This window comes from Streptomyces hawaiiensis (assembly GCF_004803895.1).
In the GTDB taxonomy this organism is placed as follows: Bacteria; Actinomycetota; Actinomycetes; order Streptomycetales; family Streptomycetaceae; genus Streptomyces; species Streptomyces hawaiiensis.
Genome location: NZ_CP021978.1, coordinates 2,676,886 through 3,138,258, shown reverse-complemented (window position 1 = coordinate 3,138,258; position 461,373 = coordinate 2,676,886). Strand labels below are relative to the sequence as shown.

Sequence of the window (461,373 nt, the reverse complement as noted above, 5' to 3'; positions counted from 1 at the left end):
CAGGCTCCACGCCACTGATGAGCTGGGCATAGCTGGTAGCCCGCAGAGCTCCCGCCGCGAGCCGGACCCGCTCAGGCCGCAGGTACCTCGGAGGCCCGTACCCCCAGTCCTCACCCTCGGCGAACGGCTCCTCACCGTGGATCACGTTCACGGGGAACTCCGTGCGCGCCAGCAGGAAGCGGAGCATGTCCCAGGTCTTGTACGTGCTGAAGTGGCGCGCTACGGCCAGCTCAGGCTTCTTCTCCTCCTCGGCGTCCTGAACCTCTTCGACGAAGCCCAAAGCCCAGTCCGGGTCTTGGATCGCCCTGTCGAGTTCAGCAGCCGTGAGACGCAGGTACTCGCCGATCATGCTCATGGACGGAGACTAGGCGGGGCCACTGACAACAGCCTCAGGCGGACCGTCTCAGTTTCCGTCTTATTCGGCCCGGTTCACCGGCGTTCAGACGAGGCCTGGAGCCGATCCCAGCTCGGTGCCAAACTGCCAATGAACGCCCTTGCACGCACCCCGCCACTCCACCAACACAGTTGGAAATCGTGCGCCTGCCTCGGCCCGTGGGAGAAGTGGTGCGCGGCCGGCGCTGGCAAGTCGTTCCCTGGCCGTCAACGAAGCCCGGTCGTCGGTTAGGTCCCGGACGGGTCTCCGGGCCGTCCCCAGACAGGCCGGGGATGCAACCATTCCCTTCAGAGCTGGAACCCCCGGAAGCCGACCGCGCGCCCGAGACCATAGCCGCAGGTACTGACAACGGGCTTGCCGGTGTTCTAGCCCCGCACCACAACCGCACCAGTTCGGACAGGCAACAGAACCTACCGGACAGAACAGCTAGGCCTCGGCGTCCTCTTCTTCCTTTTGCTCTGCGGCGCCCTTGGTGTAGTCATTCACCCACCGCCACTCATGTCTGCAGTTGCCGGCAGCGTGGCCGCGGGGGTTGAGGCACTGGTAGCGCCAGTAGCCGCTTACGTCGCCGGCGTAGCGCGGCCGAGGTGGGGGGCTGGAGCTGACGTCCTGTTCCGCAGCGGCTTGGTTGAGGATGCGGGCGACCTCAGCAAGGATGCCGCCGGGGTCCTCGGCCTCGCCCTCATCGTCGGTCGCAGCTGCGGTCGCCCGGGCGTGAGCGACGGCGATGACGCCTCCGACCACGGCAGCAGCCACGCTGATCACCCCCGCCTTGCTGGCGGGCCCGAGTTTGTTCCAGGCGTCAGTCACGCGCCGCCGCAGCGGCTTTCGCTCGACGTCGCTTTCTGGCGGTGGGCCGGATGGCGGTACGGGCGATCGTGGACCATCAGTCATGTGTCCCCCTTGACGGAGAGCTGCCAGGATCGCCCATCCAGGCAGTCGAAATTCCATCGGTACGCACCAGACGGTAGCCGCCCCTCACTCATGATCGACGATCTTCCGCGGAAGCCCAGCACGGCAACGGGTCAATGTGCTAGCCCACCTTGAGCGTTCTCACCGATAGTCGCTGCACCGATGCCCTCCGAGGGCGTAGACCGTCGCGAGGCCTGCCGATGGCAGTTGCGGGACAGCCTTTAGATCGACCATCTCATGAGATACCAGCAACACTGAGTGTGAGCTGATGCCGGCATGGACTACATTTTCGCTGGTCAGAACCGCATCGCGACATGCCCAGAGGTGTTCCTGTCTGGCTGAGAAGATTAGATCTCGACGAGAACGTTGATTCTCGCCGAAACTCCAGTACTCTCATGGCTACAGTCATCACCGCGCAAGGGGGTAAGAATGGTTACTGAGGACCCCAAGGGAACCCCTCGTTCCCTACGGATCAGCTTTGAGTTCCAGATCCCGCGAGGACTGCGGTCCAACGTCCGCGACGCAACTGTTCAGCGAGCGTTGGACACCATCGCGGATCGCGTCATCGGTCTCGCGGAAACCCTCGTGCCGTGGGCCGCGCAGGTGGTCGTGAGGAAGCAGTGGGTCTACAACTGGACCGACTACGACGAGACCATCATGCTCCCCGAAACTGACAAGAACAGCCTGCCGTAGTGCTGTTCGCCGACCGCCGTTCTAGCGCGCACGAATGAGCAGTCACTACATAGCTACGGATCAGAAGGCCTGACATCTACGGTTGACATCAACGACACCGGACGGGGACATACGCCAGCACCCCTGTCCGGCCCGTCGCACCAGCCGACGGCCGCAGCCGGAGCACGCTCGGATCGAACTCCTAAAGCGGGTGTCGCAGGTTCGAATCCTGCCGGGGGCACAACGCGGTAAGCCGCTGACCTGGGGTTTCTCCCCCACGGAGGCTTTCCATTCGGCCTCGGACGGCTCGTCCGGGGCCGTTTGCGTGAGCGGACGAGTCGCCAGGCTCTGATATCTCTCCCGACCAGGACGCCTCTACAAGGCGTGGGGATGAGGGCCTCGGGCAGAGTCGACCGTCACCGGCCCCGCCGGTGACGGCTGTACTGATCCGCACCGTCCGACCCTCCCCGGCATCCATCTTGCAGACACTGTTACTCAACTTCGTGTTCAGGTACGAAAAGCAACCTGGTTGGCATGTTCCAGCCATATTTGAAAGAGAGTCCTTTACTGGGCACCCATCCGGCCAGGGACTCTGCACCAGATCGGTCCGGGCAGGGTTTGCAGATCCAGCCATAGCTGCAAATCACAAGTTATTTCCCACGCCTCCCGATCAAGGATCAACCTTGCGCTTTGTTCACAGCCGTCACGCAAGGGATGCACAGTGCGGAAGAGATCGCGAAGATCAGTCATAGCCCTGCTGGTTCTGGCCTTGATGGCCACCGCTGGCGTCGTACCGGCTTGGGCTCTCCCTGAGCAACCTGCCTCCACCCCGGCCGCCGCTCACCAGCTCAAGGCTCGGACGGCGGCGGACCTGCCGATGCCGCCCAAGGCCATGACGTTGGCCGAGCGGCGCAAGCAGGTGAAGCAGTCCCGGGACGAGTTGTCGCCCATGCGCGGCTACAGGGACTCACCCGCCAGGAAGCCGGTGGGCAAGCCCCATCCTCGGCCCGGCAAAAGCGCTGTCGAGCGCCGCCTGCTCGCCGGGGGGAGCCCGACGCGCCAGCCGCTCGCGGTGGCGGCTACTGCTGATCCGGCGTGGGTGTCTGGCTCGTCCGGGGTGTGGCCGGGGACCCTCTCGATCGGCGGGCACGTGAAGTTCTCCTCCGGTACCGGTTCGTCCTATTCGAGGTTGTTGCTGCTTCTCCGGAGCGAGGCGGGGACGGTCGTCAAGGCCGAGGAGATCGACAAGGCCACTTACGATCCGGAGGGAAAGGGGCACCTGGACAGCGGGGCCTGGTGCTACGGCTGGTGGGCGCCGAACCCATACCCTGACCGTGCTGACGAATGCTTCTGGTGGAGTTCGAGCGCGCTGGGCGGACACCTTGAGGACGGCAAGAAGTACTACGCCCACGTCTACCTCATGGGTTCGGACGGTACTTACAGTCCGAATGGCACTACCTCTCCGCTGATCGAGGCGTTCTACACCCCGGACATCCCTGGTGCCCAGGCTGGCATCTGCTCCTGCTACGCGCAGGCTCACCGCGCCGACCCGGTCAACACGGCCACCGGCATGTTCTTCGAGCAGCTGACCGACGCCCAACTGGTCGGCGTCGGCAAGCAGATGACCCTGGAGCGCACGTACCGCTCCGACTCCACGACGACCGGTCTGCTGGGTCGCGGCTGGGCCACGCCCTTCGACGTGAAACTGACGGTCGCCTCTGGCAAGGTCACCTATCAGGCCGACGACGGGGCAAAGTTCGTCTTCACGCAGAAGAGCGACGGCACGTACACCGCGCCGGCGGGTTCGGCCGCGAAGCTGGTCAAGGGCAGCAGCACCTACACCGTCACCACCCCCGACCACACCAAGCGCACCTTCAGCAGCACCGGTCAGCTCACGTCGGTCGTCGACGGCGGCGGCCAGGGCCTGGCGCTGACGTACACCTCCGGCAAGCTGTCCTCGGTCAAGGACGCCGCCGGCCGCACCACCGGCTTCACCATGAACGCCGACGGCCGGGTCACCAAGGTCAGCCTCCCCGATGCCACGTCGGTCTCCTACGCCTACACGGATGGTCTGCTGACCTCGGTCACCGATCCGGCGGGCAAGGTCTCCTCCTACGGCTACAACGCTGACAAGCGGCTGTCCTCCATCACCGATCCGGCGGGTGGCAAGGTCTCCAACACCTATGAGACCAACGGCAGGATCAAGTCCCAGACGGACCAGAAGGGCAAGACCACTTCGTTCACTTGGGACAGCGGCGGCGAAGAGTCCCACATGACAGCGCCGGACGGCGGGGTGTGGACCGACATCTACGCCGGCAACGTGCTGATGGAGAGCATCGACCCGTACGGCAAGAGGGTCTCCTACACCTACGACCGCTACCTGCGCCCGGTCGAGATCACCGATCAGCGCGGTAACACCACGTCGATGACGTACGACAGCGCCGGACGCATGCTCACCCGCAGCGCGCCATCGTCGCTCGGCTACAAGGAGAGCTGGACCTACGACAGCGCCGGCAACATCCTCAGCCACACGGACGGCCGCGGCAACAAGACGACGTACACCTACAACACGTCCAACCGGCTGACCTCCAGCACCGATCCGCTCAGCGGCAAGACGACGTACACGTACACCGCGCTCGGTGCCCTGGCGACCGTGACGACACCGCGCGGCAAGACCACGACGTACGGGTACGACGCGAAGGGCAACCGTACCTCGGTCACCACCCCGCTGGGTGAGAAGGCCACCTTCACCTACGACGACGCCGGCCGCATCACCTCCAAGACCGATCCCCGTGGGAACGCATCCGGTGCCGACCCGGCCGGCTACACCACGAAGTACACCTACGACGGCCGCGGTCTGCTCAGCACGGCCACCGACCCCCTGGGCCGCATCACCAGCTACGGCTACAACGGCGCCGAACAGCTGACCTCGGCCAAGGACCCGGCCGGCAACACCACCCGCTACGAGTACGACGACGCCGGGAACCTGACCAAGACCATCGACGCGGCGGGCAAGTCCGTCACCCGTGGTTACGATTCCGGCGGCCGTCTCACCTCCGAGACCGACCCGCTGGGCAACAAGACGACCCACGCCTACGACAAGCTCGGCCGACTGCTGAGCACAGTCACCGCCCGAGGCAATGTCACCGGCGCCGACCCGGCCGCATACACCACGAGCTACGCCTACGACGCCGCAGGAAACCGCACCAAGGTCACCGACCCCAGCGGCGCGGCCGTCAGCACCGAGTACGACGCCGTGAACCGGCCCCTCAAGGTCACCGACCCGCTCGGCAAGACGACCGCCTACACCTACGACGCGGTCGACAACGTCACCAAGGTCACCGACGCCCTCGGCAAGAGCGTCTCCTCGGCGTACGACAAGAACAACCGACTCACCAGCAGCACCAACCAGCTGGGCAAGACCACCACCCACGCATACGACGCCGACGGCAATCTCCTCAGCCGCACCTCCCCGCTGGGCAACAAGGAGACCTGGACCTACGACGGCGACGGCCGCCAGGCCACCACCGTCGACCCCCGCGGTAACGCAACCGGCGCCGACCCGGCCCAGTACACCAGCACCAACAGCTACGACGCGGCCGGCAACCTGACCACCGTCACCGACCCGCTCGGCGGCGTGACCAGAACCGAGTACGACGCGGCGGGCAACGTCACCAAGCGCACCGACGCCGACAAGCGCGCCACCACCTACGGTTACGACAAACTCGACCAGCTCACCACGGTCACCGCCCCAGACGGCGCAAAGACGACCTACGAATACGACGCGGCCGGCAACGTCACCAAGCGCACCGACGCCAACAACCACGCGACCGCGTACGGCTACGACGCGGCCCGCCGCCTGACGAAGGTCACCGACCCGCTGGACCGCGTGACCTCCTACGCGTACGACGCCGAGGGCAACCTCACCAAGAAGACCACCCCGCGCGGCTCCACCAGCTACGCCTTCGACACCCGCGGGCTGCCCACCAAGGTCGACTACTCGGACTCGACACCGGACGTCAGCTTCGGCTACAACGCCGCCGGGCGCATGACAACACGCGCCAACGCCAAGATCTCCGAGGACTTCGACTACGACGCGGTCGGCAACCTCACCAAGACCCGCGGCTTCTCCTACACCTACGACGCCGCCGGGCAGATGCTCACCCGCAAGTACTCCGACGGCAACACCATCACCTATTCCCACGACAACGACGGCCGCACGTCGTCCATGACCGCCGACGGGGTCACCACCAACTACACCTGGGACGCCGCCGACCGCCTGACCCGGTCCGCGCTGCCCAACACCGAGACCGAGGACCGCGCCTACGACCGGGCGGGCCGGCTCACCGCCGTCACGTCCTCCAAGGCCGGGACCACCGTCACCAAGACGGCGCTCACCCTGTCCGCTGCCGGCTTGCCCAACCGCGTCGACGTCACCCGGGCCAGTGTCGGCACCGGAGGCTGGGACTTCACCTACGACGCCGCAGGCCGCCTCACCTCCGGCTGCGCCCCGCAGCCCTGGGTCACCGGCTGCGCGTCCAGCCGCACGACGGCATACAGCTACGACAAGGTCGGCAACCGCCTGACCTCCACCCTCGGCACCACCAACACCGACTACACCTACGACGCGGCCGACCAGCTCACGTCCACCGTCACCGGCGCCACGACCACCGCCTACGACTACGATGGCGAGGGCAACCAGACCAAGGCGGGCGCCGACACCTACACCTACGACCTGACCGGACAGATCTCCGCCGCAACCGTCGCCGGCAGCAGCTACACCTACGATCACGATGCCAGCGGCAACCAGGTCACCACCAGCAAGGACGGCGCGGTCACCAGCCGCACGCAGTGGGACCCCAACGGCCCGCTCCCGATCCTCGCCACCGAGTACGACAGCGCCTGGGCGATCAAGCAGTCCTACCGCTACGACCCGCTCGGCCAGCCCACCGCCACCAAGACCGGCTCAGGCGCGCTCTTCTACTACCACCACGACACCCAAGGCTCCCCGGTCGACGTCACCGGCAGCACCGGCACGCTCCACCAGCGCTGGGCCTACGACCCCTTCGGCACCCGCACCCTGAACACGGTCACCAGCGGCGCCCCAGCAAGCACCCCGTCCTACACAGGCGCCCGCTACGAGACCACCACAGGCAACCTCGACCTGCACGCCCGTCAATACAACACCACCAACGGCCGCTTCAACCGACCCGACCCGGCCACAAGAAGCCTCACCACCCCGTATGTCTCGACGTACGCGTACGCCGACAACCAGCCCACTTTCCTCACCGACCCCAGCGGCCTGACACCGGAAAATCCAAACGAGCGTGTCGACAGCCTCGGCGAGGGCCTCAAGATCTTCGGTGATGGCTTCATCCAGGGGCTGAAAGCTCCATTCGAGTTCGTCGGCGACGCGTATGACGCCGTCACCGGCCAGAACGGCGGCGCTGGGGCCTTCGTCGACAAGTACCTCCCCGTCCGACCCGCCTACCGGCTCTACCGAGCCGAGTACATGCTGCGGCAACAGGGCTGCGACGCGCTCGCCGACTTGTACGCGGAGGCGGCGGAGGAACTGACTCAGCAGCTCGCTCTCGTGGGGATCGGCGGCCTCACGGGGTGGCGGCGAACCGCAGTCGCACCCGAGTTGCGTGGCCACGAGATCCCCACGCATGGCAAGGGCGTGGGCCCCGCCGCAGAGCGGCTCCCCGGCGGACGCCCTGACGGCCAGGCCGTCATCGCGGGTCACGGCTGGTACGTTCGTGGCACCGGCGACATGCAGATGCCCAGCGGCACTTGGGGGTACTTCTACGTGGAAGACGGCATCGGTCTTCGCCAGTCAGTCGGGCTAGCGGTCGAGCAGGGAAAGAAGATCAGGCCCACGGAGATCGTCGGGCCTGGAAAGTCGCTCCCGAACTACACTGTGGCTCCCGGACATGACCTCAGGATGATGAACGGATCGATCACAGTGAGCAAGGACACGTTGCTCAGCGAGCTCCTCAAGCCCAACATGGGCCCGGTCCATCTGTCGATCTGCCGGAAGCACTGCGACCCACGGCGCTGAGGAGCGACAGATGACCCACTACCGCGACCTGTCCCCCTATTCCTACGACGAGTCGGCCCGGGAAATGCTCAACGTCGGATGGCTGGCGCGGGAGCACAGCTACCCCAGTGGGGTGGTGGACGAGCGTGTGGTTAGCGCGCTGAAGATTCTCAGTGCGACCTACGACAACCAGATGCGCGGAATCCACCACTGCGAGTTCTGTGACACCGACCGGCCCTTCGTCCTCGGCGGGCCCGGCATGGACACCGATGTGTGGCTCGGCTCGGCGGAGATCCGAGTGGAGGGGGTGGACGGCACGCTCTACGCGGCACCGAACTTGGTGATCCACTACATCACCGAACACCATTACTGCCCACCCGAAGAGTTCTGCCGTGCGGCTCTGAAGGCGGCGGGTATGGACACAGCCGGGCAGTTGACTTTGGTCGACTAGCCGCGATCCGGCAAGGGGGTCCGTCAGCTCGCTAACGGACCCCCTTTGCTCGCTCAGAGCGGATATTGCTGGCCGGGCGGGAAGCCGTGCAGGGAGCTCAGGCAACAGTCTTCACCTCCGACACCGACGACATGAATCAACTCCTCGCGGGGCGCCCCGTGCGAGTTGAGAAGGCCTGACGAGACGCCGCTCGCACCTCACTCCGATCACTCGCCAACTTCCCCCTGAGCACCCCAGGCCCTCGTCGGACGGCATCCACCGGCACGTATCCAGCACACACGGGGACGGGAAGCACCGTGAACACGTGAGAACTACGGAGGAGTGTTTTCCGGGGTCAGACACTCCCTGGCCCGCGTCTCCGCAGGTCACAGCCCCGCCCAGAGGAAACTCCTAATGCGGTGCTCACGCACGAGCGCCCTCCCGGGCCGTGGAAGGGCGCTCAATGGTGACCAACGTCGACAGGTGCCGACAGCTCGGCAGCAGGTCAGGACGTCGACCGATAAGGCGGCCGCAGGTCACGGCCACCGATGATCAGTTGTGGCTGTGCAGAGCGCAGATCCTTTCAGGGGCGCCCAGGCGCGACGTGACCCCGTCCGCGGCTCGTCGCCACATGCAGCACGTCTCGCAGAGCGCTGGTCAACTGAGCCGCAAGAAGGTTCAGCTCCTCCGGGTCTTCGGTCTCGTCGTCGAGTACCTGACGCGAGTGCTCCAGCAGTTGAGACGCCATGCCGAGTTGGAACGCCTCGATGTGGTCCGCCAGGCGGGAGACATAGCCGCCTTGGTCATCGGTGCTCAAGTAGCACGGTTTGCCGTCCGGCCCCACCCACGGGAGAAGCCTCAGTTCGTCCTGTGCCGTCATCCCCGCGTGCTCCTCTCGGTGATCTCGGCGTTGAGTGCCGGCGCGCCGGTGGATGCCGAGTCGCTCACCGCGTGACTCCCAGGGCTGGACTGACCGGGTGCCGAGTGGCACAGACAGTCGCAGGCCTCGTAGATCAAGGGCAGGTCGACTGGCGCCGACTCCGGAGAGGACTCCGCGCAAGCTTGGTGCGTGCCGATCTGGCAAGCGGTCGAGCGGTACGAGGTGGCCGAGGTGTCCCGGCCAAGAGTCTGCCGCTGCGAGGGCATCAGTGAACCCCCAGAAGAGTCGACCAGGCGTCGGTCGGCAGTTGGGGAGCGATGACGACCGTCGGGTGTCGTCGTGCGCGTTCTTCATGCGCCAGTACGTATGGACGGACGAGTGCGGTGTCCTCGCCTCTGAGCGGCTGCCAGTGACTCGCCCTGTCGAGGGTGTGGTCCAGGACGACCGTCGGCTCGTCAGCAGATGCAGAGGATACCGGGGCGGACGTCGGCTGGAAGGGCGTTAAGGAGCGGCGGTGCCTGCCCCTGGGGAAGTACCGCGCCCTGGTGAGCGAGGCGGCACGGCGGATACGGTGGAGCACGCTGGTCAGCTCCTATCGCTGATGGCTCGGTCCCCCGACATCGCCCGTCGTGGGGACCGCTTTGTTTACGACCGCCCAGAGGGTGCGGCCATTCAGGCTGGTGGCGAGAAGCCCGAATTGATCGGCCTCAGCCACCGCTTCCAGGACCTCCCGCCATAAGTCGGCGTTGAGTGATTCCGGTACCTCTGCCTCGACCGACGTGTGCCGGTCGTGCTCCTCCATGCGCGCGGGAAGCCCGAGGTCGGACAGCCGGGCAGCGATGGCTGCCGCGCGAACTCCCGAAGCAGACACAGGGCAGCCTCCGTCACCGGCGATCACTTTGAGTGAAGCTAGTTAACTAGATTAGGGCTAGTGGACTAGATTTTCCATATGCCTGAGCAGCCGCCCTACCTCCGCATCGCCGACGAACTCCGGCGGCGGATCGCTGAGCATGTGTGGGAGCCGGGGGACCGGCTGCCCTCCCGTGCCCAGATCGGCCAGGAGTGCGGCGTGGGCGAGAACGTGGTGCGCCGGGCTCAGGAGTTGCTGATCTCCCAGGGGGTGCTGGAAGGCCGCGCCGGATCGGGGACCTACGTCGCCGAGCCCCGGCAGCGGGTGCGGGTCGTCCGGTCGTCTGCGCGCGAGCAGCCCGAGAAGTCACCCTTCCGTGCCGATATGAGAGCCCTGGGCAAACAAGGCGACTGGGAGAGTAAGACCGACGCCAAGGTGCCGGCCCCGGCCGCCATTGCAGCCCGGCTCGGCATCGCCGAGGGCGACCTGTGCGTCAGGACGTCATACGAGTTCCTGGCCGACGGCAGGCCGGTGCAGCTGTCGACGAGCTGGGAGCCCTACGACCTCACCGCCGGCACCCTCGTCGTTCTCCCCGAGGGAGGCCCGCACGCCGGGGCCGGTGTCGTGAACCGCATGGCCGCGATCGGCGTCACCGTCAGCCACGCCGTGGAACAGCCGGAGCCGCGACAGGCGACCGCCGAGGAGGCCTCTCTTCTGGGCATCCAGAAGGCCACACTCGTCACGCACATCCGGCGGACGTACTACAGCGACCAGGGGCGGCCCGTCGAGACAGCGGACATCGTCGTGCCCGCCGCTCACTGCGAGATCGTCTACGAGATCCCGATCAACCGGTAGGCACAGGCTTTCGCGTGGGCGGGCTGTCCCGGTGCTTCGACGCGTCCACGTCGTGTAAGCGGTGAGGGCGGTCAACCCTGCCGTTCACGTCGCGACGGTGCCCCAATCCCGTACAGCGGTGCCGTTAAGTGATCACCCCTGGGCCGTCTCTGGGCCGTGCGAGAGTGCCCGAGGCGGACCAATGGCGACCGACAGTGACAGTCGAGTCTCAGCCGCTCACCACGAACCCCCAGGTCACAGCCCCCCACCCATACGCGTTTCCACCTAGGGGTGGCGGTACGGCAAGATGGGGTGTATCTGCCCACTGCCAGTTTCAAGCTGCCGGACGGTTTCTCTTGGCTGAGTTCATTTACACCATGCGCAAGGCGCGCAAAGCGCACGGCGACAAGGTGATCCTCGACGACGTGACGACCAGCTTCCTGCCGGGGGCGAAGATCGGCGTCGTCGGCCCGAACGGCGCCGGCAAGTCGACGATCCTGAAGATCATGGCCGGCATCGAGCAGCCGTCCAACGGTGACGCCTTCCTCACTCCCGGTTACACGGTCGGCATCCTGCTCCAGGAGCCCCCGCTGACCGAGGACAAGACCGTCCTGGAGAACGTCCAGGAGGGTGTCGCCGGGATCAAGGGCAAGCTCGACCGGTTCAACGAGATCGCCGAGCAGATGGCGACCGACTACACCGACGAGCTCATGAACGAGATGGGCAAGCTCCAGGAGGACCTCGACCACGCCAACGCGTGGGACCTGGACGCTCAGCTGGAGCAGGCCATGGACGCCCTGGGCTGCCCGCCCGGCGACTGGGCCGTCACCAACCTGTCCGGCGGTGAGCGCCGCCGCGTCGCGCTGTGCAAGCTGCTGCTCGAGCAGCCCGACCTGCTGCTGCTCGACGAGCCCACCAACCACCTCGACGCCGAGTCGGTGAACTGGCTGGAGCAGCACCTGGCCAAGTACCCCGGCACCGTCGTCGCGGTCACCCACGACCGGTACTTCCTCGACAACGTCGCCCAGTGGATCTGCGAGGTCGACCGCGGTCGCCTCTACCCCTACGAGGGCAACTACTCCAAGTACCTGGAGACCAAGGCCGCCCGCCTCAAGGTCGAGGGGCAGAAGGACGTCAAGCGGCAGAAGCGGCTCAAGGAAGAGCTGGAGTGGGTGCGGTCCAACGCCAAGGGGCGTCAGGCCAAGTCCAAGGCGCGTCTGGCCCGCTACGAGGAGATGGCCGCCGAGGCCGACAAGATGCGGAAGCTGGACTTCGAGGAGATCCAGATCCCGCCGGGCCCGCGCCTGGGCAGCATCGTCGTCGAGGTCAACAACCTCAGCAAGGGCTTCGGCGACAAGCTGCTCATCGACGACCTCAGCTTCACGCTGCCGCGGAACGGGATCGTCGGCATCATCGGACCGAACGGTGCCGGTAAGACGACCCTGTTCAAGATGATCCAGGGCATCGAGGAGCCGGACTCCGGCTCCATCAAGGTCGGCGACACCGTCAAGATCTCCTACGTCGACCAGAGCCGCGAGAACATCGACCCGAAGAAGTCGCTGTGGGCCGTCGTCTCCGACGAGCTGGACTACATCAACGTGGGCCAGGTCGAGATGCCGTCGCGTGCCTACGTCTCGGCCTTCGGGTTCAAGGGGCCGGACCAGCAGAAGGCGGCCGGCGTGCTCTCCGGCGGTGAGCGCAACCGGCTGAACCTCGCGCTCACCCTCAAGCAGGGCGGCAACCTGCTGCTCCTCGACGAGCCGACGAACGACCTCGACGTCGAGACCCTGAGCAGCCTGGAGAACGCGCTGCTGGAGTTCCCGGGTGCGGCCGTGGTCGTCTCCCACGACCGGTGGTTCCTGGACCGGGTCGCCACGCACATCCTCGCCTACGAGGGCGAGTCCAAGTGGTTCTGGTTCGAGGGCAACTTCGAGTCGTACGAGAAGAACAAGATCGAGCGGCTCGGTCCGGACGCCGCCCGTCCGCACCGCGCCACCTACAAGAAGCTGACCCGGGGCTGATCGATCTTGCGGCACATCTACCGCTGCCCGCTGCGCTGGGCGGACATGGACGCGTACGGCCACGTCAACAACGTGGTGTTCCTCCGCTACCTGGAGGAAGCCCGTATCGACTTCCTGTTCCGCCCGGAGAAGGACTTCAAGCAGGGGTCCGTGGTGGCACGCCATGAGATCGACTACAAGCGGCAGCTCGTGCACCGGCACCACCCGGTGGACATCGAGCTGTGGGTCACCGAGATCAGGGCCGCGTCCTTCACCCTCACCTACGAGGTGAAGGACGACGACCAGGTCTATGTGCGGGCCGCGACGGTGATAGTGCCGTTCGACTTCGAGGCGCAGCGCCCGCGCCGGATCACCGCGGAGGAACGCGAGTTCCTCCGCGAGTACATGGATGATCCCGAGGAAGAGGCCGTCGCCGCATGACGGTCCTCCACCTCGCCGACGAGGGGGAGGCGGCGGATCTCGCGGCCTTCCTCTCCCGGCTGCTCCACTACGACCGTGGGGCCGCGGTGCGTCTGCAGGCCGCGGGCACCGCACTGGCCGTGTTCGGGCGGCCGCCGTCCTTCGAGGTGCTGGCCGTGCGGGCGGTGCGGCTGGCGAAGCCGTACGAGAAGGGGCTCGAGGTCACGCTGGACGTGACCGTGTCCGCCGGTGAGTTCCTGGAGTCGGTGGACGAGAAGGCCGGCACGGCCGTCGTGCCGGGTGCCGTGACCGGGCCGCCGTGGGCCGGACTGCTGCCGCCCCGCGGGGGGTGGCAAGCCGAGCCGGGGCTTCCGGCGCCGGAAGCCCTGCGCTCCCTGGTCGCCGCCGTCGTCGCCGAGTTCCGCTCCCGTACGCAGGAGTTGCCCTCCGAGCGGCGGACGCGGGCCGAGCTGGACCGGATCGGACGCGACATCTGGTCCCGTACGGTCGGGGACACCCCGCTTCCCGTCCGGGCCGTGCACGCGGCGCAGTCCCTCGGCTTCCTGCGGCCGGGGGTGCCGCCGGCGCTGTTCTCGTCGGGCGCGTGGCTGAGGCTGCGCACGCCGTACGGGTCCATCGCCGTACGACGTGCCGGACTCGGGGCGCTGGACGTCAGCGTCCGCTGACCGGGCCCCGGGCGGGCGTCAGCCGGCGGTGTTGACCATCGAGGCCGCCGCGTACGTCAGGTAGTTCCACAGGGTGTGCTCGTGCTCCTCGGACAGGCCGAGCTCCTCGACGGCGACCCGCATGTGCTTCAGCCACGCGTCGTGCGCCGCCCGGTCGACCGCGAAGGGCGCGTGCCGCATCCGCAGCCGCGGGTGGCCGCGGTTCTCGCTGTACGTCGTGGGGCCGCCCCAGTACTGGATGAGGAACAGCGTGAAGCGCTCCTCGGCCGGGCCCAGGTCCTCCTCGGGGTACATGGGCCGCAGCAGCGGGTCCTCGGCGACTCCCTCGTAGAAGCGGTGGACGAGCCGACGGAAGGTCTCCTCCCCGCCGACCTGCTCGTAGAAGGTCTGCTCCTGAAGTGTGCCGCGCCGAATCTCATTCACGCGATCCATGGTCTCAGACGCCGCGGCATAGGACTCAGGACCTAGGACCCTGCCCCTACTGTGGAGACATGGGCGGCCACGCATCCGGCAGGGAACTCGACGGTCTCGCCGCCGCCGCGCGGGCGGCGCTGGTGCGGCGGATCGAGGCGAGCGGCGCCTGGGCCGCCGATCCGGGCTGGCGGGAGGCGTTCGCGGCGGTCCCACGGCACCTCTTCGTGCCGTACTACTACGTCGGCGTCGCCGGCGGCTACGAACGCCGCTGGGGCGAGAGCACCGACCCCGGGGCGCGGGAGCGGTGGATGCGGGGCGCCTACGAGGACACCCCGCTGGCCACCCGGCTGCGCGACGGCGAGCTGCTGTCGTCCAGCAGCCAGCCGTCCCTGATGGCGGACATGCTGGCCGCGCTGGGCGTCGCTGACGGCCATACGGTCCTGGAGATCGGCGCCGGTACCGGCTACAACGCGGCGCTGCTGGCCCACCGGCTGGGCGACGACAAGGTCACCACCGTCGACCTCGATCCGGAGATCACCGAGTCGGCCCGCCGGCATCTGGCAGCCGCCGGGTACCACCCGGTCGTCGTCACCGGCGACGGCGCCCGGGGCGTGCCGGAGCGCGCGCCGTTCGACCGGATCATCGCCACCTGCGCCCTGAGCACCGTCCCGCGCGCCTGGGTCGCCCAGAGCCGCCCGGGCGGCCGGATCCTCATGCCGCTCGCCACCGGCCTGATCGTGCTCACGGTGGCCGGCGCCGGGCACGCCGAGGGGCGCTTCCTGCACACGCCCGCCTACTTCGTGCCGCTGCGCGGCGCCGGCCGGCCCGGGGGCGAGCCGGTCCAGCTGGGCGGGGTGCCGCGCCGGGCTCGGGAGGACGACCTGTTCCGCTTCCTGCTGGCCCTGACCCGCGGCAGCCTCGATCCGCAGGAGGCGCACGCGCTCTGGGAGCAGGAGGGCAGGCCGCAGCGCGAGCGCTACGGCATCACGGTCAGGGGTGAGCGGGAGTGGGCCTGGCTGGACGACCCGGAGGGGCCGTATGCCTGGCCCCTCCCGTCGTGACGGGGCTCAGCCGCGGCGGATCGTGATCGTCGTCCAGGCGCCCACGTGCACCCGGTCGCCGTCCTGGAGCGGTACGGGGACGAACGGCTGGATCGGCTCCTCCGAGCCGTTGACCGTCGTGCCGTTCGTCGAGTTCTGGTCGACGACCGCCCAGCTGCCGTCCGGCTGCTGGACCAGCACCGCGTGTTGGTGCGAGACGCCCGGGTCCTCCGGCGGCACCGACAGATCGATGTCCGGGGACTCGCCCGTGGAATGCCGGCGGCGGCCGATCGTGAGCTGGTTGCCGGTGAGCCGGCGCTGCTGCTCGGGCGAGTACGCGGGCAGGTTCAGACCCGTGGCCTCCGGGCCGGAGCGCTGCATCATCGCCATGAAGTAGTCGCGGTCCGGGCCGATGGTCGCGGTCCACGTCGCCGGTCCCTGCGGAGCCTGGGGCTGCTGCGGGAAGGCGCCGGGGCCGGGCGGGGCCTGGGTCGCTCCGGGCTGCGGGTAGCCGTAGCCGCCACCCTGACCGGGGCCGCCCGGGCCGGACGACGGTGGGGAGATCACCCAGTCGTCGTCACCGCCGCCGAAGGACGGACCGCCCTGCTGCGGAGGCCGCTGGGTCTCCTGCGGGAATCCGGGCGGGGCCGGCGGGCCGGACTGGTGGTAGGCCTGCGGAGCGCCACCGGGACCACCAGGGCCACCGGGACCGCCGGGTCCGGGCGGGGGCGGGACCGGCCGGGAGGGGTCGGCACCGAATCCGGGCGGGCCGGGAGGACCCCCGTGACCACCGGGGCCGCCATGACCACCGGGGCCACCCGGGCCGCCGGGACCGGGGTAGCCGCCGGGGCCCTCATGACCACCAGGGCCGGGGTAGCCACCGGGGCCCTCATGACCACCGGGGTCACCAGGGCCACCAGGGCCGCCGGGACCACCGGGGCCGGGGTAGCCGCCGGGGCCGCCCTGGCCGGGACGGCCGGACGGGTCGCCGCCGAACGGCGGGATCGGCTCGGCCGGACGGTTCATCTGCGAGGGACGGGAGCCCTGGTACTCGTAGGAGTCACCACCGCCGTACGACGGGCCGGGCGGACTCTGCCGGCCCGGTGGCTGGAAACGCACGCCGGGGCCGGGCGGCGGGGCCGCGGGGGTGTACGACGTCGCCGTGTTCGTCAGGAAGTTCCACCGGCACTCCTCGCAGAACGGGGCGCCGCCCTCACGCGGCGTGCGGCACTGCGGGCAGAGCTCCGGTTCGGCGTTCGGTACGGCGGACAGGTGCGGCGGGCGTCCACCGGGCTGGCCGCCGTGGCCCTGGGGCCACCCTGGCCGGCGGGGGGCGGGAAGCCGTAGCCGCCGGGCGGGGGCGGCGGGGGAGGAGGCGGAGGCACGGCACCCGCCATGCGGTGACCGCAGACCTCGCACCAGTCGTCGGAACCCGACTGGTGTCCGTTCGGGCAGGTCGGCATGTCGGCGCGTCCCTCCTTCGATCTCTTCCAGGTCACTTCTTGACACGAACAGTCTTGGTGGACCGGGTTTCGAGCGTCATCTCGTCCGCCTCCGCGACCTTCGCCTTCAGTCGCACAGTACCGGTCGCGGCATCGACCACGTCCACCACCTTCGCAAGCAGTTTCGCAGTATCGGCGTTCCCGGATGCACTCGCGAGCTGAACGGCCCGGCCCAGTTTGGCCGTTGCTCCGTCCATATCTCCGGACTTGCGGAGATCCAGCCCTTGTTGGATGACTTGTGCCAGTTCGGCCTGCCCGGTGTAGTGGGCGACCTGAGGGTTGATCGACGTCGAGGCGACCATGTCGTCCGTCCACACGGCCCGCACCAGGCCCTGCGCGCCGAGGTTCTGGACGCTGCCGTCGGGCTGCGGAATGACCAGTGAGATCCGGGCCGCCAGCATCTCCTGCCCGATGTGCGCGACCGGGACCTCGACGCAGACGTGGTAGTCACGGGACTCGTCTCCCCAGGAACCGAGGGGATAGTCGCCGGCGCGCGGGCCCGCCTCGGTGCGCCGGCCGGTCAGGTCCTCGACCGTGGGCGCGACCTGCTTGACGAATTTCACGGTCGTGTCGACCGGGGTCCACAGCCGCAGCGAGACGTCCGCGACCTCCTTGCCCATCGCCGTCTCCATCATCCGCGTGAAGTCGGCGGCCAGCGCGGCCGGATCGGCGACGATGTCGGCGGTGCCGAGCAGGGCGGAGGCGATCCCTGTGACTTCTTTCACTTCCCAGTCGGTGCCCACGCCCCGTGCGTCACACGTGAAGCGCCCGGCGCACGCGTCGAGTGCGGCCTTCAGGTCCTGGGGCGACTCGTGCTCGTTGCGGCCGTCGGTGAGCAGGATGCCGTGCCGGATCGCGACGTCTGCGGAGGACAGCAGGCGGTCGGCCAGTTTCAGCCAGGTGCCGATGGCGGTGCCGCCGCCGGCGCTGAGCGAGCGCAGCGCCTGTTTGGCCTGCTCGCGGGTGGCGGCGTCGGCGACCGCGACGCGCCCGCCGCCCGGGTAGACCTCCTTGGCCACGTGCGTCCCGCTGATCACCGCGAAGTGCACGCCGTCGCGCAGGGTGTCGATCGCGGCGGCCGTGGCGTCGCGGGCGTTGCGCATCTTGGTGGGCGGGTAGTCCATCGAACCCGAGCAGTCGACCATGATCGCCACGGCCGCGGACGGGCCCTGGCCGGGCGAGTAGAGGTGGGGCGCCGCGACCGCGCTGCCGATCGTGCCGCCGCCGGTCGCCGTCACCGTGACGATGGCGTTGACCTCGCCGGCGCCCTCCGGCAGGTACTCGTTCTGGTACACGTCCACCGAGAACTGGGGCACGTTCGACTTCGAGAAATTGGCCATGCCTGCTTCGATCCCCCTCCAAAGCCCCCGCCGCGGCGGGGTGATGACGGTAGGCGGACCGGTCCCCTCCGGTCCGCCGAGGCGTCCCCGTACGCGGCCTCAGGCCGATCCTGCCCCCTGGGGCACGGCAGGGAACGGCACGAGCGCCACTGTTACGTTGTCGTGGCCCCCGCCGTCCAGGGCGTGGCCGACGAGCACCCGGGCGCTGTGCAGCGGATGCGCGGCGGCGTCGAGCGGGACGACCCGGGCCATCTCCTCGGCCGCCTCCGCGTAGTTCCACAGGCCGTCCGTGCAGACCACCACCACGCCCGGCCGGTCCGGCTTGAACGCGGCGGTGTGCGGTTCCAGCTCGTAGGCGTCCGCGCCGAGCCAGCCGGTGATCGCGTGGGCGCGCTCGTCGGCGTAGGCCTCGGCCTCGTTCATCAGGCCCGCGGCGACCATCTGCGCGGCCCACGAGTCGTCCTCGGTGAGCCGGGCCGGGGGAGCGCTGCGGTCGACCGGGACCCAGTAGGCGCGGCTGTCGCCGACCCAGCCGACGATCAGCAGGCCCGACGTCACCACGGCGCCGACGATGGTGCAGGCGGGGGCGTTCTGATGGGGGGCCTGCTCGCGGACCGTGGCGGGTTCCCCGGCGAGGGAGTTGACGGCACGCGAGGCGGCGAGGATCGCGTCGTGCATCGCCTGCTGCGGGTGCGTGCCGCGCGGCAGGGCCGCCAGCAGCGTCTCGCCGGCCGCCTTCGAGGCCGCCGCGGAGGCATCGTCGGGGCGGGTCGCCGAGGAGACGCCGTCGCAGACGACCGCGACGGAGGCGGGGGAGCCGTCGGGCAGCGCGGTGGTGCCGATGGCGAACGCGTCCTCGTTGCGGTGGTGGCGCAGACCGCGGTCGCTGACCGCGGCCACCGGGCCGGACTCCTGCTCCATGTGGTCCCGTTCGCGCGGCTGGGCGTGGCCGCAGTTCTCGCAGTAGCCGTCGTCGTCCACGCGGCCGGCCCGGCAGGCGACGCAGACCTTGCCGCCGGCGCCCGCGGCCTGGGCCGCCGGCTCGGCGGACACCCGTGGGTCCGGTGCCTGGAGGAGGTACTCGTCGGGCTGTGTCTGGTAGATCTCCGGCGACGCGGCGGGCCCGTCGGGCTGCTGCGGCCGGTCGAAGCGCACGCCCCCGGCCGCGGCCGGGGGGGCGCCGGGGGGCGGGGGCGTCTCGGGCGGCAGGGCGGAGCCGCCGGAGTCCGTGCCCGGCAGGTCCGTCGGCAGGTGCACCGCGTCCGGGCCGCCCGCGCCGTCCGGCCCGGGGGCGGGCCAGGCCGCGCCGGCGGGTGGCGCCGGCGGGGGCTCGGCATACGCACCGGCCGGAGTGCCCTGCGCGGGCACCGAGCCGTTCATGGTGATGGTCGGGTTGTCCTGAGGCCGTGCCGGCACGGCGGACAGGTCGTATCCGCACGCGCCGCAGAAACGGTCACCCGACTCGAGGGGTTCCTCGCAGCTCGGGCAGGCGGACAACTGGGGCATCTGCGACATCAACTACACCCACGTCCGGGGGCGGTAACGATTGGCACGTTCCACCAGGTCGATCCTCTCCTCGCCGCCCCGCGCCAGCCGGGCCAGCGTGCGGTACGAGCGCTCCAGGCCGAAACGCAGGCCCCGCTCGTCCAGGCCGCTGCCGAGCAGCGTCCGTCCCCCGGCGGCGGGAGGGGCGGAACCCTGGCCCCCGGAGAGTACCCAGTCCAGCGCGCAACCGAGGACTTCGGCCGACAACTGCTCGCGTCGCGCCGGATCCAGACCGTACGCCTCCAGCGCCTCGACCTGCGCCGCGGCGGCCGTCAGATCCTCCAGGAACGGTGCGTCGGAGGCGGTCGCCGTACGCCGGCGCAGCCGCGCCCGGACGGCCGCCACCCGCGCGGCCGTGTAGTGGATGGAGGACTCCGGGACCGACTCCAGCGTCCGCACGGCACCGCGCCGGTCCCCCGTCGCCAGCTGGACGCGGGCCAGGCCGAACGCGGCGCTCACATAGCTCGGGTCGGTCGACCACACCAGCCGGTAGTACTCGGCGGCGTTGTCGAGCTGGCCCAGCACCTCCGCGCACAGGCCGAGCGCCAGCTTGGGCGCGATCTCGCCCGGGAAGGCGTCGTAGATGGCGTCGAAGGCGAGCGCGGCGCCCTCGTCGTCGCCCGTCACCAGCGCGGCCAGGCCCCGGTACCAGACCACCCGCCAGTCGTCGGGCCGCTCGCCCTCCAGCGCGACCAGCGCCTGCAGCGCGGCGGTCGGATCACCGGTCTCCAGCCAGGCCCGGATGTGCCGGAGTCGCGTCTCGATCGACGGTGCCGGGGCGGCGGCCAGGGCGCCGAGCAGTTCGGCCGGGGCCGAGGTCATCAGGCCCGCGAGGAAACCGGCGTTGGGGTCGGTCGGGTCGACGCGGGGGACGGGCAGGGCGAAGGCCGCGGCGGGGGCGTCGACGGGCTTGACGAGGCTGTGCGGGCTCTCGGGCCTCTGCGGGTGGGGCAAGGCGGCAGGAGTGCCCGCGCCCGCCCGGGGCCGCACCACCCGGGCTCCCAGGCGGGACACCTCGCCGTCCGGTTTCGGGAACAACTCCGTGTCCGTCACCCGCAGTTCCGGACCGAACAGCGTGGACAGGGCCGGGCGGGCGCGGCCCGTCTGGAGGGAGACGACCTCCCGCAGGACGCCCGTCAGCTGCTCGGTCATCTCCTGCGCGGAGGCGAACCGGCGGGCCGGGTCGGGGTCCGTGGCGCGGACCAGGAGCCGGTAGAACGACTCGTACTGCCGGAACACCTCGATGTGGTCCGGGTCGGGAAGGGAGTCGGCGTAGACGTTCGTGTAGCCCTGGAAGTCGAAGGTCAGGACGGCCAGGGTGCGGGCGACCGTGAAGAGGTCGCTCGCCACCGACGGGCCCGCCTCGGCCACCTCCGGGGCCTGGTAGCCGACCGTGCCGTAGATGGCCGACTCCTCGTCGTCCATCCGGCGCACCGCGCCCATGTCGATCAGCTTCAGCTGGTCCTCGGTCTGGATCGCGTTGTCGACCTTGAAGTCGCAGTACAGCAGGTTCCGGCTGTGCAGGTGCCCGAGCGCCTCCAGCGCCTCGATGCCGTACGCGCAGGCCTGCTCCACCGGCAGCGGGTCACGCCTGCCCTGCGCGGTGCGGCGGGCGTTGGCGATCTCCTTGAGGGACTTGCCGCCGACGTACTCCATGACGATGTAACCGTCGAGCGAACCCGTGCGCTGGTCCAGGTGCTCCACGAAGTTGTAGATCCGCACGATGTTGGCGTGCTCGATCTCCGCGAGGAAGCGCCGCTCGGAGATCGCCGCCGCCATCGCGTCCTGGTCGCCCGTGTCCAGCAGGCCCTTGAGGACCACCCAGCGGTCCGAGACCGCCCGGTCGACGGCGAGGTAGATCCAGCCCAGGCCGCCGTGCGCCAGGCAGCCGACCACCTCGTACTGGCCGTGCACCACGTCCCCGGCCCTCAGCTTCGGCACGAACGAGTACGGATGACCGCACTTGGTGCAGAAGCCCTCCGTACGGCCCGGCCGGTCGCCGCGCGCCCGGCCCACCGGGGCGCCGCAGTCGGAGCGCGAGCAGAACCGCTTCCGCTCGGGCACCTCGGGGTTGTCCAGGACCATCTCGCGCGGGTCGGGCCGCGGGATCGGCGGCACCTGCACCAGCCCGGCGCCCAGCCGGCCCCGGGACCCGGAACCGGTGGTCGAGCCCGAGCTGCGCACCGACACCGAGCGGCTCGTCGACTTGCCCGACAGCGACCGCGACAGGCGCCCCGACACCGAGCGGCGGGACTTCGACGACTGGGACGACGTCCGCGAACTGCGGCCGCTGGAGCGGGCACTGCCGCTGCCGGCGGACCCGCGGGAGCCGCCCCTGCCACCGGCGGTGATGCCGGTGGGAGGCGAGCCGACCATGCCTCCCCCGGAGGGGGGACCCCCAGCCGCGACGACCGGGGCGAGACCGCAGGTGTCGCAGTACAGTTCGCCGCCGCCCACGTCCTCGTAGGTGCCGTCGCAGGTGGGGCGCTGGCAGGTGCGTGGAGGCGCGCCGGATGGCTCGTGCGGTGCCTGACTCATGGACTCCCCCTCGTCGCTCATGCGCCCGGCCCCCTCCGGCCGTCCTCGGGCACGCCCTGGTCCGGCACCCGCGGGCCGCCGCCCAGCAGCTCGGCCGCCGCGTGCTGGTAGCGCAGCACCGCCTGCTCGGCGGCGCGCAGGTCGCAGGGGGCGCTCCACAGCATGCGGCGCGCCTTCTCGTAGCGCTCCACCAGCAGCGTGTCCTCGGCGAAGCCGTACCGGGCGACCTTCGCCTTGTACGCGTCCAGCCGGCCGCGCAGTTCGGCGCGGACCGCCAGCGGTGCGGTCACCGCGGTCAACGACTCGCGGGCGCGCAGCAGTTCGTCCTCGGCCTTCTGCTCCAGCGACTCCAGCAGTGGGGACAGCCGGTGCCACTGCGCGTGCCTGCGGTACTCGGCGGCCGCCGCCAGCTGTTCCTGCAACGCGGTCGGCGGGCCGCTGACGACCGGGACCTCCGTCGACGCGATCTTCGCGAGGACCTCGCCCCGGGCGGTGCGCGCTTCGGCGAGTGTGCGGTCCGCGCGGCTGAGGATGTCCCGCAGCTTGACGATCCGCGTCTCGGCGTCCTGACGAACCGTCAACACCGCGTCGATCTCGCGGCGCACCTCCTCCAGGGCGCGGGCCTCGCGGTCGTACACCGTCGTGTCCGGCCTGCCGCCGCCCGGCGCCGAACTGCCCTCCGCGGCCAGCCAGAACGCCAGCGGGTCCGAGATCACCTGCTCGCGCAGCTTCGTCAGTATCCGCGTGATGCGCTCCAGGTCATCGCCCGCGGGGTGCTCGCCGGGGCGCACGCCGACCGAGTGCGCGAGCCGGCGGGTGCGCTGGAGTTCCGCCGCGAGCAGATCGATCCGAGCCGGCAGGGCCGACCAGACCGCGTCCGCGGCGACGACCATGTCCAGGCTCGTCGCGTACAGCTCGTTCATCCGGTCGACGAGGGCGGCGAGCGAGTAGCGCTCGCTGAGTTTCGTCGGACCGCCGTGCAGGGTGGGGGCGTTGGCCGTCGCCGTGGCGCTGCCCGCGACGGTGACCGAGTCGCCGTTCAGCAGCTCCGTCAGCTCCACCAGATCCTCGCGGCTGGACCAGCGGCGGCGGGACCGGATGTCGCGGGCGGAGCGCAGCGCGTCGGTGTACGCGTCGAAGTACGTCCACAGCAGCGTGATCGACGCCTCCGTGGACGTCCAGCGCTCCCGGGTGACGCCGGTGAGCTCGGCGCCCTCCAGGAGTCTGCGGCCCGCGTGGTCCTGCAGGGCGAGGAGCGAGGTCTCGATCGCCTCGTGCTCCGCGCCGAGCCGCGCCAGCGCACGGTCCACCTCGTCCCGGTCCATCACCGGCCCGGTGGATCCCGTGACGCCCATCGATCACCTCTCGCTGCGGTCGTGTGTCGCGTGCCGTCTGTCGTCTTCTGATGTGCGGTGTTCGCGGGTCCAGCAGGTGTCAGGTGGTGCGGAGGTACTGCGGTGCCGGCGGTTCGGACTTCTTCGCATCCTTGCCCAGTGTTGCCGAAAGCCAATGGTTGTACGACGCCTGCCAGCCGTTCGCGGTGTCCTTGCGGTAGTCCACCAGGATCTGGTTGACCCGGCGTACCAGGTCGTCCGCGTCCTTCTTCATGGCCACGCCGTAGTACTCGGCAGTGAAGGCGTCACCCTTGAGCTGGACCGTCGGATCCTGCGCGGCCTGGCTCGCCGCGAGGGCGCCGTCGGTGACCACTGCGTCGACCTCGCCGAGCTGGAGCCGCACCAGGCAGTCGAGTTGGTTCGGGACGGTGGTGGAGATGTCGGTGCTGGCGGGCAGTTCGCCGGCCTTCTGGTCGGCCTCCAGCGTGGAGTACGCCGTGGAGCCGGCCGCCGTGCAGATCCTGCGGTCGGCGAGCGTGTCGTCGTAACCCTTGATGGTGGAGGACTTCGGGGCCAGGACCTGCTGGCCCGTCTTGAAGTAGGGCGCGGAGAAGGCGACGTCGGCGATGCGGGCGCAGTTGATCGTCATGGTGCGGACGACCATGTCCACGCGGCCGTCCTGGATCGCCGGGATGCGCTGGTCGGTGGGGATCGCCTTGAACTGGACGGCGTCCGGGTCGCCGAGGATGTCTTGCGCGATGCGGTGGACCAGGTCGATGTCGAAGCCTTCGAGCTCCGCGGTCGTGCCGCTGTTGGGGTTGCGGTAGCCCCAGCGGTAGCTGTTCTGGTCGACGCCGACGATCAGCTTGCGCTTCTCGCCCTCGCGGTTCTTGATCGCCCGGATGGTGTCGCCGTCGGCGGAGGAGGGGGAGAGGGTCTGCTTCTCCGGGGCCTCGCAGTCTTCTTCCGCTGTGGTCCGGGCGGTTTGCGTGGTCGCGGTGGTGTTCTGGGTGGCCGTCGTGGTCGTGGCGAGCGGCAGGCAGAGGGCCACCAGCGCCACCAGAGCGCAGACGACTGCCATCGCGGTCACTCCGCCCCAGCCCCTGAGCGCGTCTCGCACGGTCGTTCCTCCCCTCGCCCCTGGCCCGTTCACCGGTACTCCGACAGCCTGCGGCCGATGCCCAGGACCGCGCCCGCGGCGCCCAGCACCGCGAGTACGGCCGCGCCGGCCGGCATGCCCGTCAGCGCGTCGCGGCCGTCGCCGGCCGCGCGCTCGAACTCCGTCTCCTCGTGCGCGAGTGCCGTGCGCAGGTTCTCGTCGACGCTGTCGAAGCACTCGCCCGTCGCGCCCTTGGTGCCGATGACCCTGTCCAGCGCCTGCTGGTAGTTGCCGTTCTCGTCCTGCTCGCGGGCGGCGGTGTGGCGCTTCTTCCACTCCGTCATGTTGCCCACGGCGGCGGTGACGGGGCGTTCGCCCGAGGTGTCGTCGGCGAGCTTCTCCGCTGCCTTCAGGTGGGCGGCGAGGGCCTTGATGTCCCTGCCGAAGTCGTAGTCGTAGGCGTCGTACGTTCGTTCGCCGACCTTTTTCGTCTCGGCGCCGCGGGCCACCAGGGTCAGGTTCTCGTTGCCCCTGGCCTTGAGGGAGGCGATGCGCGCGTCGTGCAGGACGTTCAGGGAGCGGACGCCGTGGTCGTAGGAGTCGTTCAGGCCCGCGCGGGCGACGGTGTGGCCGACGACCAGCCAGAGGAGGACGACCGTCGCCGTGGCCGTGGCGGCCACCAGGCCGTGGTTCAGCACCCTGTTCGTCCGCTGGTAGTTGCGGTGCTGGGCCCAGGCGAGGGCGGCCAGGGCGGCGACGCCGAGGGCGATGGCCGCCCAGGGGTAGGGCGTGGCGTCCGCGTAGTCCGCGCTGAGGCGCTGGTTCTCCTTCTTGTACAGGTCCTCGGCCGCCGGGAGCATCTCCTGCTGCATCTTCTCGTTGGCGTAGCGCAGGTAGGCACCGCCCACGGGGAAGCCCTGGCGGTTGTACGTGCGGGCGCGCTCCACGAGGCCCTTGTACTCCGGGAGGAGTCTGTTGAGCTTGGCGATCGTCGCCGTGGACGGGGAGCCCGGCTCGGCGTTGGCCGCGGCGTTGACGAGCTTCTCGGCGGCCGTGCGGATGTCCCGCTCGTAGCGGTCGCGGGTGGCGGACGACTCCTGGCCGCCGGCGAGGAAGCCGCTGGAGGCGGCGGTGTTGGCGTCCGCGAGGGAGCGGTAGATGTCGGCGGCGTCCGAGCTGAGGGGCTGGCTGCGGGTGAGGACGTCGTCGGCGGCGGCCGCGCGATCGGTCATCTGCCAGGCGGTGACGGCGCCGAAGGCGATGACGAGGAGGGCCAGGAGGGCGCCGATGATGCGCAGGCGGCCGGGTTCGGTGGTGGCGGCGGAGCGGAGCTGGTCGAGGCCCTCGGCGAAGGCGGTGCGGCGGGGGCCCGCCGGGGGTGTCGAAGGTGCCGGGGTGTGTGCGGGGGGCCGGGCCGGGGGCGCTGCCTGCGCCGGTACCGCCGGCAGGACGGGCAGGCCCGGGCCGGGTGGTGGCGGGCTGCTCTTCGGCGTGTACGTCACTGTGACCTCCCCCGTGGTCATCCGTCGCCCGCAAGTATCGCTGCCGGGACTGACATCCGCACCGGCCTTGCCTCGATCTTGATCGGATCGCAGCGTGGAGCGTGCTTCGCGCCCCCTTGCACCCCTTGCACCCCCTGCTCAGGAACACGTACGGGGAGGGGGTTCGGTTCCCGTGGGTGGGGGTGCGCGTCCGCTTCGCGTGATCGCCGGGGGTGGGTCGGGGCCGTGTCGGGGGGTGTCCGTCCTCGGAACGGCGCGATGGGGTCTCACGCCGACTGACTGTCCGTTGACGCGCCAACCAGCTGCGGGCGGACACCCCCCGACACGTCCCCTTGCGTATGACGGCGGGTGCGGGTGCGTCGTGGCTTCCGCCCTAGCTGCGGGGACTCGTGCCGCTGGGGGCCGCACCCCGCTGCGCCCGACACCGGACTGTGTGGTTCACACGCCGTAGAACCTCCGCAACTGCCCCTGCGCCCCCTCGCCCGAGCCCACTCTGTCCAGGCCCAGCAGCGCCGCCCCCAGCACCGGGCTCGCCGTCACCACCTGTGGGACCGCCTTGGGGGCGCGCTCTGTGAGCAAGCGGGCGATGTGGCCGTTCAGTTGGGGGTGCCGGGCCGCCAGGACGCCGCCGCCCAGGAGGACGGGGGTCTCCTCGGACAGGAGGTCCAGGCGGGCCAGGGCCACGACCGCCATGGAGACCACCTCCTCGGCCTGGCGTTCCACGAGCGTCCGGGCGATCGCGTCACCGTCGGCTGCCGTGGCGAACAGGACCGGGGTCAGTTCGTGGCGCCGGAGCGCCGGGATGTGCTCCAGGTGCAGTGCCTCGATGAGGGCGTACACGGAGGGCAGGCCGAAGTGGGCGGGGAGGGTGTGGGACAGGGCGGTGGGGGCGCCGCGGCCGTCCTCCGCCCGGGACGCGTGCCACAGGGCCTCCTCGGACAGGCCCCAGCCGCCGCCCCAGTCGCCCGAGACGCGGCCGAGCGCCGGGAAGCGGGCCGTGCGGCCGTCGGGGCGCATGCCCACGCAGTTGATGCCCGCGCCGCAGACGACCGCCACTCCCCGGGGTTCGGTGACACCGGCCCGCAGGATCGCGAAGGTGTCGTTGCGGACCGTCACCGTCGTGCCCCACGCGCGTGCACGCAGCGCCGCGGCCAGTTGCTCCTCCTCGACGGGGAAGTCTGCGTTCGCCAGGCAGGCCGAGACGTGGGCGACCGAGGTGAGCCCCGCGGTGGTGAGGGCCCGCGCCACCGTTTCGGCCAGGCCTTCCATCGCCGTGTCCACGCCCACGGCCGGTGGACGGAAGCCGCCCCCGCGTGCCGTGGCCAGCACTTCCCCGTCCGCCGTCACGATCGCGACGTCCGTCTTGCTGTTGCCCGCGTCGATGGCGAGGACACGTGCGGTCAGGCCCACGCGAGATGCTCCCGGTTGTGCGCGATCAGCCGGTCGGTGAGCGTCTCGGCGTACGTGTACTGGCCGATGAGGGGGTGGGAGAGCAGGGCGCGGAAGACGCGGTCCCTGCCACCGTGCAGGGCCGCCTGGAGGGCCAGGTCCTCGTAGGCCGTTACGTTGGCCATCAAGCCGGCGTAGAGCGGGTTCACAGGCTGCACGGGGAGGGGGGACGCGCCCTTGGCTCCCACCGCCGCCTGGACCTCGATCACCGCGTCGTCGGGGAGGAACGGGAGCGTTCCCCGGTTGTACGTGTTCACCACCTGGTACGGCGTGCCGCCGCCGCCCAGCAGGGCCGCCGCCAGGTCCACCGCCGCCTCCGAGTAGAAGGCACCGCCCCGCTTGCCGAGCAGCCTCGGCTTCTCGTCCAGGGCCGGGTCGGCGTACAGGGCCAGCAACCGGCGTTCCATCTCCGCCACTTCGGCCGCCCGGGACGGCTTCGTCCGCAGTTCCCGTACGACCTCGTCGTGCGCGTAGTAGTAGCGCAGGTAGTAGGAGGGGACCGCCCCCAGGGTGTCGAATAGGGGGCGGGGCAGGCGGAGGTCGGCCGCGATCGTGTCGCCGTGCTCGCCCAGCAGTTCCGGCAGGACGTCCTCGCCCTCCGGGCCGCCGAGGCGTACCGCCGTCTCCCAGGTGAGGTGGTTCAGGCCCACGTGGTCCAGGTGGATCTCGGAAGGCTCCACGGACAGCAGCGCCGCGAACTTGCGCTGCAGGCCGATCGCCACATTGCACAGGCCCACCGCCTTGTGGCCCGCCTGGAGCAGGGCGCGGGTCACGATGCCGACCGGGTTCGTGAAGTCGATGATCCAGGCGTGCGGGTTCCTTCGGCGCACGCGGTCCGCGATGTCCAGGACGACCGGGACCGTGCGCAGGGCCTTCGCGAGGCCGCCGGCGCCGGTGGTCTCCTGGCCCACGCAGCCACATTCGAGGGGCCATGTCTCGTCCTGATCGCGGGCTGCCTGGCCGCCCACGCGGAGCTGGAGGAGGACCGCGTCCGCGCCGTCCACCGCCTCGTCGAGATCGGTGGTGGTGGTGATGCGGCCCGCGTGGTCCTGGCGGGTGAAGATGCGGCGGGCCAGACCGCCCACCAGGTCGAGGCGGTCCCGGGCGGGGTCCATCAGGACCAGTTCCTCGACGGGCAGGGTGTCCCTCAGGCGGGCGAAGCCGTCCACGAGTTCGGGGGTGTAGGTCGAGCCTCCGCCGACCACGGTGAGTTTCACTGAGCGGTCCCTCGCTTCCAGATGCCCGGGACGACGACCATCGGCCGGGGGTCCGGGGGGTGCTCCCCGGGGAGATGCTGCATGTGTCTCTAACCCTTTACTCCGGTGAGCGTGACGCCCTCGACAAACGCCTTCTGGGCGAAGAAGAACACGAGGATCACGGGGGCCATGACCAGCACGGTGGCGGCCATGGTGAGGTTCCAGTCGGTGTGGTGGGCGCCCTTGAACGACTCCAGGCCGTAGGAGAGCGTCCAGGCGCCCGGGTTCTCCGAAGCGTAGATCTGGGGGCCGAAGTAGTCGTTCCACGCGTAGAAGAACTGGAAGAGGGCCACCGCGGCTATGCCCGGTTTCGCCATCGGGAGGACGACCTTGAGCAGCGTGCGCAGGTCGCCGCAGCCGTCCACCTTGGCCGCGTCCACGTACTCGTCGGGGATCGTCGTGAGGAACTGGCGCAACAGGAAGATCGAGAACGCGTCGCCGAACGCCATGGGGATGATCAGCGGCCAGAGCGAGCCGGACAGGTCCAGTTGCTTCGCCCAGAACAGGTACATCGGGATGATGACCACCTGCGGCGGCAGCATCATCATCGAGATGACCAGCATCAGGGTCAGATTGCGGCCGCGGAAGCGGAACTTGGCCAGGGCGTAGGCCACGGGGATCGAGGAGACGACCGTGAGGACGGTGCCCAGGCCCGCGTAGACCAGGGTGTTCTTCCACCAGGTGAGGAAGCCGGGGGTGTCGAAGACCTCGGCGTAGTTGCCCCACTCCCAGGTGTGCGGGATGAGGTCGCGGCTGAGCGCCTGGCTGTCGCTCATCAGGGAGGTGAGGAGGACGAAGACGAACGGGAGCGTGAAGAAGAGGGCCGCCGCGATGCCCAGGGAGTGGATCGCGATCCACTCCAGGAGCGCCCTGCGGTGGGCCGTGCGTTCCGCCGGTGAAGAGGGCGCCTTCGACTCCAGGGGCTTGTCGAGTACCCGCGTCATCGTTCACCTGCCTGGATCAGGCCGCCCCTGCGGCGCATCAGAAGTGCCGTGAAGGCCATGGAGAGGGCGAAGAGGACCAGGGCGACCACGCAGGCCGAGCCGTAGTCGAAGCGCTGGAAGCCCAGGTTGTAGACGAGCTGGGGGAGGGTGAGGGTCGACTTGTCGGGGTAGCCGGGCTCGAACTGCGTTCCCGCGCCCTGGATCACGCCCGAGGCGACCTTCCCGGCGATCAGCGGCTGGGTGTAGTACTGCATCGTCTGGATCACCCCCGTGACGACCGCGAACATGACGATCGGCGAGATGTTCGGCAGCGTCACGTAGCGGAAGCGCTGCCAGGGCGTCGTGCCGTCCAGTTCCGCCGCCTCGTACTGCTCCTTCGGCACGTCGAGCAGGGCGGCCATGAAGATGACCATCAGGTCGCCGATGCCCCAGAGGGCCAGGAGGGTCAGGGCCGGCTTCGACCAGGTGGGGTCGTTGAACCAGCCGGGAGCGGGGAGCCCGATCTGCTCCAGGATCGAGTTGACCGGGCCCGTGCCGGGGTTGAGGAGGAAGGCGAAGGCCATCGTGGCCGCCACGGGCGGGGCCAGGTAGGGCAGGTAGAAGAGGGTGCGGAAGACACCCGTGGCCGTCTTGATCTTGGTGATCAGCAGGCCCACGCCCAAGCCGAAGACGACCCGGAGCGTGACCATGACGACGACCAGCCACAGGGTGTTGCGCAGGGCGGGCCAGAAGAAGGGGTAGTGCTCGAAGACGTACGTCCAGTTCTTCGTGCCCGACCAGACCGGCGGCTTGAAGCCGTCGTACCGCATGAAGGAGAAGTAGACGGTGGAGAGCAGGGGGTAGGCGAAGAAGACCGTGAAGCCGATCAGCCAGGGGGAGAGGAAGGCGAGGGTGCGCAGGGTCGAGCGGCGGTGTCTAGCCCGCAGGGTGGAGGTGCTCATGGCTTACTTCGCCTGCGCGATGTCCGTGTCGATCTGCCGAGCGGTTTCCCGAAGGCCCTTTTTCAGGTCGGTGGCCTTGCCGCTTTCGTAGTCGTAGCCGAACTGCTGGATCGTGGAGAGGTAGACGCCGCCGTTGACGGAGGCGGGGGCCGTGGTGGAGTCCGGGTTCGCGGCGATCTCCAGGAACGTCTTGAAGCGCGGGTCGTACTTCAACTTCGGGGACTTCAGGGCCGCCAGCGTCGAGGGCACGTTGTGGATGGCGTTGGAGAAGTTCACCACCGCGTCCGTGTCCGTGGTCATGTACTTCACCAGCTCCCAGGCCGCGTTCTGCTTTTCGCTGGTCGCGGCGATACCGGCGATGGTGCCGGTGATGTAGCCCTTGCCGTACTGGTCGGCCCGGTCGTCGGGGACGGGCAGCGGGGCCACGCCGATGTCGAACGTCGGCTCGGTGTCCAGGGCCATGCCCAGGCGCCACTCGCCGTCGAGCTGCATGGCGACCTGGCCGGTGTGGAAGGGGTGCTTGGGGCCCCATTCGTCGCCGAGCTTCGAGCGGTAGGTCTCCAGCTTGCGGTAGCCGCCGAGCGCGTCGACCAGCTTCTTCTGGACCGTGAACGCCTTGGCGAAAGCCGGGTCCTCGGCGACGTTCGACTTGCCGTTCTGGTCGAAGTACGTCGGGGAGAACTGGCCGAGGTAGTGCTCGGTGGTGGTCTCCCAGCCGTGGTAGTTCGGCATGAAGCCGAGCTGCTTGTAGGTGTCGCCCTGGGGGATCGTCAGCTTCTTGGCGACCCGCTCGAATTCCGACCAGGTCTTCGGCGGGGCGGCGACACCGGCCTTCTCGAACGCCGTCTTGTTGTAGTAGAGGCCGTAGGCGTCGCCGAGGAGGGGGACCGCGCAGCGGTTGCCGTCGAACCGGGTGTACTCGTTCATGGCCTTCGGGAAGGTCTTCTGCGGGTCGATGCCCGACTTGTCGAAGAACGGATCGAGGTTCACCAGGGCGCCCGAGGAGCAGAACTTTCCGACGCTGTTGGTGGTGAACGACGAGATCACGTCCGGGGCCTTGGCGCCGCCGGTGCGCAGGGCCTGGTTCATCTTGTCGTCCGTCATGTTGCCGACGACGTTGACGTGGATGTTGGGGTGCGCCTTCTCGAATCCGGCGACCAGGTCCTTGACGGCCTTCACCTCCGACGGCGCGCTCCAGGCATGCCAGAAGTTGATGGTCGTCTCCTTGGCCGCGTCGTCGCCCGCACCGGCGTCCGGCTGGCCGGTGCACGCGGTGGCGAGGAGGGCGAGAGAGGCGGATGCGGCGAGCGCGAAGGTCGCTTTTCTGGATGTTCCGGGCATGGCAGAGCTCCCTGAGGCACGGAAGGAAGGAAGAAGGGGAAATACCGGGGGAGGGGTGGGGTCAGCGGGAGGTGTCGAAGACCTCGTCGCGCGTGGTGGCGAGTGCGCTCTCCAGCGCGCCGCGCAGCACGGGGTGTTCACGGACGTCGCCCACGACCAGGCGCGGGCGGGACGCGGCCAGCTCTTCCAGTTCGGCCTGGACGAGGGCGCGCAGCGGCTCGCCGCCCGAGGTGAGGGACGTGCCGCTCAGCACGACGAGCTCGGGGTCGAGGACCGAGACCAGGGAGGCCAGACCGGTGGCCAGCCGGGTCGCGTAGGTCTGCAGGAGGTGCCGGTGGGCGTCGTCGCCGGCCTGTGCCGCCCTGGCCACCAGCTCGGCGGCGGCCTCGGCGTACGGGCCGGGCGGGATGTCCTCGATGCCCAGTTCGCGGGCCAGGCGCGGCACGGCCTGGGAACCGGCCAGCTCCTGGTAGCCGCCGCTGTTGGCCTTGGTGACCTGGCGGACCAGGGGCGTGCCCGGCACCGGCAGGAAGCCGACCTCGCCGGCGCCGCCGGTCCAGCCGCGGTGCAGCCGGCCGCCGAGGACCAGGGCGGCGCCCAGGCCCTCCTGGTTCCACAGCAGCACGAAGTCCGCGTGGCCCCGGGCCGCGCCGAGACGCTGCTCGGCGAGCGCGACCAGATTGACGTCGTTCTCGTACTCGAACGGCATCGGCAGGGCGGCGGCGAGTTCGTCCAGCAGGGTGGGGGAGTGCCAGCCGGGGAGGTGGGAGGCGTAGCGCAGACGGCCGGTGGTGGGGTCGAAGGCGCCGGGGGTGCCGATGACGAGGCGGTGGATGTCGTCCCGGGCGAGACCGGCCGCCTTCACCGCGCCGTCCAGGGCGTCGGTGACCTGCTGGACGACCGGGGTGCCGGAGCGCCTGCCGGGGGTGGGCAGCTCGTGGCGGCCGACCGTGCGGCCGGTGATGTCGGCGACCGCGGCGAGGATCCGCTCGGGGGTGACGTCGAGTCCGGCGGCGTAACCGGCCGCCGGATTGACCTCGTAGAGCTGGGCGCTGGGGCCGGGGCGGCCTTCGGTGGTACCGGTGGCCAGGACGAGGCCCGCCGCCTCCAGACGGGCCAGGAGCTGGGAGGCGGTCGGCTTGGACAGGCCGGTGAGCTTGCCGATCCGGGTGCGGGACAGCTGTCCGTGCTCCAGCAGCAGGTCCAGGGCGGCCCGGTCGTTCATGGCGCGCAGGACGCGCGGGGTGCCCGGCGTGCCGGCGGTTCCTGCCATGCGTGTCCACACCTGCCCTTCGGTTGCTCAGCTTCTCAGTGACCGGGGACAGAAGTCCATCGTCCACTGTTAGGAAAGTTTCCTATCGGTGGGAGGAAGGTAGGCCGGGTGTCGGGCGGGCGTCAATAGGGGACGGCCTGTCGTCATCCGGCATGGGTGAGGGCATGTGTGACGGCGTGAGTGAGGACACGGGTGGGGACATCCGTCGGGACATGCGAAGGGGGGCGGCACACGGCAGGACCGGGTGCCGCCCCCCATGCGAGGAGTGACGGCTACTTCGTGGTGCTCGTCGGTGCGGGCGGCGCGAGCGGGGACGCCGCGGCCGACTGGGGGGACGTCGCGTTCGCGTACACCGACGGGGCGGCCATCCCCGCCGTCGGGTCGGCGGGCTGCTCCCCGGCCGGAGTGGTGGCGCCGCCGACGATCCGGATGTCCGCCGCGTCGAAGGCCCGCTTCACGCGCCAGCGCAGCTCCCGCTCCACGGTCAGGGACTTGCCCGGCATGGTCTTGGCCGAGAGCCGCACGACCATCGAGTCCAGCAGCACGCTGTCCAGGCCGAGGACCTCGATCGGGCCCCACAGCAGCTCGTTCCAGGGCTCCTCGGCGGTCATCTTCCCGGCGACCTCGTCGAGCGTGGCCTTGACCTTGTCCAGGTCCTCGCCGGCGTGGACGGTGACGTCGACGACGGCCGTCGCCCAGCCCTGGGAGAGGTTGCCGATGCGTTTGACCTCGCCGTTGCGGACGTACCAGATCTCGCCGCCGTCGCCACGCAGCTTGGTCACGCGCAGGCCCACCTCGATCACCTCGCCGGAGGCGACGCCCGCGTCGATCGTGTCGCCGACGCCGTACTGGTCCTCCAGGATCATGAAGACGCCCGAGAGGAAGTCGGTGACCAGGTTGCGGGCGCCGAAGCCGATCGCCACGCCCGCGACACCGGCGGACGCCAGCAGCGGAGCCAGGTTGATGTTGAACGCGGAGAGGATCATCAGGGCCGCGGTGCCCATGATGAGGAAGCTCGCCACTGAGCGCAGCACCGAGCCGATCGCCTGCGAGCGCTGACGGCGGCGCTCGACATTGACCAGCAGCCCGCCCAGAGGACTCCCGTCCGAGCTCTGGGCGGTACGGCTCATCCGGTCTATGAGCTTGGTGATCGCCCGCCGCACCGCGACCCTCAGCACCGCCGCTATCGTCAGGACCAGCAGGACCTGCAGACCGATCGCGAGCCACGTCGACCAGTTCTGCTCGACCCAGCCGGCGGCGTTCGTCGCGCTCTCCTGGGCGTCCTGGAGCGAGGGCACTCTCGGAGTCTCCGTGCCCGAGGGGGTCGGCGACGGCGACGGTGACGGACCGGCGGCGAGCAGGACGGCGGACAGGGACACGGCAGGTACCTCCAGGTGCAGCGGTCTGCCCCGGTGCGGTGGTTCGGAGGGGTCAAGGTCACGACTGGGTCACCGAAGGGGCAGAACCACCACACTAACGGGGCATTGTGTGTGCTCTCGAAGAATGTGTGAAGGAGAGACCGTGCTCACCTGGGCTTGAACAGGCCACCATCCGGGGGATGAATGGGATGTGGTCGAAAACACTCCCAGCCCGTTACGGGGACATGGTGGCGCTTCCACCAGGCATGAGGGGAGACTGACTACGAATCGTCCCGGCGCGAGCCACGCGCCGCCGGCGTCCAAGGAGGCATCCGTGCCGCATGTCCTGGTCCTCAACGCGTCGTACGAGCCGCTAGGCGTCGTACCGCTCCGCCGCGCGCTCGTCCTCGTCCTCGAGAACAAGGCCGTATGCCTCGAGGAGTCCGGCGCCTATCTGCACAGCGCGACCGTCACAGTCCCCGCACCCAGCGTGGTCCGGCTCAAGCGATTCGTGCGGGTTCCCTATCGGGGGCCCGTTCCACTGACCCGCCGGGCGCTGTTCGCCCGCGACGGGGGCCGGTGCATGTACTGCGGTGGCGTCGCAACCAGCGTCGACCACGTGATTCCGCGCAGCCGCGGAGGCAAGCACGTCTGGGACAACGTGGTGGCGTCCTGCCGCCGCTGCAACCATGTGAAGGCCGACCGGCACCTCTTCGAGATCGGCTGGCGGCTGCGCCACAAACCCGCCCCGCCGTCCGGCCTGGCCTGGCGCATCATCGGGACCGGCCATAGGGATCCGCGCTGGTTGCCGTACTTGCAGCCGTACGGCGCGGAGGACGCCATGGCCCGGATCGACGGCATTTCCGCCTGACGACGATCCGGGCCTTCGTATTGCCGCGTGCGGCCGGCCGACCCGGGGAACCCCCGTTCCCCCGGGCCGGTCCGACAAGGGGGGCGCCTCTACGCGTACCGCAGTTCCCCCGGGCGGACCGATCGGCGCAGCAGAGGCAGCGTGGTGGCCGCGGCCAGCAGGCAGGCGGCGTAGACGGCGATGGGGACCAGGACGATCGCCCAGGGGACCGGGCGGTCGGCGAGCAGCGCGTACCACGTGCCGATGGCCGTCCCGCCCAGGCCCGCGAGCAGCACCGCGGGGGCCAGCGGCAGCGCGGTCTCCAGCAGCAGCGCTCGGCCGAGCACCGCGTGCGGCACCCCCGCGGCGGTCTGCGCGGCCAGACCTCGGCGGCGGGTCGCCAGGGACTCGGCGGTGCCGACGGCGAGGCCGGACAGCGTGATCGCGAAGGCGACCGCGATGGCGGCGCCCGTGAGGTCGACGCCGGTGGTGTAGTAGTCCGCGTTCGCGGTGAGGCTGTCGCGGGAGTGCACCACATCCAGGAGCACCTGCCGGATGCCCATGAAGCCGGTCCCCACCACCGTCACCAGCAGCACCGCCGCGTGCGTACGGGCAGCGGCCCAGGGGTCCTCGCGCAGCCGTTCCGCCGCGATCAGCGTCGCGGCCGACCGGGCCCGGACCGCGAGGACCCGCCCGGTCGCCTTCGCGGCGGCCCCGGAGAACCACACCGCGCCCGCGCCGACCGCGAGGATCACGCCCATCAGCGTCAGTGGAACCCCGCCGTCCGGCCGGTTGGAAGCCGCCGGGGACGTGGTGGCCACGGTGAGCAGCGCCATCGCCGCGACCAGCAGTACCCCCGCCAGGAACAGCAGCCCGGGCCCGCGCCCGCCGCGCGGCCCGACCCGGCGGACCCAGCCGAGGGGCGAGGCCACCACCCGGCGCAGCGCCAGCGCGCCCGCCGCGGCGCCCAGCAGCGGTACGGTGACGGCGACCAGGACGATCCCCGCCCAGGTCAGGGCCGTGGGCCGGTCCCACAGACGCAGCAGGAGCAGCACGGAGAACAGGGTGGCGACCGCCGAGCCCAGCAGACAGGCCGGCCCGGTCTCCAGCGCGGCGATCCGCCGCACCTGCCAGGGCGTGGCCCCGGCCAGCCGCAGCCCGGCCAGCCGCCGGTCGCGGTGCACCGCCCCGATCCGGGCGCACTGGCCGAGGAACCCGAGCACCGGCACGAGCAGGAGCAGCAGGCCGACGATCACGCCGGACCGCGTGCCGGGCTCGTCCAGCAGCCCCGCGGCGACGGGCACCCGATGCCAGCCACGCAGTGATGCCAGGACGACGGCGGCCAGCGCGAACCCCGTCGCGAGCGCCGCCCCCGTCGCGGTGAGCGTCACCCGCCACCACTCGCCGCGGCCGGAACCCCGGGTGAGTTCCCAGGCGAGGCGCAGATCGGAACGCAGGGCTTTCACGCCGTCACCCCCAGCGCCGCGACGGCCCCGTCCCGCAGCTGGACCTCCCGGTCCGCATACGCGGCCACCCGGGCGTCGTGCGTGATCAGCAGGACGGCCGTGCCCGACTCGCGGGCCGTGTGTACCAGGGACGTCATGACCTGCTCGCCGGCCAGGGAGTCCAGCGCCCCCGTCGGCTCGTCGGCGAAGACCACCCTCGGCCCGGTGACCAGGGCCCGGGCCAGCGCGGCCCGTTGCGCCTGGCCGCCGCTCAGCTCGCCCGGCCGCAAATCCTCCTGGCCCCGCACCCCGAACCGCTCCAGCCACTCCCCGGCCGCGGCCCGGGCATCGGTCCGGTCGGTGCCGGCCAGCAGCAGGGGCAGGGCGACGTTGTCCAGGACCGTCAGCTCGGGGATGAGCTGCCCGAACTGGAACACCACGCCGAACTCGGTGCGCCGCAGTTCGCTCAGCCGCTTCTCGGGCAGCTCCTCCAGCCGCCGGCCGTCGTACGTCACCGAGCCGGCGTCCGGGCGGACGATGCCGGCCAGGCAGTGCAGCAGTGTCGACTTCCCGCTGCCGCTCGCGCCGGTCACGGCGAGGATCTCGCCGGCGTGCAGCTCGACCGACGCGCCGCGCAGGGCGGGGGTCGGGCCGTGCGCTTTGGTGAGGCCACCGGCCGTGAGAAGGGGCACGGGTCTGCTCATGCTGGGTCGACCTCCGCGGTCAGGGTGGTGAGCCGGGCCGCCGTGGTGCTCATCCAGCGGAGGTCGGCGTCGAGGTGGTTGAGGGCGTAGTCGGCCGAGAGCACGGTCGCGAGGTCCGCGCCCTTGGCGGCCTTGACCGCCGTGAGCTCCCGCATCCGCTCCATGTGCGCGGTGCGCTGGGCGCTCAGGTACCCGGCCGGGTCGCCGCCCGAGAGGATCGCGACCACGACCTTGGCGAAGATCTCGTTCGCCACGAAGGGCGCGGGCGGCGCGATCTCCCCGGCCCACCGGGCCAGTTCGTGCGTCCCCTCGTCCGTCGCCCGGTACGTCGTGCGCTCCGGGCCGCCGTCCGAGTCGGTGCCGTCGACCTCGGCGAGGCCGTCCCGTACGAGGCGCTGGAGGGTCGTGTAGACCTGGCCGTAGGCAAGCGGGCGGGCCTGCGGGAAGCGTTCGTCATGGCGTCGCTTGAGGTCGTAGCCATGGCTCGGACCTGTCGCGAGCAGGCCCAGCAGGATGTGGCGGGTGCTCATGCCGATCATTATGCACTGAGTATATGTACTGAGTGAATAGTGAGGGGCGGCCGGGTCCGTCGCCGTGCCTCGAAGGGCTCACTCCGAGACGGCGTACGCCTCCGCCGACCACAGCGAATACCCGTACGGGGTCGCCCGCTTCTCGCCCTGCACGCGCACGAAGCGCACGTCCCGCTCGTCCATGCGGACGTCCTCCCGGCCGCCCCGGCTGTCCCGGACCGTGGCGGCGGTGCGCCAGCGGCGGCCGTCCGGGGAGACCTGGACGCGGTAGGACGCGGGGTGGGCGTCCTGCCAGTGCAGCGCGATGCGGCCGAGTCGCGCCGGGCGGGCCAGCTCGACCTGCCACCAGGCGCCGTCGTCGACCGGGGACGACCAGCGGGTCTGCGGATCGCCGTCGTTGGCCGCCGACGCGGGGAAGTCGGGCGTCTCGTCGCCCGAGGAGCGGGCGGTGCCGGTGCGGGCCAGGTCGGGGCCGCCGGTGGGCGTGACGGCGCGGACGGTGAGCGTGCGGTCCGCTCCCGCGAACCCCAGCCGGACGTCGTACGACCGCATCGGGGTGCCGCGCTCCACGGTCACCTCGACCGGGACCTCCACCGTCGTGCCGCGCCGCACGGTCAGCTCGCCCTCCGGCACCCGGACCCGGACGCCCTCGGGCGCCTCGGCGGTGAGCCTGCCACGGGCGTCGGCGGGGCGCAGCGACCCGAGCCGGGCGGTCAGCCGCTCCGTCCGGCCGGTCTCGAGGTCCGCCCGGTCGCGGGGCAGGCCGAGGGAGACGGCGGGGGAGTCCGTGAACCAGGGGATGAGGTGGTGGACGCGGGAGGGTGCGGGGCCGGTGATCCGCAGGGCGTCGGCGCGCGCCGACAGCCGCACCTCGGTCGCCCCGGACCCGTCCAGCCGGCCCGCCTCCCGCCAGCCCTGCCCCGGCACGTGCAGCTCGACGCCGCCCTCGGTGCCGGGTTCGGTCAGGGCCGTCACGGCGGTCAGCGCCCGGGGCTGCGGGAAGCGCAGGGTGCGGCCGCCGCCGGGGTTGCGGGGCGGCTCGTGGTGGATGCCCGACCAGGCCGCGTACGACTTCTGCGCTCGCTGCAGGAAGGGGTCCAGCACGTCCCCGCCGACCTCGACCGGCGCCGACTCCAGCCGGTCCCGCAGCGCGCCGAGCCTGCGGTACGCCGTCCAGGCCGCCGCCGCGTCCCCGGCGCGCTGCGCGTCCAGCATGCCGAGCGCGTCCGTGCCCGCCTCGCCGTAGGACGCCAACTGCTCCGCCCAGGGGGCGACCTCGGAGCCGAGGCCGGTTCCGGACAGCCGCCGGGGCAGTTCGCGCAGCACGGTGAAGGCCTCGCGCAGCCGACGCGCGGCGTCGCCGCCGGTGCCCTGGCCGCCCGCCGTGCGGGAGCGCCAGTACGCCTCGGTCAGCGGGCGCAGATACGCCGACTCCGAGTCGTCCAGGACCGACGACGCGTCGTTGCCGGCGAGCGCGGCAAGAGCCTGCTCGCGGCGCCGGTCCCCGCCCGCCAGGTCGGCGATCGCCGCGCGCCAGGACTCACCGGGGCGGTAGGCGCGCGGGTTCCAGGCGTAGTCGGCGGCGGTGAACAGCGGGATGCGGGACGCCTCCGGCTGCTGCATCGCGTTGGCGAGCAGGGCGGCCGAGCCGGTCGCGACGGCCGGCTCCCGGCCCCGGTACGGGCCGAGGAAGATACGGCCGGGGTCGTAGTCGTTGACCGGGTAGTTGTCCATCGTGACCAGCGGGTGCCCGAACGCCTCGCGGGCGTCGGCCAGTTCGCCGCCCGTGATGGTGCGGGGCACCACCCCGACGCCCGTCCAGGCGACCTCCACGCCCGCGGCCAGCTCGCTCGCCAGCGCCCGCCGGTAGTCGGTCGTGCCGTCCTCGTAGTACTCGGTCGGCATCAGGGACAGACCGGCGGCGCCCGGGTGCCGTGCCGCCAGGTGCCGGGCCACCGCGTTCGCCACCCGGGCCTGTGCCCGCGCCGCCGCCTCGGGGCCGGAGCCGAACCGGTCGGCGTCCGCCCCGCAGTGCCACTCGCTGTAGCTGACGTCCTGGAACTGGAGCTGGAACGCCCGGAAGCCCAGCGCCCACATCGCGTCCAGCTTGCGCGTCAGCGCCCGCACATCGGCGTCGGAGGCGAAGCACATCGCCTGGCCCGGGGCCACCGCCCAGCCGAGCGAGACGTGGTTGCGGCGCGCCCGCTCGGCCAGCTCCCGGAACCGGGTCCGCTGCCGCTCCGGGTAGGGCTCACGCCAGCGGGCCTGCCGGTAGAGGTCGTCCCCCGGGGCGTACAGGTAGCGGTTCTGCTTGGTGCGCCCCATGAAGTCCAGCTGCGCCAGCCGCTGCCGGTGCGTCCAGGCGGTGCCGTAGAAGCCCTCGGTGATGCCGCGTACGGCGGTGCCGGGCCAGTCGCGGACCACGGCCGCGGTGATCGTGCCGTCGGGTCGAAGGAGCTGCCGCAGCGTCTGCACGGCGTGGAAGAGGCCGTCCTCGCCGGTGCCGGTGAGGGAGACGCCGTCCCGGCCCACGGACAGCTCGTATCCCCCGGAGGGCAGGGCGTGGCGGTCGCCCCGGCGGACGGGCTCCGTCCGTGCCCGCACGGCCAGGGTCCCCGGTCCGGCCGTGTCCGTGATCCGGCGGGCCCCGGCCCGCCGCAGCAGCTCGCGCAGGGTTTCGACCGCGTGGGTGTCCGCGTGTGTGCCGGTGACCAGAGCGACCTCGTCCGGCACCGCGACCGGGGCGCCGTTCGCGCGCAGCGACTGCGGGCGTGGCCAGACGGAGAGATCCGGGCCGGCGGTCTCGGGGGCCGGTGTCGCGGCCGTGCCGGGGGCGGGCGGAGCCGCCATCGCGGCGGGCGGGGCGACGAGGCTCCCGGCGACGACGGCGACCGCCAGGGCCGCGGCCCGCTTCCCACGCCGCAGTCCCACAGGCCCCCTCCAGATGCGTTCGACCGGCGGAACGAGCCCACCACCCGTCCGGTGGAGGTGTCAACGAGAGTGGCCGTTGCGAGTGAAATGTCGGAATCTGGACTGTGTGGAGGGGAGCGGAGTGTGAGCAGAAGCACGATGTTCGGCCTGGGGCGTCTGCCTTCGCGTCGACTGGGTAGGGCTGCGATGACCCGTTGAGAGCCGTACGCGACAAGGAGGCCCCCGTGGCTGCGATGACTTTCCTCCCGCTCCCGGCCCCGTCCAAACCCGTGGCGGACCCGTCCGCCGACCTCGACGCCCCTCACCACGACGACCCGCGCTACTGCGTCTTCAGCTCCGAGAGCACCCACACCGAACTGCCGCTGACCAGCGAGCCCCCGCTGCCCGACGCCGAGCCCCTCACCAGTGAGCCGCCGCTCGCCGAAGCCGCCCCCCTGACCAGCGAGCCCCCGGCCTTCGTCCCGGACCTCACGAGGATGTAGATGACCGCACCCCGGCCGGCCGACCCGCCCTCCGAGGACCTGTCCCGCCTCGCCGCCCTGCACGGCGTCGCCACGTCCTACAGTCCGTCCCCGGACCGCGAGGTCGCGGCCTCGGGCACCGCGCTCACCCTGACCCTGGCCGCTCTCGGCGTGGACGCGAGCACGCCCGGCGCCGTCCGCGCCGCGCTCGCGGCCCGCGAGCGGGAACGGGGCGAACGGCTGCTGCCCCCGACCGTGGTCGGCTGGAGCGGCAGCCCCCCGGCCGCCCTGGCCGCGCTCCCCGAGGGAACCCGGCTGCGGATCGACACCGAGCAGGGCGAGAGCCGCGCCTCGGCGGACGGCCTGCCACCCGGCGTCCACCGGCTGACCGCCGCCACCCCCGACGGCCGCACCGCCACCGCCCACCTGATCGTCGCCCCGCCCCGCCTGCCCACCCCCACGGGGCGCTCCCACGGACTCCTCGTCCAGCTCTACTCCCTGCTGTCGCGCCGCTCCTGGGGCATGGGCGACCTCGGTGACCTCGCCGAGCTGGCCGGCTGGGCCGGGCGGTCGCTCGGCGCCGGGTTCGTCCAGGTCAACCCGCTGCACGCGGCCGTGCCCGGAGCCCCCACCGACCCCTCCCCGTACCGCCCCTCCTCGCGCCGCTTCCCCGACCCCGTGCACCTGCGCATCGAGGACGTCCCCGAGGCCGCGTACGTCGACGACCCCGAACGCCTGCGCGCCCTGCTGGAGCGAGCGGGCCGGCTGCGCGAAGCGGTGCTGCACCAGGGTGCGTTGATCGACCGGGACGCCGTGTGGGAGCTCAAGCGGGAGGCGCTGGAGCTGCTCGGCGAGGTCCCCCTCGGGCCCGGCCGGCGCGCCGCCTACTGCGACTTCCTCGCCGGGCAGGGCCAGGCCCTGGAGGACCACGCCACCTGGTGCGCGCTCGCCGAGGTGCACGGCTCGGACTGGCACCGCTGGCCGACCGGCCTGCGCGATCCGCGGTCGGCCGAGACGACCCGGGCCCGCAACGGCCTCTTGGACCGGGTCGACTTCTGGTCCCGGCTCGCCTGGCTCACCGACACCCAGCTGACCGCCGCGCAACGCGCCGGGCGCGAGGCCGGGATGCCGGTCGGGATCGTGCACGACCTCGCGGTCGGCGTACACCCCGGCGGCGCCGACGCCTGGGCACAGCAGGAGTACTTCGCCGCCGGCATGTCGGTGGGCGCCCCGCCGGACGCCTTCAACGCCCGCGGGCAGGACTGGGGCCTGCCGCCCTGGCGCCCCGACCGCCTGGCCGAGTCCGGCTACGCCCCGTTCCGCGAGCTGCTGCGCGCCCTGTTCCGCTACGCCGGCGCCCTGCGCATCGACCACGTCATGGGCCTGTTCCGCCTCTGGTGGGTCCCGCAGGGCCACCCGCCCACCGAGGGCACCTACGTCCGCTACGACGCCGAGGCCATGCTCGCCGCCCTCGTCCTGGAGGCCTCCCGGGCCGGTGCGCCGGTGATCGGCGAGGACCTCGGCACCGTCGAGCCCGGCGTCCGTGAGGCGCTGCGCGAGCGCGGGGTGCTCGGCACGTCGGTGCTGTGGTTCGAACGGGACTGGGAGGGCGACGGCCGTCCCCTGCCCCCCGACAGCTGGCGGGCCGACTGCCTGGCCACCGCCACCACCCACGACCTGCCCTCCACGGCCGCCCGCCTCACCGGCGAGCACGTCGAGCTCCGCGACAGCCTGGGACTGCTGACCCGCCCGCTGGAGGAGGAGCGCGCCGAGGCCGCCGCCGACGCGGGGGAGTGGCTGTCCCTGCTCTCCCGGCTCGGCCTGCTGCACGGCACGGGCGGCGGCAGCGACACGTCGTCGGAGGAGGCCGAGATCCAGGCCGTCCACCGCTTCCTGCTGCGCACCCCGGCCCGCATGGTCGGCGTCTGGCTCCCGGACGGCGTCGGCGACCGGCGCCCGCAGAACCTCCCCGGGACCTGGGACCAGTACCCGAACTGGCGCCTGCCGATCGCGGACGCGCAGGGGCGGCCGGTGACGCTGGAGGACCTGACGGCCTCGCCGCGGCTGCACGCGCTGATGGAGGTGCTCAGGGACGGCGGCGCTTGAGACAGGGGCCTCTTACGGCACCCCGGGCGCGCGTCCCCGGTGGGCGTTGGATACTTTGGCACCGTGGACAAGAAGAACGCCCTGCGCGCCGGCGCCCTGGCAGCCGGTACGACGCTGATGATGCTGCTCATGTCGTCCCCCGCGAGCGCGCTCACCCGCGACGACGGTGACGACCCCGGCCCGGGCCTGAGCGTCATCGAGACGCTGGGCCTCTTCGTCGTGGCCCCGATCGTGCTGTACCTGGTCATCCACGGTCTGGTGATGATCGGCGACAAGTCGCACAAGAAGAAGGACCCGACCAGCTCCAACATCACGACCAAGGCCGACGCGAAGAGCGAAGTCAAGGCCTGATCAGCGTTCCTCGCCGAGGGCGCCGCCGCGATATCCGCGACGGCGCCCTCGGCGTGTCAGGACCTGTCCGTCCCCGTCAGTAGCTCCCGCAGCAGATCGGCCAACTGCCCGGCCCGCTGCGCGCCCAGGGCGGACAGTGCTTCCGTCTGGACCGCCAGCCCCGCTGCGACCGCCTCGTCGACCAGTCCGAGGCCCTCGTCGGTGAGCGTGACGTGCAGCCCGCGCCGGTCGTGCGGGTCGGGGGAGCGGCGCAGCAGTCCGGCCCGCTCCAGTTTGTCCAGCCGCCCCGTCATGCCGCCGGTGGTGAGCATCAGCGTCGCGGAGAGCTGCCGGGGCGAGAGCGTGTAGGGCTCGCCGGAGCGGCGCAGTGTCGCCAGGACGTCGAACTCCCCCCGCGAGATGCCGAACTTCGCGTACGCCTGCCCCACCCGCTCGCCGATCGCGTGCGAGAGCCGGTTGATCCGGCCGAAGACCTCCATGGCGGCGGTGTCGAGGTCGGGCCGGACCGCCGCCCACTGGTCGATGATCGCGTCGACGGGGTCCTTGCGCTGCTCCGGGCGTTCGCTCATGTCACGAGTATCGGCCGCCCCTCGGTCACCCGCAAGAAAGTAGCTTGACTGAAAGTTGCTTAGCGGTAAGCTACTTTCTACCGACCTACTTTGAAGGGGCCCCGCCATGGCCACCTCCCGCGCCGCTCTCATCACCCTCACCGCCCTCGCTCCCGTCTCCTGGGGCACGACCTACGCGGTCACCACCGAGTTCCTCCCGCCCGACCGCCCCCTGTTCACCGCCCTGGCGCGCGCCCTGCCCGCCGGCCTGCTGCTCCTCGCCCTCGCCCGGGTGCTGCCGCGCGGTGCCTGGTGGTGGAAGGCGGTGGTGCTCGGCGCGCTGAACATCGGGGCCTTCTTCCCGCTGCTGTTCCTCTCCGCGTACCGGCTGCCGGGCGGACTCGCGGCGGTCGTCGGCTCGGCGGGGCCGCTGTTCGTGGCCGGCCTCTCGGTGCTGCTGCTCGGGCAGCGGCCGTCGGCGCGCACGCTGGTGGCCGGGGCCGTGGCCGCGTTCGGCGTCAGCCTCGTCGTGCTGCGGGCGGCCGGGGCGCTGGACACGATCGGCGTGCTGGCGGCTGTCGCCTCCACGGCGTCGATGTCGGCCGGCACCGTGCTCACCCAGCGCTGGGGCCGCCCCGAGGGCGTCGGACCGCTGGCCCTCACCGGCTGGCAGCTGACCGCGGGAGGCCTGCTCATCGCGCCGCTCGCCTTCCTGGTGGAAGGTGCGCCACCGGCACTGGACGGCCCGGCGGTCGGCGGTTACCTCTACCTCGCCGTCGCGAACACGGCGGTCGCGTACTGGCTGTGGTTCCGCGGCATCGGCCGTATGACCGCCACCCAGGTCACCTTCCTCGGCCCGCTCTCCCCGCTGACCGCGGCCGTCGTCGGCTGGGCGGCGCTCGGGCAGGCACTGACACCGGTGCAACTGGTCGGCATGGGGCTGGCGTTCGGGGCGACGGTGGCGGGCCAGTTCGTCACCCGGACACGCACGCCGCGAACCCTCGACCGCACCGGGAGGAACGCTCCCATCGAGGCGATGGACGTCCGGGACGGGGCGTTGCGACGGTAGAGACGGATGCTCGGCCGTGGTGGCCCCGGCCGGTCGGGCGCGCGCTGCCCTCGGCCGGTCGGGCCTGTGCCGTCCTCGGCTGGCCGGGCCTGCGGCGTCCCTCGGCTGGTCGGGCCTGTGCCGTCCTCGGCTGGCCGGGCCTGCGGCGTCCCTCGGCCGGTTGGGCGCGCGTTGCCCTGGGCCGGTTGGGGCGCGCGCTGCCCTCAGCCGGTCGGACCCACGCTGCCCGCGCCCGGTTGGACGTGCGCTGCCCCGGACGGTCGAACCCCCGCCACCCCCGGCCGGTTCCGCCGCTACCGCCCCGGCCGGGCCGGGGGCAAGCGAAGGGGTGCCCGGCATACGCCGGGCACCCCACTGCTTCCTTGGACGGTTAGCGGCCGGCCGCCGCGTCCGCCCGCTGGGCCCGCAGGGCGCGTTCGACGCCCGCGCGGGACTCCGAGACCAGCCGGCGCAGGGCCGCGTTCGGCTCGGCGGAGGCCAGCCAGGCGTCCGTCTTGTCCAGGGTCTCCTGGGAGACCTGGACGGTCGGGTAGAGGCCGACGGCGATCTGCTGGGCCATCTCGTGGGAGCGGGACTCCCAGATGTCCTTGACCACCTCGAAGTACCGGTCCGCGTACGGGGCGAGCACCTCGCGCTGGTCGGTCTGGACGAAGCCGCCGATGACCGCCTCCTGCACGGCGTTCGGCAGCTTGTCGGAGTCGACGACCGACGCCCACGCCTCCGCCTTGGCCTCCGGCGTCGGACGTGCCGCCCGGGCCGTGGCCGCGTGCCGCTCACCGGCGGCCGTGCGGTCACGGTCGTACTCGCCCGCGATCTCCGCCTCGTCGAACCGGCCGACCGCCGCGAGTCGCTGCACGAACGCCCACCGCAGCTCCGTGTCGACGACCAGGCCCTCGATGGTCTGCGAGCCGTCCAGCAGCGCGTCCAGCACATCCAGCTGCTCCGGCGTGCGGGCCGTAGCGGCGAACGCGCGCGCCCACGCCAGCTGGTGGTCGCTGCCCGCCGCGGCCGCCCGCAGGTGCGCCAGCGTCGCGTCGGTCCAGCGGGCCAGCAGCGCCTCGCGGGCGGCCGGGTCGGCGTACAGGTCGATCGCCAGCTTCACCTGCCGCTGGAGCGACTGCACCACGCCGATGTCCGACTCCTTGCCGATGCCGGACAGCACCAGGGACAGGTAGTCGCGGGCCGCGAGCTGGGCGTCGCGGGTCATGTCCCAGGCCGACGCCCAGCACAGGGCGCGCGGCAGGGAGGACTCGAAGTCGCCGAGGTGCTCTGTGACGAAGGCCAGGGACTGCTCGTCCAGGCGGACCTTCGCGTACGACAGGTCGTCGTCGTTGAGCAGGATCACGGCCGGGCGGCGCCTGCCCACCAGTTGCGGCACGGCCGTCAGCTCACCGTCGACGTCCAGCTCGATGCGCTCGTCCCGGACCAGCTTGCCGCTGTCGTCGTCGAGTTCGTACAGACCGACGGCGATCCGGTGCGGGCGCAGCGTCGGCTCGCCCTTGGCGCCGACGGGCAGGGCGGGGGCCTCCTGCCGGATCGCGAAGGAGGTGACGACACCGTCGGCGGCCGTCTCGATCTCGGGACGGAGGACGTTGATGCCCGCCGTCTCCAGCCACGCCTTCGACCAGGCCTTCAGATCACGGCCGGACGTCGTCTCCAGGGCGCCCAGCAGATCGGACAGGCGCGTGTTGCCGTACGCGTGCGCCTTGAAGTACGCCTGCACGCCGCTGAAGAACTCGTCCTCGCCGACGTACGCGACGAGCTGCTTCAGGGCGGAAGCCCCCTTCGCGTACGTGATGCCGTCGAAGTTGACGAGCACGTCGTCCAGGTCGTTGATCTCGGCCATGATCGGGTGCGTCGACGGCAGCTGGTCCTGCCGGTACGCCCAGGTCTTCATGGAGTTGGCGAACGTGGTCCAGGAGTGCGGCCAGCGCGACTCGGGGTGGGCCGCCTGGCAGGCGATCGAGGTGTACGTGGCGAACGACTCGTTCAGCCACAGGTCGTTCCACCACTCCATGGTCACGAGGTCGCCGAACCACATGTGGGCCAGCTCGTGCAGGATGGTCTCCGCGCGCACCTCGTACGCCGCGTCCGTCACCTTCGACCGGAACACGTACTGGTCGCGGATGGTCACCGCGCCCGCGTTCTCCATCGCGCCCGCGTTGAACTCCGGCACGAACAGCTGGTCGTACTTCTGGAACGGGTACGCGTAGTCGAACTTCTCCTGGAACCACTCGAAGCCCTGCCGGGTCACCTCGAAGATGGCGTCCGAGTCGAGGTACTCGGCGAGGGAGGGCCGGCAGTAGATGCCGAGCGGGACGGACCGGCCGTCCTTCTCGTACACGCTGTGCACCGAGTGGTACGGGCCGACGATCAGCGCCGTGATGTACGTCGAGATGCGTGGCGTCGGCTCGAACGTCCAGACACTGTCCTGCGGTTCGGGCGTGGGGGAGTTGGAGATGACCGTCCAGCCCTCGGGCGCCCTCACGGTGAACTGGAAGGTCGCCTTCAGGTCCGGCTGCTCGAAGCTCGCGAAGACCCGGCGGGCGTCCGGCACCTCGAACTGGGTGTAGAGGTAGGCCTGTTCGTCGACCGGGTCGACGAACCGGTGCAGGCCCTCACCGGTGTTGGTGTACGCGCAGTCGGCGACGACCCGGAGGATGTTGCGCCCGTGGAGCAGGCCGGGCAGGGCGATCCGGGAGTCCGCGAAGACCTCGGCCGGGTCGAGGGAGTCCCCGTTCAGGGTGACCTCGTGCACGGCCGGCGCCACCAGGTCGATGAACGACTCCGCGCCGTTCTCGGCCGTCACATCGAAGCGCACCGTGGTCACCGACCGGTAGGTGCCGCCCTCCTGCGCGCCGGAGAGATCGAGTTCGATCCCGTACGACTCAACGGCGAGCAGCTGCGCCCGCTGCTGCGCCTCTTCGCGGGTCAGGTTTGTGCCAGGCACGCGGTCATCTCCTCGTTATGGGTGGGTTGCGCCATCTTTCCACGGCGGCTCGGCGTCAGGCGACGACCCGGGCGAGTCCTAGGGATACCCCTCGGGCAGGGTTCTTCGGGGGCGAGCGCGACGTCCGGATTCCGCCGGTGAGCGAGGATCGCGCGAGTGAGTCTGGTGCCCATGACGACCACCGCGTACACCGCACGCCCCATCTCCCCGCGCGCGCTGAAGGAACTGCGCACGACGGACGACGCGGGCCGCCGGACCGACGGCTTCACCGACATCGAGGGCGGCAGCCCGTTGCGCTGCTGCCTGCGCCGCAGCGAGCCGGGCGAACGCATCGCGCTGGTCTCCTACGCGCCCCTGCGCCGCTGGGCGTCAAAGACAGGCGCCGCCCCGGGCGCCTACGACGAACAGGGCCCGGTCTTCATTCACGCCGAGGAGTGCGCGGGCCCGGCCGGCGATGCCCTCCCCTTCACCGGCGCCCACCGCACGCTCCGCCGCTACTCGGCCGAGGGCCACATCCTGGGTGGCCGGCTGGTCCAGGAACCCGGCGGCTTCCAGCAGGCCTTCCTGGAAGCGTTCGACGACCCGGCCGTGGCACTGGTCCACGTCCGGGCCGTCGAGTACGGCTGCTTCCTCTACGAGGTGCGCAGGGGCTGAGAGACGGGCGGGGACTAGCCCTCGAGCTCCGCCGCCACCAGCTCCGCGATCTGGATCGCGTTCAGGGCCGCGCCCTTGCGGAGGTTGTCGTTGGAGAGGAAGAGGGCCAGGCCGTTGTCCACCGTCTCGTCGCGGCGGATGCGGCCGACGTAGGAGGGGTCCTTGCCCGCGGCCTGGAGGGGGGTCGGGATGTCGGAGAGCTCGACGCCCGGGGCGTCCTTCAGCAGCTCCGTCGCGCGCTCCGGGGAGATCGGACGCGCGAAGCGGGCGTTGACCTGGAGGGAGTGTCCGGAGAAGACCGGGACGCGCACACAGGTGCCGGAGACCTTCAGCTCGGGGATCTCCAGGATCTTGCGGGACTCGTTGCGGAGCTTCTGCTCCTCGTCGGTCTCGTTCAGACCGTCGTCGACGATCGAACCCGCCAGCGGCAGCACGTTGAAGGCGATGGGGCGCTTGTAGACGCCCGGCTCGGGGAAGTCGACCGCTTCACCGTCGTGCGTGAGCTTCTCGGCGTCGGCGACGACCTTCTGCGTCTGGCCGTGCAGCTCGGCGACGCCCGCGAGGCCGGAGCCGGAGACCGCCTGGTACGTGGCGACGACCAGGGCCTCCAGGCCCGCCTCGTCGTGCAGCGGACGCAGGACCGGCATCGCGGCCATGGTCGTGCAGTTCGGGTTGGCGATGATGCCCTTGGGACGGTTCTTGATCGCGTGCGGGTTGACCTCGGAGACGACCAGGGGGACCTCCGGGTGCTTGCGCCACGCGGAGGAGTTGTCGATCACCACGGCGCCCTGGGAGGCGACCTTTTCGGCCAGTGCCTTGGACGTGGCACCGCCCGCGGAGAACAGCACGATGTCCAGGCCGGTGTAGTCGGCGGTCGCCGCGTCCTCCACCGTCACGCCGTCCAGCTCCGTCCCCGCGGAACGGGCCGAGGCGAACAGGCGCAGCTCGGTGACCGGGAAGTTCCGCTCCTTGAGGATCCTGCGCATGACCGTGCCCACCTGTCCGGTGGCTCCGACGATTCCGACCCTCACGGTGACTCCCTCTCCTGCGTGTCTTCACGTGCTCGTTGCTTGGCCGAGGCTTTTCCATCATGCGGCCGACCACGGCCCGCCTGTCCACTTCTTTCCCCGGTCTGCCCGGAGAGCGGGACGGTCTGTCCCACTCCATGGTTGCGGACCTGCGGTGTCGACCCCGCTGAGCTGGAGGAATTCGTCCGGCAGGGGTCGTGCGCCGCAAGCTCGCCTGCCCATGCCGGTCCCGGCCACACGGAAGTGTGATGTACGCCTCTGTCGCCCCGGCCGGCACCGGTCAGGAAAACGGCCGAACGTTCCGGGCCGTACCGGCGTCCTAGGAGAAACACGGCGAGGGGGGTGGCTTGTGCTGCTGCGCGGAAGGGCACGGCGCGGCCGGGAGGCGCGTGCCGCGACCGGCGACGATCCGCGGGACGCGGCTGATCCGCCGAGCGGGGCCGATACGTCGGGTACGTCGAGCGAGGCCGATCCGCCGGTCGCGGCCGATCCGCTGGACTCGGCGCAGGAGCGCCGGGTGCGGGCGGTGCTCGTGCTCGGCGGGGTGCCGCAGGCGGACCTGCCGGACGGGGTGCAGCAGGTCCGCCTGAGGCTGCTGGAGCGGGCCGCGAGCGGCCGGGAGGCGCCGCGGGACGTCTCGGCGTGGGCGGCGGTCGTCGCCTCCAACCTGGCCATGGACTGGCACCGGGCCAAACGCCGCCAGGAGCGGCTCGGGGAGCGGCTGGCGGCCCTGCGCCAGCCGGCGCATCCCTCCGGCGAGGACAGCAGCGTGCTGTCCGTCGCCGTCGCCCAGGGCCTGGACGAGCTGCCCGACGCCCAGCGTCAGGTCGTCGTCCTGCGCTTCTACGCCGACCTGCCGGTCCGGTCCATCGCCGAGCAGCTCGGCGTCCCGGAGGGCACGGTCAAGAGCCGGCTGCACACGGCGGTACGGGCCCTGCGCGCCCGCCTGCACGAGGACGAGGTGGTGTGACGTGACCGCCCGGAACGACGACGACCGGCGCCATGGAGAGCGTGGCGGCGGTGATGAGTACGACGGCATGGACGCGCTGATGGCCGTGCTGGTCGGGGACCCCGTCCCGGAGGAGGCCCGCCGGGACGCGGCCTTCATGGCAGCCCATGACTCGGCTGCGGCGGATGTGGCACTGCTCCGGCGACAGCTCGGACTGCTGGGGGACACGCTGGCGGGGGCCGGCGGCCCGGCGGGGCCGACCGCGGTAGCGGCCGACGGCCCGCGCACCGCTGCCCCCACCGTCCCCGGGGCGGCCACCGGTTCACAGGTGAGGGCGTCGTCCGCACGACCGGAGCCGAATGGGATGACCACTGCGCGCACCGGCGGGAACGAGGGTGGCGAATCGCGCGTGTCTGCCGCGTCCGGGCCGGGCGGGGTGTCTGCGGTGGCCGGGGGCGGGGGCGAGGGGGGCGGGAACGAGGGTGGCGAATCGCCGGTGTCCCCGCGGCCGGAACCGGGCGGGTTGTTGGCGGAGCGCCGGGGCGGGGGCGCGGGTGGCGTGTCGCCGGTGTCGGGGGTGTCTGCCGGGTCCGGGTCGGGCGGGGCACCTGAGGCGGCCGGAGGCGGGGACGCGGGTGATGCGGCGCGGGTGTCATCGGGGCCTGCCGGGCTCGCGGTGGGCGGGGGCGCGGGTGGCGTGTCGCCGGTGTCGGGGGTGTCTGCCGGGTCCGGGTCGGGCGGGGCACCTGAGGCGGCCGGAGGCGGGGACGCGGGTGATGCGGCGCGGGTGTCATCGGGGCCTGCGGGGCTCGCGGTGGGCGGGGGCGCGGGTGGCGTGTCGCCGGTGTCGGGGGTGTCTGCCGCGTCCGGGCCGGGCGGGGTGGCCGTGGCGGCCGGGGGCGAGCCGGGCGTGGGCTCGGCCGTCGCCTCGCTGGCCTCGCGGCGGCGCACCCGGCGCAAACCCCTCGTCGTGGCCGCGAAGGGCCTCGTCGCGGCCGTCGGTGCCGGTCTCGTGATCGGCATGGGCTGGCTCGTCACCCAGAGCGGCGGCATGAGCGCCGGGGGCGATCAGGGCGGGTCGGCCGCCGACAGTTCCGTCGCCCGGCCGCAGACCGGTGAGGAGGCCAAGCTCGGTCACGCCGGGTATCTGGCCTGCGCCCGGATCGTCGTCGAGGGCATCGTCACCGAGGTCGAGACCGTTCCCGGTACCGGCCAGGACCGGATCACCCTGGACGTGACGCGCTACTACAAGCCCGACAAGGGCCGGGCGCGGATCACCTTCCCCCTGGAGACCGGCGCCGAGCCCTCGCTCCGAGCCGGTGAACACATGCTCGTCGGTGTCTCCGGCGAGCAGGCCCACCCGGACATGTGGACCACGGGGGAGAAGGAGATCGCCCGCGACCGGGCGTGGATCACCGAGGCACTGCCCGCCTCGCGAACCTTCCCGTGCCCGTAGGAACGGCAAGGGCGGGCGCCCCAACGGACGCCCGCCCCGGTTGCCGCGATACCGCTAAGGCAGAACCTTCTCGATCTTCACGCTGCCCAGGCCCGCGACCGTGCCGCGCGCGTTGACCAGCTGGACCTGGCCGAAGAACTCACGCCCCTCGGGAGCGGCCGCCGCGGCGGTGACGCTGCCCGAGACCGTCGCCGAGTCGCCCGTGCCGAGCTGCACCGGCGCCGAACCGTCGACCGTCACGCTGCCGAGCGAGGCGGAGAAGAACACGTCCTGGTAGTCGTACTCCGTGGTGCCGGCCGGCACCGAGTAGCCGACGACCTCGATCGTGTACGTGCCGGCGGCCGGGGACGGCACGGACACCGACTCCTCCGAGTCGCCGTCGGCGGAGCTGCCGACCTGCGTGCCCGACGCGTCGTACACGGCGAGGTCCAGGTCGGCGGCGTTGTCCGAGACCCCGCCGATCGCGACGTCCAGCGACTTCGCGCCCGCGGGCACCTCGACCGTCGTCGTCTGCGTCTCGCCCTGCTTGATCGAGGGACGGGCCGTCTTGGCCGAGCCCAGCGGCCCGCCCACCAGCTTGCCGTCGAGCGCGGCGAAGCCGTTCGTCACCTTCCAGGAGGCGGCGGCCGGGGTGCCGACCTTCGCCTCGGGGACGGTCACGGTCTCCGGCTCGAAGGCCGCGCCGAGGACGGCGACGTCCAGCTTGTACGGGTTGTCGAGCAGCGGCGACGTACGGCGCGACTCGACCTCGATCTCCCACACGCCCGGCTGCGGGTCCGCGTACGAACGCAGGTCGGGGCGGCAGGTGTTGGCCGGGTTGGAGTAGTTCGGGTAGCAGTTGATCGTCGACGTCGGGTCGGACGGGACGCCGTACGGGTGGATGGAGATGAACCGGGTCTGGCTCTTGTCCTTCAGCCCGCTCATCGCGACCTCGAGGGTCTTCGCGCCCTCGGGGACGGTGACGAAGTAGTGCTGGGTGCTGTTGCGCTGCACCGAGCCCTTCGCGGAGGTCGTGAACTTCAGCGGCGTGGAGACCACGGCCGTGCTGAGGACCTGCCGGTCGATGCCCTCGGTCTTCGGGTCGTCGACCTCCAGGATCGCGCTCTTGATGCCCGCGGACTTCGGCGCGGCCTGGACCTTGACGGTCACCGGCTGGTTCAGCGGCAGCTTCACCTCGTCGGAGCCCACGATGCGGAACGTGCCGCCCGCGTTGTTCTCGAAGTGCAGCTCGTGCCGGATCGCCTTGTCGGCGCCGGACGTACGGGTGATCGTGACCTCGTAGGTCTTCTTCTGGCCGGCCTTCAGGCCGCCCTCACGGTCGTAGAGGCCCGTGCCGTAGCCCGGGGTCTTCAGGAACTGGTCGATCGCGGTGTCGACCGGCGCCTTGACCGTGTAGGAGTGGGCGGTGGCGTCGTCACGGATGGCGTCCCAGGCGTCCTCGATGTTCATGAGGCCCGCGCCCTCCTCGTACGCCTGCACACCCTTGATGTGGTCGGCGGTGGAGGTGAGGGCCGTGCGCAGGGTGGCCGGCGTGAGGTCGATCTTCTTCTGCTTGGCGGCCGAGATCAGCAGCGCCGAGGCGCCCGCGGCCTGCGGGGAGGCCATCGAGGTGCCCTGGAGCATGCCGTAGCCGGCCGGCAGGGAGTAGCCCGCCTCGGCGACCGGCGCGCCCGGCATCCAGGTCTGGATGGTGTTGATCGCCGCGCCCGGGGCGACCAGGGTCGGCGTGAAGCCGCCGTCCTCACGCGGGCCGCGCGAGGAGAACGGCATCATCGCGTACTTCTTCTCCACGACCGAGCCGTAGTTGGCGGCCCAGGTCTGCTTGGAGACGGACGCGCCGACCGAGATGACCTTGTCGGCCAGGGAGGGGTCGCCGATGGTGTTGGCGCCGGGGCCGGAGTTGCCCGCGGAGATCACCAGCTGGACGCCGTAGGTGTCGATGAGCCGCGTGTACAGCTCGGCGCGCGCGTTGTTGCCGTCGTTCAGCGCCGGCAGGCCGCCGATGGACATGTTGACGATGTCGACACCGCGCTTGGTGACGAGGTCGATCATGCCCTCGGTCAGCGCCACGTTGGTGCAGCCGCCGGACCAGGTGCAGGCGCGGGAGGAGACCAGCTTGGCGCCGGGAGCCGCACCGTCCATCTTGCCGCCGAACAGGCCGTTGGCGGCGGTGATGCCGGCGACGTGCGTGCCGTGCTCGGACTCGATGACGCCGATGTTGACGAAGTCGGACTTCTTGCCGACCCAGGAACCGCCCAGCGGGTCCATCGGGACGTCCTTGCGGATCTCCACGACGAACGGCTGCCGCTCGGCGATGTCGGTCTTCGGGTCGTCGGTGCCGAACCACCCGATCTGGTGGCCGTCCTTGTACGGCTTCATCGGGGCGTCGTCGGCGAAGTCGTTGTTGTTGTTCAGGTCGACCCGGACCGTGCCGGTCTTCGCGTCGTACAGCACGCCCCAGGCGTCGGTGGTGTCGCCGTCGCGGTTGGCGTCGCCCGCCGCGTCGCCGCCCGTGGTGTACGACTCCTTGAAGAGGCTGACGGCGTAGGAGCCCGCCGGCGCCTTGTACGACTGGCCCTGGTAGGTGAAGGCCGGGCCGGACACGGCCGAGACCATCGGGCGCCAGGTGTTGTCGTTGTCGATGATCGGGTCGGTCGCCGTCACCCAGTCGACGATCTTCCGCTCACCGGTCGTCGTCTTCTGCAGCGCCGGGTGGCCGAGGTCCACGCCGGAGTCGAGGATGCCGATGGTGACGCCGCGGCCGTCCGCCTTCGGGTGGTCCTCGACGAAGTCGACCGCGCCCGTCTCGAAGGACGGGTTGTACGGGTTCTCGGCCGGGGTCTTCTTCCCCGGAGCCGGGTACGTCCCCTTCGCGGCCTTGGCGCCCTTGGCGGTGTCCGCGCTCGGCGTCGGGTCGTCCAGCGGGATCTCCTCGCGCAGGTCGATGCCGTGCACGGAGGACAGCTTGGCGGCGGCGGCGATCGCCGAGTCCGCCTTGCCCGTCGGGACGGTGGCGCGGACGTAACCGAGCTTGTCGTCGGCCCGGCCCACCGAGCCGCCCTTGACCGCGTCCAGCTGCCCGGCGACCTGCTCGGTCTTCCCGGGCGCGGTGGCGATCATCATCGTGACGGTCTTGTCGCCGTCGGCCTTGGCCTCCGCGAGCAGGTCCGCGTCGTCCGAACCGAGCTTGGCGTGCGCGGACTTGACGCCCGGGTCGGCCGGGGCGTCCGTGCCGGGCCCGTCGGCGGAGAAGGCCAGGGGGATCGGCCCGGCCGCGGAGAGCGCGGCGACGAGGCCGGCGGCCACGGCGATGCGCGCCACACGTCTCGGGCCCGATATCTGATCGCGCGGGGTGGGAGGGGTCATCGGCATCCCTTGTAGGTAAAGGAACGAGCGGGAAGCGACCGGGGCCCGATCGGCCCTGGTCGCACACGGTCCGAACGGCAAGCCCGGACGATCGCACAGCCTTACGCAAGGTGAAGTCCTTTGGGGAGCGTTGACCGAAACGAGATGGATGTATGGGGAAAACCCGCGATGCGATTTGTAAGCATCAGTCCTGAAGGTGGCGAAGAAATCGGTTAACGTCCCGGAGTGCGACAGAAGTTGAGGGTGGCGGCCTACGCCATATGCGTCCGGGACGGACAGATCCTGCTCGCCCGCTCGCCCGCCCAGGACGGCACACCCGAGTGGGTCGTGCCGGGCGGCGGCATGGAGCACGGCGAGGACCCCTACGACACCGTCCGGCGGGAGGTGGCGGAGGAGACCGGGTACCGCATCGAGGTGACCGGACTGCTCGGCGTGAACTCCTCCACCCGCGTCTTCCGCGACGGCCTCGGACGCGCCGTCGAAAACCACGGCGTCCGGTTCGTCTACGAGGGCCGGATCATCGGCGGTGAACTGCGCAACGAGGTGAACGGCTCCACCGACCTCGCCGCCTGGCAGGACCTGGACGCGGTGCCCGGTCTCGTGCGGGTGCCGATGGTCGACATCGCGCTGCGGATGTGGCGGGAGCGCCCGGTCACCGGACGGCTGGCCGACGCCCTGGAGTAGACGGGCCCCAGGTGCAGTACCCCGGAAGATGAACGCCGCGTGACCTGCTCCGGGCCGTATCCGGAGCAGGCGACGACGCGCAGGGTAGTCCAAGATCCACGTACGGTGATCGGCGTTGCCCGTTGCCGCCTCGTTTACGCACAGGTCATTCCCGTTGCCAACGATCCAGTACGAGCGGGGTGTTCACGTCGTGAACGCCCCGCGACCACTGCCGACGCGTTCGCACTCGGGGAGAGAAGCGCATGTCGCGCACACGCTCAGTCGCCGGCTCCGGCCAGGGCATCCACCGTCGTTCCGTCCTCGCCGCCACCGGCGCGGTCGCCCTCTCCGGGGGCGTCGGCTACGCCCTGCGGCCCAGCGACAGCCAGGCCGCCACGGGCACCGAGGAGACCACCGCGGCCGTCGCCGCCTCCTCGCGCCAGGCGCCCGCCGCACCCCTGGCCCCCTACACCAAGGGCACCACCGTGGCGTCCGTCGCCGCCCCGCGCGTCGGCTCCGGCTACCGGCGCCTGGGCGACGGGCCCGGCTGGCAGCGGGTCGTGCGCTCCGAGCTGGCCGCGCCCCGGTCGGGCCGGGCCGGCCGCCGTACCGCGCTCGCCGCCTTCGTGCAGCTCACGGATCTGCACATCATCGACGCCCAGCACCCGCTGCGCCTGGAGTACCTGCGCTCGGCCGACATCCACGCCTGGCGGCCGCACGAGGCGCTGACCGTGCAGGGCGCGATCGCGCTCGTGGAGCGGATCAACGCGCTGCGCGGCGCCCCCGTCACCGGTGCCCCGCTGCACTTCGCCATGACCACCGGCGACAACACGGACAACAACGCCAAGTCCGAGCTGGAGTGGTTCCTGAAGATCATGAGCGGCGGGCGCATCACGCCCAACACCGGTGACCCGCGCCGGTACGAGGGCGTCCAGAACAGCGGTCTCAAGCAGTACTGGCAGCCGGACGCCGCGGTTCGCGACAGCGACAAGCAGGCCGGCTTCCCCCACCTCGACGGCTTCCTGAAGGCAGCCATCCGGGAGGTGCGCAGCCCCGGCCTCAACCTGCCCTGGTACTCCACCGTCGGCAACCACGACTCCCTGCCGATGGGCTGCTACGCCTCGCACGGCGACTCGTACCTCACCGAACTCGCCGTCGGCGGCAAGAAACTGATGGACGTGACCGCGGCCGAGGCGCAGCAGCTCCAGGCGCAGATCAAGAAGGCCCGGGACCCCGAAGGCGTCCGCTACCACGACTTCCTCAAGTCCCACGCCCGCGGCATGCGTTCGGTCACTCCCGACGAGAAGCGCGCGCCCTTCACGTCGGCCGAGTACCTCGAGGCACACCTCGACCCGGCCTACCGCGGCGTCGGCCCGGCCGGCCACGGCTACTCCTCCGCCAACCTGGACGCGGGCACGCAGTACTACGCCTTCCGCATCTCCGACGACGTCATCGGCATCAGCCTGGACACCACCGACTCCGGCGGCCACTACGAGGGGTCCATCGGCACGGCCCAGATGAAGTGGCTCGACAAGACGCTGCGGGACAACAAGGACTCCTACGCGGTGATCTTCAGCCACCACACCAGCAAGACGATGACGAACCTCCGCCGCGACCCGGCCCGCCCCGACGAGCGGCGCCACAACGGCCAGGAGGTCCTCGCCTTGCTCGGCAGTCACCCCGGGGTGCTCGCCTGGGTGAACGGCCACATCCACAAGAACGTCATCACGCCGCACTCCGCGTCCGGCGGGCGCTCCTTCTGGGAGATCTCCACGGCCTCCCACGTCGACTTCCCGCAGCTGGCCCGGGTCATCGAACTGACCGACAACAAGGACGGCACCATCTCCCTGTTCACCACCCTCGTGGAGTCCTCGGCCCCGCACAGCACGGACTTCTCCGACCTCTCCCAGACCGGCCTGGCGGCCCTCTACCGCGAGCTGTCCCTCAACGCCCCCGGCGCGAGCACGACCCTCGGCGGCGACCCGGAGGACCGCAACACCGAGCTGGTGCTCAAGAAGGACTGAATCCCGCTCAACCGTCCGGTACCTGATCAACCCGGGGCCGGGCGGCCGAGGTCCCTCCCCCTGACACAACGTGAAGTGACAGGGGGAACGGGGACATGAAGAGACACACACGTGCGGCCCTGACGGCGGCGACGGCCGTGGCCCTGACGGCGGCCCTGGCGGCCCCGGCGCTGGCAGCGGCCCCCGGCAAGGCTCCGGGCGGCCATGACGCGACCCGGCAGGCGGTACGGGCCGCGGTAGCCGACGGCGTCCCGGGCGTGACCGTGACGGTGCGGCGGGGGCACGGCACCTGGGCGGCCACGGCCGGCGTCGGCGACCTCGAGACGGGCAAGCCGCGTTCGACGCGGGACCACTACCGTGTCGCCAGCATCACCAAGACGTTCGTCGCGACCGTGGCCCTGCAACTGGAGGCGGAAGGGGAGCTCGCACTCGACGACACGGTCGAGGAGTGGCTGCCGGGGCTGGTCCGGGGCCATGGGCACGACGGCCGGCAGATCACCCTGCGCCAACTGCTGAACCACACCAGCGGCATCTTCGACTACTTGGACGACCCCGGTTTCCAGCAGAAGTACATGACCGCGGACGGCTTCATGAAGCACCGTTTCGACCAGGCGGACCCCGAGGACCTGCTCGCCGTCGCCATGAGGAACGAGCCGTACTTCGAGCCGGGCGAGTCGTTCACGTACTCCAACACCAACTACGTCCTGGCCGCGCTGGTGATCGAGAAGGCCACGGGCAACCGCTACGGCGACGAGATCGACCGCCGGATCATCGACCCTCTGCACCTGGCCTCCACGTCGGTCCCCACCACCCGGGCCACCCTGCCCCGGCCCAGTAGTCGCGCCTACTCCAAGCTGGCCAGGACGGACACCGGTCCGACGTACGACGTCACGGAACTGAACCCGAGCCTGGCCTACGGCTCCGGCCAGATGGTCTCCAGCTCGGCCGACCTGACCCGCTTCTACTCGGCCCTGCTCGGCGGCAGGCTGCTCCCGCCCGAACAGCTGAAGGCGATGAAGACCACGGTCGACTCCAGCCGGGAATCCAGCCGCTACGGTCTCGGGCTCGTCGACCGCAAGCTCAGCTGCGGCATCCACGTCTGGGGCCACGACGGCGGCATCAGCGGCTCGAACTCGGACGCCGTGACGTCGGAGGACGGCCGGCACTCCCTGGCCGTCAACTTCAACGGGGACTGGTCGGGCAGCACCGACGCCATCATCGAGGCGGAGTTCTGCGGCGAGTAGGAGCGGTATCGCCGGGTTCCACCTGGCGAGATGCTTGCTCACGCTTCGAGAAGAACGGCGGAATACTCCATCCCTCGGCTGCCCGGCTACGAACCCATGTCAGGCAGAGCACGCGATTGTCGGCAGCCGAGGGGGTCCCCATGGCGGGACAGCAGCTCCAGGAGGCGGCCGGGGGCCTCGTGGAGGAAGCCCGGCCCCGCGAAGCGCCGCCGGATCCCGTGGTGTCCGCTGCCGCGGAGCGGCTCGCCGGACTGCTGGCGGAGGCAGCCCACCTCGACGAGGTACCTCTCGACAGCGACTTCTTCGATGATCTCGGCGCCGATTCCCTGGTGATGGCGCACTTCTGCGCGCGGGTCAGGAAACGGCCGGACCTGCCGCCGGTGTCGATGCGCGACGTCTACCGGCATCCGACCGCCCGCGGGCTGGCGGCCGCACTGCTCGACAGCACCCCGCCGCCATCCGCATCCCAGACGCCCAGCCCACCGGCGCTGCCCGGGGCACGGGCACCGGCACCGGCACCGCCGACGGGCCGCCCCCACCGTGTGCTCTGCGGGGCACTCCAGCTTCTGGCCTTCCTGGGCTACGCCTTTCTCCTCGCCACCGTCAGCGCCCAGGGTTACGAATGGATCTCCGCGCAAACGCACCTGTTCGACGCCTACCTGCGGAGCGTTGTCTTCGGCGCCGTGCTGTTCGTGGTGCTGTGCGCCCTGCCCGTGCTCGCCAAGTGGCTGCTGATCGGCCGGTTCACACCACGGCGGTTCCGCGTCTGGAGCCTCACCTACTTCCGGTTCTGGCTGGTCAAGACGCTGATCCGGTCGAGCCCGCTGGTCCTGTTCGTCGGCTCGCCGCTCTACCCGCTCTTCCTGAGGGCACTGGGTGCGCGGATCGGCAGAGGAGTGACGATCCTGTCGCGCAGCGCCCCCGTCTGCACCGACCTGCTGACCGTCGGCGACGGCACGCTCGTCCGCAAGGACGCACTGATCAGCTGCTACCACGCGGCCGACGGTGTGATCGAGACAGGGCCGGTCACCCTGGGCCGGGGCGCGGTCGTCAGTGAGGTGACGGTGCTGGACATCGGGACCCGGCTCGGTGACGGATCCCGGCTCGGGCACGCGTCCTCCCTGCACACCGGCCAGGCGGTCCCCGACGGCGAGCACTGGCACGGTTCTCCGGCCCAGCCCGCGGACGACGACGTCCCGGTGGTGGAGCCCGCCCGGTGCGGCACCACGCGGCGAGCGGTCCACGGCGTCCTGCTGATGCTCACGGTGCTGCTGGTCCACGTGCCGCTGGCGGTGGGCTGCCTGGACGTGCTGCTCTCCCGGATGCTGGAGGGCTCCGCGGTACTGAAGGGCGGGGCGACGGTGCTCTACGTCGACCTGCTGGTGGTCACCGCCGTGGTCTTCTTCGGCGGCGTGATCGCCGCTCTCGTGGTGCTGGCCACCGTCCCACGGCTGCTGGGCGGGTTCGTCCGGCCCGGCCGGACCTACCCGCTCTTCGGCTTCCACTACTCCGTGCACCGGACGATCGTCCTGATGACGAACAGGAAATCCTTGACGCGTCTGTTCGGCGACAGCAGCTGCATCGTGCACTACCTGCGCTGGATCGGCTATCGCCTCTCACCCGTGGAGCAGACCGGCTCGAACTTCGGCACTGCGGTCAAGCACGAGAGCCCCTCCCTGAGCAGGATCGGCACCGGGACCATGGTCGCGGACGGACTGTCCCTGATGAACGCCGAGTACTCCAGCACGTCCTTCCGGCTGTCGCCGACCGCGATCGGGGCGCACAACTTCCTCGGGAACCGGATCGCCTACCCCGCCGGCGGCCGGACCGGCGACAACTGCCTCCTCGCCACCAAGGTGGCGGTCCCCGTCGGCGGACCGCTCCTGCACGACGTGGGCCTTCTCGGCTCTCCCTGCTTCGAGATCCCGCGTTCGGTGGCGCGCGACAGCACCTTCGACGAGCTCAAGGACGGCAGCGGTCTGCGCCGTGCTCTCGCCGCCAAGAACCGGCACAACGCCGTCACCATGGCATGCCACCTGCTCACGGGATGGCTCTACTTCTTCTGCGTCGCCCTGCTCTTCGCGCTCGCCGCGAGCCGGTACCCGGCGTGGGGCACAGCGGCCCTCGCTCTCGCCAACGCCGTCGTGCTGCCGTTCACCTTCCTCTACTACATCCTCCTCGAGCGGGCCGTCACGGCGGCGCACCCCCCGGAGCCGCTGTTCTGCTCGATCTACGACCGTCGTTTCTGGCGTCGTGAGCGGTACTGGAAGGTCCCGTCCGAGACGTATCTGCACATCCTCGACGGCACGCCGTTCAAGAGCGCCGTGTGGCGCATGCTGGGCGTCCGGATCGGGACGCGGGTCTTCGACGACGGCTGTGCTCTGACCGAGCGCCGCATGGTCGCCATCGGGGACGGCTGCACCCTCAACTCGGGCAGCGTCCTGCAGTGCCACTCCCAGGAGGACGGCACGTTCAAGTCGGACCGCGTCGCGCTCGGGGACGGCTGCACCCTCGGCGTCGGAGCGTTCGTGCACTACGGAGTGACGGTCGGCGACGGCGCCGTGCTGGCGGCGGACTCCTTCCTCATGAAGGGCGAGACGGTCCCCGGGCACGCCAGATGGCTGGGGAATCCGGCCCGCCCGGACCTCGACGAAAGCGGAGGTGCGCACTGATGGCACCCACAGCGACCGACGCCCGCGTCCCCGTTTCCGACAGCCGGGCCGAGGGCGGCTTCACGGCCGTGCCCCGATGGGCGAAGGAACCGATGCCCGGCACCGGGGAGCACGTCAGGTGCATCCCCGACGCGGTGACGGCGGCCCTGCGTGTGCGGGCCCGTGAATGCGGTGTGCCGCTCACCGCGATCCTCCTCGCCGCCCACGCGAAGGTGCTCGCCCTGCTCTCCGGTGACCCCGAGGTGCGCAGTGGCTACCTGGCCCGGGGCCGGACCGGGCCGGTGCCCTTCGAGCTGACGGTCGAACCCGGCACCTGGCGCCGGCTGGTGCTGGAAGCCCACCGGGCCGAGGCGGTGGCATGGTCGCCCGGGACCGGCGCACCGCCCCCGGCCGGCCTGGAAGCGGTGTTCGCCCCGGCCGGGTACGAGGCCACCGTCCCGGTGGACGGCAGTGTGCTGCTCGGCGTCTCGGCGGGCGAGGAGGGCGGTCGGCTCGTGCTGCGCCTGCGGCACCGGACGGACCTGCTGGACGCGGACTCGGCCGCCCGGATCGGGGGGTACCACCTCGCCGCACTGGAAGTGATCGCAGCCGACCCCGACGCCCCCCACGACCGGCGCAGCCTGCTCTCCGCGGACGAACTCCGCTTCCAGCTCGACGGGCTCGCGGGCCCGCGCCGGGCGCTGCCGGACCGCCGGTTCCACGAACTGTTCGAGGAGCGGGTGCGCAAGGATCCGGACGCCGTCGCCGTGGTCCACCAGGGCCGCAGTCGGACGTACGCGGACCTCAACACGCGGGCCAACCGGCTGGCCCGCGCCCTGCTGGCCGAGGGGCTCGGCCCCGAGGACACGGTCGCCGTGGTGACCGAACGCGACCTCCACTGGGCGGCCGCCGTGCTCGGCGTCCTCAAGGCCGGCGGCGTGTACCTGCCCGTCGACCCCCATCACCCCCCCGGCCGCATCAGCGCGATGCTCACCCGCGCCGACTGCGCGTACGTCCTCACCGAACCGGACAGCACCACGCAGCTGGACCGGGCGCTGGCATCGCTCCCCGGGATCCGGCGGCTGCTCGTCCCGGACATCACCGAACCGGCCACCGACGGATCGGACCTCGGCCTGGACATACCGGCGGACCGGCTCGCGTACGTCTTCTTCACCTCCGGCTCCACCGGAGAGCCGAAGGGTGCGATGTGCGAGCACGCCGGTCTGCTCAACCACCTGTACGCCAAGATCGACGATCTGGGCATCGGCGAGGGCACCGTGGTGGCGCAGACGGCCTCGCAGTCCTTCGACATCTCGCTGTGGCAGTTGCTGGCGGGGCTGCTGACAGGAGGGCGGACGCTGCTGGTCGAGCAGGACGCCGTCCTCGACGCGGACCGGTTCCTGGACAGGATCACCGGGGGCCGCGTCAACGTCGCGCAGCTGGTGCCGTCCTATCTCGACGTCATCCTGTCAACGCTGGAACGCTGCCCCCGGGACCTGCCGGACCTGCGGTGCCTGTCCGTCACCGGCGAGGCGCTGCGCGGGGAGCTCGTCCAGCGGTGGTTCGCCACCGGTCCCGCCGTGCGGCTGGTCAACGCCTACGGGCTGACCGAGACGTCCGACGACACCCACCACGAGGTGATGGACCGGGCGCCGGGCACCGATCGGATCCCGCTCGGCCGGCCCATCGCCAACGTGCACCAGTACGTCGTCGACGAGAACCTGAATCCGGTTCCGCTCGGCGCCCCCGGCGCCATCGTCTTCTCCGGGGTCTGCGTCGGCCGCGGCTACATCAACGACGCCGAACGCACCCGCCTCGCCTATCTGGCCGATCCCCACCGCCCGGGCCAGCGGCTCTACCGCGGAGGCGACTTCGGCCGCTGGCGGCCCGACGGAAAACTGGAGTTCCTCGGCCGCACGGACGCGCAGGTGAAGATCCGGGGGTTCCGGGTCGAGATCGGCGAGGTCGAGAACACGCTGCTGCGGATGCCCGGCGTCACGGACTGCGCGGTCGTCGTGACCGGCGCGGAGGACCACGGCCGCCAGCTGGCCGCCTTCTGCACGAGCGACTGCGCCGTGACCGCCGAGGACCTGCGGGAGCGTCTCGCGGAGCTGCTTCCCGCGTACATGGTCCCGGCGTCCTTCCACCGGTTGGACCGCCTGCCGCTCACCGCCAACGGCAAGACCGACCGCAAGGCGCTCACGGCGATCGCCGAGGACCTCGGCCCGGCCCGGGACTCCCACGGAGCCCCGCGGACACCGGCCGAACGCCGGCTCGCGGCCGAGTGGGCGTCGGAACTCGGCATACCGCCCGGACGGATCCGCCGGGAGGACAACTTCTTCGATCTGGGCGGCACCTCCCTGTCGGCGGTACGGCTCGCGGTCGCACTGGACCGGGTGATCTCCCCGCGCGACCTCGTCGGCAGCCCCGTACTGGCCGACCTGGCCCACCTGATCGACACCCGGACCGCCGGAGAACCGTGACGGACACGAGGAGATTCGAAAGGAGATCGACATGCTGTCGGCACTCTTCCGCAGGAACAGGGCCACCACGACACCGGTTCCGGACGGCCTACCGGTACTCGACGCCGAAGACACCCCGGACACCCCGGGCGCCAGGGACGCGGCGGCCTGGACGGCCGGCCGGCGGGACGCGCTGCGCGAACTCGTCGCCGAGCACGGGGCGCTCACCGTCCGGGGCCTCGGCCTGCGCACCCCGGCCGGCGTCGAGTCGGTCCTCCGCCAGGTGGCCGAGCGCCCCGCGCCGGAACGCGAGGCGTTCGCCGCCCGCGACCGCCACGCGGACGGCGTCTACTCGTCGTCGGCATGGCCGCCCACCCAGCCCATGTGCATGCATCACGAACTGAGCTACGCCGTCGAGTGCCCCGGCCTGATGCTGTTCGCGTGCCTGGAGCCGCCCGTCGAAGGCGGTGCCACCGCGGTGGCCGACGCGATCGCCGTGCTGCACGCGCTGCCCGCCGAACTCGTCGACCGTTTCGCCCAGGAGGGCTGGCTGCTCGACAGGGCCTACAACGAGGGGATCGGCGCGACACTCGGTCAGTCCTTCGGCACCGACGATCGCGGCGAGGTCGAGGCCTACTGCCGTGCCCACGCGATCGACTGGTCCTGGCAGCCGGACGGTTCGCTGCGGACGCGGCAGCACCGGCCCGCCGTCGTGCGGCACCCGGTCTCCGGCCGGCGCTGCTGGTTCAACCAGATCGCGTTCCTGAACGAGTGGACGATGGCACCCGAGGTCAGGGAGTTCCTGGTCGAGGAGTACGGACCGGACGGGCTGCCCTTCAACACCCGTTACGGCGACGGCGATCCGGTGCCCCCGGACGTCGTCGAGCAGATCAACAAGACCTACGAAGCCCATACCGTACGCCGGTCCTGGCAGCGCGGGGACCTGATGCTGGTGGACAACATCCGCACCGCGCACAGCCGGGAGGCGTACCGGGGGCCGCGCAACATCGTGGTGGCGATGGCCGACCCCGTGCGTCCCGGCCTTCCCGGACCGCAGGTGGGGAGGGAGGCGGCATGACCACCCTGCACACCGTCCCGCAGACCGCCCGGACGGACACCCCCTTCGTGCCGTCCTTCGCCGTCATCCCCGGAAGCCAGGTCAAGGAGGTGCTCCAGGGCCGGGAGAAGACCGTGGTGGAGGTCGTCGAGGCGACGTACCGCCTGCACGGCGCCGGCCGTACGGTCAACCCGCCGTCCTCCTTCCTGCGTTTCCCCGACCGGCCGACGTCACGGATCATCGCCCTGCCCGCCTCGCTCGGCGGCGAGGGCCGGGTGGACGGACTGAAATGGATCTCCAGCTTCCCCGCCAACGTCGTCTCGGGCATCCCCCGGGCGTCAGCCGTGCTCATCCTCAACGACCCCGGCACGGGCTACCCCTTCGCCTGCGTGGAGAGTTCGATCATCAGCGCCGCCAGGACCGCGGCGTCCGCCGCGTCGGCCGCCGACCGGCTCAGCAGGGGACGACCGCGCCCCGTCCGCCTGGGGTTCGTCGGGGCGGGTCTGATCGCCCGTTACATCCACACGTACCTGGAGGGCACCGGCTGGTCCTTCGACGCCATCGGTGTGCATGACCTGTCCCCCGACAGTGCTTCAGGCTTCCGCACCTACCTGGAGCAGTCCGGGGCCGTCGGACGCGTCACCGTGCACCGCAGCGCCGAGGAGCTGATCCGTCTCAGTGACCTGATCGTCTTCGCCACCGTCGCCGACCGGCCGCACATCACCGAGCCGTCGTGGTTCCGGCACAACCCGCTGGTGCTGCATGTGTCGCTGCGCGACCTCGCGCCGCAGGTGCTGCTCAGCGCCACCAACGTCGTCGACGACATCGACCACTGCCTCAGGGCCGCCACCTCACCGCACCTCACCGAACGCCTCACCGGCAACCGCGACTTCCTGCTCGGCACGCTCGACGACGTGATGGCCGGCCGCGTGACGGTCCCGGCCGACCGCCCGGCGGTCTTCTCACCGTTCGGCCTGGGCGTGCTGGACCTCGCGGTCGGCTCCTACGTCTACGACGAAGTGGCCCGCTCCGGCGAGCTGCAGGTCATCGACCACTTCTTTCACGAGCTGAGCCGGCACGGCTGAGGACGGCATCCGTCCGCCGTCCGGCCCTGGACGAGGAGAACATCGTGCCAGTCATATCCGTCCCCCACGCCTTCAACGAGGAGGACCTGTACGTCGACCTCGAGCCGATGACGGGACACCGGCTCTTCCTCAAGTGCGAGGGCTTCAACTTCGCCGGTTCGATCAAGCTGAAGGCCGCGACCGAGATGGTGGAGTCCGCCGAGCGGAGCGGGACCCTCAGGCGGGACTCGGTCCTGGTGGAGTCCTCCTCCGGCAATCTGGGCGTGGCGCTGAGCATGATCGCGGCGAGCAAGGGCTACCGCTTCGTCTGCGTGACGGACTCCCGGTGCAACCTGGCCACCCGGCTGATGATGGAGGCGCTGGGCAGCCAGGTCCACGTCGTCTCCGACGAGCACGCCACGGGCGGTCTGCTGGGCGCGCGGCTCGCGTACCTGCGAGGTCTGTGCGCCGCGGACGACCGCTATGTGTGGCTGAGTCAGTACACCAACCCCGACAACTGGAGGGCGCACTACTTCAGGACGGCACCGGCCATCGCCCGATGGTTCCCGTTCCTGGACGTCCTGTTCATCGGGGTCGGCACGACCGGCACCCTGATGGGCTGCGCCCGCTGGTTCCGCTCCTGGCACCGGCCGGTGCGGATCGTCGCGGTGGACAGCGTCGGCTCCGCCATCTTCGGCGACCCGCCCGGACGGCGGATGATCCCCGGCCTGGGCATGAGCGTCCGGCCTCCCCTGCTCGACGAGAGCTACGTCGACGAGGCGGTCCGTGTCGAGGAGGCCGATGCCATCCGTACCTGCCGGATCCTGGCGAGGCGGGGCTTCCTGTTCGGGGGGTCGACCGGCACGGTCGTCAGCGGGGCGACGAACTGGCTCGCCCGGCACGGGACGCCGGGCCTCACGCCCGTCGCGATCGCCCCGGACCTCGGTGAGCGCTATCTCGACACGATCTACCAGAGCAACTGGGTGGAGGCCCTGTACGGCGGTGACTCCATCGCGGACCCACGCGCTGTGCGAGCGTCCTCCGACTGACCAAAGGCGGTGGCGCTGCCGTGTGCCTCCTCCCCGCGAGACCGGTCCTGCGTCCTGAGCGGCTCACACCCGCCTGGGTCCGGCTCCCGCAGCCGCCTCGCCCCGGCCGGCCCCGACTGTGGCTGGTACGTGTGGAGGACCTGCGCGACGCCGTGGCCCCGCTCGCCGGCGCGCTGCTGGACAGCGGCGAAAGGGCCCGGGCCGCGGCCCTGCACCGGGTGGCGGACCGGGACGGCTACCGGGTCGCCCATGTGTGCCTGCGCATGCTCCTGGGTGCCTACCTCGGCGTCGAGCCGTCGGACGTGAGGCTGGTTCGGCGGCCCTGCCCCGTGTGCCGGGCCCCGCACGGCCGTCCCGACGTGCCCGGCGTTCCCCTGTGCTTCTCCCTCTCCCGTACCGCCGGTTTCTGTCTTCTCGCCTTCGCGGACACGGCGGTCGGCGCGGACATCGAGCGGCTGCCCGCCGATGACGTCGTCTCCGCCCTCACGGCGACGCTGCATCCCCGGGAGGCCGCCGGGCTCGCCGCGCGTCCGCCGGACCGGCGTCCCGCCGCCTTCGCCCGCGTGTGGACGCGCAAGGAGGCGTATCTGAAAGGGCTGGGCATCGGTCTCGGACGTGACCTCCGCCTCGACCACGTCGGTGTCTCCGCGCGCGGCCCCTGCCGGATGCCGGGCTGGGCGGTCGCCGACGTGGCGGTGGAGACGGGGTGTGCGGCTGCCGTCGCGGTGGCCGAGCCGTGATACGGCAGGCCGTACGACGGCTCGGTGGACGGCGATGCGCTGTGCGTGCCGGTGTCGTCAGGCCGGGACGGAGACGACGCCGACGGGGTCGGTGGTGGGCCGGCGCGAACCGCCGGCCGGTTCCACCGTGAGACAGACGGCTGTGGCCCCGTCGAGGCGCCCGTCCAGGACATGGGCCTGACGTCCGCCCGTGGCGGACAGCAGTCCGGCCGGCCGGTACTGCCCCGATTCGGCGTACCAGAGCTGGTAGACCCGGTCGCCGGTGAGCGGCGGCAGCCCCGCGGCGACGAACGCGGCCCGCCCCCGCGCTCGGGAGGCGACCACGCTCGCGGTCCCGCCGCGCGCGAGCTCCTCGGTGCTGATCGTGGCGTCGGAGGCGGCCAGGACGTCGGCGAGTTCCCGGTACCCTGCACGGGCCTGGGCGGACTGCTCACGCGCGGTGTCGGCCTCGGAGCTCTGCCACCAGGCGACACCTCCGAGAGCCGCGGCTGCCGCCACGGACGCGGCCAGCGCCAGCCGGAGACTCCGTTGCCGGGGCCGGCTCCGAGACGCGATGGCGACGGACCGGTCCTGACGTACGGTGACGATCTGGTCGAGCACCCGGCGGCGCAGGTCCGCGGAGGGTGCCCTCGCTGCGACCGCCCCCAGTCGAACGGCTGCGCCGGACAGCCGTTCGACCTCCAGGCGGCAGGGGGCGCAACCGGCCAGGTGCCTGTCGAAGGCGGCCGCCTCATCGGCCGGCAGCGCGTGCAGCACATACGCGCCGGCATCGAGGTGAGGGTCGTCGGTGAGGTTCACGAGCCGGCCTCCATACAGTCGTGCAGGCGCTGCAGCCCCTGACGCATCCGCGACTTGATGGTTCCCGCCGGCGTCGAAAGCGCCTCGGCGACCTCCGCGTACGTCAGCCCCTCGTAGTAGGCGAGCACCAGGGGCAGCCTCAGCTCGCGGGCCAGCTGGGCCAGGCAGCGGAAGACCACGCGCTGCTCCTCCCGCACCTCGACCTCTTCGGCGACGATGTCGAAGGCCCGTTCCTGCTCCCGGACCGCGGCGCGCAGTTCGCGGGCGCGGCCCGCGGCCACGGACCGTACCCGGTCCACCGCGCGGCGGTGCGCGAGGGTGAGCACCCAGTTCCGGGCGGCTCCGCGCGCCGGACGGAACCGGTCGGCGGTCCGCCACACCTCCACCATCACGTCCTGGGTCACCTCCTCCGCTTGGGCCTCGTCCCTCACCACGCGGCAGGCCAGTCCCATCACCGTGTGCGCCAGGGCGTCGTACAGTCCGGCGAACGCCTGTTCGTCGCCGTCGGCGGCGCGGACGAGCAGTTGGTCCAGCCTGGGGTCGTCCGGGGACTCTCCTCGCCGCCCTTGCGTGTCACCCTCCCTCCGAGCTCCGGTTCCTCGGTCCATCGCGCCTCCTCGGCTCAGCTCGACACTGGCCCTTTTCCCCGCAGAGCGCATCCGCTCCAAAGCCGTCCGTCTGACAGATTCACCTGCCTGCCGTAGCCGGACGAGGCGGTGCATTCCCTCTGTCCGTTGTTCGGAGCTGTCGTCGTGACGGATCAAGATCGGCCGCAACGCGTGGCAGTCAGTGACACCCGCCCGCACACGAGGAGAGGCCGCCGGTGCGTCCCGGCGACCTCTCCTCTCCCCTCCTGGCCCTGCGTCCGGTCCGTCACTACCGGGGCAGCACCACGACATACGCGGCCGGTTCGCGGTCGGCCGAGGCCATCAGGGCCGTGCGGATCACCGTCGCCTGCTGCTCCGGGGAGTCGCGGAGCTTCCTCGGCGTGATGTGGACGACCGTGATGCCGAGCCGCTCCAGGTGCTCGCGCTTGCGGGCGTACTCGGACCACAGGGCGTCGTCGTCCTGCCGGGGAGCCCGGGTGTCGAGTTCCACCGCCACCGCCTGGTCGGGCCAGTACGCGTCGAGGCCGCCGAGGTAGGGGCCGCCGGGCAGGCGCAGGTCGACGTTCCAGACCGGGTCGGGCAGGCCGTACTCGCGGACCATCCGGTACAGGCGGTCCTCCGCTCGCGCCCGGCCCTCGGCGAGCAGGGAATCCACCGCGTCCACGACGTGCGGGCGGCTCAGCAGCCGTGCCTGGTTCAGTTCGCGGACCACCGCCGCCGGGTCGCAGTGGCCGCCGCGGACCGCCTCCGTGAGCAGGCGGCGGACGATGCCGGCGTCCGCGAGTCCGGCCACCGCGTCGGCCAGCGCGCGGGCGACCGGCGCCACAGGCACCCCGGTGACCTGCTCGGGGTCGGGCATGGCGGGCGTGCGGACGATGCGTGCGCAGCCCGTGGAGCGCAGCCGCCGCAGCCGCGGGACCAGGACGTCGATCGCGTCCAGGGACGGCAGCGGGGGTGTGGAGGAGAAGCCGTGCAGCGTCAGCGCGGCCAGGCCCGTGATCATCACCTCGGGGTAGGCGGGTGCGTGCGGCCGGACCGCGCCGGGCTGGGCGGGCACCCCGGTGCCGCGCTCCCGCGCCGCGTACATCAGCACCGCGTGCAGCCGCTCCTCGCTGGTCGGGGGGCCCGGGTGGAGCAGGACGACACCCGGGAGGAGCTGCTGCCAGGGGCCACCCGCGCGGCACTGCTCGTTCGTCTCGGCCGTGGAGACACCGTGCGAGCGGAGCTGGGACGTCGTCATCACGCGGGGGCGGCCACCGCCGGACAGGTCGTGCAGCGGGCGGGGGGAGAGCGGGGTGTTGTGGGTCATGACCCGCAATTTCCCGCGCTTCGACCCTCCTTGAACCGCTGTTACAGGTCCGTCGACAAATACGGACAACCCGTCACTAAAGGACGGATGTTCGGATGCCGAAAGCCCCTGGTCCGTTCGGGTGCGGGCCAGGGGTTACGGCTCACGGGGCATTCGTCTCGTAACGAAGGCGGAACGCCCAGATCTCAGGCCAAAGTTACTGGTCGGAGGCCTCGTCGCACGCCTGTCCACGCAACGCCCGTGCCAGATCGTCGCGGGATTCCAGTACCAGCCGGCGCAGCGCCGGGGCCGCCTCCTTGTGGGCGTCCAGCCAGGCGTCCGTGGCGTCCAGCGTCTCCTGCGACTGCTGGAAGATGGGGAACAGGCCCTGCACCACGTGCATGCCGATCTGAATGGACCGCTCGGCCCACACCCGCTCGATCGCCGCGAAGTACTTCTCGGCGTACGGCGCGATCAGCTCCCGCTGCGAGCCCTGGGAGAAGCCCGCGATGGTCGCCTCGACCATGGCGTTGGACAGCGCGTCCGACTCCACGACCTGCGCCCACGCCTGCGCCTTGACCGCCTCCGACGGGCGGGCGGCCAGACAGCGCACCTGGTGGCGCTTGCCGGAGGCCGTGTCGTCCCGGGTCAGCTCCTCGGCCAGCGCCCTGTCGTCCACGGCCCCGTGCGCGGCCAGCGGCTCCAGGAACACCCAGCGCAGCTCCTGGTCCAGGTCGAGGCCCTCGACCGTCGCCGCGCCCGCGAGCAGGTCCCGCAGCAGCTCGAAGTCGGCCTCGGCGGTGGCCGTCCGGGCGAAGAACCGCGCCCAGGCGAGCTGGTGCTCGCTGCCCGGCCCCGCCGCGTACAGCTCGCGCCGCGCGCCCTCGGCGAGCAGCCGGGCGGCCGCCTCGCGCCGGGCGGGCGCCGTGTAGTGCGTGACCGCCGACTCGGCCCACGCGTGCAGCATCTGCACGACGCCGATCTCGGACTCACGCCCGCCGAACCGCAGCACCAGGTCCACGAAGTCCCGCGCCGGGAGCAGCGCGTCCCGCGTCATGTTCCACAATGCCGACCAGCACAGGGCGCGCGCCAGCGGGTCGGTGACCGCACCCAGGCGCTCGCGCAGGGCCGCCAGCGAGGTCTCGTCGAAGCGGATCTTGCAGTAGGTCAGGTCGTCGTCGTTGACCAGGACCAGGTCGGGGGCGTCGGCACCGGCCAGTTCCGCCACGACGGTCCGCGCGCCGTCTACGTCGGTCTCCACGCGCGCGTACCGCTCCAGCGCCCCGCCGTCCGTCACCCGGTACAGGCCCACCGCCACCCGGTGCGGCCGCAGTTCGGGATGCGACTCGGCCGCCTCCTGCACCACCGCCAGCTCCTCGACGCGGCCGTCCGCGCCCAGCAGCACCTGCGGTGTCAGCGAGTTCACCCCGGCCGTCTGGAGCCAGGACCGCGACCAGGCGCTCATGTCCCGGCCGCCGGTCTCCTCCAGCACCGACAGCAGGTCACCGAGGCGCGTGTTGCCGTACGCGTGCCGCTTGAAGTAGCGCCGGGCGCCCTCCAGGAACGCCTCCTCGCCGACGTACGCCACGAGCTGCTTCAGCACCGACGCGCCCTTGGCGTACGTGATGCCGTCGAAGTTCAGCTTGGCGTCCTGCAGGTCGCGGATGTCCGCCGTGATCGGGTGCGTGGAGGGCAGCTGGTCGGCGCGGTAGGCCCAGGCCTTGCGGCGGTTGGCGAAGGTGATCCAGCCGTTGGCGAAGCGGGTGGCGCCGACGAGCGCGAACGCGCCCATGAAGTCCGCGAAGGACTCCTTCAGCCACAGGTCGTCCCACCACTCCATGGTGACCAGGTCGCCGAACCACATGTGCGCCATTTCGTGCAGGATGACGTTGGCCCGGCCCTCGTAGGACGCCTGCGTCACCTTCCCGCGGAAGATGAACTCCTCCCGGAACGTCACCAGGCCCGGGTTCTCCATCGCGCCCAGGTTGTACTCGGGCACGAACGCCTGGTCGTACTTCCCGAACGGGTAGGGGTAGTCGAAGTGGTCGTGGAAGAAGTCCAGGCCCTGCTTGGTGACGAGGAACACGTCGTCGGCGTCGAAGTAGGGCGCCAGGCCCTTGCGGCACAGGGCGCCGAGGGGGATCTCCAGGGTCGTGCCGTCGGCGAACGTACGGGAGTAGGAGTCCGTCACGTAGTGGTACGGGCCCGCCACCACACAGGTGATGTACGTCGAGATCGGCTTGGTCTCGGCGAACCGCCACACCCCGTCGGCCTGCTCACCGGCCCCGTTGCTCCACACCGTCCAGCCCTCGGGGGCCCGCACCTCGAACCGGTAGGGAGCCTTCAGGTCGGGCTGCTCGAAGTTGGCGAAGACCCGCCGCGCGTCGGCCGGCTCGTACTGCGTGTACAGGTACACCTCGCCGTCCTCAGGGTCGACGAAGCGGTGCAGGCCCTCGCCGGTGCGGGAGTAGGCGCACCGGGCGTCCACGACGAGCTCGTTGTCGGCGGCCAGGTCCTCCAGCGTGATCCGGGAGCCGTCGAAGACCTCGCCGGGGTCCAGATCACGGCCGTTGAGTGAGACGGCCGTCACACTCGGCGCGATCAGATCCGCGAAGGTGCTCGCCCCGGGCTCGTTGCAGCGGAAGCGGACCGTCGTGACGGAGCGGAAGGTGCGGGGCCCGTCCCCTCGGTCCTCGCCGACCGCGGACCGCAGGTCGAGGGACACCTCGTACCCGTCGACGCTCAGCAGGGCGGCCCGCTCGCGGGCCTCGTCGCGGGACAGATTCTCACCGGGCACGGGCGGCACTCCTCGGATGTCGTGGGGTACGGCTGAACAGGACCGATCCTGCCACGTGCACCTGACACCGGGCAGCCGGGAATGACGGGAACGCGTACCGGCGTTGCCGGAGAAACGGTTTCCTCCTGAGGAGAGACATGTCGGACAAGACCCCCGTCGATTTCTGGTTCGACCCGCTGTGCCCCTGGGCCTGGATGACCTCCCGTTGGGTGCTGGAGGTGGAGAAGGTCAGGGACATCGAGGTTCGCTGGCATGTCATGAGCCTCGCCGTGCTCAACGAGAACAGGCTGGACGAACTGCCCGAGGAATACCGCGAGATGCTGGAGACCAAGGCGTGGGGCCCCGTCCGGGTCGTCATAGCCGCGCGGCAGGAGCACGGCCCCGCGGTCCTCGGCGACTTCTACACCGCGCTCGGTACCCGCATCCACAACCAGGCCGAGGGTCCCGGCAAGGAGACGGTCGCCGCCGCCCTGAAGGACGTGGGCCTGCCCGAGTCCCTCCTGGAGCACTGGGACTCCACCCCGTACGAGGCGGAGCTGCGCGCCTCCCACAAGGAGGGCATCGACAAGGTCGGCCAGGACGTCGGCACCCCGGTCATCGCCGTGCCCGGCTCGGACGGCGAGCAGATCGCCTTCTTCGGCCCGGTCGTCACCCCGGCCCCGCAGGGCGAGGAGGCCGGCCGCCTCTGGGACGGCACCCTCGCCGTGGCCTCGGTCCCCGGCTTCTACGAGATCAAGCGCACCCGCACCAAGGGCCCGGACTTCTCCAACCTGTAGGTCTCACCCGGCCGGGGCGGCCTGGATCTTGAGTTCCTCCGGGAGCAGGCCGTCCTCGCCGCGGTTGAGATAGCGCTGGTACCACCGGCAGCCGGCCGCGGTGCAGCGCCAGTAGTCGTCCACGAAGTGACCGTCCCCCTTCTCCGCCCGGACCACCGCCCGCTCGGCGGCGTTGAACATCCGGAACTCCTGCATGGTGCCGCAGGTCCGGCACGCCCGGCTCACCGTCATCCGCTCCTCCTCGCCATCACCGCCAGGTCCGGGAAGTCGGTTACGACCGCATCGACCCCCATGCGGTAGTACAGCGTGTATTCGGCGAACGCGTCCCCGAAATCGTTCGCTCCACTCCCGCGCCGGAACCGCGCCGGCAGGAACTGGTTCTCCGCGCGGAAGGTGTACGGCCCGATCCGCAGCCCCGCCGCGTGCGCGTCCGCGACGAGCGACGTGCCGGCGACGGAGGACTTGTCCGGCCCGATCCAGTCCGCGTACGTGGCGATCCGCGCCAGTCCCGCCGGGCTCATCATGTCCTCGTACGTCGTCGGATCACCGGCCGTGACCAGGTCGTAGGGCCCGCCCGTCGTCCCCAGCGCCTGCCACAGCGGCACCCCCAGCCGCTCCGCCGCGATCCGCCGCAGGCTCGTCGGCTCGAACGACTGCACCACGCACTCGCGCCGCCCGAGCCGGTTCCGGCGGATCGCGGCCGCCAGCCTCGGCTCCAACGGCAGGCCGAGGGAGCGGAAGTACGTGGGGTGCTTGGTCTCCGGGAAGACCGCGATCGTCCGGCCGTGTTCCCGCGACAGCCGCCGCGCCAGGTCCACGACCTCCTGGAAGGTCATGACCTCCTCGCGCCCGTCGAAGACGGTGTTGCGGTTGCGGACCGCGGGCAGCCGCTCCACCGCCCGCAGGGTCTTCAGTTCGGCCAGCGTGAAGTCCTCCGTGAACCAGCCGGTCACCGGCCGGCCGTCGACCGTCTTCGCCGTACGGCGGTCCGCGAACTCCGGGTGGCGGGACACGTCGGTCGTCTGGGAGATCTCGTTCTCGTGCCGGACCACCAGCACGTGGTCCTTCGTCGGCACCAGGTCCGGTTCGATCCAGTCGGCGCCCGTCTGCACGGCGTACGTGTACGAGGCCGCCGTGTGCTCCGGGCGCCAGCCGGCCGCGCCGCGGTGGCCGATGACGACCGGACCGCCATCCTTGCGGGGCTGGGCCGCCGCCGTGGTGGCCGTGGCGGTCCCCGCGGCCGCCGCGAGCAGGAGGGATCTCCGTCCGAGCTGCATGCAACTCCCCTTTGTCGAAGGCGGGTTCACTGACGTGCCTGGTCCCTGGCCCGGGTCAGCCGGTCCAGGTGCTCCTGGTAGCCCCTGGTGTGGAACGCCACCCGGTCCGGGTCCGGCTCGACGACCGCCGTCGGTGCCGTCCACGCCTCCGCGTCCAGCGGCACCCCGTACCGCCCGGCCGCCGCCAGGACCGCCCCCCGCGCGCCCACCTCGCCCTCGACGACCCGCAGCGGCCGCCCGAGCACATCGGCCAGCAGCCGCATCCAGGCGGCACTGCGGGTGCCGCCGCCGCAGACGGCCAGGTTCCCGGTGAGGCCCGCCGCCTCCAGGCAGTGCCGGGCCGCGTACCCGATGCCCTCGCAGGTGGCGCGGACCAGATCGCCCCGGGTCGACTCCAGGGAGACACCGGTGAGTTCGGCACGCAGCCGCGGTTCGACGAAGGGGGCCCGTTCGCCGGAGGGCGCGAAGTACGGCAGCACCCGGACACCGTGCGCGCCCGGCGGCGTCCCGGCCAGCAGGCCGTCCACCTCGTCGTGCCGCACGCCGGTCGTCGACAGCACCCAGTCCAGCGCCGCCGTGCCGACCATGGCGGGCATGGCGCGCAGCCAGTGCCCGGGCCGGTCGGTGGAGATGTACAGGCCCGCCGGTTCCCCGGTCAGATCGAGCTCGGTGGTGGCGACCAGGCTGGCCAGACACGTGCCGACGATCAGCAGGCCGTCCCCCGGGGACGTCACCCCGGCGCCCAGCGCGCAGGCCGGCAGATCGTACGGCCCGTTCGCGATCCGGGTCCCGGACGGCAGGCCCTCGCCCAGGGTCTCGGCGGTCGCGACCGGGTCGCTGACCGGGGCGAGCAGACCCCGGTGGTGCGCCAGCCCCAGCAGTTCGACGACCCGGTTGTCGTAGCTTCGGGTCCGCGGGTCCAGGAACGGCATCGACGCGTCCGACACATCCGTCGCCGGACCGGCTCCCGTCAGCCGCTGGAACACCATGTCCTTGCAGTACAGGGCGGCCTTCGCGGCGTCCAGCGCCTTCGGTTCGTGACGGTCGAGCCACGCCAGCAGCGGGCCCGGGCAGCCCGGGAACATCGCGCTGCCCGTCCGCCGGAACACCGTCTCGAACGTGCCGTCCGCCAGCCACCGGTCGACCAGGTCGTGCGCCCGCCCGTCCATCCAGGAGGCGGCGGGGCGTACCGGCCTGCCCTCGCCGTCGACCAGCCACACCCCGTCGCCCTGCCCCGTGAGCCCGGCCAGCTCGACCGGCTCCGGTACCCGTCCGGTGACCTCCCCGAGCACGGCGACGACCGCCCCGTACACCTCCTCCATGTCCTGCTCGACGACTCCGCCGTGCAGGGAGAGGTCCACCGGGCGGGAGGCCACGGCCAGTTCACGGCCCATGGCGTCGAACGCCGCCGCCTTGACCATGGACGTGCCCACATCGATACCGACGTACATGCGGCTCTCCTCCCGGTCCTCAGGTCAGACAGTGCGCGAGCGGCTCCCCGCGCACCCAGCGGCCCACCTCTTCGGCGGCGATCCGGGCGGCCTTCTCCGCGACCGCGCGCGACGCCCCGCCCAGGTGGGGGGTGAGGACCACGCGGTCGGCCAGTGCCAGGAGCCGGGACTCCGCCGGCAGCGGCTCCCGCTCGTACGTGTCGAGCGCCGCCGCCGACACCCGGCCGCTCTCCAGCGCGTCGCACAGCGCGCCCTCGTCCAGCAGCGGACCCCGGGCCACGTTCACCACCACCGCGCCGGACGGCAGCAGCCCCAGCTCGCGGGCGCCGATCAGTCCCCGCGTCTCGGGCGTGAGCCGGGCGTGCAGGGTGATCACCCGGGAGCGGCGCAGGAGATCGTCGAGCGAGGTCACGCGCAGGCCGTGGATCTCGCCGTGCACATACGGGTCGTAGACCATCACCCGCGCCCCGAACGCGCACAGCACGCGCGCGACCCGGCTGCCGACGGCCCCGTACCCGACCAGCCCGACGGGCAGGTCCTCCAGCTCCAGTCCGCTCTGCTCGTACGTGTAGTACGTCGCCCCCTCCCAGCTGCCCTGCCCGGCGAGCGGGGCGTGCGCCTGGGGGATGCGGCGCAGGGCCGACAGCATCAGGCCGACGGTGAACTCGGCCGTGGCGGCGGCGTTGCGGCCCGGCGCGAAGCACACCCGCACGTCACGGTTCTTCGCCGCGTCGAGGTTGACGTTGACCGGCCCGCCCCGGCAGACCACGACCAGCTTCAGATCCGGGCAGGCGGCGAGGACCCTCTCCGTCACCGGCCCCATCTGCGTGACGAGGACCTCCGCCCCGGCCAGCGCCTCGATCATCCGGTCCTCGGCGTCACTGGCCTCCTGCACCTCGGCGACCGGCCCGAACGGCTCCAGCGGCCAGCCGAGTCGCAGTTCCTCGACGTCCGCCCGCTCCACCTCGTGCCGCACCGCCCGCGTGATCAGCGAGGGCAGGACGAAGTGGTCGCCGGCGGCCACCACCCGCACACTGTTTCCGGAGGTCATCGCAGGGATTCTCCTGTCTCGGCGTCGAAGACACGGGTGTGCCCGGGGTCGGCGGCGACCCGGACCCGCTCGTCGTGGGCGAGCCGCACCTCGGGGTCGGTGAGGACGACCAGATGCCGTTCGACCCCGTCCAGCGCGAGGGTCGCCAGGCCCGACTCAAGGAGCGGTTCATGGGCGACGACCCGGGCGGACAGGCCGCCTTCGGCGGTGAGCCGGACGTCCTCGGGGCGGATCCCGACCACCACCTCACGACCCCGCTCCACCGGTACGGGCAGCGCGACGCGCACCGTGTCGGAAAGCCGGGCGTGACCGTCGCCGCCGGAGATGCCGGGCAACAGGGTGATCGCGGGCTCGCCGACGAAGTCCGCGACGAAGACGTTGGCCGGGTGGTCGTAGATCTCGTAGGGGGTGCCGAGCTGCTGGATGACGCCGTCCTTCATCACGGCGATCCGGTCGGCGAGGGAGAGGGCCTCCTCCTGGTCGTGGGTGACCAGGATGGTGGTGTGGCCCAGGTCCTTCTGGATGCGCTTGAGTTCACGGCGGGTCGTGTCGCGCTGGGCCGCGTCCAGGTGGGAGAGGGGCTCGTCGAGGAGCAGCACGTCGGGCTCCCGGATCAGGGCCCGGGCCAGGGAGACCCGCTGCTTCTGGCCGCTGGAGAGACCCGCCGGGCGGGCGTCCAGGAGGTCGGTCAGGCCGACCCGCTCAGCGATCTCCTTCACCTTGCGCTCGACATCGCCCCGGGCCGCCCTCCTGCGGGCCTTCAGCCCGAACGCCAGGTTCTCCGCGACCGACAGCGGCGGATACAGCGCGTAGTTCTCGAACGCCACCCCGATGTTCCGCCGCTGGGCGGGCCGTTCGACGACCGACGCCCCGCCGACCAGGATGTCCCCGCCGGTCACCGCCTCCAGCCCGGCGATCATGCGCAGCGTGGTCGACTTGCCGCAGCCGGAGGGGCCGAGGAGCCCGAGCAGCTCCCCGGAACCGAGGCTCAGGTCGATGCCGCGTACGGCGTCCACCGGAGGCCGCCCCCGCGACCGATAGGTCTTACGCAGTTCACGTAGCTCCAGTCCCGTTCCGCTCGCCATGGCCGCCCTTCGTCGCGCAAACCTCGTAACGGACCTTGTGCTCGTCCAGATCCCGCAGTGCCTCCGGCGACGCCCCGTCGTCCACGAGGAGCGTGTCGAAACGGGCCAGCGGGACGACCCGGTGCAGGGCGACCCGGCCGAGCTTGGTGTGGTCGATCAACAGGACGTTCCGTGCCGCCGCGTCGAGCATCGCCCGCTTCACGGACACGATGTGCTGCTCCTGGTGGTAGGCGTAACCCCCGTGCACGGCCGACGTCGACGCGAAGCACACGTCCACCCGGAGCTGCTCGACCGCCTCCACGCACGACACCCCGAGGAACGAGGAGTGCAGCGGGTCGTAGTCGCCGCCGAGCGCCATCAGGTGGATGCCCCGCTGGTCGGAGAGGAGGTTGATCGCCTCCAGGAAGTTGGTGACGACCGTCAGGGGCGTCACCTCGGCCGTGCGCAGCCGCCTGGCTATCTCCAGCGTGGACGTGGAGTCGTCCAGCAGGATCGCCATCCCGGGCTCCACCATCCGCAGCGCGTGCTCGGCGACGGCGGCCTTCTGAGCCCGCATGGTCTTCAGCCGGTACTGCACGTTCGACTCGAAGACCCCCGACGGCTGCGCGGTCACCCCGCCCCGGAACTTCCGTACGATGCCCTGCCGTTCGAGCTCGTCCAGGTCCCGGTGGATGGTCATCAGGCTCACCCCGAACCGCTCGGCGAGTTCCGCCGCCGTCGCCGTACCGTCGGCCAGCACAAGCTCGGCCATCGCGGCCTGCCGCGCCGCCGGCCCCTGCTGTCCAGCACTGCTGTTGCTGCTCATGGCTGTGTCTCTATCCGTCGTCCCGGTCGCTCCGGCCGGTCGGCCTCGAACAGCAGCAGGTTCTCAGGCCGGACCACGAGCCGTACCGGATCGTCCGGACGAAGGCGCGCCGCGTCCGCCCGGGGGACCACCAGCGACACCCGCTGCTCCCCGGTCCCGAGCCGGACGGTGACCTCGACGGACCGGCCGAGCACCTCGGTGACGTACACGGTCCCCGTCAGCTCGTGGCCCTCGCCCTGCAGGGCGATGTCCCGGGGGCGCAGACCGACGAGGACGTCCGTGCCCGGCGCGGCCTGCGCCCGCACCGGCAGGTCCACACCGCCGTCCGAGCGCACCCCGCTCTCCGTCACCACCCCCGGCAGCAGGTTGATCCGGGGCCGCCCGAAGGCCCGCGCGACCTCCGTGTCGTACGGCTGGTACCAGATCTCCTCCCGGGTGCCCGTCTGCGTGATCCGGCCCTCCCGGATGACCCCGATCCGGTCGCCGAGCGCCAGCGCCTCGACCGAGTCGTGGGTGACATAGAGGGTGGTGGTGTGCTGCACGGCCCCGATGGCCTTCAGCTCGGCCCGCATCTGCTGGCGGAGTTTGGCGTCGAGGTGGGAGAGCGGCTCGTCGAGAAGGAAGGCCCGGGCCGGGCGGACCAGGACCCGTCCGAGGGCGACGCGCTGCCGCTGGCCGTTGGACAGCTGCCCGACCGGCCGGTCCAGCAGCCCGGAGATGCCGAGCAGTTCGGCGACCGCGCCGATCCGCTGCCGGGCCTCGGCGGCGGGCAGCCGGTGCCGGGGCGAGCGCAGCGGCGAGGCCAGGTTGTCGTAGGCAGAGCGGTGCGGGTAGAGGGCGTAGCTCTCGAAGCACATCGCCACGCCCCGGTCGTAGGGTTCGACACCCCGCATGTCCTTGCCGTCGAGCGCGACCGTGCCGGTGTCGGGCGGTTCGAGCCCGGCGACGGTCTTCAGGGTGGTGGTCTTGCCCGCGCCGGACGGCCCGAGCAGGCAGAAGAACTCACCCTCTTCCACCTCCAGTTCGAGCCCGTCGAGCGCGACGGTCCTGCCGTACGCCTTGCGTATCCCGCTCAGCCGGATCACGACTTCACCGCCCCGAACGACAGGCCCCGCACCAGGTAGCGCTGGATCGTCAGCGCCAGCAGCAGCGGCGGTACGACGGACACCAGCGCGGCGGCGGCCGTCAGGTTGTACTTCGGCCGGTCCCCGCCGAGGAACGACAGCGCGCCCACGGTCACGGTCTGGGCCTCGTTGGAGGTGAGGATCAGCGGGAAGACGAAGTTGTTCCAGGCGAAGATGAACGCCAGCAGCGACACGGCCGCGATGCCCGGCTTGACCAGCGGCAGGGCGACCTTGAAGAACGCCTGCTTGCGGGTGTAGCCGTCGAGCAGGGCGGCCTGCTCCAGCTCCGGTGTCAGATCGGCGAAGTAGGACCGCATGATCCACACGATCAACGGCAGCGTCACCAGTTGCAGCACCCAGACCATGCCGACGTACGTGTCGAACAGACCGAGCTTCTGGTACAGCACGAACAGCGGGATGATGACGGTCAGTTCGGGTGCGAAGCGGAACGACAGCAGCGTGAACATCAGGTTCTCCGAGCCCTTGAACCGCCACCGCGCCGAGGCGTACGCCGCCGGCAGCCCCACCACCAGCGACAGCACGACCGCCCCCACCGACACCACCAGGCTGTTGACGAAGAACCGCACGAACGGGATGCCCTCGCTGTCGCCGAGGACCGTCCGGTAGCCGTCGAGGGTGGGGGAGAAGGAGAAGTAGGTGGAGAAGAGCTGGTCGGTCGGCTTCAGCGACAGGATCACCATCCAGGCGATCGGGAACAGCGCGAAGACGAAGTAGAGGACGAGGGCGGCGTCGCACAACCACCCCACCAGGCGTTTCCTCATGTGGTCACCTCCGCGGCCTTCCGCTGGATCTTCCCCAGGTGCTTCACCAGCACCATCGCGGCCAGGTACACCACCGCCCACAGCACGATCGTGTAGGAGATGCCGAAGGAGTAGCGCTGGAAGCGGATGGCTTCCAGGTACGCCCGGATCTGGAGGACGACGGTCGAGTCACCCGGCCCGCCTTCCGTCAGGGCGTAGATGATGTCGAACACCTTCAGCGAGTCCATGAACCGGAAGATCACCGCGACCAGGACGTAGGGCCACAGCATCGGCAGGGTCAGCCGGCGGAAGGTGTACCACCACCCCGCGCCGTCCACGGCCGCCGCCTCAAACGGGGAGGTGGGCAGCGACCGCAGACCGGCCAGGGCGAGGATCGCCACGAACGGGGTGTACACCCACACGTCCACGGCGATCGACGACAGCAGGGCGCCCGTCGGAGTGTCGGTCCACTGCACCCCGCCCAGACCGAAGGGCCTGAGCAGGTAGTTCACGACCCCCACCGATGGCTGGAGCATCAGCTTCCAGATGATCGCCGCGATCACCGGGGCGATCATCAACGGAAGGATCAGGATCTTCTCCAGGATCCGGCCGATCAGGGTCGCGCGGTGCAGCAGCAAGGCGACGGCCACACCGAGCACGCTCTCGGTGAGGGCCGCCCCGACCGCGTACAGCACCGTCACCCACGCCGAGTTCCAGAACGCCTTCTGTGTGAAGACGGCTCTGTAGTTCTCGAACCCCACCATGTCCGGCTGCGGTTTGCTCGCCGAGAAGTCGAACAGCGTGTAGTACAGCCCGAGCCCGAAGGGGTACAGGATCCCGCAGGTCAGCAGCAGGGCCGGGACGATCAGGACGTACGGGCGCAGGGTGAGCCGCCACCCCATCGGCTAGCCCACCTTGCCGGCGAGGTCGTCCGCCAGCCCGTCCAGGACCGACTTCGCGCCCTCGCCGCCGTAGATCTCCTGGAGGGCCGCCGCCCAGCTGGTCGTCGCGTCGAAGAACTGCGCCTGCGGGGTGAACTGGATCTTCGTCTGGTCGACGACCGTCTCGAAGGTCTCCAGGAAGCCCGGCAGATGCCTCATCTTGTCCTTGTACGCGGCGTCCTCGGCGACCGACTTGCGCACCGGGTCGATGTGGTTGTGCGTGATGGCGCTCTTGCGCAGGTGCTCCTTGCCGGTGGCCCACTGGAGGAACAGCCAACTGGCGCTCTTCTTCTTGCTCTTGGCGTTCATGCCGAGCGACCAGATCCACATGTTGGTGGCGAGCGACCCGTCCGGCCCCTCCGGCCCCGGGTGGAAGGCGATCTTCCCGGAGGCGGGGCTCGCGCCCTTCACCGCCTGGAAGTAGGCGGCCGTGTCGGCGTCGAACAGCATCCCGGCCTTCTTCGCGCCCAGGTCGCTGGAGCACTGGTACCAGGTGTACGACGTCCACGACGGCGGCCCGCCCCGCTTGACCATCCGGGCCCATTCCTCCGTGAAGGCCACGGCCTCGGGGCTGTTCATGGCCGGGGTGAGCTTCCCGCCGTCGACCGTGAAGTCCTTCAGCCCGTTGCGGGCGTACATCGTCATGAAGCCCGGGTGGATGGTGGCCCAGCTCCGGGAACCGCGCACGGCGATCCCGTACATGCCGTCGAAGCCCGCGCCCGGCGCCTTGCGCTTGATGGTCCCGGCGAGCTCGGTCAGTTCGTCGAAGGACTCGGCCGGTTTCAGGCCGAGCCTGCCGAACACCTCGGTGTTGTAGGCGACGACGTTGGTCTCCCAGCCCCAGGGCAGCGCGTACTGCCCGCCCTGCCCGAGCGGCGCGCCCGCCTTCAGCGACCACTGGTCGGCCTGGAGCAGGTTGGGGAAGAAGTCCGCCTGGTCCCATTCGGCACCCGTGGCCGAGGAGTTGCGCATCCAGGGGCCGAGGTCCTCCAGCCAGCCCGGCGGCCCGTACTGCCACACCATGTACGCGCCGAGCATGAAGACGTCGTAGGAGGCACGCCCGCTGGACAGGTCCACGGTGAGCTTGTCGAAGTAGTTGTCCTCGGGGAAGACGTCGTACTCGACCTCGATGCCGGTCCGCTCGGTGAAGGACTTCAGGTCGGCGATGAGCGCGTCCGTGTACGGGTGCTTGTTGAGCAGCGCCTTGACGGTGGTGCCCTTCTCCCGCTTCCAGTCGAAGGAACCGGTGACGTCGTCCGCCGCGGAACCGTCGCTCTTGTCGTCGTTCCCGCCGAAACCGGCACCGCAGGCAGTGAGCAGCGGGGCGGCGGCCGCAGCGGCGGCGAGGGCGAGGAAGCGCCGGCGGTCGTGCACGTGCGTGTTCATCCGTACCTCCGCGGGGAGCCTGGCTAACACGTCGAGTCGACTCGTTAACAGAGGGTGGAACGGCTGAAGTTAGGCGTCAATCCCTCGCGCACGGGAAAATATCGGGGCACAGTGAGAAGTTCACAGATCCGGCTGCGACGGCGTGGGAGGTTCCGGATGGTGGACGAGGATGCGGGCTGGCTGGGGATCGACCTGGGCACGCAGAGCGTCCGCGTGCTGCTCGTCACCGCCGACGGCACCGTCCTCGGCAGCGGCTCGGCCCCGCTGACCGGGCGGCGGGACGGGGCGCGGCACGAGCAGAGTCCCCCGCGCTGGTGGGCGGCGCTGTGCACGGCGTCCCGCGCGGCCCTCGGCTCCGCGCCCCCGGGCCTGCCGGTCGGCGGACTCGCGATGTGCGGCACATCGGGCACCGTGCTGCTGACGGACGGCTCGGGCCGGCCCGTGAGCCCCGCGCTGATGTACGACGACGGGCGGGCGAAGGCGCAGGCCGCGCGGGCCCGGGAGGCGGGGCTGGCGGTCCAGGACACCTGGGCGCTGCCGAAGGCCATGTGGCTGGTGGGGGAGTACGGCGGCACCGCGCTGCGCCTGACGCACCAGCCCGACCTGATGGTCTGCCGGCTCACGGGCCAGCCTCCCCCGGCCGATTCCAGCCATGCCCTGAAGACGGGCTACGACCTCGAAGGCGACCGCTGGCCGGAGGCCGCCCTGGCCGAATTGCGCCTGCCCGACGACCTGTTCCCGACTGTCGTCCGCCCGGGGACGCGCCTCGGTGAGGTCTGCCCGGCCGCCGCCGACGCCACCGGCATCCCCGCCGGCACTCCGGTGCTCGCCGGGATGACCGACGGCTGCGCGGCCCAGATCGCGTCGGGCGCGCTGCGGCCCGGCTCCTGGAACTCCGTGCTCGGCACCACGCTCGTGCTGAAAGGCGCCGCCCGCGACCCGGTCCGCGACCCCACCGGCGTGGTCTACAACCACCGCGCCCCCGACGGGACGTGGCTGCCCGGCGGGGCGTCGAGCGTCGGGGCCGGGGCACTCGCCGCGCACGTCCCCGACGCCGACCCCGCGGCGATGGACGAACGGGCCAGGGCGTTCGAGCCGTCCGGCGCGCTCGCCTACCCCCTCGTCTCAACGGGGGAGCGGTTCCCGTTCCGGGCGCCCGAGGCGACCCCGTTCGTCCTGGGCGAGCCCGCGGACGACGCCGACCTGTGGGCCGCGCTCCTCCAGGGCGTCGGCTTCGCCGAACGCCTGTGCCTGGACTACCTGCACCACCTCGGCGCGCCCCTCGACGGGCCGCTCACCTTCACCGGGGGCGGTGCCCGCAGCCCGTACTGGAACCAGCTGCGCGCCGACATCCTGGGCCGCCCGGCCCGCGTCCCCGAGCAGACCGAACCGGCCCTGGGCATGGCGGCGCTGGCCGCGTACGGGACGTCGGGGGCCGGCGCGCTCGCGGACGTCGCCGCACGCATGGTGCGCGTGCGGACCGTCGTCGAGCCCCGCCCCGGCCGCACGGCGACCTTCGCCGAGCCGTACGCGCGTCTGGTCGACGCCCTGCGTGACCGCGGCTGGCTGCCCGGCCCGGTCGCCGCGCACGCACACAGCCGTCTGAGCCGGGATACTTCCGCATCATGAGTACGACCCTCCTGCTGGTCCGTCACGGACAGACCGTCTGGCACGCCGAGAACCGCTACGCCGGCATCAGCGACATCGACCTCACCGACACCGGCCGCACCCAGGCCGAGGCCCTCGGCCGGTGGGCCGCCGCCCATCCTGTCGACGCGATCTGGACGTCCCCGCTGTCCCGCGCCGTCGCCACCGCCGAGCCCGCCTGCCGGGCCCTCGGCCTCACCTCCCAGAGCGAACCCCACCTGCGGGAATGCGACTTCGGCGTACTCGAGGGCCGCACCCTCGCCGAGTTCGAGGCCGAGGACCCGGAGTGGGCCGCGGCCTACCGCTCCGACCCGGTGGAGCACTCCTTCCCCGGCGCGGAGGACCCGCTGGCCGCAGCGGCCCGCGGGGTGCGCGCCCTGCGGGAGATCGCCGCCGCCCACCCCGGCGAACGCGTCCTGGTCGTCGCCCACAACACCCTGCTGCGGCTGGTGCTGTGCACACTGCTGTCGATCCCGGTCGGCGAGTACCGCAGAGTGCTCCCACGGCTCCGTAACGCGGCGATCAGCGAACTGCGCATGAACCCCGACGGTTCCGCCGCACTCCTCTCACTCAATGTGCCGTGCGAGACCGATGTGCCGTAGCACTATGAGCACATGACGCAGATCGACACGTCGGTGCCGCATTCGGCCCGGATCTGGAACTACTGGCTGGGCGGCAAGGACAACTACCCGGTGGACGAGGCGGCCGGTGACGCGTACACCGCCGTCTTCCCCGGCATCGTCACCATCGCCCGCGGCAGCCGCGCCTTCCTCGGCCGCGGCATCCGGTACCTCGTCCAGGAGGCCGGCGTACGGCAGTTCCTCGACGTCGGCACCGGCCTGCCGACCGTCGACAACACCCACGAGGTCGCCCAGCGGCTCGCCCCCGAGGCGCGGATCGTCTACGTCGACAACGACCCGCTGGTCCTCGCGCACGCCCGCGCCCTGCTCACCTCCACCCCCGAGGGCGCGACGGCCTACGAGCCCATCAGCCTCCACGAGCCCGAGGAGATCCTCGCGGCCGCCGGCAAGACCCTGGACCTCACCCGCCCCACGGCTCTGATCCTCAGCGGCATCCTCGGCCACGTGGCAGACTACGAGCAGGCCCGCGACCTGGTCCGCCGCCTCCTGGCCGGTCTCCCCCCGGGCAGCTACCTCTGCCTCAACGAGGGCTCCCGCGGCACGGATGCGGCCTACGAGCAGGCCCAGGACGCCTACAACGAGACCGGCGCGGTCCCCTACTTCCTGCGGCCGGTCGAGCAGATCGAGGCGTTCTTCGAGGGCCTGGAGCTGGTGGAACCGGGCGTGGTCTCGGTGCCGCTGTGGCACCCCGGGCCGGGCGCGCCGGCCGAGTCGATCGGCCAGCACGGCGGCCTGGGCCGCAAGCCGTAGCGCGCACACCGGAAACCCCCGCGAGTCAGGTCCTCGCGGGGGCTTCCCTCTTTCCGCCTGCCGTTCGTGAAGGGTGAGAAGACGATCACGAGGCAGGACGACTCAGCTGCGGGCCGCTGTCAGGGCGCCAGCAGCAGCACATCGGCCCGGGACCTGGCGGCCTCGTAACGCCGGGCCACGTCCTGCCAGTTGACGACCTGCCACATCGCCTCGATGAAGTCGACCTTCTGGTTGCGGTACTGAAGGTAGAAGGCGTGCTCCCAGGCGTCGAAGACGAGGATCGGGGTGGCGCCCTGGCCGACGTTGCCCTGGTGGTCGTAGACCTGCTCCACGATCAGCCGCCCGCTCAGCGGCTCGTAGGCGAGCACACCCCAGCCGGAACCCTGCGTGGTCGCGGAGGCCTTGGTCAGCTGCGCCTTGAAGTGCGCGAAGGAACCGAAGGACTCGGTGATCGCGTCCGCGAGCTCACCCACACCGTCCTGCGCCAGCGGCTCGCCACCGCCGTCCTTCGGGCCGGTCATGTTCTGCCAGTAGATGCTGTGCAGGATGTGCCCGGAGAGATGGAAGGCCAGGTTCTTCTCCAGCCCGTTGACCGACCCCCACGTCTCCTTGTCCCGCGCCTCGGCAAGCTGCTCCAGCGTGTCGTTGGCGCCTTTCACATAGGCCGCGTGGTGCTTGTCGTGGTGCAGCTCGATGATCTCGGGGCTGATCACGGGGGCGAGCGCGGAGTAGTCGTAGGGAAGTTCAGGCAACGTGTAGACGGGCATGGGCGGGATCCCCTCCGGACTTCTTATTGCAATAGGCTTGCAACTGCACGCTAGCAGCAAGAGGTGCCGGCGGGTGGCCCAGGCACGCAAAAGGCCCCCGCGTGTGTCGCGGGGGCCTTCGACGGGACGTTCCCTACTGCTTGGCCCGGGCCCTCTGCCACCCGTACCCGACGGCCGCCAGAACAAGAACCATCCCGCCCGTCGAGTACAGCTGCACCCGCGTGTCCGGCTCGCGGGCCATCAGGACGAAGACCGCGGCCATGCCGGCCAGGGCGACCCAGGTCAGCAACGGGAACGCCCACATGCGCACGGCCAGCTTCTCGGGGGACTCGCGCTCTAGGCGGCGGCGCAGGCGCAGCTGTGAGACGGCGATGAAGATCCAGACGGCCAGGATCACCGCGCCGATCATGTTCAGCAGCCAGGGGAAGACGTCGTCCGGCCGCCAGTAGCTCAGCAGCACGCACAGGAACCCGAAGACCGAGGACGCCAGCACGGCGATCCGCGGCACCCCGCCCGAGACCCGGCCCAGCCCCTTCGGGCCCTGGCCGCGCTCCACCAGCGAGTAGGCGATGCGGGAGGCACCGTAGATGTTGGCGTTCATCGCCGACAGCAGGGCGACCAGCACGACCACGTTCATCAGCTGGCCGGCACCCGGGATGCCGAGCTCGTCGAGGGCGGCGACGTACGGGCCCTTCTCGACGACCGCCTCGGAGTCCCATGGCACCAGGGTGACGATGACGGCCATCGAGCCGATGTAGAACAGCGCGATGCGCCACATCGCCGTGCGGACCGCGCTCGCGACGCCCTTGACGGGGTTCTCCGACTCGGCCGCCGCGATGGTGACCGTCTCCAGGCCACCGTAGGCGAAGACCGACGCGAGCAGGCCGATGACCAGGCCCTCACCGCCGTTCGGCAGGAAGTCGGTGAGGTGGCTCGCGCCCGGGGAGTCCGTGCCGGGCAGGATGCCGAGGATGGCCAGGACACCGAGCACCAGGAACAGGGTGATCGCACCGACCTTCAGTGCCGCGAACCAGAACTCGAACTCGCCGAAGTTCTTCACGGCCGCGAGGTTGGTGCCGCAGAAGACGACCATGAACAGCGCCACCCACGCCCACTCCGGCGTGCCCGGCAGCCAGCCGCTGACGATCTTCGCGGCGCCGATGCCCTCCAGGCCCACGGCCGTGCAGAGCAGCACCCAGAAGGACCAGCCGGCGGTGAACCCGGCCCAGGGGCCGATCGCCCGCTCCGCGTGCGCCGAGAACGACCCCGACGACGGATACGCGGCCGACATCTCGCCGAGCATCCGCATCACCAGCATCACGAGGACACCGGAGAGGGCGTAGGCGACCACGATCGACGGACCGGCCGCGGCGATACCGGCACCGGAGCCGACGAACAGACCGGCTCCGATCACCCCGCCGAGGGCGATCATCGACAGGTGGCGCTGCTTCAGGCCATGGGAGAGGGAGGCGTCGTCCGTGCTGGGCGGCGTCCCCGCGGTGGTGCTGCTGGGCATGGGCGCGGCTCGTCCTATGCGTGAGAGGCGTACGAGGGCAAAAACGCCGCCAGTCTCGGATGCCCCTCCGCCGGCACGGAGAGGCATCCCACCATTCGGACGGTCACGTCGCTCTGCGTGGCCGGGCGGCGACCAGCGTGTAGTGCGAGATGTCGCCCTCGATGACGTAGCTCTCCTTGCCGGCCCAGCAGCGGAGCTCCACGACTGTGCCCGAGTCCCGGTCCACCAATCCGCCCGCCGCGACCCGACCCCCAGCGCCCCGCTGCCGGGAGCCGCGGCGAGCAGCGCCGCCGGCCCGTCGGCCGCCCGGGCGGCGGGTCGGTCCGGGCCGGCGTCTGCGGCGACAGGCGAGACGGCGGACTCGGCGCCTTTGGGGGAAACCTACAGGCGACCGGTTTCGCCCTCCCGTGTCATATGGCACCCCATCACCGTGACCGGCATCACGCCGTACTCGCCGTCACCCGCGCTCTTTGTTCGAAGCCGACCAACGGCCGGTCCACGCCTTTGTGGACGGCTGACGGTGATCGGGACCAGGGCGCTGGGATAGCGTCGCGGTGTCCCACCGGCCCTCACCTTCGCGGAGTCCCCATGAGCACCGCTGCCGCCACACCCGCCCGCGCCGGACAGGTCCTCGCCGACCTGCTCCCCGCCTCCCGAGTCCGGGACGCGGCCCTCGTGCTCGGCGGCGCCGCGCTCACCGGCCTCGCCGCCCAGATCTCCGTGCCCGTGCCGGGCTCCCCGGTGCCGGTGACCGGCCAGACCTTCGCCGCGCTGCTCGTCGGCACGTCCCTCGGCGCCGGCCGCGGCTTCCTCGCGCTCGCGCTGTACGCCCTCGCGGGCATCGCCGGGGTGCCGTGGTTCGCCGGCGCCTCCTCCGGTGTCGCCCCCTCCTTCGGCTACATCCTCGGCATGATCCTCGCCTCCACCGTCGTCGGCGCCCTGGCCCGCCGCGGCGCCGACCGCTCGATGCTGCGCATGGCCGGCACGATGCTGGTGGGCGAGGCGATCATCTACGCCATCGGCGTGCCCTACCTGGCCCTCGCCACCGGCATGTCCGCCACCGCCGCGATCGCGGCCGGCCTCACGCCCTTCCTCATCGGCGACGCGCTGAAGGCGGCGCTGGCGATGGGCGCCCTGCCGACGGCCTGGAAGTTCGCGAACAAGCACTGAAACCGCGGGTATTGCCGAGAGGCCCGCCGGGGCACGATGTCCCCGGCGGGCCTCTCCGCGTCCGCGCGGCGCGACGGGGGGCCGATTCAGCCCTCCTGAGTCACCGGCCGCCGTCGCTGCGACCACCGCATTCCGGCCACGCCCGCCACGAGCAGCGACGCACCGGCCGCGCCCAGCGGCAGCAGATCACGGGCCGGACCGGTCTTCGGCAGCTTCTTGCCGCCCGGACCCGCCGGCTCGTTGTCGGTGCCGAGCAGCAGCGGCGTGGCCGGGGCGTCCGGCGACGGATTGCTCGTGCCGAACGGCACCGGGCCCTGCTGCCAGAAGGTCTTCTTCCCGTCGTCCGTCTGCACGGGCAGACAGATCTTCCCGGTCTTGCCGAGGTCGAACGTCGCGTCCACGGCGTACGACTTCGACTTACCGGCCGCGAGATTGTCGATCGGGCATGCGAATCCGCTGTTCGAACCCTCCGGAAGTCCGTTCTCGGGTATCGCCGAGCATCCCTCGACGCCCTTGACGACAAGCCCGTCGAAACCGACCACCAACAGCCTGATCTTCCCGCTGTCCTTGCTCCCCTCGTTCTTCACCGTGGCGGTAATCGCCGTCTTTTCCGAACCGTTGTCGACCGAGATCTTCCCGGGCAGCAGCGTCGTGAGCCTCACCCCTGCCGGCGCCTCGTCAACCGCCTTTCCCCCCTTGCCGCTCGCGGGCCCTTCGTCCTCCGCGCCGGCCGTCCCGGAAAGGATCATCACCGCCGAGAAAGATGCCATGACCAGCGATCCCGCGACCGCTGTCGTACGACGAGAACTCATGTTCGTCCCCCTTGCGTCCCCCTGGGCTGCGCCTGAATTCGCAGCACTGAAAGAGGTACCACAAGATTTCACCGCACTATCCTGATGCGGCGCGAAGTGTGACCGTTGTGTTTCACTGGAGTCGGTCGCGGCGTCGTGGAGGGGGTGCAGCGGATTGCCGGGGAATGCGAACAGTGGCGGTGTTCCAGGGATATTGGTGGCGGGACGCTATCGGTTGGTCGAAAGTATCGGCCAGGGGGGAATGGGGCGGGTGTGGCGAGCCGCCGACGAAATACTCGACCGGCAGATCGCCGTCAAGGAAATGCGGATCGACGGTCTCGACGCGGAGGACAGCAGGACCCGCCGCGAACGCACCCTGCGCGAGGCCAGGGCCACGGCCAGGATCGACCACCCCAATGTCGTACGCGTCTACGACGTGGTCGACGAGGGCGAACGCCTGTGGATCGTCATGGAGTTGGTGGCAGGCCGATCCCTCGAACGGATCCTCGCGGAGACGGGCCCACTGAGCCCCGGCGAGACGGCCCGCCTCGGACTCGGTCTGGTCGCGGCGCTACGGCAGGTGCACGAACGCGGCGTACTGCACCGCGACATCAAGCCCGGAAACGTGCTAGTGGAACACGCGGACGGCATGGCCGGATCCGCACGCGGCAACGGCAACGGTTCCGGCCAGGGACGGCGGGTCGTCCTCACCGACTTCGGCATCGCCGCGATCCAGGACGCCAAAGCGCTCACGATGGTCGGCATGCTGGTCGGCTCGCCCGACTACATGGCCCCCGAGCGCATCTCCGGCCGCCCCCAGGGCCCACCGTCCGACGTCTGGTCCCTCGGCGCGACCCTCTGCGCGGCCCTGGGCGGCCGCTCCCCGTTCTCCCGCGACACCACGCTGGCGACCCTGCACGCGGTCCTGTACGAGGAGCCGGAACTCCCCGCCACGTCGGGCCCGTTGCGGGACACCCTGACGTCCCTGCTGGCGAAGGAACCGTCGGCCCGCCCGGACCTGGAGGCTCTGGAAACGGCGCTGCGACCGGTGGCGTTCCCGGCTCCGACACCGACGGTCGCGGTGGGGCCGCGGGAGGCGTCCACGTCGCCCGCGAGCCCGGAGCGGGAGCCGGAACCGGAGGGCGTGCCGGACGACGAGTCCACACCGGGTCCGCAGCCGGCGGCCGCCCCCGTTCTGGAAACCACCCTCGGGGGACAACGACCGGCCCCGGAGCCGCAGTCGCGGGCACCTCTGCGCACACCCCCGCGGGAATCACCAGCCCCCGCCCACCTCCCGCCGCCCCGGGACCCCCGCAGGCCCGCTCCCGTCCCGGAGCCACACCCTGACCCGCACCTCACACACACCACACCCACGAAAACGTCCGCGAAGGCCCAGGGCCCCGTTTCCCTCACCCGCGCACAGGCGGAGACCGAGCGCCGCCCCCACCCCACACCCACGCCGGTGCCGCCGGGCGAACTCCCCGGCCCGGCCCTCCCGGCCACACCCCGCCCCCGTACCGGCGCAGGCCGCCGCCGCCGTACGGTGCTCACCACCGCCGCAGCCACTTTGGTCACCGCCGGCACGGTCGTGGGAATCCTGCTGGCGACGTCATCAGGCTCACCGGGCGGCGACGACACCCCCCGCGCCGGATCCTCGGCGTCCGCGCCGGCCGCCACCGACGACACCACCCCCTCGCAGCCCACCCCCACGCCCACCGTCGAGGGCACCACCAGGCCGCAGACCCTGCCGCCCGGCACACACCGGGAGGCCGGCGGGTTCGCCTGGGCGACGCCGGACGGCTGGCGGCGGGATGTGAAGACGGGCGCGGAGGTGCACTACACCTCCCCGGACGGCGCCCAGGAGCTGGTCGGCAAGTCCTCCCTGGCCCGCGGCGACCTGCTGGAGACGTGGCAGACCTCGGAGCGCAACGCCCACCAGGGCCAGGACTACCGCAAGATCCGCCTGGAGGAGACGACGTTCCGCGGTCACCCGGCGGTGGTCTGGGAGTACACGTTCACGCTGCGGGGCGTCCACTGGCACGCCCGCCTGCTCGGTTTCAACGTGACCGGCAAGTCGTACCAGGTCAACACGTGGTACGAGGACGGGATCGAGCAGGAGGCACTCGCCACCTACGACAAGGTCAAGGACAGTTTCACGGTGCTGTAGGCAAACGGAACGGGGGCCCGTGACGCGTGCGGCCGGACGGCCGCACGCGCCACGGGCCCCCGTTCACGACGAACGGTGAGCGGCCGCAGGATCAGCCGGCCGAGACCTCGTTCCGCTCCGCGGCCTGCTCCTGCGGGGCACCGGCGGCAGGGCGGCCCCCACGGACCTTCTGCTTCACGAAGGCGATGACGAGCACCACCGCCGCGACGAGCAGCGACAGCAGGATGGTCTGGCGCCCGTCGTGCTCGGTGTCGGTGAGCATGTAGCCGAGGATGAACACGATCAGCGCGGCAGTCGCCCACGTCAGATACGGGTACAGCCACATCTTCACCACGAGCTTCTCGGGCGACTCCGCCTTGATGATCTTCCGCATGCGCAGCTGGCTGAAGCAGATCACCAGCCACACGAACAGGGCGACCGCGCCACTGGAGTTCACCAGGAAGAGGAAGACGGAGTCCGGGAACTTGTAGTTGAAGAAGACCGCGACGAAGCCGAAGGCGACAGAGGCCAGGATCGCCGTGCGCGGCACGCCGTTGGAGGTCGTGCGGGCGAAGGCCTTCGGCGCGTCGCCGCGCCGGCCGAGGGAGAAGGCCATCCGGGAGGCGGTGTAGAGGCCGGAGTTGAGACAGGACAGCACCGAGGTCAGCACGATGAAGTTCATGATCTGACCGGCGTGCGCGATGCCGAGGGAGTCGAGCGCGGCGACGTAGGAGCCGTCCTTGGTGATGGACTTGCTGTCCCACGGCAGGAGGCACACGACGACCGCGATCGAGCCGAGGTAGAAGACGGCGACACGCCAGATGATGCTGTTGGTGGCCTTGGTGACGGCCTGCCGCGGGTTCTCGGACTCACCGGCGGCCAGGGTGGCGATCTCGCTGCCCATGAAGGAGAAGACGACGAGCAGCACACCGGTGAGGATGGCGCCGGCCCCGTGGGGCAGGAAGCCGCCGTGCGCGGTGAGGTTGCTCAGCCCGGCCTGCTCACTGTCCACACCGGGCAGCACTCCGAAGACCGCCAGCCCGCCGATGACGATGAACGCGGCGATGGCGACGACCTTGATGCCCGCGAACCAGAACTCGAACTCGCCGTAGGAGCCGACGGAGACCAGGTTGGTGGCGGTCAGCACCAGCATCACGATCAGGGCCCAGCCCCACTGCGGCACGGCCGGTATCCAGCCCTCCAGGATCACGGCGCCGGCGGTCGCCTCGACCGCCAGTACGACCACCCAGAAGAACCAGTACAGCCAGCCGATGGAGAAACCGGCCCAGGGCCCGAGGGCCCGGTCGGCATGGGCGGAGAAGGAACCCGAGGTCGGGTTGGCGGCCGACATCTCACCGAGCATCCGCATCACCAGCACCACGAGCGTGCCGACGAGGGCGTACGACAGCAGGATGCCGGGCCCGGCGGTGGCGATACCGGAGCTGGACCCCACGAAGAGTCCGGCGCCGATGACACCACCGATGGCGATCATCGAAAGATGCCGGTTCTTGAGCCCGGCCTGCAGTCCGGAGCCCTCGGCTCCGGGTTCTCCGGGCCCTCCGGGGTCGTTTCCGGTCTTGTTCAGAGTCGGCTGCGAGGTCATGGAACGGATTTCCTTTGCGCCGGGGAGCTGTACTTCCGTACGGGACCGCACGAGCCGTACGAACGGGGTGTGTCGCGGCATGGCGGTGTACGGGGGGCTCGCACGAGCGGTGCACGAGCCGGTCCAGTGAATCGGAGGTGAACGATCAGGAGAACCTTTGAATCCAGATTGTTACTTGAGGTTTTCCTGAGGTTCAGTAATGCGGCTCACATTTGCCTCGAGTTTTCATGAGCGCCACCCCGCGCGCCTTCCCCGAAACACCCGTGTCACACTCGTCCCATGCGCGTGTACCTCGGCTCGGACCATGCGGGCTACGAACTCAAGAACCACCTCGTCGAGTGGCTGAAGGAGGCGGGTCACGACCCCGTCGACTGCGGCCCGCACATCTACGACGCCCAGGACGACTACCCGCCCTTCTGCCTTCGCGCAGCGGAGCGCACCGCCGCGGACCCCGACGCCCTCGGCGTCGTCATCGGCGGCTCGGGCAACGGCGAGCAGATCGCCGCGAACAAGGTCAAGGGCGTCCGCGCGGCCCTCGCCTGGAGCGAGGAGACGGCGTCCCTGGGCCGCCAGCACAACAACGCGAACGTCGTCGCGGTGGGCGCGCGCATGCACTCGCAGGACGAGGCGACGAAGTTCGTGGAGACCTTCCTCGGCACGCCGTTCTCCGATGACGAACGTCACATCCGCCGAATCGACATGCTCGCGGCCTACGAAACGACCGGCGACCTCCCCCCGATCCCCCCGCACCACCCCCAGCAGTAACCCACCCCTGCGGGGCGCCCTTGACACCCGACCCACACGGCCGAGGCGCCACCACGACCTCGACCACGGCCTCGCCACCCAAGCCCTGCCCCGGGCGGGGGGAGCTCCGCCTCGGGCAGGGGGAGCTCTGCCCCCGGGCGGGATGGAGCTCTGCAGCCTAGTAGGGCCGGAGCTCTGCCCCCTGGGTAGGGCGGGTTCGTGGAGCTGGGCAGGGCCGGGACTCTGGGCCCTGGGTAGGGCGGGTTCGTGGAGCTGGGCAGGGCCGGGACTCTGGGCCCTGGGTAGGGCGGGGGTTCGTGGAGCTGGGCAGGGCCGGGACTCTGGGCCCTGGGTAGGGCGGGGGTTCGTGGAGCTGGGCAGGGCCGGGACTCTGGGCCCTGGGTAGGGCGGGGGTTCGTGGAGCTGGGCAGGGCCGGGACTCTGCCCCGTGGGTAGGGCGGGGGTTCGTGGAGCCCGGCAGGGCCGTAGCTCTGGCCCAAGGTAGGGCGGGAGCTCTGGCCTCAGGCATGCGGGAGCTCTGCCCCCGGCAGGGCCGGAACTCGGTCCCCGGGCAGGGCCGGAACTTTGCCCCCGGGCAGGGTCGTAGTTGTGTCGGGGTCTGGGGCGGAGCCCCGCGGGGGTATGGGGGCGGAGCCCCCGAGAGGGGTGCAGGGGACGAAGTCCCGCCGGGGCCCGGGGCGGAGCCCCGAGGCCTTTCGACGTCGACCTCTCGACCAACCGTGTCGGGTGGGTGGGTGGGAAAGGTTCGGGGGTCCGGGGCGGAGCCCCGAGGCGTTTCGACCTCGGTCTCTCGACCAACCGTGTCGGGCGGGCGGGCGGGCGGGTGGGCAAAAGGGCAACGATCACAAGGAGAACCCGTGCCGGAAGGCCACACCATCCACCGCCTCGCCCAGGACTACGCCGCCGCCTTCCTCGGCACAAAACCCCGCACCACCAGCCCCCAGGGCAAGTTCACCCCCGCCGCCACCCTCCTCACCGGCACGGAACTCACCCACACGGAAGCCCACGGCAAACACCTCTTCCTAGGCTTCCGCGACACCGACTGGGTCCACATCCACCTCGGCCTCTTCGGCAAGGTCACCTTCGGCCCGGCCCCCGAACCTCCCCCCACCGACACCGTCCGCCTCCGCCTGGCGAACGCGACCACCTACGTGGACCTCCGAGGCCCCACCACCTGCGCCCTCATCACACCCCCGGAGAAGCAGGCAATACACGACCGCCTGGGCCCGGACCCCCTCCGCGACGACGCCGACCCGGACACCGCGTACCGCCGCATCACCCGCAGCCGTACGACGATCGCCGCCCTCCTCATGGACCAGAAGGTCATCGCCGGCGTCGGAAACGTCTACCGCGCCGAGGTCCTCTTCCGGCACCGCATCGACCCGTACCGCGCCGGCAAGGACATCACCCCCACCGAGTGGCACGCGATCTGGACCGACCTCGTCGACCTCATGCACGAGGGCGTCCGCAACAACCGCATCGACACCGTCCGCCCGGAGCACACCCCGGAGGCGATGGGCCGCCCACCCCGCGTGGACGACCACGGCGGCGAGGTGTACGTCTACCGCAGGGCCAACCTGCCCTGCCACATCTGCGGTGGCGAGATCCGCACCGCCGACCTCGCCGCCCGCAACCTCTTCTGGTGCCCGGCCTGCCAACGCCCCTGAGACCGCCCGGGCATCAGAACCCGTGCGGCAACCAGGGCGGCACACCCGTCCCGAACCCGAGCGACGCCTCCGCCAGCGCCCCCGGCCGAATCTCCCGCACGCGCCCGGCCGCCCCCAGCGCGGCCAGCGAGACACCCCCGAGGTACGCCGCGCCCAACTCCCGTACCGACAGGGCGACATCAGCCGCATCCGTCGTACGCTCGCAGGACGCACCCTTCGGATCCCCGCTCAGCCGCCAACGCCCGGCGTTCCAGGGGCAGAACGTGTCCTCCACCTCGAACACCACATCCACCGGCCTCTGATACGTCCGCGCCTCCAGCGCGGCCCCCACCCGCACCGGCCGCACGTACAGCGAGTCCCGCAACCACGGCTGGCACCGGCGCGGGTCGGACACCAGGTACTGCCACGCGTCGTCCACCGGACGCCCCCGCATGGTCACCTTCGACGTCAGGTCGATCCCGAACAGGAACCGCCACAGCGCCGCGTCCGCCGCGGGGTCCAGCGCCGCCAGGTCCTCGACGACCACCTTGCCGTTGGACCCGGACAGCTCCCACTCGGGCTTGACGCGGTACCGCGCGTACCCCACCGTCTCCCCGTCCCGCTCGGCGAGCACGCACTGCAGGGGCGACGCCCCCTCCCGTTCGCTCGCCGGATCGAGCACCCCGAGCCGCTCCCAGCCGGGCCGCCGGGCCAGCATCCCGGGCCGCGCCGGGACCAGCCGGGCGTACACCACCTCGCACACGTCGAGCACATCGGCCGGCACCGCGTACCGCACCCGTACGTCATCCGTACCGTCCGGCACCGACAGCCGTACCCGGGTCGTGTCGATCTCCGCGGTCAACGAGACGGTCGCGTTGCCGTATCCGAACCGCCCGTAGATCGCGGGCTCGGACGCGGTGAGCACGGCCAGCGGCTCACCCCACGCGCGCACATCGTCCAGCTGCCGCCGCATCATGGAGGTCAGCAGGCCGCGCCGGCGATGCGTGGCGGCCACGCTGACCATCGTGACGCCCGCGACCGGCAGGGACGCGCCGCCGGGCACGGTCAGCCGGAAGCTGAACGCCCCGGCCGTCCCCACGCACTCGTCCCCGTCCCAGACACCGAGTGAACGGTCGAACTCGGTCAGCGAGTTCCACAACTCCCGCTCCTCGGCGGACTCCGGCACCCCTCCGAAGCCCCGGATCAGGGTGTCGTACCACTTGTCCCAATCGTCCTGGCGGAGGACCCGCACGTCGGGCGAGAGGCCGTTCGCGTCAGCTGCCATGAGCCATGCCTACCAGGGCGATGCGGGACGAGCGAGGGAATTTCTCCTGGGTGGCGGCGCGGCGGCGCAGGGTGAAGTTCACTGTGAAGTCGGCCCTCGGACGGGGGACAAGTGGGACCTCCCGTGCCAAGCGGCTGGTCCGATGGATAGGGTCCCGAACTAATGGCATCAGGACGAGAGCGGCGCGCGGAAGCCGAGACGTTCACGGCCCGGTTGAACAAGCAGTGGCACCGGGTCCGCGTCGGCGTGCGCCGAGCGGCCGTGGACTACTTCCGCGGCAACGGCTCGGACTGGATCGCCCTGGCCGGTCTGCTCCTGATGGTTCCCCTGATCGCGGCGGCGACGCTGGCGAACTCGGTGTGGTTCTCACCGGCCGCGCTGGTGCTGCCCGTCGTCGTGGGCGGGCTGCTGCTGCGCCCGGCGAGTCTGCTCGGCCTGTACGCGGCGGCGGCCACGGCACTGATCGTGGAGTCGGTGCGGCTCGGCCCGTACACCGAGGGCCCGTCGAGGGTCACCCCGGGCGTCGTGCTCGTGGTCGCGGCCTGCGGCTTCTTCGGGCTGCTCCTGGCGCAGTTCCGCAGCCGGGTCGGTGTGCCCTGGCGGCGCGGCGGCACCATGCTCTTCGACCTGCGCGAACGCATCCGGGTGCAGAGCAAGCTGCCCGACCTGCCGGACGGCTGGCACCGGGAGATGGCGCTGCGCCCGGCGGGCGGCCAGTCGTTCTCGGGCGACTTCGTGGTGGCGGCGCGCACCAACGGCGGCCGTACGCTCGAAGTCGTCCTCACCGACGTCTCCGGCAAGGGCATGGACGCGGGCTCCCGTGCCCTGCTGCTGTCCGGTGCGTTCGGCGGTCTGCTCGGTTCCCTGCCACCGCACGCCTTCCTTCCGGCCGCGAACGGCTACCTGCTACGCCAGGACTGGGACGAGGGCTTCGCCACCTCCATCCACCTGGTCCTCGACCTGGACTCCGGCGACTACGAGCTCTACACCGCGGGCCACCCGCCGGGCCTCCAGCTCAGCGCCGGCAGCGGCCGCTGGGAGGAGAAGGCGGCCGAGGGCCCGCTCCTCGGGGTGTACGACGGTGCCCAGTTCGACCCGGTGAAGGGCTCACTGCGCCCCGGGGACGTGCTGATGCTGTTCACGGACGGCCTGGTGGAGACCGCCGACCGCGACATCGTCGAGGGCATCGACCGCCTCACCGGCGAGGCCGACCGCTATGTGGCGGGCGGCTTCCACGGTGCGGCCTGGCACCTCATCGAGGCCGTGGCCAAGGACGTCAACGACGACCGGGCCCTGCTGCTGATCTGCCGCGAGGGGCCGACGGCTGCCGCGACCCGCTGAGCAGGCTCCTCCCGCGGGCCTCGGACGTACTGACCACGGTCTCCGCCCGGGGCGCCCGGCCGCTGTCCAGACGATGAGGGGCCTGCCGGCCCGGGTGGCGCCGCGCGGGGAGACACTGGAGCGGTGACCGAGACATCCCGTATGACCCTGGCCCAGGTCGAGGCCGCCGCCCGCGCCGCGCACAGCGGCCAGACCGACAAGGCGGGACGGCCCTACGCCGAACACCTCCGGGCCGTGGCGGAGGGCGTACGGGCGCGGGGCGGCGACGAGGAGCAGATCGCGGCGGCGTGGCTGCACGACGCCGTCGAGGACGACGCCCTCTCCACGCAGTGGCTGCGCGAGGCCGCGCTGAGCAGCCGTACGAAGGACATCGTCCTCGCGGTCACCAAACGGGCGGGGGAGCCGCCGGAGACGTACGCAGCGCGGATCCTCGCCACGTCCGGCGCGCTGCTGGTGAAGGAGTCGGACCTGGCGCACAACGCGGACCCGGCCCGTCTCGCGGTCCTCGACGAGGCGACCCGCACACGACTGACCGAGAAGTACGCACGGATGCGCGCACTTCTCGGTCTCGTCGGATGAATTCCGCGGTGAGGGTCAGGCGTTGACCTTCTCCCGCTCCCGCTCGCGCCGCTCGGCGCTCTGGCGTTCGCGGGCGAGTTCGGCGGCGTCCCTCTTGAAGGCCCATTCCATCTTCGGCTCCATCGCGAACCGGAAGACGCGCTGCACCGGCTTGGTGCACAGCACCGTCACGACGGCGGCCGCGAGGACGGTCACGAGGATCTCGCCGGCCGGCTGGTGCAGCCAGGACGCCTCGAACCAGCCCTCGTAGTCGCCGGCCTTCACCAGGAAGCCGTGCAGCAGGTAGCCGTAGAGCGTGCCGGCGCCGAGGGCGGTGAACCACATGTGGCGGCGCGGCACCCAGGCGAAGAAGCAGGCCGTCAGTACCAGGGAGCAGCCGAACATCGCGAGGACCATGACCGGGCCGGTCCACCACGGGGCGCCCAGTTCCTGCGCGGCGTCCCGGTGGTAGAACCACGCGGTGTTCATGCGCGGCACCGCCCACCAGCTGAAGGCCAGCGCGGCGGCGAACACGGGCACCGAGGCGATCCGCACCGAACGGCGGCGCACCATGTGGAAGTGCTCGGGCTTCATCACCAGGCCCAGCACGAAGAACGGCAGGAACTGCAGGACGCGCTGCAGGTCCAGGTCGTCACCGATCTCCGGGGTGACGGTCGCCAGCATGGCGAGACCCAGCGCGAGCGGGAGCGGCCAGCGCACCAGGTTCCAGATGGGGGTGGTCAGGCGCCAGATGAACAGCGCGACCAGGAACCAGGTCAGGTACCAGGGGTCGAGGAGGCTGATCTCCTGGTGCGGGTCGTTGTCGATGACCCGCTTGAAGAGCGGATAGGCCGTCTCGAAGATGATGTACGGCACGGCGACGCCGGTGATCAGGCGCTTCAGCCGGTCGGGCCGCATGTCGAAACTGCGGGAGAAGTAGCCGGAGATGATGATGAACGCCGGCATGTGGAACGCGTAGACGACCTGGTACGCCGCCTCGAGTGTCCGGCTGTCGCCCTTGAGCGGCTCCCAGGCGTGGCCCATGGCCACCAGCACGATCGCGAGGTACTTGGCGTTGTCGAAGAACGCGTCGCGCTGCTTGCCGTTCTGCTTCTTCTGCGTGCTCTGCGGCGAGCGGGGGCTCGGCACTCCGTCGGCCGGCGATTGTGCCGGGGGAAGTGGCGCCCTGCGGTCGCCGTTCGGTCGCAGCGAGTTCGTCACAGACCCTCCCACCAGGAGCTCGGGGAGACGATCCGGGACCTCGCTGCGCGTGCGGGGGACGAGGCAGCGTGGAACATCTGAGGCACCCTAGCGTTCCCTGCAGCTATTCGTAAAACGCCGGACGTGATTCCTGGCTATTCGCTGTGGGTACCCCGGATTACGGGTAGTTGACGTCACTGCCGACGTGATGGCCAACACATCGTCCGATGCCGGATTGTGTGCACCGCCTGGGCCCTGCTTGTCGTGATACTTCCGGACTAAGCAACGCATAAGACCAGCAGGCGACTCCAGTGGAATGTCCGCTTCCACCCTCTTCGGTCCCTCTCCGGCACGGTTGTTGACGGTCGTGTGGCAGCAATTCGAATTAGCTGCGAACGCGTTGTGTGGAGATGGAAACGATACGGCTGAATTCCCTGTGCGGGTGGCCCTTCGAATTGCCGTGCGACTCCTCGGAGTCGAGCCCCCGCGCACACGGCGGCACACGCGGGCGGGGCGACACAGGTGTGGTCGATGCGTCACCGGCCGCATAGCCCGGCCGCGTTGGTGGCACGATGGTTCTGGCGGGGTGCGCAGGGTCGCGTCCCCGGGCCGGGAGAGCGGACCGACCGAGGGTGTGATCAGTTGTGGCCATTTCACTGTCTGTGGTGCTGCTGTTGGCGATCATCCTTGTGGTGTTGCTGAGAGGGGGATCCATCAAGGCGGGGCCGGCGATCGTGGCGGTCCTCTTCGGCTTCTTCCTCGCCTCGACCGGCATGGCCGACGACATTCAGCGGTTCCTCAACTCGATAGCGGAGACCATCAACTCCATCAGCTTCTGAGCGGGGCTTCGGCGCCCCCTCCCGAGCCCCGCGCTGCGGGCCCGGTGCAGGGGCGGTTACGCTCGCCCCGACCACAGGACGGTGCGTGACGGGGGGAACGTTCGGGGATGGCGCTGCGCGATTCTGACCCGGCGGAGGTGGGCGGCTACCGCATCGAGGACCGCCTCGGCTCCGGCGGCATGGGTGTCGTCTACCTGGCCCGCTCGGCCTCCGGCCGCCGCCTCGCTGTCAAGGTCGTGCACAGCCAGTACGCCGACGACGACGAGTTCCGCGCCCGTTTCCGCCGCGAGGTGGCCGCCGCCCGCCAGGTCAGTGGCGCCTTCACGGCCCCCGTCGTGGACGCGGACGCCGACGCCACGCACCCCTGGATGGCCACCCTCTACATACCGGGCGCGGACCTCGGCACCCATGTCCGCGAGCACGGCCCTCTCCCGCTGCCCCGCCTGCGCGGCCTCGCCGCCGGCCTCGCCGAGGCGCTGCGCGACATCCACCGCGCCGGAGTCGTCCACCGCGACCTGAAACCGGCCAACGTGATGCTCGCCGAGGACGGCCCCCGCGTCATCGACTTCGGCATCTCCCGCGCCGCCGAGTTCGCCGCCTCCGACGTCCTCACCCAGACCGGCCGCGTCATGGGCACCCCGCCCTTCATGTCCCCGGAGCAGTTCGCCGCCCCCCAGGACGTCGGCCCGGCCGCCGACATGTTCTCCCTCGGCTCGGTCCTCACCTACGCCGCCACCTGCCGCGGCCCCTTCGACAGCCCGAGCCCGTACGAAACGGCCCTGCGCGTCGTCGAGGGCGAGCCGGACCTCACCGGCGTCCCCGACGAACTGCTCCCCTTCATCCGACTCTGCCTGGAGAAGCACCGGAAAGACCGCCCCGCCGCGGACGAACTGTTCACGCTGCTCCGTGAGGGCGGCACCCCCGGCCCGCTCCTGGTGCCCGGCACCGGTGCACCGCGCCCCGTACGGCTGTGGCCGGGCGCCCCGCCGACCGAGCCGGCCGGCGCCGCATGGCCCGACGCGGCCCGCTCCGAACGGGACGAAACGTCACACCGCCTGCCCGAGGAGGCGGACGCCGAACGGGACGAGTCGCGGCACCCCCGGCCCGGCAGAATCCCGACGCAACAGCACCAGCCGCCACCTGACCCGGCCGGGGCACCGGCACCCGGGGCGGAACGCACCCGCGGCCGCCGCAGGCACGGACTGCTGCTGGTCACGGCCGCGGTGGCCGTCGCGCTCGCCGCGATCGTCACCACCACCGTCACCCTGATCCGCGACAACGACCGCCCACCCTCGTCCACCGCCAAGGCGGCCGACCTGCCCGAGGGCTGGAAGCCGTGGGTCGCCACGGTGAAGTCCCCGGAAGGCGACAAGGGCGGCCTGGGCGGGACCGACACGTCCCTCAAGGGCTGCTCCGTCGTCGACACCTCCCTGGTGTGTGCCGGCTCCGACCTCATGGCGACCCGCTTCGGTCTCACCGACGGCCGCAACACCTGGAGCCGGGCCGTCGACCCCACACCCGGCGGCGCCTTCGGCGACGAGGGCGCGCTCATCGGCACCGGCGACAGCCGCGTCTTCACCTACGGGGCGGAAGACGCGGAAGGAACGAGCGGCGTCGGGTCCAGCTACACGGTCTACGCCCTGGCCGCCGACACCGGCAAGGAACTCTGGCGGACCCCGACCGGCAGCGGTGAGACGGCATCGGTCCCCGACAGCACGCAGGGCGCCGCCACGGCCGTGTCCGAGGGTGTCATCACCGCCTACGGATCACAGGGCGACCAGTACGCCCTGCTCGACGCGGAGACCGGCAAGGTCCGCTGGCGGCAGCCGAAGCCGGACACCCGGGGCGACTGCGTGCTGGACTCGGCGGCCGACCGTGCCTATCTGATCTGCACGACCGTGATGAACGACGAGGAAGAGGAAGCCGCCGAGAGCACCGTCTTCGAGATCGACACGGCCACCGGGAAGACCCGCTGGACCGTCGAGGCCGAGGGCGGCCTGGAAATGCTCGGCCGGCAGGGGGGACGCCTGGTGTTCGCGGACGGCCGGCCCACGGCCCGCGACCTCACCCTGATCGACGTCTCCTCGCAGGCGCTCACCGTGCGCCGACTGGCGAAGCCCCGGCCCGAGGCGTCGAGGGCGTACCTGGTGCGCGGCACCGTCTACTTCACGCGCAGCAGCGGCGGCGTCCGCGCCGTCTCGCCGAGCACCGGACGGACGCTGTGGGAATCCAACTCCACCCTGGAGCGGCAGGGGCCGCCGACCGCCTCCGCCACTCACGTGTACTTCGCCTCGCCCAGCGGCCGCCTGGCAGCCCTGAACGCGCGCAGCGGCAAGGTCGAGGACACCCGGCCCGGCCGCGACGACGGCGGCCGGATCGACAGCGCGCTCGTCACTTCGGGAGCACCGCTCCTCCTCGTCGGCGACGCCCTGTACGTCCCGTACGGCGTCCGGTCCGTGTACACCGTGGACGTCCGGGACCTCTGAATCGGAAGGACCGTAACGGGCCCACCCCCGGGAAAGTGATTCCGGCGCAGGGCCCAGCTGGGCGTTCACGCGAGCAGTGAGCGCCTCGCCCCACGGTCTGTCTGCGACTAGGGGCGGTAGGGATCGCGCACGGTTGGCAAGTGGCCGTTCGCTGCCCCGGTTCCGTAGGTCGCTCGATCGTTCTGTGCCTGTATCCGCCGTGCTTGCTCGATGAGGAGTCCGTCGGCGTTTTCCGTACGACCGTTTTGTCGTCGCAGGAGTACGAAGATCAAAGCCAGAGCTGTGACCAGAAACAGGCCGAACAGGATGCCTAGCTCGATCATGCGAGTCCCCCTTGGGTGCGCTGCGGGTACGGACCAGTCAGATTAGTGATCGACGCGATGGCTGTGCAGGCGCATCCTTCCCCCAGGCTCGGTCGTCCGCAGCCGCCGGGCGCGGCCGGCCGGGGCGCAGACAGGAGGCAGGCCGCGCGCCGCAGAGGCGGCGCGCGCCCGCGTGATGGCGCGCATGGGCCACAGCACGGCCAGGGCGGCGCTGATCTATCAGCACGCGAGCGCCGCACGTGACCGGCTGATCGCTGACGCGCTGAGCGACCTGGTCGACAAGGGCCGCAAGCCCAGGCGGAAGCAAGATCAGGAGCCGGAGGGGCACGCGGGGGACACGCTGGACCGAACGCAGCCCCGGAAACACTCAGGGCCAGGCGGAGGAATGATCCTCTGACCTGGCCCTGAGCCATGAAGAGCGGGCGACGGGAATCGAACCCGCGTAGCTAGTTTGGAAGACTAGGGCTCTACCATTGAGCTACGCCCGCACACGACGCGCCGCAGGTCGGGTGACCGCGCGGCACTGAAGGCATCGTAGCGGGTCGGCCCCCTGCGTCGCACACCGCATTCCCGTCGGAGGCGACGCGGCACGCACCCTGTGGAAATGCGGCCGCGACACCGCCTGTCGGCATGTACCCTACGTGTCGCACCAGACGGGGTGTGGCGCAGCTTGGTAGCGCGTCCGCTTTGGGAGCGGAAGGCCGTGGGTTCAAATCCCGCCACCCCGACCAGCCACCCGATCACTCGCGTGATCGCCCATCCGGTCACTCACGTGATCGCCTTTTGGGCGGTGTAGTCGCTGCCGTTACTATGCAAGCTGCACGCCCGTGTGTCTCATCGTCTGCAGTCCTCCGGGCGGCGAAATCCGCCGGGCCGTTCTGGCCCCGGCAACCCAAGAAGTCAGCCACAAGGAGACCGAACCGTGAAGAGCGCCGTGGAGACCCTGAACCCGACTCGGGTTCGGCTCACTGTCGAGGTGCCCTTCGAGGAGCTCAAGGACAGCCTCGACGCGGCGTACAAGAAGATCAACCAGCAGGTCACGGTGAAGGGCTTCCGCAAGGGCAAGGTCCCGGCCCGGGTCATCGACCAGCGGTTCGGCCGCGGTGCGGTTCTGGAGGAGGCGGTCAACGACGCGCTTCCGAAGTTCTACACCGACGCGGTCAACGAGGCCGAGCTCAGCGTGCTGGGCCAGCCCGAGGTCGACATCACCGAGCTGAAGGACGGCGAGACGCTGAACTTCACCGCCGAGGTCGACATCCGCCCGACGATCGAGATCCCGGACTTCTCCGGCATCGAGGTCGAGGTCGACGCGGTCGAGGTCACCGACGAGGACGTCGACAAGGCCGTCGAGGAGCTGCGCGAGCGCTTCGCCTCCACGGCCCCGGTCGAGCGTGCCGCCGAGGACGGCGACGTCCTGACGATCGACCTGCGCGCCAAGGTCGACGGCGAGGTCCTCGAGGACGGAGTCGCCGACGGCGTTTCCTACACCATCGGCTCCGGCGAGCTGCTGGACGGCATCGACGACGCCGTGAAGGGCCTGGAGGCCGGTGGCGAGACCACCTTCACCTCCGAGCTCAAGGGCGGCTCCGCCGCCGGCAAGGAGGCCGAGGTCACCGTCAAGGTCACCCAGGTCGCCAAGCGTGAACTGCCCGAGCTGGACGACGAGTTCGCGCAGCTCGCCTCCGAGTTCGACACCATGGAGGAGCTGCGCGCGGACAGCCGCAAGCGCCTCGAGAACATGAAGCAGTACGACCAGGCCACGCAGGCCCAGGAGCGCGTCCTGGAGAAGCTGCTCGAGCTGGTCGAGGTCCCGGTCCCCGAGAAGCTGCTCGAGGACGAGATCAACACCCGCAAGCACAACCTCGAGCACCACCAGCTCGGCCAGATGGGCCTCGACCTCCCGAGGTACCTGGAGATCCAGGGCAAGAGCGAGGAGGAGTTCGACGCCGAGACCAAGGAAGCCGCGGTCAAGGGCATCAAGACCCAGTTCGTGCTCGACGAGCTCGTCAAGCAGGAGAAGCTGAACGTCAACCAGGAGGAGCTCACCGAGCACCTCATGCGGCGTGCGGCCTCCTCCGGCATGTCCCCCGACCAGTTCGCCCAGGCGGTCGTCGAGGGCGGCCAGGTTCCGCTCCTGGTCGGCGAGGTCGCCCGCGGCAAGGCCCTGGCCGTCGTGGTCGAGAAGGCCACGGTCAAGGACACCAACGGCGAGATCGTCGACCTCGACGACGAGGACGAGGAGACCACCGAGGCCTCCGCCGAGGAGACCCCGGCCGAGTCCGCCGAGGAGAAGACCGAGGGCTGAGTCCCGGCGTCGGTGAGGTTGTGAGGAAGGCCCTGGGGTGCGCCCCAGGGCCTTCTTGCCGCCCACAGGGGCCAGCGCACTCCAGGGGCGCGGGGAACCGTGCGACAAGCCCCCACCCGCCTGCGGCCCGGTGATTTCCGCACCACCCTCGACGAGACCGCACGGCCCCCGGCGGAGCCCCGCGCGCTACGCCCCCGGCGAACACTCCCATTCCCGGGATTCCCCGAAGGGACCCGCGCGTTAGGGTCCATGAATACGAGGGCAGTGGAGTCCCCGAACGGCTCCTAGCCCCTAGGGAAACGTGAGACGGCCCGGCGCCGTCGTAAGACGAGCAGGTGGATACGTGACGAATCTGATGCCCTCAGCCGCCGGCGAGCCTTCCATCGGTGGTGGCCTCGGTGACCAGGTCTACAACCGGCTGCTCAACGAGCGGATCATCTTCCTCGGCCAGCCGGTCGACGACGACATCGCGAACAAGATCACCGCACAGTTGCTGCTCCTTGCCTCCGACCCGGAGAAGGACATCTACCTGTACATCAACAGCCCCGGCGGTTCGATCACGGCGGGCATGGCGATCTACGACACCATGCAGTACATCAAGAACGACGTGGTGACCATCGCCATGGGCCTGGCAGCCTCGATGGGCCAGTTCCTGCTCAGCGCGGGCACCCCCGGCAAGCGCTTCGCGCTGCCGAACGCCGAGATTCTGATCCATCAGCCCTCCGCCGGCCTCGCCGGCTCGGCCTCGGACATCAAGATCCACGCCGAGCGGCTGCTGCACACCAAGAAGCGCATGGCCGAGCTGACCTCCCAGCACACCGGCCAGACGATCGAGCAGATCACCCGCGACTCGGACCGCGACCGCTGGTTCGACGCCTTCGAGGCCAAGGAGTACGGCCTCATCGACGACGTGATGACGACGGCCGCCGGTATGCCGGGCGGCGGCGGCACCGGGGCCTGAGCGGTCCCCACGGGGCCTGTGGCGCCCCGTGAGGCCCACGGAGCCCTTCCCGGGCCCCGAGCGACCCCAGACAGCCCCAGCCGACCGCCTCAGCCCCTTCTCAGGAGACACCGTGAACCAGTTCCCCGGCAGCGGGATCTACGACCGTATGCACGCCGTGCAGGACATGAGCGCCTCCCAGGGCCGCTACACCGGCCCGCAGGCCGAGTCCCGCTACATCATTCCCCGCTTCGTCGAGCGCACCTCCCAGGGCATCCGCGAGTACGACCCGTACGCGAAGCTCTTCGAGGAGCGCGTGATCTTCCTCGGCGTCCAGATCGACGACGCCTCCGCCAACGACGTCATGGCACAGCTGCTGTGCCTGGAGTCGATGGACCCCGACCGTGACATCTCGGTGTACATCAACAGCCCCGGCGGCTCCTTCACGGCGCTCACCGCGATCTACGACACGATGCAGTACGTGAAGCCGGACGTCCAGACGGTCTGCATGGGCCAGGCGGCCTCCGCCGCCGCCGTCCTGCTGGCCGCCGGTACGCCGGGCAAGCGCATGGCCCTGCCGAACGCGCGTGTGCTGATCCACCAGCCGTACAGCGAGACCGGCCGCGGTCAGGTCTCCGACCTGGAGATCGCCGCGAACGAGATCCTGCGGATGCGCTCGCAGCTGGAGGACATGCTGGCCAAGCACTCCACCACGCCGGTCGAGAAGATCCGCGAGGACATCGAGCGCGACAAGATCCTCACGGCCGAGGACGCGCTGAGCTACGGCCTGATCGACCAGGTCATCAGCACCCGGAAGATGGACAACTCGAGCCTGCGCTGAGGCGAGAGGCTGTATCGTCTGCCGCCCCTTGGCATGGTTTGGCTCGGTTCACGTCAAAGCGAACCGCGCCAAGGGGGGCCCGGACGGGGGGCCCGGCAAGGTACCGTCGGACATAAGGCAGCACCAGGAGTCCGCTGGACGTTGACGTCCAGGAGTCTCCCAGGCGAAGGGGAAGCACACCGTGGCACGCATCGGTGACGGCGGCGATCTGCTCAAGTGCTCGTTCTGCGGCAAGAGCCAGAAGCAGGTCAAGAAGCTCATCGCAGGGCCCGGTGTGTACATCTGCGACGAGTGCATCGACCTCTGCAACGAGATCATCGAGGAAGAACTCGCTGAGACCAGCGAGGTCCGCTGGGAGGAGCTCCCGAAGCCTCGTGAGATCTACGAGTTCCTCGAGGGCTATGTGGTCGGCCAGGAGGCCGCCAAGAAGGCCCTCTCCGTAGCGGTGTACAACCACTACAAGCGAGTCCAGGCCGGCGAGAACGGCGGGGCGAACGGCCGCGACGACGCCATCGAGTTGGCGAAGTCCAACATCCTGCTCCTCGGCCCCACGGGCTCCGGCAAGACCCTCCTCGCGCAGACCCTCGCGCGCATGCTGAACGTCCCCTTCGCGATCGCCGACGCCACGGCCCTCACGGAGGCGGGATACGTCGGCGAGGACGTCGAGAACATCCTGCTCAAGCTGATCCAGGCGGCCGATTACGACGTCAAGAAGGCCGAGACCGGGATCATCTACATCGACGAGATCGACAAGGTCGCGAGGAAGAGTGAAAACCCCTCGATCACGCGCGACGTCTCGGGCGAGGGCGTCCAGCAGGCGCTGCTGAAGATCCTGGAGGGCACCACCGCCTCGGTCCCGCCGCAGGGCGGCCGTAAGCACCCCCACCAGGAGTTCATCCAGATCGACACGACGAACGTGCTGTTCATCGTGGGCGGCGCCTTCTCCGGGCTGGAGAAGATCATCGAGTCCCGGGCCGGTGCCAAGGGCATCGGCTTCGGCGCGCAGATCCGCTCCAAGCGCGAGATGGAGTCCAAGGACCAGTTCCAGGAGGTCATGCCGGAGGATTTGGTCAAGTTCGGCATGATCCCCGAGTTCATCGGCCGCCTCCCGGTCATCACCTCGGTCCACAACCTCGACCGCGAGGCGCTGCTCCAGATCCTGGTCGAGCCGCGCAACGCGCTCGTCAAGCAGTACGAGCGCCTCTTCGAACTCGACGGCGTGGAGCTGGACTTCGAGCGCGAGGCCCTCGAGGCGATCGCCGACCAGGCCATCCTCCGCCAGACCGGCGCGCGCGGCCTGCGCGCCATCATGGAGGAGGTCCTCCAGGGCGTGATGTACGAGGTCCCGTCCCGCAAGGACGTGGCCCGGGTCGTCATCACGGCGGACGTCGTCCAGTCGAACGTCAACCCGACGCTGATCCCGCGGGATGCGCGGGGACGTGGGCCGGGGGAGCAGAAGACGGCCTAGTCACCCACTTCACACGAAGGCGCCCGGCACAGTTGCTGGGCGCCTTCGTCGTTGCCGGCGTCAGACCTTGACGCGGACTTCCTTGCGGGCCTTGGTGGTGAGGTCGATCGCCACGTCCTTCGTGACGCCCTGGGATGCCTCACCCGGCGACACGACGGCGATCGTGCTGTAGTCGGCCCACGCGCAGAACCAGTTGGTCTTCTCCGTCTTGGTCCGCTGGTCCTGCCCCTTGAGCGACTGGCACTTCATGACCGCGCCGTCGAGATCCGCCGCCTCGGGCTCGCCGATCAGCTCGGGCTTGTCGGATCCGGTGGAGGACTCCTTCTCGGCCGACTTCTTGAAGTTGGCGAGGAACAGATCCAGAGTCGCCTCCGGGTCGGAGATCTCACCATAGGCACCGGCCACCGAAAGGGTCTTGGCCGTTGCCATCTTCGCCTCGGACGACGGATCGTCGGGGTCGTAGTCGCTCAGGTCCACCGTGGAGTAGAGGGCCGCCGCGGACTTGGCGTTCTTGACGCCGCTCTTCTCCAGCTCCGACGTCAAGTCGTCGGAGGCGGTCTGCCCGTCCTTCGTGGTGCGCTTGTACTCGCTGAGCACGGTCGCCGGCGTAGCCAGCTTGTGCGGCCCGTCGTCCTCCAGGCCGCCGCCACCCCCGCCGATCACGAAGTACGCGCCCACACCGATGGCCGCCACGACCGCGACCGCGCCGATGACGAGGCCGGTCTTCTTCTTGCCCCCGCCCGGGGCCGGGGGCTGGGGGACGCCGTACTGGGGCTGCTGACCGTAGGGCGGCTGCTGGCCGTACGGGGGCTGCTGGCCGTAAGGGGCCTGCTGGGGCGGGACGCCCTGCGGGGGCTGCTGCGGGTAGCCGTAGCCGGGCTGGGGCGGAGGGGCCTGCTGCGGGTAGCCGTAACCAGGCTGGGGCGCCTGCGGCGGCTGGCCGTACGGACCGGGGTGGCCGTACGGACCGGGCTGCTGGGGCTGTCCGCCGTACGGGCCCGGCTGGTTGTAGCTCATGTTCTGGGTTCCCCTCCAGATGCTTATGTGTTCCGGACATCCTGGCGCAGACCCGTCGTGTGCATGGCATCGGGCCCCCCACCGTTACGAAGCAAACGCGTTTCGGGACGGGGCGGTGACACCTCTAAACTGACCCGCGTGACCGAGAACGCTCAGCAGCAGCCACCAGCGCCCAGCACCGACCTGCCGACCCAGTACGCGCCGGCCGACGTAGAGGGGCCGCTGTACGAGCGCTGGGTAGAGCGGGGTTATTTCGAGGCGGACGAGAAGAGCGAGAAGCCGCCGTACACCATCGTCATCCCGCCGCCGAACGTCACGGGCTCGCTCCACCTGGGGCACGCCTTCGAGCACACGCTCATCGACGCCCTGACCCGCCGCAAGCGCATGCAGGGGTACGAGACGCTGTGGCAGCCCGGCATGGACCACGCCGGTATCGCCACGCAGAACGTCGTCGAGCGGGAGCTCGCCAAGGAGGGCAAGTCCCGCCACGACCTGGGCCGTGAGACGTTCGTCGAGCGCGTCTGGCAGTGGAAGGGCGAGTCCGGCGGGCAGATCAGCGGCCAGATGCGGCGGTTGGGCGACGGTGTCGCCTGGTCGCGCGAGCGCTTCACGATGGACGAGGGCCTGTCCCAGGCCGTCCAGACCATCTTCAAGCGCCTCTACGACGACGAGCTGATCTACCGCGCCGAGCGCATCATCAACTGGTGCCCCCGGTGTCTGACGGCCATCTCGGACATCGAGGTCGAGTACCAGGACGACGACGGCGAGCTCGTCTCCATGAAGTACGGCGACGGGGACGACACCATCGTCGTGGCCACCACCCGCGCCGAGACGATGCTCGGTGACACGGCCGTCGCCGTCCACCCCGAGGACGAGCGCTACCGGCACCTGATCGGCAAGCAGGTCAAGCTGCCGCTGACCGACCGTTCCATCCCGGTCGTCGCGGACGAGCACGTCGACCCCGAGTTCGGCACGGGTGCCGTCAAGGTGACCCCGGCGCACGACCCGAACGACTTCGAGATCGGCCAGCGTCACGACCTCCCGGCCCTGACGATCATGGACGAGCACGCGGTCATCACCGCCCACGGCCCCTTCCAGGGCCTGGACCGGCTGGAAGCGCGGTCGGCGATCGTCGCGGCCCTGCGCGCCGAAGGGCGGATCGTCGCCGAGAAGCGGCCGTACGTCCACTCGGTCGGCCACTGCTCGCGCTGCAAGACGACGATCGAGCCGCGCCTGTCCATGCAGTGGTGGGTCAAGGTCGGACCGCTCGCGAAGGCCGCCGGTGACGCCGTCCGCGAGGGCAAGGTCAAGATTCATCCGCAGGAGATGGAGAAGCGGTACTTCGACTGGGTCGACAACCTCCACGACTGGTGCATCTCGCGGCAGTTGTGGTGGGGCCACCGCATCCCGGTCTGGTACGGCCCGAACGGCGAGGTCGTCTGCGTCGGCCCCGACGAGCAGCCGCCCGGGACCGAGGCGGAGGGCTGGCGTCAGGACACGGACGTCCTCGACACCTGGTTCTCCTCCGGCCTGTGGCCGTTCTCCACGCTCGGCTGGCCCGAGCAGACCGAGTCGCTCGCGAAGTTCTACCCGAACTCGGTCCTGGTCACCGGCTACGACATCCTCTTCTTCTGGGTCGCCCGGATGATGATGTTCGGCCTGTACGCGATGGACGGCACCCCGCCGTTCCACACCATCGCCCTGCACGGCATGGTCCGCGACCAGTTCGGCAAGAAGATGTCGAAGTCCTTCGGCAACGCGGTCAATCCGCTGGACTGGATGGACAAGTACGGCTCCGACGCCCTGCGCTTCACCCTCGCCCGCGGCGCCAACCCGGGCGTCGACGTCCCGATCGGCGAGGACTGGGTCCAGGGTTCCCGCAACTTCGCCAACAAGATCTGGAACGCGACGCGCTTCGCACTGATGAACGGCGCGACGGTGGACGGGCCGCTGCCGGACCCGTCGAAGATGTCCTCGACGGACCGTTGGATCCTCTCCCGCCTCAACACGGTCGTCGCCGAAGTCGACGCGTTCTACGAGGACTACCAGTTCGCGAAGCTCTCCGACGCCCTGTTCCACTTCGCGTGGGACGAGGTGTTCGACTGGTACGTCGAGCTGTCCAAGACGACGTTCCAGGCGGGCGGCGAGGCGGCCGAGGTCTCCAAGCGCGTCCTCGGCGAGGTCCTCGACGTCACGCTGAAGCTGCTGCACCCGGTGGTCCCCTTCGTCACCGAGACCCTGTGGACGACGCTGACCGGCGGCGAGTCGGTCGTCATCGCCGACTGGCCGAACGACAGCGGCTTCCGGGACGCCGACGCCGAGCGCGAGATCGAGAGCCTGCAGTCGGTCGTCACCGAGGTCCGCCGCTTCCGCGCCGACCAGGGCCTCCAGCCCGGCCAGCGGGTCCCGGCCCGGCTGACCCTGGACGGCACGCGGTTCGCGCCCCACGAGGCGGCCATCCGCCAGCTGCTCCGCCTCCAGCCGGAGGGCGACGCCTTCACGGCCACGGCGACCCTCCCGGTCGCCGGCGCCGAGGTCGCCCTCGACCTCTCCGGCACGATCGACGTGGCGGCGGAGCGCAAGCGCCTCGCCAAGGACCTCGCGGCGGCGGAGAAGGAGAAGGCGCAGGCCAACGCCAAGCTCGGCAACGAGGCGTTCCTGGCGAAGGCCCCCGACCACGTCGTGGACAAGATCCGCACCCGCCTCACCAAGGCGGAGGAGGACATCGCCCGGATCCAGTCCCAGCTGGAGCGCCTGCCGCAGGCGTAACGATACGTACGGTGTGTGAGGCCCCCGGAGCCGTCAGGCCCGGGGGCCTCAGACGTGACTCGGGGGCGTGTACCTGCTTTTCAGGGGCGCGGGGGACTGTGCGAGCGACCCCCCACGGACGCGCAGCCGCCCAGGGACATAAGCCACCGCAAGCAATGTCAGTCGGTCTCCGTAGACTGGCCCCGTGAGCGAGCTCCCTCCAGACCACAACGCCGACGACCAGCCCGACCCCCTCAACACCTTCGACGAGATCATCGCGGAGGAGACCACCCGCGACCCCGACCTCGCGGTCATCGAGGCCGGCAGCCGAACGCTGCGCACCCAGGGCGGCCCGCCCGACGCCGACATCCCCACGCGCCCCGCCGACCCCGAGGTCGACAAGGCCCTGCGCGAGGTGGAGACAGAGCTCGCCACCCGGTGGGGCGAGACCAAGCTGGAGCCGTCCGTCAGCCGTATCGCCGCGCTGATGGACGTGCTGGGGGAGCCGCAGCGGTCGTACCCGTCGATCCACATCACGGGGACGAACGGCAAGACCTCCACGGCCCGCATGATCGAGGCCCTGCTCGGCGCCTTCGAGCTGCGCACCGGCCGCTACACCTCTCCCCACGTGCAGTCGATCACCGAGCGCATCAGCCTCGACGGCGCGCCCATCCCGCCCGAGCGGTTCATCGAGACGTACCAGGACATCAAGCCCTACGTGGAGATGGTCGACGCCGCGCAGGAGTACCGGCTGTCCTTCTTCGAGGTGCTCACCGGCATGGCGTACGCGGCGTTCGCCGACGCCCCCGTGGACGTCGGCGTCGTCGAGGTCGGCATGGGCGGCTCCTGGGACGCCACGAACGTGATCGACGGGGACGTCGCCGTCGTCACGCCGATAGACCTCGACCACACCGACCGGCTCGGCAGCACGCACGCCGAGATCGCCACGGAGAAGGCCGGCATCATCAAGCAGGGTGCGACGGTCATCATGGCGCAGCAGCCGGTCGACGCGGCGCAGGTGCTGCTGAAGAAGGCCGTCGAGGTGGACGCGACCGTGGCCCGCGAAGGGCTGGAGTTCGGTGTCGTCGAGCGGCAGGTGGCCGTCGGCGGGCAGTTGATGACGCTGCGCGGGCTGGGCGGCGAGTACCGCGAGGTGTACCTGCCGCTGCACGGCGCGCACCAGGCGCACAACGCGGCCGTCGCGCTCGCCGCCGTCGAGGCGTTCTTCGGCGTCGGCGCGCAGCGGGCCGACGCGCTGGACCTGGACACGGTCCGCAAGGCCTTCGCCGCCGTGGCTTCGCCGGGCCGGCTGGAGGTCGTGCGCCGGTCGCCGACGGTCGTGCTGGACGCCGCCCACAACCCGGCGGGTGCCCGGGCGGCGGCCGAGGCGGTCGGGGAGGCGTTCCAGTTCAGCCGCCTCATCGGCGTGGTCGGCGCGAGCGGCGACAAGAACGTACGGGGGCTGCTGGAGGCCTTCGAGCCGGTGTTCGCCGAGGTCGTGGTCACGCAGAACTCCAGCCACCGCGCGATGGACGCCGACGAGCTCGCCGGTATCGCCGTGGAGGTGTTCGGCGAGGAGCGCGTCCAGGTCGAGCCGCGGCTGCCCGACGCGCTGGAAGCCGCCATCACGCTGGCCGAGGAGGAAGGCGAGTTCGCGGGTGGCGGTGTGCTCGTCACCGGTTCCGTCATCACCGTCGGCGAGGCCCGACTGCTCCTGGGGAGGGGCTGAGTCCCGTGCGCATGCTCTGTTCTTCGACGCTGATCGGCGAGTTCTTCGTCATCGGATTCGCCGGTCTGGTCGCCATGAAGGACCCCGACCTGTCCATGGCGACCGTGTGGACGGTCAGCGGCATCGCGATGTTCCTGTGCCTGGTGCTGTGCGGCCTGGTGACGCGTCCGGGCGGGGTCGCCCTCGGCTGGGCGCTGCAGATCGCGCTCATCGCGTCGGGTTTCATCGTCCCGACCATGTACTTCCTGGGTGCGATCTTCGCGGCCCTGTGGTGGGCGTCGGTGCACTACGGCCGGAAGGTGGACGAGGCCAAGGCGAGATTCGCGGCCCAGGCGAGCTCCTCCACACCTGACGCTGCGTAACAAGCGCCCCGACACGCCGGGTAATCTCGTCCCACCGCAAAACCTTTACGTACGCACAAGGAGCCCGTCGTGAGCCAGCGCACCCTCGTCCTCCTCAAGCCCGACGCCGTCCGTCGTGGTCTGACCGGCGAGATCATCAGCCGCATCGAGCGCAAGGCGGGCTGGACGATCACCGCGCTGGAGTTGCGCACGCTGGACCAGGACACGCTGGAGCAGCACTACGGCGAGCACAAGGGCAAGCCCTTCTACGAGCCGCTGGTGGAGTTCATGGCTTCCGGGCCGGTCGTTGCGATGATCGTCGAGGGTGAGCGGGTCATCGAGGGCGTGCGCGCACTCGCCGGCCCGACCGACCCGATCGCCGCGGCGCCCGGCTCCATCCGCGGCGACTTCGGTGTGATCGTCCGGGAGAACCTGATCCACGCCTCCGACTCCGAGGAGTCCGCCGAGCGCGAGGTGAAGATTTTCTTCCCCGGCCGGGCGTAGCGTCCGCACCCCACCAGCACATACGGCAGGCCCGGGGGCCCAGGCCCCCGGACTTTGCGGCATATGCGTGGCGATCGAGGGAACGATGGTCCCCGAACGCCCGTCTCCAGAAGCGAATGCGGACGGCATCTGCTGACAATGGCGGAGACCCTCCCGCAGTGTTCGCGAAGGCGCGTCTACGATGGAAGCCTTCACGTCACAGCACCCACCTTTGCCTACCTGATAAGCCCTCAAAAGCTAGTGGGAAGGCCAGACGAATCCTGATGGGGAACTCAATGTCGTTCATCGGCCGTGACATGGCTGTCGACCTCGGGACCGCCAACACGCTGGTGTACGTCAGGGGTCGCGGGATCGTACTCAATGAGCCGTCCGTCGTGGCGATCAACACCAACACCGGTGGCATCCTCGCGGTCGGTGCCGAAGCGAAGAAGATGATCGGGCGCACGCCCGGCAACATCGTTGCCGTTCGTCCGCTGAAGGACGGCGTGATCGCCGACTTCGAGATCACCGAGCGGATGCTCCGCTACTTCATCCTGAAGATCCACAAGCGGCGGTATCTGGCTCGTCCGCGGGTCGTCGTCTGTGTGCCCTCGGGCATCACGGGCGTCGAGCGCCGCGCCGTCATCGAGGCGTCGTCCCAGGCCGGCGCCCGTCAGGTGCACATCATCGAGGAGCCCATGGCCGCGGCCATCGGCTCCGGCCTGCCGGTCCACGAGGCCACGGGCAACATGGTGGTCGACATCGGCGGCGGCACCACGGAGGTCGCGGTCATCTCCCTCGGCGGCATCGTCACCGCCCAGTCCATCCGTGTCGCGGGCGACGAACTGGACAACGCGATCATCCAGCACATCAAGAAGGAGTACTCCCTCCTCCTGGGTGAGCGCACGGCCGAGCAGATCAAGATCACGATCGGTTCGGCGTACGACCTCGACTCCGACGAGCACACCGAAATCCGCGGCCGGGACCTGGTCTCCGGGCTGCCGAAGACCGTGGTCATCTCCGCCGCCGAAGTCCGCAAGGCGATCGAGGAGCCGGTCAACGCGATCGTCGACGCCGTCAAGACGACCCTCGACAAGTGTCCGCCGGAGCTGTCCGGCGACATCATGGACCGAGGAATCGTTCTGACCGGCGGCGGAGCGCTGCTGCGGGGCCTCGACGAGCGGCTGCGCCGGGAGACCGGCATGCCGATCCACATCGCCGAGGACCCCCTCGACAGTGTGGCGCTCGGGTCCGGAAAGTGCGTCGAGGAGTTCGAGGCGCTCCAGCAGGTGCTGGACGCCCAACCGCGCAGATGACATAACTCTTCGATTCCGCCGTACGGGACGATCTCCTCTCGTACGGCGGATCGTTGATACAGCTGCATAAGCTCCCACATAGCAGCCCCTCGGGTTTCCCTGGGGCTTCCCGAATTCCTATGAGGAAGGGCACGGCCGCCGCACGTGAGGGACACACGAGAGAGCCGGCTGCTCCTGGTGCTGCTGATCGCCGTCGCGTTCGCGCTGATCACGGTGGACATCCGCGGCGGGGAGGACTCGCCCGTCGACGGTGCCCGGCAGGCCGCGGCAACCGTCTTCGGCCCGATCGAGAGCGGGGTTTCGGCCGCGGTCGACCCGGTCGGCAACGCGGTCTCCGCCATCCGCGACTCCGGGGAGCGGCACGACCGGCTCGCCGTGCTGGAAGAGGAGAACGCGGCCCTGAAGGCGCGGCTCGGCAGCGACGACCGCAGCCGCAGCCGCCTCAAGCAGCTCGACAAGATGCTGAAGATCGCCGGCCAGGGCCAGTACGGCATCAAGGGTGCCGAGGTCATCGCCATCGGAGCCGCGCAGGGCTTCTCCTGGACCATCACCATCGACGTCGGCGCCAAGGACGGCATCACACGCGACATGACCGTCCTGAACGGGGACGGGCTCGTCGGCCGCGTCACCACCGTCGGCCCCAACACCGCCACGGTCCTGCTGGCCAGCGACCCCGACTTCACGGTCGGCACCCGCATGGAGTCCGGCGACGAGCTCGGCTTCGCCTCCGGACAGGGCGACCGCCCGCTGCGCGTGGAACTCCTCAACGGCAAGGCGGAGGTGAAGAAGGGCGACCGCCTGGTCACCTTCGGCTCCCAGGCCGACCGGCCGTTCGTACCCGGCGTGCCCGTCGGCGTGGTCTCCCGCGTGGACCCCTCCGGCGGCGGCCTGACCCGCACGCTCTACGTCACGCCGTACACCGCCTTCACCAAGCTCGACATCGTCGGTGTCGTCGTCGAGGCGCCGAAGAAGGACCCGCGTGACACGGTGCTCCCGCCCAAGCCCAAGCCCACCCCGAGGCCGACGGTGACGGTGACCGTGACGCCGTCCGCCGAGGCCCCCGTGGACGGCCAGAACCAGCAAGAGCAGTAGGAGCTGTCACCCCATGCGCGTCAACCGGATCCTGCTCTCCTCCGCCCTGGTCGTCGTCGCCCTGGTGATCCAGGTGAGCGTCCTCGCCCGCCTCCACCTGCCGGGCGCCGTGCCCGACCTGCTGCTGCTCACCGTGCTCGGCCTCGCGCTGGTGTACGGGCACGTGGGCGGCGCCCTCGTCGGTTTCGGCGCGGGTCTGCTCGCCGACCTGGCCCCGCCCGCCGACCACGCCGCGGGGCGCTACGCCCTCGTGCTGTGCGTCATCGGCTACCTCGCGGGCCTGGTGAAACCAGAGACGGGCCAGCTGAAGTCCGCGACCGGCCCCATGGCCGTCGTGGTCGCCGCCGCGGTCGGCTCCACCCTGATGTACGCCGGGGTCGGCGCCCTCGTCGGGGACACCGCCGCCCGCCATGTGGGCCTCGGCAGTCTGCTGTTCACGGCCGCCCTGTACGACCTGCTGCTCGCCCCGTTCGTCGTGCCGGGGATCATGGCCCTGGCCCGGCGTGCCGAGAACGACCCGCTCGCCGAGTCGACCTCGGCCGCGGCCAGGGCCACGGACATCTCCTCCGGCTGGCTCTCCGGCGGCACCGGACTGAAGATCGGCAGCCAGCGCAACGGGCTGCGGGTGAAGGCGGCCCGGGCGCGGATGGCACGTGCCGGACGCATCAAGGGGGTCAAGCGGCTGTGAACGCGGGGAAGTTCACCCGAACGGGTCGGTCCCGTAGGAACGCCGGCTCGTGGGCCGGTCGTTCATCACTCGTATCCGCACATGCGTACCCGGACGCACCTGCGGACCCGCACATCCGTACGCGCACCGAGAGGGGGAGGCAGCCGCAGTGACCAACATCCCCGAGACCGGCAGGAACTCACGGGTCCAGATCCGGCTCGTCGTCATCCAGGTCCTCGTCCTGTCCCTCCTGCTCACCCTCGGCGGACGCCTCTGGTACCTCCAGATCCGCGAGGGCGCCGCATACGCCAAGGAAGCGTCGGGGAACCACGTCCAGCAGGTCGTCCAGCCCGCCGTCCGCGGCTCGATCCTGGACGCCCGCGGCGTGGCCCTCGCGGACAACGAGACACGGCTGGTGGTCTCCGCCTCCCGCACCGACCTGCTGAAGATGAAGGACGACGGCAAGGAAGTCCTCGCCAAGCTCGCCAAAGTCCTGGGCATGACGACCAAGGAAGTCCAGGAGAAGGTCCGGCTGTGCGACGCCAAGACGCCGCAGCCCTGCTGGAACGGCTCGCCGTACCAGCCCATCCCCATCACCGACGAGGCCACCGCCAAGCAGGCCCTCCAGATCCGCGAGCGCGCCGAGGACTTCCCCGGCATCACCGCCGAGCCGGAGGCCGTGCGCCGCTACCCGAGCCCCGGCAAGGCCAACACCGCCCAGGTCCTCGGCTACCTCTCACCGGTCACCGACGAGGAGATCAAGAAGGCGCAGAACACCAACTCGCCGTATCTGCGCTCCGACCAGGTCGGCCGCTCCGGCCTGGAGCGCCAGTACGACAAGGCGCTGCGCGGCAAGGCCGGCGTCACCCGCTACGAGGTCGACAACCTCGGCCGGGTCATCGGGCAGGCCGAGGCCGACCCGGCCCACCCCGGCGACAACCTCGTCACCAGCATCGACTCCCGCGTCCAGCGGATCGCCGAGTACCAGCTGCACGAGGCGATGAAGGAAGCCCGCAAGCAGCACGACCGGAACACCGGCACCAACTACAAGGCCGACTCCGGCGCCGTCGTGGTGATGGAGGCCAGGACCGGCCGCGTCGTCGCCATGGCCTCGAACCCCACGTACGACCCGAACGCCTGGGTGGGCGGCATCTCCGCCAAGGACTACGCGCGGCTCACCGGCAAGAGCTCCAACTACCCGCTGCTCAACCGCGCCATCCAGGGCCAGTCGGCACCCGGCTCCATCTTCAAGGTCGTCCCGACGGCCGCCGCGGTCAACGCGGGCTACTCCTTCAACGGCCCGTACCAGTGCTCCAGCTCGTACTCGATCGGCGGTCAGGTCTTCAAGAACTTCGAGTCCAAGGGATACGGCCCCATCAGCCTCGGCCGCGCCCTGGAGGTCTCCTGCGACACGGTCTTCTACCGGCTCTCCCACGAGGAGTGGAAGCGCGACGGCGGCACCAAGCCGAAGAAGAACCCGGGCGACTGGTTCTACAAGACCGCCCACCAGTTCGGCCTCGGCAAGGAAACCGGCATCGACCTGCCCAACGAGGTCACCGGCCGCGTCCCCGACCGCCAGTGGAAACTGGACTACTGGAAGGCCAACAAGGACGCCTGGTGCCGCACCGGCAAGCGCAACGGCAGCTACGCCGAGAAGATCGCCTACGAGAACTGCCTCGAAGGCAACCGCATGCGCGCCGGTGACTCCGTCAACTACTCCATCGGCCAGGGCGACACGCTCGTCACGCCCATCCAGATGGCCACCATCTACGGGGCCATCTCCAACGGCGGCACCCTCTACAACCCCTCCGTCGGCAAGGCCGTCATCAGCGCCGACGGCAAGACCGTCACGCCGATCAAGCCCGAGTCGCACGGCAAGCTGCCGATGACGCAGAAGACGCGCGACGAAATAGACGAAGCCCTCGCGGGAGTCGCCACCCGCGGTACGGCCGCCTGGAGGTTCGGCGGCTGGCCGCAGGACAAGATCCCGATGCACGCCAAGACGGGCACGGCGGAGGTCTACGGCAAGCAGACGACCTCCTGGTTCGCCACGTACACCAAGGACTACTCGATCGTCATGACGATCTCCCAGGGCGGTACGGGCTCCGGCGCCTCGGGCCCCGCCGTCCGCAACATCTACAACGCGCTGTACGGCGTCTCCGAGGACGGCGACATCAACCCCAAGAAGGCCCTGCTGCCGACCCCGCAGAAGGCCCTGCCGAAGGTCAAGACGGACGGCACCATCGCCTCCCCGAAGGTCTCCAAAGACCCCGCCAAGGACCAGAAGGCCGACAAGAAGGACCCGAACGCCCCGGCCGACCCGCTCCAGCCGGCGACGGCGCCCCCGCCGACACCCGAGAACCGTGACACCCGAAGGCGACGCCGCCGGGGAAGCCGGAGGTTGCCAGCATGACCGGCGGTGTGAACAGCTTCCAGGTCTCCGGCTACGGGCCCGAGCGCTCCGGCTGGACGCGGCTGCTGGCCCGTGACTCGGTGGCGCGGCGGCTCGACTGGCCCATCCTGCTGTCGGCGCTGGCCCTGTCGCTGCTCGGCACGCTCCTCGTCTACTCGGCGACCCGCAACCGCACGGAGCTCAACCAGGGCGACCCGTACTACTTCCTCGTCCGGCACCTGCTGAACACCGGCATCGGCCTCGCCCTGATGGCCGCCACCATCTGGCTCGGCCACCGCACCCTGCGCACGGCCGTGCCCGTCCTCTACGGCTTCTCGCTGCTGCTGATCCTGCTGGTGCTGACCCCCCTCGGCTCCACCATCAACGGCGCCCACTCCTGGATCAAGCTGCCCGGCGGCTTCTCGCTCCAGCCCTCGGAGTTCGTCAAGGTCACGATCATCCTGGGCATGGCGATGCTGCTGGCGGCCCGGGTCGACGCCGGCGACAAGCAGTACCCCGACCACCGCACGGTCGTGCAGGCGCTGGGGCTTGCCGCCGTGCCCATGCTGATCGTGATGCTGATGCCCGACCTCGGGTCGGTCATGGTGATGGTCATCATCGTGCTCGGCGTGCTGCTGGCCTCCGGGGCGTCCAACCGATGGGTGTTCGGCCTGCTCGGCGCGGGCACCCTCGGCGCGGTCACCGTCTGGCAGCTCGGGGTGCTCGACGACTACCAGATCGCCCGCTTCGCCGCCTTCGCCAACCCCGCACTCGACCCGGCCGGCGTCGGCTACAACACCAACCAGGCCCGTATCGCCATCGGTTCGGGCGGCCTGACCGGCTCCGGCCTCTTCCACGGCTCGCAGACCACCGGCCAGTTCGTGCCCGAACAGCAGACGGACTTCGTCTTCACCGTGGCGGGGGAGGAACTGGGCTTCCTCGGCGGCGGCCTGATCATCGTGCTGCTCGGCATCCTCCTGTGGCGGGCCTGCCGCATCGCCCGGGAGACCCCGGACCTGTACGGCACGATCGTGGCCGCGGGCATCGTCGCCTGGTTCGCCTTCCAGACCTTCGAGAACGTCGGCATGACACTCGGCATCATGCCGGTCACCGGCCTGCCGCTGCCCTTCGTGTCATACGGTGGATCATCGATGTTCGCCGTGTGGATAGCGGTGGGGTTGCTGCAGTCGATCCGGGTGCAGCGGCCGATGTCGGCATGACACCGCGCGGGGTGGCCCTCTGCCGCCCCGCGCCCCGGCCGACTAGATTCGGTTCATGGCGGACAGCAAGCGCGAGATCGAGCGGAAGTACGAGTCGGCGGACAGCGGACTCCCCGACCTGACCGGAGTCGCCGGGGTCGCGGCCGTGGTCGACAAGGGCGTGGCCCACCTCGACGCCACCTACCACGACACCGGCGACGAACGCCTCGCCGCGTCGTCCGTCACCCTGCGCCGCCGCACAGGCGGTTCCGACGCGGGCTGGCACCTGAAGTTCCCGATCGCTCCGCACGTCCGCGACGAGATCCACGCCCCCCTCTCCGACACCCTCCCCGACGACCTGGCCGCGCTGGTCCGCTCCCGGGTCCGCGACAGCGAGCTGCTACCGATGGTCCGGTTGCGCTCCGACCGCGACGTACGCCACCTGCTCGACGCCGACGGCCGGCTGCTCGCCGAGGTGAGCGTGGACACGGTGCACGCCGAACGGCTCACGGGCCGCGGCGGTCAGGCGCAGTGGACCGAGGTGGAGGTGGAGCTGGCCGACGGGGGAGACCCGGCCCTGCTCGACAAGGTGGAGAAGCGGCTGCGCAAAGCGGGCGTACGGCCCTCGGCGTCGTCGTCGAAGCTGGCCCGCGCCCTCGAGGAGACGGCCCCGAAGAAGCGGCGCGCCTCCGCACCCGCCCGGGAACCGGTGACCGCCGGCGACCATGTGCTCGCCTACGTGCGCACCCAGCGGGACGCGATCGTCGAGCTCGACCCCGCCGTCCGCCGGGACGTCGAGGACTCCGTGCACAGCATGCGCGTGGCCACCCGCCGGCTGCGCAGCACCTTCAAGTCGTTCGGCAAGATCCTCGACCGGACCGTCACCGACCCCATCGGCGAGGAGCTGAAGTGGCTCGCCGGCGAGCTGGGCCTGGACCGGGACCGCGAGGTGCTGACCGACCGGCTGACCGCGGCCGTCGACGAGGCACCCGACGGCCTGGTCCGCGGCCCGCTCGCGGAGCGCCTGCGCTCGTGGTCCAGCGCCGAGCACAGCGGGGCCCGCGGCCGCCTCCTCGGCGTCCTGGACTCCCGCCGCTACCTGACCCTGCTCGACACCGTGGACGCGCTGATCGCCGACCCGCCGCTGCTGAAGGCCGCCGGCAAGGAGCCCCACCAGCCGATCGCCAAGGCCGTGCGGAAGGACTTCCGCAAGGTCTCCGCCCTGATCGGGCAGGCGGCCGACCTGGAGCCCGGCACCGACCGGGACGTCGCGCTGCACGAGGCCCGCAAGAAGGCCAAGCGCACCCGCTACGCGGCGGAGGCGGCCGAACCCGTCCTCGGCAAGCCGGCCAGGACCATGGTCAAGTCCATGAAGGCCCTGCAGAACCTGCTCGGCGAACACCAGGACAGTGTGATGGCCCGGCAGGCCCTGCGGGAGCTGTCGGCGGTCGCCCACGCGGCGGGGGAGAGCGCCTTCACCTACGGCGTCCTCCATGAGCGCGAGGAGCAGCGCGCGGTGCGCGTGGAGGCCGAACTGCCCGGATTCTGGGACGGGATCAAGGACGGTGCGGCGGGCCTGTGACCTTGCGGCGTACGGAGGCTCCCCGCGATCGCGTTAGTCTGGATGGTCACCCCTGTCAGTTCAGTCCAGCTCACGAAGGTGCGCGACATGCCTGCCGAAGTCGCTGCGTCGGTCTTCCCGCAGCTCGAAGCTCTGCTCCCGCATGTGCAGAAGCCGATCCAGTACGTCGGCGGAGAGCTCAACTCCACGGTCAAGGACTGGGACTCCTGTGACGTCCGCTGGGCGCTCATGTACCCGGACGCCTACGAGGTCGGTCTGCCCAACCAGGGCGTCATGATCCTCTACGAGGTGCTCAACGAGCAGCAGGGCGTCCTCGCCGAGCGCACCTACAGCGTCTGGCCCGACCTCGAGGAACTCATGCGGGAGCACCACGTCCCGCAGTTCACGGTGGACAGCCACCGGCCCGTCAAGGCCTTCGACGTGTTCGGCCTGTCCTTCTCCACGGAGCTGGGCTACACGAACATGCTGGCCGCCCTCGACCTCGCCGGCATCCCCCTGGAGGCCAAGGACCGCGGCCTGGACGACCCGATCGTCCTGGCCGGCGGCCACGCGGCGTTCAACCCCGAACCGATCGCCGACTTCATCGACTGCGCCGTGATCGGCGACGGCGAACAGGCGGTCCTGGAGATCACCGCGATCGTCCGCGCCTGGAAGGCGGAGGGCCGCCCCGGAGGCCGCGAGGAGCTCCTCTTCCGCCTGGCCAAGACGGGTGGGGTGTACGTCCCCGGCTTCTACGACGTCGAGTACCTGCCGGACGGCCGTATCGCCCGTGTCGTGCCGAAGCGCAGCGGGGTCCCGTGGCGGGTCTCCAAGCACACCGTCATGGACCTCGACGAGTGGCCGTACCCCAAGCAGCCGCTCGTCCCGCTGGCCGAGACGGTGCACGAGCGCATGTCGGTGGAGATCTTCCGCGGCTGCACCCGCGGCTGCCGTTTCTGCCAGGCCGGCATGATCACGCGCCCGGTGCGCGAGCGCTCCATCACGGGCATCGGCGACATGGTCGAGCAGGGCCTGAAGGCCACGGGCTTCGAGGAGGTCGGCCTGCTGTCCCTGTCCTCCGCCGACCACACGGAGATCGGCGACATCGCCAAGGGCCTCGCGGACCGCTACGAGGACGACAAGATCGGCCTGTCGCTCCCCTCCACCCGCGTGGACGCCTTCAACATCGACCTGGCGAACGAGCTGACCAGGAACGGCCGCCGCTCGGGTCTCACCTTCGCCCCCGAGGGCGGCTCGGAACGCATCCGCAAGGTCATCAACAAGATGGTCTCGGAAGAGGACCTGATCCGCACGGTCTCGACGGCGTACGGCAACGGCTGGCGCCAGGTGAAGCTGTACTTCATGTGCGGCCTGCCGACGGAGACCGACGACGACGTCCTCCAGATCGCCGACATGGCGACGAAGGTCATCGCCAAGGGCCGCGAGGTCTCCCGATCCAACGACATCCGCTGCACGGTCTCGATCGGCGGCTTCGTCCCCAAGCCGCACACGCCCTTCCAGTGGGCCCCGCAGCTCTCCGCCGAGGAGACGGACGCCCGTCTGCAGAAGCTGCGGGACAAGATCCGCGGCGACAAGAAGTACGGCCGCTCGATCGGCTTCCGCTACCACGACGGCAAGCCCGGCATCGTCGAGGGCCTCCTCTCCCGGGGCGACCGCCGCATCGGCGCGGTCATCCGCGCGGTCTACGACGACGGCGGCCGCTTCGACGGCTGGCGCGAGCACTTCTCGTACGACCGCTGGATGGCCTGCGCCGACAAGGCCCTCGCCCCGTTCGGTGTCGACGTCGACTGGTACACCACCCGCGAACGCACCTACGAGGAGGTCCTCCCCTGGGACCACCTCGACTCCGGCCTGGACAAGGACTGGCTCTGGGAGGATTGGCAGGACTCCCTCGACGAGACGGAGGTCGAGGACTGCCGCTGGACGCCGTGCTTCGACTGTGGGGTGTGTCCGCAGATGGACACCCAGATCCAGATCGGTCCGACGGGCAAGAAGCTGCTGCCCCTGACGGTCAAGAACGCGGCGCCGGCTCCCAGTGGGCACGGGCACTGAGGGCTGGTCTGCTCGACGGCTCTCGGGAATCGCCGGATCCGCTCTCACCGTCCATCCGGTCGACGAAGCGACAGAGGGCCCCGATCCCGCGTCGCACCTCACGCGCGGGGGCTGGGAGGTGAGAGGCCCGCTCTGAGGGGGACTCGCTGAGCAGGTCGGGTTGGTGACGCTCCCCCGGGGGGCCGCCTCGGCCAGGTTCCCCCAGTTCAGAATGTGTGCTGGGGGAGCCGTCAGGTCAGGCGGCCCTCTTCGCAGACCCGCCGGGCGACCTCGCGGAGCTTGATGTTCTTCTCCTGGGAGTAGCGGCGCAGCACCTCGAAGGCCTGTTCCTCGGTGAGGCGGTGGCCGCCCATGAGGATGCCCATGGCCTCGCCGATGACGTGGCGGGTGGTCATGGCCTGTTCCATCTGGGCGTGGCTACGGGCGCTGGAGAAGGCGATCGCCGCGTGCGAGGCCAGCAGCCAGCCGGCGGTCTCGCTGTCGTCCGTGAAGGATCCCGGGTGGTGTGAGTAGAGGTCGAGCGCGCCGAGGTCCTCGTCCTCGGTGTAGAGCAGGAAGCCCATCATGCTGCCCACGCCCAGTTCACGGGCCTGTGCGGCGTAGGCGGGCCAGCGGGGCTGGTCGGCGGTGAAGTCGGCGATGCGGAACACGCGCTCCTCGGTGCTGGTGCGGGCCGCGTCGAAGCAGGGGCCCTCCGCGAGGCGCTCCTGGAGCCGGTCGCTCTCGACGACCAGGTCGTGGGTGGGGGCCAGCGTCTCCACGCGCTTGCCGTGCAGGAGGAGGATGCCGGCCGCGTCGCATCCCGCGACGTGATCCGTGGCCGCTCTGGTGATGTGCTCGAGCGTGGCGTCTACCGACTCCTGGGCGAGCAGGTCACGCGCCATGGAGGCCATCTCCCGTGCGAACACGCGCCAGTCCACTGTGGTCCTCCTCGGTCCGAGTGCTGGGCACGCATGTCTTCTTTCACGGTGCCACGTGTCGCGCGCGCCGGTCGGCAGTCGTACGCCGTGTTCGTCTTCCCGGCGTCTTCTCCTCGGGCCGCGTCGTGCGTCGCCTCTTGCGCTGCCTATCGAATCTCGATAGATTTCCATCGTTGTTCGATCGAGGGAGTGGCGATGGGGAAAGTGGCCGTGGCGGCGTTGCCTGGGGTGCTCGTGGTGCTGCTCGCAGGGTCGTTGTTCGTGCAGGCGGTGATGGTGCCGCTGCTGGCGGTCGACATGAACGGGCTCAAGCCCGAGTATGCGTATCTGCGCACCCCGATCATCGTGATCACGATCCTGGGGGTCGTGACGGCCCAGGTCGTCGTGGTCTGCGTGTGGCGGCTGGTGACGATGGTGCGTCGCGGGACGGTGTTCTCCACCGCCGCCTTCCGCTACGTGCACATCGTGATCGGCGCGTTCGTGGCGGCCGCCCTGCTGGTCTTCGCGCTCGCGGTCGTGCTCGCACCGGGCGAGGCCGTCGCTCCCGGGGTGGTCCTGCTGCTGTGCGGGGTCGTTCTGGCCGTACTGGGCGTCGCGCTGATCGTGCTCGTGCTGCGGATGCTGCTCGCGCAGGCCGTCGCCCGCGACATCGAGGCGGCCCAGATGCAGGCCGAGCTGGAAGAGGTCATCTGATGCCCATCGCCGTCGACATCGACGTGATGCTGGCCAAACGCAAGATGTCCGTGGGCGAACTGGCGGAACGTGTCGGCATCACCCCCGCCAACCTGGCAGTCCTCAAGAACGGCCGTGCCAAGGCGGTCCGCTTCTCCACCCTCGCCGCGCTGTGCGAGGTGCTGGAGTGCCAGCCGGGAGATCTGCTGCGCTGGGAGACGGACGGGGCGCCCGCCCCTACGCCCGAGCCGACAATGCCCTGATGGAGAACATCAGCATCCGCCCGGCCCGGCCCGCCGAACTCGCCGTCGTGGCCGCCCTCCGGTGGGAGTGGCTCGTCGAGAACGGCTCGCAGGAACTCGGCGAACGAGAGAACTTCGGCGAACGCGAGAACCTCGGCGAACGCGAGGACTTCGTACGGCACTTCGTCACCTGGGCGGGGGAGAACGCCGGATCCCACCGCTGCACGGTGCTCGTCCGGGACGACCGGGTCATCGGCATGGCCTGGCTCGCGGTGGTGCAGCGGGTGCCCACGCCCAGGGCGCCGCGGCGGGCCTCCGGCGATCTGCAGTGCGTGTACGTCGTGCCCGGGGCACGGGACGGCGGGCTGGGCGGGCGGCTCGTCCAGGCCGTCCTGGACACAGCCCGCGAGCTCGGGCTGGAACGCGTGACCGTCCACTCCAGTTCCCGGGCGATCCCCGCGTACGCCCGCAACGGCTTTCAGGAGTCGCCCCGGCTGCTGCAGGCGCAGGTCACCCGCTCGTGAGCCGTATGATCTTGCGGCCGGGGGGAGGAATCGCGGGAGAACGGGGCGGGACTGTGCGGTGCTGCATCCGGATGGGGCACTGAAGGCGTCTACGACGGTATGGATCTGGAGAAGCACCCCCGCGAGGGTTCCGAGGCGCGTGTCGATCCGCGCAAGCGGCCGGCCGAGCCGCCTGTCCGGCGCGAGCCCGAGGCGCCCGAGGGGTGTCTCGCCGTCGCGATCCGGATTCCCGTGCGGATCGTCGTGCTCGTCCTGGTCGTCCCCGTGCGGATGCTGTGGGACGCGCTCGTCGTGGCCGGGCGGTTCCTGAACGACGCCCTGCTCCGGCCGCTCGGCCGGGCGCTGCTGTGGCTCGGGCGGGCGGTGTTCGTCTGGCCGTTCGTGGGGCTGTGGCGCTATGTCGTCGTCCCGGTGGGCAAGGCCCTCGGATGGCTCGGGAACGTCCTCGTCGTCGTCCCTGTGGTCTGGCTGTACCGGTATGTGCTGACCCCTGTGGGGCACGCGATCGCATGGGTCGCCCGGGGGATCGGAGCCGCGGCCGGCTGGATCGCGGGGGGCGTGGGCGCCGCGCTCGGCTGGGTGTACGCCTGTCTGCTCACGCCCGTCGGGCACGCGGTGATGGGGGTGCTGAAGGGGCTCGGCGCCGTGCTCGCCGCGCTCGGCCTCGGCGTCTGGACGGCCCTGGCCTGGCTCGCCAAGTACCTCGTCGTCGTACCCGCCCTCTGGCTGTACACCTGGGTGCTCGCACCCGTCGGCCGCGCGATCGGCTGGTGCGCCAAGGGGCTCGTGTGGCTGGTGAGCACGGCCGTCACCGGCGTAGGGATGGCGCTCTACTGGATCGCCCGCATCCTGCTCGTCCTGCCCGCGCTCGCCCTCTGGCGCTGGATCCTCACGCCGGTCGGACGCGTCCTCGCCGTCATCGGGCGGGAGCTGTGGGACGCCCTCGGTCATGCATGGCGCATCGCCGGGCACATCTCGCTCGCCGTCGGGCGCTTCCTCGGCACCCTCTTGCGGTGGATCTTCGTCGAGCCGGTGCGATGGGTCTACCGCAGCGTGCTGACGCCCGTGGGGCATGTCGTACGGGACACCGTCCTGCGGCCCGCCGCCGAGGCCGCCCGCAGTGCGGGGCGGGCCACCCGGCAGGCGCTGGCCGCCGCCCGGGAGTCCGTACGTCAGGCCCGCGCCGACTTCCGGCGGATGCTCTTCGGCGAGCCGCGGCAGCCGCAGCCGGTCGACCGGAGGGAACCTTCGGGGCACGAGACACGTACTCTTGATAGCAGTACGACCGCTCTCACGAAGGACTGAACGACACTGGGCAAGCGACAGCCCGAAGGCCCGCCGCCCGCACCCGCGGTGCAGCGCATCCGACTGCGTTACACCAAGCGCGGCCGCCTCCGGTTCACCAGCCACCGTGACTTCCAGCGCGCCTTCGAGCGTGCGTTGCGCCGTGCCGAGGTGCCGATGGCCTACTCGGCCGGCTTCACACCGCACCCGAAGGTGTCGTACGCCAATGCCGCACCCACCGGCACGGGCAGTGAGGCGGAGTACCTGGAGATCGCGCTCACCGCGCAGCGCGACCCGGAGCAGCTCAGGGCCCTCCTCGACGAGTCGATGCCCGCCGGGCTCGACATCACCGAGGCGGTCGAGGCCCGCACCTCGGGACTCGCCGACCGGCTGACGGCTTCCGTCTGGGAGCTCCGGCTGGACGGAGTGCCGCCGGAGGAGGCCCGCCGGGCGGCGGACGCCTTCAACGCGGCCGAGGCCGTCGAGGTCCAGCGCCTCGCCAAGAACGGCGTCCGTACGTTCGACGCCCGCTCCGCCGTCGCGAGCCTGGAGGTCCGCGACCTCGCGGAAACGCACAGTTCGCAGGCTGATAGGCCGACCGACCAGCCCTGTGCGATACTGCGGCTGGTTGTTCGGCACGTGACGCCTGCCGTACGACCCGACGACGTCCTGTCCGGTCTCCGCGCCGTGGCCGACCTGGCGCCGCCGGTCCCCGCAGCGGTGACCAGGCTGGCGCAGGGGCTGTTCGATGCAGAGACCGGCACGGTGACCGACCCGCTCGCGCCCGACCGCGAGGCAGTCGAGGCCGACTCAACGGCCGAACCGACTGCCGCCGCGACGGCGTCGGCGTAAGGAAGGTTCCGCGTAGGGACGGACGTCGTAGCGCCGCCCTCGGACTCGGGAGCCACCTGGGTCGGGCAGCGCACCGACCAGAAGACTTTCGCCAGGCCGTACGCATTCGGCGTACGGAACCGGTGAGACAGGACACAGAGAGCTCCCGTGCGGCGCCCGCGCCCCGGACGGCGGCGACGCGCACAGCGCGAGCCGCGGACGTCACCGGCACAGCCGGACCAGGCGCGGCGCCCGGGAGCCTGACGGGAGATAAGCCCGCATGCTCGAACCGACCGAACCCACAGAGGGTTCCGAACAGAACACTCCCAGCGACACCCTGCCGCCCCGGCGGCGGCGCCGTGCCGCGTCCCGCCCGGCTGGCCCGCCCACCGGCGCTTCCGACGCGCCGGTGGAGACCGTCGCGCCGGCCATACCGGCCGCCGATGCCGAGGAACTCGCGGCTGATGTCGCAGAGGCCGACGCCGTAGCGGCCGACGAGGCCGACGAGCTCGAGGGAGCCGTCGCCGAGGCCGACAAGGCTCCCGAGGCCGTCGACAGCGACGAGGATGCCGCGCCCGCCGGGCGTAAGCGGCGTCGCGCCGTGCGTCGTGCTTCCGCGCCCGTCGGCGCTCCGGCGGCCGCTGAGGCCGCCGAGACCGTGGTCCCGGCGACCGCCGGCACTCCCGGCGCTTCCGAGCCGGACGAGGCCGCCACACCCGCCGCGTCCGCCGAAGGGAGCGAGGACGCCGCTCCCAAGCGCACCCGGCGCCGCGCCACGCGCACCGTGACCTCGCCCGTCGCCGCTCCGGAGGCGGAGGCGGAGACGGCCGAGACGGTCGCGGCACCGGCCGTGGCCGACGGCCCGCAGCCGGCGCTCGTGGCAGACGGCGCCGCCGCAGGTACCGCCGAAGGTGCCGAGGCCCTTGAAGAGGCCCCTGAAGAGGCTGCTCCGCGTCGGACTCGCCGGCGTGCCTCACGGCGGGCGTCCGCGCCTGCCGGGGCGCCTTCCGCCGCGGACGCGGTGGAGGGGAACGCCGAGGAGGCGAAGGCACCTGTGACCGAGAACCCCGCCGCCGAACCCGACCGCGCGTCCGAGGCCACCGCCTCCGAGACCGCGGCCGCCGAGCCCGCCCGCGCTGCCGAGGTCCCTGCCGAAACCGCCGCCGAGGCCGCCGAGCCGGCCGAGGAGACCGGTCCGCGTCGCCGTCGCCGGGTCGTGCGCCGGGCCGCCGGCGGCTTCGCCGAGCCTGCCCAGCCCGCCAAGGGCGCGAGGGGCTCGAAGGCCTCCGCTCGCGCGGTCGCGGCCGACAGCGACAGCGAGTCGCCGTCGCGTCCGGCGCGACCCGCCGTCGCGCTGTTCCAGGCGCCCGTCTTCACCGAGCCCCAGTTCCAGACGCCGGAGCGGGCCGCTGCCGCAGCCGCCGCCGAGGCGGTCGGGGCCGAGGAGCCCCAGGAGGCGGAGGAATCCGCGCCGGCCGAGGCTCAGCGCGAGGAGCCGACCGGCGGCTCGCGCCGTCGGCGCCGTCGCCGCGGCGCCGGCGACGAGCCCGAGACCCAGGCCCCCGAGACCGACGCCGCCGACACCGCCGACACCGCCGCCGACGAGGCGGAGGAGGCCGACGACTCCGCCGAGGACCAGGCCGACGGCGACGACCAGGATGAGTCCGAGGGCATCGGCTCGCGCCGTCGCCGTCGCCGGGGCGGTCGCCGCCGCAGGCGTGGCGAGTCGGCCGAGTCCGACGGCGAGGACGCCGAGTCCGAGCAGACCGCCGCAGCGCAGGACGCCGAGGACACCGCCGAGGAGGACGACGAGGACTCCGAGGACGCCACCGACCACGACGAGTCCGGTGGCGGCGGCTCCAGCAGCAGCCGCCGGCGCCGTCGCCGCCGTCGCCGTGCCGGTGACTCCGGCAACGACCCCGAGCCCTCCGACGACGACCCGGAGCGCACGGTCGTCAAGGTCCGCGAGCCCCGACCCAAGGCCGAGCCGTCCGACGAGGTGCAGTCCATCAAGGGCTCGACCCGTCTGGAGGCCAAGAAGCAGCGCCGCCGCGAAGGCCGCGAGCAGGGCCGCCGGCGCGTCCCGATCATCACCGAGGCCGAGTTCCTGGCCCGCCGCGAGGCCGTCGAGCGCGTGATGGTCGTGCGCCAGCACGGCGACCGCACGCAGATCGGCGTCCTCGAGGACAACGTGCTCGTCGAGCACTACGTCAACAAGGAGCAGGCGACCTCGTACGTCGGCAACGTCTACCTCGGCAAGGTGCAGAACGTGCTGCCGTCGATGGAGGCCGCCTTCATCGACATCGGCAAGGGCCGCAACGCCGTCCTGTACGCCGGTGAGGTCAACTTCGAGGCGCTGGGCATGGCTCACGGGCCGCGGCGCATCGAATCCGCCCTGAAGTCCGGCCAGTCGGTGCTCGTCCAGGTGACGAAGGACCCCATCGGCCACAAGGGCGCCCGCCTGACCAGCCAGGTCTCCCTCCCGGGCCGCTACCTCGTGTACGTGCCCGAGGGCTCCATGACCGGCATCAGCCGCAAGCTGCCCGACACCGAGCGGGCCCGGCTGAAGACCATCCTCAAGAAGATCGTCCCCGAGGACGCGGGTGTCATCGTGCGCACCGCCGCCGAGGGCGCGAGCGAGGACGAGCTGCGCCGCGACGTGGAGCGTCTGCAGGGGCAGTGGGAGGACATCCAGAAGAAGGCGAAGAACGGCGGCAACGCCCCGACGCTGCTGTACGGCGAGCCGGACATGACCGTCCGGGTCGTGCGCGACATCTTCAACGAGGACTTCTCCAAGGTCGTCGTCAGCGGCGACGAGGCGTGGTCGACCATCCACGGGTACGTCTCGCACGTCGCGCCGGACCTCGCCGAGCGGCTGTCGAAGTGGACCTCCGAGGTCGACGTCTTCGCCACGTACCGGATCGACGAGCAGCTCGCCAAGGCCCTCGACCGCAAGGTGTGGCTGCCCAGCGGCGGTTCGCTGGTGATCGACCGGACCGAGGCGATGGTCGTCGTCGACGTCAACACCGGCAAGTTCACCGGCCAGGGCGGCAACCTCGAGGAGACGGTCACCAGGAACAACCTGGAGGCGGCCGAGGAGATCGTGCGTCAGCTGCGGCTGCGCGACCTCGGCGGCATCATCGTCATCGACTTCATCGACATGGTGCTGGAGTCCAACCGGGACCTGGTGCTGCGGCGCCTGCTGGAGTGCCTGGGCCGGGACCGTACGAAGCACCAGGTCGCCGAGGTGACCTCGCTGGGGCTCGTGCAGATGACCCGCAAGCGGGTCGGACAGGGCCTGCTGGAGTCCTTCTCCGAGACCTGCGTCCACTGCAACGGGCGTGGTGTCATCGTGCACATGGAGCAGCCGACGGCCCCCGGAGGCGGCGGCAAGCGTAAGAAGCGCGCGCGTGCCGGCGCCGCCGAGCAGCCGCACGTCCACGAGGCGGCCGTCGAGACCGCCGAGGAGGAGGCCGAGACCGAGGCCGAGGTCGGTGCCGAGGTCGCCGAGCCGCTCGCGCTGCCCGAACCGGTCTTCGAGCCCGACGAGGACCTGTACAGCAGCGCCGCCGAGGCGGAGGCCGCGGCCGGCCGTGGCCGGTCGCGACGCCGGGCGAGCCGGCGGGCGTCGGCTCCGGCGGGCTCCCCGCGTGGTGAGGTGGCGGAGCCGAAGGCCGAGCAGGGCAGGGACAAGGCCCGGCGCGGCAGGGGCAGGGCCGAGCAGGCCGAGGCCGAGGTGCCGACGGCTCAGGACGTGACCGCCGAGCAGGAGGTCGCCCGTCCGGTTCAACCGGAGACGGCCGCCGAGGCGCAGGCCGAGCCGATGGCCGTGGAGGACCCGGTGGTCGAGGCCGCGCAGGCCGCTGCTGCCGCTCCGGCCGCTCCGGTCGAGGAGGCCGCGCCCAAGGGCCGTACCCGTCGGCGGGCCACCCGCAAGGTGTCCGCTCCCGCCGGTTCTCCGGCAGGGGCCGAGGCGGCCGTGGTGACGGTCGCCGAGACCGCACCCGCGGTGTCCGAGGCCGCGGAGACGCCCGAGCAGGCCGCACAGCCCGAGGCCGTCGCCGAGCCGCCCGCCGAGAGCGCCGCCCCGGCCCGTCCGCGGCGCCGTGCCGTGCGCAAGCCCACGGTGTCCACCGCGTCCGAGGAGACGGCCGTCGTGGTCGTCCCGTCGGCCGCGTCCGAGGAGCCGGTGTCCGAGGAGGCCCCGCAGGCGTCCGCGTCCGACAGTGACACCACGCAGGAGGCCGCCGAGGAGTCGGCCCCCGCCAAGAAGACGGCCCGCAAGACGGCCAAGAAGGCCACGGCGAAGAAGGCCGCCACCACCAAGAAGACGACGGCGAAGAAGACCGCAGCCAAGAAGACGACGGCCAAGAAGGCGGCGAAGACCACCAAGACCGCCGCCAAGAAGACCGCGTCGAAGAAGACCGTGGCGGCGGAGCAGTCGGCGTCCTCAGCCTCCTCCGTCTCGGCCTCCACCGACGAGGGCTGACCGGCCCCGCTGTCCGCCGGGGCGTGCGCGAGCGCGCGTACGCCCCGGCGGACGCGACCGGCGTGACCGGTCGCACAGGTGACGGGCCCGGCTCGGTTTGACCCCTTCGGCCGCGGCCCCGTAACCTTGACCGTCGGCGTGTCGATTGACGCGTCACATCCCCGTAAACCTCATCCTCCGGGCGCCGGGCGCCAGGAGAGGCCGCTCGCTGAGTCGGGCGGCTGGCCTGCGGGGGTGCCGTTTCCCGAGCTAGAGAGTGAGTTCCGCGTGTACGCCATCGTGCGCAGCGGTGGTCGCCAGCACAAGGTTGCTGTCGGCGACATCGTTGAGGTTGACAAGATTTCCACTGCCAAGGTTGGCGACTCGGTCGAGCTCTCGACCCTGCTCGTTGTCGACGGCGACGCCGTGACCAGCGACCCGTGGGTGCTGGCCGGCATCAAGGTCCAGGCCGAGGTCGTGGACCACCACAAGGGCCAGAAGATCGACATTCTGCGCTACAAGAACAAGACCGGTTACCGCCGTCGCCAGGGCCACCGCCAGCAGTACACGGCGATCAAGGTCACTGAGATCCCCGCGGCTGCGAAGTAAGGGACTGAGGAGAAATGGCACACAAGAAGGGCGCATCGTCCACCCGGAACGGTCGCGACTCCAATGCCCAGCGGCTCGGCGTGAAGCGCTTCGGCGGTCAGGTCGTCAACGCGGGTGAGATCCTGGTTCGTCAGCGCGGCACCCACTTCCACCCGGGCGCCGGCGTCGGCCGTGGTGGCGACGACACGCTGTTCGCCCTCGCGGCCGGTTCGGTGCAGTTCGGCACCCACCGTGGCCGCAAGGTCGTGAACATCGTTCCGGTCGCCTGATCGGAAGCTTTCGCGAGGCGGACCTCACTTCCCTCAGGGGAAGCGGGTCCGCCTTTCGCGTGTTAACCCAAGACATTCCCGTAGTAACTGGAGGCACATCCCATGACCACCTTCGTGGACCGCGTCGAGCTGCACGTCGCCGCGGGTAGCGGAGGCCACGGCTGTGCCTCCGTCCACCGTGAGAAGTTCAAGCCCCTCGGCGGGCCGGACGGCGGCAACGGCGGGCGCGGCGGGGACGTGATCCTCACCGTCGACCAGTCGGTCACCACGCTGCTCGACTACCACCACTCCCCGCACCGCAACGCCACCAACGGCAAACCGGGCGAGGGCGGCAACCGCTCCGGCAAGGACGGGCAGGACCTCGTCCTGCCGGTGCCGGACGGCACGGTGGTGCTGGACAAGGCGGGCAACGTCCTCGCCGACCTGGTCGGGCACGGTACGTCGTACGTCGCCGCGCAGGGCGGCCGGGGCGGGCTCGGCAACGCGGCGCTGGCCTCCGCCCGGCGCAAGGCGCCAGGGTTCGCGCTGCTCGGTGAGCCGGGGGACCTGCGGGACGTCGTCCTGGAGCTGAAGACCGTCGCCGACGTGGCGCTCGTCGGGTACCCGAGTGCCGGCAAGTCGTCGCTGATCTCGGTGCTGAGCGCCGCCAAGCCGAAGATCGCCGACTACCCCTTCACCACGCTGGTGCCGAACCTCGGTGTCGTCACGGCCGGTTCGACGGTGTACACGATCGCCGACGTGCCCGGGCTGATCCCCGGGGCCAGTCAGGGCAAGGGCCTGGGCCTGGAGTTCCTGCGGCACGTGGAGCGGTGCAGTGTGCTCGTGCACGTCCTGGACACCGCGACGCTGGAGTCGGACCGTGACCCGGTCTCCGACCTCGACATCATCGAGGAGGAGCTGCGGCAGTACGGCGGGCTGGACAAGCGGCCGCGGATCGTCGTCCTGAACAAGATCGACGTACCGGACGGCAAGGATCTGGCCGAGATGGTGCGGCCCGACCTGGAGGCGCGCGGGTACCGCGTGTTCGAGGTGTCGGCCGTGGCGCACATGGGCCTGAAGGAGCTGTCGTACGCGCTCGCGGAGCTCGTGGCGCAGTCGCGGGCCGCGAAGCCGAAGGAAGAGGCCACCCGGATCGTGATCCGGCCCAAGGCCGTGGACGACACCGGCTTCACCGTGACGTGCGAGGCCGACGGCCTGTTCCGGGTGCGCGGCGAGAAGCCCGAACGCTGGGTGCGCCAGACCGACTTCAACAACGACGAGGCGGTCGGTTATCTGGCGGACCGGCTCAACCGGCTCGGTGTCGAGCAGGAGCTGATGAAGGCGGGCGCCCGGGGCGGCGACGGCGTCGCCATCGGCCCCGAGGACAACGCGGTCGTCTTCGACTGGGAGCCGTCCATGACGGCCGGGGCCGAGATGCTCGGCCGACGCGGTGAGGACCACCGGCTCGAGGGGGAGCGGCCGGCCGCGCAGCGCCGCAAGGACCGGCAGGCCGAGCGGGACGAGGCGCAGCAGGAGTTCGACGACTTCGAGCCGTTCTAAGGCGTACCGGGTAGTGCTGCTGAGGGTTTTGCTCCTCCCCGCACCGTAATCGCCAGGCGGCCCGCGCACGCCGCCCCCGCTTCTCCGTCCGCCGCGGAGAAGCGCCACGACGACTTCAACGGCGACGGCCAGGAGGACCTGGCCGTCGCCGCCCCGCGCGGCAAGGTCGACAGGCACGCCCGGGCCGGGTACGTGGCCGCCGTGCACGGCTCGGCCAAGGGCCCCGACCTCGCCCCCAAGCAGGTCATCAGTCGACGCTCCCACCGCCACCGCCACCGGCACCGGCTCGCTCCGCTTCGGCGCGGGCACCCTCGGCACGGCCGGGAACGGCTCCTGCCTCGGCACCGGTTTCGCTCGCTGACCCCGTACTGATCACCTGTCAGACTCGCCCCGGCAACGGCTTGTTCCGATGCTGGCGGCGAGTCTCTCTTTGTCTCTTAGTTGTCATGTACGTGAACCCCGGCGTTCAGCGGGCGGACCGCCCGCGAGCGTGAAGCTTCCCCGTGTCCAAGTGGCCAGTGAGGTAAGGGAGTCAGCCGATGACCGGAGCAGTATCCCCCGACCGCCGCCGCTTTCTGACCGCCGGTGCCGCGGTGCTCGGCGCCGCCGCCTCCGCCCAGCTGTGGCTGCCGGCCGCCGCCCGCGCGGCCGAGACGCCGCTGCCCGACGGTGTGTTCAGCCTCGGCGTCTCCTCGGGCGACCCGCTGCCGGACGGCGTCGTGCTGTGGACGAGGCTCGCCCCGGACCCGCTGAACGGCGGCGGCATGCCCGACCGGGCGGTGCCGGTGGAGTGGCAGCTCGCGGAAGACCAACGGTTCAGAAAGGTCGTCCGACGGGGCACCGCCCAGGCCCGGCCCGAGTACGGGCACAGCGTTCACGTGGACGTACGCGGGCTGCGCTCGGACCGTGCGTACTGGTACCGCTTCCGCACCAGCGGGCAGCTCTCGCCCGTAGGCCGCACCCGTACCGCGCCCCACCGCCACAGCTCCGGTGGCTCCCTGCGCATGGCCCTCGCCTCCTGCCAGAACTGGCAGCACGGCTATTTCACGCCCTACGCAGACATGCTCGACCAGGACCCGGACGTCGTGGTGTTCGTCGGGGACTACATCTACGAGTCCACGCCCTCGGCGACAGGCGTACGGCGGCACGAGGGCACCGGTGAGCCCTTCAGCCTCACCCAGTACCGCAACCGGTACGCCCAGTACCGCACCGACCCGGACCTCGCGGCGATGCACGCGAACGCGCCCTTCGTGGTGACCTTCGACGACCACGAGGTGGACAACGACTTCGCCGGCGAGATCCCGCAGGATCCGGACAAGCAGCCGCACGACGCGTTCGTGGCCCGGCTGACCGCGGCCTATCAGGCGTTCTACGAGCACATGCCGGTTCGTGCCACCGCCGTCCCCACGGGTCCGCACATCCGGATGTACCGCCGCCTGGAGTTCGGCCGCCTGGCCCGGCTCAAGGTCCTGGACACCCGCCAGTACCGCAGCGATCAGGCCACCAGCCAGGCCGGCGCCCAGGACCCGTCGCTGACCATGCTCGGCGCGCGGCAGAAGCAGTGGCTGCTGAACGGGCTGCAGGACTCGCCCGCCCGCTGGAACCTCATCGCCTCCCAGATCATGATGGCCGAGACGGACCTCAAGGTCGGCGAGGGCAAGCTCTGGTTCTACGACGCCTGGGACGGCTACCAGGCCGAACGCAACCGGTTCCTCCAGGAGTTCAGGCAGGTCCGCAATCCCGTCGTGCTCTCCGGCGACCGGCACCTGACGATGATCAGCGACCTCAAGGAGGACTACGCCGACCCGGGCTCCAGGGTCGTCGGCGCCGAGTTCGTCGGCACCTCGATCTCCAGCAACGGCGACCAGGACCAGGAGGCCTTCCGCAAGGAGTGGGACCCGCGGCGCCCGGACAACCCGCACTGGAAGCTGCTGGACGCGCACCGCGGCTACCACCTCTTCGATGTCCGCCGCGACCGCATCGACGCCCAGGTCAGGGTGGTCGACACGGTCCGGCAGCCGACCGCGACCCCGAGCACGCTGGCCCGGCTGAGGGTCCAGGCGGGCCGGCCCGGTGTCGAGGTCGTCTGACCCCGCCCCTGAGGCGCATGAGCCCGGACTCCTCGGAGTCCTGGGCTCTTCGTCGTCGTACGGGACGTGCGAGCCGTGTGAGAAGTCCGACCCGGTCTCGCGGCGTATTGCTCTCGCCGAGACCGAAATGCTGCGGAATCTTGACCGGGAATTCCCCGGCAATGAGCGGCCGGGCGAGCCGTATTCACGGCCGGACCCATGAAGAACGCGTGCCGCCCGGCGCCCCGGGACGGATGGATCCGCACAGCGCGGCCCCCGTACCCGGCGCCGCGTGCGGCGGGCGTGGTGCGCGGGGCACCCTCAAAGCGCGTACCGTGCACCGGACATCGTCCAAGGAACCCGTGAGGGTCCTCGGTCACCGCTGCTCCGAGCGGCTCCCCTGTCGCTGAGCTTCTGTGCAGTTACTCACAGCGCATTTCGCGGGGCCCGCTCGGCCGTCTCACCAATCACCAGGAGTGGGAGGTGAATGAGAGGTTGCGCGCACATATGCGGTGGAGGGCGCTCACCTTGCATTGCGGTAACCACAAGTGGGACCATTTCCGAGTTCCCTGTCGCCCCAAGGTAGGTCCTCTGTGTCCCAGCACATAGCCAAGCCCCGTACCACCGCAGTGATCCTGGCCGGTGGCACCGGCCAGCGCGTGGGTCTGTCGATCCCCAAGCAGCTGCTGAAGATCGCCGGCAAGGCAGTCATCGAGCACACGCTGACCACCTTCGAGAACACCGACGCGATCGACGACATCATCGTGCTGATGGCGCCGGGCTATGTGCCCGACATCGAGAAGATCGTCGCGAAGGCCGGATTCCAGAAGGTCTCGAAGATCATCGAGGGCGGCGCCACACGGAACGAGACCACCGAGCGCGCCATCGCCGCGCTGGGCGAGGGCCTGGCCGAGGGCGAGGACGCCAACGTCCTCTTCCACGACGCCGTGCGCCCGCTGCTGTCGCAGCGCGTCATCGACGACTGCGTCGTCGCGCTGGAGCGCTTCCAGGCCGTCGACGTGGCCATCCCGTCCGCGGACACCATCATCGTCACGCGCACGCACGGCGAGGACGGCGAGTTCATCACCGAGATCCCGGACCGCTCCCGGCTGCGCCGCGGCCAGACGCCGCAGGCCTTCAAGCTGTCCACGATCAAGCGGGCCTACGAGGTCGCCGCCGGTGACCCCAATTTCCAGGCCACCGACGACTGCTCGGTCGTGCTCAAGTACCTGCCGGACGTGCCGATCCACGTCGTCGCGGGTGACGAGTACAACATGAAGGTCACCCAGCCCGTCGACGTCTTCATCGCCGACAAGCTCTTCCAGCTCGCCTCCACGGCCGCGCCCGAGCAGGTTTCCGAGGAGGCCTACCGCGAGCTGCTGACCGGCAAGACCATGGTCGTCTTCGGCGGCAGCTACGGCATCGGCAAGGACATCGCCGAGCTCGCCGAGTCCTACGGCGCCAAGGTCTACGCCCTCGGCCGCTCCACCACCGGCACCCACGTGGAGAACCCGGAGGAGGTCGACGACGCCCTGTCCAAGGCGTACGGCGAGACCGGCCGCATCGACTACGTGGTCAACACCGCCGGCGTGCTGCGCATAGGCAAGCTCGCCGAGACCGACAACGCCACCATCGAAGAGGCGCTGAAGGTCAACTACCTGGCCCCGGTGCAGATCGCCCGGTCCTCCTACAAGTACCTGTCGGAGACCAAGGGCCAGCTGCTGCTCTACACCTCCAGCAGCTACACCCGCGGCCGCGCCGAGTACAGCCTGTACTCCTCCACCAAGGCCGCCATGGTGAACCTCACCCAGGCGCTGTCCGACGAGTGGGCCGGCGACGGCGTTCGCGTCAACTGCATCAACCCCGAGCGCACCGCCACCCCCATGCGCACCAAGGCGTTCGGCCAGGAGCCCTCCGGCTCCCTGCTGTCCTCCGAGGCCGTGGCCCGCACCTCGCTCGACGTGCTGCTCTCCGAGCTGACCGGCCACGTCATCGACGTCCGCCAGCAGGACCCGACGGCCGGCGCGGCCCGGGCCTCCGGCTTCGAGCAGGCGCTGGCCACGGTGCTGGACCGGCAGGACGGCGTGTAATAATTGGCGCCAAATAGACTTCAGTAATTCAGGCCTCTGCGCCCTCCTGTTAACGGGTTTCGTCGACAGGAGTGTTCGCAGGGGCCTGAATCCATACAGTCTCGCGAATATTCACAGACCAGCCGCATTTCGAACCAAGACCGGCACACCCCTCCCAAGAGCAGGTTTCTCCGTGATATCCACCGCTATTCGCGTCGCCCGGGTGGGCAGCGCGGCCGAGCTGGCCGCGGCGGTCCTCATGGTGGCGGGCTTCCCCGCCCTCATGCTGGCCGCGCTCGTCCCGAGCGTTCCCGCCTTCGCGGCAGCGGCCGCCGTGACGTACCTGGCGGACCACTATCTGCACCGCAAGGGCAGCTACCTGATCAACCGCCTCGGCAAGGTGCGGGCCGGCCTGTCGATCCGCTTCCTGATCCGGCAGCTGCTCCTCGTCCTGCTGCTGGCCCGGCTGTCCCTGGCGGACAACCTGATCTACTACGGGGCGATCGCCTGCTTCATCGCCTTCTACGGTCTCCAGGCCCCGCACGGCGCGCTGGTCCAGCTGATACGCAACCGCCGCCGCATGCCGGTCGCCACCCGTAACGTCGACCTGAAGTCGCGCATCCGCATCCCGGACGCCCCGCCGCGCAAGCTGCTGCACCGCTCCGCCGAGAAGATGCTCCACCTCGACCTCTTCGCGGTCGCCGGCATCCTGCTCGCCGCGCAGGTGAAGTCGGCCCTGATCGGCTTCGTCGGCATCGGCGTCACGGTGGCCCTGGCCACCCTGTACGTCCTGGCGCTCGTGCCGTACGTGCGCGGCCGCAGGATCCCGCCGAAGGCCGAGAAGGTCCTGGCCGCCGTCGACGACTGGCTGGGCGAGTACAAGCCGGAGACGGTCCTGTACTTCTCCGGTTCGAAGGACTCCGCCTACCAGGTCAACATGTGGCTCGACACCATGGAGAAGCTGGAGTCCAAGCCGCTGATCATCCTGCGTGAGCGGGCCATCCTGAACAACCTGGCGCCCACCACGGTTCCCGTCATCTGCGTGCCCGGAGGGGTGCACCTGATGAATCTGGACCTGTCCACGGTGCGCGTCGCGCTCTACGCGGCCAACGTCGGCAAGAACATCCACATGCTGCGCGTGCCCACCATCAAGCACGTCTTCATCGGCCACGGCGACAGCGACAAGCTCGCCAGCGTCAACCCGTACAGCAAGGTCTACGACGAGGTGTGGACGGCCGGCCGCGCGGGCCGCGACCGCTACGCCATCGCCGACGTCGGTGTCCGCGACGACGACATCGTCGAGGTCGGCCGCCCGCAGCTCGCCCCGATCCAGACCTGGCAGGGCGTGCCCGAGGGGCCCCGCGGCGGAGCCGCTGATGGACGCTGCCCGACCGTGCTGTACGCCCCCACCTGGGAGGGCTGGGACGGCAACCCGGGCAACACCTCGATCGTGCTGGCCGGCGAGAACATCGTGCGGAAGCTGGTCGCGGCCGACCCGCCGGTCCGTGTCCTGTACAAGCCGCACCCCTTCACCGGCACCGTCAGCAAGGAGGCCGGCGCCGCGCACCGGCGGATCACCGCGCTGGTGCAGAAGGCCGCCGCGGAGCGCGCCATCAACACGCGGTTCATCGCCGACACCGCAGCCCAGGCGCAGGCCAAGGCCGAGCTGGAGCGGATCGAGGCCCGGCTCGCGCAGCTGTCCGGCTCCGGCGGGGACCGCGGCGACGAGGCCGTGGCCACCCGTGACGGGCTGGTCGACGTCGCCCGGCACGAGGAGGCCGCCCGGCTGCGCGCCGAGTGGAACGACGCCTACTGGCGTTCCTTCCCGTCCTGGGAGCACCGCGTCATCACCGGCGCCGAGCCGCGGCTGTACGACTGCTTCAACGTCTCCGACGCGATGGTCTCCGACATCTCCAGCGTGGTGTCCGACTTCATCGCGAGCGGCAAGCCCTACGCGGTCACGGACTCCGCCGAGGTGGGCGTCGAGGAGTTCAAGCGGAACAACACGGCCGTGCGTGCCGCGGTGATCCTGTCCAACAGCGCGTCCGAGCTGGGCGAGCTGCTCGGCGCGGTCCGCGCCCCGGACGCCGACCCGCTGGCCGAGGACCGCAAGGAGCTCAAGCAGTACCTGCTGGGCCCGGACGAGCCGACCTCCCTCGAGCAGTTCAACACCGCCGTCGCGAACCTCGCCCTCAAGGCCGAGACGCGCAACGTCGGGCAGGAGTCACGGGTGGCGGCCGCGGGCGCCGAGGCCGAGCTGGCGAACGCCGTGCCCGGGCAGCGGGTGTCCACCGCCGGCGACACGGACGGTGTCGGCACGGGCTGAACTGCCGTCACTGACCGAAGAGTTCGGCCCCGAGGAGCTTCTCCTCGGGGCCGAACTCTTTCTGCTTCCCCTGCCCTGTCGGTCCACTGTGTGACGTGTCCCACTAACACCTGTGTGCGAGGCAACCGCTTGCCTCGATCACCCGTCTACCAAGTAGCGAATGAGGCGATACGGGGGGAATATCCCATTGACTAGGGGGAAACGTGACCGTGACGCAGCCTGATGTGAGTGTGATCATCGGGGCGTACGAAGCGATGCCGTATCTGATCGAGTGCCTCGCGTCCGTCGAGGCACAGACCATCGATCCGACGCGCGTCGAGGTCATCGCGGTGGACGACGGCTCGACGGACGGAACCGGCGAGTACCTGGAGGAGTTCGCCGAGCGGGCTCCCATGCACGTCCTGGTGATCCGGCAGGAGAACTCCGGCGGCCCCAGCGGCCCGCGCAACGTCGGCCTCGGCAAGGCCGGCGGGCGCTACGTCTTCTTCCTCGACGCCGACGACCGGCTGGGCCCCGAGGCCCTGGAGCGGATGGTCACCATGGCCGACCGCGCCGGCACGGACGTGGTGCTCGGCAAGGTCGAGGGCGTCAACCGCTCGGCGCCGAAGTCCATGTGGGGCAAGACGGTGGAGCGGACGGACGTCTTCTCCTCCAACATCAAGTTCACGCTCAGCGCGCAGAAGCTGTTCCGCCGCGCTCTGCTGGACCGGCACGGCATGCGCTTCGACGAGTCGCTGTTCACCGGCGAGGACGCGCTGTTCACCATGGAGGCGTATCTGCGGGCGGACGGCGTCTCCGTGGTCGCCGACCACACCTGCTACTACCTGGTCGGCCGCGACGACGGCAAGCACGTGACGAAGAGCGGCAGTTACACACTGCGCTTTGACTCCGCGCGGGCCCTGATGGACCTCATCGCCGATCTCGTCCCCGCGGGCGGCCGGCGTGACCAGCTGATGGTCCGGCCCTTCCTCGTCACGCTGCTGCCGCAGTTCGGGCCCAAGTACCTCTCGGACAGCGAGGAGATACGCCGGCACAAGTTCGAGCTGGCCGAGCCGCTGATGGACACCTACTGGACCGAGGGCGTCGCCCAGCGCCTCAAGGTCCACGAGCGGCTGCGGCTGCACCTGGTCGCCGAGCAGCGCCCCGACCTGCTGCTGGACGTCGTGAAGTTCGTCAAGGCCAAGAAGCAGGCGGCGGCCCTCCTGGAGAGGAAGGGCCGCCGTGTCTACCTGGTCTACCCGCACTTCCGGGACCGCGCCGCCGGCGTTCCCGACTTCGTCTATCTCGCCGAGCCCCGGGAGGCCCGGGCCTTCCCGGGCTACCGGGAGGGCGGCGTCGACACGTTCGTACGCCGGGCGGTGCGCAAGGCGCGGCGGGTGCTGACCTCCCGGGAAATGCGGCACGCGGCGTGAACCCGCGTGCCGCCGCTCAGCGTGGTGCGGTCGGGACCGCGGTCTCGGTGCGCTGGCCGGGCAGTTCCGCGGCCAGCCGCTCCGCCACCCGTGCCCGGTGGTCCCGGGCCTCCCCGCACAGCGCCCGGACGGCCTCGTTGAAGCGCTCCTGCGACGACGGCTCCGCCGGGCCCAGCAGACGCAGCTTCAGCTCCGCGCGCGCCTCGGCCAGTTCGTCGTGCTCCGGGTGCCGGACCGTCTCCAGCAGGTCCGGCACCCCGGCGGCGTCGGGCGTCAGCACCGTCGCCGCCACCACCGTCGGGAACGCCGTACGGAAGGCGTCCTCGGGCAGCCCGCTGGTGTTGGCCACCGCATACGGCTTCTCGCTCGCCAGGAAGTCGCTGATCACGCTCGACACATCGCTGATCAGCAGGTCGGCCACGTTGAAGCAGGAGTACAGCGTGGGCCGGGCGTCCGTGATGATCTGGTGCTCGCCCTCCGGCAGCGAGGCCCAGTACGCCTCCTCCCAGGCGGCCGTCGCCCGCGTCACCGCCGCCGCGCGGCCCGGCTCCGGCGCCGACTGCACCAGCATCCGCTCCACGGTGTCGGCCCCGGCCCGGAAGACCGACGTGGTGAGCCGGTCCAGCTCGGCGGTGCGGCGGGTGAGTTCCGCGCTGTCCGAGGGACGCACCCCGGTCCGCTCCCGGTTGGCCGCCCGGATCAGCTCCCGGATCCGCAGATCGGCCGCGCCCGCGCGCGGGTCCACCGAGCCCGTCAGCGGATGCGGCTTGTAGAGCAGCCGCACGCCGGGGTCCGCGAGCAGCGCCCGGACCAGGTTCTCGCCGGCCGCGATCACCGACGTGTTGCCGGGGTTGCCGTCCCAGCCCTCCCAGGTCGGCGCGTACAGCACGGTCGTCCGGGCCCCGGCCGGCGGGCCCGCGTAGGGCAGCACGCCGTCCAGTTGCGGGCGGCCCGTCTCCACCACGTCCTTGTCCTCGACCCCGACCTCGGCCAGCGCGTACCGCTCACGCGCGGCGGGCCCGGCCACCCACACCTCGTCGTACGCCTTCGCGTACGGGTTGCACGAGGACAGCTTGTCGCTCTCGCCGTGGTTGACGAAGGTGTGCTTGATGGTGGGGATGCGCAGCACCTGGGAGGTCTTGCCGGAGTTCGACGGGTGGATGAGGACCTGGAGCGTGGAGTGCTCCAGACGCATCAGAGTCGACACCTTCGGCAGGCACACGATCGGGATGTCCGTCGCGGCGATCTTCTGCACCATGAACCGCTCGCGCAGCACGATGACCGGCCTGCCGGCAGGCCCGGCGGCGAGCGGCTCCAGCCACATGTTCGCCTGGTAGGCCGAGGCGGCGCCGCCGGAGAAGTACAGGCCGACGGTCGGCCGGTACGCGGCCAGCCACGCGTCGAACCAGTCGAGCACCTCCTGCTCGGCCGCCGGCCGACGGCCCGGCAGCAGCCGCAGGAGCAGCGCGCCGAGACCGGTCAGTCCGAGGGCGAGGGAGAGCGCGATACCCGCGGCCGCGTACACCGGCCGGTCGCCCGGTGCGCTGGCCAGCAGTCCGGCCGTCGCCGGCAGGCCGAACACCAGCAGCCGGGGCCCGGGACGGCGCAGCAGTACCGACGGGGCCGGGGACAGCCGCAGCGCCGAGGCGTCGATGTTCCGGGTGACCACCGGCAGGGTGCGGGTGCGGCGCACCAGCACGGAGACCGCCTGGATCGCACAGTGCAGCACGTAGAAGACGAGCAGCCCCGCCACCAGCGGGGCGTACACCGTCTCCCGGTCCTGCTCGCCCAGCCGCAGCAGGGCCACGACCAGCAGCAGGTCCCGCAGGACGTGCCGCACGGTGATGTCCGCGTGCGACTTGGCGAACAGCGACAGCACCCCCCGCTGCCACCGGTACAAGGCGCCCTCGGTGGCCAGGGAGACGACCGTCGCGGCGAGCAGCAGCGGGACATCGGGCAGCAGCGCCGCGGCCGCCTGTGCGGCGAACGCGGCGGCCAGGACGACGGTGACCAGCCCCTTGAGGAGGGCCGGTGGGCGGGGGAGAGGTACGGGCACTGCGGTCACTCCAGGAGCGTCGGGTCGGCGCAGGTCGGCCGTCCGGGTTAACGCGCGGCGACCTCCTGACGACACGCGCGGGTCGCCGGGGTGTGGGGACGGCTGCCCTAGCGCGTGCCGTCGGACCGTAGCGGAAGATCTCATTCCTGTCGTGGGTGGGGCCGATCGGAGGAGGCGACGGCTGCCGTCCCGTGACGCGGGCGGCACCGTCCGTAGCGTGGACCGGCGCCGCACCCCGCCCGGCCGTCCCGTAGATTTCCCGGTGAGCGACCGAATCGACGCGAGGGGACGGACGGCGACGTGGCAGGGGCAAGACAGGCCGTGGGCGAGGCCCGCAGGATCGTCGTCAAGGTCGGGTCCTCCTCGCTGACCACCGCCTCGGGCGGCCTGGACGCGGACCGTGTGGACGCGCTGGTCGATGTCCTCGCCAAGGTCCGCAGCGGAGGGGAGCGCGAGATCGTCCTGGTCTCCTCGGGCGCCATCGCCGCCGGCCTCGCCCCACTGGGCCTGCGCCGCCGCCCCAAGGACCTCGCCCGGCAGCAGGCCGCCGCCAGCGTCGGGCAGGGCCTGCTGGTCGCCCGCTACACCGCCTCCTTCGCCCGCTACGGCGTCCGTGTCGGGCAGGTGCTGCTGACCTCCGACGACATGAGCCGCCGCTCGCACCACCGCAACGCCTCGCGCACCCTCGACAAGCTGCTCGCGATGGGCGCCTTCCCGATCGTCAACGAGAACGACACCGTCGCCACGGACGAGATCCGCTTCGGCGACAACGACCGGCTCGCCGCCCTCGTCGCCCACCTCGTCCACGCCGACCTGCTGGTCCTGCTGTCCGACGTGGACGGCGTCTACGACGGAGACCCCGCCAAGCCCGGCACCTCCCGCATCGGCGAGGTGCGCGGCCCCTCCGACCTCGCGGACGTCGAGATCGGCAGCACGGGCAAGGCCGGCGTCGGCACCGGCGGCATGGTCACCAAGGTCGAGGCCGCCCGGATCGCGGCCGCCGCCGGTGTCCCCGTCGTCCTCACCAGCGCCGTCCACGCGGCCGACGCCCTGACCGGTCAGGACACCGGTACCTTCTTCCACCCCACCGGCAAGCGCTCCGCCGACCGGCTGCTGTGGCTCCAGCACGCCTCCACCCCGCAGGGCGCGCTGACCCTGGACGACGGCGCCGTCCAGGCCGTCGTGGACCGCCGCAAGTCGCTGCTGCCGGCCGGGATCGCCGCCGTCGAGGGCGACTTCGTCGCCGGCGACCCGGTCGAGCTGCGGGACGGCGCGGGGCACGCGGTGGCCCGCGGGCTCGTCAACTTCGACGCCAAGGAGATCCCCCGGCTGATCGGCCGCTCGACCCGGGAACTGGCCCGCGAACTCGGAGCCGCGTACGAACGCGAGGTCGTACACAGGGACGACCTGGTGGTCCTGCACCCGTAATGCGCCGAAACGTCCGCCCCCGGTGGTGGACGTTCCGCAAAACCGCCCCGCGATCCGTTGCGGCCTGCTCAACTTTGTCCCAGGGAACTGTTCCGCAGCAGCGCCAAGCGCAAAGGAGGCCGTCGTGAGACGAGTGCGCCCTGGGACTCAGGCGTCCCACGGTGGTGCCGGCTCCCGCGCGGCCGGCGAGGAGCGCGCCCTGACGAGCGTGGCGGCCGGGGACCGCTTCCGGGGCGAGGAACCCGGTGACACCCCGCGCCTGTGGCACGTCACCCTCAGCGTCTCCGGCAAGGAGGCCCCGCTGCCGGAGGTCCGGCGCGCCCTGGAGCAGCTCGCCCACGACCATCCCTTCTTCCTGACCAGCCGGTACGCGGTCGACCACGCCGAGATCCGCTACTGGGAGGAGGCCCGCGACCTGCACGACGCGGCCGCCGTCGCCCTGCGCCTGTGGGGCGAGCACCGGCAGACCGCCGGGCTGCCGCCCTGGGAGATCGTGGGCCTGGAGGTCATCGACCGCGCGACGTACCACCAGCGCATCGCGGAGGGGTACGGGCCGCCCCCGGCCTCGCCGGTCGGAGTTCACCCCTTTTGATCCGGTCCGGGAAGTGTCTCGGGGTGTGAAACGCGCGATGAACGCATCCGCCGGGCGCACTACCCTTCCCTCATGACCACGCTTTCGCCGTATGACTCCATGTCCCCGGTCACCGAGGCCGCCTACCGCGCCAAGGCCGCCGCCGCGACCCTCGCGCCGCTGCCCCGGGCCGACAAGGACGACGCGCTGCTCGCCATCGCCGACGCGCTGGAGGTCCGCACGAGCGAGATCGTCGAGGCCAACGCCAAGGACGTCGCAAAGGCCCGCGAGGCCGGCATCAGCGAGGGCATGATCGACCGGCTCACGCTCACCCCCGAGCGGATTCGCGCCATCGCCTCCGACGTGCGCGACGTCGCCGCCCTGCCCGACCCGGTCGGCGAGGTCGTCCGCGGCTCCACGCTGCCCAACGGCATCGACCTGCGCCAGGTCCGCGTGCCGCTCGGCGTCGTCGGGATCATCTACGAGGGCCGGCCGAACGTCACCGTCGACGCCGCCGCGCTCTGCCTGAAGTCCGGCAACGCGGTCCTGCTGCGCGGCTCCTCCTCGGCGTACCAGTCGAACACCGCCCTCGTGCGGGTCCTGCGCGACGCCGTGGGCGGGGCCGGGCTGCCCGCCGACGCCGTCCAGCTCGTCCCCGGGGAGAGCCGCGACAGCGTGCGCGAGCTGATGCGCGCCCGCGGCCTGGTCGACGTACTCATCCCGCGCGGCGGCGCCTCCCTGATCAACACGGTCGTCCAGGAGTCCGTCGTCCCGGTCATCGAGACCGGCACCGGCAACTGCCACGTCTACGTCGACGCCCAGGCCGACCTCGACATGGCCGTCGAGATCCTGATCAACTCCAAGGCCCACCGGGTCGGCGTCTGCAACGCCGCCGAGACCCTGCTGGTCCACCAGGACATCGCCGACGACTTCCTGCCCCGCGCCCTGGACGCCCTCGCGGAGGCCGGGGTCACCGTGCACGCCGACGAGCGCGTGCAGGCCCACGCCAAGGACTCCAAGGCCACCGTCGTCGAGGCGACGGCCGAGGACTGGGAGACGGAGTACCTGTCGTACGACATCGCCGCCGCGGTCGTGGACTCGCTGGACAAGGCGGTCGAGCACATCCGGCTGTGGACCTCCGGCCACACCGAGGCCATCGTGACGACCTCCCAGCAGGCCGCACGTCGCTTCACCCAGCTGGTCGACTCGACCACGGTCGCCGTGAACGCCTCCACCCGCTTCACCGACGGCGGCCAGTTCGGCTTCGGCGCGGAGATCGGCATCTCCACGCAGAAGCTGCACGCCCGTGGCCCCATGGGCCTGCCGGAGCTGACCAGTACGAAGTACATCGTCACCGGGGACGGGCACATCCGGCGCTGACCACGTTCGGCGTAAGGCGGTATGCGGGCTCGCGCATGGATGTGCAGGGCCGGGCGAGGCGGCGCATCCGCGTGCGGCAGGGGCGGACCGGCCGGGCGTGCGCCCTGGCGAACTCCGCGGGAGCCGTCTCGACCGGCGGATGAATTTCCATACCGTCTGCCCAAATTGACCCCCCAGGTCTACTCTGGATTCGTGCCGGAGGACGTGGGGGGCACGCCGTTTCCGGACGGCCGGGAGCCCGACGACGATCACGACCGCGGGGTGTCGGACGAAGAGTTCGCCTCCGTGGTCTTCGACGAGGCCTTCGTACGCGCGGCCGTGGTGCACGAGCCGACCGCAGTGGAGCGCCTCCTGGCCGCGGCACGGGCGAGAGCCGAGGCCTCCGAGGCGGAGGCGCGCCGCGCCCACACCGGAGGCGAGCGGTACGACGACGGGTACGGCCCGGACGGGCCCGGCGATTTCGGCCATGATCCCGACCTCGACGGTTCGGACGACCCCGACGTCCTGGAAGACCACTACGGCGCCGCGGGGCCGTACTCCAAACAGGTCCGCTGGCACCGCCCGGTCGCCTGGGTGCTCGCCCTCGTGATGGGCATCGGCATGGTCGCGCTGGCCTTCACGGCGGTCTACCGGGGTGCGTCCTCCAGCCGCGAGGAGCCCGCGCCGCCGCCCGCCACGACCGGCCTGGAACAGGGCGGCGGAGCCACCCCCTCGGCTTCCGCCGACTACTCCCAGCCTGCCGTCTCGGTGATCCCCCGCAGCCCCTGACCGGAACCCGCCCATCTTGGTGAGAACCTGTCAGAACTTGTGGTGCAGCAGGGCGTTTACCTGAGCTTCCGGCGACCTACCCTGAAGATATGGGCGGGCCTGGAAACCCACCTGAGGGGACTCCCGAGGGTGCCCCCGGAGGTGGCGAGGACGAGTACCGATCCGTCGTCTTCGACGAGTCGTTCGTCCGTGCTGCCCGCCTCCAGGAGTTCTCCGCGCAGGAGCGCATCGCCGACCACGCCCCGGCTGTGCGACGCCGGCCGCCCCTGCGCCGGGGCCTGTCCCGGCAGGCGCTGGTCCTGGTCCTGCTGATCGCCGTCGCCTTCGGCACCGCGATCTACATGGGAGTGCGGCACCCCTACCAGACGCCTGCCGCCCAGGAGCCCATGGAGCCCCTGCGGATGACCGTCATCCCGCTCGTTCCCGAGGGGAAGGTGCCCGGAACGGCCGAATCGGCGTACCTGTACGAGCACAGCCCCGCCGCACAGTTCAAGACCGGCGCGGAGGGGGTGCCGCTGCCCGCCTCGCGGCGCACCGCGCACTTCTCCGACAGCCAGGTCGTGAGCGCCCTGACCACCGCCAAGGACTACATCATCCGGTCGGCCCTGGACCCGGAGGTGCTCACGGGCGGCGAGGTCCGTGCCGTCCGGGTCCTGCTCGACTCCGAGCAGCTGGACCAGTTCGACCAGAGCTTCGCCCGCCCCACCGCCGACGGACGCCACGCGCCCACCGGCTGGCTTGTCCGCTTCGACCCCTCGCGCGCCGAGCTCGCCGACCGCAAGGTCCGGGTCCAGGGCACGCTCCAGGCCGCCGAGGCCGACTCGTCCACGCTCGAGGTCACCGCCGACCACACGTTCGTGTACGCGCTGCGGGCGGCCGGGGCCGGTGACAAGGACGAGGTGTCCCTGTTCACCCTCCGGCGCGAGCTGCACTTCCGCTTCGACCGCGACGACCTGCGGCTGCACCAGGCCCAGCTCGTCGTCTCCTACGTCCAGGCCGGTCCTCTGTCCTGCGCCGAGGACTCCACGAACCATCTCCGCCCCCTGCTCGCCGGCCAGACGGCCAAGGAGGGCGGCCCCGCGGGCACCGATCCCTACGCCACGGGCAGCGCGACGGCCCTGTGCGGCTCCCTGGCGAAGAGCGCGCAGCCGAAGGTCTGAGGCGTGTGAGGCGGGCCCGAGAGGGCCTTTGCGGCCCGCCAGGCGCCCTGATGGTGCCTAGCGCCTAGCTCTCGTTACGCGGCGGCTGATCGTCCCCCGGGGAGTCCGGCGACGCATCCGTGTCCGGCCCCTGGGGCGGCTTCGGGGACGGGCTGCTGAACCCGCCGAAGCCGCGGCGGACCCGGTCGCCCAGGTCGCCGGCGCCGCCCGCGAGGTCCGTGACCAGCTTCATCAGCGGGTCCTTGGAGCTCTTCACGTGGGTGCTGTAGTGGTTCGCCGATTCCCGCCAGGAGTCCCGGACCGAGGTGTCCTTGTCCTCGTCGCGCCGCGGGTAGTGGCCGTCCATGATCCGCTGGTAGTCCCGCGACTCGGCCCACTTCTTCAGCTCGGCCGCCCGCACGGTGGTGAAGGGGTGGGAGCGGGGCAGCACGTTCAGGATCTTCAGCACGGAGTCGCGCAGGTCGCCCCCGGCCTCGTACTCCTCGGCCTGGGCGAGGAACGCGTCCACGTTCATCTCGTGCAGGTGGTTGCCGCCCGCGATCTTCATCAGGCCCCGCATGGAGGCCTCCAGATCCTGCCCGACCAGCAGCCCCGCACGGTCCGCCGACAGCTCCGACTTGCGGAACCACTCCCGCAGCCCGGTCACGATCGCCATGATCGCGAGGTTGCCCAGGGGGATCCAGGCGACCCGGACGGCGAGGCTCGTCAGGAACAGCAGGATCGTCCGGTAGACGGAGTGGCCGGACAACGCGTGCCCCACCTCGTGCCCGACGACCGCACGCATCTCCTCCTCGTCCAGCAACTCGACGAGGCCCGTCGTGACGACGATGATCGGCTCGTCCAGGCCGATGCACATCGCGTTCGGCTGTGGGTCCTGGTTCACGTACATCGGCGGGACCTTCTCCAGGTCCAGGACGTAGCAGGCGTCCCGCAGCATCACGTTCAGATGGGCGAACTGCTGGTCCGAGACCCGTACCGAGTCGGACAGGAACAGCAGTCGCAGACTGCGCTCGGGCAGCAGGCCGCTGAGCGCCTTGAACACCGTGTCGAAACCGCTCAGCTTGCGCAGCGCCACCAGGGCGGAGCGGTCGGCCGGGTGCTCGTAGGTGCGCGAGGAGATCCCGGGGAAGCGCCTGCGCTGCCTGCTCGGCACGTGCTCGTGCCCGTTGTGCTCGTGGCCGTCGGACATGTCTTCCCCCATGCGTCTGGTGTGACCTTTGCGGCCCCTTGTGCGGCCTTTTGCTTCCCCGAGGCAGAGCCCAGCCTAGGCGGAGTTACGGTGGTCGGGCAGTACAGCGAAGGAGACCACCGCCATGGAGCACCACCCCGTATCCGCCTGGCTCGCCGAGGCCGCGAGCGCCGCCGAGCGGCAAGGGGGGCCGGGGATGCTGCGGTACGTGCTGCTCGTGATGATCGTGGGCTGTGCGCTGACCGCGTGGTTCCTGCTGCGTGGCTACAGACGGAAGGACGACTGAGGCCACCCGAAGGTTCCCCGCCGGGCCCCCGGGACCGGGCCCGGCGGCAGCGCGTGCGACCGCCCGCGGTACGAACAGGCGGAGTCGGGGTGATCGCGCAACGGGCGCCCGCTTACGATGAGCCGACGTCTTTATCCCGCCCACACGCGATAGGTCCTGCCGAAGATGAGCTTCCACAGCACCGCTGCCCAGTTGGTCACCCTCGCCGCCGAGGGCGAGGAGCACGGCGGAAACCACGAGAGCCTCAACCCCTACCTCACCGGTGGCGGCGCACTCTTCATCCTGCTGCTCCTGCTGTGGATCACCACCCGCTTCAACCGCGACCGCTGAGACCGGCGGGGCATCCCGCCGGGGATGCCCGGGGGACCACGGGGGCGGCCGGAGCCCTCAGGCAGGGCCGGTAGGGTCTGCACGCATGGGAGAGCAGGACATGCCTACCGGCCCGGCGAACGAGACGCCGCACGACCCGGCACAGGACGCGGCGAGCGGCACCGAGGGACACTCGGAGCCCCGCCGTGCCTCCGCGGTGGCCCGCCGTGCCGACGGCCCCGGAAAGAGCCCGTCGCGACCCGGCAAGCGCCGCCTCGGCGTCATGGGCGGCACCTTCGACCCGATCCACCACGGGCACCTGGTGGCGGCCAGCGAGGTCGCCGCGGCGTTCCACCTCGACGAGGTGGTCTTCGTCCCGACCGGCCAGCCCTGGCAGAAGAGCCACCGGAGTGTCTCCCCGGCCGAGGACCGCTACCTGATGACGGTCATCGCGACCGCCGAGAACCCGCAGTTCTCCGTGAGCCGCATCGACATCGACCGCGGCGGTCCCACCTACACCGTGGACACCCTGCGCGACCTGCGCGCGCTCAACCCCGACACGGACCTGTTCTTCATCACCGGCGCCGACGCGCTCGCCCAGATCCTCACCTGGCGGGACAGCGAGGAGCTGTTCTCCCTGGCGCACTTCATCGGAGCCACCCGGCCGGGCCACCACCTGGACGACTCCGGGCTCCCGGAAGGCGGTGTCTCGCTCGTGGAGGTTCCCGCTCTGGCCATCTCCTCCACCGACTGCCGTGCGAGAGTCGCCAAGGGCGACCCCATCTGGTACCTGGTGCCGGACGGCGTCGTGCGCTATATCGACAAGCGCGAGCTGTACCGCGGCGAGTGAGCCGAGAGGGGCACCGGTGAACGACCGATACGACGCGGGGGCCGCAGACCACGGCGCCGACCAGTACGAGCTCGTCGGCTACGACGAGTACGGCCAGCCTGTCTACCGGCAGGTCCAGACCCAGCAGCAGACGTACGACCCGTACGCCCAGCAGCACCAGCAGGGCTACGGCTACGACCCGTACGGGCAGCAGGGGCAGCAGTCCCCGCCTGCCTACGACTACGGCACGGGCCGGCAGCAGTCCGCCGCGCCCTACGGCGCCTATGACCCGTACGCCACCGGCTCGCACCAGGGCGCCCCCCACGACCCCTACGGTCAGGCCCCGGCCACCGGCGCCACCGGCCGGCAGCCCCTCGTCGCCGAACAGACCGCGCAGCAGACCGCCCACATCCCGCAGCAGGCCGGCCCGGCCCACGACCAGGAGGCCCCGGCCGAGCCGCAACGGGAGTACCACACCGAGCAGTTCGCCTTCGTCGAGGAACCGGACGCCAACTCCGAAGACGTCATCGACTGGCTGAAGTTCACCGAGAACCGCACCGAACGCCGCGAGGAGGCCCGGCGCCGGGCCCGCAGCCGGATCGTCGCCCTGGCGGTCGTGCTCGCCCTCGTCGCGGCCGGCGGCGTCGGCTACCTCTGGTACGCCGGAAAGCTCCCCGGCCTGTCCTCCGACGACTCCAAGACCGGCACCGCGACGGCCGCGGGCGCCCAGAAGCGCGACGTGATCGTCGTCCACCTGCACGACACCAAGGGCGGCGGCACCTCCACCGCCCTCCTCGTCGACAACACCACCACGAAGCGGGGCACCACCGTCCTGATGCCCAACTCCCTCGCCCTGAGCAGCGACGACGGCACCACGACGACGCTCGCCAAGTCGGTCGAGGACGACGGCTCCGACGGCACCCGCGACGCACTCGACACGGTCCTCGGCACCGACATCGAGGGCACCTGGCGCCTGGACACCCCCTACCTGCAGAACCTCGTCGACCTCGTCGGCAGCATCGACGTCGACACCGACGCCGACGTGCCCGACCCCGCCGCGAAGAAGGAGGGCGAGGCCCCCCTGGTCAACAAGGGCCAGGACCAGACCCTCAGCGGCAAGATGGCGGTCGCCTACGCCACCTACCGCGCGCCCGGCGAGGCCCAGAACGCCCAGCTGGAGCGCTTCGGGCAGGTCATGCAGGGCATCCTGCGCAAGATGTCCTCCGACCCGCAGGCCGCGACGACCACCATCCAGACCCTCGCGCAGATCCTGGACCCCTCCCTCACCGACAAGGACCTCGGCACCTTCCTCGCCGGGCTCTCCGACCTCGCCAAGGGCGGCGACGTCAAGACCGACCTGCTGCCCGTCCAGAGCGACGGCACGCTCAGCGCCCAGGCGAGCGCCGGTGTGGTCAGGAACGTCCTCGGCGGCACCGCCAAGAGCCCCGACAAGGACGCCGCCGTCAGCGTCGCCGTCCAGAACGCCACCGGCGTCAAGGACAACACCGAGAAGGCCCGCGTCGTGCTCCTCAACGGCGGCTTCACCTTCCTGGAGAGCGGCACCGGCACCGCCCAGGCCACCTCCGAGGTCGTCTACGCCGACGCCGCCGACAAGGCGAACGCCGCCGAGGTCGCCAAGACCCTGGGCCTGCCCGCCGGCTCCGTCACCAAGGGCAGGATCTCCGCGAGCGCCGACGTCTCCGTGGTCCTCGGCCAGGACTACAAGCCGTCGTCCGGCTAGCCGGCGGGAGCGCGCTCCCCACGTGATCTCCGTCATCGCGTGGGGGTCCCGCTGCGGTCCGTGAGACCCTTGGTGGCAAGTGTCCGCCGACCGAAAGCCTTGTAGTGACCGTGACCGACCGCTCTCACGAGCTGATCAACACCGCCGCCCAGGCGGCTGCCGACAAGCTGGCCCACGACATCGTCGCCTACGACGTCAGTGAGGTGCTGTCCATCACGGACGCCTTCCTGCTGGCCTCCGCGCCCAACGACCGCCAGGTCAAGGCGATCGTGGACGAGATCGAGGAGCGCCTCTCGAAGGAGCTCGGCGCCAAGCCGGTGCGCCGCGAGGGCGACCGCGAGGCCCGCTGGGTGCTGCTCGACTACGTCGACATCGTCGTCCACGTCCAGCACAGCGAGGAGCGCGTCTTCTACGCCCTGGAGCGGCTGTGGAAGGACTGCCCCGAGCTCGAACTGCCCGAGGAGGCCAAGGCCACCCGCGGCAAGGCCGAGGAGCACGCCAAGCTGCGCGCGGCCGAGGAGGCGGCGGAACTGGACGGTGACTGGCGGTGACCTCCTTCAGTGAGGCGTCCGCCACGAAGGGCCGGGGCCGCCGCGTCATCCTGTGGCGGCACGGCCAGACCTCGTGGAACGTGGAGCGCCGCTTCCAGGGCAGCACGGACGTCGAGCTGACCGAGACGGGCCTGGCCCAGGCCCGTCGCGCCGCCCGGCTGCTCGCCTCGCTGAAGCCGGACGCGATGGTCGCCTCCGACCTGCGGCGTGCCGCCGCCACGGCCGCCGAGCTGGCCACGCTCACCGGCCTCGACGTCACCTATGACGAGGCGCTGCGCGAGACCTACGCGGGCGCCTGGCAGGGCCTCACGCACGAGGAGATCATCGCCCGGTACGGCGAGGAGTACACCGCGTGGAAGCGCGGTGAGCCCGTCCGCCGCGGTGGCGGCGAACTGGAGACCGAGGTCGCCGACCGCGCCGCCCCCGTGGTGCTCCGGCACGCCGAGAAGCTCCCCGAGGACGGCACGCTCGTCGTGGTCAGCCACGGCGGCACGATCCGCACCACCATCGGCCGCCTCCTCGGTCTCGACCCCCACCACTGGGAGAGCCTCGGCGGACTCTCCAACTGCTGCTGGTCCGTGCTCGGCGAAGGCGCCCGCGGCTGGCGCCTGCTGGAGCACAACGCCGGCACCCTGCCGGAACCGGTGCTCGGCGACGACGACTGACCCCGGATTTCACTTTCCGGCAGGTCGCAGGCTAAAGTTCTTCTTGTTCGCCCCGCCAGCGGGGACGGACGCGAGGGGCTATAGCTCAGTTGGTAGAGCGCCTGCATGGCATGCAGGAGGTCAGGAGTTCAATTCTCCTTAGCTCCACGTCAAGATCCCGTTCCCGGTCAGGGGGCGGGATTTTTCGTGCTCCGGTTTGAGTCACTCGGGCTCGCTGAGGCGTATACCTCTACGGCCCCGCCGGGTGCCGTGTCCGGACTGGTACTGAGGCGTCGCTGACCGTATTGGTCCGGCCGTGGCAGAATCAAACGGCCGGAAGGGGGCGCGGCCCGACGGGAGGAGTAGCGATGCCTGCGAGCATCCTCGAGGAGGTCGACCACCTCCTCGAAGCGGCGGTCACACGGGACATGTCCACCCGCCTCAGCTGCCCTTCCTGTGGATCCGCGCACGTGGCCCAGATGCTCGGCGACAACGGCGGGATTTCCTACGTGTGCACGGCCTGCGGCCACAGCTGGAGCTGATCGATGGGTGCACACAGGCGGAAGTGCGACTGGTGCGGCAGCGGGACTCCGATCGTCCGCGACATGGAACCGATCAATCCCGACTACCAGTACTGGTGCGAGGAATGCGCGCGGGCGCTGATCATAAAAGGCGACCCGATCGAGACGTACCGCGAGTTGGAGGGGGAGCCGATCTACGGCCGGCTTCTGGAGGAGCACTGCACGCTCAAGCGGTTCTATTCGTTCGTCACGGCCTGAGCCCGCAGAGTCGGTGCAAATCCGGCATAGCGGGCATCTCCGTACGAGGTGAAATCGATTTGGTGTTGGGCCCGGTGGGCCAGTAATGTTGGCTTCGCCGCCGGGGAAACCCGGAGGGGCACCGGCAAGGGGCTATAGCTCAGTTGGTAGAGCGCCTGCATGGCATGCAGGAGGTCAGGAGTTCAATTCTCCTTAGCTCCACAGTAGATGAGAAGGCGGGCCATCCGAATCGGATGGCCCGCCTTCTTTGTGTACGTCGCCCGTGTGTCGCCCTGTGTGCTCACGGCGGGCTCCCACCGGGGAGCCCGCCGTGCGTGTGCTCAGCGGCCGAGAGCGCGGCGGCCGCGGCCCTGGGAGAGGACCGGAAGGTTGCGGGCCGGCGCGCCCTGCGCGCGTGCCTCCTCGATGCGCAGCGCCAGCGCCGGGCAGCGGCGCACCGCGCGTAGAGCCTTGGCCTCGGCGTACCGCGGCACCTGAGCCTGCGCCACCGTGGGGAAGCCGTCGGCGCCCAGCTGGAACACCTCGGGGAGGATGTCCGCGCACAGTCCGTGGCCCCGGCACAAGGTCCAGTCGACGTAGATCTTCTGACGGCTGGGGCCGTTCTCCTCGGACTCGCCGCCGCCCGGGATGCCCGTGGGGGCCCTGCCGCCCTCGAAGAGCGGCAGAACGCCCTCCACGGGCCGTCCGCAGCCGTTGCCGAGGACGTGGGCGGCCAGGTCGTCCGTGAACGCCTTGATGGTCGACTCCAGGAACATCGCGGAGCCGTCCGGGTGCGAGCACGCGCCGCGCCGCTTCACGTTCTTGGCGACCTGCTTTAGCGCCTCCAGGGCGGCCGGTCCGCCGCCGTTGAGGATGTCCTCCAGGCCGCGCGCGGCGGCCGGCAGGCCGAGGTAGCAGGGGCCGCACTGGCCGGCGCTCTCCTCGGCCAGCCACTGGGCCACCCGCAGCGACTCGCCCAGGGGACAGGTGTCCTGAGTGATCGGCAGAATCGCGCCGGCACCGAGCGCGCCGCCCACCGCGTCCAGGGAGTTGCGGGAGACGATCGCCTCGTTCACCGTCGCCGCGTCGATCCACTTGCCGTGGTAGCCGCCGGTGAGCACGCCCTGCGGCACCGGCGGCGCGCCGGCGAGCTGCAGGACGTAGCGCAGCGGCACGCCCGTGGGGACCTCGATCACCATGGGGCGGGCCACCGCGCCGGAGACCGTGAGCATGACGGTGCCCGGCTCGTCGTACAGACCGGTGTTGCCGTAGCGCTCGGGGCCGATGCGGGCGGCGATCGCCAGCTGGGCGAAGGTCTCCGCGTTGGACAGCAGGGTGGGCGCGCCGCCGACGCCGTTCTGCGAGGCACTGACCTTGCGGCCGGGCGGGACGGCCGGGCCGCCGTCGATCGAGCGGACCAGCGACGCGGCGGCGCCGGTGACCATGCGGACCGGGTTGCGCTGCACACGGGCGCGCAGTGCCGACCGGCGGCCGTTGCTGAGGCCGCGTTCGGCGAGCGCGGCCTCCATGGAGCGCTGAGTGGACTCACGGGTGACCCCCACCACGAGCGTGCGGGCACCCAGGGCCTCGGCGCACAGCAGCGCGCCGTCCAGGATCAGATGCGGGGCACGGTTGATGAGCACCGTGTCCTTGCGGCAGGCCGGTTCGTCCTCGCTGCCGTTCACGACGACGACCGGCCGGACGCCGCGCTTGATCGCCGCTTCGGCGACCGAGCGCAGCTTCTTGTGGAAGGGGAAGCCCGCGCCGCCGCGGCCCTTCAGGTTGATGCGTTCGGCGAGTTGTGCGAGCTGCTCGCCGCCCATCGGCTCGAGCGGCCCGTGCACCTTGAGGTGCATGGGCAGATCGAGTCGATCGACAAGGTCGAAGCCCGACGTGAGCTGAGGAAGGCCGACTACGCGGACTTCGGGTACGTCGGGCAGGGCCTCGTTCACTTAAAGCCTCCGGAAGGCGTGTTCCAAGGTTCGCCCGATCCCGGTGCGTCGAAGTCATAGGACGCACCGGGCGTTGAATCAGTGGCGGGACCGCTGTTGTACGTGTCGTTCGGGTAGTACGTGTCGTAGGCGGCATTCGTCTCACCCGTGTCGTACACGTCACTCGATCCGTAGCCGGAGGCGCCTGGATTGCCATAGGCCGGGATGCTTTGTCCGGTGTCTTGCAGGGGGTCGTAGGGCGGGATGTTGAAGCCTGTGTCCTGGAGCGGGTCGTAGGCCGACGGCGGGGCCTCGCCGACCGGCGGCGGGGACGGGATCGGCCAGTTGCCCGAGGTGCTGGAGGGGCCGTCCACGGTCGGGAGGGTCTCGGTGGGCTGCATGTCCAGCGGCAGCTGCATGCTGGTGGTCGGCCCCGGCGCGAAGGCCTGCTGGCCCTGGGGAGGGGCCGAGACGGCCCGGTAGGCGGCGGCGAAGCCGTTCGCCGGCTCCTTGGCCGCGGGACGTTCCGCCCTCTCGTACAGCGGCCCCGACGGGGACGCCGAGGGGCGCGCTGTCGCCTCCCGGCCTTCGAAGCCGGGCAGCCCGTAGCCGCCGCCCGCCCGGGCCCGGCTCTCCTCAAGGTCTCTGCGGCCCTGGCCCTCACCCGGCCCGATCAGTGAGGCGATCTTGTCGGAGACCATGCGCTTGACCTGGCGCGGAGCCGCGCGCAGGGCGAGGGCGCCGGCCACTCCGGCCAGGGACAGGCAGTACAGGACGATGAAGACCGGCTTGGCCGTGCGACCCGCGTAGAGGCCGTGCACGAGGGCGGCGCACCAGGCCGGGTAGGCCAGCATGTGCATGGCTCGCCAGCGGGCGGCGACGGGTGCGGGGGACGCGAAGCGGTTGCGCAGCGCGCCGGTGATGCCCACGAAGATCATGAGCATGCTGGCCAGCGTGCCGAGTCCGACGAGGAACGACCGGCCCATGATCTCGTCGTTGCCGCCGGTGAGGAGGAGCCCGAAGGGGATGAACACCGCGACCCACGTGGTGTGGGCGAGCGCCAGTTTGACCCCGATGTGCACCAGCAGGAAGACGATCGAGGCGACGGCCGTGCTCCGGTGCACGGCCTGCGCCAGGATGCGCCTGCGGGCGTCCAGGAGGATCCGGTCCTGGGCGACCAGGCCCCAGATCACCGAGCAGGTGAGGAACACGAGAGACAGCACGCCCGCACCGAAGTCGAGGAACTCGGCGAACGTGTCGTCCACCGTGGAGTCGTAGTTCGTCACGGCCGGCCTCCCCACATCCCGGTGACCGGGTGTAGTGGGGTGTTACTGCGATGAGGGTTCATGGGGGCAACTCCGAGCGGTTCGGGAAAGCAGCGGTCCCGCTGCCGAACTCTAAGCGGAGCCATACCGATGGGTACGAGGTTTGAGTTATTGCGCTGTTATCAAAGGACAATGTGGCTGTTGTGATGTCCCTTAGTAGCTGTTACGCGAAGTAACCGTTGACCTTGGTTCAGCTTTTCGGGCACCGAGACGGGCCCCGGAAGCGCGTCGCGACGCGTTGAGGGCCTGCGGTACCCTAACGCCATGCGTGCCGTACGCCTTCTGCTTAGCGGGCCGCGCTGATCAGTCCCGGCCGCCGGGTGAGTCGAGTGGCCGGAATCAGCGCGGCGTCCCCTCCTGTGCGAGGGGATTTTTCGTTTCTCGAACCCGACAGCCGCAGGCAGAGACGATCGATGGAGCTTTGAGATCATGAGCGAGACGAACCCCGCCGCCGCCTCCGAGGTGGCGGCGCCGCACCGCTACACGGCCGCCATGGCCGCCGAGATCGAGGCACGCTGGCAGGACTTCTGGGACGCCGACGGCACCTACGCCGCGCCCAACCCGACGGGTGACCTGGCGGGAGACCGGGAGACCATCGCCCGGCCCAAGAAGTTCATCATGGACATGTTCCCCTACCCCTCGGGCGCGGGCCTGCACGTCGGGCACCCCCTGGGCTACATCGCCACGGACGTGTTCGCCCGCTTCCAGCGGATGACCGGCCACAACGTCCTGCACACCCTGGGCTTCGACGCCTTCGGCCTGCCCGCCGAGCAGTACGCGGTGCAGACCGGCACGCACCCGCGCGTGTCCACCGAGGCCAACATGGAGAACATGAAGTCCCAGCTGCGCCGGCTGGGTCTGGGCCACGACAAGCGCCGCTCGTTCGCCACGATCGACCCGGACTACTACAAGTGGACCCAGTGGATCTTCCTGCAGATCTTCAACTCCTGGTACGACCACGACGCCCGGCGGGCTCGCCCGATCGCCGAGCTGGTCGCCGCGTTCGAGTCCGGTGAGCGGCCCGTACCGGGGCACACGCGCGCGTGGGGCGAGCTGAGCGCCGCCGAGAAGGCCGACGTCCTGGGCGAGTTCCGGCTGGCCTACGCCTCCGACGCGCCGGTCAACTGGTGCCCCGGGCTGGGCACCGTGCTGGCCAACGAGGAGGTCACCGCCGAGGGCCGCTCCGAGCGCGGCAACTTCCCGGTCTTCAAGGCCAAGCTGCGCCAGTGGAACATGCGCATCACGGCCTACGCCGACCGGCTGCTGGACGACCTGGACGCGCTGGACTGGCCCGAGGCCATCAAGCTGCAGCAGCGCAACTGGATCGGCCGCTCCGAGGGCGCCCGCGTCGACTTCCCCATCGACGGCGAGCGCATCACCGTCTTCACCACCCGCCCCGACACCCTGTTCGGCGCCACCTACATGGTGCTGGCGCCCGAGCACCCGCTGGTCGAGAAGTTCACCCCGGCCGCCTGGCCGGAGGGCACCCACGAGCTGTGGACCGGCGGCCACGCCACCCCCGGTGACGCCGTCGCCGCCTACCGCGCCCAGGCCGCCTCCAAGTCCGACGTGGAGCGGCAGGCCGAGGCCAAGGACAAGACCGGCGTCTTCATCGGCGCCTTTGCCACCAACCCGGTCAACGGCGAGCAGGTCCCGGTCTTCATCGCCGACTACGTGCTGATGGGCTACGGCACCGGCGCGATCATGGCCGTCCCGGCCGGCGACCAGCGCGACTTCGAGTTCGCCCGCGCCTTCGAGCTGCCGATCCACTGCATCGTCGAACCGACCGACGGCCGCGGCACGGACACCTCGACCTGGGAGAACGCCTTCTCGTCGTACGACGCGAAGATCATCAACTCCTCGAACGACGAGGTCAGCCTGGACGGCCTGGACGTCGCCGAGGCCAAGGCGCGCATCACCGAGTGGCTGGAGCGGTCCGGCGTCGGCGAGGGCACCGTCAACTTCCGGCTGCGCGACTGGCTGTTCAGCCGCCAGCGCTACTGGGGCGAGCCCTTCCCGATCGTCTACGACGAGGACGGCATCGCCCACGCGCTGCCCGAGTCGATGCTGCCCCTGGAGCTGCCCGAGGTCGAGGACTACTCGCCGCGCACCTTCGACGCGGACGACGCCGACACCCAGCCCGAGACCCCGCTGTCGCGCAACGAGGACTGGGTCAACGTCACGCTGGACCTGGGCGACGGACGCGGCCCGCGCCCGTACCGGCGCGAGACCAACACCATGCCCAACTGGGCCGGTTCCTGCTGGTACGAGCTGCGCTACCTGGACCCGCACAATTCCGAGAAGCTGGTCGACCCCGAGATCGAGCAGTACTGGATGGGCCCGCGCGAGGGTCAGCCGCACGGCGGTGTCGACCTGTACGTCGGCGGCGCCGAGCACGCCGTGCTGCACCTGCTGTACGCCCGCTTCTGGTCCAAGGTCCTGTACGACCTGGGGCACGTCTCGTCCGCCGAGCCGTTCCACAGGCTGTTCAACCAGGGCATGATCCAGGCCTACGTCTACCGCGACAGCCGCGGCATCGCGGTGCCGGCCGCCGAGGTGGAGGAGCGCGACGGCGCGTACTACCACCAGGGCGAGAAGGTCTCCCGGCTGCTGGGCAAGATGGGCAAGTCCCTGAAGAACGCGGTCACTCCGGACGAGATCTGCGCCGAGTACGGAGCCGACACGCTGCGCCTGTACGAGATGGCCATGGGTCCGCTGGACGTCTCCCGGCCGTGGGACACGCGCGCGGTGGTCGGCCAGTTCCGGCTGCTGCAGCGGCTGTGGCGCAACATCGTCGACGAGGCGACCGGCGAGGTGACCGTCGTCGACGCCGAGCCCGGCGAGGAGACGCTGCGCGCCCTGCACAAGGCGATCGACGGGGTCCGCGGTGACCTGGAGGGCATGCGGTTCAACACCGCCATCGCCAAGGTCACCGAGCTGAACAACCACCTGACCAAGGTGGGCGGGGCCGTGTCCCGCCCGGTCGCAGAGGCCCTGGTGCTGATGGTCGCGCCGCTGGCCCCGCACGTCGCCGAGGAGCTGTGGCGCAGGCTGGGGCACACCGACTCGGTGGTGCACCAGGACTTCCCGGTGGCCGACCCGGCGTACGTGGTCGACGAGACCGTGACCTGCGTCGTGCAGATCAAGGGCAAGGTCAAGGCGCGGCTGGAGGTCGCGCCGTCGATCTCCGAGGACGAGCTGGAGAAGGTGGCGCTGGCGGACGAGAAGGTCGTCGCCGCGCTGGGCGGGGCCGGCATCCGGAAGGTGATCGTGCGGGCGCCGAAGCTGGTGAACATCGTTCCGGCGTAGCCGCCAGGGCGTACGGATCGCTCTCGGGGTGGTCCCCTACGGGCAGGTTCGGGGTCTTTCTGGAACTCCGGACCTGCCCGTTGCGTTTACCGTTGAAGAGCGACGCGAGGCGCCGTGACGTCCTGAGGAGGAGCCCTTGTGGAAGCAGTGATCGCAGTCTTCGCCCTGCTCTTCGTGCTCTTTCTCGGGCTCGGGGTGTACGCCACGGTGAAGGTGGTCGGCGCCGCCAAGCGCGGCGTGGACCGCGGCATCACCCAGGCCCGCCGCACGGTCGAGGACCACACACTGCGCGCCAAGTCCTTCGCCCAGCCCGGCGCCGCGGGTGAACTCGCCCAGCTCCGGCTGAAGCTGCGCACCTCGATGCGCGCCACGCAGGACGCGCTGAACGCGGCCGTCGCCGAGGACGAGCCCCTGAAGGAGTCCCTCGGCCTCTTCGAACGACTCAGTGCGCACGGCCACGAGCTGGACGACGAGCTCAAGCGCCTGGAGTCCGAGCCGGACCGCGCCGCGCTCACCGAGCGGCTGCCCGCCCTGCGCGAGCGCACCGAACGCATCACGCATTCGGCGGACTCGCTGCGCTGGGCGGCCCGGGACCGGGCCCACCGCTTCGCGGACGACGACCTCGACTCGCTCAGCGCCCAGATCGACCTGGAGTCCGGGGCGCTGCGGCACTGGACGGCTCCGGAGCCGCAGTCCGCGTCCTCGCAGCAGTCCGGGTCCTCACAGCAGACAGCGTCCCCCCGGCAGCCGGGCTCACCGCCGCAGCCCGCGGCGCCGCCATGGCCCGAGGCGCCCGCCGCCGACGCCGCCACGGCCGGGCAGACCTGGTCGGACACCGCGCGATCGGGCTCCGCGCAGGAGCCGGCACGGCCCGCCATCACGCCGCCGGGACCGCGGCAGACCTACCCCTGGCAGAAGAAGCCCCGTCCCGAGAGCACCACTTGATCCGGGCACTGGTGCCGCAGGGCGCGGGGGCCGGGCTGCCGTATGGGCGCTACGGCAGGTAACCTCCAGCTCATGTCCCGCCATGTCGCGATCGTCACCGATTCAACGGCCTACCTGCCGACCCGGACGATGGAGCGCCACGGCATCACAGCGGTACCCCTGACCGTGGTCCTGGGCGACCGGGCGCTGGAGGAGGGCACCGAGATCTCGACCCGCGCCCTCGCCCAGGCTTTGCAGAAGCGGCGCCCCGTGACGACCTCGCGGCCCGGTCCAGCGGTCTTCGAGGAGACGTACCGCAAGGTCGCCGAGTCCGGTGCCACCGGCATCGTCTCCCTCCACCTCTCCGCCGAACTCTCCGGCACGTACGACGCGGCCGTCGTGGCCGCGCGGCAGGCGCCGGTGCCGGTGCGGGTGGTGGACACCGGCATGATCGCGATGGCGCTCGGGTTCTGCGCGCTCGCCGCGGCGCAGGCCGCGGAGTCGGGCGGGACGGTGGACGAGGCCGTCGCAGCCGCGGAGAAGAGGGCCGCGGGCACCTCCGCCTACTTCTACGTCGACACCCTCGACTACCTGCGGCGCGGCGGCCGTATCGGTGCCGCGCAGGCCTTGCTGGGCTCGGCGCTCGCGGTGAAGCCGCTGCTGCAACTGACCGACGGCCGTATCGAACCGCTGGAGAAGGTGCGGACCGCGTCCAAGGCGATCGCCCGCCTCGAGGAGATCGCGGCCGACCGTGCGGGCAGTGCCCAGGTGGATGTCGCCGTTCACCATCTCGCCGCCCCGGACCGGGCGTCGGCCCTCGCCGACCGGTTGCGGACACGGGTGTCCGGGCTGGCCGATCTGCATGTCAGCGAGGTCGGGGCGGTGATCGGGGCGCATACGGGGCCCGGGCTGCTGGGAGTTGTGGTTTCGCCCCGGTGAACGTTGCTGTTGGTCTCCGGTCGCCCGTGTGAGGGGCGGAGTTATCCACAACCGGGGGATCGTCCCCGGGAATCGACCAAGATCATCGCGAGTGGGGCGAGGTGGCCGATCCTCGTCGCATGGCACTTCGATCACGTTCACGCACAGCGACCGCGACCAGTGGGCCGGGCCGTGGACCGGCGTCCGACGGGCGCGTCCGTCATCGCCGGCGCCCGCCTGTCGCGCGCGGACGGGCCGGGCAGCGTCATGCCTCGGCGGAGGAACTTCGGCGACGCGCGGAGGTGTTGTTCGGCGAGCACACCGGGTCCGCCGGGTCACCGGGGCGGGCCGAGCCGGTCGAACGGGCCGGGGAGCGGCGGGAGTCGGGGCAGGGACCGCCGGGTTCCGTCGATGCCGAAGAGGCCCGGCGAGGTCCGGCCGCCGAGGGCGCTTGCGCCGAGGTGGAGGGCGGGGACGGTCGCGCGGCGGAGGGAGTCTGGCGGGAGCGGGCCGGGCTCGCGCTGCGGGAGCGCATGCCGCTGTGGGTGCAGGCCAGGTGTGGTCTGGAGCGGCGCAGTGTGCTGGCTCTGACGGTCGTGCTCGTCGTCGCGGCGGGGTTCGCCGTGCAGCACTTCTGGGCAGGCCGCACGCAGCCCGTGCGGCCGCCGGAGGTGGTGCGGGCGGCGGTGCCCTACGGGGAGCGGCAGGAGAGCGGGCAGGCCGGGGAGGAGCGCGGCCCGGGCGCTGCCGGGGTGCCTGCCGGCGCTTCCTCCGGTGCTTCTGCCGGGTCCGCGAAGGCGGGGGCGGCCGCGATCGTCGTGGACGTCAGCGGAAAGGTCCGTGAACCGGGGATCCACCGGCTGCCCGCCGGCTCGCGGGTGGCGGACGCGCTGCAGGCGGCGGGCGGGGTGAAGCCGGGCACCGACACCGACGGCCTCAACCGTGCCCGGTTCCTCGTGGACGGCGAGCAGGTGATCGTCGGGGGACCGGCCCCCGCTGCGGGCGGTACGGCTCCAGGTGGCCCGGCCGGTGCTGCGGCGGGTGGGGCGGCCGCACCGGCGGCTCCGGTCTCCCTCAGCACGGCCACCGCGGACCAGCTCGACACCCTGCCGGGTGTCGGCCCGGTGCTGGCGCAGCACATCATCGACCACCGCACGCGGCACGGCGGCTTCCGATCCGTGGACGAGCTGCGCGAGGTGAACGGCATCGGCGACCGCCGCTTCGCCGACCTGCGCGATCTCGTACGGCCATGAGGAGCCTCCCCGACCCGTCGGGGCGGCAGGACGAGGCCGCGTCCGGGCTCCGCCCCGCCCGGTCGTCCGTGCACGCTTCCTCCGGCACCCGTCTCGGCACGGCCCGTCCACGCCAGGAGGGCCCGACGGACCTGCGGCTCGTACCACCCGCCCTCGCGGCCTGGGGCACGGCGGCGCTGGTGCTGGACGCGGCGCCGGAGTGGGTGCTCGGCATCGTGATCGGCTGTCTGGCAGCCGTCGGACTGCTGCCGCTGGCCCGGCGGCACCGGGTGGCGTCATGGCCGCGAGCCTCGGCCGCCGCCCTGCTGCTGTGCGTCGCCGCGGCAGCCGCCTCGGCCGGGCTGCACGGGGCGGATCTGCGCCGGGGGCCGGTGCCCGGCCTGGCGCGGGAGTACGCGACGGTGACCGCCGAGGTCGAGCTCACGTCCGACCCGCGGCTCACCCGGCCGCAGGTCCGGGGCGATCACATCGCTCCCACGGCCGTGCTGGTCGACGCCGAGGTGCGGCGCGTCCAGGAGGCGGGCGGCACGGCGGTGACGACACGGACGCCGGTGCTGATGATCGTGGACGTGGAGGCCCCTCCCGGTCGGGCCGCCGGTGGGCGGGGGCGGTCACCCTGGCTCGGCCTGCTGCCGTCGACGCGGCTGCGGGTCGGTGCGCGACTGGCGCCCGCGATGACGGGCGGCGGCCGGGTCGCGGCAGTGCTGCGGGTGCGGGACCAGGGCGGACCGGAGGTGGTGGGAGAGCCCTCGGCGCCGCAGCGGCTCGCCGGGCGGTTGCGTGCCGGGCTGCGGGAGGCGACCGACGGACTTCCGGCGGACGCTCGGGCGCTGCTGCCGGGGCTGGTTGTGGGGGACACCTCCCGGATCACCCCGGAGTTGGAGGAGGCGTTCAAGGAGACCGACCTCACGCACACGTTGGCCGTGTCCGGGGCCAACTTCACGATCCTCCTCGCGCTGCTGCTCGGGCCGCCGGGTCTGGCGCAGCACGTCGAGCGGCGGGGACTCGCGCCTCGGCTCGGTATCTCGCTGCGCGGGACGGCGGTGCTCGGGGGTGCGCTCTCGCTCGGGTTCGTCGTCGTGTGCAGACCGGAACCGAGCGTGGTGCGGGCCGCGGCCTGCGGAGCCGTGGCCCTGCTCGCCCTGGCGACCGGCCGCCGGAGGTCCATGATCCCGGCGCTGGCCACGGCGGTTCTGCTGCTGGTGCTGTACGACCCGTGGCTGGCGCGCAGTTATGGGTTCCTGCTGTCCGTCGTGGCGACCGGTGCCCTGCTCACGCTCGCGCCGCGCTGGAGCGCCGGCCTGCGGCGGCGCGGGGTGCCACCGAGGGCGGCGGAGGCGCTGGGCGCCGCCGCGGCCGCGCAGGCCCTGTGCGCGCCCATCGTCGCGGTGCTGTCGGCGCGGGTGAGCCTGGTGGCGGTGCCCTGCAATCTGCTCGCGGAGTTCGCGATCGCGCCGGCGACCGTGCTGGGGTTCGCGGCGCTGGCCACGGCGCCGGTGGCGATGCCGGTGGCCAAGGCCCTGGCGTGGTGCGCGCACTGGCCCGCCGCGTGGATCGCGCGGATCGCAAGGACCGGGGCGGCGCTGCCGGGCGGGGGAGTGGACTGGCCGGGCAGTTGGACGGGTGCGGTGCTGCTCCTGGCCGTGACCCTCGTCGTGGTGCTCGTCGGACGGCGGCTGCTCGGGCATCCCTGGTGGTGCGGGGTCTGCGGAGTGCTGCTGGTCGTGGTGGTCGTGCAGCCGCCGCCGCTGACCCGGGTGGTCACGGGCTGGCCGCCGCCGGGCTGGCGGCTGGTGATGTGCGACGTGGGGCAGGGCGACGCCCTGGTGCTCGCGGCGGGCGAGGGGACCGGCGTGGTGGTGGACGCGGGACCCGACCCGCGGCTCGTCGACCGCTGTCTGCGCGAACTGGGCATCAGCAGGATCCCGCTGGTCGTGCTCACCCACTTCCACGCCGATCACGTGGCGGGACTGCCCGGGGTGCTGCGCGGGCGGGTGGTGGGCGCGATCGAGACGACGGGGTTCGAAGAGCCCGCGGACCAGGCCGCGTTCGTCCGGAGGCTGGCGGCTGAACGGCGGATTCCTGTAACGCGGGCAGCGGCCGGGGAGCGGCGGCGCACGGGGGAGTTGTCCTGGCAGGTCGTGTGGCCGCCGCCCAGCCCACCTCCGGACTCGTCTCCGGGCACGCCCCCAGGTGCGTTTCCGGGGGTGCTCCCGGCCCACCCGGCCCCGGAGGGACCGAACGACGCCAGTGTCGCCATGCTGGTCCGCTCGGCCGGGCTGCGCCTGCTGCTCCTCGGAGACCTGGAGCCCCCGGCGCAGAGGGCACTGGCGCGATCACCGGCGGCCGAGGCACTGGAGGGTGTGGACGTGCTGAAGGTCGCCCACCACGGCTCCGCCTACCAGGACCCGGGCCTCATGGGCCGGGTGGCCCCGCGGCTGGCCCTCATCTCCTGCGGCGAGGACAACTCGTACGGGCACCCGGCGCCCGGCACCGTCGCCGCTCTGCGTGCCGGGGGAGCGGCGGTGCTGCGGACGGACCGGGACGGCGCGCTCGCGGTCGTGGGAGGGGGCGGAGAGCTGAGCGTGGCGCGAGACTGAATGCATGAACTCAGCACAGGTTGATGCCTATCTCCGCCGACTCGGAGTCGAGCCCCCGGCGTGGCCCACCGTCGACGCGCTGCGCGAGCTGCACCTGCGTCATCTGCAGACCGTGCCGTTCGAGAACCTCTCGATCCATCTGGGCGAGGAGATCGTGCTGGAGGAGAAGCGGCTGCTGGACAAGGTGGTGGGCGCGCGGCGGGGCGGGTTCTGCTACGAACTCAACGGATCCTTCGGGGCGTTGCTCGCCGCGCTGGGGTACGACGTGGCGCTGCTGGCGGCGCGGGTGTACGGGGACGAGGAGCGGCTAGGGATCCCCTACGACCATCTCGCGCTGCGGGTGCGGACGGTGGACGGGGGCGACTGGCTGGCCGATGTCGGGTTCGGGGCGCACAGCCACCTTCCGCTGGCGTTCGGGGACCGGGGAGAGCAGGAGGATCCGGGCGGCACGTTCCGGATCGTCGAGGCCGGGCCGGACGCGGCCGGAGTGCGCGGCGGGCACGGCACGACGGAGGCGGCGGACCTGGACGTGTTCCGGGACGGCAGACCGCAGTACCGCCTGGAGGTGCGGCCGCGGGCGCTCGGCGACTTCGTGGCCGGGGCGTGGTGGCACAGCACGTCGCCGGTGTCGCATTTCACGCGGTCGCTGGTCTGTTCGCGGGTGACGGAGGACGGAGGCAGGATCACGCTCAGCGGGCGCGGGCTCACCGTGACGGCGGCCGACGGGACGCGGGAGGAGCGGGAGTTGGAGACGGACGAGGAGGTACTCGGGGTGTACCGGGAGCGGTTCGGAATCGGGCTCGACAGGGTGCCGGCCCTGCGAAACCCCGCGTAGAAGTCAATTCCGGCCACACGGGGCTACTCGTGCGTAGTACCAGCACATCTGCTGGATTCCCGTGATGTGGTCCCGTGTTGCCTCGAAAGCCTCACTGGTGGTCGAATGCGTCTTCGGCAAGGTGTGATCAACAGTGATCAACAGGCGATTTCGAGTGACCCAAGGGAGTCGTGGATGATCGGCCGCTGGCGGGGAAGCCGCACCCCTCGGGTGCAACGGACGAGTCCCCTGGCCGCGGTGCCGACACCGCCGAGCGCGGGGGTGCTGGCCTGCCGGGTGCTGGACCCGGTCAACGAGCCGGTCAGGCACGCGGAGTTCGCGGTCACGGACGCCGTGGGGCGGCCGGTGGTCAGCGGGGGAGCGGACCCGTACGGGTCGTTCGTGACGACGGTGCCCGCGGGGGAGTACCGGCTCGCGGTGTCGGCGGAGGGCTACACGCCGTACCGGGCGACCACACAGGTCGCCGAGAACGCGCTCGCGTCGCTCGGGGACGTGACGCTGCAGGTGGCCCGGCCGCCGGAGCTTCCCGACGCCGGTGACTGGGAGATCGAGTCGGCGCACTCCTCCATCGGCTTCACCGCGCGGCACATCGGACTGGCCCGGATCCACGGGCGGTTCACGTCGTTCGCGGGGGTCATACGGGTCGCCGACCCGGTGGAGGCGTCGGCGATGCACGTGGTGATCGACGCGGCGTCCATCGACACCAACATGAGGATGCGCGACGACCATCTGCGGTCGGCGGACTTCCTGGACGTCGGGAGGTTCCCGACGCTGGAGTTCTACAGCGAACGGTTCGTGCACAAGGGCGGGAACCGGTGGGCCGTGACGGGGGCGCTGTCGCTGCACGGCGTGACACGGACGGTCACGCTGGACACGGAGTACCTGGGGCTCGGCAACGGCATGGAGGGCGAGGCGCGGGCGGCCTGCCGGGCCACGACCGAGCTGCACCGGGACGACTTCACCGTGAGCTGGCAGACCATGCTGGCGCGGGGCATCGCGGTGGTGGGGCCGAGCATCAGGGTCGACCTCGACGTGCAGGTCGTCCGCAAGGGCTGAGCGACCGGGCCGCGACGCGGTGTCGGACAATGTCCGGCGTGAGTGATGTGCGACATGTGCTGGTGCTGCCCGACCGTGATGCCGCGGAAGAGGTGGTGGAGGCGCTGCGGGAGCGGTTCGGGGTCGCCGAGGAGCCGCAGCTGGTGCGGGACGCGCTGGCCGGCGAGGACGATGCCGAGGACGCGCAGTGGCTGGTCGTCCTGCGGGACGAGGACGGGCGGCTGGATCCCGGGGAGCTGGACCGGCTGGCCGGTGAGTGGGAGGGCTGGCGGGAGGAACCGTAGGCACCCGGTCTTCCACGTGCGTACGTCCCGGTCCGTCGGGGCCGGCTGTCAGTGGCGCGTGGGATGCTTGTCGCGATGGCCAGGAAGACTGTGAATGACGACGCCCTCGCCCCGCTGACGCTCGCCGTGGGCCAGGAGGACCTGCTCCTCGACCGTGCCGTGCAGGAGGTGGTGGCCGCCGCGAAGGCCGCCGACGCCGACACGGACGTGCGGGATCTGGCCTCGGACCAGTTGCAGCCCGGCACGCTCGCCGAGCTGACGAGCCCGTCGCTCTTCGCGGAGCGCAAGGTCGTGGTCGTACGCAACGCGCAGGATCTGTCGGCCGACACGATCAAGGACGTGAAGGCGTATCTCGGCGCCCCCGCCGAGGAGATCACCCTCGTGCTGCTGCATGCCGGCGGCGCCAAGGGCAAAGGGCTGCTCGACGCGGCGCGCAAGGCGGGGGCGCGTGAGGTGGCCTGCCCGAAGATGACGAAGCCGGCGGACCGGCTGGCGTTCGTGCGGAGCGAGTTCAGGACGACGGGGAGATCCGCCACGCCGGAGGCCTGCCAGGTGCTCGTCGACGCCATCGGCAGCGATCTGCGGGAACTGGCCTCGGCGGTGTCGCAGCTGGTCGCGGACGTCGAGGGGACGATCGACGAGGCGGTCGTCGGGCGGTATTACACCGGGCGGGCCGAGGCGTCGAGCTTCACGGTCGCCGACCGGGCGGTCGAGGGGCGGGCCGCGGAAGCCTTGGAGGCGTTGCGCTGGTCGCTGGCGACCGGGGTGGCGCCGGTGCTGATCACGAGTGCGCTCGCGCAGGGCGTCCGGGCGATCGGCAAGCTGTCGTCCGCGCGCGGGGGCCGGCCGGCCGATCTCGCGCGGGAGCTGGGGATGCCGCCGTGGAAGATCGACCGGGTCCGGCAGCAGATGCGGGGCTGGACTCCGGACGGGGTGTCGATCGCCCTGCGGGCCGTGGCCGAGGCGGACGCGGGGGTGAAGGGCGGCGGCGACGACCCCGAGTACGCGCTGGAGAAGGCAGTGGTCACGATCGCCCGGGCAGCCCGCTCCAGGGGCCGGAGCTAGTCGGTCCCAGGCTTTTCAGCCACCGGCCTGGACGGCCAGTCTGGCCAGCCGGGCCCGGGCCGGTTAGAGCTCCCCCATCCCCGGCAGGTTCCGCTCGCTGTGCCGTGATCGAGTCGCCCTCCTCCTGCCGAAGAGGAGAATCGGGTGTATCAGCCGTACGTCGCCAAGTGACGGAGAGGTGGCGAAGGACATGGCTGAACACCCGCACGCTGCGCTGGTCCGCAAGGGATTCGAGGCCTTCTCGCGAGGTGACATGGACACCTTGCGGGAGATGATGGCGGGGGACGCCACCCACCACGTGCCCGGCAATCACCCGTTGTCGGGCGACTTCAAAGGGGTGGACTCGATCATCGAGATGTACGAGCGGCTCGGCGCGGAGACCAACGGGACGATGCGCGCCGAGCTGATCGGCATCTGTGTCGACGGTCGCGGTCACGTGGTCGGGATGAACCGCTTCACGGCCGAGCGCAACGGCAAGACCCTCGACGACACCGGCTGCATCATCTTCCGGATCGTCGGCGACAAGGTCACCGACCTCGACGAATGCGTCGAGGACATCGACAAGAACAACGAGTTCTGGTCCTGAACAGGCCGAAGGCCGGGTGCCTGCCCATGGGGAACAGGAGGGCACCCGGCCTTCGGTTCAAGCTGCGGGATCCGCGCCCGCGTGGCGAACGCAGGCCGCGCGCGGATCCGAGGGGTGCCGGACGGGAGCGGATGAGAGGGCCCGCTTGATTCCCTCCGGCGTCACATCAGTGTCAGCCCTTGAGCGCGGCGACCTTCTGAGCCAGCGCAGACTTCTTGTTGGCAGCCTGGTTCTTGTGGATGACGCCCTTCGAGACGGCCTTGTCGAGCTGACGCGCGGCGACGCGCTGGTACTCGGTGGCCTTCTCGGCGTCACCCGCGGCAGCAGCCTCACGGGCCTTGCGGATCGCGGTCTTGAGGGAGGACTTGACGGCCTTGTTGCGCAGCCGCGCCTTCTCGTTGGTCTTGATCCGCTTGATCTGGGACTTGATGTTCGCCACGAATGAGCCTTCTCAGGTTCTGGCACGAGAGCGCACGGACACCGCACGATTCCCGTACCGGGTGATTTCTTGAGGTCGTGCCTCCTGCGAGAGGGCATGAGGCACAGCCACCCAGGCTACCAGCGGCCCCTCGCGCGGCCCAAACCCGTCCGTGGTCCCCACCCATGGGACCATGGAGGCTACGTATCGATCCGACCCGAGACCGCAGACACTGCGGACGCCTCAAGAATCAGGACCCTGCGTGCCCGCGACCCCCAGCCACGTGCCCGAGCCGAGCCGTACCGATCCGGCTCTGATCCGCAACTTCTGCATCATCGCGCACATCGACCACGGCAAGTCCACGCTCGCCGACCGGATGCTCCAGCTGACCGGAGTGGTCGAGCAGCGGCAGATGCGCGCCCAGTACCTCGACCGCATGGACATCGAGCGCGAGCGTGGCATCACGATCAAGTCACAGGCGGTGCGTCTGCCGTGGGCCCCCACCCATGACAAGAACGACACGCACATCCTCAACATGATCGACACCCCGGGGCACGTCGACTTCACCTATGAGGTCTCCCGGTCGCTCGCGGCCTGCGAGGGCACCGTGCTCCTCGTCGACGCGGCCCAGGGCATCGAGGCCCAGACCCTCGCCAACCTGTACCTGGCGATGGAGAACGACCTCAAGATCATCCCTGTGCTGAACAAGATCGACCTGCCGGCCGCCCAGCCGGAGAAGTTCTCCGAGGAGCTCGCCAACCTCATCGGCTGTGACCCCGACGACGTGCTGAAGGTCTCCGCCAAGACCGGCCTGGGCGTCGAGGCGCTGCTCGACAAGGTCGTCGCCGAGGTCCCGGCCCCGGTCGGCGTCAAGGACGCGCCCGCCCGCGCCATGATCTTCGACTCCGTCTACGACTCCTACCGCGGTGTCGTGACGTATGTACGAGTCATCGACGGGCAGCTCAACAAGCGCGAGCGCATCCGGATGATGTCCACCAACGCCACCCACGAGCTGCTGGAGATCGGGACGAACTCCCCCGAGATGCTCTCCGCCGACGGGCTCGGCGTGGGCGAGGTGGGCTACCTCATCACCGGCGTGAAGGACGTCCGCCAGTCCAAGGTCGGTGACACCGTCACCAGTCAGTCCAAGGGGGCCGAGGAGGCGCTCGGCGGCTACAAGGACCCCAAGCCCATGGTCTTCTCGGGCCTGTATCCGCTGGACGGCTCGGACTACCCCGAGCTGCGCGAGGCCCTGGACAAGCTCCAGCTCAACGACGCCGCGCTGGTCTACGAGCCGGAGACCTCCGCCGCCCTCGGTTTCGGCTTCCGTGTCGGCTTCCTCGGCCTGCTGCACCTGGACGTCATCCGGGAGCGGCTGGAGCGCGAGTTCGGCCTCGACCTCATCGCCACCGCGCCGAACGTGGTGTACCGCGTCCTCATGGAGGACGGCACCGAGCACATCGTCACCAACCCCAGCGAGTTCCCCGAGGGCAAGATCTCGGAGGTCTACGAGCCGGTCGTGCGGGCCACCATCCTGGCGCCCAGCGAGTTCATCGGCTCGATCATGGAGCTGTGCCAGACCCGGCGGGGCACCCTGCTCGGCATGGACTACCTGTCCGAGGACCGCGTCGAGATCCGCTACACGCTCCCGCTCGCCGAGATCGTCTTCGACTTCTTCGACCAGCTGAAGTCCAAGACCCGCGGCTACGCCTCGCTCGACTACGAGCCCACCGGTGAGCAGACCTCCAGCCTGGTCAAGGTCGACATCCTGCTGCACGGCGACAAGGTCGACGCCTTCTCGGCGATCACGCACAAGGACGCGGCGTACGCCTACGGTGTGCGGCTCGTCGCCAAGCTGCGCGAGCTCATCCCGCGGCAGGCCTTCGAGGTGCCCATCCAGGCCGCCATCGGCTCCCGGGTCATCGCCCGCGAGACCATCCGCGCCATCCGCAAGGACGTCCTCGCCAAGTGCTACGGCGGTGACATCTCCCGCAAGCGGAAGCTGCTGGAGAAGCAGAAGGAAGGCAAGAAGCGGATGAAGATGGTGGGTTCCGTAGAGGTTCCGCAGGAGGCCTTCATCGCCGTCCTGTCGAGCGATGACAGCGCGGGGTCGGGCAAGGGCAAGAAGTAATCACGGATTACCGCGGGTCACACCACAATCCGGGTAGAACAGGGGCTCGTCGTGCGAAAGTGCGGCGGGCCCCTGTGCGCACGCGGGGTAGCTCTTAGTACGAAGTGACAGGCCGCGGACCCTTACGCAGGGGCCGGTCGCCCTTTACTCTGATCCCTGCTCGATAGTTACTCGCGAGTTAAACAACGGCTCGTGACCTGCACCTCGTGAGTGAAAACCAGCCGCACCTGAGCCAGCCGCACCGTCGCGGGCCCCGGAGGATGTCGTGAGCGACACACAGACCCTGATCGAGAACCGTCCGCCGTCCGTTGCGGGCCTCTTCCTGGAGCGCGTGGCGGCCACGCCGGACGCCGAGGCCTATCGGTATCCGGTCCCGTCGCCCGCGGGCCAGGGGCCGGACGAGTGGAAGTCGCTGAACTGGGCGCAGGCCGCCGAGCGGGTCTACGCCATCGCGGCAGGCCTCATCGAGCTGGGCGTGCGGCCCGAGCAGCGCGTCGCCCTCGCCGCCGGCACCCGGATCGAGTGGATCCTCGCCGACCTCGGCATCATGTGCGCCGGCGCCGCCACGACCACGGTGTATCCGCAGACCAACGCCGACGAGTCCGCGTACATCCTGTCGGACTCCGAGAGCCGGGTGCTGATCGCGGAGAACGCCGAGCAGCTGGCCAAGGCCAAGGAGAAGCGCGCCGAGCTGCCCGAGCTGACGCATGTCGTGGTGATCGACGCGGCCGGTGTCGAGACCGCCGACTGGATCCTCACCCTGGACGAGCTGGAAAAGCGCGGCACGGCCCGGCTGGAGAAGGACCCCGACCTGGTCAGGGAGCGGGTCGGCGCGATCACCAAGGACCAGCTGGCCACCCTCATCTACACCTCCGGCACCACCGGCCGCCCCAAGGGCGTGCGCCTGCCGCACGACAACTGGTCGTACATGGCGAAGGCGATCGCCGCGACCGGGCTGGTCAGCACCGAGGACGTGCAGTACCTGTGGCTGCCCCTCGCGCACGTCTTCGGCAAGGTGCTGACCTCCGGGCAGATCGAGGTCGGGCACGTCACCGCCGTGGACGGCCGGGTCGACAAGATCATCGAGAATCTGCCGGTGGTGCAGCCGACGTACATGGCGGCCGTGCCCCGCATCTTCGAGAAGGTCTACAACGGCGTGGCCGCCAAGGCCCGCGCGGGCGGCGGCGCCAAGTACAAGATCTTCCAGTGGGCGGCGGAGGTGGCCCGCGAGTACGCGAAGGTCTCGCAGGACAACTTCCGGCGGACCGGGACCGCGTCCGTGCCGTTCGGGCTGGGTGCGAAGCACAAGGTGGCCGACGCGCTGGTGTTCGCCAAGATCCGCGAGGCCTTCGGCGGGAACCTGCGGGCATGCGTCTCCGGCTCCGCCGCGCTCGCACCGGAGATCGGCTACTTCTTCTCGGGCGCCGGCATCCACATCCTGGAGGGCTACGGCCTGACCGAGTCCTCGGCGGCGTCCTTCGTGAACCCGGGCGAGGCCTACCGCACCGGCACGGTCGGCAAGCCGCTGCCCGGCACGGAGGTGCGGATCGCGGACGACGGGGAGATCCTGCTGCGGGGCCCGGGCATCATGGAGGGCTACCACAATCTGCCCGACAAGACCGCCGAGGTGCTGGAGTCGGACGGCTGGTTCCACACCGGGGACATCGGGGAGCTGTCGCCCGACGGGTACCTGCGGATCACCGACCGCAAGAAGGACCTCATCAAGACCTCGGGCGGCAAGTACATCGCCCCGGCGGAGGTCGAGGGGCAGTTCAAGGCGGTGTGCCCGTACGTGTCGAACATCCTGGTGCACGGGGCCGACCGGAACTTCTGCACGGCGCTCATCGCGCTGGACGAGGTCGCGATCACCGAGTGGGCCAAGGACAACGGGCTCGAGGGGAAGCCGTACGCGGAGATCGTCGCCGCGCCGGTGACCGTCGAGATGGTCGACGGGTATGTGAAGCAGCTCAACGAGGGGCTTCAGAGGTGGCAGACCATCAAGAAGTTCCGTCTTCTGCCGCGTGACCTCGATGTCGAGCATGGTGAGATCACGCCGAGCCTGAAGCTGAAGCGGCCCGTTGTGGAGCGGGAGTACAAGCATCTGATCGAGGAGATGTACGACGGGTCTCGCGAGGCGTAGGGGGGCGGCGGGGGCTGTGTGGCGGCTGGCGGGCCCGCTGTGGCTCGTCGCGCCCACGCGGCGGAGCCGCACATTGATACAGCCCCGCGCCCTAACCACGTTCCCCTGCTCGGCGTTTTGAGGTCCTGGATCTCCGTCCTCAGGCGTTCCACCTCTCTTCCTTTGCGGTGGAGGTCCAGGAAGACGCTGACCTTGGCCCTGAGGACCCAGGGGTCGAAGGGCTTGGTGGGGGGCCGGCGGCGCCGGTCGCGTAGCCGCGGAAGGCGGACGTTCGTCGTCAGGCGCTTCCAGGTGCCGTAGACGCCCTCGACCCGGGCCTGGCCGCCGAGCTGGCCCTCGGAGCCGACCTCGCGGGCCACGCGGGATACCTCGTCGGCGAAGGCGGACAGCTGGTCGACCATCGTGTTGACGGTCAGCTTCAGCTCCAGCAGCTCGCCGGTCGCCTCCACCGTGACCGTGCGGGTCAGGTCGCCGCGCGCCACCGCCGCGATGTCCCGCACCTGGGCCGTCAGCCGCGACGCCATGGTGTTGACGGCCTCTGTCACGTCCCGCCAACTGCCCGACAGCCCCTGCACCTTGGCCCGGCCGCCGAGCCGCCCCTCGGTGCCGACCTCGCGGGCGACCCGCGTCACCTCGCCGGTGAACAGGGACAGCTGGTCCACCATCTTGTTCACGGCCCGGCCCAGACGCCGCAGATCGCCGCGTAACTGCCGCGTCCCGTCGTGCAGATCGACCCGCTGGGTCAGATCGCCGCCGGCCACCGCGTCCAGCACGCGGGTGGCGTTCGCCGCCGGGGCGACCTGGGCGTCGAGCAGCTGGTTCACGTCGTTGACCCGGGACGTCCACAGGCCCTGGCCCGGGCTGGCCGAGAGCCGCTCGTCGAGCCGGCCGTGGCGCACCAGCTCCCGTCTGACGCGCTGCACCTCGGAGGTGAAGTGGACGCCGCGGTCCATGATCTGGTTGAAGACCGAGGTGAGTTCGGCCACCATCCCGTGGCCGGATTCCGGCACCTTGGTGAAGTCACCGTCGCGTGCGGCTGTCATGGCGGCGAGCAGGGGACGCAGATCGGATGCACGAATCTGACCGTCTTCGTACCGGTCTTCGACCACAGGAGTAGCACTGTTCTCACTCATGGCGGCCCACTTCGGTAACTCCGCGCTTATGGGCGCGGTCAGTCTGTCACTCTGTCGGCATCGACTGTGGCGTATTCGTACGAACTGCCCGGGGAGCTGTCCATGGGGGCCATTCCGACGCAACGGGAGACCGCTTCCCGTGCCTCAGAGGCGCCTGCACACGCTGGGGAGACGCCCGTGCCCGTCCAGGAGGGGCCCGTTTCCGAGGAGCCCGCACCCACTGCGGAGGCGCACGCGCCGAAGGATGCGCGGGCGCGCGCGACCCTGTCCGGCAGCTGCCTCGCGCCGGGCGCCGCCCGCGCCCTGGTGCGCGCGGCGCTCACCGAGTGGGCCGGGCTCGCCCTGCCCGGCGCCGGGCACCTCACCGACCGCCTCGCCGACGACGCCGCGCTCGTCGTCAGCGAACTCGTCACCAACGCCGTCGTACACGCCGGCACCGACGTCGAGATGGAGTGCCGGCTGGAAGGCGGCGACGCCCCGGACACGGCCGCGCTCGTCGTCGAGGTCTGCGACCACCATCCCTCGCGCGCACCCCGCGGCAGCGAGCCGGAGACACCGCACGACACCCCCGAGTACGGGCGTGGCCTGCGGCTCGTCGGCGCGCTCTCCGAGGCGTGGGGGATCACGTACCGCACGGGCCGCAAGACCGTGTGGGCGCGGCTGCCCGCCGGGGGGTGCGCGGCGGGCGAGCAGATCGAGGCCTACGCCGGGGAGCACACGCTGGCGCGCGGCCTGCGGGTGGCGCAGATCCTGGCGCCCGAACCGCGCCCGGGCGCCGAGGTGGGGGAGGCCGTACGGGCCTGGCGTCGCGGGGGAGAGCCGTGGGACCTGCGTGAGGGCGGAGAGACGTGGGACTCGCGGGAGGGCGGAGAGGCACGGGACTGGCCCGACTTACGGGAGGACGGTGGTCTGCGTGACTGGAACGACCTCCGGGACTGGCGGGACCGGCTCGAGAACCGCGACGGACGCGACGGGCCCGACGGCGCCTGGCTCGGCCGCGGCGCCCTCTCCTTCCTCGCCGAGGCCTCCGACCTGCTCGCCGGGCAGCTCGACGAGGATCTGGTCGCGGCCCTCGCCGGGCAGCTGATCGTGCCCCGGCTGGCCGACTGGTGCGCGGTCTGGCTGGAGGACGAGGCCACCGGCGGCGGCTGGAGCGGCGGAGCCGGCCTGGGCGGACCGCGCCTCGCCCGGGTCTGGCACGGCAGCGAGAACCGTATCGAGGAGTTGCGCCGCACCCTGGAGAAGGAGCCGCCGCAGCCGTTCGACCCGACAGGGGCGTCCCCCTTCGAGCGCGGCCGGGAGCGGGGAAGGTCCGGGCCCGTCGACTACCCCTGGCCCGGTGAGGCGCTCGGTGACGGCGAGCCCGGCTCGGCCCTCGCATACCGGCTGGTCGCCGGGGGACGCCCGCTGGGCACCCTCGTCATCGGGCGCTCCGGGACGGCCGGCTTCCCCGACGAGATCACCGGCCTCGTCGAGGACCTCAGCCGCCGGGTGGCCCTCGCCATCGGCGCCGCCCGCCAGTACGCCCGCCAGGCCACCATCAGCGCCATCCTCCAGCGCGGACTGCTGCCCGGCGCCGTGGCCGAGATCCCCGGTATGCGCAGCGCCCTCGTCTACGAGCCGTGCGACAAGGGCGGGCCGAGCGGCGACTTCTACGACCTGTTCCCGGCCGGCGACGGCCGCTGGTGCTTCGCCGTCGGCGACGTCCAGGGCAAGGGGCCCGAGGCGGCCGTCGTGATCGGCCTCGCCCGGCCCTGGCTGCGGCTGCTGGCCCGCGAGGGCTACCGGGTCGCCGACGTCCTCGACCGCCTCAACCAGCTGCTGCTCGACGACGCCACGGAGGCCGCGGACGCGGCGGCCCGGGCGCTGGTGGCGGCGGGCGCGCGGCCGACCCCGCCCGGCGACGGTCCCCAGACGCGCTTCCTGTCCCTGCTCTACGGCGAGCTGGCGCCCTTCGACGGCGGCGTCCGCTGCACCGTCGCCTCCGCCGGGCACCCGCTGCCGCTGCTGCTCGGGGCGGGCGGCGAGGTCCACACGTGCGCACAGCCCCAGACCCTCCTCGGCGTCGTCGAGGACGCCACCTACACCAGCGAGACCTTCGAGCTGCGCTCCGGCGACACGCTGCTGTGCGTCACCGACGGGGTGACCGAGCGCCGCTGCGGCTCCCGCCAGTTCGACGACGGGGACGGGCTCGCGGCGGCGCTGGCCGGGTGCGCCGGGCTGGACGCGGAGCTGATAGCCGAGCGTATCAAACGGCTGGTGCACGAGTTCGGGGCACGGCCCCCGGCGGACGATCTCGCCCTGCTGGTGCTCCAGGCGGACTGACCGCACGGGTGCTGGACAATGGAAGGCATGCCTTCCGCACTCCCCGACGGTCAGCCCGTCCCCGACGACGGCGCGCTGCCCGCGTCCGCGCTCGCCGGGGCCGCCGACCGTCCGCTCGGGTTCTACCTGCACGTTCCGTACTGCGCGACCCGCTGCGGCTATTGCGACTTCAACACGTACACCGCGACCGAGCTGCGCGGCACCGGCGGCGTCCTCGCGTCCCGCGACAACTACGCCGAGACGCTGGCCGACGAGGTCCGGCTGGCGCGCAAGGTACTGGGCGACGATCCGCGGCCGGTCCGCACGGTGTTCGTGGGCGGGGGTACGCCCACGCTGCTGGACGCCGGTGATCTCGTACGGATGCTGCGGGCCGTCCGCGACGAGTTCGGGCTGGCGGAGGACGCCGAGGTCACGACGGAGGCGAATCCCGAGTCGGTCGATCCCGCGTATCTGGCGACGCTGCGCGAAGGGGGCTTCAACCGGATCTCCTTCGGGATGCAGAGCGCGCGGCAGCATGTGCTGAAGGTCCTGGACCGCACGCATACGCCGGGGCGGCCCGAGGCGTGTGTGGCGGAGGCCCGGGGGGCCGGCTTCGAGCATGTGAACCTCGACCTGATCTACGGCACACCGGGTGAGTCCGACGACGACTGGCGGGCGTCGCTGGACGCGGTGCTGGGCGCCGGGCCGGACCATGTCAGCGCCTACGCGTTGATCGTCGAGGAGGGGACGCAGCTGGCCCGTCGGATCCGTCGGGGTGAGGTGCCCATGACGGACGACGACGTGCACGCCGACCGCTACCTGATCGCGGACGAGGTGCTCTCCGGCGCGGGCTTCGAGTGGTACGAGGTGTCGAACTGGGCGACCTCGCAGGCCGGGCGATGCCTGCACAACGAGCTGTACTGGCGGGGAGCCGACTGGTGGGGGGCCGGGCCAGGTGCGCACAGTCATGTGGGCGGGGTGCGGTGGTGGAACGTGAAGCATCCGGGGGCGTACGCGGCTGCGCTGGCTTCGGGGAGGTCGCCGGGGGCCGGGCGCGAGGTCCTCTCGGCGGAGGACCGGCGGGTCGAGCGGATTCTGCTGGAGCTGCGGCTCAGGGAGGGCGTGCCGTTGTCGCTGCTGCGGGAGGAGGGGCTTGCTGCCTCGCGCAAGGCCTTGTCGGACGGACTGCTCCAGGAAGCTTCGTACGGGGAAGGGCGGGCTGTGCTCACTCTGCGCGGGCGGTTGCTGGCGGACGGGGTCGTGCGCGATCTCGTGGACTGAGGTGCTCGGCGTCGGTGCTGAGGGCGGGGCGTTGCGCAGCCCGGCGTAGCGGGGTGCCGCTGCGCCCACCCGTGCCGCCTCTGGCGGCACGCATGCCCGCAGCGGGGGCGGCACGCATGCCCGCAGCTACGCAGTCACGAAGTCGATCAGCTCTTCCACTCTGCCCAGCAGTTCCGGCTCCAGGTCCTTGTACGAGTGGACCCCCGACAGGATCCGCTGCCAGGCCGCCCCCGTCTTCTCCGGCCAGCCCAGGGCGCGGCACACGCCCGTCTTCCAGTCCTGACCGCGCGGTACCCGTGGCCAGGAGCCGATGCCCAGGGACGACGGTTTAACCGCCTCCCAGATATCGATGTAGGGGTGGCCGACGACCAGGGCGTGGTCGCTGGTGACGGACTGGGCGATGCGCCACTCCTTCGAGCCTGGGACCAGATGGTCGACCAGGACGCCGAGGCGGGCGTCCGGGCCGGGGGCGAAGGTCTCCACGATCGAGGGGAGGTCGTCGACGCCCTCCAGGTACTCCACGACCACGCCCTCGATGCGCAGGTCGTCGCCCCACACCTTCTCCACCAGCTCGGCGTCGTGGCGGCCCTCGACGTAGATGCGGCCGGCGCGGGCCACGCGGGCACGCGCGCCGGGCACGGCCACCGAGCCGGAGGCCGTGCGGCTGGGACGCGCGGGGCCGCCCGGCGCGGGGCGGACGAGGGTCACCACCCTGCCCTCCAGCAGGAAGCCGCGCGGCTCCAGGGGGAAGACCCGGTGCTTGCCGAAGCGGTCCTCCAGGGTCACCGTGCCCGCCTCGCAGCGGATCACCGCGCCGCAGAAGCCGGTCCCCGGCTCCTCCACCACCAGGCCCGGCTCCGCCGCGACCTCGGGCGCCGGCTTCGGCTTCTTCCACGGCGGGGTCAGGTCAGCGGAGTACTGGCGCATTCGAATGACGATAGGAGAAGGCGAACGGCGATCACCGCGACACGCCGAAACGCGCCGCCAGCGCGTCCCGTTGCGCCCGCACGAACGCCGCGTCCACCACCGCTCCGTGACCGGGCACGTACACCGCGTCCTCGCCGCCCAGGTCGAGCAGCCGGTCCAGGGCGGCCGGCCAGTGCGACGCCACCGCGTCGGGGCCCGCCTGGGGCTCGCCGGACTCCTCGACCAGGTCACCGCAGAACACCACCTCCGGATCACCCGGCACCAGCACCGCCAGGTCGTGCGCGGTGTGCCCCGGGCCGACGTTCGCCAGCAGCACCTGCCGGCCGCCGCCCAGGTCGAGGGTCCACTCGCCGGAGACCAGGTGGCCGGGCGGGGCCAGCCGCTGCGCCGCCTCCTCGGCCGTGGGCGCCGCCAGGCCGTTGCGTACCGCGTCCGCGCGCAGCTCCTCCCGGTCCCGCGCCCGTGTCAGCACCGCGTCCACGCCCACCGCGCCGAACACCTCCGCGTCGGTGAACGCCGCCGCTCCGAAGACATGGTCGAAGTGCGGATGCGTCAGCGCGAGATGCGTCACACGGTGACCGGTGAGCGCCCGCGCCTGCGCGCGCACCTTCGCGCCCTCGGCGAGGCTCGACCCCGCGTCGATCACGAGGACCGCGCCCTCACCGGCGACCAGCCCCGCCGTGCAGTCCCACACCGGCAGCCGGCACCGCCCCACCCCGGTGGCCACGCGCTCCCATCCGAGGTCTTCCCAAGTCACCGTCATACGGCGACGCTAGCGGTGTGCCCCGCTCGGGGCACGGCGCCGTACGACCAGCCTTGCCGGGGGTGTACCCCACCGCCGTACACTGGGCCGGGGAATGCTGGCACTCGCACGCGCAGAGTGCCAGGCCGGACCGGCAGGGCAGCAGACGAGACATCTGGAGGTGTGCGCGATGCTCAGTGAACGCAGGCTTCAGGTGCTGCGCGCCATCGTCCAGGACTACGTCGGCACCGAGGAGCCGGTGGGCTCCAAGGCCCTCACCGAGCGGCACAGCCTCGGCGTCTCCCCGGCCACCGTCCGCAACGACATGGCGGCCCTCGAGGACGAGGGGTACATCGCCCAGCCGCACACCAGCGCCGGGCGCATCCCCACCGACAAGGGCTACCGGCTGTTCGTCGACAAGCTCGCCGGCGTCAAGCCGATGACCGCGCCCGAGCGGCGCGCGATCCAGAACTTCCTCGAGGGTGCCGTCGACCTCGACGACGTCGTGGCGCGTACGGTACGGCTGCTCGCGCAGCTCACGCGCCAGGTCGCCGTCGTGCAGTACCCGTCGCTCACCCGCTCGACCGTGCGGCACGTGGAGCTGCTCTCCCTCGCGCCCGCACGCGTGATGCTCGTGTTGATCACGGACACCGGGCGGGTCGAGCAGCGTGTGGTCGACTGCCCGGCTCCCTTCGGCGACGCCTCGCTCGCGGATCTGCGCGCGCGGCTCAACAGCCGGGTGGCGAACCGCCGTTTCGCGGATGTGCCGAGTCTGGTGGAGGATCTCCCGGAGGCGTTCGAGCACGAGGACCGGGGTACGGTCTCTACGGTGCTCTCCACACTCCTGGAGACGCTCGTCGAGGAGAACGAGGAGCGGCTGATGATCGGCGGCACCGCCAATCTGACGCGCTTCGGGCATGACTTCCCCCTCACGATCCGGCCGGTGCTGGAGGCGCTGGAGGAGCAGGTGGTGCTCCTGAAGCTGCTCGGCGAGGCGCAGGATCCGGGCGTGACCGTACGGATCGGTCACGAGAACGCCCACGAAGGACTCAACTCCACGTCCGTCGTGTCGGTCGGCTACGGTTCGGGCGGCGAGGCACTCGCCAAGCTCGGCGTGGTCGGACCGACCCGCATGGACTACCCGGGAACGATGGGAGCGGTACGCGCAGTGGCACGGTACGTCGGACAGATCCTGGCGGAGTCGTAGTGGCCACGGACTACTACGCCGTACTCGGCGTGCGCCGCGACGCGTCGCAGGAAGAGATCAAGAAGGCCTTCCGGCGGCTCGCGCGCGAGCTGCACCCGGACGTCAACCCCGATCCGAAGACCCAGGAGCGGTTCAAGGAGATCAACGCCGCTTACGAGGTGCTGTCGGACCCGCAGAAGAAGCAGGTCTACGACCTCGGCGGCGACCCGCTCTCGCAGGCCGGCGGCGGCGCGGGCGGCTTCGGAGCCGGTGGGTTCGGGAACTTCTCGGACATCATGGACGCGTTCTTCGGCACGGCGTCGCAGCGCGGACCGCGCTCGCGCACCCGCCGCGGCCAGGACGCGATGATCCGTATCGAAATCGAGCTCGACGAGGCGGCCTTCGGTACGACGAAGGACATCCAGGTCGACACGGCCGTCGTGTGCAACACCTGCAACGGTGAGGGCGCGGCCCCGGGCACCTCCGCCCAGACGTGTGACATGTGCCGCGGCCGCGGTGAGGTCTCGCAGGTCACCCGGTCCTTCCTGGGCCAGGTCATGACCTCCCGCCCCTGCCCGCAGTGCCAGGGCTTCGGCACGGTCGTCCCGACGCCGTGCCCGGAGTGCGCCGGCGACGGCCGCGTCCGCTCCCGCCGCACGCTCACGGTGAAGATCCCGGCCGGTGTCGACAACGGCACGCGCATCCAGCTCGCCGGTGAGGGCGAGGTCGGCCCCGGCGGTGGTCCCGCGGGTGACCTGTACGTCGAGATCCACGAACTGCCCCATTCGCAGTTCCAGCGGCGCGGCGACGACCTGCACTGCACGGTCACGCTCCCGATGACGGCGGCCGCCCTCGGCACGAAGGTGCCGCTGGAGACGCTGGACGGCCTGGAGGAGGTCGACATCCGCCCGGGCACCCAGTCCGGCCAGTCGATCCCGCTGCACAGCCGCGGTGTCACGCACCTGCGCGGCGGCGGACGCGGCGACCTCATCGTCCACGTCGAGGTCCAGACCCCGAGCAAGCTCGACCCCGAGCAGGAGCGCCTGCTCCGAGAGCTCTCCAAGCTCCGCGGCGAGGAACGGCCCACGGGCCAGTTCCAGCCGGGACAGCAGGGGTTGTTCTCCAGGTTGAAGGACGCGTTCAACGGTCGCTGAGGCGGGTGGTTCGGTTGCTGCCGGGGGTTCGGGGGTCGTCCCCCGGGCGGGCACGGTCAGCCGGGGCAGCAGGGGTTGTTCTCCAGGTTGAAGGACGCGTTCAACGGTCGCTGAGGCGGGTGGTTCGGTTGCTGCCGGGGGTTCGGGGGTCGTCCCCCGGGCGGGCACGGTCAGCCGGGGCAGCAGGGGTTGTTCTCCAGGTTGAAGGACGCGTTCAACGGTCGCTGAGGCGGGTGGTTCGGTTGCTGCCGGGGGTTCGGGGGTCGTCCCCCGGGCGGGCACGGTCAGCCGGGGCAGCAGGGGTTGTTCTCCAGGCTGAAGGACGCGTTCAACGGTCGCTGAAAGCGAGCGTGCTTCTGGTCTATGCCAGTCGGCAGGCCGGTTTCGGGGTTGTTCGGAGGACGTGACAACATGCGGTCATGTCCTCCGCACTGACCGATCTCTTCCCCCTCCCGATCGTGCAGGCCCCCATGGCGGGCGGCGTCTCCGTGCCGCAGCTCGCCGCCGCCGTGTGCGAAGCGGGCGGGCTCGGATTCCTCGCCGCCGGGTACAAGACCGCCGACGGGATGTACCAGGAGATCAAGCAGATCCGGAGCCTCACCGGCAGGCCCTTCGGCGTCAACGTCTTCATGCCGCAGCCGGAGTACGCCGACCCCGCCGCCGTCGACGTCTACGCCCACCAGCTGGCCGGCGAGGCCACCTGGTACGAGGCCGAGCTCGGCGATCCGGACAGCGGACGCGACGACGGCTTCGAGGCCAAGCTCGTGGTGCTGCGCGACAACCCCGTGCCGGTGGTGTCGTTCCACTTCGGCGTCCCGAGCCGTGAGATCGTCGACGCCCTGCACCGCGTCGGCACCTTCGTCCTGGCCGCCGCGACCACCCCCGACGAGGCCCGGGCCGTCGAGCGGGCGGGTGCGGACGGGGTCATCGCCCAGGGCGTCGAAGCAGGCGGCCACCAGGGCACGCACCGGGACATTCCCGAGACCGACGGTTCCGGCATCGGACTGCTGTCGCTGATCGCCCAGGTCCGCGAGGCCGTGAGCATCCCGATCGTCGCCGCCGGCGGCATCATGCGCGGCGGCCAGATCGCCGGCGTCCTCGCGGCGGGCGCGAGCGCGGCCCAGCTGGGCACCGCCTTCCTCGCCACCCACGAGTCGGGCGCGAACGCCCTGCACAAGCAGGCGCTGACCAACCCCCTGTTCGTCCGCACGGAGTTGACCCGGGCGTTCTCCGGGCGGCCCGCGCGCGGCCTCGTCAACCGGTTCCTGCGCGAGCACGGCCCGTACGCGCCGCCCGCCTACCCCGAGATCCACCACCTCACCGCGCCGCTGCGCAAGGCCGCCGCCAAGGCCGGTGACGCGCAGGGCATGGCGCTGTGGGCCGGGCAGGGGCACCGGATGGCGCGGGAACTGCCCGCCGGGCAGCTCGTGGAGGTACTGGCCGGGGAACTGGCCACCGCCCGGGCCTCGTTGACGGGTGGAGGCGTGCTGTGACCGCGCCGGTGTTCGTGGTCGAGCACTTCGACGCGGGCGGTGGCGGCCGGTACGTCCTCGACGGGCCGGAGGGCAGGCACGCCGTCTCCGTGAAGCGGCTGCGGGCCGGTGAGGACGTCGTCCTCACGGACGGGTCCGGCCGCTGGGCGGACTGCGTCGTGCTCGACACGGAAGGCAAGGACCGGCTCATCCTCCAGCTGGAGTCGGTGCACGAGGAGCCTGCGGAGCAGCCCTGGGTCACCGTCGTCCAGGCGCTGCCCAAGGGCGACCGGGGGGAGCTCGCCGTCGAGACGATGACCGAGGTCGGCGTCGACGCGATCGTGCCGTGGGCGGCGGCGCGCTGCATCACGCAGTGGAAGGGCGAACGCGGGGCGAAGGCGCTGGGCAAGTGGCGGGCGACGGCCCGGGAGGCCGGCAAACAGTCCCGCCGGGTGCGCTTCCCGGAGGTGGCGGAGGCGGCTACGACCAAACAGGTCGCCGTCCTGCTGGCGGGGGCGGAGTTCGCCGCCGTGCTGCACGAGAGCGGGGACGCGCCGCTGGCGACGGCCGAACTGCCGTCCACCGGCGACATCGTGCTGGTCGTGGGGCCCGAGGGGGGCGTGGCGCCGGAGGAACTGGCGCTGTTCGAGGAGGCGGGGGCGAAGGCGTACCACCTCGGGCGCAGCGTGCTGCGCACATCGACTGCCGGGACGGCCGCCGCGGCCGTACTCCTGGCACGCACCGGACGCTGGTCCTGACCACCTTGGAGGCACCGTGGAACTCGCACAGGTCCGTCTGCTCGTGACCGACTTCTCGGCTTGTTACCGCTTCTACGGCGAGGTCCTCGGCCTCAAACCGCAGTCGGGGGCGGCGCGGGGGCCGTACGAGAAGTTCAGCCCCGCGGTGGGCTCCGCGGGGATCGCGTTGCAGGACCGGTCGGTGATGGCCGAGATGCTCGACGAACTGGGCGACACGGCGGCGGGCCACCGCTCCCTGGTCGTGCTGCGGGTGGACGGACTGGACGCGTACTGCGAGGAGATCACGATGCGCGGCGCGACGGTTCTGCACGGCCCCGTGCCCATGACGGACCGGATGCGGGTGGCGTATCTCAAGGACCCCGAGGGCAACTTGGTGGAACTCCAGGAGTGGCTGCTGCTGCGCGGCTGACGCCTTTGCGCCCTACCGTGCGGCCCCCGTCAGTGGCAGGCTCCCCTCCATGGGGGTTTTCAGGAGGAATCGGCTGGGGCCGCGCGGTCGGCGGGTGGCGGTCGCGGCGACGTTCGCCGTGGTGGCGGTGGGCGGCGCTGTCGCCTGCGAGCCCGGCAGCGTCAGCGCCGCGTCCGTCGCGTACACCACCGACGAGGCCGTGACCAAGGAGCTCAACCGGCAGAAGGCGGGCGTGCGTTGGCTCACGTGCACCGCGTCCTACGGGGAGAGCGGCCAGAAGTCGTCCCCCTCGGCGCGTGAGCGGACCGTCGCGGCCGTCGACTGCGAGGGCGAGACCGACGACGGCAAGGAGATCACCGTCGACGGCAAGGTCACCCACGCGGTGGACGGTGCCTGTGTACGCGGGAACATCACCGCCAAGGTGGACGGCAAGGTGTGGTTCGAGGTCGACGGGCTCGGCGACTGCGGCTCCACCAGCCCGCCCCCCGTCGGCGGGTCCCCGAACGGGCGGCCCGGGCCGACCGTCACCGTGACCGTCACGCAGACCATCTGGTGCGAGCGGTACCCGGACTGCCGTCCCGTCGAGGGCAAGTGATCCGAACACTGTCCGCGCGGCGTCGTCCCTGCATAGGGTGATCAGGTGACATCGCCTGCTTACCTCCGGTTCCCCCATGTGCACGGCGACCTGGTCGCCTTCACCGCCGAGGACGACGTGTGGCTCGCGCCGCTCGACGGCGGCCGGGCCTGGCGGGTCAGCGCCGACAACATGCCGGTGACCCAGCCCCGTATCTCGCCCGACGGCACCACGGTCGCCTGGACCTCCACGAGAGACGGCGCCCCCGAGGTGCTCATCGCCCCGGTCGACGGCGGTCCGGCCAAGCGGCTGACGTACTGGGGGAGTCTCAAGACGCAGGTGCGCGGCTGGACCCCGGACGGCGAGGTCCTGGCGATCAGCACCCAGGGGCAGGCGAGCCTGCGCCGCACCTGGGCGCGTGCCGTCCCGCTGGACGGCGGCCCGGCCACCACCCTGCCCTACGGGCCCGTCGGCGACATCGCCTACGGCCCGCACACGGTGCTGCTGTCCGCGCCGATGGGCCGGGAGGCCGCCTGGTGGAAGCGGTACCGGGGCGGTACGGCGGGCAAGCTGTGGATCGACCCCGAGGACGACGGACAGTTCGTGCGGCTGCACGAGGAGCTCGACGGCAACCTCGAGTACCCGCTGTGGGTGGACGACCGGATCGCCTTCCTCTCCGACCACGAGGGCACCGGAGCGCTCTACTCCTCCCTCGCCGACGGGTCCGACCTGCGCCGCCACACACCTCTCGACGGCTTCTACGCCCGGCACGCCGCGACCGACGGCACCCGGGTCGTCTACTCCAGCGCCGGTGAGCTGTGGGTGCTGGACGACCTGGAGGGGGCCGAGCCGCGGCGGCTGGACGTGCGGCTGGGCGGACAGCGCGTCGACCTGCAGCCGTTCCCGGTAAACGCCTCCCGGTGGTTCGGGTCGGCGTCCCCGGACCACACCGCACGCGGCAGCGCGGTCGCCGTACGCGGTTCCGTGCACTGGGTCACCCACCGCTCCGGTCCGGCCCGCGCACTGGCCGCCACCCCCGGGGTGCGGGCCCGGCTGCCGCGGACGTTCCGCGCGGACGGCGAGGAATGGGTGGTGTGGGTGACGGACGCCGAGGGCGACGACGCCCTGGAGTTCGCTCCCGCCACCGGACTCGCCCCGGGGGCGACACCCCGCCGGCTCGCCGCCGGGCAGCTCGGCCGGGTGCTGGACCTCGCCATGGCCCCCGACGGCAGCCGTGCCGCCGTGTCCTGTCACGACGGGCGCCTGCTACTGGTGGAGCGGGAGACGGGCGAGGTGCGGGAGGTCGACCGCAGCGAGGACGGCGATGCGTCGGGCCTCGTCTTCTCGCCCGACTCGTCCTGGCTGGCCTGGTCCCACCCCGGCCCCCGGCCCCTGTGCCAGCTGAAGCTCGCCAACACCACCGACCTGTCGGTCACCGAGGCCACCCCGCTGCGCTTCCAGGACTACGCGCCCGCGTTCACGATGGACGGCAAGCACCTCGCGTTCCTGTCGACCCGCTCCTTCGACCCGGTCTACGACGAGCACGTCTTCGACCTGGCCTTCGTGGTGGGCGCCCGGCCGCATCTGATCACCCTCGCCGCCACCACGCCCTCCCCGTTCGGGCCGCAGCGGCACGGCCGCTCCTTCGAGACGCCCGACCGGGAGGAGACCCCCGACAGCGAGGGCACTCCCACCACCCGCATCGACCTCGACGGCCTCGCCGACCGCATCGTGCCCTTCCCGGTCGAGGCCGCCCGGTACACCAATCTGCGCGCCGCCAAGGACGGCGTCCTGTGGCTGCGTCACCCGGTCGCCGGCGTGCTCGGCGCCTCCCGGGCCACCCCGGACGACCCCGAACCCAAGTCCGAGCTGGAGCGCTACGACCTCGCCCAGCAGCGCGTCGAGCATCTCGCCGTCGACGCCGACCACTTCGCCGTCAGCGGCGACGGCAAGCGGGTGCTGCTGTGGACCGACGGGCGGCTGAAGGTCGTCCCCAGCGACCGGCGCGCCTCGAACGACGACGACAGCGACACCAACATCACCGTCGACCTGAGTCGCGTACGCCAACTCGTCGACCCGGCGGCCGAGTGGCGCCAGATGTTCGACGAGAACGGCCGCATCATGCGGGACCACTTCTGGCGGCCCGACATGAGCGGCGTCGACTGGGCCGGCGTCCTCGACCGCTACCGTCCGGTCATGGAGCGGCTCGCCACCCACGACGACCTGGTCGACCTGCTGTGGGAGGTCCAGGGCGAACTGGGCACCTCGCACGCGTACGTCACCCCGCGCGGCGGGCACGGCGGCGGCCACCGTCAGGGCCTGCTTGGCGCCGACATCTCCCGCCACGAGGACGGCAGTTGGCGCGTCGATCGCATCCTGCCCTCGGAGACCTCCGACCCGGACGCCCGCAGCCCGCTGGCCGCGCCCGGTGTGGCCGTGCGCCCCGGGGACGCCATCCTCGCGATCGCCGGACAGCCGGTCGACCCGGTCGCCGGGCCCGGCCCGCTGCTGATCGGCACGGCGAACAAGCCCGTGGAGCTGACCGTCTCCCCGTCCGGCGGCGGCGACCCCCGGCACGCCGTCGTCGTCCCGGTCGCCGACGAGGAACCCCTGCGCTACCACGCCTGGGTCGCCGACCGCCGCGCCTACGTCCACGAGAAGTCCGGCGGCCGCCTCGGCTACCTCCACGTCCCGGACATGCAGGCCCCCGGCTGGGCCCAGATCCACCGCGACCTGCGTGTCGAGGTCGCCCGGGAGGGTCTGGTCGTCGACGTCCGTGAGAACCGGGGCGGTCACACCTCCCAACTGGTCGTCGAGAAGCTGGCCCGCCGCATCGTCGGCTGGGCCGTCCCGCGCGGCATGCGCCCCTACAGCTACCCGGAGGACGCCCCGCGCGGCCCCGTCGTAGCCGTCGCCAACGAGTTCTCCGGCTCCGACGGCGACATCGTCAACGCCGCGATCAAGGCCCTGGGCCTCGGGCCGGTCGTCGGCACCCGCACCTGGGGCGGCGTCATCGGCATCGACAGCCGCTACCGGTTGGTGGACGGCACCCTCGTGACCCAGCCCAAGTACGCCTTCTGGCTGGAGGGCTACGAGTGGGGCGTGGAGAACCACGGCGTGGACCCGGATGTGGAGATCGTCCAACGCCCCCAGGACTACGCGGCGGGCAATGACACCCAACTGGACGAAGCAATCCGACTGGCACTGGAAAGCCTGGAGGCAGTACCCGCCAAAACGCCCCCACGCCTGCCAGCTTAAAGGGCGCGGGGCTGTATCGATCTGCGGCTCCGCCGCGTGGGCGCGACCAGCCACAAGGCACCCGCACCCGACGACGATACGATGCCCGGCAAGACCGAGACACGGCCAACCCCCGGAGGGAAAATGGCAGGGGAGCCCCAGGAAGACTGCCTGTTCTGCAAGATCGTCGCGGGCACCATCCCGGCGACCATCGTGCGGCAGACGGAGACGACCATCGCGTTCCGCGACATCAACCCCCAGGCCCCCACGCACGTCCTGATCATCCCCAAGGCGCACTACGAGAGCGCCGCCGCCCTCGCCGCCGACCCGGCGCTCACCGCGGACGTGCTCCGCGAGGCCCAGGCCGTAGCGGACGAGGAGAAGCTCGACAGCTACCGCCTCGTCTTCAACACGGGCAGCGGCGCCGGCCAGACGGTCTGGCACGTGCACGGTCACGTGCTCGGCGGCCGCGGCCTCGAATGGCCCCCGGGGTAATCCGCCTTGTCCGTACGTGAACTCGTGGTCCTCGGCACCGCCAGCCAGGTCCCGACCCGGCACCGCAACCACAACGGCTACCTGCTCCGCTGGGACGGCGAGGGCATCCTGTTCGACCCGGGCGAGGGTACGCAGCGCCAGATGCTGCGCGCCGGGGTCGCCGCGCACGACCTGAACCGGATCTGCGTCACGCACTTCCACGGCGACCACTCCCTCGGCCTCGCCGGTGTCATCCAGCGCATCAACCTGGACCGGGTCCCGCACGAGATCACCGCCCACTACCCCCGCTCCGGGCAGCGCTTCTTCGACCGGCTCCGGTACGCCACGGCCTACCGCGAGACGGTCGGCATCACCGAGGCCCCGGTCGACACCGACGGGCCCCTCGCCCGTACGGACGGCTACACGCTCCAGGCGCGGAGGCTGTCGCACCCGGTGGAGTCGTACGGGTACCGGATCGTCGAGCCCGACGGCCGCCGCATGCTGCCCGAGCGGCTCGCCGCGCACGGCATCAAGGGACCGGACGTCGGCCGGATCCAGCGCGAGGGAGAACTCGGCGGAGTCTCACTCGACGACGTCAGCGAGACGCGGCGCGGGCAGCGGTTCGCGTTCGTCATGGACACCCGGCTCTGCGACGGGGTGTACGCGCTCGCCGAGGGCTGCGACATGCTCGTCATCGAGTCGACCTTCCTCGACGAGCACGAGCAACTCGCCGTCGAGCACGGGCACCTGACAGCCGGTCAGGCCGCTCGGGTGGCCCGGGACGGCGGCGTGCGGCACCTCGTGCTGACCCACTTCAGCCAGCGTTACACCGACCCTGGGGGCATCTCCCGGACGGAGTCCGGGGGAGAGTTCGAGCGGCAGGCCCGGGCCGCCGGCTTCGACGGTGAGCTGAGCGTGGCGCACGATCTGTTGCGGGTGCCGGTTCCGAAGCGTCGGTGAAACGGCCGTACGATGAATTGATGTCCCTCCCCAAAGCCGAACTGCACCTTCACATCGAAGGCACCCTCGAACCGGAACTCGCCTTCGAGCTCGCCGCGCGCAACGGCGTCACGCTGCCGTACGCCGACACGGACGAGCTGCGCGAGGCCTACCGCTTCGAGGACCTGCAGTCCTTCCTGAACCTGTACTACGAGCTCATGGCCGTCCTGCGTACCGAGCGGGACTTCGAGGACCTGGCGAACGCCTATCTCGCCCGGGCCGCCGCGCAGGGCGTGCGGCACGCGGAGATCTTCTTCGACCCGCAGGCCCACACCAGCCGCGGGCTGGACATCGGCACGGTCGTCGAGGGGCTGTGGCGGGCGCTCGGGAGCAGCGAGGCCAACCACGGGGTCTCCACCCGGCTGATCCTGTGCTTCCTGCGCGACGAGTCCGCCGAGTCGGCCCTGGCCACGCTGGACGCGGCCAAGCCGTACCTGGACCGGATCACCGGCGTCGGCCTCGACTCCGCCGAGGTCGGGCATCCGCCCGTGAAGTTCCGCGAGGTCTACGAGGCCGCCGCCGCGCTCGGCCTGCGGCGGGTCGCCCACGCCGGTGAGGAGGGCCCGCCCGAGTACATCACCGAGGCGCTGGACGTCCTCGGCGTCGAGCGGGTCGACCACGGGCTGCGCTGTGTGGAGGACCCGGCGCTGGTGGAGCGGCTGGTGCGCGACCGGGTGCCGCTGACGCTGTGCCCGCTGTCCAACGTCCGGCTGCGCACGGTCGACACCCTCGCCGACCATCCCCTGCCCGCCATGCTGGACGCCGGCCTGATGTGCACGGTCAACTCCGACGACCCGGCCTACTTCGGCGGCTACGCCGGCGACAACTTCGACGCCGTGCGCGCCACCCTCGGCCTCACCGGGGAACGGCTGCGGGAGCTCGCCCGCAACTCCTTCCTCGCCTCGTTCCTGGAGGACGACGAGGAGCTACGGGCGCGCTATCTGGCCGAGGTGGAGGCGTACACCTTCGGGTAGCTCAGGGCAGGTCTCAGAGGGCCTCCGACCCCGCCTTGCCGTAGGCGCGCTGGGCGGGGACGGCGGCGGCCTCCATCGAGATCTCCACCACCGGCTGCTCCGGGGCGCCGATCTCGGGAACCGCGCCGGTCGGCGTGCCCGTGGCGGCGGCGACCAGGGCGGCCGGGTGTCCGCCGCGGCGGCGGATCGCGCCGGGCAGCAGCGGGCGCCCGCCGGTGTGCAGGGCGACGGCCGTCATCGGCAGGGCGATCACCAGCAGCCCGGCGCCGAGCACCGCGCCCATGACCGGGAACCCTGCCTGCGCCGACAGCACACTGCCGGTCAGCGGTCCGGCGGCCGTGCCCAGCGAGGACGCCGAGCCGACCAGGACCGCCCAGCGGCCGCGCGGGTCGAGCGAGGCGGCGAGCCCGATGAGATACGACAGCACCACCGGGTAGAGCGTGTTCCAGGCGATCTCGCCGGCCGCGAAGCTCCCCAGGTCGGTCGCGCGGGCGCTGAGCGCGATGCAGGCGGCGATGAGAACCGTGCCGCCGCCGATGGGCACGGCGCGTCCCAGCCGGGCCCCGAGGGCGCCCGCCGCGAGGACACCGGCCAGCCCGGCGCCCAGTCCGAGGGCGAAGACGGCACCGACGGTGGCCTCGCCGAGGTGCGCCTGCTCCAGGCCGATGCGTCCGCTCACGCCCCACAGGGAGTTCTGGGCGAGCGACCAGCACACCATGGCGGCGGCGAGCACCAGCCCGGAACGGGCGTGCGGCAGCCGGGCCTTGTCCTGCCGCGCGGGCGCGACGGGCGTTCCGGCGGGGAGGTGGCCGGTCAGCGGCCACACGGCCAGGGCCGTGAGGGCGATCGCGGCCAGGGGCAGACCGTGCCCCGGGCCGAGGTGCGGCACCGTCAGATACACGGCGCCCGCGAGGGCGGAGACGCTGAGCAGCCCGGCCGTGGAGGCCCGGTGCGGATCCTTCTGACCGGCGATGAGCGTGGCGGCGACGGTGGTGGCCGTGCCGGAGCCGAACCCGCCGATCATCGCGCCGGCGATGACAGCGGGGATCGCGGTGGTCAGGGCGGCACCGCCGTAGCCGAGGAGGGCCAGGGCGAGGCCGAGCCGGGCGAGGGTGCGGGCTCCGGCCCGTTCGACCCGGGAGGCCAGGACGAATCCGGCGGCGGCCGAACTCAGCAGCAGGGCGCTGCCGACGGCACCGGCCTGCGTGGCGGAGAGCGGAAGGTCCGAGTCGAGTCTGCCGACGGTGGTGGGCAGCAGATACGGAGCGAGGTACCCGGCCGTGAAAAGGGCGACGAGGGGCCAGGGAGTGGTGCGAGGGGCGAACACGGGCGTTCCCAGGGCATGCGAAAGGAGCGGGGGAAAAGGGGGGTTGGGCGACGACCGTCGACGGACAGGAACGCGCGAGCAATTTGTATCAAGCACGTAGTCGGACACGGGAGCCCGGGGTGTGTGATCTGGAGCACGTTGTGTTTGGGGTGGTGATGCCCGGGTAAACGAGTGCCCTTCGTCAGGCGTCGGCGGCGCTCTCGCTAACGCCAGTGCACCGATCCGGGCGCCGCCGGAACGGTCGCCTCGGCCTTCGCCCGGATCTCCCGCATCACGGCGACAATCCGCTCCTCGTGTGCGGGCGTGAGCCGGGCGACCGGCACCGAACAGCTGATCGCGTCCAGGGCCGGGGTGTCGTAGCGCAGCGCGAACCCGAAGCCGACGATGCCGCTCACGCCTTCCTCACGGTCCACGGACCAGCCGCGGGACCGGATCTGCGCGAGGTCGGCCGCCAGGGACGCCCTACTCGTGTGGGAGTTCGGGGTCAGTGCCTCGTACGGCCCCTCGGGCAGCTCGCCGTCCGGGCGTTCCGCCAGCAGGGCCTTGCCGAGGGCGCCGACGTGCGCGGGCAGGCGCCGCCCCACACGGCTGATCGTGCGCAGGTACTCGTGCGACTCCCGCGTGGCCAGATACGCCACGTCCCGGCCGTCCAGCCGGCCCATGTGGATGGTCTCGCCGAGCGCCTCGGACGCCTCGTCGAGGTACGGCCGTACGGCCCGCACCCGGGGGTCGGAGTCGAGGTAGCCCGTGCCGGTGAGCAGGGCGTGGATGCCGATGCCGTACAGGGATCCGGTGACGTCGGTGCGGACCCAGCCGCGCGAGATCAGGGTCTGCAGCAGCGCGTACATCGAGCTGCGCGGCACGCCGAGTGCGTCGGCCAGCTCCTGGAGCCGGGCCGGACGGTCGGCGCGCGCGGCGAGGAGTTCCAGCAGCTCGACGGTGCGCGCAGCGGACTTCACCTCGCGGACGCCCCCTGTGTCTGACATGCACCGATGGTAATCGGGCCGCCCGGGCGGTTGACGTTCGCATACTCAACCTCCATTCTCATACATAGATCACGTCTACATAAGGAGATGACCTGGTGATGACCGTGAGCGCTGGACCGGCGGCGGTCGCGCGGCGGCTGCGGGAGGGGATGGCGGGCGGCGTGCTGTCGTTCCCGCTGACCAGCTTCCGTGACGACGGCACCCTCGACCCGGACGGCTTCCGCGCCTACGTCGCCGAGCGGCTCGCCGCCGCCCCCGGCGCCGTCTTCCCGGCCTGCGGCACCGGCGAGTTCTTCTCGCTCGACGAGGACGAGTACCGGCAGGTCGTCACCATCACCGTCGAGGAGGCGGCGGGACGGGTCCCCGTCGTCGCCGGCACCGGCTACGGCTGGGCGCAGGCCGTCCGGTTCGCGCGCATCGCCGAGGACGCCGGGGCCGACGCGCTCCTGGTGCTGCCGCACTACCTCGTCACCGCCCCGCAGGACGGACTGGTCGCCCAGCTGGAGCAGATCGCCGCCCGCACCCCGCTGCCGCTCATCGCCTACCAGCGCGGCCAGGTCGCCTTCACCGCCGGCTCCCTCCGGCGCATCGCCGCCCTGCCGAACGTCATCGGCCTCAAGGACGGCCACAGCGACCTCGACCGGCTGCAGCGCCTCACACTGGCCGCGCCCGAGGACTTCCTGTTCTTCAACGGGGCCTCCACCGCCGAGATCCAGGCCCGCGCCTACGCCACCGTCGGCGTCCCCGCCTACTCCTCCGCCGTCCACGCCTTCGCCCCCGAGATCGCCGGCGCCTTCTTCACCGCCCTGCGCGAGGGCGACCACGGCACCGTCGACAAACTGCTGCGCGACTTCTACGTTCCGCTCGTCGAACTGCGCGACCGCGTCCCCGGGTACGCCGTGTCGCTGGTGAAGGCGGCGGCCCGGCTCCGCGGCCACCGCGTGGGCCCGGTGCGCGCCCCGCTCACCGACCCCTCGCCCGCCGACCTGGCCGCCCTCACCGCCGTCCTCACCGCCGGACTCGACCTCGTGGGAGCCGCCCTGTGAACCTCGCCGTCACCGACGTACGGCTGACGCCGATCCTGGTCGCGGACCCGCCGCTGTTGAACACCCAGGGCGTGCACCAGCCGTACACGCCCCGGCTGATCGTCGAGGTCGTCACGGCGGACGGGATCACCGGTGTGGGGGAGACCTACGGCGACGCCAAGTACCTGGAGCTGGCCCGGCCCTTCGCCGAGCGGCTGAAGGGCCGCCAGGTCAGTGATCTGAACGGCCTGTTCACGGTCGCTGACCAGGTAGCGGTGGACGCCTCCCGCGTGGAGAACGCCGTGGACGTCGGGGGGCTGCGCGGTGTCCAGACCGCCGACAAGCTGCGGCTGTCCGTCGTCTCCGGCTTCGAGGTCGCCTGCCTGGACGCCCTCGGCAAGGCGCTCGGACTGCCCGTGCACACGCTGCTCGGCGGCAAGGTGCGCGACGCTGTCGAGTACAGCGCCTACCTGTTCTACAAGTGGGCCGGCCACCCCGCGGGCGTGCCGGCCGAGAAGGACGACTGGGGCGCCGCCGTCGACCCGGCGGGAGTGGTGGAGCAGGCCCGCCGCTTCAAGGAGCGCTACGGCTTCACCTCCTTCAAGCTCAAGGGCGGTGTCTTCCCGCCCGACGAGGAGATCGCGGCCGTACGGGCGCTGGCCGAGGCCTTCCCGGGACACCCGCTGCGGCTCGACCCGAACGGCGCCTGGTCCGTGGAGACGTCCGTGAAGGTGGCCCGGGAGCTCGGCGAGGTCCTGGAGTACCTGGAGGACCCGGCGCTCGGCACGCCCGCCATGGCCGAGGTCGCCGAGCGGACCGGGGTGCCGCTCGCCACCAACATGTGCGTGACGACCTTCGCCGAGATCAAGGAGGCGTTCACCCGGGGCGCCGTCCAGGTCGTGCTCTCCGACCACCACTACTGGGGCGGACTGCGCAACACCCAGCAGCTCGCCGCCGTCTGCCGCACCTTCGGCGTCGGCGTGTCGATGCACTCCAACACCCACCTGGGCATCTCGCTCGCCGCGATGACCCACGTGGCCGCCACCGTCCCGGACCTCCACCACGCCTGCGACTCCCACTACCCCTGGCAGTCCGAGGACGTCCTCACCGAGCGGCTCACCTTCGAGGGCGGCAAGGTCGCCGTGTCCGACGCGCCCGGCCTCGGCGTGGAGCTCGACCGCGAGCGGCTGGCCGTGCTGCACCGGCGGTGGCTGGACGACGACGGCGCTCTGCGGGATCGCGACGACGCCGCGGCCATGCGGATCGCCGACCCGGAGTGGGTGACACCCGCGATGCCCCGCTGGTAGCGCCCTCTCCTACCGGCGCGGGGGCGTGCGAGGGCCCGGCGCGAGCTGACGGGACGGGTGGGCCCGGCGTGATCGGCGTCACGTTGTCGGTGATGTGGTGCAAACTGGCCTGATCCGCACCACGTCAGGGAGCGCATCGTGATCGCGTCCACCGCACCGGCCGGAAAGGGACCGGCCGGAAAGGGATCGCACCGCCAGAGCCAGGTCGATCCCCTCGCCCCCCTGCGCACACCGGACGACCCGCCCTGGGACGTCTACCTCACCGGCACCGTCTTCCTGGACATCATCTTCACCGGCCTCGACTCCGCCCCGGTGCGCGGCACGGAGTCCTGGGCGCGCGGGATGGGGTCGAGCCCCGGCGGCGTCGCCAACATGGCCACCGCCCTGGCCCGCCTCGGCCTGCGCACGTCCCTCGCGGCGGCCTTCGGCGACGACCACTACGGCGACTACTGCTGGGACGCCCTGGAGCACGGCGAGGGCATCGACCTCTCCCCGTCGCGCACGGTGCCCGGCTGGCACTCCCCGGTGACCGTCTCCATGGCCTACGAGGGAGAGCGCACGATGGTCTCGCACGGCCACGAGCCGCCCCCCGAGGAGCCCGCACCCGCCTGCCCGCCCCGCGCGCGTGCCGCCGTCGCCTCCCTCGCGCCCGGCGTGAGCGCGCCCTGGATCGCCCAGGCCGCGAGCAAGGGCACCCGCGTGTTCGGCGACGTCGGCTGGGACGACACCGGGGCGTGGGATCTGGCGGCGCTGCCCGACCTGCGGCACTGCGAGGCGTTCCTGCCGAACGCTCAGGAGGCGATGCGGTACACGGGCGCGGACTGCCCCCGGGCCGCCGCACACGCCCTGACCGCGTACGTGCCGCTCGCGGTGGTCACCCTCGGGGCGGACGGGGCGTATGCGGTGGACCGGCGTACGGGGGAGACGGCGGAGGTGCCGGCCATCGCGGTCGAGGCGCTCGATCCGACCGGGGCCGGTGACGTGTTCGTCGCCGGGTTCGTGGCCGGGACGCTGGCGGACTGGCCGCTGGCCGACCGGCTGGCCTTCGCCGGGCTGACGGCGGCGCTGTCGGTGCAGGAGTTCGGGGGGTCGCTGTCGGCGCCGGGGTGGTCGGAGATCGCGGCGTGGTGGCGGAAGGTGCAGTCGGTCCAGGGGCAGTCACCGGTGGCGTTGGAGAGGTACGGGTTCCTGGCGGGGCTCGTGTCGGAGGAACTGGTCAGGCCTTGGCCGCTGCGGCGTGCCGTCCCCACGATCGGCTTTCGGCGCTCGGCGTGACGCCCCGGCCCGCCAGGGAGGCCGCCCCCTGGGCCCCCGGCACCCCGTTTCCAACCCGCCCCCAAAACCCCTACGGCGTTGTCACTCCCCCGTCGTACCCTGGGAATCGCGAGGCCGCCCTCAGCTGTGCGGCCATGACGAGGAGGAACCGCAGGCCTTCAGCGCCGGCCCATGACTCAGACACCCACAGCCCACACCCCCGCGCAGGAGCAGGCGAGAGCGCGGTTCACCGTCCCCGCCCAGCACCCCATGGTGACCGTGCTGGGGTCCGGCGACTCCCTCCTGCGCGTGATCGAGAAGGCCTTCCCGGCGGCCGACATCCACGTCCGGGGCAACGAGATCAGCGCGATCGGCGACCCGAAGGACGTCGCCCTCATTTCGCGCGTGTTCGACGAGATGATGCTGGTGCTCCGCACCGGGCAGCCGATGACGGAGGACGCAGTGGAACGCTCGATCGCCATGCTCAAGGCGAGCGACAACGGCGAGAGCGACGGCCAGGAGACCCCGGCCGAGGTGCTCACGCAGAACATCCTGTCCTCGCGCGGCCGCACGATCCGCCCCAAGACGCTCAACCAGAAGCGCTACGTCGACGCGATCGACAAGCACACGATCGTCTTCGGCATCGGCCCGGCGGGCACCGGCAAGACGTACCTGGCGATGGCCAAGGCGGTGCAGGCCCTGCAGTCCAAGCAGGTCAACCGCATCATCCTGACCCGCCCCGCGGTCGAGGCGGGAGAGCGGCTCGGCTTCCTCCCGGGCACCCTCTACGAGAAGATCGACCCCTACCTGCGCCCGCTCTACGACGCGCTGCACGACATGCTCGACCCGGACTCGATCCCGCGGCTGATGGCGGCGGGCACGATCGAGGTGGCGCCGCTGGCATACATGCGTGGTCGTACGCTCAACGACGCCTTCATCATCCTGGACGAGGCCCAGAACACCAGCCCCGAGCAGATGAAGATGTTCCTCACCCGCCTCGGCTTCGAGTCGAAGATCGTGATCACGGGTGACGTGACGCAGGTCGACCTTCCCGACGGGACGAAGAGCGGTCTGCGCCAGGTGCAGGACATCCTGGACGGCGTCGAGGACGTCCACTTCTCCCGGCTGTCGTCCCAGGACGTCGTCCGGCACAAGCTGGTGGGCCGTATCGTCGACGCGTACGAGAAGTACGACACCACGCACGGCACCCAGAACGGCGCGCACAACAGCCGCGGCAAGTCCGGGCACAAGGGGAAGTAGACACACACAGCACCATGTCGATCGACGTCAACAACGAGTCCGGCACCGAGGTCGACGAGCAGGCGATCCTCGACATCGCCCGCTACGCGCTCGCTCGGATGCGCATCCACCCGCTTTCCGAGCTCTCGGTGATCGTCGTGGACGCCGACGCCATGGAGCAGCTCCACATCCAGTGGATGGACCTCCCGGGTCCGACGGATGTCATGTCCTTCCCCATGGACGAGCTGCGCCCGCCGTCCAAGGACGACGACGAGCCGCCGCAGGGTCTGCTCGGCGACATCGTGCTGTGCCCGGAGGTCGCCGAGAAACAGGGCAAGGAAGCCGACACGCAGCACACCATGGACGAGGAGCTCCAGTTGCTCACCGTCCACGGCGTGCTGCACCTGCTGGGCTACGACCATGAGGAACCGGACGAGAAGGCCGAGATGTTCGGCCTCCAGGCGGCCATCGTGGACGGCTGGCGCGCGGAGCGGGGCCTGACCGGCCCGTCCCCGGCGCCGACGGTCTCTTAAGCCACCGATGAATCCGCAACTCGCCCTGGGCGCCATCGCCCTGGTCGTCGTGGCCTGGCTCGCCGCCTGCGCGGAGGCGGGCCTCGCGCGCGTCTCCAGCTTCCGCGCCGAGGAGGCCGTGCGCTCCGGCCGCCGCGGCAGCGCCAAGCTCTCCCAGGTCGCCGCCGACCCGACGCGCTACCTGAACGTGGCGCTGCTGGTCCGCGTCGCCTGCGAGATGGCCGCCGCCGCGCTGATCACCTACGGGTGCCTCCAGGAGTTCGACGGCACCACCGAGGCCCTGCTGGTCGCCATCGCGGTCATGGTCCTCGTGTCGTACGTCGCCGTCGGGGTCTCCCCGCGCACCATCGGCCGGCAGCACCCGCTGAACACAGCGACGGTCTCGGCCTACGTCCTGGTGCCGCTGGCCCGGATCATGGGCCCGATCCCGTCGCTGCTGATCCTCATCGGCAACGCGCTCACACCCGGCAAGGGCTTCCGCCGCGGCCCCTTCGCCTCCGAGGCGGAGCTGCGCGCGCTGGTCGACCTCGCCGAGAAGGAGTCCCTCATCGAGGACGAGGAGCGCCGCATGGTGCACTCGGTCTTCGAGCTGGGCGACACCCTCGTCCGCGAGGTCATGGTCCCGCGCACGGACCTGGTGGTGATCGAGCGCTTCAAGACCATCCGCCAGGCCCTCACCCTCGCCCTGCGCTCCGGCTTCTCGCGCATCCCGGTGACCGGGGAGAGCGAGGACGACATCGTCGGGATCGTGTATCTGAAGGACCTGGTCCGCAAGACGCACATCAGCCGCGACGCCGAGTCCGAGCAGGTGTCCACGACCATGCGCCCGGCGTTCTTCGTGCCCGACACCAAGAACGCCGGCGACCTGCTGCGCGAGATGCAGAAGGAACGCAACCACGTCGCCGTCGTCATCGACGAGTACGGCGGCACGGCCGGCATCGTCACCATCGAGGACATCCTCGAGGAGATCGTCGGCGAGATCACCGACGAGTACGACCGTGAACTGCCCCCGGTCGAGAAGCTCGGCGAGGACCGCTTCCGCGTCACGGCCCGCCTGGACATCGGCGACCTGGGCGAGCTGTACGGCCTCGAGGAGTACGACGACGAGGACGTCGAGACGGTCGGCGGTCTGCTGGCCAAGGCGCTGGGCCGCGTCCCCATCGCGGGTGCCTCGTCCATCGTGGACCTGCCCGACGGCCGGGAGCTGCGCCTGACCGCGGAGGCCGCCGCCGGTCGCCGGAACAAGATCGTGACGGTGCTGGCGGAGCCGGCGGGCCGGGCGGACCCGCCGAAGGAGGAGAAGCCGGAATGACCCCGCGGGAACTGCGCGCGTTCTGCCTGTCCTTCAACGCGGCGGTGGAGGACTTCCCGTTCAGCCCGGAGATCTCGGTCTTCAAGGTGCGGGGCAAGCTCTTCGCCCTGTCGCACCTCGACGCGCGCCCGCTGAAGGCCAACCTCAAGTGCGACCCGGAGGAGGCGATCCGCCTGCGCGGCGAGCACGAGGGGCTGATCGTGCCGGGTTGGCACATGAACAAGCGTCACTGGAACACGGTCACGGTCGACGGCGACCTCCCGGACCGGCTGGTCCGGGAGCTCATCGAGGACTCCTACGACTTGGTCGTCGCGGGCCTGCCCCGAGCGGACCGCCTGCGCCTCGACCGCTCCTGACGCTTCCGTATGCTCGGATCATGACCGACAGCAGCGCGCTCGACCCCGAGGACCGCAAGATCGTCACCCTGGCCCGTTCCGCGCGGGCCCGCAACGGCGTGCCCGAGGGCGCGGCCGTACGGGACGAGACCGGACGCACCTATGTCGCGGGCACCGTGGCCCTCGACTCCCTGAAGCTCAGTGCCCTGCAGACGGCGGTGGCGATGGCGGTGGCCTCGGGCGCGACGTCCTTGGAGGCGGCGGCCGTCGTGACCGAGGCGGAGACCGCGTCCGCGCAGGACCGGGCGGCGGTACGGGATCTCGGCAGCGCCGGGACGCCGGTACTGGTGGCCGGGCCCGACGGGACGGTCCGCGTCACCCTGACCGCCGGCTGAACTTCGCTGTAACCGCCGGTAATTAGGCCAGTTTTCAACCTTGCCGCCCCCTGCCTCACGCGCATCAATGGAACCGTAAATTCCGACGGACCGTCAGGTTCGGCCCTCGCGCAGCGTGCCCGCACTCACCTGCCGAGCGGTCCCCCCACACGGAAACGGAGCCGGAATCCCATGAGATGCAAGCGAATCGGAGCAGGTGCCGCACTGGCGGCCGGGGCCCTCGCGGTCACCGGGCTCGCCTTCGCCCCCGCGGCCCTCGCCGTCACCCCCCAGACGGCGACGATCAGCGCGGACTGCGGCACCTTCGGCAGTGGCGAGGCCACCCTCACGGCCACGCAGGACGGCACCGCCGCCACCCTCACCGTCAAGTCCTCCGCGATCACGGCGCCCATCGCGCTGGGAGAGGACTCGATCTCGTCCACCCTCACCCTGGTGAAGAGCGGCGGCGGCACCGTCGACTTCACCGCCACAAAGAACCCGGCGATGGCCGCCGGCGCCCCCGTGGAGGTCGGTCCCCTCGACGGCACCGTGGCCTCGGGCGACAGCCTCGAGGCCTTCGGCGGCTCGCTGAAGATGACCGTCTTCGGTATCACCATCACCTGCACGGCGACCGGGCCGCAGTCACCGGGCCCGTTCGTGTTCGACTGAGAACGAAAGCGGCGCGGCCCCGGTGTCAGAGCGCGTCGGGGCCGCGCTCGCCCGTCCGCACCCGCACGACCGTGTCGACGGGCAGCGCCCACACCTTGCCGTCGCCGATCTTGCCGGTGTGCGCGGCCTTCACGACCGCGTCGATGACGGCCTCGGCGTCCGCGTCCTCGACGACGACCTCGATCCGGACCTTGGGTACGAGGTCGACCTGGTACTCGGCGCCGCGGTACACCTCGGTGTGGCCGCGCTGCCGGCCGTAGCCGCTGGCCTCGCTGACGGTCAGGCCGTGCACGCCGAGTTCCTGCAGGGCGTTCTTGACCTCGTCGAGTCGGTACGGCTTGACGATCGCGGTGATGAGCTTCATGCCTGGGGGGTGACCTTCTGGGCGTGGGGGACGACGGAGGAGGAGACCGGGGCGCCGTGGCCCAGGACCCCGTGATCGTAGGCCGTCTCGGCGTGCACCGTAAGGTCCAGGCCGGTCTGCTCCTGCTCCTCACTGGCGCGCAGGCCCATCGTGGCGTCGATCAGCCTGGCGATGCCGTACGTCACGCCGAACGCGTACACGGCCACCACGACCACGGCCACCAACTGCTTGCCGAGCTGACCGAGGCCGCCGCCGTAGAGGAGGCCCTCGGCGCCGCCGGTCATCGACTCGACGGCGAAGACGCCGATGAGGAGCGTGCCGACGACCCCGCCGACCAGGTGGACGCCGACGACGTCCAGGGAGTCGTCGTAGTTCAGCTTGAACTTCCAGCTCACGGCGTACGAGCAGACGACGCCGGCGGCGAGGCCGACGACCAGGGCGCCCAGCAGCGAGACGGACCCGCAGGACGGGGTGATGGCGACCAGGCCCGCGACCGCGCCGGAGGCGGCGCCGAGGGTCGTGGGGTGGCCGTCGCGCTTCTGCTCCACGAAGAGCCAGCCGAGCAGGCCGGTGCAGCCCGCGGCGAGGGTGTTGAGGAACGCGGCGGCCGCGAGACCGTTGGCGCCGAGCGCGGAGCCGGCGTTGAAGCCGAACCAGCCGAACCAGAGCAGACCGGCGCCCAGCATCACCATGGGCAGGTTGTGCGGGCGCATGGCGTCCTTCTTGAAGCCCATGCGCGGGCCCAGGACCAGGCACAACGCCAGCCCCGAGGCGCCGGAGACGATCTCCACGGGCAGCCCGCCGGCGAAGTCCAGGGCCCCCAGCCTCTCCAGGATCCAGCCGCCCGGGCCCCACACCCAGTGCGCGACCGGAACGTATACGAGCAGCGCCCACACCGGCACGAAGACCAGCCAGGCCCCGAACTTCGCCCGGTCGGCGACCGCGCCGCTGACCAGTGCGGCCGTGACGATCGCGAAGGTGAGCTGGAAGGTGGCGAAGAGGAGGGTGGGAACCGTGCCCTGGACGCTGTCCGGGCCGAGGCCGCTCATCCCGGCGTGGTCGAGCCCGCCGATGAGACCCCCTGCCGCGTCCTCACCGAAGGCCAGGGAGTAGCCGGCGGCCAGCCACACCACGGTGACCAGGGCGATCGACACGAAGCTCATCATCAGCATGTTGAGCACGCTCTTCGTGCGGACCATGCCGCCGTAGAACAGGGCCAGGCCCGGGGTCATCAGCAGGACGAGGGCGGTGGCGGCGAGCAGCCAGGCGGTGTCGCCGGTGTCGGCGGTTGCGGCGGCCAGAGGCACGGTGTCTCCAACGGGTGGGGGCTCCGGGGGCTCGTCAGAGGTTCACCGGCCTGCGTTTCCGGTCGCGTACGGGTGTGTTTCCGTGACGTTTCGTTGCGTAAGGGTTTCGGGAAGCTCACGAGGCACGTCCGGTACGGGGCGGCTCCGTGGATCAGGGACAATGGGCGCCATGAGCGTTCGTACCCAGTCATCCGAAGAGCCCGCCGGAGCTGTCCACCGGGCCGGCTTCGCCTGCTTCGTGGGCCGTCCCAACGCGGGCAAGTCCACTCTCACGAATGCTCTGGTCGGCCAGAAGGTGGCGATCACGGCGAACCAGCCGCAGACGACGCGGCACACCGTGCGGGGCATCGTGCACCGGCCGGACGCCCAGCTGATCCTGGTCGACACCCCGGGGCTGCACAAGCCGCGCACACTGCTGGGCGAGCGGCTCAACGACATCGTGCGCACGACGTGGGCCGAGGTCGACGTGATCGGCTTCTGTCTGCCGGCGAACGAGAAGCTCGGTCCCGGCGACCGCTTCATCGCTAAGGAACTGGCGTCCATCAAGAAGACGCCCAAGATCGCGATCGTCACCAAGACCGACCTCGTGGACAGCAAGACGCTCGCCGAGCAGCTCATCGCGATCGACCAGCTCGGCAAGGAACTCGGCTTCGAGTGGGCCGAGATCGTGCCGGTCTCGGCCGTCGCCGACACGCAGGTGGACCTGCTGGCCGACCTGCTCGTCCCGCTCCTCCCGGAGGGCCCCGCCCTCTACCCCGAGGGCGACCTGACCGACGAGCCCGAGCAGGTCATGATCGCGGAACTGATCCGCGAGGCCGCGCTGGAGGGCGTCCGCGACGAGCTGCCGCACTCCATCGCCGTCGTCGTCGAGGAGATGCTCCCCCGCGAGGACCGCCCCGCCGACAAGCCCCTCCTCGACATCCACGCCTTCGTCTACATCGAGCGCCCCAGCCAGAAGGGCATCATCATCGGCCCCAAGGGCAAGCGCCTGAAGGAGGTCGGCATCAAGTCCCGCAAGCAGATCGAGGCCCTTCTGGGCACACCGGTCTTCCTGGACCTCCACGTGAAGGTCGCCAAGGACTGGCAGCGGGATCCGCGGCAGTTGCGCAAGCTGGGGTTCTGAGTCGTAGTGCGTGGGTCGTCGGGGCGGCTTGGGTGTGGTGGTGTTGCTGGGCACGCCGGCTGCGCGGCGGTAGCCGCATGTCGATGCAGCCTGGACCTCCACGTGAAGGTCGCCAAGGACTGGCAGCGGGATCCGCGGCAGTTGCGCAAGCTGGGGTTCTGAGTCGTAGTGCGTGGGTCGTCGGGGCGGCTTGGGTGTGGTGGTGTTGCTGGGCACGCCGGCTGCGCGGCGGTAGCCGCATGTCGATGCAGCCTGGACCTCCACGTGAAGGTCGCCAAGGACTGGCAGCGGGACCCGCGGCAGTTGCGCAAGCTGGGGTTCTGAGGTTCCTCAGCGCTTCACAGCGGCCTTCCGAGGCTCGCCCACACCGCGTTGCCGCCCGTGAGGGTCGAGCGGGTGATGCCCCAGCTGTCCGCTATCTCGCGTACGAGCAGCAGGCCGCGGCCGTTCTCGTCGTCGAGGCCGGGGCAACGGTCGGGGATGCCGCGGCCCGTGAGGTCGCCGTCGTGGACCTCCAGCCGGAAGCGCGCCTGTGTCATCCGCTGCACACCGCACAGGATCCGTTCGCTGAGCGTGTGCAGCACGGCGTTGGTCACCAGCTCGGACACGAGCAGCACGGCGTTCGCGCACACCTCCTCGGGCACCTGCCACGAGGTCAGCCGCGCGCGCAGGGCATGACGGGCGATTCTGACACTCGTCCGCTGCGGCGGCAGCTCCAGCCAGTCTGTGCGGTCCGGGCGCACCGCGTCCGGGAACCGGGGGGTGGATGTCGTGTGGGGGGACACGGCGATCGCCTTCCGTGGGGGGTGGGCGCAGTCAAGGAAGGGGCGAGCGGGCAACGGACCGGCCGGATGGGGGGTTGGTGCTTCCGGAACCCTGGTCACACAAGTAACTATGCTCGCAGAGCAGTTCACGCTGCAACCATCTCCCTGATAATTTCAGAAGGACGGTATCGCCCGGGCCGAGCGATCTGGTGAAACGTTCAAGTCCCCGCAAATTCAGCGGCGATGACGGCGATGACGACCCCTCAGGAGGCACGGCGTGAACGACGCGCGACCAGGCACCGGCGCCGGCGCCCCCACCGTTCTGCGCATGATCCTGGGCCGCCGACTCCAGGAGGCCCGGCAGGGCGCGGGCCTGTCGCTCGACGACGCGGCCAAGGCCCTGCGTGTCACTGCGCTGACCATCCGCCGCCTGGAGAAGGCCGAGGTCGGCCTGAAGATCCTCTACGTCGAGAAGCTGCTGGAGACCTACGGGGCCGGCCGGCAGGAGATCGACGAGTTCGTCACCCTGGCCGAGCGCGCCAACGAGCCCGGCTGGTGGAACCCGTACCGCGATGTGATGCCGTCCTGGTTCACGGCCTACGTGAGCCTGGAGACCGGCGCGAGAACGCTGCGCACCTATGAGCCGCAGTACGTCACGGGCCTGCTCCAGACGCCCGGGTACGCGCGGGCCGTGCTGAGCGGCGGCTTCCCGAACGACGGCGACGACGACCTCGACCGGCGCGTGGAGCTGCGGTTGCGCCGCCAGAGCCTGCTCACGAAGCAGGACGCGCCCACGCTGTGGGTGGTGATGGAGGAGGCCGTGCTGCACCGGGTGGTGGGCGGCCCCGAGGTGATGCGGGAGCAGATCGACCGGCTCCTGGAGGCGTCCGAGCTGGAGCATGTCAGCGTCGACATCGTGCCGTTCGGCGCGGGCGCCCACGTCGGGGCGTGCGCGCCGTTCACCTACTTCCGGTTCGAGGAGCGGGAGCTGCCCGACATCGTCTACAGCGAGATCCTCTCCGCCTCCGTCTACCTCGACCAGCGTGCGGACGTCATGGCCCATCTGGAGGCGCACAACCGGCTGTCGCTGAAGACCTCGTCCGCGGACAGCAAGGCGCTGTTGAACCGCATGCGGAAGGAGTACTCATGACCATCACCGAGGGTGCCGTGTACAACGGGATGCCCGCCTCGGACCTCGGCGAGCAGGGCTGGGAGCGTCCGTGGAGCGGCCCCAACGGGGGCCAGTGCGTGGAGACGAAGCAGCTCGCCGACGGCCGTGTGGCCGTGCGCCAGTCGGCCGATCCCGCCGGCCCGGCGCTGATCTACACGCCCGAGGAGATCACCGCGTTCGTCACGGGGGTCAAGCAGGGCCTCGCCGACCACCTGACGGCCCGCTGACGCCCCACCGGACCACACTCGCACCACCACCCCCCACCGAGAGGCACCCCCCATGAGCACCTCGCACGCCGCGCGGGACATCGACACCAGCAGGCCGCACTCCGCCCGCATGTACGACTACTACCTCGGCGGCAAGGACCACTTCGAGGTCGACAAGCAGGCGGCCGAGCGGGTCGCCGAGGCCTACCCCGCCATCTTCGTGTGCGCCCGCGAGAACCGGGCCTTCATGCACCGCGCCACCCGCGTCCTCGCCCGCGAGCACGGCATCCGCCAGTGGCTGGACATCGGCACCGGCATTCCGACCGAGCCCAACCTCCACCAGGTCGCCCAGTCCGTCGTCCCGGACGCCCGGGTGGTCTACGCCGACAACGACCCGCTCGTGCTCAAGTACGCCGAGCGCCTGATGCGCAGCACCTCCGAGGGCCGCACCACCTACATCGAGGCCGACGTCAACGACCCGCAGTCGCTGCTGAACGCGCCCGAGCTGGCCCAGATCCTGGACCTGGACCGTCCGGTCGCGCTGTCCCTCAACGCCCTGATGCACTTCGTCACCGACGCCCAGGACCCTTACGGCATAGTGCGCCGCCTGCTGGACGTGCTGCCCTCGGGCAGCGCCCTGGCGCTGAGCCACTGCACACCCGACTTCGACCCCGAGACCTGGCAGAAGGTCACCGACATCTACACCTCGGCCGGCACGCCGGTGCGGTTCCGCTCCCAGAAGGACGTCGCCCGCTTCTTCGACGGCCTGGACCTGCTGGAGCCGGGCGTCGCGGTCGGCCACCGCTGGCGCCCGGACGCCGTCGAGGGCGACGCCCCGACCGACGCCGAGGTCAGCCTGTGGACCGGGGTGGGCATCAAGCCGTAGGACCCTGCGCCCTCAGCAGCTCCCGGTACCAGTGGTACGACGCCTTCGGGGTCCGCTCCAGGGTGGCGAAGTCGACGTGGACCAGGCCGAAGCGGCGTGCGTAGCCCTCCGCCCACTCGAAGTTGTCGAGCAGGGACCACACGAAGTAGCCGCGCACGTCGACGCCCGCCGCCACGGCCCGGTGCAGGGCCCGGACGTGGCCGTCCAGGTAGGCGACGCGGTCCTGGTCGTCGACGCCCGGGTACGCGCAGCCGTTCTCGGTGATGACGACGGGCGGGAGCCGGTCGCCGTAGCGGTCGCGGAAGGTGGTGAGGAGCTCGGTGAGGCCCTCGGGGACGACCGGCCAGCCGAAGTCCGTGACCGGGTGGCCCTCGATCTCCCGCACGGAGAAGGGCAGTTCGGCGGGCATGGTGACGCCGCCGAACTCGATCTCCGCACCCTGCGGGGCACCCACCCTGGTCGGGGCGTAGTAGTTGATCCCGTACCAGTCGAGCGGCTCGGCGATCACCTTCAGGTCGGCCTCGACGTCCCCCGGCATCAGCTCGCCGATGCCGTCCGGGTACCGGCCCAGCAGCAGCGGGTCCGCGAACAGCCGGTTCAGCAGCAGGTCGTAGAACTCCGCCGCCTCCATGTCCGCCGCCTCGGTCGACGCCGCCCAGGTCGGGCCGTGCGAGTTGGCGATGCCGATGTCCGTGGCACCCGAGGCGCGCAGGGCCCGGACGGCCAGGCCGTGGGCGAGCAGCTGGTGGTGGGCGGCCGGCAGCGCGTCGAACAGCAGCCGCTTCCCCGGTGCGTGCACACCCAGGGCGTGGCCGAGCAGGGTGTGCTCGGCGGGCTCGTTCAGGGTGATCCACTTCGTCACGCGGTCGCCCAGGCGGTCGGCCACGAGAGCCACGTACTCGGCGAAGCGCTCGGCGGTGTCCCGCTCCAGCCAGTCCAGGTCGGCCGGCAGGTCCCAGTGGAACAGCGTCGGCACCGGGCGGACGCCCGCCGCGCACAGGTCGTCCACCAGCCGGTCGTAGAAGTCCAGGCCGTTCTCGGAGCGCACCCGCGGCCAGGAGACCGAGAAGCGGTAGGCGTTCACGCCCAGACCGGCCAGGAGTGCCACGTCCTCGCGGTGGCGGTGGACGTGGTCGCAGGCCACCGACGCCGTCGAGCCGTCCTTCACCCGTCCCGGCGTGGCCGTGAAGGCGTCCCACACGGACGGCTCGCGCTCGTCCGCGGCGCCCTCGATCTGGTGCGCGGACGTCGAGACGCCCCAGAGGAAGCTGGCCGGGAAGCGGGGGATCGGGTTGCCTGCGTCAGTCGCCATGCGCTGGATCATCCGTACCGGCGGTAACGGAAGTCAACGGCCGGGCGGGAAGGAGCTGTTACGCCCCTTCCTTCAGGACCCGCGAGATCAGCTTTCGCTGCTCCTCCGTCAGCCGGGGATCCGCGCAGTACACGGTCTTCCCGTCCACCGTGAGCTGATAGCTGAACCCGTCCGGGACCCCGACCGGCGGCGTGCTCCGGCCGGCGGCGACCGCCCGCTCGGCCAGGGCGTGCCACTCGGGGCATCGGGCCGGCCCGAGGTGTCCACCTCGGCATGCCGCTCGATGCCCGCGAAACCGCCCGTGCGCCTCACCTGAATCCGCATGGCACCTGTCTAGTACGGAACTACAGGGTCCGCACCCCGACCTGCTCCCAGGCCTTCGACACGGCGTCCAGTTCCTCCCCGTCGCCGAACCGCTCCCGGGTGGCCTTCACGGTGAGCGTGGCGAAGTCGACGAACATCGCCTGCTCCTTGAGCTCGCCGCCGGTCAGCACGTCGTACCAGACCTGCCCGGCCCGCTCCCAGGCGTGGCCGCCGAGGGCCGTGGCCGCGAGGTAGAAGGCGTGGTTCGGGATGCCCGAGTTGATGTGGACACCGCCGTTGTCGCGGCCGGTGCGCACGAAGTCGTCCATCGTCGCGGGCTGCGGGTCCTTGCCGAGGACGTCGTCGTCGTACGCCGTGCCCGGCTCCTTCATGGAGCGCAGCGCCGTGCCCGTCACCCGGGGGGCCAGCAGGCCCGCGCCGATCAGCCAGTCGGCCTCGGCGGCGGTCTGGCCGAGCGTGTACTGCTTGATCAGGGCGCCGAAGACATCCGACAGGGACTCGTTGAGCGCGCCCGGCTGGCCGAAGTAGGTGAGGTTGGCCGTGTACTGCGTGACGCCGTGTGCGAGTTCGTGGCCGATGACGTCGATCGGGATGGTGAAGTCGAGGAAGATCTCCCCGTCCCCGTCGCCGAAGACCATCTGCTCGCCGTTCCAGAAGGCGTTGTTGTAGTCCCGCTCGTAGTGCACGGTCGCGTTCAGCGGCAGGCCGCTGCCGTCGATCGAGTCGCGCCGGTACGCCCGCAGGAACAGCTCGAAGGTGGCGCCGAGACCCGCGTAGGCGCGGTTGACGGTGGCGTCCTTGCCGGGCTTGTCGCCCTCGCCGCGGACCTTGTGGCCGGGCAGGTCGGTGCCGTGCCGGGCGTCGTGGATGGTGCGCCGCGGCTTGCCGTCGGCGGCCGCGGCGACGGCGGTCGCGCCGATGACCGTGGTGAGGCGGCGCTGGGTGCGCTCGTAGGCGTCGCGCTGCAGGGTGCGGCGGGCGGGACCGGCGAGCGCGGGGTCCTCGGCCTGGGCGAGCTTGTCGAGGACATGAGGCGGAACGATGGTGCAGAAGACGGGCTCGAAGCCCCCGTGAGACGTCATGCCCGGCACCCTTGCACTGCGTGACGAAACTGTCACTAGACGCCACCATGATTGGTGAAATACCGGGACAGCGACCCTCACGCTCCGTGGCGGAGTGGTATAGCGCACTTTTTGTCCCGTATGTGCTCCCGGTCCCGCATACTGATACGACCCCACGCGCCGGGGAGAGGCTCGGCTAGCATGCTGCGCATCATGCGTTTCGGGCTGCTTCTCCTTAGCTGCCGCGGCGAGGGCCTGTAGTCGAGGCCGACTCCCTCCCCGCGGAGCTTGGTGCTGCGTCGTCGGCCGTCCTTCCGGACACCCTCTGAGGAGCCCTAAGCATCATGGCGAACCGCCAGCAGCCCAGTTCCATGCCGATCCACAAGTACGGCCGCTACGAGCAGGTCGACATCCCGGACCGCGCCTGGCCGCAGAACCGCGTCACCACCGCCCCCCGCTGGCTCTCCACCGACCTGCGTGACGGCAACCAGGCCCTGATCGACCCCATGTCGCCCGCCCGCAAGCGCGCCATGTTCGACCTGCTGGTCAAGATGGGCTACAAGGAGATCGAGGTCGGCTTCCCGGCCTCCGGCCAGACCGACTTCGACTTCGTGCGCTCCATCGTCGAGGAGCCCGGGGCCATCCCGGACGACGTCACCATCTCCGTGCTGACCCAGGCCCGCGAGGACCTGATCGAGCGCACGGTGGAGTCCCTGAAGGGCGCCAAGCGCGCCACGGTCCACCTGTACAACGCCACGGCCCCGGTCTTCCGCAGGGTCGTCTTCCGCGGCTCCAAGGACGACATCAAGCAGATCGCCGTCGACGGCACGCGGCTGGTCATGGAGTACGCCGAGAAGCTGCTGGGTCCCGAGACCGAGTTCGGCTACCAGTACAGCCCCGAGATCTTCACCGACACCGAGCTGGACTTCGCGCTGGAGGTCTGCGAGGCGGTCATGGACGTCTGGCAGCCCGGCCCGGGCCGCGAGATCATCCTCAACCTGCCCGCCACCGTGGAGCGTTCCACGCCCTCCACGCACGCCGACCGCTTCGAGTGGATGGGCCGCAACCTCTCCCGCCGCGAGCACGTCTGCCTGTCGATCCACCCCCACAACGACCGCGGCACCGCCGTCGCCGCCGCCGAGCTGGCCCTGATGGCCGGCGCCGACCGCGTCGAGGGCTGCCTGTTCGGCCAGGGCGAGCGCACCGGCAACGTCGACCTGGTCACCCTGGGCATGAACCTGTTCTCCCAGGGCGTCGACCCGCAGATCGACTTCTCCGACATCGACGAGATCCGTCGCACGTGGGAGTACTGCAACCAGATGGAGGTCCACCCGCGCCACCCGTACGTGGGCGACCTGGTCTACACGTCCTTCTCCGGCTCCCACCAGGACGCCATCAAGAAGGGCTTCGACGCCATGGAGGCCGACGCGGCCGCCCAGGGCGTCACCGTCGACGACATCGAGTGGGCCGTCCCCTACCTGCCGATCGACCCCAAGGACGTCGGCCGCTCCTACGAGGCGGTCATCCGGGTCAACTCGCAGTCCGGCAAGGGCGGTATCGCCTACGTCCTGAAGAACGACCACAAGCTGGAACTGCCGCGCCGGATGCAGATCGAGTTCTCCAAGCTCATCCAGGCGAAGACGGACGCCGAGGGCGGCGAGGTCACGCCGAAGGACATCTGGGCGGTCTTCCAGGACGAGTACCTGCCCAACCCCGAGAACCCGTGGGGCCGGATCCAGGTCAAGAACAACCAGTCGACGACCGACACCGACGGCGTGGACACGCTGAAGGTGGAGGCCACGCTCGACGGCCAGGACACCGTCCTGACCGGTTCGGGCAACGGTCCGATCTCGGCCTTCTTCGACGCCCTGCAGTCCGTCGGCATCGACGTACGCCTGCTGGACTACCAGGAGCACACGATGAGCGAGGGCGCCTCCGCGCAGGCCGCCTCCTACATCGAATGCGCGATCGGCGACAAGGTCCTGTGGGGGATCGGAATCGACGCGAACACCACGCGGGCCTCGCTGAAGGCGGTCGTCTCGGCCGTCAACCGCGCGGCTCGCTGACCAGCCGTACGGGTCTGCGGCCACCGGCCGCTCATGGATGCCGCAGGGGCTCCGTCCGCCGATGTCCGGCGGGTGGAGCCCCGTCGTATACCGGCCATTCCCTGTGGAGGTCACGGAAAGGTCTCCTCCGGGGTGCTGACTCCTCGTCGCTGATGTGGCTAACATCACGCAAGCGCGGCGACGTTGCCGTGCGGCGTGACGGAGGTGCGACGTGCTGCCAGGACGGGGACGAAACGGCCATGCCGCCAGGCTTTCTCGCATCCTGGGCACCCGCACCGCGTGGACGGCCGCCGGTGACGGGGAGTTCTTCTGCCCGGGCTGCGGCGGCGACCGCAACTACCAGCGGCTGACCGGACAGCGCCGCTTCACCCTGCTCGGCCTGCCCGTGCTGCCGCGCGGCGAGACCGGCCCGGTCGTGGAGTGCGCGGCGTGCCGCCGCCACTTCGGCACGGACGTCCTCGACCATCCGACCACCACCCGCTTCTCCGCGATGCTCCGCGACGCCGTGCACACCGTCGCGCTCGCCGTGCTGGCGGCGGGCGGCGCCGGGTCCCGTACGGCACTGGAGGCCGCCGTCCTCGCCGTGCGCGCGGCCGGCTTCGACGACTGCACGGAGGAGCAGCTGGCCGCCCTCGTCGAGGCGCTGGAGGCGGACACCGGCCGGATCTCCGGCGAACCCTGCGGTGCGGGGCTGGCCATAGAGCTGCACGAGGCACTGGACCCGCTCGCCCCGCACCTCGCGACCGTCGGCCGCGAATCGATCCTGCTCCAGGGCGCCCGCATCGCCCTGGCGGACGGGCCCTACACCCCGGCCGAGCGCGATGTGCTGGCGACCGTGGGGGCGGCGCTCACGATCTGCTCCGACGACGTGACACGGCTGCTGGCAGCGGCGGCGCGCACGCCTTCGTGAGGCACACCACCGCGTTACTCCCCGGGGAGTAACACACGGCCGGGACCGCCCCCGGCAGTACTCCCCGGCTCGACCTCACGCCCGACGCAACGGCCCCCGTCCGACGGGAGTCTGGAAACCGATCCAGACACCCGACCGGAGGGAGCCCTACACATGGGGGCCGTAAGGACGCGTACCGGGCGGAAGCGGGCCGTGCCCTGGGCGGTGGTCGGGCTGTGGCTCGCCGCGCTCGTGCTGGTCGGGCCGCTCGCCGGCAAGTTCGCCGACGTCCAGCAGAACCGGGCGGTCGACTACCTGCCCGACAGCGCCGACTCGACGCAGGTGGCGCGGATCCAGGACCGGTTGCCCGGCGGGGAGTCGACCGACGTGGTGCTCGTCTACCACCGGGACGGCGGTCTGACCGACGCCGACCGGCGCACCGCCGACGAGCAGATCACCGAGGTGAGCGGCGCCTACGACCTGGCGGGGGAGCCGCGGGGCATCCCGTCGAAGGACGGCTCCACCCTGATGTACCCGGTCTCCAGCACCCAGCCCGGCCAGGACGAGAAGGCCCGGGACGCCTTCGTCGACGGGGTGCGGGACATCGCCGACGGCGACGGCGGGCTGAGCGTCGAGGTCGGCGGGCCCGGCGCGCTGAACACCGACATGAACAAGGTGTTCGAGACGCTCGACGCCACGCTGCTGCTCGCCACCCTCGGCGTCGTCACCGTGCTGCTCATCCTCATCTACCGCAGCCCCTTCCTGTGGCTGGTGCCGCTCGCCGTGGCGGGGGTCGCCGCCACCGTGTCGATGGCCGCCGGGTACGGGCTGCACGAACTGTTCGACGTCACCGTCACCGGACAGAGCGGCGGCGTGATGACCGTGCTGGTTCTCGGCGCCGGCACCGACTACGCGCTGCTCCTCATCTCCCGCTACCGCGAGGAACTGCGGCGTCACGAGCGGCCGTACGACGCCATGCGCACCGCCCTGCGCGGCTGCGGGCCGGCGATCCTCGCCTCCTCGGGGACGGTCGCGGCCGGGCTGCTGTGTCTGCTCGCCGCCGACCTCAACAGCAGCAGGGGCATGGGCCCGGTCGGCACGATCGGAGTGCTCGCCGCGCTGGTCGCCATGACGACCCTGCTGCCGGCTGTTCTGGTGCTGCTGGGACGGCGGGTCTTCTGGCCGCTGATCCCCGCGTTCGGCAGTGAGCCGAAGGCCCGGCGGTCGCTGTTCGCCGCGATGGGCACCTCGGCGACGCGGCGGCCCGTCACCGTGCTCGTGGGCGGTGCCGCGCTGCTCGGGGCGCTCGCGCTCGGCACGCTGAATCTGTCCGGGAGCATCAAGCAGGAGGACTCCTTCACCGAGCGGCCCGAGTCCATCACCGCGATGCAGACGCTGGCGCGCGAGTATCCCGAGCGCAGCAGCCGGCCCGTGACGGTGATCGCGCCCGAGGAGCGGGCCGAGGCGGCCGCCGACCGGGCCCGTACGACCGAGGGCGTCGCCGAGGTGAAGTCCGGACGCAGCGGCGCGGGCTGGACCGAGATCGCCGTCTTCACCACCGCGGCCCCCGAGTCGCCGGCCGAGACCCGCACCATCGAGACGCTGCGGGCCGGGCTCGACCCCCGGGGCGCGTACGTCGGCGGACCCAGTGCGCAGCAGATGGATCTGGCCGACAGCGAGTCGCGGGACCGGAAGGTGATCGTGCCGCTGGTGCTCGGGGCCGTGTTCGTCATCCTGGTCGGGCTGTTGCGCAGCCTCGTCGCGCCGTTGCTGCTGCTGGCGGCGGTGGTGGCGGTCTGGGGCGCCGCTCTCGGCATCGGCGGGCTGGTGTTCGAGCCGGTGTTCGGGTTCGCCGGGAACGATCCCGGGCTCGGACTGCTGTCCTTCGTGTTCCTGGTCGCCCTCGGTGTCGACTACGGCATCTTCCTGATGCACCGGATGCGGGAGGAGTCCGTGCGCGGGGCCGAGCCGGAGGCCGCGGCGCTCACCGCGTTGCGGACGACCGGTGGGGTCATCGCCTCGGCGGGGGTGGTGCTCGCGGCGACGTTCGCGGTGCTGACCACGCTGCCGATGGTCGGGCTGGTCGAGCTCGGGTTCGTCATCGCGGTCGGGGTGCTGCTGGACACGTTCCTGGTGCGTACGTACCTGGTGACCACCGCGAGTGTGCTGCTCAAGCGGCGGATGTGGTGGCCGGGGAAGCTCTCCCGCGCACCGGAGCGGACGGCCCCGCCCAAGGAACGGAAGCCCGTGGCCGCCGACGCTCGCTGACCGAAGGCGCCCCTCCTCTCCCGGAGGGGCGCCTTCCTGGCCGAGGATGATGCCCGTGCAGGCACCCACCACCCCGCAGGCGACCTGGTCGCGGTCCGCCGAGCGGATCATTGCCGCGATCAACCGCGACCCCCTGACCGCCCCGCACGCCCTCCGCAACGACGCGCTGCTCGCCGTTCCGGTGGCCGCTGTCTCCGCCGCGCTCGCGCTGTTCGTCGACGACGGCCGCAGGCCCGACGCGCTCGGCTGGGCCCTGCTGCTCGCCTCCCACGTGCCGCTGGTGTGGCGCCGCCGCCGTCCGGTGCTCGTCCTGGTCGCGGTCATCACCTGCGTGTTCCCCTACCACTTCCTCGACTACCCGCACACCGCGGCCACCCAGGCCGCGTACGTCGCCCTCTACACCGTCGCCGTCACCGGCCGGGCGCTGCGCACCGTCCTGGTCGGCATCGGCGTCATCGCCTTGTCGGTGGGCGTGATGCTCACCATCAGCGCCCACGAGGCGCTGGGGCTGCTGAGGGCCTCCGGCTGGGTCGTCGCCGTGCTGTTCCTCGGCGTCGACGTGCGCTTCTACCGCCAGTACGTCACCTCCATCGTGGAACGCGCCGAACGCGCCGAACGCACCCGCGAGGAGGAGGCCCGGCGGCGGGTCGCCGAGGAGCGGCTGCGGATCGCCCGGGACCTGCACGATCTGCTCGCCCACACCATCACCCTCATCGGCGTGCAGACCTCCGTCGCCGCCCATGTGCTGTCCGCCGACCCGGAGCGGCTCGACCGGGAGACGGTGGCCAAGGCTCTCGACGACATCGCCGAGACCTGCCGCAGCGCCCGCGGCGAACTCCGTACGACCCTGGAGGTGCTGCGCGAGCACGGCCGCCCGGAGGCCCGCGGCCCGCTGCCCGGACTCGACGGGCTGCCCGACCTGGCGCAGGCCGCGCGGCTGGCCGGCGCCCGGGTCGAGCAGACCGTACGGATACGGCAGGCACCGCCCGCGGTCGGCGCCGCCGCCTACCGCATCGTGCAGGAGGCCCTGACGAACGCGGTACGGCACGCGGGACCCGAACCGGCCGTCCACGTCGAACTGGACGAGCGGCAGGGCGCCCTGCACCTGTCGGTCCGCGACGACGGCACCGGACCCGCCCCGGGCGGCACCCCGGGCTTCGGACTCGTCGGGATGCGGGAGCGGGCCCGCAGCGTCGGTGGCACACTCGACGCCGGACCACGTACCGGGGGCGGATTCGAGGTGACGGCGGTCCTGCCGCTGAATACGACGGGGGAGAGAAACGGATGACCATCCGAGTGCTGCTCGCGGACGACCAGACCCTGGTACGGGAGGCGTTCGCGATGCTCGTGGAGTCGGCCCGGGACATGGAGGTCGTCGGCCAGGCCGCCACCGGCCGGCAGGCCGTCGAGCTGGCCCGCGGCGCCCGCGCCGACCTCGTGGTGATGGACATCCGCATGCCCGACCTGGACGGCATCGAGGCGACCCGGCTCATCGCGGCCGACGAGGACCTCGCGGGCGTACGGGTGCTCGTCCTCACCACGTACGACACGGACGAGAACATCGTCGACGCCCTGCGCGCCGGTGCCTCCGGGTTCCTGGTCAAGGACACCAGGCCGGCCGAACTCCTCGACGCCATCCGCACGGTCGCCGCCGGGGAGTCCCTGCTGTCGCCCGGACCCACGGCACGGCTGATCGAGCGGTTCCTGCGCAGCCCCTGCGCACCGGAGACCGGCGGGCCCGAGTGCCTGTCCGGCCGGGAGCGGGAGGTGCTCGCGCTGGTCGCGCGCGGCCTCAACAACACGGAGATCGCCGACGCGTTGCGCCTGAGCCCGCTCACCGCGAAGACCCATGTCAGCCGCATCATGGGCAAGCTGGGGGCCCGGGACCGGGCGCAGCTGGTCATCGTCGCCTACGAGTCCGGAATGGTGACGCCGGGGAGCGTCTGACGGACCGGCACCGTCCGCCTCAGAGCAGCCCGGCCGCCGCCAGGTACTTCCCGACCTGCTCCACCTCGTCCGGCGACAGCGGGATCTGCGGCTCCGCCGTCGCCGGGCAGTCGATCACGCCGCGCAGGTGCAGCGCGGTCTTGAAGGCGCCGATCGCCGAGGAGTTCGGGCCCATCCGGGCCGGGTCGCCGACGGTCACCATGCCGAACAGCGCGCACAGTCGCTCCTGTTCGGTACGGGCCCCGTCCCAGTCCCCGGCCCGGCACAGGCCGTCCAGGCGGACGTAGCCGTGCGGGTCGACGTTGGCGAGGCCCGGCACCGTGCCGTCCGCGCCGATCGCGAGGGCCGCGTCGACGATCAGCTCGGAGCCGGTCAGCACGCTGAAGCCGCTGATGCCCCGGTGTTCCCGGGCGCCGGTCACGACCTGGCGGAAGGCGGCCAGGTCGCCGCTGGAGTCCTTGAGCCCGGCCACGACTCCGTCGGCGGCCAGCTCCAGGACCACGTCGGCCGGCAGCTTCGTGTGGACGGCGACGGGAAGGTCGTAGGCGATGACCGGGACCGGGCTGGCGGCGGCGACCGCGCGGTAGTGGCGGGCGATCTCCGCCGGGTGGGTGCGGGCGTAGAACGGGGCGGTGACGACGACCGCGTCCGCGCCCGCCGCCGTCACCGACGCGACATGGTCCAGGACCCGGGGCGTCGTCATGTCGATCGCCCCGGCCAGCACCGGGAGCTGCCCGCCCACATGACCCGTCACCGACTCGACGACCAGCCTGCGCTGTCGGTCCGGCAGATACGCGGCCTCCGAGGTGGAGCCGAGCACGAACAGTCCGTGCACCCCGCCGGCCACGAGATGGTCGACGAGCCCGGTCAGCGAGGGGACGTCCACCTCGCCGTCCGATGTCAGGGGTGTGCAGACGGGCGGGATGACACCGGTCAGCGGGGTGAAAGTCATGGAGCCTCCATCGGGTCGCGCCGGTGGACGAGGTCGCGGGTCGACTCGTCCTCCTGGACAGGATGGTGGCAGCGGAAGCGGTGCGCGGGTGCCGACGCGGCGGAGAAGCACGGCATCTCGTCCGCGCACCTCCCGTCCGCCTTCCAGCAGCGGGTGCGGAACGGGCAGCCGCTCGGCGGGCGGGTCGCCGACGGGACCGGGCCGGCCAGCGGGATCGGGTCGATCGGGTCGAGCAGGCCGGGTGTGGCGGAGAACAGGGCGCGGGTGTACGGGTGCCGGGCGCGGTCGGTGACCAGGGCGGCCGGGGACTCCTCCACGATCCGGCCCAGATACATGGTGATCACACGATCGCTCATCCGCCGTACCGAGGCGGAACTGGACAGGCCGGAGGACGTGTTGACCCGCATGGAGTCCGCGCCCGGCACGGGCCGCTCCACCGCCGAACTGGACCGCGAGTTCCACGAGGTGCTGTACGCGTCCCTGGGCAACGACCTCGTCCCCCAGCTCCTCGCCGCGTTCTGGACGGTCTTGCGCCGGGTCTCCGGCGCCCGCGGCCGGCCCGACGACCCGTCCCCCGAGAGCACCGTCCGCCGCCACCGCGACATCCTCACGGCATTGCGGGCGCGGGACGTGGAGGGAGCGCAGCGGGCGATGGCGGCGCACTTCCGGGGGATCGAGGCGCGGGCGGGCCAGGAGTCGCGGGGGGGGGTGGGCCGATTCCGCCACCGGGCGGGCGGACGCGGCGCATGATGAGGGCGTGAGCGAGCTGTGGAACGAGAGCGACGCCGGCGTCCTGCGACTGCCGTCCGGCCGGCTGGTTCGGGGCCGGGGCCTGCGCCACCCCCTGGACCCGACCGCGCCCCGTCCCTCCTTCGGCGTCTACCTGCTCGGCCGGCAACCGCCCGAGGTCCCCTGGGAGTCGGGCTGGATCCGCTGGCCCGACTTCCGCCTCCCGTCGGACCGGGCGGCCGCCCGCGCGGTGCTGGCGGGCGTATGGGAACGGGCAGCCGGGGAGCGGGTGGAGATCGCCTGCGGCGGCGGACGCGGCCGCACGGGCACGGCCCTGGCCTGCCTGGCGGTGCTGGACGGGGTGCCGGCAGCAGAGGCGGTGGGGTTCGTCCGACGGCATCACGACCGGCACGCGGTGGAAACGCCCTGGCAGCGGCGGTACGTGCGCCGGTTCGGCGAGGGATGAACCCCTCACCGCCGCAGGGGCCGCGAGGACCGGCCGCTGCGTCTGCCCGGACGCGCCCCGCCTCGGCCTGGGAGCCGAAGGCGGTGTTCCGTGCGGTGGCCCGCCGATACGGGGCGGCGGGCCACCGCACCGCTCACTCGCAGTAGACGTCGGATCCGGGCCGCTTCCCGGTGGCCAGGAAACGGGAGACGGTCCGGTCGCCGCAGGCGTTGCCGTTGTCGAGGTAGGAGTCGTGGCCGGTGGAGTTCACGGTGACCATGACAGCCCGCTCGCCGAGGGCCTGACGCAGCTTGCGGGCCCCGGCGAGCGGGGTGGCGACGTCCCGCTCGTTCTGCACGAGCAGGATGTTGGAGGGTCCGCGGTCGGTGATCCGTACGGCCGGTTCCCTCGGTCCGTACGACAGGGCGGCGCACACCATCGGCCCGCGCGGCATGCCCGCGGTGAGCGGGAACTTCCCCCGGCTCTCGTCGACGTCCTTCTGGTACTCGGCGGCGGACCCGGGCCAGTCGACGTCGTTGCAGATGGTGCCGACGGCGACCGCGGCGACGTTCTGGAGGACCGACTCGGGCGGGGACTGGGGCGCGGGCGGCACGGTCCCCTTGCGGGCGGCCAGGATCGTCCTGGCCAGGTTCGGGTAGTCGTCGGGGTCGTAGAGGTTGGTCAGCATGGTCTGGCGGAGCGTGTTGCCGTCCAGGTGCGGCGGGTTGACTCCGGGCCAGGGGAGGGGATGGCGGTCCAGCCGGGCGGCGAGGCGCAGGAAGTCGGAGCGCACCTCGGCGGGGGTGCGGGCGAGCCGGTGCGGATTCCCGGGCCGGGACGCCCACTTGGCGAACTCGGGGAAGTTGTCCTCGACACCGACCTCGAAGGCGGCCAGCCAGCCGCGGGTCACCCGGGTGGGGTCGGGGTCGTCGTTGCTGTCCAGCACGATGCGGTCGGTGCGGTGCGGGAACAGCTGGCTGTAGACGGCGCTGACGTACGTGCCGTACGAGACGCCCCACGCGGAGATCTTCCGCTCTCCGAGCGCGGCCCGGACGCGGTCGAGGTCACGGGCCTCGTTGGCGGTGCTGATGTGCCGGATCAGCTCACCGCCGTTGCGGGCGCAGGCCTCGGCCGTACGCCGGGCGGTGGCCATGTTCTCGGCGACGGAACCGTCCGGGGCGGGCCAGGGCAGGAGCCTGGTCATGCTGAGGTCGGCGGGGTCGAGCCGGCAGTCGACGGCGGTGGAGGGCGCCATCCCGCGCGGCGCGAACCCGATGAGATCGTAGGCGTCCCGCACCTTCTGCGGCAGCTTCTGCCCCTTGCCGGAGGGATCGGCGAGGCTGTCCCCGCCGGGACCGCCCGGGACGAGTAACAGTGAGCCGCGGCGGGCGGAGGGCTTCTCGCTGGGGATGCGGGAGACGGCGATCTGGATCTTCTGCCCGTCCGGGTCGGAGTAGTCCATGGGGACGTCGAGGGTGGCGCACTGTTGTCTGGGGTCGAGGCCCGAGCCCGCGCACGTGCCCCACTCGAGAGACTCGCCATCGGCAGCGGACGCCCCACCGGGCCCGGCAAGCCCGAGAACGACTCCTGCGGCGGCGACCAGCGCCGCGTGTTTCGTGATCTGCTTCATGACGAGCAGCCTGGCCGACTTCGGCGGACGGCCACATCCGGGTAACTCCCCATTGCCGCAGGGGGATTACCCCCAGGGGTCCGGGGCGGCCGGCTGCGGCGCGGGTGGGCGACGGGTGAGCGCCGGACGCAGCATGAAGACGTCGATCGCGTCCTGCGTCTCCACCCTGAAACCGTGGCGTTCGTAGAGGTGGCGGGCCGGGCTGCCCTGGAGGACGTTCAGGCGGACGACGTCGCCGGAGGTGTCCGTCCTGCTCAGCAGGGTCGCGAGGACCGCCGAGCCCAGGCCACGACCCTGGAGCGCCGGGGCGAGGTAGAAGTGCTCCAGCCAGTGGCCGTCATCGCGGGGGCGCAGTGCGACGCTGCCCGCGAAGGCCCCGGCCACCGTGATGACCGACGTGTGCCCCGGGGAGAAACCGTCCCGGAAGCGCTGCCTCACGCGGTGTGCGTCGTAGCGGCCCAGCCGCTCCAGGTCCGGGCGCATCACCACGGCCCGTAGTTCCGCTATCGCCTCGACATCCGCCGACTGCGCGGGGCGCACGACCCATTCCGGTACCGAGTGCCCCTCTGATGCTTCCACGGCCGGATTGTCTCAACGGCCGGCGGCATACCGCTTATCGGCATCGCCGTCATCGGCTTCCTGCCAAGCGCACCCGGATAACGCGGGTTTACCGCTCTCGGTGCCGAACCCCTTTGTGCCGCGCCGCAGTTGTAGGGCACAGACCCTTCCCGAGTGTAGTCGCGGAGCGTCACCGCGGAGGCGCGAAGAGTGAAACCGCAAAAGGAGGGGGAGCACGGTGGAGGCACGACACTCGGCGCTCTGTGCCGAAGAAGCGGAGGACGCGGTGAAAGAATTGCGGGCAGAACTCGCCAAGGCCGGAATTATCCTGCCCTCACGGGGACTCGACCCGGTGAGTTTTGCGCGGGAAGCGCCCTGCCCGCTCATCGAATTGCGCCGGTGTTCCGTACGGACCGCCCGGCGGCTCGCGGCGGTGCGGCGATGAAGCCTCCGGTCGGCGCGTATGTCGTGGACACCCGCAGTGGTCGCATCGGCATCGTGATGGGGCATGAGGGGCCCTACGTGCAGCTGAGGCCGTACGGGGGCGGCAGGGAGTGGGACGCCGACCCCGGAGCCGTCCGGCACGCCACCCCGGCCGAGCGGCTGCGCGCGGCGACCGCGTACGCCAACGCCCGCAGCAGGGGCGAGGTCCCTTGACGTGACGACCCTGCCAGAATGGCTCCATGAGTCTGTTCCGCGACGACGGCATCGTGCTGCGCACCCAGAAGCTGGGTGAGGCGGACCGGATCATCACGCTGCTCACCCGCGGTCATGGACGGGTACGCGCGGTAGCCCGGGGCGTGCGCCGGACGAAGTCGAAGTTCGGTGCGCGCCTCGAGCCGTTCTCCCATGTCGACGTGCAGTTCTTCGCCAAGGGGAGCGAGCTCGTCGGGCGGGGCCTGCCGTTGTGCACTCAGAGCGAGACCATCGCGCCGTACGGCGGCGCGATCGTGAGCGACTACGCCCGGTACACGGCCGGGACCGTCATGCTGGAGACCGCCGAGCGGTTCACCGACCATGAGGGGGAGCCGGCCGTGCAGCAGTACCTGCTGCTGGTCGGAGGGCTGCGGACCCTCGCCCGGGGGGAGCACGCGCCGCATCTCGTGCTCGACGCGTTCCTGCTCCGCTCCCTCGCCGTCAACGGGTACGCCCCGAGCTTCACCGACTGCGCGAAGTGCGGGATGCCCGGGCCGAACCGGTTCTTCTCGGTCGCGTCGGGCGGTTCCGTCTGCGTGGACTGCCGCGTGCCCGGCAGCGTCGTACCCTCGCCCCAGGCCCTGGAACTCCTCGGCGCCCTGCTTACGGGAGACTGGGAGACCGCGGACGCGTGCGAGGCGCGCTACGTCCGGGAGGGCAGCGGGCTGGTGTCCGCGTATCTGCACTGGCACATGGAGCGCGGGCTGCGCTCCCTGCGCTACGTCGAGAAGTAGCGCGGCGGCAGGGCAGCGGAAACACAGCAGCAGAGAAACAAGCGAGCACGAGGAGACGAGAAACACATGGCAGTACGCGGGATCCTGGGGCGCCAGCGCCGGGAGTACAGGACGCCGGAGCCGCACCCGTCCGGCGCGCGGCCCCCGAAGATCCCCGGGGAGTTCGTACCGCAGCATGTGGCGATCGTCATGGACGGCAACGGCCGCTGGGCCAAGGACCGGGGCCTGCCGCGCACCGAAGGGCACAAGGTCGGTGCCGAACGGGTGCTGGACGTGCTCCAGGGGGCCGTCGAGATGGGCGTGGGCGCCATCTCCCTGTACGCCTTCTCCACCGAGAACTGGAAGCGCTCGCCCGAAGAGGTGCGCTTCTTGATGAACTTCAACCGGGACTTCATCCGCAAGACCCGGGACCAGCTGGACGAGCTGGGTATCCGGGTGCGCTGGGTCGGACGGATGCCGAAGCTGTGGCGGTCCGTGGCCAAGGAGCTCCAGATCGCCCAGGAGCAGACCAAGGACAACGACCGGCTGACCCTGTACTTCTGCATGAACTACGGGGGCCGGGCCGAGATCGCCGACGCCGCCAAGGCGATGGCGGAGGACGTGAAGAGCGGCAGGCTCGACCCGTCCAAGGTCAGCGAGAAGACCTTCGCGAAGTACATGTACTACCCGGACATGCCGGACGTGGACCTGTTCCTGCGCCCCAGCGGTGAGCAGCGCACCTCCAACTACCTGATCTGGCAGAGCGCCTACGCCGAGATGGTCTTCCAGGACGTGCTGTGGCCGGACTTCGACCGGCGTGACCTGTGGCGGGCCTGCCTGGAGTTCGCCTCGCGGGACCGGCGCTTCGGCGGGGCCGTCCCGAACGAGGAGCTGCTGGCCGTGGAGGGCGAGCAGCCGTAGCGCGCGAAGGCCCGGCAGCCCTCGGGTGGCAGCCGGGCCACAGCGGCGGTGTGCTGGTGGCATGGGTTCCACTGCCGTCAGCGCACCTCGGCGGACCACGAAACAGACCGGGGTCTTCCTCGCGGCCTCGCTGGCCCTGTTCTGCATCCAGCTGGACTTCTTCGCGCTCAACCTGGCCATCCCCGGGATCTCCGACGAGCTGGACACGACGGTCTCCGCGGCGCAGTGGACCCTTTCCGCCTACATGCTCGCCGTCGGCTGCCTGTTCATCGTCGGTGGGCGGCTGGGAGATCTCCTCGGCCGGCGTCCGGTCCTGCTGGCCGGGACCGGGCTGTTCGCCGCCGCCTCCGTCGGCTGCGCTCTCGCGCCGAGCCTCGGTGTGCTCGTCGTGGCCCGGATCGTGCAGGGCGCGGGCGCGGCGCTGATCTTCCCCGTGTCGGTCTCCGTGATCACGAACGCCTTTCCCGGGGAGACCCGGGCCCGGGCGCTCGGGGCGATGTTCGGGATCGCCAACGTCGGCACCGCCCTCGGGCCGTTCGTCGGCGGCGGCTTCACCGACGGGCCCGGCTGGCGGTGGATCTTCTGGCTGCTGGCCCCGCTCAGCGCCCTCTCCCTGCTGATCGCCCTGCGGTACGTCCCCGACTCGCGGGACGAGAGCGCCCCGCGCCAGATCGACCTGCCCGGCTGTCTGGCCGTCGTGACGAGCCTGGCCGCCCTGACCCTGGCCGTGGAGCGGGGAAGCGCCTGGGGCTGGGACCACGCCCGCACGCTCGCCCTGTTCGGGGTCGCCGTGGTGGCCGGCGGCCTCTTCGTCCTGCGGGAGCGGACCTGCCCGCATCCGCTGGTGGACTTTCGGCTCTTCCGCAACATCCGCTTCGACCTCGTCACCGTGATGGGATCGGTCGCCAACATGGGCTACGCCGTCACCGTGTTCCTCGCCACCCTGCAGTTGCAGCAGGTGCGCGGACTGTCGGCGATCCTGTCCGGCACGGTGTTCCTCGCCCCGGCCGTCATGGTGGCCTGCTCGGGGCCCATCGGCGCCTGGCTGTCCGGCCGAATGCGCGCCACCAGCGTCATGGCCCTGGCCGGGCTCATCGCCGGCACCGGCATGATCGGGCTGAGCTGGGCCTGGTCCTGGTGGTTCTACCTGCCGGTCTTCACCTGGTGCGCGCTCGGGCTCGGCCTGGGCTGGACCTTCGCCAGCGTGGCCACCCAGCAGGTCGTCTCACCCGCCCGCGCCGGAGAGGCCTCGGGCGTCGTCCTCACCGCCCTCGTCACGCTCGGCGCCATCGGCCTCGCGGCCGTAGCGGCGGCCATCACCTCGCTCACCCCGGAGACCGGCCCGGAGCACGCCTACGACCTCATCCTGCGAGTCGGCGGCACCGTGATCCTGACCTCAACCGCCCTGTCCCTCCTCGCCCGCCACAAACTCAGCCCAAGGGGCCTCTAGCCGGCTCCCGGCCTCAGCGCCACCCACCCCAGGGGCGCGGGGCTGTGCCGATTTGCGGCTCCGCCGCGGGGCGCGACAACCCCCACACACCCGCGGCGGGCAACGCGACCTCACCCCCACGGCGGGGAGCGAAACGGCTCAACCGCCGGAGGCCCCCGCACAGCCGGCGCACGTGCCGAAGATCTCAACCGTATGCGCCACGTTCACATAACCATGCTCCGCGGCGATGGACTCGGCCCACTTCTCCACGGCCGGCCCCTCGACCTCGACGGCCTTGCCGCAGCTGCGGCACACGAGGTGGTGGTGATGGTCGTCGGTGGAGCAGCGGCGGTAGACGGACTCGCCGTCGGCGGTGCGCAGGACGTCGACCTCGCCGGCGTCGGCGAGGGACTGCAGGGTGCGGTAGACCGTGGTGAGCCCGACCGAGTCGCCTTTGTGCTTGAGCATGTCGTGCAGTTCCTGCGCGCTGCGGAACTCGTCGACCTCCTGCAGGGCCGCCGACACAGCGGCCCGCTGCTTGGTGGCGCGGCCCTTCACGGACGGTCCAGCGGTCGTCACCGTTGCCTCCTCACGTCTGCCTTGCCCGGGCCATTGTGCCAGTCCGGGGTGGGGGCGGTCAGACGCCGACTTCGTCCGCTGCCGCCCGGCTGCCCGGGATGGCGCATTCGGCGGGGTCGGCCGTCGGATTCGCGGCAGCCGCCGAGCGGGCGCGGCGGCGGGCCAGCGGGGCCGCGAGCGCCGTCAGCACGATGAACGCGCCGATGGTCAGCAGCACGATCGTCGCGCCGGGCGGCACGTCCTGGTAGTACGAGGTGACCGTGCCGCCGATCGTCACGCTCACACCGATGGCGACGGCGATCGCGAACGTCGCGGCGAAGCTGCGGCCGATCTGCTGGGCGGCCGCGACGGGCACCACCATCAGCGCGCTGACCAGCAGCAGGCCCACCACGCGCATCGCCACGGTCACCGTGACGGCCGCGGTGACCGCCGTCAGCAGGTTCAGGGCGCGCACCGGCAGGCCCGTCACCCGGGCGAACTCCTCGTCCTGGCTGACCGCGAACAGCTGCCGGCGCAGGCCGAGGGTGACCAGCACGACGAAGGCGGCCAGGGCGCAGATGGCCGTGACGTCCGACTCGGACACCGTCGACAGGGAGCCGAACAGGTACGACGTCAGGTTGGCGTTGGAGCCCGTCGGCGCGAGGTTGATGAACATCACACCGCCGGCCATGCCGCCGTAGAACAGCATCGCGAGGGCGAGGTCGCCGCGGGTCTTGCCGTACCAGCGGATCAGCTCCATGAGGACCGCGCCGAGGACGGAGACGAGGGTCGCCATCCACACCGGGGACCAGGTCAGCAGGAAGCCGAGGCCGACGCCGGTCATCGCCACGTGGCCGATGCCGTCGCCCATCAGGGCCTGACGGCGCTGGACCAGGTAGATGCCCACCGCGGGGGCGGTGATGCCGACCAGGACGGCGGCGAGCAGGGCCCGCTGCATGAAGGCGTAGTCGAGGAAGTCCATCAGCTCAGCAGTCCCGTGCGGATCGGTTCGTGGCCCGCGGGTGCGTGCGGGTGCACGTGGTCGTGGCCGGGAAGCGCGTGCTGCCCGACGGCCTTCGGGGGCGGGCCGTCGTGGACGACGCAGCCGTCGCGCAGGACGACCGCCCGGTCGATGAGGGGCTCCAGCGGGCCCAGTTCGTGCAGCACGAGCAGGACCGTGGAGCCCTGGGAGACCTGCTCCCGGAGGGTGTGCGCGAGGACCTCCTGGCTGGCCAGGTCGACGCCGGCCATCGGCTCGTCCATGATCAGCAGCTCGGGTTCGGAGGCGAGCGCGCGGGCGATCAGGACGCGCTGGTGCTGGCCGCCGGAGAGGGCGTCGACCGAGTCCTTGGCCCGGTCGGCCATGCCGACGAGGTCCAGGGCACGCCGTACGGCCGCGTGGTCGGCCTTGCGCAGCACGCCGAAGCGGGCCCGGGACAGGCGGCCGGAGGAGACCACCTCGGTCACCGTGGCGGGCACGCCGCCCGCGGCCGTGGTGCGCTGCGGGACGTAGCCCACGCGGTGCCAGTCGCGGAACCGCCCGCGGTCCGTGCCGAACAGCTCGATCTCGCCGGCGGCGGTCTGCACCTGGCCGATGATGCCGCGCACGGCCGTCGACTTGCCCGAGCCGTTCGCGCCGAGCAGGGCGACGACCTCGCCGCGGCGCACGGTGAGGTCGATGCCGCGCAGCACGGGGCGCGAGCCCAGGTCCGCGCGGACGCCGCGCAGGGATACGACGGGCTCGGTCATGCCGTCCTCCGATGGGTCGATCACTTGGCTCCCAGGGCCGCCTGAAGGGCCTTGAGGTTGGCTTCCATGACCTGGAAGTAGTCGTCGCCGCGGGACTTGTCGGTGATGCCCTCGAGCGGGTCGAGGACGTCCGTCTTCAGGTCCGCGTCGCGGGCGAGGGTCTTCGCGGTCTTGTCGGAGACCAGTGTCTCGTAGAAGACGGTGGTGACGCCGTCGGCCTTGGCCTCCTGCTGGAGCTCCCGGACCCGGGCGCCGCTGGGCTCGCTCTCGGGGTCGATGCCGGAGATGGCCTCCTGGGTGAGGCCGTAGCGCTCGGCGAGGTAGCCGAAGGCGGCGTGGTTGGTGAAGAAGACCTTGGACTTGGAGTTCTTCAGGCCGTTCTCGAAGTCGCTGTCCAGGCCCTTCAGCTTCGTGACCAGGGCTTCGGTGTTCTTCTTGTAGTCGGCCGCGTGGTCCGGGTCGGCCTTCTCGAAGGCCTTGCCGACGCCCTGGGCGATCTCGGCGTACTTCACCGGGTCGAGCCAGACGTGCGGGTCGCGGCCGTGCTCCTCCTCCTCGGAGTGGCCTTCCTCCTCGGAGTGGCCCTCCTCGCCCTCGTGGGTGTGGCCGCCGGTGCCGTGGTCCTCGAGGTGGGTCAGGCCGGCCGCGTCGATCTTGGTCTTGATGCCCGTCTGGCCGACGGCCTCGTCGACGGCGGGCTGGAGGCCCTTGAGGTAGAGCGCCGCGTCGGCCTCCTCCAGCTGCGCGCGCTGCTTGGTGCTGATCTCCAGGTCGTGCGGCTCCTGGCCGGGCTCGGTCAGGCTGGTGACGTTCGCGTGGTCGCCGCCGATCTGCTCGGCGAGGAACGCCATCGGGTAGAACGACGCGACGACGTCGAACTTGTCCGTGTTGCCCGAGGCCGCGCTGTCGCTGGAGCAGGCGGTCAGGGCGCCGAGGCCGAGAGCGGAGGCCAGGGCGGCGGGTATGAGGCGTCGTCGTACGTTCATGACACTCATTTTCAACAAATATGGAAACCGTTGTCAACAAACCGGCTGAAGAGCGGGATCCCGAGGGGGCCGGCGGTGGCCCGAGGGGGAGCGATTTGATTGAGGGGGCGCCCCCGCCGGTAACCTGAAGCATTCGCTGGAAGCATCTCGCTTCGTCGCCCGTCGTCGTAATGAAGAGAGCACCGTGGCCGCCGACAAGATCGACACCATCGTCAGCCTGAGCAAGCGCCGGGGCTTCGTATTCCCCTGCAGTGAGATCTACGGCGGCCAGCGCGCCGCTTGGGACTACGGCCCCCTGGGTGTCGAGCTCAAGGAGAACCTCAAGCGCCAGTGGTGGCGCTACATGGTGACGTCCCGCGAGGACGTCGTGGGTATCGACTCGTCCGTGATCCTGGCCCCCGAGGTCTGGGTCGCCTCCGGTCACGTCGCCACCTTCACGGACCCGCTGACCGAGTGCACCTCCTGCCACAAGCGGTTCCGCGCGGACCACCTGGAGGAGGCCTACGAGGCCAAGCACAAGCGCCTGCCGGAGAACGGCCTGGCCGACGTCAACTGCCCCAACTGCGGTAACAAGGGCCAGTTCACCGAGCCCAAGCAGTTCTCGGGCCTGCTGTCCACCCACCTCGGCCCGACCCAGGACTCCGGCTCCGTCGCCTACCTGCGGCCCGAGACCGCGCAGGGCATCTTCACCAACTTCTCCCAGGTGCAGACCACCTCGCGCCGCAAGCCGCCGTTCGGCATCGCCCAGATGGGCAAGTCCTTCCGCAACGAGATCACGCCCGGCAACTTCATCTTCCGCACCCGCGAGTTCGAGCAGATGGAGATGGAGTTCTTCGTCAAGCCGGGCGAGGACGAGAAGTGGCAGGAGTACTGGATGGAGCAGCGCTGGAACTGGTACACCGGTCTCGGCCTGCGCGAGGAGAACATGCGGTGGTACGACCACCCGAAGGAGAAGCTCTCCCACTACTCCAAGCGCACCGCCGACATCGAGTACCGCTTCCAGTTCGGCGGCAGTGAGTGGGGCGAGCTCGAGGGTGTGGCCAACCGCACCGACTACGACCTCGGCGCCCACTCCAAGGCCTCCGGCCAGGACCTCACGTACTTCGACCAGGAGGCCGGCGAGCGCTGGACCCCGTACGTCATCGAGCCCGCGGCCGGTGTCGGCCGCGCGATGCTGGCGTTCCTCCTGGACGCCTACGTCGAGGACGAGGCGCCCAACGCCAAGGGCAAGATGGAGAAGCGCACCGTGCTGCGCCTCGACCAGCGTCTCGCCCCGGTGAAGGTCGCGGTGCTGCCGCTGTCCCGCAACCCGGAGCTGTCCCCGAAGGCCAAGGGGCTGGCCCAGGCGCTCCGCCAGAACTGGAACATCGACTTCGACGACGCCGGCGCCATCGGCCGCCGCTACCGTCGCCAGGACGAGATCGGTACGCCGTTCTGCGTGACCGTCGACTTCGACACGCTCGAGGACAACGCGGTCACCGTCCGCGAGCGCGACACGATGAAGCAGGAGCGCGTCTCCCTCGACCAGATCGAGGGCTACCTGGCGGCCCGCCTGGTCGGCTGCTGATCGGGTTTCGCCGGGCCGCGGTGCCGGGTTCCTCCTCGGAGGGGCCCGGCACCGCCGCGTTTCACAGGTCCAGATCGACGGAGACGGCCGCGTGGTCCGAGGCGCGGTTGAACTTCGAGGTGACCGTGTCGAAGGACTTGACGGTCGAGGGCGCCCAGATGCCGCGCCGTTCGGCCTCCACGTGCTGCACCTGCTCCCACAGCGGCGGCGGCAGCATCACGTAGTCGAGCTTCTGGCTCTCGGAGTTGCCTGTGCCGTGCGTGCCCGGGGCGCCCCGGTAGGACGGGTGACTCATCACGTCCCGCAGGCCCGTGCCCAGCAGGGCCCGGATCGCCTCGCTGGACGGCTCGTCGTTGAGGTCGCCTGCGACCACGACGTACGGGGAGCGCTCCAGGGCGGCCTGATAGATCGACGCCACCCGCCGGGCCTGGGCGACGCGCAGTTCCGGGTCGTCGCCGCTCTGGCTCTTGAGGTGGTTGCCCAGCATCCACAGCGGCGTGCCGCCGATGTGGATCTCGTACTCCGGGCAGTCCCGGCTGAAGAGGTACGCGCCCGGACGGTCCGGGTCGGGGTCGAACACGTGGGACCGCATGGACGTGATCGGATGGCGGCTGAGGATCCCCACGTCGATGCCGCGCGGGTCGTTGCCGTCGATCACCATGTCGTAGGGGTACGGCGTCTTCTTCAGGCCGGCGCCCAGCACCTGCTCGTTGAAGCGGCGCAGGGTCGTGCGGTCCTCCACCTCCACGGTGAGCAGGATGTCGGCGTCGACCTCGGCGATCACCCGGCCGGTGTTGTGCACGGCCTCCCAGTCGAGGTCGTCACGGACCAGCTCCACCCAGCCCGTCCACCCCGGGCGGCCCTTGGCGACGATCTCGAAGGTGACGTGCTCGCCGCTGCCTCTGGTCTTGAACAGCGTGCCCTGGCCGCGCGTCTCGTTGACGAAGAACGGCCTGTCCTTGCGCGAGTCGTGCGCCCGGTGCTTCTTGAGGAGTTCGGCGATACGGGCCTTGGTGCCGTCGTCGTAGGTCTTCTGCTCCAGGAGGGAGACCAGCTCGGTGTAGTCGTCGAGGATCTCGCGGCGCTGCTTGTCGCCCGGCAGGCGGAAGACCTTGGGGCGGCGGAAGAGGTTCTCCGTGTTGAAGGTGGCGATACGGATCGTCATGGCGCGCTCCCTCGGGCGGCGCAGGAGTTCCGCGCGACCGGTGGGCAGGCGCCGCCGGGGAGACCGCTCGCCGGCACTTCCATTGTCGGAGCGGGTGTGAAGTGTGTCGAGCGGTGGGGGTCTTGAGGTCTTTGGGGTGCGGGGGACTGGTCCTGTAGCGCCGGGGCCGATTGGTCCTGTTCCCGGGGCGGGGACCGCGCCAGGGTGACGTGCATGAGCATCGCCTTCCTGCTGTACATGGCGTGGGCGACGGTGCGGGACAAGGAGGCGCTCGTGGTGGAGGAGCCGGAGGCCGCCCCGGAGGTGCCGGCGCGGCGGGTGATCGTGCGCGGGGTGCTGATCAACATCCTCAACCCGAAGCTGACGATCTTCTTCTTCGCGTTCCTGCCGCAGTTCGTGAGCCCCGGGGAGCCGCACGCGCTGCTGCGGATGACGGGGCTCGGCGGGGTCTTCATGCTGGCGACCTTCGTGGTGTTCGCCGCGTACGGCGTGCTGGCCGCGTCGGTGCGCCGGCACGTCGTGGGCCGGCCGCGGGTGATGGCCTGGCTGCGGCGGGGCTTCGCGGGCTCGTTCGTGGCACTGGGGGCGAAGCTGGCGTTCACGCCGCGCTAGCGGTATGCCGTATTCAATATCGCTGCATGTATAGACCAAGGCTGCCCTAATGTGCAGGAATTCGGCCACGCCCGGGGTTGTGATCTGTGTATTTATTTCGGCGGCGAGATAGTGGCCGAAAATAGACGACCTGACGTCGAGGCGGGCGTTCGTCGCGCTCCTACAAAACGCCTTCGAACATCCTGTCCGCTTCGGTGGAACCCGTGGAGGCCCTGGTAGATCCCGACATGTGGCGGCGATGTGATACCTGTCACCCCAGCCGCTCCAGTGATTACGAGTCGCACAGCTGCCTGATAGATATCGCTCTGCCTGCCGCTTTTTTCGGCCGCTCCGGCAGGCGAAAGGGACAGCATCATGGGAATCGAGCTGATCATTGTCGGGCTCATTTCCGGAGTAACTCAGGCGATGACATCGGACGCATGGGCCGCCGCTCGTGACCGCGTCGCCCGCACGCTCACGGACAACGCCGCCGACCGCGACGACCTCCTCGTACTCCTCGACCGGGACCGCGCCGCCGTCCGGGCCGGCGACGCCGGCCGTGTGGAGGCCCGCCTCGCCCACCGCTTCCGCCGGTACGCCCAGAGCCGTCCGGACGCCGAGGCAGACCTCCGGCAGTTGCTGGTCAGCCTGTCGAACGGGTTCCCCACCACGGCATCCCAGGACAACAGCATGCACATCCACGGGAACGTGGGCTCGATCATCGCCGCAGCGCCCGGCGCCACCGCCGCAGCGGGCAGCGTCAACCACGGGACGGTCAACGACGGCGTCATCAACGACGGCCGCATGAAAACCGGCGCTCTCGCCAACCGGGGCACGCAGGCGCCCTCGTCGGGGCAGACGGGCGGCGCCCGCCCCCGCTTGCTCGTGGGCACCCTGGGCGTCCTCGTCCTGGCCGGTGCCATCACGGGCCTCGCCTACGGCGGCGCCTGGGACGGCATCACCGACGGCGGGGAGGTCAGGACCTGCCGTCAGTTCCTGGACATGGACACCGCCTTCCAGAAGAAGACGCTCCACGACATCGCACGTGAGGTCGGCAACAAGGAGGCGGCGACCGACGAAAGCATCGTCGAGCACACCCGCTACAAGTGCATAGGCGCGGAGGACGAGCTCCTCACGGACGTCCTCGCCCCCACCGCGACTCCGTAACGCCGCCCGGCCGCACGACACCAGGGCCCGTCCGGCGCACCGCTGCGACGGGCCTTCGCTCTGCCCGTACGGATCACCGCGCCCGCTTCCACGGCCCGAGCCGCTCGTGCGTCACGCCGCCGTCGGATCCACCGTGGCCTGGTGGGCCTCCGCCAGGTGTTCCTCCGCCTTCAGCCAGGGCAGGAACTGGGCGCCTCTGTGCCAGCCGCAGGTGTCACATCTGATCGTGCGCTGAACGCCCGTCCGCTGCACCCGCACCACATGCTCCCGGCCGTGCTGGTCCCACCGGCTGACCTTGCTCGTGTCGATCTGCGTCATATCGCCTCCCGCGTCGAGGTGTCCGGCGGTCCGGTCCGCTCGCAGCAAGGAGTGTGCAGCAGGACCAACATCAACAGGGTTTCCCCGGAAGGCGGTTATCAGGCCGTATCAGGAACAGCGTGAAGGCAGCCCCGGACAAAGACGCCCCCGCGTGACGGCTCAGCCGCCCGTCCCGACGGTCTGCCGCACCTCCGCCGACTCCAGCCGCTCCGCCGCCCGCTCGGCGGTCCCGCGAGCCCACCGTCCGTTCGTCACCGCCCCGAGCGCCAGCACCGCGAACCCGCACACCGCCAGAATCCACCACCCGGGCCGTGCCGCGGACACGAACGTCTCCCGGTACGAGGACGAGCCGACGCCCGAGGCGAGGACCGCGCCCACCACGGCCACTCCCAGCGTCTGTCCGAGCTGCCGGCTCGTGGAGGCGACCGCGGCGGCCACGCCCGCCTGGGCGCGCGGCATGCCGGAGACCGCCGTGTTGGTGATGGGCGCGTTGACGAAACCGAAGCCGATGCCGAAGAGGACGTAGCCGGCGAAGAGCGTGACGTTCGAGGTCTCCGCCTCGAACGCGGCGAAGAGGACACCGCTCGCCGTCATCGCGAAGCCCGCGATCAGCAGGGGCGGGCGCGGGCCGCGCGTGCCCACCAGACGGCCCGACAGCGGCGCGCACAGGAACGTCGGGACCGCCATCGGCAGCATCCACAGGCCCGCCTCCAGGGCGGTCAGGCCGCGTACGTTCTGCAGGTACAGCGTGGACAGGAACAGGAAGCCGCCGAGCGCGGCGAACGCGCTGATCGCGATGACCGTCGCCCCGCTGAACGGCGCCGAGCGGAAGAAGCGCAGGTCGATCAGGGGCTCCGTGCGGCGCGGCTCGTAGCGGAGCAGGCCGGCGAGGGCCGCCACGGCCACGACGACCAGCGGGGCGATGGACGTGAACGGCGTGCTCGGCGCCTCGATGATCGCGTACGTGAGCGAGCCGAACAGCGCGATCACCAGCACCTGCCCCACCGGGTCGGGGCGGCGGGCGCGCGGCGCGCGGGACTCGGGCACGAAGCGCAGGGTGAGCAGCAGTGCCGCCAGGCCCACCGGCAGGTTGATCCAGAAGATGGAGCGCCAGCCGACGGAGTCGACCAGCAGGCCTCCGACAAGAGGGCCGGCGGCCATGGAGATGCCGACGACCGCGCCCCAGACGCCGATCGCCCGGGCCCGCTCGCGGGGGTCGGTGAAGGTGTTGGTGATGATCGACATGGCGACCGGGTTCAGCATCGAGCCGCCCACCGCCTGCACCATCCGGAACGCGACCAGCGCCTGAAGGTTCGGTGCGAGGGAGCACAGCACCGAGCCGATCGTGAAGACGACCAGGCCCGCCATGAAGACCCGTTTGCGGCCGATCCGGTCGGCCGTGGAACCCGCGAGCATCAGCAGCGAGGCCAGGACCAGCGTGTACGCGTCGATCGTCCACTGCAGACCCGACGTACTGGCGTGCAAGTCCTGCTGCATGGACGGCAGGGCCACGTTCAGGACCGTGTTGTCCAGGCTCACGATCAGCAGGCTCATGCAGCAGATCGCGAGCACCAGCATCCGGCGGCGGGGACTGGGCTCGGGCATGGGCTTCATCGTACGCCGACTTCGATAGTGTGGCTAACTAATGAATTTTGCCATCTCATTGCACGGCACAATGGAGGCATGTCCGCGCCCCTCCAGATCGGTCCGCACACCGTCCAGCCACCCGTCGTCCTGGCCCCCATGGCCGGGATCACCAACGCGCCCTTCCGCACGCTCTGCAGGGAGTTCAGCGGTGGCAAGGGCCTGTTCGTCAGCGAGATGATCACCACCAGGGCGCTGGTCGAACGCAACGAGAAGACCATGCAGCTCATTCACTTCGACGCGAGTGAGCGGCCCCGCTCCATCCAGCTGTACGGCGTGGACCCCGCGACCGTCGGCAAGGCCGTCCGCATGATCGCGGAGGAGGACCTCGCCGACCACATCGACCTGAACTTCGGCTGCCCGGTGCCGAAGGTCACGCGCAAGGGCGGCGGCTCCGCGCTGCCGTACAAGCGGAACCTGCTGCGGGCCATCCTGCGCGAGGCCGTCAGCGGCGCCGGCGAGCTGCCCGTGACGATGAAGATGCGCAAGGGCATCGACGACGACCACATCACCTACCTCGACGCCGGCCGGATCGCCGTCGAGGAGGGCGTCACCTCCATCGCCCTGCACGGCCGCACCGCCGCCCAGCACTACGGCGGCACCGCCGACTGGGAGGCCATCGCCCGGCTGAAGGAGCACGTGCCGGAGATCCCGGTGCTCGGCAACGGCGACATCTGGTCGGCCGAGGACGCCCTGCGGATGGTGCGCGAGACCGGCTGCGACGGGGTGGTGGTCGGGCGCGGGTGCCTGGGGCGGCCCTGGCTGTTCTCCGACCTCGTGGCGGCCTTCGAGGGGCGCCCCCAGGACATCGCCCGGCCCGCCCTCCGGGAAGTCGCCGACGTCATGGTCCGGCACGCCACCCTGCTCGGGGAGTGGATCGGGGACGAGGCCCGGGGCGTGATCGACTTCCGCAAGCACGTCGCCTGGTACCTCAAGGGCTTCGCGGTCGGCTCCGAGATGCGCAAGCGCCTGGCCATCACCTCCTCGCTGGAGGAACTGCGCTCCGGCCTGGACGAGCTGGACCTCGACCAGCCCTGGCCCGCCGGCGCCGACGGGCCCCGGGGCCGTACGTCCGGCAACAACCGGGTGGTGCTGCCGGACGGCTGGCTCAAGGACCCCTACGACTGCGCCGGGGTCGGCGAGGACGCCGAGCTCGACACCTCCGGCGGCTGATCAGCCCGTGGAGGGGTGCGGTGTCGAGCCGAACGCCTTCAGGAAGCGGTCGCGGAAGGCGCTCATCTTCCACACGGGCGCCTCGCGGCCGGGCTTGAGACCCTCCGTCCAGTTCCAGTCGGCGACCTTGTCCAGGACCTTCGGGTCCTTCGCCACGATCGACACCGGCACGTCCCGGCTCGCGCCGGTCCCGCTGACCCGGGCGATGGGCTGGTGGTCACCGAGGAAGACCAGGACGGTGTCGTCGGTGCCGTAGCGCTGAAGCCACTGGGTGAGGCTGGTGAGCGAGTACTGGATGGACTTGCCGTACTCCTGGCGGGACTTGGCGGTGTCGGTGATGACGTCCGAGGCCTGGTTGCCGGCCTTCTGGATCGCGTCGAAGACCGAGCCGTCGCCGAGTTCGTCCCAGCCGACCATCTTCGGGATGGGCGCCCAGGGCTGGTGGCTGGAGGTCAGGATGACGAACGACATCAGCGGCTTGTCGCGCTTCTTTCCGTGCACCTGCCGCTGGAACGCCTCCAGCGCGTACTGGTCGGGCATCGTCGACCAGCTGAACTTCGGGCCCCGGTAGCCCAGGTCGAAGGCGTCGTAGAGCTTGTCGAGGCCGTACCACTTCTCCTCCGGCCAGCCCTTCTGCACGCCCGGCATGACGCCGACCGTGTCCCACGCGCCGGTCTTCTGGAACGCCTTGGTGAGGGTGAGGTGGTCGCCGGCGCTGACCGTGCGGTACCGGCGCTGGTTGTCGATCCACAGGCCGGACATGGTCGTGGAGTGGCCGAGCCAGCTGCTGCCGCCGTAGGTCGCCGAGGTCAGCCAGCCGCTGCGGGCGGCGAAGCCGGCCTTCTCCAGGGCCCTGGTGCCGGTGTCGAGGGTGCGGTCGACGCCGGGGGCCATGACCGGGTCCTCGATCGCGCTGCGGCCGTAGCTCTCGATGAACGTGAAGATCACGTCCTTGCCGCGCAGATCCGGGAGCAGTTGGCCGGGCGGGGTGTTGCCGAAGGTGTCCGCCTTCGACTGCTTCACGAACGCCGCCTCGTCCCGCAGCGACTCCACCGTCCGCTGCGCGTGCACCCTGAGGGCCCCGGCGCCGCGCTCGGAGGCGACCGGGCCGCCGAACAGCGTCAGGCCCAGTGCGGAGCAGGTCACCCAGGCGGTGCCGGCGATCAGGGCGCCCTTGGTCGCCCGCACCCGGTGGCGGGCCAGCACGCTCGCGAGCCGGACCGCCGCCGCGACCATGACGGCCGCCACGAGCAGGACGAACAGCACCGCGCCGACGGCGGCGGCGGTCGCGACGCCCCCGCCCAGCGTGTCCTCGACGTACGCCTGCGCGTCGGGCAGCAGATCCCAGTCGAGCGCGGCGTTGAAGCCCCGGCCCAGGTACTCGTTGAACCCCATGTCGAGCAGGTTCACCGTGGTCAGGGCGGTGAGGCCGAGCCCGTACAGGACCGCCGCCGCCAGCCGGGGCCGGGGCGGCAGCGCCAGGACGACGACGGCCCCGATGACCGCCTCGGCCGGGATCCGCGCGAAGCTGACCGCTTTCAGCGCCGGGAGGGTGTTGGGCAGCAGCAGGGCCCCGAGGACCAGGACGGCGGCGAGGGCGGTGGTGGTCAGGTGGAGGGCGCGGGCGGCGCGGGGGAGGCGGGTGCGCCAGGTGCGGAGGCGGCTGAGTCGGGTCCCGGCTCCGGCGGTCTCCGCCTCCTCCGGGACGTCCGCCTTCTGGGCACGCTCCGGCTGGGGCTCGGCCCCGGACCTCCCGTCGCCCGGCCGCGACGACTGGTGGAAGCGTGTGAAGACAGGCACCCGGAGGTCCTTCCCGTTCAAAGCCCGGTGAGGTGGCGGACCCGCGTGGGGGTGCGGGTCCGCCACCGTTCCGTACGGGACGGTCCTCAGGTGTGTTCAGCCCGCCGGGCCGGCGCTCGGCAAACACCCGGCAAACGGCGGGCCAACCGGCCCTCAGACCACGCCGACCGCCGTGAGCAGCGCCAGCGGGGCCGACGCCGAACGGGATTCACGCACGCACGCGTGCGGGTACGGCACCGGCTCCGGGTGAGTGTCGCGGCCGTAGCCCGCGAGGACCTCCGGCAGCCGGTGGCCGGTCGTGCCCGCCGCGTCGACCAGGCCGTGGGCGATCGCGCGGGCCTCGTCGTGCAGCCCGTAGCGGGCCAGGCCCAGGGCGATCAGCGCGTTGTCGTGCGGCCAGACCGAGCCGCGGTGGTAGGAGAGCGGGTGGTACGCCGGCTGCCCGGCGGCGAGGGTGCGCACGCCCCAGCCGGAGAAGAAGTCCGGTTCGAGGAGCCGCCGTCCGACGAGTTCGCCGTACTCCTTGTCCAGCAGCCCCGACCACAGCAGGTGCCCGGCGTCCGAGGCCAGCGCGTCGACCTGCTTGCCCCGGCCGTCGAGCGCGAGGGCCGGGAAGGAGTGCTCCGGCATCCAGAAGTCCCGCTGGAAACGGTCGCGCAGGTCTCCGGCCGCCTGCTCCAGCAGATGCGCGTACGTCGCGTCCTGCCACACCGTGCGGGCCAGGCCCGCCGTGCGGCGCAGGGCGTCGTAGGCGTAGCCCTGGGCGCCCGCGGCCGTCACCGGGCCGTGCGGGCGGGTGCCTTCGGCGGAGCAGATGGCGCCGGGGGAGTCCTTCCAGTTCTGGTTGGCGAGACCGCCCTGGTCGGCGCGGTAGACGAGGTAGCCGCGCGAGGTCAGGCCGCCGTGGTCGAGCATCCAGGTGATCGCGGCCCGGGCGTGGGGTTCCAGGCGGTGGGCCAGGGCGGTGTCGCCGGTGTGCTCGGTGTACGCGCCGAGCAGGACGAGGAACAGCGGGGTGGCGTCGACCGAGCCGTAGTAGCGGCCGTAGGGGACCTGGCCGAAGTGCGCCAGCTCGCCGTGCCGCACCTCGTGCACGATCTTGCCGGGCTGCGCGATCCCGTCGGCGCCGGCCTGGGTGGCCTGGGTCGCGGCGAGCGCGGGCAGCGTGGCGGCGGCCAGCCGCGGCCGGTAGGGCAGGGCGAACAACGAGGTCAGCAGGGCGTCCCGGCCCAGCAGCGTCAGGAACCAGGGGGCGCCGGCGGCCGGGACGCGCAGCTCCTCGCCGTCCGGGCCGGTCGCCGGGACCTGGAGGGCCGCGAGGTCGGCGAGACCCCGGGTGCAGGCCGCGGCCAGCTCGGGCCAGCCGCTCGGGAAGGCCACGCCCTGGACGAAATCGCCCTCGCGGTCGCGGAGTCGCTCCTGGACGGCGGCGGGGGAGCGGGGAACGCGCAGGGCGCGCCGGTCGCCGTGCGGGCGGGCCATGACCCGCAGGGTCAGCTCGGCGGTGCCGTGCGGTGCGAGGTCCAGGCTCCAGGCCAGGCGGCGGGCGCCGGTGCCGGTCTCCTCCACGGCGTCCGGCCGGGGATCGGCCGTCACGGTCGTGACGGAACGCCATTCGCCGCGCCGGTAGGCGAATTCCACTCCGTGGCCGAGCACTCGGCGGGAGCGGACGGCGCCGGCCTTCGTGTAGGTGCGGTGGTCGGAGCGCAGCTCGAACTGGTCGGTGAAGTCGGCGTCGGCGGTGACCGCGAGACGGACCGTCGTCGGCACCGGGCGGTTGCTGGTGACGCGCAGCGACTCCACGAACGAGGAGTCCCCGACGGCCTGTTCCCGGAAGAGCGTGTACGCGGGCGGCTCGTCGCGGCCACCGCGCGGGACGAGCACACAGCGCGCGGTGTCCCCGTCCGCCACCGGAGTCAGCGTGTCGGGCACCGCCCCGTCGACGGTGAGCTGCCACCGGCTCAGATGCCGGGCGTCCCGTACGAACATGCCGTCCGGGGCGCTGCCGCCCCGGTAGCCGCTGATGTCGCCGCGGTCGCCGACGGCGGCGAACGTCCGGCCGTGCACGAGCAGATGATGCCGGTCCGTCATCCCCGGTCCCCTCCCTTGATCGCCGTGAGGCCGCTCCCGCCCCGTGCGGGCCGGTCGTGCAGCAGGTCGAGCGTGAGCGCGGCGGTCCAGCCGAAGCCGGTGACGCCGCAGGCCTGTGCCGTGTACGGGTCGACGTACTCCGCGAAGCCGGAGGCGCCGGCGGTGTGCAGCATGCCCTTGCGCAGGGCGTCGGCCCGGCCGCGCTCGCCGTGCAGCCGCAGCCCGCGCTCCAGCAGCCAGTTGGTGTTGAACCAGGCCGGGCCGCGCCAGTAGCGGTGCGGATCGAAGGCCTCGCCGAGCAGGTCGTAGCTCGGGACCAGGCGGGTCGTGCCGCCGAGGCCGAAGTGCGGGCCGCACATCGTGCGGACCAGGGTGGCCGCGAGGTCGCCGGGCAGGGCGGGCAGCAGCAGGGGGACGAGGCCGGAGACACCGCGCTCGGGGATCAGCTCCCCGGCGCGCACGTCCCGGCACAGGAACATCCCCGCCGCCGGTTCCCACAGCCGCTCCACCAGGGCCGCCGTCAGGCGCTCCGCGCGGACCTCCCGTGCCGAGTCCCGCGCGCCCAACTCGTGGGCGATCCGGGCCAGGGCGTACTCGGAGGCGACGAGCAGCGCGTTGAACGCCGGGTCCTCCACGGCGAAGTCGCCCGCCCGTCTCCCCCCACCGCCCTCAACCGCGGTCCTGCGGGCCGCCCCTCCGATTCCACCGTCGGCATACCCGCGGTCCCGGTAGTCGGCCGCCAGCCGCACGTACCGCCCGTAGTCCAGATCCGTCGGACGGTCGTCGGGGGCGCCGTGGTCGAGGTCGGCGCGGCGGAAGGAGCGGGCCGGGGCCGGGGTGACCCGGGACAGCGGACGGTCCCAGCAGGGGCTGTTGTCCATCCCCTGTTCCCAGGGGTGCACGACGGAGACCAGTCCGCCCCCGCCGAGGTCGCGCCGTTGCAGGAGGTAGCCGTGCCAGGCGGCCAGCCGGGGGTACGCCCGGGTGAGGAAGCCGCGCGCCCTGGACAGGCCGGGGTCGGCGAGGTGCACCAGCCACGCGGCCAGGGCGTGCACCGGTGGCTGCACGATCCCGGAGGTCTGTACGGTGCGCGGGGCGCCGGCGGTGCGCCCGGCGGCCGACGAGCGCCAGAAGTCGGGGCTCGGGAAGTAGGCGTCGAGGGGGACGGAGGGGTTGAAGACGATGTGCGGGACCCGCCCGTCCGCCCACTGGGCCGCCAGCAGCGTCTCCAGTTCCGTCTGGGCCCGTAACGGCGAGAGGTGCCGCAGGCCGATCGCGATGAACGCCGAGTCCCACGACCACTGGTGCGGATACAGACCGCGCGAGGGCACGGTGGACCTGCCCGTCCAGTTGCCCTCCAGCACCTGCGCGGCCCTGGCCTGCAGGGAAGGCGGCGCGGCGGCCGGATCGTATGCGATACCGCGCCTCGCGGGACGCGTGGTGAGCTGGGCGTTGCGATCCACTCGGGGCTCTCCCAAAGACGTACTCCTGACCAGGATCGGCAGGGGCTACCGTAGGGTTACGTCTATTTAACACGCAAAACCCAATATGTAATGCAGGGTTGGGAAACACAAGGGGGTGCGCATGACGGGACGCGTTCAGGCGAGCGCCGGCGATCTGCTCGAACTGGTGCGCAGTCGCCGCGCCGTGACCCGGGGTGCGCTGCAACAGGCGACCGGACTGTCCCGGGCCACCGTCGGGCAGCGGCTGGACCGGCTCTTCCGCGCGGGCTGGCTGCGCGAGGGCGCCGGGGGGCCGGTCGACTCCCCGCTCGGCGGCCGGCCCTCCATCACCCTGGAGTTCGACGACGAGCACGCGGTGGTCCTCGCCGCCGACCTCGACACCCGGCACGCCCGGGCGGCCGTGCTGTCGCTGAGCGGCGAGATCCTCACCGAACAGTCCGGCACCCTGGTCGTCGAGGACGGGCCGGACGCCGTACTCGGCGAACTCGGCCGCTGGTTCGCCGAGTTGCTGGAGAAGACGGGGCACGGCGCCGAGGCGGTCTGCGGGGTCGGCCTCGCGGTGCCCGGCCCGGTCGACACCGAGACGGGCCGCGTCGTCCAGCCGCCGATCATGCCCGGCTGGGACGGCTACGACATAAGGGGCCGGCTGGCCCGGGCGCTCACCGAGCACGCGGGCGCCGCCGGGGTGCCGGTGCTGGTGGACAACGACGCCAACCTCATGGCGTACGGCGAACAGCGCGCCGGCCACCCCGACTGCTCCGCCTTCGTGCTGGTCAAGGTCTCCACCGGCATCGGCGCCGGGGTCGTGGTGGACGGCTCGGTGTTCCGGGGCGTCGACGGCGGCGCCGGCGACATCGGGCACATCCGGGTGCCGGAGGGCGCCGAGGCGCTGTGCCGGTGCGGTGCGTACGGCTGTCTGGCCGCCGTCGCGAGCGGCGGCGCGGTGGCACGGCGGCTGGCGGAGGCCGGGGTGCCGGCGGCCTCCGGCTCGGACGTACGGGACCTGCTGGCGTCCGGGCACCCCGAGGCGGTCGGGCTCGCCCGGGAGGCCGGGCGCCGGGTCGGGGACGTCCTCGCGACCGTCGTGACCCTGCTCAACCCCGGCGTCCTGATGATCGCCGGGGATCTGGCCGGAACTCCCTTCCTGACGGGCGTACGCGAACTGCTCTATCAGCGGGCTCTGCCCCGCTCCACCGCCCACCTGGACGTGGTGACCGCGCGGCTGGGTGAGCGGGCCGCGCTGGTCGGGGCCGGTGCGATGGTCGTGGAGCATCTCTACGCGCCCGAGCGGGTCGAGGAGCGGTTGCGCGCGCTCGGGGTGTGACGGCCGCGTTTCGGTCCCGGGACGCGTCCGCATGGTGAAATCCCGGCGGCTGTGGCAGCGTGATTCTCGCCACCCCTGATGAGGGTTGCGCTCAGATGAGCGGATCTTGGGCGACTGCACTTCTCCAAAGGGTGGCACTGAGTGCCACCCTTTGATCGTTCATCGAGCGAAATCAAATGGGCGGAATCACTGCTCACATGAGCGCTCAGGAGGGTCTGAGAAGGTTCTTGTGTTCAAGAAGTGAAAACACGAGCCTGTGATCGCTTGCCGAGCCTTGACTTTCGATCCGCTGGCGGACGAGTGGTTACAGGCGTATGACGCGCGAGTGGACGTACCCAGACGCCTTTGATCTGGGTATGTTCCTGGCCGTCAGGGCAGCCACCGCGTCCTCGAGGAGTCGAGACCCGTGTCGGAAAACAAAGATCTCCCGGTAGCCGAGCAGGCCGCGAGCGTTGAGGGCGTGAAGTTCGTCTACGACTTCACCGAGGGCAACAAGGACCTCAAGGACCTCCTCGGTGGCAAGGGCGCGAACCTCGCCGAGATGACGAACCTCGGTCTTCCGGTCCCTCCCGGCTTCACGATCACCACCGAGGCCTGCAAGACCTACCTGGACAGCGGCGAGGAGCCGGCGGCACTGCGTGACGAGGTGAGTGCGCACCTCGACGCGCTTCAGGCCCGCATGGGCAAGAAGCTCGGCCAGGCCGACGACCCGCTGCTGGTGTCGGTGCGCTCGGGCGCCAAATTCTCCATGCCCGGCATGATGGACACCGTCCTCAACATCGGCCTCTCCGACAAGTCGGTGCAGGGCCTGGCCAAGCAGGCCGGCGACGACCGGTTCGCCTGGGACTCCTACCGCCGCCTCATCCAGATGTTCGGCAAGACCGTCCTGGGCGTCGACGGCGAGCTGTTCGAGGACGCGCTGGAGGCGGCGAAGACGGCCAAGAAGGTCACGGTCGACACCGAGCTGGAGGCCGCCGACCTCAAGAAGCTCGTCACCAAGTTCAAGAAGATCGTCAAGACCGAGGCCGGCCGGGACTTCCCGCAGGACCCGCGCGAGCAGATGGACCTCGCCATCCACGCGGTCTTCGACTCCTGGAACACCGACCGGGCCAAGCTCTACCGCCGCCAGGAGCGCATCCCGCACGACCTGGGCACGGCCGTCAACGTCTGCTCCATGGTCTTCGGCAACCTCGGCCCCGACTCCGGCACCGGCGTCGCGTTCACCCGCGACCCCGCCTCCGGCCACCAGGGCGTCTACGGCGACTACCTGCAGAACGCCCAGGGCGAGGACGTGGTCGCGGGCATCCGCAACACCGTGCCGCTCGCGGAGCTGGAGCAGATCGACAAGAAGTCGTACGACCAGCTGATGCAGATCATGCAGACGCTGGAGAACCACTACAAAGATCTCTGCGACATCGAGTTCACCATCGAGCGCGGTGTGCTGTGGATGCTCCAGACCCGCGTCGGCAAGCGCACCGCGGGCGCGGCCTTCCGCATCGCGACCCAGCTGGTGGACCAGGGCCTGATCGACGAGGCCGAGGCGCTCACCCGCGTCAACGGCGCCCAGCTCGCGCAGCTGATGTTCCCGCGCTTCGACGAGGACGCGAAGGTCGAGAAGGTCGGCCGGGGCATCGCCGCCTCGCCCGGCGCGGCCGTCGGCAAGGCCGTCTTCGACTCCTACACGGCCGTCAAGTGGTCCCGCTCGGGCGAGAAGGTCATCCTGATCCGCCGCGAGACCAACCCCGACGACCTGGACGGCATGATCGCCGCCGAGGGCATCCTGACCTCCCGCGGCGGCAAGACCTCCCACGCGGCCGTGGTCGCGCGCGGCATGGGCAAGACCTGTGTCTGCGGCGCCGAGGAGCTGGAGGTCGACACCAAGCGCCGCCGGATGACCGTGCCGGGCGGGCACGTCGTCGAGGAGGGCGACGTCGTCTCCATCGACGGCTCCTCCGGCAAGGTCTACCTCGGTGAGGTACCGGTCGTCCCCTCCCCGGTCGTGGAGTACTTCGAGGGCCGCATGCACCCGGGCGCCGACGACGCCGACGAGCTGGTCGAGGCCGTGCACCGCATGATGGCCTTCGCCGACCGCAAGCGCCGCCTGCGGGTGCGCGCCAACGCCGACAACGCCGAGGACGCGCTGCGCGCCCGCCGCTTCGGCGCCCAGGGCATCGGCCTGTGCCGCACCGAGCACATGTTCCTCGGCGACCGGCGCGAGCTGGTGGAGCGGCTGATCCTGGCCGACACGCAGGCCGAGCGCGAGGAGTCCCTCAAGGAGCTGCTGCCGCTCCAGAAGCAGGACTTCGTGCAGCTCTTCGAGTCGATGGACGGCCTCCCGGTCACCGTCCGCCTCCTGGACCCGCCGCTGCACGAGTTCCTCCCGGACATCACCGAGCTGTCCGTCCGTGTGGCCCTCGCCGAGTCCCGCCAGGAGCCGCACGAGAACGAACTGCGCCTCCTCCAGGCCGTCCACCGCCTGCACGAGCAGAACCCGATGCTCGGTCTGCGCGGGGTGCGCCTCGGCCTGGTCATCCCCGGCCTGTTCACCATGCAGGTCCGGGCCATCGCCGAGGCCGCGGCCGAGCGCAAGGCCGCCAAGGGCGACCCGCGCGCCGAGATCATGATTCCGCTCGTCGGCACGGTCCAGGAGCTGGAGATCGTGCGCGAGGAGGCCGACCAGGTCATCGCCGAGGTCGAGGCGGCCTCGGGCGCGCAGCTGAAGCTGTCCATCGGCACGATGATCGAGCTGCCGCGCGCCGCCCTGACCGCCGGTCAGATCGCCGAGGCCGCCGAGTTCTTCTCCTTCGGCACGAACGACCTGACCCAGACGGTGTGGGGCTTCTCCCGCGACGACGTGGAGGCCTCGTTCTTCACGGCGTACCTGGAGAAGGGCATCTTCGGTGTCTCCCCGTTCGAGACGATCGACAAGGACGGCGTCGGCTCCCTGGTGAAACTGGCCGCCAAGGCCGGCCGCGAGACCCGCCCCGACCTCAAGCTCGGCGTCTGCGGCGAGCACGGCGGCGACCCGGAGTCGGTCCACTTCTTCCACGAGGTCGGACTCGACTACGTCTCCTGCTCCCCGTTCCGCATCCCGGTGGCCCGCCTGGAGGCCGGCCGGGCGGCGGTCCAGTCCCAGGGCAGCGACCACCGCTAGCCAGGGCCCACAGAACCCGGAGCCGCCGACGGTCCCCGACCCTCACCGATCGCGGCGGCTCCGGAGCACGAAGAAGAGCGGGGCGGCACCTTGTGCGGAGGTGCCGCCCCGCTTTCGCGCATGTGCGTTCAGGGCCTGGCGACGGTCACTGCGGCAGACCGTCCCGCAGGCATACGACGGTGCCGGTCCGGGCCGCCGTCAGCAGCGCGGTGAGGGTGGGCACGCGGGTCGTCAACGGGGTGGATCCCAGGTCCGCGAGGGCGAAGAGGCCGTGGCGGTCGTGTTCCGAACTGGGCCGGACGGGCTGCCCGGCCGGGAGCCGGCCGCCGTGGAAGTAGAAGTCGATCACCGGGCCCGTGCCCAGCACATCGGCCCGGTGGTCGTACCCGATGAACCGCAGGTCCCCTGCGAGGCAGATGCCGGTCTCCTCGTGCAGCTCCCGGCGCGCGGCGCCGACGGGGTCCTCGCCGTGGTCGAGCATGCCGCCCGGCAGTCCCCAGAGCCCCGCAGCGGGCTGGCCGTCCGCGTAGCGCAGCAGCAGCATCCGGTCCTCGGCGTCGAGGAGCAGCACGCACGACGCGACGATGGTCTGGGGCAGCGTCTTGACCCACTCGTCACGCGGCAGCACGCGTTGTACGTCGGTGGCGGGCACGCTCGTGTCCACGGTGGAGTTCCTTCCGTCGGCCGGGCAGCCCGGGACGAGCTGCCCGAACGGTGGAACGGCCGGACGCGCCGATGGTCACCGGCATGTCGGGCTTCAGGTGTCGCAGGCGACCCCGTCGTTGTCCCGGTCCAGGTGGGAGGCGTACCCCGGCTCACCCCGGCGGATGGGGGCGGCACCGGCGGCCCGGACGGCGTCGCAGTTGGCGTAGTACACGTCCCCGCCGCCGCCCGAGCCGTTGTCGTCGGAGCCGCCGCCCCCCGAGCCGTTGCCGTCGGAGCCGCCGCCCGCCGCCGGCTGTGCGGTGACCGTGGTGGTGGCCCTGACGGTCTTCGTGGCGGTGACGGTGGGAGCGGGCTCCGGCTCCGGCGCGGGCGGTGTCGCGGTGGCCGTCGCGGTGACCGTGACGGTCGGCCGCGGCTCGGCGGACGCCCGCTTGGCGTCGCTCCCGGTCTCCCCGCCGCTCGCGCCCATACCGATGCCGAGGAACAGGGCCAGCCCGAGCGCGGGCAGCACGTAGCGCTTCCGGGCCCAGCGGGGCGCCGGTCTGCCGGGCTGCGGTGCGGGCGGAGCAGGGTACGGGCCGGTGTACGGATTGGTCATGGTCATCCCCCCGGGGGCGGTACGTGAGGGGATGACCGTAGGACCGCGCGGCCCTGCGCGGGGGAGGTGTGACCGATCTGTGATGGTTATGTGAAACCGGGTCGGGCGGCTACGCCCGGAACGGGCCCGTCACCTCGTACGTGATGCCGCCCGAGGAGCCGCCGCTGGTGCCTCGCTGGCTGGAGAAGTAGAGGCGGGTGCCGTCCGGGGAGAAGGCCGGGCCCGTGATCTCCGAGCCGGACTGGCCGTCGACGCGGAGGAACGGGGCGACCACGTCGGCCGGGGTGATGACGCAGATCTCCATGCTGCCGCCGTCCTCGGCGACGAAGAGGTCGCCGGAGGCGGAGCCGGTGACGTTGTCGACGCCGGTCAGCGGGGCCGTGCCGCTGGTCACCAGGGAGTCGTCGTAGGCGAGTTCGACGGTCTGGGCGGCGGCGTTGTACTGCCAGACGCGGTTGTCGCCCTTGGTGGTGAACCAGCAGGTGTCGTTCGCGTAGTAGCAGCCCTCGCCGCCGTTGAAGCGCTTGGCGCCGGACACCTGGTTGCGGGTGGCCGTCGCGCCGGTGGGGTCGGGGACCCGGGACCAGGTGACCGGGCCGCTCGTGCCGCTGCCCGCGACCAGGACCTCCAGCGTGCCGGAGGAGAGGTCGCCCCAGGTCGTCGGGCGGAAGCGGTAGAAGCAGCCGTCGGTGACGTCCTCGGTCAGGTAGACGACCCGGCGGACGGGATCGGCGGCCGCCGCCTCGTGCTTGAAGCGGCCCATGGCGTCGCGGCGCACCGCCGCCTTCGCGCCCCAGGGGTCGGTCTCGTAGACGTAACCCCGGTCCACCTCCTCGCAGGACAGCCAGGTGTTCCACGGCGTCTTGCCGCCGGCGCAGTTCTGGCGGGTATTGGACAGGATGCGGTACGCGCCGGTGATCGCGCCGGTCGAGGAGAACCTCACCGCGCTCGCGCCGCCCGACGGATTGATTTCGGAGTTGGAGACATAGATCCAGCCCGTGCCGTCGGCGTAACAGGCGCCGCCGTCCGGGGCGTTGTGCCAGGTGTACGACGTGGTTCCCACCCGCTGGCCCGACCGGGCGATCACCCGGCTGGTGAAGCCGCCGGGGAGTCTGATGCCGTTGGTGTCCGGGGCGCCCAGCGGCCCGTAGGGTCCGGTGCCGGGCTGGGCGGGGGCCGCGTACGCGGCGCCGCGCCACAGGGTTCCGCCCAGGGCGGCCGAGGTGCCGCCGAGGACGGCCGCACGCAGGAGGCTACGACGTTCCACTCTCACTCCAAGAGGTGCCGTACCGCCCTGCCGCCGGTCGACGGCAGGGTTGTGCGCGGGGGGAGGCGGGAGGGACGCTAGGCGGACAGGGTTGACGGGGCATGGACAACTCGTGGCCGTGGGACGGCATGCTGTGTGCCGCCTGTCCTACGGCGGACACCCCCTACGCCGGCAGCGCCGGGGCCTCCCGTCTCCGGCCGCCCCTCGGCCGGTCCGTGCCCGGTCCGGGTCCCGCGGCCGGTGGCCGTACGGACGGCAGCCGGATCACCACGTCCAGGCCGCCCGTCGCCGCCGTGTGCAGGGTCGCCTCGCCGCCGCCGGCGTGGGCGAGACGCTGCACCAGGGCGAGGCCGAGCCCCGAGCCGCCCTTGGGAGCGCCCGGGGCGCGCCAGAAACGGTCGAAGGCGCGGGCCCGCTGCTCCTCCGTCATGCCGGGGCCCTCGTCGGTGACGTGCAGGTCGACCCAGCGGGGACGGCTGTCGCGCAGGGCGCGGCGGGGCGGGGCCGGCGTCCGCAGCTCGATCGTGACGGTGCTGCCGGGCGGGGACGCCCGCAGGGCGTTGGACAGCAGGTTGTCCATGATCTGCTCGAGGGCTCCGGGCACCGCGAGCACCGGGCCGACGCCGCCCGCGAAGAGCACGAGCGAGACGTCCTCCCGGGCGAACAGCGGCTGCCAGGTGCGGTGCCGTTCCGCGCAGACCGCGCCCAGGTCGACGGTGGCGGGGATCGCCGCGTGCTCCTCGAGCCGGGCCATCGCCAGCAGGTGCTCGACCATCCGGGCGAGCCGGTCCGTCTCCGTGACGGCGGCGGTGAGGCTGCCCTGGGCCCGGGTGGCGACGTGCGGCTCCAGGTTCTCCAGGCGCAGCCGCAGCGCCGCGAGCGGGGTCTTCAGCTGATGCGAGGCCTCGCCGGCGAACGCCCGCTGGGAGGCGAGCAGATGGGCGAGACGGGCCGCGGTGCGGTTGAACGCGGCGGCCAGACTGCGCACTTCCGGCGGGCCCTTGGTGATCGTCACCGGGGTGAACCGGCCGCCGCCCTCCGCCAACTCGTGCGTCGCCCGCTCCAGTTCGCGGATGGGGCGGCCGGCCCAGCGGGCGAAGGCGAAGCCGACCACGGCCACCGCCGTCAGCACGGCCAGCCCGCCCAGGGCGAGCAGCAGCCACACGTGGTGGACCCGCTCGTGCACCGTTCGCGTGGGCACCGTCAGCCACACGGCGCCCACCGGCTGCGCCTCGTGACCGACCGGCGCGGCCACCGACAGGTACTCGACCCCGCCGATCGTGGAGGTCCGCACATCCACCGTGGAGGTGCCCCGCAGCGCGGCCGCGATGCCCGGCCGGTCGGCCAGGGCGCCGGACACCGAGGGGTCCATGGGGTGCGAGGTGGCGAGCGGCGCGCCCGAGGCGCCGACGATCACCACCTTGCCGCCGATGCGCTTGGCGCAGTGCGCCACCCGCGCGGGCAGGTCCCGTTCGGCCCGCCCCGCCGCGAGGGACAGCGCGGCGTACGCGGAGACCGACTCGGCCTCGTCCTTCGCCGCGTTGACCACCTGCTCCCGCTCCCCGCGCGAGTAGACGAAGCCCAGCGGGATCTCCAGGCAGAGCAGCACCAGCGCGGCGAGGCTGAGGTAACCGATCAACAGCCGTCGGGTCATGGAGAGGCCACCTGCGGGGCGTTCGGCCCGGTGTGCACCGCCAGCCGGAAACCGACGCCCCGCAGTGTCCTGATCCACGCCGGGTGCCCCAGCTTGCGGCGCAGCGCGGCCACATGGACGTCCAGCGTCTTGGTCGGGCCGTCGTAGTGCGGATCCCAGACGCGGTCGAGGATCTGCTGGCGCGAGTAGACCGCGCCCGGGTCCTCGCTGAGGAGCGCCAGCAGGTCGAACTCCTTGGGGGTGAGCGGCACGGGGGAGTCACCGACCCAGACCTGGCGGGTACGGCGGTCCACCACGAGCGGGCCCGGGTCGTGCGGGGGGCCGGGGGCCGGGTCGTACGACGGTGGGGCAGGGGGGTCGTAGGCGAGGGCCGGGGCCGGCTCGTACGTGGGGGAGGGGGCCGGTTCGTAGGGCGGCAGCGGCTCGGGGGTGCCGGGTGCGGCGGGCGTGCCCGGTGTGCCCGGGGGCTCGGGGAAGGTCTGCCGGGTGCGTTGCGTGCGGCGGGTCACCGCCCGGACCCGGGCCACCAGCTCCCGCACGCTGAAGGGTTTCGCCAGGTAGTCGTCGGCGCCCAGCTCCAGGCCCAGCACACGGTCGGCCTCCTCGCCGCGGGCGCTGAGGATGACGATGGGCACGTCCGAGACCTGCCGGATACCGCGGCAGACGTCGATGCCGTCCATGTCCGGCAGTCCCAGGTCGAGCAGGACGACGTCGTTGTACGGGCCTCTCAGCCCCTCCGCCCCAGTGGCCACGTGGTCCACCGTCAGCCCGAAGTGTCCGAGCCCTTCGGTGAGCGGCTCGGCGATCGTCTCGTCGTCCTCGATGAGCAGCACTCGTAGGCCCATACGTCCCGTCTCTCCGTGAAGCCGGCATGAATCCGGGCAGCGTGAATTCGCATTGCCCGCCCGGGACTTCACACGCTACAAGATGACCGACCGTCTGGGTATCCGGACAAAGAATGTTCAATTCCTGTCCGGGTTCTGGAGTTTGCTTAACCTTCCTCTGTAAGTCGTCCGTCTACGGTGGGGGCCCATAGAGGGAAATCGCAGCTCAGGAGGCATCCTTGAAAGCATTGCTGAACCGTGCCCGCACGTTCAGGGCGCGCGCCGATTTCGACAGCAGCGAATTCCGGAAACTGGCCGAAGGGCAATATCCGGAGGTGCTGTTCATTACCTGCTCGGACTCCCGGGTCATACCCGCACTCATCACGGGCGCACGGCCCGGGGAGATATTCGAGCTGCGCAACGCGGGCAATATCGTGCCGCCCCACGGACGGCCCGGGGCCTCCGGGGAGGCGGCCACCATCGAGTACGCACTGGAAGTGCTCGGGGTTCAGGACATCGTGGTGTGCGGTCACTCACACTGCGGCGCGATGGGCGCGCTGAAGTCCGGCGACGACCTGTCCGCCCTGCCCGGCGTGGACGCCTGGCTCCACATCGCCCGCCCCGAACTGGCCCCCGTCCTGGAGTCCGCGCCGGACGACCCGTCCCTGCCGGAAGTCTCCCAGGGCAACGTCGTCAACCAGCTGACCGCCCTGCGGAGTTACCCGGTGGTGCGCCGGCGGCTCGACGCGGGCCGGCTGCGGCTGCACGGCTGGTACTACGAGATCGACACGGGCTTTGTCCACGAACTCGGCGACGACGGCGCGTTCCGGGTGCATGCCGCGTGAGCGGGGCGCATGCGCGGGGGCGGGCACGCGGCGGCGCCACGCCGGGTGGCCGGCCGACCGGTCCGACGGGAGACGCGGCGGAGGACTGGGGAGCGGCTGGTTCCGAGGGAGGTGCTGCGGGCTGGGGGTCCGGCGGTTCCCCGGGGGGCTGGGAGCCGGGCGGCTTCGCAGGGGGCTCGGGGGAATGGGGGCCGGGCGGTTCCTCCGAAGGCCCGGGGGACCGGGGAGCGGGTGGCTTCGAGGGGGGCTGGGGGGAATGGGGGCCGGGCGGTCGCGGGGAGGGCGCGGCGGGTTGGGGGGCCGCTGGTTCCGACGGGGACACCGCGCAGCGGCGGACGGGCGGTGCCGCGGAGGGCGCGGCGAACTGCGGGGCCGGCGACTCCTGGCGGGGCTCGGGGGACTGGCAGGGGGGCGGGCCGGTGCGTGGTCCGTCGGGAGGTGCCGAGGGCTGGGGGCCGGACGGCCCGGCGGGCGGGTTGACGGGGGGTCGGTCGGGTGGTCCCGTCGGGGGCCCGTCGGGGGGCACTGCGAGTCGGCGGTCCGACCGTCAGGCGGACGGTCGGGCGGGCGGTTTCACGGGCAGCCGGTCGGGTGGCCCCGGGGGCGGCCTGGTGGGGGACCCGGCAGGGGGCGCGAGCCGGCGGCCGGACAGCCCGGCCGGTGAACCCGCGGGCGGCTCGGCCGGAGGTGCCGTGGGCGGTGTGCTGGGTGGGCTGATCAGCCATGTGACGGGTGGCGCGAAGGGCGAGGGCGGCACAGCGCGGACCAAGGCCGACCTCGTCACCGACATCACCGCCTCGCTCGTCGTCTTCCTCGTCGCCCTGCCGCTGTGCATCGGTGTCGCCGTCGCCTCCGGTGTGCCGGCCGAGCTGGGGATCATCTCAGGAGTGATCGGCGGTCTGGTCGTCGGCGCGGCCCGCGGCAGTACGCTCCAGGTCAGCGGGCCGGCCGCAGGACTCGCCGCGCTCGTCGCGGAGACCGTCGCCGAGGTCGGCGTGGCCATGCTCGGCGTGATCGTGCTGTTCGCCGGCCTCCTCCAGATCATCCTGGGACTGGTGCGGCTCGGCCGGATGTTCCAGGCCATCTCCGTCGCCGTCGTCCAGGGCATGCTGGCCGGCATCGGCGTGCCGCTGATGTTCAGCCAGGCCTATCCGATGGCCGACGCCAAGGCCCCCGGCACAGCGATCGAGAACATGGCGGGCCTCCCCGGCCTGCTGGCCGGCGTCGTGACCGACCCGCAGGCGATGACCGCCACCCTGCTGGGTGTCGTCACGATCGTGCTCAGCTTCGTGTGGAAGAAGGTGCCGGGCCCGGCCGGGAAGATCCCGGCGGCGCTGGTCGCCGTGGGCATCGGCATCGTGGTCGCCGCGCTGCCCGGCGTGGACGTGAAGACGCTCCAGGTGGGCAATCTGCTGGCGTCCGTGGCGCTGCCCGGGCCGGAGCAGTTCGCCGGGCTCGCGGACGGGGCGATCATCACCGCCATCCTCACCTTCACGGTCATCGCGTCCGCCGAGAGCCTCTTCACAGCCGCCGCGGTGGACCGTATGCACAGCGGCCCGCGCACCCGCTACAACACCGAGCTGATCGCCCAGGGCGCCGGGAACACCGTCGCGGGCATCCTCGGCGCGCTCCCGATCACCGCGGTCGTGGCCCGCAGTTCGGCCAACGTCCAGGCCGGGGCCAAGACCCGGCTCTCCCGCACCCTGCACGGCCTGTGGCTGCTCGCCTTCGCGCTGCTGCTGCCGCAGGTGCTCGCGCTGATCCCGATCTCGGTGCTCGCCGGTGTCCTCGTGCACAGTGGCTGGAAGCTGTTCGGGCCCGCCGAGTTCCCGAAGATGTGGCGGCAGGACAAGGGCGAGTTCGCGGTGATGACGCTGACCACGCTGGTCATCGTGGTGACCGCGCTGCTGGAGGGCGTGCTGATCGGCCTCGCCGCGGGCATCGTGCTGGCCGCGCTGCGGATGTCCCGGACCGCGATCCGCCAACACGTCGAGGACGACACGGCGAAGGTCGTCATGGCCGGCAACGCGACGTTCCTGCGGCTGCCGCAGGTGATCGAGGCGCTGGAGGCCGCCGCCGCGTCCGGGAAGCCGAGGATCCGGCTCGACCTGACGGGCGTGACCCACGTGGACCACGCCTGCCGCAACCAGGTCGAGGAGTTCACCGCCCAGCAGCGCGGGCTGGGGCTGCGGGTGGAACTGCTGATGCCGGGGGAGGCGAAGCCGGCCGGTGACCGGGCCGAGGCGCCCGCGGGGCAGGCCCCGGCACCGCTTCCCAAGCGGCCCGTCACGGCCATGGCCGAGGAAGCATGGCGCGAACCGGCGGCGAAACCCTCTCCCCGGCCCACCGCCGACGCCGAGTGGTTCTACCTCGACACCCGGCCCCTCCCGGACGACCGGCGGTCGAGCCCGGTGGGCTGACGGCGGCCCGGAGGGCCCGGTGGCGGCCCGGGCCCTCACGCCGTCGGCTGCGCGGCTCCTCTTAGGCTGGATCGCGCCACCGACGGAGGGAGCCTGCCATGCCAGGCTGGACCACACAGGACATCCCGGACCAGAGCGGCCGCGTCGCCGTCGTCACCGGCGCCAACAGCGGGATCGGATACGTCACGGCACGTGAACTGGCCCGCAAGGGCGCGCGGGTGGTGCTCGCGTGCCGCAGCGGGGCCCGGGGCGAGGCGGCCGTGGACCGGCTCCGTGCGGAACTGCCCGAGGCCCGGGTCGAGCTGGGCCGGCTCGACCTCGGAGACCTGGCCTCCGTACGGGAGTTCGCGGCCGGATTCCCCTACGAGCGGCTGGACGTGCTCGTCGACAACGCCGGGGTGATGGCGCTGCCGTACGGGACGACGGTGGACGGGTTCGAGACGCAGTTCGGCGTCAACCACCTGGGGCACTTCGCGCTCACCGGCCTGCTGCTGCCCGCGCTGCTGGCGGCGCCGGAGGCCCGGGTCGTGGTCGTCTCCAGCGGGATGCACGCCCTCGCCAACATCGACATCGACGACCTCAACAGCGAGCGGCGCTACCGGCGCTGGATCGCCTACGCCCGTTCCAAGACGGCCAACCTGCTGTTCACGCACGAGCTGGCGCGCCGGGCGGCGGCACACGGCACGGACCTGGTGGCGGCCGCCGCCCACCCCGGGTACGCGGCCACCAACCTCCAGACCACCGGGCCGCTCGCCGAGGGGCGCCCGGCCGCCGAGCGGCTCGTGCGGATCGCCAACCGGGTCGTCGCGCAGCCGGCCGAGGCGGGCGCGCTGCCGGTCCTGTACGCCGCGACAGAACCCGGCGTACGGCCCGACTCCTTCACCGGCCCGCACCTCGCCATGTGGCGCGGGGCGCCCGCACCGTCCTGGCGGGCGCCCTGGACCCTCAACGACGTGGCGGGGCAGCGGCTGTGGGCGGCATCCGAGGAGCTGACCGGAGTGACGTACGACGCCCTGAAGACATGACGCTCACAGGGCCACGGCCACCGCGTTGAACGTCGTCTGAGGCACTTGCGGGCTGGTGAAGCGGGCGTTGACCAGGTAGAGGCGGTCGCCGTGGCGGGCGGCGGTGGTGGGGACGTCGAAGCGGGGGTCGGTGATCGTCCTGGTCAGGGTTGCGGTGGTGACCTTCCTGTCGAGGTCCCAGACGGTGATCTTGTTGAGTCGGTTCTGGACGACGTACAGGGTGCGGCCGAGCCGGACCAGGCCGTCGCCGCCCGCCACGTCCGCCGCGCCCCGCAACGTGACCTTGGCGGCGTGCCCGGTCCTGAGGTCCACGCGGTACAGCTGACCCGCGTTGACGACGATCAGGCCGCGGCCGTCCGGCGTGGCGACCAGGCCGTTGGCGCTGTTGGTCCCGGCGGGCGCCTGCACCCACTCACCGGTCAGCGGCAGGGCGCGGACCCGGCCCCGCCGGCCGCGCGGGACGCCGTGGAGGACCGCGGCACGGGAGTCGGTGAACCAGGCGCGGTCCTCGTGCAGGACGACGTCGTTGATGAACGGGGCCGCGTCCCGGGTGAGTCGATACGTGGTGAGCAGCTCGCCGGTGCGCGAGTCGACGATCCTCGCGGTGCCTGAGGCGCCGCCGGCCACGTACAGCAGGCCGTCCCCGTCCAGCTTCAGGCCGATGGACGCGAGACCGGCGGCGCCCTCGTGCAGGACACCGCCCTTGCCGGTGCGCAGGTCGGTGCGGTAGATCGCGCCGTCGGCGCGTGAGCCCATGTACGCGTACGGCCTGCCGCCTATGGTGATCCCCTCAGGGAGCCAGCCGTCGGGCAGCGGGAACTCGGTCGGCCAGCGGGTCCCGGGAGCGGCCTGTGCCGTGCCGGTGCCGGCGGCCACCGCGAGCGCGGCGACGGTCCCGCCGAGGACGGTCCGCCGGGACGGCCGGGGGTGGTTCCGAGTCATGGTGGGGGCCTCCGTGGAAGGAAGGTGGGGGTGTGACTCGATGAAACGCGAAGTACCCCCGGCGCGGCAGCCGAGTCTGCGAACTCGACAGCAACTCGACAGCACGGCAAGGCAGTTGATCAGTAGACGATCGACACGATCCGGCACACGGCCCCTGCGAGCCGCCGGTCCCCCTCGATCCGGGCCCTCGCGAGGGCGTCGGCCGGCTGGACACCCCGCGTGCACAGCCGCCAGGCGGTCTCCGTGTCCAGCTCCACACCGGCCGCCGGCCGGCCGCCGGGGTCCTGCGCCAGGGACCAGCCCTCCGGCCCGGCGGTCACGGTCCAGGTGCCCCCGCCGGGGCCGGTGACCGTCAGCGCCACCCGTGTGCCGGCCGGGGCGGCGGTGTCCCGCAGGGTGTGGGGCAGGGCCCGCATGAACGTGTCCAGGACCATGGACAGGGCGCGCGGCTCGGTGTCGGTGCCCAGCCCGGCCGCGTGCCGGATCTGCTGGCGGTGGGTCCAGTACTCGGTGAACTCCCGTGCGCAGTCCAGCCACATGGGCGCCGGGTCCACCCCGGCCCAGGACACGCCCAGGGACGGCGCGTCCGGGTCGGCGCGCGCGAAGCGGCGGGCCAGTTCGGTGCCGGCCTCTTCCAGGGCGTCGACGAGCGAGGCCGGGTCCGTGTCCCGGTGGCGGTCGACCCACTCCTGGTTGGCGCGGTGGATGAACGCCTCCAGCGTCTCGCCCGGCGCGAAGGCGCCGAGCTCCCTGCGGCCGAGGCGGGCGCAGTAATCCCCGAGGACGTGTGCGGCGACGTCGTGCACGGTCCAGCCCGGCACGGCCGTCTCGCTCCACTGCCCGGGCCGCAGGCCCCGCAACAGCCCCAGCAGCGCTTCCAGTTCCGGCTCGAACAGCGGGCGGGCGTCGATCGGGGGGCCGAGCCAGGAGAGGCCGGGCCTGTCGTTCGGCTGCGCAACCATGGCCCCAGCCTGCCAGGCGGCAAACGGAAACACCCCTCCGGGGAGGGGCGTTCCGAGCCGGGCGTTCGCGTTCCTACGCGGTGCGCACCTTGTACGTCGCCACCTGTACCGCCTCGTCGTCCAGGCACTGCCCCGACGCCAGGTCGAAGCGCTGCTTCAGCAGGGGCGAGGCGACGAAGGGGCGGCCCTGGTGGGTGCCCGTGAGGCCCCGGGAGAGGACTGCGGCGCCGGTGAAGGGGTCGCGGTTGTCGATGGCGAACAGGTCGCCGGAGCGGTCGCGGAAGATCGCGGCCTGCCGGCCGTCCGGCAGCAGTGCGGCCACCCCGCGGCCCGGGAACAGCGTGCTCAGGTCGCAGACCGTGAACCAGTCGTCGTCCAGGGCGATTTCGATCTTGAGGTCGGTGGTCTCGAGTGCCAGGGTCATCGCTGGGCGCTTCCTTCCAGTACGTCAGCGGCGGGTCGCATGCCGATGGCCAGCAGCGGCAGGTCGGGCTTCATCTGGTCGCGCTCGGGCACGAAGGCGACGACGGGGTCCGGGGTGTCCGGCGCGTTCACGAAGGACACGAACCGGGCGAGCTTCTCGGGGTCGTTGATGGTCTCGGACCACTCGTCGCGGTAGTGCGCGACGTGCGCCTGCATCAGCTGCTCCAGCTCGTCGCAGATGCCGAGCGAGTCGTGCACCACCACGTCCCTCACGTGGTCCAGGCCGCCCGGGATCCGCTCCAGCCAGGTCGAGGTCCGCTCCAGGCGGTCGGCCGTGCGGATGTAGAACATCAGGAACCGGTCGATCAGGCGGACCAGTTCGGCGTCCGACAGGTCCTGCGCGAGCAGGTCCGCGTGGCGGGGCGTGGCGCCGCCGTTGCCGCCGACGTAGAGGTTCCAGCCGTTGGCGGTGGCGATCACGCCGAAGTCCTTCGACTGGGCTTCGGCGCACTCGCGCTGGCAGCCGGAGACGGCCGACTTCAGCTTGTGCGGGGAACGCAGGCCCCGGTAGCGCAGCTCCAGGTCGATCGCCATCCGGACGGAGTCCTGGACGCCGTAGCGGCACCAGGTCTGGCCGACGCAGGACTTCACCGTGCGCAGGGACTTGCCGTAGGCGTGGCCGGACTCGAAGCCGGCGTCCACCAGCCGGGCCCAGATCAGCGGCAGCTGCTCGACGCGGGCGCCGAACATGTCGATCCGCTGGCCGCCGGTGATCTTCGTGTAGAGGCCGAAGTCCCGGGCGATCTCGCCGATCACGATCAGCTTCTCCGGGGCGATCTCGCCGCCGGGGATCCGCGGCACGACCGAGTACGAGCCGTTCTTCTGCAGGTTGGCCAGGAAGTGGTCGTTGGTGTCCTGCAGGGCCGCCTGCTCGCCGTCCAGGACGTAGCCGCTCGCGCCGATCGCCGGGGCGAGGGAGGCGATGATCGAGCCGACGGCCGGCTTGCAGACCTCGCAGCCGTCACCGCCCCGGGCGCCCTCACGGCCGTGACGGTCCAGCAGATCCTGGTAGAAGTTGATGCGCAGGGCGAGGACGATCTCGTACAGCTCCTCGCGGGTCTGCGAGAAGCAGCCGCACAGGCCCTTGTCGACCTCGACGCCGCTCGCCTCCAGCTCGGCGTTGACGAGCTGACCGAGGACCTTGACGCAGGAGCCGCAGCCGGTACCGGCCTTGGTGCACTTCTTCACCTCGGGCACGGTCGTGCACTGGTGGTCGGTGACCGCGCCGCGGATCGCGCCCTTGGAGACGTTGTGGCAGGAGCAGACGATCGCGTCGTCCGGCAGGGCGGAGGGGCCGAGCTGGACGGACTCACCGGCGCCGGCCGGCAGCACGAGCGACTCGGGGGCGACCGGCGGGACCGAGCCGGTGAAGGCCCTCAGCGTGCCGTACGCCTCCGCGTCGCCGACCAGGATGCCGCCGAGCAGCGTGCCGTCGCGGCCGATGACCAGCTTTTTGTACAGGCCCGCGCGGGAGTCGGAGTAGACGACGTCCAGGCAGTCCTCGGCGGTGCCGTGCGCGTCACCGAAGGACGCCACGTCCACGCCGAGCAGCTTCAGCTTGGTGGAGAGGTCCGCGCCGGTGAAGGACGCCTCGTCCGAGGCGATCGTGGCCGCCGCCGTCTCGGCCTGCTCGTAGCCCGGCGCCACCAGGCCGTACACCCGGCCGTCGGAGGCCAGCGCGCACTCGCCGATCGCGAAGACGTGCGGGTCGCAGACCGTACGGCACTGCTCGTCGACGGTGATGCCGCCGCGCTCGCCGACCGTCAGACCGCAGTCGCGGGCCAGCTGGTCGCGGGGGCGGACACCGGCGGAGAAGACCACCATGTCGGCGGCGAGTTCGGAGCCGTCGGAGAGCTTCATGCCGGTGACGGCGCCCTCGGAGTCGACCAGGATCTCCTGCGTGCCCACGCCTGTGTGGACGCTCAGGCCCATCTCCTCGATGGTGCGCAGCAGCGCGGCGCCGCCGCCGTCGTCCACCTGGACGGGCATCAGCCGGGGCGCGAACTCCACGATGTGGGAGGTGAGTCCGAGGCCCTTCAGCGCCCCCGCGGCCTCCAGTCCGAGCAGACCGCCGCCGACCACGGCACCCACTTGGGCCTTGCTCTTCGCGTACGCCTCGATCGCGAACAGGTCCTCGATCGTGCGGTAGACGAAACAGCCCTCGGCGTCCTTGCCCGGGACGGGCGGGACGAAGGGGTAGGAGCCGGTGGCGAGGACGAGGGTGTCGTACTCGAAGACCTCACCGGACCTGGCGGTGACCTTCTTCGCCTCGCGGTCGATGGTCTGCGCGGGATCGCCGACGTACAGCTCGATGCCGTGCGTGCTGATGAACTCCATGTCCGTCATGGACAGGTCCTCGGGGGTCTTCCCCGAGAAGTACGAGGTGAGGGCGACGCGGTCGTAGGCCGGGCGCGGCTCCTCGCAGAGTACGACCACGCGGTGCGTGGCGGTCAGGCCGCGTTCGGCGAGCGCTTCGAGGAAGCGCTGGCCGACCATGCCGTGGCCGACGAGCACGATCGTGGGGGTCGCCCCCGGGGTGGCCGTCATCAGGAGCCTCCATCGTTGGTGAGCAGGTGGAGCAGCGGGCCGCCGTCGGAGGGGAGCGGCTCTGCTCCCTCCCAGGCGCGGGCGAGCGCGCCGACGGTGCCGAGTTCGCCGACGAGGACCCCGCCGACCAGGCGGTCGTCGCGGACGACGACCTTGCGGTAGGTGCCGCGGGTGGCGTCGGCGAGCTGGACGACGTCGTCGCCCGGCAGCGCCTCGGTCTCCCCGAACGCGGCGAGGTCGAAGGGGCTGTCGTGCCCGTTCAGCGTGAGCCGGGTCAGGGAGCGTGTGCCGGTGTAGCGGGCGTCCGCGTCACCGGCGAGCAGCTGTGCGAGCGCGTCGGCCTGTTCGAGCGCCGGAGTGGCGAGGCCGTACAGGACGCCGTCGTGCTGAGCGCAGTCGCCGATCGCGTGGATGTACGGGTCGGAGGTGCGCAGCTCGTCGTCGACGACGACGCCCTTGCGGACCTCGAGTCCCGCGGCCTGCGCGAGACCGACCCGGGGGTGGACCCCGCAGGCGACGACCACCAGGTCGGCGTCGAGCGCGTACCCGTCGGCCATCTCCACGGAGCGGACCGCGCCGCCGACGCAGCGCACGTCCCGTACGCGGCACTCGGTGTGCACCTCGACGCCCAGGTCGGTCAGGTGCCGCTTGACGAGCTTCGACGCGGCCGGGTCGAGCTGGCGCTCCATCAGCCGCTCGGACTGCTGGGCGAGCACGACCTGGGCGCCGCGCAGGGCGAGCGCCCGCGCCGCGGAGACCCCGAGGAGACCGCCGCCGACCACGACGGCCCGCGCCCCCGGCCGGACCGCCTTCGACAGCCCCAGGCAGTCGTCCATGGTCCGGAACGCGTGGACGCCCTCGGGAAGTTCGTGATTCTCGGTGAACAGCCCGCGCAGCGGCGGCAGTACGGCGTTGGAGCCGGTCGCGAGGACGAGCCGGTCGTATGCGATCACCGCCCCGTCCGCGCACGTCACGGTCCGCTGCCCGCGGTCGACACCGAGGACCCGGCCGCGCATCATCCGGGCCGGCGCCGGCAGGGCGATCACCTCGGGGCTGTACCGTCCGGCCAGCACCTCGGCGAGCAGCACCCGGTTGTACGGCGGGTGCTCCTCCTCGCCGATCAGCAGCGCGGGCGTGCCGAGCTCACCGAGCCGCCGGGCGAGCCGTACGCCCGCCAGGCCGGTGCCGATCACCACCACACGCTCATTCGAGGTCATGCACTCGAGCGTGCGGTGCCGGTGTTACCCGGCAGCATCACCTCTGTTTCCCGCGGGGAACGCTGCCCTCAGCGGGGAGGGGCGGTGGGTGTGAGGGTTCCCGAGGTGCGGCGACGGCGGGCTGTGAGGGTTCCTGAAGTGCGGCGACGGCGGGCTGTGAGGGACGTCGCACCGGTGTCGCACCGGCCTCGCATAGGGTCGCGATCATGCCCGACATATCGCTGACCGTGATCGTCCTGCTCTGCGTCGCGGCCCTCGCCGCCGGCTGGATCGACGCCGTGGTCGGCGGGGGCGGCCTCCTGCTGCTGCCGGTGCTGCTGCTCGGACTGCCGGCGAACACGCCCGCCGCGCACGCGCTGGGCACCAACAAGGCCGTCGCCATCGTCGGCACCACGGGCGCGGCCGTGACGTACGCCCGCAAGGCCCCGGTGGACGTCGGCACCGCCGTCCGCATCGGACTGGCCGCCCTCGCCGGATCCTCCGCGGGGGCCTTCTTCGCGGCCGGGATGAGCACCGAGGTCCTCAAGCCGGTGATCATGGTGGTGCTGCTCGGGGTCGCCGCCTTCGTGATCCTGCGCCCCGCCTTCGGCACGGCCCCCGCGACCGGCCCGGCCACCCGCCGGCAGATCCTCGCCGCGATCGGCCTCGCCGGCCTCGGCATCGGCTTCTACGACGGCCTCATCGGCCCCGGCACCGGCACCTTCCTGGTCCTCGCGCTCACCGCCGTCCTCCATCTCGACCTCGTCACGGCCTCCGCCACCGCCAAGATCGTCAACTGCTGCACCAACGCGGGCGCGCTGGCCACCTTCGCCTGGCAGGGCGCGGTCCTGTGGCAACTGGCCGCCCTGATGGCCGTCTTCAACCTGGCGGGCGGCACCCTCGGCGCCCACACGGCCCTCAAGCAGGGCAGCGGCTTCGTCCGCGTCGTACTGCTGACGGTCGTCTTCGCCCTGGTGGGGAACCTCGCGTACGAGCAGTGGCTCGCCTAGCGCCCTCGCAGGTCCAGCAGCTCGACCATCCCCGTCCCGTCCTCCTCCCCGTGCCCCTGGGCGAGCCTGCGCCCCATCAGTTCCACGTACGGCGTCAGCAGCTCCGGGCTGACCCGCTGCTCCTCGGCCGTGCGCAGCAGGGTCGTGTTGCCCGCGGCCTGCATGGCGAGGTTGGAGACGACGTTCCGGGTGTAGTCGCCGCTCTGGAGCTGGTCGGCGCTCTGGTGCACGGCCGGGGCCATCGCGGTCAGCCAGTCCGCGAGCAGCGGTGCGAAGTCCTTCGGTGCGATGTCCTCCGGGCGGATCAGCGCGAAGGCGTGGGTGATGCCCGCGAACATGCCGCTCATCGCGCTCAGCAGCGCCACGTCGTGCAGCGCGGCGAACCCCGGGTCGGCCCCGACATAGTGGGTGCCGGCCGGGACGGCGAGGGTGTCGCGGTGTTCCTCGAACAGCTCGGGGGAGCCGCTGTAGAAGACGTAGCCGCCGGAGTCCGGGGCGCCGATCATCGGCGGGACGGCCATGATCCCGGCGTCCAGGAAGCGGGCGCCGCGCGCCTCGGCCCAGGCGGCGCGGGCACGGCCCTGGCCCGGGGTGCCGGTCGTCAGGTTCACCAGATCCCGCCCGGCGAGACCGGCCCCGTCCAAGGCCTCGCTCACGGAGGCGTCGTCGAGCAGGCAGGCGATCACGAGCCGGTTCGCGGCCACCGCCTCCGCGGCGGTCCGGGCCACCGTGGCGCCCTCGGCGGCGAGGGGCTCGGCACGGGCGGCGGTGCGGTTCCAGACGGTCACCTCGTGCCCGGCGGCCAGCCAGACGCGGGCGAGGGCGGTGCCCATGGCACCGGTACCGAGCAGAGTGAGAGGGGTACGGGAAGCAACTGCGGTGTCGGTCATGGCGTTTAGGCTCGTCGTAGAGGAAGCCCCTGCTCAAGTACGTACTTCGAAGTGGGTGGTTACCTCGGGGGAAGGGTCCAGGCAGCAGGAGGGCGAGGGATGGGCATGGGGACGACAGGACGGCGGCCGGGGGCGTACGTGTGCGGGACCGACGCCGCGATGGACGTCATCGGCGGCAAGTGGAAGGTGCTGATCCTCTGGGCGCTGAACGAGCGGCCGTGCCGCTTCGGGGAACTGCGCCGCGAGCTGCCGGGCGTCACCGAGAAGGTGCTCGCCTCGCACCTGCGGCAGATGGAGGCCGACGGCCTGGTGCACCGTGAGGCGTACGACGAGGTGCCGCCGCGGGTGGAGTACTCGCTGACGGCCCGGGGCGCGTCCCTGAACGAGGCGCTGGAGCCGCTGGGCGCCTGGGGGAGGGCCAACATCCTCGGTGGGTCACCGGCTGCCGGTCAGGTGGGCGAAGACGACGACGTTCCCCTGGTAACCGGTGCCGCGTGAGTAGCCGCCGCCGCACGTGATGACCCGCAGCTCGGGGCGGTGGGCCGCGCCGTAGACCTTCGCGTCGGGGAAGTCCTTCGCGGCGTACGCCTCGACGGCGTCCACGGTGAACACCGCGACGCCGCCGTCCCGCCGGTCCACCTCGATCGTGCTGCCCTTGGCGAGGGCACCGAGGTCGTAGAAGACGGCGGGGCCGTCGGCGTTGTCGACATGGCCGGCGACGATCGCGGTTCCCCGCTCGCCGGGGGTCGTGCCGGCCTCGTACCAGCCGGCGAGGTTCTCGTCCGCGGCGGGCGGTACGTCGAGGCTGCCGGTCTTCGTCAGGCCCAGCCCGGTCAGCGGCGCGTTCACCCGGATCGCCGGGATGCGGATGCGGTCGGGCGGCGAGGGCGGCAGCGCGGGCACGCCGGGCCGCTCACCGGCGCGGCCGTCCAGCCCCGCCCGCTCGTCCAGCCCGGCCCGGGCCTGCGCGGCGGACGGCTGCGGCGGGGCGTGCGTCCCGGCCCCGTCGCGCAGCAGCCACACCCCGGAGCACAGGGCGAACACCGTCACGGCCGCCATGGCCGCGTTCGCGGGATTGCGGACGCCGCTGCCGAACCTGCGGAACCTGCGCATACCCACCCTTTTCTGATCCGGCCCCGTGCCCCCCTCCGGGCCGCGAGGGGCGTCGGACCCGGAGGGGGAGGGGACATGCGGTACCGGCGACGGACAGCGGAGGGTGTCCGTCAGATCCCGTCGCCTCTCGCCCGGCGATGCAGGAGCCAGGTACCGCCCGCGGCGGCGACGGCGAGAGCCGCCACACCGGCCGCGGTCTGCACGGGGTCGGGGCCCAGGGCGCCGCCGACCCCCGTCTTCACACTCCCCCGGGGATGGACCTGCTCGCGCACCGGCGTCAGCGTGACCACCAGGTCCCCGGTGATCCGCCGGCCGCTGCCGCCGCAGGTCGCGGTGATCTCGTACGTTCCCGGCTGCGCGCTCGGCGGCACCCTGAACCGCCCGCTCGCCTCCTGCCCGTGCGCGTCCGGCGCCAGGCTGAGGGAACCCGCCCCGACCGCGCCGGCGTCACCCGTCGCCGAGCCGCCGTCGCCGCAGGCCGCCGTGCGTACCGTGACCTGACCGCCGGGCACGACCGAGGCCGGGGACACCTCCAGGCCGCCGGCGGACGCGCCGAACGCGGGGGCGGCGGCGAGAGCCGCGGCGGCGACGGCGAGCGCGGTACCGGTCAGCGGCCGGGCGGTACGTCGCATCGGTGCTCCTTCGAGCGGTTCGGTCTGCGCCTGCCCTTCCGAGGTAACGGGCAGCGGGACGGCCGCGCTTGCTGAGGGGGCGTCAGAATTGGGATGAACGGGTGGGTAGGCAGGGATGAACCGGCGGTGCCCCGCAGCCGTTTCGGCAGGTCACGGGTGTCTGGACGGGCAGGAGGCGAAATTACGCGGGGCGCGCGTGTGAACGGGTGACCCGGGTGTGCGCACCGGTGCTTGACCTCAAGAATGGTTGAGGTACGAGGCTGTGCCGCATGAAGACAACCGCTACCGATCCAGCCGCCCCTCAGCAGACCGCCGCCGACCAGCTCCGGCTGACCCTCGTCGTGGGCAGCAACCGGCACGGCCGCTTCGGCCCCGTCGTCGCCGACTGGCTCCTCGGCCGCGTCCGGGACCGGGACGACCTGGTCGCCGAGGTCGTGGACGTCGCGGAGGCCGCGCTGCCCATGTCCCTCGAACCGACCCCGGAGGCGACCGCCGCGCTGTCCGGCATCACCCCGAAGCTGGCCCGCGCCGACGCGTTCGTGGTCCTCACCCCCGAGTACAACCACTCCTTCCCGGCGGGCCTGAAGAACCTCGTCGACTGGCACTTCACCGAATGGCAGGCCAAGCCCGTCGGACTCGTCTCCTACGGCGGCCTGGCCGGTGGCCTGCGCGCCGCGGAGCACCTGCGTCAGGTCTTCGCGGAGCTCCACGCCGTGACGGTCCGCGACACCGTCTCCTTCCACAACGCCGGCGCCTCCTTCGACGACCGGGGCGCCCTGCGTGACCCGTCCGGCCCGGACGCGGCGGCGAAGACCATGCTGGACCAACTGGTGTGGTGGGGCCACGCGTTGCGGGAGGCCCGGGGGAGGCGGCCGTACACGGGCTGACCCCGCTTCAGACACACCTGACCTTCGCGCCGGGCCTCTCCCGTGAGGCCCTTCGCACCGGCCCCCTCACACCCGCGCCCGCCAGTCCCCGCCCGCGATCGCCCGCCCCCGGGCCCGCAGCCGCGCGGCGACGGCGGGCGCGGCCACGTACACCCACGCCCGCACGGCCGCCCCGTCGGTCTCCCGTACGACCTTCCGCTCGACGCGCAGGTACAGGCTGCGCGGATCCCCCGGCACGTACTCCTCCAGCCGGTCCAGCTCGGCGAGCAGCTCCTCGTACGCGTCCGGTGACGCGGTCACCAGCTCCCCGCTGACCACGCCGCCGCCCGGCTCCTCGACCGCGTACGGGTAGCCCGGCCCCGCGTACAGCACCGCGTCCGCGAGCCTCCCCGGCTCCTCGGAGCGGGTGCGGCCACGCAGGAAGAGGCCGTGGTTGACCTCCCCCGGACGGAGGGTGCCGTAGACGAAGAAAGGGAGGGTCACAGGAACGATTCTGCACCCTCACACTCCTCCACAGCGGGGCTATGGACATGCCATGTCCGTGCCGACTTGACTCGCGGTCAACATCAACGCCGCCCCCGGTCGACCCCACGCGACCGGGTGCGCCCGTATGAGGAGACCGATGAGTCGGATACGTCAGGTCCGCGGTTCCCGTTTCGCCCTCGCCGGTGTGGCCGTCACCGGTACCACCGCCCTGCTGGCCGCCGTTCTCTCCCCGGTCGCCGGCGCTGCGGACCAGCCGACCAGGTCGGGCGCGATCGAGGACGCGGAGGCGGTGCTCGCGGACCGGGCCGGAGCCCTGGGCCTCACCTCGGCCCAGGAGACGGAGGTCCGGGACGTCGTCGTCGACGAGGACGGCACCCGGCACGTCCGCTACGACCGCACCTACCACCGGCTCCCGGTCCTCGGCGGCGACTTCGTGCTCCACCTGAACCCGGACGGCACGTACCGCGGCACGAGCCGCGCGACGAAGTCCGCGCTCTCCCTGGCCGGCGTCACCCCGAAGGTGGCCGCCCCGAAGGCCGCCGACCTCGCGGCGAACCTGCTGCGCGCCGCGCACCTCGGCGAGACCCTGAAGAAGCTGACCGCCAAGCCGCGGCTGGTCGTCGACGCCCTGCACGGCGCCCCGAAGCTGGCCTGGCAGACCGACGCGGTGGCACACGACGAGCTCGGCAACCCGGTCGGGCGCACGGTGCTGACCGACGCGACCACCGGCGCCCGGATCGACGCCTGGGACTCCATGGAGTCGGCGTCGGGCGACGGCAAGTCCCTCTACGGCGGCACGGTCCCGCTGGAGACGACGGCGTCCGGCTCGTCGTACCGGCTGAAGGACGCGACGCGCGGCGGCACGTACACCGGCGACGCGGAGAACAAGACGGACCAGTGCCTGCTGACCGTCTGTCTGACCCGAGCCCCCGCCACGGTGTTCACGGACGCCGACAACCACTGGGGCACGGGCGCGACCGCCGACCGGTCCACGGTGGCGGTGGACGCCCAGTACGGCACCGACGTCACCTGGGACTACTACAAGAAGGTGCACGGCCGCGACGGCATCGCCGGCGACGGCAAGGGCTCCTTCAACCGCGTCCACTACGGCAAGGCCTACAACAACGCCTTCTGGGACGACAACTGCTTCTGCATGACGTACGGCGACGGCGACGGCAAGGTGATGGGCCCGCTGGTGTCGCTGGACGTCGCCGGGCACGAGATGTCCCACGGCGTGACGTCCAAGACGGCGGCGCTGACGTACTCGGGCGAGTCCGGCGGCCTGAACGAGGCCACGTCGGACGTCTTCGGCACGCTGGTGGAATTCCACGCGGCCAACGCCGAGGACCGGGGCGACTGGCTCATCGGCGAGAAGGTCGTCCGCTCCGGCCTCGGCCGCCAGGCCCTGCGCTTCATGGACAAGCCGTCCAGGGACGGGAAGTCGGCGGACTGCTGGAGCGAGGGGCTGGCCGACCTCGACGTGCACTACTCCTCCGGCGTCGGCAACCACTTCGCCTACCTGCTCGCCGAGGGCAGCGGCAAGAAGACCCTCAACGGCGTCGGCTACGACTCCCCGACCTGCGACGGCTCCACGGTGACCGGCATCGGCCGGCCCAAGCTGGGCAAGATCTGGTACCGCGCGCTGACGGTCTACATGACGTCCTCGACGGACTACGCGGACGCCCGCACGGCGACCCTGAACGCGGCGAAGGACCTCTACGGCGCCGCCGGCCCCGAGCAGAAGGCGGTGGCGGCGGCCTGGAACGCGGTCGCCGTGCGCTGACTCCTACCGCCGGACCGCCTCCAGCCGTACCGCGCACGCCTTGAACTCCGGCATCCGGGACGTCGGGTCGAGCGCGGGGTTGGTGAGGGTGTTGGCGCGGCCCTCGCCCGGCCAGTGGAAGGGCATGAAGACCGTGTCGGGCCGGATGGCGTTCGTGATCCTCGCGGGCGCCACGGCCCGGCCCCGCCGCGACACGACGGCCACCGGATCCCCCTCGGCGGCTCCGAGCCGGGCCGCCAGCCGGGGGTGCAGCTCCACGAACGGCCCGGGGGCGGCGGCGTTCAGCTCGGCCACGCGCCGGGTCTGCGCCCCGGACTGGTACTGCGCCACGACCCGCCCGGTGGTGAGCAGCACGGGGTATTCCTCGTCCGGTTCCTCGGCGATCGCACGGTGCGAGACGGGGACGAACCGCGCCCGGCCGTCCGCCGTGGCGAAACGGTCGAGGAAGAGCCGGGGCGTGCCCGGGTGCACGCCCGGTGTCTGCCCGGCGGGGGCGTCGGGAAGGGTGTCCGCGCCCTCTCCGGCCGCCTCCACGGCCGCCGGACACGGCCAGAACACCCCGTCCTCCTCCACCAGCCTGCGGTACGTGATCCCCGAGTAGTCCGCCGCCCCGCCCGCCGACGCGCGGCGCAGTTCCTCGAAGACCTCCTCCGGGTCGGTCGGGAAGCCCTTCTCCACGCCCAGCCGGGCGGCGAGTTCGTGCAGCACCTCCAGGTCGCTGCGGATGCCCTCGGGCGGGGTGATCGCCCGGCGCCGCAGCAGGACCCTGCCCTCCAGGTTCGTCGTCGTGCCCGTCTCCTCGGCCCACTGGGTGACCGGCAGGACCACGTCCGCGAGCGCCGCCGTCTCCGACAGCACCACGTCACAGACCGCCAGGAAGTCCAGCGACCGGATGCGCTCCTCGATGTGCGCGGCCCGCGGCGCCGACACCACCGGGTTGGACGCCATCAGCAGCAGCGACCTGATGTCGGTGCCCAGCGCGTCCAAAAGCTCGTACGCGCTGCGCCCCGGGCCGGGCAGGCTGTCCGGGTCGACACCCCACACCCCGGCGACATGCGCCCGCGCGGCCGGGTCGTCGAGCTTGCGGTAGCCCGGCAACTGGTCGGCCTTCTGCCCGTGTTCGCGCCCGCCCTGCCCGTTGCCCTGGCCGGTCAGACAGCCGTACCCGGACAGCGGGCGGCCCGCCCGGCCGGTCGCCAGGCACAGGTTGATCCACGCGCCGACCGTGTCCGTGCCCTTGGACTGCTGCTCGGGTCCCCGGGCGGTGAGCACCATCGCCGACTCCGGCTCGCAGAACAGTCGTACGGTCTCCCGGAGTTCGGGAACGGACACCCCCGTGATCCGCTCCACGTACTCCGGCCAGTGCGCCATCGCCGCCGCCCGCGCGTCCTCCCAGCCGGCCGTGCGCTCCCGCACGTACTCCTCGTCCACCCGCCCCTCGGCGATCACCAGGTGCAGCAGACCCAGGGCGAGGGCCAGATCCGTGCCCGGCCGGGGCGCCAGGTGCAGGTCCGCGTGTTCGGCGGTCTTCGTGCGGCGCGGGTCGATGACGATCAGCGTGCCGCCGTTCTCCTTCAGCTCGGTGAAGAACCGCAGCGCCGGCGGCATGGTCTCCGCGAGGTTCGACCCGACCAGGATCACGCAGCCGGACTTCGGGATGTCCTCCAGCGGGAAGGGCAGCCCGCGGTCCAGCCCGAACGCCTTGATGCCGGCCGCCGCCGCCGACGACATGCAAAAACGCCCGTTGTAGTCGATCTGGGACGTGCCGAGCACGACCCGCGCGAACTTGCCGAGCGTGTACGCCTTCTCGTTCGTCAGCCCGCCTCCGCCGAACACGCCGACCGCGTCCGGCCCGTACCGCGCGCGCGTGCCGCCCAGCCCCGCGGCGATCCGGTCCAGCGCCTCGTCCCAGGAGGCGGGCACCAGCGAGCCGCCCTCGTCGCGCACCAACGGGGAGTTCAGACGGGCCTCGCGCGCGAGCACCGCCGCCGCCGTACGGCCCTTGCCGCACAGCGCGCCCCTGTTCACCGGGAAATCCGCGCGCTCGCTCACCTCGACGGTCCCGTCCGGCACGGGCGTCAGGTTCATCCCGCACTGCAGGGCGCAGTACGGGCAGTGCGTGGGCGTCACGGTGCTCTGCATACCGTTCAGCGTGCGTCGGCCGTGTTACGCCCGGGACGGTTCCCTGTTACGCGGCCGGGACGGCAACCTCCCCGCCACCGCCCCGCCCGCGTGAGGCACACGCCTGCCCACCTTCAGGTCGTCGCCGACCGGCACTGACGTTGCCCCTGGGACCAGAAACGCCACATGTGGCTCATTGCGTTCCTTTCTTGGCCGATCCAACCTCGTTGAGAGTTGAAGCAGCCGCACTACGCTCTCGCTACGCGCAGCGCTCGCACGACTCCGCACGGCGTTCGACACCCGGGCATGCCCGCCGCTCACGGCTGCATCCACCCGCGGCTCCGCCGCAGGTGGCAATCCGACCTCGAAACAGCCAGGAGGCCACCCGACCATGCCTCTGCGCCACTTGACCCCCCACGACCAGCGGCTCTTCCGGCAGTACGGCCGGGGCCCGACCGTCCCCGTCCCCGACCCGCTCCTGCACCACGCCGTCGCCCGGCACGCCACGGCCACCCCGCACGCCATGGCCGCCGAGCACCAGGGCGCCCGCATCACCTACGGCGAGCTCGACCGGCACGCCGGCGCCCTCGCCGCCCGCCTGGTCCGCGAGGGCGTCCGCCCCGGCGACCACGTCGGCCTGTTCGTCCGCCGCTCGATCCCGATGCTGGTCGGCCTGCTCGGCATCCTGAAGGCCGGCGCCGCCTACGTCCCGCAGGACATCGGCCTCACGCCCCCGGCCCAGCTCACCCACGTCATCCGCACCGCCCGGACCCGGGTCGTCCTCACAGTCGCCGAGCACGCCCACCGCGTGCCCCTGCCGGACGGCCATCTGCTGCTCCCGCTCGACGAGCCACTGCCGTACGCCCCGCCCCCGCGCGTCCGGGTCACCGGCGACGACGGCTGCTACGTCCTGTTCACCTCCGGCACCACCGGCCACCCCAACGGCGTGAAGGTCACCCACCGCAACGTCGCCAACCTCCTGCTCACCGCCCCGGGCGGCCTGGGCGTCCGGCCCGGCGACCGGGTCGCCCAGCTCCTCAACATCGCCTTCGACATGGCCGCCTGGGAGATCCTCGGCTGCCTCACCCAGGGCGGCACGCTCCTCATCCGCGGCAAGGACCCCGCCGCCGCGGCCCGCACGGCGGACGTGATCGTCGCGACGCCGACCGTGCTGTCCGGCCTCGACCCGGCCGCCTGCCCGCGGGTGCGCACGGTCGCCGTCGCCGGGGAGCCCTGCCCGCGCCCGCTGGCCGACCGGTGGGCCCGGCACGCCGCCTTCTTCAACGGCTGCGGCCCGACGGAGACGACGATCGTCAACACGATGAGCCGCCACGACCCGTCCGCCCCACTGCTCACCATCGGCCGCCCCACGCCCAACAACACGGTCTACGTCCTCGACGCCGACCGCCGCCCCCTGCCCGTCGGCGAGCCCGGCGAGATGTGGGCCGGCGGCGACTGCGTCTCCGCCGGCTACCTCGGCGACGACGCCCTCAACGCCGAGCGCTACGCCCCCGACCCGTTCCTCGGCGGTGGCCGCCGCATGTTCCGCACCCGCGACCTCGGCCGCTGGACCCCCGGGGGCGAGCTGGAGCACCTGGGCCGCACCGACGACCAGGTCAAGGTGCGCGGCTTCCGCGTCGAGCTGGACTCCGTCTCCTCGGTCCTGGAGTCGGCCGCCGGCTGCACCCGGGCCGTCACCCTGAAACGCGACGCCCGCACCCTGGTCTCCTTCGTCTGCCCGGCGGATGTCGACCCGGAGGCGGCACGCCGCGCGGTCGCGGACGCCCTGCCCTACTACTGCGTCCCCGAGCAGGTCCTGCCGCTGGCCTTCCTCCCCGGGACCGACCGCGGCAAGGTCGACAAACAGGCGCTGCTGCACATGATCGAGGAGCGCGTGGCGGTGGCGCGATGACCACGTCCCCTCCTCGGACCCACCCGGGCACCGGCGCACTCCCGCCGCTCCTCCCCGCCCACCGCCGCCTCCTCAAGCACCCCCGGCTGATGCACTACAACCGCTTGGCGGCCCTGGTCCTGCTGGCCAACGCGGCCTTCGCGGCGACCGCTTGGCCGCTGTCCGCGCCCACCCTCGGGCACGCGGCCCTCGCCAACCTCGCCCTCGCCGTCCTCGTACGCCAGCAGTACGTTGTCAACCTGCTGTTCCGGCTGGCGACTTCGGCGCCGACGAGCTGGCCGCTGCGGGTCCGCTGGACGCTCGGCAAGGTGTACCACTTCGGCGGACTGCACGTCGGCGGGGCGCTGGCGGGCACGGCCTGGTTCCTGGCGCTGACGATCACCACGCCGAGCGGCCCCCTCATGGCCGTGGGCTGGACGCTGATCGCCCTCCTCGCGCTCGTCATCGCCACCGCCCTGCCGCCCTTCCGCTCCCGCCACCACGACCACTTCGAGAAGATCCACCGCTTCGGCGGCTGGGCGGCCCTGGCCCTGTTCTGGACGCACACGCTGCTGTCGTCGCCGGGCCCCTGGGAGGTCGGCGTGCTCGCGCTGGTCACCTTCAGCGTCGCCCTGCCCTGGCTGCGGCTGCGCAAGGTGAACGTCCGCCTCGAACGCCCCTCCTCCCACGTCGTCCTGGCCCGCTTCGACCACGGCGAGACCCCCTTCGCGGGTTCCTCCACCGCGATCAGCCGCCACCCGCTGAAGGAATGGCACTCCTTCGCCAACGTCCCCACCCCCGGCGAGTCCGGCTTCCGGCTCACGATCTCCCGGGCCGGCGACTGGACCGGCTCCTTCATCGACGACCTGCCCGAGCGGATATGGGTCAAGGGCATCACCACGGCCGGCGTCGCCAACATCGAGGTCCTGTTCACCAAGGTGGTCTACGTCGCCACCGGCAGCGGCATCGGCCCCTGCCTGCCCCACCTGCTCGCCGCCCAGGTGCCCTCCCGACTGGTCTGGGCGACCCGCGACCCCCGAGCCACCTACGGCGACGCCCTGGTCGACGAGATCCTCGCCGTCCAGCCGCACGCCCTGGTCTGGGACACCTCCCGGCACGGCAAACCCGACATGATGCGCCTCGCCCACGAGGCCTACCGGGACTCCGGCGCGGAGGCGGTCATCTGCATCTCCAACAAGAAGCTGACCTGGCAGGTGGTCCACGGCCTGGAACGGCGGGGCATCCCGGCGTACGGCGCGATCTGGGACTCGTGACCTCGACTCGTCATCGCTTGGAAGGAGAAGACGGATGAACCATCTGAAGGTGGAACGGCACGGCCGAGTGGTGACCGTGCGCCTGCACCGCCCGCACGTCCGCAACGCGCTCAGCAGTGAGCTCCTCACCGAACTCCTCGACGTGCTCCGCCCGTTGGACACGGACCCCGGAACCGGCTGCTTCGTCGTCACCGGCTCGGACACGGTCTTCGCCGCCGGCGCCGACATCAAGGAGATGGCCGGGAAGTCGGCCGCCGACATGGCGGCCGAGGACTACTTCGCCGGCTGGGAGGAGTTCGCGGACCTCCGCACCCCGAAGATCGCGGCCGTCAACGGACACGCCCTGGGCGGCGGTTGCGAGCTGGCCATGATGTGCGACCTGGTCGTCGCGGGGGAGTCGGCGGTCTTCGGCCAGCCCGAGATCAAGCTGGGCGTGATCCCCGGCATCGGCGGCACCCAGCGGCTGACCCGCCTCGTCGGCCGGGCCAAGGCCATGGACCTGGTGCTCACCGGCCGCACGATGGACGCACGGGAGGCTGGACGCTGCGGTCTCGTCTCCCGCGTGGTCCCGGACGACCGGGTCCTGCCCGAGGCCCTCGAAGCGGCGGCGGCGATCGCCTCCTACGGCCGCGCGGCGGTCAGGGCGGCCCGCGAGTGCGTCGACCGGGCCCTGGAGACCGGCCTGCGCGACGGCGTCCGCTTCGAACGCCACGTCTTCCACGCCCTGTTCGCCACCGACGACCAGAAGGAGGGGATGACGGCGTTCCTGGAGAAGCGCCCACCGGCCTTCCGAGGGCGCTGACAGCCGGGGCGGGACGCGCGGAGCACACCGGCCGCGCTCCCGCCCCCGGCCGCGTTCAGGGGCCGTGCCCGGTCAGGACACGCCCCGGATCAGCACTCGTATGGTGTCCGCCCACCCGGCGCCGAAAGCGCCGAGCTTGGCGCATCCGGCTCCGGCGCACCCGCGGCGGCCATCACCGGCGCAACCCGCCGGCGGGGAAAGCCCGGATTCATCCGAGCGTCCCTTCGGCCTTGGCCAACGCCCTGTGCACCCCTGGCTCCCGCGGCCCGAGGAACCGTGGATCCGGCCGGAACACCGCGTCCAGAGCGGCCTTCCCGGCGGCGAGGATCTCCCGGGCGCCCCCGTAGTACCAGGTCGCGTCGTGCACGGCGTCCACCCCGACCCCGTACGAGGTGACCCCCGCCGCCTCGCACAGCGCCACGGCCCGCCGGATGTGGAAGCCCTGGCTGATCAGCACGGCCTCGTCCACCCCGAAGATCTTTTTCGCGCGCACGCACGAGTCCCAGGTGTCGAACCCCGCGTAGTCACTGACGATCCGCCCGTCGGGCACCCCGTGCCGCGTCAGGTACACGCGCATCGCGTCCGGCTCGTCGTAGTCCTCGCGGCTGTTGTCCCCGGTGACGAGCACCACCTCCACCCGCCCCTCCCGGTACAGCTTCGCCGCCGCGTCGAGCCGGTGCGCGAGATACGGCGAGGGCTCCCCGTCCCACAGCCCGGCACCGAACACCACGGCCACATCGGTACGCGGCACATCCGCCGCCGTACGCAGCCGGTCACCCGCCACGGTGTACATCCACGTCGCCGGAAGCAGCGCGAGCACGCACCCGGCCATCACGGCCTGCACCAGCCTCCGCTGCCCACGCCGGGTACGCGGCAGCCGCAGTCTGCGAAACGCCGGTATGCGCATCGGACGGTCCCTCCCCAGGTCGACCCCCTCGACAGTCAGGGACGCCCTCCCGACCCGCCCGGTTCACCCGCAGCCACGTGACCAGGTTCACCCTGTTCACGGAAACCGCAGGTCAAGTCAGCTCACACACCCCCCGTCCCGCATCGTGAACCGCTGGAAAACACTCGTGACGCCCATGCAACGGGAAGGCAACGTGGCGCCACGACCATCGGTACATGCCCAGTCAGCTCAGCCTCGTCCCGCCGCCCGCCACGCGCCGCCCGGCCCCGCCCGCCCTCGTGGTCGTGGCGCACGGCAGCCGCGACCCCCGCGCGCTGAGCACCGTGAGCGCACTCCTCGACCGGGTCCGGGCCCTGCGCCCCGACGTGCCGGTGCACCTGGGCCACATCGAACTCAACGCCCCCCTGCTCCCCGACACGCTCGCCGCCCTCGGAGACACGGAGGCGGTCCTCGTCCCCCTCCTCCTCAGCCGCGGCTACCACGTCAAGCAGGACATCCCCGAGATGGCCGCGGCCTCCCCGGCCCGCATCCACCTGGCGGCCCCCCTGGGCCCCCACCCCCTCCTGGTGGACGCCCTCCAGGCCCGCCTCCTGGAAGCCGGCTGGGGTGCCACACCCCGCCGCACCAGCGCGGTGGTCCTCGCCGCCGCGGGCTCCCGCGACCCGGACGCCAAGACGGACACCGCCCGCACGGCCCACCTCCTGGCCGCCCGCCTCGGCGTCCCCGTGATCCCGGCCTACGCCTCGGCGGCGACCCCCACGGTCCCCACGGCCGTCCGCACCCTCCTCGCCAGGGGCCGCCGCCACATAGCCCTGGCCTCCTACTTCACAGCCCCCGGCCGCTTCGCCACGGAGTGCACCCAGGCGGCCCCCTGGATAGCAGCGGCCCCCCTGGGCACCCACCCGGCGATGGCCCAGCTCCTCCTCCACCGCTATGACGAGGCATTGACGGCGTCGCCCGTGGTTCCTGAACTGGCTTCGGCTTGATGCCCTAGGGGGCGCGGGGAACGGCGCGACAAGCCACACACCACCCGCACACGCCCGAAAACAGAGCCCCCCACACCCATGGGCGCCTACTGTTCGACACATGGCAGGCACCGCACAAACCCCCACCGCCTACGACCCGACGTCAGTCGACCGCTGGGCCCCGGAACCCGACAAACGCCCCGGCCGCACCGCCTTCCAGCGCGACCGAGCCCGGGTCCTGCACAGCTCGGCGCTGCGCCGTCTCGCCGGCAAGACCCAAGTGGTAACGCCCGGCACCCGGGGCCCCGCCTGGGACGCCAGCCCCCGCACCCGCCTCACCCACTCCCTCGAATGCGCCCAGGTCGGCCGCGAGCTGGGACTGGCCCTCGGCTGCGACCCCGACCTCGTGGAAGCCGCCTGCCTCTCCCACGACCTCGGCCACCCGCCGTTCGGCCACAACGGCGAACAGGCCCTCAACGAGTTCGCGGCCGACTGCGGCGGCTTCGAGGGCAACGCCCAGTCCCTCAGGCTCCTCACCCGCATCGAGCCCAAACGGTTCACCCCGGACGGCTCCGTCGGCCTCAACCTCACCCGCGCCGCCCTCGACGCCGCCACCAAGTACCCCTGGCCCCGCGGCGCCCACCCCACCGACCCGGCCTCGAACAAGTTCGGCGTCTACGAGGACGACCGCCCGGTCTTCGACTGGCTCCGCAAGGACGCCCCCGGCACCCGTATCTGCTTCGAGGCGCAGGTCATGGACTGGTCCGACGACGTGGCCTACTCGGTGCACGACGTGGAGGACGGCCTGCACGCCGGCCACATCGACCCGAACTGTCTGCACGCCGACCCCGAACGCCGGGACGTCTTCCAGGTCGCCCTCGGCCGCTACGTCCCCGCCGACTCCGACCCGGCCGAGCTCGCCGAGGCCCTGGACCGGCTCCTCGCCCAGGAGTGGTGGCCGCACGGCTACGACGGCACCGCCGTCGCCCAGGCCCGCCTCAAGGACGCCACCAGCCAGCTCATCGGCCGCTTCTGCCTGGCCGCCGAGACCGCGACCCGCACCGCGTACGGCGCCGGACGGCTCACCCGGTACGCCGCCGAACTGGTCGTTCCGCGCGAGACCCGGACGGAGTGCGCCGTCCTCAAGGCCGTCGCCGACCTCTACGTCATGCAGCGCGCCGAGCAGGAGCGGCTGCGCGCCGACCAGCGGATCGTCGTCGCCGAACTGGCCGAGGCGCTCACCGCCCGCGCCCCGGACGGCCTGGACCCGCAGTTCCGCGCCCTGTTCGACCGGGCGGCGGACGACAGGGCACGCAAGCGGGTGATCGTCGACCAGATCGCCTCGCTCACCGACACCTCCGCCCGTTCGCTTCACGCCCGTCTGACGGGGCATGGATGAGACTGACGCGACGGGCGGGGCGCGAGCACCCTTCCATGTGACCCTCCGTGGCCTGATCGGGTCACTCCCTCTTCCCGCATCACGCTCCGTGCGGGACGCTCGCAAGTGGCGACACCCGCTGTGTTTTCTGGGGCGACACCCCCCAGACCCCGGTAGGAGGCATCAAGTGGTCGACGCGGATCAGACATTCGTCATCGTCGGAGGCGGACTGGCCGGCGCCAAGGCGGCCGAGACGCTCCGCGCGGAGGGCTTCACCGGCCGCGTGATACTGATCTGCGACGAACGCGACCACCCCTACGAGCGCCCGCCCCTGTCCAAGGGCTACCTCCTCGGCAAGGAGGAACGCGACAGCGTCTTCGTGCACGAACCCGCCTGGTACGCGGCCAACGACATCGAGCTCCACCTCGGCCAGACCGTCGACGCGATCGACCGCACGGCGAAGACGGTCCGCTTCGGCGAGGACGGCACCGTCGTCCGCTACGACAAGCTGCTCCTGGCGACCGGCGCCGAGCCCCGCCGCCTCGACGTCCCGGGCACGGACCTGGCGGGCGTGCACCACCTGCGCCGCCTCGCCCACGCCGAACGCCTCAAACACGTCCTGACCAACCTCGGCCGGGACAACGGCCACCTCGTCATCGCCGGTGCCGGCTGGATCGGCCTGGAGGTCGCGGCGGCGGCCCGCGAGTACGGCGCGGAGGTCACCGTCGTCGAGCACGGGCCGACCCCGCTGCACGGCGTGCTCGGCCCGGAGCTCGGCGCGCTCTTCGCCGAGCTGCACCGTGAGCACGGGGTGCGCTTCCACTTCGGCAGGCGGCTGACGGAGATCGTCGGCCAGGACGGCATGGTCCTCGCGGCCCGCACGGACGACGGCGAGGAGCACCCGGCGCACGACGTGCTGGCGGCGATCGGCGCGGCCCCGCGCACCCACCTGGCGGAGGCGGCAGGACTGGAGATCGCCGACCGGGCCCACGGCGGCGGCATCGTCGTCGACGAGGGACTGCGCACCTCCGACCCGGACGTCTACGCCGCCGGTGACGTCGTCTCCTTCCCGCACGCCCTCTTCGGCACGCGCGTGCGCGTCGAGCACTGGGCCAACGCCCTCAACGGCGGCCCGGCGGCCGCGCGCTCCATGCTGGGCCGCGACGTGACGTACGACCGCGTGCCCTACTTCTTCTCCGACCAGTACGACCTGGGCATGGAGTACTCCGGCTGGGCGCCCCCGGGCAGCTACGACCAGGTGATGATCCGCGGGGACGCCGGCAAGCGCGAGTTCATCGCGTTCTGGGTGAAGGACGGCAGGGTCCTGGCCGGCATGAACGTGAATGTGTGGGACGTCACAGACAAGATCCAGCGTCTGATCCGTTCGAGGGCCCAGGTCGACACCGAGGCCCTGGCCGACCCGCACACGCCGCTGGACTCCCTCACCCCATAGCCGTCAGGAGGCGTCAGGACTGTCGGTCCACCACCGTAGGATTCACACGTGGCAGGACGGATCAACGACGAGGACGTGAAGGCGGTACGGGACGCGGTCCCGATCGACGCCGTGGTGTCCGAGTACCTCCAGCTGCGCAACGCGGGCGGCGGAAACCTCAAGGGTCTGTGCCCGTTCCACGACGAGAAGTCGCCCTCCTTCCAGGTCAGCCCGAGCAAGGGGTTCTTCCACTGCTTCGGCTGCCAGGAGGGCGGCGACACCATCACGTTCGTGATGAAGATCGACCACCTCTCCTTCTCGGAGGCGGTCGAGCGCCTGGCCGGCCAGGCGGGCATCACCCTGCGCTACGAGGAGGGCGGCTACAACCCCTCCCACCAGCGCGGTGAGCGGATCCGCCTGGTCGAGGCCCACAAGATCGCCGCCGACTGGTACGTGGAACAGCTCGCCACCAGCGCGGAGGCCGACGCCGGCCGCCAGTTCCTCGCCGAGCGCGGCTTCGACCAGGCCGCCGCCCAGCACTTCTCCGTCGGCTACAGCCCCCAGGGCTGGGACCACCTCACGCGTTATCTGCGCGGCAAGGGCTTCACCGACAAGGAGCTGCTCCTCTCCGGCCTCTCCCAGGAGGGCCGCCGCGGCCCCATCGACCGCTTCCGCGGCCGCCTGATGTGGCCCATCCGCGACATCGGCGGCGACGTCGTCGGCTTCGGCGCCCGCAAGCTCTACGAGGCGGACAACGGCCCGAAGTACCTCAACACACCCGACACGGCGATCTACAAGAAGTCCCAGGTCCTGTACGGCATCGACCTGGCGAAGAAGGACATCGCCAAGGCGTCCCGCGCGGTCGTCGTCGAGGGCTACACGGACGTCATGGCCTGCCACCTCGCGGGTGTGACGACCGCCATCGCCACCTGCGGCACCGCCTTCGGCGCCGACCACATCAAGATCCTCCGCCGGCTGCTCATGGACAACGGCTCGGCCCGCGTCATCTTCACCTTCGACGGCGACGCCGCCGGCCAGAAGGCGGCCCTGCGCGCCTTCGAGGACGACCAGAAGTTCGCCGCCGAGACGTACATCGCCATCGCCCCGGACGGCATGGACCCCTGCGACCTGCGCCTCGCCAAGGGCGACGAGGCCGTCGCCGACCTGGCCGAACCCCGCACGCCGCTCTTCGAGTTCGCGCTCCGCCAGATCGTGAGCCGCTACGACCTCGACACCCCGGCGGGCCGCGCGTCCGCGCTGGACGAGGCCGCCCCGATCGTCGCCCGCATCAAGAACAGCGGCGCCCAGCACGAGGTCGCCGTCCAGCTCGCCGGCATGCTCGGTATCCTCGACACCCAGTTCGTGGTCAAGCGCGTGGCCCAGCTGGCCCGCTGGGCCCGCGACCGCGGCGGCAAGGGCCCGGCCCCCGAGCGGCGCCACCAGGGGCAGCGGTACGCCGGCCCGCCCCAGCAGGCCACCTCCCGCGGCCCGGCCCTCAACCTCCGCAACCCCGTCTTCGCCACCGAGCGGGAGCTCCTCAAACTCGCCCTGCAGCGGCCCGAGTTGGTCTCCCCGGCCTTCGACGCGTACGGCGTGGACGAGTTCACCGCCCCGCCCTACGCCGCCGTCCGCCAGGCCATCTTGGACGCGGGCGGCGCCGAACCGGGCGTCACCGACCCCCAGGACTACCTGGTCAAGGTCCGCGAGGCCGCCCCGGACGACGCGGTCCGCGCGATGGTGACGGAGCTGGCCGTCGAGGCGATCATGCTGCACAAGGGCGTGAAGGGGGTCGACGAGGTGTACGCGGGCGCCCAGCTGGTGACCGTGCGCCGCCGGGCCGTCGAGCGCCGTATCCGCGACATCACGGGCCGGCTCACCCGCCTCGGCACCCACGGCGACCCGGCCCAGCTGGCCGCCGTGCAGAACGAGCTGTGGGTCCTCCAGCAGTACGACCAGACCCTCCGGGAGCACGGCGCCGCCGCACTCTGACGCCGGTCAGGGCTCGATCCCCTCGAACGTCGGCGTCACCGCCCGCACCAGCCGGCCGGCGAATTCCCGCTCGTCGTCCCGGAACCGCGGGTACTCGGTGACGAAGTGGTTCCACTCCACGTACCCGACGGCCTCCACCACGTCCTCCAGCAGGATCTTCTCGCGGTAGGGGTACGGCCACTCGCCCGACAGCCGGAACACCTCGTGCAGCAGCTCATAGGGCAGCGGGTGCCGCTCGGCCAGCAGGACGGCGTCGTAGAGGTCCTTGCCCTGGGCGTGCATGTCGTTGATCACCCACATCAGCTTCCACGCCAGCGACAGCTCCGGCGTCGCCGCCCGCACGACCGCGCCGCCGGGCGCTCCACCGGCTCGGGCTCCTCGGGCAGCCGCTCGTTGAAGACGAAGTCCAGCTGGACATGGCCGCCGGGCAGTCCGGGCGCGCCCCAGGGGAGCACCATGCGCCGGCCGGGCACCCGCTCGTAGGTCCAGATGTCCTCGACCACCGCGCCGCGCGCCGAGATCCCGACCTCCTGCCCCTGCGCGTCGGCCAGCTCCTGCGCCGCCTCCGCGATCCCGGTCAGCATCCGGTCCGTCCGGCCGTCCTCCATCCGCCAGGTGTGCGGCACGACGACGAAGTCCAGGTCGCCGGGCTCGCGGGCGGCCTCCCCGAACCACGCCGCCATCAGCACACTGCCGCGCAGCACCAGCGCGTCCACCCACTCCGAGCCGGCGACAGCGGCCAGCACCAGGTGCAGGGCCCGGCGGCGGGCTGCCCGCCACGCCTCGCCCCGGGTCGGGTCGGTGAAGCGCGGGTCCGTGGCCCGGTAGGCCTTTTGGTGGTGCTTCAGGGCCGGGTCGAAGACCGGGCGCTGCGTGACGTCGTCCCCCGGCACGGTCCGCAGAGTCTTCGGCAGCTGCTCCGCCCTCCGGGTGGCGTCGTCCAGCGGCTCCCGGGGTATCTCCGGGCTCCGCCAGCCGAACCTCTCCCACGCCGTCCCGGTCATGTCCGTACCCCCATCGGTTCCTCCAGCCATCCGTCGTCCACCGACATGTCACTGTCGTGGAGCACGAACTCCCGCTCCACGCCCAGCACTTCGAAGCCGTCCAGCTCCGTGAGCAACCGCTCCAGTGCCCGGCCGGCGCCTTCGGCGTCGACCGCGCGGCAGCGCTGGGTCACGAACCGCTCGTGCCGTGGGCCGCGCACCCGCCGGGCGTTCCATGACAGATGGGCGCCGTGCGGCACGACGCGCGCGCCGAGGGCCGCCAGGTCCGTGCCCGGGTCGAGCAGCAGCTTCACATGGTGCTCGAAGTACCGTCCGTCGCCGCACGGTTCGCGCGGCACCTCCGGTGCCCACGGCGACGACTCGATCTTCACGCGCACGGGCTCGAAACCGTCCGCCCGCAGGCGCGCCGCCACCTCCCGCGCGCGAGCCGCTTCGCGGGCGTACGACGGCGAACCGGACAGGGTGAGCATCGGCTGGTCGCGCATCCGGCCCCTGGCCAGCACGATGGGGGTGAGCTTGAACCCGCCCGCGGCCGCCCAGCGGCGCAGCCGCGCGGACTCGCCGGGGCCGGCGCAGCGGACCGTCACATGCGATTCGTACAGGGAAGCGGACATCGGTCGATCGTCGCAGACCGGGGGCGCGTGAGGCACCCGGGTTTCCCACGAGGGGCAACCGCCCGGTCACGGACCGGAAGCAAAAAGTCACCGCACGCCCCTCGTGGCGAGGATGTGTCTTACCCCACACTGGGTTCCGGTGCCTGAGTCCTCGGAGCGCGGCCGATCCGTCACCCACGGGTCCCAGACCCCCGCGGTTCCGCTCATCGCGTACGGGACGGAAAGCGGCGAGGCCGTCGACTCCGCCCCCGAAGTACCGCTGCCGTCCCCCCTGGCAGCGATCATCCTGGAGGTCGCCCCCGTGCAGACCCAGACCCTCACCCAGACCGACGCCGGTGCCGCCTCCGGCGCCGACGGGACCGCGCCGGACGCGGAGGCGGACGCCCTGCCCGCGGTCCCGGCGCAGAGCCGCGCCGTGCACCACCCCGAGTCGGAACCGGAGCCGGAGGAGCCGCCCGCCGGGGCCATCGAGCCGGCCGAGGTCCCCGAAGCAGTCGAGCCGCCGCCGGCCCGGGCCGAGACCGGCAGCCCCTCCTCGGACCTGTTCCGCCAGTACCTGCGGGAGATCGGCCGCATCCCCCTGCTGACCGCCGCCGAGGAGGTCGAACTCGCCCGCCGTGTCGAGGCCGGCCTGTTCGCGGAGGAGAGGCTGCGGCTCGCCCCCGACCTGGACAGCCAGCTCGCCCTGGACCTGGACCGGCTCGTCGTCATGGGACGCATGGCCAAGCGCCGCCTGATCGAGGCGAACCTGCGCCTGGTCGTCTCAGTCGCCAAGCGCTACGTCGGCCGCGGCCTGACCATGCTCGACCTCGTCCAGGAGGGCAACCTCGGCCTGATCCGGGCGGTCGAGAAGTTCGACTACGCCCGCGGCTACAAGTTCTCCACGTACGCCACCTGGTGGATCCGCCAGGCCATGTCCCGCGCCCTGGCCGACCAGGCCCGCACGATACGGGTCCCGGTCCACGTCGTGGAGCTCATCAACCGGGTCGTCCGCGTCCAGCGCCGCATGCTCCAGGAGCGGGGCTACGAGCCGACGTCGGAGGAGGTCGCAGCCCACCTGGACCTCGCGCCGGAGCGGGTCAGCGAGGTCCTGCGCCTCGCCCAGGAGCCGGTGTCACTGCATGCGCCCGTGGGCGAGGAGGACGACGTCGCCCTCGGCGACCTCATCGAGGACGGCGACGCCGCCAGTCCCGTCGAGTCGGCCGCGTTCCTCCTGCTCAGGGAGCACCTGGAGGCGGTTCTGTCGACGCTGGGGGAGCGGGAGCGCAAGGTGGTCCAACTCCGCTACGGGCTGGCGGACGGCCGCCCCCGCACGCTGGAGGAGATCGGCCGCATCTTCGGTGTGACCAGGGAACGGATACGGCAGATCGAGTCCAAGACCCTGAACAAACTGCGGGATCACGCGTTCGCGGACCAGCTGAGGGGCTATCTGGACTGATGCCGTCTGCGGGCCGGTGGGGGCCGGTCGCGCAGTTCCCCGCGCTCCTTGGGCCGCGCAGCTGACGCCCCTTCAGGGGCGCGGGGAACTGCGCGACCAGCCGCAGCGGGCCCGCAGCCGCCCCACGACACTCCGTGGCATCCCCGAAAGCGGCTCAGTCGACCTCGGCGACCGCCTGCGCGAACTGGGCCTTGTACAGCCGTGCATAGGCCCCGTTCCCGGCCAGCAGCTCCTCGTGCGTCCCCTGCTCCACGATCGACCCGTTCTCCATCACCAGGATCGCGTCCGCGTCCCGGATCGTCGACAACCGGTGGGCGATGACGAACGACGTCCGCCCGTGCGCCAGTTTGGCCATCGCCTTCTGGATCAGCACCTCCGTGCGGGTGTCGACCGAGCTGGTCGCCTCGTCCAGCACCAGGATCACCGGGTCGGACAGGAACGCCCGGGCGATGGTGATGAGCTGCTTCTCACCGGCGCTGACCCCCGAACCCTCGTCGTCGATCACGGTGTCGTACCCGTCCGGCAGCGTCCGGACGAACCGGTCCGCGTGCGCCGCCCGGGCCGCCTCCTCGATCTCGCCCCGGGTCACCTTCCGGGACGCCCCGTACGCGATGTTCTCCGCGATCGTGCCGCCGAACAGCCAGGTGTCCTGGAGCACCATGCCGATCCCGGCCCGCAGCTCGTCCCGGGACATCCGCGCGATGTCGACCCCGTCGAGGGTGATGCGCCCGCCGGTGACGTCGTAGAACCGCATCAGCAGGTTCACCAGCGTCGTCTTGCCGGCGCCGGTCGGGCCGACGATGGCGACGGTGTGCCCGGGCTCGACCTTCAGCGACAGGTCCTCGATGAGCGGCTTGTCCGGGTCGTAGCGGAACGACACGTGCTCCAGCGCCACCTGCCCGCGCAGCTCCTCCGGCCGTACGCCCGGCACCGGGTCGGCGCCCTGCTCCTCCGCGTCGAGCAGCTCGAAGACCCGCTCCGCCGAGGCGACACCCGACTGCACCAGGTTCGCCATGGACGCGACCTGCGTCAGCGGCATGGAGAACTGCCGCGAGTACTGGATGAACGCCTGCACATCACCGATGGACAGTGAGCCGGAGGCCACCCGCAGCCCGCCGACGACCGCGACCAGCACGTAGTTGAGGTTCGACACGAACATCATCAGCGGCTGCATGACCCCGCTGTTGAACTGCGCCTTGAACCCCGCCTCGTAGAGCGCGTCGTTCTGCTCGGCGAACTGCTCGGCCGACTCCTCCTGCCGTCCGAACACCTTCACCAGGGTGTGCCCGGTGTACATCTCCTCGATGTGCGCGTTCAGCGTGCCCGTCGAGCGCCACTGCTGCACGAAGTGCGGCTGCGACCGCTTGCCCACGCGTGTGGCGATGACGAACGACAGCGGCACGGTCACCAGCGCGACCAGCGCCAGGATCCAGGAGACGTAGAACATCATCGCGAGCACGCCGATGATGGTCAGCACCGAGTTGATGAGCTGCCCCATCGACTGCTGGAGCGTCTGCCCGATGTTGTCGATGTCGTTCGTCGCCCGGGACAGCACCTCACCGCGCTGGCGCTTGTCGAAGTACGACAGCGGCAGCCGCGACAGCTTCGTCTGCACGTCCTCGCGCATCCGGAACATGGTCCGGTTCACGGCCCGGTTCACCATCCGCGTCGCCACCGCCATCAGCAGCCCGGCCACCGCGAACACGCCCAGCGCGAGCAGCAGCACATGGCCGACGGCCGTGAAGTCGATGCCCTCGCCCGGGGTGAAGTCGGTGCTGCGCAGCATGTCGGCTTCGTCGCCGTCCCCGCGCTGCCGCATCTGCTCCAGGACCTGCTCCTTGCTCGCCCCCTCCGGCATGCCCCGCCCGACGATGCCGGCGAAGACCAGGTCGGTCGCCTTGCCGAGGATCTTCGGCCCGACGACGTTGAGGCCGACGCTGAGCACCACGCACAGCAGCAGCACGTAGATGGTGATCCGCTCCGGCCGGAACCGCGCCACGAGCCGTTTGCCCGACCCCTTGAAGTCGAGCGAGCGCTGGTCGGGGCCGCCCCCGGCCATCATCCGCCCCATGGGCCCCGCCATCAGGCAGCCTCCGCTTCCGTGAGCTGGGAGAGCACGATCTCTCGGTAGGTCTCGTTGTCCGCCATCAGCTCGTGGTGCCGGCCGGTGCCGACGACCCGGCCCTCGTCGAGGACCACGATCCGGTCGGCGTCCCGGATGGTCGCCACCCGCTGGGCGACGATCACCACGGTCGCCTCGGCGGTCTCCTGTGTGAGCGCGGCCCGCAGGGCGGCGTCCGTGGCGTAGTCGAGCGCGGAGAAGGAGTCGTCGAAGAGGTAGATCTCGGGCCGCTGCACCAGCGTCCGGGCGATCGCCAGCCGCTGCCGCTGCCCGCCGGAGACGTTCGTCCCGCCCTGGGCGATCGGCGCGTCGAGACCGCCCTCCAGCCCCTGGACGAAGTTCTTGGCCTGCGCCACCTCCAGCGCGTGCCACAGCTCCTCGTCGGTGGCGTCCGGATTGCCGTAGCGCAGGTTGGTCGCCACGGTCCCCGCGAACAGGTACGGCTTCTGCGGCACCATCCCGACCGTCTTGGCCAGCAGCTTCGGGTCGATCTCCGCCACCTCGACACCGTCCACGAGCACCTGCCCGTCGGTCGCGTCGAACAACCGCGGGACCAGCCCGAGCAGGGTGGACTTGCCGCTGCCGGTCGAGCCGATGACGGCGGTCGTCTCACCCGGCCGGGCCACCAGGTCGACGGCCCGCAGCACCGGCTCCTCGGCCCCCGGATAGCGGAAGCCCGCCCCGCGCAGCTCCAGATGACCGTGTCGGCGCAGCTCCCGCACGGGCGCGGACGGCGGCACGACGCTCGACGAGGTGTCCAGCACCTCCTGGATGCGCTCGGCACACACCTCCGCGCGCGGCACCATCATGAACATGAAGGTGGCCATCATCACGGACATGACGATCTGCATCAGATAGGCGAGGAACGCGGTCAGGTCACCGATCTGCATGCCGCCGCTGTCGATGCGGTGCGCGCCGAACCACACCACGGCGATCGACGACAGGTTCACGACCGTCATGACGATCGGGAACATCAGCGCGAGCAGATTGCCGGTGCCCAGCGCGACGTCGGTGAGATCGGTGTTGGCCTTCCGGAAGCGCTGCTGCTCGTACTCGTCCCGGACGAAGGCGCGGATCACACGGTTGCCGGTGATCTGCTCGCGCAGCACCCGGTTCACCGCGTCCAGCCGCTCCTGCATCGAACGGAACAGCGGCCGCAGCCGCCGCACGATCAGCGTCACGCAGATGCCCAGCACCGGCACGACCGCCACCAGCACCCCGGACAGCGGCACGTCCAGACCGAGCGCCAGCACGATGCCGCCCACGCACATGATCGGCGCCGACACCAGCAGCGTGAACGTCATCAGCGTCAGCATCTGCACCTGCTGGACGTCGTTCGTCGTCCGGGTGATCAGCGACGGCGCCCCGAAGTGTCCCACCTCACGCGCGGAGAACGACTGCACACGGTCGAACACGGCGCCGCGCACGTCCCGCCCGAGCGCCGAGGCCGTACGGGCGCCGTAGTACACGGCGCCGATGTTGCACACGACCTGGATGAGCGAGATGGCGATCATCAGGGCGCCGTAGCCCAGGATGTAGCCGGTGTCGCCGTTCACGACACCCTGGTCGATGATGTCCGCGTTCAGCGTGGGCAGGTAGAGCGTGGCGCAGGTCTGCAGGAACTGCAGCAGCACCAGCAGGGCGATGGGTCTCTTGTAGGGCCTGAGATAGGTCCGCAGGAGTCGTATGAGCACGCTGCTTCTCTCGGAGTGGACGACGAGGCGGTTGGTTGCCCCTGGCCCCTATCGTCGAACACTCCACCCGCGTTACCTCAACCGAATTAACCCAACAGGCGGTCAAAAGGTCAGAGAGCTCCGGGATGCGTCTGCTCCCGCACCGCCACGAACTGCTGCCGCACCGCCTGCCCCACGGCCAGCTCGTCCCCTGGCTCCAGCACCTGCGCCACCGCGCCCTGCCAGGTCGGCGGATTGCGTACGTCGAGCGTGCCCTGCGTCGCACCGAGCGCCCAGGCCGCCTGGCGGGCGGCGCCGATCGCCGCGTAGTCCGCGGGCTGCGGCACCACGACCTGCGTCCCGAACAGCGCGGGCGCCGCCGCCTGCACGGCGGGCAGTTCGGCGGCCTGCCCGAGCAGGAACACGCGCCGCACGTCCACGCCCCGGCCGCGCAGCACGTCCAGCGCGTCCGCGAGCCCGCACAGCATGCCCTCGAAGGCGGCCCGCGCCAGGTGCTCCGCCTTCATCGACTCGCGCCGCAGCCCGGCCAGGGTCCCGGCGGTGTGCGGCAGGTTCGGCGTCCGCTCGCCCTCCAGATAGGGCAGCAGCACCAGCCCGTGCGACCCGGGCGTCGACTTCATCGCCAGGTCGGACAGGCTCTCCAGATCGGGCAGCCCCAGCAGCTCCGCGGCCCCGCGCAGCGTCCTCACGGCGTTCAGCGTGGTGACGACGGGCAGGTGCATGCCGGTCGCGTCCGCGAGCGCGGTGATCATCCCGGACCCGTCGACCAGCGCCTCGGGGTGCACGGCCATCACGGACCCGGACGCGCCCAGCGACACCACCGCGTCGCCGAGGCCGATGCCAAGACCGAACGCCGCCGCCATGGTCTCGCCGGTGCCCACGGAGATCAGCAGCCCCTCCGGCGTCGTACCGGCAGCGTCCGCCGGGCCGATCACCTCCGGCAGCATCACCTGGTGCCCGAGCGCCAGCTCGACGAGATCGGGCCGGTAGGCGCCGGTCGCCGCCGACCAGTAGCCGGTGCCGGAGGCCCCGCCCCGGTCGGTGGTTCTCCTGACCGGCCGGCCCAGCAGCTGCCACACCAGCCAGTCGTGCGCCTGGAGGAGGATCGCGGTGCGCTGCGCGTTCTCCGGCTCGGTCCGGGCCATCCAGCGCAGCTTCGTGATCGGCTGGGCGGCCTGCGGCACACACCCCACCGCCTGCGCCCACGCCTCGCGCCCGCCGAGCGCGTCGACCAGATCGGCCGCGGCGACCTGCGTCCGCTTGTCGCCGCCGACCATCGCCGGCCGCACGGTGTTGCCCTGCGCGTCCAACGGCACGACGGCGTTCTGCTGCGCCGAGACGCCGATCGCCTGCACGCCCTCCAGCAGCCCGCCGCCCGCGGCCTCGCCCAGGGACAGCAGCCAGGCCTGCGGATCGACGTCCGACGGCCGGCCGCCGCCATCGGGGCTCTCCACCGGATGCGGTGCATATCCCTGCCTGAGCACGGCTCCGGAGTCCGTGTCACAGACGACGATACGAGTGAAATCGGGTGAACTGTCCAACCCGGCGACTATCCCCATGGCCAAAATTCTGCCGTACCGCTGCGCTCGCTGGAGCCGTGGGCGCCGTGAGGGTGTCGCCGGGTTTCGGGTGCGGGCCTCGTCGTGGCTGGTCGCGCCCACGCGGCGGAGCCGCACATCGATACAGCCCCGCGCCCCTTTCGGGGCGCTGACGTGCTCGGCATCAAGGGATCACGTGTTGCTCGTGCCCCAGTCGTCCGCGCCGCCGTTGTGGGTGGCCCGGTCGCGAAGGGAGCGGACCCGGTCGGCCACGGAGTCGGGCACGCGGTCCCCGACCTTGTCGCTCACCACGTGGTACGCCTTGCCCGCGAACTCACGGCCTTGGTGGGCCGCCGTCTCGGCGGTGTTGCGGACCGCGGGGTTCTGAGCGAACTGCCGGGCTGATTTCTTCAGCTGCTCGTAGCGCTCGCGCCCGGCCCTCGTGCCCAGCACGTAACCCAGGACGACTCCGGCGACGAACGTGAGCCGGTAACGCATGGCGGCCACCCTTTCCTTGCGTAGGTCTCCGGTGCGGCGTCGGTGCCGGGGAGTACCGATTGGCGAAGCACCCCCCTGCTTGCGCTAATGTATGTGTCGCAGCGAACGCGCGCCCCCTGGCGAATACCCGGGTAGGTGCGTTCGATGCATACGAGACCTTCCTCGGTAGCTCAATTGGCAGAGCAGCCGGCTGTTAACCGGCAGGTTACTGGTTCGAGTCCAGTCCGGGGAGCTCGGTCCTCCGTAGCTCAATTGGCAGAGCAGCCGGCTGTTAACCGGCAGGTTACTGGTTCGAGTCCAGTCGGGGGAGCAGGTTGAACGAGGGCCCCTCTCAGGGGTCCTTTTTCATGTCCGATCGGCTGTCCCGGGAACCGCGCGGCGTCCGGCGCAGTCCTCAAGGTCACGTAGGCCGTGCGCAGCCGCCCAGCCGAAGCAGGAGATCGTATGAGCGGCTATGCTGCGGCAGACGGCGCGCACACATGTACGCGACACGCCGCTATGGGGCGGTAGCTCAGCCGGTTAGAGCAGCGGACTCATAATCCGTCGGCCGTGGGTTCGAGTCCCACCCGCCCCACCGCGCGCTACACGCGCAGAACCGTTTCTACTCGCGGGATCGCGAGAATGACGGTGCCGCACCAGGGCGGCATTCCTGGTTCACCCGCCCGGCCCCGCAGCAGGGGCTGTTGAACAGCGCTCTGCTGACGGTCCGTCGGCGGGGGCCGTGTCCGGGGTCGAGCCGTGGCGGCGCTGGCGGTGGGTGTAGGCGGTGATCGCCTGCCAGAGGTCGCGGCGATCGGCGTCGGGCCACAGACCCGGGGTGAAGTGCAGCTCGGCGTAGGCCGTGTGCCAGGGCAGGAAGTTGGAGACCCGCTGTTCCCCGCCCGTGCGCCAGAGCAGGTCCACGTCCGGCATGTCCGGGTGGGGCAGGTGCCGTGCGAAGTCGTCCTCGGCGATCAGGCCGGGCTCCAGATGACCTGCCCGCGCCCGGCCGGCCAGGGCGGCGGCCGTGCGGGTGAGCTCGTCCCGGCCGCCGTAGTCGATGCACATCGTCAGCGTCAGGCCGGTGCGGGCGCGGGTGGTGCGCTCCCGCAGGTGGAGCACGTCGACCAGGTCGGGGGGCAGGCGGCCGGCGCGGCCGTGCCAGCGCAGCCGGACGTCCAGGTCGCGGAAGGGGTTCTCGTCCATTTCGCGGCGCAGCAGGTCGAGAATCGCGTCGACCTCCTCCGGGTCGCGGTGCCAGTTCTCGGTGGAGAAGGTGTAGAGCGTCAGGTGGCGCAGGCCGATGTCCAGGGCGCCGTGGACCACCTCGCGGACGGCGCCGGCACCGGCGCGGTGGCCCTCGTGCCGGGGCAGGCCGCGCTCCTGGGCCCAGCGGCCGTTGCCGTCCATGATCACGGCGACGTGGGTGGGGAGGTCGTCGGACGGGATGTCCGGTGCCTGTTCGCCGCTGGGGTGGGGCGGCGGCGGCAGGAAGGTGCTGGTGGGTGCCGGCAGGGCGGGTGCCGCCGGCCTGTGGGCGTCGGGGCGTTGCGGCGGCGGCACCGTCAGCGGCGTCAGGCTCCAGGCCAGGGCCGCGCGGGCCCGGGCGGGGGCGAGGATGCGGGCCCGGGTGCGGAGGGTGGGCCCGGGCGGGGAGCGGAGGAGGGCCGGGCCCGCCGCGTCGACGGCGTCGAGCTGGGCGCGCAGCAGGGCGGCCATCGTGTCCAGGACCGTGGCGGGGCCGGGGTGCATGCCGCGGGTGAGGACCTCCTGGGTCACCCACTGGCGGGCCAGGCCGGTCAGCCGCGTGATCAGGGCGGCGACGGCGGGGCTCCAGCGGCGCTGCGCCAGGTCGGCGGCGGAACCGGGATGGAGGTCGAGGGCCTCGGCGGGCAGCAGGAGGTCGCCCTGGGCGAGGTCGGCGGACAGGTCGGTGAGGATGTCGGTGAGCCGGACGCCGTCGATGAACGCCTCGTAGGTCTCCCGGGTGTCCAGACGCAGTGCCACGGGGACGCCGGCCCGGTCGAAGACCGTGCGGACCTGACCGAACCAGGGCAGGAGGTTGTCCCGGCCCCAGGTGCGCCACTGTGCCCAGTCGGCGAAGTGCCTGCCGCGGGTGTCGTCCTGGACCTGGGCCATGGCGTCCCGCAGCTCGGACAGGTCCAGGCGCCAGCGGTTCGCGGTGTCCACCAGGGCGTGACGGACCGGGTCCGGGCTGGAGCCGGTGGGCAGTTCGCGGTGCAGGGCGGTGATCCAGGCCTCGACCCGGGCGGCCCGCTCGGCGGCGGGTGCGGTGCGGTCGTCGCCCAGGTCGTCGAGGTCGTTGGCGGCGGCCCACAGGGCGTGCAGCGCCGGGCGCAGGGCCGCGGGCACCAGCTGGATCAGCGCATACTCCGCCGGGTCCTGGTCCTTCGTCCGGCGCCGGCACAGTCGGTAGGCCGCCCGCAGGGCCGGGTCGTCGCCGGTCACCGGGCGTCCGGCCGGCCCGGAGGCTCCGTGGGGCGCTTCTCGGTCTGCCGGTGCTGTGGTCGCGGGGGGCACATCGGTCACACCGAGGACGATACGTCCTGGTTCAGCGCGGTGATCACAGGGGTTGGGCGCGCGTCAGCGATCCGCCCCCGCCCACCCGCGCGTGACCGCCGGCGCCGGCAGGTCACGGGCCCGGCCCCGGGTCGGGGTGCACGGCCTCGGTGATGCCGGCCCGGGCCGCTTCGAGCTGAGCGGCGAAGGCGATGCCGAGGAACAGGGCCACGCCGGTCAGGTTGGCCCACAGCAGCAGGGCGACGAAGGCCGTCAGCGGCCCGTAGACGGCGCCGAAGGAGCCGCTCTTGGCGACGTAGAGCGCCAGCAGCCAGGTGGCCGTGATCCATAGCACCAGATGGACCGCGGAGCCGAACGCCAGCCAGGTGTAGCCCGGTTGGTCCCGGCGGGGCGCCCAGCGGAAGATCGCCGAGGAGGCGACCCAGGCGAGCAGCACGCCCAGCGGTACGTCGAGAGCGCCCCACCATTCGAGCCAGGTGCGGGACCAGCCGAGGGCCTGCACCACCGCGCCGCCGACGGCGTCACCGGCCACGAGCACGAGGAACCCCAGGACCATCGGCATGCCCGCGACGACGGCCAGGAGCAGGGAACGGCCGTACTTGGCCAGGAAGGGCCGGTCGCGCTCGATGCCGTAGATGCGGTTGGCGCCACGCTCGACCTGGGCCATCGCCGAGGCCAGGTTGAGTACGGCGAACGCCAGGCCCAGCCACATGGCGACAGCGCCCCAGACGCCGGAACCGGCGCTGCGCGCGGTGCCGTCCAGGGCGTCCTCGACCAGGTCCGCGCTGGCGCCGGGCACGATCCGGCCGAGGGTGAGCTCGATGATCCGCCCCACGCTCTCCGTGTGCACGGTGGTGGCCACACCGACCAGGGCGATGGTGAACGGCACCATGCCGAGAACCACCTGGAAGGCGAGGGAACGGGAGCTGCTGAAGCCGTCGGCGTAGCGGAACCGGGTGAACGCGTCGAGGAGCAGCCGGCGGCCTCCGTAGCGCCGCAGCGCGGTGAACGCCTCGTCTCCGGAGAGTTCCTCCCCGATCATGTCCCGCGTCTGCGGGACGTGCACTGCGGTGCCCATCGAGAGGGTCTCCTTCTGCCTGCCCTGCGTACCGGACCAGCATGCCGGGCGGCACGGCCGCGTGATGGGTCAGAAGGGCATCCGGCCGCGGGTGCGGCGGCCGGCCGATCCGCTGCGGCTCACCGCGCGGGAACTCGAGTGGAAGGGCTTGCTGAAGAGCCTGCCCAGGACACCGGGCGCCTTGCCGCCGGCACGGGCGCCGGCACCGAGCGAACGCTGGGTGCCGTGTTCGGGGTGCCGCGAGAGGCGGGGGACGAGGAAGGCGAGCACGGCCAGAAGCACGCACCCGGCGATGACGACGGCGACGATCACGAGCAACTCCCTTGACTGTGGGGGAGATACGGGTGCCCCGTCGTGCCGCCTCTATGTGGCCTCCTCCGTGGCGGAGCCTGTGCCGTCCGCCGCGTCGCCGTCGCCTTCTTCCTGGGCGCTCGTGTCGTCGCGGTCGCCCTCCGCCTGGGACGGGGTGGGGCGCGGGGTCGTGTCCTGCTCGTCGTCGCGGTCGCCTTCGGCCTGGGACGGGGTGTGGTCGCTCATGGTGTTCCTCCTGATACGGCTGCCTGCTGCCGGGTACCCCGGTGGGGCCGCGAGCACCGGCCCTGCGCGCGGTACCACTGGCCGGCCAGCAGCAGGGCCAGGGCGATCTCCGCCGCGTCACCGCCGTAGTACATGAGCTGCGAGGCGAGGTGCAGGTCGGCGGGGGTGTGGGCGGTGCCGGGTGGGCCCGTGGCCCACAGGCTCTTCGCGAGGACCGCGTGGGCCGCGGCGGCGGCCAGGAGGGTGCCGCCCCGCAGCGCCCAGCCGGGCCGGTGGCGTATCGGGTCCACGGCGAGGAGGGCGAAGGTGAAGAGAGTGCCGGCGGCGAAGAGGTGGAGGTACAGGAGGGGACTGTGGTGGAGGGCGGGCGGCAGTGGAGCCCGGTAGAGGAGCCACAGGCCGCCGATGTCCAGGGCCGCGGCGACGGGCGGGAAGACGAGCGCCGTGACGAGACGGGAGCGGGTCAGCGAGACCAGGGCGCGACGGCCGGGGAGCGGGAGGGTCCGCAGGGCCAGCGTGACGGGGCGGGACAGGACGACCGGCAGCGGCGCCGCCATCCCGGCCGTCACATGGGCGGCCGTGTGCGCCGTGAACGGCGGCAGCCACGCCTCCCACGGCACGGCGAACGCGGTCACGAGTAGACCGCCGCCCAGCCAGAACCCCGCGTCGCGGCGCACCGGCCAGCGGTCCCCGCGGCGCCGCAGCCGGGCGGCGCAGGCCGTGTAGAGCAGACAGCCCAGCAGGACGAGGACCGGCAGGGGAGCCGGGGTCGTCACCGCGCGCTCCCGCGCCGCGCGCGCCGGGCCCGGCGCCACAGGAGCAGGCCGGCCAGCAGGAACAGGGCGGCGATCACGTTCCACGCCCAGTCGTACGGCCGGGGATCGACCTCGTAGCGGATCTGGTGCAGGCGCAGCAGCTTGTGCTGGACGGTGCCGTCGTAGAGCTGGAAACCGCCGAGCCCCAGGCAGACGCCGGACCACCACGCGGGCCGCAGCAGGGTGTCCTTGCGGCGCAGGTCGGCGTAGAGGAACAGGCCCGCCACCATGGCCAGCCAGCCCCCGGCGTGGAACAGGCCGTCGGAGACCAGCCCCATGTCGGCGGTGGACCTGTCGTAGAAGTGGTGCCAGTGCAGCAGCTGGTGGAAGACGGTCTCGTCGACGAACGCGGCGATGCCGACCCCCGACAGCGCCCCACCGGTCACGGAACGGCGGAACGTCACCCGTCCTCGCCCGTGGTCTCGCGGATCTCGACGCTCAAGGCGGCTGAAACCCATGGGGGTTCTCCTCGGCGAAGGCGGGCCGGAGCGGGCCGCCGCCGGGTACCCGGGGCCTCCGGCGCAAAACCGCACGCCCCGGCCTGCTCAACCCCTGCGGCGCGTTATGACAGCCCGCTGCAACGCCGTGCGCAGCTCGGCCGACGGCGGTGGGCCGTCCGCTTCCGCACTCGCCGTCACCGCCGCGGCGACATCCCGCAGCTTCGTGTTCGACAGCTGGGACGTCTCCCGCAGGATGTGCCACGCCTCGTCGGACGTGCAGCCGTGCGTGGCCATGAGGATGCCCCGCGCCTGGTCGATGACCGGGCGGGAGGCGATGGCATGGCGCAGCTGCTCGACCTCCTCCTGGAGGACGTGCAGGCGCTCCTCGCGTTCCTGGGCGACCGCCGAGGAGGCCTGGGTGGCCGACGGCACCGCGCAGACGGGGCCGGTGACGTCCAGGCCGGCCAGCGGGTCGGTCGTGTCCAGGCCCGCCAGCTCCAGGATCCGGCGCGGCTGGCCGTTCCAGTTCGTCGCCGTCACCGTCAGCGACCGCTGCCGGCCGTGGTCGGCCAGCACGTCCAGGAACTGCAGACCGGCCGTGTCCATGAAGTGCACGCCCGCCATGTCCAGGTCGACCCGGGTGACGGTCGCCGGCAGGCCGGCCAGGGTTCTGGCCAGGATGTCCGCACAGCCGTGGACGAGCTCGCCACGCGGGGCGAGCTCGGCGCGATCCGCGTCGACGCGGCCACGGATGACCAGGGTGTCCAGCCCTCCTGTGAGATGTGGTGATGCCGCTGAGGTCATGTCACCGCCTTGTCGGTCCTCGTCGGTCGTGTTCGTCTCGCCGGACTGCACGACGTCACACGCCCCCGTGGACGTCGGCGTGAGGTGCGCCTGCCCTCCGTACGGCGTACTACACACCTCTCGGGGGAATGAGCTTCTCCTGTGCGGGTACGAGCGCTGTGGTCCAGAAGCGTGGGGAGAAGGGCTTGAACACTCGGCAGCAGATGTCGGCACCGGGCCCTCGTGGCCCGGTGCCGGGCCTGGCGGTGTTCCCGCTGGCCGGTCAGCGGGGCGTCCGGGCGGCGGGTGAGGTCGGCCTGACGACACGTGCGATCTGGGAAGGCGTACTGGAGCAGGCTGTTCGCGAGGATGAGGACGTGTACTACCTAGAGCTGTCCGACGTGACGTTCGTCGACGTCGCGGGCGCCGGTGCGCTCGCGGCGGCCGCCGGGCAGCTCCGGGACGGCCGGCGGTTCGTGGTGCGCCGCCCGCCGCCCGCCCTGCGCCGCACGCTGGACCTGCTGTGGCCCGGCCAGAAGGGAATCGAGGTGTCGGCATCATGACCACTGCGGTCACCGAGCCCTTCGGTCCCCTCGATCCCTTCGTCCACCCCGCGCTCTTCTACCGGGACGAGCAGGACTACCTCGACGGCACCGTGCCCTTCGTACGCGAGGGGCTGGAGGCCGGCGAACCGGTGGCCGTCGCCGTGCCCGGCAAGAACCTCGCCCTGATCCGGGACGCGCTGGGCGACGACGCCGCCGCCGTGCGGCTCCTGGACATGCGCGAGGCCGGACGCAACCCCGGGCGGATCATCCCCGGTGTGCTGCGCGCCTTCGCCGACGCCCAGCCGGCCGGTCGCCGGGTGCGCATCATCGGCGAGCCCATCTGGGCCGGCCGCTCCGACGCCGAGTACCCCGCCTGCGCCCAGCACGAGGCGCTCATCAACGCCGCCTTCCAGGGCCGTACGGCGACCATCCTGTGCCCGTACGACGTGGAGCGGCTGCCCGAGCACGTCGTCGCCGACGCCTACGCCACCCACCCGACCGTCATCCACCCCGGCGCCCGCGCGGAGCAGCGCAGTGACGCGTACGCCCCCGGGGACGTCGTCAGCCGCTACAACGAGCCGCTGGCGCCGGTGGAGGAGGCGCTGACGTTCGCCTTCGACTCCGACTCGCTCTCGAACGCCCGGCACGTGGCCGTCGGGGAGGGCGCGCGGCTCGGCCTCGTCGGTGTGAAGCTGGACGACCTGGCCCTCGCCACGGCCGAACTCACCACCAACAGCGTGGTGCACGGCGGCGGTTCGGGCGTGCTGCGGCTGTGGGCCGAGGACGGGTACGTGGTGTGCGAGGTCCGCGACGAAGGGCACCTCGCGGACATCCTGGCCGGGCGCCGGCCCGTGCCCCGCGACCAGCGCGGCGGGCGCGGGGTCCTGCTGGTCAACCTGATCGCCGACCTGGTGCGGGTGCACCGGAGCGACAGCGGGACGACCGTGCGCTGCTGGTTCGCCCGCTGACCGGGGCCTGACGCTCAAGTGCCCAGCGGGTCCAGCGCCAGCGGCGCGATCCTGCCCTCCAGCATCGCGCCGAGACCCTGCACGGCGCACACGTCCGGGCGCTCGGCGATGTGCACCGGCATGCCGGTCGCCTGCCGCAGCATCTGGTCCAGGCCCGGCAGCAGGGCACTGCCGCCGACCATCATGATCCCCCGGTCGGCGAGGTCGGCGACCAGGTCGGGCGGGCAGGCCCGCAGCACCTTGCCGATTCCGTCCAGGATCGAGGTGAGCGGCGTCTGGATGGCGTCCCGGACGGCCGCGGTGTCGACCTGCACGGAGCGGGCCAGGCCCGTGGCGACGTCCCGGCCGTGGATCTCCGTGGAGGCCGGGCCCTGCGCGGTGAGGCCGTTGCCGGACAGGGCCAGCTGCAGCGGCCGTACCGACTGGCTCGGCAGCATCAGCTCGTGCTCGTGGCGCAGGTGCTGCACGATCGCCTGGTCGACGGCCTCGCCGCCCACCGGGATGCGCTCGGCGGTGACGATCGCGCCGAGGGACAGCACGGCCACCTGCGTGGCCGCCGCCCCGCACACCATGATCATCGTGGCCTCGGGCTGCTCCACGGGCAGCCCGCAGCCGACGGCCGCGGCGATGAGCGTGTCGACCAGTTCCACGCGGCGCGCCCCCAGGCCGACGAGCGTCTCGATCGCGGCGCGCTGGGCCAGCGGGTCGGCGTCGTGCGGGGTGCAGGCCGCGGCGCGCAGGATCGGCTTGCGGCGCAGACTGCGGCGCATCTTGTCACCGAGCAGGTGCCGCAGCATGCGCTGCGCCATCTCGATGTCGACGACGGTGCCGCCGGACACCGGCCGGACCACGCGGATGTAGTCCGGTGTGCGGCCCGTCATCTTCTCGGCGAGCTCGCCGACCGCGATCAGCGCGCCGGTGCGGGTGTTCACGGCGGCGGCGGACGGCTGGTCGACGACGAGCCCCGCGCCCTTGACGTACACGCGTGTGCGAGCCGCCCCCAGGTCGACGGCGAAGTGGCAGCGGCGCAACTGCTCCAGACTGGCGGTCATGGCAGGTCCTCCCGAGAGCACAGACCGTGGGAGGCCGCCAGGTGGCGGACCTCGCAGACGTGGGGCCGCCGGGTGGCGGGCCTCCCTCGCATCGTGCGCGGGAGGGGGCCGGGCCGCCTTTCGTGGGGGGCCGGGCGGGGCGCCGCCGAACGGGGGGTTCGACGCTCCGTCACAGGGAGTGCGCGGCCTCCAGCAGGGGCGCGAGCGACGTCACCGTGGTCGCGCAGCCGGCCTCGCGCAGCTGCCGGTCGGTGGTGGTGTTCCGGGCGAGGCCGACGAAGCGCAGCCCGGCCCGCTGGGCGGCGGCGAGCTCGGCGACCGTGGAACCGATCACCAGGCCGGTGGCGGCGGACCCGTCGCAGGCCTCGAGGGCACGCAGCATGCAGTCGGGGTGCGGGGTGAGGAGAGCGAGGTCCTCGGCGCGGCCGTGGACGCCGGCCAGGGGCAGGGTGCCGTAGGGCCGCAGATAACGGGGCACGGCCTCGGCGCAGACGTCCGTGATCACACCGACGCGGCGGCCGGAGGCGTGCAGGGTGCGGACCAGGAGCGCTGAGTTGTGCGTCGCCGGCGCGTGCGGCACCGCCTGGAGTTCGAGCTCGTCCAGACGCTCCCGCAGCAGCGGCCCGAGCGGGTCCAGCGCGAAGGCCCGGAGAACGTCCAGCGGATGGGCGAACGTCTCACGCACCGCGCCGGGCAGGGCGTGCCGCGGGTCGCGGTGCTCGTCGGCGAGGGCGAGCAGGTCGAGTACGGCCTCGCGGGCGGTGCTCGCCGAGAACAGGCGGGCCATCGGGCCGTCGAAGCCGAGCAGGACCGTCTCGGCCTCGGCGAGGAGCCGCGGCAGCGGACGCTGCGCGGGAGCGTCCCCCTGCGGTGCGGGCAGGTCCGCGCCCTGCGGGCCGAGCTGCACCGACGCCGTCACCGACAGCCCGGGCACCGGCCAGCGGCGCAGCCCCGCGTTGACCGCGCGCTGGGCGGCACCCGCCCGGCGCAGCGGATGCCGGCGGGAGATGCGGGCCGCCTCCTCCCGCAGATGGCCGAGCAGCGGCTCGGACACCCGGCCGACCTCGGCCCGCACGAAGGCGACCGGGTCCTCCACGTGCCAGGACAGTTCGACCGCGGCGGCGAAGGCGCCCTTGCCGGAACTCGGCAGGGAGACCCGGTGGTGGGACTGGTGCGTGGTGAGGTCCACCTCGTAGTACGTCACGAGCCGCGACGGCCGGTCGCCGTGCGGCCGGGCGGGGTTGAGGAGGGTCAGCGGGCCGTCGGGCCGGGTGTGGACGACCGCCGTGCGGCCCGGGGCCGGTATGCCGAGCCGGCGCAGGTCGCGCGTGATGAAGGGGCCCCGCACCAGGTCGCGGGCCTCGGGCTGCGGGGTCGTGGCGGGGGACAGCGGGCAGTACCAGGCGACGGGCGGGGTGTCCGTGGCGCCGTCCTGGTACAGGGGCTGGAAGCGCTGGGGGCCCTGGGCGGCCGAGCTGGCGGCGAACTGCTCGTAGAGGTCCGGGGAGACGATCACCTGGATGTCGGCGGGCACCGGCGGTGGCTCGGGCGGAGGGGCGGGCCGGTCCCAGAACGTGACGGTCAGGGGCGGTGGTTCCACCAGCCCGGTGAGAACCTCGGGCAGGCCGCGCAGGACGGCGGCCAGGACGGGGAGGAGGTAGGTGCCGGGCCCGGTGTGGACGTCGTAGCCGCTGCCGCGGACACGTACCTCGAACTGGTGGGGGGCGAGCGCGCCGCGGGAGAGCATCTCGTGCACCGCGTACTCGAGGGTGATGCGGGCCTCGGGGTGGCCGGTGAGGTCGTCGGCCTCGAAGAGGATCGTGGGGGCCGTGGCCCCCGGCCCGGACCGCAGATCCGCCTCCAGGGCGCGCAGACGGTCCCGGGTGGCCGCGGTGGCAGGGCCCGGGACGCCGTCGAGGGGGTCGCCGTACCAGAGGCCGAGGGCGCGCCGGGGGTCGCCGGGGTCGTCGGCGAGGAGTTGCTCACAGTGCAGCACGTCCACGTAGAAGTCGGGCGCGTGCAGGGCGTATGAGCGCGAGAAGGCCAGGAGGCGGTCGGGGGGCAGCACCTCGCGGACCTCCGCCGCCAGGCGGGCGAGGCGGGCGGCGGCCTCGTTCTCCGGCAGGGGCTCCTCCCACAGGCCCCGGGCCAGCTCGTCGTGGGGGACGCGCCGTCCGTGGTGGAGCAGCAGCATGCACAGCAGTGCCCGGGCCGTCGGCGAGGGCGGCTCGATGTCCCCCGTGCCGTCGCTGATGCGCAGCGGACCGAGCAGGGTGAAGGACCGCGCCGGCGGCCACGGGGCGGTGGCGGACAGGCGGGCCGCGTAACCGGCGGCCTCGGGCAGCCTGTGCCGGTCGATCAGGTGGAGCAGGTCCTGGTGCTCGTCGGGGATCCGCGCGCCCGGGGCCAGCTGCTTGAGCAGCCAACGGAATTCGGCGAGGTCCGACTCCGGATCCTGGCCCGCGGGCTCCTCGCCCAGGGCGAACCGGCTCAGCAGCAGGGTGCCGTCGGGCCGCAGCAGCAGACCGGCGGGCCCGCGCTCCCCACGCAGCAGCCCGTGCGCGTGCAGGGCGCGGAGTCCGGCCACGCCCTGGCTCACGACGTTGGCGAACACCGGGAAGGAGATGCCCGGCAGCACCTCGGACTGCGTCAGGCCGTCCACGAACTCCGTCACCAGGTACGGCGCGTCGTCCTCCACCCCGAAGTCGAGCACCCGCACGACATGCGGATCGTCCATCCCCGCCAGCGTTCGCGCCTGCTCCAGGAAGCGGTCGTGCCCGGCGGGCCGGCCTCGGTACCGGCGCACGATCACCTGCCGGTCCGTCAGGACGTCCACGGCCTTGGACACCCGCCCGTTCCACCCGCGCCGCGCCCCCAGGCGGTACCGCCCGGCGAACAGTTCCTCCCCGCCCAGCCGCCGCACGGTCTCCTCGCTGACCGTCGCGAACGCCGGGCCCGCCTCGCCCTGCCCGCCGCCCGTCTCGGCCCGGAACGCCCCGGCCGCGAGCCCCGCGCGCTCGTCGATCAGGTCCCCGACCTGTTCGAGGAACTCCCGTGTCCGGCCGCGGGCCGTGCGAGGGAGGGAGCGCAGCAGCAACTCCCTTACGCCGGGCCGGAACGCGTACGAGCCGGGCGGGCCGGGGGCGGAGGTGAGCATGCCGCTGAGGATCACCTCGGCCAGGTGCTGGGGGCGTGGGTCGCAGTCCAGGGTGCGCTGGACGAGGCGCATCACCGGGACCGAGGGGACCGCCAGCGCGAGATGCCCCGCGAGGCGGAAGGCCTCCGGGGACGCGGTCGCGCGAAAACGCAGGACCAGGTCCTCGGGGGAGGAGGCGGTGAGGTCGGGTGTGGGCTCGGCGGGGGGTGCGGGTGCGGGTAGGGTGACGGCGGCCCCGCTGAAGCCGGGGGCCAGGGGCTGGCCGCCCTGGTGCCAGGCCTCCAGCTGGAGCCACTCACGTCGGATCAACTGCGATGCGGTGACGCGGCATTCGGCGAGGGTGCCCTCGTCGAAGCCGTCCGTCGCGGTGGAGGATTTCCGTCCGAGGTTCCTGGCCAAGAGCACCATGGCCCGCAAGGCCGCGGACGCCGCGATCGGTGCCACCAAGAAGGCCCTGGTCGAGATGGGCCGCAAGCACGGGCGGGACGTTCGCCTGGTCCGCCCCGCGCACACCACGATGGACTGCGGTATCTGCATGACGAGAGCCGAGCATGCACTGCCGCTGGGTGAGCGCACCTACACCTGCACCGCGTGCGGGTACGTGTCCCCACGGGCCAAGAACTCCGCACGCGTGATGCTCCACCGGGCTGGTCTCAACCCGGCTGGTGCCGATGGCGCAAGACCTCCTGGAGCGCTGCTCCGGGAGGCAGCCTGAGCCAGGAATCCCCTCCTTCCCGGAGGGGAGGATTCAACGAACTCACCCACCGACGGTCCCCCGGATCACTCCCAGCTCCACCAGGTCCTGCGGCCGGATGCGGAGCTGGTCCGCCGTCGACTCCACCTGGCGCGGCGGCCGTTTGAGGATGGCCGCCGCGAGTTCCGGCGCGATCACCGAGAAGTAGCTGTCGGGCGTGGCCCAGGTGTTGCCGGGCGCGGCCAGGGCCAGTGCGCCGCCGGAGCCGCCCTCGCCGATCACCAGCGTGGTCACCGGGGTGCGGGCGCTCGCGACCGCGCCGAACAGGTCGGCGATCGCCGCGCCCGCGCCCTGCCGTTCCGCCTCCGCGTCGTTGGCCGCGCCCGGGGTGTCCACGAGGGTCAGCACCGGGATGCCCAGCCGGTCCGCGAGGCGGATCAGCCGGGCGGCGGTGCGGTAACCGGCGGGGCGGGTCGCGGTTCCGGTCTGCGCGGCGTACGCGACCGTACGGCCCTCGTGCGTGCCGAAGCCGCACAGCATGCCCTCCGGGTCGGTGCCGCCGCAGCGGTCGCCGCTGATCGCGACCCGGTCGGTGAAGTAGGCGTCCAAGTAGGCTGCGGCGCGCGGTCGTTGAGGGGAACGGGCGCGGCGGACGGCGTCCCAGCCGGTGGCGGGCAGGACCGCGGTCTCGCCGAGCGGCTCGGGCGGCGGGGCGGGCGTGGTCGACGGGCACGTCAGCAGCCGCAGCCACCGCCCGAGCGTCTCGCGCAGCTCCTCGGGCCGTACGAGCGCGTCCGCCGCGCCCGCCGCGACCTGCGCCTCCGCCGTGTACGCCGTCGGGTCCGCGTCCGCGGGGCGCACCCGGGAGCCGGCGAAGCCGACCTGGGCGCCGGGGAGCGCGAGCACCACGTCGGCGCCCGCGCCCAGGGTGGCCCAGCCGCCCCCGGTGGTCGGGTCGCGCAGGACCGCGACCTGCGCGAGACCCGCCTCGCGGGTGAGCGCCGACTGGCGGGCCACCCGCTGGAGTTGGGTCAGTGCGAGCATGCCCTCCTGCATCCGGCTGCCGCCCGTCGCGATCAGCGGCACGACCGGGCAGCGGCGTTCACGGGCGTAGGCGTACGCGGCCTCCAGCCGGTCGCCGGTGCGCTCGCCCAGGGAGCCGCCGAGGAAGCCGAACTCGAACGCGATCAGCACGGCCCGGGTGCCGCCGACGCGGGCGGTGCCGCAGACCACGGACTCCTGCTCGCCGGTGCGTTCGGCGGCACGTGCCCGGGAGTCGTCGTAGCCCGGCCAGGCGAGCGGACCGTCGGGCCTCGACTGCCTTATGGGGGTGGAGAGTTCGGCGAAGGTGGCGTCGTCGGCGAGGGCGGTGACGACCGCGCGGGCGGAGCGGCGCTCAGCCATGCGCCAGGGCCCGCTTCATGATCTTCCCCATGTCGTTGCGGGGCAGCGCGTCGAGGTGGTGGACGACCCGGGGCCGCTTGTGCGGGGCGAGCCGGCGCGCCACATGGTCGGCCAACTCCTCCAGCGCGGGCGGTGACTGGGGGTCCGCCGGCACGATCCATGCCACGATCCGCTCGCCCAGGTCGGCGTCCGGTTCCCCGGTGACGGCGGCCTCCCGCACCCCGGGGTGTTCGAGGAGCGCGTTCTCGATCTCACCGGCCCCGATCTTGTAACCGCCGCTCTTGATCAGGTCGGTGGCCTTACGGCCGACGATCCGGACGTAGCCGTCGGGGTCGCGCACCGCCACGTCGCCGGTGCGGAACCAGCCGTCGGCGGTGAAGGCGGCGGCTGTGGCGTCGGGGCGGTTGAGATACTCGGTGAACAGGTTCGGCCCGCGCACCTGGATCTCGCCCACCGTCTCCCCGTCGTACGCGGTGACCTCCGAGCCGTCCTCCTCGACCAGCCGCAGCTCCACGCCCGGCAGCGGCACGCCGACCGTGCCCGGGCGGGCCTCGCCGTCGGCACGGACGCTGGTGTTCATCAGCGTCTCCGTCATGCCGTACCGCTCGATCACGCGGCGTCCGGTCGCGGTCGCGATCCGGCCGTGGTCGTGCACCGGCAGCGCCGCCGAACCGGAGACGAGCAGCCGCGCCCCGGTCAGCGCCTTCACCAGGTCCGGGTCGCTCGTCACGGCCTCGGCGACGCGGTGGTACATCGTCGGCACGCCGAACAGCATGGTGGCGCCGCCGTTGAGCTCGCGGGCGACGCCCTGGGTGCTGAAGCGGCCCAGGTGCCGCACCGACCCGCCGCGCCGCAGGGGGCCGAGAATGCCCAGGACCAGGCCGTGCACATGGAACAGCGGCAGTCCGTGGACGAGGACGTCGTCGGCGGTCCACTGCCAGGCGTCGGCCAGGGCGTCCAGGGTGCTCGCGACGGCCCGGCGGGGGATGACGGCGCCCTTGGGCGGGCCGGTGGTGCCGGAGGTGTAGACGATCAGGGCCGGATCCTCGTCCGCGGCGCGGTCCTCGGGGGCCGGGCCGGTGGCGTGCGGGTCGACGTCCACACGGGTGAGGTCCCGCAGGGGCGCGGGGAGTCGGTCGTCGGGTGCCGTGAGCACGAGCCCGGGTGCGCTGTCGGACAGGATGTGCCCGAGTTCCTTCTCGCCGGACTTGGGGTTGAGCGGTACGGCGGGCACGCCGGCCAGCAGCGCGGCGACGACCGCGACGGCCGTCTCCAGGGTGGGCGTCGCCCAGACGGCGACCCGCGTGGCTCCGCCGAGGCGGCCCGTGAGTGCTCCGGCCGCGGCGGCGAGTTCTCCGTACGTCAGCGAGCGCTCGCCGAAGCGCAGGGCGGGCCGGTCGGCGAAGCCGCCGGTCAGGGCCGGGAAGAGGGAGGTCACGCGTCACGTCTCCTTAGCTGTTCGCCTGTCCACTGGTCAGCGACCACATTCCCTCCGTACACCATCAACTGCCGGAGGAAACACTGACCGAGCAGATCGAGGCGGGCGGCCACGGCGTCGAGGGCGACCGGCCGTTCCACGCGGCCGTGACCGCGGCGGCCCACAGCAGAGGAGGCCGGTCAGGCGGTGCCGCCGGCGCCGGGCGCCGCGAACAGCCGGTGTGCCGGTGAGAAGTGGACATCCGGCTGCCCGGCGAGACCGACCTCCTGCACGGCCGGGGCGAGACGCGTGGCGAAGAACCGCTGGAAGTCCTCTTCGGCGTTCCACACGTCGGTCACGTGCAGGCCGCCGGGCTCGAACCAGGCCACGTGCAGGACGAGACCGTCCGGCACCTGCTCCTCCCAGCGCACCGCGTCCAGCATCGCGTCGTACTGCTCGGGTGTCACCCCGGTCCAGCGCAGAGACAGCACCACAGGCATGGGACTCCTTTCCTCTGTTCGGTGTCTGCGCTCAGTAGACCGGGCGGGGGCGCCCGCGGCCCGTGGTTCTGGGCCGTCCGGGTCAGGGCTCCACGACGTCCGCCACGACACAGCTGACGTTGTCCGGACCGCCCGCCGCGTTCGCCGCTCCGACCAAGACCTGGACGGCTTCATCGGGGGAGAGGGGGGAGGCGAGGAGCTCCCGGACGCGGTGTTCGGGCACGACGCCCGACAGGCCGTCGGAGCACAGCAGATAGCGGTCGCCGGGGTGGGCCTCGTGCAGGCGGAGGTCGGGGGTCGCGGTGCTCTGGCCTCCGGTGAGGGCCTTCAGGAGCAGCGCGCGCTGGGGGTGGGACATGGCCTCCTCGGGCGCCAGCCGGCCCTCGTCGACCATCGACTGCACCATCGTGTGGTCGTGCGTGATGCGGAACAGCTCACCGTCGCGCAGCAGATACGCGCGGGAGTCGCCGATGTGCACCAGCGCCAGCCGCGAGCCCGTCCACAGCAGGGCCGTCAGAGTCGTGCCGATGTCGTCGGAGCCGCCGGCGACGTCCCGGACGGCCTGTTCGGCGCCCCGCACCGCGTCCTCCAGGACGTTGAGGACGCCGCCTGCCGGGACCTCGTCCGTGTCCAGGAAGCGCAGTGCCTCCACGGCGGCGCTGCTCGCGGGCGCGCCCGCCGGTCCGTAGCCGTCGGCCACGGCGAGCAGCCGCGTGCCCGCATACGCCGTGTCCTGGTTGGCGGGGCGTACGCGGCCGGTGTCCGAGTGGGCGGAGTAACGCAGTTCCAGCATGGCGGTGTCCTTCCCGGGCCCCTGCGGGTCCGTCGTCAGGTGATCGACCAGGAACGCGGCGAGGTCCCGCCGGACCGCCGTCTCCGCCTCGACGCGCGCCCAGTAGGCACGGACCTCGCGGGCGGCGGCCGTGGAGTCGCGGTCGTGCAGGAGACACACCCGGCGGATCTCGGCCAGCGGCATGCCCAGCCGCCGCAGCCACGCCACCAGTTGGGCCTGCTCCAGCTGCCCGGCCGCGTAGTACCGGTATCCGGTGTCCGGGTCCACGCGGGCGGGCCGCAGCAGGTCCAGCTCGTCGTACAGGCGCAGTGCCTTCGGCGAGAGCCGGCACGCCTTCGCGAACGTGCCGATCGTCAGCATGGCCATGCGACCCCCTGCGGTCCCCGCGCTCCTCGCGCTCGTTCTCGTTCCGCCACCGATGCTGGGGCTTCACCGAAGGTGAAGGTCAAATGGGGTGTCGCGGTTCCGGACGGGATTGTTAACCTGCGACGGACATCGAGTCGACCGTCCGTACGAGGAGGGAGTCGCCGTGGCCGGCACCCCGCGCATCGCCGTCGTCACCTACGACGCCCGCGGCGAGGAGCACAAGGACCGGGACCTGCCGGTGCTGGTGGACGCGCTGCGGAAGGCCGGGGCCGATGCCGTCGCCGTCCACTGGGACGACCCCTCGGCCGACTGGGCCGCCTTCGATCTCGCCCTCATCCGCTCCACCTGGGACTACAGCTGGCGCGCCGAGGAGTTCACGGCGTGGGCCGAGCGGTGCGGGAAGGCGACGCGGCTCGCCAATCCGGTCGCTGTCGTGCGCTGGAACGCCGACAAGCGCTACCTCGGGCATCTCGCGGAGGCCGCGGTGCCCACCGTGCCCACCCGGTACTTCGCGCCCGGCGACCCCGTCGCCCTGCCCGCCGACCGCGAGTACGTCGTGAAGCCCGCCTCCGGGGCCGGCGCCCGCTATGCCGCCCGCTACCCGGCCGGGGAGCGGGACGCCGCCGTACGGCAGGCCGAGCGCATGCACGCCGAGGGGTTCACCGTCATGGTGCAGCCCTATCTGAGCAGCATCGACACCTACGGCGAGCGGGCCCTGCAGTTCTTCGGCGGAGGCCTGCTGCACGCGAGCGTCAAGGGCGCCGTCCTCGCGCCCGGCACGCCGTACGACGCCGACAAGGTCGCCCACCCCGACCTGCGCCCCTGGGAGCCGACCGCCGCCGAACTGGCCGTCGCCGAGCAGGCACTGGCCGCCGTACCCGGGGGCGCGGAGCTGCTGTACGCGCGCGTGGACCTCGTCACCGGGCCGGACGGGGAGCCGTGCGTGATGGAGCTGGAGCTGATCGAGCCGAACCTGTTCCTCCATCTGCACCCGGACTCCGTTCCGCGGGTCGTGCGGGCGGTGCTGGCCGCCGCCGGCTGACTACCACGGGTGGGGCATACATCCCTCGGTGAGGCTTTTGGTGTACTGGTAGGGCCATGCCCTCTCCCGAGCCGGCTCCGGAGCCCGCGCGACGGTCCTGGGCACCGCTGCTGGCGGTGTGCGCCGGGTACTTCATGGTGATCCTGGACGTGACGGTCATCAACGTCGCCGTGCCGGTGGTCGGGCGGGAGCTGTCGGCCTCGCTCACCGGGATCCAGTGGATCACCGACGGGTACACGCTGGTCCTCGCCGGATTCCTGCTGACGGGCGGGGCGCTGGGGGACCGGCTGGGCAACCGGCGGGTCTTCTGCTGGGGAGTGGCGGTGTTCACCGTGTCCTCGGCGGCCTGCGCGCTCGCGCCCAGCGCCCCCTTCCTGGTGGTGGCCCGGCTGGTGGAGGGGCTCGGCGCGGCACTGATCGTGCCCGGTTCGCTGGCCCTGCTCCAGCAGGCCTACCCGGGGCCGGACGTACGCTCGCGGGCCTTCGGGCTGTGGGGTTCGATGGCGGGCATCGCGGCCTCCGCCGGGCCGCTGCTGGGCGGGCTGCTCGTCGCCACGGTGGGCTGGCGCTGGGTGTTCCTCGTCAACCTGCCCGTCGGCGCGGCCTGTCTGGTGCTGACGCTGCGGCACGTGGCCCGCTCGCCCCGGCGCGCCGACCGGTCCCCGGACTGGCCGGCGCAGGTCGCGGTCGTCGCGGCGGTGGCCCTGCTGACCGCGGCGCTCAACGAGGCCGGGCGGCGCGGCTGGTCCGACCCGGCCGTGCTCGCGGGAGCGGGCCTCGCCGCGCTGGCGGCGGCGGCGTTCGCCCTGCGTGAGCGGCTGGCCCGGGCCCCGGTCCTCCCCCTGGCCCTGCTGCGCTCGCGCGCGATGGGCGGCGGAGCCGTCATCGGCCTGCTGTTCAACTTCGGTTTCTACGGCATGGTGTTCACCGCCAGCCTGGAGTTCCAGCACCAGCGCGGCTACAGCGCCCTCGGCACCGGTCTCGCGTTGTTCCCGGCGGTGGCGATGACCATGTTCGCCTCGGTCCTGTCCGGCCGGCTGACCCGCCGTACCGGCGACCGCCCGCTGGTGATCTCGGGCATGCTCCTGGCCGCCCTGGGACTGGCCGGCTGGGCCGCGGCGGGGGCCGAACCCGCCTACGCGCTGCTGGTGGCGCCGATGATGGCCGCGGGCTTCGGTACGTCCTTCGCCCTCACCGGCTCGACCGCCACGGTGATGGGCGCCGCGCCCCCGGCGTACTCGGGGGCCGCCTCCGCCCTGTTCAACACCACCCGCCAGGTCGGCAGCGCCACCGGCGTCGCACTCGGCGGCAGTCTGCTGGCCTCGGCCGCGACCTACGGCACCGGGATCCGGACGAGCATGGGCATCGGCGCGCTCGCCTATCTGAGCGCGGCGGTCCTCGCGTGGTGGTGCGTACCGGCGAAGACCCGGCGCGGGGACACCGCGTAGGACTCATGTATGCGGACCAACCGCTGGCGCATATCGCCCACTTGGCCCAGAGTCGCGATGTACGGTCGTCGCCGAAGCCGTCGAGCCGCACGCTGGAGTGGGCATGGGGAGCAGCTTTCGCTACTGGGCCGAGCGCATCGTGCCGGGCCTCACCGCCACCGCCTCAGACCTCACGGCCGGTGACGGACACCCGCTGCAGCAGCCCCCAGGTGAACTCCGCGACGGCCTCCCGCCGCACCCCCTGCGCGTCCGGCGCGGTGAACGCAAGGCCCCACCGGGTCGGTGCCGTGCCCTCCAAGGGGCGAGCCGGGGCGAAGGCGCGGGCCGCCTCGTCGACGGTGCAGGACCATGGGGTGAGGTCGTCGAGGGTGCGCAGCTCCGGGCCCGTCGCGCCCGGGGCGCGGACCAGCCACTCGTTCCACACCGCACGGTTCGGCGCGGTCAGCACCTCGAAGCGCAAGGAGGGCCAGAGGGGCACCGGCCAGAGCCAGGCCTCGCAGTCGAGATCGCCGATCCGGCGCGGCGTACGGGACTCGGCTTCGCCCAGCACCTGGCGGTAGCGGGACAGGGGTGCGCGCGAGCGCGGGGAGCGGACCATCGCCTGCCAGCGCTTGTTCGCCTCACGCATGTCCGCGATCGACACTCCCAGCTCATGGCGGGCGTCCTCCACCAGGCCGGGGTTGTGATCGGTCATGCGGCGCAGCAGCACCAGCTGGAAGTCGAGCGGGGTGAAGGGGTCAGCGGGGTGCTTTCCGGAGGGCATGGGACCCATCGTCGCCCACCGGGGCCGTGCCGGGCCTGCGGCCGTCGGGCAGGAACAGCACGGAGTTGACGTAGCGCGGGCCCCTGAGGAGCGGGGAGGGCAGCACCCGGCGGATCAGGCCGTGGGAGACGACGTAGGAGGCGTCCGCCTGGTGGTCCTCCAGGGGGAACCCGGCCAGCGGCACCCAGGTGTCGCCGGGCAGGACCCAGCCGTCGTAGCCCAGCAGGGCCAGGTAGGTCACCACCGGCGCGATCGGCTGGATGCGGGACTCCAGCTCCACGAACAGGGCCGGGCGGTCGCGGGCCAGCAGGCCCGTCGCGCCGCGCAGCACCGCCGGCTCGTTGCCGTCCACGTCGATCTTGATGAAGCCGACGTCGCGCAGACCCAGCTCGTCCAGCGTGACGCAGGGGACGTCCAGCGCGCGGCCGTGGATGTCGCGGCGGACCAGCGAGGACACGCCCCGGTCGCCCGAGTCGTCCGGCGGCAGCCACAGGCGCGCGATGCCCGGCCGGTCCGAGGCCGCCGCCCGGATCACGCGGACGTTCGGCGGGGCGGCGGCGGCCAGCAGCCGGGCCAGATGGGGCACCGGCTCGACCGTCACGACCTGTTCGGCGAGGCCGGCCAGGCGGTGCGTCCAGGGTCCGTACCAGCCGCCGACGTCCACCGCCGTACCGCAGCCCGGCGGGCACAGCTCGGCGAGCCGGGCCAGCTCCGGTTCGAACCGTGGGTAGAGCGCCCGGGCCGTCGCGGCCACCAGGCGCGTGGGCAGAAGAGGGGCGACGCGGGCTGCCAGGCTGGTCACGGTGCCATCCTCTTGAGGAGTTCCTCGTGCTCGTCGTCCGGCACCTGCTCGCCCGAGGACGGCAGCAGCTGTGGAATGCCGTCGGTGATCGGGTAACGGCGGTGCAGGCGCGGGTTGTACAGCGCCTCCTCCCGCCCGGCCTCCTCGGCCAGCAGATGCAGCGGGCCCTTGTCGAGCGGGCACGCCAGGATCTTCAGCAGCGGGTCGTCGGGCTTCATGGGGATGCCAGCTCCTTGGCGGGTGGGGAGGGTTGGGGAGACGCGTCGTGCTTCGGCATGGTCAGCAGCACGGCCACCGCCAGGGCCGTGCCCGCCACCCGCAGCGCGAGCCGCAGCGGCTCGTCCGGCAGGGCCTCGCCGAACGACAGCGTGCCGAGCACCGCCGTGAACACGGACGTCACGGTCGTGCACACCGGCACGATCAGCGAGGCCCGGCAGCGCTGCAGCGCCGCCTGCGACATCACCAGGCCGAACACGCCGGTGAACAGCAGCAGATACGGATAAGGGGAGCTCAGCAGGTCCAGCACCGCACCGCCGATCCCGTGGGTCGTCAGGTGGCTGGAGACGCCCTTGATGGCCAGTGAGCTGACGCCGTACAGCAGGCCCACGGCCACGCCGTACTCGATGCCGGTCGTCGGGCGCCGGTGCCGGTTGCGGGTGCGCCGCTCGGCCGAGCCGTACAGCCACAGCCCGGCCGCCAGCGACGGTACGCACACCAGCAGGATCAGCTGGTAGGGCGCGTCCTGGCTGACGGTGTCCGAACCCTCGCGCAGCGACAGCACCACCATCAGCAGCGCCAGCAGGATCGCGCCCAGCGCGTACCGCTCCCGGCCGGACGTCTCTTCTCCGAGCAGCCGCGCCGACAGCAGCACGAGCAGCACCAGGCCGGAGACGAAGATGCCCTGGGCGGCGGCGATCGGCAGGGTGCGGTAGACGACGAGCTGCGCGGCGAAACCGGCGGCCAGGGCGAGGGAGCCGCCGATCCACAGCGGGCTGCCGAGGACGAGGCGCAGCAGCCGGGCCGGCTGCCGGATGCTCACCTCGGGCAGCGAGGTGAGCGCCCTTTTCTCCAGCACGAAGCCCAGGCTGTACAGGGTGTTCGCCAGCAGCGCCGCGGCCACTCCCCACCACATGGGCTACGTCCTGCGGGCGTGCAGCAGCAGGATCGACGCGAGCTGCGGCCGGGCACAGGCCAGCCGGTCCAGCGGGCGCAGCGGGCGAGGGACGCCGTGGAAGGGAGCCCCTTCGAGCCGTACGACCGTGAACCCGGACGCGGCGACGAACTCCCTGAGCGCGCGGGCGGTGTAGAGCCGCAGATGCCCCACGACCTCCTTGCCCGGGCGGCCGTGGATGCCGCGCAGGCTGACCTCCGAGAAGACGGGCTGCACTCCGGCCAGCAGCAGGCCGCGGTTGTACCAGGCGGCGAGGTTCGGCGTGGACAGCATCAGATGCCCGCCGGGGCGCAGGATCCGCCGGATCTCGTCCAGCGCCGCGTCGGGGTCGACGAGGTGCTCGATGACCTCGCTGAACAGCACGGCGTCGGCCGACCCGGAAGCGAACGGCAGCCCGCCGCCGGTGAGTTCGCCGCGCACCGCGTACGGGATGCGGGTGCGGGCGCGGCGCAGGGCGTCCTGGGACCAGTCGACGCCGATGACCCGGTGGCCGGGCAGGAGCGGGGCGGCGGTGGCGGCGGCGGTGCCGTCCCCGCAGCCGATGTCGAGAACGGTCCGGGGGGCCTGGGCCGCCGGACCGAGGGCGCGGGCCAGCATGCGGGCCTGGCGCAGGCTGCGCGGGGTGCCGGAGGCGACGGGCACGTCGGGGTTCTCGTAGAAGTCCCGCAGGTCGCGGGGCGGGGGCCCGGTGGTGGCCGGTGTCGTCACGGGGTCACCTCCGTGGTGTGCAGGTAGTGCTCGAACAGGTCGCGGAGGTGGGCGCCGTCGCCGTGGCTGAGCAGGGCCTTCGACCAGCGCAGGGCCAGATGGAGGCGGCCGGCCGTGGAGGCGGTGGTCACGGTCAGGCCCCGCGGCATCCGGGCCGGTGCCGAGAACCAGACCGCGTGCGCGCGGCCCGCCTCCTCCCCGAAGTCCAGCGGGTAGGGGATGCGGCCGATGTTGCTGAGCAGGGTCGTCGACGTCCAGGGGGCCGCGGCCCTGCGCAGGGTGCGGGTGAGGGCGGCGCGGGCGGTGACGGGCGCCCAGGGGGCGGTCAGGAGGGCGGCGCCGTGCCCGAGCTGGGGGCGTGGGAGGGCCTTCAGGGCGCGGGTCCGTTCCGCGGTGCGGCGCAGCAGGGCCGGCATGTCGGTGACGTCCAGTTCTCCCGGCGCGTACGGGACTTCCACCAGGCGGGTGCCGTTGCCGATGGGCATGGTGGTGTCGCGGGGGCGGTCGTCGACGGGCATCGTGATGCGCAGGGGGCGGGGGCGGGCGCCGTGCTCCCTGTTCCAGTGGGCGATGGTCAGGGCCGTGGTGACCATGAGCTGGTCGTTGACGGTGTACGGGGAGCCCTTGGGGCGGTGCGGGAGGGGCAGCTCGGTGACGAGCAGGCCGTTGCCGGGGGAGGGGTCCGGCGTGCCGTGCGCCACCCGCGCGGGTGGTGACCAGGTGCCCGGGGTGTCCGGGGCTTCCTGCCGGGGTTCGGCGGGGCGGGCCGGGGGCGCCGCCGGGGCGTTGTCCCGGCCTCCGTACAGCTCGGCGGCCGTGGCCAGGACACGGAGGCAGGCCGGGCCGTCCAGGGCGGTGTGGTTGATGGTGAGCAGGAGCACCGAGTCCACCACTTCCAGGCGTATCGGCGGGGACATCGACAGCGGCGGGGCGTCCGCGAGGGCCCGGCTCCGGGCGTCCCGCAGGGCTCGTGGGCCCGACGGGGCGAAGGTCACCACCTCCACATCCGGTTGTGGAGTCAGTTCCCACTCGTACTGCCGCCGGTACCACGGCCCTCGCGCCTCCCGCATCAGGATCCGCGGATGCCGGTGCAGGGCTTCCAGGAACGCCTTGCGCAGCCGGGCCTGGTCGAGGGGGCCCGGGAGGTGGACCTCGATGTGGACCGTCTCCGGTTCCTCCTCCTGGAGGCAGTGCCGGGAGACCTCGTCCACCACCGGGAACGGAATGCGTACCGGTGCCGTCATACGGGCTTGCCCTCCCCGGGGTCCGTCCTCGGCAGCTGTTGCGTCGGCGCCTGCGGTGCCGGTCCCTCGCGCAGACTCACCAGTGCCGCGAACAGGCCGATCAGCGCCAGCAGTTGGGCGAGATGCCCGAACGCGCCCTCGCCCGCGCCCACCGGCTCACCGGCCCCGAACGCGGCGGCGATCCCCGCACCGGCCAGGGCGGCGAACGCGATCGGCACCAGCAGGGCGTGCCGTCGCGCGGCGAGCAGCGCCAGTGCCGGGACCAGCAGCGCGAACCAGCCCGCGATCACCACCCCGACCAGCGTCAGCGCCACCGCGCCGAGCCACAGGCCGGGCAGCGGCGGGGCCGGCTGGGGCGCGTCCGGGTTGGGGGCGCGGCGGCGCCAGACGGCGAGGCCCAGCAGGGCCGCGATGCCGACACCGCTGCCGATCAGCGCGATGTCGTACGTCGTGGCGGGCTCGTACGACAGCTTGACCGTGCCGCCCGCCCCGGCCGGGATCCGCCAGCCCTGCTGCCAGCCGTCCAGCCGGACCGGGGTCAGCTCCTTGCCGTTCAGCGTGGCCCGCCAGCCGTCGTTGAAGTTCTCGTACGTCGTCAGGTACGAGGCCGTGCCCGAGCCGACCGTCATCTCGCGCCGGTCGCCCAGCCAGTCCCGGATCCGCAGGTCACGCCCGGCCGCCGCGGCCTCGGCGACCGCGCCACGGGTCAGGGTCACGTCCGTCAGCGCGAGCGGGCCGGCGTCCCCGCCCTCCAGCCGGTGCTCGCCCGACGCGAGCCGCACCTCGGCATCGCCCCGGCCCTCCTGGCAGAGCGTCACCGCCACGCCCCGCCGCTCCACCAGGTCCCGTACGGTGCCCTTCGCGCTCGTCTGGTACAGCTCGCCGTCCAGGGCCACGTCCGGGCCCTTGCCGCACGGCAGCGAGAACTTCCGGGTGCCGTCCGGCTGCGGGGTGCGGTACTGGTCCAGGGACGGGACGTACGCCTCGGTGAGGCCCACCGGGAGGCGCAGGTCCTCGTCGGCGACCGGGTTGTGCAGGGTCAGCCGGGCCGTCTCGGTGATCGTGATGTCGAGCCGGTCGGTGGTGATCGGCGGGAAGCGAACCCAGCCGTTCTCGTCGACGCCGGCGATCGCGGCGCCGTCCGGGGAGCTGATGTGCACCTTCGACGCCCGGGCGGACAGGCCGCCCGCCGGAGCCAGGACCAGTTCGCCCACGGGCTGCTTGCCCTGCCAGCGCAGGTGGATGGTCGGGCGGTCGCCCGCGATCCACGCCGTCGTCAGGTCGCCGTCGGTGAGGTTGCGTGCCGCGAGTCCCGCGCCGAGGCGCGCCGTGGAGTCGGCGGTGGCGACGATCCGGGCCTGCTGCTCGGGCGCCACCTCGTACAGCAGCTCGTCGAGCTCCGCGCCCGGCACCGGCACCGCGCTCGCCTTCACCTCGTACGTCCCGGCGGCGGGGGTGGTGAACCGGCGGTGCAGGCCGGCTTCCGTGCCGGTCGCGGACAGACCCGTCGGGTCGGAGGCGCGGTGCAGGGAGACGACGGTGGCGGACGCGGTGGCGTCGTCCGCGTCACCGGGCAGCCGCAGCAGCCGCGTCACCCGCACGTCCGGCAGGTCGATCTCGGAGAAGCCCGCGCCCGTCAGGCCGGTCCGGCGCTCCACCGAGTCCACGATCGTCAGCTTCATCCAACCGGTCGCGCCCTCGGGTGCCTTGATCCGCTGCGTCATGCCGTTCGGCTGCAGGAAGCTGGTCTTCGAGCCCTTCTCGGTCTCCACCCGCACCTTCGTGGCGGCCGCCCGCACACTCTCCTGCGGCAGCGGCGTGACCTTGAAGGAGGACGGCATGTCGTAGGAGCCGGTGAAGCCGATGCGCAGCCACTGCCCGTCCGGCGTGTCCGGCGCGCCCTCCGCCCACGCGGTGTCCGGGTTGCCGTCGAAGGCGTTCACCGGGTCGTACTGCGGAAGGTGGAACAGCCAGTTGCCGTACGAGGACGCCGACACCGAGCGGGCGCCGCGCAGTTCGGCCACCGTCTGGTGGTCGACGCCCTCGGCGGGCAGGATCTGGCGCGGCTTCTCGCCCGGGTCCTGCAAGGCGTCCGGCGCGTTGCGCTCGTCGCGCGTGTACGTGTACGACGTACCGGAGTTGACCAGCCCGAACCGGGTGTCCGCCCGCCGCAGCCCGTCACCCACCACCTGCACGGCCGGGGTGCCGAGCCCCGGGTGGTTGTCGCCGGTCAGGACGGTCGCCCGCCCGCGCAGCCGCTCCGCCAGCGGCAGCAGCGCCTCCGGCCCGCCGGACACCACGGCCGTGTCGGCGACCGGGGCGAGCCCGGCCTGCCCGGGCCGGATCACGTCGTCCCCGGTGGGCCGGTAGATCTCCACGGCCCGATGCCGCCCATACAGCCCCTCCACCTGGAGGGGTGCGTCCTGCGCGATCCGGCCGCCGGTCATCACCGGCCCGAGCCCCGTCACCCGCTCGTACCCCGACTGTTCGAGCGTGCGCTTGACGGTAGCGGTGGGCACGTAACCGATCTGGTCGGGATCGAGGTCGTTGCGGACGACGACGTAGTACAGCCCCGCCCGGCTCAAGTAGTCGGCCAGGCCCGGCACTTCGGCGCCGGACAGCAGTGCCTGCTCGACGGCGTCCATCGCCCGCCGGTTGCCGGGCGTGCCGAACGGCACGTAGTCGCGCTGCGCCCACCGCGACTCGGCGAGCACGTCCAGCGGCTGGTCGATGGGCGAGCCCCAGGTGTAGACGCCGTGCGCGGTCGCCGGGACGACCAGGGCCCGCGAGTCGGGCGAGTACTTCTCCAGCCAGTCGGCCGTGGCCTGCCAGTAGGTGGGGAGCTTCTGGAACGAACCCGGGTTGAGGATCGAGCCGTTGAGGTACGGCCACAGCAGCCCCGGCAGGATCAGCACGGCCGCGACCAGCGGGGCGAAGCGCCGGCCGCGCACCTGCCGGACCCCGCGCGGCTCCGCCGCCACGCCCACGAGATGCGTCAGACCCAGCACGAGCGCCAGCGCCACACCCGTCTGGAACTTGTAGATGTTGCGGAACGGCGACAGCCACCCGTCCAGCCAGCCCTGCATCACCCCGTGGAACGGCGCCCCGAAGGCCCCGCCGTACCCGGCGAGCAGCACCGCCGCGGCCACCAGCACCGTCAGCACCAGCCACCGGCGCTCGGGCATGTCCCGCCGGGCCAGGCCGGCGAGCCCGAGTCCGGCCGCGAGCGCCGAGCACACGATGACGACGACGGAGGAGGCCACGGCCCAGCCGGCCGGCAGCCACGCCTCACCGAGGTGCAGGTAGGCCACCCAGTTGCCGGCCCCGCGCAGCGCCTCGGTCGCCGCCATGGTGTCCGTGGTCGTCTGTGACGTCTCTATATAGGGGAGGAAGTTCTCGCCGTAGACCCCGAGCAGCAGCAGCGGCACCCACCACCAGGCCGTCACCACGATCACGGCCGGTGCCCACCAGGCGATCAGCTTGCGCTGCCGGGGCCCGGGCGGCCGGGACAGCAGATACAGCCCGACCGGCAGCAGGGAGGCCAGGGTCGCCGACGCGTTCACCCCGCCCATGAACGGCACGAGCAGCGCCGACCGCAGGGCCGCGACCCGGGCGGTGTACCGCTCGTTCGTCAGCGGCAGCAGCACCCACGGCAGGAACGCCCCGGGCAGCGCCGCGGCCGACGTCGACCCGATGACGGTCGTGAACACCGGCCACAGCGCGTACGCCACCGCGCCCAGCAGCCGGGAGGCCCCGCTGCCCACCCGCAGCCGCTCCGCCAGCCGCAACGCCCCCCAGAAGGCGACGGACACGATCAGCGACAGCCACAGCCGCTCCGCCAGCCACACCGGCAGCTGTACGAGGTCGCATAGCCAGTAGAACGGCAGCATCGGCCACAGATAGCCGACGTACTGGTCCTGGATCCCGCCGAACCCGGCCCGGTCGTGCCACAACTGGCCGAGATCGGCGAGGAACTGCCCGGGATCGACGGTGACACCGAGCTTGGTGTCGAAGGTCTGCCGCCCTGGCCGCACCGCGAGGAACAGCACGAACACCACGGCCCAGAAACCCAGCAGCCAGCGCCACGACCGCGGGCCGTCGGGCGGGCCCGACGCGGTCGCGGTGGTGGGGACGGCTGCCGGGGGAGGAGCCTGGACCGTGGTTGTCATGTAGGACACCGCCGCAGAATGAGGAGGAGGTTCCAGGTGGCGAACTCGCGGATGCCGGGCGCCTTGACGACGGTCTCCGCGAGGAACGGCCAGTAGCGGGAGCGCGCCGAGACGACCGTGACGTCGTCCCGGGCACGGACCTGCCTGAGGGTGGAGCCGATGTGCACCGCGAACAGGTTCTCGCCGAGTGTGTGCTTGGCGGGCCTGCCGGTCCGCCGCAGATAGCGGGCCCGGGCCCGCTCGGCACCGAAGTAGTGCCACGGGGCCCACTCGTGCCCGCCCCACGGCGACAGCCAGTTGGTGAACGACACGTAGATCAGCCCGCCGGGCCGCGTCACCCGGGCCAGCTCACTGAGGAACGTCTCGGGGTCCGCCACGTGCTCCAGCACGTTGGAGGAGAAGGTGACGTCCGCGACGCCGTCCCGCAGCGGCAGCAGATACCCGTCGGCGACGACGGCCGAGTCGGGCGGCCGGCCGCCGAGTTCGGCCATGTCGGGCTCGAAGAGGAACGCGTTCGCCCCGCGCCGCCGGAACTCCTCGGTGAAGTACCCGCTGCCCCCGCCGACGTCGAGGACGGTACGCCCGGCGACGGACCCGTCGTAGGCCTCGACCTGGTCGACGGCGTCGCGGGCGAGCAGCGAGTAGCAGGCCTCGGGGTCGTCCTGCTCGTGGAGGAAGGCGCGGAACAGGGCAAGAGACCGCCGGATCGAGGGGTCGCGTCCATAGGGGCGCGGGGCTGTGACAGGTGCGGCCGCGCCGCGTGGGCGCGCGGGCGGCTTCACGGAGCCCAGCCCCTCACCGCCTCCGCGGCAACGGCCCTGAACTGCCGCACCGTCCGGTCCCACCGGAACTGCGCGGCCCGCTCCCGCGCCGCCTTGCCCATCAACTCCCGCCGTCGTCCGGAGAGAGCCAACGCGCACCAGGCCGCGGCGAAGGAGGACTCGCCCCGCGCGAGGATCCCGGTCTCACCATCGACCACGGAGTCCTTGAGTCCCGGCACGTCGAAGGCGACCGCGGGCGTCTCGCGGGCCGCCGCCTCCGTCACGACCAGCCCCCACCCCTCCACCGCGGAAGGGTGCAGCAGCAGCCAGGCCGCACACAGCAGCCGGTGCTTCTCGGCTTCCGGCACATAGCCGGTGAACTCCACGCCGGGCCCGGCCAGTTGCTCCAGACGGCTCCGCTCGGGTCCGTCCCCGACGATCACCAGCCGCCCGCCGGTCACGGGCCGCACCCGCTCCCACAACCGCAGCAGCAGATCGATCCGCTTGTACTCGACGAGCCGCCCGACGGCGACGAACAACGGCTCCGGTGAGCGCTCGGCCCTCGGCCCCGGCTCCTCGACTCCGTTGTGCACGACCCGGATCCGGTCCCGCTCGACGCCGATCGCCCGCAGCGCGTGCGCGGTCGAGGAGGACACGGCGACGAGCAGGTTGCGCTGCTGCGCCCCGGTCAGCGCCCAGTGCTCGAGTCTTCGGCCGATCCGCGCCGCCGGGGCCAGCGGCCCGCCGAAGCGCATCGCCCACAGGTCCGTGTGGACATGGTTGACCAGACACAGCGTCGGCCCCCGGTGCCACAGCGGCGCCAGATAGGGCATGCCGTTGCACACCTCGACCAGCAGATCACAGTCACCGACCTGCCGGGTGAAGGCCGACCGGGCGCGCAGATAGTGGCCGTAGGGGCCGCCCGCCGACACGACCCGGTAGTCACGGAAGGCAGTGGGCCCTCCGCACAGCAGGGTCACCTGGTGACCCAGCCGGGTCAGCCCGTCGGCGAGTTTGTCGACCAGCAGCTCGGAGCCGCCGGCGGAGGGGTTGTCCAGATCACGATGGGCGAGGAAGACGATCCGGCGCGGCTGTGGGGGGAGCGCCGGAAGGTGCTGCGGCGCGCTGGGGGGCGCGGCGCGCAGCTGGGACGGTACGTGCTGGGGCATCGGTGCTCCAACTCGTCTCGGGGTGCGGAACTCAGCGTGGGGAAACATGGGGGGATTCGGGTCGCGAAGGGGTCGGCCCGTGGGGAGCCTGAGCTCCTCCTGGGAGGGGAGTGTGGACGGGATGTGCTCGGGTGGGGTTGGACAGTTTTCGCCCGGACGTTCGCCACGGCTACTCACCGACGTGACAATTTCCGGCTTTGTTGGAGCTGACGCCACATCACATCGTGAGGGTGGGCTGGGGCGTACCGGGCGTATCGGCCGGAACGGGGCTCTCCGGCTCCTTCCGCCCACGCGCCACGAGAACGCCACCCACCACCGCGAGCACGAAGCCACCCGCCGCCGCCCCGATCGGCAGCGTCGTGCCCACCATGCGCAGCTGCCCGCTGTCCCGCTTCGCCTGCCGCACCGCCTCCTTCTGCGTGGCGGTCGTGAACGAGACCTTCCGGCTGTCCAGCAGCACCGCCGCGTCCTTCTTCCCGCCCGGCGCCCGCAGGGTCCGCTTCGGGCCGGTCTGCGCGTAGATGACGCGGCCCGTCGCCTGGTCCACGACCAGCTCGAAGCCGTGGTTGGAGTACCACTCCTCGGCCAGTACCTGCGGCCGGTTCGGCTGGTCGACGAGGCTGCCGGGCACCATGCGCGTGCCGGTCCTCGTCGGCGGCACGGAGCCGGTGAACTTGTAGCCCGTGTAGCCCTGGACCTTCGCGGTGCCCCGGTAGCGCAGCACGACCGTGTCGCCGAGGGTGTTGTCCCACCACTGGTAGGAGCGTTTCTGCACGTCGAAGGGGAACTTCAGGTACGCCTCGCCCTCGATGTAGGGCTTCTCCCCGCAGCAGTGCACGGGCCGGGTCGTCTCACGGTCCATCACCCAGCGGTGCGGCGTGAAGTCCAGCGCGTCGTGCGGATCGGCGGCCGGCAGCGACTTGTCGGTGTCGACCGTGGTGGTCACGTCCCAGACGGCGTTGCCGCTGCGTTCGCTGTCCTCGACGTTGCCCCGCACCCGCTGGGTCACGGTGATCTTCCGGTCGGGCACCGTCTCGATCCGGTCAGTGTCGAAGACGCTGCCTCTGCCGGTGTAGACGGCGGTCGTGTCGATGTCGACCGGGTTCACCGCGGCACGCGGCTCCACGTACCAGGCGAGCAGCGGCGCCAGCACCAGCAGGAACGTGCCGAGACCCAGCAGGACCAGGGAAAAGGGAGAGGTTGTACGGCGCATCCGGGCACTCCAGTGACTTGGGACGGCTCGACGTACGAGGGGGCCGGCACGGCGGAGGAATCAGCGCGTGCGGTTGGGCCGGGAACCGTAGGCGGCTCTTGACGGGGTGTCAATGCTTGTCGAGACTGGGCGCGACAGGCAGGGACGGGATGTCGGGGTGGGGAAACCTCCGGATGATCTCCGGACGTATCCGGACAGAGAGGCTGACCCTGCGATGTCCAGACTGCTCGCTGCCGTGCTGACCGTCGCGCTCGCCGCCGCCCTCGCCGTGGGCGCCGCGCTGGGCGTGGTCGCGCTGCTCCACGCCACACCCGACCAGCCGAACACACCCCTGATCACGTACGAGCAGGCCGGGCAGGGGAGTTGACGGATGACGGCCGCCCGCACCGGAACCGTCACCACCCGCTCGGCCTGGCACGACGTACCGCGCTTCCAGGTGCGCCGGTTCGCGGCGATCGCCATGGCCGAGGCGCCCGCGCTCGCCGAGGAGATCCTCTGCGAGATCCAGCGGGAGTACCCCCATCTGCCCGTCGTCCTCGACGACTCCGGCGAGCCGATGGCCCTGGTCGGCATCCGCCGCGCCATCGAGGTGTTCGTGCAGCACCTGGAGCACTCCGAGGGGCGCCCGACCGTCCCGCCCAACGTCTTCCAGGACTTCGGCCGCGGCGAGGGCCTCAACGGCCGCTCCCTCGACTCCCTCCAGGCCATCTACCGCATGGGCGTACGCCTGGCCTGGCGCCGCTTCGCCGACATCGGCCAGCGCGTGGAGATCCCGCCGCCGGCGATGTACGAACTGGTCGACGCGGGCTACGAGTACCTGGACGGCCTGGTCGACCAGTCCGTACGCGGCTACGCCGAGGCCGCGGCCCGCCAGGCCGGCGAACGCCTGCGCCTGCAACGCCGCCTCATGGAGCTCCTCCTCGCCGAGCACCACCGCGGCGACCCCGCCGAGGCCCTGACCGAACGCGCCGCCCGGATCGGCTGGCCCTTACCGGCGAAGGTCGCGGTGGGCGTCCTGCTCCGCCCGGCCCGCGAGGCGATGGCCCCGGCGGTCGGCCAGGGCGTCCTGCTCGACATGGAGTACGAGCAGCCCCGCATGGTCGTGCCCGAGCCGGACGCGGCGGGCCGCTCCGAGCTGATGCACCGGGCCCTGGCCGGCTGGTCCGGCGCGATCGGCCCGCCGGTCCCGCTCGCCGACGCGGCGAAGTCCCTGCGCTGGGCGGAGGCGGCGGTGCGCCTGATGGAACGAAGCCTCCTGCCCTCCGGCGAGGTCCTCTACTGCACCGAACACACCGAGGCCCTGGTCCTCCTCCAACCCGAGGAACTCATCGACGACCTGGCCCTGAGGTGCCTGGCCCCCCTGACGCACTGCGGCCCCACCCACGGCCGCCGCCTCGCCGAAACCCTCCTGGCCTGGCTGGAAACCCGCGGCGGCGCCCCGGAGGTCGCCACCCGCCTCGGCGTCCACCCCCAGACGGTCCGCTACCGCCTGCGCCAGATCCGCGAACTGTGGGGCGACGAGATCGACAACCCCGACCGCCGCTTCGAACTGGAACTGGTGCTGCGGGCGCAGCGGTTGCGGGGGGAGCTGGGGGTGATGCGGGCGCGGCGGTGACCGGGCCGGTACCTCCGGCGACGATCACCACCGCCCCGGTGTCACACCGCGGCGCGCTCCTTCGCGGCCGTGCGCCCGGGGGCGGGAGCGTCCAGGTGGACCACCACCGAGGTGTGGAAGCGGTGCACGGCGTCGTCGACACTGCGGATGAATCCGGACTCCGCGCTGCCGCGGCCGCTTCCCATGCCCTTGAAGAGAGACAGCCGGAATCCGGTGATGCGGGTGGAGCCGTCCTTGGGGAGCAGATCCGCCGGTTCGGGACGCAGCCGCTCCAGCGTGCCCCTCGGGCCGCCCGTCCCGCCCTCCACCAGAGTCTCCACGTGCAGGTCCGCCGGCGCCTCGGCGAGACGACGGACCAGGCGCTTGGCCCAGGTCAGGGGGTAGCCCTGCTCGGGTGCCGGGATCTCCACGGACGTGCGCAGCTTCGCGGTACGCAGGTCCGCGCTGATGCTGAGCAGCCCGGGCGCCCCCTCGACACGCAGCTCGGCCTGGAGCCTGCCCTCCAGGCACAGTTGATCCGCCAGGCGGGCGCGGCGGGCCCCGGGGTCGGTGCCGCGCCGGGTGCGCTGGGCGGGCAGCACCTTCTGCCCGAGTTCGCCGCCGAGTCGCAGGCACACCTGCCGGATGAGCCGCTCCCAGCTCTCCACGACCTCCAGGGAGCGTGGGTCACCCTGGCAGAGGGTCTCGTCGTTGATCCCGTTGCGTACGGGCACCCACGCCGCGCCCATGTTCTGGAAGCCGTGGCAACCGGAGTTGTCGTGCTGGAGGTAGTGCAGCAGGTCTTGGAGCAACCAGGTGCGTGCCGCGTTGCCGACGCCTTCGTGCCGGATCAGCATCTGGGCCTGGTGGGCCACTTCGGCCCAGGACAGGTGCCAGAGCGCCACCTGGTGCTTGCGCCGCCGGTCGATCTTCACGTCGACCAGCGGGCTGCCCTCCAGCGCCACGTCGTTCGACAGGGTGATCACGGCCTCGTAGCCGCGCCGGGCCGCGATGTCCATGTAGGCCTGCACCTGGTCGGACTTCAGGGGATTGCCGTTGGTCTTGGTCTCGACGAGCGCCGTCCACAGCTTTCCGGCACGCTCGACGCGGATCACCCCGTCGGGGCGCCGGGGCGTGTCCCCGTGCGGCAGGGAGACCTCGGTGAACGTCTCCATGCGACCCGAGGGCGCGCCGAAGGGGGCGGTGATGCGTCTGCCGAACCGGGGCACCTGGGCCATCACCGACAACAGCACCGACGTGGCCCGCGTCTCCCGGTCCCGGTCGTTCTTGAGCGCCGACACCGGAAAGAGGCGGGCCTGCCTCCAGGACTCGTTCTCCGCAAGGCTCTGCGCGGGCGCCCTGGGCGGTGTGACCCTCTTCTTCGCTGTCCGGGGCCGGGCCGCCCGCTTCTTCGGCGCGGCCTCCTCCTCGGCCGGCGGGCGCGGTGCCGGTACGGCGTCCAGTGTCGCCGGCGGCGGAGCGTCGGGTGTGCCGGCTTCGGGTTCCTGCGCCGCCTCCGTCCCGGACTCCGCCTCGTCGTCCTCGATGTCGACGCCGAAGTCCGTCGCCAGCCCCGCCAGCCCGCTCTCGTACCCCTGCCCGACGGCCCGGAACTTCCACTCCTCGCCCCGCCGGTACAGCTCACCGAAGATGATCGCGCTCACCTGGCCGGCGTCCTCGATGACGAACCGGAGGAGGCTCTCGCCCACCGCGTCGGCCAGCGTCACCTTCAGGTCGTCCAGCTCTCCGAAGCGCGCCCCCTCGTAGCGGCTCGCGGCCACGACGATGCGCTCCACCTCGGCCGGGACCGCGGTCAGGTCGAAGCTGATCCGGTCCTCGCTGCCGTCCCCCGTCGGCTCCTTGCCGAGCAGCTGCACGCTGCCGTCGGCGGCCACCGGGTTGTTGTAGAAGTAGAAGTCGGCGTCGCTGCGTACCTTGCCGTGCCCGTCCAGCAGCAGGACGGACACATCGGCGTCGCCTTCCCCTGTGGGGCTGGACCAGCCCAGGCTGACGATCGCGGAGCCGACGTTCTCGCTCAGGGCCGTTAACGACACGTTCGAGCCCATGGTCATGTCACGCACAGAAAACCCCCCACCTCTGCGACACCTGTGACGTGCCGCACACACGGCACCTTAATGTGCACACAACGTGCACGTGGTGTGCTCGTGGGTTTCCGCTCGACAGGGCTCTGCCCATTGCCGGGACATACCTCTATGGCTAGCCTGTGTTCGTCATGCCGATCGCCTGTTGAAATCTCGAACACAGGCTTCTGAAACATATTAGGGAGGGGGCCGGTCGTGGGACGTCTCGTACCAGCCGTGACCCGGGCTCTCGACATTCTCGAGCTCTTTCTCGACGGGGACGGCACGCTCTCCGCCCCCGACATCGTGCGCAAGCTCCAGCTGCCGCGCACCACCGTGCACGAACTGGTGACCACGCTCGCCGCCCGGAAGTACATCGTTCCGATGGCCGGTCAGCCCGGACGCTACCGGCTCGGCGTACGCCCGTACCAGCTCGGTGCCCGTTACTCCGAGCAGCTCGACCTCGCGGCCGAGGGGCAGCAGGTCGCCCGGTCCGTCGCCGAGACCTGCGACGAGACCGTGCACGTGGCGATCCTCGAGGACACGGACGTCATCTACATCGCCAAGGTCGACTCCACGCACGCGGTGCGGATGGTGTCGGCGGCCGGCCGCAGGCTGCCCGCGCACTGCACCTCCGTCGGCAAGATGCTGCTTGCCTCCCTTCCCGAGCCGGAGCTCACCGCGCGCATCCCCGACAGCGCCCAGCTGATCGCGATGACCCCCAACAGCATCACCGACCCGGGCGCCCTGCGCGAGGCCCTGGCCGAGATCCGTGAGCGGGGCCTCGCCGTGGAGAACCGCGAGTCCAACCCGGACGTGTCCTGCGTGGCCGCACCGGTCCGCGACCGCACCGGGCAGGTCGTCGCCGCCCTGTCGATCTCCGTGCCCATGATCCGCTGGAGCGAGGAGCGCCGCACCGAGCTGGAGCAGCTCGCCGTCAAGGGCGCCGCCGAACTGTCCGAGCACCTCGGTCACCGGAGCCTGGCATGACGAGGCCGTACGAGGTCGCGGTGCGGGCCGAGGCCGAACTCGGCGAGGGGCCCACCTGGGACGCGGCGGCCGGCCGGCTGCTGTGGATCGACATCCTCGGCTCCCGCCTGCACACGTACGACCCGGCCACCGGGCGTCGCGGCGTGCGCCGCACGGAACAGCACATCGGCGCCGTCAAGCCGCGTGCCGGGGGCGGAGTGGTGCTGAACCTGCGCGACGGCGTCGGTCTCCTCGACCCCGACGACAGCTTCCGCTGGCTCCACCACGAGCCGGTCCCCGGCCGCCGCGCCAACGACGCCGCCGTCGCGCCCGACGGCGCGCTGTGGGCGGGCACGATGCGCTACGACGAGGCGCCGGGGGGCGGCACGCTGTCCCGCGTCACCGGGGACGGCACGGTCGATGTCGTGCTCGACGACGTGGCCGTCAGCAACGGCACGGGGTGGAGCCCCGACGGACGGCTGATGTACTACATCGACTCGCCGACCCGGCGGGTCGACGTCTTCGACTACGCGGACGGGCGGATCTCCGGGCGGCGCACCCTCGCCGCGATCGAGGAGGGCGCGGGCTTCCCGGACGGGCTGACCGTGGACGCCGAGGGGTGCGTGTGGGTCGCCCTGTGGCAGGGGTCGGCGGTGCGGCGGTACACACCCGACGGTGAGCTGGACCGGGTGATCGAGCTGCCGGTGCCGCTGGTGACCGCTTGTGCGTTCGGCGGGGCCGGCCTGACCGACCTGTACGTGACGACCGCTCGGGTGGGGCTGACCGAACCGCCCGCGCTGGCGGGGTCCCTTTTCGTGGTGCCGGGGGCGGGGAAGGGACTGGCGCACCCGCCGTTCGCAGGCTGACGTGAGGCAGGGGGCGAGGGCGGCCGGTCCCCGAGACGCCCGCAGGCGCGCACGCCGACGGAGCGCGGACCCCGGACCGGGACGCCCCAGCCTCAGCGTCCCGTCCGGTCCAGCCGCCGCAGGACCGTCCGCTCCTCCTCCGTCAGCGGCGCCCCCACCGCCGCCGGCAACGGCGGCCCGCTCAGCGTCGCCAGGACGGTCGAGGGCCGGAGCAGCCGCGTCGGCCCCGTCGTCATGCTCATCACGTCCCAGAGCGCCGACGCCGCCGGGTACGAGCCGGTCGCCGTGCGGATCATGCGGCGGGTGTAGGCGGTGACCAGACGGTCGGCGACCCCGGGCGAGCCCCCGCGCGTCCCGGGGTACCAGACGTCCTGGCTCACCGCCATCGTCCACGCGGCCTCCACCGGCCTGGCCGCCCGCCGCTGCACACGCCGGGCGAGCCCAAGCTCGCCGAGCCCGGACCGCCGCAGCTCGCGGTCCAGCTCCCGGGCGCCCAGCGCGGCCACCGACATGCCTTGTCCGTAGGCGGGGTTGAACGTGGCCAGCGCGTCACCGAGGACCACGAGGCGCTCGGGCCAGGAACGGACCTTCTCCAGGTACCGGCGGTGATTGCTGGTGCTGCGGCTGACGTGGACCTCGGTGAGCGGCTCCCCGCCGGAGATCAGCCGGCCCACGATGGGGTCGGGCAGGTCCAGGGTGTACCGGAGGAACGCGTCCGGGTCGGACGGCGGTTCGCCGCCGCCCCGCGTGCCGGCGAGGCTGACCATCCAGCGGTCCCCCTCGATCGGCAGCACCATGCCGCTGCGGCCGGGCCGTCCCTGGTACGGATCGGCCTGCACCATGGTCAGGGGGAAACGCCCTGCCCCTTCGGGAGTCCGGTAGAGACGGGTGGCGTTCACCAGGCCGGCGTCCACCGTCTTCTCGCGCACGTCGTCGACGCCCAGCCGCGCCAGCCAGTGCACGATCCGAGAGCCACGTCCGCTCGCGTCCACCACGAAGTCAGCGGCGAGGTCCTCCTCCCCGGCGGCGGTCGAGAGGCGGACCCCGGTCACACGCTGCCGCGACCCCGTCAGCTCCAGCACCCGCGCCGTGCGGATCACCACCCCGGTGTTGTCCAGCACGGCGCCCCGCACCGCCCAGTCGAGCAGGGCCCGGGTGCAGGTCAGCATGCTCGGGCCGGGGTGACGCCAGCGCCGGAGCCAGCCCTCGGGCGTGAGGGCGACCATGCCCGAGCCGAGCGATATCTCGTGCGCCCCGGCGGCGAGCAGGTGCTTGCGCATGCTCACACCCGGCACCAGGTCCTCCATGGGGGCCAGTCCGCCGGCCATGAGGAGATGCGCGTGACGTCCCTGGGGCAGGCCCTTGCGGTGCTCCGGCCCCTCGGGCAGATCGTCGCGGTCGAGTACGACCACCTCGTCCGCGACGGCGGACAGGGCCGCCGCGGCCAGCATGCCGGCCAGACCCGCACCGATGACGACTGCTCTACGCGACATGCGACTCCTCGCACTCAGCCATGAAGGCTCCTCCGCCCTGCGGGCATTCCCCGACGTCCGGCCACAGCCGCGCGCAGCGCACAACACCGTCCGCCGGCACCGGTTTCGGGCCATGCAGGCCTCGTCCCGGACGGCTCTCACCGTACCTTCACGTACCGTGCCCACGGCCCCCCGTGCGGGTCTCGTCCGGGAATGCCGCCGGGGGCGACCTGGGGGGCGTGGTCAGGCGGGGAGCGACCTGCCGTCCGTGTGGTCACGCGCCAGGGCGCGGATCGCCCGGAGGTCCTCCGTGCGGCGCAGGGCCCGGGACACGGCGCCGATCTCGCGCAGCAGGTCCGTGGTGTCAGGGGCACCGGTGCCGTCGTCCTCCCGTGTCCGGTTCCTGGCGTCGGCCGCGTCCAGGATCGCCGCGGTGGCGGCGAGTGCCTTCGCCAGGTCGGGCGGGTGGCCGAGGGTGAGGGCGGCCTCGTGGAACCGTTCGCGCCGGTCCTCGTCGATGTGCCGGGCGAGCGGCAACAGCACGTCGCGGATGAACGTCTCCCGGCGGACCAGGCGCAGCTCCGGTGTCGCGCGCAGCAGGAACGGGACCCCTGTGCCGTTGACCGTCTTCATCAGCAGGTAGAGCGGCCGCAGTTCGTGGAGGGCGAGCCGGACGTGCCAGCGGCCGTGCAGGTACTGCCCGGCGTGCGGGAGGATGAAGCCGACGGCGATGAGCACGGCGGACAGACAGGCGAGCGGCGGCGCGACGGCCGTGCTCAGCCAGTCCAGGTTCCGCCCGGACCAACGGGCCACCACGGCACTGATCTTGGCGGCGTCGAAGAACAACTGCGCCGCGTAGCCCACGCCGAGGAACTTCAGCCCCCAGCGCAGCAGCGAGTCGAGCCCGTCCGTGCGGACCCAGTTCCAGATCAGCCCGTTGGTGACCAGCGCGGCCACGGTGTGCGCGAGCAGGTAGAGCACGATCACTTCGCGCATGTACGGGGTGTTCGCGTAGTACGTGTCGAGATCCCGCAGCCGCTCCACCGGTACGTCCGCGAGAGCGAACAGCACCCACATCGCGACGATCACACTCGAATAGACCGCCACGACCCCCCGCATCGCGCGCCGGGTGCGGTCCGAACGGTCGGACAGGCCGTTGCGCCAGGAGATGATCAGCAGCAGGCAGAAGGCGCAGAACGCGGTGAGCAGCGAGTAGACCCAGGGGCCGGAGAAGTTCGCCACCCCGGTGAGCCGGTTGACCCGGGCGATCGTCGACGGCGCCACGAAGACGAACACCGCGCAGGCGAGCACCAGCAGCCCGCCGACCGCGCGCAGCATCGGGTCCTTCCAGAGCCGGATGATGCTCGGCAGTTTGATGGCCAGGGCGGCGGCGAGGACCCCCGCGGGGATCCACCAGAAGTTCGGATAGAACTGGTTGACGAACTCGGCCGGGGTCAGCGCCACCGTCGTCACCGCGCCGCACCTCCTCGCGGTCCCCGGTAGCCCAGCGACCGCTGCAGGGGTTCGAGGGGTACGTCCGGCCCGCGCCCACCCGGCAGCAGCGCCCGGCATCGCGCCGCCAGCTGATGTCCGAAGGCGTCAGCCTCGGACTCGTCCCGTTCCCGGGAGCCGTTGCGGGCGGCCACGGCCAGCGCGACGTCCTTCCACCCCGGCCGGTCGGCGAACGCGTCGGCCGCCGCCGCACCCGCCCCCTGGTGATGCCGGTGCCCCGCGTGCAGATGCCACAGCTCGTGTCCGAGGATGACCAGCTGCTGTACGGCCTCGGCCCGTTCCTCGACGATGACGAGGTCGAAGTCGTGGAACTCCACCCACAGGCCGGTGACTTCGATCTCGTCGGGAAAGCGCTCGAAGCGCAGCTCCACCGGGCGTCCGCCGCGCCGGGTGCTCATCTCCTCGCACAGCGCCCGGCACAACGACCGTACGTCCGTGGGGTACAGGGGTCTTTTCCGGACCGCGGTGGCGAGCTCGGCGGCCAGGCCACGCATGGCTGAGCCACTGCGTGAGCGCGTGAGCGCGGCGGCGACTCGGGCGGCTCTCATCCGCGCGCCCGCGATGTCCATCGTTCCCCCTTCTCACCGCCGGCCGACGGCCTGTCGGAGGTCCGAGACTACGCGCCCGAAAGTGTGCGCGTCATGCGATCCGACGTCCGATGTTCAACGGGAAACGACCGTTCCCGCCCGGAAAGTCCCGACCGAAATCGGGCCGGGCCATTGACGCGCAAGCGCTTCGAATTTACGGTCCCGTTCGAAGTAACGAGCGTCATCCGAAATATCGAACGGTTTTTGATCTTCGACCGTAAGGGCGGGGCATGGGACGACCTGGCCTGAATCGCAGGCAGCTTCTCGGCGGGCTCGGCGGACTCTCCGTCGCGAGCGGCTTCGGCTTCGCCGCGCTCGGCACCGGAGCCGACGCGCTCGCCTCCGGTGCCGACGCACGGGTGCGCTACTGGAACCTCTTCAGCGGCGGCGACGGCTCCAACATGATCGCGATGCTGGACGCCTTCCGTGCGGCCAACCCGGACATCGCCGTCAAGGATTCCACGCTCCAGTGGGGCAGCCCCTTCTACACCAAACTCGCCATGGCGGCGGCGGGCAACCGCGCCCCCGACCTCGGCGTCATGCACCTGGGCCGCGTCACCGGCTTCGCACCCGGCCGCCTCCTCGACCCCTGGGACGTCGGCCTGCTCGCCGAATACGGCGTACGGGAGCAGGACTACAACCCCACCCTGTGGAAGCGCGGCGTCATCGACGGCGAGCTCTACGCCCTCCCGCTCGACATCCACGTCCAGCTCTGCTTCTACCGCAAGGACGTGCTGAAGAAGGCCGGGCTGCTGGGCTCCGACGGCCGCATCGTGCCCGTCACCTCCACCGACGAGTGGTTCGACGTCCTGAAGGAGGCCAAGCGGGCCACGAAGAAGGGGCTTCAGACCATCGGCCTGTGGAACAGCGACCAGAACTTCCAGTGGTGGTTCTTCGTCGCCTTCTACACCCAGCTCGGCGGCACCTGGTTCAACGCCGCGAAGACCGAGGTCGCCTTCGACACCGACAAGGCCGTCCAGGTCCTGGAGTTCCTGCGCCGGCACGTCACCGACGGGTACTCCAACCCGGGCTTCGGGGGCCCGGCCAGTGCCGAACAGTTCATCAACGGCTCCCCCTTCGTCTGGGAGGGCAACTGGTCGGTCCCCGTCTACTCCGGAGCGAAGCTCGACTACGGAGCGACCCCACTGCCGCCCGTCTTCGGCCGGCAGGCCACCCACGCCGAGTCGCACTCCTTCGTCCTGCCGCACCAGTCCGACCGCGGCGGCGCCACCAACGAGGCCGCCCACCGACTCGCCGCCTACGTCGTCCAGCACGCCCGGCAGTGGGCGGCGGGCGGCCACATCCCCGCGTACACACCCACCCTGTCCACGGCGGCGTACAAGAAGCTGGACCCGCAGAGCGAGTACGTCTCCGCCATGGACCACCAGGCCACCGAGCCGAAGGTGTGGTTCGCGGGCTCCACCGGCATCCTCGCCCAGCGCGTCGGCCCGATCGTCGTCTCCTCGACGATGGGCTCCGCCAAGCCGGAGGCCGCGGCCGACCGCATGAAGAAGACGCTGACCCAGCTCCTGGCCACGAAGAACCCCATGGACGGGAAGACAGCCGCAGAAGGAGGTGCCGCCTGATGGCGGCCAGCGCCCACACCATCGCCGCCCCCGCACGCGCGAAGACCGCCGCCGGCAGCGCCACCCTCCGCCGCAAGCAGGGCTTCCAGCACGGCGGCTGGTTCGTCGCCCCGTTCCTGCTGCTCTTCGCCCTGTTCGTGATCTGGCCGCTGCTGCGCGGCGTCTACCTCAGCTTCACCGACGCCAACATCACGGGCGAGGGCGCGAGCTTCGTCGGCCTCGACAACTACCGCGAGGCCCTGAACGACCCCCTGGTGTGGGACTCCCTCGGCCACAGCGCGTACTTCACGCTCCTGGTCGTCCCCTGCATCACCGTCCTCGCCTTCCTCCTCGCGATGCTCGCCCACCACATCGAACGCGGCAAGTGGCTGTGGCGGCTCTGCTTCTTCGCCCCGTTCCTGCTGCCGTCCACCGTCGCGGCCAACCTGTGGCAGTGGCTGTTCAACCCCGGCACCGGCATGATCAACCACGTGTTCGGCACCGAGACGCCCTGGCTGACCGACAAGTCCTACGCGATGCTCGCCATCGTCATCACGACCCTGTGGTGGACCGTCGGCTTCAGCTTCCTGCTCTACCTCGCCGCCCTCCAGGGCATCCCCGGCCACCTCTACGAGGCCGCCAAGCTGGACGGCGCGAACGCCTGGCACCGCATGGTCCACATCACCCTGCCGATGCTGCGCAGCATCACCGGCCTGGTCATCGCCCTCCAGGTCCTCGCCTCGCTGCAGATCTTCGACCAGGCCGTCGTGATGACGGACTTCCTCCCCGGACCCGAGGGGTCGACCCGCACCTTCGTGCAGTACACCCTCGAAGAGGGCTTCACCAGCTACCGCGTGGGCTACGCCTCCGCGATCTCCGTCATCTTCTTCGTGATCATCGCGGCCGTCGCCTTCGCGAGGATGTGGCTGCTGCGGAACCGTGAGGAGACCGCCCGATGACCACCAAGGCGTGGACGCCCAGCCAGATACTGCTCACCCTCCTGGGTACGGCCGTGTCGATCCTCTTCCTCGCCCCGTTCGCCTGGGGCCTGTTCACTTCGCTCAAGTCGGAGACCGAGGCCGTCGAGGTGCCCCCGCACTGGCTCCCCGAGGACTGGACGGGCCAGGCCTGGAAGGCCCTGTTCGAGTCCGGCAACATCACCAACTGGTTCGTGAACTCCCTGGTCGTCTCGGTCTGCGTGACGTCCGTCGTCCTGCTGGTGAGCGCCCTCGCCGGCTACGGCTTCGCCCGCACCGAGTTCCGGGGCAAGAGCGTCCTGATGGGCGTGGTCATGGCGGGCCTGATGATCTCCCCGGCGGTCCTCGGCGTCCCCCTGTTCACCACGGTCCAGCAGATGGGAATGGTCGACACCTACTGGGGCATGATCCTGCCGCAGTGCGCACCCGCCGCGATGGTCTACATTCTCTACAAGTTCTTCCAGGGCATCCCGCGCGAACTGGAGGAGGCCGCGTTCATCGACGGCGCGGGCCGCTGGCGGGTCTTCTTCACCATCGTCCTGCCGCTCTCCCGCCCCTCCCTCGCCGCGGTCGGCATCTTCACCTTCATCGCCTCGTGGAACAACTTCCTCTGGCCGTACATGGTGACCAACAACCCGGACCTGATGACCATGCCGAACGGCATCGCGACCGTCATGAACTCCTACGGCATCCAGTGGGCCCAGCTCATGGCCGGCGGCCTGATGGCGGGCCTGCCACTGATCATCGTCTTCGTCTTCTTCCAACGCCAGATAGTGGCCGGCGTCGCGCACACGGGCTTGGCAGGCCAGTAGTAGACGAACCCAGGGGCGCGGGGAACTGCGCGACCAGCCCCCACAAACCCGCAGCCGCCGCTGAAACAGAACCACCCACCCCGAAAGGCGACCATGCACACCGCCCGTTTCACCCTCGACCCCGCATTCACAGTCGGCGAGGTCAACCCTCGCCTCTTCGGCAGCTTCGTGGAACACCTCGGCCGCTGCGTCTACACCGGCATCTTCGAACCCGAGCACCCCACCGCCGACGACAAGGGCCTCCGCCAGGACGTCCTGAACCTCGTCCGCGAACTCGGCGTCACCGCCGTCCGTTACCCCGGCGGCAACTTCGTCTCCGGCTACAAGTGGGAGGACTCCGTCGGCCCCGCCGAGGACCGCCCCCGCCGCCTCGACCTCGCCTGGCACTCGACGGAGTCCAACCGCTTCGGCCTCTCCGAGTACATCGACTTCCTGCGCAAGATCGGCCCCCAGGCCGAGCCGATGATGGCCGTCAACCTCGGCACGCGCGGAGTCGCCGAGGCCCTCGAACTCCAGGAGTACGCCAACCACACGGCGGGCACCGCCCTGTCCGACCTGCGCGTCTCCCACGGCGACAAGGACCCCTTCGGCATCCGGCTGTGGTGCCTCGGCAACGAGATGGACGGCCCCTGGCAGACCGGCCACAAGACGGCGGAGGAGTACGGCCGGGTCGCCGCGGAGACCGCCCGGGCCATGCGCCAGCTGGACCCCGGCGTCGAACTCGTCGCCTGCGGCTCCTCCAGCCAGTCCATGCCGACCTTCGCCGAGTGGGAGGCGACGGTCCTCAAGGAGACGTACGACCTCGTCGACTACATCTCGCTGCACGCCTACTACTGGCCCGAGGACGGTGACCTCGACTCCTTCCTGGCCTCCGCCGTCGACATGGAGTCCTTCATCGACAACGTCGTCGCGACCGCCGACCACGTCGGCGCCCGGCTGAAGTCGAAGAAGCGGATCAACCTCTCCTTCGACGAGTGGAACGTCTGGTACCTGCCCGAGTGGGAGGCCCGCGCCAAGACCTTCGAGCAGGACGACTGGCCCGAGGCCCCGCGCCTGCTGGAGGACAACTACAGCGTGCTGGACGCGGTCGTCTTCGGCTCGCTGCTCATCGCCCTGCTCCGGCACGCCGACCGCGTCACCGTCGCCTGCCTCGCCCAGCTCGTCAACGTCATCGCGCCGATCATGACCGAGCCCGGCGGCCCGGCCTGGCGGCAGACCACGTTCTTCCCGTTCGCGCAGGCGGCGCGGTACGGCCGCGGCCAGGTCCTGGACGTCCGCGTGGACTCGCCGAAGCACGAGACGAAGAAGTACGGCGAGACCGACCTGCTGCACGCCACCGCCGTGCGCGCCGAGGACGGCACCGTCACCGTCTTCGCCGTCAACCGCAGCCGCACCGACGCCCTGCCGCTCGAAGTGGCCCTGAGCGGCCTGGACCTGACACGGGTCGTCGAGCACAGCGCCCTCGCGGACGCCGACCCCGACGCCCGCAACACCCTCGACGACCCCGAGCGGGTCGCCCTCCACCCGGTCGACGGCACGGCACTCCGGGACGGCACACTGAGCGCCGTCCTGGAGCCGCTGTCCTGGAACGTGATCCGGCTGGCGTGACGGCCCCGGCCGATCCGGTCACACCGGTTTCACGGGTACCCCTCCGGCCGCGGCGCCCAGCAGCGTCAGCCGCACATCCCGCGGCCCGGAGGGTGTGGTCCCGTCGGACAACACCGCCAACGCCAGTGTGTTGGCCCCCCGTGTGCGCAGGATCCCGTTCGGCAGCACGAAGGTGTGCTGCGGGCCTACGTCGTTGATGTACTGGCCCATGTTCCAGCCGTTGAGGAAGATCTGGACGCGGTAGGCCCGACCCGGGTCGTCGTCGAGGACGAGTCCGACCGAGGCGTCGACGCCGGGGGCGACGTCCAGCCGGAAGCCCGTCCGGTACCAGGCGACGCCCTGGCGCCGGTCGGCCCGGGGGAGTCCAGCGTCCTCCCAGTCCTTGTCGTCGTACTCGGGCAGATGCCAGCCCTCGCGCTCCCCGTGCAGCCCGCCGTTGTTCATCGGACCGCGCACGGGATCCGGCGCGGCGGCGCCCTGGATACGCCACGTCACCTCGGGGGAGCCGCCCTCGAAGGTGACAGCGGTCAGTCCGCGTGCGGCCTTGTGCGTGTCGAGCGCCTCGCCGTCCATGTCGTGCTGCATCCGCCGCACGAGCACGGACAGCACGTGCCGCGTCCGGGGCTCCTCCTCCCGCAGTCTCTTCCGCAGTTCCTTCGGCAGGTCGAAGGCCGCCTTCGCGGTCCACGTCCCCTGCCGTGCCCGCTCCTTGTCGGGAACCGGCATCCGGTGCGTGCCCAGCGGCTCGCCGTCCAGCCAGGCCATCAGCAGGCCCTGCGTGCCCGTGCTGTAGGCCAGGGACACGGACTCGACGCCGTCCGCGTCCGTCCACTCGCCCCGGTACCAGACGTCGCCGTAGTGGAAGCCGTAGTCGTCGGCGAACAGGACGGGCTGCCCGTCGGGCACGGGCGTGGTGCTGAAGGTCGTCTCCTTGTCGGCCGTCGTCCAGGCCGAGTCGTCGAAGTCCGGCTCGGCCTCCGGGTTCCCGCTCCGCCGCCGCCAGCGGCCCAGGGCCGGCAGGGCCGGCCGGGCCACACCGGGCAGCGGCCGCAGCGCCAGCAGACTGCCGGAGGCGCTGAAGCGGCTGGGGACCGGGCGCCCGTTCCAGGTGACGTGGGTGATCCCGCGCGGCCCCCACACCTCCAGGCCGGTCTGCCCGGTGGTGTCGCCGGTGAGATGGACCGTGGAGCCGCGCAGCTCGGCCGAGCGCAGCAGGGCGGGGCCGTAGACGAGGAGCGGGCCGGACGGGGTCTCGTAGGGCCACAGCCGCAGGGCGGTCGCGTCGTCGGCGAACAGCACCAGCATCGGCGTGTCCACACCGTCGCCCTCGACCCGCACCCGGCTCAGCCCGCCGGCGCCGAGCGGAGCGGTGATGTTCAGCTTGCCCAGGTTGTACGCCCAGGCTGGCTCCGCGTCCAGCCGCATGGGCGTCGGCTCGTCCGCGCACTCCAGGACGACCTGTGCCATCTCGCCCCGGCGGCCCGTGAACACGGCGATGTCCTGCCGTCCGGCGGTCAGGCTCACCATGGGCTGCACGGTGGAGTGCACCAGCGTCCGCTTCCCGAGCCTGAGACCGGCGGCGATCAGCTTGGCGTCCCGGGCCGGGACGGTGACCGGCACGTCGATCCCGGCGTCCGGCAGCGTCGAGGAGACCGCCTCGCCGGAGTCGTTGCGCAGGACGTAGAAGTGGGCCCCGGTGTCGGGGTTGGCCAGGTGGTAGACCCTGATCCGCTCGTCGGCCGCCCGCACCGTCTTCGCCCGGTCCAGCTTGGCGAGGTCGGGCACGAACCGCAGCAACTGCCCGATCTGGTGCATCGGGGCGAGCTTCGGGGTGGCGTTGCGGGCCTCGTCGAACGCGGCGCCGTAGTCGTAGGAGGTGTAGACGGCCGGCGCGGGCAGCCAGCCCCAGGAGGTGCCGCCGTACGTCATGTAGACGTTGTGCAGGGTGATGCCGTTGGCGAGGTTGGTGAGGTAGAAACGCCGCTCGTACGCCGCGTCCCGGGTCCGGCGCGCCTCGGCGTACCCCTTGCCGTCGAACCAGGACCCGCCCCACGGGTCGAACCAGCCCCCGCCGAACTCGGGCACGAACCCGGGCGTCTTCGGGCTGGCCGTGGCCCCGCCCTTCCTGCCGCCGGTCCCGAACGACCCCCAGTCCGGCGGTACCTCGCCCGGCTCCGGGTATCCGTCGAACCCGTACAGCCAGCGCCCCTTCTCACCGCCGGTGCCGAACGAGCCGGGCGCCCAGTAGCCGTTCCTGCCCTTGTCGTTGTGGAACAGCGGCACGTCGATGCCGTCGGCGCGGACCTTCTCGTACAGGTACGACATGTAGGCGCGCCCGGACGGCTCGTCGACGTGCGCGTCGTACTCGTTCTCGATCTGGTAGAGCAGGACGGTGCCCGTGCCCCGTGTGAACAGGTGCTTGGCGACGATGGCGTTGATGGCGGTCAGCCATTCGTCGACGTAGCGCAGGTACGTCGGGTCGGAGGTCCGGGCCCGGCCCTCGGTGGCGGTCAGCCAGCCGGGGAAGCCGCCGGCGTCGACCTCCGCGTTGATGTACGGGCCGGGCCGCAGGATCACGTACATCCCCGTCTCGGCGGCCGTCCGCAGGAAAAGGTCCAGGTCGCGCACGCCGGTGAAGTCGTACCGGCCGGGGGCGGGGGAGTGGTAGTTCCAGGCGACGTAGACGCTGACGGCGTTGTAGCCGTGGGCGCGCATCTTCTCCAGCACGTCCCGCCACAGCGACGGGCTGGGCAGCCGGAAGGGGTGCATCTCGCCCGACCAGAGGACCAGGCGACGGCCGTCGACCAGCAGCGAGTAGTGGTCGAAGCCGATCTCGTGCGGCCTGCCGTCCGCGCTCGGCACCGGCGGCGGCGGGCCCGTGGGCGCGGGGCGTGCCGGGTTGGCGGAGGTCGGCGACCCGCTGCCGGTCAGCGCGAAGCCGAGGGCCGCCGTGCCGGCCAGAGCGTGGAAGGTACGCCTGCTGAGCTCCAAGGGAGCGCCTCCTGTTGTGCCTTGCGGTGCGTGGTGCGTGGTGCGTGATGCGGTGCTGGAGGTGGTGCGTGGTGCATGTGGTGGGTGGTGCGTGTGCTCAATGTCTACAGGGTGACGGCGACAATGGTCCTATGAGGATCTCGGCACGTGCGGACTACGCGGTACGAGCGGTCGTGGAGCTGGCCGTCCGGCAGGGGGAGGGGCCGGTCAAGGCGGAGGCCGTCGCCACCGCGCAGGACATCCCCCACAAGTTCCTGGAGGGGATCCTCGGCGATCTGCGGCGCGCCGGTGTCGTCGACAGCCGGCGCGGCGGGGGCGGCGGCTACCGGCTGGCCCGGGATGCCTCGGAGATCACGGTCGCGGATGTGATCCGGGCCGTGGACGGGCCGATCGTCTCGGTGCGCGGCGAGCGGCCGACCGGCCTCGCCTACTCCGGCACCGCCGAGCCGCTGCTGCCGCTGTGGATCGCCCTGCGGGCCAATGTGCGCAGGATCCTGGAGGGCGTGACGATCGCCGACCTCGCGGCCGGGGCGCTGCCGGAGCCGGTGGAGCGGCTGGCGGCGGAACCGGCGGCCTGGGAGAACCCCTGAGGGGCGGCGGCCGTGCGCGGCGCTGTGCGTGATCCTCATTCCGTCCTCGGGATGTCCTCGGTCTGACGCACTGGTGCAACGCACCCTATGCGCCTGCCGGTGCCCCGGTGAATTCCCGCCAGTGTGAATGGCCGGAGAGCGACCTGGCCGACCCCTGCCGCCCTGCGTACGATGCGACCGCTCCCGAAGTTCACATCTCCTTCATGGAATGGTCATAGGTCGGGAGTGCATGCGCTGTCACTTTGACATGCCCATGTCCAATCTCGTGCATTGATCCACCCCCCACGAACGGATGGGAGAACCATGGCCGGTGGCCTGCTCCTGAGCGGCGCGATCGCCGCGCTGCTCACCAGCGCACTTCCCGCGCAATCCCCGTCCTCCGGGTTCGACGACCCGCCCCCGGACAAGATCATCATCAAGGTTGCCACGGTGAACGGCTCCGGCTGTCCGCAGGGCACGGCAGCGGTCGCCGTCTCCGAGGACAACACGGCGTTCACGGTGACCTACAGCGACTACCTCGCCCAGGCCGGCGGGAACTCCGATCCGACCGCGTTCCGCAGGAACTGCCAGCTCAGCCTGGTCGTACACGTCCCCGGCGGCTTCACCTACGCCATCGCGAGCGCGGACTACCGGGGCTTCGCCTCCCTCCAGCGCGGCGCGAGCGCGAGCCAGCGGGCCTCGTACTACTTCCAGGGCTCGCCCAGCACGGTCTACAAGAACCACCCCTTCAGCGGCCCCCTCAACGACAACTGGCAGGCCACCGACGAGACGGACTGGGCCCAACTGGTCTACGCACCCTGCGGAGTCCAGCGCAACTTCAACATCAACACCGAACTCCGGGTCAACGCCGGCACCCAGTCGGCCGACAAGGTCAGCTTCATGACCATGGACTCCACGGACGGGGACATCAGCACGGTGTACCACCTGGCGTGGAAGGAGTGCCCGAAGAAGTCGTGACGGTGTGAACGGGGGTGGCTCAGCGGGCCCGCTGTCGGGCGAGCCGGGTGAGCCACCCTTGGTGCTGCGTTCAGGAGATCGCCTTGATCGCCTGCCATCCACCCGAGCCGACCACGACGGGCGGACCGAGCGGACCGCTCCTGCGGCCCGGTTGGCGGTCGAGCCCAGTGAGGCCGGGCCGGTTCCGCCGTCCGGGACCCTATCGGCGTCCGAGTCCTCTGTGCTGCGGCCGCCGGTTGTCGGTCGACGGCAGCAGCGGCTCCAGCACGGCCCACTCAGCGTGGGTCAGGTCACCCCTGCTGGTCATGTTCAGACCAGAGGATTTCGTCGAGCTGCGACTATGGCTTGGCCGCCTTCATCAGCTCCACCAGGCTGGAGAAGCTGTCTGCCGCATGCCCGGCGTCCATGCCGCGCCGGAACAGAGCGGCTACGGCGGCCGGAAGCGCGGTGTCGACGCCCGCGTCGGCGTTGGTGTGCAGAACGTGTTCGACGCTGGCCATACCCATGGCGAGGCGGTCCACGTCGCCGCTGTGCTCGCCGGCGTCGATGCGCTCGGCGTAGAAGGAGAGGAAGCCCGGCATCCCGGTCATGGTCTCGGTGGCGTGCGGGAGGACGTCTGCCGCCGTGAGTCCGTTGGCGTCGGCGAGGGCGATGGCCTGCCAGTAACTGAGCATGGATGTCCAGAACATGCCCATGCCTATCTGGTACAGGAGCGCGGCCAGGCCAGGGTCCTCGCCCCGGTAGTCCGTGCCGGTCAGGACTTCGAGGGTGGACCTGTGTGCCTCGAACACCTCGCGCGGCCCGCTGTAGAAGGTGGACGACTCGGGCTGCCCGATGCCGGAAGGCGGAACAGTGACACCGCCGGTGAGGTGGACCGCGCCGCGCTCGGACACCCACCGTGCCCCACTGCGGGTCTTCTCCGGGGTGTCGGAGCTGAGGTTGACGAGGACGCGGCCGGTCAGGACGTGGGACGCCGGTTCCAGCACGGTGTACATCGCGTCGTAGTCGGTGAGGCTCAGGACGACCAGTTCGTTGGCGGCGACGGCGTCTTCGACGCTCTTTGCGAGTACAGCGCCGCGCGCGACGAGGGCATCGGCACGGGACGCAGTGCGGTTCCAGACGGTGACGTGGTGTCCCTGCCGGAGTAAGGCGTGGACCATTGCCTGCCCCATGGGGCCGAGTCCGATGACCGTCACAGACTGCTTGATGCTCATTTGGGAAGACCTCCGCGGGATGTGTTCACGACCAACCGCCGCCCCGGCACGAGCCGGTGCCGCAACGAGGATGAGACTAAAACGAGCGCTCTATCCAGAGCATGGAGCAATGTAGCACGGCTCTAAAATGAACGTTCTAACCAGTAGGGTGTGCGCATGGGACAGGCCAGCACCCGGGACCGGATCGTCATCGCCGCAGCGCGCCTGCTGCAGCGCCAGGGCTATGTCGGCACGGGCATCAAGCAGATCGCCAAGGAGGCGGAGGCCACATTGGGCTCCGTCTACCACTTTTTCCCGGGCGGCAAAGAGGCCGTCGCGGTCGCCGCCATCAAGTACAGCGACCGGGAGTTCGCGGCGGTCCTCCGCGACGCTCTGAACAGCGAGGAGGCCCCGGGCGCGGCCGTAGAAGCCTGCGCCGGACAGCTCGCCGAAGGACTGCGCGCATCGGATTGGACCGACGGCTGCCCGGTCACGGCAGCGGCACTGGAAACCCTGGGAACCGACTCCGAAATCCAGCAGGCATGCGCCGACGCGCTGCGCAGCTGGGAGCAGATCGTCACCGAGAGGCTCCTACGCTCCGGCTTCCAGGTCCGCGACGCCGGGGAGTTGGCGACCACCATCATCAGCGCCCTGGAAGGCGCCGAAGTGACGGCCCAGGTCAACCGCAGCGAGGAACCACTACGGGTGACGGGCCGACAACTGGCCCGCCTGGTGGGTTCGTACGGAGCGCCCCGCTCGTAAGGACCACGTGTGCAACCTGATCCTGCTGGACCGCGCTACGACCCGGTGACCCACGGCTACGACTACGTGACGGTGAAGTCCCTGGACGACCTCAACACCATGCTCGGCATCTGACTCGCCACGCACCCCCTCCCGCACGGGCAGCCCCGAAAGACCCCCTATGGGGTCGCGGTCGGCGGCCAGGAGGACATCGGTGGTGCCGCAGAAGAAGCTGGTTCGACAACCAAGGCACTGACGCCGCACGGCTCGCCCGAACCAGCGCGTGCAATGCGGCGATGCCGCTGCTGCCCGACTGTGCACCCGGCCGGTCGTCCGAGTGATCAGTTCTCGGCTTGAGGTGTGAGGGCCGCGGCCGTGGCGGTGATGAAAGCCTCCGGGTTGTCCAGCATGATGTTGTGGCCGCAGTCAGGGATCGCGACGACGGACACCCCGGCCTTCGTGAGGGCGTCGGCGCCCGGGAGCGGGCCGTCGGCCTCGGGGAGCAGGAAGGTGCGGGGGATCTTCAGATCCAGCAGGAGCTCGCGCATCGTCGGGACCGTGCCGCGGGTGAGGTGGAACGCGCTGCGGTGCAGGGCCTCGCGGCCCGCCAGGCGCATCGTGGACCACCAGTGCTCGCCGACCCGGTCGCGGACTTCCTCCCAGCCGCCGCCCGTCACGAACTCCTCCTCGGAGTAGGCGGCGATGCCACTGCTGCCCGAGGAGCCCGGCGCGCGTGGGATGGGGTCGAGGTTGGCGTCGACGAGCACCAGGCGGGAGACCAGGTGGGGGTGGCGGGCCGCCAGGACGATCGCCACCGAGCCGCCCATGCTGTGGGCGATCACATCGGCGGCCGAGACGCCCGCCGCCGTCAGGGCGTTGGCGAGGGCGTCGGCGTGTGATTCCAGGGTGTAGTCGAAGTGCGTCGGGCGGTCGCTGATGCCGTGGCCCAGGAGGTCCAGGAGCAGGGAGCGGTGCCCGGTCAGCTTCGGGTCGACCGCGACGGAAGTGAAGTAGGCCGGTGATGTGGCGCCCAGTCCGTGCAGGTAGACGCGTGGCGGTTCCTGCCCCGGCAGTTCGACCCAGCGGATTCGGTCGCCCTCGGGGGTTACGGCGGCGCTGCGCACGGTCTGCTCTCCTGCGGTTACGACGTTGGGAGACATGAGAGTAGCCACTGAGGTTGGATGAGCCATGGAGTTCTTCTGCTACCACCGCGACCGGCCCGGCTCCCTGCCGCTGCGTGAGGAGTTGGGGGAGGCGCACTGGGCCTACATGGACCGGTACGAGGCGGAGCTGATCGCCCGCGGGCCGACCTTCGCGGGTGACGGGGAGACGCCCACCGGCAGCGTGCACATCGTCGACCTGCCGGATGTCGCCGCCGCCCGCGCGTTCGCCTTCGACGAGCCCAACTACCAGGCCGGGGTGTACCGGGACGTGCTGTTGCGGCGGTGGCGGAATGTACTGGGGCGGACGATGTGGGAGTTTCCCGGTGGACGGACAGGCGGGAAGCGGTACCTCGTTCTCGGGTTCGGCTCGGGGACAGGCGCCGATCCGGATGTGCCGGGCGGCGGCTTGCGGGACGAACTGATCGCGTACGGGCCGCTGCTGTCCGACGACGGTGTTGTCTGGCTGGGTACGGCGGCCCTGCTCCGGGCCCCGGACAGGGAGGCGGCGCGCGCTGTGCTGACCCCGGGCCGGTACGCCGACGTCGAGGTGCACGACTGGGAGTTCGGCGGGCGGCGGTGAGAGCGGGAGCCGGCCCTGCCCCGCTTTTGGGTGCTGGTGGGCCCGCCCGCTTCTTGGGCAGTGTCGTGCTTCCGTGAGCCGAGTAAAGGGCGCTGCGCGTCGCCTTCGGCGATGGCCCTGCGGGCCACCCTTGACTCGGCTCTCTCCAGCACGGGAGAGAAGCGAGCGAGCGGCTCCTTGGCCCACCGGAGGGACCGGCAGGCCTGGGTCACCCGCCTTTCGGGTCGCTCGTTCGCCTCTCTCACGGGCTGGAGCGGCCTGGGGCAAGGGTCGGCCGGAGGCCGATCGCCGAAGGCGACTGCCCGGCGTGTTCCCGCAAGCCCTGGACCACCGCCCCGAACGTCCGCAAGCTGTCCGACGGCTCCGGCTCGCCGCCCGTGCCCGTCCCCATCGCGCCATCGACCACCGTCGAATCACCTCCCCCGCGCCACGGTCACGGCACGTCACCAGTACTGTCCCGTGCGTGACCGCGTACGCTGGCCCGCCGTACGCGGCTCCGGCCTCGCACAGTCGGGTTCCGGCGCGGGAGATTGGCCGCATGACAGCACCTGCCACTCCCCAACCTGCCGTCACCGTGCGTGTGTTCGTGCAGCGGTTCAGCGCGACTCCCCGGGGCGCCCGCCTGGCCCGGCACCTGGCCGTGGGCCGGCTGCACACCTGGGGCATCCCCCTATGACTCGGACGCCTCCGACGCCGTCGCCCTGATCGTCTCCGAGCTCGCCGCCAGTGCCGTGACGCACGGGCGCGTGCCGGGCCGGGACTTCGAGCTGGGGCTGTCGCTCGTCGGCGGCAGCGTCCGTGTCGAGGTGACCGACACGCACAGCGGGCCGCCGAGCCCGCCCGGGCCACGCGGCGTGGAGCAGCCGGGGCCCCTCGACGAACACGGCCGGGGACTGTCCCTCGTCGCCGCGCTCGCCGACCGGTGGGAGGTCCTGGAGCGGAAGCCGTCGCCCGGGAAGACCGTGCGTGCCGAGGTCGACCTGCCGGGCCGGCTTTCCCTGGTGCGGACGGTCACGGCCGGTCAGTAGGTGCGCGGCATGGCAGGGCGAGTGCGACTGCGGACTCCTCCCGGCGGTCTGAAATGATCTGCGCACCCTGAAATGATCTGCGCCACACCGGTGTTGGCGATGTCATGACTCAGAGACCGGCACCTCGCCTCCTGTCCGACGCGGCCCTCTCCGACCTGCTCGCCGCGCAGCAGTTCGGCACGCTCGCCACCGTCAAACGCAGTGGCCACCCCCACCTGACCACCATGCTGTACAGCTGGGACGCCGAGGCCCGCACGGTGCGGTTCTCGACGACGGCCGACCGCATCAAGGTCAAGCATCTGCGCCGCGAACCGCGTGCGGCGTTGCACGTGCAGGGCGGGGACGTCTGGTCGTTCGCCGTCGCGGAGGGCGACGCCGAGGTCTCCGACGTCACGAGGGAGCCCGGCGACCCGGTCGGCCGGGAGCTGCTCGCGATGATCCCGGCGGGCGCCGCACCGGAGGACGAGGACGCCTTCCTCCAGGAGCTGGTCGACGAGCGGCGCGTCGTCATCCGGCTGAAGGTGGACCGGCTGTACGGGACCGCGCTCGACGTCGAGGGATAGGGCCGCGGCACGATGAGCGCATGAACGGACAACGGGGAAGCACGGCAGAACAATCCCTCGCGGACCTCGCCCGGCGACTGCTCGCGGCGGACACCGGCGGCTGGACGCCTGACGGGGTGAAGGCTTTGGCGGACGGGCTCGGCTGGGTCCGGGGCGGCACGGCTGACCATCCCGTCCTGGTCACCGGCCGGTCCTCGGGCGACGCCCGCCTGCGTCCCGTCGGCACCTACGAAGAGCGTTACGCCGACGGCGAGTCGTACGTGGAGCTCGCGGTGCCGGTGGCGACCGCCGCACCCGACGCCGCCGCGCAGGCCGCCGCCTTCCGGGCGGCCAACGAGGAACTGACCGCAGCCCTGGGCCGGCCGCCCGTCATGGGTTCGCACGGCGACATGGGCCCCTTCTACGACAGCGGGCCGCTGTGGGGCGCCCCCTTCATGCGCTGGCGCGGCAGCCCGGACACCCTGGAGCTGCGCGCCGGGAAGGCGGGACCGGAGCTGGTGTTGCAGCCCACCGACCCGGCCGAGAACTGGTTCTGGCGCCAGGGCATCGGCGAAGAGCATGCGATCAGCGGCTTCTTCGGCAGCAACCGCGATCCGGCCAACGCCGGCCTCGGCTTCCCCGGCGGCTGGACGGCCCGCAGCTGGCAGACCGTCACCCGGTCGCTGGGCGACTTCCTCGGGGCCCTGCCCGCGGAGGCGACCGCCCTCGGCATCAGTGTCGGGATGCCGTTCTACGGGCGGACCGCCGGTGGTGCGCCCCTCCTCTTCGACGTCACGTGCGGCGACCGGCTGTCGATCGGCTGCTTCGCCCCGGACGGCGTCGACGCGGCCTCGCTCGGCTGGGGCACCGTCGCCGAGCACCCGGGTACGGCCTCGGTCTGGCGCGACGACGATCCGGTGTGGCGCGTCGACGCGGGAGGCCCTGGCGAACCCGAGGGCCCCGCCCTCGCGGCGATGCTCGTGGCGACGGCCAGGGCGGCGGGGGTGAGCGAGCCGGCCGGTCTGATCGTCGGCGGTGAGGCCGAGTACGTGGACGGCTACCACGTCAGGTACTACGGGCTGGGCCTTCCGACCGGCTGACACGTCCGGCCACTCGGATCTCGGCCGATGTCCCCTGGTCCGCGCAGCTGTTGCTGCGCGGACCATTGACGCGCAAGGGGTTCGATTCTACGGTCCGTTCGAACTTGCGAATGTTGTTCGAAATTTCGAGCAGCTCTTACCCCCACCGCAAGGAGAGGACCCGCATGAGCCGCAGTCCCCGTACGCTCCGGCGGCGAACCGCCCTGTTCGCCCTGCCCGCCGCCGCCCTTCTGGCGTTGATCCCCGGCACGGCCTCCGCGTACCCCAACCCCGGCCGGGTCACCGGAGACGTCGTCACGCACGACCCCTCGATGATCCGCACCTCGTCCGGGCAGTACCTGCTGTACGCCACCGGTGGCGGCATCTCCGGCAAGGCGTCCAGCGACCGCACCGCGTTCAGGAACAGCGCCGACGCCTTCGGCAACCGGCCGAGCTGGTGGCGGAACTACTCGTCCGTCCCGGAGGCCTGGGCTCCGGACATCTCGTACCACGGCGGCAAGTACCTGATGTACTACTCCGTCTCGAAGTTCGGCTCGAACACCTCCGCCATCGGCCTCGCCACCTCCAGCACCGGCCTGCCGGGCAGCTGGACCGACCAGGGCACCGTCTACACGTCGAACTCCGGCAGCGACTTCAACGCCATCGACCCGAACCTCTTCGTGAACGACGACGGCAAGTGGTGGCTGTCGTTCGGCAGCTGGTGGACCGGCATCAAGATGATCCAGATCAATCCGTCCACCGGCAAGCAACTGGCCGGCAGCACCACGCGGTATTCGCTCGCCTCCCGCCCCACCGGGACCAAGGCCGTGGAAGCGCCCTTCATCGTGAAGCGGGGCGGCTACTACTACCTCTTCGCCTCGTACGACACCTGCTGCAACGGGACCAGTTCGACGTACAAGGTCAAGGTCGGGCGCGCCTCGAGCATCACCGGGCCGTACCGGGACCGGAACGGCGTCGATCTGATGAACAACGGCGGCACACCCGTCCTGGAGTCGCACGGCAACGTCGTCGGCCCCGGCGGACAGTCGATCATGAAGGACACCGACGGCGACCTGATCGTCTACCACTACTACGACGGCAACGCGGGCGGCACGCCCAAGCTCGGCATCAACCTCTTGAACTGGAGCAGCGGATGGCCCGTCGCCTACTGACCCTGCTGGCGGCCCTACTGCTCGCGCTGAGCCTCGGCCAGCCCTCCGCGAGCGCCGCCTCCTTCGCCAACCCGGTCAAGTCCGTCAAGGGCGCCGACCCCTGGATCTCATACCACGACGGCAACTACTATCTGGTGACGACGAGTTGGACCGACGTCATCACCATCCGCAAGTCCACCACCCTCGCCGGGCTCTCCACCGCTCCCAGCGTCCAGGTGTGGAAGGGCGACGCCGCCTCCCGCTGCTGCAACATCTGGGCGCCCGAGCTGCACTTCCTCAACGGCCGCTGGTACCTGTACTACGTCGCCGGGCAGAACGTGTCCGACTACAACCCGACGCAGCGCAGCCATGTGCTGGAGAGCGCGGGCTCCGACCCCATGGGGCCGTACACCTACAAGGGCCGGCTCAGCGATGTGTGGATGCTCGACCCGAGCGTGCTGAACGTGGGCGGCCGGCTGTACATGCTGGGCAGCGCGATCACCGGCGGCACACAGAACCTCGTCATCGCCCCGATGTCCAACCCCTACACCGTCAGCGGCTCCTACTCGACGATCTCGACGCCGACGCACGCCTGGGAACGGCAGGGCGGCACGGTCAACGAGGGCGCGGAGGTCCTCCAGCGCAACGGCCGCACCTTCCTGATCTACTCGGCGAGCGGCTGCTGGACCCCCGACTACAAGCTGGGCCAACTGGAGCTGACCGGCTCGAACCCGCTGTCCGCCTCCTCCTGGACCAAGAAGTCCACGCCCGTCTTCCAGCGCAGTGACGCGAACGGGGTGTACGGGCCCGGCCACAACGGCTTCTTCACCTCGCCCGACGGCCGCGAGAACTGGATCGTCTACCACGCCAACGACTCCGCCTCGGAGGGCTGCGACAACGGCCGTACGACCCGGGCGCAGAAGTTCACGTGGAACTCCGACGGCACGCCGAACCTCGGCATGCCCGTCCGGCTCGGGGCGAGCCAGGCCGGGCCCTCGGGGGAGCCGGCCACCGCCTCGACGACGTACACCGTCACCAACCGCAACAGCGGCAAGTGCATGGAGGTGACAGGGGGTTCATCGGCCGACGGGGCCAACGTCGCGCAGTACACCTGCAACGGCAACACCAACCAGCGCTGGCGCCTGGAGGACCTCGGCGACGACACCCACCGTCTGGTGAACGTCGCCACCGGCAAGGCCCTCGACACCGCCGACTGCTCGACGGCCGACGGCGCCGACCTGCGCCAGTGGTCCTGGCTGAACAACACCTGCCAGCGGTTCCAGTTCGTGGCCACGGACGGTGGTTATGTCCGTATCACCAACAAGGCAACCGGCAAGGTGGCCGACGTCGCCAACTGCTCGACGGCGGACGGCGCGGACGTACGCCAGTGGACGTGGCTGAACAACACCTGCCAGCAATGGAAACTGACGGCGGTATAGCTCCCCAGGGGCGCGGGGCTGTGCTTCATGTGCGGCTCCGCCGCGTGGGCGCGAACAGCCACGACGGACCCCGCGCCGGCCCGTTACAGCACCGCCCACGGCGAGAAGGCGCTACCCGGCCTGCCCCATCCCCGCCGCGTTGGGCCAGCTCTGCGCGGCGGGCCACCCCGTGGCGGGCGCCGGCGTCAGCCCGTTCGTGCCCCGCACCTGCGCGGCCGTCAGGCCCCCACGGGCCGGGACACCGGGCGGCGTGGGCCCGGTGAACGGGGCGGCCATGGGCGAAGGCGCGGGCACGGGGGCCGGCGCCGGAGCGGGGACCGACGCCGGAGCCGGGAAGGACGCCGGGGCCTGGGCCGCGGGCGCCAGGGGCGGTGCCGGGGCGGCCATCGGCTGGGGCGCTGACTGAGGCATCTGCTGAGGCATCTGCTGGGGCATCTGCGGCTGCGGCATCTGCGCCGCAGCCGGCATCGGCATCCCACCGCCCACGCCCGCCGGTACGGCGGACGCGGCGGCGGGGAGCGGCATGCCGATGCCGGTGGCCGGAACGGGCGCCGGAGCAGGGGCCGCCGGGGCCGGTGCGAGTCCCGGTCCGCCCACGCTCGCGGCCGCCGGGGCCGGTGCGAGTCCCGGCCCACCCACGCTCGCGGCCGCCGGGGCGGGGGCGAGTCCCGGTCCGCCCACACTCGCCGCCGCCGGGGCCGGGGCGAGCCCCGGCCCGCCGGCCCCCGCGGCGGCGGCCGGCGCCGCGGCCATCCCCACCGCCTGCGCCGCGAGCCCCCGCATGCCCGACCCGTTCGTCTCGCTCACCAGACGGTCCACGGCCGCCGTACCCGAGCTGTAGCTGGTCCCGTTGCCCAGCTCGGGTACGGCGGCTCCCCTCCTGGACGTCCCGTAGAGCACCTGTTCCAGGCCGGACACCAGGCGACGCACGTCCACCTGGGGGCGCACCACGAGACGCAGGAAGCGACTGGACGAGCCGATCTTGTTGCCGCACTCGCGGACCAGGATCCGGTGCTCGGTGAGCATCCGGTCCCGGACGACGGTGCCCTCGGCGCCCACGGGGAGGCGCACGAAGAGGAAGTTGCCCTGCGACGGGTAGACCGTCAGCCCGGGCAGGGAAGAGAGCTGGCCGGCCATGTCGAGCCGGTCGCGGCGCACCTGATGCAGGCTCTGCGCGTACTCGGCGCCGTGCTCCTTCAGCATGAAGACGACGTGCTCGGCGAAGGAGTTGAGGTTCCACTTGGGGAGCATCGAGCGGACCCGGCTCGCGAGCGCCGGGTTGGCGACGAGGTAGCCGAAGCGGATGCCGTGCAGGCCGAAGTTCTTGCCGAGGCTGCGCAGCACGATGACGTTGGGCCGCAGCATCGCCTCCTGGACGACGGACGGCTCGGCCTCGGCGTCCGCGAACTCCAGGAACGACTCGTCGACGACGATCAGATCGAGGTCCGCCATGGCGTCCATGAACTGCACGATGGCGTGCTTGTGCAGGAAGCCACCGTCGGGGTTGTTCGGGTTGCAGATCACCGCGACGCGCGTGCCGCGGGACCGGATGAACTCGGCGTACTGCGCGAGGTCGAGGGCGAAGCCGCTGGATTCCTGGAGCGGGAACATGTCGACCCGCTTGCCGGTCTCCATGGGCTGGTCGGTCCAGCGGCCGAAGGTGGGGACGGGGACGGCGAGGGACTCGCGGACCAGCAGGTGGTCGATCCAGGTGATGAGCTCGGTCGAGCCGTTGCCCATGGCCACGCACTGCGGGGGCAGCTGGAGCAGGCTGCACAGCTCGGCCGTGATCGTGTCGGCGCTGGACGGGTAGTACGTGATGATGTCGCGCAGCCGGCCCGCCATGTCCTCGAACATGGCCGGGGTCGGGAAGTAGGGGTTGCAGGGGATACAGAAGTCCACGGGGCCGGCTCCCTCGCCGCCCTCGCGTGTCAGAGCCGCCATCGACGGGCTGTGTGCCGCGGTACTGCGGAACAGCGACGTGACGTTGTCGGCCATGGAACCTCCGTATGAGGCGGGCCCGTGGGGACGGCCGGACCCGACGTTTAAGGGCGGCCCGCGCGGGGGAGCGCGGGCCGCCCTTTCATACGGAGGCCACAGTGGCACTGTTCAACCGTCGGGAAAACGGTCAGAACTTGTGTCCACTCTGTGAAGACCTGTCAGTGGCCTCAGCAGTCGAACGTGTGGATCGTCGTCGTCCGGTACGTCTGCCCCGGCCGCAGCACCGTCGACGGGAACTTCGGCTTGTTCGGCGAGTCCGGGAAGTGCTGCGTCTCCAGGCACAGCGCGTCGCCCTGCCGGTAGGTGCGGCCGGACGGGCCAGTCAGCGTGCCGTCGAGGAAGTTGCCGGAGTAGAACTGCAGGCCCGGCTCGTTCGTGGCGATCTTCAGGCTGCGGCCGGAGGCCGGGTCGCGCAGGGTGGCCACGTGCTCGGGCCGGGCGGTGATGCCCTTGTCCAGGACCCAGTTGTGGTCGAAGCCCTTGGCGGTCACCAGCTGCGGGTGCGAGGTGCGGATGTCCCGGCCGATCGGCTTGGTCCGGCCGAAGTCGAAGGGAGTGCCCGCGACCTTGGCCAGCTCGCCCGTGGGGATCAGGCCCGCGTCGGTGGGCGTGTAGCGGGAGGCGGCGATCTGGAGCTCGTGGTCCTCGATCGTGCCGCTGCCCTCACCGGCGAGGTTCCAGTAGACGTGGCTGGTGAGGTTGACGACGGTGGCCTTGTCCGTGGTGGCCTCGTAGTCGATGCGCCAGTCGCCGTGCCGGGTGAGCGTGTACGTCACCTTGGTCTTGAGCGTGCCCGGGTAGCCCATCTCGCCGTCGACGCTCGTGTAGTACAGGTACAGGCCGACGTCGGAGCCCTTGGTGAACGGCTCGACGTCCCACACGCGCTTGTCGAAGCCCTGGGTGCCGCCGTGCAGGCTCTGCTCGCCGTCGTTCACGGACAGCTGGTAGTTCTTGCCGTCGAGGGTGAACTTGCCCTTGCCGATGCGGTTGCCGTACCGGCCGATGAGGGCACCGAAGTACGGGGTCTTCGCGACGTAGTCCTCGATGTTGTCGAAGCCCGCGGAGACGTTGGCGTACCGGCCGCGACGGTCGGGGATCTCCAGGGACTGGACGACACCGCCCCAGGAGAGGACCTTCAGGCGGGTGCCGCCGTTCTCCAGTGACCAGCTGTAGATCTTGGTGCCGTCGGCCAGCTTGCCGAAGAGCGTCTTCACCGGCTTCCTGCCTCCCGTGGCGTGCGCCGTGCCGCCGAGCGTGGTTGCGGCTATGCCCGCCGCCGCTCCCGCGATGACCGTGCGTCTGTTCAGTTCCATGTGTGCGGCTCCCGTATGAGGAGAGGGCCCCGCCGTTGTGGCGGGGCCCCCAGCTGACTTACGAACCGACCTTGCGCTTGTTCCACACGTCGAATCCGACCGCCGCCAGCAGCACCAGGCCCTTGATGACCTGCTGCCAGTCGGTGCCGATACCGACGAGGTTCATACCGTTGTTCAGAACGCCCAGGACCAGGCCACCGATGATCGCGCCGAGCACGGTGCCGACACCGCCGCTCATCGACGCACCGCCGATGAACGAGGCCGCGATCGCCTCCAGCTCGAAGTTGAGGCCGGCCTTGGGAGAGGCCGCGTTGAAGCGGGCGGCGAAGACCAGACCCGCCAGGGCCGCGAGCATGCCCATGTTCAGGAAGACCAGGAAGGTGACCTTCTTGTCCTTCACACCCGACAGCTTGGCCGCCGGGAGGTTGCCGCCGATGGCGTAGATGTGGCGGCCGATGATCGCGTTGCGCATGATGTAGCCGAAGCCGACGAGCAGCACGCCCAGGACGAGCAGCACGATCGGGGCGCCCTTGTAGCTGGCCAGCAGCATGGTGAGCGTCAGCACGGCGGCGCCGATCGCGACCAGCTTCAGCAGGAACAGCTTGGTGGGCGGGACGTCCAGGTTGAACTCCTGCTGCCGCTTGCGGTCACGGACCTCCTGGAAGATCACGAAGGCGATCATCGCGAAGCCCAGTAGCAGAGTGAGGTTGTGGTAGTTCGTGTCCGGGCCGACCTCGGGCAGGAACCCGTTGGCGACCTTCTGCAGTCCGTCCGGGAACGGGCCGAGGGTCTGGCCCTCCAGGAAGATCTCCGTCAGACCGCGGAAGATCAGCATGCCCGCCAGGGTCACGATGAACGACGGTATCCCGCCGTACGCGATGAAGAACCCTTGTACGGCACCCGCGACCGCGCCCACGGCCAGGCACAGCACCACGGCGACGGGCCAGGGCAGGTCCTGTTTCACCATGAACACGGCGGCCATCGAGCCGACGAACGCCGTCAGTGAGCCGACCGACAGGTCGATGTGGCCGGCGATGATGACCAGCATCATGCCGATCGCGAGGATCAGGATGTAGCTGTTCTGCAGCACCAGGTTGGAGACGTTGCGCGGCAGCAGCAGGTCGCCGTCGGTCCAGACGGCGAACAGCACCACGATCAGGCCCAGCGCGATCAGCATGCCGTACTGCCGCATGTTGCGGCGCATGCCGTCCATCACCAGCTGCAGCAGGCCGTCGGCCGCGGCCCCTCCGCTCTTGCCCGGCGGCGCGGGGGCCGGGCTCTTGGCGGTCACGTCCGTGCTCATCGGGTTACCTCTTTGTCCTTCGTCATCTGACGCATCAGCGATTCCTGGGAGGCCTCGGCCCGCGAGAACTCACCCGTCAGCCGCCCCGCGGCCATCGTGTAGATGCGGTCGCACATGCCGAGCAGTTCGGGCAGCTCGGAGGAGATGAAGACGACCGCCTTGCCCTGGGCGGCCAGCTGGTCGATGACCGTGTAGATCTCGTACTTGGCGCCGACGTCGATGCCGCGCGTCGGCTCGTCCAGGATCAGCACGTCCGGACCCGAGAAGATCCACTTGCTGAGGACGACCTTCTGCTGGTTGCCGCCCGACAGCTTGCCCACCGGCTCGAACACCGTCGGCGCCTTGATGTTCATGGACTTGCGGAAGCCCTCGGCGACCTGCCGCTCCGCGTGCTCGTCCACCACACCGCGCTTGGCGACCTTGCCCAGGGCGCTCAGCGAGATGTTCCGGTTGATGGTGTCGATGAGGTTCAGTCCGTAGTGCTTGCGGTCCTCGGTGACGTACGCGATGCCGTGCTTGACCGCCTCGGGGACGGACTTCGTACGGATCTCCTTGCCGTCCTTCAGGACCGTGCCGCCGGCGTACCGGCCGTAGGTGCGGCCGAAGACGCTCATCGCGAGTTCGGTGCGCCCGGCGCCCATGAGGCCGGCGATCCCGACGATCTCCCCGCGCCGCACGTGGAGCGACACGTCGTCGCACACCTTGCGCTGCTGGTCGATCGGGTGGTGCACGGTCCAGCCCCGGATCTCCAGGGCCGGCGCCGCGCCCTCCTCGGGCTCGTGCGGCGACCGCTCCGGGAAGCGGTTCTCCAGGTCGCGGCCGACCATGCCGCTGATGATCCGGTCCTCGGAGGTCTCCGGGGCCTTCACATCGAGGGTCTCGATGGTCTGGCCGTCGCGGAGGATCGTCACCGAGTCGGCGACCTTGCGGATCTCGTTGAGCTTGTGGGAGATGATGATCGAGGTGATGCCCTGCTTCTTCAACTCCAGGATGAGATCCAGGAGTTTGTCGCTGTCCTCGTCGTTCAGGGCGGCGGTCGGCTCATCCAGGATGAGCAGCTTCACCTTCTTCGACAGGGCCTTCGCGATCTCCACGAGCTGCTGCTTGCCCACGCCGATGTCGGCGACGCGGGTGTCGGGGTGGTCGGCCAGCCCGACCCGCCGCAGCAGCTCGGTGGCGTGCCGCAGCGTCTCCCTCCAGTCGATGAACCCACCCTTGGCGTGCTCGTTGCCGAGGAAAATGTTCTCCGCGAGGGAGAGGTACGGCGACAGCGCCAGTTCCTGGTGGATGATGACGATGCCGCGCTGCTCGCTCGCCCGGATGTCCTTGAACTCGCAGACCTCACCCTCGAAGAGGATGTCGCCTTCGTACGTGCCGTGCGGGTGGACGCCGGAGAGGACCTTCATCAAGGTCGACTTGCCGGCGCCGTTCTCCCCGCAGATGGCGTGGACCTCGCCCTGCCGGACGGTCAGTGTGACGTCCGACAGCGCCTTGACGCCGGGAAAGGTCTTGACGATCGAGCGCATTTCCAGGACGGGTCCCGCCATGGTCGTGCCTTCCAATCAGTGGTGAATCGTCGGTCGGTGGCGGGGACTACTTGAGGTCGCTCTCCTTGAGGTAGCCGGAGTCGACGAGCTCCTTCTGGTAGTTGCTCTTGTCGACGGCGACCGGCTCCAGCAGGTAGGCCGGGACGACCTTCGCGCCGTTGTCGTAGGTCTTGGTGTCGTTGACCTCGGGCTTCTTCTTGTTGAGCAGCGCGTCGACCATGTTCGAGGACACCTTGGCGAGCTGACGGAGGTCCTTGTAGACGGTCATCGACTGCTGGCCGGAGATGATCGACTTCACCGAGGCGACCTCGGCGTCCTGGCCCGTGACGACCGGCAGCGGCTTGCTCTTGGAGCCGTAGTCGTCCGACTTCAGCGCCGACAGGATGCCGATGGAGATGCCGTCGTAGGGGGAGAGGACCGCGTCGACGCGCTCGCTCTTGTAGGCCGACGTCAGGACGTCGTCCATGCGCTTCTGGGCGGTGCCGCCGTCCCAGCGCAGGGTGGTGACCTGGTTGAGCTTGGTCTGGCCGGAGCGGACGACGAGCTGCTTCTTGTCGATGTAGGGCTGCAGGACCTTCATCGCGCCGCCGAAGAAGTAGCGGGTGTTGTTGTCGTCGTTGGAGCCGGCGAACAGCTCGATGTTGAAGGGGCCCTTCTTGGAGCCGTCCTTCAGGCCGAGCTTCTCGACGATGTAGGTGCCCTGGAGCTCGCCGACCTTCTCGTTGTCGAACGAGGCGTAGTAGTCGACGTTCTTCGTGCCGAGGATCAGGCGGTCGTAGGAGATGACCGGGATGTTGGCGTCCTTGGCCTGCTGGAGCACGTTGTTCATCGACTTGTTGTCGATCGCGGCGATGATCAGCGCCTTGACGCCCTGCGTGATCAGGTTCTCGACCTGTGAGACCTGCTGGTCCGGGTCGTCCTCGCCGTAGACCAGCTTGGTCTTGTAGCCCTTGGACTCCAGCTCCGTCACGACGTTCTTGCCGTCGGCGATCCAGCGCTCGGAGGACTTGGTCGGCATCGCGATGCCGATCGTCGCGCCCTTGGTGTCGCCTTCGCTGTCCTTGCTGCCCCCCTCGCCGCTCTGGCCGCAGGCGGACAGGGTGAGGGCGAGGGACGCGGCTCCGGCTATGGCGGTGAGAGCGGCTCTGCGGTTACGCATGATCATCATCCTTGATGTTGGCAGGGCTCGGTCTGAGGGCGCGAAGTCGTTCCGGGTGGTCGTGCCGGAAAGACCGAGAAGAGATGTGTGGGATTGTGCGCGGCTGTGTCTTTTTTTGTAAGGCGAGTAGCCGGAACGTTATGACGAGATTTCGAACCGTTGCAGATCGCCGGGCAGCCGTGAGCCGAGCGGCGCCATGTCGCCGTCCGCTCCGTGGCGGGCCAGGAGGTCCAGAGCGAGCCGGCCGCGCCGCACGCGTTCCTTGGCGGTGGCCAGGGTCAGCTCCCGCATGTGGTGCCCGTAGGGGTAGATCGCCGGCGCCTTGGACAGGCCGAACTTCAGGTACAACGGGGCCCCGCGTCTGATGAGTTCGGCCACCTCGTACATCCGCACGTAGCCGCCGAGGTCGTCGGGGGCCTCGATGTACATGTCCATCGGGGCGCCCGACACCCGCCGTATCTCGGTGAGGTGATCGAGCGTCAGGTCGCTCGGCACATTGACCGAGTCGGCGCCGAGGCGCTCGTAGACCGCGTACGCGGCCGGGTTGACGGGGCCGATGAGCGCGGAGACCTTGAGTGTCGTGTCGGCCGGGATGATTCCGGCGGCCCGTGCCCGGTGCAGCGTCCACAGCACGCCCTCGTCGGCGACGAGCAGGCACTTGACACCCAACTCCGTTGCCCTGACGGCGTCTTCGACACAGCCGGCGACGGCGTCGTGGCCCCGGGCGCGCAGCCCGGCCCCCCGCGAGTCGGTGCGCGTGGACCCGCCGATGTCCCAGGTGCCGCGCGGGCCGGTGAACAGGCAGAGCTCGATGTCGCGCTCACCGGTCGACTCGACCATCTCGGTGATCTCGGCGTCGGTCAGCATCCACACGCCGCTGCCCTGGCTGATCCGGTGGATCGGCACGTCCAGCCGTGAGGCCTCCTTCAGCACCACCGCCAGCGCCTCGGGACCCTCGCAGGAGGGGATCTCGGTGCGCCAGCGGCCGCCGCCGGGGAAGGAGTGCGGCGAGGCGTCGGCGGGGTCGGGGGCGGGTGCGCTCAGGCCCAGGGCGGTGAGCGCCTGCTCACCGGGCCTGCGGGCTGCCGTGGCGGAAGCGTCGGTCACAGGAATGTCCTTCGGTTCGATATTTCGGACAAGGTTCGCGGCTCTGAGTACGGCGCGGCTCTGAGTACGGCGCTCGGGGTGGGGCAAGGCTGGGTGTACGCCGGTACGGGAGCCGTCAGGTTGCCCCCGTACCGGCGTACGTCTAGGGGCGGAGCAGGACCTTGCCCACCTTGGGATCGCCGGCCCCGACCAGTTCGATGGCCTGCGCGAACTCGGTGAGCGGCAGCTCGTGCGTCACCAGCGGCAGCGGGTCGAGCAGGCCGGCGGCGAACACCCGCACCGTGTGCGCCCAGGCGTCCGGCGGGGCACCGAAGACGGTGTGCACCTCCAGCTGCCGTACGACGAGGTCGGTCGGGTCGAGACCGTCGGCGTCCGGTGCCGGGATGCCGGTCAGGACCAGCCGGCCGCCCCGCCTGAGCAGGCCGGCCGAGGTCCGGGCGGCGTCCGCGGACCCGGCCGTCTCGATCACCACGTCGAAGTCGTCCGGGAGTTCCTGGTCCTTCGTCCGGAAGTCCGTCGCGCCGTACTGCCGCGACAGCGCCTCACGGTCCCGGCGGGTGCCGACGACCAGCAGCTCGGCCGGCGAGTTCGCCTTCAGGAACTGCACGGCGAACATGCCGAGGGTGCCGGTGCCGACCACGGCGACGCGCTCGCCGGGCTGCGCGTTGCCCTTCAGCGCGGCGGCCGCGATGCACGCGGCGGGCTCCAGGAGGGCCGCGGCCGTGAGGTCGCAGTCGTCCGGGAGGGCGTGCAGGAGACGGGCCGGGAGGGTCAGCGTGGCCGCCATCGCGCCCGGCTGGGTGAACCCGGTCTCCTCGTAGCCGGCCGTGCACAGGGTCGTGTCGCCCGCGTGGCAGCGATCGCAGACCTGACAGTTTCGAAAGCCCTCACCGACGACCTTGCGGCCGACGAGGGACTCCGGGACGCCTGCGCCCACGGCCTCCACCGTCCCGGACCACTCGTGGCCCGGGGTCAGCGGGTAGCGCACATAGCCCTCGGGGCGGTTGCCCTGGTAGACCTCGCGGTCGCTGCCGCAGATCCCGGAGGCGTGCACCCGGACCAGCGCCTCGCCGGCCGCGGGCCGCCGGGGCTCGTGCGGGACGAGACGGTGCTCGCCCGGGGCGTCGATGACGACCGCGGTGCTCACTGCGGGCCCTTCGGCTTGCGCTGTTCCCAGCCCTCCGCCCAGAGGTCGAAGCGGGCCTGCTGCTGGGGGAACTCGGCGGCGGCGTCGACGTCCAGCTCCACACCGAGGCCGGGGGCGTCGGAGAGGTGGAAGCAGCCGTCCTCCGGGTTCACCTGCGGGGCGCCCTTGACGACCTTCTTGATCTCCGCGTCGGCGAAGTCGTTGAAGTGCTCCAGGATCTTGAAGTTCGGGGCGGTGAAGCCGACCTGCAGGGACGCGGCGGTCAGGACCGGGCCGCCCACGTTGTGGGGGGCCACGAGCATGTAGTGCGTCTCGGCGGTCGCCGCGAGCTTCCTGGTCTCCCAGATGCCGCCGATGTGGCCGACGTCCGGCTGGATGATGTCGACGGCCTGGCTCTCGAACAGCTCCCGGAACTCGATCCGGTCGTGGATGCGCTCACCGGTGGCGACCGGCATGTCGACCTTGGCGGCGACCTTCTCCAGCGCCTTGAAATTCTCCGGCGGGACCGGCTCCTCCAGCCAAGCCGGCTTGAACGGCGCCAGCTCCCTGGCCAGGCGCACGGCCGTGGCGGGGGAGAAGCGGCCGTGCATCTCCAGCATCAGCTCGGCCTCGGGGCCGATGGCGTCCCGGACCGCCTCGATCAGGGAGACGGCGTACAGGGTCTGCTGGTGGTCCAGCTCGAAGTGGCCGGTGCCGAAGGGGTCGATCTTGAGCGCCCGGTAGCCGCGCTCCATCACGCCCTGGGCGGCCTTGTGGTAGGCCTCCGGGGTCCGCTCGGTGGTGTACCAGCCGTTGGCGTATGCCTTGACCTTGTCGGTGACCTTGCCGCCCAGCAGCTGCCAGACGGGGACCCCCAGGGCCTTGCCCTTGATGTCCCAGCACGCCATCTCGATCACGGCGATGCCGGACATGACGATCTCGCCCGCACGGCCGTAGTCGCCGTACTTCATGCGCTTGACGAGGTCCTCGACAGCGAAGGGGTCGGAGCCGAGAATGTGATTGGCCTCGGCCTCCCTCAGGTAACCGAGAAGGGCGTCGGTGTGTCCCAGCATCCGGGTCTCGCCGACTCCGGTGAGCCCCTCGTCGGTGTGCACCTGGACGTACGTCAGGTTGCGCCAAGGCGTCCCGACCACGTGTGTGCTGATTCCGGTGATGCGCACGGCGGTTGTCCCTCGCAGCTTCGTCGGCTCTGGTTTTTCGTCAGTGTGTTCCGTCAGCATCCCGCTCGTGGTCCGGCGACTCGGTCTGTTCGAGATTTCGGCACACGTTCGAAATGCTGGCGTGACAGTAAGGATCGGGCGGCAGAGGTGTCAATGGGTCGCGCGCATAACGGTTTCGACAGTTTCGAAACCATGGGTGAGTCGTGTCCCTACAGAACCTTCACAGCTGGATCTAGGAACGTGACCTGCGCGGAACTTAATCTTCCCGCGAGATGGACTACTGCGACCCGTGCCGACGGCACCTCAACGGCGCCCTTGCCTGCCCGGGGTGCGGCACCTCGGCCGAAACGCTGCGGCGGCGTGAGCCGGGGTACGGCTACGACGGCACTGCGTCCGAGAGCGCCGGTGGCGCGCCGGAGGGGCCGGCAGGGTCGGACGCCGCGTACGGCGATGACGATGACGACGCTGAGCACCTGGGACGCGCCGCGCGTCGTCGGGGCCGCGGGCGCGGGCACGGCCCGGCCGTCGACAGCCCGGGCGGGTCGAGCCGGCGGGACCGCAAGGCCGCCGCACACCGCCGGCGCCGGCGCCGGACCCTGTTCGTGGCGGCGGGGTTCGTGCTGGCCGCGGGCGGTCTGAGCCTCGCGGAGCTCGGCATGGACGCCCCCAGCTCGACGCCGAAGCCGGCCGCGGCCGGGGGCGAGTCGGCGGACGGGGACGCCTCGGCGGAGGCGGGGGAGCCGGGCAGCGCTTCCGGCGGGAAGGGAGCCGGGGCTGCGGACGCGTCAGGCTCCGCCTCACCGGAGGCATCTGACACGCCGTCCGCTTCCGGATCCCCGAAGGACGAGACGTCGGAGTCCCCGAAGGGCGACGAACCGGCGAAGGACCCCGAGTCGGCCACGGCGGGAGGCGCCCCCAGCCGCCCGGCATCCGCTCCCACGGCCGCCCCGCCGGCCCCGGCCCCGACGCCGACATCGGGTCCGACCACCCCGGAACCGGAACCATCCCCGTCCCAGACGTGCAACCGGTTCCTGTGGTGGTGCACGTAAGACCTGTCGGCCATTCTCGGCAGCACGCGGGGAACGGAATCGCCCCTTCCTGCCCCTGAATACCGGGCCGCAAACGTCGAGTTCGCGGCACCCGGGGTCGTGCCCGGTTCCGAGCGCCCTTTTTCCGTGACCGGAGCGCCGTGTACATCTTTCCGCGTCCGCGCAGGATTCGCTCGGACGGACCTTTCAGAAGGGGGAAAGAAATGAAGCTCATCAAGGCTGCGCCGAAGCCCAAGAAGGTTGTCTTCTCCGTGATGTACAACGCTTCCTGAGCGGCTCTCCGGACATCACTGAACGCCCGGGGCGGAGAACCGTCCCGGGCGTTTCAACTCGGCACCACCAGGGGGACTTTTGCGTCGTGTCACAGTTGAGGCGCGCAGGAAAACAGTGGGATTCCTACCGGTCAAGGAGCTGCTGCACGGGGCGCGGACCGACAGCTGGCCGCGGCAGGCCCTGATCGGGCTGAAGCTCCTGTCTCCCGACGACCCGGCCTGCGCCGCGGTCGAGGAGACGGAGAGCCTGACCGATGCGGCGCAGGCGCACGACCGCATCCGCTTCTTCCTCAAGGACCGTCTCGTCCGCAACTTCCGGGACGTCGGCCGGGCATGGGCGCGGGACGCCGGCTCGGTCTCGGTCGAGGTGGCCGGGTGCGAGCACCTGGACGACGGCAGCCGGCTCTTCTTCGAGACGCTGGCCACGCTCGGAACAGACGTCACCGTACGGCTGTTCCCCGGCGCTCCCGGCACGGACGTCGCACCGGCGTACGAGGAGAACGCCCGGGAGCGGCGCGTCGAACACCTCTGCTCGACCGCCGGGAGCCCGGGGGAGGGCGATCTCGACTTCCTCATGGAAGAGGCAGACCGGTATCTGAGCCTCGGCGACAGCTGGTCGGCCGAACGGATCCTGTCCGTAGTGCTCAACCACCGCGCCGAGCCCGCCGTCTGGGGAAAACTCGGCCTCTCCTACGCCATGCAGGGCCGGACGATGGAGGCCGAGTTCTGCTACCTGCGCTGGCGGGAAAGCACCTCGGCGGTCGCGGCGACGGGTGCGGATTACGCCCTGTCCATGCTGTACGCGCGACACCATCCACCCTTTCTCCGGTCCCTGGACAAGGCCGCCGAGTTCCTGGAACACGGTTATGCGCTGCTCCAACGATCGCGGCAGGCAGACGTCGAGGACCTGGACTTCCACAAGGTCTTCAACCGGAACGGATACGCGCTGGTCGAATTCCGGCGTGGGAGGGTCGACGAGGCGATCGCGCTCCTCACCGACGGAATCGCACGGCTGCGCTCCGGCTCCGCGAAGAATCGCATGCACCAGACCGTGCTCGTGTACAACCTCGCGCAGTGTTACCGCCGGTCGGGCCATCACGCCGAGGCGATCAGGGCCTATCGGCAACTGCTCGAACTCGACGGCAAGATGCCGGAATATCACATGGAACTGGCGCACTGTCACCTGGACCTCGGTGATTTCACCGAGGCCCTCGCCTGTCTGCTGACCGCGCGCGACCTCGGCCCGTCCATCCAGGAAGTCCACTCGCTGCTGGGGTTCACCTACCTCCAGCTGGGCCGCCCCGACGACGCCGTGAGCGCGTACCGCGCCGCCCACGCGTTCGTCCCGGGAGACAACGACGCCCTCTACGATCTGGCGTACGCCCTGGGGGAGAGCGAGGATTACGAGTCCGCGCTGAAACTGCTGCTCTGCGCCGACCTCACCGGCCTGCCGCCGGACAGCGCGGTCAAGTTCCTGACGCTGACCGCCGAGCAGCACGCGGCCGCCGGAGACCTGCCCGCCGCCCGGCAGGCGCTTCAAGAGGTGGTCGTGCTCGCTCCCGACGACCGCGACGCGCGTGCCAACCTGGACCAGGTGGTCGCCGCGATGACGGGATGAACGTGACAAGAGGCCTTCCGCACAAGGCAGTCGACCCCGGGCGGCGGGCGACCGGCAGCCGCCGGCTCGCCGCCTTCACCTTCCTGTTCTTCACGGGCATGTGGCTGTCCAAGACCGTGCAGCCCCTGTACTTCGAGCGCCACGGACATCTGGTGGCCTTCGGCCTGTCGTACACCGCGATGGCCGTCGCCGGCACGGCCTCCGTCTTCACTGGGCGGCTGGCGGACCGCTGGGGCAGCCGGCCCGTCTTCCTGGCGGGCACGCTGCTGTATGCGGCGGGCATGGCGCTGCGGGTGGTGCACGCGCTGCCCGTCGTCGCCGTGGTGTCCGGGTTCGTGGCCGGCCTCGGCGCCTCCGGGATCTTCATCGCGATCCGTACCTGGATCGTGCACCACGTGGCGGAGGAGCAGCGGGCCGGGGTCGTCGCCCGCCGGGAGTTCATGAACCACGCCGGGATGGCCCTGGGCACCGGCGCGGCGGGCGCTCTGGTCGCGCTGGCCGGGGGCGACGACCGGGGATACGTCTTCGTCCTGCTGCTGGCGGCGGGCTGTGTGCTGGCCGCGGCCCTGGCCGTCCCCCCGGACCGCACGGCAGCCCGCCCGGGTTCCGGAACCGCCCCCGGCGACAAGGCCGGACCCGGCCTGCTCCAGACCCTGCGCGGGAACCGGGCGCTGGCGTGCGGGGTCGTGGGAACCGGGCTGCTGATGGGCTTCTACGTCAGCCTTCTCACGCCCTATCTGCCCCTGCTGCTCAAGGAGCGGGGTGTACCGCTCGAACTCGTCGGTGTCGTCCTGGCCGCGGCGGGCCTGAGCAGGCTGACCGCCGCGGCGCTGGCCGGGCCGGTGCTGCGCCGGCGGCCGCCGCTGCGCGTCTTCCTGCTCTCGGAATCCGCGTGTGCCGTGGCCACGCTCGTGCTGGCGCTCGCCGTGAATCCGTGGACCGCCGCCGTGGTCCTCGTCCTGCGCGGCGTCTTCCTGCTGGGGGCGACCGTGTCCCAGGAACTGCTCCAGCTGAGCGCCTTCCCCGGTGCGGTGGCGGGAGCGTTCTTCGGCCTGGTCCAGAGCGCGTTCCTGGCCGGCGACGCACTCGGCGGCGCGGTCGGCGGCTGGCTCTACCAGGCGCTGGGAAGCGACCGCACGGTCCTGGTCGCCACGGCGCTGACCGCCGCCAACGCCGTCCTCGTGCCGATGTTCTACGGACGTCTGGGCGCCCGCACGAGCGAAACCGGCAAGGAGCCCGCGCATGTCCCTGGCTGAGGACCTCTTCACCGAGCGGGACCGGCACCTCTTCGCCTGGCACGACGGCCCCGTGCTCGGCTCCGTCGGCCCGGACGGACGGCTCGACGTCATCGAGACGGACCGCCGGGGCGGGCACCGCGTCCTGTGCCGTCCGGACCTCGACGCCGACGCGGTCCTCTTCCTGGGGGCCCGGCAGGCGCTGGCCCGGTTGTCCGTGCGGGACGACGGCCGGCTCACCGTCACCGAGACGACGCTGGACGGCAAGGAGACGCACCGCCGGGCTGATCTCCCGGCCGCCGCGGCCGGGGCATGGACGCTCCTCGACGTGCTGGAGACGGCCTGTGACACGCTCGTCCTCACCGTGGAGGACGACGCCGGCAACCGCCGGTTCCTCGACGTCGCGCCGTCCGGTCGCGTGCGCGCCCACCGGTTCCTGGACGCGCCTCCCGGCGAACCGGTCCACTGGAACGCGGAGCTTGACGTCGCCGTGCTGGCGCAGGACCGGGGCCCCTGGCCCCCGCTCCTGCGCCTGTGCGCCCCGTCGTCCGGCCGGGTCGCGGCATCGGTCGTCGGCCGCTGGCTCGACGGCGAGGGCGGTACGGGCGCGGTCCTGGCGGACCGCACGGACACCGGCACCGAGCCCACGCTCAGCCTGTGGGACCTCGGGGACGGATCCCTGACCCCGCTGCCCTCCCGCGGCTGGACGGACGACGCCCGTTTCCTGCGCGACGGCACCGGCGGCCTGCTCGCCGTCCGCACCGAGGAAGCCACCGACCGCCTCGACCTCGTCGACCCCGCCGACGGCAGCGCCCGGCCGATCGCCCCGCACCTCCCCGGAGCCGGACGCCTGCGCATCCGTGTGGCGAACCGCACCGGGATCGGCGTGTACGCCCTGAGCACCCTCACGGGCTCCTCCTGGCACTGGATCACCCCCGGAGGGGCCGTCGCCTCCAGCCCCGGGCGGATCCCCGCCCACGCGGGCGGGGCGACACGCCGGCACCACCGGCTGGGCCCCGCGCCCGCCCTGGTCTACGCCCCCGCGCGCGACCCCGTCGCCATGGTCGTGTCCCTGCACGGCGGCCCGGAGTCCATCGAGCGCGACGAGCTGCGCTGGGACGGCCTGTACCGGGAACTGCTGGACGCCGGGATCCTGGTCGTCGGCCTCAACTACGCGGGATCGGTCGGCTACGGATCACAGCACCGGCGACGGCCCTGGAGCGACTGGCGGGCGGCCTTCCGCGGTGACCTGGACGCCTGCGTCGCCGAAGCGCGGGCGCGCGGACTCGGCCCCGGGGACATCGCGCTGCTCGGCGGCAGCTTCGGCGGGGCCCTCGCGCTGCTCGGCTGCGTCCTCGACGGGCGACTGGCCGGTGCCGTCGCGTGCGCCCCCCTCGTCGACCTGCGTCGTCATGTGAACCGGGCGGTCGCGGCGGACGCCCGCTACCGGAGCTGGTTCGAGCAGCGGTTCGGCCTTGCGCCGGACACCACGGACCCCCATCCCGACTTCGACCCCGCCCGGCTCTCGGCCACGGGGGACCGGCCGGTGTTCCTCATCCACGGAGACCAGGACGAGGTCGTCGACGGGCAGGACACGGCGCGCGCCGCCGCGCTCGCGAGGGCCCAGGGCCGCCCCTGGACCCTCATCAGGGAGGACGGCATCGGCCACGTGCCGCAGAACCCCGAACAGGCGGCCCGGCGGTACGCGCACGTGCGCAGCGCCCTCCACGCGGTCCTGGGGCACAAGATCCGCTGACGGCTGAGGGCCGGACCTCAGCCCAGCATCCGCCGCAGCGTGTCCCGCAACGCCACGCGCTCCCCCTCGGAGAGCCCGGCCAGGGGCTCCCGGGCGAACCGCAGCGACTCCCGCAGGCTCCGGGCCACCCGCCGCCCCTCCGCGGTCGCCGCCGCCACCTTCACCCGTCGGTCGGTGGGATCCGGCTGCCGTTCGACCAGCCCCCGCGCCTCGAGCCGGTCCACGATCCCCGTCACGTTGGACGGCTCGCACTTCAGCTGCCGGGCCAGCCTCCGCATCGGCAGCGGTTCGAGACACAGCAGGCTGAGCAGCCGCGCCTGGGCGCCGGTCAGGGTGTGCTCCGCCGCCGCCGACTCGTAGTCCTCGTGGAACCGCGCCACGACCTCGCCGATCAGCTCGACGACCTCGACGGTCAGCGGATCGGGGCGATTGGTCATGACTGGGGGCGTCGGCGTGGTGGAGGCCATGCCATCGAGGGTACCCGGTTATTTGACAACCTGAAATTTTCAGGAGCATGGTTGTTTCAGGTACTGAAACATCCGCATCGAGCCAGTGAGGTAAGGCGCATCATGACCGACACCCCCACCCTCCCCGCCGTCAGCCGCGAGTGGCACCTGGCGAGCCGCCCCGTCGGCTGGCCGAAGCCCGAGGACTTCGCCTTCGTCGAGGCGGAGGTTCCGCAGCCGGGTGAGGGGCAGGTCCTCGTCCGGAACAAGTACCTCTCCGTGGACCCGTACATGCGCGGCCGTATGAGCGACGCGAAGTCCTACGTCGCCCCGTTCGAGCTCGGCAAGGTCATGCAGGGCGGTGCCGTCGGCGAGGTCGTGGCCTCGAACGCCGAGGGGCTGTCCGTCGGGGATCACGTGCTGCACTTCTTCGGCTGGCGCGAGTACGCGGTCGTCGGTGCGAAGAACGCCGTGAAGGTGGACCCGGACGCCGCGCCGCTGTCGACGTACCTCGGTGTGCTGGGCATGACCGGCCTCACCGCCTACGCGGGCCTGCTGCGGACCGCCGCCTTCAAGGAAGGCGACACCGTCTTCGTGTCCGGTGCCGCCGGCGCCGTGGGCGGCCAGGTCGGGCAGATCGCCAAGCTGAAGGGTGCCTCGCGGGTCATCGGCTCCGCCGGGTCGGACGAGAAGGTGAAGCTCCTCGTGGAGGAGTACGGCTTCGACGCCGCCTTCAACTACAAGGACGGGTCCGTGGGCAAGCAGCTGCGCGCCGCCGCCCCCGACGGGATCGACGTGTACTTCGACAACGTCGGCGGTGACCACCTGGAGGCGGCCATCGGCTCCCTCAACGAGGGCGGCCGGATCGCCGTCTGCGGGATGATCTCCGTCTACAACAACACCGAGCCCGCCCCGGGCCCGAAGAACCTCGCCCGCCTGATCGCGACCCGTGGCCGCATCGAGGGCTTCCTGGTCGGGGACCACTACGACCTGCAGCCGCAGTTCGTGCGGGAGGTCGCCCCCTGGGTCGCCTCCGGTGAGCTGAAGTACCGGGAGACCGTCGTCGAGGGCATCGAGAACAACCTGGAGGCGTTCCTGGGCGTTCTGCGCGGCGACAACACCGGGAAGATGATCGTCAAGCTCTGACGCCTTCTTTCGGATTCCGGCATGCGGTAACTTGTTTCCGAATCCGTCCCGGCCCGGGCGCGAGCCGCGGCGGACGACCGAAGGAACACAACCGCATGCCGATCCAGCAGTCCGACGTCCTGTACACCGCCATCGCCACCGCCGAGAACGGGCGCGACGGCCGGGTCGCCACCGACGACGGCAAGCTCGACCTCGTCGTCAACCCGCCGAAGGAGATGGGCGGGAGCGGCGCCGGCACCAACCCGGAGCAGCTCTTCGCCGCCGGGTACAGCGCCTGCTTCCAGGGCGCTCTCGGTGTCGTCGCCCGTCAGGAGGGGGCCGACCTCACCGGTTCGACCGTGACCGCGAAGGTCGGCCTCGGCAAGAACGGGGACGGCTTCGGGATCATCGTCGAGATCTCGGCCGACATCCCCGAGGTGGACCGGGGGCTCGCCCGGTCGCTGATCGAGAAGGCCCACGGGGTCTGCCCGTACTCGAAGGCGACCCGCGGCGACATCACCGTGACGCTGGTCTGACGACACTCGTCGCGTACGCGGAGGCCGCACCCTTGGACGTGGGGTGCGGCCTCCGTCCGTGCCCGGACTCAGAAGGCGAGCGCCGCCGTGTGGACCGAGAGCGCCAGGCGGTTGTTCTCCGGTGCCGCCCCGCCCGGGAAGGCGAACCGGCGGCGCGTGTAGCCGTAGGCGAGGCCGCTCCACGGGTCCGCGAAGGCCTGGGAGCCGGCCGCGCCACTGTGCCCGATCGTCCCGGCGCCGAGGAACGGGTGCCACGTGTCAGCCGTCGTCTGGAAGCCGAGCCCGAACGACTTGTGGGCCCGGGCGACCAGGTCGTAGCCCGCCGAGTGGAGCTGGCCGAACTCCGCCACCGTGTCCGGCTTCAGCAGCGCCGGCAGCTCGCCCACCTCGCTGATCGCCGCCGCGTACATCCCCGCCAGGCCCCGCGCGGACGCCACCCCGCCCACCGACGCCGGGCCCTTGGCGCGGATCAGCGGCATGTTCGGAAGGGAGACCAGGTCGGTCGGCTCCGCCGCGTGGCCGTTGAACGCGATCGAGGCCAGCGAGTGCGGGCCCGTGGGCGTGGCGTCGAGGACGGCCTGCTGCTCGGGAGTCGGTTCCAGCGGCTGGGTGCCGCGGAAGCGCGGTTCCTCGGACGCGGGCAGACCCAGGTGGAAGTCCAGCCCGTACGGGGTTCTGATCCGCTCCTGGTAGACCTCCTGGAGCGTGCGGCCCGTGGCGCGGCGTACGACCTCACCGGCCAGGGCGCCGGCGACCAGCGCGTGATAGCCGAACGCCGTGCCCGGGCGCCAGAACGGCCGCTGGTCGGCGAGGCGCTCGGCGAGCTGGCGGTCGTCGGCCAGCTCCGCGAGCGTGAAGCCGGAGTCCGTGCCGACCACGCCCGCCCGGTGCGCCAGCAGATCCCGCAGGGTCAGGGCGCCCTTGCCCTCGGCCGCGAACTCCGGCCAGTAGTACGTCACCTTGCGGTCCAGTTCGAGCGTGCCGTCCTGGACGAGCAGAGCCACGACCAGGCAGGCGGCTCCCTTGGTGGACGAGAACACGCCGTAGAGGGCGTCGGCGGCGGTCCCCGCCCACAGGTCGACGACCTTCCGGCCGTGGACGTAGGCGCACAGCTGCCCCTCGTAGTCGGCTCGCTCCCCGGCGACGAACGCGGCGAACTCCTCGCGCACCGCCTCGAAGCCGTCCGCCACGGTGCCGTGGATCTCCTGCGTCATCCGCTCTCCTCAACCGAAGCGCTGTGTGCCACTGTGAACAATGCCCTTGCCACCTGCGGGAATTCCCCCTTGGGATGGTCCCGGAAGAGTGGTTCGGTGCCGAACAGAACCGTCCGGTCCCCGCTGACGACCGAGGCCTGCCCGGCGGCGGCCGCGGGACCGCCGGTGCCGTCCCGCAGCGGCCGCCAGTGCCCGGAGACCAGCGGGTTCCCGGTCGCGTACGACTGCTCCACGCGGACGCCAGGCCCCAGGTCGGTGAACCAGATCGGGGCGTAGACGAAGCCGTGGCTCGGGGCGTCGAGCGTGATGCCGCCCGAGTTCCGCACCCGCACCACGCCGTTCGCGTCCGCGTTGCCCTCCACCGGCTTGACGGCCAGCAGGCCCGCCGCCGCGTTCAGGGCCGCTCCCGTCGCGCCCCGGCCGACCAGTCCGTGCCCGTCCAGGAAGGCGTCCAGAGCCCGCCGGGCGGAGGCGGTCAACGCCGCGTGGTCCAGGCCGGCGGACACGAACAACACGTCCGTGCCGGACCAGTCGAAGCCGGCGTTCAGGACGTCCGTCGAGACCGGAGTGACGTCGAAGCCCATCTCCCGCAGGGCGAACAGCTCGCCCGGCGTGACGGCGGCGGCGACGCGGAGGCGGTTCAGCGGTGCCGTGCCGTTCTGCCGCGTGGCCGTGAAGGCGACGTCGTGGGCGCGGGCGGCCGAGCGGGCCTCGCGGCGGGCCGACGCCGGGACGATCACGTTGCCGTCCGCCGCCCGCCGAACCGGCACGCCCTGCCGCAGCAGGGAATTGAGGGCGGCGACCTCGCGCGGATCAGTCAGCCGCAGCCGGAGGTCGCCGTGCGCGGGCAGGTGGGCCACCGGTGCGGCCTCGCCGATCGCGCGCAGGGGCGCGCCCCGCAGGCTGCCCGACGGCACCCGCTCGACCGTGGCGCCCCACAGACCGCCCAGGCTCCAGCCGGAGATGTCGTACATCACCGAGACCTTGCCGCTGATGTCCCGGCCGTCGGCCAGCAGCACGTTCGCCATGCCGCGCTTGGGCTGGCGCATGTCGACGACGTACGAACCCCCGGGGTACGTCCGTCCGGCGAGCCGGAAGGGGCGGGTGGCGCGGGTGACACGGACGTCGTTGGCCAGCAGGTGATCGACCAGGCGGGCGGCAGCGGGTCCCGAGCGCTGGGTGCGGGCGTCGCCGGGCGGGATGACGTAGGCGCGCGGGAACACGGTCGTGTAGACGTCCTCCGGGCCGATGCCGGGCACGCCGGGGACCGTCTGCGCGGACACCGGCACCTGCGCGGCGCCCGTCGCGCCGCGGCGGAAGACCTCGATCTGGTCGGTGATCAGGGTGCCGCGGTGCTCGCGGACATGGTCCAGGGTCGCGCGGATCGCCGCGCCCGCCACCGCCGTGTTGACCGCCGAACGGCGGCGCAGCTCCGGCACGGGCAGCTCGTCGTACTCCTCGTTGTTCACCGCCAGGGGGATCTCCACCGTGTGGGCGGCCACCGTGCCGTGGAAGGCCGCGTACTGCGGGGTGAAGATCGGCGGCCAGTCGTCCCAGCCCTCCTCCTGGTCGCGGAACGGGATCTGGGCCGCCTCCACGCCGTCCTTCGCCGGCGTGTAGCCGAGGGCGTTGACCGCGGATTCCATGCCGAGGGCGTTGGCGTAGCTGTTCTTCAGGAAGAGGTCGTACTCGTAGTTCTCGCCGTGCGGGGGAGTGGTGGGCTCGATGAGGGTGCCGTTGACGTAGCCGTGCAGGTCGAGCAGGACGGCCGGCTGCGTGCCGATCTCGATCTGCCGCATCGCCCGCGTCTCGGGCTGGGAGGCGGTGACGAAGTCCCGGTTCAGGTCGAAGCCGGCCGCGTTGGCGCGGGTCCCGGCGATACGGCCGTCCGGGTTGGCCGTGATGTTGAAGTACAGGCGGCTGTGCGCGAGCAGGTCCCTGGTCTTGGCGTCCTTCGCCGTCGCGAGCCGCTCGATGACCTTCAGGGAGGCGTCCGTGCCCTCCCACTCGTTGCCGTGGATGTTGCTGTTGACGAAGACCGGGGTCTTGTAGTCGCGCTTGATCTCACGGGACTTGGCCGCCGCGGCCGGTGTGTTCCCGATCAGCTCGCGCATCCGCTCCTGGGCGCGGGCCTGCCGGGTGGTCTCCGGGGCGGTGACGGTGACGAGGTAGAGGCGGTGGCCGCCGGCCGAGCGGCCCGTCACCTCCACGCTCACCCGGTCGCCGAGGCGCTGCAGGGCGTTCAGCTTCGGCGCGATCGCGTGGTACGGCGTGAGACCCAGCTTCAGGGACTTGTCGCCGGGGTTCTCCGGGTCGGGGGAGAGGGCCTGGCGGCGGGGGTAGGCGCGGGCGGTGGTGCGGGCGGCGACGTCCGCGGTCAACGCGCGTCGCGTCGCGCTCGCGGGAGCCCGGGCCGCGCGGTCGTCCACGGCGGAGCCCTCACGGGTGACGGGCTGGGGGTCCGCACCGGCGGCGCCGGGGGCGAGCAGGAGTGAACCCGCCGTGGCCAGGGCCAGGGTGACTAACAGCGCGGGTCTCGCGGGAACGCTTCTCGTGGTGCGCACGCGTGCCTCCTCCGGGGCTTCCTGAGATCGGTACGGCGAGGTGTACCGGTTCGACTCAACGGCAACAAGGGCGCCTTGGTCTCACCGCAGCCCCGTACGGCCCTGTCGGGGACCGGCCCGGCCTGCCCCGATAAGGTTTCCCCATGCGCGATCTAGGGGTGGGTTTCCGGTACCTCCTGAAGGGCCAGCGGTGGGTGGCCCGGCACGGCAGGCAATACGGCTTCGGACTGCTCCCGGGCCTGATCACCCTCGTCCTGTACGCGGCGGCGCTCGTCGCGCTGGCGCTGTGGGGCGAGGACGCCGTGACCTGGGCGACGCCCTTCGCCGACGACTGGTCGAGCCCCTGGCTCGGGCTCTTCCGCGGCTTCCTGACCGCCGTGCTGTTCGCCCTCTCCCTGCTCCTCGCCGTCGTGACCTTCACCGCGGTGACCCTGCTGATCGGGCAGCCCTTCTACGAGAACCTCTCCGAGAAGGTCGACCGGGACGTGTCCCCGGACGGGCACGCCCCCGAGTCGGGGCTGCCGCTCTGGCGCGAACTGTGGATCTCCGCCCGCGACAGTCTCCGCATCGTGGTGCGGGCCGCCCTGTGGGGTGTGCTGCTGTTCGCCTGCGGTTTCATCCCGGTGGTCGGGCAGACGGCCGTCCCGGTGATCGGGTTCTTCGTCACCGGGTTCTTCCTCACCGAGGAACTGACCGCCGTCGCCCTCCAGCGCCGCAGCGTCGAACTGCGCACCCGCCTGACCCTGCTGCGCTCCCGCAAGACCCTCGTGTGGGGCTTCGGCACGCCGCTCGCCGTGGCCTTCCTGGTGCCGTTCGTCGCGGTGTTCCTGATGCCGGGCGCGGTCGCGGGCGCCACCCTCATGGCGCGTGACCTGCTGGGCGAGGAGATCCGTGAGGAGGGCGACGGGGACGTCACGACCCTTCCGCAGCCACCTTCAGGATCGTCCTCACCTGCGTGATGATGTCCAGCCGGTTCCGCACGAACTCCGGGTCGGTGACCTCGGTGGTGTTCCCGGCCCCGAACTGCAGCACCGGCGTGTGCACATGCCCGCCCGGCAGCGTGTCGCGCAGCCCCAGCCGGTCCCGGAGCAGCGTCGCCCGGTAGGCGATCTCGTTGGAGAGGTAGTCCCCGCCGCCGCCCGCCCGAGCGGTCGAGCCGGGGGTGGGCCCGTCGGGGCGTACGACGGGCTCGGTGCCGCCCGCCGGTATCTCGGTGACGCCGGTGTTGTCGTACACGGGGAAGCGGCCGGTGTTCGCGGCGACGATCGCCGCGTAGGGCAGCGTGGTCGTCGTCCACTGCGGCTGCGAGGCCGGGTCGGTCACCGGCACGGTCTCGGTGCGGCCGATGTTGTCGTTGTCGCCGAAGCCGCCCCGCCAGGCCCCGTTGGTCCGCTCGATGTCGAACCGCCCGACCCGGCCCTGGCTCACCGTCGTGAACAGGTCGACCTCCGGCAGGTACGGCCGCAGAGTCCGCTCCACGGTGCCCTCGGTGAAGTCCCGCCAGCGCACCGGGAACACGGCCGTCTCGATCCGGGCCGGGCCGTCCGCCGTCTCGATCACCGCGCCGTCGAGCGCCAGCGCGGTGGCGCCGGACGGGTTGGAGATACGGATGTCCCGATCGAGGGTGAACGGGTCGAAGCCGGTGAGCAGGATCCGCTTCAGGCCCTTGCCGTGCGGATAGCTGATGGCGCTCTGGCCGCGCGAGGTACGCTCCAGCTCGCCCAGCAGCGCCGCCCGCCGCCCGTCCGTCAGGCCGAACCCCGGCTCCCAGGTGCGCACCTCACGCGTCATGCCGAGCCGCGCCCAGTACAGGGGCCGGTCGTCGTCCCGGCTGAGGTCCCCGCCCACGCCGCCGCGCCCCTGCGCCCGGTCGACCGCGCGCTGCCACAGCCGCGCGCCCTCGCGCGTGACCGCCCGGCGGGCCTCCCCGTAGGAGCGGGCCGCGTCGAGGGCCCGGGCCAGCCGCGGGGCCACGGTGTCGAACCCGGAGCGCCGCAGGATCTCCTGGGGCGCCGCCCGGTCGAGCCGCTGCTCCTCGACGGTGGGAGCGGGTGCCCCCTGGGCGGCGCTCGCCGCCGTCGGGGTGGTGAAGCCGGTCAGCAGGGCGAGGCCGAGGACGCCGAGGCGAACGCGTAGGGAATTCAAGGGTGTTCAGGCCTTCCGTCGCGGTGGGGGGTCGGTGCCGGACCGCCGCAGTATCGCGTGACGGGTGCGGTCCACGCCATGGGTGCGGCGCAGACGGGGATCTTCGCCGTCGCCTCCCGCACCGCGCCCAGGAAGGCCGCCGCGTACCTGGCCGGCATCTCCCGGCTGGCGGAATACGGCACCGTACGGCGGCAGTTCCTCACCGGCACCCCGCCGACCGGCATGACCTTCGAGGCGGCCCGGCTCTGCCGCCCCGAGGCCCTCGTCGAGGGGGAGGTCGTGGCCGCCGTACCGGCCCGCTAGGTCGGTCGTCGGTCGTCGGCCCTCGCTCTCGCGGACGTGGTTGCTCGCAGTGTGGGTTGCTCGATTACCGGTCGCGGTCGCGAATCCTTCGCATGCCGCCGAGGCAGGATGATGACGTACTCGACTTCAACGAGGAGGCCGGCGTGGCGGATACGACACAGGCGATGCAGGACGCGGCCCGTGAGGTCGCCGTCGAGGCCGCCCTCGGCAAGCTCGGCCTGGACGCCAAGACGCGGCTGCTGGCCGGCCAGGACTTGTGGAGCCTGCCCGCGCTGCCGGAGGCCGGACTGGCCTCACTGGTCATGTCCGACGGCCCGATCGGAGTCCGCGGAGTGCACTGGAGCGCCGACGACCCGTCCGTCGCCCTGCCCTCCCCGACCGCCCTGGCCGCCACCTGGGACCCCGGCCTCGCGCACCGGGCAGGCGTACTGCTGGCTCAGGAGGCCCGCCGCAAGGGCGTCCACGTCCTGCTCGCCCCCACGGTCAACCTGCACCGCTCCCCGCTCGGCGGCCGCCACTTCGAGGCCTACAGCGAGGACCCGTACCTCACCGGGCGGATCGGTACCGAGTACGTCCGGGGCGTCCAGTCCGGCGGCGTCGGCACCACCGTCAAGCACTTCGTCGCCAACGACGCCGAGACCGACCGCCTCACCGTGAACAACCTCGTCGGCGAACGCGCCCTGCGCGAGCTGTACCTGGCCCCCTTCGAGGCGATCGTCGAGAACGCCCACCCCTGGGGCATCATGACGGCCTACAACTCCGTCAACGGCCCGACCATGACCGAGCACCACTACCTGGTCAACGAGGTCCTGCGCGGCACATGGGGCTTCGACGGCGCCAACGTCTCCGACTGGACCGCCGCCCGCTCCACCACCGGCGCCCTCACCGGCGGCCTCGACATCGCCATGCCCGGCCCCGGCACGGTCTATGGCGAGGCCCTCGCCCGGGCCGTGCGGGACGGCGAGGCGGACGAGGCCCAGGTCGACGAGGCCGTCCGCCGCGTCCTGCGCCTCGCCGCCCGGGTCGGCATCCTCCAGGGCGCCGAACCGGCCGTCACCGACCTGCCCGAGCCCGTCCACGGCGAGGCGCTCGCCCGCGAGATCGCCCGCCGCTCCTTCGTCCTCGTCCGCAACGAGGGCGGCGCGCTGCCGCTGAAGCCCGGCCGGGTCGCGCTGATCGGAGCCGCCGCCCGCGACGCCCGCGTCCTCGGCGGCGGCTCCGCCACCGTCTTCCCCGCCCGCGTCGTCTCCCCGCTCGACGGCCTCACCGCCGCCCTCCCCGACGACACCCTCACCTACACCCTCGGTGCCGACCCCAACACCGAACTCCCCGTCGCCGACCAGGGCTTCGAGCTGCGCGCCGTCTGTCGCGACGCGGCCGGCCGGGTCATCGGCGCGCGCTCGGCCCCCAGCGGCCACATCCAGTGGATGGGCGCCGACCTGCCCGACGGCGTCACGCACGACACCCTGCACAGCGTCGAACTGACCGGCACCTTCACCCCGCGCGAGAGCGGCACGCACACCTTCGGCTTCAAGGGCCTCGGCCCCTTCAAGCTCACGGTCGCCGGCACCACGTACTTCGACGACGTCCAGCGCCCCGCCGAGGACGGCGACCCCTTCGCGGCCTTCTTCGGCGCCCCGGTGCCCCACGCCCGGCCCGAACTCACCGCGGGCGAACCGGTCGAGGTCTCCCTCACCCACACGGTCCCGCCGCTCGGCGACCACCCCATGCGGGTCATCGGCTTCACCCTCGCCCACCAGGACCCGCAGCGCGACGCCGACGAACTGGTCGCCGAGGCCGCCGCGGCCGCCCGGGCCGCAGACACGGCCGTCGTCGTGGTCGCCACCACCGACCGCGTGGAGTCCGAGGGCTTCGACCGCGCCGACCTGCGCCTGCCCGGCCGCCAGGACGACCTGGTCCGCGCCGTCGCCGCCGCCAACCCCCACACCGTCGTGGTCGTCAACTCCGGCTCCCCGGTGGAACTGCCGTGGCGCGACGACGTCGCCGCCGTGCTCCTGTCCTGGTTCCCCGGCCAGGAGGGCGGCGCGGCCCTCGCGGACGTCCTCACCGGCGCCCACGAACCCGGCGGCCGCCTGCCCACCACCTGGGGCGCCCTCACCGACGCCCCGGTCACCCAGGTCGTCCCCAGCAACGGCGAACTCCCCTACGAAGAGGGCGTCTTCATCGGATACCGCGCCTGGGAGAAGCACGGCCGCAGTCCCGCCTACCCCTTCGGTCACGGCCTCGGCTACACCGACTGGACCTACGATTCCGTGGAGGTGGAGGAGACCGCCGAGACGACGACAGCGAAGGTCCGCCTCCGCAACACCGGCGACCGCCCCGGCCGCGAGGTCGTCCAGCTCTACCTGGCCCCGGGCGAGCCCGACCCCACCCGCCCGGCGCGCTGGCTCGCGGGCTTCGCGGGCGTCGAGGCCGCCCCCGGCGACAGCGTCGAGGCCACCGTCGAACTGCCGCGCCGCGCCTTCGAGGTCTGGGACGAGGCGACCGGCTCGTGGTCGTTTGTGAAGGGTTCGTACGAGATCCAGGTCGGACGCTCGATCACGGACCGCAGGATCACCGCGACGATTAACGTCTGATCCGGGACAAGTTCCCCACCCAGCAGCCCCGGTCCGGGACCTGACCTCCGGACCGGGGCTCGTGGTCGGTCACGGGCCCCCTCAGCGGGTGCCGAACCCGTACACCGTCTCCGAGCGGAACACCTCGCCCGGCCGCAGCACGGTCGTCGGGAACTCCGGCCGGTTCGGCGAGTCGGGGAAGTGCTGGGTCTCCAGCGCGATGCCGTCGCCGGGCGCGAAGGGCCCGGCCAGGTGGTCGGCGGTGTACAGCTGGAGGCCGGGCTCGGTGGTCGCCACCGTCAGCACCCGCCCCGACGCCGGGTCGTGCAGCTCGGCGACCTCCACCGGAGTGTCCGTCACCCCCTTGTCGAGCACGAAGTTGTGGTCGTAGCCGGAGCCGGTCTTGCGGGCCTCGCGGAAGTCGAAGCGCGTGTCGGTGACCTCCTCCGGGCCGCCGACGGGGATCAGGTCCGCGTCGACCGGCGTGTACCGGGAGGCGGCCAGCCGCAGCTCATGGCCGCCCGCGTCACCGGAACCGGCCAGGTTGAAGTAGCTGTGGTTGGTCAGGTTCACCACGGTCGGCGCGTCCGTCACCGCCTCGTACGCGATCCGCAGCGCCCCGCCCTCGTCGAGCGTGTACGTCGCCGACACCTCCAGCCGCCCAGGGAACCCCTCCTCGCCGTGCGGACCGACCCGCGTCAGCCGCACCCCGTGCTCGACCGGCACCGCGTCCCACACCCGCTTGTCGAAGCCGCGCGCTCCGCCGTGCAGCGAGTTCGGCCCGTTGTTCGGCTCCAGCGCGTACGTCCGCCCGTCCAGGGTGAACCGGCCCCCGGCGATCCGGTTGGCGTACCGCCCGACCAGGGCGCCGAGGTACGGCTCCGAGTGGGCGAGATACCCGTCGAGATCCGGGAACCCCAGCACCACGTCCCCGGCCCGGCCCGCACGGTCCGGCACCTCCACGGACTGCACGATCCCGCCGTACGACAGGACCCGCACCCGCACGCCCGCCCGCTCCAGGGTCCAGCGGTGCACCGGGGTCCCGTCGGAAAGTGTTCCGAAGAGTTCGTTCATGTGCGGAACTCTAGGCCAGGGTCCGGGTCAGGGCTTCTTCGCGGTGACGGTGCGGTACGCGATCTCGGCCAGCCGGGCCTGTCCGTTCACGCTGGGGTGGAAGTAGTCCCAGCGGCTCAACTGGGCGGTGCCGAAGCGGTAGTCGTGCACCGCGCCCCCGTCGTAGCGGCACCGCTTGTCCTCGGCGCAGACCTCCCTCAGCACCTTGTTGTAGTCCTCCACCCGCTTGTGCACCGTGTCCCGCCGCAGAACCGCCGCCGAGTCCAGGGCGTCCGGGTCGCCCAGCATCGACGGGCAGATGCCCAGCTGCCACACCTGTTTGCCCATCGGGCTGGTACGCCCCTGCGACCACAGCCGCTTCAGGTTCGGCACGCTCGCCACGAACACCTGCGCCTTGGGCAGGGCCTTGCGCAGGGAGCGCAGGGAGTCCTCGAAGTCGGCACGGAAGGCGGAGACCGGCGTCATCGCCGAGGGTGTGGACCGGCAGGCGTCGTTCGCCCCGACCATCACCGTCACCAGCTGCGGTTTCCGCCGCACCGCCTGCGCCATCTGCCCGGGCAGATCGGCCATCCGCGCCCCGGTCACGGCGTAGTTCCAGCTCCGCCGGGCGGCCCCGGCCTTCCCCAGCAGCCGCACCGCGAGCGAGTCGACCTCGGGGCTCGCGCCGGTCGCCCAGGACGCCTCCGGACAGTCCGACAGCACGTCACAGGCGTCGAACCCGCGCGTGATGGAGTCACCGACGGCCGCGACCGAACTCGGACTGCGGTCCCACAGGGGCGTGGGCCTCGGCGACGGTTTCGCGGTCTCCGACGGGGCGGCGGAATCGCCCCCCACGGCATCACACCCGGCGACCCCCAGCACGGCCGCCGCGACCATGGCCAGAACGCCCCGTGTGCGACGGCCTCGCTTCCGCATCCCTGGTCCATCCCCTCGCCACGCCGTGCCTGTCTCCCCAACCCATAACAACGCACGAGGGTTCCCGACCGATCAGGTGCAACGGCTCACACCCGTACAAGCGTCCCCCTGGGTGAATGGCAGGCGTTTCCCGGCACCTGGACCGACCGTACGTCACACTCCTTGCTCCGCCGCACGGTAGCCTCGCCATCAACGTGACCCGCCCGGTCACAGCCGTTCCGCCCTTGCACCATGTCCCGCTCTGCCCGGAGGTTCCGGTGACGACACGTGGAGTTCTGTACGTGCACTCCGCGCCGCGCGCGCTGTGCCCGCACGTCGAGTGGGCCGTCGCCGGGGTGCTCGGCACACGCGTCAGCCTGGACTGGATCCGCCAGCCGGCCGCCCCGGGCACCTGGCGCTCGGAGTTCTCCTGGCAGGGCCAGGCGGGCACCGCGTCCAAGCTGGCCTCGGCGCTGCGCGGCTGGCACCTCCTCCGCTTCGAGGTCACCGCGGAACCCTGCGCCACCGCCGAGGGCGAGCGCTACAGCTGCACCCCCGACCTGGGTATCTACCACGCCGTCACCGGCATCCACGGCGACATCCTCATCCCCGAGGACCGGCTCAGAGCGGCCCTGAAGCGCTCGCAGCGCGGCGAGACCGACCTGGAGGCCGAGCTCAGCAAACTCCTCGGCAAGCCCTGGGACGACGAGCTGGAACCCTTCCGCTACGCCGGCGAAGGCGCCCCGGTCCGCTGGTTGCACCAGGTGGTGTAGACGGACTTGAGGGGGACGCGCTGTAGGCGGCGCGGGGCTGTTTCATGTGCGGCTCCGCCGCGTGGGCGCGACCGGCCCCCACCGGCCCGCACCCGGCACACCACTTCACAGAAACGGCGAACGGCCCGAACCCCCCTCAGGGAGTTCGGGCCGAACAACGCTCGGGATCAAATCGTCCGGAACGCCAGGACCACGTTGTGCCCACCGAACCCGAACGAGTCGTTCAGCGCGGCGATCCGGCCCTCGACCGGCAGCTTGCGCGCCTCACCGCGGACGACGTCGGCGTTCGCCTCGGCCTCCGGGTCGAGGTTCTCGACGTTGATGGTCGGCGGAGCCACCCGGTGGTACAGCGCGAGCACGGTCGCCACCGTCTCGACCCCACCGGCACCACCCAGCAGATGCCCGGTCATCGACTTCGTCGCGGACACCGCGAAGTGGTCGGCGTCGTCGCCGAACACCTTCCGCAGCGCCTTCAGCTCGGCGATGTCACCGGCCGGCGTCGACGTCGCGTGCGCGTTGACGTGCACGATCTCCGCCGGGTCCAGGTCGTTGCGCTCCAGCAGGTTCTGCAGGGCCTGCGAGATGCCCCGCCCCTCCGGCTCCGGCTGCACGATGTCGTGGCTGTCGGCGGAGATGCCCTGCCCGACCGCCTCGGCGTACACCCGGGCCCCGCGCTTCGCGGCGTGCTCGGCGGATTCCAGGACCACGACACCGGCGCCCTCACCGAGGACGAAGCCGTCGCGGGCGGTGTCGTAGGGGCGCGACGCGCCCTGCGGGTCGTCGTTGTTCTTGGACATCGCCATCATGTTGCCGAACGCGGCGATGGGCAGCGGGTGGATCGCCGCCTCCGTGCCACCCGCGACGACGACGTCGGCGCGGCCGGTGCGGATCATCTCGATGGCGTAGCCGATGGCCTCGGCGCCCGAGGCGCAGGCGGAGACCGGTGTGTGCACGCCCGCCCGGGCACCCACGGCCAACCCCACGTTGGCCGACGGGCCGTTGGGCATCAGCATGGGCACGGTGTGCGGGGAGACGCGGCGGACGCCCTTCTCCTTCAGCACGTCGTACTGGTCGAGCAGCGTCGTCACGCCGCCGATACCGGAGGCGATGACCGCGCCGAGCCGGTCGGGGTCGATGTTCGGGTCGTCGCCGGCCTTCGCTTCGAAGCCGGCGTCGGCCCAGGCCTCCTTGGCCGCGACCAGCGCGAACTGCGCCGAGCGGTCCAGTCGGCGGGCCTGCGGCCGCGGGATGACCTCGGTCGGCTCCACGGCGACCGGGGCCGCGATCTTGACGGCCTGGTCGGCCGCCCACTCCTGCTCCAAGGGCTTGACGCCGGAACGTCCGGCGATCAGGCCCTCCCAGGTAGAGGCTGCGTCGCCACCCAGCGGTGTGGTTGCGCCGATACCGGTGACGACCACGGTGCGATTGGTCGAGCTCACGGGAATTCTTTCTCCAACGGATCCGAGGATTAAGCGGCGCCACCGCCGGGTGGCGGGGCAGTCAGCCCGAAGGCCTGATCGGCTGATCAGCCCTGGTGCTTGAGGATGTAGTTCGTCGCGTCACCGACGGTCTTGAGGTTCTTGACGTCCTCGTCGGGGATCTTGACGTCGAAGCGCTCTTCGGCGGCGACGACGACCTCGACCATGGACAGCGAGTCGACGTCCAGGTCGTCGGTGAAGGACTTGTCCAGCTGGACGTCCTCAACCGGGATGCCGGCGATCTCGTTCACGATCTCGGCGAGACCGGCGACGATCTCTTCCTGAGTGGCGGCCATGTTGGCGCTCCTTCGTAGATATCCAGAGGGTGTGGCAGGTGTTTCTCTCCGTGCCGGATCGCATGATCCGGCACGGAGTGCCTAGGGGAGGGTAACGACAGTCGCGGCGTAGACGAGACCCGCCCCGAAGCCGATGACGAGCGCGGTGTCGCCGCTCTTCGCCTCGCCGGTCGCCAGGAGCCGCTCCATCGCGAGCGGGATCGAGGCGGCCGAGGTGTTGCCGGTGGTGCGGATGTCACGGGCGACCGTGACGTGCTCCGGCAGTTTCAGGGTCTTCACCATCGAGTCGATGATCCGCACGTTGGCCTGGTGCGGGATGAAGACGTCCAGGTCGTCCACGGTGATCCCGGCCGCGTCCAGCGCCTGCTGGGCGACCTTCGCCATCTCGAACACGGCCCAGCGGAACACCGCCTGGCCTTCCTGGGTGATCGCGGGGAACTTCTCGACCGTCCCGTCACGGTAGTCCGTCCACGGCACGGTCTGCTTGATGGTCTCGGACTTGTCGCCCTCGGAGCCCCACACGGTCGGGCCGATCGCGGGCTCGTTGGCCGGGCCGACCACGACCGCTCCGGCGCCGTCGCCGAACAGGAAGGCCGTCGCGCGGTCCTCCAGGTCCGTCAGGTCGCTCAGCCGCTCGACACCGATCACCAGGACGTACTCCGCCGAGCCCTCGACGATCATGCCCTTGGCGAGCGTGAGACCGTAGCCGAAGCCCGCGCAGCCGGCCGAGATGTCGAAGGCGGCGGCCCTGGCGGTGCCCAGCTTGTCGGCGATCTCGGTGGCGACGGCAGGGGTCTGCTTGAAGTGCGAGACGGTCGAGACGATGACGCCGCCGATCTGCTCGACGGAGATGCCCGCGTCGGCGATGGCCTTGCCGGACGCCTCGATCGACATCGCGGCGACGGTCTCCTCGTCGGAGGCCCAGTGCCGCGTCTCGATGCCGGAGCGCGAGCGGATCCACTCGTCGGACGACTCGATCGTCTCGAGGATCACCTCGTTCGGCACGACCCGGGTCGGGCGGTAGCCGCCGACACCGAGGATGCGTGCGTACGGGGCGCCCTTGCTGGGCTTGATCTTCGCCATGCTCTCCGGCTCCTTGTCAGGCACCCGCCGCGTCAGCGGCAGATGTTGGCGTCTCGGCGATGAGCTCACGAGCCGCGTCGAGATCGGCGGGTGACTTCAGGGCCAGGGTCTTCACGCCGGGCAGGGCGCGCCTGGCGAGGCCGGTGAGGGTGCCGCCGGGGCACAGCTCGACCAGGGCCGTGACGCCCAGCTCCTTGAAGGTCTCCATGCACAGGTCCCAGCGGACCGGGTTGGCGACCTGGCCGACCAGACGGTCCAGCACCTCGCTGCCGGTGGCGACGGCCCGCCCGTCGGCGTTGGAGACGTAGGTGAGCTTCGGGTCGCCGGGCGTCAGGGCCTCGGCGGCCTTGGCCAGCGTGTCGACCGCGGGGGCCATGTGGTGCGTGTGGAACGCGCCGGCGACCTTCAGCGCGACGACCTTGCGCACGCCCTCGGGCTTGTCCGCCTCCAGCGCGGCGAGCTGCTCCTTGGTGCCGGCCGCGACGATCTGGCCCGCGCCGTTGATGTTGGCGGGGGTCAGACCCAGCTTCGTCAGATGCGGGACCGTCACGTCCGGGTCGCCGCCCAGCAGCGCGGCCATGCCCGTCTCGGTGACGGCGGCGGCCTCGGCCATGGCGAGCCCACGGGTGCGGACCAGGCGGAGGGCCTCCTCGTGCGGGAGCACCCCGGCGAGCGAGGCGGCGGTGAACTCGCCGACGCTGTGCCCGGCGACGGCGCCGACCTTCCGCGGGAAGTCGGCCGGGTCCTCGAACAGCAGGGACGCCGACGCCAGTCCGGCCGCGACCAGCAGCGGCTGCGCCACCGCGGTGTCGCGGATCTCCTCCGCGTCCGCCTCGGTGCCGTAACGGATCAGGTCGAGTCCCACGGCGTCCGACCAGGCCTCGAGGGCACCGCGAACACCGGGGAAGTCGAGCCATTCAGTCAGGAAGCCGGGCGTCTGAGCGCCCTGGCCGGGAGCGACGAGTACGAGCACTCTCACACTCTCTCTTGGGAACGGGCACGGCCGCCCGTGGGGACAGGGACGAAGAACACAGGGGGGTTTTGTCGAGCCCCGACAAAACCTTAGGGCTGGAGATCTCCATCGACCAGACGCCCCAGGATCAGCGCGATCCGCAGTGTGAACGCAGAGCGTACATCGGAGGGTGACCAACCGGTGACGTCAGTCACACGTCGAAGCCGGTAGCGGACGGTGTTGGGATGAACGAACAGCATCCGGGCGGCACCCTCGAGACTGCTCGCCTGTTCGAGATAGACGCTGAGGGTCTCCAGGAGCGCGGCCCCTGCCTCCTCCAGCGGTCTGTAGATCTCCTCCACCAGTTGCTCACGGGCCGAGGGGTCTCCGGCCATCGCCCGCTCCGGGAGCAGATCGTCCGCCAGGACCGGGCGCGGGGCGTCCTGCCAGGCGGAACCCGCCTTCAGCCCGGCCGCGGCGGCCTGCGCGGACCGGGTCGCGGCCAGCAGGTCCGGCACCACCGGGCCCGCCACGACCGGCCCGGCCGCGAACGGGCCGATGAGCGACTTGGCGACGGCCAGCGGGTTGTCGCTGCCGCCCGCGATGACGACGAGCCGGTCGCCGAGCACCCCGGTGAGCACCTGGAGCTTGGCGTGCCGGGCCGCGCGCCGTATGGCCTCGACGGTCAGCTCGCTGTCCCCGTCGGGCGCCGTGCCGAGCACCACGCACACGTGCTCGGGCGAGTTCCACCCGAGGGCGGCGGCCCGCGACACGGCACCCTCGTCGGCCTCGCCGCTGAGCACGGCGTTCACGACCAGGGACTCCAGCCGGGCGTCCCAGGCGCCGCGTGCCTCGGCGGCCTGCGCGTACACCTGGGCCGTGGCGAAGGCGATCTCCCGCGCGTAGACGAGCAGCGCCTCACGCAGCACGCGCTCGTCGCCGGGGGCCGCGACCTCGTCGATCGCGCTCTCCATGACCTCGATGGTGGTGCGCACCATCTCCACGGTCTGGCGCAGTGTGATCGCCCGGGTCAACTCGCGCGGCGCGGTGCCGAACACGTCGGTGGAGATGGCCTGCGGGGCCTCCGGACGCCGGAACCACTCGGTGAACGCGGCGATGCCCGCCTGCGCGACGAGACCGATCCAGGAACGGTTCTCCGGGGGCATGGCCCGGTACCAGGGCAGCGTCTCGTCCATCCGCGCGATGGCCTGCGCGGCCAGCGATCCGGACGACTTCTCCAGCCGCTTCAGCGTCGCGGAATGCGGATGGACGGCGTGGGCTGCGGCTTCGTTCTTACTGGTTTCGGGTTCGGGCACGGGACAAGACTGCCTTATCCGGACGGGAAGGTGGGCCGCCGGGTCTACGGTGGACTCCGTGATGGACGTGAGGCGCGCGGGCGAGCGCTACCCCGGAGGGGATTCGGCCGCAGGGATCGAGACGTGGCACGCCTTCTCCTTCGGCCCCCACTACGACCCGGACAACCTCCGCTTCGGTGCGGTGCTCGCGTGCAACGAGGAGCGGCTGGCGCCGGGGGCCGGCTTCGACGAGCATCCGCACAGTCACACCGAGATCGTGACCTGGGTGGTGCGGGGCGAGCTGACCCACCGGGACTCCACCGGGCACGAGTCGGTCGTTCGGCACGGCGATGTGCAGCGGCTCAGCTCGGCGGGCGGGGTGCGGCACGTGGAGCGCAACGACGGCCCGGAGCCCCTGACCTTCATCCAGACGTGGCTGGCCCCGCTCCGGCCAGGCGGCGACCCCTTCCACGAAGTCGTCCACGGCATCGCCGACTCGACGCCCTACGCCGTCCCGGAGGCCGGCGCGATGCTGCACGTGCGGCGCCTCGGACCCGGGGAGCGCACGGCGGTGCCGGACGGGACGTACGCGTACGTGCATGTCGTACGCGGTGACGTCCGTCTGGACGGCGAGGAACTGGGCGCCGGTGACGCGGCCCGGATCACGGGCGCCAAGGGCCTGGAGGCCGAGGGCGTGAGCGAGGCGGAGCTGCTGATCTGGGAGATGACCTAGAGGGCCCGGCCTCTTCTAGAGCTCCGCGCGCACCGCGTCCGTGAACGCCGGCCAGGCCTCGGTCGCCCAGGGGCCGAACGCCCGGTCCGTCAGCGCCACGCAGGCCGCGCCCGCGTCCGGGTCGATCCACAGGAACGTACCCGACTGCCCGAAATGCCCGAACGTGCGCGGTGAGGACGAGGAGCCCGTCCAGTGCGGCGACTTGGAGTCGCGGATCTCGAAGCCGAGCCCCCAGTCGTTGGGGTTCTGGTGGCCGTAGCCCGGCAGGACGCCCTTGGTGCCCGGGTAGTGCACGGTCATCGCCTCGGCGACCGTACGCGGGTCCAGCAGCCTCGGCGCCTGCACCTCGGCCGCGAACCGCAGCAGATCCTCCACCGTCGAGACCCCGTCCTTGGCCGGGGAACCCTCCAGGGTCGTCGAGGCCATGCCCAGCGGCTCCAGCACGGCCTGCCGCAGGTACTCGGCGAACGGGATGTCGGTCGCCCTCGCGACATGGTCGCCGAGCTGCTCGAAACCGGCGTTGGAGTACAGCCGCCGCTCCCCGGGCGGGGCCGTGACCCTGTGCTCGTCGAAGGCCAGGCCCGAGGTGTGCGCGAGCAGGTGCCGGACCGTCGACCCGGTGGGACCCGCGGGCTCGTCGAACTCGACGGCCCCCTCCTCGTACGCGACGAGCACCGCGTAGGCGGCCAGCGGCTTGGTCACCGAGGCGAGCGGGAACCGCTGCCCGGCCGGGCCATGGGTGCCGAGGACGGTGCCGTCCGCCCGTACGACACCCGCCGCAGCGGTGGGAACCGGCCAGTTCTCGATCAGCGCGAGGCTCTTCAGCGACATGCGTTCGAGCCTATGCGCTCAGAGCGTGAGCTCCGGCAAGGGGTCGGGCTCGGGCCGGAACCCGACAGAGCGACGCACGACAGGGCGCGACGTACGACACTCAGGACCGCGTACGCTGACCAGCCGGATCAGGAACGGTCCTGCCGATTTCTTACCGTCGGCGCTTGCTTGGAGTGCACTCCAGGGTTCTAGCGTTGGGGCCATGACGGTGATGGAGACCACGGGGACCAGGACCGACAGCTGCGCCGGCCCGACGCGGCAGCAGAACCGGCGCCCGGACGGCGACGACCACTACACGATCAGCGAGGTCGTCGCCTTCACCGGCCTGACGGCTCACACCCTGCGCTGGTACGAGCGCATCGGACTGATGCCGCACATCGACCGGTCCCACACCGGCCAGCGCCGCTACACCAACCGCGACCTCGACTGGCTCGACCTGGTCGGCAAGCTCCGCCTGACGGGCATGCCGGTCGCGGACATGGTCCGGTACGCGGAACTGGTGCGCGAGGGCGACCACACCTACGGCGAGCGCTTCGATCTGCTGAAGACGACCCGGGAGGACGTCCTGGCCAGGATCGACGAACTCCGGGGCACGCTCGCCGTGCTCGACCGGAAGATCAGTTTCTACGCGGACGCCGGGCGTGCCCTGGCGTCGGAGAGGTCCCGATGACGGACGGCAAGATCACGACGGCGAACCTCGGCGACCACGGTCCCGAGGTGAGCGTCCAGGGCCTCGGCTGCATGGGCATGAGCTTCGGCTACGGCCCCTCGGACGCGGACGCGTCCCGGGCCACCCTGGAACGGGCGCTCGAACTCGGCGTCACCTTCTATGATACGGCCGACGCGTACGGCGCCGGCGAGAACGAGCGGTTCCTGTCGCCGTTCTTCAAAGCCCACCGTGACGAGGTCGTCATCGCGACCAAGTTCGCCCTGTCGATCCCCCCGGACGACCCGACGCGCCGGGTCATCCGCAACGACCCGCCCTACATCCGCCAGGCCGTCGAAGCGAGCCTGAAGCGCCTGGACGTCGATGTCATCGACCTCTACTACATGCACCGGCGTGATGTGAACGTGCCGATCGAGGAGAGCGTCGGCACCATGGCCGACCTGGTCCGCGAGGGCAAGGTCAAGCACCTCGGCCTGAGCGAGGTCACGGCCGACGAGCTGCGTGCCGCCCACGCCGTCCACCCCATCGCCGCCGTGCAGTCGGAGTGGTCGCTGTTCAGCCGTGACATCGAGACGCACGTCGTTCCCGCGGCCCGTGACCTGGGCGTGGCCCTCGTCGCGTACTCACCGCTCGGCCGGGGCTTCCTCACCGGCTCCTTCACCAACGCCGAGCAGGACCTGAGCGCCGGTGACTTCCGCCGTCAGCAGCCCCGTTTCACGGGCGAGAACGCCACGGCGAACGCGACCCTGCTGGAGCTGATCCGCTCGGTGGCCGAGGCCCACGACGCGACCCTCGGTCAGACGGCCCTGGCCTGGACCCAGCAGCAGGCGTCGATCCACGACCTGCCGGTCATCCCGATCCCGGGTACCCGCAAGCCCGCCAGGGTGGAGGAGAACACGGCGGCGACCAGGATCGTCCTGACCGACGAGCAACTGGACCTGCTGGACGGCATCGCGGCCCAGGTGGCGGGCGCCCGCTACGCGGACATGACCTTCACCTCCGCCGGCCGGGAGTAGTGAAGCGCCCCTAGGGGCGCGGGGAACTGCGCGACCGGCCACACACGACCCGCACCAGCCGGCGCGCAGCACCCCGCAGACGCTAAAGCTCCGACAGCAACTGGGCCTTCTTGACCGAGAACTCCTCATCCGTCACCAACCCGGCCTGATGCAACTCACCCAGGTGACGAATCCGCTCGGCGATGTCCGCAGGATCACGGCGCGGCCCGGCCGCTGACACAGCGGCCACCGGTGCGGACGTCCGCACCGCCGCCAGCACCGCCGCGGCGAACGGCAGTGACTCGTGCACCGGCCCGTACCCCAGCCCGAACACCACCGCGGCCGGATCCTGATCCGCCTGCGCGGCGGCCTCTCCCATGTCCCGCCGCAGCAGGCGCAGATGTCCCTCGAACACCTCGGGCGAGCGCCACTCCACCCCGTTCAGCTCCCCGACGGAGAAGCTCTGGTCGCCGGCCTTCCACTTCGCCGAGGACGCCCCCGTCCAGAACCACCGGAAGTTCACGGTCCGTCCGTCGAAGGTCGCCTTGCCGTCGTAGGCCTTGAAGGACAACGGGCCCTTCGGCGGCTCCACCAGGAACCGGTCCGCCGGCCCGGACTCCGTCAGCAGGGTCCGCAGTTCGTCGGCGTAGTACTCCGCGAGGACCTCCCGCTCCGCGGGCAGCACCAGCCGGTAGGGGTCGCCGCTCTCCTTCAGCTGCCCGGCGGCCGCCTCCATCAAGGGGTCCGCCCCGGGGCGCGGCTCGACACGCAGCACGACCGTGCCGCGTTTGCCGTGGGTCAGCGTCACTCCGGCGATCGCCTCCAGGGGCACACGACGTTCCCCGAGGGCCTGGAAGAGCTTGGGTGTTCGAATCCCCCGTTCGTAGCGGATGAGCACGGAGTCGGACTCGAACTCCCAGGCGGCATGAAATCCGGCCAGTACGTCACCCATGCGGCTCATCGTATGCGGCACGCGCTCCTCCGTCCCCCTCCCGAGCAGACCGCAATTCCTTCGCCTCTACGCGCGTCAGACCGCCGCCGTGCCGGACAAACCGGTACGGCAGACGCCGTCTTCGTGCGCGCAGTGCACCGAGCGGTATGCGCCAACGCCGATCTCTGCGAAATTGAACAGACTTGCCGTCCCGGGCTCGAAGTAGCCCGCGTGACCCTTCGCGCCCGCCGCCGACAGCACCCTCGCCCCGAACCCCGTGGACACCGGGTCGGCTCCGTGGCCCAGCCCGCCGACCTCCAGGTAGGGCACGTCCTGGATCCAGTCGTCGGAGTCCCGCATCGCCCACACCCGGGCGCTGGTGTGCAACTGGGCCGCCTTCTCGACGCGCATGCCGGGGCTGCCGGCCACCGCGATGTCGGACACCCGGCCCGGCAGCGTGTGCGCGGCGACGCCGCACACCACGGAGCCGTAGCTGTGGCAGAACAGCGAGACCGGCGAGCCGCCCGGCAGCGACCGCACCAGCGCGTTCAGCCGCACGGCACCCTCCTCGGCACGCATCGCCGTGGCCGAGTCGATGCCGAGTCCGCTGGGCGCCGTGTAGTCGGCCCAGGCGATCACGGCCGTACGGGTCGAGGGGCTCACCTGCCGCTCGGCCGCGTACAGGGACTTGGCCATGCCGACGGGCGCCGTGTACTTGCGGTGGGTGCGCTGGAAGGTGAGCAGGTCGGTGTCGACGCCGGGGACGACGACCGAGACCCGCTCGGCCCTGCGCAGGTTGCCGAAGACCTCCGCCACCCGGCCCGAGCCTTCCGGGTCGAAGGCCAGGATGTGACGGCCCTTCTCCATGAGGTCCTCGAAGCGGTGCAGCCTGCGGCCCGCCTCGTGCTGCCCGGCCGCGGTGAGGCGCTTGTCGTGCATGCGTTCCCGCTCGACCTTGCGCGCCTTGGCGAGCGCGAGGTGGTTGGCGCGATAGCGCAGCTCGACCGGCGCGCCGTTCATGTTGCCCACCGCGAGCGAGTACTTGCGGACCAGGGTCGTACGGTCCTGCTCGGTGAGCGAGGCGAAGAAGCGGGCCAGCCTCGTCGGCTCGGACTGCGGGTCCGGCAGCCGGTGACCGCCGATCCGGCCGTCCTCCCAGGCGGAGAGCGAGGCCTGCAACGGCGTGTCGCCCCGCTGGTTGCGCAGGGCCGTCCAGCCGGTGGTCGCCAGCATCACGAACACGACGGCCAGAGCGAGCAGTGCGCGCCAGACGTTCAGTTGCGGGGAGGTGTCGAAGGAAGTCACTGAAAGGACACACTAGGAGAACGAAGGGGTCTCGCGTTAACCAAGTGACCGGGATCACGTTTCGGTGTATGGGCTAAGGGGACCGCTCCGCACGCCAGTTCCCGGCCAGTGCGGGACCCACCTGATCCAGGTATGTGGTGGTGAGTTCGCGCATTCCGCCGAGGCTGAGGTCGTCCCCCGCGGACCACAACCGCTCGGTGACGCGAATCACCCCGCCGAACAGGGCCACGACGATCCTCGGCCGGGGGTCCGCGTCCACGTCGAGCCCCTCGCGCTCGGCGATGATGCCCGCGAGCTGCTCCTCCAGCTCCACCGACCGCCGCAGATGTGCGGCGAGCAGTGCGGGCGTCGACTCGATCACCCGGTAGACGCGCATGTGGAGCTCGATCGGCACGAGCTCCTCGACGGCCTCGTTGATCGCGTCCCAGCTCTCCAGTACGGCCCGGCGCAGCGCCTCCAGCGGCACCTCGCCCGGCGGGCGCGTGCGCAACGCCTCGACGACGAGGGTCTCCGCCAGGCGCGGCACGAAGAACGCCGTCTCCTCCTTGCCAGCGAAGTAGCGGAAGAAGGTGCGCTGCGAGACGTCCACGGCGGCGGCGATGTCGTCGACGGTCGTTTCCTCGTACCCGCGCGTGGCGAACAGTTCCAGCGCGGCCCGCAGCAGTGCGTCCCGGGTGCGCCGCTTCTTGCGTTCGCGCAGGTTCAAGACATGCCTCTCGTCTGAAGTGTTCTCCCAGTTCAGGCTATACGGGGATGTCGTGTCAGTTACCGACTAGTGAATCGGTTTGTCATTTGTCAGTGGCTGTCACTAGCCTCGCGGTATGACTAGTCAGACCACCATCGACTCGACGGGGCCGGGGGGCAAGGTACCGGCGTCGCCGTCGGACGCAGCGCCGGGCAAGGGCCTGCGAGGGCACCCCTGGCTCACCCTCATCACCGTCGCCGTGGGGGTCATGATGGTGGCCCTCGACGGCACCATCGTGGCCATAGCCAACCCGGCGATCGGCAAGGATTTGGGGGCCGCATGGTCGGATCTCCAGTGGATCACCAACGCCTACTTCCTCGCCCTCGCGGTCTCCCTGATCACCGCGGGCAAGCTCGGTGACCGATTCGGTCACCGGCAGACGTTCCTCATCGGCGTGGCGGGCTTCGCCGCCTCCTCGGCCGCCATCGGGCTGTCCAAGGGCATCACGGCCGTCATCGTCTTCCGCGTCTTCCAGGGTCTCTTCGGCGCCTTGCTGATGCCGGCCGCGCTCGGTCTGCTGCGGGCCACCTTCCCGGCCGAGAAGCTGAACATGGCCATCGGCATCTGGGGCATGGTCATCGGCGCGTCCACCGCGGGCGGCCCGATCCTCGGCGGCGTGCTCGTCGAGCACGTCAACTGGCAGTCGGTGTTCTTCATCAACGTGCCGGTCGGCGTCCTCGCGGTCGCCCTCGGCGTGCTGATCCTGCTCGACCACCGCGCCGAGAACGCCCCGCGCTCCTTCGACCTCCTCGGCATCGTCCTGCTGTCCGCCGCGATGTTCTGCCTCGTCTGGGCGCTGATCAAGGCCCCTGAGTGGGGCTGGGGCGATCTGAAGACCTGGGCGTTCATCGTCGCCTCGGTCGTCGGCTTCGGGCTCTTCGCCGTCTGGGAGACGAAGGTGAAGGAGCCGCTGATCCCGCTGGGGCTGTTCCGCTCCGTCCCGCTGTCGGCGGGTGTCGTCCTCATGGTCCTGATGGCCATCGCCTTCATGGGCGGCCTGTTCTTCGTGACGTTCTACCTCCAGAACGTGCACGGGATGAGCCCGATCGACGCCGGTCTGCACCTGCTGCCGCTCACCGGCATGATGATCGTCGGATCCCCGCTCGCCGGCGTGATGATCACCAAGTTCGGCCCGCGCATCCCGCTGGCCGGCGGCATGGCGTTCACCGCGATCGCCATGTACGGCATGTCCACGCTGGACGCACACACGGGCAGCGGCGTCATGTCCGTCTGGTTCGCCCTGCTGGGCCTCGGCCTCGCGCCCGTCATGGTCGGGGCCACGGAAGTCATCGTGGGCAACGCGCCGATGGAGCTGTCCGGTGTCGCCGGCGGTCTCCAGCAGGCCGCGATGCAGATCGGTGGCAGCCTGGGTACGGCCGTGCTGGGCGCGGTCATGGCCTCCAAGGTCGACAGCGAACTCGCCGGCAACTGGGCGGACGCGGGGCTGCCGCCGCTCACCCCGGCCCAGGCGGAGCAGGCCGCGCTGGCCGTCCAACAGGGGAGCGCCCCGGTGCCCGAAGGCACGCCCGAGCAGATCGCCGCGAAGATCACCGAGGTCGCGCACACCACGTTCATCGACGGCATGAGCCTGGCCTCCCTGACCGCCGCGGGCGTGGCGGCCGTCGCCGTGTTCGTCGCGTTCCTCACCAAGCGCGGTGAGAACGCGCAGGCCGGTGCGGGAGCGGCGCACATCTGACGCTCCCCGGTGGCTCGTTCGCCTATCAGGATGAACACGGCCGCCGAACCCTCCCCTTCGGCACGCGCCGCAGGTCACAGTGGGTCAAGTCCTCCGCAGGACATGGAGGGTGAACGCTGCGGCGCGCTGCCGGAGGGGGGCGGCGCGCAGGCAGCGGGATTGAAACGCGGGTACGGGGTACTCGCCATGTCGTACCCGAATAGAACCCCAACCGACCGAGGGTTTACGGGAGTTGATGATGGCGAGCTTCGGACACGGTACGCGCAGGCACCCCCGCTCACGTAGCCGGACGTGGTCACGGACCGGGACGGATCGCGCGACACTCGGACTCATCGGAGTCATCTGCGCCGTTGCGGGCTTCTTCGTGCTGGGGATCGTTCTCGGTCCCGCCGCGATGGTCTGCGGCTGGCTCGCCATGGGCCGCGCCTGGTCGGGCTCGCGCCCCACCGCGGCCGTGGTCGCCCTGGTCCTGGGCGCCATCGACACGCTCCTGGCCATCATCTGGCTGTCCGGAGCGGCCACACCGGGCATCGGAATGTTCTGACCCGAGTGCGGCAAGGGAAAGGGCCCCCGGCGACGCACCGGGGGCCCACCCGTGTGCCCCGCGCTACTCGACCGATGTCCCCTTGAGCGCCGCCACCTCCCCCCGCAGCGCCCGCACCTCCTCGGTCAGCTCCCGTATCGCCTCGGTCTGCCGCCGCCCCTCGACGTCGTCCTTCTCGAACCGTGCGATGAACCAGGCGGCGATGTTCGCCGTCACCACACCGAGCAGCGCGATCCCGGACAGCATCAGCCCGACGGCCAGCATCCGCCCCAGCCCGGTGGTCGGCGCCATGTCCCCGTACCCCACGGTGGTCATCGTGGTGAACGCCCACCAGACCGCGTCCCCCAGGGTGTGAATGGAGGCACCGGGCTCGTCCCGTTCCACCTCCAGCACGGCCAGCGCACCGAAGACGAGCAGTCCCAGGCACGACCCCGCGACATACGTGGTGACCCGTACCTGCGACGCCAACCGCGCCCGCTGCCCGGCGAGGAACAGCATCGACACCAGCTTCAGCAGCCGCAGCGGCTGCGCCAGCGGCAGCACCACGGCCAGCAGCGCCAGCGGATTGCCGCGCACGAACCGCAGCCGGTCCTCGGCCAGCCGCAGGCGGACCAGATAGTCGGCGGCGAAAGCGGCCCACACCGCCCAGTTGGTGACATGGCACGCGGTGAGCACGTCCCGCGAAGCCGCCGGAGCCACGATCGGGACGGCGTAGGCGATCGCGAACAGCACGGCCAGCGCCAGCAGCGGGCCTTGGGTGCGCCGCTCCCAACGGGCCAGAGTGGTCGATGCGGTCATCGGGAGCGTCATGGAAGCATGGTAGGAAACGCGTGGGGCGGCACCGGTCAGGGTGCCGCCCCACGGGAACTGGCCGCGACCTGGACGCCCTACGCGTCGCCGCCCGCGGCCCCCGGGTCGGCGGCCGACACGTCGAGCAGCTGGTACCGGTCGATGGCCTGCTTGAGCACCGAGCGGTCGACCTTGCCCTCACGGGCCAGCTCGGTCAGCACGCCGACCACGATCGACTGCGCGTCGATGTGGAAGAACCGGCGGGCCGCGCCCCGCGTGTCCGCGAAGCCGAAGCCGTCCGCGCCGAGCGACTGGTACGTCTGCGGCACCCAGCGCGCGATCTGGTCCGGAACGGACCGCATCCAGTCGGACACGGCCACGACCGGTCCCTGCGCGTCCGCGAGCTTGCGCGTCACGTACGGCACCCGCTGCTCCTCCTCGGGGTGCAGCAGGTTGTGCCGCTCGCAGTCCACGGCCTCGCGCCGCAGTTCGTTCCAGGAGGTCGCCGACCAGACGTCCGCCTTGACGTTCCAGTCCTCGGCGAGGATCTTCTGCGCCTCGACGGCCCACGGCACCGCGACACCGGACGCCAGGATCTGCGCCGGGATCGAGCCCGCCGTGCCCTCGCTGAACCGGTAGAGGCCCTTGAGGATGCCGTCGACGTCCACGCTCTCCGGCTCGGCCGGGTGCTGGATCGGCTCGTTGTAGACGGTCAGGTAGTAGAAGACGTCCTCGCCGTGCGGGTGCTCCTCGGAGCCGCCGTACATCCGGCGCAGGCCGTCCTTCACGATGTGCGCGATCTCGAAGCCGAACGCCGGGTCGTACGCCACGCAGCCCGGGTTCGTGGAGGCCAGCAGCTGCGAGTGGCCGTCGGCGTGCTGGAGGCCCTCACCGGTCAGGGTCGTACGGCCGGCGGTCGCGCCCAGGACGAAACCGCGCGCCAGCTGGTCGGACATCTGCCAGAACTGGTCGCCGGTGCGCTGGAAGCCGAACATCGAGTAGAAGACGTAGACGGGGATGAGCGGCTCGCCATGGGTCGCGTACGCCGATCCGGCGGCGATCAGCGACGCCGTGCAGCCCGCCTCCGAGATGCCGTCGTGCAGCATCTGACCGTTCGGCGACTCCTTGTACGCGAGCAGCAGATCGCGGTCGACCGACTCGTACTGCTGGCCGAGCGGGTTGTAGATCTTCGCACTCGGGAAGAACGAGTCCATGCCGAACGTGCGGTACTCGTCCGGCGCGATCAGCACGAACCGCTTGCCGATCTCCTTGTCCCGCATGAGGTCCTTCAAGAGCCGGACGAAGGCCATCGTCGTCGCGATGGACTGCTGACCCGAGCCCTTCTTCACGGTCGCGTACGTCTTGTCCTCGGGCAGCGCCAGCGGCTTGGAGCGGACCACGCGCGTGGGGACGTAACCGCCGAGCGACTTGCGGCGGTCGTGCATGTACTGGATCTCCTCCGAGTCCCGGCCCGGGTGGTAGTACGGCGGCACGCCGGACTCCAGCTCCTTGTCCGGGATCGGCAGGTGGAGGCGGTCGCGGAAGCGCTTGAGGTCGTCGACCGTCAGCTTCTTCATCTGGTGCGTGGCGTTGCGGCCCTCGAAGTTCGGGCCGAGCGTCCAGCCCTTGATCGTCTTGGCGAGGATGACCGTCGGCTGGCCCTTGTGCTCGGCGGCCGCCTTGTACGCCGCGAAGATCTTCTTGTGGTCGTGGCCACCGCGTCCCAGGTGCAGGATCTGGTCGTCGGTCATGCCCTCGACCATCGCCCGCAGCCGGTGGTCGTCACCGAAGAAGTGGTCGCGGATGTACGCGCCGGTCTCCGTGGCGTACGTCTGGAACTGCCCGTCCGGCGTGGTGTTCATCTTGTTGACCAGCACGCCGTCGCGGTCCTGGGCGAGCAGCGGGTCCCAGCTGCGGTCCCAGACCAGCTTGATCACGTTCCAGCCGGCGCCACGGAAGATCGACTCCAGCTCCTGGATGATCTTCCCGTTGCCGCGTACCGGACCGTCGAGCCGCTGGAGATTGCAGTTCACGACGAAGGTCAGGTTGTCCAGGCCCTCCCGGGCGGCGATGGACAGCTGGCCCAGCGACTCCGGCTCGTCCATCTCGCCGTCGCCGAGGAACGCCCAGACCTGTGACTTCGAGGTGTCGGCGATCCCGCGCGCGTGCATGTAGCGGTTCATCCGCGCCTGGTAGATCGCGCCGATCGGGCCGAGGCCCATCGACACCGTCGGGAACTCCCAGAAGTCCGGCATCAGCCGCGGGTGCGGGTACGACGACAGCCCGTGCGGCGCCTTCGACTTCTCCTGGCGGAAGCCGTCCAGGTGCTCCTCGCCGAGCCGGTCCAGCAGGAAGGCGCGGGCGTAGATGCCCGGGGAGGCGTGGCCCTGGAAGAAGACCTGGTCGCCGCCGTCGCCCTCGTCCTTGCCGCGGAAGAAGTGGTTGAAGCCGACGTCGTAGAGGGAGGCGGAGGAGGCGAACGTGGCGATGTGGCCGCCGACGCCGATGCCGGGGCGCTGGGCCCGGGAGACCATCACCGCCGCGTTCCAGCGGGTGGCGTTCAGGACCTTGCGCTCGATCTCCTCGTTGCCCGGGAAGAACGGCTCGCTCTTGGTGGGGATGGTGTTGACGTAATCCGTGCTGCGCATCTCCGGCACGGCCACGCGCTTCTCGCGGGCCCGCTCGATCAGCCGCAGCATCAGGTAGCGGGCCCGTTCCCGGCCGCGCTCGTCGACGGCGGCGTCGAGGGAGTCGAGCCACTCCTGAGTCTCTTCGGGATCGAAGTCAGGAACCTGACTCGGAAGGCCGCCAATGATGATCGGGTTGCGATCGGATGCGGAAGCCACGCTGTTCCTTACCTGTCAGAGGGCCTGCGAGGGCCGCTGTTTCGCTTGTCGTCGCCGGGGCGTCGTCGCTGGGGGCGCGCCGCTCCCATGGTCCACCTCGGGGCCGGGAAACGTCATCTCTACCCAGCGGTAACCAAGACGTGAGATCGACTCCGTGACGTATGGGGCGAATACCTTCGAGTCTCGTACCCACAGACGATTCCCAAACGCCCAAACAGGGCAGAAAGGTGTGGTGTGCGTCACCTCGGACCATGATGGTGTGCCAGGAGTTGCGGTGACACCGCCAGGATCGTCACCGTTTCGGCGGTCTGAACGGCCGGGTACTTGCGCGATCGGTCCCGCCCGTGTGGACTACGGCCAATGCTTCGCGCACGCGCGTGGCTGAGTTATTCCCAAAACATGATCAGGAGGCAACCCGTGAGCGCGACCGCGGACCACGCGGAGGAGCGGACGAACCCTGCCGCCAGGCTGGGGTTCCAGCCCGGGCAGGTGGTCCAGGAGATCGGCTACGACGACGACGTGGACCAGGAGCTCCGCAAGGCCATCGAGGGCATCATCGAGGCCGACCTGGTGGACGAGGACTACGACGACGTGGCCGATGCCGTTGTGCTGTGGTTCCGTGACGACGACGGCGACCTGACGGATGTGCTGGTGGACGCCACCACGTACATCGAGGAGGGCGGCGCGATCCTGCTCCTGACGCCGAAGACCGGCCGTTCGGGGTACGTGGAGCCGAGCGACATCTCGGAAGCCGCCACCACGGCGGGTCTGACGGCGTCCAAGAGCGTCAGCGTCGGCAAGGACTGGAGCGGTAGCCGGCTGGCCACGCCCAAGGCTGCCAAGTCCAAGCGTTAGTCGTACGGCGGGCGGGCCGGCGCTGCCGGCCCGCCCTTCGGCCTGCGCCGACGCCTGCGTAGGGTGGTCCCACCCCGAGAAGCCCCACGAAGGGACACCCCCAGCGATGGCGATCCAGGCCGGCGAGAAGGCCCCCGACTTCGAGCTCAAGGACAACCACGGCAGGGCCGTGCGGCTGTCCGGCTTCCGGGGCCGGAAGAACGTGGTGCTGCTCTTCTACCCCTTCGCCTTCACCGGCGTGTGCACGGGTGAGCTGTGCGAGCTGCGTGACAACCTGCCGCAGTTCTCCGACCGTGACACCGAGCTGCTCGCCGTCTCCAACGACTCCATCCACACCCTGCGCGTCTTCGCCGAGCAGGAGGGCCTGGAGTACCCGCTGCTGTCGGACTTCTGGCCGCACGGCAACGTCTCGCGGGCCTACGGCGTCTTCGACGAGGACAAGGGCTGCGCCGTGCGCGGCACCTTCGTCATCGACAAGGAGGGCGTCGTGCGGTGGACCGTCGTCAACGGCCTGCCGGACGCGCGCGACCTGAACGACTACGTGAAGGCGCTCGACTCCCTGTGACGCCGGTCGGGCGGCATGCGCTCGACACCGGCTGAATTGTCGGCCTCAGGGCCTGCGAGGGGCGGGAACCCGTCACTAGGATCGACTCGTTGATCCGACATCCGAGCACAACGGGGCATCCCGCCCCTGGACACCAATGGAGGACTCGTGGGAGTCAGCCTCAGCAAGGGCGGCAACGTATCGCTTAGCAAGGAGGCGCCGGGCCTGACCGCGGTCATCATCGGTCTGGGGTGGGACATCCGCACCACGACCGGCACGGACTTCGACCTGGACGCCAGCGCGCTGCTGCTGAACAACTCCGGCAAGGTCGGCAACGACCAGCACTTCATCTTCTTCAACAACCTCAAGACCCCGGACGGCTCCGTGGAGCACACCGGTGACAACCTCACCGGTGAGGGCGAGGGCGACGACGAGCAGATCAAGGTCAACCTCGCCACCGTCCCGGCCGACGTGGAAAAGATCGTCTTCCCGGTATCGATCTACGACGCCGAGACCCGCCAGCAGTCCTTCGGCCAGGTGCGCAACGCGTTCATCCGCGTCGTGAACCAGGCCGGCGGCACCGAGATCGCCCGCTACGACCTGAGCGAGGACGCCTCCACCGAGACCGCCATGGTCTTCGGTGAGCTCTACCGGCACGGCGCGGAGTGGAAGTTCCGCGCCATCGGCCAGGGCTACGCCTCGGGCCTGCGCGGCATCGCGCAGGACTTCGGCGTGAACGTCTGAACCACTGAAGGGCCCTGGCGACAGGGCCCGAAGGTCCTCTTGTCCGGCGCCGCACGGTTTACGTGCGGCGCCGGACGTGCAGGACCACCTCAGTAACACCACCGGGCCTGTGGCCCCAAGGGGAGGGACAGCATCATGGGCGTCACACTCGCCAAGGGGGGCAATGTCTCCCTGTCCAAGGCCGCACCGGACCTCACTCAGGTGTTGGTCGGGCTCGGCTGGGACGCGCGCTCCACCACCGGAGCGCCCTTCGACCTCGACGCCAGCGCCCTGATGTGCAGCAGCGGGCGCGTGCTCGGGGACGAGTGGTTCGTCTTCTACAACCAGCTCAAGAGCCCGGACGGCTCGGTCGAGCACACCGGTGACAACCTCACCGGCGAGGGCGACGGCGACGACGAGTCGCTCCTGATCGACCTCCCCAAGGTCCCGCCGCAGTGCGACAAGATCGTGTTCCCCGTCTCCATCCACATGGCCGACGAGCGCGGCCAGACCTTCGGCCAGGTCAGCAACGCCTTCATCCGTGTGGTCAACCAGGCCGACGGCCAGGAACTCGCCCGCTACGACCTGAGCGAGGACGCCTCCACGGAGACCGCGATGATCTTCGGTGAGCTCTATCGCTACCAGGGCGAATGGAAGTTCAGGGCCGTCGGGCAGGGGTACGCGTCGGGGCTGCGGGGCATCGCGCTGGACTTCGGGGTCAACGTCTCATAACGCGATATGAGCAAAATCCGGGGCCCCGTGGGGTGCGGAAGGATGCCGACTAGACTTCCGATTCAAAGTTTTGTAAAGCCGGGTACGGCGCGGGGGAGCCCCGTACACACACGATTGGGTAGCCAGTGGTTCTGAAAACCTTCGGGTGGTCGTTCGCGGTCACCGCGCTCGGCCTGGTCGCAGCGATCTTGTACGGAGGGTGGACCGCGTTCGGCGTCGTTGCGATCCTGTCCGTCCTCGAGATCTCGCTGTCCTTCGACAATGCGGTGGTCAACGCCGGGATCCTGAAGAAGATGAATGCCTTCTGGCAGAAGATCTTCCTCACGATCGGCATCCTGATCGCCGTCTTCGGCATGCGGCTGGTCTTCCCCGTCGTGATCGTCGCGCTCAGCGCCCAGCTCGGGCCGATCGAGGCCGTCGATCTCGCGCTCACCGACAAGGACCAGTACCAGCAGTACGTCACCGACGCCCACCCGTCGATCGCCGCCTTCGGTGGCATGTTCCTGCTGATGATCTTCCTGGACTTCATCTTCGAGGACCGGGACATCAAGTGGCTCGGCTGGCTGGAGCGCCCGCTGGCCAAGCTCGGCAAGGTCGACATGCTGTCGGTCTGCATCGCCCTGATCGTCCTGCTGATCTCCGCGATTACCTTCGGCGCCAACGCCCACCAGCACGGCGGCACCCACGCCGACAAGGCGGAGACCGTCCTGCTCTCCGGCATCGCCGGTCTGATCACCTACATGATCGTCGGCGGCCTCTCCGGCTACTTCGAGGACAAGCTCGAAGAGGAGGAGGAGCGCGAGCACGAGGCCGAGGAGAAGGCCGAGCGCGAGGGCAAGCCCAAGTCGGCGGTCAGGCTGGCCGGCAAGGCCGCGTTCTTCATGTTCCTCTACCTGGAGGTCCTGGACGCGTCCTTCTCCTTCGACGGAGTGATCGGCGCCTTCGCCATCACCAACGACATCGTCCTGATGGCCCTCGGCCTGGGCATCGGCGCCATGTACGTCCGGTCCCTGACCGTGTACCTGGTCCGCGAGGGCACCCTCGACGACTACGTCTACCTGGAGCACGGCGCTCACTACGCCATCGGCGCCCTCGCCGCCGTCCTCCTGGTGACCATCCAGTACGAGATCAACGAGTTCATCACCGGCTCCATCGGCGTCGTCCTGATCGGTGCCTCCTTCTGGTCCTCCGTGCGCCGCAACCGCGCCATCGCGGCGGCCGAGGGCGGGTCCGGCTCGGACGAGAAGAGTCAGGTCTCGTCCGGGGTGTGACACCCCTCCGGGTGAGGAACGCTCTGTGCGGGGCGGCCACCGAGGTGACCCTCGGTGGCCGCCCCGTCGGTCGTCAAGGGCCGTGGGCAACGCGATGACCTGCGGTCTCCAAGTGAACGTGGGGGCGGAATGGGCCTGTTCGACGGACTTCGGCGTGGCCGCGAGGCACAGTTCGACTCGGGCGACGCGTCGACCAACGCGATCGAGCTGACCAAGCGGCGCGCGCAGATATCACTCACCAAACAGGGCGCGGCCACCGGCCATCTGCGCGTCAACCTGAGCTGGCGGATGCGCACCTCCGACTTCGGCGGCTCCCAGCGCGAGAGCCTGCTGCGCCATCCCTTCCGGGCCCTCAAGCCCCCCGAGGTCGTCGGCCACAGCCAGAGCATGGTCAACGTCGACCTCGACCTCGGCTGTCTCTACGAACTCCAGGACGGCAGCAAGGGCGTCGTCCAGCCCCTCGGCGGCTACCTCGGAGAGACCAACGCCGCGCCGTACGTCAAACTCAGCGGCGACGACCGCTTCGGCTCCGCGTCCGGCGAGACGATGTACATCAACCTCGACCACCGCGACCACATCAAGCGGCTCCTGGTCTTCGTCTACATCTACGACCAGACGCCCGCCTTCGACCGCGCCCACGCCATCGTCACCCTCTACCCGAGCAACGGCCCCCGCATCGAGATCCACCTCGACGAACGCCAGCCGCAGGCCCGCTCCTGTGCCGTCGTCATGATCGAGAAGGTGAAGAACGAGATCATCGTCCGCCGCGAGGCGAAGTTCGTCTACGGCTTCCAGGCCGAGCTCGACCGGTTGTACGGGTGGGGGCTGCAGTGGGGGCGGGGCTACAAGACCAGAGTCGACCGCTGACCGCTCGGTCCCGGCGGCGTCGCCCCCGGGTCTGCGTCTAGCGCCCGATGAACTGCGGCCCCTGCGGGGGCAGCCGGAAGTCCGGGTCGGGGACCGCGGTGACCGGCGGCGGGTAGCCGTAGCCGGTCTGGGCCCCCGCGGCACCCGCCGCGGCCGGTGCCGGGGGGTAGCCGTACGCGGGCCGGCCGGTGGGCTGCGGGTAGCCGTACGCCGGCTGCGTCGTCGGCGGCTGCTGCGGCGGCGGATAGCCGTACCCGGGCTGTGCGGGCACCACGGTCGGCTGCTCCGGGGGCAGCGGCGGGGAGACCTCGGGGGACTGCTGGGCGGGTCCGGCGGTCGTCTGCTGCGCGGGCGTGTTCGTGGTGGGCGGCGCGGGGACGGTCGTGGTCGGCTCCTCCGCCGCCGCCTCGGACTCGTCCACCGAGATGCCGTAGTCGGTCGCGAGCCCCTGCAGCCCGTTCGAATAGCCCTCGCCCAGCGCCCGGAACTTCCAGCCCTCACCGCGCCGGTACAGCTCGCCGCAGATCAGCGCGGTCTCCTCGCCCGTCTCCGGCTTGACGTCGAAGTACGCCAGCGCTTCCGCACCCGTGCCCGCCGCGTCGTACAGCAGGATGCGCAGCGCCTGTACGCGGTCGAACGTCACGCCGTCCGCCGATGCGACCAGCAGGATCCGGCTGACTTCCGATTCGACACCGGTGAGCTCTGTCTGGATCGTGTCGGTCAGGCCCTCGGCGACCCGCTTCTTGCCGAGCCGCCACACCTTCCCGGCCGGGTGCCGGGGCTGGTTGTAGAAGACGAAGTCCTCGTCGGAGCGCACACGACCGTCGGGGCCGAGGAGCAGCGCGGAGGCGTCGACGTCCGGAACCCCCTGCCCGGGTGTCCAGCGCAGCACGGCGCGTACCGTGGTGGCTTCCAGCGGGACGTTCGACCCCTTCAGCATGGCGTGCGTCATGCGGTCATCCTGCCTTCTCGGTCCTGCTCACGACAACGCGGGGGCCGCGGTCACGAGCGGCGCCGACGGCCGTCGCGGACTACCGTCGTCATGGCCGGGCCCGGCTGTGCTTGCCCGCGTTACCTGATATTCATGCCTGACGGGAACCTCTGACATGGACTTCTACGTACTATTACCGGCCAGCTTTCGACGATTCGCAGGCCGCACAACCATCACGGGGGAGTTCCATGCGTCATTTCGGGCACATCGCCCCTGAGGGGCGAAAGCGTCTTTTCTACCGCGAGCCGTGCACGTTCAGCGCGGACTCCCCGGCCCGGCTGCTCGCCGCCGCCCTGGGCGCCACGCTGTACAGCCCGGCCACCCGGCCGCACCTGGCCGACGACGTCCTCAAGCAGGCCGGGCGCGGCGTGGTCTCGATGGTGCTGTGCCTGGAGGACTCGATCGACGACGCGGACGTCGGCCCCGGCGAGGAGAACCTCGTCCGCCAGTTCACGGCCCTCGACAGCCTCGCGGACGCCGACCTGCCGCTGCTGTTCATCCGGGTGCGCACCCCCGAGCAGATACCCGACCTGGTACGACGCCTCGGCGCCGCCGTCCGGCTGCTGTCCGGGTTCGTGCTGCCCAAGTTCACCGAGGAACGCGGCATCCCCTTCCTCGAGGCCCTGGCCACCGCCGAGGCCGAAAGCGGCCGTCGTCTTTTCGCCATGCCGGTGCTGGAGTCCCCGGAGCTGCTCTACCGGGAGTCCCGCGTGGAGACCCTCGAGGGCATCTCCCGGGCGATCGACAAGTACCGCGACCGCGTGCTCGCCCTGCGCCTCGGCGTGACGGACTTCTGCTCCTCCTACGGGCTGCGCAGAGGTCCCGACATGACGGCCTACGACGTGCAGATCGTCGCCTCCGTGATCGCCGACGTGGTGAACATGCTGGGCCGCGCCGACGGGACCGGCTTCACCGTGACCGGGCCGGTCTGGGAGTACTTCCGGGTCCAGGAGCGCATATTCAAACCGCAGCTGCGGCAGAGCCCCTTCCTGGAGGTGCAGGCCGCGGAACTGCGCGAGAAGCTGATCGAGCACGCCATGGACGGCCTGCTGAGGGAGATCTCCCTGGACCACGCCAACGGCCTGCTGGGCAAGACCTGCATCCACCCCTCGCACGTGCTGCCGGTGCACGCCCTGTCGGTCGTCAGCCACGAGGAGTTCACGGACGCCCAGGACATCCTGCGCCCGGAGCGCGGCGGCGGGGGTGTGCTGAGATCGGCGTACACGAACAAGATGAACGAGGTGAAGCCGCATCGGGCCTGGGCCGAGCGGACCCTGCTGCGTGCCGAGGTTTTCGGCGTGGCGAACCAGGACATCGGCTTCGTGGAACTGCTGGCGGCGGGACTGCCGGGCTGAAGGTACGACGCAAGGGATCCATGGAGAAGGCGGAGAAGGCGGAGAAGGCAGTGAACGAGGGGGAGCACCACGAGGTGCGCGCCGATGCGCCGGCCGGGCCGGCCGACGGAAGCGACGGCGTCTGGTCCGGCAGCTGGGTCGCCGAGCGGCTCGGTGTCGGACTCGCGGGCGACGACCGGCTGACCGGCCTGCTGGGGCTGGCGCTGCGCCGCAACCCCAAGCGGGCCCACCTGCTCGTGTCGAACGTGCTCGGCAAGCACGTGCCGCAGTCACCGTCCGTCGTGTACGGCTACGGAGTCGAACTCGGCCGCCGGGTGCGGGACCTGCTGGGCGACGACGAGGCCCGCAGGGCCGTCGTCCTCGGCTACGCGGAGACCGCGACCGGCCTCGGCCACTCCGTCGCCGACGGCCTGGGCCTCGCCCCCTACCTGCACTCCACCCGCCGCCCGGTCGCCGGCCTCGCCCCGGCCGGCGGCTTCGAGGAGTCCCACTCCCACGCGACCTCGCACCTGCTGCTGCCGGAGGACCCGGCGCTGCTCACCGGCGACGGGCCGCTGGTCCTGGTCGACGACGAGTTCTCCACGGGGAACACGGTGCTGAACACCGTCCGGGATCTTCATGAGCGCTATCCGCGGCGGCGGTACGTCGTGGTGGCGCTGGTGGACATGCGGTCGGCGGCCGATTCCGGCCGGCTGGAGGAGTTCGCCCGCGAGATCGGCGCGCGGGTGGATCTCGTGGCGGCGGCTTCGGGCACGGTACGGCTGCCCGAGGGGGTGCTGGAGAAGGGGCAGGAACTGGTGGCGCGGTATGAGTCGGAGGGTTCGTCGGCGGGTGCGGCGCCGTCGTGGCCGTTCGCGCAGTGCGCGCCCCTGAACAGCGGCGTTGCCGTCGAAGCCGACCCGGAGGCCAACTCCCCAGGGGCGCGGGGAACTGCGCGGCCAGCCCCCACCGGCCCGCACTCGGACGACAACGGCACCGAACCCCAGGCCACCCGCATAGACCTGCGCTGGCCCCTCGGCCTGCCGGACGGCGGCCGGCACGGGTTCACCCCCGCGCACCGAGAGCGCCTCGAAGATGCCCTCCCCGCGATGGCCCGCCGCCTGGCGGACGCGCTGCCCGCCCACGCCCGCCGCGTACACGTCCTCGGCTTCGAGGAGCTGATGTACGCCCCGCTCAGGCTCGCCCACGAGCTGGAGCGGATCACCGGCATCGAGGTCCGCTACTCCACCACCACCCGCTCGCCCGTCCTCGCCGTCGACGACCCCGGCTACGCGATACGCACCCGCCTGCGCTTCCCCGCCCACGACGACCCCGCGGACGGCCCGGGCGAGCGGTACGCCTACAACGTCGCGGGCGCCGGATTCGACGCCGTCGTCGCGGTGGTCGACTCGGCCGCGGACACCCCCCGGCTGCACGCGCCCGAGGGCCTGCTCGCCCAGCTCGCCGCGCACACCCCCGAGGTCCTCCTCGCCGTCGTCCCGTCGTACGCCCCCGAGGCCCCGCACGCCCACGAAAGGCCCTCCATGCTGCCCGAGCCCCTCCGCGGCCCCGCCTTCTCCTCGTACGCGCCCGAGGAGGTCGGCTGGCTGCTCCAGGACCTCTCGGACGTCACGCTGGAGGCGCCGACCGAGGAGCGCGAGGAGGCCATCCAGAGCGGCGGCGCGCACTACGCGGAGTCACTGCCCGTGGAGTACCAGCCGAGCGAGCAGTACCAGGAGCTGTTCCACGCCGCACTGGAAGACTCGGCGGCCCGTATCGCCCAGGCGGCCGGCGTCGTCACCGAGACCGTCCTCGCCGAGCGGGCCCCGCGCCCGGTGCTGGTCTCCCTGGCCCGCGCGGGGACGCCCGTCGGCATCCTCATGCGCCGCTGGGCCCAGCACCGGCACGGCCTCGACCTGCCCCACTACGCCGTGTCGATCGTCCGCGGCCGCGGCATCGACGCCAACGCGCTGCGCTGGCTCGCCGAGCACCACGACCCCCGGGACGTCGTCTTCGTCGACGGCTGGACCGGCAAGGGCGCCATCACCCGCGAACTCGCCCAGGCCCTTACGGAGTTCGAGAAGTCCGACGGCGTCACCGGCTTCAGCCCCGAGATCGCGGTCCTGGCCGACCCGGGCTCCTGCGTCCGGACCTACGGCACCCGCGAGGACTTCCTCATCCCCTCCGCCTGCCTCAACTCCACCGTCTCCGGCCTGATCTCGCGGACCGTGCTGCGCGCGGACCTGGTCGGACCGCACGACTTCCACGGCGCGAAGTTCTACCGCGAACTCGCCGGCACGGACGTCTCGGTGGCCTTCCTGGACGCCGTGTCCGCCCGCTTCCCCGAGGTCGCCGACGCGGCCTGCGCCCAGGCCGAGGAACTGCTCGCCACCGACCGCTCGCCCACCTGGGAGGGCTGGGCCGCCGTCGAGCGCATCAGCGAGGAGTACGGCATCCACGACGTGAACCTCGTCAAGCCCGGCGTCGGCGAGACCACCCGGGTCATGCTGCGCCGCGTGCCCTGGAAGGTCCTGGCACGCGCCGGGGCGGGCAGCGACCTCGACCACGTACGCCTGCTCGCCGAGCAGCGCGGTGTGCCCGTCGAGGAGGTCGACGGACTGCCCTACACCTGCGTCGGCCTGATCCACCCCAAGTACACCCGCGGCGCGACCGGCGCCGACGGCAAGGCGGTGACGGTCTGATGTCCGCACTCGTCGCGAGCGACCTCGACCGCACCCTGATCTACTCCGCCGCGTCTCTGGCGCTGACCATGCCGGACGCGCGGGCGCCCCGGCTGCTGTGCGTGGAGGTGCACGAGAGCAAGCCGCTGTCGTACATGACGGAGACGGCGGCCCAGCTCCTCACCGACCTGGGCGGCGCGGCCGTGTTCGTGCCGACGACGACCAGGACACGCGAGCAGTACCAGCGCATCAACCTGCCGGGCCCGGAGCCCACGTACGCGATCTGCGCGAACGGCGGCCACCTCCTGGTGGACGGCGTCTCCGACCCCGACTGGCACGGGCAGGTCACCGCACGGCTGGCCGACCAGTGCGCGCCCCTGGCCGAGGTGCAGGAGCACCTGCTGAGAGTCGCCGACCCGGTCTGGGTGCGCAAGCACCGCGTCGCCGACGACCTCTTCGCCTACCTCGTCGTCGAGCGCGAACTGCTGCACGAGGACTGGGTGAAGGAACTCGCGGTGTGGGCGGAGAACCGCGGCTGGACCGTGTCCCTCCAGGGCCGCAAGATCTACGCCGTTCCCAAGCCGCTCACCAAGAGCGCGGCGATGCGCGAGGTCGCCCGGCGGACCGGGGCCGGTCTCACCCTCGCCGCCGGTGACTCCCTGCTCGACGCCGATCTGCTCCTGGCGGCCGACCAGAGCTGGCGCCCGGGCCACGGGGAGCTGGCCGACACGGGCTTCACGGCCCCCGCGATCAGGGCGCTTCCCGAACGGGGCGTTCTGGCCGGGGAGCGGATCCTGCGGGAGTTTCTGGAGGCAGTGCGGGGCGCCTGAGAACTCGGGTGTCCTGGTCGTCGTGCGGGTGCGGCGGCGCGGTGGCTTGTCGCGCGGTTCCCCGCGCCGCCTTGGGGCGCGCCCCTTCGGGGCGTCGCAGCAGCCGTAGGGCTGTGAACACCAGCACCGCGAGCGCCGCCAGGGCGAGGACCACCTTGGAGTAGGCGGAGACGATGGCGCTCACCTGGTGCCAGTTCGCACCGAGGAAGTAGCCCGCGAGCACGAACGCCGTGTTCCAGATCGCGCTGCCCAGGGTGGTCAGCCCCAGGAACACCGGCAGGCGCATGCGCTCGACGCCCGCCGGCACGGAGATCAGGCTGCGGAAGATCGGGATCATCCGGCCGAAGAACACGGCCTTGGTGCCATGCCTGAGGAACCACGCCTCGGTCTTCTCGATGTCCGAGACCTTCACCAGCGGTAGCCGGGCCGCGATCGCCACCGTCCGGTCACGGCCGAGCAGCGCGCCGACTCCGTACAGCGCGAGCGCGCCGATCACCGAGCCGGCCGTCGTCCACAGCAGGACGGCGAGCAGGCTCATCCGGCCGCTGCTCGCGGCGAACCCGGCCAGAGGCAGGATCACCTCGCTGGGCAGCGGCGGGAACAGGTTCTCCAGGGCGATGGCGAGCCCGGCACCGGGCGCGCCCAGCGCGTCCATCAGGTCGTTGACCCACTGCGGTCCGGCGTCCGCTGCGATGGCTGTCATGCCGCCACGCTAGGAAACCGAAGCTGAAGGATTCCTGAGGACGGGCGTCAGCCGCAGCAGCCGCCCCCGCAGCAGCCGCCCCCGCCGCCGCCCGCGCGGGGTGCCGGAGCCGGGGCGGAGGCCGAGCCGCCGACCGCGACCGTGGAGAGGAGCTTCACCGTGTCGTCGTGCCCCGAGGGGCAGGCCGCGGGGTCGGAGGACTCGGCCATGGGGCGGCTGAGTTCGAAGGTGTCGCCGCAGGTCCGGCAGCGGTACTCGTAACGAGGCATGCGCTCAGGTTAACCGGCACGGTCAATGGCCGGCGCCGCGTTCCTCGCGGATCTCGGAGACCACGTGGGCCACGGTGCGGCGGACCGCTTCCGTCTCCGTGAGGAAGTGCCAGTAGTCGGGGTGGCGGCCCTCCAGGCCGGCGGCGGCACGGTCCAGGCGGGAGACGGCGTCGTCCAGGGGGCGGGCGTGGCGCGGGTCGGGGGTGTTGCGGCCGGCCATGGCGAGGCGCTGGGCGTCACGGATGGCGAAGCGGGTGCGGTCGATCTCCTGCTGGGGGTCCTTCTGCACGGCGTTCAGGCGGTGCAGGCGGTCCCCGGCGGCCGAGACGGCCTCGTCGGTGCTGTTCAGCAGGGCCCGTACGGTCGACAGCAGGGCCGTCGCGTCGGCCCAGCGCTGTTCGTCGCGGGCGGTGTGGGCCTCGGCCAGTCTGGTCTCGGCCTGGCGGATGTTCTCGGCGGCGGCGTCGGGGACGTGCTGCAGGTCCTGCCAGCAGGCCACGGTGAAGCGGCGGCGCAGCTCGCTCAGGGTCGGTTCGACCTGCTCGGAGCGGGTGGTGAGGGCCTGGGCGCGGGTGCGCAGGGAGACGAGCCGGTGGTCGATCTCGGCGGCGCGGTCCGGCAGCCGCTCGGCCTCCACGCGGACCGCCTCGGCCTCGCGGGTGACCCGCTCGGCCCGTTCCAGGGTCTGCGGCACGCCGTGCTGCCCGGCGCCCTGGTTCAGCTTGGTGAGCTCCGGGGAGAGGGCGGCGAGCCGGGCGGCGAGGTCGTCAGCCGTGAGACCTGACGCGCGTACGGAGTCGAGGGCGTTGGAGGCGGCGAGCAGGGCCTGGCGGGCGCGTTCGACCGCGGGGGCGAGACGGGCCAGCTGGGTTTCCGCCTTGCCGAGGAGGGGGCCGAGGCCGTCGGTGAACCGGTCGAGCTCCTGCTTGACCCGGCCGAGTTCCTCCTTGGCGGCGGTCAGCTCGCTGCGGGCGCGGGAGGCGGCGGAGGCCTCCAGGTCGTCGCGGTCGAGGTCGTGGGCGTCGACGGCGTTGATGTACTGGTGGCTGACCTCGTCGATACGCCTGCCGAGGGCGTCGAAGCCCTCGACGGCGCGGCGGGCGGCGGGGGAATCGTCGACGGCGATGATCGTCTCGATGGAAATCCGCAGGTCCCGCTGGGCGGTGTCCAGCTCGTAGAAGGCTGCCGCGGCGGCGTCCTTCGCCGCCTGGGCCTCGGCCCGCTGGTTCTCGGCCCGGCCGCCGAACCAGCGCCGGGTGCCCCCGCCGGCGAAGGCGGCGGGCAGGGCCAGTGCGGCCAGCAGGGGGAGCCCGATCAGGATGAGCGTGTCCCGGAGCGGACCGGGGGCGTGGGGGACGAGGCGACGCGGGCGATGTGCGCGCGGCACCGACGGCGGGTCCGGCTGTCCTGGTGTCGCCGTCACATCCCTCTCCCGTGCTGTGGTCCACCCTGCCCGGTGTCATTCTCCCACCGGTTGAGGACGAACACACGGGCCGGTCAGTTCGCTGTTCGGACCGTCACTTTGCCGTCGCCGGTGTGGGCGGACACCACATGGGAGCTGGTCTCGTCGCGGGGCACCGACACATCGACTCCGCCGTCACCGGTCTCGGTGGTCACGCGGTAGGTGGCTCGGGGCAGCGCGATGTTCACAGAGCCGTCGCCGCTGCGGGACTCCACGCGGTCCGGTACGACACCGAGTTCGAGGCGGACCGAGCCGTCGCCGGTCTGGGTGCGGACGGTACGGGAGGAGACGTCGGCCCGGATGGATCCGTCGCCGGTGCGCATCCGCAGCGGACCGCTGGTGTCGGTGACGCGGATGGACCCGTCGCCGGTGCGCAGCTCCAGGGGGCCGGTGGTGTCGCTGACGCGGACGGAGCCGTCGCCCGTGCGGATGTTCAACGGGTCCCGGAAGCCCCGGGCGCGGACGCTGCCGTCACCGTCCTCGACCTTCACGGTGATACCGCGGGGCACCTCGATGCGGTGCTTGGCCGAGCAGTCGACGACGATGCCCGAGCACTTCAGCCGCAGCACCAGGCGGTCGTCCCGCATGGCCCAGGTGACCTTGGGCTCCTTGCCGACGACGACCGAACCCTGGAACCACCGGGTGACCTCGATCTTGCCCGCCCGGCTCTTGTCGGAGGCGACGATCTCGAGGGCCGAGTCGTCGGAGTCGACGGTGAGGGTGCGGCCCTGGAGGCCGAAGGACCGGTGGTCGGGGTCCGTGTCGTCCCCGGCGGACGCGCCGCAGGCGCTGAGACCGGCGACAAGCACCACGGCCGCGCCGGCGAGGGCGGCGGCGCGGGCAGAGGCGGTGAGTGTGGTCATGACGGTTTCCCCCTGGACGGACGACGGACGACGGACGACGGGCGCTCTGGGGCGCTCTACGACCGTATGGATCCGGGGCCCGCCGGGGGATCCGGGCCGCTCCCGGATCAACAGGGGGGTTAACCCCAGGTACGGGTCCCGGCCGCCCGCGGTCCCGCGATACGGGTTTGCGGGACCGCACCCCGGGCAAGGTAGGCTGTCGACTCGTCCTGGGCGCGTGCCCGGGAGCCGGGTGCGTAGCTCAGGGGTAGAGCGCCTGCCTTACAAGCAGGATGTCGGCGGTTCGAAACCGTCCGCGCCCACAACGCCGAGTGTCGGGTCAGAGGCCCTCCAGGAACGTTCCTGGAGGGCCTCTCCTGTCGTCACCGCGGCGGCAGGAGTCAGTAGTTGGCGTTGGCGAGGAGTTCGCCGTCCTTGTCGTACACCGTGACGAGGCCGTTCTTGGACTCGTAGCAGGAGGTGAACGCGGAGGCGATGAGTTTGCCCTCGCCTTGGTGGGGGCCCATCAGACCGCCGCTGAAGTCGGTGAACACCTCCGCCGCGTCGAGGATGTCGTTGCGCTTGTCGGTGCCGGTCACCTTCGTGACGTGTTCGACCGCGGCCTTCTCGGTGTCCGTGCCGTTCTTGGCGACGCAGCTCCTGAACCGCTCGGCTTGGGGCTTCTCGTCGGCCGGCTCGGCCTTCTTGGGGCTGTCACCCCCGGGCTTGCCGTCGGCGGCGACGGCCTTGTCCTTGTTCGAGGTGTCGCTGCTGTCGTCGCCTCCGCCGCCCGTGGCGACGGCGGCGATGACGAAGAGGGCGAGGATGCCCGCGCAGCCGAGGCCCGCGATCTTGCCCACGCCGCGCTTCTTCGGCGGCTGGGGCGCCGGGGCGCCGTAACCGGGCTGCTGGAAGTGGGGCTGGTGCGGCTGCTGCGGGTACTGCTGGCTCATGGGTCCCCCTCGGGATCATTCGGGTGGTGCGGGTGTACGACACACCGGGGGAGCCGCGTGGTTGTAGAAGGTTGAACGGGTTCACCTGATGGGGGTACGACCCGTCGCACATCCGGCGGTGACCCGTACATGCGTCCGCCCCGGGTAGCGGGCTCCGCAAGGGCCGTTACGGCCCCGCCAAGGCCACGGCCGAGGCCAAGGCCGAGGCCGACGGCTTCGTCGCCGCCCAGGAGGCCGAGATCAGCGAGATGAACGGGATGCCGGGCGAGGAGAGCTGACCTCTGCGGGCGTCACGAGGTTCCGCCGGTCTCCTCCGGCGGAGTCTCGTGCGCGTGCTTCAGTCCCGAGCGGGCCGCCACCCGCTCTGGCCCGGCGAGTTCGGACCAGTAGCGGTGGGTGCTGACGAACACCGCGAGTTCGTGCTCCCGCTGCCGGAGCTTCTCCACCTCGGCCTGTTCGTCGGCGGTCCAGCCGGGGGAGGCGGGGCGTTCCACCTTGCGCCAGCCGTTGTCGTCACTGAATCCGTCCAGCGGCTCCACCGACCAGGGAAGCCGCTTCAGCAGGGCCGACAGCTCGGCCCGGACCTGATGGAGTTCCTCCTGACCGGCCAGGAGGTCACTCGGAAAGTCATAGGTCGTAGCCACGGCCCAATGATACGCCTGTTCGAATTTGGCAGGCGAGTTCCTTCCTGTGGTTCATGCGAACGTGTGTACCTCGCTCACCACCCGTGCCGCCACCGGAGCCGGTACACCGTGGCGCTCGGCCGCGCGGAGCAACGCGCCGCCGATGGCGTCCAGTTCGAGGGGCCGCCCGGCCTCGGCGTCGCGCTGCATCGACGATTTCGTCGACGGCGGGAAGGCGTCGTAGCGGGCGAGGGCCTGGGCGGGGTCCGCCGGGCCGCCGCACGCGCGGCTGATCGCGGCGGTCTCCTCCACCAGGGCGGTCAGCTCGTCGCGGTGGCGGGTGCGGACGTCTCCGAGGGGGAGGCCGTAGAGCGTGGTCAGCAAGGCGAACGGTGCCAGGAACGACATCTTCGCCCACAGGGCCGCCGTCTCGTCCTCCAGTACGCGGGTGGCCGGACCGGCGGCGGTGAAGGCCTCGGCGAGGGCGTCGAGGCGCGGCCGGGGCACGTCCGTACCGGTCAGGTCGATCTCCGCGAAGGGGCTGCCGTGTTCGATGACGCCCGGCGCGACACGGGTGGACTCGACGCGGATCACGGCGGGGGCCACGCGGTCGGGCCGGTGGCGGGCGCGCAGGGCCGCGGGGTGTTCGACGCCGTTCAGGAACGGCACGAGAAGGCCGTCGGACAGCACCCGGGCGGGGACGCGCGCGAGGGCGGCGTCGAGGGCGGTGCCCTTGACGGTGACCAGGCACGCGTCGACCGGTTCCCGCAGCTCGGTGTCCGCCTCGACGCGGGCCGTGAAGTCGCCGAAGCGGGCGCTGCGGACCTGGATGCCGTCGGTGCGCAGGGCCTCGGCGGTCCGCTCGCCGGACAGGCAGATCACGCGGTGGCCGGTGCGCGAGAGCAGGGCGGCGAGCAGGCCGCCCACGCCGCCGGGGCCCAGGACGGCCACGGTGAGTTCGTTCGTCACGAGGAGTTCCTCTCGTCGGTCGGCCCCGGGATGGTGGCCGCCTCGGAGCGATCATGGCAGCGTCGCTGTCGTACGGGGGCCCGAAGGGTGAGACTGGGGGCATGTGCCGGAGTATCAAGACGCTGCGTCCGCCCGCGATGCCCGAAGAGGCCACCGAGGCCGACGTGCGCGCTGCCGCCCTGCAGTACGTGCGGAAGATTTCGGGATTCCGCGCCCCCGCCGCTCACAACCAGGAGGTGTTCGACCGCGCCGTGGAGGCCGTCGCGCAGGCCACGGCCGAGTTGCTGGAGGGGCTGGAGGTCCGCGGGGCCGGGGCCCGGAAGGCCGGCTAGGCCGGCCCCGGGGGCTCAGACCGCCAGTTCGGGCCGCGGTCCGGGTTGCGGCGCGGGAGTGGCCTTCGCTACCCACAGCCTGGTGGTCCGCAGGTAGCCGTGGACCACCGAGGCCATCGCCAGCAGCAGGAGGGGGCCGGAGAGCCACGGGTAGGCGGCCATCTCCATCGGGACGAAGCGGTAGGACGCGAGCAGCACCGCGAAGACGGCCGTCCCGTAGGCGATCAGCCGGACTCCCGCCCGGTCCCAGCCGCGGTCGTACGTGCGCAGCGCCGCCTCGACCGTGTACGCGAAGACCACTCCGGCGACGAGGTCCACGCCGTAGTGCCAGCCGAAGCCCAGTGTCGCGGCGAGGGTGGCGATCAGCCAGAACGTGCCGGCGAGACGCAGAGCGCGCGGTCCCTTGCGGGAGTGGATGAAGATCGTGGTGGCCCACGCCGTGTGCAGGCTGGGCATGCAGTTGCGCGGGGTGATCTCGTCGAACGGCATCGCGTACGGGGTGGTGATCGGCGGCAGGGTGTTCGGCCACAGGTTCGCGGCTGCCCAGTGCCCGCCGTCGGGGCCGTAGGCGAAGATCGGCCCGACCACGGGGTAGATCATGTAGATGGCCGGTCCGAGCAGGCCGATCAGCAGGAAGGTGCGCACCAGGTGGTGGCGCGGGAAGCGCTGCTCGGCCGCCACGTCGCGCAGCTGGTACAGCGCCACACAGACCGCGGCCACCGCGAGCTGGGCGTAGACGTAGTCGAGGGCGTGCTCGCCGACCGGGCCGCTAGCCCTGAGGAGCCGGCCCGCCAGCCACGACGGGTTGCCCAGCGCGTGATCGGCCATGGCGACGTACGGGTCGAGTACGGCCGGGCGGGTCTGCGACGTGATCAGCAGCCAGGTGTCCCCGGTCTTGCGGCCGGTCACCAGCAGCAGGCCGAGCCCGACGCCCTTCAGCATCAGGACGCGTTCAGGACCCGTGCGGCGCGTGAGGGCGAAGACCCCGACGCCCAGGATCACCCACAGTGCGCCGTTGCCGAACGGGTGGCCTTCGGTGGGGTGGGCGCCGGTCGCCCACCGCACCAGCAGGAGGACGAGGTCGATGCCCGTCGCGGTGCCCAGGGCGATGAGCCGTTGCCGCCAGGTGAGCACCACCATCGTCAGCGCCAGGCTGGCGTACAGCAGGAACCCCGACTTCGGGGCGTGGATCACCTCACGTGCCTGCGTGGTGATCGGCCCCGGTATGCCGAGGTGGTGCGCGGCGATCTGGAGCGCGACGAGGAATCCGAGAGTGATCACACCTGCCGCGGCCCACAGCATCGCCCGAGGGTGCCGCCTCGCGGCGAGCGCGATCCGTCTTGTTCGAGAGGCTTTCCGCGACGTCGTGGTGGTCAATGTCTCAGCCGCTTCCAGGTCTTGGTGGTCGTGGTGGTGAGCCGGAGCCGGTCTACGACGTCCGCGGCTCGCGCCGCATCAGATACGCCGCCCCCGCCCCGGCGCCGAACAGCGCCCCCACCGACACCGCCGTCGCCAGCCAGCTCGCGCCCAGCAGGTGGGCGCCGAAGTAGCCGAGGGCGACGCTGTACGTGGCCCAGGTGAGACCGGCCAGGGCCGACCAGGGCAGGAAGTCGCGGGCGCGGTGGTGGGCGGCGCCCGCGCCGAGGGAGACCAGCGAGCGGCCGGCGGGAGCGAAACGGGCGAGGACGACGAGGGCGCCGCCGCCCCGGGCGAGGGCCGTGCCGAGACGCTCCTGGGCGGTGGTCAGGCGCCGGGAGCGGGAGATCGCCCGGTCCAGGCGGGCGCCGCCGCGCCAGGCGAGGCGGTAGGCCACCAGGTCGCCCAGGACGGAGGCGGTGGCCGCGCAGAGGGTCAGGGCGAGGATGTCGGGCACGTCGGCCGCCGTACCCGCTGCCGCCGCCGTGGCCGCCGTGATCACCAGGACGCCGCTGGGCAGCACCGGCAGGAACACGTCGAGCAGGACGGACAAGGCCACCATCGCGTAGATCCACGGACTGCCGATCGGCAGCCCCACTTGCTCCAGCACCGCAACTCCCCGTGACTCCCCCGTGGGCCAGACCGTGCCGCGATGGCGCGGGGGGAGCGGCAGGAGTGGCCATGACAGCCCTAGAGCGTACGCCTGGGGTGTGACGGGCGGTTCACGGGGGGCTCATACGTTCGGTGCGGACTGTTCACCTCGTCATGACTCGTCCTGCGGTGTCGCCATATGTGCGCGTGCTTCGCCCCCGCCCTGATCGCGGACCGGAACAGACAGAACGGCGCCTCCCCCGGAGGGAAGGCGCCGCTGCGTGTCCGAGGGACCGGGCGGCTCAGGCGGCCACCGGTGTCTGGTCCGCGGAGCGCTGCTCCTGCGTGGAGGTGCGCTTGTCCAGCAGCCGGTCCAGGCCGAACGCGCCGGAGCCCGTGAAGATCAGCAGGAACATGGCCCAGCAGTACATGGCAGCGCCCTCGCCGTTGTTCTCGATCGGCCACAGGGCCTGGGGCTGGTGAACCTTGAAGTACGCGTACGCCATCGCGCCGGAGGAGATGAACGCCGCGATGCGGGTGCCGAGGCCCAGCAGCACCAGGGTGCCGCCGACGAGCTCGATGACGGCCGCGTACCAGTTCGGCCAGGCGCCGGTCGCGGCGGTGCCGCCCTTGCCGTCCACGCCTCCGAGGACGCCGAAGAGCGCGACGGCGCCGTGGCAGGCGAAGAGCAGGCCGGTGACGATCCGGAACAGTCCGAGCGCGTACGGCTGCGCGCCGTTGAGGCGAGCGGTCATGTGGGGGGTCTCTCCTTCGGTTGGCCGGCCCTGGGGAGGCCGGTCGGGGACGGATACCGCGGAGTAACCCACGTTAGGTGCGCCTAATTGATGCTTGCAAGTTCAACATTTGGCCACTGCTTTGCCTCCCGTTGAGGCTCAGTTTCCGGCCCAGCCGCACGTAGAACGGCTCTCGCCACCGCATCCGCGTCCGAAAGAGTGACCGAATCCACCCCTGGGCGAGCCCCCGCGGCGGTCACCCAGTGCACGCCTTCTGTCGGCACGCCGAACGCGAACCGCCTTGTGTGTGCAACTCCTTGACGGTCCATCAGGCGATAGGGGCAGGGTGTGACGTCCAACCCGCCTGTCTCGTAATCGTCGACCGTGTGCGGGCGGCACCGCCCGCTGCGCAGCAGGCCGGCGAGAAGGTCGTCGGCGGTGTGCCGCAGGTCCGGTTCCGGCAGGCGGGCCTCGATGAGGGTTCTCACACGGACGGCCGATCCCGGCACGTCGGGTGAGTGCGCCGCCCAGGCCCCGTCCTCGTCCGTCACCCGCAGCCGTGGGCCGAGCACCCGCACCACCCCGGCCTCCATCAGGGCCGCGAGTTCCTCGATGCGGCGCCGCGGCGGGCCGATGGACAGGAACGCGTTGAGCGGGGTGTACCAGCGGTCCAGGTGGTCCCGGCGGGAGGCGCCGGCGAGGCCGCCGTGGTCCACGATCAGCCGGAGTTCGTTGCGCAGGTCACGCAGCACGTCCAGGGCCGCCTTCAGCGGGCCGCGCACATTGCCCAGGGCGGCCTGGGCGGCGTCCTCGCGCAGATACGACAGCAGCCAGTCGCGCCACTCGCCCGGATGCGCGAAGTCCCGGCCGGCGTACGGGTGGGAGATCCGCTCCCAGCACCAGCGCTCGGCGTCCGGCACCCCGAACTCCTCCAGCAGGGGCGCCTCCAGGGGGTCACCGTGCGGGACGGCGAGGAAGCGGTCGGTGAACTCCCGCTCCCGCCCGGCGAACCCCCGCTCCCGGTCGGCGCAGGCCGCCGCCCGCCGGATCAGCGTGCCGTAGTAGACCGTCTCCACCTCCTTCGCCACCAACGGCCATATCTCCGCGAGGAAATCGGGTGCCTCCCCGGAGTCCGCGCGCTTGCGGAACCCGGCGATCACCTCGGGGGTGAGGACGAGCGGCACGTGCCGGCCGTACGCCCCCTTCGCGTTGTCGCCGCGAGCCTGGTACGGGACGCCGCGCCGCGAACCGGCGAAGAGCAGCGGCTCACGGCCGGAGGGGAGATAGCGCAGCCCCCCGGCGTCCCGTACGAAACGGCCGCCCCGGCCGGTCGTCAGCAGGGCCGTGTGGTCGAAGAAGTTGAGGCCGAGGCCGCGCAGCAGGACCGGCTCGCCCGCGGGTATGGAGGCCAGATCGACATCGGCCGGGTTGGCGGGCGGGACGTGGCGCAGGCCGTGCCGCGCGGCGTGGACCGCCGGCCGCAGCAGGTCCGGGCCGACGGTTCTCGGCAGGTGCCCCTGGGCCAGCACCACCGCGGACAGGCCGGTCAGGGTGCGGCCGTCGTCGAGGGTGAGGGCCTGGCGGTCCCCGGGGGTGTCGTCGAGCCGTACCGCGCGTGCCCGGTGCGTCTCGACCCGTACGGCCGGTGGCGCTTGCCGTACGACCTCGGCGAACACCCACTCCAGGTAGCGGCCGTACTCGGCGCGGGTCGGGTACTCGTCCGGGCCCAGCCCGCCGCCCGCCCACTCGTGCAGGCTCGGGCCCGGGCGGATCGGGCCCGAGCAGTCCACGCTGGCGTCGGTGAACAGGGTCACCTGGCAGGCCACGGTGTTCATCAGCAGTTCGGGCGACTGGGCGGTGCGCCAGACGCGGCCGGGGCCGGGCGGGTCCGGGTCGATCACATGGACCGTCAGCCGGGCACCGGGCGGAAGGAGTTCCGGGGCGGAGGCGCACAGGCGTTCCAGGACGCTGGTGCCGCGCGGTCCGGCGCCGACCAGGGCGACGGAGAAGCTCGCGGGTCTCGCGGCCGGTCCGGGGCCCTCGGCCGGTACGGATTCCTCGGTTTCCTCGGGCGACGCAAGCAAGGGTGGAACTCCCGGGCGTGTGGGGCGCGTGTCGGCGGTCCGCCGGGCAGGAAGCGGACGGTCCGCTTCATGATGCGTCGCCGAAAGCGGTAACCGAGGCTCGTGGGGAAGGATTGACGGTCGCTGTGGGATGCCTCACTGCCATCACGGGGCATCGCGGAACACAGCGGCAGCAAACGGGCGGAAGGGTTGGCTTACGGGGCAAGCTCCGAGTCCAGGAGGGTCGTCAGCAGCGGACCCGTGCCCTGGCGGGCCTTGGCGTGCTCCAGTCGCAGCCGGGCCGAGCGGCCACGCAGGGTCAGGGTCATGAGCTGGTTGCCGAACCAGGGGCCGCCCGTCTTGCGCCAGCTGACCGGCGGCTGCGGGAGACGGCCGTGCCGGGCGAGGCCGCGGCCGATGCCCCGTGCCATCGCGCTCCAGCCGATGCGGAAGGCCAGCCGCATCGACAGCGGGACCGAGTTGTGGACGGGGGAGCAGACGAGCTGCACCACCCGGGCGTCCGGGCCCGGGCCGGGCCACGAGGGCTCGGCGATGTAGGCGTGGTGCACATCCCCGGACAGCACGCACACCGTCGCCGGCGCGTGGTGCCCCGAGCCCGCCTCGGCGATCAGCTCCGCCAGCCCCGCGAAGGACTCGGGGAACGCCGACCAGTGCTCCAGGTCGGCGGCGCGCCGCACCTTCTCCCCGAACCGCGCCCAGCGGGCGCCCCGTTCGCCGCCGCACAGCGCCGCGTTCCACCCCTCGGCGTCGTGCACCAGATGCGGCAGCAGCCAGGGCAGTGAGGTGCCGATGAGGAGGTGGTCGTAGGCCTCGGGCGTGTCCCGCACCTGCTCGCGCAGCCAGGCGTCCTCGCCCGGGTCGAGCATCGCGCGCTCGTCCTCGGCGAGGACCCGGGCGGCCCGGCTGTCCACCATCACCAGGCGGACCCGCCCGAAGTCGCGCCGGTAGCTCCAGCGGACCGTGGTCGCGTCGGCGTCGGCCCGGGCGGCGAAGGCGCGCAGCACGTCGGTCCCGTCGGGGGCCTCGCGGACCGCCTCGTACACCGGGTCGGCCGCGAGCTCCTCCAGGGAGAGGTTGCCGAGGTGCTGGTGGACCCAGTACGACATCAGGCCGCTCAGCAGCCGCTCCCGCCACCAGCCGGTGGAGCGCATGTCGGCGAGCCAGGCGGCGGAGGTGTTCCAGTCGTCGATGACGTCGTGGTCGTCGAAGATCATGAAACTGGGCACGGTGGACAGCAGCCAGCGGATGCGCGGGTCGAGCCACGACTCGTAGTAGAGGTGCGTGTACTCCTCGTAGTCGGCGACCCCGCTGCCCGGTGCTTCCTTCAGGTCGCGGCGGCCCGCCAGCCAGCGCTGCGTGTCGTCGGAGGTCTCGTCGGCGTACACCTGGTCGCCGAGCAGCAGCAGGACGTGCGGCCGCTCGCCCTCGGGGTCGGCCGCGAGGCGGGTGGCGAGGGCGTCCAGGGCGTCCGGGCCGACGGGGTCGTCCCCGCCCGCCGGCGGGGAGGCCCAACGGCAGGAGCCGAAGGCGACGTTGAGGTCGCCCTCGGGGCCCGGCGCGTGGATCGCCGAGGGCGGGAAGGGGGATCCCGGCAGCGGCCACACCCGGGTGTCGTCGAGCAGCACCTCGTACGTCGTGGAAGTACCGGCCGTGAGGCCGGTCACCGGGACCAGCGCGTAGTGGTGGCCCGCGATCTGGAAGCTGTGGGCCGTGCCGCCGGCGCCGTCGGCGCAGCGCACCTCGGCGGTGCACGGACGGCTCGTCTCGACCCACACGGTCGCGGACGAGCCGTCGGTGTACCTCAGCAGCGGTCCGAGGCGCAGTGCGCTCATGTCGTTCCCCTCTCCGTCGACCCGTACGGTACGGAACGACGGAGGTCAGCGGGGAGGTCCCGACACGAATCAGCGTGTCAGCAGCTCGCCAGGTAGTTCTGCAGCGCGGACTTCTCGGCCGAGTCGACCGAGAGGCCGTAGTAGTACTTCACCTGGACCCAGGCGCGGACGTAGGTGCAGCGGTACGCCGTCCGGGAGGGCATCCAGGTGGCCGGGTCCTGGTCGCCCTTGGCCTGGTTGACGTTGTCGGTGACCGCGATGAGCTGCGGGCGGGTCAGGTCGTTGGCGAACGACTGGCGGCGGGACGTCGTCCAGGAGTCGGCGCCGGAGTCCCAGGCCTCGGCCAGCGGGATCAGGTGGTCGATGTCGACGTCGGAGGCGGCGGACCAGGTCGCGCCGTCGTAGACGGAGTACCAGCTGCCGCTGGTGGCGGCGCAGGAGGAGTTCTGCTGGACGTTCGAGCCGTCGCGCTTGAGGACGACCTCGCGGGTGTTGCAGGCGCCGGACTGGGTGATCCAGTGCGGGAAGAGGTCGCGGTTGTAGCCGGTGCGGTCCTCGGTCGCCACGGTGAGCGAGGCGAGGTAGGTGCGGGCGGTGGCTGCGCTCACGGGGGTGGGGAGGGCGGCGGAGGCCGTGGGGGCGTTGAAGAGGGACACGGCGGATATGAGCGCGGTGGCCGCCGCGGCCATGGTCAGCCGTCGACGCGCGTAGAACCTGGGCATGCGAACTCCCTGGGCAGAGGGGGGTGTTGGCTTGCGAGCGAGGGGAATGCTCGCGGTGCCGTGTTGCGCACAGGTGTGCGCCCGGTGAGAAGTTAGTGACGGGTGCATGACATGACAAGGTTTAGGCGGAAAGTTTTCACGCCAGAGGCGTCGCGTACCATGGACGGCGCAGAAGGGGAGTAGCTCTTCGCCGGACCGTCGACATACTGCTCAGCCCGCCTGAGCCGGCGCCCGGAGGCCGGTCCTTTCCCGGACCTGCCAGCGAGACCTTCGGCAAGCAGTGCACACCCGTGCCCCCCGGTACGGGTACCGAGTGTGCTGCCGTGCCGAGGTGTCGTGTGCGAAGGTCCAGCACTCTCGGTGGGGCAGCCCCGACCGATTGAGGAACCCTTGATCAGCCTGACCGTGACGGCCGTCGTCTTCGGTGTCGTCTTCCTCGCCGAACTGCCGGACAAGACCGCCCTCGCCGGCCTCGTCCTCGGCACCCGCTACCGCGCCTCCTACGTCTTCGCCGGTGTCGCCGCCGCCTTCGCGCTGCATGTCGCGCTCGCCGTCGCGGCCGGCAGTGTGCTGACGCTGCTGCCGCAGCAGATCGTGCAGGCCCTCACGGGCGTGCTCTTCCTGGGCGGGGCCGCGGTGCTGCTGCTGAAGAAGGGCGAGGACGAGGAGGAGGTCCGCCGGCCGGAGAACCAGTCCTTCTGGAAGGTCTCGGGCGCCGGATTCATGCTCATCCTGGTCGCCGAGTTCGGTGATCTGACCCAGATCATGACCGCGAACCTGGCCGCCCGCTACGACGACCCGCTCTCCGTCGGCCTGGGCGCGGTGCTCGCGCTGTGGGCCGTGGCCGGGCTCGGCATCGTCGGCGGCAAGGCGCTGATGAAGAAGGTGCCGCTGCGGCTGATCACGCAGATCGCGGCGCTGGTCATGCTGGCGCTCGGGGTGTGGAGCCTGTGGGAGGCCGTGACCGGTTGAGCCGGTGAGCTGAACAGTGGATGAACGTCCGGCGGGGGGCCTGGCGCGAAGCGGGGATTGTTTTGTACCGTGGAGGAACAAAGTGGCCTCCGCCCGTTTTCCCTGACCGGCGGGCGGGGCCGCCTTGTCTTCCGGGGCGTGCCGGTCGCGATCCGTCGTCCGCCCCTCTCCCGCGCTGGAACGCGCCCCGAGCCTTGGAGCTGCCGATGACGGCCACCGCCGTGCTCACCGCCCGCGCCCTCCTGCTGGACATGGACGGCACCCTCGTCAACTCGGACGCCTCGGTCGAACGCGTCTGGCGGCGCTGGGCCGAGCGTCACGGGCTCGACGGGGACGAGGTCATGAAGGTCGTCCACGGCCGGCAGGGCTACGCCTCGATGGCGCTGCTGCTGCCCGACCGGCCGATGGAGCACAACCACGCCGACAACGCCCGGATGCTCGCCGAGGAGACGGCCGACACGGACGGGGTCGTGGCGATTCCCGGGGCGCCGGAGTTCCTGGCCTCGCTGCGGGGGCTGCCGCACGCGCTGGTCACCTCCGCCGACGTGCCGCTCTCGACGGCGCGGATGGCCGCGGCCGGTCTGGAACAGCCCGAGGTGCGGGTGACCGCGGAGTCCGTCGGCGCCAGCAAGCCCGACCCCGAGGGCTTCCTGAAGGGCGCCGCCGAGCTGGGGATCGCCCCCGCGGACTGTGTGGTGTTCGAGGACTCCGGGGCCGGGATAGCGGCCGGGCGCGCCGCCGGGATGACGGTGGTCGGAATCGGGCCCCGGGCCGCCTCTCACGACCCGGACGTGGTGGTGGAGGACCTCACGAAGGTGCGCGTGGAGCCCACGGCGGACGGGACGATCCGCCTGCACATCGGGTGAACCCGGGCCGCGCGGCTCATCGGGGCGGCGGGGGTGCGCGGCGTCACGTCCGTGACGGGGGTGTGCGCGTCACGTTTGCGGCGAGAGTGGGCGCGTCGCTTGGGTGGCGTCACCTCTGGGTCGACAATGTGCGGCGTCACCTCTGGGGCGAGGGTGTCTGTGTCGCTCGGGCCGCGATGGTGCGCGCGCACTCCAGGGACTCGGTGTGTGTCGTGTCCACCTCTACGTCGTAGCTCAGGCCCTCGTGCACGCTCCGGGCCTGTGACGCGGCCATGCCGCGGATCCGGTCTCCCCGGGCGATCTCGCGGCCCGCGGCGACCTCGCCGTCACACCGGACGCCGACCCACAGCACGGCGAGTCCGGACAGCGCCTTCTCCCACCGCTGCCGGGACGCCGGGCCCCCGAGGAAGACCTCGTCGACGATGATCCCGGCGCCGGCGCGTGCCATGGCTGCGATGCCCTCGGTCCAGGCCGCCTCCAGAGCCCGGAACTCCGCGCCCACGCTCACGCCGCCGTCGGCCGTGAAAGTGATGCCGCTGTCGGAGTCCCGCAACTTCGCGGGCAGCGCCTCCACGAACGAGTCGACACCGAAGGCCATCCACGGGCCGGGCAGGACCTCTTGCAGGCACCGGACGATCCCGGACTTGCCCGAGCTCGAACCGCCGTTGAGAACGATCACGTCAGTAGTCACGGCGTCACCGTAAGGCGGCAGGGCCGGTCACGGCTCCCGGGTTTCCGACTCCAGCTTCGCCCGGGTCTCCCGGTCGTAGACGCCGAGGTCGTCCACCTGGATGCCGCGTGACCACTGGTAGGTGCGGACCGCCTCCTCGAGCCGGTCGTCGAAGGTGCCGTCGGTGTCGTCGTCGTACAGGTACAACTGGCGCAGGCGGAGCTGGAGTTCGGAGACCTCCGGGCCGCGGTCGCCGAGCCGCAGGACGGTGGGCCCGGCCTTCTGGCGGCCGTTGTCCGGGGCCGCCTGCCCGGGGCCGGTCGCCGTGGCGGACGGCTGCGATGCCGACGGGGAGGGCGACTGCGACGGGCTCGCCGAGGCGCTCGGCGCGGACGGCGACGGCGAGGCGGACGGGCTCCCGGTGCGGGACGGCGACGGCCGCGGTGCGGCCGGGGCCGGGGGAGCCGACGAGGCGCTGCCCTGCGGGGGTGTGGACGCCGCGCTGCTCGGCGGGGCGTCCGGCACGCTCGCCCGGATGTCGTCCGGCAGGGCGGTGTCCCGGGACGGGCTCTCGTAGGAGAACAACCCGCTCGCGTACCCCGCCGCCGCGACGACGGCGACACAGGCACCGGCGGCGGCGATCAGGAGGGTCCGGCGCCGTCGTCCGGACCTTCGCGCACCGGCCTCGCCCGCTTCCGGCGTGCCGCGACCCGCCCCCACCGTGCCGTCGAACAGGCGCAGGTCGGTGACGCTCGGCTCGGCCGCGGCAGGGGCCAGGGGGGTCGGGATCACCGAGGTGGCGGGGGCGGCGGGCAGTACGGCGGTCGCGTCCGGGTCCACGGGGCGCAGAGGCATGGTGGCGTCGGCGGGGGAGGGCGGCTGAGCGGCATTCCCGGGGCGTGGGCCCGCGCCGTGCGGGAGCGAGACACCGGTGCCGGCGGCCGAGGCCCGGCCCGTCGTGCTGTCGGCTGCGGGCCCTTGGCCCTGTGGGGCCTTCGCGGGGCCGGTGCCGGGCTGCCGGGGGGTGCCTGCGGGGGTCTGCGGGTTGCCCTGGTGCGGGGCCGTGGCGCTGATGTCCGCTGCGGCTGAGTCCGGTGTGCCTTGGGCCGTGGGCCCGGGGGGCTGGGTGTGCGGTGCTTCAGGCAGTCGGGGGGTGCCCGTGGGTGACTGTGGGGCGTTCCGGTGTGGGGGCGTAGCGCTGGTGGCCGGTGTGCCTCGGGGCGTGGGCCCGGGGTCCTCGGCGTGCGGGTGCTCCGGCAGCGAGACCTCGGGGGGCTGCTGCGCGCGGCCTGCGGCGTCGGCCCCGGGCGGCCCCGGGACGCCGGGGCGTGTCTGCGAGGGCGTGGCCGCGGCGGCCGTGCGGGAAGCGTACGGGGTGGCCTCGGCGGAGTCGGCCGGGGGGACGGAGGGGGACGGCGTGGCCGGGGCGGCCTCGGATGCCCTCACCGGTTCCCCCGGGCACGGGGGCGACGTCGCCGCGGCCGGTGAGGAAGGCTGCCCCTCGTCGGCGTCCGCCCCGGAGGGCCCGCCGTCGATCTCCACGTACGGGCGGATCCGCAGCGGGTCGAAGTCCTCCGCTGCCGCCGCCTGGGCCGTACGGGCGTCGCGGAGGGCCTCGGAGGCGCGGTGGGTGCAGGCGCAGGCGGGGGTGTTGTCCCGCTGTCTGGGTGCGCCGCACTCCGGGCACGGGTGGCCGTTCGGCGGTTCCACGCGTTCCTCCCTCCCCTCGCGAACTCCAGAGATTATCCAGATCTCCTCCACAGTGCGTTCGACGAGCCCCCGGAACCACGGCTTCCAAAAGGGCCCGGCGGGCCATAACGGGTCACAGCGGTCACGATGGAAAATGTCACAGGTGACTCGGGAGGTCTCATGGCCGGGGACGGGAACGCCACCACACTGAAGCCCCAGGGCGCGGACCCCCGGGAGCAGGTACCGGGGAACGTCCTGGTCTCCATCGGCGCCCTGCTTCTCGGCATGCTGCTCGCCGCGCTCGACCAGACCATCGTGTCGACCGCGCTGCCCACGATCGTCAGCGATCTCGGCGGTCTGGATCACCTGTCCTGGGTGGTCACCGCGTACCTGCTGGCCGCGACCGCCGCCACCCCCCTGTGGGGCAAGCTCGGCGACCAGTACGGGCGCAAGAGGCTGTTCCAGACGGCGATCGTGATCTTCCTGATCGGGTCCGCGCTGTGCGGCGCCGCGCAGGACATGGCTCAGCTGATCGCGTTCCGGGCCCTGCAGGGCCTCGGCGGCGGCGGGCTGATCGTGCTGTCGATGGCAATCGTCGGCGATCTGGTCCCCCCTCGTGAACGCGGCCGCTACCAGGGGCTGTTCGGCGCCGTCTTCGGCGCGACCAGCGTGCTCGGACCGCTGCTCGGCGGTCTGTTCACCCAGCATCTGAGCTGGCGTTGGGTGTTCTACGTCAACCTGCCCGTCGGCGTCGTGGCGCTCGCGGTGATCGCGACCGTCCTGCACCTCCCGCGCAAGGCGCAACGGCACGTCATCGACTACCTCGGCACCCTCCTCATCGCCGCCGTCGCCACCTGCCTGGTGCTGGTCGCCTCGCTCGGCGGCACGACCTGGGCATGGGGGTCCTGGCAGATCGTCGGCCTCGCGGTCCTGGGCGTCGTCCTCGCCGTCGCCTTCGTGGCCGTCGAGCGGCGGGCCGCCGAACCCGTGCTGCCGCTCAAGCTGTTCCGCGTGCGGACCTTCACGCTCGCCGCCGTGATCAGTTTCGTCGTCGGGTTCGCCATGTTCGGCGCCATGACCTACCTGCCGACGTTCCTCCAGGTCGTGCAGGGCATCAGCCCGACCATGTCCGGCGTGCACATGCTGCCGATGGTGCTGGGCCTGCTGCTGGCCTCGACCGCCTCCGGGCAGATCGTCAGCCGCACAGGCCGCTGGAAGGTGTTCCCGATCGCCGGCACCGGCGTCACCACACTCGGGCTGCTCCTGCTCCACCAGCTCGACGAGCACAGCTCCACCGCCGAGCTGAGCGGCTTCTTCTTCGTCTTCGGGCTCGGTCTCGGCCTGGTGATGCAGGTCCTCGTGCTCATCGTGCAGAACGCCGTCCCCTACGAGGATCTGGGCGTGGCCACCTCCGGCGCGACCTTCTTCCGCTCCATCGGCGCCTCGTTCGGAGTCGCCGTCTTCGGCACGGTCTTCGCCGGCCGGCTCGGCGACCAGCTCACCGACGCCTTCCGGGGCGCACAACTCCCGCCCGGCGTCTCCGTGGGCACGCTGGAGGCCGACCCGCGCGGCATCGCCGCCCTGCCGCCCGGCCTGCGCCCACCGGCCCTGCACGCCTACGCCGTCTCCATCACGGACGTCTTCCTGTACGCGGCCCCCGTCGCGCTCCTCGGCTTCGTGCTGGCCTGGTTCCTGAAGGAGGACCGGCTGCGCGGCTCGGTCACCGCGCCCGACGTCACCGAGACCCTGGCCAGCAACCCCGTCGAGCGGTCCTCGTACGACGAGGTGTGCCGCGCGCTGTCGGTGCTGGGCACCCGCGCGGGGCGGCGCGAGATCTACCGGAAGATCACCGCCCGGGCGGGCTACGACCTGCTGCCCGCGACGAGCTGGCTGCTGCTGCGGATGCGGCGCTACGGCTCCGTGGAGCCGGGCGTGCTGGCCGACGTCATGCCCGTGCCCCTGACCGTGATCATGGAAGCCGCCCGGCAGGCCGAGGTGCGCCGCCTCGCCGTGCGCCGGGGCGTCGACATGGTCCTGACCGACCAGGGACGCGAGGTCGCCGGCCGGCTGGCCGAGGCCCGCGAGGAGTCCCTCGCCGAGCTGCTCGGCGACTGGTGGGGGCCGGACCGGCCGACCGACCTGGAGCGGCTCGTGCGGGAGCTGAACGGCGAACTGTGCGGATCCCGGCGCGAGCGGCCGTACAGCGCGCGCCCCACGCAGGAGCGGGTCTGAGGTTCAGGCCAGGTCCTTGCTGAACCAGTGCTCCGCGTACGGGTTGTCGTTGTGGGGTCCGGTCTCCCGGTAGCCGAGGCGGGCGTAGAGGCCGCGGGCCTCGACGAGATCGCCGCGGGTGTCGAGGATGATCCGGGCGGCGCCGAGCGCGCGTGCGGCGTCCTCGGCCGCCCTGACCAGGAGCGGGGCGCCGCCCCTGCCGCGCATCGACGGGTGCAGGAACACCCGTGTGAGTTCGGCGGTGGTGCCGTCCAGTTGCCGTACGCCCGCGCTGCCGGCCGGCTCGCCGCCGTACCGGGCGACGAGCAGCCGCCCGCCCGGCGGGGCGAGGTCGGCACCCGGCCGGGCGGCGATCTCCCGCTCCAGCTCGGCCGGGTCGGTCCGGCGCCCCTCGTGCAGCAGGTACCAGCGGTCGCTGACCTCGGTGTAGTACGCCCGCCACAGAGCGGCGGCGACCGGGGAGTCGTACGGTTCCGGGGTCACGGTCCAGGTCATGAACCGCATTGTTCACAGGCGCCCCACCGGACACGCAACCGAATAGTCCCGGCCCCGTGTGCGCGCCCCGGTTGCGCCCGGGCGCCGTTTGGGGACGGGCTTTGGGGCTACCCGACGGGCGAACCGGCTCGCGAGGAGAGCCGGTTGGGCCCGAGAACCCGGAAGGCATTCATGTCCACTGGCCTGATCATTGCTCTGATCGTGATCGCGGCGGTCGTCGTCATCATCGCGGCCGTCATGACCCTGCGCGCCCGCGGGCCTCGGCGCGGCCCGAGCCTGAAGCGCCGCTTCGGACCCGAGTACGACCGGGCCGTGGCCCGGCACGACGGTGACGCCAAAGCGGCCGAGCGCGAGCTGACCGAGCGCGTGCAGCGCCACGGCGACCTGCGCGAGCGGTCGCTGGAGCCGGCGCAGCGCGAGCAGTACGAGGCGCGCTGGACGGCCGCCCAGGAGCGGTTCGTCGACTCGCCTCGCGAGGCTGTCGCCGAGGCGGACCGGCTGCTCTCCGAGCTGGCCGGTGCCCGGGGCTTCCCGGACGGCGGGCAGTACGAGGAACAGCTGGCCGCGCTGTCCGTGCACCACGCCCACCACGTGGACGGCTACCGGCGCGTGCACCGCGCGGCGCATCTGCGCGCGGAGGACGCCCGTGACGGCGGCCAGGGTACGGAAGACATGCGTGAGGCCATGGTGGCGGCCCGCGCCCTGTTCGAGGAGCTGGTGAAGCCGGCCCGCCACAACGGCGGCCACACGGGCGCACGCCACGAGGAGGGACGGCACGACGGACACCACCGTGCCGGACTGAACGGCGGCCGCAAGGCTCCGGCCCGCGGCGGGCACACGCCGTGGGCGATCAACCGACGTCAGGCGAAGGAGAGTTGAGGCAATGACCGACATGACCCGACCGCCCGGCGACCACACGCCGGCCGCCCCGGACGCCCGCGGCGAAAGCGCCCTGGGCACCGGCCGCCGCCCGACCGCACCGGGCACGGACCACGACACGGCCCAGGGCCTGGAAGCGGACCGCGGCACAGGCCGTGACCCGGAAACGGACCGCGGCGTCACGCACGGCACCGACGTACCCGGCACCGGCCGCCACGGCACGGACCGGGACGGAACCGATGCCCTCCGCGGCGGAGACCACGGAACCGATGCCCTCCGCGGCGGCGACCACGGCACCGGCCCCGGCAAGGCCGGCTCCGCCAAGGACCGGTCCCACCTCCTCGCCCACGACGAGTCCGACAAGCTCGGCTCGCGGTTGCAGCACGCCGTCGCCGGGTTCGTCGACGGGCCCCGGGCCTCCGTCGAGGAGGCCGACCACGTGCTGGAGGAGATCGCGGCCCGCTTCACCGAGGCCGTGACGCAGCGCCGTCGCACCCTGCGCCACTCCTGGCAGTCCGTCGAGGGCGGCGAGGGCAGGTCCGTCTCGTCCGCCGACACCGAGCAGCTCCGGCTGGCCCTGAAGGACTACCGCGAGCTGGCCGAACGGCTGCTGCACGTGTGAGCCGGGGCGAATCCCCCGGTCACCGGTCCGCCCGGCGCTCCCGCCACTGCCGTACGACGTCCTCGACGTCGTACGGCTTCTTTCCCAGCGGGGGGCCGGGCGGCGGCTTGAACATCATCTCGCGGATCTTGGGATTGATCTCGTCGATGATCTTCCGGACGATCCGCTCCGAGGGGGCCGCGAGCGCGGCCTCCAGCGCGTCCTCCGCCTCCTTGCGCAGCGCCAGCGCCGGTGGGAGGACGGAGAAGCCCTCGCGGGCCAACTTCCGCTTGACCCACCACAGTTCGTCGTAGGTGCTCTCGACCTCGGGCGGGAGCGGTTCACCCGCCCCGGGCAGCCGGTCGAACTCCCCGCGCGCCTCCGCGTCACGGATCTGCTTGTCGACCCAGGACTCGAAGTCGACGCCTGGTGGCTTTCGCTCGGTCATGAGGCCATTGTGCCGGACACCGCGTGGCCGGGCGTTTTATCATGCGGCGGGCTCAAGTCGCACTGGCAGCCCCACCAGGACGTCTCAGGAGGAGCGCACGTGCTCGAACTCACCATGGCCACCGTCGCGGAGGCGGAGGCGGGCGCCACGGCCGGCATGCTCATGGCCGAAGCGCCCAGCGAGCCGGGCGCGGTGCTGCGGGTGGGCCGCGACAAGTCGGTGTGCCGGCTGAGCACGCCGGACGACTGGCTGTTCGTCTCCCGCGTCCATCTGGAGTTCCTGTGCGGGCCGGAGGGAACCTGGCAGGTCACCTGGCTGCGCGGCTCCCAGCCCGACCCGTCCTCCGAAGTACGGCTGACGATGGGGGAGTACGCCCAGCCGCTCACCTACGGCGGCACCGTCCCGCTGCCCAGAGGCGGCAGCGGCGAGATCATCGTCCAGGACCGCACCGCCCCGCGCAGCGTCAACGTCGGCTTCTATCACGAGGTCTGACCCCGGGGCCTCACGCCAGCACGCGGGCCAGCGCGAATCCGTCGTAGCCCTTCATGCCCACCGTCTGGATCGCGGTGCCGCTCAGCCTCGGATGGCCGGCGATCAGCTCGATCGCGGTGCGGGTGCCCGTTACGTCCGGGGCGGTGCTGTCCGCGTCGACGACCCGGCCGCCCCGTACGACGTTGTCGAGGACGATCAGGCTGCCGGTGCTGGTGAGCTTGATCGCCCACTCCACGTAGTGCGGGTTGTTGGCCTTGTCGGCGTCGATGAAGACCAGGTCGAACGGGGGCGGGTTCTCGTCCGCCAGCTCGGGCAGCGACTCCAGGGCCGGGCCGACCCGCACCTCGACCAGCTTGTCCAGGCCGGCGCGGGCGATGTTGCGGAGGGCGACCTCGGCATGCCGGGGGTCGTACTCCAGGGAGACCAGCCGCCCGTCGGCGGGCAGGGCGCGGCCCAGCCAGATGGTGCTGTAGCCGCCGAGCGTGCCGATCTCCAGGATGTGGCGGGCGCCCTGGATCTGAGCGAGGAGCTGGAGGAGCTTGCCCTGGTTCCCGGCGACGTTGATGTGCGGAAGCCCGGCGGCGTCGCTGTCCCGCAGGGCGGCCGCCAGGGCTTCGTCGTCCGGGGCGAGGTGGGCGGTGAAGTAGGCGTCGACCTCGTCCCAGACGTGCGACTCGCTCATGCGCCTCTACCTTTCGTCAGCATAGTTAGCATTCCTAACTACTGGCGCTGACGAAGATAGTTGGTGCGCGGGCCGCTGTCAGCGGGATTTCACCCGGCGTGTCGACCCGCCACCGAGGGCGCCGAGCCGGGCAGCGGGCGCCCCGCCGACTCCGCCATGCGCCACACCGCGAAACCGCCGATCACGGCCGCGGCCATCATGTAGTACGCGGGCATCATCATGTTCCCGGTGGCGCCGATCAGGGCCGTCACCACCAGCGGGGTCGTGCCGCCGAACAGGGACACCGAGACGTTGAAGCCGATCGACAGCGAGCCGTAGCGGACCTTCGTCGGGAACAGCGCCGGCAGCGCCGAGGGCATCGACGCCGTGAAGCAGACCAGCAGCAGGCCGAGGGCGCCCATGCCGAGCGCGACCGCGAGCAGGCTGCCCTGGCGGATCAGCAGCAGGGCCGGGACGGAGAGCAGCAGGAAGCCCGCGCAGCCGGTGGCGATCACGGGGCGCCGGCCGACGCGGTCGGTCAGCGCGCCGGCGAACGGCTGGGCGATCATCATCACGGCCATCACGCCGAGGACGACGAGCAGGCCGTGCGTCTCGTCGTAGTGGAGCTGACCGGTCAGGTAGCTCGGCATGTACGACAGCAGCATGTAGTCGGTGACGTTGAAGACCAGCACCAGGCCGACGCAGAGCAGCAGCGCGCGCCACTGTCCGGTGACCATCTCGCGCAGCGGCGTCTTCGGGCGGTTGTTCTCCGCCTTTTCCACCTCGGCCGCGAACGCCGGGGTCTCCTCCAGGCGCAGCCGCAGGTAGAGGCCGATGATGCCCATCGGGCCCGCGATCAGGAACGGGATGCGCCAGCCCCAGGAGGTCAGGTCGTCGGCGGAGAGCAGGGCGGTCATGATCGTGACCAGGCCGGCGCCGCCGATGTAACCGGCGAGCGTGCCGAACTCCAGCCAGCTGCCGAGGAAGCCGCGCCGTTTGTCGGGGGCGTACTCGGCGATGAACGTGGAGGCGCCCGCGTACTCACCGCCGGTGGAGAAGCCCTGCACGAGGCGGGCCACCAGGAGCAGGATCGGCGCGCCGACACCGATCGTCGCGTACGACGGGATCAGACCGATCGCGAAGGTGCCCGCCGCCATCATGATCATGGTGACGGCGAGGACCTTCTGGCGGCCGACGCGGTCGCCGAGCGGACCGAAGACCATGCCGCCGAGGGGGCGGACCAGGAAGGCCGCGGCGAAGGCGCCGAACGTGGAGAGCAACTGGGCGGTGGGATTGCCCGAGGGGAAGAAAACCTTGCCCAGGGTGACCGCGATGTAGCTGTAGACGCCGAAGTCGAACCACTCCATCGCGTTGCCCAGCGCGGCCGCCTTCACGGCGCGCCTGACGAGCGCGGGGTCGGTGACGGTGGGGTCGGGGGTCTTCGCTGTGCGGGTCTTCATGAGGGACGCGGGGGCGGCGACTGAGGCAGTCGACAAGACTCGCTCGCCTACCTTTCGACGGAGACAGGGACGCGGTCCCGCGCGGCGGCGCTGTCGTACGGGCCGAAAAAGCGACGATAGGCGGGTTTGATCCGCTTACGGGCGGTACGCCTTTCGTTGCACACTGCACGTAAACCGTGGCTGTGCTGGCGCTTCTGCCCGGCGGAAAGCGGTTCACGACGATCTTCGTGTGATCCATCTCGCGTTCGTGAAGGCGTCTTCTTCTCCGGAACCGCGCGTTCCCCATAGGGTTCGCAGGAGGAATTCCCACATTCGAGACATGTGGGATGAACTGGTGCGGAGGCCGACGAGGCGTGGTGAATGCGGATCACGGCGGACGACCGGCGGAAGGCTTCGGAGCGACGGCCACCGGTGGGGTCCGCACACGCCTGCGCGTCGTCCGCCTCGGGCTGTGGCTGATCGCCGCCCTCCTCGCCGCCCGGCAGGTGACCGTCGTCCTCGCCACCCCGCGCGGTGAGCGGCTGACGGACCTGGAGACCTGGGTCGGGCCGAACGGCGTCCTGCATGTGAACGGCTCGCTCTACGACTCGACCCGCTTCACGGGCACCCCCTTCGGCGGCCTCGCCCTCAAGCCCCTCACCCGTTCGGCCGAACAGGCCCTCGGCTGGGGCTGGACCTTCGGCACGCTGCTGCTCGTCGTCGCCCTCGGCCTGACCGCCGCCCGCGCCCTGCCCCAGCCGGTCAGCCGCCGCACCGCGCTGGTGGCCGCCCCCGTCGCCATCAGCCTGCTGATGCTGTCCCTGCCCGTCCGCAACACCCTGTGGCTCGGCCAGACCAGCATCATCCCGGTCCTGCTCGTCCTGCTCGGCTGCTTCGCCGCCCACGGCCAGCGCACCAGCGGCCTGCTCATCGGCGTCGCTGCGGCGCTCCAGCCCACCCTGCTGCTGTTCACGCCCCTGCTGTGGTTCACCGGCCGCAGACGCGCCGCCCTCGCCACCGGTGTCACCTTCGCCGCCTGCACCGGGCTCGCCTGGGCGGCGATGCCGCACGACTCCTACCGCTACTGGGTCCACCACATGGCGGGCGTCGGCCTGGGCGGCCCGGCCGACGACCTCGCCAACCAGTCCCTGCACGGCGCCCTGCTCCGGCTCGGCCTGAACGGCCCCCTGGAGGTCGCGCTCTTCCTGTCGCTCGGCGCGGCCGTCGCCGTCTTGGCCCTGCGCCGGGCCGTGCGCTACTTCCGAGACGGCCAGCTGCTGCTCGCCGTCGCGATCACCGGCTGCGCCGCGCTCGTCGTCTCGCCCACGGCCTGGCAGCACCAGCTGCTGTGGGTGCTGCTCGCCGTCCCCGGACGGGTCGGCAGACGCGCCTCGGACCGGTACGTGTGGCCGGTCACCGTCGTCCTGGTCATGACCCTGCCGGCCAAGATGATCCTGCCGGACATGGCGTCCCTCACCTCCTTGCGGGACAACGTCGTCGTGCTGGCCGCGCTCGCCGCCGCCACCGCCGTGCCCTTTCTGTCCCGCACCTCGCCGTACTACCGGTCGCCGCTGCCGGTCGCGTACGCGCCCGCCGTCCCGGCCCGCTGGCGGCACGTGCCGCTGGTGCCGGCCCTGCGCCGGGTCCTCACCCGGCCCAACCTCCTCCTCGAACTGCTCCTCCTCCGCGTCACCTACGCCGCCTACTCCAAGGTCCGCCTCGCCGCCACCGGCGGCAGCAACTCGGCCGGGCGCGCCGAGGCCGAGGAGCACGGCAGGCAGATCCACGACCTCGAACGCGCCCTGCGGCTCGACATCGAGCACTGGGTCAACCACACCGTCGTCGGGATCGACTGGTTGCGGGACTTCTTCGACCACTACTACACGTCGTTCCACTTCGTGGTGCCGCTGGCCGTCCTCGCGGTCCTCTACGGGCGCCGCCCAGGCGACTACCGCTGGGCCCGCTCCGCCCTGGGCTTCGCCACCCTGCTCGCCCTGGTCGGCTTCTGGCTCTACCCCCTGGCCCCGCCCCGGCTGATGCCGACGCTCGGCTTCATCGACACCGTGCACGGCACGCAGGACTTCACCCAGCCGGACTACGGCACGCTCACCGCCCTCACCAACCAGTACGCGGCGATGCCGTCCCTGCACTTCGGCTGGGCGCTGTGGTGCGGCCTCGTGATCGCCGTCCTGGCGCAGAGGTGGTGGACGAAGGCGCTCGGCCTGCTGCATCCGCTGTGCACGGCCTGTGCGATCGTCGCGACGGCGAACCACTGGGTGCTCGACGCGGCCGGGGGAGCGCTGGTGGTCGCCGTGGGCTTCGGCCTCACCCACCTCCTCCAGGGCCCGCGGGCGCGCACGGTGACGGCGGCCGCCGAGGTCAGCAGCGGGAGTTCGGATCTGCGGAAGGACCGTACTCCGAGCTGATCCGGTACTCGCCGGCGGCCGGCACGCCGAGGCGGGTGAACTCGCCGTCGCGGCTGAGACCCGCCGGCGGCCGGCACGCCGAGGCGGGTGAACTCGCCGTCGCGGCTGAGACACCCCCCGTCGCCGCGCAGCCACGGCGAATAGGCGACCCGTACGGTCACCTCGCCGGGCCGCGACATCCGCACCACCAGTTCGTCGGGGAAGGCGCGGACGACCGAGCCGGGCGACGAGACGAGCGGTACGGCGTCGCGCACCCGGTACACCTTCCAGGGAGGCGGTGAGCCCGGACAGCACGGTGACCGTGCGGACGCCCAGGACGGCCATCAATCACGGCGATATCAGCAAGAACCCGGCGGGACCGATCCTCACGCTCGACCCCGCCACGTTCACCACCTTCGTCGACTGGACGTCTACAACCGCTGAATGATCGTGCCGGTGGCCAAACCGCCTCCCGCGCACATGGTGATCAGCGCGAACTCCCTGCCCGTGCGCTCCAGTTCATGAAGTGCCGTCGTGATGAGCCGGGCCCCGGTGGCTCCCACCGGGTGCCCGAGTGCGATGGCGCCGCCGTTGACGTTCACCTTCGACAGGTCCTGGTCGAAGACCCGCGCCCAGCTCAGCACCACGGACGCGAACGCCTCGTTGATCTCCACCACGTCGATGTCCCTGAGGGACATCCCGGCCTTCCCCAGCACCGCCCTGGTCGCGTCGATCGGGCCGTCGAGGTGGAAGTGAGGGTCGGACCCCACCAGCGCCTGGGCCACGATCCGGGCCCGGGGCCTCAGCTTCAGGGCGCGGGTCATCCGCTTCGACGCCCACAGGATCGCCGACGCCCCGTCGGAGATCTGCGACGAGTTGCCGGCCGTGTGCACCGCTGTCGGCATGATCGGTTTCAGGGAGGCCAGGGCCTCCGCCGTCGTGTCGCGCAGGCCCTCGTCCTTGTCGACCAGGCGCCACATGCCCTGCCCGGCATGCTGCTCCTCCTCGGTCGTGGGGACCTGGACCGCGAACGTCTCTCGTTTGAAGCGCTCCTCCGCCCATGCGTGGGCGGCCCGTTCCTGGGAGGCGAGGCCCAGGGCGTCGACGTCCTCGCGGGTCAGTCCCCGGTGGCGGGCGATGCGCTCGGCCGACTCGAACTGGTTGGGCAGGTCCACGTTCCACTCGTCGGGGAACGGCTTGCCCGGCCCGTGCTTCGAGCCCGACCCCAGCGGCACCCGGGACATCGACTCCACCCCGCAGGAGACGCCGACGTCGATCACGCCCCCCGCGATCATGTTGGCCACCATGTGCGAGGCCTGCTGGGAGGACCCGCACTGTGCGTCGACGGTCGTCGCGGCCGTCTCGTAGGGGAGCCCCATGGTCAGCCAGGCCGTGCGCGCGGGGTTCATGGACTGCTCGCCGGCGTGGGTGACCGTACCGCCGACGATCTGCTCGACGCAGTCGGCGGGGATACCGGTGCGGCCGAGGAGCTCGCGGTAGGTCTCGCCCAGGAGGTAGGCGGGATGCAGGTTGGCGAGCGCGCCGCCGCGCTTGCCGATGGGGGTGCGTACGGCTTCGACGATCACGGGTTCGGCAGCCATGGGTGCGGGTCCTCTCCGGGAGGCTCAGCGGAACTAGTACGCGTTCTAGTTCTGCAAGCAGTGTGCTGAGGCCCGCTCGGTGACCGCAAGGGTCGTGCGGGCAATTGGAGGGTCCGTGCCCCTTGCTACTTGTAGAACCCGTTACTACCGTCACCGCAACTCCGCACAGCTGATGGGCCGTCAGACCTCAGAGTCGGTACGAGTGGTGGGAGCCGCCCATGCCCTGTCCCGCGCTGCCCGACGGGTTCGACTTCACCGACCCCGACCTGCTGCACCACCGCGTGCCGCTGCCGGAGTTCGCCGAGCTGCGCCGGGTCGAACCGGTGTGCTGGGTGGCACAGCCGGCCGGTCTCGCCGGCTTCCAGGACGAGGGCTACTGGGCCGTCACCCGGTACGCCGACGTCAAATACGTCTCCACGCACCCGGAGTTGTTCTCGTCGACCCTCAACACGGCGATCATCCGCTTCAACGAGCACATCGAGCGCGACGCCATCGACGCGCAGCGGCTGATCCTGCTGAACATGGACCCGCCGGAGCACACCCGGGTTCGGCAGATTGTGCAGCGCGGGTTCACCCCCCGGGCGATCCGGGCGCTGGAGGACCGGCTGCGGGCGCGGGCCCACTCCATCGTCGAATCCGCCCGCGCGCACACCGGGCCGTTCGACTTCGTCACCCAGGTCGCCTGCGAACTGCCCCTCCAGGCGATCGCCGAACTGATGGGCGTGCCGCAGGAAGACCGGGACAAGATCTTCGACTGGTCCAACAAGATGATCGCGTACGACGATCCCGAGTACGCCATCACCGAGGAGGTCGGCGCCGAGTCGGCCACGGAGATCATCGCCTACGCGATGAACATGGCCGCCGACCGCAAGCGGTGCCCGGCCCGCGACATCGTCACACAGCTCGTCGCGGCGGAGGACGAGGGCAACCTCAGCTCCGACGAGTTCGGCTTCTTCGTGCTCATGCTGGCCGTCGCGGGCAACGAGACCACCCGCAACGCCATCACCCACGGCATGCACGCCTTCCTCACCCACCCCGAACAGTGGGAGCTGTACAAGAGCGACCGTCCGGAGACGGCGGCGGAGGAGATCGTGCGCTGGGCGACCCCGGTCGCCGCCTTCCAGCGCACCGCCACCCAGGACACCGAACTCGGCGGCAAGCGCATCCGCCAGGGTGACCGGCTGGGGTTGTTCTACGCCTCGGCCAACCACGACCCCGAGGTCTTCGACGACCCGGACGCCTTCGACGTCACCCGTGATCCCAACCCGCACCTCGGTTTCGGCGGCGGCGGTCCGCACTACTGCCTGGGCAAGTCCCTCGCCGTCCTGGAGATCAACCTCATCTTCAACGCGATCGCCGACGCCATGCCCGGCCTGAAGCTGGTCGGGGAGCCGCGCCGGCTGCGGTCGGCGTGGATCAACGGGGTGAAGGAGCTTCCGGTGAGCACGGGCTGAAACAGCCGACGGGCACGGCGAAGGCGACGGCCCCGGGGATCGGGGGGCCGCCGCCTTCGGTCTGTGGGGGGTGGCTCCACAGAAACAGCCGTGCCTGACGCGCGCAACGCCCCGTCGTACTAGGTCCGGCCGCAGGTGCGGTCGGGTCGACGCCTGTGACCGGGCCCTTGTCCCTACGGCCCCGCCTCGTACATGACCTGGCTCACGTGGGCGGCTTCACTTCCCGGCGGCGTCGAACGTGACCGGCGTCTCGAAGGCCGCCCGGCGCGTGGCCCGGCGCAGCGCCCGGAGCACCGCCGGGCCGAGCGCGAGCGTCAGGACAACCGTGACGACCGCCCGTCCCAGATCCCAGCCGAGCGACGTGGCCAGGCAGTACGCCACGAAACGGGCCAGGTTCACGGCGACCGGCGCGTGCGGGTCGAAGGCCACGTTCGAGGCGAGGGCGCTCATGAAGGGCCAGCCCGCCATGTTCATCACCGTGCCGTAGGCGAACGCGGCGAGGAAGCCGTAGCCGGCGAGCATCGCGCGTTCGGCCCGGCCGCGCAGCCGGTCCGGGCCGGGCAGCAGGCCCGCACCCATCGCGAACCAGCCCATCGCCAGCATCTGGAACGGCAGCCACGGCCCGACCCCGCCCGTGAGCAGGGCGGACGCGAACATCGTCACCGAACCGAGAACGAACCCGAAGCCCGGGCCCAGCACCCGGCCGCTCAGCACCATCAGGAAGAACATCGGCTCGATACCGGCGGTACCGGCGCCGATCGGCCGCAGGGCCGCTCCCGTGGCGGCCAGCACGCCGAGCATCGCGACCGCCTTCGGGCCGAGACCGGACTCCGAGATCGCCGCGGCCACGACCGCCACGAGCAGCACCAGCAGGCCCGCGAAGAGCCAGGGCGCGTCCTGCGCGTGCGCGCTGAGCCGCGAGGTGGGCGGGGCGAGGAAGGGCCAGGTGAACCCGGCGACACCCACCGCGCTGACCAGGGCGAGGGCGGTGAGTGAGCGGGGGCCGAGGCGGACGGCCCGGGCCTGCTTCTGGGGGTGCGTGCGGGTGGTCGCCGGGAGACTCATCGGCCGGTCTCCTGGAGGGCCGCGCGGACCTGGGTGACCGTGAGCCAGTGCTGGGGCGCCAGGATCTTGGTGACCTGCGGGGCGAAGGACGGCGAGGAGACGACGATGTCGGCCGTCGGCCCGTCCGCGATCACCTCTCCGTCGGCCAGCAGCACCACCCGGTGGGCGAGCTCGGCCGCGAGTTCCACGTCGTGCGTGGCCAGGACGATGGCGTGCCCCTCGGCGGCCAGCGCGCGCAGCACCGCGACCAGCCGGGCCTTCGCCGCGTAGTCCAGGCCCCGGGTCGGCTCGTCCAGCAGGAGCAGCGGGGGCCGGGCGGTCAGCACGACGGCCAGGGCGAGCGCGAGCCGCTGCCCTTCGGAGAGGTCGCGGGGGTGGGTGTCGTCGGTGACGCCGGGCAGCAGCTCGGTGACCAGGGCCCGGCAGGTGCCGGGGGGCGCGCCGGCGTCCTGGTCGGCCGCCGCGCACTCGGCGGCGACGGTGTCGGCGTAGAGCAGGTCGCGCGGCTCCTGGGGGACCAGGCCGACCTTGCGGACGAGGTCCTTCGGCGCGGTGCGGTGGGGTGTGGCTTCGCCGAGACGGACGGTTCCGGAGCTGGGCTTGACGAGGCCGACCAGGGCGTTGAGCAGAGTGGATTTTCCGGCGCCGTTGCGGCCCATGAGGGCGATCGTCTCGCCGGGGGTGACGGTGAGGTCGATGTGGCTCAGGGCTTGGACGCGGCCGCGGAGTACTGAGAGGGCTCGTACCGCGCCTATGGGCGTGGCGGGTGCGGAGTGCCGCAGGGCGCGGGGCGTCTGTGGCTGATCGCGCAGTTCCCCGCGCCCCTTGGGGACGGGTCCCAGCCGTCGCTTCAGATCTCCTGCCCTGCGACGGGCGTCGCGGACGGTCAGGGGCAAGGGGGACCAGCCCGCCAGGCGGCCCAGGGCCACCACCGGTGGGTACACCGGGGACACGGCCATCACCTCGGCCGGGGGGCCCAGGACCGGGGCCGCGCCCGGGCCGGGCAGGAGGACGACCTGGTCGGCGTACTGGATGACGCGTTCCAGGCGGTGTTCGGCCATGAGGACCGTCGTGCCGAGGTCGTGCACGAGCCGCTGGAGGACGGCCAGCACCTCCTCGGCGGCCGCCGGGTCTAGCGCGGAGGTCGGCTCGTCCAGGACGAGGACGCTCGGGTGCGGGGTGAGGACCGAGCCGATCGCGACGCGCTGCTGCTGGCCGCCGGAGAGCGTGGCGATCGGCCGGTCGCGCAGGCCGGCGAGGCCCAGCAGGTCGAGTGTCTCCTCCACGCGGCGCCGCATCACGTCCGGGGCGATGCCCAGCGACTCCATGCCGTAGGCGAGTTCGTCCTCGACGGTGTCGGTGACGAAGTGGGAGAGCGGGTCCTGGCCGACCGTGCCCACGACGTCGGCCAGTTCGCGCGGCTTGTGGGTGCGGGTGTCGCGTCCGGCGACCATGACCCGGCCGCGCAGGGTGCCCCCGGTGAAGTGCGGGACGAGTCCGCCGACCGCGCCCAGGACGGTGGACTTGCCGACGCCGGACGGGCCCGCCAGCAGCACGAGTTCACCTTCCGGGACCTCGAAGTCGATGCCCCGGACGGTGGGTTCGACGGCACCGTCGTAGGTCACGGAGACATCCTCGAAACGGATCACGACGGCTCCTCGGGATCGGGGGCGACGAACGCCGGCAGCAGGCCGAGGAGTACGGCAGCGGCCGGCCAGAGGGGGAGGGTGGGGGCGACCAGCGGGACCACGCCCGGGTTCAGGGCCGCGGGGTCACGGGCCGCGGCGAGGGCGAGCAGGGCCGCGACCGCGACGCCGGAGGCGACGACCAGCCAGGCGCGCACGTCCCAGCGGTCCGGGCGGTAGCGGGTGCGCAGGGACCGGCGGCCGCCGAGTCTCAGACCCGCGAGGGCGGCTGTGAGACCCGCGAGGAGTACGGGGAGGCCGTACGTGGCGCCTTCGGCCGTGAGGAGGCCGTACGTTCCCGCGCAGACTCCGAGCAGGCCGCCGAGGGTGAGGGCGGCGGTGGTACGGCGTACGGCGGGCGGGACCTGGGCGGTTCGGCCGTAGCCGCGGGCGTCCATCGCGGCGGCGAGGGAGACGGAGCGCTCCAGCGCGCCCTCCAGGACCGGGAGCCCCACGTGCAGCAGGCCCCTGACGCCCTTGTCCGGGCGCCCGCGCAGGCGGCGGGCGGCGCGCAGGCGCTGGACGTCGGCGATGAGACTCGGGGCGAAGGTGAGGGCGACGACGACCGCGACGCCCATCTCGTACAGGGCGCCCGGGAGGGACTTGAGGAGGCGGGAGGGGTTGGCGAGGGCGTTCGCGGCGCCCACGCAGATGAGGAGCGTGGCCAGCCGCAGACCGTCGTACAGGGCGAAGGTGAGGGCTTCCGCGGTCACCTCGCCGCCGAGGCGGATGCCCTGGGCCCAGGCGGGGAGGGGGACTTCGGGGAGTGTGAGGAGGGTGTGCGTGCCGGGGATGGGGGAACCGAGGACCGTCGCGAAGAGCAGACGGACGAGGATCACGGCAAGGGCGAGTTTGACGAAGGCGCCGTAGGAGCGGGACCAGGGGGTGTCGGGGCGGCGGGCGGCCACGACGTAGGCGGAGACCGCGATGAGGAGGGCGAGGAGCAGGGGATTGGTGGTGCGGGTGGCCGCGGTGCCGAGGGACAGCGCCCAGAGCCACCAGGCGCCGGGGTGCAGTTGCGCCCGGTGCCGGCCCCGGGTGCCGCTACCCACGCCGTCGTACCTGCCAGACGGCCGCCCCGCCCAGGACCACCACCACGGCGACACCCGCCAGCAGGCCCAGGGACGGGCCGTCGTCCGAGGGGGTCTTCTTCTCCGCTGCCGGCTTCTGCTGCTGCGTCTCCTTCGGTGAGACCTGTTCGCCGCAGCCCTTCTCCGGGTAGCCCGAGATCGCGCACAGCAGGGCGTTGGTGTCGTAGCGCAGCGGCTTGGCCACCGCCGCCAGGGCCTCGGCCGTCGTCGCGTCGGGGGAGACCCGGGCGCAGGCCGTGCGGGCGGCGGGAGGGGTTTCGCCCTCGGGGCCGTCCGACGGTGTGCCGAAGTCGATGACCAGGGCCACTCGTTTCCTGCCGTCCTGCGCGGGCGTCTTCGCACAGATCGTCGCGAAGTCGGCCTCGCCGCGTGGCCGGGTCGCGTCCGCCGAGTCCTCGCTCACCGCGAAGCGGAAGCCCTGGACGTCGCCGTCCGAGGGGCGGGCCAGGGACGGGCCCTGGGTGGCGTAGACCCAGTGGCCGCCGTCGCGCTCCCAGAACGACCAGTACCGGTAACCGGCGGCCTGGGCCTGGCCCGCGCCCGCGCACAGCAGGAGCGAGGCCAGGAGGAGGAGAACGGCCCGGCGGATCACAGCTGCCGCTGCTTCTTGCGGCCGGTGAACAGGAACCCGATGCCGATTCCGGCGACGAGACAGACGCCGACGTACCACCAGACCCCGAAGAAGTCGCCGGAGTCCTCCTTCTCGTCCGAGGCCTTGGTCTTCTCGGCCGTCTGCGGGGCCGGGCCCGTCGCGTTGAGCTGCTTGACGAGGTCCGCGCCGCCGAAGTCGCGCGGGTTCGTGCCCGTCGCGTGGGCGGCGAAGATCAGCTGGGCGTAGGCGGCCGGACCGCTCTGCGCGGCCCAGGACGCGGAGTTCTTCTCCAGCCACCGCACGGACTTCTCCGCCTGCGCGGTGTCCCCCCGCGCGGCGAGCGCGACGACCGCGTCGGCGGTGTTGCCGAAGTCGGGCTGCGGCTCGGCACCGGCCAGGGCGGACATGAGGTGGTGGTCGTCCTCGGCGAGGGCTGAGGTGAGGTAGCTCGCGCCGTTCGCCGCCGCCTGCTGTGGCGTTGCGGCCTTCGCGCAGGCCGCGTCGGACTTCTCGCCGGGCTTGACGACCATGCCCTTGCCCAGCGCGCCGAGCACACCGGCCGCCGTGGCGTCCGCGTTGGCGGCGAGGTCGCCCTTCTTGTCCGGCTGGAACGCGAAGGCGCCGTCGCCGTCCCCGTCGCAGGGCAGGGCGAGCTTCAGCAGCGCGTCGTAGGGCGACTTGCCGTCCTTGTCGACCCCGTCCGGCTTCTCGCCCGCGGCGGCGAGCGCGCCGACGACGATCGACGTCGAGTTGGTGTCGCTGGCCCCGCCGGGCGAGTAGCCCCAGCCGCCGTCCTTGTTCTGTACGGACTTCAGCCAGTCGACGGCCTTGCCGGTGGTGTCGTCGTGCCCGCCGAGCGCGGTGAGGGCCTGCACGGCGGCGGACGTGGCGTTGGTGTCCAGCATCGTCTTGGCGTCGCACGCGGCGGCGGGGTCGGGGCGGTAGGAGGCGAAGCCGCCGTCCGGGCACTGCTGGCGCACCAGCCACCGCACGGACTTCGCCGCCGGCTTCACACCCACCGTGTCCTGCGCGAGCAGCGCGAGCGACTGGCGCCAGACGCCGTCGAACTTGGGGTCCGTGTCGCCGTACAGGGCGGAGGGGAACGCCTGGGAGGGCGACGGGGACGGGTCGGCGGCGGCCGGGGTGGCGGCGCCGATCACGGCGACGGCGGCAAGGACCGCGGCGCTGCGGCGGACGTTCATGATCGGCGGGTGCCTCTCCCTGTGGGGGAGCCGGGCAGCACGGGCACCCCCGGGCGGCTCGGCTCCGTATACCTCGACGGTGCCGTGCACGGCGGGCTGCCGGGCACGTGAGCCGGTCACGAAACCGTACGAAGCGATCCGGCTCACCGCCGCGGCGGGCGGTTCACGGTTGCGGGTCAGCGCCGGAATTGCACCGGCTTCCCCCCGTACGGTGTGATGACGACCCGCTTACTGTACCTGGGCGCGGAAAACCGGCCGAGGGGCCGGGTTGGGTGGGGTGGCTTCGCTTCGTGTGGGTGGAGGTGCCGGGGTGGCTTCGCTTCTGTCGGCCTGGGCGGCGGGGTGGCTTCGCTTCATGTCGGCCTGAGTGGCGGGCGGCGGGGTGGCTTCGCTTCATGTCGGCCGGTGCCGGGCGGCGGGGCGGCTTCGGTTCGAGCCGGCGCGGCCAGGTGGGCAGGGGCCTCGCTCCGTGTCTGGCGGCAGGGGCTTCGTCTCGTCGGCTGGGCGCCGGGGCCGCGGGGTAGCTTCGCCCCATGCCGACCACACCACCACCGGGAAAGCTGCTCGGCTCCGGGCGACGGGCCGATGTGTATGTGATCGACGAGGCGTGGGTGCTGCGCCGGGAGCGCGGCGGCGGGGGTGACGCTGCGGCCGAGGGGGCGGTGATGGCACATGTGCGTGCCCACGGCTATCCGGCGCCCCGGGTCCGCCCGACCGGTTCGCGCACCGACCTGGTGATGGAGCGGCTCTCCGGCCCGACCATGCTCCAGGCCTGCCTGGCGGGCAGCTTGGACGTGGCGGAGGCGGGCTCAATCCTCGCCCGGCTGCTGCGCGACCTCCACGCCGTCCCCGCCCTGCGCTCCACCGACCCCTCCGTCCGCATCCTCCACCTGGACCTGCACCCGGAGAACGTGATCCTCACCCCCGGCGGCCCCCGTGTCATCGACTGGTCCGACGCGGTGGAGGGCGACCCGGGCCTGGACTGGGCGGCGACCGCGGTGATCCTCGCGCAGGCCGCTGTCGCCGGCGACAGCCTCTCCGCGCCTGCCGGCGCCATGCTGACCGCCCTCCTGGCCGGTCCGTCCCCTCTCACGCGCCCGGCCCTGGCCGAGGCCCTGCGCCGCCGGGGCGCCAGTCCGACGATGAGCCAGGTGGAGGTCGAACTCCTGGGCCGCGCAGAGGAGTTGATCCTCTCCAGGGCGTGGAGCGGCTAACGTGGGGCCCCCGACCACACACGCAGGAGCGTCCATGACCGACCAGGTGGAGAACCCCGAGCAGGAGCCGTTCCCCAAGATCGACACCTCGGTGCCGCACTCGGCCCGGATCTGGAACTACTGGCTGGGCGGGAAGGACAACTACGAAGTCGACCGGGTGGCCGGTGACGCGTTCCGCGAGGTCTTCCCCGGCATCGAGACCGGCGCCCGCGCCGCCCGCTACTTCCTCGCCCGTGCCGTGCGCCACCTGGCCGCCGAAGAGGGCATCCGCCAGTTCCTGGACATCGGCACCGGCCTGCCCAACGTGGACAACACCCACCAGATCGCCCAGCGGGTGGCCCCGGAGAGCCGGATCGTCTACGTCGACAACGACCCGCTGGTGCTGGCCCACGCCCGCGCGCTGCTCACCAGCACGACGGAAGGCGTCACCAACTACGTCGACGCCGACCTGCGCGAGCCCGGCGCGATCGTCCGGGAAGCCGGGAAGACCCTCGACTTCGACCGGCCCGTCGCCCTCATGCTGATGGGCATCCTGGGCCACATCGAGGACCACGACGAGGCCCGCTCGATCGTGCGGCAGCTGGTGGACGCCCTGCCTCCCGGCAGCTACCTCGTGCAGTACGACTCCACCGACACCAGCGAGGAGTACGTCAGGGCCATCGAGCAGTACAACGACGGTGGTTCGATCCCGTACATCCTGCGCAGCCCCGAGCAGATCGCGCGCTACTTCGACGGTCTGGAGCTGCTCGAACCGGGCGTGGCCTCCTGCTCGCGCTGGCGTCCCGACGCGGCGGCCCTGGGCCTTCCCGCCGAGGTCCACCAGTACGGCGGCGTCGCCCGCAAGCGCTGACGCTCAGGTCTCCTGGAGGATGCGGTGCAGGATGGTCGGAGTCTCGTCCGGCGACTCGGCTTCGACCACCAGCCGGTTCATGGCATCCCAGTAGCACTCGATGTCGGCCGGCCGGTCGGGGTAGAGGGCGGTGGTGAGCTGCTCCAGGTAGACCACGTCGGGCAACTGCCCGCCGGGCAGCCGCAGAATGGTGACCGGACCGCCCTCCGCGGCGTGGGCGCCGGTGAGGAACGGCAGGATCTGCACCGTGACGTGCGGGAGCCGGCAGATCTCGATGAGATGCCTGAGCTGGTCCCGCATCACACCGACACCGCCGACCGGGCGGCGCAGCGCCGCCTCGTCGATCACGGCCCACAGCCGGGTCGCCGGCTGTCGGCGCAGGATCCGCTGGCGGGTCATCCGTAGCGCGACCCGGCGGTCGATCTCCGCCGCACCGGCGTCCGGGTGGGCGAGCCGGAGGTCGGCCCGGGCGTAGTCGGCGCTCTGCAGCAGGCCGGGGACGCGCTGGACCCGGAAGCAGCGGATGAGACTGGCCGCCTGCTCGGCCCCGAGATAGGTCTGCCTGTAGGCGGGCACGACATCGCTGTAGTACCTCCACCAGGCGGGGGTGTTGGCCTGCTCGGCCAGCGCCAGCAGGGTGGCGCGCTCGGCCTCGTCGGTGACGCCGTAGAGGGTGAGCAGATCGGCGACGTCCCGCAGTTTGAAGCCGTGGCGGCCCGCCTCCATCCGGCTGATCTTGGAGGAGGAGGCGCGGATGACGTGCCCCGCGTCCGCCCGGCCGATGCCCCGCTCCTCCCGCAGCTCGCGCAGCCGGGCCCCGAGGGCCAGCCGCGGCACCATGGGCCCGGCGCACCCGCTGTCCAGGGCCCCGCTGCCGGTCGATGTGCGTGCGGCCTCTTCGGTGCCCATGGGCATCTCTCCCGGTGCGAGCGTTGCTTCCGACCATCCTAGGGGCGCTCCGCGACGTCAAGCGCCTTGTGGAGAAGGCAGGTTCGGGCTCGGGGTGGGTCCGCCGAAGGGAAGGTGGAGGGTCCGTGAGGCGAGCAGCCAGGTCCCGTCGACCCGGTGGAAGGTGTCCTCGTAGTGTCCGATCTGGACCGGCGGCCCGGCCGGGATGACGCCGCCCTCGTAGCCGTCGACGCGATACGTCGTGAAGTAGGAGATCGCCCCGGCGGTGTCCGGGGACGTCACCGTGACCAGGACGTTGGACATCATGCGGCGGGAGAGCCGGTCGGCCGGACGGGAGCCGAAGTACCTCCGCAGGGCGTCGCGGCCCTTGACCAGCCGCCTGTCGTGTGGCCACTGCCAGACGCCGTCCTCGGTGAACAGCTCGGCGACGGAGGCGGGTTCGCCGAGGTCGAGCCGGTGGACGAAGCCGAGGATCAGACGCTCGCAGGCGCGTTCGGCGAGGAGGCGTTCCATGGCGTCCTTGGCGTCCATGGGGTCCGTGGCGTCTATGGAGTCTGTGGGGTCAATGAGGTCCATGGACGTTTCGTAGCACCCTCTGCGGGCCCTCGGCGACGCGATTGCTCCTCCCATCGCGCCTTGCTTGCGCCGCCTTTACACCGCCGTGTACGTCACCGGGTCGCTCCCCGGCACCGCCTCCGCCCGGCCCAGCTTCACCAGTCGCCGCAGATGCGCCTCGGCCTCCGAGACGGCGATGGTGCGGGAGCCGTACGGGATCTGGTCCCAGGGGCGGTTCCATTCCATGCGCTCGGCGAGCTGCCAGGGGGTGAGGGGCTCGGCGAGCAGGGCCAGCAGGGCGGTCAGGCGTGACTCGTGGTGGGTGAGCAGCTCGCGTACGCGGGCGGCGGCGTCGGGGAACGGGTGCTGGTGGGCCGGGAGGACCTCGGCGGGGGCCAGCCTGCCGACGCGCTCCAGGGAGTCGAGGTAGTCGCCCAGGGGGTCGGTGACGGTGGCGTCGTCCGGATCCTCGTAGAGGCCGATGTGCGGGGTGATCTCGGGCAGCAGGTGGTCGCCGGAGAACAGGCGGCCCCGGCCCGGGAGTTGAGCCGGGTGGGTCTCCTCCAGGTGGAGACAGACATGGCCCGGTGTGTGCCCCGGGGTCCAGATCGCGCGCAGGCGGCGGCCGGGCAGCTCCAGGAGTTCGCCGGGAACGATGTCGCGGTCGGGCAGGGCGGGGGAGAGGCCGGGCAGGGCGCGGGGCCGGGCCGCACGCAGCGGGGCGATGTGCTCCTCGGGCGCTCCGGCGGCGCTGAGCTTGGCCGTCATGTACGAGAACCAGCGCTCGGGGCGGGCCTCCCGGGTCCGTCGTACGACCGCGGTGTCCGCCGCGTGCATCGCGATCCACGCGCCCGACGCCTCCCGGACCCGGCCGGACAGGCCGTGGTGGTCCGGGTGGTGGTGGGTGATGACCACGCCGTGGATCTCGGCGGCCGAGGTGCCGCAGGCGGTGAGGCCCCGCGCGAGGGTGTCCCAGGACTCCGGGTCGTCCCAGCCGGTGTCGATCAGCACCGGGCCACGGTCGGTGTCGACGACGTACACCAGCGTGTGGCCGAGCGGGTTGTCCGGGATCGGGACCCGGAGGGACCGGACGCCCCCGCCGTGGTCGGTCACCTGTGTCATGGGCTCCCCTGTCGCCGACTCTCCGTCACTATAACTAGAACGGGTTCCATTGGGAGGCTCCCCGTGGTGCGCGGTCCGTGGACTCCTGTGGGCGGGGCTGGTATCAGTGGGCTTACCTGATGCACCGTCAGAGGACGCTCCCGGGGAGGCAGTCGCCATGACCGAGCTCGTGGAACACGGACAGCTGTTCATCGGCGGGGAGTTGACCGACCCCCTGGGCCAGGACGTCATCGAGGTGATCTCGCCGCACACCGAGGAGGTCATCGGACGCGTCCCGCACGCCTCGACGGCCGATGTGGACCGTACGGTGGCGGCGGCGCGGCGGGCGTTCGACGAGGGACCCTGGCCGCGGATGAGTCTCGACGAGCGGATCGAGGTCGTCAGCCGCATCAAGGACGCCATCGCCGTCCGGCACGACGAGATCGCCCGCGTGATCTCCGCCCAGAACGGCTCGCCGTACTCCTGGAGCGTCCTCGCGCAGGCGCTCGGGGCCGTGATGGTGTGGGACTCCGCGATCACCGTCGCGCGGAACTTCACTTACGAGGAGCGGCGCGACGGCGTGCTCGGCACGATCCTCGTGCGGCGCGAGCCCGTCGGAGTCGTGGCCGCCGTGGTCCCCTGGAACGTCCCGCAGTTCGTCGCCGCCGCCAAGCTCGCCCCCGCGCTCCTCGCCGGCTGCACGGTCGTGCTCAAGCCCTCGCCCGAGTCGCCGCTCGACGCCTATCTGCTCGGCGAGATCGCCCGCGAGGCCGGGCTGCCGCAGGGCGTGCTGTCGATCCTGCCCGCCGGCCGGGAGGTGAGCGAGTACCTGGTCGGGCACCCCGGGATCGACAAGGTGTCCTTCACCGGGTCCGTCGCGGCCGGCAAGCGCGTGATGGAGGTCGCCGCCCGCCACCTCACGCGCGTGACCCTGGAACTGGGCGGCAAGTCGGCGGCCGTCGTGCTCCCCGACGCGGACGTCGGGACGGCTGTGGCGGGCATCGCCCCCGCCGCCTGGATGAACAACGGCCAGGCCTGCGTCGCCCAGACCCGCATCCTTCTGCCGCGCTCCCGCTACGACGAGTTCGCCGACGCCCTCGCCGCCGCGGCACGCGCCCTGACGGTGGGTGACCCGCTGGACCCGGCCACCCAGGTGGGGCCGCTGGTGGCGCGGCGGCAGCAGCGGCGCAACCTCGACTACATCCGCATCGGGCAGGAGGAAGGCGCCAAGATCCTCACCGGCGGCGGACGCCCGGCCGGCCTCGACCGCGGCTGGTACGTCGAGCCGACCCTCTTCGGCGACGTCGACAACTCCATGCGTATCGCCCGCGAGGAGATCTTCGGCCCGGTGATCTGCCTGCTGCCCTACGACGACGAGTCCGACGCCGTGAAGATCGCGAACGACTCCGACTACGGACTGAGCGGCAGCGTCTGGACCGCGGACGTCGAGCACGGCATCGACATCGCCCGCCGCGTCCGTACCGGCACGTACTCCGTCAACACCTTCAGCCTGGACATGCTGGGCCCCTTCGGCGGCTACAAGAACTCCGGTCTGGGGCGGGAGTTCGGGCCCGAGGGGTACGGCGCGTACCTGGAGCACAAGATGATCCACCTCCCGGCGCAGGCGTAGCGATGGGCGACCGCTGGCACGTCGAGGTCGACCGCTCCCTGTGCATCGGCTCCGCGCAGTGCCTCCACCACGCGCCGGACGGCTTCCGCCTGGACCCCGCCCGCCAGTCCCACCCGGTCGCCCCGGTCATGGACGCCAACGAGCGGGTGCTGGAGGCAGCGGAGAGCTGTCCCACGGAGGCGATCGTGATCACGCTGGGGGACGGCGGGGAGGCGGTGTTCCCGCCGGAGGAGTAGCGCCCGAAAAATCATGGCGGGAGGGGGGTTTCTTTCCCTTATGGGCGTTATATCCTGGACATCGGCCTACGAGGCGAGTGAGGGAGTCCGACCGGAGTAGCCGACGTCGGCGGGAAGTTTCGGCTTCCGCGGGTGCCGACTGCGACGGTAGGGCTGAGAGGCCGGAAGGACGCAGGGCCGAGAGGCCGGGCGACCGGAAGGCGACCCCTAGCACCTGATCCGGACCATACCGGCGAAGGGAACCCGTCTCGTAGGTCCTAGTCGTGTCCGGGGAGCTACGGGTTGCCGTCCGGTGCGGTCAGGTCGATCAGACGGCACACCGTCTCGATGTCGATCTTCACCTGGGCGATCGAGGCGCGCCCCGACAGCCAGGTGATCAGCGCCGAGTGCCAGGTGTGCTCGATGACCCGGACCGCCGAGAGCTGCTCCGGGGTCGGGTTCTCCTGGCCCATCGCGTCCAGGATGATCGCCGTCGTCTGACGGGACACCTGGTCGACCTCCGGGCTCACGCTGCGGTCGGCGAACGTCAGCGCGCGGACCATCGCATCGGCCAGATGCGGCTCGCGCTGCAGCGCCCGGAAGGCCCGCATCAGCGTCTCCGCGACCCGCTCGGCCGCCGTCTCGCCCTGCGGGGGCTTCTTCCGCAGCGTGCCGTGCATGTGCTCCAACTGGTCCTGCATCGTGGCGACCAGCAGGTGGATCTTGGACGGGAAGTAGCGGTACAGCGTGCCCAGCGCCACCTGGGAGGACTCCGCGACCTCGCGCATCTGCACGGCGTCGAAACCGCCCCGGCTGGCCAGCTGCGCACTCGCGTGCAGGATGCGGCGGCGGCGGGCCTCCTGCCGCTCCGTGAGGGGCGGGGAGGCGGGGGCCGCCGCTCTGGCTTCCACCTTGGCCGGCTTGTTCACCTTGGCGCTCACCTTGGCTTCCGCGGGCATCTGTCGATCCCGTCCGTGACCGTCCGTGAGGACGAGTGATCACACAGCATGGCACGGCGCCGGCCGTGGCGTGAATCACCTGATCCACTCCTCACAGCACCCCTACCTGCCGGTAGATTCAGAGCCTCCGAACGATCAAGTCTGAAACTTGTTCTAGATTAGCGTCCCGGCGTAATCTCGCGGGACAGTGCAGGCAGAAGGGGGCCGAGAGTGACCGCTGAGGCCAGGGAGGCCGGGGCTACGGAGGGCCCCGCCGCCGACGGCTTGCGACCGCTCCACATCGCGCTCCTCACCTATAAAGGGAACCCGTTCTGCGGCGGACAGGGTGTCTATGTCCGGCATCTCTCCCGCGAACTGGCCCGCCTCGGCCACCGGGTCGAGGTCATCGGCGCGCAGCCGTACCCCGTCCTCGACGAGGGCTACGACGCGCTGAGCCTCACCGAGCTGCCCAGCCTCGACCTGTACCGCCAGCCGGATCCTTTCCGCACGCCGGGGCGCGGCGAGTACCGCGACTGGATCGACGCGCTGGAAGTCGCGACGATGTGGACGGGCGGCTTCCCGGAACCGCTGACGTTCTCGCTGCGCGCCCGCCGCCATCTGCGTGCCCGCCGCGGCGAGTTCGACGTCGTGCACGACAACCAGACCCTCGGCTACGGCCTGCTGGGCGATGTCGGCGCGCCCCTGGTGACGACCATCCACCACCCCATCACCGTCGACCGGCAGCTGGAGCTGGACGCCGCGGACGGCCCGAAGCGGCGCTGGTCGGTGCGGCGCTGGTACGCCTTCACGCGCATGCAGAAGCGCGTCGCGCGCCGGCTGCCGTCCGTGCTCACCGTGTCCGGCACGTCGCAGCAGGAGATCATCGACCACCTCGGTGTCCGGCGGGACCGCATCCACGTGGTCCACATCGGCGCCGACACCGACCTGTTCTCGCCGGATCCCTCGGTGCCGGTGGTGCCGGGCCGGATCGTGACGACGTCCAGCGCTGACGTGCCGCTGAAGGGCCTGGTGCATCTCGTCGAGGCGCTGGCCAAGGTACGGACCGAGCATCCCGGCGCCCACCTCGTCGTCGTTGGCAAGCGGCCGGCCGAAGGGCCGGTCGCCCAGGCGATGGAGCGGTATGGCCTCGCCGGGGCCGTCGAGTTCGTCAAGGGCATCACCGACGCCGAACTCGTCGACCTCGTGCGCTCGGCGCAGGTCGCGTGCGTGCCGTCGCTCTACGAGGGCTTCTCGCTCCCGGCCGCCGAGGCCATGGCGACGGGGACGCCGT

General features: G+C 71.5%; 388 protein-coding genes, 8 tRNA genes, 12 pseudogenes and 1 riboswitch (2 of these 409 cut by a window edge). Of the genes and pseudogenes, 218 read left to right on the top strand and 190 right to left on the bottom strand.

The features are described from left to right. Both CEB94_RS14380 and CEB94_RS14375 read right to left on the bottom strand, forming a co-directional pair. Positions 1 to 355, bottom strand: partial view of a YfbM family protein gene (locus CEB94_RS14380; RefSeq protein WP_175432603.1) — the 5' portion only. Its footprint begins 146 nt before the window's first position; the window shows 355 of its 501 coding nt (coding positions 1–355); it begins with the start codon at positions 353 to 355; the stop codon falls past the left edge of the window. Positions 356 to 820: 465 nt separating this feature from the next. After that, entirely contained in the window at positions 821 to 1,204 is a 384-nt protein-coding gene (locus tag CEB94_RS14375) for a hypothetical protein (protein ID WP_175432602.1), read from the bottom strand. Positions 1,205 to 1,846: 642 nt separating this feature from the next. Here CEB94_RS14375 and CEB94_RS14370 point away from each other — a divergent pair. The 3 genes from CEB94_RS14370 to CEB94_RS14360 all read left to right on the top strand — a co-directional run bounded on the left by CEB94_RS14370 (position 1,847) and on the right by CEB94_RS14360 (position 8,469). Further along, the gene (locus CEB94_RS14370; RefSeq protein WP_175432601.1) at positions 1,847 to 1,999 is read left to right on the top strand and encodes a hypothetical protein; all 153 of its coding nucleotides are present in this window, start codon (positions 1,847 to 1,849) and stop codon (positions 1,997 to 1,999) included. Between the two features lie 871 nt (positions 2,000 to 2,870). Continuing rightward, positions 2,871 to 8,039: a DUF6531 domain-containing protein gene (locus tag CEB94_RS14365; RefSeq protein WP_175437004.1), complete on the top strand. Its 5,169-nt coding sequence runs from the start codon at positions 2,871 to 2,873 to the stop codon at positions 8,037 to 8,039. Positions 8,040 to 8,049: 10 nt separating this feature from the next. Beyond that, on the top strand, positions 8,050 to 8,469 hold the full coding sequence (locus CEB94_RS14360; protein WP_175432600.1) for a DUF7919 family protein: 420 nt from the start codon (positions 8,050 to 8,052) through the stop codon (positions 8,467 to 8,469). Between the two features lie 562 nt (positions 8,470 to 9,031). On the opposite strand, the gene CEB94_RS40890 is transcribed toward CEB94_RS14360, so the two are convergent. Together CEB94_RS40890 and CEB94_RS40885 are read right to left on the bottom strand one after the other, a co-directional pair. Then, entirely contained in the window at positions 9,032 to 9,328 is a 297-nt protein-coding gene (locus tag CEB94_RS40890) for a hypothetical protein (RefSeq protein WP_246111796.1), read from the bottom strand. 592 nt (positions 9,329 to 9,920) lie between these two features. Next, positions 9,921 to 10,199, bottom strand: a complete 279-nt coding sequence (locus tag CEB94_RS40885) for a hypothetical protein (protein WP_246111795.1) — start codon at positions 10,197 to 10,199, stop codon at positions 9,921 to 9,923. Positions 10,200 to 10,277: 78 nt separating this feature from the next. Between CEB94_RS40885 and CEB94_RS14350 the strand changes: the two genes are divergently transcribed. From CEB94_RS14350 to CEB94_RS14335, 4 genes are all read left to right on the top strand, one after another. After that, positions 10,278 to 11,033 (top strand): GntR family transcriptional regulator, encoded by a 756-nt coding sequence (locus CEB94_RS14350; RefSeq protein WP_175432598.1) that lies wholly within the window; start codon positions 10,278 to 10,280, stop codon positions 11,031 to 11,033. A 335-nt stretch (positions 11,034 to 11,368) separates the two neighbouring features. After that, entirely contained in the window at positions 11,369 to 13,033 is a 1,665-nt protein-coding gene (ettA, locus tag CEB94_RS14345; protein ID WP_175432597.1) for an energy-dependent translational throttle protein EttA, read from the top strand. Between the two features lie 6 nt (positions 13,034 to 13,039). Further along, positions 13,040 to 13,453, top strand: a complete 414-nt coding sequence (locus tag CEB94_RS14340) for an acyl-CoA thioesterase (RefSeq protein ID WP_175432596.1) — start codon at positions 13,040 to 13,042, stop codon at positions 13,451 to 13,453. Further along, a complete protein-coding gene (locus tag CEB94_RS14335; RefSeq protein WP_175432595.1) occupies positions 13,450 to 14,118 on the top strand; it encodes a DUF8010 domain-containing protein in 669 nt (222 codons plus the stop codon). Before CEB94_RS14340 ends, CEB94_RS14335 begins: the two co-directional genes overlap by 4 nt. A gap of 18 nt (positions 14,119 to 14,136) precedes the next feature. Here CEB94_RS14335 and CEB94_RS14330 read toward each other — a convergent pair whose 3' ends face one another. Then, complete coding sequence (locus CEB94_RS14330) at positions 14,137 to 14,550, bottom strand: globin (RefSeq protein ID WP_175432594.1); 414 nt, start codon at positions 14,548 to 14,550, stop codon at positions 14,137 to 14,139. Positions 14,551 to 14,609: 59 nt separating this feature from the next. Between CEB94_RS14330 and CEB94_RS14325 the strand changes: the two genes are divergently transcribed. Then, complete coding sequence (locus CEB94_RS14325) at positions 14,610 to 15,593, top strand: methyltransferase domain-containing protein (protein ID WP_175432593.1); 984 nt, start codon at positions 14,610 to 14,612, stop codon at positions 15,591 to 15,593. Positions 15,594 to 15,599: 6 nt separating this feature from the next. Here the strand turns inward: CEB94_RS14325 and CEB94_RS14320 are convergent. From CEB94_RS14320 to CEB94_RS14255, 14 genes and pseudogenes are all read right to left on the bottom strand, one after another. Next, a pseudogene (locus tag CEB94_RS14320) lies at positions 15,600 to 17,035 on the bottom strand (FHA domain-containing protein). A gap of 32 nt (positions 17,036 to 17,067) precedes the next feature. Beyond that, entirely contained in the window at positions 17,068 to 18,414 is a 1,347-nt protein-coding gene (locus CEB94_RS14315) for a vWA domain-containing protein (protein ID WP_175432592.1), read from the bottom strand. A gap of 99 nt (positions 18,415 to 18,513) precedes the next feature. Continuing rightward, positions 18,514 to 19,929 (bottom strand): PP2C family protein-serine/threonine phosphatase, encoded by a 1,416-nt coding sequence (locus tag CEB94_RS14310; protein WP_175432591.1) that lies wholly within the window; start codon positions 19,927 to 19,929, stop codon positions 18,514 to 18,516. 3 nt (positions 19,930 to 19,932) lie between these two features. After that, complete coding sequence (locus CEB94_RS14305) at positions 19,933 to 22,497, bottom strand: serine/threonine-protein kinase (RefSeq protein ID WP_175432590.1); 2,565 nt, start codon at positions 22,495 to 22,497, stop codon at positions 19,933 to 19,935. Between the two features lie 17 nt (positions 22,498 to 22,514). Next, entirely contained in the window at positions 22,515 to 23,852 is a 1,338-nt protein-coding gene (locus tag CEB94_RS14300; protein WP_175432589.1) for a hypothetical protein, read from the bottom strand. A gap of 79 nt (positions 23,853 to 23,931) precedes the next feature. Beyond that, on the bottom strand, positions 23,932 to 24,921 hold the full coding sequence (locus CEB94_RS14295) for a glutamate ABC transporter substrate-binding protein (protein WP_381104601.1): 990 nt from the start codon (positions 24,919 to 24,921) through the stop codon (positions 23,932 to 23,934). Positions 24,922 to 24,980: 59 nt separating this feature from the next. Next, complete coding sequence (locus tag CEB94_RS14290) at positions 24,981 to 26,432, bottom strand: hypothetical protein (RefSeq protein WP_175432588.1); 1,452 nt, start codon at positions 26,430 to 26,432, stop codon at positions 24,981 to 24,983. Between the two features lie 438 nt (positions 26,433 to 26,870). Next, on the bottom strand, positions 26,871 to 27,842 hold the full coding sequence (locus CEB94_RS14285; protein ID WP_175432587.1) for an N-acetylglucosamine kinase: 972 nt from the start codon (positions 27,840 to 27,842) through the stop codon (positions 26,871 to 26,873). Beyond that, positions 27,833 to 29,098: a 6-phospho-beta-glucosidase gene (locus tag CEB94_RS14280; RefSeq protein WP_175432586.1), complete on the bottom strand. Its 1,266-nt coding sequence runs from the start codon at positions 29,096 to 29,098 to the stop codon at positions 27,833 to 27,835. The genes CEB94_RS14285 and CEB94_RS14280 overlap by 10 nt, the downstream gene beginning before the upstream one ends. 89 nt (positions 29,099 to 29,187) lie before the next feature. Continuing rightward, complete coding sequence (locus tag CEB94_RS14275; protein WP_175432585.1) at positions 29,188 to 30,081, bottom strand: carbohydrate ABC transporter permease; 894 nt, start codon at positions 30,079 to 30,081, stop codon at positions 29,188 to 29,190. Continuing rightward, complete coding sequence (locus tag CEB94_RS14270) at positions 30,078 to 31,022, bottom strand: carbohydrate ABC transporter permease (RefSeq protein WP_175432584.1); 945 nt, start codon at positions 31,020 to 31,022, stop codon at positions 30,078 to 30,080. Before CEB94_RS14270 ends, CEB94_RS14275 begins: the two co-directional genes overlap by 4 nt. 3 nt (positions 31,023 to 31,025) lie before the next feature. Beyond that, positions 31,026 to 32,363, bottom strand: coding sequence for an ABC transporter substrate-binding protein (locus CEB94_RS14265; RefSeq protein ID WP_175432583.1), 1,338 nt, complete (start codon positions 32,361 to 32,363; stop codon positions 31,026 to 31,028). A gap of 61 nt (positions 32,364 to 32,424) precedes the next feature. Continuing rightward, entirely contained in the window at positions 32,425 to 33,636 is a 1,212-nt protein-coding gene (locus tag CEB94_RS14260) for an ROK family transcriptional regulator (RefSeq protein ID WP_175432582.1), read from the bottom strand. Between the two features lie 272 nt (positions 33,637 to 33,908). Then, the gene (locus tag CEB94_RS14255; RefSeq protein WP_175432581.1) at positions 33,909 to 35,015 is read right to left on the bottom strand and encodes a mechanosensitive ion channel family protein; all 1,107 of its coding nucleotides are present in this window, start codon (positions 35,013 to 35,015) and stop codon (positions 33,909 to 33,911) included. 313 nt (positions 35,016 to 35,328) lie between these two features. Here CEB94_RS14255 and CEB94_RS14250 point away from each other — a divergent pair, with 313 nt between their 5' ends. Next, positions 35,329 to 35,865, top strand: a complete 537-nt coding sequence (locus CEB94_RS14250; RefSeq protein WP_033314199.1) for an HNH endonuclease — start codon at positions 35,329 to 35,331, stop codon at positions 35,863 to 35,865. A gap of 89 nt (positions 35,866 to 35,954) precedes the next feature. Here CEB94_RS14250 and CEB94_RS14245 read toward each other — a convergent pair whose 3' ends face one another. The 4 genes from CEB94_RS14245 to CEB94_RS14230 form a co-directional block, all read right to left on the bottom strand. Next, complete coding sequence (locus CEB94_RS14245; protein WP_175432580.1) at positions 35,955 to 37,310, bottom strand: FtsX-like permease family protein; 1,356 nt, start codon at positions 37,308 to 37,310, stop codon at positions 35,955 to 35,957. Then, complete coding sequence (locus CEB94_RS14240; RefSeq protein ID WP_175432579.1) at positions 37,307 to 37,993, bottom strand: ABC transporter ATP-binding protein; 687 nt, start codon at positions 37,991 to 37,993, stop codon at positions 37,307 to 37,309. Before CEB94_RS14240 ends, CEB94_RS14245 begins: the two co-directional genes overlap by 4 nt. After that, positions 37,990 to 38,523: a PadR family transcriptional regulator gene (locus CEB94_RS14235; protein WP_175432578.1), complete on the bottom strand. Its 534-nt coding sequence runs from the start codon at positions 38,521 to 38,523 to the stop codon at positions 37,990 to 37,992. The genes CEB94_RS14240 and CEB94_RS14235 overlap by 4 nt, the downstream gene beginning before the upstream one ends. 78 nt (positions 38,524 to 38,601) lie before the next feature. Next, positions 38,602 to 41,454, bottom strand: coding sequence for a glycoside hydrolase family 84 protein (locus CEB94_RS14230; protein WP_175432577.1), 2,853 nt, complete (start codon positions 41,452 to 41,454; stop codon positions 38,602 to 38,604). Between the two features lie 224 nt (positions 41,455 to 41,678). Between CEB94_RS14230 and CEB94_RS14225 the strand changes: the two genes are divergently transcribed. The 3 genes from CEB94_RS14225 (at position 41,679) to CEB94_RS14215 (ending at position 44,372) form a co-directional block, all read left to right on the top strand. Continuing rightward, entirely contained in the window at positions 41,679 to 41,936 is a 258-nt protein-coding gene (locus CEB94_RS14225) for a hypothetical protein (RefSeq protein WP_175432576.1), read from the top strand. Beyond that, positions 41,937 to 44,021 (top strand): 4-alpha-glucanotransferase, encoded by a 2,085-nt coding sequence (malQ, locus tag CEB94_RS14220; protein ID WP_175432575.1) that lies wholly within the window; start codon positions 41,937 to 41,939, stop codon positions 44,019 to 44,021. It abuts the gene before it with no gap. Between the two features lie 63 nt (positions 44,022 to 44,084). After that, positions 44,085 to 44,372, top strand: coding sequence for a hypothetical protein (locus CEB94_RS14215; RefSeq protein WP_175432574.1), 288 nt, complete (start codon positions 44,085 to 44,087; stop codon positions 44,370 to 44,372). A 56-nt stretch (positions 44,373 to 44,428) separates the two neighbouring features. On the opposite strand, the gene CEB94_RS14210 is transcribed toward CEB94_RS14215, so the two are convergent. Beyond that, on the bottom strand, positions 44,429 to 44,941 hold the full coding sequence (locus CEB94_RS14210; RefSeq protein ID WP_175432573.1) for a MarR family winged helix-turn-helix transcriptional regulator: 513 nt from the start codon (positions 44,939 to 44,941) through the stop codon (positions 44,429 to 44,431). Between the two features lie 106 nt (positions 44,942 to 45,047). On the opposite strand from CEB94_RS14210, the gene CEB94_RS14205 reads away from it, so the two are divergent. Continuing rightward, complete coding sequence (locus CEB94_RS14205) at positions 45,048 to 45,989, top strand: EamA family transporter (protein ID WP_246111794.1); 942 nt, start codon at positions 45,048 to 45,050, stop codon at positions 45,987 to 45,989. A 370-nt stretch (positions 45,990 to 46,359) separates the two neighbouring features. On the opposite strand, the gene pepN (CEB94_RS14200) is transcribed toward CEB94_RS14205, so the two are convergent. Further along, the gene (gene pepN / locus CEB94_RS14200) at positions 46,360 to 48,939 is read right to left on the bottom strand and encodes an aminopeptidase N (protein WP_175432572.1); all 2,580 of its coding nucleotides are present in this window, start codon (positions 48,937 to 48,939) and stop codon (positions 46,360 to 46,362) included. A gap of 171 nt (positions 48,940 to 49,110) precedes the next feature. On the opposite strand from pepN (CEB94_RS14200), the gene CEB94_RS14195 reads away from it, so the two are divergent. Next, positions 49,111 to 49,593 (top strand): DUF1203 domain-containing protein, encoded by a 483-nt coding sequence (locus tag CEB94_RS14195; RefSeq protein WP_175432571.1) that lies wholly within the window; start codon positions 49,111 to 49,113, stop codon positions 49,591 to 49,593. 14 nt (positions 49,594 to 49,607) lie between these two features. Here CEB94_RS14195 and CEB94_RS14190 read toward each other — a convergent pair whose 3' ends face one another. After that, positions 49,608 to 50,624 (bottom strand): aspartate-semialdehyde dehydrogenase, encoded by a 1,017-nt coding sequence (locus tag CEB94_RS14190; RefSeq protein WP_175432570.1) that lies wholly within the window; start codon positions 50,622 to 50,624, stop codon positions 49,608 to 49,610. 349 nt (positions 50,625 to 50,973) lie between these two features. Here CEB94_RS14190 and CEB94_RS14185 point away from each other — a divergent pair, with 349 nt between their 5' ends. Both CEB94_RS14185 and CEB94_RS14180 read left to right on the top strand, forming a co-directional pair. Then, the gene (locus tag CEB94_RS14185; protein ID WP_381104599.1) at positions 50,974 to 51,591 is read left to right on the top strand and encodes an RNA polymerase sigma factor; all 618 of its coding nucleotides are present in this window, start codon (positions 50,974 to 50,976) and stop codon (positions 51,589 to 51,591) included. Between the two features lie 832 nt (positions 51,592 to 52,423). Then, positions 52,424 to 53,026 (top strand): hypothetical protein, encoded by a 603-nt coding sequence (locus CEB94_RS14180; RefSeq protein WP_175432569.1) that lies wholly within the window; start codon positions 52,424 to 52,426, stop codon positions 53,024 to 53,026. 54 nt (positions 53,027 to 53,080) lie between these two features. On the opposite strand, the gene CEB94_RS14175 is transcribed toward CEB94_RS14180, so the two are convergent. Continuing rightward, a complete protein-coding gene (locus CEB94_RS14175; protein ID WP_175432568.1) occupies positions 53,081 to 56,392 on the bottom strand; it encodes a S8 family serine peptidase in 3,312 nt (1,103 codons plus the stop codon). 225 nt (positions 56,393 to 56,617) lie between these two features. On the opposite strand from CEB94_RS14175, the gene CEB94_RS14170 reads away from it, so the two are divergent. The 9 genes from CEB94_RS14170 to CEB94_RS14130 all read left to right on the top strand — a co-directional run bounded on the left by CEB94_RS14170 (position 56,618) and on the right by CEB94_RS14130 (position 69,346). Then, positions 56,618 to 57,076 (top strand): NUDIX hydrolase, encoded by a 459-nt coding sequence (locus CEB94_RS14170; protein WP_246111793.1) that lies wholly within the window; start codon positions 56,618 to 56,620, stop codon positions 57,074 to 57,076. 242 nt (positions 57,077 to 57,318) lie between these two features. Beyond that, positions 57,319 to 59,079 (top strand): TIGR03767 family metallophosphoesterase, encoded by a 1,761-nt coding sequence (locus CEB94_RS14165; RefSeq protein WP_175432567.1) that lies wholly within the window; start codon positions 57,319 to 57,321, stop codon positions 59,077 to 59,079. A 95-nt stretch (positions 59,080 to 59,174) separates the two neighbouring features. Beyond that, positions 59,175 to 60,323 (top strand): serine hydrolase domain-containing protein, encoded by a 1,149-nt coding sequence (locus tag CEB94_RS14160; protein WP_175432566.1) that lies wholly within the window; start codon positions 59,175 to 59,177, stop codon positions 60,321 to 60,323. 140 nt (positions 60,324 to 60,463) lie between these two features. Further along, on the top strand, positions 60,464 to 62,995 hold the full coding sequence (locus tag CEB94_RS14155) for a Pls/PosA family non-ribosomal peptide synthetase (protein WP_175432565.1): 2,532 nt from the start codon (positions 60,464 to 60,466) through the stop codon (positions 62,993 to 62,995). Continuing rightward, the gene (locus tag CEB94_RS14150; RefSeq protein ID WP_175432564.1) at positions 62,995 to 65,457 is read left to right on the top strand and encodes a non-ribosomal peptide synthetase; all 2,463 of its coding nucleotides are present in this window, start codon (positions 62,995 to 62,997) and stop codon (positions 65,455 to 65,457) included. The genes CEB94_RS14155 and CEB94_RS14150 overlap by 1 nt, the downstream gene beginning before the upstream one ends. A 31-nt stretch (positions 65,458 to 65,488) precedes the next feature. Continuing rightward, positions 65,489 to 66,514: a TauD/TfdA family dioxygenase gene (locus CEB94_RS14145; RefSeq protein WP_175432563.1), complete on the top strand. Its 1,026-nt coding sequence runs from the start codon at positions 65,489 to 65,491 to the stop codon at positions 66,512 to 66,514. Continuing rightward, a complete protein-coding gene (gene sbnB / locus CEB94_RS14140) occupies positions 66,511 to 67,578 on the top strand; it encodes a 2,3-diaminopropionate biosynthesis protein SbnB (protein ID WP_175432562.1) in 1,068 nt (355 codons plus the stop codon). The genes CEB94_RS14145 and sbnB overlap by 4 nt, the downstream gene beginning before the upstream one ends. A 44-nt stretch (positions 67,579 to 67,622) precedes the next feature. Beyond that, the gene (sbnA, locus tag CEB94_RS14135; RefSeq protein WP_175432561.1) at positions 67,623 to 68,606 is read left to right on the top strand and encodes a 2,3-diaminopropionate biosynthesis protein SbnA; all 984 of its coding nucleotides are present in this window, start codon (positions 67,623 to 67,625) and stop codon (positions 68,604 to 68,606) included. A 131-nt stretch (positions 68,607 to 68,737) separates the two neighbouring features. Then, positions 68,738 to 69,346 (top strand): 4'-phosphopantetheinyl transferase family protein, encoded by a 609-nt coding sequence (locus CEB94_RS14130; protein ID WP_246111792.1) that lies wholly within the window; start codon positions 68,738 to 68,740, stop codon positions 69,344 to 69,346. Between the two features lie 57 nt (positions 69,347 to 69,403). On the opposite strand, the gene CEB94_RS14125 is transcribed toward CEB94_RS14130, so the two are convergent. The 4 genes from CEB94_RS14125 to pepN (CEB94_RS14110) form a co-directional block, all read right to left on the bottom strand. Further along, the gene (locus CEB94_RS14125; RefSeq protein ID WP_175432560.1) at positions 69,404 to 70,144 is read right to left on the bottom strand and encodes an anti-sigma factor; all 741 of its coding nucleotides are present in this window, start codon (positions 70,142 to 70,144) and stop codon (positions 69,404 to 69,406) included. Then, positions 70,141 to 70,752, bottom strand: a complete 612-nt coding sequence (gene sigK / locus CEB94_RS14120) for an ECF RNA polymerase sigma factor SigK (RefSeq protein WP_175432559.1) — start codon at positions 70,750 to 70,752, stop codon at positions 70,141 to 70,143. Before sigK ends, CEB94_RS14125 begins: the two co-directional genes overlap by 4 nt. Positions 70,753 to 71,020: 268 nt before the next feature. Next, positions 71,021 to 72,061, bottom strand: coding sequence for a hypothetical protein (locus tag CEB94_RS14115; protein WP_175432558.1), 1,041 nt, complete (start codon positions 72,059 to 72,061; stop codon positions 71,021 to 71,023). 196 nt (positions 72,062 to 72,257) lie between these two features. After that, positions 72,258 to 74,837, bottom strand: a complete 2,580-nt coding sequence (gene pepN / locus CEB94_RS14110; protein WP_175432557.1) for an aminopeptidase N — start codon at positions 74,835 to 74,837, stop codon at positions 72,258 to 72,260. A gap of 137 nt (positions 74,838 to 74,974) precedes the next feature. Between pepN (CEB94_RS14110) and CEB94_RS14105 the strand changes: the two genes are divergently transcribed. Next, positions 74,975 to 75,613: a mycothiol-dependent nitroreductase Rv2466c family protein gene (locus tag CEB94_RS14105; RefSeq protein WP_175432556.1), complete on the top strand. Its 639-nt coding sequence runs from the start codon at positions 74,975 to 74,977 to the stop codon at positions 75,611 to 75,613. A 3-nt stretch (positions 75,614 to 75,616) separates the two neighbouring features. Here CEB94_RS14105 and CEB94_RS14100 read toward each other — a convergent pair whose 3' ends face one another. The 10 genes from CEB94_RS14100 to CEB94_RS14055 are packed head-to-tail and all read right to left on the bottom strand — an operon-like array spanning position 75,617 to position 85,494. Then, positions 75,617 to 75,844: a hypothetical protein gene (locus CEB94_RS14100; RefSeq protein ID WP_175432555.1), complete on the bottom strand. Its 228-nt coding sequence runs from the start codon at positions 75,842 to 75,844 to the stop codon at positions 75,617 to 75,619. Further along, complete coding sequence (locus tag CEB94_RS14095) at positions 75,841 to 76,890, bottom strand: glycerophosphodiester phosphodiesterase family protein (RefSeq protein WP_175432554.1); 1,050 nt, start codon at positions 76,888 to 76,890, stop codon at positions 75,841 to 75,843. Before CEB94_RS14095 ends, CEB94_RS14100 begins: the two co-directional genes overlap by 4 nt. Positions 76,891 to 76,916: 26 nt before the next feature. Continuing rightward, complete coding sequence (locus tag CEB94_RS14090) at positions 76,917 to 78,341, bottom strand: FGGY-family carbohydrate kinase (protein WP_175432553.1); 1,425 nt, start codon at positions 78,339 to 78,341, stop codon at positions 76,917 to 76,919. Between the two features lie 19 nt (positions 78,342 to 78,360). Further along, positions 78,361 to 79,392 (bottom strand): 2-hydroxyacid dehydrogenase, encoded by a 1,032-nt coding sequence (locus tag CEB94_RS14085; protein ID WP_175432552.1) that lies wholly within the window; start codon positions 79,390 to 79,392, stop codon positions 78,361 to 78,363. Continuing rightward, positions 79,389 to 80,477, bottom strand: a complete 1,089-nt coding sequence (locus CEB94_RS14080; protein ID WP_175432551.1) for an ABC transporter ATP-binding protein — start codon at positions 80,475 to 80,477, stop codon at positions 79,389 to 79,391. The genes CEB94_RS14085 and CEB94_RS14080 overlap by 4 nt, the downstream gene beginning before the upstream one ends. After that, positions 80,446 to 81,282 carry a DeoR/GlpR family DNA-binding transcription regulator gene (locus CEB94_RS14075; RefSeq protein WP_175432550.1) on the bottom strand — a complete coding sequence of 279 codons (837 nt, stop codon included), beginning with the start codon at positions 81,280 to 81,282 and terminating at the stop codon, positions 80,446 to 80,448. The genes CEB94_RS14080 and CEB94_RS14075 overlap by 32 nt, the downstream gene beginning before the upstream one ends. Beyond that, the gene (locus CEB94_RS14070) at positions 81,279 to 82,367 is read right to left on the bottom strand and encodes an ABC transporter ATP-binding protein (protein ID WP_175432549.1); all 1,089 of its coding nucleotides are present in this window, start codon (positions 82,365 to 82,367) and stop codon (positions 81,279 to 81,281) included. The genes CEB94_RS14075 and CEB94_RS14070 overlap by 4 nt, the downstream gene beginning before the upstream one ends. Continuing rightward, positions 82,364 to 83,188, bottom strand: coding sequence for a carbohydrate ABC transporter permease (locus tag CEB94_RS14065; RefSeq protein ID WP_175432548.1), 825 nt, complete (start codon positions 83,186 to 83,188; stop codon positions 82,364 to 82,366). Before CEB94_RS14065 ends, CEB94_RS14070 begins: the two co-directional genes overlap by 4 nt. Then, positions 83,185 to 84,069 carry a carbohydrate ABC transporter permease gene (locus CEB94_RS14060; protein WP_175432547.1) on the bottom strand — a complete coding sequence of 295 codons (885 nt, stop codon included), beginning with the start codon at positions 84,067 to 84,069 and terminating at the stop codon, positions 83,185 to 83,187. Before CEB94_RS14060 ends, CEB94_RS14065 begins: the two co-directional genes overlap by 4 nt. Before the next feature lie 3 nt (positions 84,070 to 84,072). After that, positions 84,073 to 85,494 (bottom strand): extracellular solute-binding protein, encoded by a 1,422-nt coding sequence (locus tag CEB94_RS14055; protein WP_175432546.1) that lies wholly within the window; start codon positions 85,492 to 85,494, stop codon positions 84,073 to 84,075. A 156-nt stretch (positions 85,495 to 85,650) separates the two neighbouring features. On the opposite strand from CEB94_RS14055, the gene CEB94_RS14050 reads away from it, so the two are divergent. The 3 genes from CEB94_RS14050 to CEB94_RS14040 are packed head-to-tail and all read left to right on the top strand — an operon-like array spanning position 85,651 to position 88,532. Continuing rightward, positions 85,651 to 87,123: an FGGY-family carbohydrate kinase gene (locus CEB94_RS14050; RefSeq protein ID WP_175432545.1), complete on the top strand. Its 1,473-nt coding sequence runs from the start codon at positions 85,651 to 85,653 to the stop codon at positions 87,121 to 87,123. Continuing rightward, positions 87,120 to 87,743: a histidine phosphatase family protein gene (locus CEB94_RS14045; protein WP_175432544.1), complete on the top strand. Its 624-nt coding sequence runs from the start codon at positions 87,120 to 87,122 to the stop codon at positions 87,741 to 87,743. The genes CEB94_RS14050 and CEB94_RS14045 overlap by 4 nt, the downstream gene beginning before the upstream one ends. 12 nt (positions 87,744 to 87,755) lie before the next feature. Beyond that, positions 87,756 to 88,532, top strand: coding sequence for an SAM-dependent methyltransferase (locus tag CEB94_RS14040; protein WP_175432543.1), 777 nt, complete (start codon positions 87,756 to 87,758; stop codon positions 88,530 to 88,532). Positions 88,533 to 88,651: 119 nt separating this feature from the next. On the opposite strand, the gene CEB94_RS14035 is transcribed toward CEB94_RS14040, so the two are convergent. Further along, on the bottom strand, positions 88,652 to 89,299 hold the full coding sequence (locus CEB94_RS14035; RefSeq protein WP_175432542.1) for a superoxide dismutase: 648 nt from the start codon (positions 89,297 to 89,299) through the stop codon (positions 88,652 to 88,654). Positions 89,300 to 89,432: 133 nt separating this feature from the next. Next, positions 89,433 to 90,815 (bottom strand): amino acid permease, encoded by a 1,383-nt coding sequence (locus CEB94_RS14030; RefSeq protein WP_175432541.1) that lies wholly within the window; start codon positions 90,813 to 90,815, stop codon positions 89,433 to 89,435. A 588-nt stretch (positions 90,816 to 91,403) separates the two neighbouring features. On the opposite strand from CEB94_RS14030, the gene CEB94_RS14025 reads away from it, so the two are divergent. Continuing rightward, positions 91,404 to 91,985, top strand: a complete 582-nt coding sequence (locus tag CEB94_RS14025; RefSeq protein WP_175432540.1) for a biotin transporter BioY — start codon at positions 91,404 to 91,406, stop codon at positions 91,983 to 91,985. 86 nt (positions 91,986 to 92,071) lie between these two features. Here CEB94_RS14025 and CEB94_RS14020 read toward each other — a convergent pair whose 3' ends face one another. Continuing rightward, on the bottom strand, positions 92,072 to 92,797 hold the full coding sequence (locus CEB94_RS14020; protein ID WP_175432539.1) for a hypothetical protein: 726 nt from the start codon (positions 92,795 to 92,797) through the stop codon (positions 92,072 to 92,074). Positions 92,798 to 92,990: 193 nt separating this feature from the next. On the opposite strand from CEB94_RS14020, the gene CEB94_RS14015 reads away from it, so the two are divergent. Then, a complete protein-coding gene (locus tag CEB94_RS14015) occupies positions 92,991 to 94,943 on the top strand; it encodes a serine/threonine-protein kinase (RefSeq protein ID WP_175432538.1) in 1,953 nt (650 codons plus the stop codon). A gap of 91 nt (positions 94,944 to 95,034) precedes the next feature. Here CEB94_RS14015 and CEB94_RS14010 read toward each other — a convergent pair whose 3' ends face one another. Next, positions 95,035 to 96,525 (bottom strand): amino acid permease, encoded by a 1,491-nt coding sequence (locus tag CEB94_RS14010; RefSeq protein WP_175432537.1) that lies wholly within the window; start codon positions 96,523 to 96,525, stop codon positions 95,035 to 95,037. Positions 96,526 to 96,804: 279 nt separating this feature from the next. Between CEB94_RS14010 and CEB94_RS14005 the strand changes: the two genes are divergently transcribed. Both CEB94_RS14005 and CEB94_RS14000 read left to right on the top strand, forming a co-directional pair. Continuing rightward, positions 96,805 to 97,290 (top strand): ribose-5-phosphate isomerase, encoded by a 486-nt coding sequence (locus tag CEB94_RS14005; RefSeq protein WP_175432536.1) that lies wholly within the window; start codon positions 96,805 to 96,807, stop codon positions 97,288 to 97,290. An 857-nt stretch (positions 97,291 to 98,147) separates the two neighbouring features. Next, positions 98,148 to 98,957, top strand: a complete 810-nt coding sequence (locus CEB94_RS14000; protein WP_175432535.1) for an Fpg/Nei family DNA glycosylase — start codon at positions 98,148 to 98,150, stop codon at positions 98,955 to 98,957. Positions 98,958 to 98,970: 13 nt separating this feature from the next. Here the strand turns inward: CEB94_RS14000 and CEB94_RS13995 are convergent, their stop codons facing one another. Then, positions 98,971 to 100,221: a GNAT family N-acetyltransferase gene (locus CEB94_RS13995; RefSeq protein ID WP_175432534.1), complete on the bottom strand. Its 1,251-nt coding sequence runs from the start codon at positions 100,219 to 100,221 to the stop codon at positions 98,971 to 98,973. Positions 100,222 to 100,383: 162 nt separating this feature from the next. Here CEB94_RS13995 and CEB94_RS13990 point away from each other — a divergent pair, with 162 nt between their 5' ends. Then, positions 100,384 to 101,562: a PP2C family protein-serine/threonine phosphatase gene (locus CEB94_RS13990; protein WP_175432533.1), complete on the top strand. Its 1,179-nt coding sequence runs from the start codon at positions 100,384 to 100,386 to the stop codon at positions 101,560 to 101,562. 141 nt (positions 101,563 to 101,703) lie between these two features. Continuing rightward, positions 101,704 to 102,141, top strand: coding sequence for an HD domain-containing protein (locus tag CEB94_RS13985; RefSeq protein ID WP_175436998.1), 438 nt, complete (start codon positions 101,704 to 101,706; stop codon positions 102,139 to 102,141). 15 nt (positions 102,142 to 102,156) lie between these two features. On the opposite strand, the gene CEB94_RS13980 is transcribed toward CEB94_RS13985, so the two are convergent. Beyond that, positions 102,157 to 103,269, bottom strand: a complete 1,113-nt coding sequence (locus CEB94_RS13980) for an acyltransferase family protein (RefSeq protein ID WP_246111791.1) — start codon at positions 103,267 to 103,269, stop codon at positions 102,157 to 102,159. Between the two features lie 695 nt (positions 103,270 to 103,964). Between CEB94_RS13980 and CEB94_RS13975 the strand changes: the two genes are divergently transcribed. Then, entirely contained in the window at positions 103,965 to 104,159 is a 195-nt protein-coding gene (locus tag CEB94_RS13975) for a hypothetical protein (protein ID WP_003990237.1), read from the top strand. Between the two features lie 107 nt (positions 104,160 to 104,266). Then, positions 104,267 to 106,645, top strand: coding sequence for a serine/threonine-protein kinase (locus tag CEB94_RS13970; RefSeq protein WP_175432532.1), 2,379 nt, complete (start codon positions 104,267 to 104,269; stop codon positions 106,643 to 106,645). Between the two features lie 107 nt (positions 106,646 to 106,752). On the opposite strand, the gene CEB94_RS13965 is transcribed toward CEB94_RS13970, so the two are convergent. Both CEB94_RS13965 and CEB94_RS13960 read right to left on the bottom strand, forming a co-directional pair. Then, entirely contained in the window at positions 106,753 to 106,968 is a 216-nt protein-coding gene (locus tag CEB94_RS13965; RefSeq protein ID WP_175432531.1) for a hypothetical protein, read from the bottom strand. A 417-nt stretch (positions 106,969 to 107,385) separates the two neighbouring features. Next, a tRNA-Gly gene (locus CEB94_RS13960) sits at positions 107,386 to 107,456 on the bottom strand. 166 nt (positions 107,457 to 107,622) lie between these two features. Between CEB94_RS13960 and CEB94_RS13955 the strand changes: the two genes are divergently transcribed. The 5 genes from CEB94_RS13955 (at position 107,623) to clpX (ending at position 112,522) form a co-directional block, all read left to right on the top strand. Beyond that, positions 107,623 to 107,699, top strand: a tRNA-Pro gene (locus CEB94_RS13955). 191 nt (positions 107,700 to 107,890) lie between these two features. Next, positions 107,891 to 109,273, top strand: coding sequence for a trigger factor (gene tig, locus CEB94_RS13950; RefSeq protein WP_175432530.1), 1,383 nt, complete (start codon positions 107,891 to 107,893; stop codon positions 109,271 to 109,273). Between the two features lie 355 nt (positions 109,274 to 109,628). Further along, positions 109,629 to 110,234, top strand: a complete 606-nt coding sequence (locus tag CEB94_RS13945; protein WP_175436996.1) for an ATP-dependent Clp protease proteolytic subunit — start codon at positions 109,629 to 109,631, stop codon at positions 110,232 to 110,234. A gap of 112 nt (positions 110,235 to 110,346) precedes the next feature. Beyond that, positions 110,347 to 111,054, top strand: a complete 708-nt coding sequence (locus tag CEB94_RS13940; protein ID WP_381044388.1) for an ATP-dependent Clp protease proteolytic subunit — start codon at positions 110,347 to 110,349, stop codon at positions 111,052 to 111,054. Between the two features lie 181 nt (positions 111,055 to 111,235). Further along, positions 111,236 to 112,522: an ATP-dependent Clp protease ATP-binding subunit ClpX gene (clpX, locus tag CEB94_RS13935; RefSeq protein WP_062926847.1), complete on the top strand. Its 1,287-nt coding sequence runs from the start codon at positions 111,236 to 111,238 to the stop codon at positions 112,520 to 112,522. Between the two features lie 60 nt (positions 112,523 to 112,582). Here the strand turns inward: clpX and CEB94_RS13930 are convergent, their stop codons facing one another. Then, positions 112,583 to 113,539: a hypothetical protein gene (locus tag CEB94_RS13930; protein ID WP_175432529.1), complete on the bottom strand. Its 957-nt coding sequence runs from the start codon at positions 113,537 to 113,539 to the stop codon at positions 112,583 to 112,585. Between the two features lie 138 nt (positions 113,540 to 113,677). Here CEB94_RS13930 and CEB94_RS13925 point away from each other — a divergent pair, with 138 nt between their 5' ends. The 11 genes from CEB94_RS13925 (at position 113,678) to CEB94_RS13875 (ending at position 129,140) form a co-directional block, all read left to right on the top strand. After that, on the top strand, positions 113,678 to 116,308 hold the full coding sequence (locus CEB94_RS13925) for a valine--tRNA ligase (protein WP_175432528.1): 2,631 nt from the start codon (positions 113,678 to 113,680) through the stop codon (positions 116,306 to 116,308). Between the two features lie 184 nt (positions 116,309 to 116,492). Continuing rightward, positions 116,493 to 118,016 carry a bifunctional tetrahydrofolate synthase/dihydrofolate synthase gene (folC, locus tag CEB94_RS13920; protein WP_175432527.1) on the top strand — a complete coding sequence of 508 codons (1,524 nt, stop codon included), beginning with the start codon at positions 116,493 to 116,495 and terminating at the stop codon, positions 118,014 to 118,016. A gap of 5 nt (positions 118,017 to 118,021) precedes the next feature. Continuing rightward, a complete protein-coding gene (locus CEB94_RS13915) occupies positions 118,022 to 118,378 on the top strand; it encodes a DUF4233 domain-containing protein (RefSeq protein WP_175432526.1) in 357 nt (118 codons plus the stop codon). A gap of 69 nt (positions 118,379 to 118,447) precedes the next feature. Continuing rightward, entirely contained in the window at positions 118,448 to 118,861 is a 414-nt protein-coding gene (gene ndk / locus CEB94_RS13910; RefSeq protein WP_175432525.1) for a nucleoside-diphosphate kinase, read from the top strand. Between the two features lie 275 nt (positions 118,862 to 119,136). After that, positions 119,137 to 120,156, top strand: coding sequence for a rod shape-determining protein (locus CEB94_RS13905; protein ID WP_004001297.1), 1,020 nt, complete (start codon positions 119,137 to 119,139; stop codon positions 120,154 to 120,156). 144 nt (positions 120,157 to 120,300) lie between these two features. Further along, on the top strand, positions 120,301 to 121,248 hold the full coding sequence (gene mreC, locus CEB94_RS13900) for a rod shape-determining protein MreC (protein ID WP_175432524.1): 948 nt from the start codon (positions 120,301 to 120,303) through the stop codon (positions 121,246 to 121,248). A gap of 13 nt (positions 121,249 to 121,261) precedes the next feature. Next, entirely contained in the window at positions 121,262 to 121,936 is a 675-nt protein-coding gene (gene mreD, locus CEB94_RS13895) for a rod shape-determining protein MreD (RefSeq protein ID WP_175432523.1), read from the top strand. 148 nt (positions 121,937 to 122,084) lie between these two features. Then, the gene (gene mrdA / locus CEB94_RS13890; protein ID WP_175432522.1) at positions 122,085 to 124,328 is read left to right on the top strand and encodes a penicillin-binding protein 2; all 2,244 of its coding nucleotides are present in this window, start codon (positions 122,085 to 122,087) and stop codon (positions 124,326 to 124,328) included. After that, on the top strand, positions 124,325 to 125,527 hold the full coding sequence (gene rodA, locus CEB94_RS13885; RefSeq protein ID WP_175432521.1) for a rod shape-determining protein RodA: 1,203 nt from the start codon (positions 124,325 to 124,327) through the stop codon (positions 125,525 to 125,527). The genes mrdA and rodA overlap by 4 nt, the downstream gene beginning before the upstream one ends. Positions 125,528 to 125,582: 55 nt before the next feature. Then, on the top strand, positions 125,583 to 127,088 hold the full coding sequence (locus tag CEB94_RS13880; protein WP_175432520.1) for a CYTH and CHAD domain-containing protein: 1,506 nt from the start codon (positions 125,583 to 125,585) through the stop codon (positions 127,086 to 127,088). An 87-nt stretch (positions 127,089 to 127,175) separates the two neighbouring features. Beyond that, positions 127,176 to 129,140: a TIGR03960 family B12-binding radical SAM protein gene (locus CEB94_RS13875; protein ID WP_175432519.1), complete on the top strand. Its 1,965-nt coding sequence runs from the start codon at positions 127,176 to 127,178 to the stop codon at positions 129,138 to 129,140. A gap of 230 nt (positions 129,141 to 129,370) precedes the next feature. Here the strand turns inward: CEB94_RS13875 and CEB94_RS13870 are convergent, their stop codons facing one another. Next, positions 129,371 to 130,060, bottom strand: a complete 690-nt coding sequence (locus CEB94_RS13870) for a GAF and ANTAR domain-containing protein (RefSeq protein ID WP_246111790.1) — start codon at positions 130,058 to 130,060, stop codon at positions 129,371 to 129,373. A 195-nt stretch (positions 130,061 to 130,255) separates the two neighbouring features. On the opposite strand from CEB94_RS13870, the gene CEB94_RS13865 reads away from it, so the two are divergent. The 14 genes from CEB94_RS13865 (at position 130,256) to CEB94_RS13805 (ending at position 148,374) form a co-directional block, all read left to right on the top strand. Then, on the top strand, positions 130,256 to 130,753 hold the full coding sequence (locus tag CEB94_RS13865; RefSeq protein WP_175432518.1) for a DUF2975 domain-containing protein: 498 nt from the start codon (positions 130,256 to 130,258) through the stop codon (positions 130,751 to 130,753). Then, positions 130,753 to 130,995: a helix-turn-helix domain-containing protein gene (locus CEB94_RS13860; RefSeq protein ID WP_175432517.1), complete on the top strand. Its 243-nt coding sequence runs from the start codon at positions 130,753 to 130,755 to the stop codon at positions 130,993 to 130,995. Before CEB94_RS13865 ends, CEB94_RS13860 begins: the two co-directional genes overlap by 1 nt. Further along, positions 130,995 to 131,498: a GNAT family N-acetyltransferase gene (locus CEB94_RS13855; RefSeq protein WP_175432516.1), complete on the top strand. Its 504-nt coding sequence runs from the start codon at positions 130,995 to 130,997 to the stop codon at positions 131,496 to 131,498. The genes CEB94_RS13860 and CEB94_RS13855 overlap by 1 nt, the downstream gene beginning before the upstream one ends. 99 nt (positions 131,499 to 131,597) lie before the next feature. After that, positions 131,598 to 132,803, top strand: a complete 1,206-nt coding sequence (locus CEB94_RS13850) for a phage tail tape measure protein (protein WP_175432515.1) — start codon at positions 131,598 to 131,600, stop codon at positions 132,801 to 132,803. Positions 132,804 to 132,851: 48 nt separating this feature from the next. Beyond that, positions 132,852 to 133,634: a TIGR03936 family radical SAM-associated protein gene (locus CEB94_RS13845; protein ID WP_175432514.1), complete on the top strand. Its 783-nt coding sequence runs from the start codon at positions 132,852 to 132,854 to the stop codon at positions 133,632 to 133,634. 259 nt (positions 133,635 to 133,893) lie between these two features. Continuing rightward, entirely contained in the window at positions 133,894 to 138,102 is a 4,209-nt protein-coding gene (locus CEB94_RS13840; RefSeq protein ID WP_175432513.1) for an Rne/Rng family ribonuclease, read from the top strand. Positions 138,103 to 138,369: 267 nt separating this feature from the next. After that, entirely contained in the window at positions 138,370 to 138,690 is a 321-nt protein-coding gene (rplU, locus tag CEB94_RS13835; RefSeq protein WP_031130898.1) for a 50S ribosomal protein L21, read from the top strand. Positions 138,691 to 138,704: 14 nt separating this feature from the next. Continuing rightward, a complete protein-coding gene (rpmA, locus tag CEB94_RS13830; protein ID WP_042172004.1) occupies positions 138,705 to 138,959 on the top strand; it encodes a 50S ribosomal protein L27 in 255 nt (84 codons plus the stop codon). A 102-nt stretch (positions 138,960 to 139,061) separates the two neighbouring features. Continuing rightward, positions 139,062 to 140,498 (top strand): GTPase ObgE, encoded by a 1,437-nt coding sequence (gene obgE / locus CEB94_RS13825; protein ID WP_175432512.1) that lies wholly within the window; start codon positions 139,062 to 139,064, stop codon positions 140,496 to 140,498. Positions 140,499 to 140,546: 48 nt separating this feature from the next. Next, positions 140,547 to 140,870 carry an integrin alpha gene (locus CEB94_RS40880; protein ID WP_281292573.1) on the top strand — a complete coding sequence of 108 codons (324 nt, stop codon included), beginning with the start codon at positions 140,547 to 140,549 and terminating at the stop codon, positions 140,868 to 140,870. A 167-nt stretch (positions 140,871 to 141,037) separates the two neighbouring features. Beyond that, positions 141,038 to 142,588 carry an alkaline phosphatase D family protein gene (locus CEB94_RS13820; protein WP_175432511.1) on the top strand — a complete coding sequence of 517 codons (1,551 nt, stop codon included), beginning with the start codon at positions 141,038 to 141,040 and terminating at the stop codon, positions 142,586 to 142,588. A 572-nt stretch (positions 142,589 to 143,160) separates the two neighbouring features. Further along, positions 143,161 to 144,657 (top strand): bifunctional cytidylyltransferase/SDR family oxidoreductase, encoded by a 1,497-nt coding sequence (locus CEB94_RS13815; protein ID WP_175432510.1) that lies wholly within the window; start codon positions 143,161 to 143,163, stop codon positions 144,655 to 144,657. A gap of 172 nt (positions 144,658 to 144,829) precedes the next feature. Beyond that, positions 144,830 to 146,962 carry a CDP-glycerol glycerophosphotransferase family protein gene (locus CEB94_RS13810; RefSeq protein ID WP_246111789.1) on the top strand — a complete coding sequence of 711 codons (2,133 nt, stop codon included), beginning with the start codon at positions 144,830 to 144,832 and terminating at the stop codon, positions 146,960 to 146,962. A gap of 203 nt (positions 146,963 to 147,165) precedes the next feature. Then, the gene (locus CEB94_RS13805) at positions 147,166 to 148,374 is read left to right on the top strand and encodes a glycosyltransferase family 2 protein (RefSeq protein WP_175432509.1); all 1,209 of its coding nucleotides are present in this window, start codon (positions 147,166 to 147,168) and stop codon (positions 148,372 to 148,374) included. A 16-nt stretch (positions 148,375 to 148,390) separates the two neighbouring features. Here the strand turns inward: CEB94_RS13805 and CEB94_RS13800 are convergent, their stop codons facing one another. Beyond that, positions 148,391 to 150,430: a hypothetical protein gene (locus CEB94_RS13800; protein WP_175432508.1), complete on the bottom strand. Its 2,040-nt coding sequence runs from the start codon at positions 150,428 to 150,430 to the stop codon at positions 148,391 to 148,393. 321 nt (positions 150,431 to 150,751) lie between these two features. Here CEB94_RS13800 and proB point away from each other — a divergent pair, with 321 nt between their 5' ends. The 5 genes from proB to CEB94_RS13775 all read left to right on the top strand — a co-directional run bounded on the left by proB (position 150,752) and on the right by CEB94_RS13775 (position 155,737). Continuing rightward, entirely contained in the window at positions 150,752 to 151,858 is a 1,107-nt protein-coding gene (gene proB / locus CEB94_RS13795; RefSeq protein WP_175436991.1) for a glutamate 5-kinase, read from the top strand. Positions 151,859 to 151,991: 133 nt separating this feature from the next. Further along, positions 151,992 to 152,450, top strand: a complete 459-nt coding sequence (locus tag CEB94_RS13790) for a hypothetical protein (RefSeq protein WP_175436992.1) — start codon at positions 151,992 to 151,994, stop codon at positions 152,448 to 152,450. 72 nt (positions 152,451 to 152,522) lie between these two features. Continuing rightward, on the top strand, positions 152,523 to 153,809 hold the full coding sequence (locus CEB94_RS13785; protein ID WP_175432507.1) for a glutamate-5-semialdehyde dehydrogenase: 1,287 nt from the start codon (positions 152,523 to 152,525) through the stop codon (positions 153,807 to 153,809). Positions 153,810 to 154,001: 192 nt separating this feature from the next. Further along, the gene (locus CEB94_RS13780; RefSeq protein WP_455568353.1) at positions 154,002 to 154,577 is read left to right on the top strand and encodes an SCO2584 family spore wall biosynthesis protein; all 576 of its coding nucleotides are present in this window, start codon (positions 154,002 to 154,004) and stop codon (positions 154,575 to 154,577) included. Between the two features lie 89 nt (positions 154,578 to 154,666). After that, entirely contained in the window at positions 154,667 to 155,737 is a 1,071-nt protein-coding gene (locus tag CEB94_RS13775; RefSeq protein WP_175432505.1) for an SCO2583 family membrane protein, read from the top strand. A 64-nt stretch (positions 155,738 to 155,801) separates the two neighbouring features. On the opposite strand, the gene CEB94_RS13770 is transcribed toward CEB94_RS13775, so the two are convergent. Next, a complete protein-coding gene (locus CEB94_RS13770; protein WP_175436990.1) occupies positions 155,802 to 156,926 on the bottom strand; it encodes a M48 family metallopeptidase in 1,125 nt (374 codons plus the stop codon). 124 nt (positions 156,927 to 157,050) lie between these two features. On the opposite strand from CEB94_RS13770, the gene CEB94_RS13765 reads away from it, so the two are divergent. From CEB94_RS13765 to CEB94_RS13720, 10 genes are all read left to right on the top strand, one after another. Further along, complete coding sequence (locus tag CEB94_RS13765; protein WP_175432504.1) at positions 157,051 to 157,212, top strand: hypothetical protein; 162 nt, start codon at positions 157,051 to 157,053, stop codon at positions 157,210 to 157,212. A gap of 165 nt (positions 157,213 to 157,377) precedes the next feature. Continuing rightward, a complete protein-coding gene (locus CEB94_RS13760) occupies positions 157,378 to 157,542 on the top strand; it encodes a hypothetical protein (protein ID WP_175432503.1) in 165 nt (54 codons plus the stop codon). Positions 157,543 to 157,627: 85 nt separating this feature from the next. Further along, the gene (nadD, locus tag CEB94_RS13755) at positions 157,628 to 158,371 is read left to right on the top strand and encodes a nicotinate-nucleotide adenylyltransferase (RefSeq protein ID WP_175432502.1); all 744 of its coding nucleotides are present in this window, start codon (positions 157,628 to 157,630) and stop codon (positions 158,369 to 158,371) included. 16 nt (positions 158,372 to 158,387) lie between these two features. Next, positions 158,388 to 160,091: an LCP family protein gene (locus CEB94_RS13750; RefSeq protein ID WP_175432501.1), complete on the top strand. Its 1,704-nt coding sequence runs from the start codon at positions 158,388 to 158,390 to the stop codon at positions 160,089 to 160,091. Positions 160,092 to 160,195: 104 nt separating this feature from the next. Further along, positions 160,196 to 160,642 (top strand): ribosome silencing factor, encoded by a 447-nt coding sequence (rsfS, locus tag CEB94_RS13745; protein ID WP_031130930.1) that lies wholly within the window; start codon positions 160,196 to 160,198, stop codon positions 160,640 to 160,642. Next, a complete protein-coding gene (locus CEB94_RS13740; protein ID WP_175432500.1) occupies positions 160,639 to 161,307 on the top strand; it encodes a histidine phosphatase family protein in 669 nt (222 codons plus the stop codon). Before rsfS ends, CEB94_RS13740 begins: the two co-directional genes overlap by 4 nt. A 74-nt stretch (positions 161,308 to 161,381) precedes the next feature. Next, positions 161,382 to 161,454 (top strand) — tRNA-Ala (locus CEB94_RS13735). 200 nt (positions 161,455 to 161,654) lie between these two features. Next, positions 161,655 to 161,828, top strand: a complete 174-nt coding sequence (locus tag CEB94_RS13730; RefSeq protein ID WP_175432499.1) for an IS1 family transposase — start codon at positions 161,655 to 161,657, stop codon at positions 161,826 to 161,828. Between the two features lie 3 nt (positions 161,829 to 161,831). After that, the gene (locus tag CEB94_RS13725) at positions 161,832 to 162,065 is read left to right on the top strand and encodes a hypothetical protein (RefSeq protein ID WP_006136074.1); all 234 of its coding nucleotides are present in this window, start codon (positions 161,832 to 161,834) and stop codon (positions 162,063 to 162,065) included. A 128-nt stretch (positions 162,066 to 162,193) separates the two neighbouring features. Next, a tRNA-Ala gene (locus CEB94_RS13720) sits at positions 162,194 to 162,266 on the top strand. 119 nt (positions 162,267 to 162,385) lie between these two features. Here the strand turns inward: CEB94_RS13720 and CEB94_RS13715 are convergent. After that, positions 162,386 to 163,996, bottom strand: a complete 1,611-nt coding sequence (locus CEB94_RS13715; protein WP_175432498.1) for an NADH-quinone oxidoreductase subunit NuoF family protein — start codon at positions 163,994 to 163,996, stop codon at positions 162,386 to 162,388. Continuing rightward, the gene (locus CEB94_RS13710; RefSeq protein WP_175432497.1) at positions 163,993 to 165,261 is read right to left on the bottom strand and encodes a ferric reductase-like transmembrane domain-containing protein; all 1,269 of its coding nucleotides are present in this window, start codon (positions 165,259 to 165,261) and stop codon (positions 163,993 to 163,995) included. The genes CEB94_RS13715 and CEB94_RS13710 overlap by 4 nt, the downstream gene beginning before the upstream one ends. Positions 165,262 to 165,729: 468 nt before the next feature. On the opposite strand from CEB94_RS13710, the gene leuS reads away from it, so the two are divergent. The 10 genes from leuS (at position 165,730) to CEB94_RS13660 (ending at position 178,130) form a co-directional block, all read left to right on the top strand. Next, on the top strand, positions 165,730 to 168,609 hold the full coding sequence (gene leuS, locus CEB94_RS13705) for a leucine--tRNA ligase (protein WP_175432496.1): 2,880 nt from the start codon (positions 165,730 to 165,732) through the stop codon (positions 168,607 to 168,609). A 138-nt stretch (positions 168,610 to 168,747) separates the two neighbouring features. Continuing rightward, positions 168,748 to 169,554 carry a hypothetical protein gene (locus CEB94_RS13700; RefSeq protein WP_175432495.1) on the top strand — a complete coding sequence of 269 codons (807 nt, stop codon included), beginning with the start codon at positions 168,748 to 168,750 and terminating at the stop codon, positions 169,552 to 169,554. A gap of 72 nt (positions 169,555 to 169,626) precedes the next feature. After that, complete coding sequence (locus CEB94_RS13695) at positions 169,627 to 170,472, top strand: DegV family protein (RefSeq protein WP_175432494.1); 846 nt, start codon at positions 169,627 to 169,629, stop codon at positions 170,470 to 170,472. 119 nt (positions 170,473 to 170,591) lie between these two features. Continuing rightward, positions 170,592 to 171,704, top strand: a complete 1,113-nt coding sequence (locus CEB94_RS13690; RefSeq protein WP_175432493.1) for a ComEA family DNA-binding protein — start codon at positions 170,592 to 170,594, stop codon at positions 171,702 to 171,704. Further along, positions 171,701 to 174,304: a ComEC/Rec2 family competence protein gene (locus CEB94_RS13685; RefSeq protein ID WP_175432492.1), complete on the top strand. Its 2,604-nt coding sequence runs from the start codon at positions 171,701 to 171,703 to the stop codon at positions 174,302 to 174,304. Before CEB94_RS13690 ends, CEB94_RS13685 begins: the two co-directional genes overlap by 4 nt. A 4-nt stretch (positions 174,305 to 174,308) precedes the next feature. After that, positions 174,309 to 175,139: an arylamine N-acetyltransferase family protein gene (locus tag CEB94_RS13680; protein ID WP_175432491.1), complete on the top strand. Its 831-nt coding sequence runs from the start codon at positions 174,309 to 174,311 to the stop codon at positions 175,137 to 175,139. A 174-nt stretch (positions 175,140 to 175,313) separates the two neighbouring features. Next, entirely contained in the window at positions 175,314 to 176,195 is an 882-nt protein-coding gene (locus CEB94_RS13675) for a YceI family protein (protein WP_175432490.1), read from the top strand. Positions 176,196 to 176,233: 38 nt separating this feature from the next. Next, positions 176,234 to 176,479, top strand: a complete 246-nt coding sequence (locus CEB94_RS13670) for a hypothetical protein (protein WP_175432489.1) — start codon at positions 176,234 to 176,236, stop codon at positions 176,477 to 176,479. 75 nt (positions 176,480 to 176,554) lie between these two features. Continuing rightward, a complete protein-coding gene (holA, locus tag CEB94_RS13665; RefSeq protein ID WP_179956571.1) occupies positions 176,555 to 177,544 on the top strand; it encodes a DNA polymerase III subunit delta in 990 nt (329 codons plus the stop codon). 190 nt (positions 177,545 to 177,734) lie between these two features. Continuing rightward, complete coding sequence (locus CEB94_RS13660) at positions 177,735 to 178,130, top strand: nuclear transport factor 2 family protein (RefSeq protein ID WP_175432487.1); 396 nt, start codon at positions 177,735 to 177,737, stop codon at positions 178,128 to 178,130. Between the two features lie 172 nt (positions 178,131 to 178,302). Here the strand turns inward: CEB94_RS13660 and rpsT are convergent, their stop codons facing one another. Beyond that, on the bottom strand, positions 178,303 to 178,569 hold the full coding sequence (gene rpsT / locus CEB94_RS13655) for a 30S ribosomal protein S20 (RefSeq protein WP_175432486.1): 267 nt from the start codon (positions 178,567 to 178,569) through the stop codon (positions 178,303 to 178,305). 241 nt (positions 178,570 to 178,810) lie between these two features. Here rpsT and lepA point away from each other — a divergent pair, with 241 nt between their 5' ends. Beyond that, a complete protein-coding gene (gene lepA, locus CEB94_RS13650) occupies positions 178,811 to 180,679 on the top strand; it encodes a translation elongation factor 4 (RefSeq protein WP_175432485.1) in 1,869 nt (622 codons plus the stop codon). 265 nt (positions 180,680 to 180,944) lie between these two features. Then, on the top strand, positions 180,945 to 182,819 hold the full coding sequence (locus tag CEB94_RS13645; protein ID WP_175432484.1) for an AMP-dependent synthetase/ligase: 1,875 nt from the start codon (positions 180,945 to 180,947) through the stop codon (positions 182,817 to 182,819). A 266-nt stretch (positions 182,820 to 183,085) separates the two neighbouring features. On the opposite strand, the pseudogene CEB94_RS13635 reads toward CEB94_RS13645, so the two are convergent. Then, a pseudogene (locus tag CEB94_RS13635) lies at positions 183,086 to 183,952 on the bottom strand (HAMP domain-containing protein); the annotation flags it as partial. A 102-nt stretch (positions 183,953 to 184,054) separates the two neighbouring features. Here CEB94_RS13635 and CEB94_RS13630 point away from each other — a divergent pair. After that, positions 184,055 to 186,277 carry a SpoIIE family protein phosphatase gene (locus tag CEB94_RS13630; RefSeq protein WP_175432483.1) on the top strand — a complete coding sequence of 741 codons (2,223 nt, stop codon included), beginning with the start codon at positions 184,055 to 184,057 and terminating at the stop codon, positions 186,275 to 186,277. 27 nt (positions 186,278 to 186,304) lie between these two features. Further along, positions 186,305 to 187,537, top strand: a complete 1,233-nt coding sequence (gene hemW / locus CEB94_RS13625) for a radical SAM family heme chaperone HemW (RefSeq protein WP_175432482.1) — start codon at positions 186,305 to 186,307, stop codon at positions 187,535 to 187,537. Positions 187,538 to 187,663: 126 nt separating this feature from the next. Here hemW and CEB94_RS13620 read toward each other — a convergent pair whose 3' ends face one another. Then, the gene (locus CEB94_RS13620; protein WP_175432481.1) at positions 187,664 to 188,464 is read right to left on the bottom strand and encodes a DUF3097 domain-containing protein; all 801 of its coding nucleotides are present in this window, start codon (positions 188,462 to 188,464) and stop codon (positions 187,664 to 187,666) included. A 31-nt stretch (positions 188,465 to 188,495) separates the two neighbouring features. Next, positions 188,496 to 189,227 (bottom strand): MBL fold metallo-hydrolase, encoded by a 732-nt coding sequence (locus CEB94_RS13615; RefSeq protein WP_175432480.1) that lies wholly within the window; start codon positions 189,225 to 189,227, stop codon positions 188,496 to 188,498. 169 nt (positions 189,228 to 189,396) lie between these two features. Here CEB94_RS13615 and hrcA point away from each other — a divergent pair, with 169 nt between their 5' ends. From hrcA to CEB94_RS13565, 10 genes are all read left to right on the top strand, one after another. Beyond that, positions 189,397 to 190,413, top strand: a complete 1,017-nt coding sequence (gene hrcA / locus CEB94_RS13610) for a heat-inducible transcriptional repressor HrcA (protein ID WP_175432479.1) — start codon at positions 189,397 to 189,399, stop codon at positions 190,411 to 190,413. Beyond that, positions 190,413 to 191,546: a molecular chaperone DnaJ gene (dnaJ, locus tag CEB94_RS13605; protein ID WP_175432478.1), complete on the top strand. Its 1,134-nt coding sequence runs from the start codon at positions 190,413 to 190,415 to the stop codon at positions 191,544 to 191,546. The genes hrcA and dnaJ overlap by 1 nt, the downstream gene beginning before the upstream one ends. Before the next feature lie 419 nt (positions 191,547 to 191,965). After that, positions 191,966 to 193,039, top strand: a complete 1,074-nt coding sequence (locus CEB94_RS13600) for a nitronate monooxygenase (protein WP_175432477.1) — start codon at positions 191,966 to 191,968, stop codon at positions 193,037 to 193,039. Then, entirely contained in the window at positions 193,036 to 193,776 is a 741-nt protein-coding gene (locus tag CEB94_RS13595) for a 16S rRNA (uracil(1498)-N(3))-methyltransferase (RefSeq protein ID WP_175432476.1), read from the top strand. The genes CEB94_RS13600 and CEB94_RS13595 overlap by 4 nt, the downstream gene beginning before the upstream one ends. Positions 193,777 to 193,792: 16 nt before the next feature. Next, positions 193,793 to 194,185: a VOC family protein gene (locus CEB94_RS13590; RefSeq protein ID WP_175432475.1), complete on the top strand. Its 393-nt coding sequence runs from the start codon at positions 193,793 to 193,795 to the stop codon at positions 194,183 to 194,185. Positions 194,186 to 194,234: 49 nt separating this feature from the next. Beyond that, complete coding sequence (locus CEB94_RS13585; protein WP_175432474.1) at positions 194,235 to 194,780, top strand: hypothetical protein; 546 nt, start codon at positions 194,235 to 194,237, stop codon at positions 194,778 to 194,780. Between the two features lie 45 nt (positions 194,781 to 194,825). Continuing rightward, complete coding sequence (locus tag CEB94_RS13580) at positions 194,826 to 198,017, top strand: S41 family peptidase (protein WP_175432473.1); 3,192 nt, start codon at positions 194,826 to 194,828, stop codon at positions 198,015 to 198,017. Between the two features lie 123 nt (positions 198,018 to 198,140). Further along, positions 198,141 to 198,491 (top strand): histidine triad nucleotide-binding protein, encoded by a 351-nt coding sequence (locus CEB94_RS13575; protein WP_175432472.1) that lies wholly within the window; start codon positions 198,141 to 198,143, stop codon positions 198,489 to 198,491. A 6-nt stretch (positions 198,492 to 198,497) separates the two neighbouring features. Further along, positions 198,498 to 199,430 carry a ribonuclease Z gene (locus CEB94_RS13570; RefSeq protein WP_175432471.1) on the top strand — a complete coding sequence of 311 codons (933 nt, stop codon included), beginning with the start codon at positions 198,498 to 198,500 and terminating at the stop codon, positions 199,428 to 199,430. Positions 199,431 to 199,450: 20 nt separating this feature from the next. Continuing rightward, on the top strand, positions 199,451 to 200,443 hold the full coding sequence (locus CEB94_RS13565; protein WP_175432470.1) for an adenosine deaminase: 993 nt from the start codon (positions 199,451 to 199,453) through the stop codon (positions 200,441 to 200,443). A 13-nt stretch (positions 200,444 to 200,456) separates the two neighbouring features. Here CEB94_RS13565 and CEB94_RS13560 read toward each other — a convergent pair whose 3' ends face one another. Beyond that, a complete protein-coding gene (locus CEB94_RS13560; protein WP_175432469.1) occupies positions 200,457 to 201,770 on the bottom strand; it encodes an MFS transporter in 1,314 nt (437 codons plus the stop codon). Between the two features lie 203 nt (positions 201,771 to 201,973). Further along, on the bottom strand, positions 201,974 to 202,756 hold the full coding sequence (locus tag CEB94_RS13555) for an IclR family transcriptional regulator (protein WP_175432468.1): 783 nt from the start codon (positions 202,754 to 202,756) through the stop codon (positions 201,974 to 201,976). Positions 202,757 to 202,854: 98 nt separating this feature from the next. Between CEB94_RS13555 and CEB94_RS13550 the strand changes: the two genes are divergently transcribed. The 9 genes from CEB94_RS13550 (at position 202,855) to CEB94_RS13510 (ending at position 210,804) form a co-directional block, all read left to right on the top strand. Then, complete coding sequence (locus CEB94_RS13550; RefSeq protein ID WP_175432467.1) at positions 202,855 to 203,802, top strand: 5-dehydro-4-deoxyglucarate dehydratase; 948 nt, start codon at positions 202,855 to 202,857, stop codon at positions 203,800 to 203,802. Beyond that, the gene (locus CEB94_RS13545; protein ID WP_175432466.1) at positions 203,799 to 205,088 is read left to right on the top strand and encodes a glucarate dehydratase family protein; all 1,290 of its coding nucleotides are present in this window, start codon (positions 203,799 to 203,801) and stop codon (positions 205,086 to 205,088) included. The genes CEB94_RS13550 and CEB94_RS13545 overlap by 4 nt, the downstream gene beginning before the upstream one ends. 138 nt (positions 205,089 to 205,226) lie before the next feature. Next, entirely contained in the window at positions 205,227 to 206,363 is a 1,137-nt protein-coding gene (locus CEB94_RS13540; RefSeq protein ID WP_175432465.1) for a carbohydrate kinase family protein, read from the top strand. 171 nt (positions 206,364 to 206,534) lie between these two features. After that, positions 206,535 to 207,602, top strand: coding sequence for a PhoH family protein (locus CEB94_RS13535; RefSeq protein ID WP_175432464.1), 1,068 nt, complete (start codon positions 206,535 to 206,537; stop codon positions 207,600 to 207,602). 14 nt (positions 207,603 to 207,616) lie between these two features. After that, positions 207,617 to 208,114, top strand: a complete 498-nt coding sequence (gene ybeY, locus CEB94_RS13530) for an rRNA maturation RNase YbeY (protein WP_175432463.1) — start codon at positions 207,617 to 207,619, stop codon at positions 208,112 to 208,114. A 7-nt stretch (positions 208,115 to 208,121) separates the two neighbouring features. Beyond that, positions 208,122 to 209,426, top strand: a complete 1,305-nt coding sequence (locus CEB94_RS13525) for a hemolysin family protein (protein ID WP_175432462.1) — start codon at positions 208,122 to 208,124, stop codon at positions 209,424 to 209,426. Next, the gene (locus CEB94_RS13520) at positions 209,423 to 209,782 is read left to right on the top strand and encodes an MmcQ/YjbR family DNA-binding protein (protein ID WP_175432461.1); all 360 of its coding nucleotides are present in this window, start codon (positions 209,423 to 209,425) and stop codon (positions 209,780 to 209,782) included. Before CEB94_RS13525 ends, CEB94_RS13520 begins: the two co-directional genes overlap by 4 nt. Before the next feature lie 20 nt (positions 209,783 to 209,802). Further along, positions 209,803 to 210,156 (top strand): cytidine/deoxycytidylate deaminase family protein, encoded by a 354-nt coding sequence (locus CEB94_RS13515; RefSeq protein WP_175432460.1) that lies wholly within the window; start codon positions 209,803 to 209,805, stop codon positions 210,154 to 210,156. Between the two features lie 171 nt (positions 210,157 to 210,327). After that, on the top strand, positions 210,328 to 210,804 hold the full coding sequence (locus tag CEB94_RS13510; RefSeq protein WP_175432459.1) for a hypothetical protein: 477 nt from the start codon (positions 210,328 to 210,330) through the stop codon (positions 210,802 to 210,804). A 25-nt stretch (positions 210,805 to 210,829) separates the two neighbouring features. On the opposite strand, the gene CEB94_RS13505 is transcribed toward CEB94_RS13510, so the two are convergent. Together CEB94_RS13505 and CEB94_RS13500 are read right to left on the bottom strand one after the other, a co-directional pair. Then, positions 210,830 to 211,168 (bottom strand): P-II family nitrogen regulator, encoded by a 339-nt coding sequence (locus tag CEB94_RS13505; RefSeq protein WP_053669183.1) that lies wholly within the window; start codon positions 211,166 to 211,168, stop codon positions 210,830 to 210,832. Next, positions 211,165 to 212,475, bottom strand: a complete 1,311-nt coding sequence (locus CEB94_RS13500; protein WP_175432458.1) for an ammonium transporter — start codon at positions 212,473 to 212,475, stop codon at positions 211,165 to 211,167. The genes CEB94_RS13505 and CEB94_RS13500 overlap by 4 nt, the downstream gene beginning before the upstream one ends. A 160-nt stretch (positions 212,476 to 212,635) precedes the next feature. Between CEB94_RS13500 and era the strand changes: the two genes are divergently transcribed. Then, positions 212,636 to 213,598, top strand: coding sequence for a GTPase Era (gene era, locus CEB94_RS13495; protein WP_175432457.1), 963 nt, complete (start codon positions 212,636 to 212,638; stop codon positions 213,596 to 213,598). 338 nt (positions 213,599 to 213,936) lie between these two features. Here era and CEB94_RS13490 read toward each other — a convergent pair whose 3' ends face one another. After that, the gene (locus CEB94_RS13490; RefSeq protein ID WP_175432456.1) at positions 213,937 to 214,383 is read right to left on the bottom strand and encodes an ATP-binding protein; all 447 of its coding nucleotides are present in this window, start codon (positions 214,381 to 214,383) and stop codon (positions 213,937 to 213,939) included. Positions 214,384 to 214,639: 256 nt separating this feature from the next. Between CEB94_RS13490 and CEB94_RS13485 the strand changes: the two genes are divergently transcribed. The 3 genes from CEB94_RS13485 to CEB94_RS13475 are packed head-to-tail and all read left to right on the top strand — an operon-like array spanning position 214,640 to position 216,625. Then, positions 214,640 to 215,512: a helix-turn-helix domain-containing protein gene (locus CEB94_RS13485; RefSeq protein ID WP_175432455.1), complete on the top strand. Its 873-nt coding sequence runs from the start codon at positions 214,640 to 214,642 to the stop codon at positions 215,510 to 215,512. Continuing rightward, positions 215,509 to 215,760: a DUF397 domain-containing protein gene (locus CEB94_RS13480; RefSeq protein WP_175432454.1), complete on the top strand. Its 252-nt coding sequence runs from the start codon at positions 215,509 to 215,511 to the stop codon at positions 215,758 to 215,760. Before CEB94_RS13485 ends, CEB94_RS13480 begins: the two co-directional genes overlap by 4 nt. Positions 215,761 to 215,812: 52 nt before the next feature. After that, the gene (locus tag CEB94_RS13475) at positions 215,813 to 216,625 is read left to right on the top strand and encodes an SAM-dependent methyltransferase (protein ID WP_175432453.1); all 813 of its coding nucleotides are present in this window, start codon (positions 215,813 to 215,815) and stop codon (positions 216,623 to 216,625) included. Here the strand turns inward: CEB94_RS13475 and CEB94_RS13470 are convergent. From CEB94_RS13470 to CEB94_RS13460, 3 genes and pseudogenes are all read right to left on the bottom strand, one after another. Continuing rightward, positions 216,615 to 217,949 (bottom strand): GH1 family beta-glucosidase, encoded by a 1,335-nt coding sequence (locus CEB94_RS13470; RefSeq protein WP_175432452.1) that lies wholly within the window; start codon positions 217,947 to 217,949, stop codon positions 216,615 to 216,617. The two genes, CEB94_RS13475 and CEB94_RS13470, sit on opposite strands and share 11 nt — an antisense overlap. A 46-nt stretch (positions 217,950 to 217,995) precedes the next feature. Then, positions 217,996 to 218,261 (bottom strand): annotated as a pseudogene (locus CEB94_RS13465) (protealysin inhibitor emfourin). Positions 218,262 to 218,281: 20 nt separating this feature from the next. Then, a complete protein-coding gene (locus tag CEB94_RS13460; RefSeq protein ID WP_175432451.1) occupies positions 218,282 to 219,343 on the bottom strand; it encodes a M4 family metallopeptidase in 1,062 nt (353 codons plus the stop codon). A gap of 323 nt (positions 219,344 to 219,666) precedes the next feature. Between CEB94_RS13460 and leuA the strand changes: the two genes are divergently transcribed. The 5 genes from leuA to CEB94_RS13435 all read left to right on the top strand — a co-directional run bounded on the left by leuA (position 219,667) and on the right by CEB94_RS13435 (position 226,492). Further along, positions 219,667 to 221,388, top strand: coding sequence for a 2-isopropylmalate synthase (gene leuA, locus CEB94_RS13455; protein WP_175432450.1), 1,722 nt, complete (start codon positions 219,667 to 219,669; stop codon positions 221,386 to 221,388). Between the two features lie 211 nt (positions 221,389 to 221,599). Then, positions 221,600 to 222,298: a tellurite resistance TerB family protein gene (locus CEB94_RS13450; RefSeq protein ID WP_175432449.1), complete on the top strand. Its 699-nt coding sequence runs from the start codon at positions 221,600 to 221,602 to the stop codon at positions 222,296 to 222,298. A gap of 153 nt (positions 222,299 to 222,451) precedes the next feature. Further along, positions 222,452 to 224,545 carry an MMPL family transporter gene (locus CEB94_RS13445; protein ID WP_175432448.1) on the top strand — a complete coding sequence of 698 codons (2,094 nt, stop codon included), beginning with the start codon at positions 222,452 to 222,454 and terminating at the stop codon, positions 224,543 to 224,545. Between the two features lie 46 nt (positions 224,546 to 224,591). Continuing rightward, complete coding sequence (locus tag CEB94_RS13440; protein ID WP_175432447.1) at positions 224,592 to 225,833, top strand: sensor histidine kinase; 1,242 nt, start codon at positions 224,592 to 224,594, stop codon at positions 225,831 to 225,833. Then, the gene (locus tag CEB94_RS13435; RefSeq protein WP_175432446.1) at positions 225,830 to 226,492 is read left to right on the top strand and encodes a response regulator transcription factor; all 663 of its coding nucleotides are present in this window, start codon (positions 225,830 to 225,832) and stop codon (positions 226,490 to 226,492) included. The genes CEB94_RS13440 and CEB94_RS13435 overlap by 4 nt, the downstream gene beginning before the upstream one ends. Positions 226,493 to 226,511: 19 nt before the next feature. Here the strand turns inward: CEB94_RS13435 and CEB94_RS13430 are convergent, their stop codons facing one another. Both CEB94_RS13430 and CEB94_RS13425 read right to left on the bottom strand, forming a co-directional pair. After that, positions 226,512 to 227,444 carry a dihydrodipicolinate synthase family protein gene (locus CEB94_RS13430; RefSeq protein WP_175432445.1) on the bottom strand — a complete coding sequence of 311 codons (933 nt, stop codon included), beginning with the start codon at positions 227,442 to 227,444 and terminating at the stop codon, positions 226,512 to 226,514. Further along, positions 227,441 to 227,812: pseudogene (locus CEB94_RS13425) on the bottom strand (oligopeptide/dipeptide ABC transporter ATP-binding protein); the annotation flags it as partial. The gene CEB94_RS13430 and the pseudogene CEB94_RS13425, both read right to left, overlap by 4 nt. Here CEB94_RS13425 and CEB94_RS13420 point away from each other — a divergent pair. Both CEB94_RS13420 and CEB94_RS13415 read left to right on the top strand, forming a co-directional pair. Beyond that, positions 227,790 to 228,194 (top strand): annotated as a pseudogene (locus CEB94_RS13420) (FadR/GntR family transcriptional regulator); the annotation flags it as partial. The pseudogenes CEB94_RS13425 and CEB94_RS13420 overlap by 23 nt on opposite strands. Positions 228,195 to 228,201: 7 nt before the next feature. Next, complete coding sequence (locus CEB94_RS13415) at positions 228,202 to 228,639, top strand: protein-tyrosine phosphatase family protein (protein ID WP_175432444.1); 438 nt, start codon at positions 228,202 to 228,204, stop codon at positions 228,637 to 228,639. Positions 228,640 to 228,772: 133 nt separating this feature from the next. On the opposite strand, the gene CEB94_RS13410 is transcribed toward CEB94_RS13415, so the two are convergent. Together CEB94_RS13410 and CEB94_RS13405 are read right to left on the bottom strand one after the other, a co-directional pair. Then, entirely contained in the window at positions 228,773 to 230,248 is a 1,476-nt protein-coding gene (locus CEB94_RS13410; protein WP_175432443.1) for an alpha/beta fold hydrolase, read from the bottom strand. 66 nt (positions 230,249 to 230,314) lie between these two features. Further along, positions 230,315 to 230,788, bottom strand: coding sequence for a GNAT family N-acetyltransferase (locus tag CEB94_RS13405; protein ID WP_246112153.1), 474 nt, complete (start codon positions 230,786 to 230,788; stop codon positions 230,315 to 230,317). A gap of 256 nt (positions 230,789 to 231,044) precedes the next feature. Between CEB94_RS13405 and CEB94_RS40875 the strand changes: the two genes are divergently transcribed. From CEB94_RS40875 to CEB94_RS13385, 5 genes are all read left to right on the top strand, one after another. Beyond that, positions 231,045 to 231,251: a hypothetical protein gene (locus tag CEB94_RS40875; protein WP_246111786.1), complete on the top strand. Its 207-nt coding sequence runs from the start codon at positions 231,045 to 231,047 to the stop codon at positions 231,249 to 231,251. Next, positions 231,248 to 231,463: a hypothetical protein gene (locus tag CEB94_RS13400; RefSeq protein ID WP_030836519.1), complete on the top strand. Its 216-nt coding sequence runs from the start codon at positions 231,248 to 231,250 to the stop codon at positions 231,461 to 231,463. The genes CEB94_RS40875 and CEB94_RS13400 overlap by 4 nt, the downstream gene beginning before the upstream one ends. A 26-nt stretch (positions 231,464 to 231,489) precedes the next feature. Next, on the top strand, positions 231,490 to 232,236 hold the full coding sequence (recO, locus tag CEB94_RS13395; RefSeq protein ID WP_175432442.1) for a DNA repair protein RecO: 747 nt from the start codon (positions 231,490 to 231,492) through the stop codon (positions 232,234 to 232,236). Between the two features lie 66 nt (positions 232,237 to 232,302). Continuing rightward, positions 232,303 to 233,136, top strand: a complete 834-nt coding sequence (locus tag CEB94_RS13390; RefSeq protein ID WP_031131061.1) for an isoprenyl transferase — start codon at positions 232,303 to 232,305, stop codon at positions 233,134 to 233,136. A gap of 61 nt (positions 233,137 to 233,197) precedes the next feature. Then, positions 233,198 to 234,586 (top strand): MFS transporter, encoded by a 1,389-nt coding sequence (locus CEB94_RS13385; protein WP_175432441.1) that lies wholly within the window; start codon positions 233,198 to 233,200, stop codon positions 234,584 to 234,586. Positions 234,587 to 234,724: 138 nt separating this feature from the next. Here CEB94_RS13385 and CEB94_RS13380 read toward each other — a convergent pair whose 3' ends face one another. Genes CEB94_RS13380 through CEB94_RS13365 form a run of 4 tightly spaced genes read right to left on the bottom strand, consistent with a single transcriptional unit; the run spans position 234,725 to position 237,858 of the window. Beyond that, on the bottom strand, positions 234,725 to 235,144 hold the full coding sequence (locus tag CEB94_RS13380) for a Fur family transcriptional regulator (RefSeq protein ID WP_175432440.1): 420 nt from the start codon (positions 235,142 to 235,144) through the stop codon (positions 234,725 to 234,727). Positions 235,145 to 235,202: 58 nt separating this feature from the next. Beyond that, the gene (locus tag CEB94_RS13375) at positions 235,203 to 236,105 is read right to left on the bottom strand and encodes a metal ABC transporter permease (RefSeq protein WP_175432439.1); all 903 of its coding nucleotides are present in this window, start codon (positions 236,103 to 236,105) and stop codon (positions 235,203 to 235,205) included. Continuing rightward, positions 236,105 to 236,872, bottom strand: a complete 768-nt coding sequence (locus CEB94_RS13370; protein WP_175432438.1) for a metal ABC transporter ATP-binding protein — start codon at positions 236,870 to 236,872, stop codon at positions 236,105 to 236,107. The genes CEB94_RS13375 and CEB94_RS13370 overlap by 1 nt, the downstream gene beginning before the upstream one ends. A 20-nt stretch (positions 236,873 to 236,892) precedes the next feature. Then, complete coding sequence (locus tag CEB94_RS13365) at positions 236,893 to 237,858, bottom strand: metal ABC transporter substrate-binding protein (RefSeq protein WP_175432437.1); 966 nt, start codon at positions 237,856 to 237,858, stop codon at positions 236,893 to 236,895. Positions 237,859 to 238,042: 184 nt separating this feature from the next. Between CEB94_RS13365 and CEB94_RS13360 the strand changes: the two genes are divergently transcribed. Beyond that, the gene (locus tag CEB94_RS13360) at positions 238,043 to 239,425 is read left to right on the top strand and encodes a glycine--tRNA ligase (protein WP_175432436.1); all 1,383 of its coding nucleotides are present in this window, start codon (positions 238,043 to 238,045) and stop codon (positions 239,423 to 239,425) included. Between the two features lie 61 nt (positions 239,426 to 239,486). Here the strand turns inward: CEB94_RS13360 and CEB94_RS13355 are convergent, their stop codons facing one another. Next, entirely contained in the window at positions 239,487 to 240,590 is a 1,104-nt protein-coding gene (locus tag CEB94_RS13355; protein WP_175432435.1) for an endonuclease/exonuclease/phosphatase family protein, read from the bottom strand. Positions 240,591 to 240,803: 213 nt separating this feature from the next. Here CEB94_RS13355 and CEB94_RS13350 point away from each other — a divergent pair. Together CEB94_RS13350 and CEB94_RS13345 are read left to right on the top strand one after the other, a co-directional pair. Beyond that, positions 240,804 to 241,202, top strand: a pseudogene (locus tag CEB94_RS13350) (LysE family translocator); the annotation flags it as partial. A gap of 405 nt (positions 241,203 to 241,607) precedes the next feature. Continuing rightward, positions 241,608 to 242,348, top strand: a complete 741-nt coding sequence (locus tag CEB94_RS13345; RefSeq protein ID WP_175432434.1) for a hypothetical protein — start codon at positions 241,608 to 241,610, stop codon at positions 242,346 to 242,348. Positions 242,349 to 242,459: 111 nt separating this feature from the next. On the opposite strand, the gene CEB94_RS13340 is transcribed toward CEB94_RS13345, so the two are convergent. Beyond that, a complete protein-coding gene (locus CEB94_RS13340; protein WP_175432433.1) occupies positions 242,460 to 242,666 on the bottom strand; it encodes a hypothetical protein in 207 nt (68 codons plus the stop codon). 159 nt (positions 242,667 to 242,825) lie between these two features. Then, positions 242,826 to 244,271 (bottom strand): MFS transporter, encoded by a 1,446-nt coding sequence (locus CEB94_RS13335; protein ID WP_175432432.1) that lies wholly within the window; start codon positions 244,269 to 244,271, stop codon positions 242,826 to 242,828. Positions 244,272 to 244,349: 78 nt separating this feature from the next. On the opposite strand from CEB94_RS13335, the gene dusB reads away from it, so the two are divergent. Further along, complete coding sequence (gene dusB / locus CEB94_RS13330) at positions 244,350 to 245,483, top strand: tRNA dihydrouridine synthase DusB (protein ID WP_175432431.1); 1,134 nt, start codon at positions 244,350 to 244,352, stop codon at positions 245,481 to 245,483. Here the strand turns inward: dusB and CEB94_RS13325 are convergent, their stop codons facing one another. The 3 genes from CEB94_RS13325 to CEB94_RS13315 form a co-directional block, all read right to left on the bottom strand. Further along, on the bottom strand, positions 245,484 to 247,283 hold the full coding sequence (locus tag CEB94_RS13325) for a sulfatase-like hydrolase/transferase (protein WP_175432430.1): 1,800 nt from the start codon (positions 247,281 to 247,283) through the stop codon (positions 245,484 to 245,486). 153 nt (positions 247,284 to 247,436) lie between these two features. Further along, positions 247,437 to 249,374 carry an amylo-alpha-1,6-glucosidase gene (locus tag CEB94_RS13320; protein WP_175432429.1) on the bottom strand — a complete coding sequence of 646 codons (1,938 nt, stop codon included), beginning with the start codon at positions 249,372 to 249,374 and terminating at the stop codon, positions 247,437 to 247,439. Then, positions 249,371 to 250,837 carry an MGH1-like glycoside hydrolase domain-containing protein gene (locus CEB94_RS13315; RefSeq protein ID WP_175432428.1) on the bottom strand — a complete coding sequence of 489 codons (1,467 nt, stop codon included), beginning with the start codon at positions 250,835 to 250,837 and terminating at the stop codon, positions 249,371 to 249,373. Before CEB94_RS13315 ends, CEB94_RS13320 begins: the two co-directional genes overlap by 4 nt. Positions 250,838 to 250,958: 121 nt before the next feature. Here CEB94_RS13315 and CEB94_RS13310 point away from each other — a divergent pair, with 121 nt between their 5' ends. Then, entirely contained in the window at positions 250,959 to 252,161 is a 1,203-nt protein-coding gene (locus CEB94_RS13310; protein WP_175432427.1) for an ROK family transcriptional regulator, read from the top strand. A gap of 406 nt (positions 252,162 to 252,567) precedes the next feature. Beyond that, on the top strand, positions 252,568 to 255,315 hold the full coding sequence (gene ppdK, locus CEB94_RS13305; RefSeq protein WP_425472454.1) for a pyruvate, phosphate dikinase: 2,748 nt from the start codon (positions 252,568 to 252,570) through the stop codon (positions 255,313 to 255,315). 145 nt (positions 255,316 to 255,460) lie between these two features. Here ppdK and CEB94_RS13300 read toward each other — a convergent pair whose 3' ends face one another. From CEB94_RS13300 to CEB94_RS13280, 5 genes are all read right to left on the bottom strand, one after another. Beyond that, entirely contained in the window at positions 255,461 to 255,979 is a 519-nt protein-coding gene (locus CEB94_RS13300) for an NUDIX hydrolase (RefSeq protein WP_175432426.1), read from the bottom strand. A 93-nt stretch (positions 255,980 to 256,072) separates the two neighbouring features. Next, entirely contained in the window at positions 256,073 to 256,579 is a 507-nt protein-coding gene (locus tag CEB94_RS13295; RefSeq protein ID WP_175432425.1) for an excalibur calcium-binding domain-containing protein, read from the bottom strand. 109 nt (positions 256,580 to 256,688) lie between these two features. Continuing rightward, complete coding sequence (locus tag CEB94_RS13290) at positions 256,689 to 257,846, bottom strand: alkaline phosphatase PhoX (RefSeq protein WP_175432424.1); 1,158 nt, start codon at positions 257,844 to 257,846, stop codon at positions 256,689 to 256,691. A gap of 163 nt (positions 257,847 to 258,009) precedes the next feature. After that, on the bottom strand, positions 258,010 to 259,500 hold the full coding sequence (locus CEB94_RS13285; protein WP_175432423.1) for a sensor histidine kinase: 1,491 nt from the start codon (positions 259,498 to 259,500) through the stop codon (positions 258,010 to 258,012). After that, the gene (locus CEB94_RS13280) at positions 259,497 to 260,345 is read right to left on the bottom strand and encodes a response regulator transcription factor (protein WP_175432422.1); all 849 of its coding nucleotides are present in this window, start codon (positions 260,343 to 260,345) and stop codon (positions 259,497 to 259,499) included. Before CEB94_RS13280 ends, CEB94_RS13285 begins: the two co-directional genes overlap by 4 nt. A gap of 218 nt (positions 260,346 to 260,563) precedes the next feature. Between CEB94_RS13280 and CEB94_RS13275 the strand changes: the two genes are divergently transcribed. The 3 genes from CEB94_RS13275 (at position 260,564) to CEB94_RS13265 (ending at position 264,614) form a co-directional block, all read left to right on the top strand. Further along, positions 260,564 to 261,169: a carbonic anhydrase gene (locus CEB94_RS13275; RefSeq protein WP_175432421.1), complete on the top strand. Its 606-nt coding sequence runs from the start codon at positions 260,564 to 260,566 to the stop codon at positions 261,167 to 261,169. A gap of 725 nt (positions 261,170 to 261,894) precedes the next feature. Then, entirely contained in the window at positions 261,895 to 263,589 is a 1,695-nt protein-coding gene (locus CEB94_RS13270; protein WP_246112152.1) for a SulP family inorganic anion transporter, read from the top strand. 98 nt (positions 263,590 to 263,687) lie between these two features. Then, positions 263,688 to 264,614 carry an oxidoreductase gene (locus tag CEB94_RS13265; RefSeq protein ID WP_175432420.1) on the top strand — a complete coding sequence of 309 codons (927 nt, stop codon included), beginning with the start codon at positions 263,688 to 263,690 and terminating at the stop codon, positions 264,612 to 264,614. Between the two features lie 3 nt (positions 264,615 to 264,617). On the opposite strand, the gene CEB94_RS13260 is transcribed toward CEB94_RS13265, so the two are convergent. The 5 genes from CEB94_RS13260 to CEB94_RS13240 form a co-directional block, all read right to left on the bottom strand. Then, positions 264,618 to 265,556 (bottom strand): NHL repeat-containing protein, encoded by a 939-nt coding sequence (locus CEB94_RS13260; RefSeq protein WP_175432419.1) that lies wholly within the window; start codon positions 265,554 to 265,556, stop codon positions 264,618 to 264,620. A gap of 119 nt (positions 265,557 to 265,675) precedes the next feature. Beyond that, positions 265,676 to 266,518, bottom strand: coding sequence for a maleylpyruvate isomerase family mycothiol-dependent enzyme (locus tag CEB94_RS13255; RefSeq protein ID WP_175432418.1), 843 nt, complete (start codon positions 266,516 to 266,518; stop codon positions 265,676 to 265,678). 73 nt (positions 266,519 to 266,591) lie between these two features. After that, positions 266,592 to 266,942, bottom strand: coding sequence for a nitrite reductase small subunit NirD (gene nirD, locus CEB94_RS13250; RefSeq protein ID WP_175432417.1), 351 nt, complete (start codon positions 266,940 to 266,942; stop codon positions 266,592 to 266,594). Then, positions 266,939 to 269,548, bottom strand: a complete 2,610-nt coding sequence (gene nirB / locus CEB94_RS13245) for a nitrite reductase large subunit NirB (RefSeq protein ID WP_175432416.1) — start codon at positions 269,546 to 269,548, stop codon at positions 266,939 to 266,941. The genes nirD and nirB overlap by 4 nt, the downstream gene beginning before the upstream one ends. Further along, positions 269,548 to 270,765, bottom strand: coding sequence for an NAD(P)/FAD-dependent oxidoreductase (locus CEB94_RS13240; protein ID WP_175432415.1), 1,218 nt, complete (start codon positions 270,763 to 270,765; stop codon positions 269,548 to 269,550). The genes nirB and CEB94_RS13240 overlap by 1 nt, the downstream gene beginning before the upstream one ends. A 206-nt stretch (positions 270,766 to 270,971) precedes the next feature. Here CEB94_RS13240 and CEB94_RS13235 point away from each other — a divergent pair, with 206 nt between their 5' ends. Next, the gene (locus tag CEB94_RS13235; RefSeq protein WP_175432414.1) at positions 270,972 to 271,754 is read left to right on the top strand and encodes a sulfite exporter TauE/SafE family protein; all 783 of its coding nucleotides are present in this window, start codon (positions 270,972 to 270,974) and stop codon (positions 271,752 to 271,754) included. On the opposite strand, the gene CEB94_RS13230 is transcribed toward CEB94_RS13235, so the two are convergent. Then, the gene (locus CEB94_RS13230; RefSeq protein WP_175432413.1) at positions 271,751 to 272,644 is read right to left on the bottom strand and encodes an NAD(P)-dependent oxidoreductase; all 894 of its coding nucleotides are present in this window, start codon (positions 272,642 to 272,644) and stop codon (positions 271,751 to 271,753) included. The genes CEB94_RS13235 and CEB94_RS13230 overlap by 4 nt on opposite strands. Before the next feature lie 105 nt (positions 272,645 to 272,749). Between CEB94_RS13230 and CEB94_RS13225 the strand changes: the two genes are divergently transcribed. Next, positions 272,750 to 273,142: a winged helix-turn-helix transcriptional regulator gene (locus CEB94_RS13225; RefSeq protein WP_175432412.1), complete on the top strand. Its 393-nt coding sequence runs from the start codon at positions 272,750 to 272,752 to the stop codon at positions 273,140 to 273,142. Here CEB94_RS13225 and CEB94_RS13220 read toward each other — a convergent pair. Then, a complete protein-coding gene (locus CEB94_RS13220) occupies positions 273,080 to 273,757 on the bottom strand; it encodes a class F sortase (RefSeq protein WP_175432411.1) in 678 nt (225 codons plus the stop codon). The genes CEB94_RS13225 and CEB94_RS13220 overlap by 63 nt on opposite strands. A 110-nt stretch (positions 273,758 to 273,867) precedes the next feature. Then, entirely contained in the window at positions 273,868 to 274,389 is a 522-nt protein-coding gene (locus CEB94_RS13215) for a hypothetical protein (protein WP_175432410.1), read from the bottom strand. Positions 274,390 to 274,658: 269 nt separating this feature from the next. Here CEB94_RS13215 and CEB94_RS13210 point away from each other — a divergent pair, with 269 nt between their 5' ends. Continuing rightward, a complete protein-coding gene (locus tag CEB94_RS13210) occupies positions 274,659 to 275,276 on the top strand; it encodes an NADPH-dependent FMN reductase (RefSeq protein WP_175432409.1) in 618 nt (205 codons plus the stop codon). Between the two features lie 66 nt (positions 275,277 to 275,342). Here the strand turns inward: CEB94_RS13210 and CEB94_RS13205 are convergent, their stop codons facing one another. Then, positions 275,343 to 275,759 (bottom strand): gamma-glutamylcyclotransferase family protein, encoded by a 417-nt coding sequence (locus CEB94_RS13205; protein WP_175432408.1) that lies wholly within the window; start codon positions 275,757 to 275,759, stop codon positions 275,343 to 275,345. A 139-nt stretch (positions 275,760 to 275,898) separates the two neighbouring features. On the opposite strand from CEB94_RS13205, the gene CEB94_RS13200 reads away from it, so the two are divergent. Further along, positions 275,899 to 277,545, top strand: a complete 1,647-nt coding sequence (locus tag CEB94_RS13200) for a M4 family metallopeptidase (protein WP_175432407.1) — start codon at positions 275,899 to 275,901, stop codon at positions 277,543 to 277,545. Between the two features lie 3 nt (positions 277,546 to 277,548). On the opposite strand, the gene CEB94_RS13195 is transcribed toward CEB94_RS13200, so the two are convergent. Then, on the bottom strand, positions 277,549 to 279,687 hold the full coding sequence (locus tag CEB94_RS13195) for a molybdopterin oxidoreductase family protein (RefSeq protein WP_175432406.1): 2,139 nt from the start codon (positions 279,685 to 279,687) through the stop codon (positions 277,549 to 277,551). Positions 279,688 to 280,057: 370 nt separating this feature from the next. Between CEB94_RS13195 and CEB94_RS13190 the strand changes: the two genes are divergently transcribed. From CEB94_RS13190 to CEB94_RS13180, 3 genes are read left to right on the top strand one after another with little or no spacing between them, the layout of a single operon-like run. After that, the gene (locus CEB94_RS13190) at positions 280,058 to 281,578 is read left to right on the top strand and encodes an amino acid adenylation domain-containing protein (RefSeq protein ID WP_175432405.1); all 1,521 of its coding nucleotides are present in this window, start codon (positions 280,058 to 280,060) and stop codon (positions 281,576 to 281,578) included. Beyond that, a complete protein-coding gene (locus tag CEB94_RS13185; protein WP_175432404.1) occupies positions 281,575 to 282,831 on the top strand; it encodes a ferredoxin reductase domain-containing protein in 1,257 nt (418 codons plus the stop codon). The genes CEB94_RS13190 and CEB94_RS13185 overlap by 4 nt, the downstream gene beginning before the upstream one ends. Positions 282,832 to 282,865: 34 nt before the next feature. After that, on the top strand, positions 282,866 to 283,633 hold the full coding sequence (locus CEB94_RS13180) for an enoyl-CoA hydratase-related protein (protein ID WP_175432403.1): 768 nt from the start codon (positions 282,866 to 282,868) through the stop codon (positions 283,631 to 283,633). 208 nt (positions 283,634 to 283,841) lie between these two features. On the opposite strand, the gene CEB94_RS13175 is transcribed toward CEB94_RS13180, so the two are convergent. Further along, positions 283,842 to 284,540, bottom strand: a complete 699-nt coding sequence (locus CEB94_RS13175) for a SanA/YdcF family protein (RefSeq protein ID WP_175432402.1) — start codon at positions 284,538 to 284,540, stop codon at positions 283,842 to 283,844. A gap of 215 nt (positions 284,541 to 284,755) precedes the next feature. Here CEB94_RS13175 and CEB94_RS13170 point away from each other — a divergent pair, with 215 nt between their 5' ends. The 4 genes from CEB94_RS13170 (at position 284,756) to dnaG (ending at position 290,304) form a co-directional block, all read left to right on the top strand. Next, positions 284,756 to 285,526, top strand: coding sequence for a sirohydrochlorin chelatase (locus tag CEB94_RS13170; protein ID WP_175432401.1), 771 nt, complete (start codon positions 284,756 to 284,758; stop codon positions 285,524 to 285,526). A 100-nt stretch (positions 285,527 to 285,626) separates the two neighbouring features. After that, positions 285,627 to 286,904 (top strand): deoxyguanosinetriphosphate triphosphohydrolase, encoded by a 1,278-nt coding sequence (locus CEB94_RS13165; RefSeq protein ID WP_175432400.1) that lies wholly within the window; start codon positions 285,627 to 285,629, stop codon positions 286,902 to 286,904. Positions 286,905 to 287,070: 166 nt separating this feature from the next. Further along, positions 287,071 to 288,336 (top strand): NAD(P)/FAD-dependent oxidoreductase, encoded by a 1,266-nt coding sequence (locus CEB94_RS13160; RefSeq protein WP_175432399.1) that lies wholly within the window; start codon positions 287,071 to 287,073, stop codon positions 288,334 to 288,336. Between the two features lie 48 nt (positions 288,337 to 288,384). Beyond that, complete coding sequence (gene dnaG, locus CEB94_RS13155) at positions 288,385 to 290,304, top strand: DNA primase (protein WP_175432398.1); 1,920 nt, start codon at positions 288,385 to 288,387, stop codon at positions 290,302 to 290,304. A gap of 6 nt (positions 290,305 to 290,310) precedes the next feature. Here the strand turns inward: dnaG and CEB94_RS13150 are convergent. Then, positions 290,311 to 291,308, bottom strand: a pseudogene (locus tag CEB94_RS13150) (nucleotidyl transferase AbiEii/AbiGii toxin family protein). Next, positions 291,305 to 291,922, bottom strand: a complete 618-nt coding sequence (locus CEB94_RS13145; RefSeq protein WP_175432397.1) for a hypothetical protein — start codon at positions 291,920 to 291,922, stop codon at positions 291,305 to 291,307. The pseudogene CEB94_RS13150 and the gene CEB94_RS13145 overlap by 4 nt, the downstream one beginning before the upstream one ends. 139 nt (positions 291,923 to 292,061) lie before the next feature. On the opposite strand from CEB94_RS13145, the gene CEB94_RS13140 reads away from it, so the two are divergent. Further along, positions 292,062 to 293,360: an RNA polymerase sigma factor gene (locus CEB94_RS13140; RefSeq protein WP_175432396.1), complete on the top strand. Its 1,299-nt coding sequence runs from the start codon at positions 292,062 to 292,064 to the stop codon at positions 293,358 to 293,360. 154 nt (positions 293,361 to 293,514) lie between these two features. On the opposite strand, the gene CEB94_RS13135 is transcribed toward CEB94_RS13140, so the two are convergent. The 4 genes from CEB94_RS13135 to CEB94_RS13120 form a co-directional block, all read right to left on the bottom strand. Continuing rightward, complete coding sequence (locus CEB94_RS13135) at positions 293,515 to 295,443, bottom strand: ABC transporter ATP-binding protein (RefSeq protein ID WP_175432395.1); 1,929 nt, start codon at positions 295,441 to 295,443, stop codon at positions 293,515 to 293,517. Further along, positions 295,443 to 297,176, bottom strand: a complete 1,734-nt coding sequence (locus tag CEB94_RS13130; RefSeq protein WP_175432394.1) for an ABC transporter ATP-binding protein — start codon at positions 297,174 to 297,176, stop codon at positions 295,443 to 295,445. The genes CEB94_RS13135 and CEB94_RS13130 overlap by 1 nt, the downstream gene beginning before the upstream one ends. 110 nt (positions 297,177 to 297,286) lie before the next feature. Then, the gene (locus CEB94_RS13125; RefSeq protein WP_175432393.1) at positions 297,287 to 298,735 is read right to left on the bottom strand and encodes a xylulokinase; all 1,449 of its coding nucleotides are present in this window, start codon (positions 298,733 to 298,735) and stop codon (positions 297,287 to 297,289) included. Between the two features lie 171 nt (positions 298,736 to 298,906). Then, a complete protein-coding gene (locus CEB94_RS13120; RefSeq protein ID WP_175432392.1) occupies positions 298,907 to 299,212 on the bottom strand; it encodes a YtxH domain-containing protein in 306 nt (101 codons plus the stop codon). A 159-nt stretch (positions 299,213 to 299,371) separates the two neighbouring features. Here CEB94_RS13120 and CEB94_RS13115 point away from each other — a divergent pair. From CEB94_RS13115 to CEB94_RS13105, 3 genes are all read left to right on the top strand, one after another. Further along, positions 299,372 to 299,444: transfer RNA gene (locus CEB94_RS13115), tRNA-Asn, on the top strand. Between the two features lie 5 nt (positions 299,445 to 299,449). Continuing rightward, a tRNA-Asn gene (locus CEB94_RS13110) sits at positions 299,450 to 299,522 on the top strand. Between the two features lie 190 nt (positions 299,523 to 299,712). After that, positions 299,713 to 299,786 (top strand) — tRNA-Ile (locus CEB94_RS13105). An 80-nt stretch (positions 299,787 to 299,866) separates the two neighbouring features. Here CEB94_RS13105 and uppS read toward each other — a convergent pair. From uppS to CEB94_RS13070, 7 genes are all read right to left on the bottom strand, one after another. After that, positions 299,867 to 301,741, bottom strand: coding sequence for a polyprenyl diphosphate synthase (uppS, locus tag CEB94_RS13100; protein ID WP_342789605.1), 1,875 nt, complete (start codon positions 301,739 to 301,741; stop codon positions 299,867 to 299,869). Positions 301,742 to 301,844: 103 nt separating this feature from the next. Continuing rightward, positions 301,845 to 302,810 carry a YihY/virulence factor BrkB family protein gene (locus tag CEB94_RS13095; RefSeq protein ID WP_175432391.1) on the bottom strand — a complete coding sequence of 322 codons (966 nt, stop codon included), beginning with the start codon at positions 302,808 to 302,810 and terminating at the stop codon, positions 301,845 to 301,847. A gap of 69 nt (positions 302,811 to 302,879) precedes the next feature. Next, on the bottom strand, positions 302,880 to 303,122 hold the full coding sequence (locus tag CEB94_RS13090) for a DUF6411 family protein (RefSeq protein ID WP_175432390.1): 243 nt from the start codon (positions 303,120 to 303,122) through the stop codon (positions 302,880 to 302,882). A 51-nt stretch (positions 303,123 to 303,173) separates the two neighbouring features. Continuing rightward, positions 303,174 to 303,347: a hypothetical protein gene (locus CEB94_RS13085; protein ID WP_175432389.1), complete on the bottom strand. Its 174-nt coding sequence runs from the start codon at positions 303,345 to 303,347 to the stop codon at positions 303,174 to 303,176. Further along, entirely contained in the window at positions 303,344 to 304,123 is a 780-nt protein-coding gene (locus CEB94_RS13080; RefSeq protein ID WP_175432388.1) for a cytochrome c oxidase assembly protein, read from the bottom strand. The genes CEB94_RS13085 and CEB94_RS13080 overlap by 4 nt, the downstream gene beginning before the upstream one ends. Then, entirely contained in the window at positions 304,120 to 304,566 is a 447-nt protein-coding gene (locus CEB94_RS13075; protein WP_246111785.1) for a DUF2243 domain-containing protein, read from the bottom strand. Before CEB94_RS13075 ends, CEB94_RS13080 begins: the two co-directional genes overlap by 4 nt. 141 nt (positions 304,567 to 304,707) lie before the next feature. Then, a complete protein-coding gene (locus tag CEB94_RS13070; RefSeq protein WP_175432386.1) occupies positions 304,708 to 305,406 on the bottom strand; it encodes an ANTAR domain-containing protein in 699 nt (232 codons plus the stop codon). Positions 305,407 to 305,591: 185 nt separating this feature from the next. Here CEB94_RS13070 and CEB94_RS13065 point away from each other — a divergent pair, with 185 nt between their 5' ends. Beyond that, positions 305,592 to 305,948 carry an STAS domain-containing protein gene (locus CEB94_RS13065; RefSeq protein WP_342789604.1) on the top strand — a complete coding sequence of 119 codons (357 nt, stop codon included), beginning with the start codon at positions 305,592 to 305,594 and terminating at the stop codon, positions 305,946 to 305,948. Then, entirely contained in the window at positions 305,945 to 306,898 is a 954-nt protein-coding gene (locus CEB94_RS13060) for an anti-sigma factor RsbA family regulatory protein (RefSeq protein ID WP_175432384.1), read from the top strand. The genes CEB94_RS13065 and CEB94_RS13060 overlap by 4 nt, the downstream gene beginning before the upstream one ends. A gap of 14 nt (positions 306,899 to 306,912) precedes the next feature. Here CEB94_RS13060 and CEB94_RS13055 read toward each other — a convergent pair whose 3' ends face one another. After that, the gene (locus CEB94_RS13055; protein WP_175432383.1) at positions 306,913 to 307,950 is read right to left on the bottom strand and encodes a rod shape-determining protein; all 1,038 of its coding nucleotides are present in this window, start codon (positions 307,948 to 307,950) and stop codon (positions 306,913 to 306,915) included. Between the two features lie 169 nt (positions 307,951 to 308,119). Further along, a complete protein-coding gene (locus CEB94_RS40870) occupies positions 308,120 to 311,506 on the bottom strand; it encodes an SAV_2336 N-terminal domain-related protein (RefSeq protein ID WP_425472453.1) in 3,387 nt (1,128 codons plus the stop codon). On the opposite strand from CEB94_RS40870, the pseudogene CEB94_RS13045 reads away from it, so the two are divergent. Beyond that, a pseudogene (locus tag CEB94_RS13045) lies at positions 311,469 to 311,822 on the top strand (zinc ribbon domain-containing protein); the annotation flags it as partial. The gene CEB94_RS40870 and the pseudogene CEB94_RS13045 overlap by 38 nt on opposite strands. 42 nt (positions 311,823 to 311,864) lie before the next feature. Here the strand turns inward: CEB94_RS13045 and CEB94_RS13040 are convergent. Further along, positions 311,865 to 313,205, bottom strand: a complete 1,341-nt coding sequence (locus tag CEB94_RS13040) for a carboxyl transferase domain-containing protein (RefSeq protein ID WP_175432382.1) — start codon at positions 313,203 to 313,205, stop codon at positions 311,865 to 311,867. After that, positions 313,198 to 314,643, bottom strand: coding sequence for an acyl-CoA synthetase (locus CEB94_RS13035; protein WP_175432381.1), 1,446 nt, complete (start codon positions 314,641 to 314,643; stop codon positions 313,198 to 313,200). Before CEB94_RS13035 ends, CEB94_RS13040 begins: the two co-directional genes overlap by 8 nt. Positions 314,644 to 314,738: 95 nt before the next feature. Between CEB94_RS13035 and CEB94_RS40865 the strand changes: the two are divergent. Beyond that, positions 314,739 to 314,810 (top strand): annotated as a pseudogene (locus CEB94_RS40865) (GntR family transcriptional regulator); the annotation flags it as partial. A 12-nt stretch (positions 314,811 to 314,822) separates the two neighbouring features. Here CEB94_RS40865 and CEB94_RS13030 read toward each other — a convergent pair. Together CEB94_RS13030 and CEB94_RS13025 are read right to left on the bottom strand one after the other, a co-directional pair. Next, entirely contained in the window at positions 314,823 to 315,122 is a 300-nt protein-coding gene (locus tag CEB94_RS13030; RefSeq protein ID WP_175432380.1) for a hypothetical protein, read from the bottom strand. An 82-nt stretch (positions 315,123 to 315,204) separates the two neighbouring features. After that, positions 315,205 to 316,281 (bottom strand): MerR family transcriptional regulator, encoded by a 1,077-nt coding sequence (locus CEB94_RS13025; protein WP_175432379.1) that lies wholly within the window; start codon positions 316,279 to 316,281, stop codon positions 315,205 to 315,207. A gap of 163 nt (positions 316,282 to 316,444) precedes the next feature. On the opposite strand from CEB94_RS13025, the gene CEB94_RS13020 reads away from it, so the two are divergent. Next, entirely contained in the window at positions 316,445 to 317,323 is an 879-nt protein-coding gene (locus CEB94_RS13020; protein ID WP_175432378.1) for an ATP-grasp domain-containing protein, read from the top strand. A gap of 56 nt (positions 317,324 to 317,379) precedes the next feature. Then, positions 317,380 to 318,771 (top strand): MFS transporter, encoded by a 1,392-nt coding sequence (locus tag CEB94_RS13015; RefSeq protein ID WP_175432377.1) that lies wholly within the window; start codon positions 317,380 to 317,382, stop codon positions 318,769 to 318,771. A gap of 163 nt (positions 318,772 to 318,934) precedes the next feature. On the opposite strand, the gene CEB94_RS13010 is transcribed toward CEB94_RS13015, so the two are convergent. The 10 genes from CEB94_RS13010 to pgfA all read right to left on the bottom strand — a co-directional run bounded on the left by CEB94_RS13010 (position 318,935) and on the right by pgfA (position 330,771). Continuing rightward, positions 318,935 to 319,543: a hypothetical protein gene (locus CEB94_RS13010; RefSeq protein ID WP_175432376.1), complete on the bottom strand. Its 609-nt coding sequence runs from the start codon at positions 319,541 to 319,543 to the stop codon at positions 318,935 to 318,937. Continuing rightward, entirely contained in the window at positions 319,509 to 320,336 is an 828-nt protein-coding gene (locus tag CEB94_RS13005; RefSeq protein WP_175432375.1) for an FkbM family methyltransferase, read from the bottom strand. Before CEB94_RS13005 ends, CEB94_RS13010 begins: the two co-directional genes overlap by 35 nt. Continuing rightward, a complete protein-coding gene (locus CEB94_RS13000) occupies positions 320,333 to 320,554 on the bottom strand; it encodes a Trm112 family protein (RefSeq protein ID WP_175432374.1) in 222 nt (73 codons plus the stop codon). The genes CEB94_RS13005 and CEB94_RS13000 overlap by 4 nt, the downstream gene beginning before the upstream one ends. Beyond that, positions 320,551 to 321,456 (bottom strand): hypothetical protein, encoded by a 906-nt coding sequence (locus CEB94_RS12995; RefSeq protein WP_175436985.1) that lies wholly within the window; start codon positions 321,454 to 321,456, stop codon positions 320,551 to 320,553. The genes CEB94_RS13000 and CEB94_RS12995 overlap by 4 nt, the downstream gene beginning before the upstream one ends. A 15-nt stretch (positions 321,457 to 321,471) precedes the next feature. Beyond that, on the bottom strand, positions 321,472 to 322,215 hold the full coding sequence (locus CEB94_RS12990; RefSeq protein WP_175432373.1) for a class I SAM-dependent methyltransferase: 744 nt from the start codon (positions 322,213 to 322,215) through the stop codon (positions 321,472 to 321,474). Further along, on the bottom strand, positions 322,212 to 323,459 hold the full coding sequence (locus CEB94_RS12985) for a condensation protein (protein ID WP_175432372.1): 1,248 nt from the start codon (positions 323,457 to 323,459) through the stop codon (positions 322,212 to 322,214). The genes CEB94_RS12990 and CEB94_RS12985 overlap by 4 nt, the downstream gene beginning before the upstream one ends. Then, positions 323,456 to 327,628 carry an alpha-(1->3)-arabinofuranosyltransferase gene (locus CEB94_RS12980; protein ID WP_175432371.1) on the bottom strand — a complete coding sequence of 1,391 codons (4,173 nt, stop codon included), beginning with the start codon at positions 327,626 to 327,628 and terminating at the stop codon, positions 323,456 to 323,458. The genes CEB94_RS12985 and CEB94_RS12980 overlap by 4 nt, the downstream gene beginning before the upstream one ends. Beyond that, positions 327,625 to 328,410 carry a class I SAM-dependent methyltransferase gene (locus tag CEB94_RS12975; protein WP_381107804.1) on the bottom strand — a complete coding sequence of 262 codons (786 nt, stop codon included), beginning with the start codon at positions 328,408 to 328,410 and terminating at the stop codon, positions 327,625 to 327,627. The genes CEB94_RS12980 and CEB94_RS12975 overlap by 4 nt, the downstream gene beginning before the upstream one ends. Beyond that, complete coding sequence (locus CEB94_RS12970) at positions 328,407 to 329,558, bottom strand: glycosyltransferase family 4 protein (protein ID WP_175432370.1); 1,152 nt, start codon at positions 329,556 to 329,558, stop codon at positions 328,407 to 328,409. The genes CEB94_RS12975 and CEB94_RS12970 overlap by 4 nt, the downstream gene beginning before the upstream one ends. Before the next feature lie 217 nt (positions 329,559 to 329,775). Further along, complete coding sequence (gene pgfA / locus CEB94_RS12965) at positions 329,776 to 330,771, bottom strand: cell envelope lipid trafficking protein PgfA (RefSeq protein ID WP_175432369.1); 996 nt, start codon at positions 330,769 to 330,771, stop codon at positions 329,776 to 329,778. A 214-nt stretch (positions 330,772 to 330,985) separates the two neighbouring features. On the opposite strand from pgfA, the gene CEB94_RS12960 reads away from it, so the two are divergent. Both CEB94_RS12960 and CEB94_RS12955 read left to right on the top strand, forming a co-directional pair. Further along, entirely contained in the window at positions 330,986 to 331,138 is a 153-nt protein-coding gene (locus CEB94_RS12960; protein ID WP_175432368.1) for a hypothetical protein, read from the top strand. A 3-nt stretch (positions 331,139 to 331,141) separates the two neighbouring features. Next, positions 331,142 to 332,386 (top strand): PucR family transcriptional regulator, encoded by a 1,245-nt coding sequence (locus tag CEB94_RS12955; RefSeq protein ID WP_175432367.1) that lies wholly within the window; start codon positions 331,142 to 331,144, stop codon positions 332,384 to 332,386. A gap of 41 nt (positions 332,387 to 332,427) precedes the next feature. On the opposite strand, the gene CEB94_RS12950 is transcribed toward CEB94_RS12955, so the two are convergent. Further along, positions 332,428 to 334,437 (bottom strand): TerD family protein, encoded by a 2,010-nt coding sequence (locus CEB94_RS12950; RefSeq protein ID WP_175436983.1) that lies wholly within the window; start codon positions 334,435 to 334,437, stop codon positions 332,428 to 332,430. A gap of 225 nt (positions 334,438 to 334,662) precedes the next feature. Between CEB94_RS12950 and CEB94_RS12945 the strand changes: the two genes are divergently transcribed. Then, a complete protein-coding gene (locus CEB94_RS12945; RefSeq protein ID WP_175432366.1) occupies positions 334,663 to 335,436 on the top strand; it encodes an IclR family transcriptional regulator in 774 nt (257 codons plus the stop codon). Next, on the top strand, positions 335,433 to 336,281 hold the full coding sequence (locus CEB94_RS12940; RefSeq protein WP_175432365.1) for an SMP-30/gluconolactonase/LRE family protein: 849 nt from the start codon (positions 335,433 to 335,435) through the stop codon (positions 336,279 to 336,281). Before CEB94_RS12945 ends, CEB94_RS12940 begins: the two co-directional genes overlap by 4 nt. Before the next feature lie 92 nt (positions 336,282 to 336,373). Here the strand turns inward: CEB94_RS12940 and CEB94_RS12935 are convergent, their stop codons facing one another. From CEB94_RS12935 to CEB94_RS12925, 3 genes are all read right to left on the bottom strand, one after another. Next, the gene (locus tag CEB94_RS12935; RefSeq protein WP_175432364.1) at positions 336,374 to 337,774 is read right to left on the bottom strand and encodes an NAD(P)/FAD-dependent oxidoreductase; all 1,401 of its coding nucleotides are present in this window, start codon (positions 337,772 to 337,774) and stop codon (positions 336,374 to 336,376) included. Between the two features lie 222 nt (positions 337,775 to 337,996). Continuing rightward, on the bottom strand, positions 337,997 to 339,226 hold the full coding sequence (locus tag CEB94_RS12930; protein WP_175432363.1) for a DUF6545 domain-containing protein: 1,230 nt from the start codon (positions 339,224 to 339,226) through the stop codon (positions 337,997 to 337,999). Beyond that, complete coding sequence (locus tag CEB94_RS12925) at positions 339,223 to 339,834, bottom strand: toxin-antitoxin system, toxin component family protein (protein ID WP_175432362.1); 612 nt, start codon at positions 339,832 to 339,834, stop codon at positions 339,223 to 339,225. Before CEB94_RS12925 ends, CEB94_RS12930 begins: the two co-directional genes overlap by 4 nt. A gap of 248 nt (positions 339,835 to 340,082) precedes the next feature. Here CEB94_RS12925 and CEB94_RS12920 point away from each other — a divergent pair, with 248 nt between their 5' ends. From CEB94_RS12920 to arfA, 4 genes are all read left to right on the top strand, one after another. Next, the gene (locus CEB94_RS12920) at positions 340,083 to 341,438 is read left to right on the top strand and encodes an extracellular solute-binding protein (protein WP_175432361.1); all 1,356 of its coding nucleotides are present in this window, start codon (positions 340,083 to 340,085) and stop codon (positions 341,436 to 341,438) included. Further along, on the top strand, positions 341,438 to 342,376 hold the full coding sequence (locus CEB94_RS12915) for a carbohydrate ABC transporter permease (protein WP_175432360.1): 939 nt from the start codon (positions 341,438 to 341,440) through the stop codon (positions 342,374 to 342,376). The genes CEB94_RS12920 and CEB94_RS12915 overlap by 1 nt, the downstream gene beginning before the upstream one ends. Continuing rightward, on the top strand, positions 342,373 to 343,206 hold the full coding sequence (locus CEB94_RS12910; protein WP_175432359.1) for a carbohydrate ABC transporter permease: 834 nt from the start codon (positions 342,373 to 342,375) through the stop codon (positions 343,204 to 343,206). The genes CEB94_RS12915 and CEB94_RS12910 overlap by 4 nt, the downstream gene beginning before the upstream one ends. A gap of 93 nt (positions 343,207 to 343,299) precedes the next feature. Next, positions 343,300 to 344,814: an arabinosylfuranosidase ArfA gene (gene arfA, locus CEB94_RS12905; protein ID WP_175432358.1), complete on the top strand. Its 1,515-nt coding sequence runs from the start codon at positions 343,300 to 343,302 to the stop codon at positions 344,812 to 344,814. 18 nt (positions 344,815 to 344,832) lie between these two features. Here arfA and CEB94_RS12900 read toward each other — a convergent pair whose 3' ends face one another. Continuing rightward, positions 344,833 to 347,805: a glycoside hydrolase family 35 protein gene (locus CEB94_RS12900; protein ID WP_175432357.1), complete on the bottom strand. Its 2,973-nt coding sequence runs from the start codon at positions 347,803 to 347,805 to the stop codon at positions 344,833 to 344,835. Positions 347,806 to 347,936: 131 nt separating this feature from the next. On the opposite strand from CEB94_RS12900, the gene CEB94_RS12895 reads away from it, so the two are divergent. Further along, complete coding sequence (locus tag CEB94_RS12895) at positions 347,937 to 348,395, top strand: RrF2 family transcriptional regulator (RefSeq protein ID WP_175432356.1); 459 nt, start codon at positions 347,937 to 347,939, stop codon at positions 348,393 to 348,395. A gap of 303 nt (positions 348,396 to 348,698) precedes the next feature. Beyond that, a complete protein-coding gene (locus tag CEB94_RS12890; protein WP_175432355.1) occupies positions 348,699 to 349,352 on the top strand; it encodes a DUF4360 domain-containing protein in 654 nt (217 codons plus the stop codon). Between the two features lie 338 nt (positions 349,353 to 349,690). Here the strand turns inward: CEB94_RS12890 and CEB94_RS12885 are convergent, their stop codons facing one another. Next, a complete protein-coding gene (locus CEB94_RS12885; protein ID WP_175432354.1) occupies positions 349,691 to 350,566 on the bottom strand; it encodes an NAD(P)-dependent oxidoreductase in 876 nt (291 codons plus the stop codon). A 156-nt stretch (positions 350,567 to 350,722) separates the two neighbouring features. Between CEB94_RS12885 and CEB94_RS12880 the strand changes: the two genes are divergently transcribed. Next, positions 350,723 to 351,307 carry a TetR/AcrR family transcriptional regulator gene (locus CEB94_RS12880; RefSeq protein WP_175432353.1) on the top strand — a complete coding sequence of 195 codons (585 nt, stop codon included), beginning with the start codon at positions 350,723 to 350,725 and terminating at the stop codon, positions 351,305 to 351,307. Between the two features lie 320 nt (positions 351,308 to 351,627). On the opposite strand, the gene CEB94_RS12870 is transcribed toward CEB94_RS12880, so the two are convergent. Further along, on the bottom strand, positions 351,628 to 352,410 hold the full coding sequence (locus CEB94_RS12870; RefSeq protein ID WP_175432352.1) for an alpha/beta fold hydrolase: 783 nt from the start codon (positions 352,408 to 352,410) through the stop codon (positions 351,628 to 351,630). Positions 352,411 to 352,474: 64 nt separating this feature from the next. Between CEB94_RS12870 and CEB94_RS12865 the strand changes: the two genes are divergently transcribed. Then, positions 352,475 to 353,029, top strand: a complete 555-nt coding sequence (locus CEB94_RS12865; protein ID WP_175432351.1) for a YciI family protein — start codon at positions 352,475 to 352,477, stop codon at positions 353,027 to 353,029. Between the two features lie 295 nt (positions 353,030 to 353,324). On the opposite strand, the pseudogene CEB94_RS40860 reads toward CEB94_RS12865, so the two are convergent. Beyond that, positions 353,325 to 353,420, bottom strand: a pseudogene (locus CEB94_RS40860) (transcriptional regulator); the annotation flags it as partial. Positions 353,421 to 353,567: 147 nt separating this feature from the next. Here CEB94_RS40860 and CEB94_RS12860 point away from each other — a divergent pair. The 5 genes and pseudogenes from CEB94_RS12860 to CEB94_RS12840 all read left to right on the top strand — a co-directional run bounded on the left by CEB94_RS12860 (position 353,568) and on the right by CEB94_RS12840 (position 358,268). Beyond that, positions 353,568 to 354,057 (top strand): annotated as a pseudogene (locus CEB94_RS12860) (ATP-binding protein). A 104-nt stretch (positions 354,058 to 354,161) separates the two neighbouring features. Then, entirely contained in the window at positions 354,162 to 354,620 is a 459-nt protein-coding gene (locus CEB94_RS12855) for a PPOX class F420-dependent oxidoreductase (RefSeq protein WP_175432350.1), read from the top strand. Positions 354,621 to 354,640: 20 nt separating this feature from the next. Next, positions 354,641 to 355,699, top strand: coding sequence for a hypothetical protein (locus tag CEB94_RS12850; RefSeq protein ID WP_175432349.1), 1,059 nt, complete (start codon positions 354,641 to 354,643; stop codon positions 355,697 to 355,699). Between the two features lie 164 nt (positions 355,700 to 355,863). Beyond that, positions 355,864 to 356,850: an arabinan endo-1,5-alpha-L-arabinosidase gene (locus CEB94_RS12845; protein WP_175432348.1), complete on the top strand. Its 987-nt coding sequence runs from the start codon at positions 355,864 to 355,866 to the stop codon at positions 356,848 to 356,850. Then, the gene (locus tag CEB94_RS12840; RefSeq protein ID WP_175432347.1) at positions 356,832 to 358,268 is read left to right on the top strand and encodes a family 43 glycosylhydrolase; all 1,437 of its coding nucleotides are present in this window, start codon (positions 356,832 to 356,834) and stop codon (positions 358,266 to 358,268) included. The genes CEB94_RS12845 and CEB94_RS12840 overlap by 19 nt, the downstream gene beginning before the upstream one ends. A gap of 111 nt (positions 358,269 to 358,379) precedes the next feature. Here CEB94_RS12840 and CEB94_RS12835 read toward each other — a convergent pair whose 3' ends face one another. From CEB94_RS12835 to CEB94_RS12800, 8 genes are all read right to left on the bottom strand, one after another. Continuing rightward, a complete protein-coding gene (locus tag CEB94_RS12835) occupies positions 358,380 to 360,266 on the bottom strand; it encodes a pyridoxal phosphate-dependent aminotransferase (protein ID WP_175432346.1) in 1,887 nt (628 codons plus the stop codon). 170 nt (positions 360,267 to 360,436) lie between these two features. Next, positions 360,437 to 361,582, bottom strand: coding sequence for an aldose epimerase family protein (locus tag CEB94_RS12830; RefSeq protein WP_175432345.1), 1,146 nt, complete (start codon positions 361,580 to 361,582; stop codon positions 360,437 to 360,439). 58 nt (positions 361,583 to 361,640) lie between these two features. Next, positions 361,641 to 362,885, bottom strand: coding sequence for a multiple monosaccharide ABC transporter permease (mmsB, locus tag CEB94_RS12825; RefSeq protein ID WP_175432344.1), 1,245 nt, complete (start codon positions 362,883 to 362,885; stop codon positions 361,641 to 361,643). Next, on the bottom strand, positions 362,882 to 364,432 hold the full coding sequence (gene mmsA / locus CEB94_RS12820) for a multiple monosaccharide ABC transporter ATP-binding protein (protein ID WP_175432343.1): 1,551 nt from the start codon (positions 364,430 to 364,432) through the stop codon (positions 362,882 to 362,884). Before mmsA ends, mmsB begins: the two co-directional genes overlap by 4 nt. 46 nt (positions 364,433 to 364,478) lie before the next feature. Then, positions 364,479 to 365,591 (bottom strand): multiple monosaccharide ABC transporter substrate-binding protein, encoded by a 1,113-nt coding sequence (chvE, locus tag CEB94_RS12815; RefSeq protein WP_381107760.1) that lies wholly within the window; start codon positions 365,589 to 365,591, stop codon positions 364,479 to 364,481. 138 nt (positions 365,592 to 365,729) lie between these two features. Next, positions 365,730 to 366,698, bottom strand: a complete 969-nt coding sequence (locus CEB94_RS12810; RefSeq protein ID WP_175432341.1) for a hypothetical protein — start codon at positions 366,696 to 366,698, stop codon at positions 365,730 to 365,732. Positions 366,699 to 366,840: 142 nt separating this feature from the next. Beyond that, positions 366,841 to 367,845: a zinc-dependent alcohol dehydrogenase gene (locus tag CEB94_RS12805; protein WP_175432340.1), complete on the bottom strand. Its 1,005-nt coding sequence runs from the start codon at positions 367,843 to 367,845 to the stop codon at positions 366,841 to 366,843. Beyond that, positions 367,842 to 369,005: a mandelate racemase/muconate lactonizing enzyme family protein gene (locus CEB94_RS12800; RefSeq protein ID WP_175432339.1), complete on the bottom strand. Its 1,164-nt coding sequence runs from the start codon at positions 369,003 to 369,005 to the stop codon at positions 367,842 to 367,844. The genes CEB94_RS12805 and CEB94_RS12800 overlap by 4 nt, the downstream gene beginning before the upstream one ends. A gap of 272 nt (positions 369,006 to 369,277) precedes the next feature. Here CEB94_RS12800 and CEB94_RS12795 point away from each other — a divergent pair, with 272 nt between their 5' ends. From CEB94_RS12795 to CEB94_RS12780, 4 genes are all read left to right on the top strand, one after another. Further along, entirely contained in the window at positions 369,278 to 370,054 is a 777-nt protein-coding gene (locus CEB94_RS12795) for an SCO2400 family protein (protein ID WP_175432338.1), read from the top strand. A 387-nt stretch (positions 370,055 to 370,441) separates the two neighbouring features. Further along, positions 370,442 to 371,944, top strand: coding sequence for a tetratricopeptide repeat protein (locus CEB94_RS12790; protein ID WP_175432337.1), 1,503 nt, complete (start codon positions 370,442 to 370,444; stop codon positions 371,942 to 371,944). Beyond that, positions 371,941 to 373,200 (top strand): MFS transporter, encoded by a 1,260-nt coding sequence (locus CEB94_RS12785; protein ID WP_175432336.1) that lies wholly within the window; start codon positions 371,941 to 371,943, stop codon positions 373,198 to 373,200. The genes CEB94_RS12790 and CEB94_RS12785 overlap by 4 nt, the downstream gene beginning before the upstream one ends. Beyond that, positions 373,187 to 374,935 (top strand): alpha/beta hydrolase family protein, encoded by a 1,749-nt coding sequence (locus CEB94_RS12780; protein ID WP_175432335.1) that lies wholly within the window; start codon positions 373,187 to 373,189, stop codon positions 374,933 to 374,935. Before CEB94_RS12785 ends, CEB94_RS12780 begins: the two co-directional genes overlap by 14 nt. Before the next feature lie 17 nt (positions 374,936 to 374,952). Here CEB94_RS12780 and CEB94_RS12775 read toward each other — a convergent pair whose 3' ends face one another. Further along, entirely contained in the window at positions 374,953 to 375,402 is a 450-nt protein-coding gene (locus CEB94_RS12775) for a MarR family winged helix-turn-helix transcriptional regulator (protein WP_175432334.1), read from the bottom strand. Between the two features lie 102 nt (positions 375,403 to 375,504). Between CEB94_RS12775 and CEB94_RS12770 the strand changes: the two genes are divergently transcribed. Next, entirely contained in the window at positions 375,505 to 376,527 is a 1,023-nt protein-coding gene (locus CEB94_RS12770) for an NADP-dependent oxidoreductase (RefSeq protein ID WP_175432333.1), read from the top strand. Positions 376,528 to 376,622: 95 nt separating this feature from the next. Further along, positions 376,623 to 377,042: an organic hydroperoxide resistance protein gene (locus tag CEB94_RS12765; protein ID WP_175432332.1), complete on the top strand. Its 420-nt coding sequence runs from the start codon at positions 376,623 to 376,625 to the stop codon at positions 377,040 to 377,042. A 68-nt stretch (positions 377,043 to 377,110) separates the two neighbouring features. Here the strand turns inward: CEB94_RS12765 and CEB94_RS12760 are convergent, their stop codons facing one another. Together CEB94_RS12760 and CEB94_RS12755 are read right to left on the bottom strand one after the other, a co-directional pair. Further along, entirely contained in the window at positions 377,111 to 378,256 is a 1,146-nt protein-coding gene (locus CEB94_RS12760; protein WP_175432331.1) for a serine hydrolase domain-containing protein, read from the bottom strand. After that, a complete protein-coding gene (locus CEB94_RS12755) occupies positions 378,253 to 380,820 on the bottom strand; it encodes a M14 family zinc carboxypeptidase (RefSeq protein WP_175432330.1) in 2,568 nt (855 codons plus the stop codon). The genes CEB94_RS12760 and CEB94_RS12755 overlap by 4 nt, the downstream gene beginning before the upstream one ends. 143 nt (positions 380,821 to 380,963) lie before the next feature. Here CEB94_RS12755 and CEB94_RS12750 point away from each other — a divergent pair, with 143 nt between their 5' ends. Beyond that, positions 380,964 to 381,779 (top strand): EI24 domain-containing protein, encoded by an 816-nt coding sequence (locus CEB94_RS12750; RefSeq protein WP_175432329.1) that lies wholly within the window; start codon positions 380,964 to 380,966, stop codon positions 381,777 to 381,779. Here the strand turns inward: CEB94_RS12750 and CEB94_RS12745 are convergent. Continuing rightward, positions 381,733 to 382,965 (bottom strand): pyroglutamyl-peptidase I, encoded by a 1,233-nt coding sequence (locus CEB94_RS12745; RefSeq protein ID WP_175432328.1) that lies wholly within the window; start codon positions 382,963 to 382,965, stop codon positions 381,733 to 381,735. The two genes, CEB94_RS12750 and CEB94_RS12745, sit on opposite strands and share 47 nt — an antisense overlap. Positions 382,966 to 383,043: 78 nt before the next feature. On the opposite strand from CEB94_RS12745, the gene CEB94_RS41875 reads away from it, so the two are divergent. Beyond that, complete coding sequence (locus CEB94_RS41875) at positions 383,044 to 383,268, top strand: RidA family protein (protein WP_342789603.1); 225 nt, start codon at positions 383,044 to 383,046, stop codon at positions 383,266 to 383,268. Between the two features lie 164 nt (positions 383,269 to 383,432). Next, on the top strand, positions 383,433 to 385,865 hold the full coding sequence (locus CEB94_RS12735; RefSeq protein WP_175436982.1) for a beta-glucosidase H: 2,433 nt from the start codon (positions 383,433 to 383,435) through the stop codon (positions 385,863 to 385,865). A gap of 81 nt (positions 385,866 to 385,946) precedes the next feature. On the opposite strand, the gene CEB94_RS12730 is transcribed toward CEB94_RS12735, so the two are convergent. Together CEB94_RS12730 and CEB94_RS12725 are read right to left on the bottom strand one after the other, a co-directional pair. Continuing rightward, positions 385,947 to 386,918 carry an aldose epimerase family protein gene (locus tag CEB94_RS12730; protein ID WP_175432327.1) on the bottom strand — a complete coding sequence of 324 codons (972 nt, stop codon included), beginning with the start codon at positions 386,916 to 386,918 and terminating at the stop codon, positions 385,947 to 385,949. 27 nt (positions 386,919 to 386,945) lie between these two features. Next, positions 386,946 to 387,833, bottom strand: coding sequence for an SGNH/GDSL hydrolase family protein (locus tag CEB94_RS12725; protein WP_175432326.1), 888 nt, complete (start codon positions 387,831 to 387,833; stop codon positions 386,946 to 386,948). Between the two features lie 257 nt (positions 387,834 to 388,090). Here CEB94_RS12725 and CEB94_RS12720 point away from each other — a divergent pair, with 257 nt between their 5' ends. Beyond that, positions 388,091 to 388,585, top strand: a complete 495-nt coding sequence (locus tag CEB94_RS12720) for a DUF3145 domain-containing protein (RefSeq protein WP_175432325.1) — start codon at positions 388,091 to 388,093, stop codon at positions 388,583 to 388,585. Between the two features lie 167 nt (positions 388,586 to 388,752). Here CEB94_RS12720 and fabF read toward each other — a convergent pair whose 3' ends face one another. The 5 genes from fabF to fasR form a co-directional block, all read right to left on the bottom strand. After that, entirely contained in the window at positions 388,753 to 390,024 is a 1,272-nt protein-coding gene (fabF, locus tag CEB94_RS12715; protein WP_175432324.1) for a beta-ketoacyl-ACP synthase II, read from the bottom strand. Positions 390,025 to 390,110: 86 nt separating this feature from the next. Continuing rightward, the gene (locus CEB94_RS12710) at positions 390,111 to 390,359 is read right to left on the bottom strand and encodes an acyl carrier protein (protein WP_031131297.1); all 249 of its coding nucleotides are present in this window, start codon (positions 390,357 to 390,359) and stop codon (positions 390,111 to 390,113) included. An 81-nt stretch (positions 390,360 to 390,440) separates the two neighbouring features. Then, complete coding sequence (locus CEB94_RS12705) at positions 390,441 to 391,442, bottom strand: ketoacyl-ACP synthase III (protein WP_175432323.1); 1,002 nt, start codon at positions 391,440 to 391,442, stop codon at positions 390,441 to 390,443. Between the two features lie 16 nt (positions 391,443 to 391,458). After that, positions 391,459 to 392,415 (bottom strand): ACP S-malonyltransferase, encoded by a 957-nt coding sequence (locus CEB94_RS12700; RefSeq protein WP_175432322.1) that lies wholly within the window; start codon positions 392,413 to 392,415, stop codon positions 391,459 to 391,461. A gap of 89 nt (positions 392,416 to 392,504) precedes the next feature. Next, positions 392,505 to 393,710, bottom strand: coding sequence for a fatty acid biosynthesis transcriptional regulator FasR (gene fasR, locus CEB94_RS12695; protein ID WP_175432321.1), 1,206 nt, complete (start codon positions 393,708 to 393,710; stop codon positions 392,505 to 392,507). Between the two features lie 58 nt (positions 393,711 to 393,768). On the opposite strand from fasR, the gene CEB94_RS12690 reads away from it, so the two are divergent. Next, on the top strand, positions 393,769 to 394,422 hold the full coding sequence (locus CEB94_RS12690; protein WP_246111783.1) for a pirin family protein: 654 nt from the start codon (positions 393,769 to 393,771) through the stop codon (positions 394,420 to 394,422). Positions 394,423 to 394,437: 15 nt separating this feature from the next. Here the strand turns inward: CEB94_RS12690 and CEB94_RS12685 are convergent, their stop codons facing one another. Continuing rightward, positions 394,438 to 395,253 (bottom strand): serine hydrolase domain-containing protein, encoded by an 816-nt coding sequence (locus tag CEB94_RS12685; protein WP_175432320.1) that lies wholly within the window; start codon positions 395,251 to 395,253, stop codon positions 394,438 to 394,440. Between the two features lie 202 nt (positions 395,254 to 395,455). Between CEB94_RS12685 and CEB94_RS12680 the strand changes: the two genes are divergently transcribed. After that, positions 395,456 to 395,923 (top strand): MerR family transcriptional regulator, encoded by a 468-nt coding sequence (locus CEB94_RS12680; protein WP_175432319.1) that lies wholly within the window; start codon positions 395,456 to 395,458, stop codon positions 395,921 to 395,923. Then, positions 395,920 to 396,936 carry an aldo/keto reductase gene (locus CEB94_RS12675; RefSeq protein WP_175432318.1) on the top strand — a complete coding sequence of 339 codons (1,017 nt, stop codon included), beginning with the start codon at positions 395,920 to 395,922 and terminating at the stop codon, positions 396,934 to 396,936. The genes CEB94_RS12680 and CEB94_RS12675 overlap by 4 nt, the downstream gene beginning before the upstream one ends. A gap of 82 nt (positions 396,937 to 397,018) precedes the next feature. Here CEB94_RS12675 and CEB94_RS12670 read toward each other — a convergent pair whose 3' ends face one another. The 3 genes from CEB94_RS12670 to CEB94_RS12660 form a co-directional block, all read right to left on the bottom strand. After that, a complete protein-coding gene (locus tag CEB94_RS12670; protein ID WP_175436980.1) occupies positions 397,019 to 397,876 on the bottom strand; it encodes a DUF4429 domain-containing protein in 858 nt (285 codons plus the stop codon). Positions 397,877 to 397,942: 66 nt separating this feature from the next. Beyond that, entirely contained in the window at positions 397,943 to 399,151 is a 1,209-nt protein-coding gene (locus tag CEB94_RS12665) for an alpha/beta hydrolase family protein (protein ID WP_175432317.1), read from the bottom strand. A gap of 73 nt (positions 399,152 to 399,224) precedes the next feature. Next, on the bottom strand, positions 399,225 to 399,857 hold the full coding sequence (locus tag CEB94_RS12660) for a TetR family transcriptional regulator (RefSeq protein WP_246111782.1): 633 nt from the start codon (positions 399,855 to 399,857) through the stop codon (positions 399,225 to 399,227). Between the two features lie 115 nt (positions 399,858 to 399,972). On the opposite strand from CEB94_RS12660, the gene CEB94_RS12655 reads away from it, so the two are divergent. Both CEB94_RS12655 and CEB94_RS12650 read left to right on the top strand, forming a co-directional pair. After that, positions 399,973 to 401,592 carry an MFS transporter gene (locus CEB94_RS12655; RefSeq protein WP_175432316.1) on the top strand — a complete coding sequence of 540 codons (1,620 nt, stop codon included), beginning with the start codon at positions 399,973 to 399,975 and terminating at the stop codon, positions 401,590 to 401,592. 235 nt (positions 401,593 to 401,827) lie between these two features. Next, positions 401,828 to 402,136 carry a small hydrophobic protein gene (locus CEB94_RS12650; RefSeq protein ID WP_175432315.1) on the top strand — a complete coding sequence of 103 codons (309 nt, stop codon included), beginning with the start codon at positions 401,828 to 401,830 and terminating at the stop codon, positions 402,134 to 402,136. Positions 402,137 to 402,199: 63 nt separating this feature from the next. Here the strand turns inward: CEB94_RS12650 and CEB94_RS12645 are convergent, their stop codons facing one another. Together CEB94_RS12645 and aceE are read right to left on the bottom strand one after the other, a co-directional pair. Beyond that, a complete protein-coding gene (locus tag CEB94_RS12645) occupies positions 402,200 to 402,946 on the bottom strand; it encodes a potassium channel family protein (protein ID WP_246111781.1) in 747 nt (248 codons plus the stop codon). A 77-nt stretch (positions 402,947 to 403,023) separates the two neighbouring features. Next, entirely contained in the window at positions 403,024 to 405,771 is a 2,748-nt protein-coding gene (aceE, locus tag CEB94_RS12640) for a pyruvate dehydrogenase (acetyl-transferring), homodimeric type (RefSeq protein ID WP_175432314.1), read from the bottom strand. Between the two features lie 417 nt (positions 405,772 to 406,188). On the opposite strand from aceE, the gene CEB94_RS12635 reads away from it, so the two are divergent. The 6 genes from CEB94_RS12635 to CEB94_RS12610 all read left to right on the top strand — a co-directional run bounded on the left by CEB94_RS12635 (position 406,189) and on the right by CEB94_RS12610 (position 410,763). Next, a complete protein-coding gene (locus tag CEB94_RS12635) occupies positions 406,189 to 406,626 on the top strand; it encodes a DUF3052 domain-containing protein (protein ID WP_031131325.1) in 438 nt (145 codons plus the stop codon). A 106-nt stretch (positions 406,627 to 406,732) separates the two neighbouring features. After that, the gene (locus tag CEB94_RS12630; RefSeq protein WP_175432313.1) at positions 406,733 to 407,191 is read left to right on the top strand and encodes a peroxiredoxin; all 459 of its coding nucleotides are present in this window, start codon (positions 406,733 to 406,735) and stop codon (positions 407,189 to 407,191) included. Between the two features lie 147 nt (positions 407,192 to 407,338). Next, positions 407,339 to 407,914: a TerD family protein gene (locus CEB94_RS12625; RefSeq protein ID WP_175432312.1), complete on the top strand. Its 576-nt coding sequence runs from the start codon at positions 407,339 to 407,341 to the stop codon at positions 407,912 to 407,914. Between the two features lie 135 nt (positions 407,915 to 408,049). Next, a complete protein-coding gene (locus CEB94_RS12620; RefSeq protein WP_031131331.1) occupies positions 408,050 to 408,625 on the top strand; it encodes a TerD family protein in 576 nt (191 codons plus the stop codon). A 125-nt stretch (positions 408,626 to 408,750) separates the two neighbouring features. Next, entirely contained in the window at positions 408,751 to 409,896 is a 1,146-nt protein-coding gene (locus CEB94_RS12615; protein ID WP_175432311.1) for a DUF475 domain-containing protein, read from the top strand. Between the two features lie 129 nt (positions 409,897 to 410,025). Then, a complete protein-coding gene (locus CEB94_RS12610) occupies positions 410,026 to 410,763 on the top strand; it encodes a TerD family protein (protein ID WP_175432310.1) in 738 nt (245 codons plus the stop codon). Between the two features lie 37 nt (positions 410,764 to 410,800). Here the strand turns inward: CEB94_RS12610 and CEB94_RS12605 are convergent, their stop codons facing one another. Then, complete coding sequence (locus tag CEB94_RS12605; protein ID WP_175432309.1) at positions 410,801 to 411,715, bottom strand: TerD family protein; 915 nt, start codon at positions 411,713 to 411,715, stop codon at positions 410,801 to 410,803. Between the two features lie 227 nt (positions 411,716 to 411,942). Here CEB94_RS12605 and CEB94_RS12600 point away from each other — a divergent pair, with 227 nt between their 5' ends. The 3 genes from CEB94_RS12600 to CEB94_RS12590 are packed head-to-tail and all read left to right on the top strand — an operon-like array spanning position 411,943 to position 416,599. Beyond that, positions 411,943 to 413,109, top strand: a complete 1,167-nt coding sequence (locus CEB94_RS12600; RefSeq protein ID WP_175432308.1) for an HpcH/HpaI aldolase/citrate lyase family protein — start codon at positions 411,943 to 411,945, stop codon at positions 413,107 to 413,109. Between the two features lie 20 nt (positions 413,110 to 413,129). After that, positions 413,130 to 415,790, top strand: coding sequence for a phosphoribosyltransferase (locus tag CEB94_RS12595; RefSeq protein ID WP_246111780.1), 2,661 nt, complete (start codon positions 413,130 to 413,132; stop codon positions 415,788 to 415,790). Then, positions 415,790 to 416,599 carry an HAD family hydrolase gene (locus tag CEB94_RS12590; protein ID WP_175432307.1) on the top strand — a complete coding sequence of 270 codons (810 nt, stop codon included), beginning with the start codon at positions 415,790 to 415,792 and terminating at the stop codon, positions 416,597 to 416,599. The genes CEB94_RS12595 and CEB94_RS12590 overlap by 1 nt, the downstream gene beginning before the upstream one ends. On the opposite strand, the gene CEB94_RS12585 is transcribed toward CEB94_RS12590, so the two are convergent. From CEB94_RS12585 to CEB94_RS12570, 4 genes are all read right to left on the bottom strand, one after another. Beyond that, entirely contained in the window at positions 416,520 to 417,302 is a 783-nt protein-coding gene (locus CEB94_RS12585; protein WP_175432306.1) for a DedA family protein, read from the bottom strand. The genes CEB94_RS12590 and CEB94_RS12585 overlap by 80 nt on opposite strands. 47 nt (positions 417,303 to 417,349) lie before the next feature. Further along, the gene (locus CEB94_RS12580; protein WP_175432305.1) at positions 417,350 to 417,571 is read right to left on the bottom strand and encodes an FmdB family zinc ribbon protein; all 222 of its coding nucleotides are present in this window, start codon (positions 417,569 to 417,571) and stop codon (positions 417,350 to 417,352) included. 22 nt (positions 417,572 to 417,593) lie between these two features. Then, on the bottom strand, positions 417,594 to 418,994 hold the full coding sequence (locus CEB94_RS12575) for a coiled-coil domain-containing protein (protein ID WP_175432304.1): 1,401 nt from the start codon (positions 418,992 to 418,994) through the stop codon (positions 417,594 to 417,596). A 74-nt stretch (positions 418,995 to 419,068) separates the two neighbouring features. Further along, complete coding sequence (locus CEB94_RS12570) at positions 419,069 to 419,896, bottom strand: DUF4097 family beta strand repeat-containing protein (protein ID WP_175432303.1); 828 nt, start codon at positions 419,894 to 419,896, stop codon at positions 419,069 to 419,071. A 230-nt stretch (positions 419,897 to 420,126) separates the two neighbouring features. Between CEB94_RS12570 and CEB94_RS12565 the strand changes: the two genes are divergently transcribed. Then, a tRNA-Val gene (locus CEB94_RS12565) sits at positions 420,127 to 420,198 on the top strand. Positions 420,199 to 420,276: 78 nt separating this feature from the next. Here CEB94_RS12565 and CEB94_RS12560 read toward each other — a convergent pair. The 3 genes from CEB94_RS12560 to CEB94_RS12550 all read right to left on the bottom strand — a co-directional run bounded on the left by CEB94_RS12560 (position 420,277) and on the right by CEB94_RS12550 (position 422,420). Continuing rightward, positions 420,277 to 420,828 (bottom strand): hypothetical protein, encoded by a 552-nt coding sequence (locus CEB94_RS12560; protein ID WP_175432302.1) that lies wholly within the window; start codon positions 420,826 to 420,828, stop codon positions 420,277 to 420,279. Positions 420,829 to 421,118: 290 nt separating this feature from the next. Further along, on the bottom strand, positions 421,119 to 421,472 hold the full coding sequence (locus tag CEB94_RS12555; RefSeq protein ID WP_175432301.1) for a hypothetical protein: 354 nt from the start codon (positions 421,470 to 421,472) through the stop codon (positions 421,119 to 421,121). A gap of 51 nt (positions 421,473 to 421,523) precedes the next feature. Further along, on the bottom strand, positions 421,524 to 422,420 hold the full coding sequence (locus CEB94_RS12550) for a ketopantoate reductase family protein (RefSeq protein WP_175432300.1): 897 nt from the start codon (positions 422,418 to 422,420) through the stop codon (positions 421,524 to 421,526). Positions 422,421 to 422,521: 101 nt separating this feature from the next. On the opposite strand from CEB94_RS12550, the gene CEB94_RS12545 reads away from it, so the two are divergent. Then, positions 422,522 to 422,752, top strand: a complete 231-nt coding sequence (locus CEB94_RS12545; RefSeq protein ID WP_175432299.1) for a DUF2277 domain-containing protein — start codon at positions 422,522 to 422,524, stop codon at positions 422,750 to 422,752. A gap of 15 nt (positions 422,753 to 422,767) precedes the next feature. Here CEB94_RS12545 and CEB94_RS12540 read toward each other — a convergent pair whose 3' ends face one another. From CEB94_RS12540 to CEB94_RS12515, 6 genes are all read right to left on the bottom strand, one after another. Beyond that, positions 422,768 to 424,054, bottom strand: a complete 1,287-nt coding sequence (locus tag CEB94_RS12540; protein ID WP_175432298.1) for a phosphatase PAP2 family protein — start codon at positions 424,052 to 424,054, stop codon at positions 422,768 to 422,770. 127 nt (positions 424,055 to 424,181) lie between these two features. Further along, a complete protein-coding gene (locus CEB94_RS12535) occupies positions 424,182 to 424,730 on the bottom strand; it encodes a DedA family protein (RefSeq protein ID WP_425472540.1) in 549 nt (182 codons plus the stop codon). A gap of 331 nt (positions 424,731 to 425,061) precedes the next feature. Further along, positions 425,062 to 425,514 carry a DoxX family protein gene (locus CEB94_RS12530; RefSeq protein WP_175432296.1) on the bottom strand — a complete coding sequence of 151 codons (453 nt, stop codon included), beginning with the start codon at positions 425,512 to 425,514 and terminating at the stop codon, positions 425,062 to 425,064. 83 nt (positions 425,515 to 425,597) lie between these two features. Further along, on the bottom strand, positions 425,598 to 427,490 hold the full coding sequence (locus CEB94_RS12525; protein WP_246112150.1) for an FAD/NAD(P)-binding protein: 1,893 nt from the start codon (positions 427,488 to 427,490) through the stop codon (positions 425,598 to 425,600). Positions 427,491 to 427,771: 281 nt separating this feature from the next. Next, a complete protein-coding gene (locus CEB94_RS12520) occupies positions 427,772 to 429,409 on the bottom strand; it encodes an alkaline phosphatase D family protein (protein WP_175432294.1) in 1,638 nt (545 codons plus the stop codon). 77 nt (positions 429,410 to 429,486) lie between these two features. Next, entirely contained in the window at positions 429,487 to 430,131 is a 645-nt protein-coding gene (locus CEB94_RS12515; protein WP_175432293.1) for an HNH endonuclease family protein, read from the bottom strand. Positions 430,132 to 430,521: 390 nt separating this feature from the next. On the opposite strand from CEB94_RS12515, the gene CEB94_RS12510 reads away from it, so the two are divergent. Both CEB94_RS12510 and CEB94_RS12505 read left to right on the top strand, forming a co-directional pair. Further along, positions 430,522 to 431,103, top strand: a complete 582-nt coding sequence (locus tag CEB94_RS12510) for a TMEM165/GDT1 family protein (RefSeq protein WP_031131378.1) — start codon at positions 430,522 to 430,524, stop codon at positions 431,101 to 431,103. A gap of 206 nt (positions 431,104 to 431,309) precedes the next feature. After that, positions 431,310 to 431,969: an HAD-IA family hydrolase gene (locus CEB94_RS12505; RefSeq protein ID WP_175432292.1), complete on the top strand. Its 660-nt coding sequence runs from the start codon at positions 431,310 to 431,312 to the stop codon at positions 431,967 to 431,969. 136 nt (positions 431,970 to 432,105) lie between these two features. On the opposite strand, the gene cpt is transcribed toward CEB94_RS12505, so the two are convergent. Then, positions 432,106 to 432,660, bottom strand: coding sequence for a chloramphenicol phosphotransferase CPT (gene cpt / locus CEB94_RS12500; RefSeq protein ID WP_175432291.1), 555 nt, complete (start codon positions 432,658 to 432,660; stop codon positions 432,106 to 432,108). Between the two features lie 27 nt (positions 432,661 to 432,687). Further along, the gene (locus tag CEB94_RS40855) at positions 432,688 to 434,349 is read right to left on the bottom strand and encodes a peptidoglycan-binding protein (RefSeq protein ID WP_246111779.1); all 1,662 of its coding nucleotides are present in this window, start codon (positions 434,347 to 434,349) and stop codon (positions 432,688 to 432,690) included. Between the two features lie 159 nt (positions 434,350 to 434,508). On the opposite strand from CEB94_RS40855, the gene CEB94_RS12485 reads away from it, so the two are divergent. Next, positions 434,509 to 436,560, top strand: coding sequence for an MDR family MFS transporter (locus CEB94_RS12485; RefSeq protein ID WP_175432290.1), 2,052 nt, complete (start codon positions 434,509 to 434,511; stop codon positions 436,558 to 436,560). Between the two features lie 3 nt (positions 436,561 to 436,563). Here CEB94_RS12485 and CEB94_RS12480 read toward each other — a convergent pair whose 3' ends face one another. Then, the gene (locus CEB94_RS12480) at positions 436,564 to 437,055 is read right to left on the bottom strand and encodes a GNAT family N-acetyltransferase (RefSeq protein WP_175432289.1); all 492 of its coding nucleotides are present in this window, start codon (positions 437,053 to 437,055) and stop codon (positions 436,564 to 436,566) included. Positions 437,056 to 437,226: 171 nt separating this feature from the next. Here CEB94_RS12480 and CEB94_RS12475 point away from each other — a divergent pair, with 171 nt between their 5' ends. Both CEB94_RS12475 and CEB94_RS12470 read left to right on the top strand, forming a co-directional pair. Then, the gene (locus CEB94_RS12475; RefSeq protein ID WP_175432288.1) at positions 437,227 to 437,934 is read left to right on the top strand and encodes a hypothetical protein; all 708 of its coding nucleotides are present in this window, start codon (positions 437,227 to 437,229) and stop codon (positions 437,932 to 437,934) included. Between the two features lie 4 nt (positions 437,935 to 437,938). Next, a complete protein-coding gene (locus CEB94_RS12470; protein ID WP_175432287.1) occupies positions 437,939 to 438,556 on the top strand; it encodes a hypothetical protein in 618 nt (205 codons plus the stop codon). A 19-nt stretch (positions 438,557 to 438,575) separates the two neighbouring features. Here the strand turns inward: CEB94_RS12470 and CEB94_RS12465 are convergent, their stop codons facing one another. After that, entirely contained in the window at positions 438,576 to 438,983 is a 408-nt protein-coding gene (locus CEB94_RS12465; protein ID WP_175432286.1) for a DnaJ family domain-containing protein, read from the bottom strand. Positions 438,984 to 439,082: 99 nt separating this feature from the next. Here CEB94_RS12465 and CEB94_RS12460 point away from each other — a divergent pair, with 99 nt between their 5' ends. Next, on the top strand, positions 439,083 to 439,475 hold the full coding sequence (locus CEB94_RS12460; RefSeq protein WP_175432285.1) for an FHA domain-containing protein: 393 nt from the start codon (positions 439,083 to 439,085) through the stop codon (positions 439,473 to 439,475). 10 nt (positions 439,476 to 439,485) lie between these two features. On the opposite strand, the gene CEB94_RS12455 is transcribed toward CEB94_RS12460, so the two are convergent. Next, on the bottom strand, positions 439,486 to 440,157 hold the full coding sequence (locus CEB94_RS12455; RefSeq protein WP_175432284.1) for an O-methyltransferase: 672 nt from the start codon (positions 440,155 to 440,157) through the stop codon (positions 439,486 to 439,488). Between the two features lie 89 nt (positions 440,158 to 440,246). Further along, complete coding sequence (proP, locus tag CEB94_RS12450) at positions 440,247 to 441,632, bottom strand: glycine betaine/L-proline transporter ProP (RefSeq protein WP_175432283.1); 1,386 nt, start codon at positions 441,630 to 441,632, stop codon at positions 440,247 to 440,249. Positions 441,633 to 441,949: 317 nt separating this feature from the next. Here proP and CEB94_RS12445 point away from each other — a divergent pair, with 317 nt between their 5' ends. After that, complete coding sequence (locus CEB94_RS12445; protein ID WP_175432282.1) at positions 441,950 to 444,001, top strand: bifunctional glycosyltransferase 87/phosphatase PAP2 family protein; 2,052 nt, start codon at positions 441,950 to 441,952, stop codon at positions 443,999 to 444,001. Here CEB94_RS12445 and CEB94_RS40850 read toward each other — a convergent pair. After that, positions 443,955 to 444,270: pseudogene (locus CEB94_RS40850) on the bottom strand (hypothetical protein); the annotation flags it as partial. The gene CEB94_RS12445 and the pseudogene CEB94_RS40850 sit on opposite strands and share 47 nt — an antisense overlap. An 8-nt stretch (positions 444,271 to 444,278) precedes the next feature. On the opposite strand from CEB94_RS40850, the gene CEB94_RS40845 reads away from it, so the two are divergent. After that, complete coding sequence (locus tag CEB94_RS40845) at positions 444,279 to 444,428, top strand: DUF397 domain-containing protein (protein ID WP_246111777.1); 150 nt, start codon at positions 444,279 to 444,281, stop codon at positions 444,426 to 444,428. Here the strand turns inward: CEB94_RS40845 and CEB94_RS12435 are convergent. Beyond that, a complete protein-coding gene (locus CEB94_RS12435) occupies positions 444,412 to 445,581 on the bottom strand; it encodes a steroid 3-ketoacyl-CoA thiolase (protein ID WP_175432281.1) in 1,170 nt (389 codons plus the stop codon). The two genes, CEB94_RS40845 and CEB94_RS12435, sit on opposite strands and share 17 nt — an antisense overlap. Positions 445,582 to 445,799: 218 nt before the next feature. On the opposite strand from CEB94_RS12435, the gene CEB94_RS12430 reads away from it, so the two are divergent. Beyond that, positions 445,800 to 447,035: a cytochrome P450 gene (locus CEB94_RS12430; RefSeq protein WP_175432280.1), complete on the top strand. Its 1,236-nt coding sequence runs from the start codon at positions 445,800 to 445,802 to the stop codon at positions 447,033 to 447,035. Positions 447,036 to 447,251: 216 nt separating this feature from the next. Here the strand turns inward: CEB94_RS12430 and CEB94_RS12425 are convergent, their stop codons facing one another. Genes CEB94_RS12425 through CEB94_RS12405 form a run of 5 tightly spaced genes read right to left on the bottom strand, consistent with a single transcriptional unit; the run spans position 447,252 to position 452,670 of the window. Continuing rightward, the gene (locus CEB94_RS12425; RefSeq protein WP_175432279.1) at positions 447,252 to 448,100 is read right to left on the bottom strand and encodes an ECF transporter S component; all 849 of its coding nucleotides are present in this window, start codon (positions 448,098 to 448,100) and stop codon (positions 447,252 to 447,254) included. After that, a complete protein-coding gene (locus CEB94_RS12420; protein ID WP_175432278.1) occupies positions 448,097 to 449,749 on the bottom strand; it encodes an ABC transporter ATP-binding protein in 1,653 nt (550 codons plus the stop codon). The genes CEB94_RS12425 and CEB94_RS12420 overlap by 4 nt, the downstream gene beginning before the upstream one ends. Further along, on the bottom strand, positions 449,746 to 450,837 hold the full coding sequence (locus CEB94_RS12415; RefSeq protein ID WP_246111776.1) for an energy-coupling factor transporter transmembrane component T: 1,092 nt from the start codon (positions 450,835 to 450,837) through the stop codon (positions 449,746 to 449,748). Before CEB94_RS12415 ends, CEB94_RS12420 begins: the two co-directional genes overlap by 4 nt. Continuing rightward, on the bottom strand, positions 450,830 to 451,468 hold the full coding sequence (locus tag CEB94_RS12410; protein WP_175432276.1) for an SCO2322 family protein: 639 nt from the start codon (positions 451,466 to 451,468) through the stop codon (positions 450,830 to 450,832). The genes CEB94_RS12415 and CEB94_RS12410 overlap by 8 nt, the downstream gene beginning before the upstream one ends. Further along, on the bottom strand, positions 451,465 to 452,670 hold the full coding sequence (locus CEB94_RS12405) for an SCO2321 family membrane protein (protein WP_175432275.1): 1,206 nt from the start codon (positions 452,668 to 452,670) through the stop codon (positions 451,465 to 451,467). Before CEB94_RS12405 ends, CEB94_RS12410 begins: the two co-directional genes overlap by 4 nt. 73 nt (positions 452,671 to 452,743) lie before the next feature. Next, positions 452,744 to 452,921: riboswitch (cobalamin riboswitch) on the bottom strand. Between the two features lie 282 nt (positions 452,922 to 453,203). Here CEB94_RS12405 and CEB94_RS12400 point away from each other — a divergent pair. Next, positions 453,204 to 453,884, top strand: a complete 681-nt coding sequence (locus CEB94_RS12400; protein ID WP_175432274.1) for a phosphotransferase — start codon at positions 453,204 to 453,206, stop codon at positions 453,882 to 453,884. 34 nt (positions 453,885 to 453,918) lie between these two features. Next, entirely contained in the window at positions 453,919 to 454,734 is an 816-nt protein-coding gene (locus CEB94_RS12395) for an SAM-dependent methyltransferase (RefSeq protein ID WP_175432273.1), read from the top strand. Between the two features lie 3 nt (positions 454,735 to 454,737). On the opposite strand, the gene CEB94_RS12390 is transcribed toward CEB94_RS12395, so the two are convergent. The 3 genes from CEB94_RS12390 to CEB94_RS12380 all read right to left on the bottom strand — a co-directional run bounded on the left by CEB94_RS12390 (position 454,738) and on the right by CEB94_RS12380 (position 457,320). After that, positions 454,738 to 455,643, bottom strand: coding sequence for a helix-turn-helix domain-containing protein (locus tag CEB94_RS12390; RefSeq protein WP_175432272.1), 906 nt, complete (start codon positions 455,641 to 455,643; stop codon positions 454,738 to 454,740). A gap of 57 nt (positions 455,644 to 455,700) precedes the next feature. Continuing rightward, positions 455,701 to 456,219, bottom strand: a complete 519-nt coding sequence (locus CEB94_RS12385) for a nuclear transport factor 2 family protein (protein ID WP_425472452.1) — start codon at positions 456,217 to 456,219, stop codon at positions 455,701 to 455,703. 75 nt (positions 456,220 to 456,294) lie between these two features. Beyond that, entirely contained in the window at positions 456,295 to 457,320 is a 1,026-nt protein-coding gene (locus tag CEB94_RS12380) for a Strvi_7410 family MBL fold metallo-hydrolase (protein WP_175432271.1), read from the bottom strand. A 157-nt stretch (positions 457,321 to 457,477) separates the two neighbouring features. Between CEB94_RS12380 and CEB94_RS12375 the strand changes: the two genes are divergently transcribed. Together CEB94_RS12375 and CEB94_RS12370 are read left to right on the top strand one after the other, a co-directional pair. Continuing rightward, positions 457,478 to 458,929 carry an aldehyde dehydrogenase gene (locus tag CEB94_RS12375; RefSeq protein WP_175432270.1) on the top strand — a complete coding sequence of 484 codons (1,452 nt, stop codon included), beginning with the start codon at positions 457,478 to 457,480 and terminating at the stop codon, positions 458,927 to 458,929. Between the two features lie 2 nt (positions 458,930 to 458,931). Further along, positions 458,932 to 459,165: a ferredoxin gene (locus CEB94_RS12370; RefSeq protein WP_175432269.1), complete on the top strand. Its 234-nt coding sequence runs from the start codon at positions 458,932 to 458,934 to the stop codon at positions 459,163 to 459,165. A gap of 275 nt (positions 459,166 to 459,440) precedes the next feature. On the opposite strand, the gene CEB94_RS12365 is transcribed toward CEB94_RS12370, so the two are convergent. Beyond that, on the bottom strand, positions 459,441 to 460,103 hold the full coding sequence (locus CEB94_RS12365; protein ID WP_175432268.1) for a TetR family transcriptional regulator: 663 nt from the start codon (positions 460,101 to 460,103) through the stop codon (positions 459,441 to 459,443). A 210-nt stretch (positions 460,104 to 460,313) separates the two neighbouring features. Here CEB94_RS12365 and CEB94_RS12360 point away from each other — a divergent pair, with 210 nt between their 5' ends. Next, positions 460,314 to 461,373, top strand: the 5' portion of a protein-coding gene (locus CEB94_RS12360; RefSeq protein ID WP_175432267.1) for a glycosyltransferase family 4 protein. It continues 407 nt past the right edge of the window; 1,060 of the gene's 1,467 nt are visible here — the first part of the coding sequence; its start codon is at positions 460,314 to 460,316; the stop codon falls past the right edge of the window.

Bases quoted from the DNA above. Each gene is read 5' to 3' on its own strand.
- CEB94_RS12535 (WP_425472540.1), bottom strand. From the start codon at position 424,730: ATGGTGGCCTTGTCCGTCCTGCTCGACGTGTTCCTGCCGGTGCTGCCC.
- CEB94_RS13255 (WP_175432418.1), bottom strand. From the start codon at position 266,518: ATGGTTGCGCAGCCGAACGACAGGCCCGGCCTCTCCTGGCTCGGCCCC.
- CEB94_RS12480 (WP_175432289.1), bottom strand. From the start codon at position 437,055: ATGACCTGGACCGTGACCCCGGAACCGTACGACTCCCCGGTCGCCGCC.
- CEB94_RS12760 (WP_175432331.1), bottom strand. From the start codon at position 378,256: ATGACGCAGGAGATCCACGGCACCGTGGCGGACGGCTTCGAGGCGGTG.
- sigK (WP_175432559.1), bottom strand. From the start codon at position 70,752: ATGGACCGAGGAACCGGAGCTCGGAGGGAGGGTGACACGCAAGGGCGG.
- CEB94_RS12620 (WP_031131331.1), top strand. From the start codon at position 408,050: ATGGGCGTCACACTCGCCAAGGGGGGCAATGTCTCCCTGTCCAAGGCC.
- CEB94_RS12895 (WP_175432356.1), top strand. From the start codon at position 347,937: ATGAGGATCTCGGCACGTGCGGACTACGCGGTACGAGCGGTCGTGGAG.
- CEB94_RS13970 (WP_175432532.1), top strand. From the start codon at position 104,267: ATGGCGCTGCGCGATTCTGACCCGGCGGAGGTGGGCGGCTACCGCATC.
- CEB94_RS14310 (WP_175432591.1), bottom strand. From the start codon at position 19,929: ATGTCGCAGATGCCCCAGTTGTCCGCCTGCCCGAGCTGCGAGGAACCC.
- CEB94_RS13520 (WP_175432461.1), top strand. From the start codon at position 209,423: ATGACCCCGCGGGAACTGCGCGCGTTCTGCCTGTCCTTCAACGCGGCG.
- CEB94_RS13475 (WP_175432453.1), top strand. From the start codon at position 215,813: ATGAGCACCTCGCACGCCGCGCGGGACATCGACACCAGCAGGCCGCAC.
- CEB94_RS12970 (WP_175432370.1), bottom strand. From the start codon at position 329,558: ATGCCCCAGCACGTACCGTCCCAGCTGCGCGCCGCGCCCCCCAGCGCG.
- CEB94_RS13680 (WP_175432491.1), top strand. From the start codon at position 174,309: ATGAACTCAGCACAGGTTGATGCCTATCTCCGCCGACTCGGAGTCGAG.
- CEB94_RS12630 (WP_175432313.1), top strand. From the start codon at position 406,733: ATGGCGATCCAGGCCGGCGAGAAGGCCCCCGACTTCGAGCTCAAGGAC.
- CEB94_RS12435 (WP_175432281.1), bottom strand. From the start codon at position 445,581: ATGGCTGCCGAACCCGTGATCGTCGAAGCCGTACGCACCCCCATCGGC.
- CEB94_RS13370 (WP_175432438.1), bottom strand. From the start codon at position 236,872: ATGACCGAGCCCGTCGTATCCCTGCGCGGCGTCCGCGCGGACCTGGGC.
- CEB94_RS14330 (WP_175432594.1), bottom strand. From the start codon at position 14,550: ATGGATCGCGTGAATGAGATTCGGCGCGGCACACTTCAGGAGCAGACC.
- CEB94_RS14155 (WP_175432565.1), top strand. From the start codon at position 60,464: ATGGCGGGACAGCAGCTCCAGGAGGCGGCCGGGGGCCTCGTGGAGGAA.
- CEB94_RS12890 (WP_175432355.1), top strand. From the start codon at position 348,699: ATGGCCGGTGGCCTGCTCCTGAGCGGCGCGATCGCCGCGCTGCTCACC.
- CEB94_RS13390 (WP_031131061.1), top strand. From the start codon at position 232,303: ATGGCAGTACGCGGGATCCTGGGGCGCCAGCGCCGGGAGTACAGGACG.
- CEB94_RS13660 (WP_175432487.1), top strand. From the start codon at position 177,735: ATGGCTGAACACCCGCACGCTGCGCTGGTCCGCAAGGGATTCGAGGCC.
- CEB94_RS14260 (WP_175432582.1), bottom strand. From the start codon at position 33,636: ATGGCAGGAACCGCCGGCACGCCGGGCACCCCGCGCGTCCTGCGCGCC.
- CEB94_RS12710 (WP_031131297.1), bottom strand. From the start codon at position 390,359: ATGGCCGCCACTCAGGAAGAGATCGTCGCCGGTCTCGCCGAGATCGTG.
- CEB94_RS12680 (WP_175432319.1), top strand. From the start codon at position 395,456: ATGACGGTGATGGAGACCACGGGGACCAGGACCGACAGCTGCGCCGGC.
- CEB94_RS12505 (WP_175432292.1), top strand. From the start codon at position 431,310: ATGACGGCCACCGCCGTGCTCACCGCCCGCGCCCTCCTGCTGGACATG.
- CEB94_RS13620 (WP_175432481.1), bottom strand. From the start codon at position 188,464: ATGCGCCAGTACTCCGCTGACCTGACCCCGCCGTGGAAGAAGCCGAAG.
- CEB94_RS14040 (WP_175432543.1), top strand. From the start codon at position 87,756: ATGACGCAGATCGACACGTCGGTGCCGCATTCGGCCCGGATCTGGAAC.
- CEB94_RS12735 (WP_175436982.1), top strand. From the start codon at position 383,433: ATGCAGGACGCGGCCCGTGAGGTCGCCGTCGAGGCCGCCCTCGGCAAG.
- CEB94_RS13190 (WP_175432405.1), top strand. From the start codon at position 280,058: ATGCCTCTGCGCCACTTGACCCCCCACGACCAGCGGCTCTTCCGGCAG.
- CEB94_RS14270 (WP_175432584.1), bottom strand. From the start codon at position 31,022: ATGAGCACCTCCACCCTGCGGGCTAGACACCGCCGCTCGACCCTGCGC.
- CEB94_RS12455 (WP_175432284.1), bottom strand. From the start codon at position 440,157: ATGAGCGAGTCGCACGTCTGGGACGAGGTCGACGCCTACTTCACCGCC.
- nirD (WP_175432417.1), bottom strand. From the start codon at position 266,942: ATGACCCTGGCACTCGAGACCACCGACCTCAAGATCGAAATCGCCCTG.
- CEB94_RS12840 (WP_175432347.1), top strand. From the start codon at position 356,832: ATGGCCCGTCGCCTACTGACCCTGCTGGCGGCCCTACTGCTCGCGCTG.
- CEB94_RS12835 (WP_175432346.1), bottom strand. From the start codon at position 360,266: ATGGCCGACAACGTCACGTCGCTGTTCCGCAGTACCGCGGCACACAGC.
- CEB94_RS12610 (WP_175432310.1), top strand. From the start codon at position 410,026: ATGGGCCTGTTCGACGGACTTCGGCGTGGCCGCGAGGCACAGTTCGAC.
- CEB94_RS12580 (WP_175432305.1), bottom strand. From the start codon at position 417,571: ATGCCTCGTTACGAGTACCGCTGCCGGACCTGCGGCGACACCTTCGAA.
- CEB94_RS14360 (WP_175432600.1), top strand. From the start codon at position 8,050: ATGACCCACTACCGCGACCTGTCCCCCTATTCCTACGACGAGTCGGCC.
- CEB94_RS14160 (WP_175432566.1), top strand. From the start codon at position 59,175: ATGAAGAGACACACACGTGCGGCCCTGACGGCGGCGACGGCCGTGGCC.
- CEB94_RS12685 (WP_175432320.1), bottom strand. From the start codon at position 395,253: ATGTCGCTGAAGAGCCTCGCGCTGATCGAGAACTGGCCGGTTCCCACC.
- CEB94_RS12915 (WP_175432360.1), top strand. From the start codon at position 341,438: ATGGCGGCCAGCGCCCACACCATCGCCGCCCCCGCACGCGCGAAGACC.
- CEB94_RS12730 (WP_175432327.1), bottom strand. From the start codon at position 386,918: ATGAACGAACTCTTCGGAACACTTTCCGACGGGACCCCGGTGCACCGC.
- CEB94_RS13855 (WP_175432516.1), top strand. From the start codon at position 130,995: ATGGAGAACATCAGCATCCGCCCGGCCCGGCCCGCCGAACTCGCCGTC.
- CEB94_RS13070 (WP_175432386.1), bottom strand. From the start codon at position 305,406: ATGACCTCAGCGGCATCACCACATCTCACAGGAGGGCTGGACACCCTG.
- CEB94_RS13200 (WP_175432407.1), top strand. From the start codon at position 275,899: ATGAGTCGGATACGTCAGGTCCGCGGTTCCCGTTTCGCCCTCGCCGGT.
- CEB94_RS13180 (WP_175432403.1), top strand. From the start codon at position 282,866: ATGAACCATCTGAAGGTGGAACGGCACGGCCGAGTGGTGACCGTGCGC.
- CEB94_RS12380 (WP_175432271.1), bottom strand. From the start codon at position 457,320: ATGACACAGGTGACCGACCACGGCGGGGGCGTCCGGTCCCTCCGGGTC.
- CEB94_RS12515 (WP_175432293.1), bottom strand. From the start codon at position 430,131: ATGCCCAGGTTCTACGCGCGTCGACGGCTGACCATGGCCGCGGCGGCC.
- CEB94_RS13135 (WP_175432395.1), bottom strand. From the start codon at position 295,443: ATGGCGGGGCCCATGGGGCGGATGATGGCCGGGGGCGGCCCCGACCAG.
- CEB94_RS14030 (WP_175432541.1), bottom strand. From the start codon at position 90,815: ATGCCCAGCAGCACCACCGCGGGGACGCCGCCCAGCACGGACGACGCC.
- CEB94_RS14305 (WP_175432590.1), bottom strand. From the start codon at position 22,497: ATGAGTCAGGCACCGCACGAGCCATCCGGCGCGCCTCCACGCACCTGC.
- CEB94_RS14045 (WP_175432544.1), top strand. From the start codon at position 87,120: ATGAGTACGACCCTCCTGCTGGTCCGTCACGGACAGACCGTCTGGCAC.
- CEB94_RS13240 (WP_175432415.1), bottom strand. From the start codon at position 270,765: ATGACCTCGAATGAGCGTGTGGTGGTGATCGGCACCGGCCTGGCGGGC.
- CEB94_RS12985 (WP_175432372.1), bottom strand. From the start codon at position 323,459: ATGACGGCACCGGTACGCATTCCGTTCCCGGTGGTGGACGAGGTCTCC.
- CEB94_RS12940 (WP_175432365.1), top strand. From the start codon at position 335,433: ATGACGAGGCCGTACGAGGTCGCGGTGCGGGCCGAGGCCGAACTCGGC.
- CEB94_RS12725 (WP_175432326.1), bottom strand. From the start codon at position 387,833: ATGCGGAAGCGAGGCCGTCGCACACGGGGCGTTCTGGCCATGGTCGCG.
- CEB94_RS13060 (WP_175432384.1), top strand. From the start codon at position 305,945: ATGACCACTGCGGTCACCGAGCCCTTCGGTCCCCTCGATCCCTTCGTC.
- CEB94_RS13175 (WP_175432402.1), bottom strand. From the start codon at position 284,540: ATGCGCATACCGGCGTTTCGCAGACTGCGGCTGCCGCGTACCCGGCGT.
- CEB94_RS13365 (WP_175432437.1), bottom strand. From the start codon at position 237,858: ATGAACGTACGACGACGCCTCATACCCGCCGCCCTGGCCTCCGCTCTC.
- CEB94_RS14275 (WP_175432585.1), bottom strand. From the start codon at position 30,081: ATGACGCGGGTACTCGACAAGCCCCTGGAGTCGAAGGCGCCCTCTTCA.
- CEB94_RS13840 (WP_175432513.1), top strand. From the start codon at position 133,894: ATGCTCGAACCGACCGAACCCACAGAGGGTTCCGAACAGAACACTCCC.
- hrcA (WP_175432479.1), top strand. From the start codon at position 189,397: ATGCTCAGTGAACGCAGGCTTCAGGTGCTGCGCGCCATCGTCCAGGAC.
- CEB94_RS13585 (WP_175432474.1), top strand. From the start codon at position 194,235: ATGGGGGTTTTCAGGAGGAATCGGCTGGGGCCGCGCGGTCGGCGGGTG.
- CEB94_RS13145 (WP_175432397.1), bottom strand. From the start codon at position 291,922: ATGTCCGCTTCCCTGTACGAATCGCATGTGACGGTCCGCTGCGCCGGC.
- CEB94_RS14075 (WP_175432550.1), bottom strand. From the start codon at position 81,282: ATGAGCAGCAACAGCAGTGCTGGACAGCAGGGGCCGGCGGCGCGGCAG.
- CEB94_RS12795 (WP_175432338.1), top strand. From the start codon at position 369,278: ATGGACTACTGCGACCCGTGCCGACGGCACCTCAACGGCGCCCTTGCC.
- CEB94_RS13235 (WP_175432414.1), top strand. From the start codon at position 270,972: ATGCCCGACATATCGCTGACCGTGATCGTCCTGCTCTGCGTCGCGGCC.
- CEB94_RS12470 (WP_175432287.1), top strand. From the start codon at position 437,939: ATGACCGACATGACCCGACCGCCCGGCGACCACACGCCGGCCGCCCCG.
- CEB94_RS12520 (WP_175432294.1), bottom strand. From the start codon at position 429,409: ATGAGCGCACTGCGCCTCGGACCGCTGCTGAGGTACACCGACGGCTCG.
- CEB94_RS12910 (WP_175432359.1), top strand. From the start codon at position 342,373: ATGACCACCAAGGCGTGGACGCCCAGCCAGATACTGCTCACCCTCCTG.
- mmsB (WP_175432344.1), bottom strand. From the start codon at position 362,885: ATGAGCACGGACGTGACCGCCAAGAGCCCGGCCCCCGCGCCGCCGGGC.
- CEB94_RS12605 (WP_175432309.1), bottom strand. From the start codon at position 411,715: ATGACGCACGCCATGCTGAAGGGGTCGAACGTCCCGCTGGAAGCCACC.
- leuA (WP_175432450.1), top strand. From the start codon at position 219,667: ATGGCGAACCGCCAGCAGCCCAGTTCCATGCCGATCCACAAGTACGGC.
- CEB94_RS13010 (WP_175432376.1), bottom strand. From the start codon at position 319,543: ATGGGTCCCATGCCCTCCGGAAAGCACCCCGCTGACCCCTTCACCCCG.
- CEB94_RS14365 (WP_175437004.1), top strand. From the start codon at position 2,871: ATGACGTTGGCCGAGCGGCGCAAGCAGGTGAAGCAGTCCCGGGACGAG.
- CEB94_RS13410 (WP_175432443.1), bottom strand. From the start codon at position 230,248: ATGAAGCAGATCACGAAACACGCGGCGCTGGTCGCCGCCGCAGGAGTC.
- CEB94_RS12765 (WP_175432332.1), top strand. From the start codon at position 376,623: ATGCCGATCCAGCAGTCCGACGTCCTGTACACCGCCATCGCCACCGCC.
- CEB94_RS14095 (WP_175432554.1), bottom strand. From the start codon at position 76,890: ATGCAGCTCGGACGGAGATCCCTCCTGCTCGCGGCGGCCGCGGGGACC.
- arfA (WP_175432358.1), top strand. From the start codon at position 343,300: ATGCACACCGCCCGTTTCACCCTCGACCCCGCATTCACAGTCGGCGAG.
- CEB94_RS13875 (WP_175432519.1), top strand. From the start codon at position 127,176: ATGCCTGCCGAAGTCGCTGCGTCGGTCTTCCCGCAGCTCGAAGCTCTG.
- CEB94_RS12845 (WP_175432348.1), top strand. From the start codon at position 355,864: ATGAGCCGCAGTCCCCGTACGCTCCGGCGGCGAACCGCCCTGTTCGCC.
- CEB94_RS12465 (WP_175432286.1), bottom strand. From the start codon at position 438,983: ATGACCGAGCGAAAGCCACCAGGCGTCGACTTCGAGTCCTGGGTCGAC.
- chvE (WP_381107760.1), bottom strand. From the start codon at position 365,591: ATGCGTAACCGCAGAGCCGCTCTCACCGCCATAGCCGGAGCCGCGTCC.
- CEB94_RS13860 (WP_175432517.1), top strand. From the start codon at position 130,753: ATGCCCATCGCCGTCGACATCGACGTGATGCTGGCCAAACGCAAGATG.
- CEB94_RS13015 (WP_175432377.1), top strand. From the start codon at position 317,380: ATGCCCTCTCCCGAGCCGGCTCCGGAGCCCGCGCGACGGTCCTGGGCA.
- mreD (WP_175432523.1), top strand. From the start codon at position 121,262: ATGCGCGTCAACCGGATCCTGCTCTCCTCCGCCCTGGTCGTCGTCGCC.
- CEB94_RS12935 (WP_175432364.1), bottom strand. From the start codon at position 337,774: ATGTCGCGTAGAGCAGTCGTCATCGGTGCGGGTCTGGCCGGCATGCTG.
- CEB94_RS13125 (WP_175432393.1), bottom strand. From the start codon at position 298,735: ATGGGGATAGTCGCCGGGTTGGACAGTTCACCCGATTTCACTCGTATC.
- CEB94_RS12780 (WP_175432335.1), top strand. From the start codon at position 373,187: ATGTCCCTGGCTGAGGACCTCTTCACCGAGCGGGACCGGCACCTCTTC.
- CEB94_RS14235 (WP_175432578.1), bottom strand. From the start codon at position 38,523: ATGAGCACCCGCCACATCCTGCTGGGCCTGCTCGCGACAGGTCCGAGC.
- CEB94_RS13865 (WP_175432518.1), top strand. From the start codon at position 130,256: ATGGGGAAAGTGGCCGTGGCGGCGTTGCCTGGGGTGCTCGTGGTGCTG.
- CEB94_RS13445 (WP_175432448.1), top strand. From the start codon at position 222,452: ATGGGGGCCGTAAGGACGCGTACCGGGCGGAAGCGGGCCGTGCCCTGG.
- CEB94_RS13210 (WP_175432409.1), top strand. From the start codon at position 274,659: ATGAAGACAACCGCTACCGATCCAGCCGCCCCTCAGCAGACCGCCGCC.
- CEB94_RS12370 (WP_175432269.1), top strand. From the start codon at position 458,932: ATGGGCGACCGCTGGCACGTCGAGGTCGACCGCTCCCTGTGCATCGGC.
- CEB94_RS13600 (WP_175432477.1), top strand. From the start codon at position 191,966: ATGTCCTCCGCACTGACCGATCTCTTCCCCCTCCCGATCGTGCAGGCC.
- CEB94_RS14035 (WP_175432542.1), bottom strand. From the start codon at position 89,299: ATGCCCGTCTACACGTTGCCTGAACTTCCCTACGACTACTCCGCGCTC.
- CEB94_RS12750 (WP_175432329.1), top strand. From the start codon at position 380,964: ATGCGCGATCTAGGGGTGGGTTTCCGGTACCTCCTGAAGGGCCAGCGG.
- CEB94_RS12955 (WP_175432367.1), top strand. From the start codon at position 331,142: ATGACGGCCGCCCGCACCGGAACCGTCACCACCCGCTCGGCCTGGCAC.
- CEB94_RS13085 (WP_175432389.1), bottom strand. From the start codon at position 303,347: ATGAGCGACCACACCCCGTCCCAGGCCGAAGGCGACCGCGACGACGAG.
- CEB94_RS12655 (WP_175432316.1), top strand. From the start codon at position 399,973: ATGACTAGTCAGACCACCATCGACTCGACGGGGCCGGGGGGCAAGGTA.
- CEB94_RS14005 (WP_175432536.1), top strand. From the start codon at position 96,805: ATGCGCGTGTACCTCGGCTCGGACCATGCGGGCTACGAACTCAAGAAC.
- CEB94_RS13515 (WP_175432460.1), top strand. From the start codon at position 209,803: ATGACCGACAGCAGCGCGCTCGACCCCGAGGACCGCAAGATCGTCACC.
- CEB94_RS13880 (WP_175432520.1), top strand. From the start codon at position 125,583: ATGGCGGACAGCAAGCGCGAGATCGAGCGGAAGTACGAGTCGGCGGAC.
- CEB94_RS14150 (WP_175432564.1), top strand. From the start codon at position 62,995: ATGGCACCCACAGCGACCGACGCCCGCGTCCCCGTTTCCGACAGCCGG.
- CEB94_RS14010 (WP_175432537.1), bottom strand. From the start codon at position 96,525: ATGACCTCGCAGCCGACTCTGAACAAGACCGGAAACGACCCCGGAGGG.
- era (WP_175432457.1), top strand. From the start codon at position 212,636: ATGGGCGCCATGAGCGTTCGTACCCAGTCATCCGAAGAGCCCGCCGGA.
- CEB94_RS13725 (WP_006136074.1), top strand. From the start codon at position 161,832: ATGGGTGCACACAGGCGGAAGTGCGACTGGTGCGGCAGCGGGACTCCG.
- CEB94_RS12675 (WP_175432318.1), top strand. From the start codon at position 395,920: ATGACGGACGGCAAGATCACGACGGCGAACCTCGGCGACCACGGTCCC.
- CEB94_RS13905 (WP_004001297.1), top strand. From the start codon at position 119,137: ATGTCGTTCATCGGCCGTGACATGGCTGTCGACCTCGGGACCGCCAAC.
- CEB94_RS14085 (WP_175432552.1), bottom strand. From the start codon at position 79,392: ATGACCTCCGGAAACAGTGTGCGGGTGGTGGCCGCCGGCGACCACTTC.
- CEB94_RS13400 (WP_030836519.1), top strand. From the start codon at position 231,248: ATGAAGCCTCCGGTCGGCGCGTATGTCGTGGACACCCGCAGTGGTCGC.
- CEB94_RS13385 (WP_175432441.1), top strand. From the start codon at position 233,198: ATGGGTTCCACTGCCGTCAGCGCACCTCGGCGGACCACGAAACAGACC.
- CEB94_RS12530 (WP_175432296.1), bottom strand. From the start codon at position 425,514: ATGACCGCTCGCCTCAACGGCGCGCAGCCGTACGCGCTCGGACTGTTC.
- CEB94_RS13345 (WP_175432434.1), top strand. From the start codon at position 241,608: ATGACATCGGACGCATGGGCCGCCGCTCGTGACCGCGTCGCCCGCACG.
- CEB94_RS13850 (WP_175432515.1), top strand. From the start codon at position 131,598: ATGGATCTGGAGAAGCACCCCCGCGAGGGTTCCGAGGCGCGTGTCGAT.
- CEB94_RS14065 (WP_175432548.1), bottom strand. From the start codon at position 83,188: ATGAGGAAACGCCTGGTGGGGTGGTTGTGCGACGCCGCCCTCGTCCTC.
- CEB94_RS13285 (WP_175432423.1), bottom strand. From the start codon at position 259,500: ATGACCCGACGGCTGTTGATCGGTTACCTCAGCCTCGCCGCGCTGGTG.
- CEB94_RS13260 (WP_175432419.1), bottom strand. From the start codon at position 265,556: ATGACTCGGAACCACCCCCGGCCGTCCCGGCGGACCGTCCTCGGCGGG.
- CEB94_RS13355 (WP_175432435.1), bottom strand. From the start codon at position 240,590: ATGACGATCCGTATCGCCACCTTCAACACGGAGAACCTCTTCCGCCGC.
- CEB94_RS13760 (WP_175432503.1), top strand. From the start codon at position 157,378: ATGAGCTTCCACAGCACCGCTGCCCAGTTGGTCACCCTCGCCGCCGAG.
- CEB94_RS14055 (WP_175432546.1), bottom strand. From the start codon at position 85,494: ATGAACACGCACGTGCACGACCGCCGGCGCTTCCTCGCCCTCGCCGCC.
- CEB94_RS13185 (WP_175432404.1), top strand. From the start codon at position 281,575: ATGACCACGTCCCCTCCTCGGACCCACCCGGGCACCGGCGCACTCCCG.
- CEB94_RS13225 (WP_175432412.1), top strand. From the start codon at position 272,750: ATGGGGACGACAGGACGGCGGCCGGGGGCGTACGTGTGCGGGACCGAC.
- CEB94_RS14210 (WP_175432573.1), bottom strand. From the start codon at position 44,941: ATGAGCGAACGCCCGGAGCAGCGCAAGGACCCCGTCGACGCGATCATC.
- CEB94_RS13945 (WP_175436996.1), top strand. From the start codon at position 109,629: ATGCCCTCAGCCGCCGGCGAGCCTTCCATCGGTGGTGGCCTCGGTGAC.
- CEB94_RS13430 (WP_175432445.1), bottom strand. From the start codon at position 227,444: ATGACTTTCACCCCGCTGACCGGTGTCATCCCGCCCGTCTGCACACCC.
- CEB94_RS13220 (WP_175432411.1), bottom strand. From the start codon at position 273,757: ATGCGCAGGTTCCGCAGGTTCGGCAGCGGCGTCCGCAATCCCGCGAAC.
- CEB94_RS12980 (WP_175432371.1), bottom strand. From the start codon at position 327,628: ATGACAACCACGGTCCAGGCTCCTCCCCCGGCAGCCGTCCCCACCACC.
- CEB94_RS13730 (WP_175432499.1), top strand. From the start codon at position 161,655: ATGCCTGCGAGCATCCTCGAGGAGGTCGACCACCTCCTCGAAGCGGCG.
- ybeY (WP_175432463.1), top strand. From the start codon at position 207,617: ATGTCGATCGACGTCAACAACGAGTCCGGCACCGAGGTCGACGAGCAG.
- CEB94_RS12925 (WP_175432362.1), bottom strand. From the start codon at position 339,834: ATGGACATCGCGGGCGCGCGGATGAGAGCCGCCCGAGTCGCCGCCGCG.
- CEB94_RS13675 (WP_175432490.1), top strand. From the start codon at position 175,314: ATGATCGGCCGCTGGCGGGGAAGCCGCACCCCTCGGGTGCAACGGACG.
- CEB94_RS12885 (WP_175432354.1), bottom strand. From the start codon at position 350,566: ATGAGCATCAAGCAGTCTGTGACGGTCATCGGACTCGGCCCCATGGGG.
- CEB94_RS14105 (WP_175432556.1), top strand. From the start codon at position 74,975: ATGTCGGACAAGACCCCCGTCGATTTCTGGTTCGACCCGCTGTGCCCC.
- CEB94_RS12365 (WP_175432268.1), bottom strand. From the start codon at position 460,103: ATGCCCGCGGAAGCCAAGGTGAGCGCCAAGGTGAACAAGCCGGCCAAG.
- CEB94_RS12865 (WP_175432351.1), top strand. From the start codon at position 352,475: ATGGAGTTCTTCTGCTACCACCGCGACCGGCCCGGCTCCCTGCCGCTG.
- CEB94_RS12645 (WP_246111781.1), bottom strand. From the start codon at position 402,946: ATGACGCTCCCGATGACCGCATCGACCACTCTGGCCCGTTGGGAGCGG.
- CEB94_RS13340 (WP_175432433.1), bottom strand. From the start codon at position 242,666: ATGACGCAGATCGACACGAGCAAGGTCAGCCGGTGGGACCAGCACGGC.
- CEB94_RS13435 (WP_175432446.1), top strand. From the start codon at position 225,830: ATGACCATCCGAGTGCTGCTCGCGGACGACCAGACCCTGGTACGGGAG.
- CEB94_RS13030 (WP_175432380.1), bottom strand. From the start codon at position 315,122: ATGCCTGTGGTGCTGTCTCTGCGCTGGACCGGGGTGACACCCGAGCAG.
- CEB94_RS12475 (WP_175432288.1), top strand. From the start codon at position 437,227: ATGTCCACTGGCCTGATCATTGCTCTGATCGTGATCGCGGCGGTCGTC.
- CEB94_RS12545 (WP_175432299.1), top strand. From the start codon at position 422,522: ATGTGCCGGAGTATCAAGACGCTGCGTCCGCCCGCGATGCCCGAAGAG.
- CEB94_RS12775 (WP_175432334.1), bottom strand. From the start codon at position 375,402: ATGGCCTCCACCACGCCGACGCCCCCAGTCATGACCAATCGCCCCGAT.
- CEB94_RS14050 (WP_175432545.1), top strand. From the start codon at position 85,651: ATGGTGGACGAGGATGCGGGCTGGCTGGGGATCGACCTGGGCACGCAG.
- CEB94_RS13335 (WP_175432432.1), bottom strand. From the start codon at position 244,271: ATGCCCGAGCCCAGTCCCCGCCGCCGGATGCTGGTGCTCGCGATCTGC.
- CEB94_RS12390 (WP_175432272.1), bottom strand. From the start codon at position 455,643: ATGGGCACCGAAGAGGCCGCACGCACATCGACCGGCAGCGGGGCCCTG.
- CEB94_RS12405 (WP_175432275.1), bottom strand. From the start codon at position 452,670: ATGAACGTCCGCCGCAGCGCCGCGGTCCTTGCCGCCGTCGCCGTGATC.
- CEB94_RS12385 (WP_425472452.1), bottom strand. From the start codon at position 456,219: ATGGACCTCATTGACCCCACAGACTCCATAGACGCCACGGACCCCATG.
- CEB94_RS12425 (WP_175432279.1), bottom strand. From the start codon at position 448,100: ATGAGTCTCCCGGCGACCACCCGCACGCACCCCCAGAAGCAGGCCCGG.
- CEB94_RS12395 (WP_175432273.1), top strand. From the start codon at position 453,919: ATGACCGACCAGGTGGAGAACCCCGAGCAGGAGCCGTTCCCCAAGATC.
- rpmA (WP_042172004.1), top strand. From the start codon at position 138,705: ATGGCACACAAGAAGGGCGCATCGTCCACCCGGAACGGTCGCGACTCC.
- CEB94_RS14020 (WP_175432539.1), bottom strand. From the start codon at position 92,797: ATGAGTTCTCGTCGTACGACAGCGGTCGCGGGATCGCTGGTCATGGCA.
- CEB94_RS12880 (WP_175432353.1), top strand. From the start codon at position 350,723: ATGGGACAGGCCAGCACCCGGGACCGGATCGTCATCGCCGCAGCGCGC.
- CEB94_RS12570 (WP_175432303.1), bottom strand. From the start codon at position 419,896: ATGACCACACTCACCGCCTCTGCCCGCGCCGCCGCCCTCGCCGGCGCG.
- CEB94_RS13280 (WP_175432422.1), bottom strand. From the start codon at position 260,345: ATGGGCCTACGAGTGCTGCTCATCGAGGACGACGAGACGATCGCCGAG.
- CEB94_RS12590 (WP_175432307.1), top strand. From the start codon at position 415,790: ATGTCCGCACTCGTCGCGAGCGACCTCGACCGCACCCTGATCTACTCC.
- CEB94_RS13985 (WP_175436998.1), top strand. From the start codon at position 101,704: ATGACCCTGGCCCAGGTCGAGGCCGCCGCCCGCGCCGCGCACAGCGGC.
- CEB94_RS13460 (WP_175432451.1), bottom strand. From the start codon at position 219,343: ATGACGTCTCACGGGGGCTTCGAGCCCGTCTTCTGCACCATCGTTCCG.
- CEB94_RS12485 (WP_175432290.1), top strand. From the start codon at position 434,509: ATGGCCGGGGACGGGAACGCCACCACACTGAAGCCCCAGGGCGCGGAC.
- CEB94_RS13470 (WP_175432452.1), bottom strand. From the start codon at position 217,949: ATGATCCAGCGCATGGCGACTGACGCAGGCAACCCGATCCCCCGCTTC.
- CEB94_RS12770 (WP_175432333.1), top strand. From the start codon at position 375,505: ATGACCGACACCCCCACCCTCCCCGCCGTCAGCCGCGAGTGGCACCTG.
- CEB94_RS13195 (WP_175432406.1), bottom strand. From the start codon at position 279,687: ATGCAGAGCACCGTGACGCCCACGCACTGCCCGTACTGCGCCCTGCAG.
- rodA (WP_175432521.1), top strand. From the start codon at position 124,325: ATGACCGGCGGTGTGAACAGCTTCCAGGTCTCCGGCTACGGGCCCGAG.
- CEB94_RS14335 (WP_175432595.1), top strand. From the start codon at position 13,450: ATGACGGTCCTCCACCTCGCCGACGAGGGGGAGGCGGCGGATCTCGCG.
- CEB94_RS13535 (WP_175432464.1), top strand. From the start codon at position 206,535: ATGACTCAGACACCCACAGCCCACACCCCCGCGCAGGAGCAGGCGAGA.
- CEB94_RS13525 (WP_175432462.1), top strand. From the start codon at position 208,122: ATGAATCCGCAACTCGCCCTGGGCGCCATCGCCCTGGTCGTCGTGGCC.
- sbnB (WP_175432562.1), top strand. From the start codon at position 66,511: ATGACCACCCTGCACACCGTCCCGCAGACCGCCCGGACGGACACCCCC.
- CEB94_RS12375 (WP_175432270.1), top strand. From the start codon at position 457,478: ATGACCGAGCTCGTGGAACACGGACAGCTGTTCATCGGCGGGGAGTTG.
- CEB94_RS13785 (WP_175432507.1), top strand. From the start codon at position 152,523: ATGACCACGCTTTCGCCGTATGACTCCATGTCCCCGGTCACCGAGGCC.
- CEB94_RS12585 (WP_175432306.1), bottom strand. From the start codon at position 417,302: ATGACAGCCATCGCAGCGGACGCCGGACCGCAGTGGGTCAACGACCTG.
- CEB94_RS14100 (WP_175432555.1), bottom strand. From the start codon at position 75,844: ATGACGGTGAGCCGGGCGTGCCGGACCTGCGGCACCATGCAGGAGTTC.
- CEB94_RS13565 (WP_175432470.1), top strand. From the start codon at position 199,451: ATGTCCCTCCCCAAAGCCGAACTGCACCTTCACATCGAAGGCACCCTC.
- CEB94_RS12400 (WP_175432274.1), top strand. From the start codon at position 453,204: ATGCCGACCACACCACCACCGGGAAAGCTGCTCGGCTCCGGGCGACGG.
- mmsA (WP_175432343.1), bottom strand. From the start codon at position 364,432: ATGGCGGGACCCGTCCTGGAAATGCGCTCGATCGTCAAGACCTTTCCC.
- CEB94_RS13510 (WP_175432459.1), top strand. From the start codon at position 210,328: ATGAGATGCAAGCGAATCGGAGCAGGTGCCGCACTGGCGGCCGGGGCC.
- CEB94_RS14300 (WP_175432589.1), bottom strand. From the start codon at position 23,852: ATGGGCGTCACGGGATCCACCGGGCCGGTGATGGACCGGGACGAGGTG.
- CEB94_RS13550 (WP_175432467.1), top strand. From the start codon at position 202,855: ATGACCGTGAGCGCTGGACCGGCGGCGGTCGCGCGGCGGCTGCGGGAG.
- CEB94_RS13170 (WP_175432401.1), top strand. From the start codon at position 284,756: ATGCCCAGTCAGCTCAGCCTCGTCCCGCCGCCCGCCACGCGCCGCCCG.
- CEB94_RS12850 (WP_175432349.1), top strand. From the start codon at position 354,641: ATGAACGGACAACGGGGAAGCACGGCAGAACAATCCCTCGCGGACCTC.
- CEB94_RS12855 (WP_175432350.1), top strand. From the start codon at position 354,162: ATGACTCAGAGACCGGCACCTCGCCTCCTGTCCGACGCGGCCCTCTCC.
- CEB94_RS13040 (WP_175432382.1), bottom strand. From the start codon at position 313,205: ATGGCTGAGCGCCGCTCCGCCCGCGCGGTCGTCACCGCCCTCGCCGAC.
- CEB94_RS13230 (WP_175432413.1), bottom strand. From the start codon at position 272,644: ATGACCGACACCGCAGTTGCTTCCCGTACCCCTCTCACTCTGCTCGGT.
- CEB94_RS41875 (WP_342789603.1), top strand. From the start codon at position 383,044: ATGGGTGCGGCGCAGACGGGGATCTTCGCCGTCGCCTCCCGCACCGCG.
- holA (WP_179956571.1), top strand. From the start codon at position 176,555: ATGGCCAGGAAGACTGTGAATGACGACGCCCTCGCCCCGCTGACGCTC.
- CEB94_RS13615 (WP_175432480.1), bottom strand. From the start codon at position 189,227: ATGACGGTGACTTGGGAAGACCTCGGATGGGAGCGCGTGGCCACCGGG.
- CEB94_RS13320 (WP_175432429.1), bottom strand. From the start codon at position 249,374: ATGACGGACCGGCATCATCTGCTCGTGCACGGCCGGACGTTCGCCGCC.
- CEB94_RS13690 (WP_175432493.1), top strand. From the start codon at position 170,592: ATGGCACTTCGATCACGTTCACGCACAGCGACCGCGACCAGTGGGCCG.
- CEB94_RS14240 (WP_175432579.1), bottom strand. From the start codon at position 37,993: ATGAGCAGACCCGTGCCCCTTCTCACGGCCGGTGGCCTCACCAAAGCG.
- CEB94_RS14175 (WP_175432568.1), bottom strand. From the start codon at position 56,392: ATGACCCCTCCCACCCCGCGCGATCAGATATCGGGCCCGAGACGTGTG.
- CEB94_RS12670 (WP_175436980.1), bottom strand. From the start codon at position 397,876: ATGAGCCGCATGGGTGACGTACTGGCCGGATTTCATGCCGCCTGGGAG.
- CEB94_RS14080 (WP_175432551.1), bottom strand. From the start codon at position 80,477: ATGGCGAGCGGAACGGGACTGGAGCTACGTGAACTGCGTAAGACCTAT.
- CEB94_RS12430 (WP_175432280.1), top strand. From the start codon at position 445,800: ATGCCCTGTCCCGCGCTGCCCGACGGGTTCGACTTCACCGACCCCGAC.
- obgE (WP_175432512.1), top strand. From the start codon at position 139,062: ATGACCACCTTCGTGGACCGCGTCGAGCTGCACGTCGCCGCGGGTAGC.
- CEB94_RS13930 (WP_175432529.1), bottom strand. From the start codon at position 113,539: ATGAGCTACAACCAGCCGGGCCCGTACGGCGGACAGCCCCAGCAGCCC.
- CEB94_RS12960 (WP_175432368.1), top strand. From the start codon at position 330,986: ATGTCCAGACTGCTCGCTGCCGTGCTGACCGTCGCGCTCGCCGCCGCC.
- CEB94_RS14205 (WP_246111794.1), top strand. From the start codon at position 45,048: ATGGCCACCTCCCGCGCCGCTCTCATCACCCTCACCGCCCTCGCTCCC.
- CEB94_RS12705 (WP_175432323.1), bottom strand. From the start codon at position 391,442: ATGGCGAAGATCAAGCCCAGCAAGGGCGCCCCGTACGCACGCATCCTC.
- CEB94_RS12920 (WP_175432361.1), top strand. From the start codon at position 340,083: ATGGGACGACCTGGCCTGAATCGCAGGCAGCTTCTCGGCGGGCTCGGC.
- CEB94_RS13215 (WP_175432410.1), bottom strand. From the start codon at position 274,389: ATGCGACGTACCGCCCGGCCGCTGACCGGTACCGCGCTCGCCGTCGCC.
- nadD (WP_175432502.1), top strand. From the start codon at position 157,628: ATGGGAGAGCAGGACATGCCTACCGGCCCGGCGAACGAGACGCCGCAC.
- CEB94_RS40890 (WP_246111796.1), bottom strand. From the start codon at position 9,328: ATGACGGCACAGGACGAACTGAGGCTTCTCCCGTGGGTGGGGCCGGAC.
- CEB94_RS13770 (WP_175436990.1), bottom strand. From the start codon at position 156,926: ATGTCCGACGGCCACGAGCACAACGGGCACGAGCACGTGCCGAGCAGG.
- CEB94_RS14325 (WP_175432593.1), top strand. From the start codon at position 14,610: ATGGGCGGCCACGCATCCGGCAGGGAACTCGACGGTCTCGCCGCCGCC.
- CEB94_RS13440 (WP_175432447.1), top strand. From the start codon at position 224,592: ATGATGCCCGTGCAGGCACCCACCACCCCGCAGGCGACCTGGTCGCGG.
- CEB94_RS14090 (WP_175432553.1), bottom strand. From the start codon at position 78,341: ATGTACGTCGGTATCGATGTGGGCACGTCCATGGTCAAGGCGGCGGCG.
- CEB94_RS12600 (WP_175432308.1), top strand. From the start codon at position 411,943: ATGCGTCATTTCGGGCACATCGCCCCTGAGGGGCGAAAGCGTCTTTTC.
- CEB94_RS14060 (WP_175432547.1), bottom strand. From the start codon at position 84,069: ATGGGGTGGCGGCTCACCCTGCGCCCGTACGTCCTGATCGTCCCGGCC.
- nirB (WP_175432416.1), bottom strand. From the start codon at position 269,548: ATGACGGCCACCCCGGGGGCGACCCCCACGATCGTGCTCGTCGGCCAC.
- CEB94_RS14265 (WP_175432583.1), bottom strand. From the start codon at position 32,363: ATGCCCGGAACATCCAGAAAAGCGACCTTCGCGCTCGCCGCATCCGCC.
- malQ (WP_175432575.1), top strand. From the start codon at position 41,937: ATGACCGCACCCCGGCCGGCCGACCCGCCCTCCGAGGACCTGTCCCGC.
- pgfA (WP_175432369.1), bottom strand. From the start codon at position 330,771: ATGCGCCGTACAACCTCTCCCTTTTCCCTGGTCCTGCTGGGTCTCGGC.
- CEB94_RS14115 (WP_175432558.1), bottom strand. From the start codon at position 72,061: ATGACCCACAACACCCCGCTCTCCCCCCGCCCGCTGCACGACCTGTCC.
- CEB94_RS13555 (WP_175432468.1), bottom strand. From the start codon at position 202,756: ATGTCAGACACAGGGGGCGTCCGCGAGGTGAAGTCCGCTGCGCGCACC.
- CEB94_RS14145 (WP_175432563.1), top strand. From the start codon at position 65,489: ATGCTGTCGGCACTCTTCCGCAGGAACAGGGCCACCACGACACCGGTT.
- CEB94_RS12650 (WP_175432315.1), top strand. From the start codon at position 401,828: ATGATGGCGAGCTTCGGACACGGTACGCGCAGGCACCCCCGCTCACGT.
- CEB94_RS12785 (WP_175432336.1), top strand. From the start codon at position 371,941: ATGAACGTGACAAGAGGCCTTCCGCACAAGGCAGTCGACCCCGGGCGG.
- CEB94_RS12950 (WP_175436983.1), bottom strand. From the start codon at position 334,437: ATGACCATGGGCTCGAACGTGTCGTTAACGGCCCTGAGCGAGAACGTC.
- CEB94_RS12560 (WP_175432302.1), bottom strand. From the start codon at position 420,828: ATGAGCCAGCAGTACCCGCAGCAGCCGCACCAGCCCCACTTCCAGCAG.
- CEB94_RS13265 (WP_175432420.1), top strand. From the start codon at position 263,688: ATGCCAGGCTGGACCACACAGGACATCCCGGACCAGAGCGGCCGCGTC.
- CEB94_RS13310 (WP_175432427.1), top strand. From the start codon at position 250,959: ATGACGGGACGCGTTCAGGCGAGCGCCGGCGATCTGCTCGAACTGGTG.
- CEB94_RS14165 (WP_175432567.1), top strand. From the start codon at position 57,319: ATGTCGCGCACACGCTCAGTCGCCGGCTCCGGCCAGGGCATCCACCGT.
- CEB94_RS13295 (WP_175432425.1), bottom strand. From the start codon at position 256,579: ATGACCAATCCGTACACCGGCCCGTACCCTGCTCCGCCCGCACCGCAG.
- CEB94_RS13375 (WP_175432439.1), bottom strand. From the start codon at position 236,105: ATGGACTTCCTCGACTACGCCTTCATGCAGCGGGCCCTGCTCGCCGCC.
- CEB94_RS13000 (WP_175432374.1), bottom strand. From the start codon at position 320,554: ATGAAGCCCGACGACCCGCTGCTGAAGATCCTGGCGTGCCCGCTCGAC.
- CEB94_RS13765 (WP_175432504.1), top strand. From the start codon at position 157,051: ATGGAGCACCACCCCGTATCCGCCTGGCTCGCCGAGGCCGCGAGCGCC.
- CEB94_RS13820 (WP_175432511.1), top strand. From the start codon at position 141,038: ATGACCGGAGCAGTATCCCCCGACCGCCGCCGCTTTCTGACCGCCGGT.
- CEB94_RS13775 (WP_175432505.1), top strand. From the start codon at position 154,667: ATGGGCGGGCCTGGAAACCCACCTGAGGGGACTCCCGAGGGTGCCCCC.
- CEB94_RS13480 (WP_175432454.1), top strand. From the start codon at position 215,509: ATGACCATCACCGAGGGTGCCGTGTACAACGGGATGCCCGCCTCGGAC.
- CEB94_RS13685 (WP_175432492.1), top strand. From the start codon at position 171,701: ATGAGGAGCCTCCCCGACCCGTCGGGGCGGCAGGACGAGGCCGCGTCC.
- CEB94_RS13025 (WP_175432379.1), bottom strand. From the start codon at position 316,281: ATGGCCATGCTGACGATCGGCACGTTCGCGAAGGCGTGCCGGCTCTCG.
- CEB94_RS13695 (WP_175432494.1), top strand. From the start codon at position 169,627: ATGTCCCGCCATGTCGCGATCGTCACCGATTCAACGGCCTACCTGCCG.
- CEB94_RS13505 (WP_053669183.1), bottom strand. From the start codon at position 211,168: ATGAAGCTCATCACCGCGATCGTCAAGCCGTACCGACTCGACGAGGTC.
- CEB94_RS13055 (WP_175432383.1), bottom strand. From the start codon at position 307,950: ATGACCGCCAGTCTGGAGCAGTTGCGCCGCTGCCACTTCGCCGTCGAC.
- CEB94_RS12830 (WP_175432345.1), bottom strand. From the start codon at position 361,582: ATGGAACTGAACAGACGCACGGTCATCGCGGGAGCGGCGGCGGGCATA.
- CEB94_RS13575 (WP_175432472.1), top strand. From the start codon at position 198,141: ATGGCAGGGGAGCCCCAGGAAGACTGCCTGTTCTGCAAGATCGTCGCG.
- CEB94_RS13630 (WP_175432483.1), top strand. From the start codon at position 184,055: ATGGGGGCCATTCCGACGCAACGGGAGACCGCTTCCCGTGCCTCAGAG.
- CEB94_RS12595 (WP_246111780.1), top strand. From the start codon at position 413,130: ATGGAGAAGGCGGAGAAGGCGGAGAAGGCAGTGAACGAGGGGGAGCAC.
- leuS (WP_175432496.1), top strand. From the start codon at position 165,730: ATGAGCGAGACGAACCCCGCCGCCGCCTCCGAGGTGGCGGCGCCGCAC.
- hemW (WP_175432482.1), top strand. From the start codon at position 186,305: ATGCCTTCCGCACTCCCCGACGGTCAGCCCGTCCCCGACGACGGCGCG.
- dusB (WP_175432431.1), top strand. From the start codon at position 244,350: ATGTCCGCGCCCCTCCAGATCGGTCCGCACACCGTCCAGCCACCCGTC.
- CEB94_RS12540 (WP_175432298.1), bottom strand. From the start codon at position 424,054: ATGCTGTGGGCCGCGGCAGGTGTGATCACTCTCGGATTCCTCGTCGCG.
- CEB94_RS13995 (WP_175432534.1), bottom strand. From the start codon at position 100,221: ATGGCAGCTGACGCGAACGGCCTCTCGCCCGACGTGCGGGTCCTCCGC.
- CEB94_RS13165 (WP_175432400.1), top strand. From the start codon at position 285,627: ATGGCAGGCACCGCACAAACCCCCACCGCCTACGACCCGACGTCAGTC.
- CEB94_RS14025 (WP_175432540.1), top strand. From the start codon at position 91,404: ATGAGCACCGCTGCCGCCACACCCGCCCGCGCCGGACAGGTCCTCGCC.
- CEB94_RS13965 (WP_175432531.1), bottom strand. From the start codon at position 106,968: ATGATCGAGCTAGGCATCCTGTTCGGCCTGTTTCTGGTCACAGCTCTG.
- CEB94_RS13120 (WP_175432392.1), bottom strand. From the start codon at position 299,212: ATGCGTTACCGGCTCACGTTCGTCGCCGGAGTCGTCCTGGGTTACGTG.
- CEB94_RS13990 (WP_175432533.1), top strand. From the start codon at position 100,384: ATGGCATCAGGACGAGAGCGGCGCGCGGAAGCCGAGACGTTCACGGCC.
- CEB94_RS13095 (WP_175432391.1), bottom strand. From the start codon at position 302,810: ATGGGCACCGCAGTGCACGTCCCGCAGACGCGGGACATGATCGGGGAG.
- CEB94_RS14350 (WP_175432598.1), top strand. From the start codon at position 10,278: ATGCCTGAGCAGCCGCCCTACCTCCGCATCGCCGACGAACTCCGGCGG.
- CEB94_RS14195 (WP_175432571.1), top strand. From the start codon at position 49,111: ATGACGACCACCGCGTACACCGCACGCCCCATCTCCCCGCGCGCGCTG.
- CEB94_RS14315 (WP_175432592.1), bottom strand. From the start codon at position 18,414: ATGGCCAATTTCTCGAAGTCGAACGTGCCCCAGTTCTCGGTGGACGTG.
- recO (WP_175432442.1), top strand. From the start codon at position 231,490: ATGAGTCTGTTCCGCGACGACGGCATCGTGCTGCGCACCCAGAAGCTG.